This is a genomic window from Streptomyces pallidus (ex Mingjun et al. 2026), assembly GCF_051550185.1.
GTDB lineage: Bacteria > Actinomycetota > Actinomycetes > Streptomycetales > Streptomycetaceae > Streptomyces.
Map to the genome: position 1 here is coordinate 1 of NZ_CP196182.1, position 461373 is coordinate 461373.

Genomic DNA, 461373 nt, shown 5'->3' on the forward strand with positions numbered 1-461373 from the left:
CGCCCAGGACGGTCTTCGACAGGAAGTCCCGGCCGCGGTCGACGCGTACGTGCTCGGGTATGCCGCCCGCTGGCCCGTACGGGCCGGTGCGCAGCACGGCGGCGCGCAGAGCCGCCAGGATCGAGGCCCTTGAGGGATGGCCGGGGGTGACTGCGGTGCCCGTGATGGCCTTCGTCGCGACATCGATGAACCACGTCACCCACGGGCGCACCAGCTCCCCGTCCGCGTCGACCACAAGCGGCGCCTGGACGTGGTCGGACTCCCAGGTGTGGTTCCGCCACAGCCTCGGCCTGCGCCCGAACACATCGTGAGCCCGGGCCGCCTCCGGACCCCGGGCCAGGCCCGCGCGTTCGCCCGCGGTCAGGTCACGGCGCACCGCGCGCAGGAACGTCGACAACGACGGCACCGGATCGAGCAAGGGAACCGCCTCCATCGGCGCCCCGCCTGGCACCGCGGTGACCAGATCACCGGCTGCGGCACGGGCGCGGACCACCAGCTGCCGGTGTACCGCCGAGGCGTTGCCCCGCCAGTACGCCAGGAGCACCCGCACCTGCGACGTCACCTCGAACCGGTCCACCGTTCTCGCCCCCGGACGGGCCGCCATACGGGGCTCGGCGTCAGCCTGCGCGAGCCACCGCCACACCGTCCGCTCCGACACCCCCAGACACTCCCCCGCAAGGCGCACGTGCCCCCGTGAAAGCCGCCTCTGGGCCCGCAGCCGCAGCAGCCGCTGAACCACAGCACCGCGCAACGCGGCGAGCGCCGGACCCTGGAGCTCAGGCACCGGCTCTGGCACGTCCAGCGGTGCCGACGCTCCCGCCTCGGATGAACTGATCATGGAACCGCTCCCTGCCGCCCGCTGTTGGTCTCCCTTTTCGATCCTGTGCCGTCGGCCGTTACGGGTAGGGGCCAAGCCGGGCGCAGGCCTGCTCGATCAACACACGGTCCACGCGTACGTCCCTGCCTCGCTTGGACAGGGCGTAGACATGGGAGGTGATCTTCGCCCAGGTACGGAAATTGCCCCGCGCAACCGTCGCATCCGCCCATCCCACGTCCGCCGGCTCGACGCCCTCCCACACGTCATGGAACATCGCCAGCGTCTCTGCGAGCCGCTCCTGGTCCAGGCCGGGAACCTGGTGCCAGGTCAGCACCCGCGACCGCAACGCAGGCGCCCGCGCGATCACCCGCTCCGCACCCGCCCCACACAACAGCAGCGCGGCAGCCGTACCCGGCTCGTCCCACAGCAGACGCAGGTAGTCCAGCAGCGGCGGGGACAGGCGCTGTACGTCATCGAGGAACAGCACCCCAGGCCTGCGCAGCGCCTCTCCGAGGGCGCGGTCCGCCGACTGCGCCCGGTGCGAGAGAGAACCCGCCGCCAGCCCGAGCGCGTCCAGCAGCGAAGCGCGCATCTGCGGCAGGCCCGGCTTCACGCCGACCACCGCCCGCCATACAGGCACCCGATCAGGCAGCAGATGCAGCGACTGCTGCACGGCCACCGTCTTCCCCACCCCCGGCTCCCCGAACACACACCCAATTCCCCGCGCGGCCACGGTGTGCCCCGCGGCTTCCACCACAGCAGCAACGCCGGCCGTCGACACCACCCGGGCACCCGGCACAAACAGCCGCACCCCACCCCGCGACGGACCGGTCTTCCCCTCGTCCGGCTCGGCAACAGCTGGGACTTCCGAAACCGCGTCCACCACCGGCAGACCCTCACCCGCCCGCTGCAGCTTCAGGTCGGCCAGAACCCGCTCATACCGGCTGGCCTCGACCCGGTTCCGGGAAGGCCTCGCCACCTCCAGCACCCGCCCCGCCCGCAGATCACGGAGCACCACGCGCTGGAGCGTCGAGAGAGACGGGACGCGCCCGACACCCCACTCCTCCAGCCCACCATCGGCGTGTGCCCGCTCTATCCGCCGATGCAAGCCGGAGACGTTACCGCCCTCTTCCGCGAGGACCGCCCACAACGCATCACTCAACGCGAACCCGTCCCCGCGCGGCCTCGCCTCCATCCGCCCCGCCCGCCCCTCAGCGAGCCAACGCCACACCGTCCGCTCCGACACCCCGGCAAGCTCCGCCGCGACCTTCACATGCAGCCGCGATACAACCCCCGACTCCTCCACCGCGAGCAGACGCCGAACCACCACACCCCGACCCGCACCAGACCCCGCAACCGAAGCCCCTGCCTCACCACGTACACCGCGACCCGACCGAGCAGCCATACCCACCAGCACAGCCCAAGCAAGCCACCCCGAACACAGGAACTTTCAACCCTGTGACAGCCACACCATCCACGTGCTATCGGCCAATGGCAGCCCCCTGGTCAACCCATGACAGCCATCACAGACCCAGGAACCGTGCTGTACCAGGCCAGAAACCCATCACGCAGCGATGACGCCCAAACCCCGCCACCACACCCCCAACTCACACTTGGTGTCCAGGTCGGTGAGGGCGCCCAGGACGGTCTTCGACAGGAAGTCCCGGCCGCGGTCGACGCGCACGTGCTCAGGGATGCCCCCCGCGGGCCCGTAGGGGCCGGTGCGCAGCACCGCGGCGCGCAGGGCCGCCAGGATCGAGGCCCTCGACGGATGGCCGGGGGTGACCGCGGTGCCGGTGATGGTCTTCGTCGCGACGTCGATGAACCACGTCACCCACGGGCGCACCAGCTCCCCGTCCGCGTCGACCACCAGCGGCGCCTGAACGTGGTCGGCCTCCCAGGTCTGGTTCCGCCACAGTGCCGGGCGCCGCCCGAACACCTCGTGGGCCCGGGCCGCCTCCGGCCCGCGGGCCAGACCCGCGCGCTCGCCCGCGGTCAGGTCATGGCGCACCGCACGCAGGAACGTCGACAACGACGGCACCGGATCCAGCAGCGGCACCGACTCCATCGGCGCGCCAGCCGGCACCGCGAGGGCCTGCTCACCGGCCGCCGTCTTCGCGCGGGCCACCAGTTGCCGGTGGACCGCGGACGCGTTGCCCCGCCAGTACGCGAGCAGCACCCGTACCTCCGGCGTCACCTCGAACCGGAACACCGGCAGGGCACCCGGAACAGCCCCTGCGTCCGGATCGGCTTCGGCCTGCGCGAGCCACCGCCACACCGTCCGCTCCGACACCCCCAGACACTCCCCCACAAGGCGCACATGCCCCCGCGACAACCGACCCTGGGCCCGCAGCCGCAACAACCGCTGCACAGCAGGGCCGCGCAACGCCGCGAGCGCCGGACCCTGGAGCTCGGGCATCGGTTTTGACACGTCCAGCGGTACCCCCGCCTCGGATGAGCTGATCACGGAACCGCCCTCTGCCGTCGGTCTTGGCCTCCTTCTTCCGATCCCGCCCCGCCGGGCGCTACGGGTAAGGCCCCAACCGAGCACAGGCCTGCTCCATCAGCGCACGGTCCACCCGCACGTCCCGGCCGCGCTTCGACAGCGCGTAGACATGGGAAGTGATCTTCGCCCAGGTACGGAAGTTGCCCCGCGCCACCGTCGCATCCCACGTCCGCCGGCTCGGCGCCTTCCCACACGTCATGGAACATCGCCAGCGTCTCCGAGAGCCGCTCCTGATCCAGCTCGGGGACCTGGTGCCAGGTCAACACCCGTGACCTCAGCGCCGGCGCCCGCGCGATCACCAGCTCCGCACCCGCCCCACACAGCAGCAATACCGCCGCCGTACCCGGCTCGTCCCACAGCAGCCGCAGGTAGTCCAGCAGCGGCGGGGACAAACGTTGCGCATCGTCAAGGAACAACACCCCGGGCCGGCGCAGCTGCCGGCCGCCGGGCACGTCTCGCCGCGGAGGCGGCGGAGGCACCCTGTCCGGCAGACGAAGCGCCCGCAGCCGCGCCCCGCTCCCCCGGCCGGCGCCGACTCGGTATGGGAACGGACGCAGGCGCGCCGTGATCTCGCCGCACCGGCCGGCGCTGGCGTCTGCTTGGGGCGGCCCGGTGGTACTGCCCCCGGGAACCGGGCACCGAGCCTTGCCCACGCACGCCATATCGGCACGGGCTGGACCCCGACTCTAGCCCCGGTCCACACGGCCCGGGGCGGGCGCCCGTCCCGGCCCCGGGCCGGACTGTCCGGAGGCCGGCTGACCCGGGGCGCGCGCGGCCAGCTCGTCCACGGTGGCCGCGGCTCGGCGCAGCCGGTCGGCGTCGAGACGGTACGGCTGGCCGTCCTCCAGGGCGTCGGCCACGTCCCGAAGGAGGGCGGCCGCCATCGCCGCGGCGAACACCGCATGGTCACGGGGCAGATCAGCGGGGGGCCGAGTCACCGGGTGTCGCCGTTCCACACGAACCGCCCACTCCCCGCAGGGTCAACGGGGTCGGGAACGTAGTCGGACCGGCCACCCGGACCCCACAGACCAGTGTCCGTGGCCAGCAGCACGCCGTCTGCCCGCTCCCCGCACTCAGTCCCATCACGTCCAGCAGCTGCCCGTCCAACGGACCGCCCACGAGCTCCACAGAGGCATGCCCGGCCACCGGCCCCACCGGCTCATCCGCACACGCCCCGTACACCCGCATACCCGCATACCCGCCCACCCCTCCATCACAGCCACCAGCCTTCCACCAACACCGGTCGGTGAGCGGCTCGTTCGTGTGGCTGAGCGCCGCACTTGGCGGCTCTCGCCAACTGCGGCGCTCAGAAGCCACCCGGAGTCGTCTACCGCGTGGTTGCCTGTTCTATCAGGGTGACCACCGCTCGCGGGTCGTCCACTTCCACCACCAGCCGGGTGTAGTGCTCGTCCGCCAGCTCGATGACGATCGCCTTTTCCGGGTTCCGTACGTCCCAGAAGATGCGCTCGCCCTCGTGGTGCCAGGTGCCGGCGGTGATGACTCCGGGGAGATGGGTGCCCGGGGCTCGCAGACCCTTGCGGTCGCGGATGATTCCGGGGTCGTGGGTCGCGCCGCGCACATTCGCCAGGGGGATCTCCAGGCGGCTTTTCAGCGCCCACAGCTTGTCCAGGCCCTCGACTGTGACGATGAGGGTGGTGTTCTCGACGGTGATGCGGGCCATGCTCAGTCTCCTGTCGGTCGGATGTGCCGGGCGAGGTGGACCACGGGCCCGGGCTGGTTGCGGATGCGCGCGCCTAGGACGGTCGCGGTGAGCGCGGGGGCCAGCTCGGGCGGGGCGAAGTCGGCCAGGGCCTGGTCCAGGGCTTGGAAGGCTTCGGCGACCAGTTCCGCGATCTCGGGGTCGTGCGGGGCCCGTTCGACTGCGGCCAGCAGGAGCAGGCCGGCAGCCGGGCCGCTGTCGTACGAGGCCGCCGCCGACGCCAGGGCCTGGGCGAGGTCGCCGCTCGAGGCAAGCGCGGTCACGAGCGGGCGGACCTGCTCCTCCACGTGGGTGCGCAGAGCGGAGAGGTAGAGGCCGCGCTTGCTCCCGAACACCTTGTAGAGGCTGCCCCGGTGCACGCCGAGGCCATTGACCAGATCGTCGATCGACGTGCCCTCGTAACCGTGGGCCGCGAACAGCTCGGCTGCAGCCCGAATGACGTGTCCTTCGTCGAAGGCGCGTGGTCTTCCCATGCCTCGACCCTACAAGTTTAAGAACGACCAGTCAAGAACGACCGTTCTTAAACTCGGCGCGCAGAATGGCCCACGCACCGGGATGCGGCCCTCGCTGCTCCGCGGTGAGCAGCCGGAGGTCGGGCTTGGGGCGGAGCATCGCGATGACCGTCTCGTTCACGGCCATGGGGTGGGTGGCCCCGCTGGAGCCCGCGCCGCGCGCAGTCGAGCCCATCTCCGACAGCGGGCGCCCCAGCTCGTAGGAGGCGGACTCCAGGCCCTTGGCGGTCAGGTTGCACAGCGACTCCCCCGCCCGGGTGGTACCGCCGTTCTCGGCCAGACCGCGCTTACGCAGATCCGAGAGCGCACCCGCATGCGAGGCCGTACGGGCAGAGCGGATCCTGTCCCAGCCCGCCGTCCAGCTGATGACCACCAACCGCCTCACCCCCGACCAGACAACCGCCCTACAGACCTGGGCGCGCAACGTCGTCCACCTGCCCCACGGCCAGCGGCAGACCAGCGGAGAGGTTGATCCCTGGGAGTGGACACCGGGTTTCATGCGATGAGTGACAGCGTACGTGTCGTGATCAGTTGTTGTTCGAACTCTGCTGGTGTGAGGTAGCCGAGGGCGGAGTGGCGGCGGCGCCGGTTGTAGTAGGAAAGCCAGCGGAACAGCTCGAGCCGGGTCTGTGTCTGTGAAGTCCAGCGGCGTCCGTGGAGCAACTCGCGCTTGAGGCCCTGGAAGAACGACTCGGCGAGGGCGTTGTCGTAGATCGAGCCGACCCGGCCCATGCTGCGGCGGATGCCGTGCCGGCGGCAGACGTCGACGAAGACGGCCGCGCTGTACTGGGCGCCCCTGTCGGTGTGGAACACGACGCCGTGGACCCGGCCGCCGCGGGCGGCCACGGCCATCTCGATCGCATCGGTGACCAGCGAGGTGCGCATGCGGTCCGCGATCGACCAGCCCACTACCTTCCTCGAGCAGATGTCGATCACCGTCGCGAGGTAGAGCCAGGTCGGGCCGACGGCTATGTAAGTGATGTCGCCGCACCATCTGGTGTTGAGCGTGTCCGCGGTGAAGTCATGCATCACCAGGTCCGGCGCAGGCGGTGTGGTCCTGTCCGCGATCGTCGTCCGCTTCTTCTTCCGCAGGTGCCGGCCGACGATGTGGTTGACGCGCATCAGCCGGGTCACGCGCTTGCGGTTGATCCTCCGCCCCCGCGTACGCAGCTCTGCGTGGATGCGCGGGGCACCGTAGACGCCATGGTGCTCGAGGTGGATGGCGCGGATTTCACTCACGGTCCGCTTCTCCTCGGCCTGGCGTTCGGCGCGGGCCGGCTCGGTGGCCAGGTGCCGGTAGTAGCCGGCGCGGGATGCCCCGAGCACGCGGCAGATCCGCTTGACGCCGAAGTCGGCACGGTTCTCGGAGATGAAGGCCCAGCGGCGGGGGCTCACTTCACCTCCCGGGCGAAATAGGCGGCTGCCCGGCGCAGGATCTCGCGCTCCAGCTGCCACTCCTGCTCGGCCTTGAGCAGCCTGGCGTTCTCAGCCCGCAGCCGGGCCAGCTCTTCCACCGTACTCACGCCGCCGCCGTGATCATCGGACGTGGCCTGGGCCTCGTCCTTGCGGACCCACGTCCGCAGCGACTCCGCGGTGATACCGAGATCCGCGGCCACCTGCGCGTACGTCCGCTTCCCGGCCGCGGCGCGGAAGAGCGCGACAGCGTCCTTCCTGAACTCCTCCGGATACGGAGACTTGCGTCCCACCTGGACATCCCTCCCTGGACCATCAAGATCCATTGTCAGGGTGTCCACTCCAAAGGATCAGCCTCAGTCTCACGGATTCCCGGCACCGGCGTAACCAGCACAAATCAAGCACCAAGTCACGGGGCAGGCCATGCGGCCTGATGGACAACCACACGCACCGTCGCACCTGGTGGGTCATGCAGCCCTGGCGGAGCGTCGTAGTGGAGCGTGAGGGTGGAAGCATCCGGGCCCAGGCCGTGGACGTGGACGGTGGCCAGCTGGGTGCAGGACGCAGCGGTCAACACCGCGGTCGTCGTCTCAGCGGGTGTGCGGTCGCGGTGCGAGCTGGAATGGGCAAGTTCCTTTGCCGGAAAGGGTCCTTGGCGTACGGTTCGCCCATCGAGGGGAGGTACCGGCCATTTCCGTATTCGATGAACTGCACGAACTCGGGGGCTTCGGCGTCGCGTGTCTGACTCTGACCGGCACGCTGGTGCGGCAGGAAGCACGGCGCTTTCCTGTTCTGGCTCCGTCGGCCGGCTGGCAGGAGGCCGACGAAGAGGATCTGCTGAGTGAGTTCCTGGTAGATCGCCTCCAGGCGGTCACTGCCAATGTCCTGGCTCTGGCCACCGACGATGGCAGTGTCGGACGATTGCTGCGGACGTCGATCCGGCGCTGGTTGATCGACCAGGCCCGCAAGACTGCGCTCGGTTCGGTCAGGCGCTCGCTGGAAGAGGTGCTGACGGAGTGCAGTGCCTTCGAGGCCGTACCGCCGGGCGAGGCGGGGGCCGGTAGGTGGCGCTTGTCCGGCACCATGGTGCAGCCCTGGTCTGGTCCCCCCGACCTGCTCGTCGAAGCCGCGTACGCCGTGCCGAACATCAAGATCCCGAGGTGGACCAGTGAAACGCGTCGTGCCCCTCTCGCTGACAGGAGGTCGCTGGAAGCTGTGATCCGTGCGGTTTTGTCCACCGCCGCTGGATCGATGGAGGTCGCGCAGCTCGTCGAGGTGTTCATCGCTCGTTTTCCCGTGGCGCTGGATCCGATGGTCCTCCCGCTCCCCGACGATGCGGGTTCGCAGATCTCCGCCAGTGCGCACGCCTCTCCGGAGGAGATCGTGCTTGCTCGCGACGACGAGGCCGGTGCGGCGTCTGCCGCGGCACAGATCGTGGCCATGCTCAGCCCTCAGGAGCGGGGCATGGTCGCGTATCTGGAGAGCCCGGGGGAGCTCCAGACGATGTTGGGCTGCGGCCGGTCCCAGGCGTATCAGCACAGAACACGTCTGAAGGAGAAACTGCAGCAGCTCGTCGGGAACGGAGACGGGGACCAGGTACGTTCGGTGGGGTCGGAGGTGATCCGGCTGTGCAGCGAAGCGGCACAGAAACGATGAGCGCGGCCGGGGCCGGACGTCCTGGCCGGTATGACGTCAGTCGATGGTGGAGGCCTGCTCAGTCGATGGATGCGGGAGGACACCATGAGTGACTCAGGAGTGCCGCAGCGGTTCCTGGACCTAGCCCGGCAGATGCGTGGGCCGCATGCTCTGTCGGAGGCAGGGCTGAAGGAGCGCTTCGGTGATCCGGCTGAGGCGGAGATCAAGGCTGGTCAGGTGTGGCGGGCACGCTGGGACGAGGTCAGCGTGCTCGTGCTGATCCTGGAGGTGGAGGCCCGTGAGGTGAACGCCGTCCCCATCACGATCGACCCGCCTGGTGAGGATGAGACCAGCGTGGTCGTGAACGGGGCACGTACCGCGTTCGGCGTCGACGCCACCGTGTGGGCAGGGCTGGTCTCCTGTGTCCCCATGCGCGTGCTGGAGCGCGTGGTCGATGCCTGGGACGAGGACATCGTGGAATGTGCGGCGGCTCGGGCCCAGGGCCGGCCGGCGCCAGCCGCGGCAGGGGTACGCCAGGGACAGATGATCCGTTCCGCCCTGGAGCCGGACGCCGAGACGCGAGCTGGCCTCGCCGATGACCTGGAGCATCTGCAGCATGCGCCCGGTCTGCCAGCTCAGGAGAACGGGCGGCTTCCCGGGACGTTGGCGTCGCTGCTCGGCGACCGGTTGGACTTGAGGACGCTGTGCTCTGCCTTGGAGATGCCGCAGCCCGAGGTCATGAAACTGCTTCGCGGCAAGGCTCCGCTGCCTGCCGACCGGATCGACGCCATCGCCGCGGCGACCGGGCTGAGCGCAGAGCAGATCGCCCGGACGGTCCGTCCCCTGCCCGCCGATCTCGTCCAGGCCATAGAGCACCCGCGGTGGCGCTCGGTATGGGTACGCCGCGCCCGGCAACTGGAGATCAGTGAAGCTCAGGCGCGTCTTTGGGGCAGTTACGGCGCCTTCGCCCTGGCAGCTCGCGAAACAGGCGGTGGCACGGCCGACTGGGACGCCCGCCTGAAGCAGTTCCTCGGCGGCGAGGACAGTACAAAGGACGGCTCGTGACACGGCGCCGGTTCGACCAGGAGGCTCCGCGTCAGGCGGAGGCGATGATCTCGGCCCTTGAGCGACTGCACCCCGGCACCATGGAAGCGCTGCGCGCTGATCCGCTGGCCGAGCTGGGCCGCTGGACGAACATCCAGGTGTCGTTGGAGGCCGCGTCGGACGGCGGTGGCCGGTGCTCGGTCGCCGGCAGCTACCGGTCGCAGACCGATCCCCCCACGCTGGTGGTCGGGGCGGCCCGCTCACATCGGCGCCGGGGATTCACCGGTCTGCACGAGCTGGGCCACCATCTCCAGCAGACCGACCCCGAGCTGGGGCAGCGCCTGTTCGACTGGGAGGACTCCGAAGCGTTCGAGGAAGCCGCATGTGACGCCTTCGCCGCGCGCATCCTCGTGCCGGATGCCCAGATTGCCGCGGACGTACGTCGCCGCGGGCCCTGCGCCGACGATGTGGTCGCCATGTTCCGCACCTCCCGGGCATCGCGCGAGGCGTGCTGTGTACGTGCGGCGCAGTACCTGGCCGGCGGGGGCGTGGTCGTCCTGTTCAACGCCGCGGGCCGGGTGCTGTTCGCCGCGGCTCACGGCATGATTCCGCCGGCTCAAGGCTCCGACCAGTCGGGCACCCCACTCCTGGCTGCGGCCCTGGGGACCCGCGCCACGGTAGAGCGCGACAAGACGTTCGTGCTCTACCGGTCCGGCCAGCAGAGCGATCTGCTGTACGGGCAGGCTGCATGGTGTGACGAGGACTATCTGATCGCGGTGCTCGCCGAGGACAACGTGGCCTGGCGTGCCTTCACAGCGCCGCGACCACGGACCGGGAGCTCCCGGTTTGGTTCCTGGTGGGAATGCGAGACGTGCGGGGAGTCATTCAAGATCACCGAGCCGGGGTGTATGGAGTGCGGGGATCCTTCGTGCGGGCAGGGGCACTGTGGCTGCACGGCCGCCAGGAGGCGGACCGACCGTGCCTGCAATGAGTGCTTCATGGTCCTGGCCCCGTCCCGGTTCGAGGGTGCGAACACGGTCTGCCGCGACTGTTCCTGACCTGATCTCAGCGAGGGAGAGGGCCGCCCGGACGATCTCGACGATGTGACGTCAGAGGAGGGTGAGCCGCCAAGTGACGGCTCCGCCCGGGGAACGTCCCGGGCGATGTGCGGCGCTCAGCGCCCCTCACCTGAACGGGCACATCCTCATGGGATACACCGAGGACATCCTCAACGACATCCGCAGCCAGATCGACGCCCACCCTGAGCCGCTGGCGCAGGCACGTACGCGGCTGGACCTGGTCACCTCAAGCGCGATCGGCTTCACGGGCGCCCTGCGGACCTATCGCAGTGGTTCGCTGCCCCAGCACACCTTCATCCACCCGGTCGGCGACGGTGACGGCGGAGTCGTCCTGGACCGGCGCGTGTATCCGCGGCTCGGACCGGACGGGGACGGCGAGACGCCGGCCGCGATCACCACCGAGCTGTGCGCGCTGCTCGGCCCCGCGGTGCGCGAGGTGTACCCGAAGGCCCGCTGCGGCACCTCCAAGCGCGGCCCGAAAATCACCTTCGGGGAACCGATCGACGGCCAGGACCCAACGGTGGACCTGGTCGTGGCCCTCATCCGGAAGGAGGGGGGCGGGCTGTGGATCCCGAACCTGGAGACCGACCGGTGGGAGGCGTCCGACCCGGAGGGGCACGTCGAGCTCTTCACCGACGGGACGCAGTCCCATCGCCGTACCCGCCGCAGGGTGGTGCGCCTGCTGAAGGCGTGGAACAAGCAGTACTCCCAGCCCGGCTTCTCCTCGCACAACCTGACGGTCTGGGCGTGGGAGTTCATCGAGCCGGGGATAGGCGTGGCGAAGGCGCTGAGCACGGTGCTGTCCAAGGCTGCGGCCCGGGTAGAGGCCGGTACGGCGACCAAGGACCCGCTCGGGGTCTCGCCGAACGTGAAGCTGCTGGTAGGGCGCGAGACTGCGGCCCGGCGGCTGCGCGGGGCGGCGGACGGCGTGGCCGAGGCTCTGGCGGTCGACGACGACCGCGAGGCGGTGCTGTCGGCCCTGTCGGGGGTGTTCTACCGGTACGTGCAGGCCCCGGTGTCCGACAGTTTCGCGGGCAAGATCGCGGCGCTGCGGCAGTACGCCCCCGTCACGACGGTGGCTCTGGGGCTGAGCGGGCCGACGGCCGATGTACGGCCCACCCGGGCCTACGGCGCCGGACCGCACGCGTGAGACACCGTCCTGCCTGGCGTGCGCCGGCCTGGTTCGCCAGGCCGGCGGCACGCATCGCCTTCCAGCGCCGCCTGGCCGCCTGCGGCCAGGCGGTCAGGGTCATCCCGCCTCCGCACCGCTTCCGGGGTGGCTTCGCCCTGGCCGTCCAGCTGCAGGTCGTGGACGTCGTCGAGCAGACAGTCTCGATCGTTTTCAGCCCAGGGGCCCCCAACGTGCCGCACGTATACACCGACGGGCCGTCCGAGTCGCCTCACCGGTACTCCGACGGTGCTCTGTGCATGTGGTACCCGTACGATGCGCCTGAGCAGCGCTGGGTCCGCGAGGACGGGCCGGAGTCCTTGCTGGGGCATGTGGTGGCCCATCTACTGCGTGAACAATGGTGGCGCGGCACGGGCGAGTGGCCCGGCAAGGAAGCTCCCCACGGCACGTGAGCGGCGTGCCCGGTATCGGCTTGGAGGCCGTCATGACGCCCGTCCAGACGGCAGTTGCGCCGCCAGCTCCCTCTGCGTCGGCGACCGCCCCGGTGCATTCCGCGACGCCTGCGGCCCCCTCCGTGCCGGTCCAGGTGGTGTCGACGGCCACCGTGGTTCCTTCCGCGCCGCCCCCGGCCCCTGCTGCGGCCGATGCCGCCTCGGTATGGCCGGCCGTGGTGTCCGGGGCGTTCCTCGCCGCCGCGCTCACCGCGGCCATCAACATCTGGCTCGCACGACGAAAGAGCCGGGAGGAGGAGATCAGCAGGCTCCGGACCGCCTTCGCCGAGGCCTTCGCCGCCCACAGCGCCTACAAGGAGATGCCCTACGCCATCAGACGGCGCCGGTTCGACGCCGCGGCCGAGGAACGGGTGCGGCTGTCGGAGACGTTGCGGGAGATCCAGGGCAACCTCTCGTACCACCTTGCGTGGACGAAGATCGAATCCGAAGTGGTGGGTGCTGCTTACGCCGAACTCGTCCAGGAGCTACGTAGGACGGCCGGAGCAGCCATGCACGCAGCGTGGGAAGCGCCTCCCATCGAGAGCGACACCGCCATGAACATCCCACCGGCACAGATCGACCTCAGCGCGCTGCAGACACTGGAGACCGCCTACATCGCTGCCGTCCGGGAACACCTGCGCGCGCTCAAAAGACCGTGGTGGTCCCGGTAGAAGGTCACACGGCGCCTGTCACACGCAATTGTCGAGTTCGACCTGGCTGATACCAATCAACCGAGATAGATCGATTCAGGCGGAATATGTCACCGTTCGCTGGCTGGCTCCGCAGGGCCATTACCGGATGGCCTGATGGGCTGTTTATATCGGTATGCAGAGGGCGGCAGGACGGGGTGGGGCGGGGGCGGCGTCGGACGGTGTGGAGCTGACCGACGTGCTGTTCTGGCACCAGAAGACGCAGTGTCGGCGTTGGTCCGAAGCTGCTGCCGAGGTGGCTTTCGAGCTGTGTCCACCTCTGAGGCCATTTCCGGTCCGTAGAGGGAAACGGCTGGCCCCGGGGTGGTGGTGGTCGGCAACCACCGGGCGGCTGGTGCACTACGGGTCCGCGGCTATGCGGCTACACCTGATGCTGCTCGACCGCGACCGGCGGGTCAGTGGCCTCGCTGCCCGGCCGCTGGAATTGCAATGGCGTGAGCCGGGCGGAGTGCGCATACATACTCCGCAGTTGATGCTCCGGCTCACCGACGGCCAGGGGGCGCTCGCCGACTGCACCTCTCGCCCGGGGCTGTCGCAGCGTCAGCAATACCTCGCGGCTGTGCTCGGGGAGATGTGTGCGGCCGTGGGCTGGCAGTACTGGGTGCTCGGGCCTGTCGACCCGGTCTACCGGCGCAACGTGGCCTGGCTGGCCGGGTACCGGCACCCGCGCCACCAAGGCGGAGGGCAGGTGGCGGCGGCGCTGCAGGAGGCATTCGCGGCACAGACACCGCTCTGGGAGGGCGTACGCGGTATCCGGGATCCGCTGGTGGTGCTTCCGGCGCTGTTCCATGCGCTCTGGGCGGGGCGGCTGTCGGCGGACCTGGGTGTGCCGATGCATGAGCGGATGCCGGTGTGGGCGCAGGTGGCGGGATGAGGGAAGGTGGCACGGTGCCTGGCGGGCCGGTGGTGGAGTTGGGGTGCCGGGTGCGTTTCGAGGGGCGGACGTGGACGGTGGCTGCTCTGGCCGGCGGTCAGGTGCGGCTGGTCGCCGAGGACGGTGAGGTAGCCGCGGTGCTGTTGTCGCTGCTGTTCGCCGGTGCGGGGTTCGAGGTGCTGGATGGGCCTGGGGTGTCCAGGGTGCCGCCGTTGGGTTTGCTGGAGTCGTTGCCCGAGGCGGTGCGGGAACGGGCGTTCGCGTGGGAGCGGCATGTGCGGGAGGTCGAGACGGGACTGCCGGGCGGGCCCGGCTCGGGAGGGCTGCCGCGGGCGGAGTACGACCCGGGTGTGCGGACGCTGGCGCAGCGCGATGAGGCGAAGGCGGCGGAGCTGTCGGCGTCCGGGATGCCCGCCAGCGCGGTGACGGTGCGGCGGATGCGGGCCCGCTACCGCCGGGAGGGAGTGTGGGGGCTGGTCGATCACCGGACCACCCGGCCTCGCTCTGTCCTGGGGCGGGCGGACGAGCGGGTGGTGCTGCCCTGGGTGAGGTCCTGGAGGTCGGGCAGGAGCGCTCCGGCGGGACACTGGGACGGCTTCGGCTGTATACCGGGCGCCTGCTGGCCGAGCGGTACGGACAGGGGGCGGTGCCGCTGCCGTCGGCTGCGGCGTTCAACCGGCTCGTGCATGCCCTCGCCGACGGGCGCGGGCTGCTGGGCAGCGCGCGGCAGCGCCAGTGGCGGACAGCACGGCCGGCTCTCCCGTTCGTGCCGACGACCGTGATGGCGCCCGGTGAGCTGGTGATGATGGACAGCACCGTGCTGGATGCCTTCGTGGTGCTGGACGACGGGGTGGTGGAGCGTCCGGAGCTCACCATCGCGCTGGATGTGGCGACCCGCAGCATCTGTGCGGCCGTGCTGCGGGCGAAGGGGACCCGCAGTGCGGACGCGGCGGAGCTGCTGGCGCAGATGATGGTCCCGGCGCCGCTGCGGGACAGCTGGTCCGAGGCCCTGGCGATGGAAGCGTCGGTGATCCCCTACGAGCGGCTGCTGAGCGTGGATGCCCGGTTGAAGGGGGCCGCGGCGCGGCCGGTGATCACACCGCAGACCATCGTGGTCGACCAGGGCAACGTGTTCATCTCGTCCTCGTTCATCGCCGCCTGCGATTCACTGGGCATCTCCGTGCAGCCCACGCCGCCGGGCAACGGGCCTGACAAAGGGCACGTCGAGCGCACCTTCTCCTCGATCAAGACACTGTTCGTGCAGCACGTCGCCGGCTATACCGGCGCGCACACCGGCGAGCGGGGCCGGGACGTCGAGGGGGAGGCGGTGTGGACACTCGGTCAGCTCAATGACCTGCTGCAGGAGTGGATCATCTGCGGATGGCAGGAGCGTGGGCACGACGGTCTGCGGCATCCGATGATGCCGCGCTGCGCCCTGTCACCGAACGAGATGTGGGCGGCGCTGGTGTCGGTGTGTGGGTACGTCCCGGTGCCGTTGGGGCGTGAGGACTACATCGAGCTGATGCCCCTCAAACGGCAGAAGATCAACGACTACGGCATCCGCATCGACTACCGCACCTACGACGCGGCAGTCCTCAACCCCTACCGCGGCGAGCGCTCGACGGCGGCGGACGGCCTGTGGGAAATCCACTACAACCCGCACGCTCCCGGCCGGGTCTGGGTACGCATGCCGCGGCCTGGCCAGCCGCGTGGATGGGTGTGGGAGGAAGTTCCGTGGATTCACGGAACCCTGGTCACCGTCCCGTTCACCGACTTCACCTGGCAGCACGTCCGACGGGCCGTCGCCCGGCGCGCAGACCGCGCCGAGCACGAACACGACCTGGCCCTCGCCCTGCGGGAGCTTCTGGAACGCGCGGCCGCCGGGCACGGCACCCGCCGGGAGAAAGCGGTCGCTGCCCGAGCGCGCTCAGCCGGCACCGGCGGGGATGTGTGGGGGATCTTGTATGGCCGGCAGCCGGGGCCGGTGTCCGGTGCCCCTGAGCCTGAAGAGGACGACGCCTTCGACGACGAGGGCGACGAATGCGAGGACGAGGGCGACGAATGCGAGGACGAGTTGCCAGCCAGCGACAGTGTCCTGGGGGCTTGGCCGTCCGGGCTCGCGCCGCTGAGCGAGCCCCTGGCCAGCACAGCGCAGGACGGCGGCGTGCCTGCGTCGAGGCGGGCCCAGGTCACGGTCTACGACCCCTTCGAGGAGTCCCTGCGATGGTGAGTCCGCTTCAAAGCGACGCCGTGGGGTTCGCCCCGCTGGCCCCTCCGACCGTATGGCAGGGCTGGGACGCCTTCGTCCTCCACTCCGCGGCGCCCGCACGCGACGCCGAAGACTCCGCCTGGACACAGGCCGAACGCGAGGATTACCACTCCGAACTCGCCGTCATGCGCACCCCCGCCATGGACGACGTCTTCACCGCCGTACGCCGGCTCCTGCTGCTCAACCGCCGCCAGCAGGCCGGCGCTCGGCGCGGCCTGATCATCTCCGGTCCCGCCACAACGGGGAAGACCACAACGATGATGGCGCTGGGGCGTTCCTTCCAGCTGGCCGACGCCCGCCAGCATCCCGGCCAGGGCGAGCGGCGACCGGTGCTCTTCATCAACGTGCCGCCAGCCGCGACCCCGAAGATGCTCGTCAGCGAGTTCGCCCGGTTCCTCGGCATGCCCATCACCGAACGCCTCAACCAGACCCAGATCACCAACGCGGTGTGCGACCTCCTGTGCGAGCTGGGCACCCAGCTGATCCTCATCGACGACGTGCACCTCTTGGACACCCAGCGGCGCGCCGGCGCGGAAACCGCCGACCAGCTCAAATACCTCGGCGAACGCATCCCCGCCACCTCCGTCTACTCCGCGATCGACATCGAGACCTCCTCCCTGCTCAGCGGAGTACGCGGGGCGCAGATCGCCGGCCGCTTCAAGATCTTCCGCCACCGGCCGCTGGCGTATGCGACCGAGCAGGACCGGGCCGTCTGGGACGACCTCGTGCAGGCCATGGAAGACCTGCTGCGGCTGCGCGCGCACCGCCCCGGAACTCTCCTGAAGCACGCCGCCTACCTCCACACCCGCACCGCCGGGCGCATCGGCAGCCTCTCCCACCTCATCCGCGAAGCCGCCCTGATCGCCATCACCGAAGGCACCGAGCGCATCACCAAGCAGCTGCTGAACGAGATCGAACTCGACGCCGCAGCCGAGACACAGGCCCGGCCGCACCGGAGCGCGCGGGGGAGGTAGAAGAGGAGGCTGCTGTGGTCAGTCAGCGCAGCACGTCGGCGCCCGGGCCGCTTCAGGGGAAGGGACCCGTGCAAGGAACTGCGCGGTGCTGTGCGGTGGAGCATTGGAACGGGTCAGGCGGCGCAGCAGGGCGGATCGCACCGCTGGCCGGAGAGCTCACCCTGTCCTTCCTGACCAGGATCGCCGCCCGCTACCACCTCGACGTCAACGACCTGCTGGCTGCCGTCACCGACGCCGGTGGGATGAAGAACCTCTCAGGGGTACTCCACCCGGACAGCGAGATCGACCTCAACGTCCAGGCCCGCGCCCGGGTCACGGCACTGTGCAGGGTGCCCCCACAGGCACTTGAGCGCGCCCTGCCCGCATGGGCCCGGGAGGAACCAAAGGGCAAGTACGGGCCGGGCCCCGCCGGGCGGCTGACGCGCGGCGAGGAGACCGTCGCCTCATGGGGGCCGGCCTGCCCCGCCTGTACCGCTGCCCGGACCGGCCGCCGGGAGCCCGCACGACGGTTTCTGCGTCCGGAGGAACGCGTCTGCGTACGCCACCGGTACTGGCTCCTGGGCCTGCCCGGCACTGACGGCATGCCCGTCCGCCTAGGGTGCGTATTGAGTCGTGATCAATGGGTGGTTCGGGTGAGGTCCTTGAGCCAGATCATTGAGGCGCGTAGGTGGAGGCCGGCGAGGTAGCTGTCCGGGGTTTTGTCGTATCGGGTGGCGATGTCTCGCCAGTCTTTCAGCTTGTTGATCAGGCGCTCGACGGTGTTCCGTTCCTTGTAGAGGTCGGCGTCGTGGCTGACGGGCCGGCCGCCTCTGGAGCCCTTCTTCTTCCGGTTTGCGGCTTGGTCCTTCTTCTCAGGGATGACCGCCTTGATGCCGCGTTTGCGCAGGTGGGCGCGGTTGCCGCGGGCCGAGTAGGCCTTGTCGGCGGCGACCGCGTCGGGCCGGGTGCGGGGGCGGCCGACAGGCCCGCGGACCCGTATCCGCCCCAGCACGGGGACGAACTGCGGGCTGTCCGCGGCCTGCCCGGCGGTCAGGACGAACGCCAGCGGGCGGCACCTGCGGTCGGCGGCCAAGTGGACCTTGCTGGTCAGCCCGCCCCTGGAGCGTCCGAGGAGGGCGGCCTTCAGTCGGAGTTTGTGCCGACGCCGGATGCGCCGTCGCTCTTCCCGTTCGGGACCGTCTTCGGCGTCCTGCCCGGTTTGTTCGTCGCGGCCGCCCCCTTTGACCTGGTCTTCTTCTCCTCGGCGGCGGCCTTCTCCAGCGCGGTGACGACGTCCTGGCCCAGGTGCATGCCGGCAGCGTCGTGGTGGGCGCGGGCGGTGGTGGAGTCGATGCTGACCAGGGACAGGTCCACCTCGCCCCGCTTCGCGGCTTGCGCGATCAGGCCCTCCAGCAGGGCCTCGAAGACGCCGGCGTCACGCCACTGCCGGAAACGGTTGTGGACGGTCGACCAGGCGCCGAACTCGGTCGGCATCTCCCGCCACTGCCCGCCGGTCTTGAACCGCCAGATCACGCCCTCGAACTGCTGCCGCAGCCGCTCGGGGTACGGTCCGTACTCGCCGATCGGCAGGTACGGCCCGATGAACTGCCACTCTGCATCCGTCAGTTGCACTCGCGTCACACAAGAAGATCTACCGGACCCTGCCCCGCCGCGAAGGCGGATCCCGCAGATTGATCACGACTCAATACGCTCCCTAGGGCCTGTGTGATGTTGTGATCAGTTGGCGGTCTTCAGGAGGTTGTCGATCCAGATCATTGCGGCGCGTAGGTGGAGGCCGGCGAGGTAGCTCTCGGGCGCCTTGTCGTAGCGGGTGGCGATCCCTCGCGCGGTCGATCCTGCGGGGCGAAGCCGGGCCCCCGCGACCACAGCCGCTCGACGCCGTGCGGAGAGGTGTGTCCTGAGGGCGCACTGCCTCCCGACAGGGCAGTACGGCTAGCCGTTGTGCGTCTCGAACCTGACGACGGCGTCTGCTTCGCCCTGCCAGTCGACCGCGATGTCCACCGAATCGATCCGCCCGTACGAGGGCGGCACTATGGACAAGCGGAGGGGGTCTTCCTGCAGCCTGGGAGAGGAGCCCCGGTGCGAGGGGAGGGAGGCGAGCCAGTCGCGGACATCGGACCGGGGCATGCGGAACGACCCGGCCCATGCGGTTGCGAAGATGCTGCTGTCGATCTCCGTGCAGGCTTCGTCGTCCACACGGGCCGGGAGCCGCCAGCCGATGCTCTTCATGGCCTTCGCGCAGGTGGCCGGGCGCGTCTCGCGCGTCTCGGGCCGGGTGAACGCGTAGAGGAACGCCAGCGGCGGCCCGATCACCAGGAGTACTGCCAGGGCGATGAGCCACTTCACCCACCGGCGCATCGGCCGGGGCTGCGGCGGTTGGTGCCGGGCCTGGCGCACTGCCGCTTCCGTTTGCTGGCCGACGTTCGCCATTCCCCCACCAGTCCTTCATTCGATTTGAATGTGTTCAATATTCTTGCACGGATGCGGACCGCACCTCGGGCCGGCCGGGCGCCCCGCCGCGGACCCGGGGCTTCCGGCGGTCGTGCGGCTGCCTCGTACTCCTGCGGGGCGGCGCGCCCCCGACGTGATGTGGAGCTCGTCCGGGCCGTCGAGGATCCGTGCCGCCCGCCCCGTACGGAACAGGGCGGGCAGCGGGGTGTCCGGTCCGAGCCCCGCGGCGCCGTGGACTTGGATGGCGGCGGCCACCTGCTGGAGCATCGGGGCCGCCGCGACCTTGGCAGGCCCACCTCGGTGTGCGCGTCGTGCCTCCTGTCGAGCGGCGCGACCGCCTCGTACACGAGGGGCGGGTGGTGGACGGGGCGAGAAGGGTGCCGAAGACGTACTGCGGGACGAGCTGGTGGCCGGCGAGGGGGCCGCGCGACCCGGTCCGCTCACAGCCCGCCCGCACATGAGGTCGAAGGCGCGCCCTGCGCCTGGCCGTGCTGCCCAGCAGATGGTGGCCGGGCACGACGACCCAGTCGAGCTCGATCTCCCCCTGGGCGGCCGCTCCCAGCACCGGTAGTTCGCGTATGACGCGGAACGCGGCGAGGCGGTGGGCACGAGCAGCAGCGACAGGTCCTCGCGGTCCCGTCGGTGCGGGAGGGCACGGTGACCAGGTCCGCGTTCGCGGCCCCGGAGGTGAACCACGCGCGACGCCGTCGACCCACTGCCCGTCCGCGCCCGGTCCGCCCTGCAGCTGACGAAGGACCGGCTCGGTGCCGAGGTAGACGGTGCGGCGCTGCGCGTGGCGGTAGGCCTGCAGGATCGTCCGCAGCGCCGCCGTGGACTTGGGTGTCAGCTCTACCTCGACGGCCACCAAAAGCTGCCCGCCGGGCGGCACGGCGACCAGGTCCGGCCAGTGCACCGCGCGGCTAGTGCTGTGACCGGGAACGTTTGCCGGGTCGGGTGGTCAGGCTGCGGTTGGTAGTGGTCTGCCGCCCCAGCGGAGGCCTTTCTCGCTTCGGATGCGGGCGCGTTCGCGTCGTTGTGCGGCGAGGACGTCGGGGTGGCGGGCGTTCTGGTTGCGCCAGCGCAGGTAGGCGTGCAGGGACCGGGTCTGGACGGTGTGGTTCGGATGGTTGGAGTTGGCCAGGGTGAACTGCCGCAGCGGCCCGAAGTGGGCCTCGATGGGGTTCGCCCAGGACGCGTAGGTCGGCGTGAAGCACAGCTCGACCTTGTTTCGGTCCGCCCACCTGCGGATTTTCCAGTTCAGGTGGGCGGAGAGGTTGTCGAGGATCACGTAGATCGGGGCGCCGTCCGGGCGGGCGGCCCGGATCGATCGCAGGGCGGCCCAGGTGTGGTCGATGCCTTTGCGCCTGCGGTTGATGCCCCACAGTTTGTCGTCGCCGACCGAGTAGCAGCCGTGGAAGTAGGTGATGCCGTGGGTGCGGCGGAAGGTGGCCGGCAGCCGGTCGGGCCGGCCCTGCTTCTTCCAGCAGGATCCGGCGGTCGGACGGATGCCGAGGGGGCCGAACTCGTCGAAGGCGAACGTGCGGTCGGGACGCTTGTTGACCGCGTATTCGATCCGGGCCAGCTTGGCGTCGAAGGCCGGGTCCGGGGACTCCTTCCAGGTCTTCGTGCGCTGGAAGGAGATCCCCCGGCGGGCCAGCAGGCAGCGCAGGGCTTCCCGGCCGATCCGGACGGGCCGGGAGATGTTGCGCCGCAGGTGATCGGCGAGTTTGCGGACCGACCAGCGGGTGAAGGGCTTGCCCAGCGCGGTCGGGCGGGTGGTGGCCGTCTGGACGACGAAGTCCTCGTCGTCACGATTCAGCAGGCGGGGACGGCCTCCCGCCCACCGAGGGTCCAGGCATGCGAGCCCGATCTCGTTGAAGCGGTGGATCACGTCGCGGACGGTGTCCTCGTCCGCCTGGACCAGCCGCGCGATCACCGGGACCGTGCTGCCGCCAGCGGAGGCCAGCAGCATCATCGCCCGCCTGAACCGCACCGAGCTGGTGCTGCCCCGCCGAACGATGTGCTGAAGCTTCTGCCCCTCCTGCTCGGTTAGCCCGCGGACCCTGACCGGTAACGCCATCCCGCCTCCCCATGCCAGTCGAAGTCGTCACATCCGACCAGCACAACGAGCAACCCGGCAAACGTTCCCGGTCACAGCACTAGAGACGGGCCAGGTGCTCGCGCACGGGGCCGGCGAGCTCGGCGTAGAAGTCGACGCGGTCCTGGGCCTGGAGGATTTGGGCGGCCACGGTCAGCAGGCCGGTGCGGCCTCGGGGTAGTCCAGGATGGGGGCGAGCTCGGCGTGGCTGATCGGCTGCTCCAGAACCCGTCTGTGCCCCACGGCCCCGAACGCGTCGTTGCTCGCGGGGGATGCCCCCAAAGCCTCGACCCGTTGGCGGATGCCGGCCCACTGCTGATCAGTCATGAGCAAAAGGTAGGGACCCCCACCGACATTGACGTCGACGGGGCCCTCCTGGAAGCCAGGTGGGGCCAGTTCAAACCGTTCCTACCCGGGGCCAGACGAAGCCGTCACAGCGGGGCCAAAGAAGACCGTCCTAAGACACCACGGCAAGCACGGCACATCGTTTCGTGGTCAAGGATGGGTCCGGGCTTTCCTCGCCCAGCAGTGAGCCGTACTGCCCTGTCGCCCGTCATTCGCTGGCACCGTTCGACAGGCCCGTTGTCGTCAGGGCTCCGGGCTGGTCTGGCGGTCACATGATCTGTTCGCACCACCAGAAGACGAGGCCGACGGCACCTGCTCCGATGCCGTAGCAGGTGCCACGCAGGGCACTGGTCAGCATCAGGTTGCGGCGGCGGGTGATCCAGCGGAAGACGCGGTGGATTCGCCGGTTTTGCGGGTCGGGGTGGCGGCTACTCTTCAAAGGATGCTCCCTTTCGTGAGTGGGTGTCGTACGAAGCGCGGGTTCCGCCGTACGCCCGCGCAATCCAGTACTTGGGCTGCTGATCGGAGATCCGGACGATCTGACTGGTTGCGGTGTCGTAGGCAAGGAGCACCGCCTCGTAGCGCCGCATGGACTCGCACGCACTCGTCACGGGCAGATCGGACAGCGGCCACCTTTCCCGAATGGCGATGCGACACGCGTCCGTGCGTGAACTACGGGTGAAGAACGGGAACTGCGGCTGCTCGGGACGGCGGGCGCGCCGTCGTCTCCGGCGACGTCGAGCAGGCCGCCGCGTACAGGCTGGCCGACAGTGCGAAGCCGTTCGCCGAGCGGGGCCTGGTCGTCGACCTGGTCCACCGCGACCTCGACAAGGACGTCGTCGACCGCTGAACGCCGCACACAAGAGGGCGCCCGCGGCCATTGGAGCTGGCTGCGGGCGCCCTTCGTCGGGCCGGCGCCCGGTCACCCGGGCGCAGATGGGGCCCGCGCCCGCGTGCGACGACCGACCCGCACGCCCCGACCCCGGACCGGTACCGGTGACCAGCAGCGATGCCCGCGGCCGCGGTGACGTCAACGGGCACCAGGAGCACGGGCGCACGACATCCTCGGGCGGCTACCGGTCCGGGGTCAGCGGCCGACACCCGGCGGCCGGCACGACCTCCCCGTCACCGCGCAGCGTCGGCACGAGCCGCCCGACGTTTGCCGTGCTCGCCCGGCACCAGCTCCCGCACCCGGTAGGCGACCGGCGGGCCGGCCTCCGCCCACTCGGCCGTGTTCTCCCGAAGCCATGTGGCGGATCTGGGGCTTGTCAGCGTTTTTGATCTTCTGGGCTCATGGGGGCCGTGCTCGGCGAGGTTGGTCCGGTCATGGCGACCGGAGGGAGCTTGGGGTGCGGTAGGAGTGGGAGCCGGAGGACCTGATCGAGGTCCGGCTGCTGGAGGAGGACCAGAAGCGGCTGCGGAACAAGTCGGGGGCGAACCGGTTGGGCCGACACGGGCAACACCCTGAAGCTCGTCCACGACTTCTGCGTTGGCACCGTCGCGGACTCCAGCCGGAGCGACCCACACGGGCTACGCCCAGGCCTGGGCGGGCTGGGCGAGCTTTTACGCTATGGATGACATTGTTCCACGCCTAGAGCCTTAAGTAGCTGTCGAATCCTTCCGAGCAACTTATACCGCTCTTCGGTGTATTGCTCGTGGGTTTTGTTGCCTTCGTCTAGGCTTCCATTAGCGACGTCGTGAATTTCCAGTGCGTAGGCGACATCCAGCCGGCTCAACTGGTTGACCTTCTCGATGAATTCCTCCACCTCTTGCCGACGCTCCTCAGGGCGCTTGATTTTTTCGAAACGGCGTTTCAGTTTACGCTCCTCCCCTGCCAGCACCTCCAAGTCGTTTGCCGCTGCATGCATGATGACCTGCAGTTCTTTCCATCGGCGTTCAGAAGGTTTGTCGATTTCCGAGACGGCGGAGAGAAATGCGTCCATGCACGTATTCGATCTGTGGATCGCGCTGAGTGTGCCGGCATAATCCTTGTCGCAAACCGTCTTGACTTCCCTTGCCCAGTCCGCAAGGGTGAAGGCAGGGGGAAAGAGGCGATCCTTCAATAGGAACGCGGTCGCCACAATGCCAGCGAGACTTGCACAGACACCGATCCACGCGTTGACCCGGCGTGAGAACCCCCAGCCTTGCCGCCCGCCGCTCTCATTTCCTACGAGGCCGAGGGCCGCGGCCGGGGTGGTGACGGATGCCGCCGTCCTGGCCGCCCGCTTCGACACCCGCATTGCCGAGGAGGCCCAGCAGCTGCGCGGCCGCGCCGTGGCCCAGCGGGCGGCAGCGCAGCGGCACCGCACCAGCGTGCAGGCGATGCAGCAGGAGGTCGCCCTCCGCGAGGAGATGCGGTCCGCGGCGCCCGTCGGGTACGCCCGTGAGGCCGACGACCGCGCCGCCGCCCTGCGAGGAACGCAGCGGCAGACACCGCCGCAGGCGGCCCGGACACCTGCCCCCGTCCCTCACCCCCGTGTACCCACCGGGCCGGGAATCGGGATGGACCGCGGGAGCCGGCCGCCGCGCCCGTGAACCCGGGCCCGGCCTGCCGGACCGCGTGGCTACCGGCTCATGCCGGGGCGCCGCCCAAGTACCAACTCGTGCGGCACCGCGGCCCGGGGGACGGGGCGCTGTGCTGGCTGGACCTGCCGGACGGGCGCCGAGCGCTGCTCGACGGCGATGGCCTGGTGCGCGGAGGCGTCGAGCATGGCCCGCGGGACAGTCGTCCCGGACTGCCGGGCCGCGTCCAGTAGCCGTCCCGCGCAGGCCTGCTCCGCCGCCATGACGGCGGAGTAGGCCCTGGTGAGGGCCTCGACCTCGCGTAGGTGCACGGGGTAGAAGCGCTGGCCCTTGTCGGTTCCCGGCGGCCGGTGCTTGACCACATCGGACACCAGCGTTGTTCCGGCCCGCTTGATCACCCACGGTGCGGCGACCGCCATCTGCCAGCCAGCGGACGGCAGCCGGTACAGGGAGGCCGCGAGCCGGCCGGGCCCGTCAGCGTCCCTGACGATGTCCGCGGCCGGCCGTGCGGTACCAGGCCCCTGTTCGGGGGTCCACTGCGGGCCGAACAGCAGCTGCCCGGTGCGCGTGGCCGCCGTTCGCGCGATCACGGCAGCAGGGTGGGGGTCGGGTGAGGGCATGCGTACGACCTGCCCGCGCCGGGCCAGTTCGTATCCGGGGGGTGCGAGGGCGGGGTGCTCGCGCGGGTCGGCCGTGTCGACCACGTGGGTCCAGGCGCCGCCGGCCGCTTTCCAGGCCTTGGCCGACTCCCGCAGGGCACCGGCAGCGGCCCGGAGCCCTGCGGCCGCCTCCCCGTCGGGCATGCCCTCGGCGGCCCGCAGCAGGACGCGGCCGGCCAGCAGCCGTGCCATGGAGGTCCAGTTCGACAGCTACCGAAGGTCGGAGCCGCTCAGGCGCCGCTCGTCGCGGTCGTGGAGGGCCGCGTACGCGGCCCGGGACAGCCGTTCGCTGTCCTCGGCCAGCCGTGTGGTGACCGCGCTGGTGAGGTCGCCCGGCCCGGCCTGCACCGGGACGACGGGCAGCGCGAGGGGGAAAGCGGCCAGGTGCGCGTCGGCCTCGCGGGTCGCGACGCGGGTGAGGACCGCGGCCTTGTCGAGGGACGTGCGCGCTGCCGAGAAGGCCTCGGCCGCGCCGGCGTGCTCGCTGCCCTGGGCGATCCGGTACACGACCTGCCCCGCCGTCCGGGCCACCTCGGCGTACCGGCCGGACAGGTAGTCGAACGCGGCCTGGTGACGCATGAGGTAGGCGTACGGGGTCAGCGGGGCGCGGTCCGGGCCGAGGTGACTGCTGATGGTGTCGCGCACTGCTCCCACCGCCTGCGCCGCCGCGTCGATCCGGCCGCTGACCGGACCGGCAGCCTCGCCGGCGTCCGGATGCTGCAGGTACTCCCGGGCGCGGCCCAGCCACGCGGAAGCCTGCGTCAGCAGCGCCTCAAGCTCCTTCTCCGCAGGGGTCAGAAACCGTTCCTCGGTTGTGGGGGTCGGCGTGTACGCGCTGGGGCCCAGGCCGCGCCGGATCTGCTGCAGCACGGTGTCGAGGCGTCCGGCCAGTGCCGCACGCTCCGCCGGTCCGGCTACTGCGGCCGATTCGGCGGCCGCGTGCTGCAGGTGGGTGACGGCGGTGTCGAACAGGGCACCGAGGGTCGTCACTGGGCCCCGCCCCGCACCGCGGACAGTGCGGTTGCTGCGCTGGCGGCCAGCTCGGAGGCGATGCCGAGCGAGTGCTGCGCGTCCTCGCTGCCCTGCTCGGCGGTCGCGGCCAGGCGGGTCAGGGCTGCGGCGGTGTGGTCCAGCAGACGCACGTACGGGGCAAGGCCGGCCGGGCCGGGTTCGGGGTCGGGTGCGCTCAGGGGCGCGCCGGAGGCGGGGAGCGGCAGCCGTGCGCGAGCGTCCAGGCAGTGCGTTGAGGCCAGCATTGCCTGCAGTTCGTCGCTTCCTTCCTCGAACGCGACGGCGTCGCAGGTCTCCGCGGCCACGGTCAGGGCATCCCAGGCCGCGGCCAGGACCATGAGGGTGTCGTCCGTGTCGAGCCGCGTGGTGAGGGTCGTGAGGGCAGCGGACATGGCTGTCCCCTTTCTGTTCTTCGTGCAGGGATTGACGCGATCGTCGCACCTGGACCGCCGCCTTGTGCGGGGCCTGTGGACAACTGGCCGCCTGTGGACAACCGGGCGGCGGCTAGGCCGACGCCGGCTCGGCACCCTTCATGGCGTCCCGGATCCGCTGGACGGCCGGCGCGTTCGGGCCGTGGACGCTGACCGCGGTGGACAGCAGCTCCTTGCCCAGGGCGAGAGTGAGGTCCGGGTCCTTGCCGGAGCGCCACAGGCTGTAGGCGCGGCGGACTGCCGCGTGGGTGTCCGGGTGGTTCGACCCCTGCACGTCGGCGCGCAGGCGGACCATGTGGAGATACCAGCTCACGGCGGTGCGGTGGTCCCCGATCAGGCTGGCGACGTACCCGCGGATTTCCCGGATGTCGGCTGTGGCCAGGGTCGCCGTGCCGTCGGTCGCCGCGGTGTGCTCGGTGTCGAGCTGCGCGGCGAGCAGGGCTGCCTTGTCGAGGTTCCCCTCTCCGGCGGCCGCGGCGATGTCGGCGATCCGCTCGGCCACATCCACCGCGGGTGGTGCCTCGACGGGCGCCGGCGGTGTTTCGACGGGGGCTGGCGGTGCCGGCGGTGCCTCGGGTTCGGGCACTGCTGCGCCGGTCCAGAACGCCGGGGTGACCGTTCCCCATGGCAGGAAGACGTCGTTGCTCACCAGTTCACCACCCTGCGGATGCCGGTCGCCCGGGTCATGTAGCTGCTGGAGTTGCGCCAGCTGCTGTACGGGACGATGCGGGTGCGGACCCCGGTCCGGGGCGCTTCGATGAGCATGCCGGAGCCGATGTACATGCCCACGTGGCCGGGGCTGGCCGCAGATCCGTCCGAGCCGGCGTTGAACACCAGGTCGCCGGGCTTGGGGCTGTCCAGGTCGACCTCGATCGGCAGGTTGATCTGATCGAAGGTGACGCGGGGGATGCTGATGCCGGCCGCCTTGTAGGCCTGCTGCATGAGGGACGAGCAGTCGCACCAGTGCGCCGGGTTGGAGCCGTGCGAGTCCGTGCAGTCACCGCCCAGGTGGTACCAGCTGTCCTTCTGCTGCAGCGCCCAGCCGACCGCCGTACGGACTTGGGGCGGCGTGTCCGGGGGCAGGCTGAACCCGGCCGGAAGATCGACAGGCCCTCCGCCGCCGGGCGCGGTGTACTTCGCCGACCTCGCCATGATCTCTTTGACGTAGTTGTACGTCTGCCCCTCGGCGAAGTCGGCCGGGGGAACGCCGCGGTACTCCTCGACGCGGCCCCAGCCCGCGTTGTATCCGGCGAGGGCCAGCTCGATGGGCGATCCGCTGTACTCCGGGTGCTTCTTCGCGGTCTTGAGGAGCTTGCACATCATCGAGGCCTGGGAGGGTATGGCGTCCTTAGGGTCCCAGACATCCCGGTCACCGTCCCCGTCACCGTCGATGCCCTCCGTGGCCCAGGTGCTGGGGATGAACTGCGCGATTCCCATGGCGCCCGCCTCAGAGGAGGCGGTGGGGTCGAAGTTGGACTCGGCCCACAGCTGGGCGGCGAGGATCGACGGCGGGAGGCCCTGGTCGCAGGCAGCGGCCGCGGCCAGGATGAGGGGCGCGTACTGGGCGGGCACGCCGTCGGCCCCACCGATCCGCAGCGCGCCAGCCGTCGGCCAGGTGCCGATGTTGCCTTTGCTGTCGTCTTCCGCGAGTGCGGCAATCAGCATCACTGTTCCGATCCCGAGAGCGATTGGAGTGGCCACCGCCGCAGCTACGGCTACACCTATCCAACGCTTAGCCCGCATGCATTTCCCCCCGTTCCGACGCCCTTGTTTGCTCCCGTGCAGAGTCAATTTGGCCATCTTGGCCGGTACTTGATCTCATTGGGATGGTGTGACGGAACGTGACAGTATGCCACTCCTGCTTGGTAGAGGGACTGGTGAATACCCCTCAGGTATCTCGCAGTGTCCGGTGTAGGGTGCCGACTCACTGCGAAGCCAAGCCGGCAGGCGTGTGATGTTCACACTAGCTATGGCTTTGCGTGGGGCTCGGGGGGATTTATGGGCAAAAGGGGCGACTTGGCGACCCTGCCGGACGGTACGCGGCTGGTCGTGCCGGTCCTGGCCGCGTCCGGCGGCAGTACACGCTCCACGGTGGCGCACCTGCTCGCCGACGAACTCGCCTGCACCGGCGACACAGTGGTCGCTGACTTGTCGCCCCGCCTCGCCTCCCCCTGGCCCACATGGACAACGGACGCGCACGCTGAAGGCCTCGCCGCAATCCCGCCCGACCAGCCCCTGACCCGGAGCGCCATCCGGCATGCCGCAGCGATCCGCCAGTCGGAATCGGCACGGTGGTCGGTGCTGACCGACACGCGCGAGTGGCACGCTGCGCCGTTGGACCTGCCGTCCGACCCTGCCGCCTGGTACCAGCTGGCCGCCGCAGGCGGCTGGCAGGTCCTCATCGCAGACACCGCGCACCCTGCCGCACACGACCTGATCGAGTCCCGCTGCTCAGGGGCACCGAGCCTGACCCAGGCCTGGTGCGGCCTGCCGTTCACCGTGCCCGTGCTGTGCGCCCAGTCCAGCGCCGCCGGAATCCAGGCCCTGCAACAGGCCGTGATGGTGCTCCATGCCGAAGGCCTGCCGCTGCAGCGCACGGTCGTGGCGCTCTCCGCGGCCGCGGACGGGCGGCTGCCCGCTGTCGCGAAGGCGGCCGCCACGATGCTCTCCGCGCGTACGGCCGCCGTCGTCCACCTGCCCCACGACGCCGACATCCGCGCCCATGGCCTGTCCGCCCAGCCCGCCCGGATCCGGGCCCGCACCCGACAGGCAGCCCGCGAACTCGCCACCGCCGTGCTCGCCGCCGCCCACGACTCCTACGGCGACCCGCTGCCAGACGCTTTGCAGCCCGCCGCCCGTCCCCACCCCGCCGCCTGACGAGGAAAACCTGATGAGCCAGATCCTGACGACCCTGCACGCCCTCGCCACCGACCCCGGCCTCACCGTCCTCGCCGACGGCCCAGTGCCTGCCTTCGAGCCGGCGCTCCCCGGCCCGGTCAACAACTCGGCCAAGACGATCCTGTCCTGGACCGCTGGCGGGGGCATCACCCTCGCCGTCCTCGGCGGCCTGAGCGGGTGGGCGCTCACCGCGATCGGCCACAACACCGAGCGCGCCGCCCTCGCGGCCAGAGGCAAGCAGGGCGTGCTGTGGTCCCTGATCGGAGCCGGCGGTATCGGGGTGACGTCATCCCTGGTCCTGGCCGTTTACACCATGTCGAAGGGCGGCTGACCGTGGAATCCTCTCCGGGACCCAAGGCCCGTAGGGCCCGCCTCCTCCTGGCCGGCGGCGCCGTCGTAGTGGCTGGACTACTGGTTGCTGGCGGGTTCACCGCCGCCACCCTGATGAACGACGACGCCAAGGAACAGGCACAGCCATCCGCCAGCTCGGGGGTATCCGCGGCGCCGACCCCGGGCAGTACTGGGGTGCCAACCGGCCCCATGACGCCGGAGAAGGCACAGAAGATCACTCTTCGAAAGCCCACAGATCACAAGAACGGCGTGGCCGTCGGCTTCCCCGGCTCGCCGAGCGGGGGAATCTCGGCCGTCGTGTACTTCTGGGAGGAGTACGCATGGCTCGACGACGAGAAAGCCAGTCAACAGCTGAACGCCGTGGTCTCCAAAGACGCCCCGGGCTATGCGGACAAGAAGATCTCAGAGATCCGCAAGTGGCGTGAAGCCATCGGCCTGGCCCCTTCGGGAGGCATTCCGGCTGACATCACGTTCACCACGTCCGTGCACGCGGCGCGGGGCAAGACCCTCAAGGCACCCGGCGTGCCGGTCGGCGACATCATGCAGGTCTGGCTCTCGTACGACAGGTTTGCCACCGGGCCCAAGGGAGGACGGGACGAGAACCCGCTGCGCGGCGAGACCATCGCATTTGTCGTGAAGTGGGAGGACGGGGCCTGGAAGTTCACCGACAAGTACGACTCGATGGGCGACTTCCCCGTGGCCTACGAGCCCGACAGCCCGTATGCCTGGAACGACGGATGGGTCCAGGTACGCCATGCAGGGTGATCGTCTGCGGCGCCTCGGCCGTTCCTTCATCCTGCTCTCCGTTCTGTTGGCGTTCCTCGGGGCGGGGGCGTCCCTCTCCGTGGCGGTGGCAGCCGACGAACCGAAGCACCACGCGTCTGTCGGTCCTCCCTCCCCGATCCCCGCCGAGTGGGCGCAGTGGACCGTGGGCATCGACGCGGACCGCCACTACTGCCTTGTCGATCAGATCGACGACCGCAGCAAATGCTGGCTGCCGGGCCCTGACGACCCGCCATTCCCAGGACGGACGAACCCCTGTGAAGGCGCCGATGGCAACGGCGCCCGCAACTGCGACGACAAGGACCAGCGCGAGGCAGAGGCCCGGAAGCTGAAGCAGTGGCGTGAGGCCTTCTCGGAGCAGGACCAGAAGAAGTACGCGGAACTGATCACGTTCGTCACCGACTGCGTGACCAAGAACGGCCGACCCTTCACCGTGTGCAAGAAGGAGGGAACGGACAAGCTCGGGGAACCGGTCCAGACACCGCTGGAATGGGCAGCCGGCAAGTTCTCCCAGTTCGCGTCCAACGCGCTGAAGGAGGCCGCGTCCTACATCGGCAAGTCGGTGGTGTGGCTGCTGGAGAAGTTCGCGCGGTTCTTCAACACGAGCTCGACGATCAACCTGAAAGACACCGGGCTGGGCAAGTTCACCGCCCTGATGACCTCGCTCTCCGCGGTCGTGGCGTGCTTCCTGCTGCTGCTCCAGTTCGGGAAGGTGGCGATCAGCCACAACGGCGCTCCGGCCGCGACCGCGCTCACCGGCCTCGCCAAGTGGGCGGTGGTCTCCTCCGTCTACCTCCTGGTCGCCCAGGAGGCCCTGAGGTGGTCGGATGTCGTGTCGGATTGGATCGTCAACTACACCTTCGACGGCGGGGGCAGCGGATCGGACGCGGCAGCCAAGGCGATGGAGCTCCGGCTTGGCAAGCTCTTCGGCGGGCTCATCACCGGCGGGGGCGGCGCGGCCACGGCCGGCGGCGCGCTCATCACCGGTGAGGGGGTCGCCGCCTCGGCAGTCGGCGTCCTCATCGTCATCGGGATCATCTGCATCCTGGCCATCGCCGCGCTGTGGGTGGAGGTCCTGCTGCGGCAGGTCGGCATCATGCTGATCATCGGCACGATGCCGATCACCCTCGCCGGGCAGCTGTCCGACACGACCGCCGAGTGGTGGCCCAAGGCGCGGAACGCGTTCGTCTCGCTGGTGCTGATGAAGCCGGCGATCGTCTGCTGCTTCTCCATCGGCGTCTTCGCGATGACCGAGGGCGAGGGCGTGCAGAACATGATCGTGGGGTTCGTGATGTTCCTGGCCGCGGCCCTGTGCTGGCCGGTACTGGCGAAGTTCATGGTGTTCACCACCAACGGGGCCGGTTCCTCCATGGCCTCGGGCTGGATCAGCTCCCTTGGCTCCTCCGCAACCTCCGGGGCGGGCGGCGGCCGCATCGAGCCCAGCGGCGCTGGCTCAGTCGGCGGCGGAGCCGGCTACACCAAGGCTCTGGACGCGGAGAACGCCGCCCAGACCGCCTCCCCGACACCCGCGTCGGCCGACGGGGGCGGGGGATCGGCGACCAAGTCCGCGGCCCGCTTCGGTGGGAAGGCCTTCAACGTCGCCTCGCTCGGGCTGCAGGTCCTGGCCGCAGGCAAGGACACCCTTGAATCGGGCCTGGCCAACACCGCCGCCCACGCGGGCCTGGATCAGGGAGCCGCGGGCGGCAGGCACGTGGTGATCCCGCCGCGCCGACAGCCCACCCCTGCACCGGTGGGCGCGCCACCGCCGCCTGATCCTGACCCGAAGCCCGACTCCGCCCCCAAGGGATGACCGTGTCACAGCCCGTTTCCTACTCAGGGTGGCAGTCCGAGACCACCGGCTTCATGGGCCGCCTGTCCGGCCCCGGCTTCGTCATGGTGGCCGCCGCCGCACTGATAGCGACCCTGCCCTTCAACGTCGGCTGGCAGAGCGCGTTCCTGTGCCTGCCCCTCTCGCTGTTCCTGCTGGCCATGGCATTTGGCCGGGTCATGGGGCTGAGCGCCGACGAATGGATCTCTCTCGCAGTAAGGCACCAGATCTCTGTGGCTACCCGACGGAACCTGTTCTTCTCCGGCGCGTTCGCGCCGCGCTCCGCGGCGACGGGCCGCCAGCCGATGGACCTGCCCGGCACCCTGGCCCGCCTGCGCATCCTCGACGCCCCCGACGGGCTCGGCGGACAGCTCGGCGTCGTCCACGACCCCGTCGCCGGCACCTACAGTGCCGTCGCCCGGATCACCTTCCCCGGCCTCGCCCTCGTCGACACCGACCAGCAGGCCGCCCGCGTCGCCGCCTGGGCGGCGTTCCTGCGCACGTACTGCACCGAGGACTCACCCCTCACCCGGATCGCCGTACACCAGCGGTGCCTGCCCGACGACGGCGCCGCCCTGGCCGGCTGGACCGCCCGCCACATCACCGCGGACGCCCCGGACGCCGCCGTCACCGTCCTGTCCGAGCTGATGGACAGCGCCGGACCCGCCGCCACCGCCCGCGAGACGTACCTGACCGTCACCCTCTCCGCCTCCCGGGCCCGCCTGGCCATCAAGGGCGCCGGCGGCGGGCAGACCGGCGCCGCCGCCGTCCTCGTCCGCGAGCTCCACGCGATGGGGCAGGCGCTGTCCACCGCCAGCCTGCAGGTCGTCGAGTGGCTGTCGCCCCGCATGGTCGCCCAGACCGTACGGACCGCGTACGACCCCGACGCGCAGCAGGCGCTGGCCGCCCGCAAGGCGGCTGCCGAGCTGCCCGGTTGGTCGGGGACCGCCCCGGGACTCGACCCGGACCTGGCAGGGCCGGCCGCGGCCGAGACGGCGTGGGGGGTGTACCGGCACGACGGAGCGTGGTCGGTGTCCTACCAGGTCCGCACCTGGCCGCAGTCCGACGTCTACGCCACCGTCCTGCAGCCGCTCCTGCGGCCCCGGCAGAACGCCCGCCGCGCGATGAGCATGATCTACGAGCCGATCGGGCCGCGCCGGGCCCGCCAGGAACTGGCCCGCGACAAGGCCAAGCGGTCCTCCGCCCGGCACCTGCGGGCCAAGACCGGACGGGACGAGAGCGAGGACGAACGCCGTGAGGAAGCCGTCGCCCGCGCCCAGGACGCCGCCCGCGCCGCAGGCCAGGGCGTCGTCCGCATGACGGCCGTCCTAACGGTCACCGTCACCGACTTCGAGGAGATGGAGACGGCCTGCGCCGAACTGCAGGCCGACGCGGCCGCCTCCGGGCTGGAGGTCCGCCGGATGTGGGGCGCCCAGGACACCGGTTTCGCCACCGGCGCCCTGCCGCTCGGCCAGGGGCTGCCCGACCGGCGGATGGGGTTCTGATGGGCCTGTTCTCCCGCCGCCCCGCCGGCGACACCCTGCTCGAAGCCATGGGCATCGACGAGGCGGCCGGCCTCGCCGAACGCCCGCCCACCCCCGTTCCCGTGCAGCCGACCGCGCGCGAGATGCGCCGTGCCCGCCTCCTCGAAGACCCCGAGACATCGATGCGGGTCGCGCCGAAGAAGGGCTGGACCCAGCCGTTCGCCGGACGGGCCGCAGCGGTGCCGCGCGGCGAGGTCGTCCGTGCCGACACCGCGAACGTCGCCGGCCTCTACCCGTTCCTGCACGCCGGCAGCCTGCCGCCGATAGGGGCCTACATCGGCCAGAACACTTTGACGATGCAGGCGTTCAGCGCCCACCCGGCGGTGTGGGTGAAGGAAGGCCTGTGCACCAACCCGAACGTCATGATCACCGGCATCCCCGGCTCGGGTAAGTCCGCTCACGTCAAGGCCCTGGCCCTGCGCCTGATGGCATTCGGGCACCGCACCCTGATCGCCGGCGACGTCAAAGGCGAGTACGCGGCCCTGTGCGAGCACCTGGGCGTGGAACCGGTACGGCTCGGGCCGGGCCTACCCGGCCGCCTCAACCCCCTCGACGCCGGCCCCCTCGGCGCGGGCCTGGACCTGGTGAAGGACCCGACGGAGCTGAAGGGACGGCTTACCGAGATCCACCGCCGGCGGCTCACGCTGCTGAAGGCGCTGCTGGAGCTGCAGCTGCGGCGGACCCTGGACCCGCAGGAGGAGGAGGCCCTGGACGTCGCCGTGCGGGAGGTGACCGGCGAGCTGCACGGCGCCGGCGCCGGACGCCTGGCGGTTCCCACTCTGCCGCTCGTCTATGACCGGCTGCGCGATCCCACCGACGCGATGGCCCGCGAGCTGCGCATCCGCGACGGGGACATCCAGCGGGCCCGGGAGGCGATGGCGTCCATCCGCTCCGCGCTCGGCGGGATGGTCAGCGGCCACCTCGGCGGCCTCTTCGACGAGGAGACCTCGATCGGCCTGGACTGGGACGCCCCCATCCAATCCGTCGACATCTCCGCCCTGCAGGAGTACGGGGACGAGACCGTCGCCATGGTCTTGTCCTGCGTATCGACGTGGGCCCAGTCGGCGATCGACCAGCCCGGGCAGCGCCCGTGGATCGTCGTGCGCGATGAGCTGTGGCGGCAGATGCGCTCCGGCGGGGCAACGATGGTCAAGAAGATCGATGCGGACCTCAGGCTGTCCCGGGCGTCCGGCACGATCCAGGTCCTGGCGACCCACCGCCTGTCGGACTTCGAGTCGGTCGGCGCGGCCGGGTCGGAGGCCGTCGCGATCGCCCGCGACCTGATCGCCTCCTGCGAGACCCGCATCCAGCTCGCCCAGGACACCCGCCCCCTGCAGATGACCCGCGAGGCCATCGGCCTGACCGACTCCGAATGCGGACTGATCGGCTCCTGGGGAGCAGGTCAGCGCGGCCGTGCCCTGTGGAAGGTCGGCCGCGGCGGCGGGTCTCACGCGGTCCAGCTGGTGCTGTCCCGCACCGAGGAACGACTGTTCGAGACAGATGAAAAGATGGTGATCTAGACGTGGCCGAGCGCGGCATTACGGCGGGCCTGGACGACAACACGCTGCTCGCCGTGTACGGGGCGGGCGTGGCCGTAACGGTCGGCGGTTCCGTGCTGCTTGCCGGCCCGCTCGCCTCGGTCCTGTCCGGTGGGGGGTGGGCGCACAGCTCCCAGGGTGTGCCCGTGACCGTGGTCCTGGCCTTGGCGAAGGGTCCGTCGGCGGTCTACGAGCCAGCGCCGCCCGCGTGGCTGTTCTACGGCCTGACCGTCCTGCTGGTGTTGCTGCTCGGCCTGGCCGTCGTCAAGGCGGCCAGCCGCTTCTCCTTCGGCGGCCGCGGCGGCGGCGCCCAGTGGGGCGGCGGGAAGATCGAGAAGAAGATGGCGGCGCACGACGATCCGGACCGTCGCGTCAACCGGATCACGGCCGGGCGTGGGCAGCAGTCGAAGAAGGTTGTCGCCGCCCAGCCCAACATCAGTGCCACGGTGTTCGGTGTTCCGGGTTCGTCGAAGACCACGGGCCTGGTTCTGCCCAACGCCGCCGAGTGGCAGGGCCCGCTGGTGGTCACCACCACCAAGGCGGCCGACCTGGACATCATCTATGCACGGCGACGCTGGTTCGGCCCGGTGTGGGTGATCGCTCCCGCGGGCATTCCGGGCCGGGACACTGACCACTGGTCGCCGGTGGAGTACTGCACCGACGCCAAGGCCGCCGACCGCATGGCCGCCTGGCTCGCCGAGGCCTCCTCGTCGGGCGACGACAAGCGCGCCGCCCCCTGGATCGACCAGGCCAAAAGCATCCTGAAGGGCATCCTGCTCGCCGCGCACCTCTCCGGCGGCGGGATTTCCGACCTGCGCCGGTGGATCACCCTCGGCAAGGACGCCGTCGACCACGTCCGCGCCGTCCTCCTCGCCCACGGGTACACCGACGTCGCCGACGACTACGCCTCCCCGTGGCTGCGCCTGCACGAGGACGGCGTCGGCTCCATCCAGTTCAGCCTCAACGTCCTGGCCCGAGTCTTCGCCGACGAGGAGGTCCGCGAGACCTGCGCCCGCTCGGATTTCGCGTTCGAGGACTGGCTCGACAAGCGCGGCACCATCTGCATCATCGCCTCCGAGGCCGACGCCGACCGGTTCGCCCCGCTCATCAGCTCCCTGATCGCCGGCGCCATCCACGCCGCAGAGGCCCGCTACAACCGCTACGGGCAGGCCATCGACCCCGCGGTCGGCGTCTTCGTCGACGAGGCCGGGAACATGCTGCGCTACCCGCGCCTGCCCAACATCCTCACCACCGGCCGCGGCATGGGCATCGTCCTCCTCACGGTCTGGCACGACCTGTCCCAGCTACGGGAGTCTCTCGGCGTGCAGAAGGCGAACACCGTGCTCTCCGCGTCCGGGCTGCGCATGCTCCTGCCCGGCTGCGGCGACCTGGAGACCCTGCGCTACTTCTCCGGCCTCTACGGACGTACCGAGGTCATGAAGACCAGCCACGGCCGCTCCCGCGGAGATCACTCCACCAACACCCAGGCCGTCGAGACCGACCTCGCCCCCGTCCACTCCCTCCAACAGCTCCCCGACTTCACCGCCATCGCCCAATACACCAACCTGCCGCCGATCAAGGTCCGCATGCGGCTCACCTTCCGCGACAAGGACCTCAAGAAGCTGCTGGCCGACCCCGCGACGACCACCCAGGGGAAGTGACCTGATGACCGACGTCAATCCAGCGGACCTTTGGCCGACTCCGCCCGGCGCACCGCAGATCGAGCCCCAGCGGTGGGTATGGGCCGCCATGGCCCCCGCGGAGCGCCGCCTCCGCCTGCGCGAGCTCGCGGCGTGGGTTGACTGGGTCCGGACCACGTTCGAGCTGCACAACGTGATCACCCACTGCTGGTACCGGCACTCGCCGGTCGTCGAACACCTCACCGCTCTCTACACCGGCTGGATGCGTACGTACGCGGCAGAGACAGAACCCGGCCGCGAACTTGCCGAAGCGGACTGGATCAACACCCTGCACGCCTTCACCCCGCGTCTGCAGCTCCCCGCCTGTGCCACCGGCACCCACCACGACCCGCCGCCCCGCATCCCCCGCCCCGTCGGCGCCGACGAGGACTTCGACCTCTACCTCACCCTTTCCGACGCCACGACCGCACCCGCCATCCACCCCGCGGCCGGCGAGCTGGCCCGCCGCGACGCCGAGCTGAACGCCCCGCTCTAACCCGGAGGCACGCATGGCCCCACCCAACGAACCCGACATCGCCTACGACCGGCCGGGCCTCCGGCCCATGCCCCTATGGAAGCGGGACCTGGAGCCAGCCCCCGCAGCGCCTGACCCCGCACCGGCCCCGCCGACCGCGGCCGCCGACTGGTCCGACTTCGAGGACGTCCTCGCCGCGTACGCCGAACACAACCTCGATGTCGAAGACGTCCGCAAAGCGCTGAGGGCCTACGTGGACACCCTGCGCGGCGACAACTCCCAGGCCCCCGCCTCGGACACGACACCCGAGCCCTCTCCCGCCCCACGGCCGGCCACCACGACACCGGAGGCTGCGGCTGCCGTCGAAACCGCCCTGGCCAAGGTCGACACTCACGCGCCCACGCTGAAGGATTTCCCGGAGTGGCAGCGGATCCAGACCGTGCGCGGCGCGCTGCAGCACGTCTGGGACGTCATGCAGACCAAGGCCGGACCGTACTGGACCACCATCGTCGCCGACATCCGTGTCCAGGGCTTCTGGAAGACGGCGTCCATCCGAGCCTGCGAGGCCATCTCCACCCAGGCCGCATCCCTTGCACAGCGGATGCAGGGCGACCTCCCCGCCGCCAAGGACCTGGTCAAGCTCTCCGGGGCCGCGATCACCTACAGCACCTCGGCAGCGGCAACCAGGCCCACGCCTCCGGCGCCGTACGCGACACGAGCGGATGCAGTCCGCGCCGCCGAGGTGGTCACCAACCGTTTCCAGGACTGGATCACCAGCCCGATGGGCCAGGAGTTCCTCACCTCCAAGCACCGCCGCGTACTGGAGCTGCGAGAGGCCTGGAAGCAGCTCCCGCCCCGGCACGAGCCATCTGCCCAGGCCGTCGGGCGGTACGGAGCCGTCGCCGAGAAGGCCACCGCATTGGTCGCGGCCGCCTCCCGCTCCGGCCGCTTCGCCGCTGGCGACGTCCAGGTCCTGCAAGCCCTCGCCCAGGCCTCCGAGCTCCACGCAGCCCGTCTCGCGGTCACCCTCCCGCCAAGCGCGAAGGCCGCCGCGAGGACGGCGGCACCTGCCCCACAGGTGGCCGTCCCCGCGCAGCAGGCCGCGCGGACTCCGCGGGCATCCGCCTAGCGTTCTTCGACGCTGCCGTGCAGGACCTACAGGGACCGCGACGGCCCCTCACGCTCCGGCGGCCGGATACGCGGTGCCTCCTGGGGTGGCCGGTGCGCGGCTGCCCCGAGCACGGCCTGGTGCTCTCGACCGGCAGCCTCGGCCTTGCGTACCTCCGGCGGCAGCAGACGCCGGCGTTCCTGCTCGGCGCCGACTGCGGCCGCGGCCGCCTGGAGCCTGGAGACGCGCTCGGCTGCCTGCGCCGACCGCGCGGAGGCGTACTGCAGGTCCTCCTGGGCGGACTGACGAGCCCGCGCGAGTTCAGCGGCCGATGCCCCACGCTCCGCGAGCCGGTCCAGCCGCTCATCGAGGGAGGCCTTCTGCACCTGCCCCGCAGCCGCCTGCTGCTCCGCTGCCTGGACGGCGGCCGCCGCCCGGGCACCCTGCCGGGACAGATCCTGATCGCTCAGCAGGGGAAGGGGATGCAGCGTCGGCCGGGCCAGCCGGTCGATGCGGGCCAGCGGACCGGACCACTCCGGCCCCATCTCCAGGTGGAGCTTGCCCTGCGACTTCAGGAAGTCCGCGCTTTCCGGCACCGTCCACGGACGGGAACGCTCCTGCTCGATCGCCTGCGCCAAGGCCGGCTGCTGCTGCCACTGCCCGGCGCCGTCGAGGGCGTTCGAGTAGCGCGGCTCGCCCTCGCCGCGGCGGAAGACCGAGACGTGGTCGGCCAAGGCCTGCTCGTCGACGAGCCGGGCAAGGTCGAGGATCCCGCTGTAAGACTGATCGGCGTTCGCCTGCACCGTCAGACGGCCGCTGCCCCGCTCCTTGACCTGCTCGTGGTAGCGGTTGACGATGCCCTGGTTGCTCATGGCCTCAGACACACCCATGGCGACGACCTCGACCCGGAAGCCGCTCCCCCGATAGGCCCGCATCGTCGATGCCACCGCCGCACCGTCCTGCGAGGTCTCCTGGATGACGGCGTTCAACCGGTTCTCGCGCACATACTCGTGCGCCTGAGCCATCCACCGGCGGCCGTCCGCCCGCGTGTAGGCGGCCATTAGCTTGTCGTCCTGCTGCATCAGCCGTGCGTACTCCGGGTGGAACGGCTTGTACAGGTCGCTGTCCACGTCGATGAACCCGCCGCGCTTGTTCAACGTATCCGCGAGCATGTTCCCCACGCGGGTCTTGCCAGCGCCGGGCTGGCCGACCAGAAACACCACCGTCGGCTTCTGCTGCGGCAGGCGCCCGGCGAACTGATCGGGGACGATCTCGTTCAGGAAGATGTCCCTGTTCTGGGCCTCCGGCAGCAGGTACCGGGCCGCCTCCGGGTCGGTCACAAGCCCTCCATCAACTGACGTGCCAGGTCTGCGTAATACCGGCGGACCTCTGCGATCCGCTCGTGGTCGGAGGGGTCGAGCCGCTCCCGCACCCGCGCCAGCTCCCCGCGCCGGTCACGCCACTGCCCGATCAGATCCGCATCCGGAGACGGCTTGCCGCTCTCGGTATGGATCCGCGCGGTATACGCGCCGACCGCACCGTTGATCGCCTCGATCGCGGCCTCGTAGGCCACCGACTCCTCACTCGACCACTCGAAACCGCTGAACGACGCGCTCACCGGCTCTTCCGAAGGCGTTGGACTGGCCATCGTCATCCCCTTAAAGACGATCTTGCTGGAACAGTCAAGTATGTCCGGCATGCTGCCGAGAACCCATGCAGTATTCGGCCCAGAGGACGCCTGCTCGCCAGGGGCCGATCAGCTTGCGAAGTGGACGCGACGCGGCCTCGGAGCGGCGTGGAGCAGTCTTCGGTGACGAACGGGGGCCGAGCTTCGGGCGTGCCGTCAGCCATCCAACTGCCGCGTTCGCCTGAGCCGGTCCAAGAAGGCACGGCATCCGCTGGCCCTGCAGTGGTGAAGCGAGTGCGGGGCTGGCGCCGCCGCACGCCGGCCCGGTCCTCATGGTCTGGCGCTAGCCTCGAAGTTTTCGTGACGGTCCGCCGGTTCGCCCGGCGGACCGTTTCGGCTTGTCGGGGCGGTCGCGGGCAGGCTTGTGCGGACGCTCTGCGGTGGGGTAGCGATGGAGCTGCAGGGGATGGCCCGGACTCCTACCTCGGACACCAGAGGGCAAGTAACCCGCGAGTAGGACGAGCAGAGCCCACCGTTTGCCGACGTTGATTCTCGACACGGGTTGTCAACAGTGGCGACCTGCGGAAACACTCTGGCCGGCGCGTACGCCGGCGACGAGCGGCAGTACGAGGCCGACGGCCCCAACCCATGTCCGCTCAGGTTGGGGCCGTCGCGTTCTCTCGCCGCCAGGGCCGGTCACTCCGGGGAGTCGGGCTCGGGCTGCGGAGCGTTCCGTGCCCTCCTCCTCTTGATCCATCGCCAGGCCGCGACGGCCAGGCCTACGAGGACAGTGGCGACGACGTTGCCGGCGACGTCGTGGATGAGGAAGGCCTGCGCGGCATCCACCTGCCCACGCGTCAGGACCGTTACGGAGCCGACCTGAAGGGCGGCTTGAGCTGCTGCTTCACATGTAGTCATGCAAGCAGCAGACCGCTTCGAAACCATGGGATCCCAGCGATTCAGATGCTCCCGTAAACACCCGGACGCAGAGAGCCGCAGGCCGACCAGATGCGCGTTTCGTCAAACGGCCACACCGTTCAGGAACGTTCAGCTGAATCCGCCTCCGTTCAGCCTTGGCTGCCCTAACGTGGGCTGTCTCGCTCTAACGCGATGCCGGGAGGGGCAGTGACGCAGGGCAGTGTCGAGATGGACCCGGACGACGCCGAGGCGATCCGCGCCTACGAGGAGGCGCTGCGGAGCTTCGCGATCGACCTGACCCGGTTCCACATCAATTTCGGCGCCCCTTCCTACTCGCAGCTCGTCAAGGCCTCGGTGCGGCCGAAGCTGACCAAGGCTGGCGTGAACGAGGCGTTCTCGGGCAAACGGCTCCCCTCCCGCGAGGCGCTGGCCGAGCTCGTACGCGTCGTGTCAGCCCCTCCGGAATCGGATGGACCGAGCCCCGTCTTTTCCCGGCCGCAGGCAGGGCTCATCGCCCAGTGGCGCGACCGGTGGGTGGAGGTCAAGTTCCTGCAGCGCCAGGCCCAAGCACCCTGGAAGCGTGTGCGGAACACCGCCCAGGAGCTCCTGGAACAGGCCGTGCGAGACGCAGAGGAAATACGCGCTGCAGCGCACGCACAGGCCGATCAGATCGTGGCCGCTGCACGCGCGGAAGCCGAAGTCCTCTGGGCATCGGCTGTCCGCGCCTTCGTGCTGACCAAGGGCTCGGATAGTTGGCTCGATCCGTCTTTGCGCACCCTCCACGTCGACGCAAAGGAACTCCTGCCGGCTTGGAAGGCCGCCGAGCACGAGTACTCCTTGATCTTCACCGGCAAGAGGAAGTGGGACTTCACACCCCCCTTCTGGACCGCAGTCCCGAACCCGACGGTCCTGATGCCCGAGGATGGTGGCCCGCTCCCGGTGGCCAGGCTGGAACCTGGCACCTGGTACCTGGCCGTGGAGTGGCGCGGGTCCAAACTCGTGCTACAGACCCGAGACAACAGGCGGGGCATCCTCCACGACACGATCGGCATCCAGAAAGGCTGACCTCCCGCTCCAATGCCCTGTTGTCGTAGGCCAGCGCGGGTAGGAGGCCCGAGCCTGTGCCGCCTCGGGCACCGTCAAGGGCGCCTTCGGCGTCGGCGCTTCGCGCACCTGGACTGCCCGGTGTGACCCTGTTGCTGGCCGCTATCGGGCGGCTTCTCCGCTGTGGAGGCCGGCGAGCTACTAGGCCTGCGGGGGTGGTCGGGGCACTCCGCGAAAATTCCTGGAAGTACGTGTCGTCCGAAGTGGCGGCTGCACGCACGAAGGGGGTGAAGGCCGATCGAAGGACGGTCGGCCCCGCCCCAAGGGGGAGTGTGTGAACAGCAACAACATGCCCGACTGCCTCGGCTGCTCCGACGAGTCCAACCGCCAGCAGGTGGTGTTCCCGACGGCCCCGGACGGCACCCGGATCGAGACGCCGACCGGCCTGTACGGGGACAAGAACCGCTGGTGCAAGCCCTGCTGGATCTTCAAGGACCCCTTCGAGCGGTTCGAGTTCCTGTACGGCCGGCGGCTGCGGAGCTATACCCACGGCCGACTGCGCCACGTGCCCGGCGGCGCCCGGGAGATGGCGGTGGACGACGTCACCTCGGAGGTGTTGGAGGTCCTGTGGCGGCGCCGGGACCGGATCGAGGTACCCGAGCGGGCGATGTACCGGACGGCCTTCCTGATCGCGCAGCGGCGCTTCCCCCTGTCCTCGAAGGAGGCGCCGATCGAGGCCGCAGCCGTCGAGGAGGACGTCGAGGATCCGATGGATGAGGTGATCAACCTCATCCTGCTGGAGGAGGAGCTGAAGAAGCTCCCGCCGCGGACGCGCCAGTACCTCTACGACCACAAGGGCTTGGGCGAGTCCGCCGAGGAGGTCGCCACGCGCCACGGGGTGAAGAAGAGCACGGTTACGGAAAGCACTCGCCGCGGGCTCGCCGCAGTCCGACCGACGTTCACTGAGATCTCCTTCTACATCGCGCTGGTCCAGGCGATCCGTCAGATCATCGAGTGGCTGGTGATGTTGCTGATCCACTGAGCGGCCTCCTGACCAGTGTCGGGCGCAGAGTAGATGTCAGCGTGGCGCGGGGTTCTGTCAGCGGCGCCGGAGAGATGTTTCGGCATGGCGCAGGGTCAGCAGTTCACGGTCTCCGTACAGGCCGGCGACGAGTTCTCGGACCTGGCTTTCAGTTTCGAGTCGGCTGCCACGAAAACGTCAGCCGGTCGGTACCTCCAGACATGGGGCACCGACCGGGCGACAAGGCGAGCGGGCTCAACACTCCCTGTTCGGCCTGTCCCCATAGGGGAAGCTCACGTTGCCGCTGTACACCCACGACCGCCAGTCCCAGGCGTAATACCAGACATGCCCGTAGTCGTTGACGTGGTAGCAGCTGGTCATTGCCCAGCCTTGGTTTGGCTCCTTGTAACCACCGCACTCGGAATACGGCCCGGGGCGGAAGGTAGTGCCCGCCTTGTAGTGCATGTGACCTGGGCCGTCCGTTCCGCTCGGATCCCAGTTGCAACGGGCTGCTGCCTGTCGAGATGAATCAGCGGTTGCTGCGGACGCCGTGCTGATCAAACTCGTGACAGTCAAGCCGAGTGCGAGGGTGGTCGCTGTCACAACGCCGCGTAAGTGCACGATGCATCCCTTCGGGTTGAGATGAGTCAGCCCGGACTGTAGTGGTCGCCTTTGAGGCGGCGGTAGGTGTTCGGACACCCTTGATGAGGAATGGCCGATTCACCTTGTATCGGCTGGTCTGGCGGTAATACAGCCTGCGGATGCTCCCCGAGTCTGTCGTGCGCAGGGTTTTGCCGCCGCGGACATGGTCACCCGCGGCGGACATGGTCACCCGCGGTGACCTGACGCGACGTCCTCCCCGACCGCGTACAGCTTGCGGATGCTCTCCAAGCCGTCACCAACTACTGACACGGACTCTGCGATCCCACTTTCTTAACCCTGCGCACCCACTGGCATCCACCCTGCGCACGACAACCAGCAGACCGCAGCCTGCGAAGGAGGTAGGTGCACGCACGCCCTCCCCCTGGTCTACCTCCCCTACCTGCCTACAAGATCAAATACAGCGGATATACAAAGGGGGTTACCCTCGCGGCCGCTCCCGCACGGCGAGGTGATCCGCCCCCCGAGTGAGCGGGTACCGGTCGTCAGCGGCCACGGCAGCTGCGTACGCCCAAGCGCGGCTTGACCTCGCCCAACCAGCGGGACGCGTCCTTCGTCAGCAGGCGGGCTGCCGCCTGGTCCACCCGGTCCAGGGCCTCCTCGACCGCGCTGCCGGGTCGGTCGGAGCCTTCTTGACAGCACCCCGCTTCTACCCTCATATGGCGAAAGCCGACGTCTCCGGACATCGGCTTCGCGCAGGGTCGTGCGCCAACACGGACCTGCTAATCCCCTGGGCAGCTGTGGTTGGAGCCAGTAGCAATCAGGGCGCCACAACCGGCTCCGGGTAGCCCGGTCCGGTCGTTCTTAGGTTGAGTTTGGCGATTACGCAGGTCAGCCACAACCTTTGACGCCCAGTGGAGCGGCTGTTTCGTGGGATGTAACCGTGAGCCAATTCGTCTTGGTCGCCAGGGGGGAAGCCGATCACCCCAGGCTGACAGGACAAGACGAATGCAGCGGCACAGATCATGGGCTGGGACGGCTTGCGAGCCAACACAGATGGGTGCACACGGATTCCCTGATCGCCTGGAATGCTCGGAGGTGGACTGCACCCATGGGGTGGCGCCAACCGCCCCGCGGTCCACGGGAAATGGAGCCAGTAGCACCGTCCGGCGGTCCTTGGGTCGCCGGACGGGCTCAACAGCAATCAGGAGAGCCTAATGCCGGCCAAGTGCGCATCCGCACTCGCAACGCAGGCGCCGCAGGTAGAGACCGCGGCGACCGACCCCGGCCGTTTCACCATCGCGCACGCGATCGTCTTCACCGCGTTCATCGCCTCGGCCTCCGTCCTCGTCGTGCTCGGCACGCCCGTCCAGGACATCCTCATGCTGCTCGGTGGCATCGCCGGAATCGCCGCGCTGGCCACCAGTAAGCCCCGCCCCGGCGCGATGCTCCGGCGGGTCTTCAGCGCGGCCATCAACCCGGGCAAGTAAGGGGACCGCGATGGGACGCCCCGAGAAGCCGGTCGACCAGACCGTCCCCGAACTCGCCCGCCTCGCGACCTTTCTCCGAGAGGAGCGGGCGAGGGTAAAGAAGAGCTACGCCGTACTTGCCACCTGTTGCACTGAGGTGTCCGAAGCGACGCTCAAGCGGGCGGCGGCCGGTACGGTCCTGCCCGGCTGGCACACCGTCGACCAGTACCTCCGTGCCTGTCATGTCCAGGGTTCCCAGCCCGTGTACGTCAGGCGCAACGGTGAGGCCTTCTTCACGGACCGATACTCCGCTGACTTCCGGGAGACTCTTTCCCGGGCTCGCAGCCTCTGGGAAGAGGCCAAGAGTGCAGTAGTCAGCGGTGTAAAGCCGCGCCCCCGTCCGCTTCCGACGTGCAGGTTCGTGTACGACGAGGCGGATCTCAGCGCACGTCTTCGCGAGCTGCACGAGTGGGCCTGGTCGCCCTCGGCGCACGTGATGGAGGCGCGTGGTGGCGACTACGGGGCGCTCCCCCACAGCACTGCGCACCGAATCATCAAAGGTCAGACCATCCCTGGACACCTCAGGCAGATGGAGGGGTTCTTGCGTGCCTGTGGTCTGCCGGAGTCGAGGTGGAAGAGCTGGATCGCGGCCTGGGGGTCGACGAAGAACAAGCGGCTTCTCGACACCTTCATGAAGAAGCTGGATTACATCGTCGAACAAAAGAGTGAGTTGGCCGCGTAGAACAGCGGCTCCCGGACGGCGACGTCCGGGAGCCGTCGCCTTGCGGAGCGGGAAACGACCTCAGGGCCGAGGCCTCCGCTGCCGCGCGACGGAGGCGAGTGGTTGGGGTGTAGGCGGCAGCCGGGCAGCCTGTTCGGCTGCCGGTATCCGGCCGCCGGTAGCCGTGGCCACGCCCTGCGGCCGTCTGCGGGTCGACTGGTCGGGCGCCTGATCCAATCCAGCCGGAGGCTGAAAGGGGCGTCTTCTCCCCCGATGTCGATCCAATCCGCCGAATCGCTCAAACGGGTGAAAACCGGCCCTGGAGGGGACTGCGATCCATTGGAATCCGTTCCGCACTTGCGCCCGCGTTGCCGTCCCCCGAGACCGCCACCCGCGTCCGAACCGAGCTGGCCCCCGTTCTGGACCGGCCCGAGGCGCGCACCGCCAGCTGACCGTGTGCGCACAGGTCCTCCAGGCCCAGGACCTTGTCGACTTCTACGCCGAGCTGGCCGGCCCCGTGCGGGAGCACTTGGCCCACCTCGCCGCATTCGATGCGGCAGGCACGGCCTTCAAGGAGGAGCGCTGGTGCACGTCACTCCTCATCGGATCTGTTAAGCCTAACAGGGGTAACCGGGCTGGATGGCGCAAGAGGTGACTCTCTCGGGCACGGTCGCGCTCTGGGCGCCGTGCCGCGAGGTCTGCCCTGCCGCGGGCCGCTACCCGCGCGGCCGTATGCTCCGCTGGAGCGCGGCCGGCACCCGCACGAACTGAGTACGCCCGGCCACCGGCTCCAACACCGCCACCTTGATCTCTACCGGGGCCGCAGCCGCGATGCGCTCCAGCCACGCCCCGCTGTGCACCAGCACTGTGACGCGCGCCGGCCACGCCCCCAGGGCCTCGGGCCGCGGGCAGACCACCCCCGCCAGCTCCTGTCCTCCACCCGCCCGGGACGGAGTGCAGGCCACCAGGCCGTCCCCGTAAGCGGGGCTGGTGGAGGTGAAGGACACGTCCTTTCCCGAGGCCGGGCAGACAATGGCCTTGAACCGGTCCCAGCGCGCCGGGGCCAGGGCAGCCCGCTCCAGGAACGGTGCCAGCCCTATGCCGAACGCCCCCGCAAAAAGCGGGGGCGTTCGGCATAGCCGGGTGGTGTCAGGACCCGCCCTGGCCCGCTGAGGAGATCAGGGCGATGAGGACGAGGAGGCAAATGGCGAGCGTGATGACCTGCTCGGCGTCCCAGCCCTGACGCACGACGAGGACGACGATGGCAGCCACGACGTAAGGCCAGGACCGGCGCGGCGGAACGGAAGAGTTAGTTGCGGGCATGGCAGATCTCCTGTGATCGTCTGAATGGCTGGAGACCCACCGTGATCGGTGATGTGATTGTCCGCCGCGAGGGGTTGACGTCCTCGCAGGTCGATGTTTGTTGATCGGGTACAACCCGCTGGTTGTGCCGGGACAACACGAGTGCGGGGACGAGATGGGGCGGCCTTTAGGGGCGTTGAGAGGCCGGACCGAGCAGGCGAACGAGCTGGCCATGTGGCTGCGCAAGATGACTGTGGGCAAGGGGGTCCGGACGCTGGAGGAGGACTTTTCCTACAGCACGACCTCCTGGAGCGAGTTCCGCAGTGGCAGCCGGCTGCTGTCCGAGGAACTGCTCAGGGCCGTGGTCGAGAAGTACATCCGGCAGCCGCAGATGGGCCAGCGGCAGCTGGCAGAGGGGCTGCGCCTGCTGGAGGCAGCCCGCAGAGCCGAGGCCGTCCTGGAGAGCAGAGATGCCCCTCCGCCCCTGCCGGTGCCCGGCCCGGAGCCGCGTGGTCATGATGTCCTCTCCCAAGCCCTGCTGCGGCTGGACGATGCCAGGCTCCGGCAGATCGAGGCCCTGCAGAAGCTGACCGCCTCCGAGCGCCGACGTGTCCAGTTGGAGGACATGGTCTCCATACTGCAGGAGCGCTGCACCCTGCTGGAGGGCGAACGGGACCGGGCCCGAGAGGACGCCCGCGCCGACTTTGAACGAGAACTGGAGATGTCCCGGGAGTACCGGCGCCAGGCGGACGAGAAGCTAGAGCAGGCCCGGCGCGCGGAGGAAAAGGCCTACCAGCTCCGACTCGCGGCCGAGCAGCAGGTCTCCCAGGAGCAGATCGCCCTGAGCCGGATCGGCGAGGCCGCGGCCGATGACCCTGCGGACGAACCAGGCACCGGCCAGGACCGGCTCGGCCTTCCCCCGCTCGACCAGATCCGCGATGTCCTGCAAGCCGCCCAGGAACAGCTCGATGCTCAGGACGATGAGCTGAATGACCTGGAGGCCCTGATCGGACTTGACGAGGACGAGGAAGCTTCCTCCCGGCCGGGCCCGGTCTTACTGGTTGTCCCGGGACAACTGCGGGACAACCCGGCACAACCTCAGAACGAGCAGGAGAACCCGCCTGACCATAGGGGGTTCCTTAGTCCCATGCCGCGCGGACGCCTCGCGGACAGCCGGGAGCGGGGCTTCGAGCCGGTGGAGGTGAGTAATCGTGCTGCCGCCGGCGAGCCTGCGCAGGCTTCTGTGCCGGCGGGTAGCACCGCTGCCCTTTCGCAGGAGGAATTTCTGGGGGGCCTGGCCCAGGTCGCCACTTTGGAGGAGTTCGCCGCGCACCTGCGTGGGCTTCGCCTCCGCGCAGGCGGAGCAGTGACGGACTCGCGGCTCGCCGAGATCGCCTTCGGACTGACCGAGAGTGCGCACGCGGAGGCCATGGTGGCCGGCTGGTTCACTGGAGAGGCCCTCCCCCGCCGCTGGCGTCAGCTGCACCCAGTCCTCGTCGAACTCGGGGCCGACATCCTAGAGACCCTTGCATTCCGGCATGCCTGGACGGCCATCGGTGGCGGGCCGGTACGGCCGGTGCGGGTTGTCGCTCTGCATCCGTTGATGGGCCTGCGGAGACGTGAACCCGATCCTCTGGGCGCACCAGTGGGGTGGATCACCGATGCGGTGGGTTTTGTGTTGATGGCGGCCTTGTTCATGGCCTTCTCGGCTGGCGTTGACGCCGATCCCGGTCCGCCAGTGCTGAAAATGATCGCCTGTGGCATAGGCCTGCTTCTTCTCGAGATCGGCCTGGCCGTCAGGAAGAGAGCGTTCTTCGGTCCCTACGCGGTCTTGGCCGCAGCGGCCTTGATGTGGGCCACGGGTGGCGATGCCGGGGGCCGCTGGTTGGCGGGCGCCATCGGCCTGCTCTAGCCGACGGTGCCGGACCGAACTGGTCAACCGCTTTGGACGCAGGGTGGGTCTACTCGTCGGGGTGTTGGGTGCGGCGCCGGTCGCGGCGTGCCCGCCAGTGGCGGTCCAGGTTCTTGGCGACGGTAACGGCGAGCGCGGCGCCGAGGCCACCGAGGAACTCGGGGAGGGTGGCGCGCAGGAGGGTGGCGAGCTCGTCGTACATGGGCAGTCCGGCGCGCACGGAGCCGGACCCGCGCCGTACTCCTCGTACGCGTGTCATACCCGGTCGTTCGGCACACCGCCCCCGGCTCGCCAGGCGGTAGAGGTCTCCGGGTCCGGGTTGTTCCGTCCCCTAGGGTGCCGTGCCCCTGCGATGCCTCCGCACGGACGGCGACCAGTCTTCTCCCCCGAGGCGCGGTTGTGGGGTCGGTTGCCGGTTCCTCCGGATAGATCACGAATGCTCCGGAAGGCCGCCCCGGAGGGGTATCGCGTCGGATAAGGTCTCCTTATCCGACGCGACAGAACGGGACATGACGACCGTTCACCCAGCGCGCCGGAGACAAGGGAGGGAACCCGCCGCATGGCCGCCACCGAGCCCCTGCGCTACGCCGTCGACGTCACCCCGGACGACGTGGCCGCGATCACCGACTTCCTCAGAGACCGGCTCATCCACCACCGGCCGTCATGGGGTATCGACACCGAGGAGTACCGAACCAACGCCGCCCTACGCACCGCGGTGCCGAGTTTCACCGGCTCCCTCAGCTACGCGTTCCGCGACAAGGTCGTGGCCGAGGCGCAGGCCGACGATCTCAAGAGCCTGCAGCGCATCCAGAGGATCTCCAGCGCGTGGAACGACCTCGTCGCCGTCGCCTCCGAGTGGAAGGACAGCGAGGGGTTCGACTCCACCCGCTGGTGCAAGGTCCGCTTCTACGACGCCGAGGACGAAGAGAGCTTCCGGCAGTGGGAGGAGAAGGAGAAGGCGTCGGCGGCCGAAACGGCGGCCTTCGTCTCCGAGTACCGCATTCCCGGCCCCAGGAACGGCGGGCAGACCGCCGGCGAGTTCGTCGTCGCCCGCGACCCCGATGACCCCGACCGGTGGGCCGTCTTCGAGGGCAGCCCCCAGGGGCGCCACTGGGACGGCACGGCCTGGCAGCACGCCCGCTTCACCGGGACTGGTCCGTACATGTTCGGCCGGGCGACGGCTCTGGCCACGGCGCACCAGCACGTCGGCCGCGACGTCCTCGAAGAGGGGAAGGAGGAAACGAAGTGACGATCACGGGCGAGGTGGTGGCCCCTGTCGGTGTCGCCCAGCCGGGCGACACCGGACGGGTACCGCCGGACCGGGCAGTCGCCGAGCGCCAGGCGCTCATCGAGCGGTGGGCCGAGCGCCACGGCGTCGACGCCGCGCGGCGCCTGGCCGAGGCCGAGGACCTGGCTGACGCCGTCGCGAAGGAGATCACTCCGGAGAACACCGTCGACACCTACGCCAAGAGCTGGCGGGTGTGGACGCGGTTCTGCGCCGTCACCGAGCTGCCGGAGCTGGAGGGCTCCCGGGGCGCCCTGGTGGCGTTCGTGACGTGGATGCTGCGCGAGGGCCAGCAGAACGGCAAGGGTTACGCCCCCAGTTCGGCCTCCACCCACCTGGCAGCCGCCGTCGTCGGGCTGCGCCAGCGCGGCGTGAAGGTCTCCGGCGACGACCAGGCCGAGGCCCGCGCCGCACTGGAGGGCCTGGCGGTCAAGCTCCTGCAGGCCGGGGAACGGCGCGGCCGCGGACAGGCGGTCGGCGGCGACATCGACGGCCTGCGGGCCATCGCCCGCGCCTGCCCCGACACCCTCGCGGGCGACCGGGACAAGGCGCTCACGCTCACCGGCTTCCACTACGCCAGCCGCTCCCAGGACCCGGCCGGACTGCTGACCGGCGACGTCACCCTGCACCCGCGCGGCTTGGTCGTCGCCGTGCTCACCGGCAAGACCAAGCACTCGGTGCGCAACGCGAAGATCCGCTACGCCGACGAGGTCGAGATCTGCCCGGTGCGCGCGTACACCGTGTACCGCACCCGCCTGGTCGCCGAGCACGGCCCGCAGTGGGCCGACCCGTTGACGCCGACGTTCGTCGGCATCGACCAGTGGGGCCACGTCACCGGCGGCATGGGCCCGGACTCCGTCACCCGCGCCATCAAGCGGATCTCCACCCGGGCCGGGGTGCCGATCGCCTGGACCGGGCACTCCCTGCGCATCGGCCTCGCCTCCGTCGCCCGCCGCAAGGGCCGCGACGGCATCGCTATCGCCGACCAGGGCGGCTGGGCCCGGCACTCCCGCTCGATGCTCGGCTACATGCAGCGCGACGACGGCTGGGACGACAACGCCTCCGCCGGCCTCTCCTGACCCCGCACAGCTCAGCCCCGGTTAGACCTATCGGAACCAACAGGTCTGACGGGGGCTGACGTGCGTCCAGAGGGTCGCGCGGCCGCCCGCTCCGGGATGCCTCAGTCGCGGCGTTCCCCTGCCCGCTTCTCCAAGCGGTTGCGCCGGCGTTCCCACCACCAGTCCCGGACACGGAGCCGAACACGGGTGAACCGGCTGTCGAACACGCGAAAGCCCGGGTCGCTGAGCCGAACCAGATCCTGGTCGACGCCCAGGGACAGGTCGAAGAACTCGCCCTTCTGAAGTTCCTCGTAGAGCGCGATGCCGCTGATGACGACGGTGTTGATCGGCGCCCTGGCCCCGTAGACGTCTCGCTTCTCGTCCGGCATCAGGTTGAGTTCGGTCTCGGCGTCGTCCCAGTCGAGCATCGGGGGGACCGGCTGGTACCCGATGTCGTTCACTCCCACATACCAGCTGCGGTAGCCACCCGGGTTGCCGAAGAAGTGCTCCTCTAGGTAGCCGTACCTGCGGTTCCCCACCCAAGGGCGGTGCTGCTCAGGCCGGGCGAGGGCAGAGAGGAGCGTCTTGCCGAGGCGGATCCGGGTATCGCCGACGAGAACGCGAGGACGGAACCACCAGCTGGTGGTGGTGATCCCGTACATGACCACAGCGTCCTCCTCGCACCAGGTGACCAGGTACCCCAACCACGAGAGGCGCCAAGTCCGTACGGTGAGCTCGACCTTCCGGTCCTCGTCGGCTCGCTCGACCTTTGCCTTCCGGGTCTTCTTGGTTGCCTCTGCCTCTGGGTCGGCGAGCCGAGTGCAGGTCATCGTGGACTGCCACTTCGGCTCGCCGAGCAGTGCCTCGACGTAGTCGTGCCGAACGCCTGGGGCGATCTTGCGGAGCTGGGCTATCAGGTGCCAGCGGTACCCGAGGGTCAAACGCCACACCGCGGGGACCCATTTGACGATGGTCACGACGGCGACGAGAACTCCGGCTAGCTGCCAGATGTTGAGAGTGGTGGTGTACGTCACCGCTGCAGAATGCCGCAGTCCTCCTTGTCCAGCCGGGGAGTGCGACGGCCAGCAGCCCGGAGTACCACTGGCCGCCCGGGCCGGTGACGGTGAGCTGCTGACCGTCCAGGACGGCCGACCACAACGGGTGCGGCGCGGCCCCAGCCGTCGCCGACGTGCGCCGGACCGGCGGCAAGCTGCTGCGGGTAGACGACGGCCGGGCGGCCGTGGATCAGCTCCGGCCGCGCGGCTTGGCCGCGGTAGGCGGCGAGGGTGCTGTCCACGCTGATCTACGTCCCCTCGGCCGCCTGTCCGGGCACCAGCGCGGCCCGGGCCCGGGCGGGGGCGATGAGCTGGCGGAGCGCGCCGAAGTAGACCTCGTGGTCGACCACGGCGGGCAGGACGGCTCCGAGCTGCCCGGTCAGCACCGGGACGGCGAGCGGCGGGAGGTTGGTCTCGGCGCAGAACGCTTCCCAGGCGCGCCAGTCGGCGGCGTAGCCGTTGCGGGACTTGTCCGGGCGGTTGTCTTGGACGTGCTTGGTGGCGTCGCGGTCAATACCGGCGAGGCGGGCTTCGGTGGCGGGGGCGACCCGGCCGGGTGCTGGCACGGCCGTCTGACGGTCCGTGGTCCTCGTTGTGACCGACAGATCCGTGTTCGTCATGGTCTCCCCTGAGTGCCTGTCATGCGGCTTTCTGGACTCCGAACAAGTGAGCGGTGAGCGTCCCGCCCGACCTGTGACCCGCTGCCCCCCCACCGTGCCGAGATCGCGGCCGCGGTCCCGGCGCCAGGGCATCTCCGAGGCGCGGGAAGGCCCCCACCGCGACCGCTCCGCCCGGTCGGAGGCGAACTGGTCGACAGCCTGGCGCTGCTCGACCGAACGGATCGTCACGGACCGGCTCCGGGGGCAAGCAGGACGGCCCTAGACTGCGCGCAATTCTGGGGAGTTGGGGGAGCTGGTGGAGCAGCGGGTGATCGCGGGCAGGTATGAGCTGGAGCGGTTGCTGGGCCGGGGCGGGATGGGGGAGGTATAGGCGGCCCGTGACCATATGCTGGAGCGTGCGGTGGCGGTCAAACTGCTCCAGCCCCATGTGGGGACGGACAAGTACGAGAAGCTGTTATTCCGGGAGGCCCGCACGGCGGGGGCGCTGAGCCATCCGGGGATCGTGACCGTCCACGATCTGCACGACCTGAAGCTCATCGCCGTCGACGACGTCCAACAACTCCAACAGGCTCTGGTTGCATAAGCCACTAGATTGGGGTGCGTGGAGAGGCGGGGGCAAAGCTATCGGTATGTGGGTCCGGCGGAACTGAAGCCGCTCGTCAAGGCGGGAAGTGAAGGTCGGAGCATCCGCTCGTCAGCGGACTTCGGCGAGTGGATCTCTGCGCTGGCTCTGAAGGAGTTGGCCGAGCCCTTCACGTTCGTCGTCGATGGCAGCGGGGTACTGCGACTGGCTCCGCGCCGCAGCGAACACGTGGTGTGCGCCGGCGGCGGACCGGTGCTGAGCGCTGGCGAGATGAGCTTCCGCGAGGAGTCCGGACGGTGGGTGGTCGAGGAGGTCAGCAATCAGTCGACCGGCTACTGCCCGGACGTCAGCTCATGGCCAGCCGTGGCCGAGGCCCTGGACCGGATCGGGATCGATCGCCCGTCGGGGTTCACGCACGAGGTGGTCTTCCGCCGCTGCCACTTCTGCCGGGAGCTCAACATCGTGCGGGAGGAGGACTTCGTCTGCATCTTCTGCGGCGGGGAACTGCCGCGGGAGTGGAACATCGGGGAGCCCGGGTGACTGGTCAGACAGCGAAGATCGCCTTCACGATGAGTTGTGGTGGGACTCGGAGTTCTCTTGCGGATCCTGCGGCACCTACTTGGGCGAACTCACTGGTCGGGGACCAGCGCCTGATGATGTCCGAGAGGCCCTACTCGCAGCGCACGGCTCCGTCAGGCTCCGGCTGGTCGGTCCAGTTCCCAGTCTCGTCCCGGCCTTGAAGGTTCTTCGGGAGATCTCGGTGGCCTCTTTGTCGCACGCTCGTGAGCTGACTGGGGAGCTGAGCAACGATGGCCTGGTTACCAACGGCGAGAAGACCGGAAACCAGATCGTCAGCCCCGGGCGGCGCTACCCTGCCCGCCCACACGCTCAACTGGCCAACTAGGTTTCTCAGCCGCGAGTCAGTGGAACCAGACGACGAGGCGCACGTTCTCCGCTCCGTGGATTTCGCTGAGGATGCGCATGACCTTCCAGACTCGGCCCCAGTCGGTGTCGATCCCCGCCGCTGAGGCGCGGGTTCGTGTGCCTGAGGCGTCGGTCTCCTCCCAGTTCGTGGTCTCCAGCTCGGCCCAGGTCAGCCAGGTGGTCCCGTGCACATCGTGGGGGCCGCCGTAGCCGGCGAACTCACCTCGCAGCCCCTCCGAAGCGTCATCCGGAAAGCCACGATCTTCCGCGAGGGGGCGGAAGCCGAAGTAGTTGCGGATTCCGAAAAGGCAGGCCAGGCCGTCGTAGGCGTTGCCCCTGTTGAGGAGGAAGAGATCGATGCCGACCTCCCATACGGAGTCCTCGTCGTCAGGGCCCCACAGACGGGCCCCCGGCCGGCACTCGATCATTCCGCTGACATCTGTCGACATGGAGAGATCCTGCAGTCCCTGTTCTACTCCACCGGCTCGCGCCAGGCGGCGACGAGATCGTGGAAGCGCGAGAAACGAGCGCCAGGTACAGACTCGCCACTGAACCTCTCGCCGTTGAGCCAGCAGATATCGAAGATGTCGGTCTCGGTGTCGAGGAGGCAGCACACACCACCGGTGGTGGCGGTGAGGTCGGTGAACACCTTCCTGACGCTCGCGGACTGCACGAACATCCGGCTCATGCTCGAGGTAGCGGCTGTGAACTGCAGTGACGCAAAGTTCGGGTGCCATGTGGGGGAGAACCTGACCGTCAGGTAGATGTACCCGACCGACACTCGTCCGGGCTCGTCGACCCTGTCGGAATCCCGGAGGAAGAACTCGCGCACCGCGTCGTCGACGCCGATGACGATCGAGGTGTCCAGTTCGAGCGAGCCGCCTGCTGAACAGTCGACCGGTTCGCTCTTGAAGTTCGAGGTGAACGGCACGACCAACTGCTCTCCGCCCGGCAGGGTCACCGGAAGCTGCGGCGTGTCGCAGCCTTGGGGGGCGAGCTCGGCCAGCCGGGTCAGTACCCTCGCAACGTTCCGAGGGGGCATGAAGATCTCGTAGCTGTAGTCCAGCCCCATACCGCCTCGCCTCCCCTGACCTGGACCGGCATCCTTTCACGGGATGGACCGGTGGCCCAGTTGATTCCGGGGCGGCCGGCCGCATCCGGGCGCGGTCAGCAGATGGGAGTGAACATCGGCTCTTCTGCGAAGAGATCAGCTCCGAGCGGATGCACTACCGCCCCGGGTGGTCACCGGGGACCTGGCAGCGGATGAAGACGCCGATCTCACGCGGCTCCACCTGCCGTTCCAAGCTGCCACCTGACTGACGAAGGCACTGACCGCGAGCCGAACGCTCAGGTGGCCAGATCAACCGCTCACCGGCCAACCGAAGCGCTCAGCCACAGGCGTGCACGTCTTCACCGGCGTCGCCGACTCCCCCGCCGCGGCCCTGCGCCGCGCGCACGAGGTGTACGACGCCGCGCTCGCCGCGCACACGGCCGGACTCGAGATCCCCGGCAGGCAGCCGGACCAGTGGGGAGTGGCCGGGCTTCGGCCCGTCGGCTGCCCCGGGCCCATCCATCCCGTACGAGACGAGACGGAGAACCCAAGTATGTCGCCCCTCCTGCGCGTCAAGGGCCGGTTCGGCCAGCGCGCCCTCTTACTGACGACCGCCGCCGTGCCGTTGACCGGCTGGGCGGTCCACGCGGTCACGCTCCACAGGCAGCTCTCCGCCACCCGCCGCGACCCGCTGACCGGCCTGCTGCGCCGCGACTCCTACACCGCCCGCGCCCGCCGGCTCCTGGCCCGCCGCGACGACCTGGCCGTGGTCATGGTCGACGTCGACCGCTTCAAGGCCGTGAACGACACGATGGGGCACCCGGCCGGGGACGCCGTCCTCGCCGCCTTCGGCGCCCGGCTCACTGCGTGGGCGGGCCCGCGCGCGTCCGTCGGCCGCCTCGGAGGCGATGAGTTTGCCGCTGTCGTCCAGGCGCCCGCCGCGCTCCTGGAGCAGCGCCTCGCGCAGCTGGTCTGGATGCTGCACACCCCCGTCGTCCTCGATGACGGCCGTAGCGTCGACGTCGCCGCCTCGGTCGGCGCCGCGAGCATCGGCGTCCTCGGCACTCGCGACCTGACCGTGTTGCAGCGGGCCGCCGACGCGGCCCTGTACGACGGCAAGCATTCCGGCCGCGCCCACCTCGCCACCGCCGCGCACACCACGCTCCCGTCCATCAACGGCCGCCGGGCCGGACGGCCGGGCACGGCAGTCTGGGGGCGGGCGGCATGAGCACCCACACCGGAACCCTTCCGCCGGCGGGCGACTGGATCCGCGGAATCAGCGTCAGGCAACCGTGGACCACCGCCATCGTCACCGGGGCCGCTTTCTCGTTCTGCTCCTCACCAACTACCTGGAGGCACCATGCGTCCGATCCGTCTGACCTCGTTCGGCTACCTGCACCTGCCCACCGGCCCGGGCGGCTCCCCCGTCCCGCCCGCCGCCGACCGAATCGGAGACGTCCGCGACCGACTCCGCGACCCCGCCGCCGCCCGCGACGTCGCCAACCTCGCCGACTACGCCGACCTCCCCGCCGGCCCCAGCCACATCGTCATCGGCTGTGCAGGAGGTAGGCACAGAGTCGTTGACCGGACTACGGAAGGACACGCCGGGCGGATGCGCATCCCCTGCTTGGTCTAGTCGGTAGACGTTGCGGATTCCGACGACGAAGGAGCGCAACGGAGTTGAACGAGCCATCCCGTGACGTCCGCACCATCCAGCTCCCGCGCTGGGGGCGGGTGGCTACAGACCCAGGCGTCGTGCCCTGGCTGGTCCTCGATGAGGAGGGCAAGGTCGTGCAGCCGGTCCGCAGGTTCCTGATCGACTTCATCGCCCGGGACAACCGGACCGGCAGCGTTCGCAGCTACGCCTACGACCTGCTGCGCTGGTGGCGGTGGCTACGGGTTGTCGATGTCGAGTGGAACCGCGCGACCTCGGCGGAGGTGCGGGACTTCGTGCTGTGGCTCAAGGCCGCGACGAAGCCGCGCAGGTCGACGCGTACACACTCCGCGTCGACTGCAGGGACCACGAATCCGATCACGAAGAAGACGTACCTGGATGACCGCTACAAGCCGCGGACGATCCGGCACAGCAACGCGGTACTGCGCAGTTTCTACGACTTCTGGATCGAGTCGGGCGGCGGTCCGCTGGTCAACCCGGTGCCGCTGGCGCGGTCCGACCGACGTCGGCCGCGTGCTCATCACAACCCGCTGGAGCCTTTCCGACGGGGTGAGGGACGCCTGCGCTACAACCCGAAGGTCCCCCGGCGCAGGCCCCGGCAGATGCCGGACGAGCGGTGGAACGAGCAGTTCGGGGCCCTTCGCTCCAACCGCGACCGAGCGATCCTGGCCCTGGCGGTCAGCAACGGCGCCCGCGCGTCGGAGCTGCTGGGTGTCCGCGGAGTCGACCTCGACTGGGGCGACCAGCTCATGCGGGTCGTGCGCAAGGGCACCTTGGCCGAGCAGTGGTTGCCGGCCCGTGCGGAGGCATTCGTCTGGACCCGCCTCTACCTCGCCGAAGGACCGCCGGCCGATCCCCAGCTCCCACTGTGGTGGACCCTTCGCCGCCGGGACCACGGCGAGGGGCTGGCCTACCAGCCCATGAACTACGAGTCTCTGCGCGCGGTGTTCCGCAGGGTTAACGCGCTGCTGGGCACGAACTGGTCGATGCACGACCTGCGGCACACCGCCGCCCTGCGGATGGCTCACGACGAGAGCCTGTCCCTGCGAGACGTGCAGACGATCCTCGGTCACGCCCACCTGAGCACCACGGCCGACGTCTACCTGGTGGAAGAAGAGTCCCAGGTCATCCGACGCGTTCAAGAGCACCTGGCCGAGCTCAAGGAACGGCCGAATCGCCCCGCCCCACCCGTCGCGGTGGGCTACGACGCAAGCGATCTGGAGGTTCTCTTCGGCGGGGGGGGGTGCGGCATAACCCGCCAGGCACCACGCCGCGCCAACTCGATTCGACGAGCCGGGACCGGCCCGACGCCGCCGCGGCGGCTGTTCGTCGAGCATGATCTGAAGGCTGACGAGGATCGCATCGGGCCGCACGACCGGCTCAGCCGGGACGAGGTCCTCGCCCTGCTGCCCACCCTGCCGGCCTGGCCGCAGCGAACGTACAGCCGCGGGGTTGCTCCCGGCACCCGGCGTCTCGCCGGAGCGGCCAAGATTCTCGACTGGCTGTTGACCCACCCCGGGGAGGGCTGGCAGGCACGCTGGCTGGCCGCCGATGCCGACCGCGGCAAGGAGTGGGTCGGCGCCCTGACCGAGGGCGACCCACGCTGCGAAGAGTCCCGGCGCAACGAGATCCTCATGGGCCTGAACCCGGACGCCGGATCAACCAGAGCATCGTCGAAGACGACGCCTTCTGGGCCTGGGCAGCCATCGAGACCCTCCGACACACCGGCGTCCGCGCGGAGGAACTGACCCAGCTGACCCACCTCGCCTTGGTCTCCTACAAGCTCCCCGACACGAGCGAGATCGTCCCACTGCTCCAAATCGTGCCGTCCAAGAGCAACGAGGAACGGCTCTTGCTCGTCAGCCCGGAGCTGGCCAGCGTCCTGGCCACCATCGTCAAGCGTCTACGCGACGCGAACGACGGCAAGATCCCATTGGTCGCCCGCTACGACCACCACGAGCGCGTCACCGGCCCGCAGCTCCCCCACCTCTTCCAGCGCCGGCCCTACTGGCAGGCCCAGGTCTTGAACGAGACCAGCATCAAACGCCTCCTTGACCGCACCCTCGTGGCCACCGGCCTACGCGACGCTGCCGGCGAGCCCCTGCGCTATACCCCGCACGACTTCCGCCGGATGTTCGCCACCGAGGCCGTCACCGGAGGGCTGCCCGTCCACATCGCCGCCCGCATCCTCGGTCACAAGACGCTGACCACCACTCAGGCATACCTCGCCGTCTTCCAGGACGACCTTGTGCGCACCTACCGCGGCTTCCTGGACCGGCGCCGAGCCGATCGGCCACAGGAGGAGTACCGCGAGCCCACCGAGCAGGAGTGGCGCGACTTCCAGCAGCACTTCGAGCTCCGCAAGGTGTCCCTCGGCACCTGCGGACGGCCCTACGGAACCCCCTGCAAGCACGAACACGCCTGCATCCGCTGCCCGGTCCTCCAGATCGACCCCCGCCAGCGTGGCCGCCTCATCGAGATCATCCAGAACCTCCGAGACCGCATCCGCGAGGCCCGCGGCAACGGCTGGCTCGGAGAAGTCGAAGGGCTCCAGGTCAGCCTCGACGCCGCCACCGCCAAGCTCAACAGCCTCACCCGGGCCCCGGCCGACGGCCGACCGCAGCTGGTCGACCTCGGAATGCCCGTCTTCACCGACCAAGCACCCTCACCGCCGGAACCAGGAGAACCCGATCATGCACCCGATACGCCTGATCTCATTCGGCTACCTGCACCTGCCCGCGGCCCCGGACGGCAGTCCGATCCCTCCGGCCGCTGATCCGCAGGCGAGTAGCCGGTCGACCACGCTCCCGGACGGGGCCGGACCCGGGTGGGGCCGGACAGTCAAGTGAAAGACGGCCATCGATCGGCGGCCCACTCCGGCCAGCCCGGCCAACCAGGAGGCGGACTGCCGATTTCATGCCCGCCGAGTTCCGCGGCGTTGGGCTCCTCGAACAGCGTCCTCCAGTGCAAGAGGTCCGCCTCGCTCATCGGGAAGGTCTGATCCGGAGTGGTCGACTGCCGATGGGCGATCCGAGCCAGTTGGGTCTCCAAATCCACCGGCACGTACACGAGGTCGCAAGACGCGCCTACAGACTCCACCAACCAGCGGATGGCGGACCTCTCGTCACGAGACCAGCATCCGAAATCCAAGATCACGTTGGTTCCGAGCCTCAGCGCCTCCAGGGCAAGCGAGAGCAGCCGTCCTTCCAGGACATCGCGCTTCCCGTCCGCCTCCGGCTGACCGAACAGCGGAATCATCCACTCATCAGGCGTCAGCCGAAGCGCGTTGTGCTCCTTGGCCAGATGCCGAGCCCTTGTGGTCTTGCCGGCCCCCGGGAGGCCGACTGTCAGAAACAACGTGGTCACACCCGGATCGTTCATGGAAACCACGGGGAGGACAACTGCTTTCTCTACCGAGATCGCCAGGCCCGGGTCGCGGCCCCCGGCAGAGAGTGACCTCGCTGGTCACGACGCACACTTCTCAGGTTCTCCCCAGTGGATCACGACGCTGCTTACTGATCGTTTCAGAATGAGTTCAGCTGCGGGTCTTGCACTTGCCGATCTTGGTCGGCAGGGTGTCCGGGTGCGTGCTGATCTTGTTCCGGACGACCTGTGGGAGCGGGTGGCCCCGCTGCTTCCACCCGCTCCCGAACGGCGCCGCCGGCACCCCGGGCGGCTCCGCGTTCCGGATCGGGCGGCTCTCGCGGGCATCATGTACGTCCTGCGGACCGGCGTTGCCTGGCGCGACGTCCCAGCCGAGACCGTGGGCTGCTCCGGAGTCACGGCCTGGCGCCGGCTGCACGACTGGACCGAGGCCGGCGTCTGGCCACGCCTGCACGCCGCCCTGCTGACCGAACTGCGCCGCGCCGGCCTGCTGGACCTGGACGACTGCTCTGTGGACGGATCACATGTCCGGGCCCTCAAAGACATCTCAGGGGCCAAGAAGTCAAGCCACCTGCTCGGTCGGAGGTGACAGGAGCGGTGCGAAGGCCGCCTGTTCGTCAAAATGCTGCCGGGTCTTGAGGCAGTAGTGGAGCTGGCCGAGGAAACGGTTCAGCAAGTGCCGTTGTGCGGCGGCATGCCAGTCTCCGTGCTCGCGTCGGCGTCGGTAGTGCGCGTTCGCTCCCGGTGAGGCGGTAAGGGCGGCGAAGGCCCAGCCAGCGTTGATGAGGCGATTGTTCTTGACGAAGCGCCGGCCGACGAACCGCTTCTTGCCGGAGGCCCGGGTGATGGGCGCGGATCCGGCGTATGACTTCAGTGCCCGGGCGTCGGTGAACCGTGCCCGGTCGTCGCCCAGCTCGGCGAGGACGCGGGCGCCGAGCATGGGCCCCAGGCCCGGGAAGCTGAGCAGGATCTCGCTGTCGGTGTGCTGGTGAAAGGCGGCTGTGGCCGCCTCCGCGAGGTCGTCCGCGGCCTCGCAGGTGGCGTCCAGCTGCTTGAGCAGGGCCAGGAGCTGGTGGCCGAAGGCGTCCTCGACGCCGGGCAGCTGGTGGGCGTACTCGGCGCGGAAGACGTCCCGCAGCCGCTCGGCTTCCGCGTCGCAGCCGCGGAGGCGTCCACTGCGTTTGAGGGCGCCCCTCAGCTGGGCGAGGGTGAGCTTCGCGGCCTTGGCCGCGGTCGGGGCCAGAGTAAGGATGACACGGGCATCAGCCCTGGTCAGACCGCCTTGTTTCCCCTGGAAAGCCAGCAGAGCCGCGGGGTAGTACTCGCGTAGGAGCGAGCGGACCTGGTTGGCGACCTGCTGCCGGGTCCAGACGGCGTCCTGCTGTGCTCGGGCCAGGACTGTGATGGCCTGGGCAAGTTCGGAGTCGGCCGGCAGAGGTCGGTGGGCATGCATGTCGGTGCGCAGGATGTTCGCCAGGACCAGGGCGTCTCCCGGGTCGGACTTCTTTCGGCTGACGCCGTGGCGGTCGCGGTAGCGGGCAGCGGCGAGCGGGTTGATTGCGAAGACCCGACGACTGCCGGTGCGCAGGCTCGCGACCAGGAGGCCGTGGCTGGTCTCGATGGCCACCGGTATCGGATCTTCTGGGCTGTCACCGTGCTCGGCCAGGAGGACCAGGAGCTGGTGGTAGCCGGCCGCGTCGTCGGTGATACGGGCCTTGGCGAGCAGAGTGCCGGCTTCGTCGACGAGGGCGACGTCGTGGTGACGCTCCGCCCAGTCGATGCCGCAGAACACGATTAAGCGATCCTCCCAGATCCGTCCGTTTATGCAGGTCACGAGCACATGCGGGTCACGCGGCGCCCTAATCCAAGGACTCGTTGGTCCGCCATCTCAGTAGCCGTTCGCGACACCAGCGCACTCCAGGGGCTCGATCTTTCTGCAGAGCTCGCGGGCTCGCGGATGAACAAGAGGTCGACCCTGGAGCGGGCTCGCGCCGTGACGATCAACGTCTGGCAAGCCGCCGCAAGTTTCGCGGTGATCACGGAGGCGCCGGGCTGCGCCGCTCTTGACAGAGGCCTCAAGGGCCGGGAGAAACGGAGGCATCAGCCCGGCGCCCGCGTCATCACCGCGAGCCCCGCAACGGACAGCGATGCCGCTCTTTGAGGAGGCCTTGACGGCCAGGGGGGATCCAGGCATTCGCTGTCCTGTGCGAGCAGTTGCCTGGGTCGTTGCATGGGCCCGGGCCATCTGCTTACGCACTGGATTAGGAGAAACGCACCCGGGGGAGGCGCGGCATCGCCCCGTCGATGTCGTCCACATCACCCAGTGGGCTCCACTCGGTGGAGCTGGTCGAGCTGGTCGAGCTGGTCGAGAACACGATGGCGGCCACTCCCGACCGGGTGGACTCCACTCGGCGGAGTGGACGCAGGACATCGTCCGTGCGCACCACCGCGCCCGGTGCGCACCATCGGATCCACTCAGTAGCCGGCTTCCCGGCCGCGGGGCGGTCCGGGCTCTGGCGGGCGGTGCGCCTGCTGGTCGGTCCGGCGCCCCGGGTGCGCTGCGTCGGCATCGTCCCTCTTGGCGTAGCGGTCCGTGCGGGCGCGGGAGTCGTCGGCCGCCTTGGTGAACGCGTCCTGGAGGTGGCCCAGCCCGATCAGCAGTGAGGTCGAGGGCTTCCACGTCCGTGCGGGACTCCCTCAAGGCCCGCAGCGCCGTCCTGTCGATCGCCTGCCGGGGTCCGGCCTCCGGCTCCTGGTCGTCGTGCTCGGGGTTGGCGGCCGCGGGCGCGATGAGCTGCTCGGGCATCGCCGCCTGCTGGTGCCGGGCGACGTCGTACGCCCGGCCCCGCAGGACGGTGGCGGTGGCGGTGGCGGTGCGCAGCTTCTCCCGGACCACCGCGCCGGCGAGGACGGCGCGCTCGTACTGCAGCGGGGATGCGGGGGATCTCCCACTCCCCCCGCGTCCTGGCCCAGCGGTCGGACCGGGTCTGGTGCTTTGCGGGACAGCCCTTGGAGAAGCAGCGCTGAAAAGGCTCAGTGCCTCGCCGTACCCAAGTCCCCCACGACCTGGGCGAGTGCCCGGACGGGGGCGGACTCGGTGTCGCTGCGCCAGACCAGGCCCCAGCGCAGGCCTGGCCAGTCGTGAATGGGCAGATAGACGATGTCGGGGCGGGCGTGGTAGCGGGTGACGTGGGCGCCCAGGTTGTGGATGACGTCCCCGGCGGCGACCTGGGTGAACAAGTCGTCCAGGCTCTTGATGACCGGGCTGTGGCGTTCGATCGGGCGGCCGCTGGGGGTTTGGAAGGGCGTGAAGGCGTCCGCCCAGTAATCGGGTCCGGCCGGGCCCTGCCAAATGCCGAAATCGCCGAAGACCTCCAGGGAGACGGATGGCCGGACGGCCAGTTCGTGGTCGTGGGCGACGAGTGCCACCGCGTGCTCGGTGTAGATGACCGGCCCCACCGTGAGGTCGGGCTCCTCCACGGGCAGCCAGGCGACCAGGACGTCGATCTCTCCCCGCCGCAGCGGGCCGAACGCGTCGACGAACGGGTTGTGCCGTATGCGCAGGGCACACTGCGGGTGGCGGGCGCGGAACGCCTCCCAGTAGGGCCGTAGATCGTGGGCGTTGCTGGGCAGCATGCCCACGCGCAACACCTCGGTCGTGCCCCGCGCGGCGAGCCTGGCCCGCTCCACGCTCTCCTGTAGCCCCTGGTAGACCGGTAGCAGGTCCTCGCGCAGTTGCTCGCCCAGCGGGGTCAGCCGCACGTTTCGGCTGGTGCGCTCGAACAACCGCGCACCGACGCCTCGTTCCTGCTTCTTGAGAGCCTGGCTGACCCGCGCTTGCGACACGTGCAGCCGTTGGGCCGTCCTGCCGAAATGAAGTTCTTCCGCAAGCGTCAGGAAGATCTCGATGTCCCTCAGCTCCACCCGTCCCGTCCCCGTCCCCCTCGGCGCTGTGACGACGCACCACGATCCATAATCGGCAGGTTATCCGGCCTTTCGTGATCTCCCGTTGTTCCCCCTCCGGCCAGGCGAGATGCTGAAGGGCAGGCCGGACGACCAACTCGGCGATCAGAGTGAACACAAGGGGGACGACATGTCACAGGGCACCAGACAGACCGTGAGCTGGGACGAGCGGGGGAACTGGGCTCTGAGTGGCGGCGCGGACGGTGGGCTTTCGCGAGCGGGGCTGCAGCGGATGCGCGAGGTGCTTGCCGGTTACGTCGAGTCCGGGGCCGTCCCCGGACTGGTCGCCCTGGTCGGCAGGGGCGACCAGGTGCACGTCGAGGCCTTGGGCACCCTGCACGCGGCTCATCGATCGGATGCTCGATCGGTTGGCCGTTCGGGCAGCGGATCGGACGCCGGACTCCACGGTGGATCGGAGGGCGGATCGCCGGACGGCGGTGGGGCGGATGGCCTCGTCGGCACTGCTCGCGGTGACCGACGATCTGCGGGGGCTGCGGGTGGTGCGCCGATGCGTCGGGACACCCTCTTCCGCATGGCCTCCCTGACCAAGCCGGTCACTGCCGCGGCGGTGATGATCCTGGTCGAGGAGTGCCGACTGCGACTGGACGACCCGGTCGAGACCTGGCTGCCCGAGCTGGCGAACCGGCGGGTGCTGGCGCGGATCGACGCCCCGTTGGACGACACCGTGCCCGCCCGGCGCTCGATCACCGTGCGCGATCTGCTGACCCTGACCTTCGGTTTCGGTCTGGTGCCGGCTCCGCCGGACACGTACCCGATCCAGGTCGCCGTCCGGGAGCGGGGCGTCATCGGTGACGGGACCGCGAACTGGCCGACGGTCGGACCGGACGAGTGGATCAAGCAGCTGGGCGCTCTTCCGCTGATGTACCAGCCCGGCGAACGGTGGCAGTACCACGTCGGCTCAGACGTGCTCGGGGTCCTGGTGTCGAGAGTGGCGGGCCGGTCCTTCGGGGAGTTCCTGCGCGAGCGGCTGTTCGAGCCGCTGGGGATGGTGGACACCGGATTCCACGTGCCCGCCGACCGGATGCACCGGCTTCCCACCAGCTATGCCCACGACCCGGAGACCGGCGAACTCACGACCTGGGACGAGGCAGCCGGCGGCAAGTACAGCCGGCCGCCGGTGTTCGAGGCCGGTGGTGACGGTCTGGTCTCCACCGTCGACGACTACCACGCGTTCCACCGGATGCTGCTGAACAAGGGGAGCCACGGAGGCGAGCGCGTCCTCTCCCGCGCCTCGGTCGAGCTGATGACCATGAACCACCTGACGCCGGAGCAGAAGGTCGAGAAGGACCAGTTCGGTGACCTCTTCGGACGGCACGGCGGCTACGGCTTCGGCATGGCGGTGCGCACCCATCGCCGTGACCTCGCGTCCGTGGGGCAGTTCGGGTGGGACGGCGGCCTGGGCACGACAGCGTACGCCGACCCGGCGGAACGGCTCATCGGGATTCTGCTGACGCAGACGGCCATGGACTCCGCGGACACCCCCCGACTCCACCAGGACTTCTGGACCACCGTCTACCGGACGCTCGACGACTGACCAGGCGCGGGTACCCGGTCGGTAAACGAGTGTTCGGTCCAGTGAGCCGGCGCGCGCTCGACCCGCTCGGACGTGCGGGCGCTCTGCCGGGGCGGCTCGACTGTGTTCAGGCGGCGTGCGCGGGCCGGCGCGGTGTCTACCTCGCCCGTCTTGCCGCCGCCCCGACACAGCAGACCCTTTGGGGCTGTCGGCCCCGCGGTGCACGCTGTCTCACATCGGCGACCCGGTCGGTCGTCTGCTCGGCCAGGGCGGCGAACTGGAGTGCTGGCTTTGCAGGTGGCCCTCGGCTGCGGTACGGGCGAGCATCCCGGACGCGTCCAGCACCGGCGCGGTGGGGCGGGCGTCGGTCAGGTGGGTGCGCGCCTCGTCGAACAGTCGCAGGGGCCTGATCGGTGCGGCCGGTGTTGGAATCGGTGTGGTCGTTGACGAGGAGCCAGTACGGGTTGCCGCCGATGTTCTGGCCCTGCTTCTGGCAGTAGACGTAGAGCTGGTGGTGGGGCTGGATCATCCGGAGAGTGGCTTCCGGTGGGCCGCCGGGCCCGTCGTGATCAAGTTCCGGGGGTCGACAGCCGGGGTGTGGCATGAAGGGCTGGCGGACCGATCGGACGTTCGTGATGTGCCGGGAAGTGGCGGACGGGGCGGACCTGGCCTCGGTCGGCCAGGAGCATGTCGGGCCGCCTGCGGGGTCGGCCAACGCGGCCGGTGACCGGCGGGATCTTGTTCAGCAACGGCATCAGCTGGGTGACGTCGTTGCGGTTCCCGCCGGTGAGCGAGACGGCCAGGGGGATGCCCTGGCCGTCGACGATCAGGTGGTGCTTGCTGCCCGGACGTGCGCGGTCGACCGGGCTGGGACCGCTTTGGGGCCCCGCCGAGCGGCCCGGACGTGGGAGGAGTCGATCACCGCCCGCGACCAGTCCAGCTTCCTCGCCGCCCGCAGCTTCTTCAGCAGTACCAGGTTGCAGTCGGTCCCACACGCCGGCATCGTTCCACGCGGCCAGGCGCCGCCAGCAGGTCATCCCGGATCCGAAGCCCAGCTCCCGCGGCAGGTACTCCCACTGGATGCCGGTATGAAGGACGAACAGGATCCCGTAGAGGGCCTGCCGGTCGGGCACCCGCGGACGGCCCTCCACCCGCTTCGGCGCCGGCTCGGGCAGCAACGGCGCGACAAGTGACCACAGTTCATCCGAGACGATCCACAGCCGCGACCGACGTTTCCCCGCGGCTGGACCCACGACCACCCGAACCGAAAGTCACATGATTAACGGCTTCTGTGAGGACCCCTTAGCCCTCTCCGCCGGGGCACAGCCGGCGCGGCTCGTCGTCGCCCTTGAGCGCGGCGTCCACGCAGCCGCCGGGCAAGCCGTCGTGGGCCTCGGTGCCGAAGTTGGCGGTGACGGTGAGGACGCCGTCGCCGAAGACGGTGCGCTGGACGGAGCGGTCCGCGGTCAGCGTCCGGAAGCCGGTCATGGGCTCCGTGCCGGCCGCCTTGTGCAGGGGCGCGAAGTACTTCTGGAGGGCGGCCAGCTCGCCGCCGCGCTCCTCCAGAGACGCCCCGTCGAGGACGAAGTTGAGCGGGGTGTTGTAGAGCATCGCCAGCAGGGCCCGGGTGGTCTTCTGCTTCGGCAGCTTGTCGTACGCCAGCTCCCAGCGCTCGGTGTTGACCAGAGAGTCGTGCAGGGCCGTCTCGTACAGCGGGACGCGGTAGGCCGGGTCGTACATCGCCCTGGCCACGGCCTCGGGAAGCTCGGCGGGCTTGAAGAAGACCGCGGGCGCCTTGGCGGGGGCGTAGCCGCCCCACTTCACCTTGTCCTTCTGGGCCGCCCAGAGCCCGTCGGCCACGGGGGTGCCGGAGCCGTGGTCGAAGGCGAGCACCTGGTTGGCCCACGCCCCGGCGGACTCCGATCCGAGCACCAGCCGGTCGCCGGCGGCCAGCCGCTTCATCCGGGCGAGCCGGTTGGCGCGGTCGCGCCCCTTGTCCATGGGGTGGTCGGGTTGGTGGTCGCGGAACAGCTCGCCAGCCGCGTCGACGTCAAGGAAGTAGCTGTCGGCGCCGTTGGCCGTCATCGCCCGGGTGCGGTCGGCGAGGTAGTGGCGGGTGGGTTCGGCCTTCTCGAACGCCTCGGAGCTGAGGTAGCACCCACGGTCGTGGAAGCCGGGCACCGGCTTGCCGTCGGGACCCTGCACGCAGAAGTCCGGGTAGACACGGTCCGGCCAGACGGAGGTGGTGGCATCCGAGGTCTTCGGGTCCTGGCCATTGGCGAACGTGTCGTACGGGCCGACAAGGTAGCCGGCGTCCTTGGCCGCGGTGACGGCGGCGGCGTCCATCGGCTGGCCGTCGGCGTCGTAGCCGAGCCACATGCGGTCCACGCCGAGCGCACGCAGCCGCCGGACGCCCTCCGCCGTGCGGGCGTCGCCCCACAGGTAGGCGTGGAAGGCGCCCAGGAGCTTCCCCGTGGCCGGGTTGGCCTCGATCTTCTCGCGCAGGCTGGAGAGCTGCCCGCGCTCGGCGAGCCAGGCGCGGTAGTCGGCGGCGGGGGCAACCGGGGAGCCGTCGGTCAGGGAGAAGGCCACCGTGTAGCCGGTGGTGCCCTCGGCCCGCGAGAAGCGGTGGGTGGCGGTGGCGCGCAGCCGCCCCCGCTCGGAGGTGGGGCGCAAGGTGGTGCCGATGTCGGTGGGAACGAGATAGCTGACGCCCTGCCGACCGAGGGTGTAGCCCCACAGCGGCAGCGACAGGGCCGCCTCCATGGGGAGCTCGCTGCCGACCAGCTCGGCCTCGGCGGAGTTCCAGAAGCGGTCGGCCACGGGGAGGGAGAGCCCCTCGCCGCGCGGCAGCTGAAGGGCGGAGGCGGCCTGGTCGCCTCCGGTGACGGGCCAGGACAGGGTCCGGTCGGCGGGGCCGCTCGAGTCGACCGAGACGACGAGCCGCCCGCTTGCGGCGCGCGCGGTGACGGACAGCCCGCTGCCCGGATAGTTCCAGCGGAGGCCGTCCGCCGTCCTCCGCACAGGCCCGGGAGCCCCGGGAGCGGTCGCGGCGGGCGCGGACAGCTCCACCGCCCCCTGGGCGGTGCGGGCCGTGACCCGCAGCGAGGTGGTGTCGACGGTGGCCGTGCCCCCGCGCACGGGGATGTCGACGAAGTGGCCGCGCACGACGCCGGCCGCCTGCCGGGACGCCGGCGGCACGGTCGCGTCGGCGGGGGAGACGAGCGCGACGCAGGCCAGGGAGGCGACGAGGGCCGCGGCGGCGGCGCGGGTGGTGCGGCGAGAGCTGATTTTTCGCATGAGGAGTTGATACAGGGCCGAGATAAGAGGAGTTCTAAGAGAGCTATCAAGAAGGGAAGTTGACGTCCGTAGGTGACTGGTTCGGCCAGGAGAGGGGGAACCGTAGCCGGAAGCAAGCCCCGCCGCCCTCCGGGCGCTCGGCGGTGAGCTCCGCCCCGTGGGCTCGGGCGATCTGGCGGGCCATGGCCAGGCCGAGGCCGGAGCCCGGCAGGGCGCGCGCCTGGCGCGATCGGTAGAAGCGGTCGAAGACGTGGGGGAGGTCCTCGGCGGCGATACCGGGACCGTGGTCGCGGACGGTGAGCACGGTGGCGTCCTCCGCGGCCGTGAGCCGGATCTCCACCGGGGAGCCCGGCGGGCTGAACTTCGCCGCGTTGTCGAGGAGGTTGGACAGCAGCCGGGCGAGCCGGGCCGGAACGCCGTGCACCGTGCACGGCGCCGGCTCCGCAGTGAACGGGGTGCCGGGCCAGTGGCCGCGCGCCTGCTCCACGCCGTGCGCCACGAGCCGGTCCAGCCGCACCGGCTCCACCAGCGGCTGCGGCTCCTCGTCGCGCGCCAGCTCGATCAGATCGTTGACCAGCCCCGTCACCTCGCGCAACTGGCGGCCGAGCGCGGCCGCGGCCCGGTCACGCGCCCTGTCGGAGAGCCGGTCGGCGCGGGCGAGCAGCTCGGCGTTGGTGCGCAGCGCCGTCAGCGGGGTGCGCAGTTCGTGGGAGGCGTCGGCGACCAGCCGGCGCTGGGCGGCGACGGACTGCTCCAGCTCGCCGAGCATGGTGTTGAAGCTGTCCGCCAGCCGGGTGATCTCGTCGGGGCGTCGCCGTTTAGCCGCCGACAGCTCGATGCGGTGGGCGGGATCGCGGGTGGCGGTGATCCGTTCCGCGGTGGCGGTCAGCCGGGTGACGGGCGCCAGCGCCGTACGGGACGCCAGATAGCCCAGGGCCGCGGCGAGCAGCACCCCGGCGCCGCCGACCGCGGCCAGCAGCCGGCCCGCCTGCTCGACGCCCTGGTCGGCGGTGTCGGAGCGGATGGCGAGCTGGAGCGCGCGGTGGCCGCGCAGCGGGGTGGTGAGCATTCGCATCCGGTGGCCGCGCAGGGTGATGCCGCTGTAGTACGCCGGTCGGGAGCCCTCGGCCACCGCGCGGGTGGCGCTGGTGACCGGCAGGACCAGCTCCTCGCCCTTCCCGGCGCGGTCCCCGGTGCCGGGGGTGACGATCTGCGCGCAGGCTGGGGCGGACAGCCAGACGCACTCGCCGTACAGCGGCCCGGCGGGCTGGTCGCGCTTCTCCTGGGCGATCAGGTTCGCCTGCTGGGTGAGCTGGAGGTTGAGCTGGCGCACCAACTCGTGGCGGATGACGACGTACGCGGCGGCACACACCCCGAGCGCGACCAGGGCGACGGCCGCTGAGGTGATCACGGCGAGCCGGGTGCGCAGGGGAGCGCGGCGGAGCAGCGGTGCGGTGGCCTGGCGCCCGGTCATCGTGCCGCCAGTTCGTAGCCGACGCCGTGCACGGTGTGGACGAGCCGCGGGGCGCCGCCGGCCTCCAGCTTGCGACGCAGGTAACCGACATATACGGCCAGCGAGTTGGACTCGGGACCGAAGTCGGTGCCCCACACCCGCTCCATGATGAGCTCACGCGGCAGCACCTGGTGGGGATGGCGCAGGAACAGCTCCAGGAGCGCGAACTCGGTGCGGGTGAACTCCAGCCGCCGGCCGCCGCGGACACCGGTGCGGGTCGCCGGATCAACGGTCAGGTCGGCGAAGGACAGCGCGCCTACGGCGGGCTCGTCCGCGCCGAGGGCGGGCGTGGCCCGGCGCAGCAGCGCCCGCAGCCGGGCCAGCAGCTCGTCCAGGGCGAAGGGCTTGACCAGGTAGTCGTCGGCGCCCGCGTCCAGCCCGGCCACCCGGTCGCTGACGGCGTCGCGGGCGGTGAGGACGAGGACGGGGGTACGGTCCCGGAGCCCGCGCAGCTCGCGGCAGAAGGCGAGCCCGTCCAGCACCGGCATGGCCAGGTCCAGCACGATGGCGTCGGGCGGCTCGGCGGCCACCGCGCTGAGACCGGCCAGCCCGTCCGCCGCCTCCCGCACCCCGTACCCCTCGACGGCCAGCGCGTCCACGACGGCGGCCCGGACCTCGGGGTCGTCCTCCACGACGAGCACTGCGGTGGGCCGGGCGGCGGGGGAAGAGGCGGGTCGTGGCATCGGCGGGCCTTTCGGACGGGTGCGTGTCGTGCCTCCACCCTGGCAGACCCCGCTCTTACGGGGTGTTTCGCCTCGGTCGTCACCGACACGCTCGGACTCCTGCTCACGGTTCTGGTCATCGCCGCCAGCGTCCGGGGCCGAGGCACTGGAGGCGACTGTGGTCGAAACCCTCGCCGCCCTCGGGGTGGAGTGGGCCGGCGCATGACCACCCGCCCCGGCCCCCCGGCCGCCGAGGCCGTCGGGGGCGGGGCGGGGGCGCCAGGGCGGGGCCGGAGCCGGGATGCTGCGTACGGTCCCGGCCACGTGGTTGACCCGACTTACTCGGCAGTGATCCGAGCAAGGGCATCCTGAAGCTGGCGAACGGCCTCCTCCGCCTCCGCGTACTCCTCAGGACTCGCGAGAACAGTGCCGAACGTGCCACCTTGATCCGCAGGCAGGGCGCGCCAGCGCAGGACCGGTTCGAGTGCGTTGAGGGCACCGGAGAGGAACCAGGCCATGCGGCCGTGCGTGCGAGCGAGGGAGATCGCCAGGACGGCAAGCGATTCCCGCAGATGTTCAAGCCGGCCAATCCACGGCAAGGCCCCCTGGACCTCCAGCGGCCCCACAGCGTTGCGCAGGCCCGCCTCAGTCTCCACTGCGAGAGCGCGGTCGTCCGCAGCCAGTTCCCACAGCCCCTCCGCCATCTGCTGCTCGGCTTCCTCAACCAGCACCGCGACGATCCTCCGCATGTCCATGCGGCTCACCGTAATGCCTTGCTTCGAGGACACAGCGGGGTTCGGCAACAAGCCCGTTGGGCGGGCCGAGACACTGGACCCATGACCGAACGAGCGCCCCCACCGCGCTCCCCCGGCCGGCGCCGACTCGGCTCCGGACCGGACACGAGCGAGACCGCGGCCGCGACCGGCTGATGCCCCTTTCGACGCGGGCTACACCCGACCCCAACCGCCCCCACCAACCGCAGCGCCCGTCGCCGCCTCGCCCTCGGACCCCTCAGGGGGTGCCGCCGTTCCATGAGAACCGACCGCCGGGCGCCGCCGGATCCGGACATGGCCCGACCCGCCCCCCAGACCCGTCCAGGTCGCCAGCAGCGCACCGCCCGCCAACTCCACCGCGCCGTCACGTCCAACACCAGGCCGTCCAACGGCCCGCCGGAGAGTTCCACGTACGCGTGCCCGGGCACCGGCCCGGCCGGATCCCACCTGCCGGACCCCGCAGGCTCGGCCGCCTGCCCCGAGCGGTCGGGCCCCGCCGGCGGGCCCTCAGTGCGCGCAGCCAGCGCCCAACCGGTACGGACGGCCGGCTTCCACGCACGACCTGCCGGGATCAGCGCCATCCACGACTGCTCCCGCGGCACCTACGGCGCCCCAGGATCCACGCCGCCCTGGGCGTGAGGGCGTCGCCTGCGGCCGACGCGGTATCGCCCGCCTCGCGCACGGCATCCGCCTCTCCGTCGGACGCACCGGCGTCTGCTGGGACATCGCCCTCGCCAACGCGGCAGGGAACCGGCCGGCCTGGGCGGCGATCATGCCGGGCGGGCGGCCGCGCCGGCCGGCGCCGTCTCCCGGACACGGGCTCCGAGCGACGCCCTCCGAGGGGGGATCCGCCTGGGCAGGGCTTCGCGCGTACCGGAGTTGGCGAACCGGAGGACATCAGCCTGCGCCGTCGAGCCCCTCGTCGACCAGTCGCCCGGCGATGGCGAAGGCGGCCTGCGAGGTGCGCTTGCCGACACGGGTCCGCAGGATCCACAGCATGCCGCGCTCGATGGTGAACTCGATCTCGCACAGATCGCGGTAGTGCCTTTCGAGCGCCTGCATGCAGTCGCGCAGCCGGGCGAAGGAAGGCGGGGCGATGTGCTCCAGTTCCTGGAGGGGAACGGTGGTGCGGATACCTGCGACGACGTCCTCGCCCTGGGCGTTCGGCAGGTAGTCGCCGTAGACGCCGGGCTGTCCGGTCGCCGGGTTCCGGGTGAAGGCGACGCCGCTGCCGGAGTCGGGGCCGAGGTTGCCGAAGACCATCGTCTGGATGGTGACGGCCGTGCCCAGGTTGTCGGGGATGTGCTCGCGGCGCCGGTACGTCCGTGCCCGCTCGCCGTTCCAAGAGGTGAACGCGGCGAGAACGGCCCGGTGGAGCTGCTCGGCGGGGTTCTGGGGGAATTCCTGTCCCGTCTCCTCCAGGATCAGGTCTTTGTACGTCTCGACCAGTCGGATCAGGTCACTGGTGTCGAGCCGGGTGTCGTCGGCGGCATGGTGCTGCCGTTTGATACCCGACAGGACGCTTTCGAAGCGTGCGGTGTCGACTCCCATGACGGTGCTGCCGAACATCTGCACGAGGCGGCGGTAGGAGTCCCAGGCGAACCGCTCCCGCTCGGCGGTCTTGCCCAGGCCGAGGACGGACAGGTCGTTGATGCCGATGTCGAGGACGGTCTCCATCAAGCCCGGCATGGAGAACCGGGCGCCGGAGCGGACCGAGAGCAACAGGGGGTCGTCCACCTGGCCGAGCCGTCGTCCCGCCGCGCGTTCCATAGCGGCGAGGTGATCACCGACCTGGCGCTCCAACCCCGGCGGCGGCTCCCCGGTCTCCAGGAAGACCCGGCAGGCCTCCGTGGTGACGGTGAAGCCGGGTGGTACGGGCAGGCCCAAGCGGGCCATCTCGGCGAGATTGGCGCCCGTGCCGCCCAGCAGGTCGGCCGTGGCCCGGCCGCCCTCGGCGAAGTCGTACACGTATGTCGGATCCATGAGATCTCTCCCGTCTTGCCGGCAGCACGGGCACCGTGGGTACCCGGTGGATGCGGTTTGGCCGTCAGTCGTGCGGGACGAGCGCCATACGGACCGCCTTTCGACGCAGTACGGAATGGCTCAATCTGCCCCGATGTGCATCTTCGACTCGCGAGTGCCAACGCCAACCAACGGCCGGCCGGGCCTCCCCCGCCGCCTCGGCCCCTTGCTCGCCCGGATGCCTCGCCTTCGAGGCCTCGCCTTCGAGGCCTCGCCTGCGGCAGTGACCGTACGTGACACGACACGCCCTCCTGGTGACGGCAAGTCCTTCTTTCCCCATGCTGGTCGACCTCGCCGGTGCGCGACAGGGGCCGCATGGCACGCCCGGGGCCCTATGGTCCCTACGCGAAGAAGTGGACCCGTCCATTCGCGAGGGCTGGGGCCCCCTCCCCGGCCAAGGCGACCTCGGTTCGCGTCCCCGGCCGCCAGGGGGCAGCCGGGGCCTTCGACGTGTGTGCTGACACCGGTGGCGTGCTGCCCGCCGGTCAGCCGATCGCGGCGCCCAGGATCAGGAATCCACCGACGACCGCGAAGAGCACCCCCATCAGGGGCGCGACGAAGCGCAGGTACTGGCCGTAGCCGACCTTGGCCAGTGCCAGCCCGCCCATGACGACGGCGGAGGTCGGGGTGATCAGGTTCACCCATCCGGAGGCGGACTGGTAGCCGGTGACCGCCAGGGCGCGGCCGACGCCCGCGAAGTCGGCCAGGGGTGCGAGGATCGGCATGGCGAGCGCGGCGTGGCCGGAGGAGGACGGCACCAGGAAGGCGAGGGGGATGTTGACGAGGAACATGAGGGCGCCGAAGACACCGGATGGTGTGCCGGACACGGCGTGGTGCAGGCCGTCGAGGACGGTGTCGGTCACGGCCGCGTTGTTCATGATGACGGTCACTCCACGCGCGAGCATGACGGTCATCGCCGCTCCGACGAAGTCTCCGGCGCCCTCGGTGACGGCGCCGGCCGTGCCCTTCTCGCCGAGTCCTCCGACGAGCCCGACGACGATCGCGGCGACGAGGAACAGGGCGGCGAGTTCGGGGAAGTACCAGCCGAGTGTGGGCAGGAAGGCGATGTGCAGGTCCGCCCACGGGACCACCGCGAAGATCATGAACAGGAAGGTGCCGGCGAAGAGGGCGAGGACCAGCCGTCGGCGGCCGGACAGGGTCTCCGCCCGTTCGTCTTCGGCCGCGAGCCGGCGGTCCTCCTCGGTGGCGGGTGTCAGGGACCGTGAGGGGTCGGCGACGACCCCTCGGGCGTACCGGACGACATGGGCTGCCGCGATCGCGGTGACGCAGGCCCACATCGCCAGCCGCAGCAGGATGCCGTCGCCGGTGCCGATGCCCGCACCGGCGGAGGCGACGCCGGTGGCGAAGGGGTTCACCGTGGAGGCGAGGGTGCCGACGCCGGCGCCGACCATGATGACGGCCGCGGCGACCATCCGGTCGTAGCCGAGCTTGAGCATGAGCGGGACCATGAGCCCGTAGAAGCCGAGGGTTTCCTCCGCCATGCCGTAGGTGGTGCCTCCGAGGGAGAACACCGTGACGAGTACCACGAGCAGCAGCGTCCGGTGCCTCTGTAGGCGGTGTGCGAGTCGCGCGACGCCCGCGGTGAGGGCCCCGGTGCGCACGGTGACGGTGATGAAGGCGCCGACGGCGAGAATGAAGAGGAAGACGCCCGCCGCGCCGGCGAACGCTCCGTCAGCGCCGGGGGCGGTGAGGCCGGTCTGGGCGTCCGTCACCCCGTACAGGCCGTTGACCGGTGACAGGAACAGGTCCTTCAGCCGGTCCCAGAACCCCGTCGACACTTCCACGTGGTGGTATGTGCCGGGAACGGGGCTGCCGTCCTTCGTGTCGTAGCGGCCGGCGGGTATGACGAAGGTGAGCGCCCACACGGCGACCGTGACCGCGATCAGTACGGTGAAGGCCGACGGGAAGCGGAAGCGGTGGGCCGGGTCTCGGGGCTCGTCCGCCTTCGCTGCCGCTTCGGCGGGGCCGGTCGCTGCGGGCGGGCTGCTGATCGTCATCTCATCTGTCCAGGGGGGTGTCGGAGCGGAGGTGCGTGCGGCGGCCGCCGGGTGTGACGACGGTGCCGGCGGTTCCGTCGAGGATGGCGCGGGCGTCTTCGAGAGCGCCGATGGCGGCCGTCCCGCCGGTCAGCTCGACGAAGCGGCACACGGCCTCGACCTTGGGTCCCATCGATCCCGCCGGGAAGCGGTGCGCGCGCAGGTGGGCGGGTGTGGTGTGGCCGATCGGCGTCGCCCCGGGCGTGCCGTGGCCGAGTGCGACGTTGGGTACGTCGGTGAGCAGGAGCAATGCGTCGGCGTCGAGTGCCTCGGCGAGCAGGGCGGCCGTGAGGTCTTTGTCCACGACGGCCTCCACTCCGGTGAGCCGCCCTTCGTCGTCCCGGATCACGGGTACTCCCCCGCCGCCGGCGCAGACTGCCACGGCCCCGGACCCCAGCAGCAGGCGGATGAGCCGGGTTTCGACGACGCGTTGCGGGCGGGGTGAGGGGACGACCCGCCTGAAGTGCGGGCCGTCCTGGCGGATCGTCCAGCCGTGCGCGGCGGCGAGCCGTTCGGCCTGGGCGCGTTCGTAGACCGGGCCGACGAACTTCTGGGGGTCCTCGAACGCGGGGTCCGCGGCGGACACGAGGGTTTGGTTCAGCAGGGCGCAGACCTGGCGGCCGGGCAGGGCGTTCTGCAGGGATTGCAGCAACCAGTAGCCGATCATGCCCTGGGTCTCGGCTCCGAGGACGTCGAAGGGGTAGGGGCTGCTCAGGGTGTGGTCGGCGGCGCTCTGCAGGGCGAGGACGCCGACTTGGGGGCCGTTGCCGTGGGTGATGACGAGTTCGTGGTCATGGGCCAGGGGCGCCAGCGCGGCGACGGCCGTGCGGATGTTGGCCAGTTGGACGGATGCGTCCGGGCGTTCGGTGCGGCGGAGGAGGGCGTTGCCTCCCAGGGCGACGACGACACGCATGAGGGGTCTCCCGGGGCTGGTCAGTCGGCGAGGGTCGCGACGAGGACGGCCTTGATGGTGTGCAGCCGGTTCTCCGCCTGGTCGAAGACGATGGAGTGGGGTGACTCGAACACCTCGTCCGTCACCTCCATGGCCGTCATGCCGGTTCGCGCGGCGATCTTCGCGCCGACGGTGGTGTCGCTGTCGTGGAAGGCCGGAAGGCAGTGCATGAACTTGACCCTGGGGTTGCCGCTGGCCCTGAGGACGTCGGTGGTGACCTGGTAGGGCTTCAGCAGGGCTATTCGTTCGTCCCACAGCTGTGCCGGCTCGCCCATGGACAGCCATACGTCCGTGTAGACGAAGTCGACCCCGGCCACGCCCTCGGCCACGTCCTCGGTCAGGGTGATGCGTGCACCGGTGGAGGCGGCGATGCGGTGGGCTTCGTCCACCACATCGGGCGCGTTGTGCAGGGAGAGCGGACCGACCATGCGGACGTCCATGCCGAGCATGGCGGCGGTGATCAGCAGGGAGTTGCCCACGTTGTTGCGGGCGTCACCGAGATAGGCGAAGGACACCTGGTCCAGCGGCTTGTCGGTGTGCTCCCACATGGTGAGCACGTCCGCGAGCGACTGGGTCGGGTGCCACTGGTCGGTGAGCCCGTTCCACACGGGGACGCCGGCGTGCCGGGCCAACTGCTCGACCACGCTCTGGTCGCTGCCCCGGTACTCGATGCCGTCGTAGTAGCGGCCGAGGACGCGCGCCGTGTCCTTGACGGACTCCTTGTGGCCGAGCTGGGAGCCGGTGGGGTCCAGGTAGGTGACGTGCGCGCCCTCCTGATGGGCGGCGACCTCGAAGGCGCAGCGGGTGCGTGTGGAGGTCTTTTCGAAGATGACGGCGATGTTCTTGCCGCGCAGGTGCTGCTCTGCCGTCCCGGTGGAACGGGCGGCCTTGAGTCGGCCGGACAGCTCCAGCAGGTGCCGGAATTCGGCGGCGGTGAGGTCGAGTTCCTTGAGGAAGGGGCGGTGGCGCAGCGTGCCGGGCATGGCGGCTCCTGGTCGGTGTGGAAGGGAAGGGGGAATCGGAAGGGGGTGTGATCAGACGGCGTCGCGCTCGACGGGGCAGCTCATGCAGCGTGGGCCGCCACGCCCCCGGCCGAGTTCGCTGCCGCGGATGGTGATGACTTCGATGCCGCTCTTGCGCAGGTGGGTGTTGGTGGTGACGTTGCGCTCGTACGCGATGACCACGCCGGGTTCCACGGCCAGGACGTTGCAGCCGTCGTCCCACTGCTCGCGCTCCGCCGAGCGGATGTCCTGGCTCGGTGTGAGCACCCGGATGGAGTCCAGGCCCAGGGCATCGGCGATGGCCTGGTCCATGTACGCGGGGTCGTGCTCGGTGATCTTCAGTCCCTGGCCGTCCGGGCCGGGCTCGATCGTGGAGGCGGGGAGTGTGCCGAGTCCGCCGTACCGGGTGAAGGTGTCCCCGCTGAGCATCGTCATGACGGTGTCGAGGTGCATGAAGCTGCGGCTCTTGGGGAGGCGGAGTGCCACCACCCGGCGGGCGGAGCCCTCGGCGAACATCCTCAGCGCCAGGTTCTCCACGGCCTGCGGCGTGGTGCGCTCGCTCAGGCCGACCAGGACGGCGCCGTTGCCGATGACCAGGACGTCCCCTCCCTCGATGGTGGACGGATAGCCGGCTTGGCCGTCGGACCACTGGTGGAACTCGCCCTTTTCGAACAGGGGGTGGTGTCCGTAGATCGCTTCGAAGTGGACGGTCTCGCGGCGCCGCGCCCTCTTCTTCATGGGGTTGACGCTCACCCCGTCGTACACCCAGCAGGAGGTGTCACGTGTGAAGAGGTGGTTGGGCAGCGGGGCGAGGACGAAATCGTCGGGTGCCGCCGCGTGCAGCCGTACGCTGGTCAGGGTGCCCGTGCGGCTGAGGAGTTCTTGCTTGGTCACTCCTCCGATGAGGCAGGCGACCAGTTCGGCCGGCTCCAGGGTGTCGAAGAAGGCGTGGATGCGGTCGGTGGCCAGCGGCCCGAACTCCCGGGGGTCGAAGACCCGCTCCAGCACGAGCGACCTCGCCGCCGGGAGCGCCAGGGTCTCGGTGAGCAGATCCGCGAGGAGATGGACGCGGACGCCGCGGTCGCGGAGGGTGTCGGCGAACGCGTCGTGCTCCTCTCTGGCCCTCTTGACCCACAGCACGTCGTCGAAGAGAAGCGCGTCCTTGTTGCCGGGCGTGAGCCGTTTCAGTTCCAGGTCGGGCCGGTGCAGGATGACCTGCCTGAGCCGGCCGGTCTCGGACGCGACGTGAAAGGGCATGGTTCCTCCGGGGCAGGGAAGCGGGCGGCTGCGCGGCACTGTCCGGTAGACGGGTGCCCTGGGGTGCGCAGCGATGTCATGAACCTTGTCATCGGCGGGTGCCGGGGGCGGGCGGCAAGGGTCCCGGGCTGGGGCCCGACCGGACGCGGGTTCGCGCAGCCAGGGGGCCCGTCAGATCGGGACCTGCGGCTCTGGCGGGCCGGGGCGGGATCGGCGGCACGGCGCGGATGGGGCGGCCCTCCGGTGCGTTTCCTTCGCGGCCGCATGGCAGGCCCGTCCTGGACGGCCGCGAGGGACCTTCGGCCCTCCGTCGAGGGCCTGCGGACCTACCCACCTCTCTCGGCCGGGTGGTGGGCTTCGGGGTGGGCGGCCGCATCTTCCGCCCCTTGAGCCAGGGAAGGCAGTCCATGACCACCACCCCCATCAGCGTGACGGCGCAGGTACAGGACAACGGGTCGACGGCTTGGGCGCTCGCCGGTGAGCTCGACCTGGACACCGCCATGCGGATCGAGCCGCAGTTGATGTCGGCGACTTCACGTAGAGGCAGCGATGTCGTCGTGGACCTGGCGGGCCTCACCTTCTGCGACACCGCCGGGGCCGAACTCTTCCTGCGTCTGCAACGGCGATGTGCCACGGACGGGGGCCGGCTCAGTCTGCGCCGCGTTCCGCACCGGACGGGCAGGGTCCTGCGTGTCCTGGGTGTGGATCGGGTGGTTCGGTGCACGTTCGCGTGAGGGGCGGCACGGGTCGATGAGCACGGGCGGTCAGACATCAGGCGTGCCCGAAAGGTCCGTTCGGCCCTAGCCGCCGACATGCCGGTGCGGGAACGCTTGGATGTCGAACGGGGGATCCGGCCTCACAGCCGCAGTGAAGGGTGCGCACGATGAACGACTACGCGCGGGACGCGGGGGTTCGCCGTGAGGTGGCGCCGCGGTATCTGGCGCCTCTGTCGCGAACCGAGGCGCTGCGGCTCCTGGGAGGCGTCCCGCTGGGGCGGATCGTGTTCACGCATCAGGCGCTGCCTGCTGTTCGTCCCGCCAACCACTGCCTCGACGGCGGCGACGTCGTCGTCGGCATCCACGACGGTACGACGCTCGCATCCCTCACCCCGCCAGCCGACGGTCCGGGGCTGGTCGTGGCGTACGAAGCCGACGTGATCGACATGGCCACCCGCAGGGGCTGGAGCGTCGCCGTCACGGGATACGCACACCTGGTGACGGATCCCGACCTGTTGGACCACTACCGGTCGACGCTTCGGCCGTGGGTGGCTGGGGCGCTGGATCACGCGCTGCGCATTCAGCCCGACGTCGTCACCGGTTTCCGGCTGGCGTCGGACCCGTCGGCCGTTACGGGGTCGGCGGCTGCCGATGCGCCCGGCGAAGCCGTCGCTGTGCCGCCCTCCGCCTGAGCCGAGGGCGACACAGCAGCCGACGTCACGCGCCGTCGGCGACGGCCAGGGGGGCCCTCCATACGAGGCGGGCGCCGCCTGTCTCCGGTGCTTCCATCACGAACGTGCCGCCTACCGCGCGTGCCCTCTCTTGCAGATTCCCCAGGCCGCTGCGCCGGCCGCCCTCGGGGATGCCCTTGCCGTTGTCGGCCACGGTGAGGACGACCTCCTCGGCGGTGGCCTGGACGGTGACCTCCACGCGCGAGGCATGCGCGTGCCGGGCCGCATTGCTGAGCGCTTCGGTGAGCGCCGCCATGACGTGGTCGGCCACCTGCACCGGCACGTTGGTGTCCAGCAGGCCCTCCATGCTGAGCCTCGGCGGGTAGCCGAGGGCCGAGGCGGCTTCGCCGACGGCCCGGGCGACCTGCGCGCGCAGGCTGGGCCCGGCATCCTCGTCGCGGGCCCGGAGGCCGAAGATCGTCGAGCGGATGATCTTGATTGTTTCGTCCAGGTCACCGACCGCCCGCTCGACCCTCTCGGCGGCGCCTTTGTGCTCTACCAGCCGTGCGGCGCTCTGGAGGGTCATGCCGGTCGCGAAGAGGCGCTGGATGGCCAGGTCATGCAGATCGCGGGCGATGCGGTCCCGGTCCTCGAGCAGGGCAAGCTGTTCGGTGTCGTGCCGGCGGTCGGCCAGCTCCAGCGCGAGCGCCGCCTGACCGGCGAAGGCGAGCAGAGGATCGAGTTCCTCCTCCGTGAAGACCGGCTCGTCCGCAGCGCGTGCCAGCAGCAGGACACCGCGCGTGCCCTCGGCACCGACGCCCAAGGGCACGGCGACTGACGGCCCGAGTCCGTCGAACCGGCGGGGCCCGGCGTGGTAGCGCGTGTCGTCGGCCAGGCAAGCGGTGGTGACAGGGCTGCCGGTCTTGTACGCCGCGCCGGACAGGGTGCCGTCGACGGGACTGACCAGGCCGCGCCGGGGGTCGTCGTCGGCTCCGATCGCCAGCTCGACCACCAGGTCGCCGGTTCCCGCCACGGGTACCGAAACGTCCGCGAGCCGGGTTGCGGTGATCTCCTTGGCGCGCCGGGCGATCAGTTCAAGGACCTTGAGACGGGGACTGCCGGAGAGGAGGCTGTTGGTGATCTCCGCACCGGCCTGCAGCCACCGCTGCTGACGCTGCGAGTTCTCGTACAGCCGGGCGTTGTCGATGGCCACTCCGGCGGCGACGGAGAGGGTGGCGATCACCGACTCGTCCTCGGCGTCGAAGTCCTGGCCGCCCCGCTTGTCGGTCAGGTACAGGTTGCCGAACACCTGGTCGCGCACGCGGATGGGGACGCCCAGGAACGTACGCATCGGCGGGTGGTGCGGCGGGAAGCCGTACGATGCCTCGTGAGCGCCGAGATCGCGCAGCCGCAGCGGTTCGGGGTTGTGGATGATCTCGCCGAGCAGCCCGTGTCCGGCTGGCAGGGGGCCGATCCGCGCGATCTCCTCCTGTGTGAGCCCGGTGGTCAGGAACTGCGACAGCGTCCGGCCGTCCGGCCCGATGACACCCAGCGCCCCGTAACGTGCGTCGACGAGTTGGGCGGCAGCCTCGACGATGCGGCGCAGCACCTGCGCCAAGTCGAGTTCGCGGCCCACCGAGACCACGGCTTCGAGCAGGCTGTGGACCCGGTCCCGGGTCCCGCGAGCCGCATTGATGCGCGCCTGCAGCTCCTCCAGCAGCTCGTCCAGCCGCATCTGAGGCATCCGCGACAACGGCTCCTCCACGCCCACAGGGCCTCCTCCGAACATCACGCTGTGTACTGCCTCAGCCTATCCAGGCGCCGTCGGCGGTGGTCGGGGACCTGTGACGGTGCGGCTGGAACCCGTCGTTACACCGGCGGTGAGGGACCGCCGGTGCCCGGGCAGGGCCGGTCGGCCCCTGCCCCCGAACCGCGGACGCCGACAGGCTGGAAGCGATCAAGGAGGAGATGGCAGATGAAACCACTCAAGACCGACCCCGCCCGGGACGTGCTGGTGGAGCGGCGCGGCCGTGTTCCCCAGGGCGCCGACCGTTACGCGTCGCGGAAGGTGCTGGCCGCACTGGAGCACGTGGGCGAACCTGTCCTGGCGGCCCGCGTGAAGCTCGTGCAGGCGGCGAACCCGGCGGTCGTCCGAGCCGCCTCCGCTCAGGCACTGGTGAACCTGAACGGACGGCCGGTCCGGGCCCACGTGGCCGCAACCACCATGTACGAGGCCGTCGATCTGCTCCAGGCCCGCCTCACCGCCCGGCTGGCCCGGGCCCGCCGGCACCCCGCCCCGGCGGCACGGCAGCGCGGTGCGGCGCCCACGGCGGTACGGGGCGACGGAGACGAACACCGCCCGCACCGCCTCCACCTGCCCGCTGCCGAGCGGCGCATCGTGCGCCACAAGTCGTTCGGCCTCGCCTCCCAGACGCCCGAGGACGCGATCTTCGACCTGGAGGCCATGGACTACGAGTTCTACCTCTTCACCGACACCGCCACCGGCGCCGACAGCATCGTGTACCGCGACGTCCGCACCGGTCACCACCGGGTCGCCTCGGCCGGCGGGACGGGCGAGCCCGTGGCGAGTGAGCCGTGCTGGGAGGCGAGCACGGGCCCGGTCCCGAGGACGAGCCTCGCGGAGGCGAGGACACGACTGGAGCTCACGGGACTGCCGTTCGTGTTCTTCCTCGACACGGCCACCGGCCGGGGCAGCGTGCTGTACCACCGGTACGACGGCCACTACGGCCTCATCACACCGCGGACCTAGGGATCCGTGCGGGGCGCCGCCTCCGGGCCCGGTGCCGGAGCCGGGCCGGTTGCGGCCCGCGGTCGTCCGGGCTCCACGGCCCGCTTTCTGAAACCACCCGATCTTCCACCCTCGGAGAGAACCGTATGTCTCGTTCCGTCGTTGCGTGGCTCGATGAGCCGGCGGAGTCGGAAGACGCCGTCGGCTGGGCCGCGCAAGAAGCCCGCTTGCGCGGCCTGCCCCTGAGCGTCGTCCACTTCCAGAACGACGCTGCCCGCGCGACCCGCCGGACGCCGCTCCTCGCTGCCGGCGTGGCACCGCGCCACCCGGAAGGACCGGCGGCTTCGCATTCCCCCGCCCGTGTCGGGGAGCAGCTGGCTGACCTGCTCTTCCGTGTGCGGGCTGCGTTCCCCGGCGTGCACGTCACCCACCTGGAGTCGGGCGGGCGTCCGCTGGAAGGTCTGCTGTCGGTCGCCCCCGACGCCGCCGCGTTCGTGATGAGCACCCGGACGGCAACTCCGCTCGGCGGCTCGCCCGGGCCCCGCCATTCCGCCGCGGCCCTGCTCGCCCAGGTCCGGTGTCCCCTCGTCGTCGTCCCGACGCGGCGGCACGACGACGGGTGGGCGGAAACCGCAGCGGGGGGTCATGGCGAAGCCTACGACCGGCGTGACGTGGTGCTCGGCCTCGACCTGTCCCGACCCGATGACGCGGTCATCGGGTACGGGTTCGAGGCAGCGGCATCACGTGGCTCGACGCTGCGGGTCATATACGGATGGAGCGCCCGGGCAACCATGCCGGCCGGCCGTCCCGCTGATGCCTCCTTCGGGGAACCTGGTGCGCTCAGCGGGGTCCTGCGTCCATGGCAGGAAGCCTTTCCCACCGTTGCGGTACTCCCGGAGTGCGTGATCGGCCGTCCCGTCGACCACCTCGTGGAGTCCTCAGCCCGCGCCCTGCTGGTCGTCGTCGGTCATCGCGTACGGAGCAGAGCCACCGCTCCCCAGCCCGGACCCGTCGTCCGGGGCCTGCTCCACCGTTCGCTGGTCCCCGTCGCGATCGTGCCGCATTCCTGACAGCGGGCCGAAGCGCCGGCCTGAGGGCCTCGGCGATCACTGCAGGGCTCACGGCAGTGCAGAGGCCGGCATCAAGTGCTGTGCCGAGAGCCTGTGGGGGTGACGACGGCACAATCCACACCCGTGCCGAGGGCGGTGGGAGACTCTCTCCACTGGTCGGCGGGCGCTGAACCGGTCAGCTCAGACCGGTGTGGGAAGAGGCTCACCCGCTCCGCTCGGCCAGTTGGGTGGCGAGGACGGCGGCTTGGACCCGGCGCTCGACGCCGAGCTTGGCCAGCAGGCGGGAGATGTTGTTCTTGACGGTCTTCTCGGCGAGGTAGAGGCGTTTGCCGATCTCCCGGTTGGTCAAGCCCTCGCCCACCAGCGCGAGGATGTCGCGCTCCCGCTCGGTGAGCCCGGCGAGTCCCGGTTGCTCCTCCTTCTGCGGGGCGGCGTCACCCCGCAGCCGGGCCATCACGCGGGCGGTCGCGCCGGGATCCAGCAGGGACTGCCCGGATGCGACGGTGCGTACGGCCGAGACCAGGTCCGTGCCGGTGATCTGCTTCAGGACGTAGCCCGACGCGCCGGCCATGATCGCGTCCAGGAGCGCCTCCTCGTCGTCGAAGGAGGTCAGCATCAGGCAGTGGAGCTCGGGCATCCGGGAGCGCAGCTCGCGGCAGACGCTGACGCCGTCGCCGTCGGGCAGGCGGACGTCCAGGACCGCCACGTCGGGGCGCAGGGCGGGGATACGGTTCAGGGCCTGCTCTGCTGTGCCGGCTTCTCCTACCACTGCCATGTCGGGCTCGGCGTCCAGCAGGTCGTGCACGCCGCGGCGTACCACCTCGTGGTCGTCGAGGAGGAAGACCTTGACCGGTCCTTGCGTCGGTGCGCCGGCGGTCGTGTCCGTCATCATGCAGCTCCGTGATTCCTGTTCCGGCCCGCGGGATTGGGGCCCCTCATGTAGCCTGCCTTGGATCGGGGTCGGAGAGCCAGGGCCGGACGGCCCTCCTTCCCGGTTGCTCGGTCCGGGCCCGGCCTACAGCTCCGGTGCCCCGTAGTAGGCGATCCGCATGATCTCTTCCATGTCGTCGAGCATGGGCATGCGCGGGTTGGCGGGGGCGCACTGGTCCTCGTAGGCGTTCAGGGCCTGGCGCGGAAGGCCTGTGACGAAGGCGGTTTCGTCGACGCCGAGCGCACGGAAGGAGGGTTCGATGCCGACGGCGTCCCGCAGGAGCTCCACGGCGGCGGCGTAGGAGGCGACCCCTTCCGCCGGGGTAGCGGCGGGCAGGCCCAGGGCGCGGGCGATGTCCTGGAAGCGCTCGGGTGCCTGGTAGCTCTCGTACTTCGGCCAGCCCGTGAGTTTGGTGGGGACGGACCCGTTGTAGCGGATGACGTGCGGCAGGAGGATGGCGTTGGTCCGCCCGTGGGAGATGTGGAATGTGGCCCCGAGTGTGTGGGACATGGCGTGGACGATGCCGAGGAAGGCGTTGCCGAAGGCCATGCCGGCGATGGTGCCGGCGTTGTGCATCTTCTCCCGCGCCTTGCGCCGGCGGGCGCCGCTGCCGGTGACGGATGCCTCCAGGTGCTGGAAGACCAGTTTGAGGGCGTGCAGTGCCAGACCGTCGGTGAAGTCGTTCGCGTAGACGGAAACGTACGCCTCCGTGGCGTGGGTGAGGGCGTCGAAGCCGCTGTCGGCCGCGAGCGACGCCGGGAGGCCGGCGGTCAGGACGGGGTCGACGATCGCGATGCTCGGGGTGAGGGCGTAGTCGGCGAGCGGGTACTTCTTGCCGGTGGCCGGGTCGGAGATGACGGCGAAGGGGGTTACCTCGGCACCTGTGCCGGAGGTGGTGGGAACGCACACGAGCCGGGCCTTCTTGCCGAGCGCGGGGAAGCGGAAGGCGCGTTTGCGGATGTCGGAGAACTTCTGGCGCATGTCGGCGAAGTCGATGTCGGGGTTCTCGTAGAGCAGCCACATCACCTTGGCCGCGTCCATCGGGGAGCCGCCCCCCAGAGCGATGATCGTGTCCGGTCGGAAGTCACGCATCAGAGCGGCGCCCCGCTGAACGGACTCGATGCTGGGCTCGGGCCGGACGTCGTCGATCACCTGGATCGTCACGGGCTCCTGCCGCTGTGTCAGGACCCGGTTGACGCGGTCGACGTGGCCGAGCCGGGTCATGGTGGAGTCCGTGACGACGGTGACCCGGTGGACACCGGGCATCGAGGCGAGGTAGCGGACGGCCTGCGGCTCGAAGTAGATCTTCGGCGGCACCTTGAACCACTGGAGGTTGTTCTGCCGCGTCGTCACGCGCTTGATGTTGAGCAGCTCGGCAGCCGAGACGTTGTCGGAGACCGAGGTGCTGCCCCATGAGCCGCAGCCGAGGGTCAGGGAGGGCAGGAGGCGGTTGTAGATGCCGCCGATCGCGCCCTGGGAGGACGGGGAGTTGACGATGATGCGGACGGTCTTCATGCGGCGCCCGTAACGTTCGGCCAGGGCCGGGTCGGCGGTGTGGATGACGGCGCTGTGGCCCTGCCCGTGGAAGGCCACCATGTCGGCTGCCAGGTCGAATCCGGCCTTCTCGTCGGTTGCGCGCAGGACGGTGAGGACGGGGCAGAGCTTCTCGCGGGTCAGCGGCTCGTCCGGGCCCACGTGTGGCGCTTCGGCGAGGATGAGGGAGGTCTCGTCCGGCACGGTGAAGCCTGCCTGCTCGGCGATCCACCCCGGGTCCCGGCCCACTGCCGCAGGGTTCACGCGCCCTCGGCGCCCGTCCGGGCCGGGCGGGAAGAGGTAGCTTTCCAGCTTGTGCTTCTCCTCGGGTGTCGCGACGTATGCGTGGAGGGCACGGAACTCGTCCAGGGCTTCCTCGTAGATGTCGGAGTCGAGGATGACCGCCTGCTCGGAGGCGCAGATCATGCCGTTGTCGAAGGATTTGGACAGGATGAGGTCGTTGACCGCCCGCCGCAGGTCGGCGCTTCGGTGGACGTAGGCCGGTACGTTGCCGGCGCCGACGCCCACGGCGGGCTTCCCTGCGGAGTAGGCGGCCTTGACCATGGCGTTCCCGCCGGTCGCCAGGATCAGCGCGACTCCGGGATGGTGCATGAGGAGACGGGTCGCCTCGAGGGAGGGGGACTCGATCCACTGGACGCAGTGCTCGGGAGCGCCGGCGGCGACTGCCGCGTCCCGGACGATCCGCGCCGCCTGCGCGCTGCACTCCTGTGCGGAGGGGTGGAAGGCGAAGACGACCGGGTTTCGCGTCTTGAGGGCCAGCAGTGCCTTGAAGATGGTGGTGGACGTCGGGTTGGTGACCGGGGTGACCGCGCACAGGACTCCCACGGGCTCGGCGATCTCGATGACGCCTTCGATGTCGTCGCGTGAGATGACGCCGACGGTTTTCGCGTGGGACAGGCTGTGGGTGACGTGCTCGCACGCGAACATGTTCTTCGCGGCTTTGTCCTCGAAGACGCCCCGGCCGGTCTCCTCCACGGCGAGCCTGGCCAGGACGGTGTGCTGGTCGAGGGCCGCCACGGATGCCTTGGCGACGATGCGGTCGATCTGCTCCTGGGTGAAGGAGTCGTAGTCGGCGAGCGCCTTGGCAGCGTTGTCCACCAGTCGGTTCACGGCGACGGTGGTGTCGGACGGGCCGGTCTGTTCGACGGTGCGCGGACCGCTGTGCGGCTTCGCCATGGGGGCTCCCTGATTCGGTGGGCCGGTGGGATCGGTGGGGGCCGCCGCAAGGGGGGATTCCGGCCGCCATCTTCAGCGTGGCGCCGCGCGAGCATTCGGTGGAGGTCCCGAAGGTCCCTGCCCGGGCACCGATGGTCTCCTCGGCCGGCACGGCGTCGAGGACGCCGCGCCGAGCTGGGGCCGAAGGGGCCCGGAGCGGGCCGTTCGGCCCCGATTGCGGCCACGCGACGGGGCCCGCCGCGCGAAGGACGAAAGGCCCTGCGTACGGACCCTGACCGGATCTGCCGGTTTCTCGTCGCCGGCGACAGGCTGGAGCCGCCGACGAGGATGCCCCCTGTCGGCATCGGTGCCACCGATGGAGAGGTGATCGCCATGAGGACCCGCACAGTAGGTGAAGTGATGAGCCACGATGTCGTCCGGGCACGCCCGGACACCTCCCTGCGGGAGGTGGCGAGGCTGCTCTCCGCACACCGGATCAGTGGCCTGCCGGTCGTGGACGACGACGACAAAGTGGTGGGTGTGGTGTCGCAGACCGACCTCACCCGCTGCCGGGCGGCGCGCCCGGAGCGTTCGCGGACCGCCGTGTGGGGTATTCCCGTCCGGTGGGGACGGAGGGCACGGCGAGAGCGCTCCTCGGTGCGCGCGGCGACGGCGGGCGCACTGATGACCGCACCCGCGGTGACGGTGCACCCCGAGCAGCGCGTCGTCGACGCCGCGCGCATCATGGAGCGGCGCCGCGTCGACCGGCTCCCCGTGGTGGACGAGGAGGACCGGCTCATCGGCATCACCACGCGCAGTGATCTTCTGAGGGTCTTCCTCCGGACCGACGACGACATTCGCGAGGACGTCACCGACCGCGTCCGGGCGCAGGTGCCGCTGTCCGTCCGTGACGATGTCCGGGTCGAGGTCCACGACGGCGTGGTCAGGCTGGGGTGCCCGGCCCACCGGGACATCGACGCGGCCGTGCTCGTGCGAACTGCCTGGCGGGTGGACGGCGTGGCCGGTGTCGTGCCCGGGCCGGCGGCCTGACGGGCCGCCTCGCCACGGTGTGTCCCGGATACGGGGTATCCGGGACACACCGCGCTGTGCTGTTCAGTCCGCGCGCAGGCCCTTGGCCCGGAATTGGTCCTTGACCCGCTCGACGAGCCGGGCGCCGGGCGCCGGGGTGGCGCGCAGGGGGAAGGGGATGCCCAGGGCTTCGTACTTGGGCGCGCCGAGTTTGTGGAAGGGCAGGACGTCGACGCGTTCGACGTTGTCCAGTCCGGCGACGAAGCGGGCCAGGCCGTCCACGGCCTCCTCGTCGTCGGTCCAGCCGGGAACGAGGACGTACCGGACCCAGGCGGCGACACCGAGGCGGTTCAGGCGTGTGGCGAAGGAGAGGGTGGGGGCGAGTTCCCCGCCCGTGAGCCGTCGGTACGTGGGAACGTCGAAGGACTTGATGTCGAGGAGCACCAGGTCGGTGTCGGCGAGCAGGCCGTCGTCGGCACGTGCGCCGAGGAGGCCGGAGGTGTCGAGTGCGGTGTGCAGTCCCAGCTCCTGGCAGCGTCGCAGGATCCGGCCGGTGAAGCGCGGCTGGAGGAGCGGTTCGCCGCCGCTGAGGGTCACTCCCCCGCCGGCGGCGGTGAGGAACGGGCGGTACTTCGCGATGTCCGTCACGACTTCGTCCACGGTCGCGGTACGCCCGTCGCGCAGGTGCCAGGTGTCAGGGTTCTGGCAGTACAGACAGCGCAGCGGGCAGCCACTGGTGAAGAGCACGTAGCGGGTTCCGGGGCCGTCCACGCCGGTCGACAGGTCCCATGAGTGGACCCGTCCTGTCCGCCCGTCGGCGGCGGGGCGGCCCGGCCGGGGCGGGGCGGAGGGGGTGGGGGGTCGGGAGGTCATGTCGCCTCGTGGAAGGTGCGGCTGATGACGTCCCGCTGCTGTTCGCGGGTGAGTCGTACGAAGTTGACGGCGTATCCCGAGACGCGGATGGTGAGGTCGGGGTAGTTCTCGGGGTGCTCCATGGCGTCCTCCAGGGTGGCCCGGTCCAGGACGTTGACGTTCATGTGGAAGCCGCCGCAGGACATGTAGGCGTCCAGCAGACCGACGAGGTGGTGCACGCGGTCGTCTACGTGGCGTCCCAGGCCGTCCGGGGTGACGGTGGAGGTGAGCGAGATGCCGTCCCGCGCCTCGTCGTAGGGGATCTTGGCGACCGACAGCGCGGACGCGGCCATGCCGTGCAGGTCGCGGCCGTTCATGGGGTTGGCGCCGGGTGCGAAGGGCTGCCCGGCGCGGCGGCCGTCGGGGGTGTTGCCGGTGTGCTTGCCGTAGACGACGTTGGAGGTGATGGTGAGCACCGACTGCGTGTGTTCCGCCTCCCGGTGGGCGGGGTGGCGCCGCACCTTGGCCATGAAGGAGCGGACCAGTCCGACCGCGATGCCGTCGGCGCGGTCGTCGTTGTTCCCGTAGGCCGGGTAGCCGCCTTCGACCTCGTAGTCGACCGCCAGTCCGGTGTCGTCCCGGATCACCTTGACGCGTGCGTGCCTGACGGCCGAGAGGCTGTCGGCGGCTACGGACAGGCCCGCGATGCCGCAGGCCAGGGTGCGCTGGACGGGGTGGTCGTGCAGGGCCATCTCCAGGCGCTCGTAGGCGTACTTGTCGTGCATGAAGTGGATGACGTTCAGCGCGTTGACGTACGTCTCCGCCAGCCAGTCCAGAACGCGGTCGTAGGCGGCGACCAGCTCGTCGTGGTCGAGGTACTCGCCGGTGAGCGGTGCCGCCGGCGGGCCGACCTGCTCCCCGGTCATCTCGTCGCGGCCGCCGTTGACGGCGTAGAGCAGCGCCTTGGCCAGGTTGACGCGTGCTCCGAAGAACTGCATCTGCTTGCCGACCGCCATGGCGGAGACGCAGCAGGCGATGGCGGTGTCGTCACCGGTGCGCGGGCGCATCAGTTCGTCCGATTCGTACTGGAGGGAGCTGGTGTCGATGGACGCCCGGGCGCAGAACCGCTTGAAGCCGTCGGGGAGCCGGGGCGACCAGAGCACGGTCAGGTTGGGTTCCGGGGCGGGGCCGAGGTTGTAGAGCGTCTGGAGGAAGCGGAAGGACGTGCGGGTGACCAGCGGGCGCCCGTCGGTGCCCATGCCGCCGATGGACTCGGTCACCCAGGTCGGGTCGCCGGAGAAGAGCTCGTCGTACTCGGGGGTGCGCAGGAAGCGCACGATGCGGAGCTTGATGACGAAGTCGTCGATCAGCTCCTGCGCGCGGCTTTCGTCGATGAGCCCGGCGGCCAGGTCCCGCTGCAGGTACACGTCCAGGAAGGTCGAGGTACGGCCGAGGGACATCGCTGCGCCGTTCTGCTCCTTCACCGCGGCCAGGTAGCCCAGGTACAGCCATTGCACGGCTTCGCGGGCCGTCGCGGCCGGCCGGGAGACGTCACAGCCGTAGCCGGCCGCCATCCGGGTGAGCTCCTGCAGTGCGCGGATCTGCTCGGCGAGCTCCTCGCGGTCCCGGATGACGGGCTCCGTGGAGGGCAGGGCGTCCAGGGCCGCGCGTTCGGCGCGCTTGGCGTCGGTGAGACGGTCCACGCCGTAGAGCGCCACCCGGCGGTAGTCGCCGACGATGCGGCCGCGGCCGTAGGCGTCGGGGAGGCCTGTGATGATGCCCGCCTTTCGGGCCGCGCGCATCTGCGGGGTGTAGGCGTCGAAGACGCCGTCGTTGTGGGTCTTGCGGTAGGTCCCGAAGACCCGGGTGATGAAGGGGTCGGGTTCGTAGCCGTACGCGCGCAGGCTGTTCTCCACCATGCGCAGGCCGCCGTTGGGCATGACCGCCCGCTTGAGCGGGGCGTCGGTCTGGAGGCCGACGATCAGCTCGCGGTCGCGGTCGATGTAACCGGGGGCGTGGGAGGTGATGGAGGACGGGGTGGCGGTGTCGACGTCGAGCACGCCCTTGCGGCGCTCCTCCGGGAACAGCGCGGTGACCTTTCCCCATACCGTGCGGGTCCGCTCGGTCGGTCCGGCGAGGAAGTCCGCGCCGCCCTCGTACGGGGTGTAGTTGGCCTGGATGAAGTCGCGCACGTCGATCCGCTCGCGCCAGCGCCGCCCCTTGAAACCGTCCCATGCCGGGCGGGCGATGCGGACGTCGCCGTTTGCCACCACGGTCATCACTGCCTCCGTACGATCCGCGGGGCGTCCTGGCCGGATCCGGGGACGCCCTCCTGACTCGATGCTCGTCGCGGTGCGGGGTGTGACACAGGGCCCGTCGGGAGCCGGCCGTCGTGCCGTACGGCCTCGTCGTCCCCACTCGGCGGGGCCGTTGGTCCCTCGGGGTGCCGCGCGTCGAGCGGCGCATGCCGGCCGCAGCCACGTGGCTGCGGCCGGCACCGTTCCCGGCGTTCGTCAGTCGTGCGGTACCACGGCCACCGGGGCCGAGCAGTGGTGGAGCACCGCGTGCGTCACCGATCCGATGTGCGCACCGAACCGGGAGCGCTGGTGGCGGCGGCCGACCACGACGAGCCCGGCACCACGAGCCGCCTCCAGCAGGTCCGGCACCGGGTGCCCGATACGGCACTCCCGGGTGACCGCGACGTCGGGGTACTTGTTCTGCCACGGCTCCAGGACCTCGGCGAGCGCCCCTTCCCTCGCGGCGGCCACAGCCCCCTGCAGCGCGGCGACGGCCGCCGCGGACTCCGGGCCGTAGAGGGGCGGGAAGTGCCAGCTGTGGACCGCCTGCAGGGCGACACCGCGCCGGTCCGCGTGGGCGAAGGCGAAGTCGAGGACCTCGTCGCAGGGACGGGCGGTGTCGATCCCGAGGACGACGCGGCCGTCCGTCGGCACCGGAGCTGTCGCGGCGGGGGTTGCGGTACCGGTTCGTGCGGCGCGGACGAGGACGACGGGCTGTTCGCTGTGTGCGACGACGGACTGCGCCACGGAGCCCACCATGAAGCCGGTGAAGGCACCGAGTCCACGGGAGCCGACGACGAGCAGCTCGGAGTCCTGCGCGGCCCGGGACAGGGTCTCCGCGGGGTCGCCGCACCGCCGTGCCGTGTCGACGAGGAGTTCGGGGTGGTCCTTCCGTACGCGCTCGGCGGCCTCGCGAGGGATGCTTTCGGACCAGTGGCGCCGGGTTTCGGGGCCGATGAGCGGTGTGTGCACGTCCGGTGCGATGTCCCACACGTGGAGCAGCCGCAGGGGCAGGCGCCGCAGGCGCGCTTCCTCGGCGGCCCACTCGACGGCGGCGAGGCTCTCTCGGGATCCGTCGAAACCGACGGTGACGGGACGGGACATGGGAAGACCTCCGGGTTGAGGGCGGGCTTGGCCGGCTTGTTCACGATGGCGGTCCGCCACGCGTGGAGGGAGGGGCCGTATGTCCCTGTCGGAGGGCCTGGGCGGCCTCCGTCCGGGAACTGACGCGCCGATGGCTTCGCAGCCCTTCCGCTCGGGCGGAGCAGGAGTGGCGACGGGACGGCCGTACCAGCGGGCCGGTACGGCCGTCAGCCGCGGGAGGAGCGGTGGCGGTCTCAGACCTGTCGGCTGAGGCGCGCGGCGATGAAGCCGAGCGCGCCCACGGCGGCTGCCGTGCCCACCCCCGTCCAACCGAGCGGGTCGGTGTGCAGGACCGTCCGGAGGAACGGCAGAAAGAGCGCTGCGGCCGCGAGGCCGGCCGACCCTGCCACGGCGGCCGGGAGGAAGAGGTTGTCACGGCTCAGCAGCCGGTCGCGCAGCCCCAGCACCACACCGAGCTGCGCGGCCAGCAAGGCCAGGAACAGCACGCTCTGCCAGGGGCCGCCCTCGCTTTCGGCGGCGAGGGCGGCGGCGAGCGACGCGGCGGTCACCACGGTGCCGAGGAAGAGGACCCGCTGCCAAAGCCCGTCGCCCAGGATGTGTTGTCCGGGCGGGCGAGGGGGACGCCGCATGGCTCCGGGCGAGACGGGCTCCGCGCCCATCGCCACTCCGGTGAGGCCGTGCGTGAGCAGGTTGATCCACAGGATCTGTCCGGCGCGCAGGGGCAGCGGAAGGCCCAGCGCGGGGCCTGCGAGCATCACAAGGATCTCCGCGGTCCCGCCGGCCAGGGCGTAGAGGAGGAAGCGGCGGATGTTGTCGTAGACGCGCCGGCCCTCTTCGACGGCAGCCACGACGGTGGACAGTTCGTCGTCCGTCAGCACGAGGTCCGCCGCCTGGCGGGCGACTTCGGTGCCCCGCCGCCCCATGGCGACGCCGATGTCCGCCTGCCGCAGGGCGGGGCCGTCGTTGACGCCGTCTCCGGTCATGGCCGTGACGTGGCCGCGTGCCCTCCATGCCTGCACGATGTCGAGCTTCTGCTCGGGGTTCGTGCGGGCGAAGACCCGTACATCCGTAAGATCGGGCACTTCCCCGGCCGTCAGGGCCCGACCGGTGGCCACGGTGGCGGGTGCGGCCTCCGCGTCCTGGAGGAGGCCGAGACGGGCCGCGACGGCGCCGGCCGTGGCCGGATGGTCTCCGGTGATCAGTACGGGCGTGATGCCCGCCGCCCTGCAGTCGGACAGGGTCTTGCGCGCCGCCGCCTTGGGCGGATCGTTGATCGCGGCGAGTCCCAGCAGGCGCAGCCCGCTCTCGGCGCTCCGCGGGCGGGCAGGAAGCCCCTCGCGCCGTCCCCATGCGACGGCGAGTACCCGGAACCCCTGCGCTGCCAGCGTCGCCGCCTGCTCCCTGGCGAGGTCCAGCACGAGCGGTGGTTCGTCCAGCACATCAGGGGCGAGGACCGCCTCGGGCGCGCCCTTCAGGCAGACGAGCACGTCGCCCTCGGGCGTGTCGTGCAGCGTCGTCATGCGCTTGCGGACACTGTCGAAGGGCTCCTCGTCCCTCCTCGGATACGGGGCGTCCAGGTCCAGGCGGCTGCGACAGCCCGCCTTGGCCGCCGCGGCGAGCAGCGCCGCCTCGGTCGGGTCGCCGAGCGCCGACCAGGAGGTCGCGGCAGCACCGGGATCCGGCGGCCTGAGTGCGGAGTCGTTGCACAGGACGGCCGCGGTGAGCAGGTCTCGCACCCCGCCCATGCCCGCGTCGCCCGCGCTCGCCCCGACCATGCGGACCTCTCCGACGGGGGCGTACCCCGAGCCCGTGAAGACGGCTTCGCCGCCCTTGGGTGTCCACACTCGTTCGACCACCATCCGGCCCTCGGTGAGGGTGCCGGTCTTGTCGGTGGCCAGCACCGTCACCGACCCCAGGGTCTCCACGGCGGCCAGGCGCCGGACCAGGGCGTTGCGGCCCGCCATGCGGCGCGCCCCCAAGGCGAGGGCCAGGGTGACGACGGCCGGCAGGGACTCCGGCACCGCAGCGACCGCCAGACTGATCGCGGTCACCGCCATGGTCCCCACCGCTGCTCCTCCTGCCAGGCCGAGCACGAAGAACACCAGGCACAGGCCCACGGCGACCAAGGCGAGCACGCGCCCCAGCGCGGCCAGCCGAAGCTGCAGCGGTGTCGGCTGAGGCCGGTTGTCGAGCAGTGCGGCGATCCGGCCCAGCGCGCTGGCCCCTCCCGTCGCCGTCACCCGTGCCACACCCCGGCCCCGGACGACGACCGTGCCGGCATGGAGCGCCGATTCCTCCCGCCCGTCCAGGCCTGCGGTCTTGTCCACGGGTACCGACTCACCGGTCAGCATCGACTCGTCGACCAGCAGGGACGCCGCCCGCAAGAGCCGGGCGTCGGCCGGCACGATGTCACCCTCGCCCAACAGCAGCACATCGCCCGGTACCACCTCCGACGACGGGATCCAACGCTCGACACCGCCTCGGCGTACGCGCGCACTCGGAGCCGACATGGCCGAGAGCGCCGCAACAGCCCGGCCCGCGCGCACCTCCTGCACGACACCCACTGTCGTGTTCACCACGATCACCAGGGCTATCACCACGGAGTCGGCGTGGTCACCGATCGCCAGGGTCAGGACGATGGCGCCGAGCAGCACCGTGATCAGCGGATCCCGCAGCTGTGCCAGAACGCGGGCGTGGAGCGGGACCGGGCGTGTGGTCTCCACCGCGTTGGGCCCCTGCGCGGTGAGACGCCGTGCCGCCTCGTCGTCGGTGAGCCCGGCCTCCAGTGCCTCCGGTGAGGTGTCCCTGGGGTGCTCGAGTGCCGGGTCTTCCCGTCCGGATCGTGCGTCGTCCACACCTGCGGTCATCGGCTGGTCCCTGGCACGATGACGACAACCAGAGCGGGAACACCATCCACCCGCTCCGCCGTCACGGGACGGCCCGCGCGGGGGGCGGGGACGGCCTCTACCGCAGTGCCTTGGGCCCTCTTCCGCTGTGCGTGCTCGACGGCCATGCGGTGCGGTGCCGAGTCGATGTGCTGCGTGTCGCGCTGGGACCGACCCGACAACAACGTCCGAAGGGCCGGCCCTCTGTCCACCGCTTCGTCGGCGGCCCAGGCGGGGGTCGGCAGGGGCTGCCCCGGGTCGCCACCGACGAGTACGTCGTCGCTCACGGCGGTGTTCGTCATGCATCCTCCTCGCACGCCCGGCAACTGTCGCACCGTGGGCGGTCCCTCTCCACGCTGTCATCGGGGCGACGGCCCGGACAGGAGCTGCAAGTCCCTGCCCAGGTCCCAAGGTCCCGGCAGCGTGAGCGGAGCGGAAGTACAGGCCGCCCGCTCAGCCCTAGGCTGAAGAGGCCCAGTAGCCGCGGTCGCCGTGCCGGCGGACCCTTCGCTCCGGATGGGGCGTAGCAGGAGGCGTGCCTGGCATGGTCGGCATGGGCGGGAAGGCTTCGGCTGCACGCGGGCGCGGGTCGGGTCCGGTCTGCGGTGGTCGGCGGAGGGGTGGTGTGCGGCTTGCCGACTGATCCGCGAGGCCGCCAGATGCGCGGCGGCCGCTCCCGCCCTCGAGATGTGTCGGGGGCGGGAGCGGCGGTGCGTTCGTTGGGCCGTCAGGGGCGGCGGGAGCCGCCGGGGAGGCCCGGGCCAGCGACCGTCACCGGGCCGGTCGCCTTGACGCGGGAGCCCTGGCCGTCCGCCGGGACCACCGTGAGCGTCCACTCGTACGTGCCGTTGGGCACGGCGCGGCCGGCCTTGTCCTTGCCGTCCCAGGTCAGATCGATTACGCCGCGCGCCTCGCCGCCGCTGCGCACGGCCGTCGAGAGGCCCGTGGCCTTGTTGCGCAGGACCAGGTTCCAGGACGCGGCCGGCTTGGACAGCCACCAGCGGGCCTGACGGCCGCCGGCGCCGCGAGTGTCGAGGGTGGCGGGGAGGTTCTGGTCGATGACCGCGAGCGGGGAAGTGGCGCCGGTGACCCCGACGACGTGCAGGGTGTCTTCCCGGTCCAGGTAGGCCAGTCGGCCGCCGAAGGCGTCGACGGCCCAGCCGCGGCCGAAGCCGACGGGGGACGGGGACTGGGCGGTCTCGTGCTCCTTCACCGCGGTGCCGGAGCGCAGGTTGTAGAGCCTGAGGCCGTCGACCGTCTGCTGGACGAGGTAACCGTCGCCCAGCCGTACGGTCGGGAGCGAGCCGAGGAAGGGCAGCGGGATCCGCTTACCGGAACTCGCGTGGTAGGCGGTGGCGCCGGTGCCCTCGGCGGAGCAGGTGGAGTAGAACCAGTCCCCGTTGACCTGGAGTTCGTACGGGCGGCAGCCCGATCCCAGGTCGACGCGGCGGGTGATCTTGCCGGTCCGCAGGTCCGTTGCGGCCACGACGCCCTTGTCGCCCTCGGGCTGCCACAGCTCGGCGCCCCACAGCGACGCGGGCGCGGCCGGCTTGACGTCCAGGGTCCGGCCCGCGTCGATGTCGGCCACCAACAGCCGCTCGGTCCCGTTCTCCTTGCCCCGGACGAGGAGGTAGCGGCCGGACGCGCCGAGGATGGAGTAGTCCTGCATGTCGTTGCCCAGGCGCACGGTGCGGTGGGCACCGCCGGGGCGGGCCTCACGCACGTACGCCGTGAGCGCGGAGGACGACTCGCCGCTGCCGAGGCCGACGATCCTGCCGTCACCCGTCGCGACGTGCACGCCGGTCCTGCCGGACTGGTAGGGACAGTACGGGTCCTGCCACGTGTGGTCGCAGCGCCACTCGGGCGTTCCGGAGACCGTCACCGGGCCTTTGACCGAGGTGCGGTAGCCCAGGACGTACGAGCTGAAGTCCACGTGGAGCGAGGACAGAGCGCCCTGCGCGAACGTCAGGGTCCGGCGGTCCGAGGGCCTGGCCGCAACGGCTGCCGCTTCCCGTACCCGCAGCGCGCCATGGTCGTCCACGGCGACCTGGTTGACGGCCCACCGGGTGCTTCCCCCGGCGGTGGAGAGCGCGTAGGCGCTGCCGTCCGTGCCGAGGAGCATCTTCCGGTCCAGCCGGTCCAGCACGGGCCGGGCAGCGCCGCCTCCCACTGGGTACGCCTTCACCACGGGCTCGCCGGCCGACCGGTCGTGCGCGAGCAGCCAGTCGCCGACCGGGAGCAGCTCGGTCGGGTCGACGTCCAGGGGCAGTGAACGGGTGACCGTGAGATCGTCCCGGGACACCAGGGTGGCCTGATAGCCGTCGGCCACCGCGATCCACTTGGTGCCAAGACCGATCGGGCTGAAGGAGGCCGGGTTGTCGGACACGGTGGAGGTGTGCGGCAGCCGCTTCATCGTCGCCGTGGCGTAGTCGATGAGGCCGAGCCGGTGCATGCGTTGGTCGTCCCAGTAGTCGACGAGCGCGCCGCGTGCGTCTGATCCTGCGATCGAGACGTTGTTGACGGCCTCGGGCAGCGCCACGGTCACGTCCTTGCGGGGTTCGCCCGCGCGGCCCAGCAGGCGGAAGGTGTGGTGTCCGTCGGCGTCGACCGGGGTGATGGCCAGAACCTGGGTGGGCGACAGGGCCTGCGGGAGGACCTGCCCCTGCTGCAAGGGGACGGACTCGAGGGTTCCGGAGGCAAGGTTGCGGATCTTGAGCTCGGTGGGGCCCTGGCAGGCGACCTCGTCGCCGAGGCGCACGACACCGATCCCGCAATCGGGAGTCACCTGCCGGCCGTCGGCGGTGCTCTGCCAGTACGTCGGTTCCTTGACGTAGGTGTTCCGCAGCAGCACGCCCGTACCCGCGGCGTGGAGTGCCAGTTCCGGCGGCCATGCGCCGGGCGGGGCCGAGACCGTCGCCTCGCCTCCGGGTGCCTGCGCTGTCGGTGTTGCCGCGGCGTCGGCCGTGACGATGGCCGACGCGCCCGCGCAGGTGGCCAGTGCGAGCACGGCGGCTCCCACGGCACGCGACACTCTCATGTCCGTTCCACTCCCCAGAGAAAGCGGGGTACCCGCCGTCGCCGACACCGGCCGTCCCGCTCCCTCCGCAAAGTGAGCAGATGTTAGCAGTGAGGCTCGGGTCCCTGACCAGGGCCTATGCGGCAGTCACCGTGACGAGCTCGCGAACCCCATTGATGGGGGGGGCCTGATGCAGAGGTCGTCCACGAGTTGCCGGATCGCGGGGCGATCGCGGACGAGGTGCCGTGACGGAGGAAGGGGGCGCGGACAGCGGTCCGCGCCCCCTTCGTTCGCGTTCGGCTGCAGTGCCGACGGGATTTGAACCCGCGAGACAGCTGGGGGCAGGTCCGCCCCGTCCCCGTCAGTCGCCGTGGGCGGGACCTCGCCCACGGCGATCGCATTGGACCGCTCTGCCACGGCTCCGCAACCTACGGGAATGCGCGCACCCCCGCTCCGGCCAAGAGTACGGACATCGTTCTCCGCGCACGAACCCTTATCAGCTCAGACCGTTTCAGTGCGCTCGAACGCCGCGCGGTGGGCCAGGGACCATCTGCGGAAGGCGCCGCCGTCGCATCGCCCGGCGTGTCGCCGTCGGAGCCAGCCCCACTCCCACGCTCAGGACGACCGTCGCCCCGGCCAGCAGGGTGGACCGCCAGGGCCAGGGCGCGCCCGTCAGTTCCAGATGGGCCGAGGGGTACTCGGAGAACTTCGCGGTGGCCAACGCCGTACGGCGGTCGCTGTGCTCGGCGAGGTCCCGCAGGACGGGATCGAAGCCGAACTCCCCGGACCGCCGTCCCTCGTCGGGCAGTTCGGTGGTGAGCCCGTTGCGGCGGGCCCAGCCGCTCAGTGCGGTGCCGAGGCCGGAGGCCTCCCTGACGCCGGGCACCACGAAGCGGTCGGCGCCGTGGGCGTCCCCCGTCGCCGGCCGGGTGACGAGGACCAGGCCGTGGCGGGTGGTGACGGTGTCGCCGGCGCCGACCACCACCGTCCGGGTGGCGAAGGAGACTCCGCCGTACCCTTCGACGGCCGCGGCCGCGTCGACCTCCTCGACCCCGTCGACCAGGCCGATGGCCGTGGTGGGTCGCAGCCACGGGAACGCGGCGTTGAGGGCGTACGGCAGGTCGCCGAGGGCGAGGTGGTTGGCCGGTATCGCGGTCGGTCCGTCCGGAGTCCAGCCGGGGTAGGACAGCCCGGTGCCGATACGGGTCGCTTCCGTCTCGCCGGCCAGTTCCTCGACCACCCGTAGGGCGCCCACGGTGCCGGAGGTGACGCCAGCGGTGGTGGTCACCCGCCCGTCCTCGACGTAGCGCTGCCCGCGCTTCCAGTTGACCTTCGGATATCTGCGTTCCAGGGAACCGATGTTGGACCAGAACGACGTGGCGTCGCGGCCGTCGAGCAGACCGGAGGCGGCCAGCAGCTCGGAGCCCGCGCACACCCCGAGGATCCGGGCGCCCTTGCGGTGGCGTTCTACGATCCACCGGCGCAGGCCCTCCTCGCCCGCGCCGGTGGGGTCGGTCACCGCGGGCACGACCACCACGTCGGGTTCCGGCAGGGTGCCGTCCGCCACCTCGGCCAGCGTGTGGTCGGGCAGCAGATGGGCGCCGCCGGACAGTGGGCTGACACGGCGTTCGGCGGCCACCGTGTAGACGAACATCTCCCGCGACTCGGCGAACACCTGGTAGGGCGCGAGTACGTCGGTGGCCACCGAGCCCGCGTTGCCGACCGCGACCGCCACCGTGATCCGGCCGGGTGGCACCGGCCGGGCGGCCGGCCACGCCCTGGCACCGGATCCGCGGGGGGCGGCGGCGAAGCTGTCGGCCATCGACGCGCTCACCCCCGCGAAGGCGAGCCCTGCGAAAGACGCCGCGGACAGCGCCGTGGCCAGCAGTACCCAGCCGATGCGGCGCAGGACCCGGCACCCCTTGCGCGCCTCGGAACCAGAACCCACCTCGGAACTCACTTCAGACAACACATACCTCGACAATCCGGGCACCGATCGGCAGCGTGTTGCCGTCGGCCCTGGTGGAAACGACTTCGTGGAAACGGGAAACCCGTGGAAACGCGAAAGCGGAAGAGGCCGCAGGAGGGAGGGGCGACGGCCCTCACACGGGGGCCGGATCCGTCAGGCGGTCGGCCGCAGCGGTGCGCGCAGCCGCGAGGGAGGGACTCCGAAGGCGTCGACGACCACCCGGCGCAGCTGCCGCGCGTCGCGGAAGCCGCAGCGCGCCGCGACCGCCTCCACCGTCAGATCAGTACCGGACAGCAGGGAGCGGGCCCGCTCCAGCCGCAGTTGCCGCTGGTAGGCGAACGGGGTGATGCCGGTGACCGCGGTGAAGGCCCGCGTCAGACCGCGCGGGGACAGCCCGGCGACGCCGGCGAGTTCCCGCAAGGTGAAGGCGGCGTCCAAGTGCTGGGCCAGGTGGTCCTGCACCCGGTGCACCGCGGGGTGGACGTGGTCGCGGTGCTGCAGGAACGGACTGATCTGCGTCGCGTCCCCGTCCCGCCTCAGGTACAGCACCAGTTCGCGGGCGACCCGCGCGGCCAGTTCCGGCCCGCGGTCCCGCTCGACCAGGGACAGCGCGAGATCGATCCCCGACGAGATCCCCGCACTGGTGCTGATCCGCCCGTCGTGCACGTAGAGCGCGGCCTCGCGCACCCGGGCCCGCGGGTACCGCTCGCGCATGGCCGAGGTGAGCGACCAGTGGGTTGTGCACAACCTGCCGTCCAGCAGTCCCGCTTCCCCCAGGACGGCGGCACCGCTGCACACCGACGCCACCCGGGCACCCGCGTCGTAGGCCTCGCGGACCCAGCGCACCACGGCGGGCTCGACCAGCCGGTCGGATCCGGTCAGCCGGGGCCCCGGTACGAGCACCAGGTCGCCGGCCGTCGGCCGGGTCGTCGGCAGCGGTGCCAGACCGGCCAGCTGCAGGCCCTGGGCGGATCGCACACCGTCTGCCTCGCCGACGTACTCCAGCCGGTAGCCGCCACCGAAATGCGCCGCGGCGTCGAACACCTGCACAGGACCACCGAGGTCCAGCAGGTTCACCTGGGGCAGCACCAGGACCAGGACCCGCCCGGTGCACTCGTTCGTCTCGTCGCTCACCCCGTCACGGTAGGCCAGCCCGGGCCATCCCCACGAGGTCTCCCGGGGGCTGGTACCGGACGGATACGGCACTCGGAAGCCCCGGGGCGACGGGCCGTCGGGATCGGTGTTGCCGGCGAGGGCGCGGCGTCCCGGTCCGCCGGGCCGCGCACGACCGGCACCCGAACGCCACCGGTCCCGTCACGCCGGGGCCTGCTGCTCGTGGGGGCACGGGGGTGCGCAGTACCCGCCCCTCGATGAGGACGACGAAGCGGTGGTCGCCCTCGTAGAGGAAGCGGAGCGGGCAAGTCGTGCGGCGACGGCCTCGGGGATGTCGTCGGGGGTGCCCTGGAAGTCGGTCATGTTCGCCGCACAACGCGCGTCACTAGCCGCAGGGTGGTTCGCGTACGGCGCCCCCCGGTAGCAGTTCGCGCTCGCTCGCGGTGAAGTCCCGTCCTACCCCGGTGCACAGGGTCTTCATCATTTCGTCCGGGCTCAGGTCCAGGTCCTGGTACCAGCCTTCCCCGGCCACGGAGAGGCGGGTGCCGCGCAAGGTGATGCCCAGGTCCGCCGGTGTGGGGTGGCTGGTGAGGAGGAGCCCGCCGGCCAGATCCCAGAACTGCAGTTCGCCGTCGCCTCCGGTCGTGATCAGCGTTCGTCGTGCTCCGAAACCGATCAGTCCGGTGACCTTCGCCCCGGCGACGGCCAGCGGGCGCGCGGCCGCCGCTCCGCCCGGCAGGGCCCACTGGTGCAGGAACCCGTCCGCGTTGCGGGTCACCAGACGGCTGCCGTCGCCGTTGAACAGCAGCGGGGTGGGGCCCCAGAAATCGAAGCGGGATTGGAGTTCGCCCACGGTGAGGGTCTGGGTGCGGGCGCCGGTGCGGACGTTGCGGATCTCCACCGTGCCGGTCGTGGCCGCGGAGCTGGTGACGAGCGCCACCTCGTCCGGATGCCCCGGCCGTGCGCGGAGCTGGGCCAAGCCGGTGAAGATGACCGAATCGACGGCCTGTGCCTCCGACTTCCGTTCCACCTGGGTCGCCGGACCCACCGGGCCTCCGGTGGCCGCGTCGACGAGCATCAGCCGGCCGTCGGCCGTGAAGACCGCCAGCTCCGAGCCGGTCATGGGCTCGACGGCCTCGACCGCCGGCCCCCGGCGCGCCGGGCCGGTACCGGCGTCCCAGTGGAGGTCGACCCGCTGGGCCGGATCGTCCGCCCGGTACGCGGCCAGGCCCCCGTCGGAGCGTTCCAGCACCACCCACTTGGAGTCCGCCGTCCAGACCGGCACGGGCGGATTGCCGGTCGTGGCGTCCCTCGTCGTGCGCCGGCTGCTGCCGCGGTCGGCGGTGACGATCTCCAGGGAGGAGGCCTCCGTACGCGCCAGCAGGCGGCCGTCGGGCGACAGGGCCCCGTTCGCGGTGGCGGTGGCCGCGGTGAGTGCCGTTGCCGCGTCCACCGGGACGGCGGTGGCGGTGAGCAGGGCGTCCGCCGTGGGGAGGAGGACGGTGACCCGGTCGTCCTGGCCGGGGACGACGGCGAGGGTCAGGTCGCCGTCCCCCTGCGAGGGCACCCTGGTTCGGTGGATCCGGCCGGTGCGTAGCGCAATCAGGGTCACCTCCTGGTAGTTCTTGTCGGTGGTCGACTGCCCGACGAACGCGAACTCGCCCGTGACGTCCAGCTTCGTCGTGTCCACCACGTCCGGCAGGGGTGTCGCCGGACCGGGGGCCGCGCCCGCCGGCCGCGTCCGTTCGGTCCTGCTCGCCCTGTCCCGGCCGGCCTCGCCGCTCACCTCTTCGAGCAGCAGGTCACCGTCTCCGGTGATGACCGTGAGGCCCACGGGGTCGTACGCGGCGACCTGGCGGCCCGTCGTCAGTTCCCGGACGACGGTCTGCCCCGGCCGGTTCGTGTCGTACTCGGGCGTGAAGACCACCTGTCCGGCGTCGGCGGTGAACGCGGCGTCTCTGATGTCGCCCGGTACGAGATCGGGGGGCGTCGGTACCCGCCCGCCGGACGGCAGGTCCCAGACCGAGAGCGCGGCGTAGCGGTCGTGCGTTCCGGCCGCGCCGGACGCGTCGTAGAACTTCACGACCCGCAGCAGCCGGCGCCCGTCCCCGCTGTAGTCCAAAATGTGGGACTTCACCACCTTGCGGCCTTTGGTGTCCTCGGACGGCAGGTGCACCGGCGGTCCGTCGCCGGTCAGGTCCCACACCCACACGCTGCCGTTCGTACCCGCCATGGCGTAACTACGGCCGTCCGGACTGAGGGCGTCCCCCCTCGCCTCCGACCAGACGCCGGGAAGATCGCGCAGCGTCCGGTGTTCCGGCTGCTTCGTGTGCAGGCCGGTGATCACGGTGAGGACGTACTCGCCGCTGTCACGGACCGAGCGCACCACGGCGGTGGAGCCGTCCCGGGTGGTGCGCAGGGACAGGAACCGGCCTGGCCACAGGCCTGGGCGGCTTCCCGTCAGCCGCTGCCCCCGGGGGTACTGCCGCAGCAGCGCCCCGTACGCCTCCGGGGTCTGCTCCGTCCGCCACGCCGCCATGGCGAACTGCATGGCGAGCGCGGGGCGGCCCGCCTCGTGGCGGTGGGACAGGTCTGCCAGGACCCGGGACGCCTGGGTACGCAGTTGCGCCCCGACCGTCTCGCCGCGGCGCTGCACGAACACCGTCAGGACGCCCGCCAGCAGGACGAGCACGGTGAGGGCGGCGGCGACCGCCTGCCAGCGGCGGACGCCGCGGAGCCGTTGGCGTTCGCTCTGCCGGATGTAGTCGCGCTCGGCTGGCGGGATGTCTTCGGGCCGGCGGGCCAGCCAGTCCGAGGCCGTGTCGAGGATGCCGCCGCGCAGTAGCGCGTCGGGTTCTCGGCCGCCGGTCCGCCAGCGTGCCAGGTCCCGGCGCAGCTGCTCCTGCCACTGCCGGAAGTCCCGGGATTCGGCCAGCCATTCGTGGAGCCGGGGCCAGAGCGAGGCGAGTTGCTCGTGGGCCAGGTCCACGATTTCGGCGCCGTCCTGGTCCTGGCCCAGGACCACGAGTTTGGTGGGGGCCAGTCGGCGGGCGAGGGCCTGCAGGTCCGGGGCGAGATCGGCGGTGCGGGCGGGGCGGCGGGCGAAGCCGCCGCCCTCGACGGGCCGGGCCAGTTGCGCGAACAGCCGCCGCGCGAGGTACGCCTCGTCCTCCGCGACGTGCGTGCGCAGGGCCTGCTCGGCGTAGCCGACGAGGGCGCCCGCCACCCCGCCCAGCCGGGCGTAGGCGGTGTGCGTGAGCATGGACCGCTCGCGCTCCTCCCAGAGCCGGGTCAGGGCGAACTCGACGAGCGGCATCCGGCCGGGTTCGTCTGCGGCGTCGGCGACGATGCGCTCCGGCAGGCCGGCTTCGAACCACAGGCCGGGTACGGCGTCCACGGGCGCGGTGACCGCCTGGTGCAGGCCCTCGGCGGAGAGCGGGGCGAGGAACTGGGCGGCGCCGCCGCTGAGCAGACCGGCAGTGCCGGAGGTGACCAGGACGTCGAGGGACTCGGGGCGGGCGGTGGCCACCACCCGCAGCACAGGCCCGGCGCCCGGCTGGGTCCCCACCCCGGCATCCGACCGCCCGGCGCCGTCCGGTCCGGTGTCGTCCGGTCCGGTGTCGTCCGGTCCGGTGTCGTCCGGTCCGGTGTCGTCCGGTCCGGTGTCGTCCGGTCTGGTGCCCGGCGGTCCGAAGTCGCCCGTGGGCCGGGCGGAGCTCAGCGCGACCAGCAAGCGCAGGAGCTGCCGGGCCGCGTCGGGCCGCTCGCCGGCGTACTCCTCCAGCTGGTCCACGAAGAGGACGTGGCCACCCGTTCCGCCGTAGGCGAGCAGCCGGTCCCGTAACGCTCCGGCCGCCTCAGGCGTCAGCAGTCCGGCGAGTTCGGCGGCCGCCCGCAGACGGCCGACCTCTCCGAGACCGGGTTCCAGCAGGGGGACCACGGCGCGGGCGAGGGCGGCCGCCGGGTCGGCCCCGGGAACGGCCCGGAGTTCTGACACGCTGAACCCCTCGCGCTGGAGGCGGGGCAGCAGCCCGGCCCGTACCAGCGAGGACTTGCCGGAGCCGGAGGGGCCCACCACCAGCGTCAGCGGGTGCCGGGCGACCGCGTCCCGGAGGCGTTCGGTCTCCTCCGCACGCCCGTGGAACAGCTCTGCGTCGTCCTCGGTGAACGGGGCCAGGCCGCGAAACGGGCAGCGCGGCCGCAGCACGCTCTCGTCGACGAGCTGGGCGGAGGGGATCAGGTAGGCGGTGGTGGCGCCCGTGCCGCGCTGGGCGGCCACGGTCATGCCGACGACGCCGTCCTGCCGCGCGTCCCAGACCGGGGAGCCGCTGAACCCGGCAGTGATCCGGGGTTCGCCGGCCGGGGTCTCCATCTGCAGCCAGCCCGCGCCCTGCGGCCCGCGCAGCGTGCCGCGGGCCCAGAGGCCGTGCTGGAAGCCCGCAGGAAACCCGATGACGCGGAACGGGTGCTCCCACACCCGGGTACCGTCGACCAGCGGCGCCGGGCGGGTGCCGGGCACCGGCCGGTCCAGTCGCAGCAGGGCCACGTCCCCGGAGTCGTCGTCGGCGATCCGCCCCCACGCCACCACGATCGCGCGGGCGGCCCGTGCGGTCCCCGTCTCATCCCGGACCATCGGGAAGTCAAGCGACACCGGCCCCGGCGGGGCTTCGTCGGGGGTGCCGGCCAGGCCGGCGGCGCGGGCCACGACGTGGGCGCAGGTGCACACGATGTCGGGGCCGACCAGGAAGCCGGCCCCGACCACGTCCCCGGACGCGGACCCCGCCCCGGACCGGATCCGTACGACGGACCGGGTGAGGGCCTCCTCCTCGCGAACGACCGTCATCTCAGGCGGCCTTCGCTACGCCGCCCCCGGGCTGTCGGCCGGACCGGGGCCGGCATCGGCGCCGGACGCGGGCGCGGGCGCGGCTTCTGCGCCGGTCCGGGGCCGCCATTCCACGCTCACCGTGAAGTTGGCCTCGGCGGCGGCCTTCGCGACAACGATCCCGGTCTCCCCAGACAGCTTGATACCGAAGTCCACCCGCACGGACTCGGGAACCTGGGCCATTCCGCGTAACCCGTCGGCTATGACGTCGAGGGCGGGCCGGATCTGGCCCATGGCCTCCTGCAGGGTCTCGCCCGCCCGGGCCAGCGCCGCCCCGGCTCGCCCCACCCGCTCGATACCATCGCCGTCCGCGTCGGCGACCTCGACCCAGATGCCACTGCCGTCGGTCAGCCGCAGTTCACCAGCGTTCCCCATCCCTGCACCCCTCTCCCCAAAGGGCCATCAATTTACGTCAACACGGGCGCGCCTGCACGGGGTTCACGATCGAATCGTGCGGGGGGGTGTCTCCACGTCCTTCGTCAAGGATGCGATGCCGGGTTCGGGCTGTTTGGGGTGGTCGTGCGGCGAGGGTGACGGTGGGGGGTCCTGGGTTCGTAGCGCGGCCCCGTCTGCCCCGAACAGCCGACCGTCGGGCCGCCGGCAGGCCCCCGCAGCCCACCCGCGCGATGGGCGCCCGCCGCTGCAGCCACGCCCGCATCCGCTGCATCACGCCCCTGAACGCGCCCTCCCCTCCAACCGAGAGCGGGTGGACAGTATCGGCTTCCAGATCCGGCCAATGAGGAGGCAGAGCATGTCACCCTGCGGAGTCGTGAAATGGTTCGACCCCGACCGCGGAACCGGTCTCATCAGCCAGGACGGGACCGGACCGGACATCCGGGCCGAGTCCCAGGCCATTCGCGAAAACGGACCCCGTCTGCGCCCCGGTGAGAGAGTCCACTTCGACCTCACTCACGACAGCGCCGGTCTACGTGCCGACAACATCCACCGTCCGGAGCATGCCCACAACCAGGACGGACCAGGGCAGCACGGCGGCGGGGAGACGCTGCGGTAGCCGGCTTCGGGCTCCATGGGGCGTGCGGGAACCGCGTCAGCCTACGGATATGCCGTGGGCCGATCGACGGCCGAACCTCGCGGCTGGCGGCCCCGGCCCGCCGCCCTCGGAGGTGGTCCGCTACCGACGCGGAGTCTGCGGATCCCACCGGTCACCGGGGACCCAGTTGCCGTGCAGTCCCAGCGGGACCCGGACGGGCAGGTGGATGCGGGCGAGCGGCTCGCCCGTGAAGTCCTGGGCGGACAGGATCACCAGGTCCGCCGCGCCGCGCTCGGGATCGTGCACGTACGCCATCACGTAGCCGTCGTCCTCTGCGACGGGCCACTCCGCGGGGACGAAGACGCCCTCTCCGACGGCTCCGAACCGGCCGAACTCTTGCGCCTCGGTCGTACCACGTACCAGATCGTGCTTGAGCAGCGCGCTGCTGAACCCGGTGTCCGGCCGCGGATCCGTGGGCGCGGCGGGCGACGCGTACAGCTCGGTGGCGGCTGCGTACCCGTAGCGGTGGGGGCGGGCGACGCAGCGGGTGTTGACCCGGGGGAATTCCTGGGTGCGGTCGTCGAGCCGGTCCTCCGTGACCTTGCCGGTGACGAGGTCGATGCGCCAGCGGTCCAGGGTGGGGCGGCTGGTGCCGAAGTCCCTGATGTCGAAGCCCTCGGGGTGCCGGACGATGTCGACGACGATGTCCGTGCCGTCGCCCGTGCCGACCTCGTAGGCGTTGAGGGTGTGGCCGACCAGGCTCGGCGCGACGTCGAACCAGCGCACCTCGCCTCCCGTACGGGGCATGACACCCACGCGCGCCTGGTGCGCCTCGTCCCAGACGAAGGGGACGCCGGTCGGCAGATGCACGGCGCTGAACACCACAGGGCCGTCGAAGAGGATCACATGGTGCTCGGTCAGCGCGAAGTCGTGCATGTACGGGTTGCCGGGCGCGTGGATCAGGCTGGTCCGCACCACCGTGCCGGTCTCGTCCATCACGATGTGCTGGACATGCTCCGACCCGTAGAGGAAGGCGAGCGAGTGCAGCTCACGGGTGTGCGGGTCGAAGACGGAATGGGCGTTGGCGCTGTAGCCCTCGGGAGTCACGCCGAGATCGCACGGGCCGACCGTGTCGAGGTCGTACGTGAGCTCGTAGGGACGTATACCGCCCTCCAACAGGGCGAACGTGCGGCCCGCGAGGCCGGCTACCTGCACGTTCGGCGCGATGTCCAGGCGCTCGTCGAACGGGGTCCCGCGCCGTGGTTCCCCGAGCCGGTCGGCGACCGCGCCGGAGCGCACCCAGCGGTTGCGGTACCACTCGGCGCGGCCGTCGCGGATGCGCACCCCGTGCACCATGCCGGCGCCGAGCGTCCAGATGTGGGCGGTGGGGTCCTCGATGCCGAGCGGGTTGGGGCCGGTGCGCAGGTAGCGGCCGTTGAGGTGGGCCGGGATCCGGCCGGTGACGGGTAGGTCTAACGCGGTGACCTCCTCAGTGACCGGTGCGAAGCTCCCCGACAGGTATCGGTTGGTGATCGTCATGCCAGTCCCTGCCCCTGTGCTCGTGGTCGTTCTTGTCGTTGTCCCTGCTCGGCGGCGAGGAACGTCTGTCCCACCGCCGCCAGCAGCGCGTCGTAGCGGCGTGCCGCGGAGTCCGGGGGGAAATGGCCGGCGATCTCCAGGCTCACCGCTCCGTGTGCCGCCGCCCAGAAGAGCTTGGAGATCTCGTACGCGTCCCCGGGCCGGAACACCCCGGCGTCGATGCACGCCTGGACGGCGGCCACCGAGGTGTCGAAGGCGGTCTCGGCCTCGTTCAGGGCCTCGGTGCTCGGCCGGTAGCCGGGCACGGCCTGCTCGAACATCACCCGGTAGTAGGCCGGTTCAGCCAGGGCGTGCGCGCGGTAGGCGTCCCTGAGATCGTTGAGGTGTGCCAAGGGGTCGTCCGCGCGTCCGGGGACTCGCTGCTGCGCGCGGCGCAGCCGGGCGAACCCCTCCCGGTAGAGCGCGTCGGCCAGACCTTCCTTGCCGCCGAACATGGTGTACAGGACCTTGGTCGAGGCGCCGATCCCGGTGGCGATCCGACGCATCGTCAGTGCGGCTGGCCCTTCCGTGACCAGGAGTTCGATGGCGTGGTCGAGGATCGTGGTGCGCACGGCGGTTTGGCCGACGCGCTGGGCGTCCTGGTAGGGAGTGTTCACAGGTAACAACGTATCCGATCGGTAACGCTGTTACCACCCTGCCGGCCGTCTCGTCCGTCCGCGTCTACGGAAGCAGTGACCCTGCCCCGCCAGCAAGGACTGACCGAGCAGGCCGCCAACACGGCGATGGACAGTGCCTGCCGCCTGTTGCGGCTGCTGCTGCCGTCGATCGGGAAAGGTGAGGCCGTCGACGTGGGCCGGGTGCAGGACGAGTGCGATCAAGCGCGGTCGTGGAGCGTGACGTGGTAGCCGTCGGGGTCGGCGAAGGCGAAGGTCCGGCCGAAGGGACCGTCGATCGGTGCAGAGACGATGGTGTGGCCATCGGCGACGAGCGCGTCGTGGATGGCCTGGACGTCGGTGGCGTGGAGCCAGATCGCGGCACCGATGCCGGGCTGAGCGACGGATGCGAGGTCGGTTCCGGGAATGACGTCGCGGAGTGCGAACGCGATCGGCTTCGTCTCGAAGACGGCGGCGTGCGCAGGTCCGGCCGGCGAGCGGACGAGGCCCAGGTACTGCTCGTAGAACGCCTGCGAAGCGTCGAGGTCGCGCACTTGGAGCGAGATGAAGTCGGGGCCGGTGGCGGGCATGATGGCACTCCTTCTTTTCATGTCAGTTTTCTGACACGCGGCAACTTATGTCAGAATGCTGACATGAGTCAAGAAGGTGTCGGCGTCGATCTGCAGACGTCACTGGGCTACCTGCTCAAAGAAGCGTCGAGCGCGCTGCGCACGGCCATGGAGGAAGTGCTGCGGCCGCTCGGGATGAGCGTGACGCACTACTCCTGCCTCGAGCTGCTGGCGCAACGACCGGGCTTGTCGAACTCCGAGCTCGCGCGGGGGGCGTTCGTGACACGGCAGACGATGAACGTGCTACTCCAGGCCTTGGAGCGAGACGGCTACGTGACCAGGCCTGCGGAGGCACCCGTCGGGAAGGCGCTTCCCACGCGGCTCACGCCTCGCGGCCGACGAAGCCTCGAGAAGGCGAGCGCAGCCGTCCGGTCCGTCGAGGCCAGAATGCTGGCCGGCCTGACCGGGACAGAGCAGTCGGAAGCGTTCCGGATCCTACAGAGCATGATCCATTCCCTGCGCGGTGACGACGGGGGTGCATAGCTCATTCCGCGGCGCACGTCTCGACGCGCTCGGACAGGAATGCGGCCGAGACTGAAATCCGTGTCGGCGACCCCGACTACCCCCCTACTGCGATCAGCCACCAAAGGCGCCGACCACATCCAGGACGTCCTGTACGTGAGGGTCCCGCCCGGCACCGGGTGGCGGGCGTGCCGGGCGTACGCGGGCTCTCCACGGGTGCCGAACTCGTCGTCCCGTGGGGACCGCACGGGAGTCCGGCGGCGTACTACGAGCTGGCCGACGTTCTGCGGCGCATCGGCGCTGAGACCTCCCCGGACCAGGTGGGCGGCGTCGTGACGAGCAGCCCGTACCGCTGCGTGCGGATGCATCCCGCTCCGCTGAGTCAACCGCTCCCGCGACCCGCCTCGACCAGGCCCGACTCGTAGGCCGCGATCACCGCCTGGGCGCGGTCGCGGACGCCCAGCTTGCCGAAGATTCCGGTGATGTGGTTCTTGACCGTGGAGACGCTGATGTCCAGGTCCGCGGCGATCTCCGCGTTGTCGAGGCCGGCGGCCAGGAGCTGCCAGATCTCCCGCTCGCGCGGGGTCATGTGGGGCGGGACCGCCGCCGCGACCGGGCGGGCGGGCACGGGGGTCCGCACGTAGGCGGAGAGCAGCCGGGTGAGCAGCCGGGGTGCGACGACCGCCTCGCCGCCGTGCACGGTGCGGACCGCGGCGCCGAGTTCTTCCGGTGAGACGTCTTTCGGGAGGAAGCCGTGGGCTCCCGCGCGCAGGGCGGCGACCACGTACTCGTCCATGTCGAAGGTGCTGAGCGCCAGAACGCGGACCTCCGGGAGGGTGCGCGCCAGCTCCGCGGTGGCTTGGACGCCGTCGAGGAGGGGCATCCGGATGTCCATGACGACCACGTCGGGTCGCAGGTCCTGGGCGAGGGCGACGGCGCGGGCGCCGTCCTCGGCCTCGCCGACCACCTCGAACTCCGGGTCGGGGCCGAGGATCAGGGCCAGGCCCCGCCGTACCAGGGGCTGGTCGTCGGCTATGAGCACGCGGATCATCGGTGTGGTCGTTCCCCTCACTCGCCGCCCCGGTCCGCCGGTGCCGGAAGGCGGGCCGCTACCCGGAATCCGCCGCCGTCGCGTGCGGCCGCCTCCAGGGTTCCGCCCTGGAGGGCTACGCGTTCGTGCATACCGATCAGACCGTACCCGGTTCCCGGTGCGGGCCGGGCGGCCGGCGGTGGTGGTGGACCGGCCCCGTCGTCGCACACCTCCACGCGGACCTCGTCCCGGCGGTACGTCAGCCGCACCTGGGCGCGCGCCTGCCCCGCGTGCTTGCGGGTGTTGGTCAGTGCCTCCTGCACGATGCGGAAGAGGGTGAGGCCGACGCTGGGCGGCAGCGGGCGGACCGTGCCCTCGACGGTGAAGTCCGTCTCGGTGCCGGCCAGTCGTGACTCGGTGACGATCCGCTCCAGGTCCGCGGTGCCCGGCTGGGGGGCCGGCGGGGCTTCGTCCGCTTCCTCTCCGGCCCGTAGCACGTCGAGGAGTTGGCGCATCTCACGCAGGGCGATGCGGCCCGAGTCCTCCAGGGCGACGAGGGCCTCGCGGGCCGCCTCGGTGTCGTGCGCCAGGTTGGCGCGCGCGCCACCCGCCATCAGCTGCATGGCAGTGATGTGGTGGGCGACGATGTCGTGGAGTTCCCGGGCGATCCGGCGCCGTTCCTCCGCTACCGCGCGCTCGGCCTGGAGGGCGTGGTTGGCCGCGACCTCCCGCTGCCAGCGGTTGACGACCACGGCCGCGGCTGCGACCAGGGTCGCGGCAGCCGCGTTGGCGACGACGGACCAGCCTGCCGGGACCAGCGTCCCGCCCTGCCCCAGGGAGGCCAGCGGCACGGTCAGGACGACGGAAGCCGCGGCGACGGCGGGGCGGCCGAACCGGACCACCGCATAGAGGGCGGCGGCGAGCCCGAGCGGGAAGCGCGGTGAGGCGTCCGGTATGGCCAGGTTGGGCACGACCCCCAGGAGCAGCACCGTCGCGAGCACGGTGACGGGGTGGCTGCGGCGGGCGAGTAGGCACAGGGCCGCCGCCACGAGCGCGCAGGCGGCCGGGACGGGCAGGGGCATCCCCTCGGACTGGGTGGCGAGGGAGAAGCCCAAGAGGTCGGCCGCGGCGGCCCCGAGCGCCACCAGGGCGTCGTTGCGCGTCCAGCGCAACGTGTCGGTGCCCTTGTTCATCGTTGCCGGTCCCTCCCCGCCGGCCGGCCTCCGACCGGTGCGGGGGCGGTTCGGGCCGGTTCCTGTCGACCCATTCTGGCAGGCGGGCCGGCTGGTGCCACCGTCCCGCGGGCCGGTGGCAGACCAGGACCAGGGTCCTGGTCGGGGCCCGCCTGCGGACCCTGCTCCCGGGGTGGAGTTCCTCCCGTGCGCCGACGATCGCACGGCCCGTTCCTGGTGGTCTGGAGACCGGCCGGGGACCCCCGGTCCACCCCGCAGACCTGAGGAGTCACGTGATCCGCGCCCTGACCGGGTTCTCGACGAGGAACCCGTGGAAGGTGATAGCCGTCTGGGCCGTGCTCGGCATCGCCCTGACCATCGCCGGCCAGGCGCTCGTCTTCCGCGCCACCCAGAGCAACACCGGCGAATTCCTGCCCCCCTCCTACGACTCGGCGGCAGCCCTGAAGGTCGCCGAGGAGAGGTTCGGGGTGAAGCCGGACGCGAACACGCTCACCGTGCTGGTGGGCCGGAGGGACGGCGGGCAGCTGAGCGAGGCCGACGAGCGGCGCATCGACGAGGAGGCGGCGAGGCTGGGCACCCACCGGGTGGCCATGCCGGAGCCCGAGGAGGAGACGCCTTTCGCCCAGGACCATTCTCAGACCCCGAAGGTCGCCCCGGCCATGACCGCCCCGGACCGCGCCTTCCGGCTGCTGTCGGTGGAACTGAAGGGCAACCCCCAGGACCCCGGGCTCCAGGACACCTATCGGGCCTTCCGCGAGCAGGCTCGGGCCGGGTTCGCCGAGGCCGGATTCCGGACCGGTTACACGGGCGCGCTCGCCTCCACCGTCGACGACGTCGAGGCCCAGGAGACGCGGGCCCGGGTCATCGCCGTCGCCATGCTCGGCGTGATCGTGCTGCTGCACGTGCTGGTGTTCCGCAGCGTGCTCGCCGCGCTGCTGCCGCTCCTGGTCGTGTCCGTCATCGGCGGCGCGGCGACCGGCACGGTGGTCGGCGCCGCGATGCTGACCGGTGTCACCCTCGACCCGTCCACCCCGCAGCTCATCAACGTCGTACTGGTGGGCATCGGCATCGACTACTTCCTCTTCCTGCTGTTCCGCTTCCGCGAGCAGTTGCGTCGGCGGCCCGAGCAGCCGGGACGCGACGCGGCGGCGGAGGTCTCCGGGCGCGTGGGTACGGCGGTGACGTCGGCGGCGCTCACCATCGTCGCGGCGTTCGCCACGCTCGGAGTGGCCTCCTTCGGACAGTTCCGGATGCTCGGCCCGGCCATCGCCGTGTCCGTGCTGGTGATGCTCCTCGGCAGCCTCACCTTCATGCCGGCCCTGCTCGCCGTCACCGGCCGCAGGATGTTCTGGCCGTCACGGGCCCACCAGCGCGAGCCCCACGGCGGCTCGGCCGCCCGGCTGGGCACCTGGGTGGGCGAACGGCCCCGCACGGCGATCCTGGCCTCCGTGGCGCTGCTGGGCGCCCTCGCCGCGGGACTGGCCGGCATGCGGATGGACTACGGGTCGGGCGGCGCAGGCGGCGAGCGGACGGCCGCCGCCGCCACCGCGGCCGAGATCTCCCGGGCCATGCCGGCCGGCGTCTCCGACCCGATCAGCGTGTACGTCACCGCTTCGGACGACGCACCGCTCACCACCGGCAGGCTCGACACGCTGGCCGGAACGCTCGCCCGGTTGGAAGGGGTGGGTCAGATCGCCCCGACGGTACTGAGCCAAGACCGTCTGGCGGCGCGCATCGACCTGTTCCCGCACGCCGATCCGCACGGCCAGGCGGCCCGCGACCTGGCGTCGGGCGCGGTCCGCGACGCGGTCTCGGCTCACCGGCCGGACGGCACCGAAGTCCACGTGGGCGGCACCGCGGCAGTATTCGCCGACGTCGCAACGGCCGTGGAGAAGGACCTGCGCTTGGTGTTTCCGGTCGCGGCGGCCCTGATCGCGCTCATCCTCTTCCTGCTGCTGCGCAGCCTGCTCGCCCCGCTGATCCTGATGCTCGCGGTGGGCCTGGGGTTCACCGCCACGCTGGGTGCCGCGGCGCTCGTCTTCCAGCACGGGCTGGGCCGGCCGGGCGTGGCCTTCACGCTGCCGCTGGTGCTGTTCCTGTTCGTCGTCGCGCTGGGCACCGACTACAACATCCTGGTGACCGACCGGATCCGGGAGGAGATGGAACGGCCGGGTCCGGCCAGGGATGCGGTGACCAGGGCGGTGCGGCACACCGCGCCGGCCGTGGCAACGGCCGGACTGGTGCTGGCCGCCTCCTTCGGCAGCCTCGCGGTCAACCCGATCGAGGCCACGCAGCAGATCGGTTTCGCGACGGCGCTCGGGATCCTGCTCTCCGCGTTCGTCCTGTCGGTCGTACTGGTACCAGCGTGCGCGGTGCTCCTGGGCCGGTCCGTCTGGTGGCCCGTGAGGCCTCGGCCGGCGGCGTCCCGGCCGAGTCCGGGAGCCGAGGCGCCGGAACGCGTCCTGGTGCCCTGACACGTCGCGCCATGCGCGGGACGCCGGTGCGCGCGGGGTCACGTCAGGGATCCGCGCGCACCGGCGCGCCCGGGACCGTCCGGCTGGGTCGGGCGTCCGACACCCGCCGTCGCCGTGGCGATCTGACCCCGCCACTACGACGGCAAGAACTGGTTGGACACTGGTCGAAACACGCCGTCCCCGGCGCGACGGCGACGGCGACCAGGACGGCGGCCTCCGGAACACGACCCGACCGTCCACGGCCCAGCTGTGCCCGGCAGGGGCGCGTCCGTCCCCGTGAGGCGCTGCTCCACAACACTCGTCCGGGTGAACGCACGGCGCGGCCGCAGTTGGCTTCGTCCTGCGGCCGCGAAACGGCTGGAGCCGGACGGGGGCGTGCTCGGCCGGCGGACGGCTGTGCCGGAGGGCGCGGCCGTGTCGTTACGATCGGCGCCGCTGAGGCCGATGCAGGGATGCCTGTGCCTATGCGCTGACTTGACCTGCGGTTATGCCGCCATGCACGGCGGTGCGAAGGCCTCGGCTGTTCCACACGACGACGGGGAGGGACACGTGCGTGCTGCAGGGGCGACGGCCGGCCGGGACCAGGGTGGGAGCGCGGGAGTGCAGCTGGCGTGGATGCTGCGCCGCTGGTGGGAGGAGGCCGGAAGCCGGACCGGCGGCGGTCGGCCCACGCAGCAGGCCCTGGCCCTGAAGTTGGGCGTCGACCAGACGACCCTCTCGCGCTACCTGAACCCCGGACACCCCTCGACCGCTTCCCTGAGGGTGGTGGAGGCCCTGCACTCCCAGTTGCACGCCCCCACGGCCGACCTCGAACGGGCGAGGACGCTGTGCCGGGCGGCGCTGCTGGGGAACGGCCGTGCCCAGGCCTTCGCCGGTGGAGGGGAGCGCACCGCACCGGCGGATTCCTCGGACAGGTCCGACGAGCCCCCCGCCCCCGATGCCGGCCGCCCCGGTTCGCAGGGCACTGGTGTTCGCGCCGCTCGCGCCGGGCAACTCTCTCGGCGGCTCCGGCCGATGTTCGTCGCGGCGGCCGTGGTTGTGGCGTTCGCCCTGGGAATGGTCGTGCAGGAGCGGCTCTCCGGCCGCGGCCACAACGCTGCGGCCGACGGTGCGGCCGCAGCCACTCCCGAGAGCAGGACACCGTACGCGTGGCCGTTGCTGCGCATGGGCGAGGAGGACCAGTTCACCCGTGGCCGCGCCCTGCAGCACCTGTTGAACGCGCACGGCTACAAGCTGCTGGCCGACGGCTTCTTCCGGCAGGACACCCGGGACGCCGTCATGGACTTCCAGCAGCGGCACGACCTGCCGGCCGACGGCAAGGTGGGCGTGCGGACCTGGCCCGAGCTGGTGAAGGAGGTGGGACCGCAATCCGGCGCATCCGAGGTGAGGGCCGCGCAGGAACTCCTGAACAACGTGGGCCAGGGCGGCACGGCCGTGTCGGGCAAGTTCACCGCGGCCAGCGCCGACGACGTGCGGTTCTTCCAGCGCACTCACGGCCTGCCCGTGACCGGCCAGGTCGACGTGGACACCTGGCTGGCCCTGCTGGTGAAACAGCTCCCGCCCGTCAAGGCACCCGACTATCAGAGGACCACCAGCCCGACGCCCCCCGCTTCCAGGTAGGGCGGGCGGCGCGCGCACCGCTCGCACACGGCGCCGCACCCGGCTCGCTGGAGGACCGTCCGGACCACATGCACCAGGCAGGCCGTGGCCGCCATAGCGCCAGGTCACGGTCCTGCATGCAGGGTGCATCGATGCGCCTCGGCAAGCCGCCGGGATCCTCTTCCCCGGGCTCGGCCGTCCCGGCCATGCTGGTTGCGCGGCCGGCGGTCCCGGACAACCCGCCCTTTCGGCGGGTGACAGGTCCGGACCATGGCTCCGGTCCGCTTCCACTCACCACGCCGCCCGAAGGGGGCACCCATGCCTGCTGTCCGCAAGTCCCTCACGTCCGCCGTCTCGGCCGCCGTCCTCGCCGGGGGTCTGGCCCTCGGCGCGGCCGGTCCGGCGAGCGCGGCCACCTGCCCGTCCTCCTCGTCCCCCGTGATCGACGGGGCGTCGGCCAGCTGGACCCTGAGCTGCTCCGGCAACGACGTGAAGGTGTCCGGCTGGCTCCAGGACACCCGAGTGGACGGCAAGTGCGCCGTCGTCCGGATCAACGCCGGCAACGGCGAGTACAAGACGAAGTCCGCGTGCAGCTCGGGGGTGCGGGAGCAGTTCTCGTTCACCTTCAAGGGCACGAAGGACGCGCAGGTACGCCTCGCCATCGCCTGACCGCACGCCAGGGGGTGGGCGGGGCGTGACCGCCCCGCCGGTGATCGGGGTGGTCCAGGTGTGTGCACCTGACCGCGCCGGTCACCGGCACGCCCACATGTGGGCGGGTGCGGATCGATCAGGAATCGAGAAGCTCGGCTCACGGAGCCGCGTCTAGCCTGCTCGTCATGGACATCACCATTCACACGACCGCTCTCCCCCACGACGACCCGGACGCGTCGGTCGCCTTCTACCGCGACGTCCTCGGCTTCGAGGTCCGCAGCGATGTCGGGCAGGGCAGGATGCGCTGGATCACGGTCGGCCCGGCCGGTCAGCCCGGTACGTCGATCCTTCTGGCGCCGCCTGCCGCTGATCCCGGGATCACCGAGGACGAGCGGCGCACGATCACCGAGATGATGGCCAAGGGCACCTACGGCTGGATCCTGCTGGCCACCCCGGACCTCGACGCCACGTTCGAGAAGGTCCAGGCCGGTGACACCGAGGTCGTCCAGGAACCGACCGAGCAGCCGTACGGCGTCCGCGACTGCGCCTTCCGCGACCCCGCGGGCAACCTGGTCCGCATTCAGGAGCTGCGCTGATCCCTGCGGGTACCCAGAGGCCGGCCGGGGCAGCAGAGTGGACGTGCCTGACTGCCGGCTGCTCGCCAGGGTCTCGTTGAACCGACTGTGAGCTGGACTGCGTCCCGCTGCCGTCCGGCAGTTGCCGGGGCGGCGGGTCGAGTCCGACGGGCCGGTCCGCACCACCGGGCGTCTGGGGTGCCCGCCGAACGGGCACCCCGGACGGCCGACGACGTCGATGGCATGGGAAGACGAACGACAACGGGGAGGGGTCTCATGTGCAGGCCTGAATGGAGGCGTGCCCGCGTGCAGGCGCAGCGCCTGGAGGACCTTGGACGGCTGCGCCGCGTGCGTGACCGGATCGACAGGGAGTACGCGCAGCCGCTGAACGTGGAGGCGCTCGCTCGCGACGTGCACATCTCCGCCGGCCACCTGAGTCGACAGTTCCGGGCCGCCTACGGTGAGTCGCCGTACGCGTACCTGATGACGCGCCGTATCGAGCGGGCGACGGCACTGCTGCGGCGGGGCGACCTCAGCGTCACCGAGGTCTGCTTCGCGGTCGGCTGTGCGTCGCTGGGCGCGTTCACCACCCGCTTCACCGAGCTGGTCGGCATGCCGCCCGGGATTTTCCGGCGCCGGGCGGCCGCTGGGGGTTCGGCCTACGCGCAGGGTGCGGCTGTCAAGGTGGAGGGGATGCCGGCGTGCGTGGCGAAGCGGGTCGCGAGACCGGTCAGGAATCGAGAAGCCCCGGCCGCCGCGCAGCCCCTAGCGTGACGGTTATGGCAACCAACGCTTCCACCGCAGCCCCCACGTCCCTCGCGTCCGTCACCCTGGAGGTGGCCGATCCCCTCCAGCCCCGTCAAGCTCGCCCTGTACAAGCGACGCGCCCTGGCCAACAGCACCACCGACACCTTCACCGACCCCCGACGGGTTCGTATGGGAGACCGCCGCATAGCACGGCCCCCGCGCCGCGCCGGCCGCTACCTCGCGTGACCGACGCACCCCGTCACGCCCTGTATGAGAGGAAGACCGCCATGCCGTCCACGAAGTCGTCCACCGAGGAGTACAGCGGGTTCAGCGCCGAGGAGCGGGCCGCGATGAAGGAGCACGCACAGGAGCAGAAGAAGGCGGCGGCGCGGCGCGGTGCGTCGAAGGCGGAGAAGGAGGCGGCAGCGGAACAGGACGTGCTCGCGAAGATCGCCGAGATGCCGGAAGCGGACCGGGTCCTCGCCGAGCGGATCCACGAGATCATCAAGGCTGCCGCTCCCGATCTCGCACCCAGGCTCTGGTACGGGATGCCCGCTTACGCCAGGGACGGCAAGGTCGTCTGTCACTTCCAGAGCGCGGAGAAGTTCAAGTCGCGTTACGCGACGCTCGGGTTCAGCGACCAGGCGGCACTCGACGACGGTGCGATGTGGCCGACCGCCTTCGCCCTGAAGGAGCTGACCGCAGCCGACGAACAGCTCGTCAGCGCACTCGTGAAGAAGGCGTGCGCCTAGCCTGGGAGCGGCCGGCGGTTCACTCCCCGGCGGTTCCAAGGGTCTCGTCGGCCGTCGCGAAGCGGTGCACCGTCGGCTTCAGCACCTCGCGGAGGTAGCCGAAGTACCCCGTTTCCGCCGTTCCCGTGAGTACCGCCAGCAGGAAGGCGAGGCACCCCATGTCGTGGTGCTCCCATAGCGGGCCGCGCCCCTCGTTGTAGAGCACGGTCCACTCGTCGGGGTGCCGACCGGGCCGCACCAGCCAGTACAGGAAAGCCCCCGTGCCCTCTTCGAAGGCCCACGGCACCACCCTCGCCCCCGGCTCCCGCAGGGCGGCGGGCTTGTCCTCGAACTCCCACAGGTCGGCCAGGATCTCCTCCCGTTCCGCCGTCTGTGCGTAAAGGTCGCAGTCGTTGTAGGCGGAGTCGGGGACGAGCAGCCAGATCGTCTCGTCGAAGACGCCGTCGCCGTATTCCTCGACGAGCTGCCTGTAGTCGGCGGGCAGACCCACACCCAGGGTGCGTTCGGCTTGCGCCCAGTCCACCGCGGGGGGCGGATCGGTGGGCGGCGGGCACAGGCGGACGAGTGCATCGAGGGGCATCACGGGAGGGACGCTACAGGGAGGGACTCCAGCCGGGCCGGTCCTGCTGCCGGTAGGGGTACCAGCGGCCGCGTCCCGGCCGTGACGGAGCTGGAGCCCGCTGCCGGTCGGCGTCACCGGCCCGCAGTCCTGTGCCCCGGGTGGGCCCGCACATCCCCCTGGTCCACCGCACCTTCCCCTGGGCCGCTGTCGGCACTGCGGCACCGGACCGTCACGCCCGGGCCTCGGGGCGGACAGGACCGAGTGGTGGTACTCCACCGGAGGCCGTCACTTCTTGGCCCTGTGCGCCCGCGCCCGAACCCGCGCGGCACGTCTCGCAGCCCTCGTCCCGCGCCACATCCTGACGAGAAGGACTGCTGCTGAGGCTGCGAAGAGACCTGCTGTGATCAACAGCCAGCGCGCGAAGAACCCGTCTGCGGGAAGGCCCGTGGTCGCGGTGAAGTGATCCACCCGACGGAGGATGAGGGGCCACCAGACGAGCAGCAGGACACCGGCGACGAAGGCCGGCACGCGAATGTGGTTGACGCCCGCCCGCACCACGGGGACGCCGACGCCCGAGGCACTCCCGAAGGCCGCCTGCACCGCCCGGTCCGTCACCGAGTACAAGGGCAGCAGCACTAGGTCGTGGAGGAGCGCCGCCCCGACGAACCACAGGGCCACGCCGAGGGTGTCGCCCTTCAGGAGTCGCAGGCCCGCGTAGACGGCGAGGGTGAAGGAAGCGAGGACGAGGAGCAGGTGCAGCGGGGAGGCGCCGTAGCAGCGGCGGAATGCGCCGGTGGCCGCCTCCGGCAGGGGGGACCTCATGCCGGCCCTCCGAAGGTGAGGCGGGTGACCCACTTGGTGTTGTGCACTCCGGGGGCTCCGGGGACGATCACTCGGGCAGGGTAGCCGTGATCGTGGGACAGCACGGCACCGTTGACGCGCACGGCGAGCAGCGAGCGGGCGTCCCGGGCCTGGTTCTCGCGCAGGACCACCGACCTGAACGACCCTCCACGCTGCACCGACTCCACGAGCACCTGCGGAGTGTTCGTGCCGAGCCCGACCAAGGCGGCCAGGTCCGTCAGACGGACCCCACTCCAGCGCTGGTCGGAGGTCGACCAACCCTCCACGCAGGCGATGGGCAGGAACGACTCGTTCTGGGGCAGGGCCAGCAGCTGGTCGTAGGTCAGATCGACCTGACGGCCGGCGCCCCGTACGGTCAAGCGCCAGGCGGGGCCGATGTCGCTGGGTCGGATGCCGACCGAGGCTGCGGTCTTGTTGATCTGGAAGCCGTTCGGCCCGGAGCCGGGGTCCTGTCCGCGCGGCGCGAGGAGCGCCGTCTGCCTGAACCACCCGCCCACGCTCTGCCCCACGGTGACCGCAAGCAGTACCAGGGAGCCCAGCCCCACCATGCCGAGCGCGCCCCGGCGTGAGATCGTCGGGGCCGCCGGACGGGGCGAGACCAGTCCGGCCGCGTCCTTCGTGCCGACCGCCGGCTCGCCCGTCCTGTGCCGCACCGCGCGCAGCGCTCTGGGCAGCCGGAAGGCCACATGGACCACGAAGGCACCGATGAAGACCCAGGCCCCGTAGAAGTGCAGCGTGTAGAAGGAACCGGGAAAGACGTAGTGCAGCTGCACGTTGAGGATGCCGGTGACGAATTCGAAGCCCGCGCCTCCCACCAGGAGGAGCAGGGACAGCCGCTCGAGGCCGTGCGCGGCCGACCGTACGGGCGGCCACTCGAACAGCTTGGGAATCACCGACCACAGCTTGGCCAGCAGCACGGGTACGAGCACGATCCCGAGCGTGACGTGGACCCCCTGGGTGACGCGGTACAGCCAGTAGGGGGACGTCGGCCAGGGGAAGAGAGAGAACCCGAGCCACCCCTTGTCGGGCGTCTGGTCGTTCACCGCTGACAGATCCGGGTTGTACGCCGCATACGACACCAGGCCCGTCACGAAGAGAACGGTGATCCCGACCAGCAGGATCAGCCCGAACACCGCCGTCAGCCACGGCCCCCGCAGCGGGCTGCGCCAGAACTCCGGCCGGAAGGGACCAGGCGGCGGTCCGGACGTCCGTGCGCGTTCCAGGACCGACCGAAGGCGCGTCGGACGGCTCGGCGCGGATTCTTCCGCGCCCGGCCCTTCGGCTGAAGTGCCACCGGCCGCGACCGGTCGGCTGCTCGCCCGCGGTACCGGATGCCCGTGCACCCCCCGGTCCTTCGGCGAGGGCCGCGGTGCTTCTTCCGGACCGCTCTGCCCGCTACCGCTCGCACCCAAAGGACACCTCCGCAGACTCCCGCAAACGAGGGCTCACGGGACGTCGCCCGTCGAGGAGAACATGCCGCACCGAAGCAGCGAGGGTCCCATGACACGCCAGCTCCGAAGAACCGGTCGGAGAATCGCCCGACCTCGCCCCGGACAGCGCGAGACGGCGGTTCTCGCCGGGGCCGTGGCCTGCGGTACCGCCTGGGCTGCGGGCCCTGTTCGCCGCCGACGACCGGCGCGTCCGCCCGTCACAACCGAGCACCCGCTCGCCGAGGAGGGGCTGGGCGCCGAGTTCGTCCCCTCGCGTACGGGGGCAGGCTCACACGGGCTGACCTCCTCGCCCGCGTCCCGCGCCCCGAGGTCCCCGCCCGCACCGCACCCGGCGGCTACCGGCTCAACGGCCGCAAGCGGGTCGGCGGGGTGGGAGATCCGGCTCGGTGGCGAGTTGGTCGCGCCGGCACGTGCGACAGGGGTGAACCGTTCCGGTCGCAGCACCAGCGGCTCAGGCCCCTGAACCCGTTTAGCGAGGACGTGGGCGACCACGGGTTGATCCGCCGGGTACACGGGGACGACCGCGGCCTCGTGTCCGGCCGCGAGCCGCGCCACGGCCGCCGCGTCCGTGGCCGTCGGGCCGCCCGACCGGCCTTTGCAGGATCAGGTGCGCACCAGCACTGCGGGCCAAACCACCCCCGCCCTGGTGCCGGAACACCATCAACGTCTCCGACACCTCACAGGCGCACAACGAGATCCTGGTCGAGGCGTCCCACGTCGAGTTCGAGATACTCAGGGCGGACATCCCGGTCGGCAAGGACCCCCACCTCGTCCGTACCTGGTGGGACGGCCTGACGCCGCAACAGCAGAAGGACCTCATGCGGGCCGACCCCGTGACCCTCGCCGACCTCCAAGGCCTGCCGCCCGAGGTCGGGCGCGAGATCCGCGGCCCCGACGGCAAGATCGACCGGGTCGAGATGGTGCGGTACGCACTCGACCACTGGGACAAGCTGGACGATCTCGACTTCAAGAACAACTGCGCCAACTTCACGTCGTCGGCCCTAGAGGCCGGAGGGATGCAGAAGAAGTTCGGGCTGGGCCCCCGCGGGGACAACACCTGGGGACGGGAGAGCGGCCTTCCTGGTGGCGACGTGTTCGCGGCTGTCCAGGCTCACGTTCTGGAACGAGCTGGCTGGCGAAAGACCTACATGGCTTCCTCCTGCACACCACGGCGAGCAGCGCATCCGCATCGTCCGGCCCCACCCGAATTGGTACTGATGGACACCTCCTCCTCCCCCGCGGTATCGCGCGCCGTGCAGGACCGCACGGTCACGTCCGGCATGGTGATCACGGCACTGCTCGTCCCGGTCGTGGCCATTCTCGGTGTGGTCACCTCGTTGCGCGTCGAAGACATCGACATGGACTGGGTGCACCGGCAGCAGGCGGCCTGCCGCCACATGCCCTTCCCGAAGGTCGAATACGTCCTCGCGTGGTCGGGACCGCTGCTCGGCCTGTCGGCCATGGCCGTCTGCGTACTGCTCGCCCGGTGGATCCGTCGGCGCTGCGGCATCCCGCTCTGGGACACCTGGCCTGGACTCTTGGCTTTCGTCTGCGCCATGCTCAACGTGCTGGCGATTCTGCTGGAACTGTTCATGCTGTGGACGACCTACAGCCCCGGCGAGTCGGGATCGGTCCTCGGTGACTGCGGTTAGCCGCCCGCACCGCGTGGCGCGCCAGACGCCAGACGCCGACCCCGGTGCCGCCACACCTGGCACAGTGACGGCGGCACTGCTGGTGCCGCTCCTGGTCGTAGCAGGCGTGGCCACTTCACTGCACACGCAGGAGATCCAATCCGAGTGGGCCGACCGGCAGGAGGAAGCCTGCCGGCACCTGCCCCTCCCGGTGACGGAGTACGCCGCACGGTGGGCCGGTTTGGCTCTCGGCGTGGCGGCGGTGGCGGTGTGCGTGCTGCTCGCGCGGTGGCTGCGCGGCCGGTACGGCCTCCGGCTCGGGGATACCTGGCCGGGACTGCTGGCCGGCACCACCGTGTGGTTCAGCGTGCTGGCGATCCCCCTGGAGCTGATCCAGCTGTACGCGGTGCACTCGGCCGCCGCGTCGGGAATCACCCTCGGCGACGGCTGCTAGGCACACCGGCGACCGACTGCTGGCGTTTTGACCGTTATCCCGCGCAGATGCCCGCTTGGGGGAATCTCAGCACGAGTCGCTGTAGCGGGCGGCGACCGCCGCGGCGCGGTCGCGCAGGGACGTCCGCAACGACTCCGGGGCCAGGGCTTCGACCTCCGTGCTGAGCTACCACAGCGCCCACTCGGCGTGTCGTAGGTCCTGGAACGTCGCTCCAGCCGCAGCCAGCCGTCCGCGTCGGGACGGCCGGCACGACCGCGCCCATGACCGGCCCCGCGCTGTGCTCAGGGGCACCGGCGCCTGCGTCAGCGGCACCCTGGCCGTCCCTGGGCAGGCCGGCACCGTGACCCGGGTCGAGGCACACGGCCCGTACGTGGAGGGCGGCTGCTTCGAGCCGCGCGGCGGCCACTGACCCGCACGGACTCCGAGGGGTCGACCGTGCACGCGGCCCGCCGGCGGGCCGGACTTCCCCGCCGCGGGCTCCCGGCGTCGCCGGCACCGGCCGTCCGCCCTCCCCGCAGAGTGAGCAGATGCTGGCAGCGGCACACCATGGATCGGAGGGGTAACCCTCTTGACCAGCGCCGGAGCAGCTGGGGTCACGTCTGCGGGTCGCCGCTCCTGCCAACCCCGGCGCGCTGGGGCCTCGTCCTGACGGCTCGCAGCAGCAGCCCGAGCAGGAACGCCTGGAACGTGTACGAGACCACGACGACGCAGACCGTCACGACGTCTCCCCCGGCCCAGGACCCGAGGGAATTGACCAGTGCGACCAGGACGAGGAGCGTGGGCAGCCCGAGCAGGCCGCCCAGCAACCCCCCGGCATAGCTGCCGTTCACTCCGAAGCCGAACACCAGGAGGAAGGCGGCCAGGCCGAGGTAGGACACCGACAGCCAGTTGCCGAAGGTCAGGCGCACGAACGTGCGCAGTCCAGCCCGCATGGTTCTCCGTGAGTAGCTTTCCGGTCGGCCAGCGTACCCGTACGCGCGGGGAGGCCGGCCCGCCTGGGGACACTCCGGCCCGGGCGGCGGGACGGTGATCCAGCCGCTGATCGGGCGCCAGACGACGACCAGGGCAGCCAGGCCGAGGTGAATGCCGCCGGTGGGGCACGAACTGCGGGAGGAAGGCCAGGAGGAACAGGACGGCCTTGGGGTTGAGCACGTCGACGAGGACGGCCTCGCGGTAGAGGCGGAGCAGCCGGCGCCGATCGGGACGGTGTTCGACCTGCTCGGCCTGCCGCAGGCGGCGAGGGAGTCCATCCGCGTTCCAGTGCCGTGTGCAGCAGGCCCAGGGGCGGGGCGTCGAGGTCGAACAGGGCGGTGTGGAAGCGACGCCGCGAGAAGGCGCCGCCCCAGCGGGCCGCGGCCTGCTCGCGCAGGTCGAGGATGGCGAGGTCGAACAGCCCGCGCTCGGCCTCGTGCCGGGCTGCGGGCCCGGACGGGGAGACGTCCCGGGTGAACCGGGCCGCCGCGTCGGGCAGGGTCATCGCTCCGGTGTGGAAGCCGATGGCGCAGGCGAAGCGGGTGACCCTGCGCAGCGCGTCCTGGGCCACCGCGACCGCGACGCGCGGGTCGCCGCCGCAGAAGCCCTGCTCCAGGGCCAGTTCCTCGCCGTAGTGGGTCCAGCCCTCGATGAAGGCGTCCGAGTGGAGCGTGCGGCGGACGTCGGTCGCGGCCCGGCGCAGTGCCCTGCCGTGGCCGGCGTGTCCGGGGGCCACCTCGTGGAGGGCCATGTTGGGCATCAGCGTACGGTTGAGGCCCGTCGACAGCCACGGGTCGCTCTGCGCCCGCGGCCACCCGGTGTCCGGGAGGGACACGCGGAAGCTCGTGCCGGGCGGGGGACGTGCTGGTCGTAGACGCGCTCGTCGTTCGCGCCCGGGGCCGGCTACTTCCGGCCGGCGCAGGGGTCGCAGCAGGAGGGGGCCGGTTCGACGCAGACGCTGACGGTGTCGGTGTTGTTGGTGGTGTCGGGGTCCTTCTCGTTGGCGGTGGCGGTGGCGGTGTTGCTGATCAGGCCGGCCTCGGTGGCCTTGGCCCGTAGCACGAGGGTGGAGGTCGCGCCGTCGGCCAGGCCGCCCACGGCCCAACGTCCGGTGGCCGGGTCGTACCTTCCGGGGCCGTCGGCGGACAGGAAGGCGAGGCCGTCGGGGAGCCGGTCGGTGACGGTGACGCCACTGGCATCGTTCGGGCCGGCGTTGCGGACGGCGATGCGGTAGGTCACCGTCTGGCCGACGGTGACGGTGGTCGCGTCGGCCGCCTTGGCCACGGTCAGGTCGGCGGCCGGCCTGACCTGCGTGACCTCCTCGTCGGACGTGACCGTCAACGGCTCCGGCGTCTCGCCGAGCCGGTTCTCGTACGAGGCGGTGGCGGTGTTGCTGATCTGCTTGCCGCCGCTGGCCCGGTCGACGCCGACGCGGTACTCCACCGTGGTCCCGGACGGCAGGGTCTCGGTGTTGGGCAGGCTGCCCCCCACCGTCGCGTCGGCGCCGTTGCCGAGGTGGAAGACGACCTTGTTCGCCTGGGCGTCGTAGTACGCCTGGTCGTCACCTCGGGCGTCGCTCTTCGCTCCGGCGCTCGGGCCGTCGACGATGCGCAGGGAACCGGGCAGGTACGTCGTGCCCTGCGGGATGACGTCGGTGAGGACGAGGTTCTCCGCCGGGCCGCCGCCCTCGTTCCTGGCGGTGATGCGGTAGGTGAGGACGTCGCCCACGTCCAGCGGGCCCGCCGGGACGGCGGTCTTGTCGAGCACCAGGTAGGGGGCGGTGCCGAAGAAGATGCCGTCCAGGAAGTTGCCGACGCTGCGGTTTCCGCCGGCGGCGGAGACGGAACGGAAGGCGAAGCGCGTCAGGGTCTGGCCCGCCGGGACGGTGTACGTGCCGGTGTAGTAACCCCAGGCGGTGTTGCCGTCGGTGAAGCGGCGCTGCTCCACCGCGGCACCGGGGGCGCCGATGTCCAGTGCCATGGTGTCGTCCCCCGCGCGGCCGCGGTGGTACAGCCGCCAGTACAGCTTCGTACCGGGCGTGGTCGGCAGGTCCTGGTAGAGCGTGGAGACCTCGTTCGCGTTGAGTTCGGCGAACTGGGCTCCGTCGGCTGCCGGAACCCCCTGGAAACCCGAGTGCCACAGCTCGATCCTGTGGTCGGTGGCAGTGGTGAGCCAGCCCGGGACCCGCTTGGACGCCTGTGTCTGGGAGGCGTCCGGCAGGATCTCCACACCGGCCACGACGGGCTGCTCGAAGCTGCCGTTGGCCAGGGCGACCCGGAGCGGAGCAGCAGGAGGGGTGGTCATGGTTCTTCCCTTCGCGTCGACGCTGTTGGAAGGCACCGCCGAACGGCCGCGTCGTCCGCGTGCCGTGGCGGAGCCGGAACAGGCCGCAAGGGCATCTCATTCGACTGCACACGTAAAGTGACGAAAGGAGGGGCTCGGCCAATCCCGCGCGGCAGGTTTGCGGCATCCGTCCCCGGGAGCACTCCCGCCACCCGTCACGCCGGACGGCGAGGGCGGAGCGCCCCCACCCCACTCGTCTCCCGGCCCTCTCCTGCACGCGCCGTCATGACCGAAAGCCCGCGTCAGGCTTCTCGGGCCCGTCCCACCTGAGGGTGAATCAACCACTGGCGATGTTGACGCTCTCCCGGGGCGCCCGGAGCGGCCCGTCCTGGCGTGACCCATGGCACCGGTCTTCTGTGAGCCCGTACCGGACTGCTGGAGCGTGCGCCGCGGCACCGGCGTGGCCGTGCGGCGAGGCGAGGGCGCGTACGCGAAGGAGCCCGTGGCCACGCTCTCCGCGCGGTTCGGGATGGCGGGGGCCCTCCTGTCCGGCCGGGCTACGGCGCGCGGGCGGTCAGCGGGTCGCGAAGCGGCCGCTGTACACGTCCGTCCGGTTCTGGGGTGCGCCGGAGTGGGTCGTGGTCAGCACCGCCCGTACTCCCTTGCCGTCTGCCGCCAGGCCCTGGTAGTCGCCGAGGAAGTAGCCCCCGGCGAACGGCGCCTGCAGCCAGTCGAAGATCCGCGAGATCCGTCGTTCGGTCCGATGCCGGTGCGCCGGGTCTCCGTGCGGCAGCGTGGCCAGCTGGTAGGCGGTGGGCAGGGTGGTGGTGTCGCCCGGCTTGAGGAAGCGCAGGTCGTAGTAGGTGAGCGCGACCGTGCCCCGCTCGTCCACCGCGATCGACGGGGAGAAGGCCGGTACGCCCTGCGGGCTGATCAGCTCTGGGCTCCCCCAGGTGCGTCCGCCGTCGGTGGAGCGGACGAGCTGGACGGAATCGAAGCGTCCGCCGGAGAAGTCCGAGCCTTCGTAGGCCATGTAGAGGGCGCCGGTGCTCGGGTCGACGGCCGGGCTGGGGAGGGTGGCCCCGGCGCGCAGCAGCTTGGTGGGGTCGTTCGGGTCGACCTCCGGTACGGAGGTGTCCCGGGCCACGGTGACGGGCGCGCTCCAGGTCTCGCCGGCGTCCGTCGAGGTGACCACCTCATAGTGGGCTTCGACGACGGTGCTCAGGTCGTCGGAGTAGGTGATCCGGTCGAAGAAGTCGTACAGGGTGCCGGTGCGCCGGTCGACGACGATCACGTGGCCGATGGTCTGCGTGTTCGGCACGGTGCTGGTGTCGACGAACGGGCGGGCCTCGCTCCAGGTGCGGCCGCCGTCGCGGGTGAGGGAGATGAAGCCCGGACCGTCGAGGGAGCTGGGGCCGGGCGGGTCGTTGTCGAGGCGGTTCCAGACCTGGTAGGCGGTGCCCTTGCGGATCGGGTCGGCGGTCAGCGAGGGCTTGTCGTTGAAGAACGGCTGCTCGTCGACGTGCGTGGTGGTGACGTTCTGCCAGGTTCGGCCGCCGTCGCGGGACGTGGCGGCCAGGAGGCCACTGCGGGTGCTCCTCGTGAAGTCGACGCCTTCGCCGCCCGCGTAGACGGTGCCGTCCGGTCCGGTGCTCACCCAGGGGTCGGTGGCCCGTTCGAAGTCCGCGCCGCCCGGGGCGCACAGGCTGAACGGCAGCGTGCTCCGGTGGAAGGTGCGGCCGTCCGTGGTCCAGCCGGCCACCAGGCCGCGGGCGCCGCCGTCGTTCCAGCGGTCCTGCTGGAACACGGTGACCACGCGCTTCGGGTCGTGCGGATCGACGGACAGGTACGACTCGACCTCGGTGCCCGGATAGACGACGCTGTCGGGGGACCGCGCGCCGATGGTGCAGTCCGCGTACGGGTCGCCGTGGGACACCTTGACCAGCGGCGCACCGTCGGTGCTCCTCCCCTCTGCCGCCGCGGGAGTCGCGGCGGTGACCGAGGTGAGCAGGAGCGTGGCGGTGGCGACAGCGGTCAAGGGCAGGAAGGCGCGCATGCGGGGTCTCCTCCGGGCCTTCGACGGCCGGACGGGGTACGGGACCGCCGTCATCGGGGCGGCGTGGGGCGCGGAGGCATACCGGAACGCGGGGGTGGGACAACGACTCCGCCTGATCCTTTTCGGCGTCATGGCCGGTGCCCTTGATGGGCCGGACGGCGGAGTCGCCCTGCCGGAGTCCGGGAGGGGGAGGTGCCGGGCAGGGCAGGCCTGCCGGCCTCCCCTGACAGAAAGGCCCCGTCCCCTCTTTCGAGGGGGCGGGGCCTTCTTTTGAGCGCTGGGCAGGCCTTGCACCTGCATCCCCCCACAGGAAGTGGGGTGCCTTTCCTTGGACCACCAACGCCAGTCCCACCGCCACTTGTCATGGCCGCGAGGTCGAGATCAATCATACGGCACGTGACGGGCAGTTCCGTCCATCGCCGGAGGTGACGGGGGTGAGGGAGGTGACGGCGGGCTGCGGCGTCGCCGATGACCTGGGAGGAGGGAAGGCGTCCGGCCCCGGAGGTTCCCGTGAGGTGCGCCGTCGACCGTGACGGCGAAGGTCAGCCCCCACGCCCTCCCCCGGCAGGTGCCGCGCGGTGGAACGAAGCGGGCGCTGCGCGCATCTAGCAGTGCGGCGGGGGCTCCGTAGGGGTATCGCCGCACGGTATCTGCACGGTGTGAGTGGCAAGGCGGGGCTGGGATGAAGGCGATGACGGTGGCGGGCGGTTCTCCCGACGACTCGGAGGTCGAGGCAACCACCACCGTGGGGGCGGACCCTGACGACACGTCCACGCGACCGGACACCGCCGGGGCCACCGAGGCCGAAGACGTCGCCGAGGCCGAAGACGCGCCTGCCGTCGCTTTGACCACGAATGACGACGCGGCCGAGGCCGAAACGGGTGCTGACGCCGATGCCGACGCAGACGGCTCGCTCCTCGCACGCGATGCCGACGCACTGGGCGATGAGCCCGAGCCTGCTCGCGAGACCGCCCAGCGGGAGGCCGCTGCCGAGGCCGACCAGGCCGGCGCTGTCCCGCCGCCCGCACCCAAGAAGGGTGTGACGACCGGCGACACCCTCATGGCGAAGGCCGAAGCCGAGGCCGGGGAGGAGGACGACGGCGACACCGAAGCGGGGGCCGACCAGGCTCGCACCGAGGCCGTGGACGTCGCCACCGGCGACAAGGAAACGGACTCGGGAACCGACGGCGAGGCCGACAGCGGGCCGACCGGCGACCAGTCCACGACCGAAGGTGCGGGGAAGGCGGACTCGAAGGCCGGGTCCACGCCCGCAGCAGACGACGAACCCGAGCCCGGTCCTCGGCCCGCCGCCGAGGAGGAAGACGCACCCGCCAGCCGTACCGAGGCCGAGGCCGAGGCGGACGCAGACGAGAAGGGCGTCGAGGAGAGCGAGGACACGGCAGACGGCACGCTGACGCTCACCAAGCCGACGCGTGGCAAGGCCAAGGCCGCGGCGCGCGCCGACGAGGCTCGCACCGAGGCCGGGGACGGGCCCGACGGTGGCGGCGAGGACACGCGCACCGTCGTGTTCCGTGCCCCCGATGCCGCCGTGACGGGCCGGAGGCCCAAGGCCGAGGCCGAGGCCGAGGCCGAGGCCGAGGCCGAGGCCGACGGTGCGTCGCCGAGCGATGGGGTCGAGGGGCGAAAAAGCCAAGGCGGTACCGGCAGCGGTGACAAGGCCGGGAGCGCCGGGCGGAAGGTGCCCGCGTGGGCTCGGGGGGAGGAGACCGACTCCGAGCGGACGAGCAAGATCACCGCACTCAAGCCGCTCGACCGGCCGGCGACCGTCGCACCGCAGCCGCCCCAGCCTCAGCACCCCCAGGCCCCCGCCCCCGCGGCCACGGTCACGGCCACGGCCACGGCGGTCAGGCCGCCGCTGGATCTGCTCGCCGAGCTCACCAACACGCCCGCCCCGCCGGAGACCCCCCGCCGGACCGCCCTGCGCCGCGTCAAGGTGTGGACGCCGATCCTGTTGGTCCTCGCCGGGGCGTACGCCGGCGCCCAGCTGCTGCGGCCGCTCCCCGCCCCCCGGCTCGTCGCCGCCGAGGCCAGCCGCACCGTCGACGGGCAGTTCTCCGTCCCCTGGCCCGCCAAGGGCCAAGGCGCGGTCCGCATCCCCGGTTCCGGCGAGATCGGCACGTTCGGCGAGCAGAAGCCCGTCCCCACGGCCAGCGTGGCCAAGGTGATGACGGCCTACGTGATCCTCAAGGACCACCCCCTGCGCAAGAACGAGCCCGGTCCCGAGATCACGGTCGACGCGAAGGCCGTGGCCGAGGGCACCTCCGAGAACGAGTCCCGGATCAAGGGGCTCACGGCCGGGTCGAAGTTCAGCCAGCAGGACATGCTCAAGATGCTGATGATCCCGTCGGGCAACAACGCCGCCCGGCTGCTGGCCCGCTGGGACAGCGGCAGCGACTCCGAGGCCGCGTTCGTGGAGAAGATGAACGCCGCCGCCAGGGATCTCGGGATGAAGGACACCACGTACACGGACCCCAGCGGCCTGGACGCCGGCACCGTCAGCACCGCCACCGACCAGTTGAAGCTGGCCGAGGCGGTCATGAAGGACGAGGTGTTCCGCACGATCGTCGCCATGCCCAGCGCACCCATCAAGGGGCTGGCCGAGCCGCTCGTCAACAACAACGAGCTGCTCAGCGTGCAGGGCCTCAGCGTCTACGGCATCAAGACCGGCTCCAGCACGCCGGCCGGCGGGGCGCTGATGTGGGCGGCGCGCAAGTCGGTCGGCGAAGACACCCCGCTGGTCCTCGGCACGCTGATGGAGCAGCGCGTGGACGGTTCGGACCCGAACGCGACCAAGAGCCTGGCCCTGGTGCTGGCAAAGAGCAGGAAGATCATCGAGGCGGTGCGGACGGCCCTGGCGTCCACCCCGCTCGTACGCAAGGGCGACACGGTCGGTTACGTGGACGACGGCTTCGGCGGCCGTACGCCGCTGGTGGCCGCCAAGGACCTGAACGTGATCGGCGTTCCTGGCCAGCGGTTCAAGCTCGCCCTCGGCGCAGGCACCTCCCCGCTGCCGCACGCGGCGAAGGCGGGCACGGAGGTCGGGACGTTGACGGCCGGTGAGGGCGAAGGGGCCAAGAGCGTGCCGGTGGCCGTCGGGAAGGCCCTGGTCGAGCCCTCCGTCGGCGCCCGGCTCACCCGCCTCGGGTGAGCCGGAGCGGGTGCCCCGGCCGGTGATGCGGGTCGCGGTTCCGCCGGGATGCCGCCCGGCGGACGCAGGCGCGAACGGCTGCCGTGTCAAGGCACGGGTTCTCGGGTCGTGACCGGGCCCCGGTGGCCGGGGCCCAATGGTGGTGCGGGCGACGGTGCCGACACCGGCCGGACGCCCGTTCGATCCCGACCCGCCCCCGCCCCGATCCAGGAAGGATCCGTCCGCCATGGCCAGCACCAGGAGCCGCCGCCTCGTACCGCTCGTGATCGTCACCGTTCTCGGCGCAGGAGGCGCCACCCTCACCACCACCGCAGCCACCGCAGCCACGGCCGCGCCCGTCAGCGCCGCCGGCATCACCACCGACACCGACCCGCCCTGGACCCGTTCCCTCCTCCGGGGCCTCGGCAAGATCGGCATCCTCAGCAAGGTCGGCACGAGCGCCGCCACCGGCGGCTACACCCAGCCGCCCGGCAGCAGCGGCAGCGACGGCGCCGCACGCGGCGGCGACACCGAACCGCCGGGCAGCAGTGATCCCGGGCCCGGCGACAACGTCGACTACGGCATCTGGACCGACCCCGGCACCAGCACCGGGCCCGTCCTCCACTGACCCAACAGCCCCCGCCAGGGGGCTCCTTCATGTGATCCGGGTCACGTGTTGTCACACCGGGAGGGGGCGCGGTGTCCTGTGGTCGACCTGGTGGAGACCGAGGAGGGCATCGTGAGTGAGCACACGGACGTGGTGGTCGTCGGTGGTGGGACCGGGGTGACGGCCGTGACGCGGGATGCCATGGCGCTGGTCGACGGGCGGGAGGTGGTCAGCGCGGTGACCGTCTGGACCGTCGGGTTCGGGGTTCCGGACCTGGCGGTGCGCAGCGGACTGCGCACCGACGCGGCGGGGCGGCTGCTCACGGACGAGACGCTGACCAGCGTGGACGACCAGCGCATCGTCGCCGCCGGGGACTCGGCGGCCCCGTCGGACCTGCCGTTCCGGATGCGCCTATGCGGCGTGATGCCTGGGCGCGCACGCCGCCGACACCGTGCTCCACCGCATCGCGGGCGAGCGTCCCGAGGCCGTCGACCTTTCGTCGCCCGCCATGTGCATGCGCGGGCGCGAGGCTCAAGGAACTCAGCTGTGTGCTGAGCGTCAAGCACCTGGCGAACGAGGCGCGCAGGCCCGGTACGCACCGCTGGCCCGGGGGCGACGGGCGCCGGCGGGTGTCGGACACGCCGGCCGTCGTGGACCGTGCGCTCCAGCCCCGCGACGCCACACCACACCACACCACACCACGCCACGCCACGCCACGCCACGCGAGAGAGGGAACGAGACGTTGAGCGCGAACCCCACGACCGACCCGGCCACGGATGCGTTCGTCGCGCACCGCAATCTGCTGTTCACCGTCGCCTACGAGATGCTCGGCTCGGCGGTCGACGCCGAGGACGTCCTGCAGGAGACCTGGCTGCACTGGGTCAAGGTCGACCTGGAGCACGTGCGTGACCAGCGCGCGTACCTCGTGCGGATCACGACCCGTCAGGCACTCAACCGGCTGCGGAGCATGAAGCGCAGCCGGGAGGCGTACGTCGGCCAGTGGCTGCCCGAGCCGCTGCTCACCACGCCCGACGTGGCCGAGGACGTGGAACTCGCCGAGAGCATGTCGATGGCGATGATGCTCGTCCTGGAGAGCCTTTCGCCGACCGAGCGAGCCGTCTTCGTGCTGCGGGAGGTCTTCGACGTCGGCTACGACGAGATCGCCGAGGCCGTCGGGAAGAGCACCCCGGCGGTCCGCCAGATCGCGCACCGGGCCCGCCGGCACGTCGACGCCCGCCGCCCCCGCAGGCCGGCCTCGCCGAGCGAGGCCCGGGCGGCCCTGGAGTCGTTCCAGCGCGCCCTGGAGAGCGGGAACCCGCAGGACCTGCTCGACGTGCTCGCACCCGAGGTCGTCCTGCTCAGCGACGGCGGCGGCATCAAGCGCGCCGCGCTCCGACCCGTCATCGGCGCCGAGAAGATCGTCCGCTTCTACCTCGGCGGCACCGCCAGGTTCGCAGCCGCGATCACCTGCGAGCCCACCGTGGTCAACGGCAGCCCGGCACTCGCCGTGCACCGGGACGGCGAGCTCGACGGTGTCATCGCCGTACGCGTCGAGGAGGGGCTCGTCAGCGGGCTCTACGTCGTCCGCAACCCCGAGAAGCTGACCCGCGTCACCGCCGAGACCCCGCTCAGCCTGCGTTGAGAACGCGGGGCCCGACGGCATGCGCCCACTGACACCGACACCGACACCGGTACCTGCACCTGCACCTGCACCTGCACCTGCACCGACACCACTGAGGGGGACCACACCATGGCGAGAGGCACGTTCCTCAAGACCGCGACCGCCCTGCAGACCCTGACCCTGTTCTGCCAAGCGACCTCGGCCGGGCTGCTGCTGTCCACCACGTACGGGGAAACGCTGCACGGCATCGGCGCCCGCGTGATGTACGCCGCCACGATGCTGTACGTGCTCGCCGCGATCCTCGCGTGGCGCCCGGGCGGCGGATCGCCCCGGCCCGTCCTGCACTCGACCGGCTTCCTCGTCCTCGCGTCGGTGCAGGTGGTGCTGGGGATCGCGCACGTGCCTGCGGTCCATGTGCCACTGGGCGTCCTGATGTTCGGGCTGAGCGTCCTGGCGTTCGCCCGCACGCCGGCCGCGGCCCGGGTGCGGAGCCGGGGCGGCTCCGGACGGCGGCCGCAGCCGGCTGCCCGCTGACCCGGCCGGCCTCGCGGCGGCACTCAGGGTGCGCGGAGCGGCGACCCGCGCTGTACGACGCCGTGTTCAGCCACGCCGTCGACCGGCCGTTCGCCACGCCGGAAACGCCGGCCCACCCCGCACCCTCTCCCCACCCCACGCATCGCGCCCCACCGGTGTCAACCGGCGGGGCGCGCTGCGTGGTGGAGGGCTGGCGCCGAATCGGCGCTTGGACGTGCCTGCCGGTTTGAAACAGCTTCGATTGAAGTACTATATATAAACCGGTTCAGGCGGAGTGGTTTGGAGTTGGCATGCGGAAGCTCGTGTACTACGTGGGTGTCAGCATCGATGGCTACATCGCCGGGCCGGGCGGAGAAGTCGACTTCTTCCCGACCGGGGACGAGGAGCAGACGGCCGCCTATGCCGACCGGGTCAATGCCCGCTATCCCGAGACCGTGCCGGGCCCCATGCGCGAGGCCCACGGTCTGGCGGGGGCGGCCAACGAGCGCTTCGACACCGTCCTCATGGGGCTCGGGAGCTATCGGCCCGCCCTGGAGGCGGGGATCGCCAGCCCTTACCCCCACCTGCGCCAGTACGTCGTGTCGAGCACGCTCGCTCCCGACGTCGACCCGGCGGTCACCGTGGTCGGCACGGACCCGCTGTCGCTGGTCCGCGACCTCAAGCAGGAGGACGGGCAGGACATCTGGCTCTGCGGGGGCGGGCGGCTGGCCGGCGCGCTGCTGCCGGAGGTCGACGAGCTGATCATCAAGAGCTATCCCGTGGTGGCGGGTGCCGGGGTCCCGGTGTTCACCGGGGGGTTCAGTCCCACGCCGTTCGCGGTGGCCGAGCGGGTGCTGTTCGCCAACGACGTCACGATGACGTGGTTCAACAGGCGATGACACCGAAAGACCGCGTGCGATCCACGTGCGTTCGACGTGGGATCTGGCGGGCGGTTCGGCTAGGGTGGCGGACGGAGGTGATCTCTGTGTCCACGGAGAACGAGCTGTTCAGCGCGGTGGATGCGCTGCTGGAACGGGTTTCCCAGGACCCCCTGCCCCCGCCGGCCGAGCGCAAGCGGCTCCGGGAGGCCGCGGGGCTGAGCCAGGACCAGATCGCGGCCGCCCTGCAGACCCGGCGCGAGACCGTGAGCGGCTGGGAGGCCGGCCGGACCGAGCCGCGCCCGCCGAAGCGTGCCGCGTACGCCAGGCTGCTGGAGGGACTGGCCGAGCGCTTCCCCCCGGCCGAGGCCGGTCCCGTGGCCGAGACCACCCCTGCCCCTGCCCCTGCCCCTGCCCCTGTGGTCGCGAGCGTCGTACCCGCGGCCCCGACGGCCGAGGAAGCGGCTCCTGCGGTCGCGTCCGCTCCCCCGGCGTCGCCTGCTCCCCCCGTGCCCACGGCCCCTTCGGCCCCCCGCAGCCCGGCCACTCCCCCGGCCACGGCCACGGCGGCGACCCAGGCGCCTGCAGGCCGTCAGGCGGCGCCTCCCCCGCCGCCGCGTGGCGGGCGGGAGGCGTCCGGGTCGCGCGCCACGGCCGATGCGCGGTACCCGCACGGGCCGCTCGCCGTCGTCGACGTCGACGCCGACCGGCGGGTCGTCGCGTACTGCGTGGGCGGGCTGCTGCTGGACGTGCCCGCCAAGACCCTTCCGGCCCTGGTCGAGTGGACGCTCGGCGAGGCCGGGCTCGGTGCCCCGCGGCTCAACGCGAACGGGCACGACGCCGATCCGGTCCTCGTGCTGACGGATGCCGCCGCCGAGCGGTTCGGGCTGCCGTCCCGACTGTCCGAGGAGGAGCGGCACACCGGGCGGCTGCCGGACGACCACAAGGTCGTCAAGCAGCTCGCGAAGGCGCAGTGGCAGCTGACGCGGCGCGGGCTCGGGCCGTGGGCGTGGATCTACCGGCCCGCGCAGGGCAGCAAGCGGTCCTGCGTCCAGTTGTGCATCCTGGGCTGGGACGCCCTCGACAGCCGCTCCTGGGGCCGTGCCGCGGGGCTGCCCCCGGCCCAACTCGCCCGGCTGCTCGGCGTGTACGCCACCCGGGTCATCACCCCGCGCGGGACCACCGCGGTCAACGGCCTGGAGCTGATGACCGCCCTGCACCCGCCGACCCGGGCCAGCCGGCCCGACGCCGACGGCTGCCGCCACCGCGAGTACAACCCCGGCTCGCTCGGCTCCCAGCCCGTGGACTGCGCCCCGCCGGAAGCCCCCGACGGGCACCCGCTCCTCGCGCACCTGCCGCGGTTCCACCAGCGCGGGCCCGCCGAGGTCCTGCTGGAGGAGGCGTACGACTGGGCCCGGCCGCTGACCGACGAGGAGTGCCTCAAGCCGTACGTGGTCGGCATCGACGTGAACATGGCCTTCGCCGCGGGCGCGAACGGCGCCGTCGTCGGCCTCGGCGCGCCCACCCACGTCACCCGGCCCGTCTTCGACGCGAAGGTGCCCGGGTGCTGGCTGGTCGACCTGTCCGGTGTCGAGCTCGACCCGCGGCTGCCGTCGCCGTTCACCCCGACCGGTGAGCGGCCCCAGGGGCCGGCCTGGTACGCCACCCCGACCGTCGCGTACGCGGTGGAGCTCGGCTACGACGTCCGTCCCGTCGAGGCCTACCTGCGCAGGGAGACCGGACGGTACCTGGACGCCTGGTACCAGCGGCTGCGCGACGCCTACGTCGCCACCATGGCCGACCTCGGCGTCACCACCGGTATGGAACCGCAGGCCTTCCTCGACGCGATGGCCCGGCACCGGGAGGTCGACCCCGACCTGGCGCTGGTCCTCTCCGCGATCAAGGCGACCGTGAAGGGCGGCATCGGCAAGCTCCGCGAACGGCCGCGGGGCGGCGGCTGGCGCCCCGGCCAGCCCTGGCCGGCGCTGCTGCGGCCGACCTGGCGCCCGGACATCCGCGCGGCCGTCATCTCCCGCACCCGGGTCAACATGCACCGCAAGATGCTCAAGCTCGCCGGCGCCACCGGCCGCTTCCCGGTCGCCGTGCTGTCCGACTGCGCCGTGTACGCCTCCGACGGGCCCAGCCCGCTCGACGTCCTCCCCCACGACGGCGGCAAACCCCTCAAGGGCGGCTTCCAACTGGGCGTCTCCCCGGGCATGGTCAAGCACGAGGGCACCCAGACCGTACTGTGGGCCGAAGGCGTCCGCGAGGAGTACGGGAACGACCTCAACCTGGCCCGGTACATCAAGGACGGCCAGATCACCGCCAAGGACAACGGAGAGTAGGTAGAGCCCGATGCCCACGGTCGGGGAAGGACTCGAGGAGGCGCTGCAGCGGGCGTTCACCCGCCCCATCCCCAAGAGCGCCGGTGCGCAGGTGCGCTACCTCGTCAGGCAGCACAAGGGCCGCACCAGGGACGTGGCCGAGTTGCTCGGCATCAGCCAGCGCACCGTCGAACGGTACGTGAAGGACCAGATCAGGCAGCCCCGCCCGGAACTCGCCGCCCGCATCGAGCGGGAGGTGCTGCGGCGGTGGCAGCCGCAGGTCCGGGCCAGGGCGAGGAAGGCCGCCGCCACCACCGGCGGGATCATGATCGACACGCGGGCCCGGTTCGGCTACACCGCCGCCCCCGGCACCACCGACGACGCCCGGCTGCGCCACCTCACCGTGGCGCTCCCGCCCGAGTTCGCCGGCCGCCTCTTCGACGCCCAGGAAGCCGGGGCGACCGAACAGCAGCTGCGTCAGATCGCCGCCGAGGGCCTCCAGGAGACCTACTTCAAGGACCACGGGCGCCGGGCCCAGGGCCTGCTGGTCGAGTACACCGACCTGGAGCACGTCGAGTTCGACCTGTAGGGCGCGGTCGGGGGACCTCCCCACCCCGGTCGAAGCGGCGGGCTGGCCTGTGCCGCCGCGGCTTCGTCCAGCAGGACGAAATCGGCGCCCGGCTGCGGCTCGGTCTGCGCCCGCAGCCCCCTCGGACGGTCATGCTCGGACCTCGGCCGGCCGTCGGGGCACTCCCCCGTAGCCGGTGCGCGTGCGGCAGCAGGGTGTGCGTCAGGTGCCCCCCGGGCGGGCTCGTGCGGGCCTCTGACCGCTCCGTGTGCCCCGCCGCAGGTGCCGCTCACTTCCAACCGACGGGAGTCGACGTGCAGGTCACCGATGCTTCCGACGAGGCGGACCGGGTGCCGGACCGGGACCCCGCGGCCCGGATGCGCACGGCCTCGCGTTCGGTCCCTGTGTCGTCTCCGGGAGCCCGGACCGCCCCCTCCCTCGGTACCCCCTCCCCCTCGGGCCGGGGGACTGAAGCCCGGTGAGCACCCTTCAGTCCCTGTCCCTTCGGTCACTACAGAAACCTGCAGGTCAGGGGCTCGGGCAGGGACTGAAAGGGACTGAAGGGACTGAAATCCCTAGTTATGAGCTGCCCACGCTACTGCAGTAATACCTACTGATTACATACGGGCGCGCATACACGCACGCACATAAAGGCTGGAAACAGGGATTCTCAGTCCCTTCAGTCCCTGCCCCCTCACCTTCAAGCCTCTGACCTGCACTTTTCTCCAGGGACTGAACGAGCAGGGACTGAACGCGAATCCGCCGGCTTCAGCCCCTGGAGCGGTAGCAGTCGTTCCGGATGCGCTCGGGGACCTTCGCCGGGCACAGGGACCGAAAGGGACCGAGGGACCGGGCCGCGGACGAGGGGAGGGACTCAGTGACCGAAGGACCGCGGAGAGCGGAACCGAGGGACTGAGGACTTCAGGAACCGGAGGGTCCGGGTCCTCCTAGCGAAGCGGAGAAGGACCTCGGTGGGCGCGGCAGGTCTGGCCCCCGGCCACGACACGCCCGGGCCGTGCTTGCGTCGGAGAAGGGGCCTGTCCGGACAAAACGGTTGGAAAATCTCAGGGACTGAGGGACTGAAGGGACTGAACTTTCGATATTGCGGAGATTGCATCCCGGGCTGCGGCAGTCTCTGGGGTAGTCTCCGGCATAGTGAATCTTCAGTCCCTCTGGTCCCTGAGGTGCAGGTCAGCCCGCACCCCCGGGAACCGGGCCGCGGGACCGGAGCAGCCGCCGCTAACAATGCGTCAAGGAAGAGCCAGTGCCCGTCCATTCCGATAACCTGCCACACAGTGAGGGTGGCAGGACGGCACGGGACGTGGCCGCCTGGCTGGCCCGGCGGGGCTACCCGGTGCATCCACTGGCGCCGGGGGCCAAGACGCCCGCCCCGAACTGCCCCGACTGCCGCGGTGCCCAGCACCCCCCGCAGGAATGCCCCTGCCACGCCCTGGGCCGCTGGTGCCACGGTTTCCACGCGGCCAGTACGGACGTCCGCACGGTGCTGCGCTGGTGGGACGCCGAACCGGACTTCGGGGTCGGGGTCTCCTGCGGGCCGGCACGGCTCGTGGTCATCGACGTCGACGCCCACCCCGCCCCGCTGCCCGACCGTCAGCGGCTGCTGCCCGGCATCCCCGTGGACGACCGGGTGGACCTGACCGGGCTGGAGAGCGGCTTCGACACGCTGGCCCTGCTGGCCGCGTACCGCTCGCGGCCCAACCCGTGCGAGGACGCCTCGACCCTGCGGGTCCGTACGCCCTCCGGAGGCATGCACGTCTGGTACCGGGCGCCGAAGGACGGTCCGCGCTTCCGGTCCTCCAGCGGATCGAGCCCCAAGGTCGCGCTCGCCTGGCAGGTCGACGTCCGATCGGTCGGGGGATACATCGTGGCCCCCGCGACGCGTACGGCAGCCGGTGTGTACGAGGCGCTGCCCGGAGCACGGCTGCCCGCGCCCCTGCCGCTCTGGCTGACGGCCGAACTCGCCCGCACCGGGCACCTGGTCGAGACCGCCCCCGAAAAGCCCTCAGACGGCCCCCTGGCGCCCCGTCAGGGGCTCCCGAGGGATATGGCCCGTCCAGGCCCTCGGCGGGCCGTACAGCGCGTCCTGGCCCCCCTCGTCGACGAGGTGCGCGCCTGCGGGGCCAGCCCCGCAGGAACGGCCTTCAGCGAGAAGCTCAACCGGGCGGCCTTCACCGCGGGCGGACTGGCCGCCGCGGGCCACTTCGACCCCGAGGAGTGCCGTCGGCTGCTCCTCGACGCCGCGGACCACGCACGACCCCATCAACCGCGCCGGAACCGCCTCATCGTCGAAACAGGTCTTCTCGCCGGAAGCCACCGACCCATCCACCCCAAGGAACGCCCATGAGCAGCGCCGGAAGCACGGGGTTCAACGCCCAGGCCGCGGCGGAACAGCTCGCCGCGTTCACGACGGAAGCGTCTGCCGACGCCTCTGCCGACACTCCTGCCGGTACCTCTGGCGGAGCCCCTGCCGATGCGTCGGCCGACCCGCCCGGAGCCGCCGCCAAGCGCGGCCGGCGCGGCGGCCGCCGTCTGCCCGCCCAGCAGACCGCGGCCCCGGCCGCGTCGACCGCGGGCGACTTCGTCTCCGCCGGCCTGCTGCGCAACCTCACCGACCGCGGCAACGCCAAGCTGTTCGCACACCTCCACCACGACCGGTTCCGCCACGTCGAGGGGCTCGGCTGGTACGTGTGGGACGAGTACCGGTGGAAGCGCACCGGCGGCGAGAAGGCCGCGATCTGGGCCGCCGGCGAGATGGCCGAGGAACTGCCCGGCCACGACCCGCGCGGCGTCTTCACCGACCGGGAACTCGCCCAGCACCGCAAGCGGGCCATGTCCACGTCGGGCGTGAAGGCCATGCTCGCCCAGGCCAAGGCCTCCCCCGAACTCGCCCTGGACCCGGACTCCCTCGACGGCGACAAGTACGCCCTGTGCACCCCGTCGGGCGTGGTGGACCTGCGCACCGGCGACCTGCACAAGCCCGACCCCACCCGGGACCTGCACTCGCGCGCCACCCACCTGGCCCCCGAGGCCATGCCGACGCCCCGGTTCCACGACTTCCTGCACCAGACCTTCGGCGACGACGACAAGGGCAAGGAGATGATCAACTTCCTCCATCTCCTGCTCGGCTACTCCATCACCGGCGACGTCGGCGGCCAGGTCCTGCCCTTCCTGTACGGCGTCGGCGCCAACGGCAAGTCGGCCCTCCTCGACGTCGTCATCAAGATCCTCGGCGACTACGCGGACGTCGCCCCGCCCGGTTTCCTCATGGAACGCGGCAAGTTCAACGAGCACTCCACCGAGCTGACGGAGCTCCACGGCCGTCGCCTGTTCGTGTGCAGCGAGCTCAAGCCGCACGACAAGTTCGACGAGGCCCGCGTCAAGCTGCTCACCGGCGGTGACCGCCTCAAGGCCCGTCGCATGCGGCAGGACTTCTTCAGCTTCGAACCCACGCACAAGCTGTGGCTGTTGGGCAACCACCGCCCGGAGGTCGGCACCGGCGGCCACGCCTTCTGGCGGCGCATCCGGCTGATCCCCTTCGAGCGGGTCGTCCCCGACCACCGCAAGATCGACAACCTGGCGGAGGCGCTCGTCCAGGAGGAGGGCCCGGGCATCCTCCACTGGATGATCCAGGGCGCCAAGGGCTACCTCGCGACCAAGCCGGCCCTGACCGGGCCCAGCGTCGTCCGTACGGCCACCCAGGCGTACGCCACGACCGAGGACCACATCGGGCGGTTCCTCGCGGAATGCTGCACCACCGGAGCCGACCTGCCCGATGCCCGCGATCTGAAAGTGGAGCAGGGAGCCCTCTACCGGGCCTACAGTGCATGGTGCCTCGACGGAGAGGGCCTGCGCCCCGCCACCACCCGCGCGTTCGCCACACGTATCCGCGCCGAGGTCGGCGTCGCCTCACCCAGTGAGATGCTCCGCTCGAACGGACAGAAGTTCTACCCCGGTCTCGCCCTCCTGGTCGAGGAGGAGTAGACACCGCACGACGCAAACCGGGCAAACGCGACGTGATCGGCCGACGTGTGCCACCTCACACGGGTGGGCACGCCTACGATGGACAAGGAAGATGAACAGACCCACCAGCCGACGGCGGCCTGCAGGGCCCTGCCGCATATCGGCATCGGCATCGGCGCCGCTCGCGGCGTGGAGGAACCGGGGGCCCGGAAGGGCCGACGTGAACGAGGAAGGATCCAGGCCATGAGCTCGCTACTGACGGCAAGCGATCTCGCCCACGAGGACAAAGTGGTGTGGCTGGAGGACCCCGAGGAACTCGATTACGTGCGCCAGGCCCTGGACAAGACCCCGCGGCGCCGGGGGAAACCCCGCTACCACCGCGACGGGCGCATGATCGGCTTCACCGAGCTCGGCGACACGGCGGAAGCGGACCCGGACAGCGGCCTGCAGAAGCGGCGCGTCTTCTACCTCCTGCCGCACGACCGGGACGCGGAGCCCGAGGGACTGTACAAGGAAGGCGCGCCCGGCGAGGCCGTCGACCCGCGCACGATCGCGCCGCGACAGGTCGGCAAGAAGACCGTTCGCTCGCAGCGCGGACTGTCCGCGCCGACAGTTGCCTGATTCGGTCCCTTCGGTCCCTTCGGTCCCTTGGGACCCTTCCGGTTCCGGTTCGGACCCTGCCCGGTGTGCTCTTTCAGTCCCTGTGCACTCCCCCGGCCCTTGCTGGCCACTTCGGCCTGTGAGGCGGGTGGTTGGCTGCCGTTCCGCTTCTGGGGCCGTGCCGGGCTGCCCGGATGGAGTGGCCGGAAACCGTCTGAAGGTAATGGCGGATTCGAGTCCCTTCAGTCCCTCCGGTCTCTCTTGAGTCCCTGTCGAAGCCTGGTCGAGTCCCCGTTGAGCGCTTCTTGAGTGCTCCTTGAGTCCCTCTTGAGTCCCTGCGGGCTCCCCTGAGTCCCTCTCTGAGTCCCTCCGGGACCGTAGGGTCGCCATTAACGCCGTTAACGCCCCCGTGGGAAACGCACGTGGGGGCGTTAACGGCGTTAATGCCGTCAGCGCCCCCGGCGTGGGTGGTGCCACTCCCCCGACTCAGATGCGGGTGATCAGGAGTTCCGTCACCGCCTTGAGGTCGTCCGGGGTGAGGTGCGCGGTCAGGGCGTCCGCGATCGTTTCCGGGGAGTCCGTGGCGATCGTGATGCGGGGCGTGGCGGGCGGAGCGGTTGCGGGAGCCGTGGGTGCGGGCGTCGCGAGTGCGGGTGTCGGCGTCGGAGCCGGCGCCGGGGTGGGGGCCGGGGTCGCGGGGGCCGGAGACGACACCGGCGCCGGTGACGGGGTCGTGCGCTGGCGGGGCGGCGCGGGGGTGTTGATGGACTCCGAGGCCGCGGCCTCCTGCTGCTCCTGCGGGAGACGGCCGATGCGGCGGGCCGGCTCCACCTTCAGCTCCCCCGTGTCCACCTTCTCCTGGAGGGCCGGGGTCAGGTTCAGCAGGGTCAGCCGCTGGGAGACCCAGGCCGGGGTCTTGCCGAGCCGCTTGGCGACCTGGGCCTGGGAGCCGTGCACGTCCACCAGCTCCTGGAGGGCGCGGGCCTGGTCCATCGGAGCCACGTCGACGCGGTGCACGTTCGCGATGAGTGCCGACTCCAGGATGTCCGCGGCCGACGCGGCGAGGGAGTCGTTCACGTGGATGTGCAGGGTGCGCAGACCCGCCAGGTGGGCTGCGGCCAGGCGGCGGTTGCCGTCGATCACCACGTACGGGGCGCGGCCCAGGCCCTCCGTCTGCCCCGGATGCGCCTCCATGAACGCCATGCGGGTGGCGACCGCGAGGGGCTGGAGCTGACCGCGGGAGGCGAGGGACTGGGCGAGCTCGTCGAGCTCGGTCAGGTCCTCGCGGAGGTTGAACGGGTTGTGGGCGAGGGCCTCGATGGGCACCTCGGACGGCGGGAGCACGCCCGAGGTGGGGGCCCCGGTGGCCTCCGCGATGGCTGCCCGGCGGGAGCTGACGCTGACGGGCTGGGCGCGCGCGAACGACGCCGAGACTCCGAGCTTGTCGGCCTTGCTGCTCATGAGATCTCCCGGGCCAGGGCGCGCAGGGCAACGGCCTGGTCACCCTTGGGGGCGTAGACGAAGAGGGGTTGCTTCATGCGTACTGCCTCGCGCTGTTCCTTGAGGTCCGGTACGACGGCGACGACACGCGGATCCTTTATGTCCATCCACGCCTGGAGGGAGGAGGTCGCGATGAAGCCGCGCCGGCCGTCGTACAGGTTCACGACGAGGCCGAGGTAGTCGATGTCGAGGCTGAGGTCGTCGCGGAGGTCGTTGATCTGGGAGGTGAGCAGGTCGTACGCGTCGGCAGAGGAGTCCTCGGCCTGGACCACGATCAGCGCGCCGGACGCGCCCTGCTGCTCGGTCTCGCGGCGCCGGCCGTAGTAGATGGCGGCGTCCATGCTCAGGCCCAGGCTCGGCGGGCAGTCGATGAGGATGACGTCGTAGTCGGATTCGACGGGCGAGAGGGCGCGTTCGAGGGCGGCCTCGCGGGCGCGGACCGTGGAGAGGCGGACGTCGAGGAGGAAGGCGTCCGTGCAGGCGGGAAGGAGGTGCAGCCGGTCGCCGAAGCGTTCGTGCTCGATGGAGACGACCAGGTCGGCGAGCGGGCCCTTGGCCTCTCCGGCCATGTGGCAGGTGAGGCTGTCGCCGCCGATGGGGAGTGGGTGGTGGCCGAGCTGCTTGGTGAGGTGTCCCTGGGGGTCGAAGTCGACCAGCAGGACGCGCATGCCGAGACCCGGGAGGTCTTCCAGGTCCAGGGGCGTGGCGGCGGTGTCGGGGTGGAGGGGGGCGGGCGCCTCTTCGGGTGAGGAACGGCGGGCCATTTGGCGGGCCACGCGGACGGGGTGCAGGCTGTCCGGGTCCTCGGCCAGCGCCTCGCCGGTGCCGGCGGTGATGGCGGTCTTGCCGACGCCGCCCTTCTGGTTGCACACGACGATGCGGCGTACGACGGAGGGGCGCTTGACGGTGGGGGCCGGGTTCATCTCCAGCCAGAGGCGGACGGCTTGGGCCAGCCCCTGGATGAGGGAGACACCGCGGTCCTTGGCGTCGGTGCGGAAGGACTCCCACTGGCCGGCGGGCAGCCAGGTCGAGAACGACTCGGCGCCCGAGGTGTCGACGGGGGAGGGGGCGGACGCGAGAGCGCTCCAGTGGGCGATGCCCTGGTGGACGGCGTCCTGGATGTCCACCCGGAGTTGGGCGGTGCGGATTTTCAACTCCTGGCGGAGCCACGGGGGCAGCTTGGAGACGACCTTCTCGCGGTCGCTCTGGGAGGAAGGCGAAGTCATGAGAGGGACTTTACTAACGTTCCGGGGTTGATGTGGGCGCCACGCTTGGGTTTTGCTAACGGATTGGGGTGTGGAGGCGCCTGGAGCGACCGGTGGCGGTGGGGTGCCGGGTCAGTCGGCGGTGGCGGGAGCCGCTGCGGGGGCCCCTGCGGCTAAACCGAGTTCGGTGCGGCACGCGGGCGATCCGGCCGGATCGAAGTGCGCTATGCGGTGCGCGGGCACGATTCCCGGGAGCAGGAGGTTCCACAAGTCGATGACCCGGCTGTGCAGGTCCTCGCGGGCGGTGCGGACGTGTGAGGTGACCTGGATTCCGGTGAAGGAGCCGACCAGGAACGTCGAGAGGTTCGGGACGCTCAGCGAGGGAAGTATGTCACCGGCCTGCTGGGCGGGCGTCAGGTAGGCCCGGAGGGTGTCGATCCACACGTCGTACGGGGACGCGTCCGGGTCCGTGAACGAGCCGAACTCGATGATCAGGCGGATGCCGGCTCGGATGCGGGGGTTGGTGAGCAGCCCGTGCGTCATCCGGTGCGTCAGGTCGATGACCGTCTGAAGTCCGCCGCCGACACCCGACCCGACGGTGGCGGAGATGCCCTCGGCGACCCGGAACTGCTCCTCGATCAGGGTGCGGGCGAGGGCTTCCTTGGACGGGAAGTGGAAGTACAGGGCGCCCTTGGTGACCCCGGCGTTGCGGACCACGTCGCCGAGGCTGGTGCCCCCGAAGCCGTGGCGGTCGAAGGCGATGGCCGCGCCGTCGAGGATCGCCTGCCGGGTGATCTCGGCGCGTTCCTGTCGGGGCCTGGCCACGTGGGTCTCTCCTGCGGGTGGGTGGCCGAGCGGCTGGGTGGGGTCGCTGCGGCGTGACGGGTGACAGGGTCAATGTAGTGGCGTGATGAGGGGCTGTGGGCGGGTTTGGCGTTAACGCCGTTAATGGGGTGTCCCGGGGTGTCCTGAGGTGGTGCGCGGCGTCGGCGCCTTGCCGGTTGCCGTCTGCCGCTTGCTGCCGTGGGGCTTGGGTGCGTTAACGGCGTTAACGCACCCAACGCGGATCGTCTCTTGACGCCGACCCCTGGAAGTGTGGGGGTGTTCGTTGCGGCAAGGGGCCGGTGGCGAAAGCCTGGGGCGGTGGGGGCCCTACGTGATCCGCTCGAAGCAGTGCTCGTTGCCGTGCCCGTGGTCGTGCTCGCGTGCGGTGGTGTAGGGGCCGTGGTGCGCAGGCTCGGGCAGCCCGCCGTGGTGGGGGAGATCCTGGTGGGGATCGCGCTCGGGCCCTCGTTGCTCGGGTGGCTGTGGCCCGAGGGGAGTCGGTGGCTGCTGCCCGGGGAGGTGCTCCCGTACCTGGGGGTGTTGGGGAACTTGGGGCTCCTGGTCTTCATGTTCCTGGTGGGGCTAGAGCTGGATCTGGGGCTGTTGCGGGGGCGGGGGCCGGCCGTTGTCGCCATCAGCCAGGCGAGCCTGTGGGTTCCGCTGGGGCTGGGGACTCTGCTCGCGCTGGCGATGTACGGCTCGTTCGCGCCGGAGGGGGTGGGGCGCCCGGCGTTCGTACTGTTCGTGGCCGTCGCGCTGAGCGTGACCGCGTTCCCCGTGCTGGCGCGGATCCTGGCGGACCAGGGGCTGCAGGGCACGCCGGTGGGGGCGGTGGCGATGGCGTGTGCGGCGGTGGCCGACGTGGTGGCGTGGTGCCTGCTGGCGGTGGTGGTGGCCATGGCGGGAGCGGCGGGGGAGGGGGCGGGAGCGGGCGCCGGCACGGGGAGTGGTTGGGGGGTCGCCGGTACGGCGGTGCTCGCCGGGGTGTTCCTCGCGGTGATGTGGTGGGGGGCGCGGCCGCTGCTCGGCCGGGCGGTGGAGCGGTGGGGCGGCTCCTGCCCGGAACGGGGGGCGGTGGTGGGGGTGTGCAGCGGGCTGTGCCTGGCGGCGTACACCACACAGGTGGTGGGGGTGCACGCGCTGTTCGGGGCGTTCGTCTTCGGGGCCGTGCTGCCGAGGGCGGGGGTGGTGGAGGCGGCCGCGGAGCGGATGCGGGAGTTCGCGGTGCCGGTGCTGCTGCCGCTGTTCTTCGTCGGGAGCGGGCTCAGGACGGACGTGGGGCTGGTGGTGAGCGGCGGCGCGTGGTGGTGGGCTCTGGCGGTGCTGGTGGTGGCGGTCGCCGGGAAGTGGGGTGCGGGTGCCGGGGCGGCGCGGTGGGCGGGGATGCCGGGGCGGGATGCGGTCATGCTGGGCGCGCTGATGAACTGCCGGGGCGTGACGGAGCTGGTGGTGCTGAACGTGGGGCTCGGGCTCGGGGTGATCGGGGGAGAGCTGTTCACGATGCTGGTGCTGATGGCTCTGGTGACTACGGGGGTCACAGGGCCGGTGGTGCGGCGGCTGCGGGGGAGGGAGGGGTGACGGCGATCGCGGGGGCGAGCGTTAACGCCGTTAATGGTCTGCGGCCGGGCGGGACGGCCGTGCTCCGGGGACCCGGGTCCAGGGGCCACGTCCGGGCAAAGCGGTTGCTTCACGGCCGAGCCTCTGCGCCCCGGAGCTACGAAGCCGTCTCTCCCTGAGCGGACTCCCGGCTCCAGCGCAGTTCGTTCACGACCTCAGCCGCCTCCCTGCGTACTTCGGGGTGGGGGTGCTGGAGGAACCGCTCAACAACCGGCAGTGCCGCCTGGCCGTGAGTCGAGCCGAGGATGCCCAGGACGTAGTCCAGGAGCAACGGTTCGAAGGCATCCGCACCGACGGCGAGCGGCTCCACCACCCGATAGGGGACCTCGTAGTGCGTGGAGGCAGTGCAGACTGCGTGCATTCGACGGGCAGCGTTAACGGCGTTAATGGTGCGCGGTGCGCGTGAGGGTTCGGGGTGCGCGAGCGCCGCGGGCGTTAACGCCGTTAATGGTCTGTGTCGGAACCGGGCGGGGCGTGCCCACGGGGCATGCGCGAGGAGGGCGTTAACGGCGTTAACGGTGCTGCCCGGTCTACGGGGTGTTCGTGAGGCCGCGGCTTCCCACGCCTCTCGCCTCAGTGGTGGGTCGGCGCAGGACGGTTCAGCCGCCAGACCACGTTGATCCCGCTGTCCGAGGGTGCTGCGGGCGGCGTTGCCTGCTCACGCCGCACTTCGGTGAAACCCAGCCGTCGCGGTACGGCGCCGCTGGAGACGTTGGCCAGGTCGTGCGAGATCTCCAGGTACTGCAGGTCCGGCTGGGCGAATGCCTCCGCCACCATGGCCGCTGTCGCTCTCGTCGCGATGCCCTGACCGGTTGCGGCAGGGTGCAGCCAGTACCCCAGGCGCCGGCTCTGGGGGTCGGTCCCGTTTGCGTTCTGGCACATGCCGATGGGTGTGCCGTCGTTGATGATGGCGTAGTTGTACGCGTCCCCGCTGTCCCAGTTCGAGTCGGACTTCGCGAGGAAGGCTCGGGTGTCCTCCGCGCTGTGACGGGCGACCCATGGCATCCAGGGCCGCAGGTGGTCCAACGACTCGCCGATCAACCTGAACGCCAGCTCGAAGTCGCTCTGTCCCCGCCAGCGTCGCAGGACGAAGTCCCCGCACTCGATGATCTGCCTGGGCCGCATCATGATGTTCATGATCGTCCCGTAGACCGCTCGCTGCAACGGGATGCACGGGTTGCGTCGGCGCCCTGGGATGGGGCCGCAGCGTTAACGGCGTTAACGGTGCAGTCGTCGAAGCCTGGAGCACGGTCTCCGGAGCCCACTCGCTTTGGTGTCTCAGCGAACCCGCACCAGTCTCACTGACGGCAGCGCGCCCGGCCCGGCCTCCACAACGCCGCCCATCCGGAGGCTTCAGCTGCCGATGCGCGTGTAGGTGAGGAACACCGCACCGCTTCCGAGGACGGTGTGGTCTTCGAGCTTCCAGGTGCGCGGGTCGAAGACAGCCTTGCGGGAGAACAGCGGGATCCCGTTGCCGATGGTCAGCGGGCCGACTTTGAGGATGAGCGTGTCGATCTCGGCGTACAGGGAGCCCGCGAGCTCGGCGCCGCCCAGGAGCCAGATGTCCTTGCCTTCCTGCTGCTTGAGTTCGCGCACGGTCGCCACCGGGTCGTCGGCGACCAATTCGACAGCCGGGTCCGGGCTCTCGGTCAGGGTCCGAGAAAACACCAGGTGGCGCAGGTGGGGGTAGGCGTCGGTGATGCCGGCCGCAAGACCGATCTCGTAGGCGCGCCGCCCCTCCAGCACGGTGTCGAAGTGCGTTCCCTCCGCCGTGACGGACAAAGCCTGCCGAACCTGGACGGGCAGCGTCTCCGGGTACTCGTTGACGAGGTGCTGTATGTAGTCCTCCGGTATGGGCCAGAAGCCGTTGGGACCGGTGGGGTCGCCGCCGTCCGGGCCCGCGATGAAGCCATCAAGAGTGGTGGCGATGTAGTGGACGAGTCTGCGCATGCCGGGTCCCTTCGGTTGGGTGCGAGGCCGCTGAGTGATCATGGTATCCGTCGACCCGGCGCGAACACCGTGCCGCCAAATCTCGTACGTCGGGCCGGCTGATGTGAAGGCCGGGGTCCGGCCCGGCAGTGGCGGGTGCCGAATCAGCCCGGCGGCTGACTCCGGGAGATGGGTCGCTGAGCGACCGGCGGGGGAGGGCTCGGCCGTCCGACGGGCTTCACCCACGAAGTGGTGTTTCGGCGCTGCCCCGGCTGTGGGGAGCACAACATCGTGCGTGAGGACGACTTCATCTGCGTTCTCTGCGGCAGCGATCCGCCCGAGGCGTGGAGACCGTGAGACACGGCTACGGGAGGTGGCGCCGCTCGAAGCCATGAGCGGCCCCCGCCAGTGGGCGGGCAGGAGGCGTTAACGGCGTTAATGGTGCGGGCTGCTCTGGGCCTCGTGCCATGGGACGGTTTCGGGTGGGGGCGTTAACGGCGTTAACGGTGGGGCCCGCCTCGGTGGGCTTCTCGGCCCGGCGTCGCCTGGTGGGCCCCTGGCCGACCCTGCCGTCGATGCGGTGGTTGTCCGGGGCGGGGCCGCCAGTGGATTGCTGCGTCTGGCCTCGCCGGGCCGGCCCCTGCCCCGGGCCTTGCGTTAACGGCGTTAATGGTCTCGGGCGGGGGTGGCGTCCACCGCGTCCAGGGCCAGCTGCCACGGGAAGTGCGGCGGTGCGTCGACGCCGGCCGGGCCGGGGACGAAGCCGTCCTCGCCGTAGAGGACCGTGACGCCGGCCCCGCGCAGCGTGGCCAGGGACTGGTCGAACTGGGGGTGGGCGGCCAGGGCGGCGTTCGTGCAGGGCATCGTGACGACCGGGGTGCCCTTGCCGACGGCCTCCGCGGCGACGCCCAGGACGAACTTGTCGGTCAGACCCAGGGCCCAGGCGTTCAGCGAGTTGAACGTCGCCGGGGCGAAAAGCAGGGCGTCCGCGGCCGGCCAGACGTCGGGGTCGCCGGGAAGCTTGTACTGCCAGCGCACCGGGTGGCCGGTCAGGGCCGCCAACCCGTCGAGGCTCTGGGAGATCCAGTGCGCGGCCATGGGGGTGAGGCCGAGGCAGACGTCCCAGCCGCGGGACTGCGCGTCCTCGATCACGTGGGCCACGTCGAAGACGGGTGGGGCGGCGGAGCAGAGCAGGTAGAGGCTCTTGGTGCGGGTCATACCGACATGTGATCACATTCCTTGACCTCAACCACACTTGAGGCGTCACGATCGTGCCATGAGCGAGCAGATGAAGGCCCTGGAGGCCATTGCAGAGGTCGTGAACGAGGTCGAGCGCACCCAGCGGGCGAAGGACGCCGAGGGGTTCCTCGCCCTGTTCCACCCCGACGCCCTGTGGACCACGGGGCACGGCAAGGTACTGATCGGGTTCGACGCGATCGCGGAGTTCACCCGGGCCGTGCTGCCGTCGGCCGAGTGGGACGGCGAGGTCACGTACGAGGTGGCACACGTGCAGTTCCTGCGGCCGGACGTGGCCGCCGTGAAGGTGCACCAGGTCTACCGCAGCGGGGCGGGGGACGTGGTGAGCGAGGGCGTCCCGCTGTACGTGATGACGCAGGAGGGGGAGAGCGGTCCGTGGCTGCTGACGGCCTGCCAGAACACCGAGGTACGGCAGGGGTAGACGCTCGCGTATGCGAGTGAGGGTCTCGGCCATGGCCCGTCTCGGGAGCGGCGGGCTTGACTGGGGGCATGGCTGAGACACAGAAGAACGTGCAGGGTGTGAGTAGTGACGTGCTCGTGATCGGAGGGCGCGGCAAGACGGGGAAGCGTGTGGTCGAGCGGCTGACCGCGCAGGGCCGGGCCGTACGGGTCGGGTCGCGCAGCGGGCAGCCGGCCTTCGACTGGACCGAGCCCGAGGGATGGGCCGCGGCGCTCGACGGGGTCGACCGGGTGTACGTGACGTACTACCCGGACCTCGGGTTCCCCGGCGCGGAGGAGCGGATCGCCTCGTTCGCGGAGGTGGCCGTCGCCGCCGGGGTGCGGCGGCTGGTGCTGCTGTCCGGCCGGGGCGAGGAGGGGGCGCAGCGGGCCGAGGAGCGGCTGAAGGATTCCGGGGCGGACTGGACCGTCGTACGGGCCGGCTGGTTCGCCCAGAACTTCGACGAGGGGATCTTCGTCGAGGACGTGCGCGCCGGCACGATCGCCCTGCCGACCGGGGACGCCGTCGAGCCGTTCGTCGACGCCGACGACATCGCCGACGTGGTCGTCGCCGCACTGTCCGACGACCGGCACATCGGCCGGACGTACGAGCTGACCGGGCCGCGGCTGATGGGCTTCGCCGAGGTCGCCGCCGAGCTGTCGAAGGCGACCGGGCGTGAGATCGCGTACGTGCCTGTCTCCGACGAGGCGTATCGGGCGGTGCTGCGGGAGCTGGAGGACGTGCCGGAGGAGTTCGCCGAGCTGTTCGAGATGCTCCGGGACGGGCGCAACGCGCAGATCGCGCACGGGGTGCGGGAGGTGCTCGGCCGGGAGCCGCGGGACTTCTCCGCGTACGCACGGGACGCGGCGGCAACCGGGGTGTGGGACGTGTGAGCGCTGCAACCACCGCTCCCACCGTTCCCACCGCTCTCACCACCACCGCTTTCACCGCTGCGACCGCCGCGACCGTGTGGGGCAGGATGGGGTCGTGGACATGATGACGGGGCTCCTCGAAGGGCCGAAGGCCCGCGGGGCGCTCCTCCTCAAGTCGGTCTTCAACCCGCCGTGGGCGGTGCGGATCGAGGACCGGGCCCCGCTCACGGTGCTCACCCTCGTCCGCGGGTCGGGCTGGCTGCTCCCCGACGGGGGTGCGCCGGTGCCGATCGGTCCCGGGGACGTGGCCCTTGTACGGGGGCCACGGCCGTACACGATCGCGGACGCGCCCGGGACACCGGTGCACGTCACGATCGACGAGGAACAGCGGTGCAGCGGCCCCGACGGCAAGGACCTCGGCAACGCCCTGGACCTCGACCTGCGCACCTGGGGCACGCCGGTCCCCGACGAGCGGGCCGCGGTCATGCTGAGCGGCACCTACCTGGAGCCGAGCGAGGTCGGGCGGCGGCTGCTGAACGCGCTGCCGGCCGTCCTGGTCCGGCCGGCGGCCGCGGCCGACACCACCCTGATCGGCCTGCTGGCCTCCGAGATCAGCCGCGACGAGCCGGGCCAGGAGCTCGTCCTGGACCGGCTGCTGGACCTGCTGCTGATCGGGGTGCTGCGCACCTGGCTCGCCGACCCCGCGTCCGGCTCTCCGGGCTGGTACCGGGCGCACAGCGACCCGGTGGTGGGCCGGGCGGTGCGGCTGCTGCACGAGAACCCGGCACACGGCTGGACGGTGGCGGAGCTCGCCCAGAGGACCGGGGTGTCGCGGGCGGCGCTGGCGCGGCGGTTCACCGAGCTCGTGGGGGAGCCGCCGATGGCCTATCTGACGGGGTGGCGGCTGGCAGTGGCGGCGGACCTGCTGCGCGAGCCGGACGCCACGGTCGCGTCGGTGGCGCGGCGGGTGGGGTACGGCTCGGCGTTCGCCCTGTCGGCGGCGTTCAAGCGGGTACGGGGGGTCAGCCCGCAGGAGTTCCGGGCCGCACCCCTCGCGGTCTAGAGGTCCAGGACGCCGACGGTCTGGCCGCCGCTGGTCTCGCCGGTCAAGGCGAAGCCGAGGCCCCGGTAGAACGGCTCGGGGGTGCCCGGGCCGGGCTCCCAGGTGACGAACGCCCGGGACGTCCCGCGGCGGCGCAGTTCCTCCGCGACGGCCTCGACGGCGAAGCGGCCGTAGCCCTTGGCCTGGTGGGCGGCATCGATGTTCAGGCGCCAGATGCCGGAGCGGACGTCGCAGGGATCGCGCTCGGGGTCCCAGGCTATGTCGAGGAAGGCCATGACGAACCCCACGACCGTGTCACCGTCGACGACGGCGCGGGGCCACGCGACCCCGCCGTGGACGTAGGCCTCGGCGAGGGATTTGACCACGGGGGAGACGAGGTGCTCCTGGTCGGGGCGGACCCGGACCGCGCAGACGGCGTCGAAGTTGGCGGCGGTGACGGGTTCCAGGCGCAGGGCAGAGGCGTTCATGATCGCAGCCTAGCGAGTCGGGGGGCCGGGCCCGCAGGCGTTTCCCAGCGGCCGCGCGGTGGTGGGGGAGGGCGCACCGGCCGCCGTCGTGAGTCGCCGCGGTGGGCGACCCGGCGGCCCTCGCCGGCTCCTTCACCGTGCCCCCCCGTCTCAGACCAGGACACGGCCCAGGTGAGGCAGCCGAGGGCCACGGTGCACAGCACGGCGCGCCAGCGGTTCGCGGCGACCCACCGCGACTCGAACACGCGGCGGACGGCCGCCCGGTCGGCGATCCGGTCGACCGGGCCCGCCTGCTCCAGGGTGTTGTTCAGCGGGATGTTGACGCGTCCGGTGACGCCGAGCGCGAGGACGTACGCGACGAGGGCGGCCCCCGTCGCCACGGTCGCCCCGGACCATCCGCCGCCGTCGGCGACCGTTGGTGATGGCCGTGTTGATGCGCTGCATGACCTTGATCAGGGTCCGGTCGTCGGAGCGGCAGATCGGTGAGGCGAGTCTTGCGGATTCCACGTTCGCTTCCCCCTGCTGATGGTCGAATCGTCGGCGGCCGGTGACGGCCGGCGGCAGCCGATCGTTCCACGTCACCGGGGGCCTCCGGTCGGGTTGTCCGCGCGCCGTGCGCGTTCGGTGAGATGGCGCCGCTCGGGCGCGCTGCTCGTGCGGCGAGCGGCTGCGCGGAAGGCGTCCGCGGCGGCCCGCTGCTCGCCCAGCAGCTCCAGCAGGTGGCCGCGGGTCGCGAGCAGCCGGTGGTGGCCGGCCATGCGCTGGTCCTGCTCCAGCCGCGCCAGCAGGTCGAGCCCGGCCGCTGGGCCGTGGACGGCGCCGACGGCGACCGCCCGGTTGAGGGTGACCATCGGGTTCGGACCGAACCGTTCCAGCAGCTCGTACAGGGCCAGGATCTGGGGCCAGTCGGTCGCGTCGGCGTCGCCGGCCTCGGCGTGCACGGCGGCGATGGCGGCTTGCACCTGGTACGGGCCCGGCTCGCCGCGCGGCAGCGTACGGGCGACGAGGTCCAGGCCCTCCGCCGTCAGGGCGCGGTCCCAGCGGCCGCGGTCCTGCTCGGCGAGCGGCACCAGCTCGCCGAGCGGGCCGGTGCGCGCCGGGCGGCGGGCGTCGGTGAGCAGCATCAGGGCGAGCAGGCCGGCCGTCTCGGCGTCGTCGGGCAGCAGGCGGTGCAGCATCCGGGTCAGCCGGATCGCCTCCGCGGACAGCTCGGGCGCCGTCAGGTCGGGGCCGCCGGTCGCGGTGTAACCCTCGTTGAAGACGAGGTACAGCACGTGCCGTACCTCGGCGAGCCGCTCGGCGCGCTCCGCGCCGCCCGGCGGCGGGGCCGGGGCCGCCGTGGACGCCTTGACGGTGTGCTTGGCGCGGCTGATGCGCTGGGCCATCGTCGTCTCGGGCACCAGGAACGCGGCCGCGATCTGCGCGGTGGTCAGGCCGCCCACCGCGCGCAGCGTCAGCGCGATGCGGCTCGCGGGCGACAGGTCCCGGTGGCAGCACAGGAAGAGCAGGGCGAGCGAGTCGTCCCGGTCCGCGCAGGCATCGGCGTCGGCGGCGGGCGCGAGCAGGGCGGCCTGCGGAGTGGCCAGGGCCAGCGCGTCTTCGCGGCGCCGGCGGGCCGCCTCGCTGCGCACCTCGTCCACGAGGCGGCGGGAGGCGACCGTTACCAGCCAGCCGCGCGGGTTGTCCGGCAGCCCCGTCTCCGGCCAGCGCGTCGCCGCGGCGAGCAGTGCCTCCTGCACGGCGTCCTCGCAGGTGTCGAAGGCGCCGCGGCCGTGGCGGCGGACGAGGGCCCCGAGGACCTGCGGCGCCAGTTCGCGCAGCAGGCCCTCGGTCGCGCGGGGGAGGGCGGGCAGGCGGGTCACAGGTCCGCCGCGGCCTCGTGCAGCACCGGCCACAGCTCCACGGGGTCCACATCGGCGAACGGCATGTCCGCGGCGATCCGCTGGGCCTCCTCCAGGCTTTCGCAGTCGAGCAGGTAGAAGCTGGCCACGTACTCCTTGGTCTCCAGGTACGGGCCGTCGGTGACCGCCGGGGCGCCGTTCTCGCGGCGTACGAGCTGGGCGGCGGCCGCGTCGGCGAGGCCGTAGGCGCCGATCAGGTGGCCGCTCTCGCGGTACTTGCGGTTGAACGCGTCCTGCCTGGCGATCGCCTCGGGCCAGGCCTCGGCGGGGAAGGAGTCCCACTTGGCCTGGTTGCCGTAGATCATCGCGACGTACTTCATGTCCGGGTGTCCTTCCCGTCGTGCGCGCCCCTTCGGCGTGCTCTCACCCTTCGGTCGGAGCGGCGCGAGGGGTCTCGACATCCGGCGGCGAAATTTCCTGAACTTTTTTCGCCGAGCCGCTGCGCCGGCCCCGATGATGATCAACTTAGGGCCGGGGGCCGCACCAGGCCACCCCCGGCGGCTTAGCCTGGGCTCCCGGACCGCCGGGTGAGGGGACGTGACGTGATCACAGGAGGCAGGGCGTGCTGACCGCACTGGACGGGGTGTACGGGGACCGCAGGGACGCGATCTGCGTCGCGGGGCGGACCGCCTCGTACGAGGAACTGCTCGCCGCGGCCCGGGTGGTGGCCGCCGACGTGGCCGGGGCGCCGGCGTTCGCGGTGACCGCGACGGCGTCGCTGGAGACGGTCGCCGCGGCGGTCGGCGGGCTGCTCGCGGGGGTGCCGTTCGTACCGCTGCCGCCGGATGCCGGGCCCGCGGAGCGGGAGCACATCCTGCGGGACTCCGGGGCGGTCGTCGTCGACGTGGACTTCGCGCGGCGTTCCCCGGGCTCCGCGACCCACACCGGCCCGCGCGGCGGGCCCGGGGATCCGGCGCTCGTGCTGTACACCTCCGGGACCACGGGCGCGCCCAAGGGCGTCGTCCTGACCGGCGAGGCGATCGCCGCCGACCTCGACGCCCTCGCCGACGCCTGGCAGTGGAGCGCGGAGGACACCCTCGTGCACGGGCTGCCGCTGTTCCACGTGCACGGACTGGTGCTCGGCGTGCTCGGAGCCCTGCGCACCGGCAGCCGTCTCGTGCACACCGGGCGGCCGACGCCCGAGGCGTACGCGGCGGCCGGAGGCAGCCTGTACTTCGGGGTGCCGACGGTGTGGTCCCGGATCGCGGCCGAGCCGGAGGCGGCCGGCGCGCTGTCCGGGGCGCGGCTGCTGGTGTCGGGCAGCGCGGCCCTGCCCGCGCCGGTCTTCCGGGACCTGGAGCGGCTGACCGGGCTGCGGCCCGTGGAACGCTACGGGATGACGGAGACGCTGATCACGGTGAGCGGGCGGGCCGGCGGAGAGGTGCACCCCGGGACGGTCGGCACGCCGCTGCCGGGCATCCGCACCCGGATCGCGGCCGAGCCGGGCGCGGAGATCGGGGAACTCCAGCTGACCGGGCCGACGCTGTTCCAGGGTTACCTGGGACGGCCGGAGGCCACGGCGGCGGCGTACACGGAGGACGGCTGGTTCCGTACCGGCGACATCGCGGCCGTCGACGCGGCGGACGGGGTGCACCGGATCGTGGGCCGGGCCTCCATCGACATGATCAAGTCGGGGGGCTACCGGATCGGCGCGGGGGAGATCGAGAACGCCCTGCTGGACCACCCGCGGGTGCGCGAGGCCGCGGTCGTGGGCGTCCCGGACACCGACCTCGGGCAACGGATCGTCGCGTTCGTCGTCGCCGAGGGGGTGACGGGAGCCGAACTGACGGACTTCGTCGCCGCGCACCTGTCGGTGCACAAGCGGCCGCGCGAGGTGCGGTTCGTCGCCTCGTTGCCGCGCAACGCCATGGGCAAGCCGCAGAAGAAGCTGCTGCTGGCGGGGGAGACCGGCGAGGGCGCGGCGCACTGAGCGGGGCGTGGTGGCCCGGGGCCGGCCGTCGCACGAGGCCGGCCCCGTGCGCTCACGTTGGCCCCGTGCGCTGGGCCTGCGCCGGGGCGGCGATGACGCCGAGGGCGCAGATGCGGCCGCCGGTGACGGTGAACGCCATGACCGACCGTGGACGGGCCGCCCCGATGACCAGCCGCACCCGCGACCCGTTGACCCGGGTCGGCGGGCGGGCCACCGAGGAGCGCCGGCCGAACGTGAGCGGCTGTGAAGCCACGGTCTCGGTGCCTTCGATGACCACGCGGGGCGGCGTGCCCGGTGCCGTCGTCGGACGCAGGAACACGTCCGGGTGGAGCACGGCGGCCAGCGCTTGGAAGCACCCGTCCCGGGAGGCGGCGAAGAACGTCTCGACGACGTCGCGCTGCAGCTGCGGGAACCCCGGCGGCGGGGCCGGCGGGGCAGCCGCCGTGCGGTCGCCGGGGTCCTGTCGAGGAACGGCGCCGTTCCGTCGACCGGCAGGTCGACCACGTCGTGCAGGAGGAACGTGGGCCGTTCGGCAGGGGAAGTCACTCGAACACCACCAGCAGCGCCAGTCCCACGAGCATGAGCACTTTCAGTGGTTCCGCGCGGCGGGCCCGCGCGAGCGGAGCATGTTCGGGCGGGCCCGTGCCGCGACGGTGGTGAGCCGGCAGGAGGGGTCTCGACCTCGCGGGTGTCGCTGCGGTCGAAACGCGGCCGGCATCCGGGATCGCCTTCTCGGCCCTCGGACCTCTGCGGGCTCCGCGGTCCCGCGGCCTCTGCGTGGGAGCCGAGCATGCGGGAGGCGGCCGCGCGCCTTCGCTCGGGGCCGCAGGAACGGGCCGCTCGGAAGCACGTCCAGCGGGAGGGCGGGCCGTGTGCGTACGGAGGGGACTCGACGCGTGCTGGGGTCCCGCTCGAGGCGCCCTCGGGGCCCGCGGTGGGGGAGGGAGCGGGGTCGGGGGCGGCGACCGGGTGCAGCGACCGTCCGATCGCTGGGTAGCTACCCGATCGCGGGGGTAAATCCCCAGGTCAGGTGGGGTGTTGGGCGGGTGCAGCGACCGAAGCGACCCGTGGTTCGGATATATGAAGACATTCCAGCGTGCGCGTGCGTGCGTCATAGATGGCGAACTTGAGTCGCTTCAGTCGCTATTCGGCTCGACGCAAGGCTCTGACCTGTGGTTTTTTCGAGCTACTGTGACAGCGACCGAAGGGTGGCCGGTCGCCGTTACCGGAGGTCTTCCCGTACCGCGGGCCATCCGCCGCGTGCCATGGGGCTTTTGGGGCTCATGGGGTTCAAGGGGTTCCTGTGGCGCCGACCTTCGCTAACGTATGTCCGTCATTGAGTCGCTTCAGTCGCTGACAGGGGATGGGAATGGCTTCTGAGCTGCTCGTTTCACCCAGCGACTCAAGGAAGTACGCCTTCCGACGGGAGGCCGTCGGTCGCTCTTTCGCCACTGCCCGCTGGTGCGCCGACCAGGGCTGGCCGGTCCACCCACTGGCCGCGGGCCGCAAGACGCCCGTGGCCAACTGCGGGGCCTGCCGTGCCCCGGGCCACGGCCATCGGGACTGCGGCTGCCTGCGGTCCGGTCGCTGGTGCCACGGCTTCCGGGCCGCCACCCTCGACCTCTCCCGGATCGTCCGCTGGTGGCAGACCGACCCCGGCCTCGGGGTCGGCGTCGCCTGCGGCTCCGCCGGCCTCGTCGTGATCGACATCGACGCGCACGAACGGCCCCTGCCGGACCGCAGCCGGCTCCTGCCGGGCATCCCGGTGCCCGACGAGGTCGACCTGACCGGCCTCGCCAACGGCTTCCACACCCTGGGCGTGCTGGCGGCCCTGCGCGGCGAGCAGCACCCGGCGCACGACACCGCCACCCTGCGCGTGCGCACCCCCTCGGGCGGGCTCCACGTCTGGTACCGGGCCCGGCGCGACCAGCGCTGGCAGTGCTCCACCGGCTCCGGCACCGGCCGCGCGCTGGCCTGGCAGGTCGACGTACGGGCGCACGGCGGCTACATCGTCGCCCCCGGCACGGTGACCGCGGCCGGCGCCTACACGCCCGTGGGCGGCGTACGCGGACCCGCGCCGCTGCCCGGCTGGCTGGCCCGCGAACTCGAGCGCACCGGGCACCTGCCGCCCGCCGACGTGCCCGCCCCGCGACCCGTACCTCCCAGGGCCCGGCAGGCCGTTGCCGCCGCCCTGGGCGGCGGCGGGGGCCGCGACGGCCACGATGGTGGTCCGGTCCGGGTCCTGTCCACGGTGCTCGCCGCGGTGGCCGACTGCGCCGCCGTATCGGAGGGGGCCGCGTTCTCCGAGAAGCTCAACCGTGCCGCGTACACCGCCGGCGGGCTGGTCGGCGCAGGGCTGCTCACCGAGGCCGAAGCCGCGCGGGCGCTCCGCGCCGCCGCCGAGTACGCCCGGCCGGGCCAGGAGCGGCGCTACGGTGCGATCATCAGCGGCGGTCTGGGCGCGGGCCTGCGCCGTCCGCTGACGCTCCGCGGGGGCCGCCGGTGACCCCCGATCAGGAGACGGGTCCCGTCATGGAGCCGGGCGGTTTCGACGCCCGGGCCGTCGCCGAGCAGATCCTCGCGCTGCAGGCCGCCCCGGCCGCCCCGGCCGCCCCGGCCGCGACAGCCGCGACGGTCCCGGCCGCCACGATCGCGGCCGTGCCGCCGGCCGTTCCCCCCGTTGCGGTGCAGGCGGCCCCTGCGGTGGTGTTCCCGACCGCCTCCGCGTCCCCGGCGGGCGTCGGGGGGACCGTCACGGCCCACGGGCTGCTGCCGGACACCCTGACCGACCGCGGGAACGCCAAACTGTTCGTCAAGCTGTACGCCGACGACTACCGGCACGTCCCCGGCCTCGGCTGGTACCGCTGGGACAGCACCCGCTGGCAGGTCGACGAGGACGACACCGTGCTCTGGGCGGCAGGGGACCTGGCCGAGTCCATCGCCACCACCGACCCGCAGGGCGTCCACACCCCCTCCGCCCTGAGCCAGCACCGCCGCCGCGCCCTCAGCACCAGCGGTATCAACGCGATGCTGGCCCAGGCCAAGTCGGCCCCTGGCATGATCCTCAACGCGGCCCGCCTGGACGCAGACCCGTACGCCCTGTGCACCCCGGGCGGCATCGTCGACCTGTACAACGGGCACCTGCGGGCCCCCGTCCCCGGCCGGGACTTCCACTCCCGCTCCACCACGGTGGCGCCCGAGGGGATCCCCACCCCCCGCTGGGACCGCTTCCTCACCGACACCTTCGGCGACGGGCCGGAGGGGGCGCAGATGAGGGGCTTCCTCCAGCTGCTGCTCGGCTACTCCATCACCGGCGACGTCGGCGGCCAGGTCATGCCCTTCCTGTTCGGCTCCGGCAAGAACGGCAAGTCCGTCCTGCTCGACGTGCTGATGAAGCTGCTCGGGGACTACGCGGACGCCGCGCCGCCCGGCTTCCTGATGGCCCGCCCGTACGAGGGCCACCCCACCGACCTCGCCGAACTGCACGGCCGCCGCGTCATCGTGTGCAGCGAGGTCAAGCCCGGCGACAAGTTCGACGAGGCCCGCGTCAAGCTCCTGACCGGCGGCGACCGGATCAAGGCCCGGCGCATGCGGCAGGACTTCTTCAGCTTCGAACCCACCCACAAGCTGTGGCTGCTGGGCAACCACCGCCCGGAGGTCGGCACCGGCGGCTTCGCGTTCTGGCGGCGCATGAGGCTGATCCCGTTCGAGCGCGTCGTCTCCGACGACCGCAAGATCGACAACCTGGCGGACATCCTGGTGACCGAGGAGGGCCCCGGCATCCTCAACTGGCTCATCCGGGGCGCCTGCCGCTACCTCGGCGGCGACAAGGACCTCACCGGGCCCGAACGCGTACGGATCGCGACGACCGCGTACGCGGAGACCGAGGACCACACCGGCCGGTTCCTCGGCGAGGCCTGCCGACTGGCACCCGACCTGCGGGCGGAGCAGGCGCAGCTCTACGCCGCCTACCGGGGGTGGTGCCAGAACGAGGGCGCCCCGCCCGTCTCCTCGCGGGGGTTCGCCGCCCGCGTCCGCGAAACGGTGGGGCTCGCGTCGCCCAAGGAGATGATCCTTTCCAACCAGCGCAAGTACTACCCGGGCATCGGCTTGCTCGCCCACGAGGAGACCGCATGAGCGCCCTCATCACCGAGGACGAGATCGTCCACGAGGTCGAACTCGTCTGGCTCGAGGACGTCAGCGGCCTCGACTACGTCCGGCAGAGCCTGGACCGGCTGCCGACCCGGCGCGGACGGCCCGCCTACCACCGCGACGGGCGCATGGTCGGCTACGCCCTGCTCGGGCCGGGGGCCAAGCCGTCCCGTTCTTCCGGTACCTTCCGGCGGCGGGTGTTCTGGCTGCTCCCGCACGACCGGGACAGCGCGCCCGACGGGCTGTACGCCACGGGGGCGCCCGCCGAGGCCGTGGACGCGCGCACACTGGCGCCGGGCAGCAAGGGCCGCAAGACCGAGCGGTCCGAGGGCGGACCCCGCTCATCGGCGCTGCAGCACGGCGGCCCACAGGCGTAGCGGGTATACCCCCCGACGGGCCGTTGCCCCTGCGGCGGGTGGGGCGGGGTGGAGCGGGCCGCCGTTACAAAAGAACCGTCCAACCGGTATATTTTTGGCCGTTGGCAGGTTCATGCCGTGGGGGAGACCGCTGCCCTGCCACGTTCGCGTGTGCCGGGGACGGCACGACAGGGGGACGCAGGGTGCAGGCGGATGTGGCGATCGTCGGGGGCGGGCCGGTCGGCCTGCTGCTCGCGGCCGAACTTGCCGGGTACGGGGTCGACACCGTGCTCCTCGAAGCACGGGCCGAGCCGTCCGAGCAGCCCAAGGCGACCACCTTGCACGCCCGAGCCGTGCAGGGCCTCGCCCGGCGCGGCCACCTGCCGCCCGACGCGTCCCCGTACACGGGCGGCAGCAGCCCCTTCCACTTCGCCGGCCTGCCCGGGCTCGTCATCACGGCCCCGACGGGCGAACCGGAGCCGATCCTCAAGCGCCCCCAAGTGGAGCTGGAACGGCTGTTCGAGCGTCGGGCCCGCGAGGCGGGCGCGCGGATCCTGCGCCGGCACCGGGTCACCGGGACCGGCCAGGACGGCGACGGGGTCACCGTCCGGGCGGAGGGGCCGCAGGGTCCCGTGACCGTCACCGCCCGGTACCTGGTCGGGGCGGACGGGGCGCGCAGCGCGGTCCGGGAGCAGGCGGGCATCGCCGCGGACACCCACGCGGCGACGGTGGCCGCGCTGGCGGGAACGGTCACGCTGCGGGAAGCCGGATCCCTGGCCGACGGCTGGCACCGCACGCCCCGCGGCTGGATCGTGGCCAGGACCGACCCGTCGGGCGGCACCCACGTCCGTACGCTCAGCTGCGCGGGCGCCCACGCCGACCGGCACCGGGAGCCCACCCTGGAGGAGCTGCGGCGGGAAGTGGCGTGGATCGCCGGGCGCGAGATCGCGATGGGGGAGCCCCGCTGGCTCAGCCGCTTCAGCGACTTCACGCGGCTGGCCCGCAGCTTCCGGGCCGGGCGGGTCTTCCTTGTGGGCGACGCGGCGCACGTGCACTTCCCGATCGGCGGCCAGGGCCTGAGCACCGGAGTGCAGGACGCCCTCAACCTGGGCTGGAAGCTCGCGCTCGCGGTGCGCGACGCGGCGGGCCCGGGCCTGCTCGACACCTACGACGCGGAGCGCCGGCCGGCGGCCCGGCGGGTCGTCGACAACACCCGGGCCCAGCTCGCGCTGATGCGGCCGGGGCCGGAACCGGACTCCCTGCGGGAAGTGTTCGCCGGCCTGCTGGGCACGGACCGGGACACCGGGTACCTCAGCGGAGTGGTCAGTGCCCAGGACACGGTGCTTCCTGACCACACCGGGTGTTCCACCGCCGGAACCGGAACGTTCCTGTACAACGCGGCGCTCAGCACGGAAGCCGGTCCGACCGATGTGATCGGGCTCCTGCAGGACGGCCGTCCGCTGCTCCTGCTCCTGGGCGACGAGGGGGACGGGCCCGTTGAAGGGGTCAGTGACCGGGAGGGGGTCCTGAACGTGGTCCGGGCCCTGCCCGCACCCGAACTGCCGTACCGTGCCCTGCTGGTGAGGCCCGACGGCTACGTCGCCTGGGCCGCGCCGGGCGGTGGCGGACTGGCCGCCGCCCTGTCCCTGTACTTCGCCGCGCGCGTGCGTGCGCACGGCCCGTGACGCGGGCGGCGGGCGCGGGCCCGCCGACGGCTCGGCCGGCGGTTCAGCTTGCGGTTCAGCTGGCGGCCGAGAGTTCCAGCTCGTCCAGCGCCTTCACGGCCTCGGCGTACACCGTGGCGCCCCGGGTGTCGGCGAGGTCGAGGGAGGCGAGGACGGAGGGCACCACCACGCTCGGGAGCAGGTGGCGCATCAGGGCGGAGACCCGGCTCACCAGGTCGCGGTAGTCGCAGACGGCCTGGGACATGGACTGGATTCCGGCGAACGAACCCACGATGACGTCGGCCGTCTCGGACGGGACGACATGGGGCAGCAGCTCGCCCTGGGCCTGTGCCCTGGCCAGCAGGTCGTTGCCGACCTCCGCCCAGCGCAGGAACGGGCCGCTGCGGTCGAGGCCGTCCGCCAGCTGGTCCATGGAGAGGCGGACCCCGGCGCGCACCATGGGATCGGTCTGGAGGCGGTACGCGTGCAGCATCACCACGTCCACGATCTCCTGCACCTTGGAGGCCCGGCCGGGGACGATCAGGCGCTGGTCCTGTTCGGCCAGCACGCCCTGGGCCAGGTCCTCCTTGGACTGGAAGTGGAAGTACAGGGCGCCCTTGGTCACGCCTGCCTCGGAGAGGATCTGGGAGATGGTGGCCGCTTGGTAACCGTTCTCCTCGAAGACCTTGGCCGCCGCCGCAAGGATCGTCCGCCGTGTGCGGATGGCTCGGACTTGCTCAGCCACGGTGCATCCCTCCGTTTCCCAGGGGTCTGTTGCATGTATCGACCAGTAAAAAAACCGCCCAGTTCGTATCTTACAGCGGGTAACTGTCCGCAGCCGATAACGGCCGAGAAATGAGTCAGGTTGGGAAGGAAGTCATGATTCTTGTCACCGGCGCCACCGGGACGATCGGCCGGGAGGTGATCCGTCGGCTTCCGTCTGACCTGGCGGTTCGCCTCATGGCCAGAGAGCCGGCCCGCGTCACGGGCGCTGCCGGGACGGCCGAGGTCGTGTACGGCGACTACGGCGATTCCCGGTCACTGGGGCGTGCCTTGAGAGGTGTGGGATCCGTGTTCCTGGTCACCAACCGGGTGGGGGAGGACGACGGGCACATCCTCCGGGCCGCGCGTGCGGCCGGTGTGCGCCGGGTGGTGAAGCTCTCCGCGGCGGCGGTCGCCGACGCCGGGGCGGATGACGCGATCACCCGGTGGCAACGCGTCAACGAGGACCTGCTGCGCGGTTCCGGACTGGAATGGACGCTGCTGCGGCCTCGCTCGTTCATGTCCAACACCCTCTCCTGGGCGGCCTCCGTCCGTACGGACGGGGTGGTACGGGCCCTGTACGGGGCATCGGCCAACTCCTGCGTGGACCCGCGGGACGTCGCCGAGGTGGCGGTACGGGCCCTCACGGAGGACGGGCACGCGGCCAGGACGTACGTGCTGACCGGGCCGGAGGCGATCACGGCGGTCGAGCAGACGCTCCAGCTCGCCGAGCTGCTGGACCGCCCGTTGCGGTACGAGGAACTGGAGGTGGAGAAGGCGCGCGCGGCGCTGCTGCGGCGCCATCCCCAGGAGCTCGTCGAGGCCCTGCTGGCCGGTGCGGAGCGGCAGCGCGAGGGGGCCAAGGCCGCGGTGGAGAACACCGTGCCCGAACTGCTCGGCCGTCCGGCCGGCACCTTCAGGGCCTGGGCGAGCGATCACCTGGGCAGTTTCGCACCGGAATGAGGTCGTGGCGCCGTGTCGGGGCCGCCGCGGGTCGTCAGTGCCCGTGCAGGCCCGCGCTGACGGTGGCGCTGAAGACGTGGACCCCGTCCTGTTGGGCGGTCACCAGGACGGTTTCCACGTCCTCGGTGGTGGCCCCGGGTATCCGGTAGGCCTCGATCATGCAGGGTGCGTCCAGCTCGACGTACCGCTTGAACTCGCTGGCGATGCTCAGCGGGAGGTACGAGGTGCGGCCCAGCTTGGCGGCCGTGGCCTGCCGGGCGGCCTCGAGGAGCACCATGCCGGGGACGTGGTCCACCGCGTGCTCGAAGAGGATGGGGTGGCGGGTGTCCACCCGCAGCTGCCAGCGGTCCGGTGCGGCCGTGGGGGACAGGACGACGTCCATGGGCGACATCCGGCCCACGCTCTGCGGGGCCGCCGGGCTGATGAGCGGGAGCTGGTACCAGTCGCCGCCGAGGGTGTGTTCGCCGCGCACCCGCTGGTACACGCCCGGTGCCATGCAGGAGAACGAACCGCCTCCGGTCGCGACGACGTCCCCCTCGCGCCAGAACACCACGTCGATCCGGAGCCCCGAGAGGTTCTTGCCGCGCCGCTTGATTTCCGAGCAGGTGACCTCGATCTGGAGGGTCGCGGGCGTCCATCCCACGCGCAGGTGCTGCGGACGCACCGTGAGGTCGAGGTCCCAGACGATGAACTGGTGGCCCAGCGGGACGTCGAACTCCGCGTGCCCGAGGAGGATCCCGATCTGGCGCACCGTCTCGCACCCGATGAGCGGGTCGTGGAAGCCACCCGCGACGGGGGTGAAGAAGCTGTGGCCGCGGGGCCACTGCGCGGTCATGGCGAAGTGGGTCTCGTCCACGCGCCGCCAGTCGGTGAGGAGGACCTCGGCCACGGAGGCCCGGTGCACCAGTTCCTTGGGAACGGTGACGGTTAGGGAAGGGAAGCGGAAGTCGTACGGCTTGGTGGTGAGAGCCGTGGCGTCCCCCGTCGGGCCGTCGTTGACCGTTGTGCGCTCAACTCGGAACGTGCTCGCAGACATTGATCCCCCATGGGCTGCGCTTGGCGCGAAGGCCATGGTGGGCCTTCGCTGTTGCCTCTGGCCGGGAAAGATACATACCAACCGGTTTAATTTCTAGTGGTAGTCGAGCCTCCGCTTCCATGGGGCGCGGAGACGTTTATTCCGATTTTGCCGTTTTCCCTGCTCAGAGGCCTCCAGTCAGCCTCGGACTGCTTCCGGTGGGCGTACCCAGAGTGACGCTTGGCAGCGACCAGCGGGGCCCCAGTGGCGCTTGAGTCCGATCGGCGGAACTGGCTCGCCGGTTCCTGCGCGCTCGCCGTCACCTTCGGTCGCAATCCGATGGCAGGTTCAGGCAAAAACCGCACAAGCGGTTTGTTATCGTTATCTGCCGGACCGGGGCTGCACGCGCGGGAGGGGCGCCCATGGCGACCGGCTCCCTCGCGGCGCTCCGCGGCACGCACACCGGCTCGCTCGCCCCCCGAGGCGGGCCCCACCTCGCAGACGGAGCAGTCGATGGTCAAGCAGGAGCGCGCTGCACGCACGCGCGAAGCCCTGATCCGGTCAGCAGCCGAGACGTTCGATCGGGAAGGCTTCACGGTGGCCTCGCTCACCACGATCAGTTCGCTGGCCGGTGTGAGCAACGGGGCCCTGCACTTCCACTTCGCGAGCAAGGTCGCTCTCGCGGACGCCGTGCAGGAGGCGGCGCTGGCCCGGCTGCTGGACATCGTCCACGTCGAGCGCCCCGCCGGGGGCGGTCGTGTGCAGCTCCTCGTGGACGTCACCCACGCGCTCGCCGCGGCGCTGCGCCGCGACGTGGTGCTGCGGGCGGGCTTCCGGCTGAGCGACGAGGCGTCCCGGCAGTCCCGGGTCGACCTGCGCGAGCGCTGGCGGCTGTGGGTCTACGGGGTGCTGGAGCAGGCCGGTGCGGAGGGGGAGCTGCGCCCGGAGGTGGCGGCCCAGGGGGTGGGGAGCACGGTGGTGGCCGCAACCGTCGGCTTCGAGGTGCTCGCGGTGCGGGACGACGAGTGGCTCTCGGCCTCCACCGTCACCCGCTTCTGGCACTTGCTGCTGCCCACCCTCGTGCCGGTGGCCCTCCTGGCCGACCTGGAGGCGGACGGCATCCGTTCTCGTTGAGGGACCGCGGTCTGCGCCCCGGGTCCAGTGCGCCTGTGCGCTCAGGACCCGGGGCGCTCGCATGTCCTGACTGAGGAAGACCTTCCGGTCTGTTTTCGGGGGTCTTTGCCGGATGTTGGAGGGGTGCGGGCTCGGCTTGGTTGGGCGTCCTGGCTCTAGCCTGAAGGCGAAAGCCCAGGTCAGGCCCCATGTGTGACAGTTTGTTAGGTGCTCTAAGCAATGAAACGGCCCGGTCGGTTTTGTATTGACAAACCGCCTGTCCTGTTTTTTACTGAGGCAAGCGAATCCACGGACAGGGGAGTACGGCGTGGACATCGAAGTACTGGGCGCACTGGCGGTTCGAGAGCAGGGGTTCTCCATCACGCCGACCGCCCCCAAACCGCGACAGGTTCTGGCGCTGCTCGCGCTCCATGCCGATCAGGTCGTTCCGGTCTCGGCCCTGATCGAGGAGCTGTGGGCGGGCACTCCGCCGCGCAGCGCCCGGACGACGCTGCAGACGTACGTGCTGCAGCTGCGGGGCCTCATCGCGACCGCGCTCGAGCGGAGCGGCGGCTCGGAAGGTCGGCGCACCGCCAAGGACGTGCTCGTCACACTGCCCGGCGGCTACCTGCTCGACAGCGGCGGCGGCACCAGTGACGTCCGCGAGTTCGACCGGCTCGCCGGCATGGGCTACCGCGCCATGGACGCGGGAGACTTCCCGGGCGCCGCACGGCAGTTGCGCGAGGCGCTCGCGCTGTGGTCCGGCAGGGCGTTCGCCGACGTACAGGGCGGCGCGCAGCTGGACATGGAGGCCCGGGCCCTGGAGGAGACCCGGCTGTGCGCGCTCGACCAGCGCATCGAGGCCGACCTGCGGATCGGGCGGCACCGGGAGATCATCGCCGAACTCACCGTGCTGGCCAGCCGCTACCGCACCCACGAGAACCTGCACGGCCAGTTCATGCTCGCCCTGCACCGCTCCGGTCGCCGCGGCGAAGCCCTCGACGTCTATCAGCGGCTGCGCACCACCCTGGTGCGCGAGCTGGGACTCGAACCCTCGGCGCCGCTGCGCAGGCTCCAGCGCTCCATCCTCATGGCCGGCCCCGAAGTCCCCGTGCGGGCCCCGGAGACGACCGGCGAGCACCTCGTCCACGTGGGCTGAGATGGGTGCGCGCGACACCGGGCCCGCGCTCGCGGGCCGTACGGCAGTCCGGCCAGACGCCCGGACCCGCGGCCGAGGGGGCGGCGCCGTGCAGGAGCGGTCGGAGCGGACCCGCCGCAAGCTGGTGCACGCGGGGGCGGAGATGTTCCGCCGCAACGGCTACGCCCACGCGACCCTCGGGGAGATCGCCGCTTCCGCCGGAGTGACCAAGGGAGCGCTGTACTTCCACTTCGCCTCCAAGGACGATCTGGCGGAGGCGGTCCAGCGGCACGGCTGCGCGCTGCTCGACGAGTCCGTGCGCGCACTGCGCGCATCCGGACTGTCCCCGCTGCGGACGCTGGTCGGAGCGACCCACTGGCTGGCCCGCAGCCTGCACGAGGAACCCGCGATCCCGGCCAGCTTCCGCATCACCAGGGAGTGCGCGGGCCTCCCGCAGCTCGTCATCGACTTCCACCAGTTCTGGCTCGCGGCCGTCTGCGGTCTGCTGCGGCAGGCCAGGGACGCGGGCGAACTGCCCGTGCAGGAGCGCTGGGACGGCGTCGAATCGCTGGTCGCCGCGGCCGCCTGCGGGATCGAGGCGATGGCAGGCACCGCCATGCCCCACTCCGAGCTCCAGCGGCGGGTGTCCGCGATGTGGGCGCTGCTGCTGCCGGTCCTGGTGCCCGGGGGAGCGGGGAAGGACCTCCCCGCCGGGGCGCCGGGGCCCGCACCGTGTGACCGAGTGCCACCGAAGGCCTGAAGGAGCCTCTGATGACGTATGGACATCCTGCGGACGTACTGACGGACCTCATCGGGGCGCTCGGTGAGGTCCTGCGGGTCAAGCCCGAGAAGATCGACCCCGATCAGACCTTCCAGTCCCTGGGGCTGGACTCGCTGCTGATGGTGGAGTTCGTCGCCGTCGTCAACACCCGGTACGGGCTCAGGGTGCGCCCGACCGACCTGTACGACCACCCCACCCCGGCGTCGTTCGCGCGGGAAGTCAAGCGGGCGGCGAGCAGCACGACGGCCGCACCGGCCGTTGCGGCCTCCGCCGTTGCGGCCCCGGCCGTCCCGGCTCCCGCCGTTGCCGCCCCGGCTGCCGCCGCCCCCAGGCCCGCCCCCGTGCCGCAGGCCGGCGCGGCGCCGCAGATCGCGGAAGTGCTGCGTGAGCACCTCGCGGCGATCCTGTGCTGCGACGTCCGCGACATCGACACCACCGCCGCGTTCCACGTGCTGGGCGTGGACTCCATCGTGGGCGCCGAGTTCATCGCGGTCGTCAACCGCACCTTCGGACTGAAGGAGCGGGCCGTGCTGCTCTACGAACACCCCAACCTCGCCGCGATGGCGGCCTACATCGCCGTGCGCACCGGGGCACCCGTGCAGTTCGGCGCGCCCGCCCGGACGCCCGGGCCCCCGCTCCGTCCGGTTTCCCGCCCGGCCGCCCGGCCCGCAGCCGCCTCCCGGCCGCTCCCGGCGCGCGACCTCGACGTCCTCCTGGACGCGGTCCGCGACGACCGGCTCACCGTCGACGAGGCACTGGTGCTGCTCGCCCGCCGCAGCTGAACCTGTCTTTTTTGCAGAAGGAGCGCGTCCACGTGGACGACAAGGAAGTCCTGACCCGGTTCAAGAACGGTCATCTGGACCGGGCCCAGGCGGCCGCGCTGCTGACCGGTGCCGCCGGCACCCTCACGGCGGGCGCCGCACCACAGGCCCCCGGCGCCGGCACCGGACCGGCACCCGAGGCCCTTCCGCTGCCGGGCAGCGGACCGGAACCGGTCGCGAGCGGGCCGTCCCCCGCCGCGGCCTCCCCGGCTCCCGGCCGGGCCGGCGCCGGGCCGGCCGAGCCGATCGCCGTCGTCGGGATCGCCGGCCGCTACCCCGACTCACCCGACCTCGCCTCCTTCTGGGACCTGATGTACACCGGGCACGGCGGCGACGCGCCGCCGCCGACCGGGCGGCCCGGTGACGAGCGGGGCCACTACCTGGAACGCGTACAGGACTTCGACCCCGGGTTCTTCGGGATCGACGCGCGCGAGGCCGCCCTCATGGACCCCCAGGAGCGGCTGTTCCTGGAGACGGCCTGGGAGGCCCTCGAGGACGCCGGATGCACCGGCGGCCGCCTCGACGCCCTCATCGCCCCGGACGGAACCCCCCGCAGCGTCGGTGTGTTCACCGCCGCCGGAACCGCCGACTACGTGCTGCTCGCAGCCCGGACCTGGACGTCCGAGCGGCAGCACCCGATGCCCCCCGGCGGCCACTGGAGCCTGCCCAACCGGTTCTCGACCCTGGTCGGCCTCACCGGCCCCAGCCAGTCGGTCGACACCGCCGAGTCCTCCGTGCTCGTCGCCGTGCACCTCGCCGTGGCCGCCCTGCGCGGTGGAGAGTGCGCCGCCGCGCTCGTGGGCGGCGTCCGGCTGCTGCTGCACCCGTCCAGCAGGCGCCCCGGCGCCGGCGAGGGCGTCGGCGCGCTGCTGCTCAAGCCGCTGGCGCGGGCCCTGGCCGACGGGGACACCGTCCGCTGCGTGATCCGCGGCAGCGCCGTCGGCCACGGCACGTCGGCCCCGACCGCCGCCGGACCGGGCCGCCGCTCCCCGCAGGCCCGAGGGACGGACGACGCGGACACGGCCCCCGCCGGGAACCACCCGGCAGAGGGGCCCGGGCAGCGGGTGCTGCGCGCCGCCCTGCGGGCGGCCGGCGTGGACGCCGAGTCCGTCGCCGTCCGCGAGGACGCCGAGTCCGTACGCGCACTCGTCGGCGGGGCAGGAGCCGCGACCGGGGCCGCGGCCCTCACCAGGGCCGTGCTCCAGCTGGGCCACCGGGTCCTGGTGCCGGGCCCCGGCCGGGCCCAGGCACAGACCTGGCAGAGCGGGGGAACGGCGCCCCGCAGGATCTCCGTCGGACTGTGCGGAGCGGGCGGCACGGCCGCACACGTGATCCTCGAGGAACACCTCCCCACCGCCGCGGCGGCGGAGCCCGCGGACCGGGACCCGGCCGCCGGCGAACTGTTCGTGCTGTCCGCGCCCACCCCCGCCCACCTGGTCGCCACCGCGCAGCGGTTCGCCGCCCTGCTGGCCGGGCCGGGCCCGCTGCCCGACCTCGCAGCGCTCGCCCGCGCCCTGCGCACCGGGCGGGCCGCCATGGACTGCCGGTTCGCGGCCGTCGTCGCGGACACCGTCGAACTGATGTGCGCCCTCGAACGGTTCGTGCAGGACGGCGGCCCGTGCAGCGACCTGCGGGACGGCGGCGCCGACCCCCTCGGCATGGGAGGCCTGCCCGAGACGGACCACTACCTCGCCGCGCTGTGGCGGGCCGGGCACCTGCACCAGCTCAAGGGCCTGTGGCTGGCCGGACTGGACGTCGACTGGGCCGCGCTCGAACGGGCCCACGGTGCGGGAGCCGTGGCCGTGCCGCTGCCCCCCTCCGCGTTCCTGCGCACCCCGCTGTGGCTTCCGGCCGCGGAGGCAGAGGAGGAGCAGGCGTGACCCCGCCGTCCACCGGCTCCACCGGGTCGGCGGAGAACGGGTCCGCCCCCGTCAACCTGTGGTTCTGCCCCAACGAGGACCTGGCCCCCGGCATCGCCGCCACCCTGGCCTCGTACTGGCTGGACGAGCACGAGCAGGAGGTGGCCGGCCGCTTCCTCTTCGAACGGGACCGCCGCCAGTACCTCGTCGCCCACGCCCTGGTGCGCCGGGTCCTGGCCCTGGAGACCGGAATCCCCGAGGCCGAGGCGGTCATCTGGCGCTCCTCGCGCGGGCGGCCGTTCCTCCAGACGCCCGCCGGCGGACTGCCGCGCGGCGCCAGCACCCTGGACTTCAACCTCTCCCACGCCCATGCCTACAACCTGCTGGGCGTCTCCCGGGGCCTGCGCATCGGGGTGGACGTCGAGCGCCTCGACCGCGGCGAACGCGGCCTGGACGCCATCGTCGTGACGTTCTCCCCCGAGGAGCAGGCGTGGATCGCCGACGCCGCGCCCGGACGCCCGCGCGACCGGCGCGCCCTGCGCGTCTGGACGCTGAAGGAGGCGTACTCCAAGGCCCGCGGCCTGGGACTCGGCCTGCCCTTCGACACCTTCGCCTTCACCCTGACCGAAGACCGGGGCGTGCTCTCCTTCCGGCCGCCCGCCGACGACTCGGCGGCCCGCTGGCGGTTCCTGGAGATCGAACCGGTGCCCGAGGTGCTCGCGGCGGTGGCCGTGGAGGTCGACGCCGACCCCCCGCCGGCCGTCCACCTGCACCACGGATTCCCCTGGGGGCGGGCGGCGCCGCGCCGCCTCGTCCTGCCGGAATTCGCCGGAGTGTGAGCCGGGGCCGGGAAACCGGCCCGGCATCCTTTTTCGTGGAAAGGCCGCCGGGCGCGGCCCGAATGCGGTGGGGCGGCGTGCGTACGGAATTCCGTACGCACGCCGCCCCACCGCATTCGGGCCGCGCCCGGCGTCGGCTACCCGAGGGGACCGGCGGCCTCCTGCGACAGGAGTGCGAAACGGCGTGCGAGTTCCTCCTGCTCACGGCCGATGGCGTCGATACGGGCCCGGAGCCGGACGATTTCCCGGCCCAGGTCCGATACGCCCGCCCCGGTGGCGGAGAGGGCGCCGACGGCCGGTGCCGGGGCGTACGGTCCGGCGGTGGCGACCGGCTCCGGTCCCGGAACGGGATCGGAGCCGAGGCCGGGATCCCGGTGCAGGATCGACTCCATCCGGGCCCGCAGGGAGGGCCCGGGCGCGATGCCGATCTCCGCCATCAGCCGCTGCCGCGCCCGCTCGTACACCCCGAGGGCCTCGGAGTGCCGGCCGCACCGGTACAGGGCGAGCATCAGCAGGTCGTAGAAGCGCTCCCGGGTGGGGTGGGCGACGGTCAGCCGCTCCAGCTCCTCGGTGATCTCCGCGTGCCGCGCGCCGCGCAGCCGTGCTTCGTAGAACGTCTCCAGTGCGGTCAGCCGGCCTTGCTCCAGCCGCTCGGCCTCCCGGGCGCAGATCGGGCCGCGCCCGCTGCCCTCCAGCGCCGGGCCGCGCCACAGCTCCAGGGCCCGGCGCAGCAGTTCGGCGGCGTGCGCGGGATCGGCGACGACCGCCGCCCGGCCCTGCTCCGAGAGCCGCTGGAAGCGTTGGGCGTCCGTGCTCGCGGGACCGAGCCGCAGCAGGTAGCCGAGGGGGTGCGTGACGATCCGGGGCCCGTCGTGGAGCCCGCCGGTGTCCGGCAGCAGCCGGCGCAGCCGGGCCACATGGGCCTGGAGGGCGTTCGCGGCGCGCACGGGCGGCCGGTCCCCCCACAGTTCGTCGACGAGCCGTTCGGTGGAGAGCGCCTCCCCGGCCCGGGCGACCAGGGACGCCAGCAGGGCGCGCTGCTTGGCGCCGGACGGCACCGTGCGGGCGCCCGACCGGTGGTCGTGCAGCTCGACGGGGCCCAGGACGCGGAAGTCCAGGCCGGAATTATCGTGACCGTCCCATTCCATGGGTGACTCCTCCCTGCGATCCGGTGGGAATCTCGGAAAGACCAGCCGAACTGGGCGTTCGATTACGCTCCGGCCATCATCCCCGAAGGAAATCTAGCAGTTCGTCCCGCGCGTGAAAGAGCCGCTGTTGGAGGCGCACTCGACAGGTACTAGAGGAATTCGGGATGCCGCCCTGGGTCCGGCTACTGTGCCGATTCGAAGGCTTGAAATCGATGGGAACTCGACCACTTGCGGAGGAAACCGTGAAGATTCAGGTTCTGGGTCCGTTGAGTGCCGAAGTCAACGGGGGCTCGATTGTTCCGACGGCCGGCAAGCCGCGCCAGATCCTGGCGCTGCTGGCGCTCTACCCGGGGCGGGTGATGCCCGTCCCGACCCTGATGGAGGAGGTCTGGGGCACGGACCTGCCGCAGAGCGCGCTCACCACCCTGCAGACCTACATACTCCAGCTGCGCAGGAGACTCGGCACCGCCATGGGGCCGGGCGCCCCGAACGGGGCCAAGGAGGTGCTGGCCACGCGGCACGGCGGCTATCTGCTCCAGATCGCCCCGGAGAGCGTGGACGTGCACGAGTACGAGCGGCTGGTGGCCGACGGGCAGAGCGCCTTCGACGCCGGTCGGGACGAGGAGGCGGCCACCAGCCTGCGCCGCGCCCTCGCCCTCTGGCAGGGCCCGGCCCTGGTCGACGTACGCGTGGGACCCATCCTCGAGATAGAGGTCATGCGCCTGGAGGAGAGCCGGCTGGTGACCGTCGAGCGACGCATCGACGCGGACCTGCGGCTCGGCCGGCACACCGAGCTCCTCGCCGAGCTCACCGAGCTGATCGCCCGGCACCCGCAGCACGAGGGCCTGCACTCGCAGGCGATGGTGGCGCTCTACCGCTCCGGCCGCCAGGCCACTGCGCTCGACGTCTACCGCCGGCTGCGGCTGCGCCTCATCGAAGAGCTCGGTGTCGAGCCCTCGCCGCAGCTCCAGCGCCTGCACCAGGCGATGCTGACGGTCGATCCGGCGCTGGACGTGGTGGCGGGGCCGCGCCGCGGCTCCACGTTCGACCTGTACGCGGCCTGAGCTGCGTCGCCCCCTGCGGACCGAGGCCACCGGCCGCGGTCCGCAGCGGCATGCCCGGCTCCGGCATCCGCTCCACCGGACCTCCACCGGACCTCGAGCGGACTTCGAGCGGGGCTGGGCAGGGTGGGGTGGATACGGCGGGCGAGGAGAAGGACGAGGCATGGCACGGGAACAGGACGTGCGGCTGGTGTGCTTCGCACACGCGGGAGCCGGGGTCTCGGCCTTCCACCGCTGGAGCGGGTTGCTCGGCCCCGGTGTCGCCCCCGAGCCGCGGCTGCTGCCCGGCCGGGACGGGCGGCGCCGTGAAGCACGGGTCACCACCCGCGCCGCGCTCCTCGCAGACCTGCACGACCTGTTCGGTGACCGGCCGGCCGGACCGTACGTCCTGTACGGGCACAGCCTCGGCGGGCTGATCGCCTACACCCTCACCCGCGCCCTGCACGCGGCCGGGCTGCCGCTGCCCGCGCTGCTGGCCGTCGGCGCCCTCCCGCCGCCCGACGCACCCGGGGAGCCGGCCTTCCCCGCCGACGCACCCGACGACGAACTGCACCGCAGGACGCAGGACATCGACGGTCTGCCGGCCGGCGCCGGCCCCGACCTGTGGCGGCGCTTCGTGCTGCCCGTGCTCCGCGACGACCTGCGGCTGGCCGCCGACCTGCGGGCCGCCGCGCTGGACCCGGACACCGGTGGCCCGGTGCCCGTTCCGGTGCTGGCCGTCGCGGGGGCCGAGGACCCGGTGGGACCGGCCGAACCGCTCCGCGGCTGGAGCCGCTGGACCACGGAGCGGTTCGAACTGCGCACCGTGCCCGGCGGGCACTTCTTCGTACGCGACCGCGCACTGCCGGAACTGCTCGGGCGGGCCTGCCGGATGGTGGGGCGGTCTGGGCGGTGAGGGGAGCGGTCATCACCGGCATCGGCGTGGTCACCCCGGGCGGCGGCGGCACCAGGGGCTTCTGGTCGCTGCTGACCTCCGGACGCTCGGCCACCCGCCCGGTCACTTCCTTCGACGCGCGGCCGCTGTGCTCGCGCATCGCCGCCGAGGTCGACTTCGACCCGGCCGAGCACGGGCTGGCCGCCCCGGCGGCCGCCGGGCTCGCCCGCGTCACCCAGTTCGCGCTCGCCGCGGCCCGCGAGGCGCTCGCCGACAGCGGAACGGCGGCCTCGCTCGACCCGCTGCGCACCGCGGTCGCGCTCGGCACGGCGCTCGGCTGCGCCGCCGAACTGAGCGTGGAGTACGCCGTGGCCAGCCACGTCGGCGGCCGCTGGCTGGTCGACCACACCCTGGCCGTACCCCACCTGTACGACTACGTGGTGCCCGCTTCGCTGGCCGCCGACGTGGCCCGGGACGTGGGCGCGCAGGGGCCCGTCGCGCTCGTCGCCAGCGGCTGCACCGCGGGCCTGGACTCGCTCGGACACGGCGCCGACCTGATCCGTGAGGGCAGCGCCGACATCGTGCTCGCCGGAGCCGCCGAAGCCCCGCTCGCCCCCGTCACCATGGCCTGCTGCGACACCGTGCGCATCACCTCCCGCCGCAACGCGGAACCGCGGAGTGCGGCACGGCCGTTCGACCGCGCCCGCGACGGCTTCGTGCTCGGCGAGGCAGCGGCCGTCCTGGTCCTCGAGGAACGGGAGCGGGCCCGCAGCCGCGGCGCCCGGATCTACGCGGAGGTCTCCGGCCACGCGAGCCGCGCCCGAGGCGGGGGGAACATGACCGGGCTCAGCGCCGACGGCGCGGAACTGGCCGAGGCCATCGTGGCGGCGCTCGACCAGGCCGGCGTGGACCCGTCCGCCGTCGGACACGTCAGTGCGCACGGCTCGGGTACCCGGCAGGGCGACCGGCACGAGACCGCGGCCGTCAAGCGGGCCCTCGGCCCGCACGCCCACCGCGTGCCCGTCAGCGCGATCTCCTCGATGACCGGCTACCCCCTCGGTGCGACCGGCGCCCTCCAGGCCGCCGCGGGGGCCCTGACGATCGCGTACGGGACCGTGCCGCCCACGGCGAACCTGCAGGTGGCCGACCCCGAGTGCGATCTCGACCACGTCCCCGGAGCCGTCCGGGAACAGGACACGGACTCGGTGCTGGTCCTGGGAAGCGGGTTCGGCGGCTTCCAGAGCGCACTGGTGCTGACCCGCCCGGAGCGCCCGTGACCCGCCCGGAGCGCTCCTGACGCGGCGGGGCGCTCCTGACCCGGCGGGTGCTCCGGATCCCGCGGGGCGCTCCGGGCAGGGTCCTCTCGTTCCGGCACGCCCTTCCGGCCCGTGCGGCCGGCTCGAACCGTGCGGCTGGTTCGGCCCGAGCGACTGGTTCGGCCCGTGCGGGCGGCTCCGCCCTCGGGGCCGGTTCCGGGGGGTCGGCCCGGCGGTGGGTGCGGCCGGGCCGGTGCGCCCCGTACGGCTGTCAGCGGAAGCGCTCACGGGGGTGGTCGGCGACGTCGGTCAACATCCCGGTGTAGTCGGCGCCCAGCTGTCGGATCCGGGCCTCGGAGAACAGGGCCGAGTCGAACGTGACCGCAAAGCGCGCCGTCTGACCGTCGTGCCGGAGCAGCAAGGCGAGCGGCCGGGCCGCGGGGCCCGGACAGATGGCGAAGGGCTCGGCCCGCAGCCGCCCGCCCCACGGCACGGCCCCCCAGCGGGAGCCACCGGCCGGCGGCGCGTCGACGCCGCCGAACTGCACGTGGCCCAGCTGCTCCACCAGGCCCGGGCGACGCATCTGCGCGGCCACCGGCTCCAGCGGGATCCCGTGGTGGGCGAAGTCCCAGGCGCTGGTGAGCCGGACCTGGTCGACGACCTCGCCGAAGGACGGCGTGCCCGTCAGGTCGGTCCGCTGCACCACCGCCTCGGACAGCCGGGCCAGCATCGGCGGCTCCCCGGCCCGCCCGCGCTCCGGCACCGGAACCCGCACGCACACGTCCCGCTGCCCCGACCAGCAGGCCAGCAGCAGCTGGAAGGCGGTGAGGCCCACCACCTGCACGCTCGTGCCGTGCCGCCGGGCGGCTTCCGCGATCTTGGCGACCAGCTCCGGCGGCAGCGGGAACGACAGCGTCCGCGCGATGCCCGCGGTGTGCTCCGCGCCGCCCGGCGGGGCCAGGTCCCAGGGCAGGACCGCCGGTTCCGCGCCGCTCAGCCGCCGCCGCCAGTACCGGGTGCTCTCGGCGTCGTGGCCCTCTGCCGACCGCTGCCGCTGCCAGGCGGCGACGTCGGCATACTGGGCTGCCGGCCGGTCCGGCAGCACACCGCGGTAGGCGGCGGCGAGTTCGGCGACGAGCAGCTCCAGCGCGGCGCTGTCGGCGATCAGGTGGTGCAGGACGAAGACGGCCACGTGGTCGCCCGGCCCGCGGCGCAGCAGGCGCAGCCGGGCCAGCGGCCCGCGGGCCAGATCGAACGCAAGCTCCCGCTCCGCGGCGATCGCCTTGGCCACCTGCGACGGCAGGACCTCCGCCAGTGAGACCGGCAGGGGCCACTGCGGCTCTCCCGACACCACCTGCGTCAGGACGCCCCCGTGCATGCGGTAGCCGCTGCGCAGCGTCTCGTGCCGGTTCGAGACCGTTCGCCACGCGGCCGCCAGGGCCGGCACGTCCAGCCGCCCGGTCAGCCGGAGGGCCCCCAGCACCACCGGTGGGGCGGTCCGGTCCGCGAGCCCGGACCACAGGGCCTCCTGGCTCGGCGAGGCCGCGAAGTGCCGGGGGCCCCGCACGGCGGGCCGGGGCAGCAGCGGGACCCCACCGGGGCCCGGGTCGGGGTCCGCTCCGCGCGCAGGGCCCGGGGCCGCCGCCAGCGGGGCCCGGGCGCGGCTCCCGTCCTCGAGTACCGTCGTCATCGGTTCCACACCTTCCCGGCGATCAGGGGCCCAGCGGGGCTCGTCGGTGTCATCGCGCTCCCCTCACGGGATCGCCGTTCTCGGATGGTGCGAACGGTAGGCCGTGCGGCGCGTGTCGGGCCGGTTTCTCGAGCGTCCGTCCGTCGCCCGTGTGGTGGCTGTCGACCCCGACGGCCGGGGCGGGCCCGCGGCGGGCCCTGGCGGCTGCCGGCCGGGCTCCGGCGTGCGTCCGGGGCCCGTCCCCTGGTGGTGCTTGAGCACCCTTCGACGCCGCTTCGAGTGCGGGTGCCGACGGTGGTAGCCGGCCCGCGGTCGCGCCGTCGCCGCCGCGTGCGAGGAGCCCGCCCGGGCCCCCCACCCCGCCCGACCAGTGAGGAACGAGCCGTGCCGCGCTTCACGTACCCCGAACTGCCGCTGGACGCCCTGCTGCGCCGGGCCGCCGTCCGCGACCCCGCCGGCTGCGCCGTCCGGACCGCCGCGGACGAAGTCTCCTTCGCCGAACTCGACGACCGGGCCGACCGGTACGCGGCCTACCTCCGGCACCGAATCGGCCGGCGGGGGGCCCGCGTCGGCGTCGCGAACGTCCTCGACGCGGACTTCGCCGCCGCCTACTACGGCACGGTGCGCAGCGGCAACACCGTCGTCCTGATCAACCCGCTGATCAAGGAGGCGGGCCTGGTGCACGTGTGCGCCACCGCCGAGGTCGAGGTCGCCCTGGTGCCGCGGGAGACGGCCGAACTGCTCGTCAAGGCGCGCGAGCAGCTGCCGTCCCTCGCCGAGATCGTCGTGACCGACGCGCCCGACGGGGTGGTGCCCGCGGACACCCTGCCGCTGGCCGTCGCCCTGGCACAGGCGCCCACCGCGGCCCACGATCCCGGCAGGGCCGGGGCCGAGCCCGCCGACCTGGACGCCGACGCCTGCATACAGTTCACGACGGGCACCACAGGCCTGCCCCGCGGAGTGCGGCTCAGCCACCGCAACCTGGTGGCCAACGCCGCCCAGACGGCCCGGGCCCACGGCCTCGGCAGCGACAGCGTGACCCTCAACCACCTGCCGCTCTACCACGTCATGCACCTGAACTCGGCCGTGTTCGCGGGCGCCCGCCAGGTGCTGTGCACCGACCCGGCACCGCAGGCCGCGCTCGCCCTGGCCGCCCGTACGGGGGCCACGCACTTCTACGGGCTGCCTGCCCGGCTGCACCGGCTCGCCGGAGCCGTCGGTGCCGGGGGGCAGGGCGCCGGCGGCCCCGCGCGGCCGGCCGGGCTGCAGCTCCGGGCCGTGCTGTCCGGGGGCACCGCGCTGGCCCCCGCCGTCGCCCGCACGCTGCGGGACTGGCTCGGCGTCCCCGTCGTCCAGGGCTACGGGATGGCCGAACTCTCCCCGCTGGCCCACAGCCAGGACCCCGCGAGCCCCGTGAGCGGCTCGGTCGGCACCCCCGTGCCGGGCACCGAGTGCCGGATCGTCGACCTCGTCTCCCGGGGGCCGGTCGACGTGTACGGCACCGGCGAGGTCCAGGTCCGCGGACCCCAGCTGATGAGCGGCTACCTCGGCGACGCCAGCCGGGCGGGCGTCGACGCCGACGGCTGGTTCTCCACCGGGGACGTCGGCTACGTCAACCAGGACGGCGCCCTGTTCCTCGTCGACCGGATCGGGGACGTCTTCAAGTACGACAACGAGCTCGTCTCCCCGACCGCCGTCGAGCGGATCCTCGCCGAGGACCCGCGCGTCGCGGACTGCATCGTCGTCGGGTGGCCCGACCCGGTCCACGGGGCGCTGGTGTGGGCCGGGATCGTGCTGCGCGATCCGACCACGCCGGAACCGGCGGACGTGCTCGAGGCGATCGTGACGCGGGCCAACGAGCGGCTGGCGCCGTTCGAGCAGATCCGCCGCGTCGAGATCGTCGACTCCGTGCCCCGTACGCCCGTCGGCAAGCCGGAGCGCCGGGCCCTGCGCCGGACCGTCCACGCCAAGGCGGCGGCCGAAGCCGCCGCGTGACCCCCAACCCACCCGATCGAGGAGCGACAACCGTGGTGACTCCCGCCCCCCAGCCGATGTCCGAGCCCGCCCAGGTCCTCGTCGTCGGCGCCGGCCCGGTCGGTCTGACGGCCGCCCACGAACTGGCCCGCAGGGGCCTGAGGGTGCGGCTGATCGACGGCGCCGAGGGACCCGCCCGCACGAGCCGCGCCGTGGCCGTGCACCCGCGCACCCTGGAGACCTTCGACCAGATGGGCGTCGTGGGGCCGGTGGTCGAGGCCGGGCGCTGCAACCGCGCGTTCACGATGTTCGCGCGGGGCCGCAAACTGGTGCGACTGGAGGCCGACTACGCCACCATGCCCACCCGCTACCCGTACACCGTCATCATCGAGCAGACCAGCACCGAGGCGGTGCTGCGCGAGGCCCTGGCCCGGCTCGGCGTCCGTATCGAATGGGGCGTCCGGCTCACCGGCCTCGAACAGGACGGATCCGGCGTGCGGGCCCGCCTGGAACGGGCCGACGGCACCCGGGAGGAGTACGAGGTCCCCTGGCTGGTCGGTTGCGACGGCGGACACAGCACGGTCCGCAAGCAGCTCGGGCTGCCGCTCATCGGCGAGTCCAGCGAGACCTGGGAACTGGCCGACGCGCAGGTGACCACCGACCTCCCCCCGGACACCATCTACTGGGTGCACACGGGCCGGCAGGCCCTGATGATGGTCCCGTACCGGCAGGACGGGCACTGGCGGCTGCTGGACACCGCACCCCGCGGACCCGGCGAGGCCGCCCCCGAGAGCCGCTTCGGAGCCAAGCTCAGCGCGGGGCTCGGGCAGCCGGTGAGCGTGGGGGACCCCCGGTGGACCTCCGTCTTCACCTTCCAGCAGCGCATGGTGCCGCGGATGCACGAGGGCCGCTGCTTCGTGGCGGGCGACGCCGCCCACGTGCACAGCCCCGCCTCAGGCCAGGGCATGAACACCGGCATCCAGGAGGCCTACAACCTGGCGTGGAAACTCGCCCAGGTCGCACAGGGCCAGGCCGGAAGGGAACTGCTCGCCACCTACGGCGAAGAGCGCGTGCCGATCGGCAAGATGCTGCTGGACAGCACCCGCAAGGCCACCTTCCTGGTCCAGTTCAAGAACGTCATGGCCGGGCTGATGCTGCCCCTGGTCTTCGGCGTCGTGCGCAGGGTCCCTCCGCTGCGCCGGGCCATCCAGCGCAAGGTGCTCGGCGGCATGTCCGGGCTGCGCCTGGCCTACCCGCGCAGTTCCCTCACCACCTCGGGCCTCGGCGGAGGCATCCCGGCCGGCAGCCGCGCCGCCGCCGCTGCCGCGCGCTGCCCCGGCGACCCGGGCGGGGAGGCGCTCAGGGAGGAACTGCGCGACCCCCGATGGTCGCTGCTGTACGCCGCGGGCGGCCCGCACGGGGCCCGGACCTCGGCCGCCGCCGCTGCCGCCGAGCACGCCGCCTGGCTGTCGGTGCGGACCGTCGGCGGGACGCCCGGCGACGGCCCTGGGCATCTGCCCGACCTGGACGGTCGACTGCGGGAGGCGCTGGCCCTCCGGCCCGGTGGCTGGGTGCTGATCCGGCCCGACGGGTACTTCGCCGCCGGTGGCACCTTGCTGGGCGACTGGGTCCTGGAGAGGGCTATGGTCCCGCTGGGCCGGCAAACAGGCCCTGCGGAGCCCGCGGCGCGGCCGGTGCTCGCCGGGGTGCGCTGAACCGCGGCCCGGCGCGGGCGCGCCGCGCCGCCCGGCAATCGGCTGCTGATCAGCAGCCGATCAGCAGCCGATCAGCAGCCGATCAGCGAGGACAGCCGCGCGGACACCGTCCGCATCACCGCGTCCTGGTGGTCACTCAGGTAGAAGTGCCCCCCGGAGAAGACCTCCGAGCGGAAGCCGCCCGTGGTGTGCCGCTCCCAGGCGAGGGCCTCCTCGACGGTGACCTTGGGGTCGACGTCCCCGGTGAGCGCCGTGATCGGGCAGCGGACGGTGGCACCGGGCTCGTGGACGTGCGTCTCCACCGCCCGGTAGTCGCCGCGGATCGTCGGCAGCAGGACGGCCCGCATCTCGGGATCGTCCAGCAGCTCGGTGCCCGCGGCGTCGTGGGACTTGATCTCGGCGACCAGCTCGGCGTCGCCGGCCAGGTGCCAGCGTTCGCTGCGGCTGGTCGAGGGCGCCCTGCGTCCCGACACGAACAGCTCGACGGGCCCGTCACCGCGCGCCTCCAGACGCCGGGCGACCTCGAAGCCGGTCACGGCTCCCATGCTGTGGCCGAAGACGGCCAGCGGCTTGTCCCGGTAGCCCGAGAGCGCCTCGGTGATCATGTCGGCGAGCGTGGCGATGTCCCCGACGAGCGGCTCCAGTCGCCGGTCCTGGCGGCCCGGGTACTGCGCGGCCAGCACCTCGACGGAGGGCGGGAGGGCCTTGGCGAAGGGGAAGTAGAAGCTGGCGGACCCACCGGCGTGCGGCAGGCAGAGCAGCCGCACGTCCGCCCCGGGGGCGGGAGTGAAGGCGCGGAACCACTCCGCACCGCTGTCGTGCCCGTTCATGGATTCCCGCTCCCTGCTGTAGACGACCGGGTTCCAGGGTGCAGGGCCCGCCGACCGGGCGGAACCCGGGACCGGCCGGTGCGGACCCGCCCTCGAAGGAACGTCGACCGGCCTTCCGGCGCGCTTCCGGCGGCCCCGCCGGGCGGACGGCCGCGGGCAGCGGCCGCACCCTGCACGGCGCCGGGCGCGCGGCGGTCCGGAACCCCTCGAAATCCCTTCGAGGAGTCGAGGCGGGTTCAAGCGGTCCTCCGGTCGATCCCGGCAATCTCAAGAGCAAAGGCGAGAGAAGGTTGAGCCGATGACGGGTGAGCGAGTGCATCGCAGGACGTACGCGGTGGACGTGGCGGCGCCGGCAGGCGTCGTCTACGGGCTGATCGCCGACACCACCCAGTGGCCGCTGTTGGTGCCGTCGAGCATCCACGTCGAACGGCTCGACTTCGACGGCGTCCAGGACCGGTTCCAGATGTGGGCCACGGCCAACGGGACCGTGAAGTCCTGGCTGTCGCGGCGCACGCTGGACGCGCAGGCCCGCCGCATCGACTTCCACCAGGAGGTTCCCGCGGCGCCCGCCCTGGCCCTGGGCGGCCGCTGGACGGTCGAGCCGCGGGGCGCCGGGCACTGCCGGCTGACCCTGGACCACGAGTTCACGGTCGACGGGGACCGGCCCGAGGACGCCTCCTGGGTGGAGCGGGCCACGGACACCAACAGCCGTGCCGAACTGGCGCAGCTCAAGGAGACCGCCGAGCGGTGGACACGGCTGGACGCCCTGCTGCTGAACGTCGAGGAGTCCGTCCGCCTCAAGGGCCCGGCCGAACTCGTCTACGACTTCCTCTGCGGCATCGCCGACTGGCCAGGCCGCGTCCCGCACGTCGTTCGCGCCGACGTCACCGAGGAGCAGCCCGGCGTGCAACGGGTCCGCGTGGACACGGTGTCCGGGGACGGTCCGGCGGTGCAGACCTCCGAGGCGGTGCGGATCTGTTTCCCGCACGCGCTGCGGATCGTCCACAAGCACACCAGGACGCCGTTGCTACTGGAAGCCCATACCGGGGAATGGTCGGTGATCCCCGACGAGAGGGGCGTGACGGCCGTCGCCCAGCACAGCGTGCTGCTGCGCGAGGAGGCCGTCGAGCCGGTCCTGGGCCGGGGCACCGGCATCGAGGAGGCCCGTGACCACGTACGGGAACTCCTCGGCCGGCAGAGCAGTTCCGTCCTGGACCTCGCCAAGCGGCACGCGGAATCCGCTATTCGAATCCTGTGAACCGGGAGTTGATCGACCCGTCATGACCACCTCCCTGCTCGAGCCGGACGCCGCGCACGCCCCGCCCGCCACGACCGCCGCCTCCCACGAGGCGGCGGCACTGCGCCGTGCCGCCCGGCTCGAGGCCCTCCTCGGCGACCCGCACGACCCCGCCAACCCGCACGGCATCGCCGCACTGTGCGCCGCCGACTCGCGCGGTGAACCGCCGGCCGCGACGGAAGAGCTCCTGACCGGGACCGGGCTCGCGACCGAGTTCGTGCCGGCCGAGTTCGGCGGCCGCCTCACCCGCGCCGACCTGCTCGCCAAGGTGCTGCGCCCGGTGTTCCGCCGGGACCTGGCCCTCGGCTTCGGCTTCGGCATCACCTCGCTCTTCGCGACCGCCGCCGTCTGGGCCGCGGGCAGCGCGCAGCAGCGGGAGCGCACCGCGCAGCTGCTGCTCGGCGGCGGCCGGGCCTCGATCGTCCACCACGAACTCGCCCACGCCAACGCGATCCTGCGCGACGAGCTCGTCGCCACCCCGCAGCCGGGCGGCGGTCTCACCCTCGACGGCCGCAAGGACGTGATCATGAACGCGTCGCGGGCGGGCGCCTACGTCGTCTACGCCCGTACCGCGCCCGAACGCGGCCCGCGCAGCCACTCCGTCCTGCTCCTCGACCCCGCGGAGCTGCCCGCCGGAGGCGTCCGCCGACTGCCCCGCATCGCCACCCCCGGCATGCGCGGGGGCCTGTTCTCCGGCCTGGAGTTCACGCACTGCCCCGTCCCGGACGACGCCCTGGTCGGCCGTCCCGGCGAAGGGGTCGCCCTGGCCCTGCGCACCTTCCAGGTCAACCGCTGCCTGATCCCCGGCGTCGCCGTGGCCGCCGCCGACACCGTGCTGCGTTCGGCCGTGCACGCCGCGTCCACCGGACGCACGGGACCCGTCGCACGGCGCTGGCACAAGCCGCTCGCCGGGGTCTTCGCCGACATCCTGGCCTGCGACAGCATGGCCACGGTCGCGCTGCGCGCGCTCAGCCTGCTGCCCCAGTGCGCCGACATCCTGGCCGCCGCCGTCAAGTACGTGGTGCCGGACCTGCTGCGGGAGAGCCTGGAGGAACTGGCCACCGTCCTCGGCGCGCACGGCTACGAGCACGGCAGCCCGCAGTACGGATCCCTCGACAAGCTCATGCGGGACCTGCCCGTCGCCGGTCTCGGCCACGCGGGCACGGCCGCCTGCCACGCCGTCATCGTCCCCCAGCTGCGCTCCCTCGCCGAACACTCCTGGTTCCGCGCCGAGGAGCCGCCGCACGAGCTGTTCCGCAGCGGGGCCGCCCTGCCCGTGCTCGACTACCGGCTGCTCGGCGTCGCCGGCGGGGAGGACTTCCTGTCCGCCTCGCTCATCGGCTCGGCCCGGCGCCTCGCCGGCACCCGCGGCGTCGGCGGCGAGATGGCCCTCCTCGGCGAACTCGCCGAGGGCTTCGTCAACGAACTGCGGGCCCTGCACGCCCGGTGCGCGGCCCTGCCCACCGACCGGGCCTCGCTGGCGGACCCGGCCGTCGTGGTCCTCAGCGACCGGTACGCCGTGCTCCAGGCAGCGGCCGCAGTCCTCGGCGTCTGGGAGGGGCAGGACGGCTCCGACCCCTTCCTCGCCGAGCCCGCCTGGGCCCTGCTCGCGCTGTCCCGGCTCGCCGCACGCCTGGGCATGGCCGCACCCGAGCTGCCCGCCAGCTGTCTCCAGCAGGTGCTGGACGAACTCGTCCGCCGCTACCGCTCCGGCCTCAGTTGCGACCTCGACGGCAATGGGCTCAGCCAATGACGCCGCCCGTCCACCTCCCCGGCCCCGCCGGCCCCTGGGACGCGGTCGCCGCGAACCTCGAACGCGACGGCAGCGCCGTCGTGTCCGCGACCTGGGGCGAATGGCTGACCGCGGCGCTCTCGAACCCCGGGCTGCGCCGACTGCTCGGCCGCGACTGGCAGCGCTACCGGCGGACCGGGGACGCCGCGACCCGCTACCGCTTCGTCACCTCCCGCATGGTCGTGAAGTACACGGCCGCCGCGGTCTTGAAGACGGACCCGGCCGAGCTCGACCTCGCGTACAAAATCGGTGGAAGGCCCTACATCCGCGGATTCGACCAGATCGACGTGAGCCTGAGCCACGCCGACGACCTCATCGTGGCCGGTGTCAGCAGGACCGGACGGATCGGCGTCGACACCGAGCCCGCCGGCCGCAGGATGTCCTTCGAACTGCTGCACGGGCAGATGTGCACCCCCGCTGAGCAGGCGGAGCTCAAGCACATGTCCCAGGACCGCCAGACCTTCGAGCTGCTGCGGCTGTGGACCCTGAAAGAGGCCTACACCAAGGCGCTCGGGCAGGGACTGCGGCTCGGGTTCACCCAGTTCGGCTTCGGTCTGGAGAGCGGCGACCTGATCGCCCCCGACGGCTCCCCGGCCTCCCGCGGCGAATGGTCCTTCGAGACCCACCCGGTGCTCGGCGGCCGCTACCTGGTGAGTGTGGCCTGCCACGACACGGGTCTGGACGCCGCCCGCGACACCGCCGTCCACACCATGCTCGACGAGGGCTTCATGGGGGCCGTGGAGGCGGGCCTGGCGGGCGGATGAGGCGCCAGGGCGCGGGCGTGTCAGCGCCGTGTCAGCGCCGCGTGGCCGTCGTCTGCATACTCGTCACCCTTCCATGCCCGTACCCAGCCGACCGAGGAGGCAACGGATGGCCGCGCCCGTGCAGGTGATCGTCACTCCCGGCCCGCCGCCCTCGCTCGACCTGCACGGTCCGCTCACACCCCGTGCCCTGGAGGCGGCGCTCGCGGTGCTGCCGCCGTGCACCCCGACGCTGAAACGGCACACCGCGACGCACCACACGCTCCAGCTGCCCCCTCCGCCCTACCCCGCGGGCACCCTCGCGGACCTGCTGGCCGTGCCGCAGCCCGAGGGCGCGACCCCCGTACCGGCCACCGCTCCCGCGGCGCGCGCCGCGGGCGGTGGGCACGGTGCGTCCGGTCGCCGCGGGCCGGCCGGTGGTCCCGGTGATCCAGGCGGATCCGGCGATCCCTGTGCTCCCGGCGCGTACGGCGATGCCGGTGCGTGCGGTGCGGACGACGGCCGTGCGCCCGGAGCGGGCGCGACCGCGCCCGCCCGGTCGGGTGCGGCCCCCGTGCGGGGACCCCTCGCCGACCCCCGCCACGGCACCGGACGGCAGCGGGTCGAACCGGCCCTCCCCGCCGCCCCGCTCCAGCGGGACGTCCTCCTCGACGCGCTGGCCCGCCCCGGTGCGGGACTCCACGTCGGGCAGGTGCACTGGCGCTGGCACGGCCCCCTGGACACCGACCGGTTCACCGCCGCCTGGGAGTCGGTCGCCGGCCGCGAAGCGGTGCTGCGGGCCTGCCTGGCCCGGCCCGAACGTGATGTCGGCCCGCAGATCGCCGTCCGGTCGCACGCCGTCCCCGAGATCCGCCGCCACCGCGCCGGCACCGCCGACTGGTACGCCCTGCTGGCCGCGGAGCGGGTCCGCCCCTTCGACCTGCGCCACCCCGGACCGCTGCGCATCGCCCTGCTCGACGAACCCCCGACCGGCGACGGCACCCCCTCCACCCGGATCCTGGTCACCTACCACCAGGCCCTGCTGGACCGCCGCAGCGTCCGCATCCTGCTGGGTGCCTTCCAGCGGGCCTACCTCGCCGACGGGCGGGCGCCCGGCGGGCAGCGCCGACCCGACGTCCGCGACCACCTGCAGTGGGTGCGCCGCCAGGACCTCGGGCCCGCCCGCGCGTTCTGGACTCAGGCCGCACCCGTACCCGGCGTCGCGACCCTGCCCGCCCACCCGGCCGGGCGCACCACCGGCCGGCTCGGACACGGCCGTACCCGGCAGACCCTCACCCCCTTCGAGGCGACGCGGCTGCGCGACTGGGCCGCCGAACGGGGCGCCACCGAGAGCACCGCACTGCACGCGGCCTGGGCGCTCCAGCTCTACCGGCCGGCCGTCGGTCCCGTACCGGGCCCGCGTTCCGTCGCCTTCGCCGTCAGCGTCTCCGGTCGCGGCATCCCGCTCCAGGGGGTCGAGGCGTTGCCGGCCCCGTTGCGCAACCCGCTGCCCGTGCACCTCGTCGTCGACCCGGCCACGACCGTGCCCGGGCTGCTGGCGGAGCTGACCGGGCAGGCGCTGGACGCCGCCGCCTACGAATGGGTGTCGACCGGGCAGATCCGGGCGTGGGCCGGCGCCTCCCGCCGCGAGGACCCGCTCACCGAGACCCTGCTCGTGTTCGAACCCCCGGCGTCCGCCGCGACCGGCCGGCCCGGCCGAGCGGGCCACGGGGAGGGCGCCCACCGCGAGGAGCTCGCCGCCGAAGGCATCCGAATGGGATCCGCGGAGGCCGTCGACCCGATCACCGGCGTGCCGTTCACCCTCACCGCCCGACACGAGCCGGACGGCTCGCTCGTGCTCTCCTCCGTGTACGACCGCACCCGCTTCTCCGACGAGGCGGCCGAGCTGGTCCTCGCGCAGACCGCGACCCTGTTGCGCGAACTCCCCGCCGCCGTCGGCCCGTCCACGACCGTCGCCGAGGCCTTAAACCTCCTCTCCGGCGCCCGCGTGCCCCTGGCCACCGCCGGCCGGCCCGCCGTGCTGCAGCCGCTGGGAGAAGCCGCCCATCCGGGCGCCGGCACGGTCTGCCTGATCCCCCCGCCGGGCGCACCGGAGGACTGCTACGCGCGGGCCGCCCGCCTGTACCCGGGGCCGGAGGCGCTCGCCACGCTGACCGGGCCGGCCGACGCCGCCGACTTCCTGACCGCGCTGCGCCCGGCACTCGCGACCGGGGAGCCCCTCGTCCTGGGCGGCTTCTCCGGAGCGGGCGCCCTCGCCTGCGAGATCGCCGAGCGGATCGCCGCGCACGGCTGGTACCCGCCGCTCGTCGTGATCGCGGGGACGGCCGACGGCGGGCCGGACTCGGCCCGCAGCCTCACCCGGGCCCTGACCACGGCAGCCGCCCGGACCGGCTGAGCGGCCCGCCGGCCGCCGGAACACCGGCGTTCGAGCCGGGCTCCAGGCACCGGCCCGACGCTGGGACGCCGAAAGCACACCGTCCGAGCACAGTCGAGGAGAGTCCGTTGGAAAGCCTGCGGGAGCGCGCTACGGAACTCGCGGCGATACGGGCCCTGGCCCAGGCCGGTCCCGGTGACCGGGCGACCGCCGCCCAGCACGCCAAGGGCAAGCTGACCGCCCGCGAGCGGATCGGGCTGCTCTTCGACGAGGGCTCGTTCCACGAGATCGAAGGGCTGCGCCGGCACCGGGCCTCGGGCTTCGGCCTCGAGGACAAGAAGCCCTACACCGACGGGGTGGTGACGGGCTGGGGCAGGGTCGACGGCCGCACCGTCTTCGTCTACGCACACGACTTCCGCATCTTCGGCGGCGCGCTGGGCGAGGCCCACGCCGAGAAGATCCACAAGCTGATGGACCTGGCCGAGGCCGCCGGCGCGCCGATCGTCGGGCTGTGTGACGGCGCCGGCGCCCGTATTCAGGAAGGCGTCACGGCCCTCGCCGGGTACGGCGGCATCTTCCGGCGCAACGTCCGCAACTCCGGGGTGATCCCGCAGATCTCGGTCATCATGGGCCCGTGCGCCGGCGGTGCCGCGTACTCCCCGGCGCTCACCGACTTCGTGTTCATGGTCCGCGGCACGTCCCAGATGTTCATCACCGGCCCCGACGTGGTCCAGGCCGTCACGGGCGAAGCGGTGACCATGGAGCACCTCGGCGGCGCCGACAGCCACGGCCTGGTCTCCGGCGTGGCCTCGTTCGTCCACGACGACGAGCGCAGCTGCCTGGAGGACGTCCGGCACCTGCTGTCCCTGCTGCCGTCGAACAACCGCGAACTGGCCCCGGCCGGCGACCAGGACGATCCGGCCGACCGCCGCAACGACGCGCTGCTGGACCTCGTCCCGGCGCGTCCCGCCCAGGGCTACGACATCCGCGAGGTGATCGAGGAGATCGTCGACCACGGCGACTACTTCGAGGTCCACGGTCAGTGGGCGCAGAACGTGGTGTGCGCGCTGGCGCGGCTGGGCGGTCGGCTGGTGGGCGTGGTGGCGAACCAGCCGGCGCACCTGGCGGGCGTCCTGGACATCGAGGCCTCGGAGAAGGCCGCCCGGTTCGTGCAGTTCTGCGACGCGTTCTCCGTTCCGCTGGTCACCCTCATCGACGTGCCCGGGTTCCTGCCGGGCGTGGACCAGGAGCACCGGGGGATCATCCGCCACGGTGCCAAGCTGTTGTACGCGTACTGCAACGCGACGGTGCCGCGGATCAGCCTGGTCCTGCGCAAGGCGTACGGCGGCGCGTACATCGTGATGGACTCGCGTTCGATCGGTGCGGACGTCGCGTTGGCGTGGCCGTCGAACGAGATCGCGGTGATGGGAGCGGAGGGTGCGGCGAACGTGATCTTCCGGCGGGAGATCGCGGCTTCCGAGGACCCGGACGCGACCCGGGCGCAGCGGATCGAGCAGTACCGGTCGGAGCTGATGCACCCGTACTACGCGGCCGAACGCGGCCTGGTGGACGACGTCATCGACCCGGCCGAGACCCGTTCCCGGCTGATCGCCACGCTGGAGATGCTCAGTTCCAAGGACGCGCCGCAGCCGAGCCGCAAGCACGGCAACCTGCCCCTGTAGGACGCAGCACGCGCACGCAGCACGCGCACGCAGCACGCGCACGCAGCACGCGCACGAGGCACGCGGCACGCAGAACACGACACCGCAGGGGGAGCCGGGACGGGGATCGCCCGTCCCGGCTCCTCGCGCGCCCGCGCCCGCCGGCCGGATCGCGCCCGGCGGGTGCGGCTCCGCTGCTCCGGGTCGCCGGGGGGAGGCGGCCCGGAAGCCGGGGTCAGCCGGTGGTGCGGAAGGCGCGCTGGTACCAGAACAGCGGCCGGCCCGAACCGGCCAGTCGGACCTCCAGCACCCGACCGACCAGCAGGTCGTGGTCGCCGAGGGTGATGCGGTCCGCGAGCGCGCAGCGCAGCGCGAGCGCGTCGGGGACGTGGGGAAGCAGGCCCGGACTGTCCGGCCACTCCTCCAGCGGGGCTCCGGCGAACCGGTCGACCCCGCGCGCGGCGAACCGGTCCGCGAGGTCCCGGTGCTCGTCCCCGAGCACGTTGATCACGAACTCGGGCACCTGCGTCAGCGGCCGGTGGCAGCTGGAGGCGTGGGCGATGCCGACCAGCACGAGCGGAGGGTCCAGCGACACCGAAGTGACCGCGCTGGCGGTGAACCCCCAGGGCCGCCCGTCCTCGTCCCGGGTCGTGACCACGGTCAGCGGCGCCGGGAGCCGCGACATGGCCTCCCTGAAGGTCGCTCCGTCGACGGCGGGCCGCTTCTCTTGCAGTGGGGTCGGCATGCGTGCTCCGTTCGGGATGGGGGTCGGCGGGAGGCCGGGTGGCGCCTCGCCGGCGCGGGCCCTGCCGCCGGGGACGGCCCCGCCGGGCCGTTGCGGCCCGCAGGCCGAGGCCCGGGACGTGGTTGGTGCCGACTGCGATCGGCGCGGTGGCTGCCGGCCCGTGGCCGGGCCGGTGCGGTCCTCAGGGACGTGGGGCGGCCGCAGCCTCTCAGGATCCACTCGAATCACGCTCGAAACCGCCGGGCCGGCGCTCCACCGGGACACGACGGCCCGTTGACGCCCCGCGGCACCGTGGACCGGCAGTCCGCTCCCCGCGGCCCGATCGGGCCGCGGCGCCCCGCGAACGCTCCTGCCGCCGAAACCGAGACACCACGACCCGCAGGGAGCGCCCGGCCGTGACCGCAGCAGCCGTGACCACGAGGCCCATGACGCCTCCCACGCCAGGGAGATCCGGGGCACGGCAGCGGCCACGGTGTTGCGGCCGGGCTGACCCGTGCGGGCGTCCCCGGACGCACCAGGCGCAGCCTGCCCCTGCCGACCGCCGCCCGCCGGACCCTTGCGCACGGCCGGCCGGCACCCCGTCGACGCACTCGTGCTGCTGTGCGCCGCGGCGGCCCTCGCCCTGACCGCCGCCGAGGACACCGACGCCCCTGCGCTCACGGTCGTCGGGCCCGCTGGACCGGTCGGCGTCCCCGCCTGCCACCGGCCCGGTGGTCGGCGGGGACGGTACGGCCGGCGCCCTGCTCCGGCGCGTCCGCGCAGAGCTGCTCGCAGCCCGGCCCGCCACGCCCCGCGCCGGCACCCTCACCGTCGCCGCGGGCACCGCACCCGCCGCCCCGGACGGCGAGGCGCTGCTGCTCACCCCGGACGGCACCGGCGCGCACCGCACCCTGCACGCGGACGTGGACACCGCGTGCCGCGCGCCCTGGTTCGCGGACACCGTCCTGCGCGTCGTCGCCCACCTGTTGGCCCGGCTCGGCGACCCGGACCGCGAGCTCTCCGCCGTCGAGCCGGCCGACCCCGCCGACCGGCAGCGGGTCAAGGAGTGGAGCCGGGACGGGTTCTGGCCGCCGGCCACCCCGGGAACCCTGCTCGACCGCCTCGAACGCGGAGCGCCGGCGCACCCGCCGACCGGGTGCCCCTCACCGCTGCCGGGAGGACGGACCGCGGGGCCCTGGTGCGCGCGGGCGGGCGCGGCGGCCGGGTACGAGGTCGGAGCGGGGCGAGCAGGTGCCGCGCGGCCGGACCGGGCGCCTCGTGCCCGATCCGGACCGCCCCGGCGCCCACCTCGATCCGGCCGAGGCCGAACCGCTGCTGCTGGCCCACCCCGCGGTGCGCTGCGCCGGGCCGGGCGAGCCGCCGACCCTCCCCGCCCACGTCACCCTGCACCCGGGGCGCGCCGTGACCGCCGCCGAGCTGCACGCCCTGCTGCGCCGGGCGCTGCCGCAGTGCCCGGCCCCGGCGACGGTCCACCTCGCGCAGTGCGGGACCCGCACGGTCCCGCACGCCGGGGCGGACCCGGTCGTGTTCGCCGCCCGCGAGGCGCTGCGCGCCGGGTTCGGCGGGGTCACCGGCGCGTGGGCCGCACCGGTCCACCGGGACACCCGACCGCCGTCGTGCACGCATCTTCAAGCGGTCCTCCAGACCGGGCGGCGAGGCTCGCAGCACTGGCCGTTCAGTGACGGAAGTCCGCGCCGGCCCGGGCCTGGAGGAGAGACAGTGAGGGATTGCCGATGAGACGGGTGGTCATCACCGGTATCGGGGTCGTCGCCCCGGGAGCGACCGGCACCGAGGCGTACTGGGAGCTGCTCACCGCCGGCCGTACCGCCACCCGGGCCATCACCCTGTTCGACGCGTCCTCCTACCGGTCCCGGATCGCCGCCGAGGCGGACTTCGACCCCGCGGCCCACGGATTCGCCGCCGAGGAGGTCGCGCGCCTGGACCGCGCCGCGCTGTTCGCGCTGACCAGCGCCCGCGAGGCGATCGCCGACAGCGGTGTCGCCGACGGCCTCGACCCGCTGCGCACCGGCGTCAGCCTCGGCAGCGCCGTGGGCTGCACCACCGGACTCGACACCGAGTACGCGGCCGTCAGCGCCGGCGGCACCCGGTGGCACGTCGACCACACCAAGGCCGTCGCCCACCTCTACGACTACTTCACCCCCGGCTCGCTGGCCGCCGAAGTGGCCCGCGACAGCGGCGCGCAGGGCCCCGTCGCGCTCGTCTCCACCGGGTGCACCTCCGGCCTCGACTCCATCGGCCACGCCGTCGAGCTGATCCGCGAGGGCACCGCCGACGTGATGGTCACCGGCGCCACCGAGGCCCCGATCTCCCCGATCACCGTGGCCTGCTTCGACGCGATCCGCGCCACCTCGGCCCGCAACGACGACCCGGCGACCGCCTCCCGCCCCTTCGACCGCACCCGGAACGGCTTCGTCCTCGGCGAGGGCGCGGCCGTCCTGGTCCTGGAGGAACTCGACCGGGCCCGTCGGCGCGGCGCCCGCGTCTACGCCGAGGTCTCCGGCTTCGCCAGCCGCAGCAACGCCTACCACATGACCGGGTTGCGCTCCGACGGAGCCGAGATGGCCCAGGCCATCACCGCCGCGCTCGCCGAGGCCCGCCTGGACGCCTCCGCCGTCGACTACGTCAGCGCGCACGGCTCGGGCACCAAGCAGAACGACAAGCACGAGACCGCGGCCTTCAAGCGGAGCCTGGGACAGCGCGCCTACGAGGTGCCCGTCAGCTCCATCAAGTCGATGATCGGGCACTCGCTCGGTGCCATCGGCTCACTGGAGGTGGTGGCCAGCGCCCTGGCCATCGCGCACAACACCGTGCCGCCCACCGCCAACCTGCACGAGGCCGACCCGGACTGCGACCTGGACTACGTCCCGCTCACCGCCCGCGAGCACCGCACCGACGCCGTCCTCAGCGTCGGCAGCGGATTCGGCGGGTTCCAGAGCGCCATGGTCCTCAACCGCCCGAGTCTGAAGGAAGCCGCATGACCGCCGCCACCCCCGACCCGTCCGGCGCCCCGGCCGGGGCCGCCACCGCCGTCTTCACCGGCGTCGGCGTCACCGCCCCCAACGGGCTGGGCGCCCGGGCCTGGTGGGACGCCGTCCTGCGCGGCGAGAGCGGGATCCGCCCGCTGACCCGCTTCGACGCGAGCGGCTACCCCGTACGGCTGGCCGGCGAGGTCCCCGGCTTCGTCGACGAGGACCACATCCCCAGTCGGCTGCTGCCGCAGACCGACCGCGTCACCCGGCTCTCGCTCGCCGCCGCCAAGGAGGCCCTCGACGACGCGGGCGCCGACCCCGCACAGCTGCCCGAGTTCGGCGCGGGCGTGGTCACCGCCGCCTCCGCCGGCGGCTTCGAGTTCGGCCAGCGCGAGCTGGAGGCGCTGTGGAGCAAGGGCGGCCAGTACGTCAGCGCCTACCAGTCCTTCGCCTGGTTCTACGCCGTCAACTCCGGCCAGATATCCATCCGGCACGGGCTGCGCGGTCCCAGCGGCGTCATGGTCACCGAAGGGGCCGGCGGGCTGGACGCCGTCGCCCAGGCCCGCCGCCAGCTGCGCAAGGGCGCCTCCCTGATGGTGACCGGCGCCGTCGACGCCGGGATCTGCCCCTGGGGCTGGGCCGCGCACCTGGCCGAGGGCAGCATGAGCCCGGTCCCCGACCCGGCCCGCGCCTACCTGCCCTTCGACGCCGACGCCTCGGGCCACGTCATCGGCGAGGGCGGCGCCCTGCTGGTCCTGGAGGACGGGGCGGCGGCCCGAGCCCGCGGCGCCCGCGTCTACGGTTCCTTCGCCGGCCACGCATCCACCTTCGACGGCCCCGACACGCCCCGGCTCGCCGACGCGGCCCGGCTGGCCCTCGCCGACGCCGGAGTGGCCCCCGGCGACGTCGACGTCGTCTTCGCCGACGCCGCGGGCGAGCGCACCGCAGACCGCGCCGAAGCCGAGGCGATCACCGCCCTGTTCGGCCCGCGCGGCGTCCCCGTCACCGCCCCCAAGTCCATGACCGGCCGCCTGCTGTCCGGCGGGGCCTCCCTCGACCTCGCGGCCGCCCTCTTCAGCCTCCGCGACCAGGTGATCCCGCCGACCACCGGCACCACCGCACCCGCCGACGACTGCCCCGTCGACCTGGTCACCGGCGCCCCCCGGACCGGCACCGCCCTGCGCACCGCCCTGGTGCTGGCCCGCGGCAGGGGCGGCTTCAACGCCGCCGCCGTGGTCCGCGCCGCCTGACGCCGCCCCCCACCCCGAATCCGAACCGCCAAGAGGAGACCCCATGGAGCGCCTGGAGCTGACCGACCTGACCCGAGTGCTGCGCGAGTGCGCCGGCGAGGAAGAGGGCGTGGACCTGGACGGCGACGTCCTGGACGTGCTCTTCCTCGACCTCGGCTACGACTCGCTGGCCCTGCTCCAGACCACCGGGCAGATCGAACGCGACTACGACATCACGCTCGACGAAGAGGCCGTCGACGAGGCCGAGACCCCCCGCCAGTACCTCGAACTGGTCAACCGGGTGCTCTCCGCCCGCGTGTCCGCCTGACCCGGCCGCCCGGCCCGCCGTCCGCCCCGCGCCGCCGCCGGGGCCGGGCCCGCCGGCGGGCCCGGCCCCTTCCCGCCCCCTCACGGAGGAGAACCGACATGCACCGCATCCAGGAGGACACCGCCACGGAGATCGCGGACGGGGTCTACGCATACGTCCAGGGCGACGGCGGCTGGTGCCTGAACAACGCGGGCCTGGTCGTCGGCGCGAACGGGCACGGCCTGCTCGTCGACACCGTCGCCACCGAGCAGCGCGCCCGGGACCTGCGCGAGGAGGTGCTGCGGATCGCCCCGCAGCCCCCGCGCGCCCTGGTCAACACCCACTTCCACGGGGACCACACCTTCGGCAACTACCTCTTCCCCGAGGCCGTGGTCATCGCCCACGAGCAGACCCGGGCCATGATGGACCTGGCCGGGCTGCACCTGACCGACCTGTGGCCGGACGTGTGCTGGGGGAACCTGGAGATCGCGCTCCCCGACATCACGTACCGCGACCACATGACCCTGCACATCGGCGGCGTACGGGCCGAACTGCTGCACCTGGGGCCGGCCGCGCACACCACCAACGACACCGCCGTGTGGCTGCCGGAGCAGCGGGTGCTGTTCGCGGGCGACCTGCTGATGTCGAACGCCGCCCCGTTCTGCCTGATGGGGTCCGTCTCGGGCTCCCTCGGCGCGATGCGACGGCTGCGCGCCCTCGGTGCCGAGACCGTCGTCCCCGGCCACGGCCCGGTCGGCGGCCCGGAACTCATAGACGCCAACGAGTCCTACTTCCGCTGGATCGCCGAGCTCGCCCAGGACGGCTTCGCATCCGGCATGACCCCGCTCGAACTCGCCGCCGAGGTCGGCTGGGGCCCCTTCGCGGGGCTGCTCGACGCGGAGCGCCTCGTACCGAACCTGCACCGGGCGTACGCCGAGCTGGCCGGGGCGGCCCCCGGCGACCCGCTCGACGTGGGCGCCCTCTTCCGGGAGATGTCCGAGTTCAACGGCGGCCTGCCCGCCTGCCACGCCTGATCGGCGCCGCCCCTCAGGGCAGGTCGTCGCGGGTGACCCGGCGCGAGGCCACCCGCAGCGCTCCCCCGGAGCGGACGAGGACGTCCTCGCACACGCAGACCCGGTGCACCCGGGAGCTGCCGCCGACCGCGGACTCGTAGACGATCGCGTACGACCGGACGGCGACCGCGCCGTCCGCTCGCTCGGCGACGTCGAACATTCCCATGAAGTGGCGGTGGCGCAGCCCGGCCTGCGCGAGCTGCGCGGCGGAGCGGTCGCAGGCGGCCGCCAGGGCCGCCCGGCCGCGAGCCGGCTCCGGCAGCGTCGGCACGTCGAAGAGGGCGTCCTCGGTGAACGTCCCGGCCCAACCCTCGGCCTCCCCGAGGTCCAGCAACTGCATCTGACGGGCGTAGAACTGCTGGACCTCGGCGTAGAGGGCGCCGAAGGCGACGCCGGCCTGCTGCCCGATGCCGATACCTGCCTGGATGGTCATGTGGCACTCCGTTCGTCTGTACCGCCACCCTCCCCGGCCCGGGTCGAGCCGGCTTCGAGGACTCCTCGGGCCGGCCGGCCGGACCACCGGCCCTCGAGTGCCGTTCGGGCGGACGTCGAGCCGTCCGGGTCACGGTCGGTGCACCAATGCCGTTCGGGAGGAAAACCGATGACGACAGAGACGAAGCCCGTGGCCCTGGTCACCGGCGGCACGAGCGGGATCGGACTCGCCGTGGTCCGCGACCTCGCGCGCCGCGGCCACCGCGTCTTCCTCTGCGCCCGCACCGGGCCGCAGGTCGAGCAGACCGTGGCCGACCTGCGCGCCGAGGGCCTGGAGGTCGCGGGCACCGCCGCCGACGTCCGCGACCCCGCGTCCGTCAAGGCGCTCGTCGCCGCCGCCGTCGAGGCCTTCGGACCGATCTCCGTGCTCGTCAACAACGCCGGCCGCAGCGGCGGCGGCCCGACCGCGGACGTCACCGACGAGCTCTGGTACGACGTCATCGCCACCAACCTGCACAGCGTCTTCCTGATGACCCGGGAGGTGCTCAAGAACGGCGGGCTGGAGGGCGTCGCGGGCGGGCGGATCATCAACATCGCCTCCACCGCGGGCAAGCAGGGCGTCGTCCTCGGCGCCCCGTACTCGGCCTCCAAACACGGTGTCGTCGGCTTCACCAAGGCCCTCGGCAACGAGCTCGCCCCCACCGGCATCACCGTCAACGCGGTCTGCCCGGGCTACGTCGAGACCCCGATGGCCCAGCGCGTGCGCTCCGGCTACGCCGCCGCGTACGACACCACCGAGGAGGCGATCATGCAGAAGTTCACCGCGAAGATCCCGCTCGGCCGCTACTCCACCCCCGAGGAGGTGGCCGGCCTCGTCGGCTACCTGACCACGGACACCGCTTCGTCCATCACCTCGCAGGCGCTCAACGTCTGCGGCGGCCTCGGCAACTTCTGATCCGGAAAGCAGGGATTCCACGATGTCCGCTGAGCGCGTGCACCGCACGACGCACGAGGTGACGATCGACGCACCCGCCGGTGTCGTCTACGGCCTCCTCGCCGACGCGACCGCATGGCCGCTGTACTTCACGCCCAACGTGCACGTCGAGCGACTGGAGTTCGACGGCACCCGGGAACGCCTGCGCATGTGGGCCACCGCCAACGGCCAGGTCAAGAGCTGGGTCTCACGGCGCACCCTGGACCCGGTCGAGCGCCGCATCGACTTCCGCCAGGAGGTGCCCGCCTCCCCCCTGGAGTCGATGGGCGGCTCGTGGACCGTCGAGCCGCGCGGCGCCTCCGCCTGCCGCCTCGTCCTGCTGCACGACTACACGGTCGCCGGCGACGCCGCCGAGGACGTCGCCTGGGTCGAGCGCGCCACCGACACCAACAGCCGCACCGAACTCGCCAACATCAAGAAGCTCGCCGAGGACTGGGAGCGCCTGGACGAGCTGGTGATGTCCTTCGAGGACTCGGTGCACGTCGACGGCCCCGCGGAGCACGTCTACGCGTTCCTCCACCACGTCCGGGACTGGCCCGAGCTCGTCCCGCACGTCTCGCGCCTCGACGTCACCGAGCCCGAGCCGGGCGTACAGGTGATGTCCATGGACACCCTGACCGCCGACGGCAGCGCCCACACGACCGAGTCCGTCCGGATCTGCTTCCCGCACGCCCGGCGCATCGTCTACAAGCAGACGGCGACCCCCCTGCTGATGTCGGCGCACACCGGCGAGTGGTCGCTCGTCGAGGACGCCGGCGGCGTGACCGTCACCGCGCAGCACAGCGTCGTGCTGCGCGCGGAGAACATCGCGCGCGTCCTCGGCGCCGAAGCCGGTGTCGCCGAATGCCGGCGCTACGTCCGCGAGGCGCTCGGCCGCAACAGCACGGCGACCCTCAACCTCGCCAAGGCTCACGCCGAGTCCCACGCCGCGCCGCGCGCCGCCTAGGCCCCGGCCACCCGGCACCCGGCCGCCCGGCCGCCCGTTCGCCCGTCCGTCCGGATTCCCGACACACCCGAGGAGAGGCATGATCCCCGACACCACCACCGCCGAGAGCGGGCCGAGCGCCACCGAGCAGGAACTGAACGGTCTGTGGGCGAGGCTGCTGAAGACCGGCGAGGAGCTCCCGAGGGACGTCTCCTTCTTCGACCTGGGCGGCACCTCGCTGCTGGCCAACCGGCTGATCCTGCGCATCGACCGCGCCTTCGGCGTCGAGCCGACCCTGCGCCAGGTCTACGAGTGGGCGACGCTCGCGGAGATGGCGGCCGGCATCGACGCCCTGCGCGCGGGCCGCGACCCGCAGCAGGCACCGGCCGCTGCCTGACCGGGTCCGTCCCGGCACCGGGGCCCGTCCCGGCACCGGGCGGTCCGTCCCGCCTCAAGCCCACCTCCAGAGCATGCGGAGAGTGTGGGAGGCAGGGTCAGCCCGCGTGGACCGGGACCTGCCCGTAGAGACGAGGTCGACCACCAGGGCCGGTGACCGACCGGTCACACCGACAGACCACACGGTCGTGGGCCGCCCGTCGTGCGCGGGCGGCCCTTTCCGCTCTCGGGTGATCCGGCTCGGACCGGCATCGAGCTTCAGGGAAGTGCAGATGAGCTTTGCCAAGGTGAGCAGCGACGAGGGTTCCCACCAGGCCGAAACCGGGGCCGGTCCGCAGGCCGGCGCCGGCGCCGTGACCGCCGACGGCATCGCCCACGTGCTGCGCAGCAACGTCGCCGAACTGCTCGATGTGGCTCCGGAGGCCGTCGGGACCGACGTCCCCCTGCGCGACCTCGGACTGGACTCCGTACGGATCACGGCCCTGCTGGCCCGGACAGCCACGTGGCTGGGGCGCCCCGTCCCGGCGTGGGTGGCCTGGCAGTACCCCACCGTGGCCGCCCTCGCCGGACACCTCGCGGGCGGCGACCGGTCCGACACGGCCGTGATCCGGCCCGCCCGGAGCCGCGGCCGCGCCCACGAGCAGGAGCCGATCGCGGTCGTCGGCCTCGGCTGCCGGCTGCCCGGCGGCATCGAAACCCCCCGGGAGCTGTGGCAGGGCCTCCTCGACGGCATCGACGCCGTGCGCGAGGTGCCCCGCGACCGCTGGAACGCCGAGGAGTGGCTCGACCCGGACCCCCGCGCCCCCGGCCGCATGACCACCCGCTGGGGCGGCTTCCTCGACGACGTCGCCGGCTTCGACGCCGAGCTGTTCCGCATCTCGCCCGCCGAGGCCCGCCAGATGGACCCGCAGCAGCGCATCGCCCTGGAGACGGCCTGGGCCGCGCTCGAGGACGCCCACGTCGTCCACGGCGACCTCGCGGGCAGCCGCACCGGCGTGTTCATCGGCACGATGGCCCAGGAGTACCACCTGGCCACCGGCGCCGACCCGGAGAACATCGAGACCCACTCCGCCGTCGGCTGGGACAACTCGATCATCCCGGCCCGCATCGCCTACACCCTCGGCCTGCACGGCCCCGCCCTCGCCGTCGCCACCGCCTGCAGCTCCTCGCTGACCGCGACCCACCTGGCCGTCCGCAGCCTGCGCTCCGGCGAGTCCGACCTCGCCCTCGCGGGCGGCGTCAACATCATGCTGAGCCCGAACACGACCGTCGCCATGACGAAGTTCGGCGGCATGAACCCCGACGGCCAGTGCCGTGCCTTCGACGCCGGCGCCGGCGGTTACGTGCGCGGCGAGGGCTGCGGCATCGTCGTCCTGCGCCGCCTGTCCGACGCGCTCGCCGAGGGCGACCGCATCTACGCCGTCATCCGCGGCAGCGCCGTCAACAACGACGGAGCCTCCAACGGGCTCACCGCTCCGAACCCGCAGGCCCAGGCCGACGTCCTGCGCGCCGCCTGGCAGGACGCCGCCGTCGCCCCCCGGCACGTCTCCTACGTCGAGGCCCACGGCACCGGCACCCTCCTCGGCGACCCCGTCGAGGCCGAGGCCCTCGGCACCGTCTTCGCCGAAGGCCGCGAGCAGCCCCTGCGGATCGGCTCGGCCAAGACCAACTTCGGCCACCTGGAGCCCGCCGCCGGCGTCGTCGGCCTGATGAAGACCGTCCTCGCCCTGCACCACGGCGAGATCCCCGCCAGCCTCCACTTCGAGACCCCGAACCCGCACATCGACTTCGACGCCAGCCGCCTCGAGGTGGTCGCCGACCGCCGACCCTGGCCGCAGGCCGACCGCCGCTACGCCGGGGTCAGCGGCTTCGGCTTCGGCGGCACCAACGCCCACATCGCCCTCGAAGAGGCCCCCCTGCGGCGGCGGATGCTCGTGCCCCTGGCCGCCGACACCGACGAGGAGCTGCGCGGGTTCGCCGACGACCTCACCGCCCGCGCCCGCACCGGCGAGGACTGGTACGCGCCCGAGGTCCTCGCCCGCGCCGCCGGCACCCGGCGGGCCGTCGCCGCCGTCACCCACCCCGACGAGCTCACCGACACCGTGCGCGCCTCCCTCGACATCCGCACCCCGCGCACCCCGGGCAGCCGCCCCCCGCTCGCCTTCTTCTTCTCCGGGCACGGCTCCCAGTGGCTCGGCATGGGCCGGGACCTGCTCGCCGAACCCGTCTTCCGGGCCGCCCTCGACGCCTGTGACACCGCCGTGCGCGAGGTCACCGGCTGGTCCGTCGTCGAGGAGCTCCTCGCCGGACCGGAAACCTCCCGCCTGGACCGCACCGACGTCGTCCAGCCGGTCCTGTTCGCCCTCCAGGTCGCCCTCGCCCGCACCCTGCAGGCCTGGGGCGTGGAGCCGTCCACCGTCTTCGGCCAGAGCATCGGCGAGGTCGCCGCCGCCGTCGTCGCCGGCGCCCTGCCGCTCGGCGAGGGCGCCCGAGTCATCGGCACCTGGTCGCAGCTGGTCGCCGAGCGCGCGAGCGGCCGCGGCGCCCTCGTGGTGTGCGAACTCGCCCTGGAGGAGGCCCGCGAGCTCGTCGCCGACCGGCCCGGGCTCTCCCTCGCCGGCCACCTCGCCCCCGGGCAGACGGCCCTGTCCGGCCCGCTCGACGCCGTGTCCGCTCTGGAACGCGAACTCGCCGGGGCGGGCGTGCGCTGCCAGCGCGTGCACATCGACTACGCCTCCCACAGCGAGCAGCTCGCGGAGCTCGCCCCCGAGCTGGGACGCCGCCTGGGTACCGTCCGCACCCGCGCCGCCGCCGTTCCGTTCTGGTCGACCGTCACCGACGGCTTCACCGACGGAACCGCCCTCGACGCCGCCTACTGGGCGCGCAACATGTGCGCGCCCATGCTGGTCGCCGAAGCCGTCGCCGCGCTCGCCGAGGAACGCGGCCTGGCCGTCGTCGAGATCGCCCCGCACCCCGTCGCCCGGCACTCCCTCGAACGCGCCCTGACCGCGCTCGCCGACCCGGCAGCCGGGGAGGCCCCCGCCGCCGGCAGCCCCCCGGTGCTGGTCACCGGCCGCCGCGACCTGCCCGCCCGCCGCTTCCTCGAGGAGACCGCGGCCCGGCTGTGGTGCGAGGGCCACGACGTCGACTGGGGCGCCGTCACCGGCCGCCGCCGGGCCCCCGCCACCTCCGGCCCCGCCCCCGCTCCCGTCGCCATCGCCGTCTCCGGCAAGAGCGCCCGGGCCCTCGCCGCGAACGCGGCCCGCCTCGCCGACCGGCTGACCGCCCCCGGTGCGGACGCGGCCACCCTCCTCGACGTCGCGTACACCGCCACCGACCGCCGCTCCCACCTCGAACACCGGGCCGTGGCCGTCGCCGCCACCGCCACCGAGGCCGTCGAGGCCCTGCGGGCCCTGGCCGCCGGCGTCCCGCACCCGGCGCTCACGGACGGCACGGCCCGCCGGGGCGACCTGGCCGTGCTCTTCACCGGCCAGGGAAGCCAGCGGCTCGCCATGGGCCGCGAGCTGTACGGCGCGTTCCCCGTCTTCCGCCGGGCCTTCGACGAGGTGTGCGCCGAACTGGACCACCACCTGCGGATGCCCCTGGTCGCCGTCCTGTTCGCCGACCCGAAGGGCGTCGACGGCGCGCTCGTCCACGAGACCGAGTTCACCCAGCCCGCCCTGTTCGCCGTCGAGGTCGCCCTCTTCCGGCAGTGGCAGGCCTGGGGCGTCGCACCGCGCGTCCTCGCCGGCCACTCGGTCGGCGAGCTCGCGGCCGCCCACGCGGCCGGCATCCTCGACCTGCCCGACGCGGCCCGCCTCGTGGCCGCCCGCGGCCGCCTGATGCAGGCCTGCGAGCCCGGCGGGGCGATGGCGTCCGTCGAGGCCTCCGAGGCCGAGGTCCTGGACGTCCTCGCCGCAGTGGCCGGCCGGATCTCCGTCGCCGGACTCAACGGCCCCCACCAGACCGTCGTCAGCGGCGACGCCGCGGCCGTGGACGCCGTGACCGCCCGCTTCCGCGACCGGGGGCGCCGCACGCGCCGCCTGGAGGTCTCGCACGCCTTCCACAGTCCGCACATGGACCGGATCCTCGACGCCTACCGGGACGTGGCGCGCCGGTGCACGTTCGAGGCACCGCGGATCCCGCTCGTCTCCACCGTCACCGGCGCCTGGACCGACACCGACCTCGCCCCGGGCGAGGGCATGCGCTCGCCGGAGTACTGGGTCCGCCAGGTCCGTGACGCCGTGCGCTTCCTCGACGCCATGACCACCCTGGAGCAAGCCGGCATCGCCCGCTACCTCGAGTGCGGCCCGGCCGCCGTGCTGTCCGCGATGGGCGCCGGCTGCCTGCGCCACGAGGCACCGTTCACCGCTTCCCAGCGCGCCGACGCCACCGACGAGGCCCGCACCCTGCTCCAGGCCCTCGGGGCGCTCCACGTGGCCGGCCAGGACGTCGACTGGTCCGAGGTGTTCTCCGGCAGCGCCGCCGCCGTCACCGACCTGCCCCCGTACGCCTTCCAGCGCGAGCGGTACTGGATCGACGCCCCCGAGGCGCCGGCCCGGCCCGGCCGCTCCGCCGCCGACGCCGCCCTGTGGCAGGCCGTCGGCAGCGGCGAGGCGGACCGCGTCGCCGAACTCCTCGGCGTCGCCGACAACGTCACCGACAGCACCGCCGTCGCCGCCCTGCTGCCCCGCCTCGCCGCCTGGCGCGAACGCCAGGACCAGGCCGCCACCGTCGCGGACTGGCTCTACGAGGAGGCCTGGCAGCCCGCCCCGGAGACGCCCGCCGCGGCCCGCACCCCGGGGCACTGGCTGCTCGTGGCCCCGACCGGGCAGCAGGACGTCGCGGCGGCCGTCGCGAGCGGGTTGATCGCCACCGGCGCGACCACCCACCACCTGCCCGCCCTCGACGACCGGACCGCGTACGCACCCCTCCTCGCCGGGCTCGCCGAACGACTCGGCGACCAGGTCCTCACGGGCGTCCTCGCCCTCACCCCGGCGGACACCGCCGTCCACCCCGAGCACCCGGCCACCACCACCGGCGCCGCCCGGACCCTGGCCCTCGTCCAGGCCCTCGGCGATGCAGCCGTCCACGCCCCGCTCTGGCTCGTCACCCGCGGGGCGGTCCACGCCGACCCGGCCGACCCCGCCCCCGACCCGGATCAGGCCCTCGCCTGGGGCCTGGGCCATGTCGTCGCGCTGGAACACGGCGGCCGCTGGGGCGGCCTCACCGACCTGCCCGCCGACCCCGGCGAGGCCCTGGCCGCCGCCCCGCAGCTCGCCGCCGCCGTCACCACCGCGGCTGCCGCCACCGCCGGAGCCGCCGCCGGCACCGTCTCCGGAGCCGCCGCCGAGGAGCACCTCGCCCTGCGTCCCGCCGGCCGGTACGTCCGCCGGCTGCGCCGCGCCGGCACCCCGGCCGCCTCCCCCTGGACCCCCCGCGGCACCGTCCTGATCACCGGCGGCAGCGGCGCCCTCGCCGGCCACCTCGCCGAGTGCCTCGCCGCCCGGGGCGCCGAGCACATCGTCCTCGTCTCCCGCCGCGGCCCCGCCGCCGAGGGAGCGGCCGAGCTCGCCGCCCGCCTCGAAGCCGCCGGCGCCCGCGTCACCCTGGCCGCCTGCGACCTCACCGACCGCGCCCAGACCGAGCGGCTCCTCGCCGGCCTCGACGCCGGACGGCCTGCGCTGCGCGCCGTCTTCCACACTGCCGGCATCCTCGACGACCGCCTCCTGGACCGCCTCGACACCGAGGCCCTCGCCGCGTCCGCCGCCCCCAAGCTCGGCGCGGCCCGCCTGCTGGCCGAACTCACCCGCGGACACGACCTCGACGCGTTCGTCCTGTACTCCTCCGTCATCGGCGTCCTCGGCAACGTCGGCCAGGCCAACTACGCCATGGCCAACACCGCCCTCGACGCCCTCGCCGCCACCCTGCGCGCCGACGGCGTTCCCGCCCTCAGCCTCGCCTGGGGCCCGTGGGCCGACGGTGGCATGACCCACGGCGCCGCCGAAGCCCAGCTGCGCGGCGCCGGCCTCGCCCCCATGGCCGTCGCCCGCGCCCTCACGGCCCTGGACGCGGCCCTGGCATCGGGCCGCTCCCTGGTCGTCGCCGACATCGACTGGAAGCGCGCCGCCGCCGGCTACACCGCCGCCCGGCCCCGCGCCTTCCTGGACGGGGTCCCTGAAGCCCGCACCGCCCTGGAGGCGACCACCGCGCAGACGGTCGCCGCCGACGGCGCGAACCCCTTCCTGGACAGCGTCCGCACCCTGCCCGAGGACGCCCGCGAGGCCCACGTACGCGCCCTCCTCGCCGCCGAGGCAGCCGCCGTTCTCGGCACCAGGAACCCGGAATCCCTCGACCCGGACCGCGGGTTCAAGGACCTCGGCTTCGACTCGATGATGTCGATCGACTTCGCCGGCCGCATCCAGAAGCGCACCGGCATCACCACCCCCAAGACCCTCGTCTTCGACTGCCCCGACCTGCGCACCGCCACCGGCTGGCTCCTCACCAAGCTCACCCCGCACACCGCCGCGCCCCGCGCGGAACGGCCTGACGCCGGCCGTCCCGCCGGCCGCGCGGACGAGGCGCTCGCCATCGTCGGCGTCGGCCTGCGCATGCCCGGCGGAGCCCACGACCTCGACAGCCTCTGGACCGTCCTCGCCGAAGGACGCGACACCGTCGCGACCGTGCCCGCGGACCGCTTCGACATCGACGCCTTCCACGACGCCGACCCCGACGCGGAGGGCCGCACCTACACCCGGCACGCATCCTTCCTCGACGACGTCGCCCACTTCGACGCGGCCTTCTTCGGCATCAGCCCCCGCGAGGCCGAACCGATGGACCCCCAGCACCGCCTCCTCCTCGAAGCGGCCTGGACCTCCCTCGAGGACGCCGGCATCCGCCCCCGCGACCTGCGCGACTCCCGCACGGGCGTCTTCGTCGGTGCGGGCGTCGGCGAGTACGGCAAGTACCGGCAGGACGGATCCCCCGACACGTACACCCTCACCGGCAGCCTGCCCAGCTTCAACGCGGGCCGGCTCTCCTACCACCTCGGCCTCCAGGGCCCGGCCCTGTCCGTCGACACCGCCTGCTCCTCCTCGCTGGTCGCCCTGCACCTGGCCTGCGAGGCGCTGCGCAGCGACGAGTGCGAACTCGCCCTCGCCGGCGGCGTACAGGTCCTCGCCGACCCGGGCTCCTTCATCGCGCTCAGCCGCTCCCACGCCCTCGCGCCCGACGGCCGCAGCAAGACCTTCTCCGCCGAGGCCGACGGCTACGGCCGCGGCGAGGGCGTCGGCGTCCTCGCCCTGATGCGGCTCTCCGACGCACAGGCCCAGAACCGCACGGTCCTCGGCGTCATCCGCGCCACCGCCATCAACCACGACGGCGCCAGCAGCGGCATCACCGCCCCCAACGGCACCTCCCAGCAGAAGGTCATCCGCGCCGCCCTCGACTCCGCCGGCCTCGCTCCCGCCGACGTGTCCTACGTCGAATGCCACGGCACCGGCACCTCCCTCGGTGACCCGATCGAGGTCCAGGCCCTGGCCGCGGTCTACGGCGAGGGCCGCACCCCCGGCGACGAACTCGGCCTCGGCACCGCCAAGAGCGTCATCGGCCACCTGGAATCGGCGGCCGGCGTCGCCGGCGTCTGCAAGATGCTCGCCTCCTTCCGGCACGACGCCCTCCCGGCCACCGTCAACAGCTCCCCGCGCAACCCGAACATCGCCTGGGACGAACTCCCGGTCCGCGTCGTCGACGCGCACACGGCCTGGGAACGCGACGCGGAGCGTCCGCGGCGCGCGGGCGTCTCGTCCTTCGGGCTCAGCGGTACGAACGCGCACGTGATCGTGGAGGAGCCGCCGGCGCCGGCGCCGGCCGACGTCGAGGCTGCTGTTGCGGGGCGGTCGTCGTCGGGCCCGCTTCCGGTGGTGGTGTCCGGGCGTGACGAGGCTGCGCTGCGTGAGCAGGCGGGGCGTTGGGCGGACTGGCTGGAGGCCCGTCCGGGTGTCGGGGTGGCGGATGTTGCGGTGACGGCTGCTCGGCACCGGACGCATTTCGAGGCGCGGGCGAGTGTCGTGGCTGCGGACTCCGCGGGTCTGGTCGAGGCGCTGCGTGCGCTCGCCGAGGGCGTCTCCCACGATGCGGTGGTCACGGGCTCGGCTTCCCGGCGCGGGAAGGTCGTGTTCGTCTATCCGGGCCAGGGAAGTCAGTGGGTCGGCATGGGGCGTGAGCTCCTCGCCCACAACCAGGTGTTCGCCGACACCATCGATGCGTGTGATGCGGCTCTGCGTCCGTTCACGGGTTGGTCGGTGCGTGAGGTGCTGGCCGGTGAGGAGGGGGAGCACCCGCCGTTCGACCGTGTGGACGTGGTCCAGCCCGCCCTGTTCGCGATGGGTGTCGGTCTGTCCGCGGTGTGGCGTTCGCTCGGTGTGGAGCCGGCCGCGGTGGTCGGCCACTCGCAGGGTGAGGTGGTCGCCGCGGTGGTGAGCGGTGCTCTGACTCTGGAGCAGGGCTCCCAGATCGTCGCCGCGCGTTCCCAGGCGGTACTGGCCTGCGCTGGTCAGGGTGGTATGGCGCTGATCGAGCGTCCGGTCGCCGTCGTGGAGGAGTTCCTCGCCCCGTACGGGGAGGCGCTGTCGGTGGCGGCCGTCAACACGGCCGGTTCGACGGTGATCTCGGGTGTGGCCGACGCGATCGCGGGGATCGTGGCCGAGTTGTCCGAGCAGGGGGTGTACGCCCGGAAGATCAACGTGGACTACGCGTCCCACAACGCCCAGATGGACCCCCTCCTCCCGGAGCTGGCCAAGGGCTTCGAGGGCCTGGTCCCGTCCCCGACGGACGTCGCCCTCTACTCCACCGTGACCGGTCAGCTGGCCGACGGCACCGCGCTCGACGGCACCTACTGGTGCCGCAACCTCCGTGAGCCGGTCCGCTTCGACCGCGCGCTGGAGAGGCTCCTCGACGACGGTCACACCGTCTTCGTCGAGATCAGCGCCCACCCGGTGCTGTCGATGCCGCTGACCGACGGCAGTGCGGAGCGCGGCGGGATCGTCGTCGGCTCCCTCGCGCGCCGCAACGGCGGCCCCACCCAGCTGCTGCGCAACCTCGGCCTGCTCCACGTCCAGGGCCACGAGCTCGACTGGGACCGCGTCCTGGGCGCCGGGAAGCTCGTACCGCTCCCTTCGTACGCCTTCCAGCGCGAGCTCTACTGGCTCCCCGTCCCGAAGGCGTCCGGCGACGCCGGCTCCCTCGGCCTGGAAGCCTCCCGGCACCCCTGGCTCGGCGCGGCCCTCGAACTGGCCGACGGCGACGGCCACGTCTTCACCGGCCGCCTCTCGCTCACCGACCAACCCTGGCTGCGCGACCACCTCGTCTTCGGATCCGTCATCGTCCCCGGCACCGGCCTCCTCGAACTGGCCACCGCCGCGGCCCACGGGGCCGGAGCCGTCGGAATCGCAGAGCTGACCCTCGCCGAGCCCCTGGTGATCGAGGACGCCGTGCGCCTCCAGATCACCGTCGGCGCCGCGCAGCACGGCCGCCGCCCGATCACCCTCCACAGCCGCCCCGACGGTTCCGACCGCCCCTGGACCCGTCACGCGAGCGGCGAGCTGCTGCTCGACCCCCGCAGCGACGGTGGAACCGACCCCGATGCCGCGCACGACGGCTTCGCCGACCTGCGCAGCTGGCCGGTGGCGGGGGCGGAGCCGGTCGACCTCGACGGCTTCTACGACCGCTTCGCCGCCCAGGGCATCGACTACGGCCCGGTCTTCCGCGGCCTGACCGGCCTGTGGCGCAAGGGCGACACCGCGTACGGCCTGGTCCGCCTGCCCGACCCGACCGCCGGCGCCGACTACAACGTGCACCCGGCCCTGCTCGACACCGCCCTGCACGTGATGAAGGGCGCGACGGCCGGACAGGAGGAGCCCGAGGGCGCACTCCTGCCGTTCGAATGGGCCGACGTCGAACTGTTCGCGGCCGGCAGCGGCGAACTCCGCGTCCGCATCGACGTCGAGCAGTCCGCCACCGGCCAGTCGATCAAGGTGTGGGCCGCCGACGCGGCGGGCTCGCCCGTCGTCCGGATCGGCGCGCTCCACCTGCGCCGGGCCACCGCGGACCAGCTGCGTGCCGCCCGCACCACCGGCGCCGAGGACCTGCACCGGCTCGCCTTCCAGCCCGTACCGGCCGCCACGACCACCGGCAGCCGCACGGCCGGGGTCGTCCTCGGCGGCACCGGCGAACTCGCCGCACTGCTCGGCGCCGAGGCGCTGTCCGGCACCGACGCCCTGGCTGCCCGGCTGGCGGCGGGCGGCGAGGCACCCGCCCGGATCGTGGTGGACGCCACCGAGGCCGACGGCCCGGCGGCCGCCGCGAGCGTGTCCGACGCCGTGCTCCACGGCGGCGCGCACTCCCTCGTCCTGCTCCAGGCCCTGCTGGCCGACGAACGGCTGTCCGCCACCGAACTCGTCTTCGTCACCCGCGGCAGCGTCGCCGCCGCCGACGGCGACCCGCTCGACGGGATCGCCCACGCGCCCCTGTGGGGCCTGGTCAGGTCCGCCCGCGCCGAACACCCGGAGCGCGCCCTGCGCCTGGTGGACCTCGGCGGGGACGGTGACATCGGCCCGGCCGGTGTCCGGGACGCCCTCGGAACCGCCCTGGCCCGCACCGACGAGCCGGAGCTCGCCCTGCGCGGCGGTCAGCTGCTGGCCGCCCGGCTCGTCAAGGCCGACCGGCCCGCCGGCCCCGGCACGGTCCGCCCGCTCGACCCGCAGGGCACCGTCCTGATCACCGGTGGTGTCGGCGAGCTCGGCCGGGAGGTCGCCCGCCATCTCGTGCGCCGGCACGGCGTCCGGCACCTCGTCCTCACCTCGCGGCGGGGCGGGGACGCACCCGGAGCCGCGGATTTCATACGTCAGCTGAAGGAAGACGGGGCGCACAGCGTCCAGGTGGAGGCCTGCGATGTCAGTCGTCGAAATGACGTGGAGAAGGTGCTCGGTCTTGCTGAGGAGGCTCGGCCCTGGACCGCGGTCTTCCACCTGGCCGGCGTCCTGGACGACGGCGTCCTCCTCGGCCAGGACCCGCAGCGGCTCGCTCATGTGACGTCACCCAAGACGTCCGGCGCCGTCCACCTCGACGAGCTGACCGCCGGCCTGGACCTGGCCGCGTTCGTGTTCTTCTCCTCCGCGGCCGGCACGTTCGGCACGGCCGGACAGAGCATCTACGGCGCGGCCAACGTCGCCCTCGACGCGTACGCGGCCCGCCGCCGCACCGAGGGCCGGCCGGTCACCAGCCTCGCCTGGGGCCTGTGGCACCAGGCCGGTGTCGGCATGACCTCGCACCTCGGCAGGACCGAGCTGGACCGGATGCGCCGCCAGGGCATCGCCCCGCTGTCCTTCGCCCACGGCCTGCGTCTGCTGGACACGGCGCTCGCCCACCCGGCGGGCAACTTCGTGCCCGTGGCCCTCGACCTGCGGGCCGCGCAGGGCGAGGTGGACGAGGGCCGGCCCGCACCCGCCCTGTTCCGCTCGCTCGTACGGGCCCGGCTGCGCCGTGCCGAAGCCGCCGCCGGAGCCGCCGCCGTGTCCGGCGGGCCGGTCGGCCTGCGCGAGCGGCTGCTGGCCGCGCCCGAGGGCCAGCGGGCCGATCTGGTGACGGAGCTGGTGCTGCGCGAGGTCGCCGCCGTCCTGGGCCTCACCTCGACGGCGTCCCTGTCCCCGCAGGAGGTCCTGAAGGGGCTCGGGCTCGACTCGCTGATGGCGGTGGAGCTGCGCCGGCGGCTGGCGACCGAGAGCGGGGTGCCGCTGCCCGCGACCCTCGCCTTCGACCACCCGACGCCCGAGCACATCAGCCGGCTCATCCTGGGCCGCATGGACCTCCCGACGGCGGGCACCGCCGCCGGAGCCGAGCAGGGCGCCGGCACCGCCCCGCCGGACGCGTCCGGGCTGGACGCCCTCGCCGCCGCGGACCTCGACGGCGGCGACGCCGACGAGCGCTCCGTGGACGAGCTGAACGCCGAGCTCGACGCCCTGTTCGCGGCCGAGGGCTTCAGCTTCGACCTCGACTGACCCGGGCGGCAGGGCACACCAGGTCGCGTCGATCGGCGCTCAAGTGCCCACCGATTGGCTGATCGGGTCCCCGTGGTCTGCCCACGGGGACCCGAAAGCTCGCGGTGGCCGCGCAGAGAGGCTCGATGGTGTCGAATACAAACCAGGACCGGATGCAGGCCGCCCTGCCAGCGATTCGCGCGCTGCAGAAGCGCGCCGCTGACCTGGAGGCGAAACAGTCCGAACCGATCGCGGTCGTGTCGATGGCCTGCCGCCTCCCCGGCGGCATCGACACCCCCGAGGGCTTCTGGGAGCTGCTCGCCTCCGGCGGCGACGTGGTGGGCGGCCTACCGGACCGCTGGAGCGGGCTCGACCTGTACGACCCGGACCCGGAGGCCGTCGGCAAGACGTACTCCCGGAACGGCGGCTTCCTCGACGGCGTCGAGGACTTCGACGCCCCGTTCTTCGGTATCTCGCCGCGCGAGGCGTTGACGATGGACCCGCAGCAGCGCCTGGTCCTGGAAGCCTCGTGGGAGGCCCTGGAGCGGGCCGGCATCCGCCCCGACTCGCTGATGGAGAGCCGCACGGGCGTCTACCTCGGCACCATGAGCTCCGACTACGGCCACCTCGGCCGCGACCTGGACGCCCTCGACGGGTACGTCAGCACCGGCAAGGCCTCCAGCGTCGTCTCCGGCCGCGTCTCCTACACCCTGGGCCTGCAGGGGCCGGCCGTGACCGTCGACACCGCCTGCTCCTCCTCCCTCGTCTCCGTCCACCTGGCCGTGCAGGCGCTGCGGCAGGGCGAATGCGAACTCGCCCTCGCGGGCGGCGTGACCGTCATGAGCGCCCCCTCCCTCTTCGTGGAGTTCTCCCGGCTGAAGGGCATGGCCGCGGACGGCCGTTGCAAGTCCTTCTCCGCGCAGGCCGACGGGGCGGGCTGGTCCGAGGGCGTCGGCGTCCTCGCCCTCAAGCGCCTGTCGGACGCCCAGCGCGACGGCGACCGCGTCCTGGCCGTCATCCGCGGCTCGGCCGTCAACCAGGACGGCCGCAGCCAGGGCCTGACGGCGCCGAACGGCCCGTCCCAACAGCGCGTCATCCACGACGCCCTGACCGCCGCCCGCCTCACCCCCGCCGACATCGACGCCGTCGAAGCGCACGGCACGGGCACCTCGCTGGGCGACCCCATCGAGGCGGGCGCGCTGGCCGAGGTCTTCGGCCCCGGCCGGGACTCCGAGCGCCCGGTGTGGCTCGGCTCGTCCAAGTCGAACATCGGGCATGCGCAGGCCGCCGCCGGCGTCATCGGCGTGATCAAGATGGTCCTGGCGCTGGAGCACGGCCTCCTCCCCAAGACCCTCCACGCCGACGAGCCGACCCCGCTGATCGAATGGGATCGCAGCGGGCTCCAACTGCTGAACGAGGCCCGGCCGTGGGAGCGGGGCGCGGAGCGCACGCGCCGCGCCGGCATCTCGTCGTTCGGGCTCAGCGGCACCAACGCCCACGTGGTGCTGGAGGAGCCACCGACGGCGGCACCGGCCGACCCCGGGGCTGCCGCTGAGGAACGGCCGCCGGGCCCGCTTCCGGTGGTGGTGTCCGGGCGTGACGAGGCTGCGCTGCGTGAGCAGGCGGGGCGTTGGGCGGACTGGCTGGAGGCCCGTCCGGGTGTCGGGGTGGCGGATGTTGCGGTGACGGCTGCTCGGCACCGGACGCATTTCGAGGCGCGGGCGAGTGTCGTGGCTGCGGACTCCGCGGGTCTGGTCGAGGCGCTGCGTGCGCTCGCCGAGGGCGTCTCCCACGATGCGGTGGTCACGGGCTCGGCTTCCCGGCGCGGGAAGGTCGTGTTCGTCTATCCGGGCCAGGGAAGTCAGTGGGTCGGCATGGGGCGTGAGCTCCTCGCCCACAACCAGGTGTTCGCCGACACCATCGATGCGTGTGATGCGGCTCTGCGTCCGTTCACGGGTTGGTCGGTGCGTGAGGTGCTGGCCGGTGAGGAGGGGGAGCACCCGCCGTTCGACCGTGTGGACGTCGTCCAGCCCGCCCTGTTCGCGATGGGTGTCGGTCTGTCCGCGGTGTGGCGTTCGCTCGGTGTGGAGCCGGCCGCGGTGGTCGGCCACTCGCAGGGTGAGGTGGTCGCCGCGGTGGTGAGCGGTGCTCTGACCTTGGAGCAGGGCTCCCAGATCGTCGCCGCGCGTTCCCAGGCGGTACTGGCCTGCGCCGGTCAGGGCGGTATGGCGCTGATCGAGCGCCCGGTCGCGGTGGTGGAGGAGTTCCTCGCCCCGTACGGGGACGCGCTGTCGGTGGCGGCTGTCAACACGGCCGGTTCGACGGTGATCTCCGGTCAGGCGGACGCGATCGCGGGGATCGTGGCCGAGTTGTCCGAGCAGGGGGTGTACGCCCGGAAGATCAACGTGGACTACGCGTCCCACAACGCCCAGATGGACCCCCTCCTCCCGGAGCTGGCCAAGGGCTTCGAGGGCCTGGTCCCGTCCGGCACGGACATCGCCTTCTACTCGACCGTGACGGGCGAGACCGCCGACGGCACCGCGCTCGACGGCGCGTACTGGTGCCGCAACCTGCGCGAGCCCGTCCGCTTCGACCGCGCGCTGGAGAGGCTCCTCGACGACGGTCACACCGTGTTCGTCGAGATCAGCGCCCACCCGGTGCTGTCCATGCCGCTGACCGACGGCAGTGCGGAGCGCGGCGGGATCGTCGTCGGCTCCCTCGCCCGCAACCACGGCGGCCCCACCCAGCTGCTGCGCAACCTCGGTCTCCTCCACGTCCAGGGCCACACCCTCGACTGGGACCGCGTCCTCGGCACCACCGCCACGAACCTCGCGGACCTGCCGACCTACCCCTTCCAGCGCGAGCGCTTCTGGCTCGAGTCCGACGGGCGCACGGGCGACGTCCGCTCGCTGGGTCTCACGGCCTCCGCGCACCCGTGGCTCGGCGCCGTCACCGCCCTGGCCGACGGCGAGGGGTACCTCTTCACCGGCCGCCTCGGCGCGGCGCAGCACCCTTGGCTCAGGGAACACGCGGCCTTCGGCACGGCGCTCGTTCCCGGTACCGGCCTCCTCGAACTCGTCCTCACCGCCGCCGAGCACGTCGGTGCCGCGGGCGTCGCCGAACTGGCCCTGGTCGAACCGCTGCTGCTCGGCACCGACGAAGGCGTGCGCCTCCAGGTCGCCGTCGGTGCACCGGACGCCACCGGGCGCCGGCCCGTCAGTGTCTACAGCCTCCCCGAGAGTGCGCCCGAGGACTCCCCGTGGCGCCAGCACGCGGCCGGCGCCCTCGCGCACCCCCCGACCGGGGCCGCGATCCCCGACACCCATGCCTTCGCCGAGCTGGCCCAGTGGCCGGTCCCCGGCGCGGAACGGGTCGACCTCGACGGTTTCTACGACCGTCTGCGCGCCCGTGGCCTGGACTACGGGCCGGCCTTCCGGGGCCTGACCGAGCTGTGGCGGCAGGGTGACACCGCGTACGGGCTCGTCCGGCTGCCCGAGGGCCTGAAGGTGGACGAGTTCGGCGTCCACCCCGCCCTCCTCGACGCCGCCCTGCACGCCCTGGTCGGCGTCCAGGACACTGACGGCGACGCGGCCGGCGACGGCTCGCAGGTCCTGTTGCCGTTCGAGTGGACGGGCGTCGAGCTCCACGCCGCCGGAGCCACTGAGCTCCGTGTGCGGGTCGACCTCGACCCCCGTCAGAACAGCGTCCGCGTGACCGTGACCGACCCGGCCGGCCGTCCCGTCGCCCACGCCGACGGACTCCAGCTGCGCGCCGCCGGCGCCGAGCAGCTGCGGTCCGCCGAGACCGTCGACCACCTCTACCAGGTCTCCTTCCAGCCCCTCCCCGCTCCGGAGGAGGCCCCGGACGGGGTGACGTGGGTCCTCGGTGACGACGCCCTGGGCTTCGCTGCCGCATACGCCGATGCGAACGCGCTCTTCGCCGCCCTCGTCGACGACGACGCCGACAGCGGCACCCCGGACCGCGTCCTCGTCGACGCGACCCGCCCGACCGGGGCGACGGCCCTCGGCGAGACCACCGCAGCCCTGGAGCTGCTCCAGCGGCTGCTGGCCGAGCCGCGCCTGGAGTCGGCCGAGCTGGTCTGGCTCACCCGGGGCGCGGCGGCCTGCGACGGCCCCGTGCACGACCTCGCCCGCGCCGGTCTGTGGGGCCTGCTCCGCACTGCCCGCGGCGAACACGCCGAGCGCGTGATCCGGCTCGTCGACGTCGACGGTGACCCGGCTTCCATGGCCGCGGCCGCCGAGCGCGCGCTGCTCGTCGCGGGCGAGCCCGAAGTCGCCGTGCGTCGGGGCGAGGTGCGGGTGGCGCGTCTGGTGCGTGCGGAGTCGGGTGGTGCGTCGCTGCCGGAGTTCGCGGTTGACGGTGCGGTGCTGGTGACGGGTGGTACGGGTGAGTTGGGTCGGTCGGTGGCCCGTCATCTGGTCGCCGTGCACGGGGTCCGGCATCTGGTGCTGACCTCCCGGCAGGGCCCGGACGCCCCTGGCGCCGGGGAGCTGGCTGCTGACCTGGAGGCGGCGGGCGCGGACAGCGTGCGGATCGTCGCCGCCGACGTGTCGGACCGCGGCCAGGTCGCGGGGCTGCTGGCGAACGCGGACCGGCCGTGGACGGCGGTGTTCCACCTCGCCGCGGTCCTGGACGACGGTCTGCTGGTGTCGCAGGACGCCGAGCGGCTGGCCCGTGTCTGGGGCCCGAAGGCCGAGGCTGCCCTGCACCTGCACGAGCTGACCCGTGAGCTGGGCCTGGACCTGTCGGCGTTCGTGTTGTTCTCGTCCGCCGCCGGTGTGCTCGGTGGTGCGGGCCAGGGCAACTACGCCGCGGCGAACACGTTCCTGGACGCCCTCGCCGCCCACCGGCGCGGCCTCGGTCTCCCGGCGACGAGCGTGTCGTGGGGTCTGTGGCAGCAGGCCGGACAGGGGCTGACCGCCACCCTCGGCCAGGCCGAACTCGCCCGGCTGCGTCGCCAGGGCGTCGCCGCGCTGAGCGCCACCCAGGGACTGGCCGCCCTCGACGCGGCCCTGGCGGCCGACCGGCCGCACCTGGTCCCCGTACGCCTCGACCTCACCGCGCTCCAGCGAGAACTGGACGGGGACGGAACCGTTCCGGCCCTGTTCCGGGGTCTGCTACGCATCCGGCGCCGGCGGGCCGGGCAGTCCGCAGGTACGCCCTCCGGGCTGCGCGAACAGCTGGCGGCGCAGCCGGAGGCGGAGCGTCTGCCGTCGCTGGTCCGGCTGGTGCAGAGGGAGGCGGCAGTCGTGCTCGGCATGGCCTCCGCCGACGCGGTCGGCGCCCAGCAGGTCCTGAAGGAGCTCGGCATCGACTCCCTCATGGCCGTCGAGCTGCGCCGCCGCCTGTCGGCCGAGACCGGCGTCGCGCTGCCCTCCACGCTCGCCTTCGACTACCCGACCCCGGCCGCGATCGCGGCCCTGCTCCTCGACAAGCTGGCGCTGACGGACAAGGCGGAGCGGCAGCCCGGCACGCGCCGCATTGCCGCCGCCGTCCCCGCGGCCGACGACCCGATCGCGGTCGTGTCGATGGCGTGCCGCCTCCCCGGCGGCATCGACACCCCGGAGGGCTTCTGGGAGCTGCTCGCCTCCGGCGGCGACGCGGTGGGCGGCCTGCCCCCGCGCTGGGACGGCCTCGGCGTCTACGACCCCGACCCGGAGGCCGTCGGCAAGAGCTACGCCCGCGAAGGCGGCTTCATCAGGGACATCGAGCGCTTCGACGCCTCGTTCTTCGGGATCTCGCCGCGCGAGGCCGTCTCGATGGACCCGCAGCAGCGCCTGGTCCTGGAGGCCTCCTGGGAGGCCCTCGAACGGGCCGGCATCCGCCCCGACACCCTCACCGAGAGCCGCACCGGCGTCTACCTCGGCGCGATGACCTCCGACTACGGCCACCAGGGCAAGGACCTCGACGCCCTCGACGGCTACACCAGCACGGGCTACGCGGGCAGCGTCATCTCGGGCCGCGTCTCGTACGCGCTCGGCCTGCAAGGACCGGCCGTGACCGTCGACACCGCCTGCTCGTCCTCGCTGGTCGCGCTGCACCTGGCGGCGGGTGCCCTGAGGCAGGGCGAGTGCGAACTCGCCCTCGCGGGCGGCGTGACCGTGATGAACACCCCTTCCCTCTTCGTGGAGTTCTCCCGGCTGAAGGGCATGGCCGCGGACGGCCGCTGCAAGTCCTTCTCCGCGCAGGCCGACGGGGCGGGCTGGGCCGAGGGCGTCGGCCTCCTCGTCCTCAAGCGCCTGTCGGACGCCCAGCGCGACGGCGACCAGGTGCTCGCCGTGATCCGCGGCTCGGCCGTCAACCAGGACGGCCGCAGCCAGGGCCTGACGGCGCCGAACGGCCCGTCCCAGCAGCGTGTGGTCCAGGACGCGCTCCGGGCGGCAGGGCTGACCCCGGCGGACATCGACGCGATCGAGGCGCACGGCACCGGTACCACGCTGGGCGACCCCATCGAGGCGGGTGCGCTGGCAGAGGTGTTCGGCTCGGACCGCGATGCAAAGCGGCCCGTCTACCTGGGCTCTTCGAAGTCCAACATCGGGCATGCCCAGGCCGCCGCCGGCGTGGTCGGCGTGATGAAGATGGTCCTGGCGCTCCAGAACGAGACCCTGCCCAAGACCCTGTACGCCGACGAGCCGAGCCCGCACATCGAGTGGGACGGCAGCGGGCTCCAGCTGCTGAACGAGGCCCGGCCGTGGGAGCGCGGCGCGGAGCGCGCCCGCCGCGCCGGCGTCTCGTCCTTCGGCCTGAGCGGTACGAACGCCCACGTGATCGTGGAGGAGCCGCCGGCCAGCAGCCAGGCCCCGACGGCCGCCGAGACGCCCGAGGCGTCTGCGGTGCCGCTCCCGGTGGTGGTGTCCGGGCGGGACGAGGCTGCGCTGCGTGAGCAGGCGGGGCGTTGGGCGGACTGGCTGGAGACCCGTCCGGAGGGCGGCTTGGTCGATGTGGCGGTGACGGCGGCCCGGCACCGCACCCACTTCGAGTCGAGGGCGAGTGTCGTCGCGGCGGACTCGGCGGGTCTGGTGGAGGCGCTGCGGGCGGTGGCCGAGGGTAACTCCCACGAGGCCGTGGTGACCGGCACCGCGCGTGAGCGCGGGAAGGTCGTGTTCGTCTATCCGGGCCAGGGAAGTCAGTGGGTCGGCATGGGGCGTGAGCTCCTCGCCCACAACCAGGTGTTCGCCGACACCATCGATGCGTGTGATGCGGCTCTGCGGCCGTTCACGGGTTGGTCGGTGCGTGAGGTGCTGGCCGGTGAGGAGGGGGAGCACCCGCCGTTCGACCGGGTGGACGTCGTCCAGCCCGCCCTGTTCGCGATGGGTGTCGGTCTGTCCGCGGTGTGGCGTTCCCTGGGTGTGGAGCCGGCCGCGGTGGTCGGCCACTCGCAGGGTGAGGTGGTCGCCGCGGTGGTGAGCGGTGCTCTGACCTTGGAGCAGGGCTCCCAGATCGTTGCCGCGCGTTCCCAGGCGGTACTGGCCTGCGCTGGTCAGGGTGGTATGGCGCTGATCGAGCGTCCGGTCGCGGTGGTGGAGGAGTTCATCGCCCCGTACGGGGACGCGCTGTCGGTGGCGGCCGTCAACACGGCCGGTTCGACGGTGATCTCCGGTCAGGCGGACGCGATCGCGGGGATCGTGGCCGAGTTGTCCGAGCAGGGGGTGTACGCCCGGAAGATCAACGTGGACTACGCGTCCCACAACGCCCAGATGGACCCCCTCCTCCCGGAGCTGGCCAAGGGCTTCGAGGGCCTGGTCCCGTCCGGCACGGACATCGCCTTCTACTCGACCGTGACGGGCGAGACCGCCGACGGCACCGCGCTCGACGGCGCGTACTGGTGCCGCAACCTGCGCGAGCCCGTCCGCTTCGACCGCGCGCTGGAGAGGCTCCTCGACGACGGTCACACCGTCTTCGTCGAGATCTCCGCCCACCCGGTGCTGTCGATGCCGCTGACCGACGGCAGTGCGGAGCGCGGCGGGATCGTCGTCGGCTCCCTCGCCCGCAACCACGGGGAACCGGCCCAGCTCCTGCGCAACCTCGGTCTCCTCCACGTCCAGGGCCACACCCTCGACTGGGACCGCGTCCTCGGCGCCGGGGACCTCGTAGCGCTCCCTTCGTACGCCTTCCAGCGCGAGCACTACTGGCTGGAGGCCGCCAAGCCCTCGGGCAACGTCCGTTCGGTAGGCCTCGACGTGGCCGAGCACCCGTGGCTCGGGGCGGTCACCGCCCTGGCCGACGGCGAGGGGCACGTCTTCACCGGCCGCGTCTCGCTCGCCGAGCACCCCTGGCTCGCCGAACACGCGGCGTTCGGCACCGTCCTCGTCCCCGGCACCGGGCTGCTCGAACTCGCCCTCGCCGCCGCCCACCACGTGGGCGCGGAGTTGGTCGAGGAGCTCACGCTGCTGGAGCCGCTGACCCTGGCCGAGGACTCCGTCCTGCGCCTCCAGGTGGTCGTCGGTGCGGCCGACGGCACCGGCCGTCGGCCGGTCACGGTCTACAGCCGCCCGGACGACGCCTCCGACTCCGTCTGGCGTCGTCACGCCACGGGCGAGCTGTTGGAGGAGGCCAGCGCCGAGTCCGACGCCGAGGCCTTCGCCGAGCTGGTGCAGTGGCCGGTCGCGGGTGCCGAGCGGGTCGACCTGGACGGTTTCTACGAGGGTTTCCGGTCCCGTGGCCTGGACTACGGGCCGGCCTTCCAGGGCCTGACCGAGCTGTGGCGGCAGGGTGACACCGCGTACGGGCTCGTCCGGCTGCCCGAGGGCCTGAAGGTGGACGAGTTCGGCGTCCACCCCGCCCTCCTCGACGCCGCCCTCCACACCCTCATGGGCGTACGCGGCCAGGACCCGAACGACCGGCAGGTCTTCCTCCCGTTCGAGTGGGCGGGCGTAGAGCTGCTCGCCTCCGGAAGCACCGAACTGCGCGTCCGGATCGATCTCGACGCCACCCGCACCAACGCCCGCATCTGGGCCGCCGACCCCGCCGGGCAGCCCGTCGTACGGGCGCGCGGTCTCGCGATCCGTGAGGCGAGCGCCGAGCAGGTCCGGGCGGGGGAGCGGGCCGAGCACCTGTACCGGGTCGAGTTCCGCCCCGCCCGCACCACACCGGCCGAGGCCGAGCCGGTGGGGGGGACCTGGTCCCTGGACGGTGATGCCGCCCTGGCGGCCGCCCCCGGCGCGCAGGTCTTCCCCGATCTCGACGCGCTCCTGACCCACCTCTCCGAGGCGGCGGACGCCCCGGACCGCATCCTCATCGATGCCACCGGCCCCGCCGCTGCCGTCGGCGCCCGCACGCTGACCACTGGCGCGCTCCATACCCTCCAGCGACTGCTGGCCGAGCCGCGCCTGGAGCCGACCCAGCTGGTCTGGCTGACCCGCTCGGCCGTCGACGCGGGTGACGGCGTCGTCACCGACACCGCCCGCGCCGGTCTGTGGGGCCTGATCCGGGCGGCCCGTGCCGAACACGCCGAGCGCGTGATCCGCCTCATCGACCTCGGTACCGAGGACGCGAGCGACACCACCGCGCTCGCACAGGCCCTCACCCTGGCCGACGAGCCCGAGATCGCCGTGCGTCGGGGCGAGGTGCGGGTGGCGCGTCTGGTGCGTGCGGAGTCGGGTGATGCGTCGCTGCCGGAGTTCGCGGTTGACGGTGCGGTGCTGGTGACGGGTGGTACGGGTGAGTTGGGTCGGTCGGTGGCCCGTCATCTGGTCGCCGTGCACGGGGTCCGGCATCTGGTGCTGACCTCCCGGCAGGGCCCGGACGCCCCGGGTGCCGGGGAGCTGGCTGCTGACCTGGAGGCGGCGGGCGCGGACAGCGTGCGGATCGTCGCCGCCGACGTGTCGGACCGGGGCCAGGTCGCGGGGCTGCTGGCGAACGCGGACCGGCCGTGGACGGCGGTGTTCCACCTGGCGGCGGTCCTGGACGACGGTCTGCTGGTGTCGCAGGACGCCGAGCGGCTGGCCCGTGTCTGGGGCCCGAAGGCCGAGGCTGCCCTGCACCTGCACGAGCTGACCCGTGAGCTGGGCCTGGACCTGTCGGCGTTCGTGTTGTTCTCCTCCGCCGCCGGTGTCCTCGGTGGTGCGGGCCAGGGCAACTACGCCGCGGCGAACACGTTCCTGGACGCCCTCGCCGCCCACCGGCGCGGCCTCGGTCTCCCGGCGACGAGCGTGTCGTGGGGACTGTGGCAGCAGGCCGGACAGGGGCTGACCGCCACCCTCGGCCAGGCCGAACTCGCCCGGCTGCGCCGACGCGGCATTGCCGCCCTCAGCGAGAAGCAGGCACTGGCCGCCCTGGACGCCGCCCTGGCATCCGGCCGGCCGCACCTGGTCCCCGTACGCCTCGAACTCACGCCGCTGCAACGCGAGCTGGACAACGGCGCCGAGGTGCCGGCCCTGCTCCGCGGGCTGCTGCGCGCGCCGCGCAAGCGGGCCGGCAGCGAGGCGTCGGCCGGGGCGAGCGGGCTGCGCGAGCAGCTGACGGCGCTGCCGGAAGCCCAGCGACTGACCTCCCTCACCCAGCTGGTGCAGCGGGAGGCGGCCGTGGTCCTCGGGGCCTCCGGCGCCGGAGGCATCGGCGCCCAGCAGGTCCTGAAGGAACTCGGCATGGACTCCCTCATGGCCGTCGAGCTGCGGCGCCGGCTGTCCGCCGAGACCGGGGTTCCCCTGCCGTCCACGCTCGCCTTCGACTACCCCACCCCCACGGCCATCGCCGGCCTCCTCCTCGACAAGCTGGCCCTCGGGGCCGGGGCCGGGGCCGGGGGCACGGCACGGGCCGGACAGCGCGTGACGAAGAACCAGATCGACAACCTCGTGGAACTCCTGCGTTCCGCGTCACCGAAACAACTCGAGGAAACGGGGCTGGCCGCCGGACTGCTGGCCCTGCGCGACGGCCTGACCAAGGCCGCAGCCGCGACCGGTGCCGCCGAAGGCCCCGAAGCCGAGCCCGAAGCCGAACTCGGCGGCGACAGCACCGATGACCTCCTGCAGTTCCTGGATCGCAAGCTTGGAGTGAGTGAATGAGCGCGTCCGAAGTCGAGAAGCTGGAAAAGCTCGAGGCGTACCTGCGGCGCACCGCCACCGCGCTCGTCGAGACGGAGAAGGAACTCAACGCCGAGCGGGCCGCACGCACCGAGCCCATCGCGGTCGTGTCGATGGCCTGCCGCCTGCCGGGAGGCATCGACACCCCGGAGGGCTTCTGGGAGCTGCTGGCCTCGGGCGGCGACGCGGTGGGCGGCCTGCCCCCGCGTTGGGACGGCCTGGGTGTGTACGACCCCGACCCGGAGGCCGTCGGCAAGAGCTACGCCCGCGAAGGCGGCTTCATCGAAGGCGCCGAGGGCTTCGACGCCTCGTTCTTCGGGATCTCGCCGCGCGAGGCCGTCTCGATGGACCCGCAGCAGCGCCTGGTCCTGGAGGCCTCCTGGGAGGCCCTGGAGCGGGCCGGGATCCGCCCGGAGTCCCTCGCGGAGAGCCGTACGGGCGTCTACCTCGGCACGATGAGCTCCGACTACGGCAACCAGCAGGGCGCCGACCTCAACGCCCTCGACGGGTACGTGAGCACCGGCAACGCCTCCAGCGTCGTCTCCGGCCGCGTCTCCTACACCCTGGGCCTCCAGGGGCCGGCCGTGACCGTCGACACCGCCTGCTCCTCCTCCCTCGTCTCCATCCACCTGGCCGTGCAGGCCCTGCGGCAGGGCGACTGCGAACTCGCCCTCGCCGGCGGCGTCACCGTCATGTCCACTCCGGCGCTGTTCGTTGAGTTCTCCCGGCTGAAGGGCATGGCCGCGGACGGCCGCTGCAAGTCCTTCTCCGCGCAGGCCGACGGCGCCGGCTGGGCCGAAGGCGCCGGTGTCATCGTCCTGAAGAAGCTGTCGGACGCCCAGCGGGACGGCGACCGCGTCCTGGCCGTCATCCGCGGCTCGGCCGTCAACCAGGACGGCCGCAGCCAGGGCCTGACGGCGCCGAACGGCCCGTCCCAGCAGCGCGTCATCCACGACGCCCTGACCGCCGCCCGCCTCACCCCCGCCGACATCGACGCCGTCGAGGCCCACGGCACGGGCACGCCCCTCGGCGACCCCATCGAGGCCGGCGCACTGGCCGGGGTCTTCGGCCCGGACCGCGACGAGCAGCGGCCGGTCTACCTGGGCTCCTCGAAGTCCAACATCGGGCACGCCCAGGCCGCCGCCGGCGTCATCGGCGTGATCAAGATGGTCCTGGCACTCCAGAACGAGACCCTGCCCAAGACCCTCCACGCCGACGAGCCGAGCCCGCACATCGAGTGGGACGGCAGCGGGCTCCAGCTGCTGAACGAGGCCCGGCCGTGGGAGCGTGGCGCGGAGCGCACGCGCCGCGCCGGCGTCTCGTCCTTCGGCCTGAGCGGTACGAACGCCCACGTGGTCCTGGAGGAGCCGCCGGCCAACAGCCAGGCCCCGACGGCGCCTGACGCGCCCGCGATGCCGCTCCCGGTGGTGGTGTCCGGGCGGGACGAGGCTGCGCTGCGTGAGCAGGCGGGGCGTTGGGCGGACTGGCTGGAGACCCGTCCGGAGGGCGGCTTGGTCGATGTGGCGGTGACGGCGGCCCGGCACCGCACCCACTTCGAGTCGAGGGCGAGTGTCGTCGCGGCGGACTCGGCGGGTCTGGTGGAGGCGCTGCGGGCGGTGGCCGAGGGTAACTCCCACGAGGCCGTGGTGACCGGCACCGCGCGTGAGCGCGGGAAGGTCGTGTTCGTCTATCCGGGCCAGGGCAGCCAGTGGGTCGGTATGGGCCGTGAGCTGCTGGCCCGGAACGCGGTGTTCGCGGAGGCGATCGATGCGTGTGATGCGGCTCTGCGGCCGTTCACGGGTTGGTCGGTGCGTGAGGTGCTGGCCGGTGAGGAGGGGGAGCACCCGCCGTTCGACCGGGTGGACGTCGTCCAGCCCGCCCTGTTCGCGATGGGTGTCGGTCTGTCCGCGGTGTGGCGTTCCCTGGGTGTGGAGCCGGCCGCGGTGGTCGGCCACTCGCAGGGTGAGGTGGTCGCCGCGGTGGTGAGCGGTGCTCTGACTCTGGAGCAGGGCTCCCAGATCGTTGCCGCGCGTTCGCAGGCCGTGCTGGCCTGCGCTGGTCAGGGTGGTATGGCGCTGATCGAGCGTCCGGTCGCGGTGGTGGAGGAGTTCATCGCCCCGTACGGGGACGCGCTGTCGGTGGCGGCCGTCAACACGGCCGGTTCGACGGTGATCTCGGGTGTGGCTGACGCGATCGCGGGGATCGTGGCCGAGTTGTCCGAGCAGGGGGTGTACGCCCGGAAGATCAACGTGGACTACGCGTCCCACAACGCCCAGATGGACCCCCTCCTGCCCGCCCTCGCGGACACCTTCCGGGATCTTGCGCCGTCCGGCACGGACATCGCCTTCTACTCGACCGTGACGGGTCAGACCGCCGACGGCACCGCGCTCGACGGCGCGTACTGGTGCCGCAACCTGCGCGAGCCCGTCCGCTTCGACCGCGCCCTGGACCGGCTCCTCGACGACGGTCACACCGTCTTCGTCGAGATCTCCGCCCACCCGGTGCTGTCGATGCCGCTGACCGACGGCAGTGCGGAGCGCGGCGGGATCGTCGTCGGCTCCCTCGCCCGCAACCACGGGGAACCGGCCCAGCTGCTGCGCAACCTCGGTCTCCTCCACGTCCAGGGCCACACCCTCGACTGGGACCGCGTCCTCGGCACCACCGCCACGAACCTCGCGGACCTGCCGACCTACCCCTTCCAGCGCGAGCACTTCTGGATGGACACCCCGAAGTCCGGAGACGCACGGGGAGTCGGTCTCGACGTCTCCGACCACCCGTGGCTCGGTGCGGTCACCGCCCTCGCCGACGGCGAGGGGCATCTGTTCACCGGCCGTGTCTCGCTCGCCGAGCACCCCTGGCTCGCCGGGCACGCGGCGTTCGGCAGCGTCCTCGTCCCCGGCACCGGGCTGCTCGAACTCGTTCTCACCGCCGCCGACCACGTCGGTGCCGCGGGCGTCGCCGAGCTGGTGCTCACCGAGCCGCTGCTCGTCGGCGCGGACGAGGGCGTACGCCTCCAGGTCGCCGTCAGCGCGCACGACGCGACCGGCCGCCGTCACGTCAGTGTCTACAGCCGGCCCGAGGGCAGCGACGGGGAATGGCGTCGTCACGCCACGGGCGAGCTGTTGGAGGAGGCCAGCGCCGAGTCCGACGCCGAGGCCTTCGCCGAGCTGGCGCAGTGGCCGGTCGCGGGTGCCGAGCGGGTCGACCTGGACGGTTTCTACGAGGGTTTCCGGTCCCGTGGCCTGGACTACGGGCCGGCCTTCCAGGGCCTGACCGAGCTGTGGCGGCAGGGTGACACCGCGTACGGGCTCGTCCGGCTGCCCGAGGGCCTGAAGGTGGACGAGTTCGGCGTCCACCCCGCCCTCCTCGACGCCGCCCTCCACACCCTCATGGGCGTACGCGACGAGGAAGCGCGGCAGCGCGTGTTCATGCCGTTCGAGTGGACCGGCGTCGAACTGCACGCCGCGGGTGCCACCGAGTTCCGCGTCCGCATCCACGTCACGTCGGGCACCGACGACCACCTCGCACTCACCGTGGCCGACCACACCGGCCGCCCCGTCCTGCGCGCCCGCGGCCTCGCGATCCGTGAGGCGAGCGCCGAGCAGGTCCGGGCGGGGGAGCGGGCCGAGCACCTGTACCGGGTCGAGTTCCGCCCCGCCCCCACCACACCGGCCGAGGCCGAGCCGGTGGGGGAGACCTGGTCCCTGGACGGTGATGCCGCCCTGGCGGCCGCCCTCGGCGCGCAGGTCTTCCCCGATCCCGACGCGCTCCTGACCCACCTCTCCGAGGCGGCGGACGCGCCCGACCGCATCCTCGTCGACGCGACCCGCCCGACCGGGGCGACGGCCCTCGGCGAGACCACCGCAGCCCTGGAGCTGCTCCAGCGGCTGCTGGCCGAGCCGCGCCTGGAGCCGACCCAGCTGGTCTGGCTGACCCGCTCGGCCGTCGACGCGGGTGACGGCGTCGTCACCGACACCGCGCACGCCCCCCTGTGGGGCCTGATCCTGGCGGCCCGTGCCGAGCACGCCGAGCGCGTGATCCGCCTCATCGACCTCGGTACCGAGGACGCGAGCGACGCCACCGCGCTCGCACGGGCCCTCACCTACACCGGCGAGCCCGAGATCGCCGTGCGTGAGGGGGAGATCCGCACGGCCCGCCTGGTCCGCACGAGCACACCGGCCGAGACCCCGCGGCTGGACCCGGAGGGCTCCGTCCTCGTGACGGGTGGTACGGGTGCGTTGGGTCGGTCGGTGGCCCGTCATCTGGTCGCCGTGCACGGGGTCCGGCATCTGGTGCTGACCTCCCGGCAGGGCCCGGACGCCCCGGGTGCCGGGGAGCTGGCTGCTGACCTGGAGGCGGCGGGCGCGGACAGCGTGCGGATCGTCGCCGCCGACGTGTCGGACCGGGGCCAGGTCGCGGGGCTGCTGGCGAACGCGGACCGGCCGTGGACGGCGGTGTTCCACCTGGCGGCGGTCCTGGACGACGGTCTGCTGGTGTCGCAGGACGCCGAGCGCCTGGCCCGTGTCTGGGGCCCGAAGGCCGAGGCTGCCCTGCACCTGCACGAGCTGACCCGTGAGCTGGGCCTGGACCTGTCGGCGTTCGTGTTGTTCTCGTCCGCCGCCGGTGTCCTCGGTGGTGCGGGCCAGGGCAACTACGCCGCGGCGAACACGTTCCTGGACGCCCTCGCCGCCCACCGGCGCGGCCTCGGTCTCCCGGCGACGAGCGTGTCGTGGGGTCTGTGGCAGCAGGCCGGACAGGGGCTGACCGCCACCCTCGGCCAGGCCGAACTCGCCCGCATGCGCCGTATGGGCATCGGTGCCCTCACCGAGCAGCAGGGCCTCGCCGCCCTCGATGCCGCCCTCGGCTCCCCGCACCCCCACCTCGTCCCGGTCAAGCTCGACCTGGTCACCCTGCGACGGAGCCCCGACGGGGCGCCCGCCCTGCTGCGCGGCCTCGTCCGGGCCCCGCGCAAGCGCGTCGGCGAGGCTGCTGCGGCGGTGTCCGGGCTGCGGGAGCAGCTGGCGGCGCAGCCGGAGGCCGAGCGGCTGCCGTCGCTGGTCCGGCTGGTGCAGCGGGAGGCGGCAGTCGTCCTCGGCATGGCCTCCGCCGACGCGGTCGGCGTCCAGCAGGTCCTGAAGGAGCTCGGCATCGACTCCCTCATGGCCGTCGAGCTGCGCCGCCGCCTGTCGGCCGAGACCGGCGTCGCGCTGCCCTCCACCCTCGCCTTCGACCACCCGACCCCGGCCGCGATCGCGGCCCTGCTCCTCGACAAGATGGCCCTGGGCGGCACGCCCAAGCCCAAGCGCCGCACGGGCGCCCCGCGCCCGGCTTCCGTCGCGGCGGCCGATGACCCGATCGCGGTCGTGTCGATGGCCTGCCGCCTGCCGGGAGGCATCGACACCCCCGAGGCGTACTGGAACCTCCTCGCCGCGGGCGGCGACGCGATCGGCGGCCTGCCCCCGCGCTGGGACGACCTCGACGTGTACGACCCCGACCCGGAGGCCGTCGGCAAGAGCTACGCCCGCGAAGGCGGCTTCATCGACGCCGCCGAGGACTTCGACGCCGCCTTCTTCGGCATCTCGCAGCGCGAGGCCCTCTCCATGGACCCGCAGCAGCGCCTCGTCCTCGAAACGGCCTGGGAGGCCCTCGAACGCGCCGGGATCCGCCCCGACACCCTCAGCGAGAGCCGTACCGGCGTCTACCTCGGCGCCATGAGCTCCGACTACGGCGAGCAGGGCCGCGAACTCGACGCCTTCGACGGTTACGTGAGCACCGGCAACGCCTCCAGCGTCGTGTCGGGCCGCGTCTCGTACGCGCTCGGCCTGCAAGGGCCGGCCGTGACCGTCGACACCGCCTGCTCCTCCTCCCTCGTCTCCCTCCACCTCGCGGCCACCGCCCTGCGGCAGGGCGAGTGCGAACTCGCACTCGCCGGCGGCGTCACCGTCATGAGCACCCCCCGGCTGTTCGTGGAGTTCTCCCGCCTCAAGGGCATGGCGCCCGACGGCCGCTGCAAGTCCTTCTCCGCCCTGGCCGACGGAGCCGGCTGGTCCGACGGCGTCGGCATCCTCGTCCTCAAGCGCCTGTCGGACGCCCAGCGCGACGGCGACCGGGTCCTGGCCGTCATCCGGGGCTCTGCCGTCAACCAGGACGGCCGCAGCCAGGGCCTCACCGCCCCCAACGGGCCGTCGCAGCAGCGCGTCATCCACGACGCCCTGGAAGCCGCCCGCCTCACCCCCGCCGACATCGACGCCGTCGAGGCCCACGGCACCGGTACGCCGCTCGGCGACCCCATCGAGGCCGGCGCGCTCGCCGAGGTCTTCGGGCCCCGGCGAGCCCAGGACCGTCCGCTCTACCTCGGCTCGTCCAAGTCCAACATCGGGCATGCGCAGGCCGCCGCCGGCGTCGCCGGCGTCATGAAGATGGTCCTCGCGCTCCAGCACGAGACCCTGCCCCAGACCCTGTACGCCGACGAGCCCAGCCCGCACATCGCCTGGGACGGCAGCGGCCTGGAACTGCTGCGCGAGGCCCGGCCGTGGGAGCGGTCGGCCGCGCGCACCCGCCGCGCGGGCGTGTCCTCCTTCGGACTCAGCGGCACCAACGCCCACCTCGTCCTGGAGGAACCCCCCGCCCCGGCTCCCGCCCCGGCCCCCGAGGAGGCAGGTCCTGCCGACGCCGCGCAGGCCCACCCGTACCCGCTGGTCCTCTCCGGCCGTGACGAGAACGCCCTGCGCACGCAGGCCGCCCGCTGGGCCGACTGGCTCGCCGGCCGCCCCGGCATCCCGCTCGCCGACCTCGCGTACGCGGCGGCCCGCCACCGCACGCACTTCGAGCACCGCGCCGCCCTCACCGCGGCCACCACCGCCGAGGCCGTCGCCGCGCTGCGCACCCTCGCCGACGGCCGCACCCCGGCCGGCGCCGCCGAGGGCCCGGCCGCCGACAGTCCCCTCGCGGTGCTGTTCACCGGGCAGGGCAGCCAGCGGCCCGGCATGGGCCGCGCCCTGTACGCCGCCCTGCCGGTCTTCCGGCAGGCCTTCGAAGCGGCCTGCGCCGCACTCGACCCGCACCTGGACCGGCCGCTGGCCGAGCTCGTCCTCGGCGGCGACGCCGAGTCCGCGGACCTCGTCCACGAGACCGAGTACGCGCAGCCCGCCCTGTTCGCCGTCGAGACGGCCCTGTTCCGCCAGTGGGAGGCCTGGGGCGTGCGCCCCGCCGCCGTCGCCGGGCACTCCGTCGGCGAGCTCGCCGCCGCCCACGCCGCCGGCGTCCTCACCCTGGACGACGCGGCCCGCCTGGTCGCCGCCCGCGGCCGGCTGATGCAGGCCTGCGAACGCGGCGGCGCGATGGCCTCCGTCGAAGCCTCCGAGTCCGAGGTCCTGGAAGTCCTCGCGGGAGTCGCCGGCCGCATCTGCGTCGCCGGCGTCAACGGGCCCGCCCAGACCGTCGTCAGCGGGGACGGGGCCGCCGTGGCCGCCGTCACCGCCCGGTTCACCGACCTCGGCCGCCGCACCCGCAGCCTGACGGTCTCGCACGCCTTCCACTCGCCGCACATGGACGCCATGCTCGACGACTACCGGCGGGTCGCCGAGGACATCACCTTCGCCGCCCCGCGGATCCCGGTCGTCTCCACCGTCACCGGCGCCCGCATGGGGCCGGACCTCGGCCCCGGCGAGGGCCTGCGCTCCGCCGCGTACTGGGTGCGCCAGGTCCGCGAGGCCGTGCGCTTCCTCGACGCCGTACGGACCCTTGAGGCCGACGGCACCGGCCGCTACCTCGAATGCGGTCCGGCCGCCGTCCTGGCAGCCATGGGCGCCGCGTGCGTCACCGGGTCGGCCGTGTTCACCGCCTCCCAGCGCGCACCCAAGGCCGCCGACGCCCAGGCCGCCGGCCAGGCCGCGGACGAGGTCCGCGTCCTCGTCGAGGCCCTCGGCGCGCTCCACGCCGGCGGTCAGGACATCGCCTGGGAGGAGGTGTTCGCCGACCTGGCCGGCCCGACCGGCCCGCGCGACGGCCAGCACGCCGCGCCTGCCGCCGCCGCCCTCGCCGCCGAACTGCCCACCTACGCCTTCCAGCGCGAGCGGTTCTGGCTCGAGCCCGCCCGCAGTACCGCCCGCGGCGCCCGCGACACCGGTCTCGTACCGGCCGGGCACCCCTGGCTCGGCGCCGTCCTCACCCTCGCCGACGGGGAGGGCCAGCTGCTCTCCGGCCGGCTCTCCCTCGCCGACCACCCGTGGCTCGCCGACCACGCCGTCTTCGGCAGCGTCCTCGTGCCCGGCACCGGCGTGCTCGACCTCGCCCTGGCCGCGGCCGGCAGTGTCGGCGCCGCCCGGGTCGCCGGCCTCACGCTCGCCCAGCCGCTCGTCCTCACCGCCGGTGAGGCGCTGCGCCTCCAGGTGAAGGTGGGCGCCCCCGATCAGGACGGCCGGCGGACCATCGCCGTGCACAGCCAGCCCGAGACCTCCGCCGACCCGGCCGCCTGGACCCTCCACGCCTCCGGCGAACTCGCCGACGACCCCGTCCCGGACACCCCGGCCGGGCTCGCCGACCTCGCCCGCTGGCCGGTTCTCGGAGCCGAAGCCATCGGCCTCGACGGCTTCCACGACGAGCTCGGCGGCGACGGCCTCGACTACGGCCCGGCCTTCCGCGGCCTGACCGAACTCGCCCGCCACGACGGCGTCGGCTACGGCCGCGTCGTCCTGCCCGAGCCGCTGCGCCCGACCGTCGCCGGCCACGGCGTGCACCCCGCGCTCCTCGACGCGGCCCTGCACGTCCTCGCCGCCGTCGCCCCCGCCGGCGAACGGCCCGAAGGCACGGTCCTGCTGCCCTTCGCCTGGTCCGACGTGACCCTGTACGCCACGGACAGCACGGAACTGCGCGTCCGCGTCGCCCTCGCCGACGGCGCCGCGGACCCGCAGGCCGCGGCCGCCGGCTTCGGCGCCGCCGTCCTCGTCACCGACCCCTCCGGCGAACCCGTCCTGTCCGGCGTGCTCCAGGTCCGCCGGGCCTCCGCCGACCAGCTGCGGGTCACCCGCCCCTCGGACACAGAGCACCTCTACCGCGTCGAGTTCCAGCCGGTCACCGAGCCGGCCGTGCCCGCGGCCGCAGCCCCGGCCGCCACCTGGGTGATCGGCGGCAGCGGGGCCCTCGCCGAAACCCTCGGCGCCACCTGGGCCGCCGCCCCCGGACAGCTGCCCGCCGACGCACCCGCCCCCGACCGGATCGTCGTCGACGCCACAGCGGCCGACGCGGCCGACGCGGGCGACGCGGCCCGGGGCGCCCAGGCGACCACCCTGGTGGCCCTGGACCTCGTACAGCAGCTGCTCACCGAGCGTTACGCCGCGACGGAACTGGTCTGGATCACCCGGGACGCCGTCGCGGCCCGCCCCGAGGACACCGTCCCCGCACTGGCCCACGCCCCCCTGTGGGGCCTGGTACGGGCCGTCCGCGGCGAGGCCCCCGACCGCACCCTGCGCCTGCTCGACGTCGACACCGCGACCCCCGACCCGGCGGCCCTCACCGCCGCCCTCGCCGCCACCGGCGAACCCGAACTCGCGCTGCGCGGCAGCACCCTGCTCGCCCCCCGCCTCGTCCGCGCCGCCCCGGCCGCGCACGGCGGAGCGGCCCGGGGCGGCGCCACCACCCTCACCCCGCCCGCCGGGGACGGCCCCTGGCACCTGGACGTCCGCGAGAAGGGCAGCATCGACAGCCTCGAACTCGTCCCCGTCCCCGACGGCGGGCCGCTCGGCCCCGACGAGGTCCGCGTCGCCGTCCGCGCCGCGGGCATGAACTTCCGCGACGTCCTCAACACCCTCGGCATGGTCGCCACGCCCAAGCTCGGCCTGGAGTTCGCCGGCACCGTCCTGGAGACCGGACCGGAGGTCACCCACCTGCGGCCCGGCGACCGGGCCATGGGCCTCGCGCTCGGCGCGTTCGGCACCGAGGTCCGCGGCGACGGCCACCTGATGGCGAAGCTGCCCGACGCCCTCACCTTCGAGGAGGGCGCGACGATCCCGCTCGCCTTCCTCACCGCCTACTACGCCCTCACCGACCTGGGCGGGATCCGCCCCGGCGAGAAGCTCCTCGTCCACGCCGCGGCCGGCGGCGTCGGCATGGCCGCCGTCCAGCTCGCCCACCACCTCGGGGCCGAGGTCTACGGCACCGCCAGCCAGGGCAAGTGGGACGCGCTGCGCGCCCTCGGCCTGCCCGACCGGCGCATCGCCTCCTCCCGCGACACCGGCTTCGAGGAGAAGTGGCTCACCGCCACCGGCGGCGCCGGCTTCGACGCCGTCCTGAACTCCCTCGCCGGCGAGTTCACCGACGCCTCGCTGCGACTGCTGCCGCGCGGCGGACGCTTCCTGGAGATGGGCAAGACCGACATCCGCGACGCGGACCGGGTCGCCGCCGCCCACCCCGGCGTCGCCTACAGCGCCTTCGACCTGATGTCGCTGGACCCCCGCCACCTGCACCGGATGCTCACCGAACTGTCCGCCCTGCTCGCCGACCGGGTCATCGCCCCGCTGCCGTACCTCGCCCACGACGTACGGGAGGCCCCCGCGGCCTTCCGCTACATGGCGCAGGGCCGCCACACCGGCAAGCTCGTCCTCACCGTCGGCCGGGCCCTCGACCCGCAGGGCACGGTCCTGCTCACCGGAGGCACCGGCGAGCTCGGACGCAACCTGGCCGCGCACCTCGTCGCCGAACACGGCGTCCGTCACCTCGTCCTGACCTCCCGCCAGGGCATGGCGGCGCCCGGTGCGGACGCCCTGGTGGCGGCCCTCGAAGCGGCCGGCGCGGCCAGCGTCCGCATCGCGGCCTGCGACGTCTCGGACCGCGACGCGGTGGCCGCGCTGCTGGCCGACGCCGCCCGGGAACGCCCGCTGACGGGCGTGGTGCACCTCGCGGCCGTCATCGACGACGGCGTCGTCGGCAACCAGACGCCCGAGCGGTTCGCCCGCGTCCTCGCCCCCAAGCTGGCCGGCGCCTGGCACCTGCACGAGCTCACCCGCGACCTGGATCTGGCCGCCTTCGTCCTGTTCTCCTCCGTCTCCGGCACCCTCGGGTCGCCGGGCCAGTCCAACTACGGCGCCGCCAACGCCTTCCTGGACGCGCTCGCCACCCACCGGCTGCGCCGCGGCCTGCCCGCCACCAGCCTCGCCTGGGGCCTGTGGGCCCAGGAGGGGGCCGGCCTGACCGCCCAGCTGGGCGAGGCGGAGCTCGCCCGGATGCGCCGCCAGGGCGCCCGGGCCCTGACCGCGGCCGAGGGCCTCGCCCTCTTCGACGCGGCCCTGGCCCGCCCCGAAGCCCACCTGGTGCCGCTCAAGCTGGACACCGCGCAGTTGGCGGGCCAGGACGCGGCCCTGCTGCCGGCCCTGCTGCGGGCCCTGGTCCGTACGCAGCCCAGGAAGGCCAAGGAGTCCGCGGAGCAGGGTTCCGCCTTCCGCGACCGGCTGGCCGGGCTGTCCGTCGCGGAACGCGAGGCGGAGCTGGCCGCGTTCGTCCAGCGGGAGGTCACCGCGGTCCTCGGCCTGTCCGGCGAGGTGCCGCTGGACAAGCCGATGCACGAGTTCGGCTGGGACTCCCTGATGGCCGTCGAACTGGGCAACCGCATCACCAAGTACACGCAGGTGGCCGTGCCCAGCACGCTCGCCTTCGACTACCCCACGCCGCGCGCCATCGCCGGGTACCTGCTCGGCAGGCTCTCCTTCGACGGCGCCGCACCGCAGGCCCCCGGCGGCAGTGACACCGCGCCGCAGGACCCGGCGGAGGCCGCGCTGTGGGCCGTGCAGCGGATCGGCGTCGAACGGCTGCGCCGCAGCGGGCTGTTGGACCGGCTGCTGAAGCTCGCCGCACCCGACGACGACGCGGCAGAAGCCCCCGAGGACGCCCTGCAGACCGCTCGGGAACTGACGGAGGACGAGATGGACGCGGCCCTGGACGCGGTCCTCGGCGCCATCTGACCCCCTCCGGGGGCGACTCCGGTGTCACCCGCCCGGCCGCGGAAATGGCGAATTACATTTGCCGCGGCCGGGAATGTGGGCTCGTAATTCCAGAATTTCTGTGTCAGGATTCCCGTGTCGATTGATTTCAGGAGGTACGTATGGCTGACAAGTCGTTCGACGCCGGCGTTGCGGAAGATGCCAAGGAGAGGTTTCGCGAGGCGCTGGAGCGCAAGGCCCAGGAATCGCGTGCCCGTACGGCCCACGAAGAGGGTCGGATGAAGGTGAAGAGCATGAGCGGCACGTCCGGACAGAAGCGGTATTTCCGCAGGAAGACCGGCTGACCCCGACACCCTTGCCGCCCTGGCCGCCCCCGTGTGGGGCGCCGGGGCGCAAGACGCCGAGCCGACGTGCTCCGGGAAACCCCCGATGCCGCCGCGGCCCATTCCATTGGAATGGGCCGCGGCGGCTTTCTGCTGCCCGTCGATCCGGTCGAGGATTTCTGGAGGCGCGCTCGAATCCTGCTCGAATCCCGCTCGAATTCCGGTGGAGGATTCGGCCCGCTGTGACGGGATCCGGCCATGATCGGAGACGGGGTGCGAGGCGTGCCGCGGGCGTTTCCGTCCGGCACCCGAGCAGGGCTGTAGCGCCCCGGCCGAACCTGGACCGTGCGGCACCAGGGTCTCCCGGTGCGTCCGTTTCGAAAGGAGCTCCCATGACCATCGTCGAGGAACGACCGCCGGCATCCGACCCCGCGGACCTCGCGGACCTCGCGGACCACACGGACCTCGCTGCGCTCGCTGCCCTCGCTGACCGTGGGGCCCTGCCCGAGCCGGCCCCCGCCGCGGCCCCCTCGCTGGCCCTCGCCATGGCCTCGATCCGGATCTCCAGGGGCAATCCCACCACCGAGGAGACGGCAGCCCTGGCCGTCCTGCTCACCGCCCGTCTGCGGCGGCTCCAGGACGCCCGGCGGTCCGCCCCCGCCCCCCTCGTCCGCAAGCTCCCGTACCGGCCGCGCCCGCAGTACCGTGCCCCCGGCGCCTGGTCCTCCTGACCGGCGACGAACGACCGAGGGGCCCGGCCGTCAAGGCCGGGCCCCTCGGGGCGTTGGGTCGGACGTACTCAGCCGGGCAGGCCGGCGGGGACCGCTCCGGTGCCCGCGAAGACCTGCTCCCAGGCGATGCACTGGCCGGTCACGTGCAGTTCGGCGAGGGCCCGCAGCAGGCCGTGCACCTCGCCCGGCTGCTCCTTCGCGCGCTGGGAGGGCACGAAGCCCGTCTCCCGCTTCGCGCAGGCGACGCCCATCGAGGTGAGGACGGCCGCGGGCCCGCACTCCAGGTGGCGGTGGATGCCCGCCGCCTCGAGCCCGGTCACCGCGTCGACGAAGCGCACGGCGTCGCGGACCTGCCGCACCCAGTGGGCGGCCGCCCTGGCCCCCTCGCCCGGCGCCGTGCCCCGGTCGGTCCAGGTGCCGGTGACCGTCGAGAGCAGCGGGATCTCCGGTGCGCCGAAGGAGCACGTCAGCGCCACCCGGCGGTACTCCTCCAGCATGGAGTCCATGTGCGGGCTGTGGAAGGCGTGGGACACCTCCAGCCGGCGCGTGCGCCGGCCCTGCCCGGCGAAGTGCCCGGCCGCCCGGACCACGGCGGCCTCGTCGCCGCTGATCACGGTCTGGGCGGGGCCGTTCAGCCCGGCGACCGACACCCGTTCACCGGGGCGGGCCAGTGCCCGCAGCGCTTCGAGCACCTCGGGCTCCGCGGCCTCCAAGGAGGCCATGGCCCCGCCCTGTTCGCAGGCCTGCATGAGCCTGCCCCGGGCGGCCACCAGGCGCGCGGCGTCCTCCAGGTCCAGTACGCCGGACACGTGCGCCGCGCTCAGCTCGCCCACGGAGTGCCCGGCCACGGCCTGCGGCCGCACGCCCCAGGACTCCCACAGCCGGTACAGGGCGACCTCGTACGCGAAGAGCGCCGGCTGCGTGAACTCCGTCTCGTGCAGGAGCCGCCCCTCCACGCTGTCCGCGGTGGCGAACACCACCTCGTCCAGCGGCCGCGACAGGTGCGGCCGAAGGGCCCGGCCCACCGCGTCGAAGGCGCTGCGGAAGACGGGCAACGCCGTGTACAGCTCGCGCCCCATGCCGGGGCGCTGGCTGCCCTGCCCGGTGAACAGCACCGACGTGCCGCCCTCCCAGGCGCCGCTCTCGTCGTCGCTCTCGTCCTCGACGACGGCGGGGTGGTAGCGGCCCCCGGCCAGCGCCCCGAGCGCCGCGGCCGCCTCCTGCGCCGTCGCGGCCAGCACCACCGCGCGGTGCTCCCGGTGGGAGCGGCCGGCGGTGGAGCCGTGGGCGATGTCGCGCAGGTCGCCGTCGGAGGCCTGCGCCACGCGGTCCGCGAGCACGGCCGCGTCCCGCGCGCGGTCCTCGACGGAACCGCCCGACACGGCCAGCAGCACCGGTACCGCCGGTGCCCCCTCGGTGCCGCTCGTCACGGGCGTGCGGCCGGCGCGGGGCGGGCGGGCTCCGGGGTCATCGGCCCGTCGCCGCCGTACCGCCTGCGCAGGTCCTCGGAGAGGGTCCGGGAGCCGGCGATCCGGCCGTAGACCTCGGCCGCCTCCGTGGGGGTGCGCTGCATGGTCGAGCGGTCCACCGCGTAGAGCCCGAAGCGCGGGCCGAAGCCGCCCAGCCACTCGAAGTTGTCCATGAGGCTCCAGTGGTAGTAGCCCCGCACGTCGACGCCCTCGTTGCGGACCTTCTCGATCTGCTCCAGGGCGCGCACCGTGAACTCGGCGCGCCGCTTGCCCGAGGCGGAGGCGATGCCGGACTCCGTCACGGTCAGGGGCAGCCCCCGGTACCGCCTGCCGTAGTCCTTCAGGACGGGGTACAGCCCCGTCGGGTCCGTCTCGTAGTTCATGTCCGGCACGAAGTACGTCTCGTCGCGCTGCGGCAGGCACGGCGCCGTGCTGCACACGTCGACGTTGACGACGGGGAACGTGGTCGGTCCCGGCTTGTCGGTGGCGGTGACGCCGATGCGCTCGTAGAGCTGGATGCCCAGGAAGTCGAGGGTGCCCCGCCACTCGGGGTGCTTCTCGTCCATCGTGCCGTCGAGGTCGGTGTCGAAGCCGCCCTTCCACAGCGCGTCGGTGAAGTTCCACTCGAAGTAGCGCTGCAGGCGGCCGGCCGCGTCGACGTCGCGGCGCTGGCTGCTGACCTTGCCGTCGCGCACGGGCACGTACTGCTTGGCGCTCATGGTGAGGCCGACGCTCGCGGGCGTACCGCCGCCGGTGGCGTCCTTGGTGTCGGCGGCCTTGATCGCCTTGTACATCCGGGAGTGCGCGTCGATCAGGTTGCGCAGCGCCCCCTGGTAGCGGCCCTTGAAGTCGCCGATCAGGTTCGCCTTGCCCGGCGGACCGGCGCCGAACGCGTGGGCGAAGTGCATGTAGACCATCGGCTCGTTCACCGTGGCCCACTCGTCGACCCGGTCGCCGAACCGCTCGGCGAGCAGCTTGGCGAACTCGGCCATCTCCTTGGCGACCACGGGACCGCCCTCGGGGTGGTCCAGGCCGCACAGGTTCTTGTCGGAGGGGCCGTTGGCGCACGTGGGGTCGCCCGGATCGTCCACCCACACCGGGTTGGAGAAGTGGTGGATGGTGATCATCGGGCGGACGCCGCGGGCGATCAGCGCGTCGATGAGGTCGCTGTAGTGCTTCAGCGCCGCCTCGTCGATCTGGTTGCGCTTCGGCTCGACGCGCGCCCACTCGATGCTGAAGCGGTAGGCGTCGAGGTTCATGTCCTTGATGAGGTCGATGTCCTCGATGGCCTTGGTGTAGCCGCCGACGGCGTCACCGACGAAGGGGCTCTTGCCCATGCCCTCGGGCGCCGGGCGCGTCCACTTGTACCAGTCGGTGTTCTCGTTGCGGTCCTCGATCTGGGTGGCGGAGCTGGCGACGCCGAAGCGGAAGCTGCCCTTGCCGGAGGGACCGGACAGCGAGCCCGGGCGGGCGAACGAACCGGCCGCGGGCCGCTTGGCCGCCTGCTGCCCGCCGTCCGCCTCGACCGCGTACGCGAAGGGCGTGAGCAGGCCGACGGAACCGACGAGCACGCCGATCCGGATCAGTCTCTTTCTGGTGAGTATCTTCATCATGGCTTCCTGGTTGCGGACCGGCGGGAGCCGGCACGGTGAGAAGGGGGGACCGCCGCGAGCGGCGGGTTACCAGGCGACCGGCAACCGGTGCGTGCCGTGGATCACCATGTCGTCCCGCAGCGGCACCTCGTCCGGCGCCACGGCCAGTCGCAGCCCCGGGAACCGCCGCAGCAGCGCGGTGTAGGCGATGCGCATCTCGAGGCGGGCCAGCTGGCTGCCGAGGCACTGGTGGGGGCCGTGCCCGAAGGCCACGTGGCCGGCGGTGGCCCGGCGGATGTCGAGGCGGTCGGCGTCCTCGCCGAACCGCGCGGGGTCGCGGTTCGCCGCGGCCAGCGAGAGGACCACGCACTCGCCCTTCCTGACCGGTCGGCCCAGGACCTCGGTGTCCTGCAGGGCGGTGCGCATGCCGCCGGACCGGAAGAGCGGGAGGTAGCGCAGCAGCTCCTCCACCGCGTTGTCGGCGAGCGTCTCGTCCTCGCGCAGCAGCGCGAGCTGGTCGGGGTGGGTGAGCAGTGCGAAGGCGCCGAGGCTGATCATGTTGGCGGTCGTCTCGTAGCCGGCGACGAGCAGGAGCAGCGAGATGGCGGCCAGCTCCTCGTCGTTCAGCTCGTCGCGCGCGATGAGACCGCTGATCAGGTCGTCGCCCGGCTGGGCGCGCTTGCGGGTGACCAGTTCGGACAGGTAGGCGAGGATCTCGAGATAGGCGTTCCGGGACTCCTCCCCGTTCGAGCCGAGGTGGAAGAACCGGTTGATCGCGCCCTGGAAGCGGTCCACGTCCGTGAGCGGCACGCCGAGCAGCTCGCAGATGACCAGGGCGGGGATCTCCTGGGCGTACTGCGACACCAGATCGGCTTCCCGGGCGCCGTCGCGCTCCATGGCGTCGAGGCAGGCCTCGGCGATCTCCTCGATGCGCGGCGCCAGCAGGCCGATCCGCCGTTTGGTGAACTGGCCGGCCACCAGACGCCGGTAGCGGCTGTGCTCGGGTGCGTCCATGCCGATGAAGAAGCCGGGTTCGGCGGGCTGGATCGGCTCCGTCCCGAACGGGTGGTCGTAGGGGGCGTGGTGGTGCAGCTCCTGGCGGGCGCTGAACTCGGGGTCGGCCAGCAGCGACCGCACCTCCGGGTGGCTGGTGATCAGCCAGCCGTGGTGGCCGTCCGGGAACTCCATCCGTGCGACGGGGCACTTCTGCCGCAGTTCATCCAGTTCGGGGGGCGGGTCGAAGGCGGAGAGGCGCTCGGTGGGCAGCCTGACCGCAGCAGGGGGGAAGTCTGACACGTGTGTACTCCAACTCGGCGGGAAGCTCGCTCTGCCCACCGGCGGGCAGCGGCTGCACCGCACGCCGGTGACCGGTACGACACTTCCGCCCCTGCCTGGACGCGGACTTGAGTGCCCGTCCAGCCGGAACGGGCCCGAAAACGGAGCAGCCCACGCCCCCGGCGGGTGCCGGGAGCGTGGGCTGCCTCCGCCCGTGCGGCGGCGCGTCAGTCGGTGACGGCCAGGCGCTTCTCGACGGCGTCGGCGGCCACGACCGGCCCGTCGACCGCGTGCAGCGTGGCCTGCATCTGCCGGACGCGCTCGGCGACGGACGCGTCGCCGGCCACGGCCTTCACAGCGTCGCGCAGCGACTCGACGGTGACCTCCTCGCGCGGCAGGTGACGGCCGAGGCCGAGCTCCTCGACGCGCAGCGCGTTGGCGCGCTGCTCGTTCATCTGCGGCACGGCGACCATCGGAACGCCGTGGTACAGCGACTCCATGGTGCTGTTCATGCCGGCGTGGGTGAGGAAGACGCCGGCGTGCTTCAGCACGTCGAGCTGCGGCACGTGCCGGCTCACCTCGAAGTTGGCCGGAATCTCACCCAGCTCGGCGGGGTCGACGTGGTCGCCGACGGCCATGACGACGTCCCACTCGGTGTCGCCGAACGCCTCCAGGGCGAGGGAGAAGAACTCCGACCAGCCGGTGGCGGCCGTGCCCAGGGAGATCAGCAGCACCGGACGGTCGGACTTCGGCTGCCACGAACCCTGGAACGCGGAGCGGTCCTTGATGCTGGGGCCCGCGAACACGAAGCGCTCGTCGAAGGAGTCGCCGTCGTAGTGGAACTCGCGCGGCAGGAAGACGACGCCGACCTCCTCCACGTGCGTGACGAACGCGCCCATGTCGCCGGGCAGGCCGAAGGTGGGGAGCAGGCCGACGAGGCGCTGCACCATCTCGAGGATCTTCGGGTCGTCCGGCGCCGACCACGGGAACTTCTGCGCGATGTTGAAGGTCTCGCTGACGCCGTACGACGGGAAGAGCCGCACCGCGGGGATGTTGTGCTCGGAGGCGTAGAAGCGGGCGCCCCAGGCCATGAAGTCGTGGACGATGACGTCCGGGCGGTCGTCGCCGTAGTACCCGCTGACCTGCTTGTGCAGGGCGATGGCCTCGTCGAGGCAGCGCAGGCCCTCGCCGGCCATCATCTCCTCGTTGTACGGGCTGCGGTAGAACTCGCCGAAGGGCGACTCGTACACGATGGGGGTGGCGCCGATGGCCTCGAAGGCGGGGGCGAAGTATTCCGTGGACGTGCAGGTCACCCGGTGGCCCCGCTTGACCAGCTCCTCCACGACACCGAGGGTCGGGTTGACGTGGCCGACGGCCGGGAAGTTGAAGAAGGCGATGTGAGCCATGTTTTTCCTTACTGGTGCTGTTGCGAATAGCTGTGGAACCCGCGTCCGGACTTCTGGCCGCAACGGCCGGCTTCCACCATCCGGGTGAGGATCTCGGGCGGGGAGTAGGCGGGGTCTCCGCTCTCCTCGTAGAGGCCGCGTGCGACGGCCCTCAGGGTGTCGATGCCGACGAGGTCGGCCAGGCGCAGCGGTCCCATCGGGTGCCCGCACCCCAGGGTCATGCCTTTGTCGATGTCCTCGGCACTGGCGTGACCGGATTCGGCCATGCGCACCGCGGACAGCAGGTAGGGGACGAGCAGGGCGTTGACGACGAAACCGGCCCGGTCCGCGGACCGGATCGCCTCCTTGCCCAGCACCCGGGTCACGAAGGCCTCCGTGCGCTCCACGGTGCGCGCGTCGGTCTCCGGCCCCCCGGTGACCTCGACCAGGGGCATGGCCGGCACCGGGTTGAAGAAGTGCGTGCCGACCACCCGGCCGGGGTGTGCGGTGGCCGCGGCGAGCCGGGTGACGGGCAGCGACGAGGTGTTCGTGGCGAAGACGACGTCGCTGTCCGGGAGGATGCCGTCGAGCTGCCGGAGCAGCTTGACCTTGGTCCCCTCGTCCTCGGTGACGGTCTCGAAGACCAGCTGCCGGTCGGCGAACTCGTTCAGCTCCGTGCCGAACGAGACCCGGGACAGCACGGCATCCCGCTCGTCCACGCCCAGTTTGCCCCTGGCCACGGAGGCGTCCAGGGAGCGCTCCAGGCGGGCCCGGGAGGCGTCCCGGGAGCGGTCCGTGGTGACGACGACGCGGACGTCGCAGCCGGCGCGGGCGCACACCTCCGCGATGCCGGCCCCCATCAGGCCGCCGCCCGCGACACCGACCCGTCGGATGTCCGGTCCGGTGCTCACCGGCCTCCTCCCGCGTACCAGCGCAGCAGGGCCGTGCCCACGGCCATGCCGCCGCCGAATCCGGAGAGCACCACGAGGTCGCCGTCGCCGAGCTCGCCCGCGCGGTGTGCGTGGTCCAGCGTGACGGGGATCGAGGCCGCGCCCGAGTTGCCGTACCGTTCCAGGGTGGTGTGGAGGGTGGCGCCCCCCAGGCCGGCGGCCTCGGCGAGCTGCCCGAGCAAGGCCCCGTTCGCCTGGTGCGGGACGAGGTGGCGGACGTCCTCCTGCGCCACGCCGCAGGAGCCCAGGACCTCCTTGATCGACGGGGGGACGTGCGTCATGACGAACTCGATGACGCCGCGCCCGTTCATCCGCAGGGTGTGGGCGCCCTCGTCGACGGTCTCGTGGGTGGCGGGGTGCCGGGTGCCGCCGCCCTTGATGACGAGCAGGGGCGCGTCGTCGCCGTGGCCGAGCAGGTCGTGGCCGAGGATGCCGTACGGGGCCGGGACCGGACCGAGCACCACGGCCCCGGCCGCGTCGCCGAGGAGCACCGCGGTGCTGCGGTCCATCGGGTCGGTGAACCGCGACCAGGTGTCGGCGCCGATCACCAGCGCATGGGCACCGGGACGCGCCGCCATGAGCGCCTGGGCCACGGTGAGGGCGTGGACGAACGCGCTGCACCCGATGTTGATGTCGAAGCAGGCCGCGTTGCGCGCGCCCAGCGCCGACTGCGTCAGGGTGGCGACGGGCGGCACCTGGCTGTCGGGGGTGGTCGTCGCGACGATGAGGTAGTCGAGCTGCTCCGGTTCGATCCCGGCCTGGGCCAGGGCTGCGCGGGCGGCGTTGATGGCCATGTCGGACGTGGCCTCGTGGGGCGCCGCGTACCGGCGCGTGAGCATCCGCGTCTTGCGGACGATCCACTCCTCGGTCACGTCGAAGCGCTCGGCCAGCTCCGCGTTGGTCATCTCGGCCTCGGGCACGTAGGACCCGGTGGCCAGGACGCCCGTCGAGCTGCGCTGCGCGGTGGATGCAGACATCGGTCATGCCCCCTTGAGCGGATTGATGCGGTCCTCGCCCAGCCGTGCGCGCTTGGCGGGGTCGGTGACGCCCAGGCCGGCGGTGGGCGCCAGGCACAGCACCCCGATCTTGCCCATGTGCGCGTTCTCCTGCATCAGCCGGGTCGCCTCGCCGATCTCGGCGAGCGGGTAGCTGCGGGACAGGGTGGGCATGATGTGGCCGAGGTCGATCAGACGGTTGGTCTCCCACTGTTCCTGCATGTTGGCGCCGTGGCAGCCGATGATCCTCTTGAGCTTCATCCACAGGTACCGGTTGTCGTACTGGTGCAGGTAGCCCGTGCTCGAGCCGCAGGTCACCAGGGCCCCGCCGCGGCGCAGCACGAACATGGAGATGCCGAACGTGGCCTTGCCCATGCAGTCGAAGACGATGTGCGGGTCCTCGCCCGTCTCGCGGCGGATGATGCTGCCGAGCCGCTTGCCGGCGGCGATGACCTGCTCCGGGTCCGTGCCGTCGCCGTCGCCGATGCCGAGCTCGGCACGGTTGATCACCACGTCGCAACCGAGGTCGCGCAGGCGGCGCGCCTTCTCCTCGGAGCTGACGACGCCGACGGCGATGCCGCCGCCCTGCTTGACGAGCTGCACGGCGTAGGCGCCGACGCCGCCGCTGGCACCCCAGATCAGGACGACGTCGCCCTGCTTCATGCGGCCGCCGTTGTCGCTGACCAGCATGCGGTAGGCGGTCCCCGCGCAGGCGGTGGCGCAGGCGGCCTCCTCCCAGGTCAGATGGGCGGCCTTCGGGACCAGCTGGCTGGCCCGCACCACCGCGTAGTCGGCGAGGCCGCCGAAGTTCGTCTCGTAGCCCCAGGCACGCTGGTCGGCGCTGAGCATGCCGTCGCCGTGGGCGGCCGGCTCCTGGTCGTCGACCTGGACCGGGCTGACGGTGACGTGGTCGCCGATCTTCCAGCGCCTGACCCCGTCGCCGGTCCGGACGACGACGCCGGCGGCGTCGGAGCCGAGGACGTGGTACGGCTGGTCGTGCCGGGCCTGCCAGCGGCCGAGCTTCCCGTACGCCTTCAGGAAGTTGAAGGTGGGCAGCGGTTCGAAGATGCTCGACCAGACGGTGTTGTAGTTCACCGAGCTGGCCATGACCGCGATCAGCACCTCATCGGGGGCCAGTTCGGGCATGGGCACGTTGCCGACGTGCAGCGCCTTGCGTACGTCCTTGTCCTCCACGCCTTCGAACATCCCGACGTCCTCGACGCGGGTGTGGGCGGCGCGGAACTCTGCGGGCACCGGCAGCTGGGCCAGCTCCTCCGGCGGGGCACCGCGGAGCGCTGCCTGGGCGAGTACGTCCATCCTGGGTCGTTCCTTCCTCATCGGACGAGTGGATCGCCCCTGGCGGTGCCGGGGGCGCGGTGACCGGTCAGACCGGGGACTCCATGCCCAGCGCGATGCGCAGCTTGGCCATCTGGCCGGCGTGGAAGGAGTCGTGCATCTGGGTCAGGGCCAGCGCCTCGCCGAGGGTCCGGAAGCGCTCTGCGTATTCGCCCATGTTCTCGTCGGGGAACACGGGGGTCTTGCGGGAGAAGTCCTCCGGGGTGAGCTCGTGGAGGACGAAGTCGCGGATCCGCTGGTGCGTCTCCTTGTAGATCCGGACCATCTCGTCGATCGGCGGCACGATGGTGAAGTTCGTGTCGGCGCCGTCGGCGAAGTTGTCGGAGAACTCCTCGGTGACGGCCTTCTCGCAGCCCTGGTGGATGGTGGAGAAGTAGTCCTTGGCACAGGCGAGGTGGCCGAGGAACCAGGCGATCGGCATGTGGCCCTCGGGGGCCTCGAACGCGGTGGTGTCGTCGAAGCCCTCCGCGAGGGCCAGCACCAGCTCGTAGCCGACGTCCAGGGCCTTGGCGAGGTGCTCGTTCAGTGCCGGCGGCGCGGTCACGGCAGTGGTCATGGCGTGTCTCTTTCTGTCTCGGGGTACGCGGGACGTACGGGCATCGGGGAGACGCGTGGGGAGGTGGGGGGTGGCACGTAGGGAGTGGTGCGTGCGGGGGACGGCTCAGGTACGTGCGGGGGACGGCTCAGCCGTGGGAGGCGAAGGGGCTCTCGCCCGGCGCGCGTGCGGCGTCCAGCCGGGCCCGCGCCTCGGCGAACGTGGGGAGCTCCGTGCGGGAGGTGCCGATCCAGTTCGCGCCCTCCCAGTCGTACATCAGGTCGCGGGTCTGGCGGGCCGCGTCCAGGTGCGCCGGCGAGTGCAGGAACGCCTTGAGCGCCGCCTCGTCCCGCCACACCACGAGGTTGCGTGCGGCGTTGAAGTTGTTCTCGGAGACGGCGACGGTGACGGCGATCAGGCCGTCGCGGTTCCACAGCTCCTCGAGGATGGCCCCGTTGAGCCGGCCGCCCAGCTCCTCCAGACCGGGCTTGGGCCAGCCGACGGAGGTGGCCACGAGGTACTGCTCGGGCAGCGGACCGCGCAGCGCGCCCGTCTCCGGGTCGACCGCGGGGCCCGTCCAGGGGACGACGACGTTCAGGTCGGACTCGTCACCGGCGGCGAGCTCGTGCAGGGTGGTGGGGATCTCTCGCATGGTCTCTTCTTCTTCTCGTCGGGCTTGCGGTCCGCTCCCCGGCTGCGGGGCGCCGGAGCCGGTCACGGCCGCGTACGGACGATGAACCGCTTGTAGTCGGTCGCCTGGAGGTGCTGCACGCTCATCTCGGGGTCCCGGACCGTCTCCAGGGTCGGCAGGACCGGCAGCACGGCGCGCAGGATCGCGTTCAGCTCCAGGCGGGCGAGGTGGCGGCCCAGGCAGACGTGCGGGCCGTGACCGCCGAAGGACTGGTGCGGGTTGTGCTCACGGGTGATGTCGAAGCGGTACGGCTCGTCGTAGACGGCCTCGTCCCGGTTGGCCGACGGGTACCACAGGGCCACCGTCTCGCCCTTGCGGATGAGCTGGCCGCCGACCTCGGTGTCCTCGAGGCAGGTCCGCACGAAGTGCGGGGCGACGGCGCTCCAGCGCAGGATCTCCTCGACCGCGCGGTCCGTCAGCGACGGGTCGTCGACCAGCAGGCGCAGCTGGTCCGGGTTGTTGATCAGGGCCCGGATGCCGTCGGTGATGGAGTTGCGGGTGGTGCCGACGCCGGCGATCAGCAGGTTGAACGTGGCGTAGAGGACCTCGTGGAGCTTCATGGGCTCGCCGTCGATGCGGGCCTGGACGAGCCTGCTGACGATGTCGGTGCCGTCGGGCTGCGCCATGCGGCTCTGCACGAGCTGCACGATGTAGACGTTGAGGGCGTTCATGTTGCGCCGGAACGCTTCCTCGGCGGTCTCGCCCTCGCGCTGGTAGTCGGGGTCGGCGGCGCCGATCGTGCCCTCGGTCCAGTCGAAGATGTCGTCCCAGTCCGACTCGGGCGCCCCGACCAGCTCGCAGATCGCGGCCACGGGCAGCCGCGCGGCGAGGTGCCGCGCGATGTCGGCCTCCCCGTGCGTCTCCAGCCGCCCCGTCAGCTCGCTCACGTACCGGGCGGCCAGCTCGTCGAAGCGGTCGCGCAGGGTCGCGATCGCCTTCGGGGTGAAGCACGGGCCCATGACCTGCCGCAGGTGGCGGTGGCGCGGCGCGTCCATGTCGCTCAGGGCCTGCGAGTCGTCCGGACTGTGCCCGAACATCCCGGCGCGCAGCTCCAGTTCGCCCTGGAGCATGTCGATCGCGTCCGGCGGGTCGACGGTGATGCGCTGGGCGCTGGAGAAGACCGCCGTGTTCTTGGAGACGGCGGCGATGTCCTCGTGCCGGGTCAGCACCCAGAACGGCTCGAAGCCCGGGCGCTGGTACCAGAAGACGGGGGCTTCACGGCGCAGCAGGTCCCACTCGGCGTAGGGGTAGCCGTTCTTCGCCCACTGGCGTTCGTCGGTGATGTCCAGGGTGTCCAGCGTCAGCATGGTCAGCGGCCCTCTCGGGTGGGCGTGTGCTCGGTCAGGAATCGGGTGAGGAGCTCGACGGTCCGCGCCCGGTTCTCCGGGGCGTCGTACCCGGGGTCGAGCAGCTGGGCTCGGGGCGCCTCCGCGGCGAGGAGCTTCGCCACGCCCTCCGGGTGCTGCGCGTCGCCGCCGGGCAGCACCAGCAGCGGCGCCGTGCAGGTGGCGGGCCAGTCCTGCGGCACCGAGAAGTACGGCGTCCCGTCCGGCCACACACCGTCGCGGAAGCGGACCAGGGCGGCGACGTACCGCTCGCGGCGCAGGGCGCGGACCTCGTCGCGGAAGGCGTCGTCGTCGTGGAGCCGCTGGGCGAACGGGCCGGCACCGGGGTTCCGGTCGAACAGGCCGTCGCGGGCCGCGGCCTCGATCACGCCCTCGAGACCCTCGGCGCGGGCCAGGCGCATGGCCTCGTCGAACGGGCCGAAGAACGTCCCGAGCGTATTGGTGGTGTCCCGGCCGACGGGGGCCTGGACGACGAGTGACGCCACCCGCTCCGGCGCCTCGGACGCCAGGCGCAGGGCCAGCGCGGCCCCGCTGCCGACCGCCACCACGTGCGCGGCCTCCACGCCGAGCTCGTCGAGGACGGCCAGCTGGTCGGCGGCGGCCTCGGCGTAGGAGAACGGCGCCAGCGGGCCCGTGCTCCCACCCGTGTGGCGCTGGTCCGCCGTGATCACGCGGAAGCCGGCGGCGAACTCGCGGACGGGGTCGTAGAAGTTCGACTCCCAGGACTCGGCCAGGCTGTTCGCACCGCCGGGGGCGAGCAGCAGCACGGGGAATCCGGAACCGTGGGTCTCGTAGTGGATCAGCGCACCGTCGGCGCGTTCAATCGTGGGCACGTCAGTCCTTTGCGGGTCGGTCGGATGTCTCGGGGGCCGGCCGTCAGCCGGCCGGCGGGGCGATCAGCGAGAGCGCACGCGCGATCTCGGCAGCCAGGGCGGGGGCGTTGTCGAGCGGCGCCGAGTGGCTGCCCTCGATCTCCCGCATCTCGAACTCGCCCGTGGTGAGGGGGCGCCACACCTCCATCGAGCCCCGCGGCAGCACCGGGTCGTGGCTGCCCTCCACGGGGAACACGGGGATGTCCAGGGCCGGCCGGGTGAAGCCCCGCAGCACGCTGCGGTGGTTCTCCGCCAGCTCGACGTCGGACATGAGCCGCTTGAGGTACTCGGTCAGCAGCTCCTCGTCCACCAGCACCTCGGCGGGCAGCACCCCTTCCAGGGCCGCCGCCGCCTCGGAGAGCGGCGGGGTGCCGTCGCCGGAGACCAGGCCGGCGAGCTTGCTCAGTCCCTCCGTCGGCTCGGCCATCGGCGGCAGGCCGCAGACCGGGAGCAGGGCCAGGGCCGGGACCCCGGGGCGGTGTGCCAGCCGGTGCGCCACTTCCCAGCACAGCCAGGAGCCCTGGCTGTGGCCGTACAGGACCACCGGCACGTCCAGCAGTCCCGCCACGGACAGGGCCGCGACGACCTGGTCGGCGACGGCCATCATGTCGGTCGCGGGGGCCTCGCCCGCACGGGTTTCGCGGCCCGGCATCTGCACGCCGAGCATCTCCACGCCGTCCGGGAGGTGGGCGGCCAGCGGCAGGTGCCCGCCGGTCGTTCCGCCCATGCCCGAGACGCACACGATCCGGGCGCGGGGTTCTTCGACCGGCCGCAGCACCCGCAGCCATGCGCCCGCGGGCACCGCGCCGCCGGCCCCGCCCGCCGTCGCCGTACCGGCGGCCGGGGCCGGGTCGTCCCCGGTCCCCGGGGCGAGCAGGTCCAGCAGCTCGCCCGCGATGGCGGTGCAGGTGGGCTGGCGCAGCAGCAGCTCCGAGGTCACCGGGAGTCCGGTGCGCCGGTTCAGCTCGCCCCGTACGGTCACGGCCATCAGGGAGCTGAAGCCGAGCTGCGCGAGCGGCACGTCGACGTCGAGATCGCCGCCCGCCATGCCCAGCACGGCGGCGACCTCCTGCCGGACCAGGTCCACCACGGCGGCGAGCTGCTCCTGCCGCGGCCGGCCGGTCAGCGCCGCGGCCCACTCGGCCTGCGCGGAGGCGTTCTCGCCGCCCGTGCCGCCGTCGGCCGTGGCCGCACGCGCCTCCTCGATGCCGTCCAGCAGCGGTCGGCGGCGCGCCGCGCCGTAGGCGGGGGCGAACAACGACCAGTCCATGTGGGCGACGCCCGCGGAGGCCATCCCGGCGTCCAGCACCCGCCCGAGGGCGCGCAGGGCCCGGCCCGGCGCCAGCGGCAGCATGCCGCGCGAGCGCGCCGTCCGCTCCGCTTCGGCCGTCACCATGCCGCCGTCGGCCCAGCCGCCCCAGTGCACGACCGTGGCGGTCAGGCCGCCGGCCCGACGGTGCCGGGCGAGCGCGTCGAGCGCCGCGTTGGCGGCGGTGTACGCCGTCTGGCCGGCCCCGCCCCACAGGCTCGCGACGCTGCCGTACAGCAGGAACGCGTCCAGCCGCCGGTTTCCCAGCACCTCGTGCAGGTGTGTGGCACCGAGCACCTTGGCGGCGGTGACCTCGGCCACCTGCTCCTCGGTGAGGTCGGTGAACGCGGCCATGCCGGTCACGCCCGCCAGGTGGGCGACGACGCCCAGGGGCCGCTCCGCCCGGTCCGCCTCGGCCAGGAGCGCCTCCACCTGCGCCCGGTCGGTGACGTCGCAGCGCGCGACGCTCACCTCGACCCCCTTGGCGGCGAGTTCGGCGCGCAGCCGGTCCACCTCCGGGGTGGCGCCGCCGCGTCGCGACGCGAGCACGACGTACTCGGCACCCCGATCGGCGAGCAGCCGTGCCAGGTGCCGGCCGAGCGCCCCCTGCCCGCCGGTGATCACGGCGGTGCCGCGGGTGGTCCAGGCGGCGCCGCTCCGGCGGGCGGCGGCCCGCCGCAGACGGCGTACGTACCTGCCGTCGGCGCGCACCGCGACCTGGCTCTCGTGGTCCTGCGCCGCGAGGGCCGCCACCGTCTGCTCGGCCCAGTCCGCGGGGAGATCGGCCGCGAGGTCGATGACGCCGCCGGAGCGGGCCGGGTCCTCCAGTGACAGCGCCCGGCCGAGTCCGGCGACGAGCGCCCCGGCGGGCCGCGGCACCGGTCCGGTGCCGTCGGTGTCCACCGCGCCCGACGTCAGCGCCCACACCGGGGCGTCGACCCCGGCGTCGGCGGCGGCCTGGGCCAGCGCGAGCGTCATGAGGAAGCCGCGCGTGGTGCCGCCGGCCGCCGCGGTGTCGTCGAGGGAGCCGAGGGCGAGCAGGCCCTCGGGGGTGCGGTCCAGGGCCGCGAGGTCCCCGGCGAGCGCCACACGACCGCCGTCCGCGGCGATGCGGTGCACCTCGGCGCCGGCGGCGCGCAGCGCACGCTCCGCCTCGTCGGCCGCCCCGGCCTGCCCGGCCGTGGCCGCCAGCACCCACGGTCCGGCCAGGCGCGGGGGCACGGGCGCCGCCGACGGCTCCCACACCTCCTCGTACAGCAGGGCGTCGGTCCTGGCGTCCGTCTCCTGCCGGTCCTGCCAGGCCGCCAGCAGCGGCAGCAGCTCCTCCACGCTGTCGCGCAGCGGCTCGGGAGCCTCCAGCAGCTCGGCCAGACGCTCGGGCCGTCCCTCGCCGACGGCCTCCCAGAAGGCCGACGTGTCCAGGGAAGCCGTGGCACCGGACGCCGACCGGTCCTCGATCCAGTGGCTGCGCCGCTGGAACGCGTACGGCGGAAGGTCCGCCACCCGAGGGCGGCCGTCGCCGACGGCGGCGCCGAACGCGCGGGCCCAGTCGACACGGCAGCCGTGTGCGTGCAGCGTGCCCAGGGTGCGCAGCAGTTCTCCGAGCGAGCCGCGGTCGCGGACGAGCGACCCGACGACGAGCGCCCGCTCGTCGCCCTCGGTGAGCGCCATCGCGAGCACCGGGTGCGGACCGACCTCCACGAACACGTCGTGTCCGGCGTCGAGCAGGCTCTGCTGGGCCAGGTCGAGGCGGACCGGCTCCCGCAGGTTGCGGCACCAGTACGCGCCGTCCAGCTGCTCGCCGGGCAGGAGGGCGCCGGTCACGGTCGAGTAGAAGGGGATCCGGGCCGCGCCGGGCCGCACGTCCCGGAGCAGCTCGCCCAGGACGGGCAGCAGCGGGTCCATGTGCCGGCTGTGGGAGGCGAACGCCGCGCCGACCTTCCCGCACACGACGTCGTCGTCGTCCAGCGCGAACAGGAACTCGGTCAGGACGTCCGCGTCGCCCGCCACCACCGTGGAGCGGGGCGTGTTGACCACGGCCACGGACAGCGCGTCGCCGTACGGGGCCAGCCGGTCCTCGACCTCGGCCACGGGCAGTTCGACGAAGGCCATCGCCCCCGAGCCCGCGGCACGGGCCAGCTCCCGCCCGCGCAACGCGACGACGCGGGCCCCCTCCTCCAGGGTCAGCGCACCGGCGACCACCGCCGCGGCGATCTCGCCCTGGCTGTGCCCGACGACGGCGTCCGGCTCCACGCCCAGGTCCTGCCAGACGGCGGCCAAGGCCACGTACACGGTGAACAGGGCGGGCATCGACACGTCCAGCCGGTCGACGTCCAGGGGCGTCCCGTCCTCGAGGACGCCGTGCCCGCTCAGCACCTCCCGCACCGACCAGCCCGTGTACGGGCGCAGCGCGGCGTCGCAGGCCGCGACCGTCTCGGCGAAGACCTTGCTGCTCTCCAGGAGCTCCCGACCCATGCCCGGCCACTGCGTGCCCTGGCCCGGGAAGACGAACACCTTCCGGCCCCGCGGCACGGCCGTGCCGCGCACCAGCGCCGGGTGCGAGCGGTCCTCGGCGAGCGCCGTGAGCGCGGCCACGGCCTGCTCGCGGTCGGCCGTCGTGACGGCCGCCCGCTCCCGGAAGTGCGTGCGGCGCTCGGCCGCGGTGTGCGCGACGTCGAGCAGTGCGGCGTCCTCGTTGCGCTCCAGCCACTGCGCCCAGCGGCGCGCCTGGTCGCGCAGCGCCGCCTGGTCGCGGCCCGAGACCAGCACGGGCAGGGCCGGGCCGGCCGCCGCCCCCGCGGCGGAGCGGTCCGCCGCGGGCGGGGCCTGTTCGACGATGACGTGCGCGTTGGTGCCGCCGATGCCGAAGGAGGAGACGCCCGCGATCCGCGGCCCGTCCTGCTCCCACACCCGCAGCTCCGTGTTGACCTCGAACAGCTCCGGGTCCAGGCCCAGTTCGGGGTTGGGGTTTTCGTAGTTGAGGCTGGGCACCAGCTCGCCGTGGTGGACGGCCAGCACCGCCTTGACGAGCCCGGCGAGCCCTGCCGTGGCGTCGGCGTGCCCGATGTTGGTCTTCACCGAGCCGAGCGCGCACGGCGCCGTCCGCTCCACGGCCCCGAACGCCTGCTGCAGCGCCTGGACCTCGATCGGGTCGCCGAGCGCCGTCGCCGTGCCGTGTGCCTCCACGAAGCCGATGTCGGCGGGGCCGACCCCCGCGACCGCCTGCGCCTCCGCGATGACGGCGGCCTGCCCCGGCACGCTCGGCGCCGTGAACCCGGCCTTGTCCGCACCGTCGTTGTTGACGGCGCTGCCGCGCAGTACGGCGTACACGCGGTCGCCGTCCGCCACGGCGTCGGAGAGCCGCTTCAGCACCACGGCGGCCACGCCGCTGCCGAAGACCGTGCCCGCGCCCCGCTCGTCGAAGGCCCGGCACGTGCCGTCGGGGGAGACGACCAGCCCCTCCTGGTGCACGAAGCCCCGGGTGAGCGGGAACGTCAGCGAGGAGGCCCCCACGAGGGCCGCGTCCGACTCCCCGCGCAGCAGGCTCTCGCGGGCGAGGTGGGTCGCCACCAGGCCGGTGGAGCAGGCGGTCTGCACGGTCAGTGCGGGTCCGCGCAGGTCGAGCTTGTGGGCGATGCGCGTGGCCAGGTAGTCGTTCTTGTTGCCGATCATGTTGCGGTAGAAGCCCGACATGTCGGAGGCCGCCTCCTGCGGGTAGCCGCCGTAGCCGGAACCGGCGAAGACCGCGACCTTTCCGCCTACTTCCCGGGGCACGATCCCCGCGTTCTCGAACGCCTCCCACGAGCACTCCAGCAGCAGCCGGTGCTGCGGGTCCATGGTGTCGGCCTCGCCGGGGGAGCACCCGAAGAACCCGGCGTCGAACAGGTCGACGCCCTCGGTCACCCCGCGGGCCCGCACGTAACGAGGGTCCAGCAGGTCCTCTTCGGGCACGCCCGCCGCGCGCAGCTCGTCGTCGGTGAAGAACGTGATGGACTCCACCCCGCCGCGCAGGTTCTCGCGGAACGCCTCCAGGTCGGAGGCGCCGGGCAGCCGAACGGCCATGCCGACGACGGCCACCGCGTCCCCGTCCACGGGACCGCGCGCGGCGCCGGGCTCCCGGCCGGCGAGCGGAGCGGGAGCCCCGCCCCGCAGGAACGCAGCGAGCTGACGCACCGTGGGGTAGCGGATCATCGCGGACAGCGGGAAGTCCCGGTCGAGGGCCGAGCTGACCAGGCCGTGGACGGTCAGGGCCGTCATCGAGCTGGCCCCCAGCTCGAAGATGCCCCGGTCCGGATCGACGTCCGGCAGGCCGAGGACGGAGGCCCAGGCCCCGCCGATCAGCTGCTCGAGCCCGTCCTCTCCCGCTCGGGCCGGCGCGGACGGCGCGCCCGCCGTGGACGCAGCGGTCGGCGCCGCGGACACCGGGCCGGGAGCGGGAAGGCGCAGCAGCGCCCCCCGGTCGACCTTCTTGTTCGGCGTGTGCGGCAGCTCCTGCATCCGCTCCAGCCGTGCGGGGACCATGTACGCCGGGAGCCGCTCGGCCAGGTGCGCGGAGACGGCGGCACCCTCCGCCCCGGCGCCGGGCGCGGCCACCCAGTACAGGCACAGCCTCGGGTCGCCCGGCACGTCCTCGCGCACCACGACGGCACACTCGGCCACCGCCGCGCACTCGGCCGCGACCTGCTCGATCTCGCCGGGCTCGATCCGGTGCCCGCGCAGCTTCACCTGCGAGTCGGCGCGCCCGCAGAACGCCAGGCCGTCGTCCTCCCGGAACCGCACGAGGTCCCCGGTGCGGTACATCCGCGCCCCCGGCTCCCCGGCGAACGGGTCGGACACGAACCGCTCGGCGGTCAGCTCCTCGCGTCCCAGGTAGCCCCGGGCCACCCCGGCCCCGCCGATCCACAACTCGCCCTGGCTGCCGCGCGGCAGCCGGCGGCGGTGCTCGTCGAGGACGTACAGCACGTTGCCGTGCAGCGGCCCGCCGAGCGAGACCTCGCCCGGCGTGACCCGCCAGGCGGCCGACCACACCGTGGTCTCCGTCGGCCCGTACATGTTGACCACGTCGCCGCCGCAGAGCAGCACCAGCTTCTGCGCCAGCGTCCGGTCCAGGGCCTCGCCTCCGACGAGCATCCGGTCCAGGCCGCCGAGCAGCGCCCGCCCGTCCGGGTCGGCCACCAGCATGCGGGCCAGCGACGGCGTGCACTGGAGGTGGGTCGGCGCGTACGGCACCCAGGCGCCCCATGCGGCCGGGTTGCCGTCCGCGACGAGCACCCGGTAGCCGCGGGTGAGCGTCCACAGCAGCTCGACGGTGGAGATGTCGAAGGACAGGCTGGTGACGGCCATCCAGGTGTCCCCGGCCCCGCCTCCGACGCACTCGTCCATCGCCGCGCAGAAGTTCGCGAACTGCGCGTGCTCCAGCATCACGCCCTTCGGCTTGCCGGTGGAGCCGGAGGTGTAGATCACGTACGCCAGGTCCTGCGGCCCGGGCGCGTCCTGCGGGACGGGCCGCACCGCGCCGTGCGGCTGCGCACCCCGGGCGGCGTCGTCGTCCGCGAGGACGACCTCGATGCCGTCCCGCGCCACCGCCTGCGCGCCCGCAGCCGTGGAGACGATCACCCGCAGGGCGCTGTCCTCGATGATGTGGTCGAGGCGCGCCGCCGGGTACTCCGGATCCAGCGGCACGTACGCGCCGCCCGCCATCCACACCGCGAGCACCCCGGTCACCAGGTCGGCCGTGCGGGGCAGGTGGAGCCCGGCGAGCGCGCCCCGGCCGACACCGGCCTCGCCCAGCCGGCCTGCCAGCGCCGCGGACCGCGCCACGAGCTGCCCGTACGTGAGCTCCCCGTCCCCGGTGACCAGCGCCACCGCGTCCGGTGTCAGCTCCGCCTGCTCCAGCACCAGGTCCAGCGCGGTACGGGTGGCCGGGAGCGCAGCGGCCGTACCGGTGCCCCGGGCCGCCAGCCAGGCCTCCTCCTCCCCGCTCAGGGCGTCGAGCTCGCCGAGGGCCCGCTCCGGAGCGTCGAGCACCGACTCCAGCAGGACCCGGAAGTTCGCCGCCATGCGCTCGGCCCCGGCCCGGCTCAGCACCGCCGAACGGAACTCCAGCTCGCCGTCGACGCCCTCCTCACCGGGCCCGAGCGTCAGCCCGAGCTCGGCCTTGGCCACGCCGCGCGGGTTGCCGGCGACACTGCTGAACGGCGCGACGGTCCACGCGTCGTCGGCGGAGCCGAGCGGCGGCAGGGAGTTGGCGCGGTAGTTGAACAGGGCGCGGAAGAGCGGGTTCTCCTCGCCCGTGCGCTCGCCGCCCGCGACCCGCAACACCTCCGTCAGCGGGACGTCCTGATGCTGCATGATGCCCAGGACCCGCCGCGACATCGAGGTGAGCAGTTCGTCGAAGCGCGGGTTGCCGCGCAGGTCGCAGCGCAGCGGCAGGGTGTTGGCCAGGAAGCCGACGGTGCCGCCGAGCGCGGCCTGCTGCCGGTTGGCCCAGATGGTGCCCACGCCGAAGTCGTCCTGGCCGCAGTGGCGGGACAGCAGCAGCGCGAAGACGCTCGCGTAGACGGTGTACGCGCTGACGTCGGTCCGCGACGCCAGCTCCTCCACCCGCGCGTGCAGTGCGTCGGGCAGGACGAAGGCCACCGACCCGTCGGCACCTTCGCCCGCGTCGTCCGCACGCGGCAGTTCCAGGCGCCCGACACCGGCCAGGTCCTCGGAGAAGTGGCGCAGTGCCGCGTCGAAGCCGCCCTCGGCCGTCCGGCGCGCCTCCCAGGCGGCGTAGTCGCCGAGGTGGTGCGTGACCGGCTCGCGCAGCGGCGCGTCCCCGCCCGCGAACTGCGTGTAGGCGAAGCGCAGTTCGTCGAGGAAGACCGCGAGGGACCAGCCGTCGCTGATCGCGTGGTGGGTCGTCACGCAGAGGATCTGCGCACCGTCCGCCACGTCGAGCAGCAGGCAGCGCAGCAGCGAAGGACCGGACAGGTCGAAGGCCGCCCGTTCCTCCCGCCCGATGCGCTCCAGGACGGACTGCTCGTCCTGCCCGGTGAGATCCTCCCGCACCAGGGGGACGTCGGTCACCTCGTGGACGACCTGGACGAGCTCGCCCCCGCGCATCTCGAGACCGGTGCGCAGCGCCTCGTGGCGCTCCATCGCCCAGCGCAGGGCGCGGGCCAGCGCGTCCCCGTCCACGGCGCGCGGCAGGCGCAGCGAGAGGGGGGCGTTGTACTGCGCGGACCCCGGGTCCATCTGCTCCAGGAACCACAGCCGGCGCTGGCCCTCGGTGGCCGGGTGCACGTCGCGCCGCTCGGCGCGCTCCAGCTGCGGGCCCTGCGCCTCCTCCAGGGCACCGAGGACCTCGTCGAGCAGGTACGCGGCGAGGGCCGCGGGCGTGGGGTAGGTGAACGCGACGTTCGCCGGGAGCTCGGCACCCGTGAGCGTGCACAGGCGGTTGCGAAGGCGCAGACCCATGATGGAGTCGAAGCCGGCCTTGCGGAGCTGGGCGTCCCGGGCCAGGGGCTCGGCCGCACCCAGCACGTTCGCCGCCTCCCGCCCGATCACCTCGGTCAGCGCGGCGGCCCGCTCGTCGCCGGGCAACGCCGCCAGCCGGGCGCGGAGCCCGGGGCGCGGCCCGTCCTCCCGGGTCTCCTGTCCGCCGTCCGCGGGTGCGGAGCGCTCCACGGCCGCCAGCAGCGGCCCGTCGAACCAGTACCGACGGCCCTGGAAGGCGTAGCCGGGCAGTTCGGGCAGCTGCGCGCGGTCCCGATCGCCCAGGACGCGCTGCCAGTCCACCTCCTGGCCCTGCGCGTGCAGTTCGCCCAGGGAACGCAGCACGTCGGCCATGCCGCCCCGGTCACGGCGCAGCGTGCCGACGGAGGTACCGCCGCTCGCGGCGGTGACGCCGGCCAGCGGAATGCCGAGGACGGGGTGCGCGCCGACCTCGACGAACACGCCGAAGCCGTCGGCGATCAGCCGGTCCAGCGCGCGGTCCATCCGGACGGGCTCGCGCAGGTTCCGGCACCAGTAGCCGCCGTCGAGCTCCGTGCCCGGGAGGACTCCTCCGGTGACCGTGGAGTAGAAGGGGAGGCGCTCCTGCTGCGGCGTCAGCCCGGCCAGTCCCTCACCGAGCCCCGGCAGGATCGGGTCGACGTGGGCGCAGTGCCCCGCGGCGTCGGCCTTGAGCTTGCGGAAGAAGACGTTGCGCCCCTCCATACCCGCCAGCAGGTCGTCCACGGCCTCGGGGTCGCCCGAGACCACGGTGGACTGCGCCGTGTTGACGACGGCGACGGACAGCGCGTCCCCGTAGGGCGCGATCAGCTCCTCGACCTCGGCGACGGGCAGTTCGAGCAGCGCCATGCCGCCCTTGCCGCTGCACTCGCGCAGCAGCGCCTGGCTGCGCAGCGCCACGATCAGCGCCGCGTCCTCGAGGGACAGGGCGCCCGAGACGACCGCGGCGGGCACCTCGCCCTGGCTGCTACCGACCACGGCCTCGGGTTCGAGGCCGAGGGAGCGCCATACGGCCGCCAGGGCGATCGCCATGGTGAACAGCGCCGGCTGGAGCACGTCGAGCCGGGTGAAGGGGGTCTCGTCGCTGTCCGCGCCCTCCAGCAGCTCGCCCACCGACCAGCCCGTCCACGGGCGCAGCGCGGCGTCGCACTCCGCGACCGCCTGCCGGAACACGGCGGACTCGGCCATCAGCCGGGCGCCCATCAGCCGCCACTGGGTGCCGTGCCCGGGGAAGACGAAGACGACCTTGCCGCGGGTGCGGGCCGTGCCGGTCACCACCCGCTCGTCCTCCCGGTCCTCGGCGAGGGCGCGCAGGGCGTGGGCGGCGTCCTCGGCCGTGGCCGCCAGCACCGAGGCCCGCGCCGCGTGGTGCGTGCGGTGGACGGCCGCGGTCTGGACGAGCGCCGGGAGCGGCTGCTCGGGGTGCTGCTCGAGCCAGTCGGCCCATCGTGCGGCCTGGGCCCGCAGCGCGTCGGGGGTGCGCCCGGACAGCAGCAGCGGAAGGGCTTCGGAGGTGGGGGCGTCGTGTTCCCCGCCCTCCCGTCCACGGGGGCCGGACGGGAGGGCGGGGGCCTCCTCCAGCACCAGGTGGGCGTTGGTGCCACTGATGCCGAAGGAGGAGATGCCGGCGCGGCGCGGGCGTTCGGAGCGCGGCCACGGCGCCGCGGAACGCAGCAGGGAGAGGCCGTCGGCGTCCCAGTTGACGTGCGGGCTCGGCTCGTCGGCGTGCAGGGTGCGGGGCAGCACCTCGTGCTGGAGGGCCAGGACCATCTTGATCACGCCGGCCACGCCGGCGGCGGCCTGGGTGTGGCCGATGTTGGACTTCGAGGAGCCCAGGCGCAGCGGCTGCCCGGGGGTCCGGCCGGGGCCGAACACCTCGGTGAGGGCGCCGGCCTCGATGAGGTCGCCGAGCGGGGTGCCGGTGCCGTGGGCCTCGACGGCGTCGATGTCCTGGGGCGTCAGCCGGGCGGCCTCCAGGGCCGTTTCGATGACCTGGCGCTGGGCCGGGCCGTTGGGCGCGGTGAGGCCCTGGCTGCGGCCGTCCTGGTTGACGGCCGAGCCGCGGATCACGGCCAGGACGCGGTCCCCGTCGCGCCGGGCCGCGGAGAGCGTCTTGAGCAGCAGCATGCCGCAGCCCTCGGACCAGCCGCCGCCGTCGGCGTCCGCCGAGAAGCTCTTGCAGCGGCCGTCGGGGGACATGGCGCCGAGCCGGCTGGACTCCACGAACAGGGCGGGGGTGTTCATCACGGTGACGCCGCCGGCGAGGGCGAGCTCGCACTCGCCGCCCCGCAGCGCCGTGACGGCCATGTGCAGGGCCGTCAGGGAGGAGGAGCAGGCGGTGTCGACGGTCACGGCCGGGCCGCGCAGCCCCAGGACGTAGGAGAGGCGGCCCGAGATGACGCTGCCGGAGATGCCGGTGCCCTGGTAGCCGTCGAGGGCCTGGAGGTCGGCGAGCACGGTGTCGTAGTCGGAGCGCATGGCGCCGATGTAGACGCCGGTGCGGCTGCCGCCCAGGTCGGCGGGCAGGACGTTCGCGCGTTCCAGGGCCTCCCACGCCGTCTCGAGCACGAGCCGCTGCTGCGGGTCTATCGACAGGGCCTCGCGCGGGGAGATGCCGAAGAACTCGGCGTCGAACCGGTCGATGCCCTCGAGGAAGCCGCCCTCCCGGGCGTAGCTCTTGCCCGCGGTCTCGGGGTCCGGGTCGTACAGCTCGAGGTCGTCCCAGCGGTCGGGGAAGGGGCCGATGGCGTCCCCGCCCTGCTCCAGCAGCCGCCAGAACTCCTCGGGCGAGGAGATGCCGCCCGGCAGCCGGCAGCTCATGGAGACGATGGCGATCGGCTCGAAGCGCCGGTTCTCCAACTCCTCGTTGCGCTGCTGGAGCTGCATCACCGCGGCCATGGCCCGCTGGAGCCGATCTGGGGTTGCTTGGCTACTCATCTCCGCCATCCGTGTCGCTGTTCCGGCAGTGGGTGGGAACGTGTGCGTCCCTTGGGGGAACCGGGCATGTGTCAGTCCTCGACCGTCACTCGCCTGCTGCGAGAAGTCCGGGACGGGGCGAAGCCGTGCTGACGAACGGCGGACGCGCCCGTGAGCTCGCCGCGCCGACCGGGCGGCGGGGCCCGTGCGCCCGGTCGGCTTCCGCGTCTCCCCGCCGAACGTCGTCGGCCGTATGGCCAAGTTTCGCCCGCGCGGCTAGAGCGCGGCCTGACTCCGGGTGGGCTCGGCCCCGCGTCCGGGCAGGGCGCGGGCCACGGCCACCACGAGCGCGAACACGCCGGCGGAGCACAGGAGTGCCACGCCGAGGGCATCGGCGTACGCGCCGGCCGGGACGCCCGCCGCGGCGGGGCCGCCGGCCGGTTTCCCGAGCCCGCCGAAGAAGGCCGCGCCGATGACGGCGATGCCCACCGCGGAGCCGAACTGGGTGGCGGCGTTGATCACGCCGGCGCCGGCGCCGGTCTCGCTCGGCGACTGGGAGGCCAGCAGGACGGAGGTGAGGACGGGGGAGCTCAGCCCCGTGCCCGCCCCCATCAGGAAGGCGGCGGCCAGCACCGGGACGAACCCCGTCCGGCCGGCGGAAGCCAGTGCGGCCGTACCCAGGCACGCGGCGAGCATGGTCAGCGCCCCGGCCGTGACGAACAGCCGGGGGCGTGCCGGTCCGAACTTCCAGGCGACCTGGAAGACCAGGGCGATGCCCACCGGGACCGCGGCCACGGCCAGCGAGGTGCGCGTGGAGGACCACGCGAGCCCGAACTGGAGGTAGTAGGTGAGCAGGAAGGTGAAGGAGGTCGCCCCGGAGAAGGTCAGCAGGGCCGCCGCCAGACCGGCGGTGAAGGTCCGCTCGCGGAACAGGGTGGGCGGGACCAGGACGTCGACGCCCTCGGCAAAGCGGCGCCGCTGGTGGGTGACGAAGTACAGCCACAGGCCGACCGAGGCGGCGAGCAGCACCAGGGACCACACCGGCCACCCCTGCTCGGGGCCCTGCACCAGCGGGAACATCAGCGACAGCGAGGCCAGGGCCACCCAGACGGCGCCGGACAGGTCGAGCGCGGGCCGCTGCTCCGCCCGCCCCTCCGGAAGCACCCGGAACGCACACGCCAGCAGGACGGCGCCGATCGGCACGTTGATCCAGAAGACCGCGCGCCAGCCGGTCCCGAACAGGTCGAGGTCGGTGAGCAGGCCACCCACCACAGGACCTCCGATACTGCCCGCGCTGATCGCGAGTCCGGTGACCGCGGAGGCGAGTCCCCACTCCTCGGGCCGGAACTGCTGCCGGATCACGGCCATGCTCTGGGGCAGCATCAGGGCGACCATGGAGCCCTGCGCGACCCGGCCCCCCACGAGCAGTTCGGGCCAGGGCGCCGCCGCGACCACACCCGAGGCCAGCGTGAATCCGGCGACGCCGATCAGGAACACGCGCCGGGTGCCGTGGATGTCGCCCAGCCGGCCTCCGGTGATCAGCAGCACGGCCGTGGCCAGCGAGTAGCCCGCCACGGCCCACTGGGCGGTGGCAAAGCCCCCGCCGAGGTCACGCTGGATGCTCGGGAGGGCGACGGCCACGATGTTGGCGTCGAGGCCGTCGAAGAACGAGGCCGCGCCGAGCACCCCCAGGACCGCCCAGCGTCGGCGGGAGAGGCCGCCGGACCCGGCCGGCCGCTCCTCCGCCTCGCGTCGTACGTCCTCAGCAATGGCCATGACGGCGGCTCCTTCGTGGGTGTCGGGGGCTCTGGCCCGTGGTGCCCGGCGACGGCTCGCCCTGCCGCGGCCGTTCGGTCGGGCACCGTTCTGGTCGTGCCGTTCGCGCGTCGCGCAGGACGTCATTGGACGGCGACGGCCTGGAGCCCCGCTGGAGAGGATGCCGAGCCGCCGCCTGGACGACCTGGAACCTCGAGCGGGATCGGAGTGCCCGTCGAGCAGGGATCGAGCGCCTTGACAGGCTTTCCGGCTGTCTTGATCGTTCTGTTCGGCAAAGGCGCCGCCCACCCGAATTCGCCCAGGACGCCAGAATCGACGAGGACACACCATGACCCGAGTGGCCGTTTCCCCCGGTCTTTGGACACGGCAGTACCATGCGCGGCCGGAAGCGCCCGCAAGGGTTTTCTGCTTTCCCCATGCAGGAGGCTCCGCGAGTTCCTTCCACCCGATGTCCGCGAGCCTGGCGGCCGCGCAGCTGGACGTGGTGTGCCTCCAGTACCCGGGCCGGCAGGACCGGCTGGGCGAGCCGTGCGTCGACGACCTGCACGAGCTGGCCGACCGGGTCGTGGCGGAGATCGAGCCGTGGCTCGACCGGCCGGTGCTCCTGTTCGGCCACAGCATGGGGGCCACCGTCGCCTTCGAGGTCGCCCTGCGCATGGAGCACGACCTCGGCATCGTGCCCCGGGCGGCGTTCTTCTCCGGCCGCAGGGCGCCCTCCGTCCGGCGGGAGGGCGCCCTCGTGGACCTGGAGAGCGACGAGGCCCTGCTCCGCGAGATCCGCTCCCTCGGCGGTACCGACGCCCGCTTCCTCGACGACGAGGGGGTCCGCGAGATGATCCTGCCCGCGATCCGGGGCGACTTCCGGGCCGTGCAGGGCTATCGGCCGTCCGGCCGTTCGGTGTTGAGCTGCCCGGTCCGGGTCCTCACGGGAGACGGCGATCCGAAGACGACGGTCGCGGAGGCGGAGGCCTGGAGCGGGCACACGACGGGACCCTGCGAAGTCCGGGTCTTCCGCGGCGATCACTTCTTCCTCGCCGACCACCTGCCGGAGATCACGCGGCTCGTCGCCGAGGCGGCCGCCCTGGGCTGACCGTGGCCCTCCGCGGTCACGGATGTCAGGGCCCAGTCAAGGCGGACCGGGCGATTCCGGACATCTTTTCGCCGCCCGCCCGTCGCGCTGCCGCTCCTGCCGTGGCGCGGACGGGCGGGGCGGCCCCCCTCCCCCTGACGGGGACCGGCGCGCCGACGCCGCCCACCGGCCCGCGATCCGGGCCGACCAACGAGAACCGGCCCTCCGGGGGATTGGCTGATATTCGATCGGACGATGCTGTTCCGGCTGTCTCCGGCTCCGGCTCGGAAAATCCGTACGCTACGGTAACTTCACTGTCCGTCAACAGTGTTGTTTTAAACCCCTCTGCCATTTCCCGACCGGTGCCCACCCACGGGCCCCGGCGGATCGCCATGGAGGGCGAATATGCGTACCACCGAGCGCCGCAGCCGAATAGAGGCCCTCGGCGCCTTTCTTCCCGCGGGATCGCAGACCAACGACGAAATCCGCGCCGAAGCCCCGGGCCTCGGCGACGCGGACGTCGAGCGGATCACCGGGATCGCCGAGCGGCGCGTCCACGACCCCGATCCGACCGCCGGGGAGGACTCCTTCGGGATGGCCCTGGCCGCCGCCCGCGACTGCCTGGCCGCCTCCCGCCACCGCGCCACCGACCTCGACGTCGTCATCAGCGCCTCGATCACCCGGGTCAAGGACGGCGGCCGCTTCCACTTCGAGCCGTCCTTCGCCGGCATGCTGGCCGGGGAGCTGGGCGCCCGTCCCGGCATCATCAGCTTCGACGTGTCCAACGCCTGCGCCGGCATGATGACCGGGGTGTGGCTCCTCGACCGCATGATCCGCTCCGGCGCGGTCCGCAGCGGCATGGTCGTCAGCGGCGAGCAGGCCACCCGCGTCGCCCGCACCGCCGCCCGCGAACTCACCGACTCCTACGACCCGCAGTTCGCCTCCCTCTCGGTCGGCGACTCGGCCGCCGCGGTCATCCTCGACGAATCGACGGACCCCGCCGACCGCATCCACTACATCGAGCTCATGACCTGTTCGGAATACTCCCACCTGTGCCTGGGAATGCCGAGCGACCGTAGTCAGGGAATCGGCCTCTACACCGACAACAAGAAGATGCACGACCGTGACCGGCTCAAGTTGTGGCCGAGATTCCATGAGGACTTCCTCGCCAAGAACGGCCGCCGTTTCGCCGACGAGGAATTCGACTACGTGATCCACCACCAGGTCGGCACGCGATTCATCGACTACGTCAACCAGACCGCCGAGGCCGAGTTCGGCACCCCCATGCCGGCCTCCCTCCAGGTGGTCGAGCGGTTCGGCAACACCGCGACCACCTCCCACTTCCTCACCCTCCGCGAGCACCTGCGGGGCAACGTGCCGTCCGTCCGCGACGCCGCCCCCAGCGACGGCACCGCCCACGAGGGGGCCCGCATCGGCGGAGCCCGGTACCTGATGGTGCCCGCCGCCTCCGGCGTCGTCACCGGAGCCCTGTCCGCCACGATCACGAACGCCGGGGTGTGAGCCGCATGGGCATCGTCATCACCGCCGCCGCCACCGCGGTCCACACCGACCCCGCCACCGCGGCCTCCGTCGTGGACCTCGCCGGGCGCGCGGCCCGCAGCTGCCTGGACGGCGCCCGCGTCTCCCCGTCCGGGGTCGGCGTCCTCGTCAACGTCGGCGTCTACCGCGAACACAACACCTTCGAACCGGCCATGTCCGCCCTGGTCCAGAAGGAAGTCGGCATCAACCTCGACTACCTCGCCGAGCCCCAGCCCGCCGCCGGCTTCTCCTTCGACCTGATGAACGGGGCCTGCGGCGTGCTCAGCGCCGTCCAGACCGCGCAGGCCCTGCTGGCGACCGGCACCACCGAGCGGCTGCTGATCACCGCCGCCGACGTCCACCCGGGCGGGGACGCCGCCGCCGACCCCGACTACCCGTACGCCGACCTGGCCGGCGCCTTCCTGCTGGAGCGCGCCGCCGACCCGGACACCGGCTTCGGGCCCGTACGCCACTACGGCGCCGACCGGCCCACCGACGTCGAGGGCTACCTCGACCTCGACACCATGGGCGCGGGCGGCCGCTCCCGCATCACGGTCCGCCGCACCCCAGGCCACGACACGCGGACCGGCGAACTCGCCGCCGCGGCAGTGGCCTCGTACGCGCGGGAGTTCGGCCTCGACCTCACCCGCACCCTGCTCATCGGCCCGCAGGTGCCGTTGGACGCCGCTCTCCCGCCCGGCATGACGGGGGAGGCGCACACCGCCGCCCCGATCCTCGGCTACCTGCGCGCCCTGGAGGGCGGCGGCGCGGTCCGGCCCGACGACCACGACGGGATCCTGTTCGTGACCGCCGGCGCCGGACCGAGCGCGGCCTGCGTCTCGTACCGGCCGCAGGGGTGGTGACCGGCATGACATCGGCAGCCACCCGGCAGCCCGCGTCCCACCGGCCCGCCGCCGGCACCCCCGGCCCGGGCCCGGGCGACCTCGACGCGCAGAGCCTCGCCGGGCTCCTGGAACGCAACGCCCGCGCCCACCCCGACAAGCCGGCCGTCATCCACCCGGAGCCCGCAGCCCGCCGGATGCCCGGCTCCGGCCCCGCCGGTCCCGCCGGCCCGGTCCGGCCCCCCGCGTACGGCACCCTCACCTACGGCGAACTGCAGCGGGCAGTCGAGCAACTGGCCGCGGGCTTCACCCGGGCCGGGATCACCAAGGGCACCAAGACCGTCCTGATGGCCCCGCCCGGCCCCGAGCTGTTCGCGCTGGTCTTCGCCCTGTTCCGGATCGGCGCCGTGCCCGTCGTCGTCGACCCGGGCATGGGCGTGCGCCGGATGCTGCACTGCTACCGGACCGTGGGCGCCGAGGCGTTCATCGGGCCGCCGCTCGCCCACCTCGTCCGGCTGCTGGGCCGCCGCACCTTCGCCGGGATCCGGGTGCCCGTCACCCTGGGCCGGCACCGCCTCGGCCGTGCCCGCACCCTGACCGCGGTACGCGCCCTCGGCGCCGACAGCGCGCGCCGCGGCGGCCCGGCTCCGGTCGCGGCCGGCAGCGACGACCTCCTGATGATCGGCTTCACCACCGGAAGCACGGGCCCCGCCAAGGGCGTCGAGTACACCCACCGGATGGCCCTGTCCATCGCCCGCCAGATCGAGGCCGTCCACGGCCGCACCAGCGAGGACACCTCCCTGGTCACCCTGCCGTTCTACGGGGTCCTCGACCTGGTCTACGGCTCGACCCTCGTCCTCGCCCCGCTGGCCCCCGCCCGGGTGGCGCAGGCCGACCCGGCGCTCGTGGTCGACGCGCTGGAACGCTTCGCCGTGACCACGATGTTCGCCTCGCCCGCCCTGCTGCGCACCCTCGCCGACCACCTCACGGCCGCCGCCCCGGGCCGCCACCCGCTGCCCGCCCTGCGCTGCGTCGTCGGCGGCGGAGCCCCCGTCCCCGACACGACCGTGGCCGCGCTGCGCCGCGTACTGGACGCCGACGCGCGCATCCACGTCACGTACGGGGCGACGGAGGTCCTCCCGATCACGTCGATCGAGGCCGCGGAACTCCTCGGAACCGCCCCGACGGCCGCCGGGGCGCCCGCCTCGAACGGAGCGGGGACCGCCACGGACACCGGTCCCGGTGCCGGTGCGGGTACCGCTGCGCGGGCCGCCGAAGGCGCCGGGACCTGCGTCGGCCGGCCCGTGCCCGGCACCCGGGTCGCGATCCTGCCCGTCACCGACGGCCCGCTGCCCCGCCTCGCGGCGGGGGCGCGCCTGCCGGCGGGGCGGGTCGGCGAGATCGCCGTCCACGGCGAGTCCGTCAGCCGCCGCTACCACCGCTCTCCGGACGCCGACCGCCGGCACAAGGTCCTCGACGAGCACGAGCACGAGCACAAGCCCGAGGACGCGGCCGCGGCCGCGACGGGCGGCGACGCCCCCTCGCACCGCACCTGGCACCGCACCGGGGACCTCGGCTACCTCGACGACGAGGGGCGGCTGTGGTTCTGCGGCCGCGCGGCCCAGCGCGTCCGCGCCGAACACCGCGACCTGCACACCGTGCGCTGCGAGGGCGTCTTCAACGCCCACCCCCTGGTCCGCCGCACCGCCCTCGTCGGCGTCACGGATACCGCCACCGCTCCCGGCACCACCGCGGACAGCGGCTGGGGCACCGGCACGGGCACCGGCAGCGGCAGCGGCAGCGGCCGAGGACGAGGACGAGGCGGAGGCGGCGGGGACAAGGGCGTGCGCGGCGGGCAACGCCCGGTCGTCTGCGTGGAGACCGAAGGGGACCTCGGCCCCGAGGCCTGGCACCGCCTGGTCGGCGAACTCCGGGCCCTCGCCTGCGCGCACGCCCCGACCACCGGCCTGGAGCTCGCGGAGTTCCTCCGCCACCCCGGCTTCCCCGTCGACATCCGGCACAACGCCAAGATCGGCCGCGAGGAGCTCGCCCGCTGGGCCGAACGCCGCCTCGCCCCGCCCGCCCCCCTGCTCTCCCGGGACCGCGCCGCACAGCTCGTCCCGCTCGCAGGCTGGGCGTACCTCGTGGGCGGAGCCGTGTGGGCCGCGACCGTCGGGGTCCCCGCCGCCCGCCTCCCGCGCGTCCTGTGGTGGACGGACGCGGCACTGAGCATCGCCGGGCACGCCGCCCAGATCCCGCTCGCCCTGCCGCGTGCCCGCGCCGCCGGCGTCGGCCGCCCCGCGGCGGTCGGCCTCACCCTCCTGTACGGCGCGACCTGGTGGCGGAAGCTGTGACCGCCACCATCCTGATCACCGGCGGCACCGGCTTCCTCGGCGGCCATCTGGTCGACGCCTGCGTCGCGTCCGGCCACCGCGTACGGGCCCTGGTGCGCGCCGGCAGCGACACGGCCCGGCTGCGCGCCCTGCCCGGCGTCGAACCCGTCACCGGCGACCTCACGCAGCCGGACTCGCTGGAGCGGGCCGCCGAGGGCTGCGAGGCCGTGGTGCACAGTGCGGCGCGCGTCGTCGACCACGGCAGCCGGGAGCAGTTCGAAGCCGCCAACGTCACCGGCACGCTCCGGCTGATGGCGGCCGCCCGGACGGCCGGGGCCCGGCGGTTCGTGTTCGTGTCGAGCCCGAGCGCGCTGATGCACCTGCACGAGGGCGACCGCCTCGGCATCGACGAGAGCACCCCGTACCCCACCCGCTGGTTCAACCACTACTGCGCGTCGAAGGCCATCGCCGAGCAGCACGTCCTGGCCGCGGACACACCGGAGTTCACCACCTGCGCGCTGCGCCCGCGCGGCATCTGGGGGCCCCGCGACCACGCAGGGTTCCTGCCGAGGCTGGTCGGCGCCATGCACGCCGGGCGGCTGCCCGACCTGTCGGGCGGCAAGCGCGTCCTGGTGTCGCTGTGCCACGTCGACAACGCGGTGGACGCCTGCCTGCGGGCCGCCGTCACCGCCCCCGCCGAACGCATCGGCGGCCGCGCGTACTTCGTCGCGGACCGCGAGGTCACGGACCTTTGGCCGTTCCTCGCCGAGACCGCGGGCCTGCTCGGCTGCGCCCCGCCCGCCCCGCGCATCCCCCTCCCGGTGGGACGGGCCCTGGCGGCCACGGTGGAGACCCTGTGGCGGCTCAGGCCCGACGCGGGCACGACCACCCCGCCGCTGAGCCGCTACATGATGGCCCTGCTGACGCGCTCGACGACGTACGACACCACCGCCGCCCGACGCGACCTCGGCTACGCGGCCCCCCGCACCCGCGCCGAAGGCCTCCGCGACCTGGCGGCCTGGGTGGCGTCCCAGGGCGGCATCCCGGCCTGGACCACCCCGCCCGCCCCCGGCCCGGCTGCGCCCGTGCCGCCGGCCGCCGCTGGGGCTGCTGGCGGCACGGGCGCCGCTGGTCCGGTCGCGGGCGGTTCGGCTGCCGCCGGTGCACCGTCCGGAACCACGGACCGGGCCGGTTCGGCCGGCCGAGGGGACATCCCGCGATGACCACGCCCGCCACGCCGGCCACGGCCGCCAACGCCCCGGCCGGGTCGGCGGCGGCCTGGGCGGCCGTGGTCGGATCGGCCGTGGTCGGGTCGGCCGTGGCCTTCGCGATCGCCGCCCGCCCCGGCCGGTCGGATCGCTTCGGTCCCGCCCGGCCGGCGGCGGAGGGTCCCGCCCGCCGGATGCGGCCCGGGCAGCCCGGGCGGCGACCCGCAGGCACCGCCGGGTCCGAGTGGGCGGGGCCCACCGTGCCCCGGTCGGCGGACGCCACCGGGGCCCGGTCGGCGGACGGCCCCGAGCCGAGCCGCGACCCGGGGCGCCCGCCCGGAGGCGTTCCCGACGTCGGCGGCCACGTGCGGCCGGGGCGCCGGATGCCGGCGACGGCGGCGAACGTGCTCGGGGCCAGGTCCGACAGCCGCTTCCGCCGCGCCCCTGGTGCTGGTTCCGAGCCCGGTCACCGGTTCGGCGCAGTGGACGTCGTCGCCCCTCCCGACACGGCCGGGGTCGGATCGGCACCCCGTGCCGTGACCGGGGCGCGCCCCGACCTCCGTTGCGCTTCCGCTCCCGGGCGACCCGCCGCCGACGCCCCGGTCCCAGCCGGGCCCGTTCCCGGCGCGACCCGAGGGAAGCCCCGGGCCGCCGGGTGCGCGGCTCCGCGCCCAGCGCGGCAGCTGACACCGCCGGACCCCGGCCGCTCCGAGGGCGGGCACCCGTCAGGCGCCCACGGCACGCCCACCTCATGCCGCTGGCCCACTGCCGCGTACGACAGACCCCGCCGGTCCTGTCGTCCGAGAGGGACGTTCCGCGACGACCGCGTGCACGACTGCCCCCGCCCCGGTCGCGGCCGGCGCGGCCACCTTCCGTGCGGTCGTCCCCGGCCCGTCGGTCGGAGCGACAGGACCGGCGGGCTCGGCCGCCCGAGGGGGCGGTCCGCGATGACCACGTGCTCGACCACGCCCACCACCGCCCCTGCCGCCGGCGGATCGGTCGCCTCCCGGGCGACCGCCGCCGGCCCACCGTCACGCACCACAGACCAGGCCGGTTCGGCCGCCCGAGGGGACACCCCGCGATGACCACGCATCCGACCACACCCGCCGTACCCGCCTCACCTGACTCACCGGCCTCACCTGCCCTGTCCGGCGGCGCCACTGCCGACCGGGCCGCCTCGGTCGCCCCGTACCGTCGCCCGGTGTCGCCCACCGAGCGCCTCTACCTCGCCGCCGGTCAGGCCCGCGGGGACATGGCCCTGAGGATCGTCGTCGAGGGCGACGGGCTGCCCGGCCGCGACGCGCTCAGGGCCGCCGTGGCCCGGGCCGCCGAGGCCTGCCCCGGCTCCCGCCTGGTGCGCCGCGGCCCGCTGTGGGTGGCCGCCGGCCCGCTGCCGCAGGTCGTGTACGCCGACCCGGCCGCCGAGGCCTTCGACGCCTCCGCCCCCGCCACCGCCGAGCTGCTCACCGGCCGCACCGGCCGCACCGGCCCGGCCGATCCGCCCGGCTGCGGGGTGCTCGCCGTGCCCGGCCAGGACGGTACGCCCACCGCCCTCGTCTTCAGCGCCTCGCACGCCCTGATGGACGGTCACGGCGCCCTGACCTGGGTACGGGAGGTCTTCCGTGCCCTGCGCGGCGAACCGGCGAGGCCCGCCGCCGACCCGGCCACCGACCACGGCCTGCTGCGTTCCCTGCCCGCCGGACGGCGCCACCGCCGCCCGTCCCCGCTGCCCGGCCTGCCCTCGCCGCTCGGCCCCGCGACGCCCGGCACCCCGGCCCGCACCCTGTGGCTGCGCCGCACCCTGCCCGGCCGCCACCCGGCGCTGACCGCCCGTCTCGCCCAGGCCGTCGCCGACACCGCACGGCGCGACACCCGCGTCATGGTCCCCGTGGACCTGCGCCGCCACCGCCCGCACCTCAAGGCGGCGACCGGCAACCTCACGCTGCCGCTGTTCCTGGACCTCCGTCCCGGTCAGGACTGGGCCGCAGCTCACTCCGGGCTGCTGGCGGGCCTCGCCGACGGCGCCGAACTCGCGGCCGGATTCGAGGCCGGCCTCGTGTCCCGGCTGCCCCCGGCCGCCGTCGCCGCGCTGCTGCGCGCCTCGCAGGCCGCCTCCGTCCGCGCCGACCGCCACCTGGCCTCGGCCGTGGTCTCCCACGTCGGCCTGCTGGACCCGCAGGAGCTGTCCGGTGGGGGCTTCACCGCCGCCACCGCGTACGCACTTCCCGTGCACGCGCCGCTCGTCCCGCTGTCGTTCGCCGTGGCCGAGACCCCCGACGCCACCGAGATCACCCTCGGCGTACGCGCCTGCGATCCGCACCTCCGACGGCACGCGTCGGCCTTCCTGGACACGGTCGTCACCACCGCCACCGCCACCGCCGCGGACCGCCCCGCAGCCCCCGGCTCCCCGACTGCGGGGGCCGCATCCGGTCCGGCGGAACCGGAGGCCCCGCCGGCGTCCGCCACCGTCGTCGACCTCTTCCGCGCCCAGGCCGCCCGTACGCCCGCGGCCGTCGCGCTCGACGGGCCCGACGGGCCCGTCACCTACGCCGACCTGGACCGGCGTTCCGACGCCGTCGCCGCCGAGCTGGTGCGGCGAGGGACCGGCCGCGGGGACCTCGTGGGCCTGGTCGTCGACCGGACCCCGGACGGGGTCTGCGCGCTCTGGGGCGTCCTCAAGGCCGGGGCCGCCTACGTCCCGCTCGACCCGGGCCACCCGGGCCCGCGGATCCGCGACGTCCTGGAGTCCAGCGGCGTACTGCTGACCCTGACCCGGCGCCATCTCGCCGCGGAACTCGCCGACTTCGTCCCCGGGACACTGCTGCCCGTCGAGGAGATGCCGCGGACGACGGCTCCGGTGCAGGCTCCCGCTCCCGCTCCCGGTACCGGCCCCGGGCCCGGTCCCGAGGACCTGGCGTACGTCATGCACACTTCCGGTTCGACGGGCCGCCCCAAGGGCGTGCTGGTCGAACACCGAGGTCTCCTGGCCTTCGTCCACTGGATGACCGCGATGTGCCGCGTCGGCTCCGGCACCCGCTTCGGATTCGCCGCCTCCTACGCCTTCGACATCTCCTGCTTCCCGCTCTTCGTGCCGCTCCTCGCCGGCGGTACGGTCGTCCTCGCCCCCGACGCGCCGTCCCCGGCCGCCCTGCGCGCCCTCGTCGGAGAACACCGCGCCGACACGCTCGCCGTGACGCCGTCCCACCTCGCCCTCCTCGCCGGCAACGGCGGCGGCCGGCTGCGCACCCTGCTGCTCGGCGGCGAGGAACTCACTCCGGCCGCCGTCCGTTCCGCGTACGCGGCCTTCGGAGCCGACTGCCGCGTGATCAACGGGTACGGGCCCACCGAGGCCACCGTCGCCTGCCTCGCCCATGTCGTCGACGGCACCGAGACCGGCCCGTCCCTGCCTCTCGGCGCCCCCGGCCCGGGGGCCCGCGTCGACCTGGTCGCGGAGGACGGCGAGGTCATCGGCACCGGCCCGGCGGACACGGGCCGCGTCGGCGAGATCGTGGTACGCGGCCCCCAGGTGGCCCGCGGTTACCTGGTACCGGCCGAGCCGGCCGGGGAGCCTACGGCCGCGCCGGCCGCCACCGCTGCTGCGTCCACCTCGCCGTTCTCGACCGGAGCCGACGGGGTGCGCTCGTACCGTACGGGCGACCTCGGCCGGCGCCTCCCCGGCGGAGCCATCGCCTTCGCGGGTCGGGCGGACGGCCAGTTGAAGATTTCCGGGTACCGGATCGAGCCGGCCGAGGTCACCGCCGCCCTGGAGGCCCACCCGGCCGTGGCCCGCGCCGCGGTCACGGCCCGCCGCCGGGCGGCCGCCGGGTCGGCGGTGCTGTGCGCGTACGTGGTCCTGGCCCGCACCCCGGACCACCACCCCGCCGACCCGGAGGCGGCGGAAGCCGCGGCGGCCGTGCTGCGCGAGGAACTGGCCCGGACCCTGCCCGGGCACCTGGTGCCCGCACACGTCGTGGCCGTGGCCGCCCTGCCCACCACCATCAGCGGCAAGACCGACTTCGACGCCCTCCCCGACCCCTTCACCCGCTCCTCGCAGCCGTCCCCGGAAGGCCCGGACGCCGACGGCCCGGACGGCGACGGCCCGGACGGCGACGGCCCGGACGGCGACGGCCCGGACCCGACCGCCGAGGCCGCGGCCGGGGCGTCCGCCGGGGCCGCCGCCGGGGTCGCCGACGCCCTCCCCGCCCGTGTCGCGGGGCACTGGGCGGCGATCCTCGGCGTGGACGCCTCCGGCCTGACCCCCGACTCCGACTTCCAGGCGCTGGGCGGGGACTCCCTCGCCCTCGTCGAGATGCTCAGCGCGGTCAGCGACGACCTGCTCACCCCGGACCAGGCCCGCCGTTTCACCGAGGACCTCGCCGGCCTGGTCCGCGAGCTGACGCTCGGGCAGGTCTGCGCCCGCCTCACCACCGTTCGCGAGGAGACCCCCGCATGATCTTCGTCGGAGACGGCGCGCTGCTGCGCCGGGCCGTCGCCCACGCCGCCGCCCGCGGCCACCGCGTCGACCTGGTCTGCTCCGCCGACCCGCTCGACGCCGCGGCCGCCGGCCCGGCCACCCCGCACCTGGACCCCGCCCCGGACGTCAACGCGCACGCCGACACCCTCGCCGCAGCCTGCACCGACGGCATCGTCTGGTCGGTCAACAACCGGCACATCTTCCGCGCCCCGCTGCTCTCCCTCGGCCTGCGGATCGTCAACGTCCACAACGGCCTGCTGCCCCAGCACCGCGGACTGCCGTCCGCCGCCATCGCCTTCGCCCTGCTGCACGGCGACACCGAGTACGGGGCCACCGTCCACGAGGTCGACGCGGGCATCGACACCGGCCCGGTCCTCGCCGAGCAGCGCTTCCCCGTCGGCCCCGAGGACCGCTTCCACCAGGTGATGCTGCGGGGCGTCCGCGCCTGCCGGACCCTGTTCGAGCAGACGTTGCCCGCCGTCGCCGCCACGGTCACCACCGGCGCCACGGTCGCCGCCCCGCCGGCCCCCGCCGCCCGGACCGCCCCGTCCGCGTACTACGGCACCCGCGCCCTGGGCCGTCTCGCGGACCACCGGCACGACCCGGCCTTCGCCCGCGCCACCGACCTCGGCCCCTTCGCCGCGCACGCCCCGGAGCTCGCCCGCGCGCTGGACCTCGTACGGGCGATGGAGCCGTAGGCGGGCCGGGGGACGGAGACAGCGGGAGGGGGATCACATCGGGGCGGGCGCGCGGGTGAACAGCCGGCCGGCGAGGTCGACGCCGACCACGGCGTGATGACGTACTCGTCCCCGTCGCCGGGCAGCAGACCCATCCCGGCGGGGGCGTGGTCCGGCGGCATCTCCGTCTCCGAGGCCGCCCGGATCTCCGGCTTGACGCGGGCCGCGAGGGTGAGCCGGGTGCCGTCGGTGGCGATGTCGAGGAACAGGGCGTCGTTCTCGTGGCCGCCCCGGAACGCCTTCCACGGCGTCGCCACCCGCAGCGCGCCGTCCTGGCCGCGGTTGTACCCGAGCGCGTACGTCCGGGTGACGACGTCGTCCAGGTCGAAGCAGGTGTCGGACAGCCCGATCGGCTCCAGGAGCAGCGAGGCCACGGCCTTCTCGAACGGCATGCCCCTCACCTTCTCGACGACCCGCCCGGCGAGGTCGTACGCGGCCTGGCTGTACGAGGGCCGCGCGCCCGGCGCGGCGAGCAGCGTGAGCCGGGACACCTCGGCCACGAAGTCGGCCAGGCTCCGGTCCTCCTCGTCGGTGTCGATCAGGTTCCAGTCGAGGCCCGAGGCGTGGTCGAGGAGGCGCAGCACGGTGACCGCGGCCGCGGCTTCCTCGTCGGCGAGCCGGAGCTCGGGCACGTAGCGGCGTACGGGTGCGCCGAGGTCGACCCCGCCCGGCTCCGCCGGGCAGGTCGACGACCCCTCGTCGACGGATGTCCTGCGCCCGGTTCATGCCGGTTCCGGGCATGATGGGGTGATGGAGATCAAGAGCCCTTCCTTCGCCGACGGCGGTTGGATCCCGGTCGAGCACTCCATCGACGGCGAAGGGTCCCAGGTCCCGCTGGAGTTCGAGGCCGTGCCGGACGGGACCGCGAGCCTGGCCCTCGTCGTCCACGACCCGGACGTCCCTCGGGACCGGCGTCCGGACGGGAACTTCGACCACTGGGTGGTGTGGAACATCCCGGCAGGGCAGCGGCGCATGACCGCGGACGAGGGCCCGGTGGGTGTCGTGGGCCGGACCACCCGCGGAACCAACACCTGGATCGGCCCGGCCCCGCCGCCCGGAGACGGGGCGCACCGCTACTTCTTCACGCTCTACGCCCTGGACGTGCTCCCGGACCTGCCCGATTCGGCCGGCCGCGGGGAACTGGAGGCCGCGATGGAGGGCCACGTGCTGGAACGGGCGGTGCTGATGGGCCGCTTCCAGCGCGACTGACCCGGCGCCGCCCGGCAGCGGCTTGCCGAGCAGGGCCGGCGTGATGACGGGGGTTGCAGCCGGCTCCCGTGTCCGGGGCGCGGCATCGCCGTCGAGCTCGGCGCCGCCGGAGCGACGGTGTACGGCCGCTGTCCTGGCCGGGGTGCTCGACGGCCCACTGTTCCGCCAGCAGCTCGTACGCTTCGGCGGTCGTCAGGCTGTCGTGGGCAAGAGAACGTACGACGTCCACCTGCACGATGCGGGCGGTGCGGGCGGTGCGGGCGGTGCGACCGCCGACCGCCTGGTCAAACGCGCTCCGTGACCCACGCCAGCTGCTCGTCCGCGTACTGACGCGAGAGGGCGCAGAGGTCGCTCATCGACGCCGGTCGTGCGGAGCGACCGCGGCGGGGGCGGGGAGGAGACCGGCGGCCGCGGCTTCGTGGACGCGTTGAGAGCGTGGCGAGTCGGTGCACGAGGTTGACCTCCCTAGGGATGGTTCCGCGTCGGGCGACTGCCCGCAGCACGCCAACGCATCGACGTCGTGGAGCCGGTACCCCGCTGGACTCCGCTCGGACGGGGGAACGATGTCCTGGTCCGAGTAGTCCCCTTCACCGTCAGGCCCGTGAGACGGGACAGGTCCCCGATGGAGCAGAGTGTGTCGCGGTCCATGCCCCGAGCTTGGAGCCTCCCCCTGCGGGGAGACGCAACCGGCGGTGATTTCCGCGGCACGGCCCGGACCGCGGCGCGACACCGTCACCGGGCCGGCCCCGGGCGCGGCGTGGGGCGGTGGTCGCCGCATGCTGAGTACCGGGATGGCCTGTCGGGCCGTCACATACTCGTTCCTTACAGGGAGAACCAGAGCCACATGTATCCGACCATCCACGCGATCACCTTCGACTGCACCGGCGACCCGTACGACCTCGGGCTGTTCTGGAGCCGGGTGCTGGGCCGCCCGCTGGCCGACGACGACAAGCCGGGCGACCCGGAGGCGATCATCAGGGACCCGGCCGGCGGCGGACCCACGCTGCTGTTCGTCCGCGTCCCGGAGGGCAAGACCGCCAAGAACCGCGTCCACCTGGACTTCCGGCCCGAGGGCCGCACCCGCGAGGAGGAGGTGCAGCGGCTCCGCGACCTCGGGGCGCAGGTGATCGCCGACCAGACCCGGCCGGACGGCGGCGGCTGGGTGGTGCTCGCCGACCCGGAGGGCAACGAGTTCTGCGTCGAGCGCGGTGAACTGGGATGACGGTCAGCACCCAGCAGCCCTGGCTGAAGCAGTTCACCACCGGCGCGGGCAGCGGTAGCGGCGCCGCCGCCGCAGCGCCCCCGGTCCGCACGGCCGCCCCCGCCCGCACCCGCATCGTCTGCCTCCCGCACGCAGGCGGCGCCGCCACCGCCTTCCAGGGCTGGGCCCGCCACCTCCCCCCGGACACCGAGCTGCTGGCCGTGCAGTACCCGGGCCGCCAGAACCGGATCGCGGAGCCCTGCATCGAGTCGATGCCGGAGCTGGCCGACGCGGTCTGCACCGCCCTGGCCGCGCTCCCGCCGCTCCCCACCGCCGTCTTCGGGCACAGCATGGGGTCGCTGGTGGCTTACGAGACCGTGGTCCGGCTGGCGCGCAGCGCGACGCCCGGGACCCTGCCGCTGCACCTCTTCGTCTCCGGGGCCGAGGCGCCCCACCGCGCCCGCAAGGACCTGCCCGCCCTGGACGACGACTCGCTGATCGCCTACACCCGACGGCAGAACGCCGTCGACGTCCCCGCCGCCCAGGACCCCTACGCCATCCCCGAACTGCTGGACCTGCTGCTGCCCTCGCTGCGCGCGGACTTCACCCTGCTGACCGGGTACCGCCCGGCGGTGCCGCCCGTCGCCGTGCCCGTCCCGGTCACCGCGCTGGGCGGCGACCAGGACTCCGGCTGCCCGGCCGAAGCCCTCCCGACCTGGGCGGACCTCACGACGGCGTGCTTCACCTCACGCGTCTTCCCCGGCGGGCACTTCTACCTCCAGGGACACGAGGGGGCCGTGGCCTCCCTGGTCGCCTCGACCCTCGCCGCTGCCGCTGCCGCTGCCGCTGCCGCCGCTGTTGCTGCCGCCGGGCGACCGCAGCCGGCGTGAGGGAAGCGGAAGCCCCCGACCGGGCGAATTCGAGGGGCCGGGGGCTCAACCGCCCAGCAGGAGCCGCCGCAGGTGCCCGCAGGCCTCGCCCTCGGTGGCGTACGAGGCGACGGGCTCGTGCGCCCCGCGCTCGTACACGCCGGTCTCCCAGCCGCCCCCGGGCCGTGCCCGCAGGTAGACGAAGTCGGGCGGTGTCGGCGCCGGTTCGTGCACGCCCTCGATCCAGTAGTGCCCGGCGGACACCCCGTGCTCCCGGAGCGCCCGTTCGAGCACCTGGCGTTCGCTCACGAGGCCGCCGGCACCAGGTAGCCGTGGTCGAGGAGCCACCTGACGTTCAGCCGCTGCCCCTCGCCCGGGCTCAGAAAGGCCGGATCCAGTTTGATCTGCCGGCCGCCGCCCGGCTGCTCGAACCAGGGGGCGATGGAGCCCTCCCACACCGTGAACGGCTTGGCCACCTCGTACGCGTGGTAGTCGCAGGGGAACGCCGCGTCCCGGGTGTTGAGGTTCTGCGGGGGCAGGGCGCGCTCGGCGTACGGGTCCCCGGCCGGGGCGAGGTACGAGCCGTACTCGGACCCGAACCGGTCCAGGCGCTCGCCGGGCTCCAGCAGCTCGGGTGCCTTGTCGACGGTCCCGTTGACCTCGGCGAAGCCGTCGTTCGGCGGGTACTTCCAACCACCGGTGTCGGCCGGACCCTCCCAGAACTTCTTCAGGAACTCGGCGGAGGTCAGCTTCCCCGTCCGCTGGTAGTGCTTGAGCAGCGGCCCGACGGGTTCCTGCCACCGCTTCGGCAGGACCTTCGGCCCGAGCCGCCCGTCACCCTGGAACTCCCCGCTGCACGCGGCGGCCGGGGCTGCCGGAGCCGCGGCAGTGGTCGTGGTGGGCGCGGCCTGGGCGGTGGCGGGTGCGGCGGCGAGGGCGACGCCGACGCCCATCGCGGCGAGGACGGCACGGATCCTCGATTCAGTGCGGCTGCGCTCCACACGGGTCTCCTTCGACGGGTCGGACGGCGTCACCGTAGTGGATCTCTGACGCTCCGTTACCACCGCCCGACGCGATCCGGCCACGCCGCCGTAGGCTCGTGCGCCGTCAGCCCGCCTGCGGCCCCGCGGCCGGCACCGGTGCGGCTTCCGCGACCGAGCCCGAGCCCGAGCCAGAGCCCGAGGTGGAGGTGGAGGCGATCCCGCGGGCGTCGGCCAGCCGAGCCACGACCAGGCAGTACGCGGGCGCGCACACCAGCTCCACCACCAGCGCCTGCCACGGCGCGTCCGCGGCCGTACCCGCGTCCGCGAGCTGCCCGAGGACCAGCGCGGTCACGAACGAGAACACGTTGTTGGCGGTGTGCATGGCCATCACGGCCTCCAACCCGCCCGTCCGGATCACCAGCCACCCCCACCACCCCGCCGAGTAGCAGAGCAGCAGGAACCCGCTCCAGCCCCCGAACCCGTGGGCGAGGGCGAACAACACCGAGGCGACGGCCACCCCCGGCCACGGCGAACGCAGGAACCCGCCGAAGAACTGCGGCAGCCAGCCCCGGAAGACGAACTCCTCCGCACTCGCCTGGAACGGAACCAGCACCGCGAACAGCACCGCCCCGAGCAACAACCGCCCCGCCGCAGGAGTGTCCCCGGCGAAGACCTCGTCACCCTCCGCGAGCCATTCCCACAGGGCCAGTGCGCCCATCTGCACCGCCATCAGCGGGAAGGCCACGGCCGCGCACACCCCGAGCCAGCGCCACCGCACCCGTCCGGCCACCGAGGCCAGCGTCCCCGCCGGCCGGGAGCCGCACCACCGCACGGCGACCATCACCGCGGGTATGCCGACCGCCAGCCCGAGGAGCCCGAGGGCGTTGTCCGCCACGGGATCCGCGAGCAACTGCTCGGCCCCGTCAGCGGCGGGCTCCAGCCCGAGCGCGTCCGCCCCCAACAGGCCCAACCCGGTCACCACGATCATCGCGACGGCCAGCAGTCCGACCACGGCGAGCAGTTCACCGATCCGCCGCGGCCAGCCCTGCCGCCCGTTCCGCGCCTGCTCGTGATACCGAGACCCGCCCGGCGCGGCCACCACCGCGGGCCCGCTGCCGTACACCGCGGCCCACTCCTCCGCCGAAGGCCACCCCTGCGCCCCCGCACCCCCGGACCACCCCTGCGCCCCCGCACCCCCGGACCACCCCTGCGCCCCACTGCCGGGCGCCGCAGACCACCCCTGCGGCCCCGCACCCCCCTGCGGCTGCGGCCAAGCCCGCGCCCCACCCCCCGGCGGGGCGGACCCCGGCTGCGGCGCCGCCCACGGATCCGCGGGCGGGGACGCGGCGTGAGGAGATCCGGACGGGGAGGCCCCCTGACCCCGCGCCCCCTCCGGCCGCTCCCGCTCGGCGCCCCCGCCCGCCCCCGATATCTCCGCCACCCGAAACCCCTTCCTCTCCACGCCCCGCAGCCCCGACCCCACCGGCCGAGCCGCCCCGGCACCCTAATAGAACCCCACCCCGCCCTCCGGCCTGCCGGGGCATCGCGTGCTTCGACTGCCGGCGAGCGTTGTCGCCGCTGCCCTCGGCGTCACGACGGCCGCGGTCGTGACGCCGCCACGGCACCGCACACCCCGGCCGCCGCGCACCAGGCGGCCGGGGGTCCCGTTCAGGGCCGGCGTCAGAGGAGGTCCGGCTTCCAGAGGGTGCGGTCCGGGTAGACGTGCGCCGTGGGGGAGAGTTCGTACGAACCTCCGGTCGCGTCGGCCGGGACGACCCAGCCCACGCCCTGGTACGCGAACGGCACCGCTTCGCGGGGGACGGAGCACAGGCCCGGGTCCGTGATGACCGTCTTGCCCGCCGGGACGTCGACCGGCTGCGCGTTCGGTGCCATCGGGCACGGGTGGAAGACCTTGGCCTGCACGTACTGAACCCGGACCCGCACCCGGGCCGTCGTTGCCCCGTCCGCCTGGTTGGTGAGCTTGACGGCGAATGAGACCCGGCCCGCCTCGACCCGCGCGCAGACCCGCCACACCACGGCCTCCGGGCCGGGCAGCGGCTCGCCGCAGCGACTGTCCGGGCCCAGGGTGTTCTTCTCCAGCCCGGGTTGTTCGAGCGCGGGCGCAGAGCCACCGGGCCCGGTACTCCCGCTCGTACCCGTATCATCCGTACCCCGTTGCGCACGCGTGCGTACGGCTGCCGGGGTGGAGGTCGCCCCGGCGGTTCCCGGGTCGTCGTCCGGCCGTTCGGAGCCCAGGTAGGCGACGATACCCGCGGCCGCGACCGCCGCCGTGGCGGCCGCGACCAGCCGTGTCGTGCGCGGCCGGGAGGCCCACCGCCCGGGTACGGGGTCGACGGCGACGGGGACCGAGGCTTGCGCACCGGAGCGCTCGGCCGCGCCCGCGGTCGGTGCAGGCTCCGGCGCCGCGGCGGCGGGGAGCAGGTCTCCCCGCAGCTGTTCCTCTACGCGCTTGCGCCAGTCCCGTGGTCTGAGCTCCTCCAACTGCGCTTGCAGGTGGTCGATCCGGTCGGCGAGGCGGACCAGGCGCCGAGCCGACTCGCCGTCGAGGCCCAGCTCCCGGACGATGCTCTGCGTGGTGCCGACCCCGGGTAGTGCCGTGCCGCTCAGCCAGACCTGTTCCCGTCCCCGCAGCCACGAGGACACCCTCGGCGGTGGCGTCCCCAGCCGCCGCGCGAGCCAGTTCTGGTAGCGGTTTTGCCCGGCGAGCGCCTGCCTGACCGCCGCCGACCATTCGTCCAGTGCTCCGCCGAGCGCCCCGGCCAGCTCGATGAAGGACGGACGAGCACTCCCCAACGCGACCACACCCCTGCCGAATGTTCCACCGGACCACTGAAACCGCAGGTCGGGGCGGTGAAACGGAGGGTGCAGCATTTCACCGCACATACTGCCCCGCCTACCCCCGGACCCGCGGGCATTCTCGTTGCCGACGGCGCGACAGGCGCACCGCTCGGGCGCGGTTCACCCCGGGGAGCAGAAGAAACAAACCAGGAACGGCCCCCCGCGACGCCCCGGAACCACGACACAAGGAGCACGTCCATGCCCACCTGGCTGATCGTCATCGACGAGACGTTCACCCCTGACGGAGCCACCGGCCCGCAACGACAGGTCACCGTCAGCCCGTTGAGCGGCAACAAGCTCCGTGAGGAGGCCCAGCAGGAGCTGCTGAACCGTGCCAGGCGTTATGTCCCGGCCTCCTGGAAGAACCGGTCGCGGACGGTGGGCCGCGCCGCCGACGGCTCGTTCTGGATAGTCGCGAAGCACCCCACCCTCAAGGCCTCCTGCCACCTCACCCTCATCGAGCAGATCCCCCACAGCTGACCCGCCCCCGCCTCTGCCGCACCTCACTATCCGAGGGGGGTCTCCAGACCCGCGATCAGGGACTTCAGGCCGAAGGTGAAGGTGGCTTCCGGGGCCTCGTCGTATTCCGCGGACGTCGTGTTCAGGCGGCTCCGCAGGTGCGGGAGGCCGCTCGCGGCCTCGGCCGCCTTCGCCGTGGGGAGGCGGTGGCGGAGGCGCCGAGCGCGTTGCCGAGTACGTACGTGAACACGCTCGCCGCCGCCCGGTCGGCCGCCGCCCCGCTGAAGCCGGCCGCCTCGTACACCGCCAGGATGCGGTCGTCGTGGCGCGCCTTCCGGGGCCCGTAGAACAGGTGGGAGCCGAAGGCCTGGACGAGCCACGGGTGCCGGACGAGCATCGCGTGCAGGCTGAGGGCCATGCTCGTCGCGGCCGTGCGCCAGTCGACCGCGTCCAGGTCGGGGAGTTCGACCTCGTCCCACACCTGGTCGCCGACGAGCAGCAGCAGGTCGTCCTTGTTCTTGACGTGCCAGTAGACCGCCGTCGCCGCCGCGCCGAGCCGCTTGCCGAGGCTGCGCATGTTGAGGCCTTCCAGCCCCTCCTCGTCGAGCAGCTCGATCGCGGTGCGGATGATCTGGTCCTTGGTCAGGGTTTCGCGCGCCATGGGCGCACGACAGGCAACGACGCCTCTCCTGCACAAAGTTCAGGAACGGTCTCCGCCCGCCTTCGGCCCCGCCCCGCCCCGCGAAGCCCGTGCCACCACCAGCAGCACCACCCCGCACCCCGCCACCAGCCCCCACCCCGGGCGGGAAGCCGCCGCGATCGCCCCCGGACCGGCCGCCCCCGCGACCAGGCCCCCCGCCAGGGCGATGCCCACCGCCGCACCGACCTGCCGCGCGGCGGACGTCACCGCCCCCGCCACCCCGGCCCGCGCCTTCGGCAGACCGCCGACCGCGGTGTCCGTGAGCGGGGCGTTGGCGAAGCCGAACCCGATGCCGATCAGCAGGTACGCGGCCAGGAGCAGCAGGACGCTCGTGTCCTCGGCCAGCCCCACCAGGCACAGCCCGCCCGCCGCCATGAACGCCCCCGCCAGCACCAGCGGACGCCGCGGCCCCACCCGCCCCACCAGCCTGCCGGACCAGGGTGCGCACAGCGTCGCCCCCACCGCCATCGGCAGCGTCGCGAGCCCGGCCGCGAGCGGGGTCCAGCCGCGGCCCTGCTGCAGGTACAGCGTGGTGAGCAGCAGCGTCACGTTCAGCGCGACGAACACGGCCACCGCGCCCAGCACCGCCGCGGCGAACCCCCTCCGCCGGAACAGCCCGAGGTCCATCAACGGCTCCTCCCGCCGCAGCTCCACCCGTACGAACGCGGCCGTCGCCGCCGCGGCCACCGCGTACCCCGCCAGGGCCGGCGCCGAGGCCCACCCCATCCGCGGCCCCTCGATCAGCAGCCCGACCGAGACGCCCAGCGCCAGGGTCAGCAGCACCTGCCCGGGCAGGTCGACCCGCCGGGCCCGCTCCCCGCGCGACTCCGGTACGAACACGGCGACCAGGACGAGCGCGGCGGCGATCACCGGCACGTTGATCCAGAACACCGACCGCCAACCGAACGCCTCGACCAGCGCCCCGCCCGTCACCGGCCCCGCCGCCATGCTGAGCCCGAAGACGGACGCCCACACGCCGATCGCCCGCGCCCGCTCCCGCGGGTCGGGCATCGCGTTCACCACGATCGCCAGCGCCACCGGGCTCAGCATCGACGCCCCGACGCCCTGCACGGCGCGCGCCGCGACGAGGAAGCCGAGCGACGGGGCGAGCGCGCACACCACCGAGGCCACCCCGAAGACGACGAGCCCGCACCGGAACACCCGGCGCCGCCCGAAGCGGTCGGCGAGCGCGCCGGACGCGACGAGGAGGCCGGCCAGGATGATCGTGTAGGCGTCCACGACCCATTCCAGACTCCGGGTGTCCGCCCCGAGACCGCGGCCGATCACGGGCAGGCCGACGTTGACGATGGTGGTGTCGAGGCCGACGAGGAACATGCTCAGTGCGCAGACGGCCAACACCGTCCACCGCCTCCGCGCACTCAACTCGGGTGGGGCGGCCGCCACTCCAGCCGAAGCGTCAGGGGTGGAGCAGGTCGCCACGGTCTTCATGGGGGGGCCGCCTTCCGGTAGGGGAACAAGTGCCGCCCATGCTCGGACCGCGTGCCGTAACGGCCCAGGAAACTTGCCGGAACCGCAAAACCGCCGCCCCACCCCACGCTTGCTACTTCGGCTACCCCCGCCCCGCATCCCCCTCCGGCAGCCCCGGCGCGCCCCGGTACCAGCGGGCGACGGCCGGGTGCGTGAAGGACCACCCGCGCGGGCCGACGCGCAGGATGTCCGGGGTCGTGGCTTCGTGGAGCAGTCGCCGTACGACGCCCGGGTGGAGGTCCCACAGGGCGAACCGGGAGGCGAACGCGGCCCGCACCCAGTGCCCGTTCACGGTGATCCAGCAGAACACCGGTGGGAGGAAGCACAGGGTGAATCCGATACTGCCCGCCGACGACGCGAGGCCCGAGAACAGCAGGAGGAACAGCAGCGGGAAGAGCAGGTCGGCCAGCAGCCACCCGAGGTCCGCCTGCCGTACTGCTTGCTCGGCGGTCCACACGGCGATCCCGATCGGCAGCATGGCCAGCAGCAGCAGGGGCGAGTCCTCCGCCGCGGTGCCGCTGATCGGCAACGCGACAACCAGTGCCAGCCCGGCCGGGGCGGCCCGCAGCAGCCACTGTCCGGCGCGGCCGATGGGGTCCGCGCGGGACGCCCGCTCGTCCAGCCGGTGCCGCAGGTAGCCGTACCAGCCGAAACCGATCAGCGCCCCGACCACGAACCCGGCCACCCCCACGACCGGCTGGTTCGACGACGCGTACGCCCCCTGCACCGCGTCGGATTCGCCCACGTCGAGCAGGAACCACGACAGCAGGCCCAGCACCGCGGCCTGGATGCCGGCCCGCCGCCGGGTGGGACGGCGCCCCCGGTAGAGCACCCGCAGGTCGCCGACGGGCCCGCCCTCCTCGTGCTCGCGCCCGGCCAGCAGGTGCAGGGCCGCGTGGCGGCGCTGCTCGTGCAGCCGGCCCGGGTGGTGGCGGTACGGGGGGAGCGCGCCGAACAGGTGCTGCACCAGGCGGATCTCCAGCGACTCGACGGTCGCGTCCTCGGCGATCAGCTCGGCGGGGTCGGCCCGCCCGTCGGTGTAGAGCAGCCGGGCGGCGCAGGCCAGCATCGGGTCGGCGAGGACGGCGGCGGCCGGCGCGTCCGGCCGTGCGGCCAGCGCCTCCAGCACCGGCTCCCAGTCCTGCTCCTTGGCACGGGAACGGGAGCTGCGCTGGATCCAGCCGCGCAGCTCCCCGACGCCGACGGGACGCAGCCGTACCCCGGCGCTGCCCGCGATGACGGTGTCGGTCTTCTCCACCGCCTTCGCGAACTCGGCCCAGCCGCTGACCAGCACGAACGGCGCCTGCTCCGGCAGTCGGTTGAACAGGTGCAGGGCGCGCACCCGCTGACGCGGGTCCAGGCTGTCGAAGTCGTCGAGTATGGGCAGCAGGCGGTGCCGGCCGAGGAGGGTGCGGACGTCCTCGGTGGTGCAGTCGGTGAGCGCGTCCGCGATCCAGGCGAGCAGGCTGTCCGGGCCGTGCTCGGGCCGCCAGCCGCGCAGCGACACCAGTACGGGAACGGCGCCGCCGCCGGCACCGGCGCCACCGCCCCTACTGCCGTCGTCCGCGGTGAGCAGCCGCGTGCCGAGGTGGCGGGCGAGCTGCGTCTTGCCCGTGCCCCGGTCACCGAGGACGAGCAGCCGCGGCTGCCGGGCGAGCGCGAAGACCTCCGCGATCTGCTCGTAGCGCCCGCTGAGGTCGGCGGCGTCCGCGCCGGAGCCGGTGTCGGTGAAGTCGGGCCCCACGGTGGTGAAGCGGATCGGGATCGGCGCCGGGTGGGCGTTGACGCCCCAGGGCCGTCGGTCGGGGGCGAGGGTCCGCCAGGCGTCCCGTTCCAGCGGGCCGGGGAGGCCGCCGGCGACCGGGGCCGCGGCCGCGCCCGGGGTGCCGGAGGCGCCCGTCGTGCCCGGGGCACCGGTGCTGCTCGCGATGCCGGTGGTGCCTGCGGTGCTGGTGGTGCCTGCGGTGCTGGTGGTGCCTGCGGTGGCCGCGGTGTCGGTGGTGGCCGGCGGCCCGCCCGCCACCGACGGTACGCCGGACACCGCCCGGCCGTTGCCGGCAGCCCCCGGGCCCCCGCCGGGCCCGGCCACCCCGAGCGGCGAACCGGCGGCAGACGGGTCCGACCGCATGCCATCGGACGGCCCGTCGGCCGCCGGGAAGGGTGCCGGGGCCGGCGCGAGTCCCGGGGTGGGGCCGGGCAGGATGACCCGGGTGCCCTGGTGCTGCACGCGGGCCCGTTCGTGCCGGGCGCGCCAGAGATCCAGGTTGGCGTCCGCCTCACAGGCCAGTACCCACGCCTTGACGAGCTCCCAGCGCGGCAGGTCCCGCCCGGTCGTGGCCGCGCTGAGCGCGCCCTTGCTCCAGTGCGTGGCGGCGGACAGTTCGTCGAGGGTCAGTCCGGCCGCGGCACGGAGCCCGCGCAGTTCCCGCGCGAGCTCCGCCAGGGCCGGGACGGTGGGGTCGACGGGCCGCTGCGGCCGCCCTTGCCGTCCCGTAGCCATGCCGCTACCAGCCGGCCCGTACGCCGGAGCCCGAACCGGGACCGGCCGGGCCCCCGCGCTCGCCGGAGCCCGGCCCGTCACCGGTGATCCGGCGGGCGAGCTCCAGCGCGGTGGTGGTGACCATGACGATCACCGCGAGCGAGGTCCCCGGGGCCTGCCCCAGCCCCCCGAGGACGGCGGTGACCAGGGCCACCACCACGATGACGACGACCTTGACGACGAGGACGGGGGACGGGCGCCGCCCCCACGCCCATGGAAGAAGGGAGGTACCGGAAGCCACGGACATCACCACGACGACGACTCCTTCGAGAACGACGGTCCGGATACGCACAGCCAACGCGCCTGCGCGGTACCGCAGTTGGCGCTACGGTCCGCTCGCGGTCGGCTTTCCGACCTGCGGGCGCCCCTCCACCATGCCCGAGCCCCCGCCCCCGCAACACTGGCCCGCAAAAAGCCCAGAATTCCGGCATGTCCTGCGATATGGCGTCAGTGCGAACAATCCCCGCCGCCTCACGCCCGGTCGTGAACAAATCCCCGCCCGGTACGTCCTCCCAGCTCAGAGCAGCGTGCCCCGCCGCGGGCGTTCACGAAGAACGGACCGCACTGAACAACCCTCCGGCCGCGCATACTGCCCTTGGGGCGGATCCCTGAAGATTCGCACCACCCGCGCGGGAGCCGACGGTCCGGATCCACGCCGCCCGGCGGGGGCCGTTGGCGCGGCCCCCGCCTCCAACAGTGTCTGGATCAGGCTGCGGGCGCGTACGCGACGAACCCGGCCCATGCGGTGGGGGAGAGGCTGAGCTGCGGGCCGTTCCGGTCCTTGGAGTCCCGGACGTGGACCGCGGAGGGGCAGGTGGCGACTTCCACACAGTCGTCGCCGTCGCCGCTGCTGTAGCTGGACTTGTGCCAGGTGAGGGCGACTTCGACGCAGTCACCGGACCCGCTGCTGCTGTAGCTGCTCTTGAACCAGGCCAGTCGTTCCGTGCTCATAGCGCTCCTCGGATCTCCCTCAACAGGCCCGCGGAGTCCTCCAGGGAGAGGGCCTGTGCCCGCATCCTGGCATACCGCCGCTGGAGGACGCTGACCTCCTTCGGGTCGGAGATGAGCACGCCGCTGCGCTGCCCTTCGCTGTACGCGAACCACCGCGCTTCCCGGGTCTCCAGCAACCGCATCGGTCCGTGCAGCCCTGCATGCGACGGCCGCTCCAGCGGCATCACCTGGATTTCGATGTTCCGCAGATCCCCGACCTCCAACACGTGGTCGATGAGCTCACGGGTCACCTCCACCCCTCCCGTCTTCCGGCGGAACTGGTGCTCCTCCAGGATGAACCCGAACGTCGTGTTCGGACGTCCCCTCAGCAGCCGCTGCCGCTTCGCCCGCGCCGTCCACTGGGCCTCGATCTGGGCGTCGCTGAGTGGTGGAAGCTGGTCCACGAACAGCGTGCGCGCGTACGACTCCGGCTGCAAGAGGCCCGGAACCATGCGGCACTCGTACGTGTACAACGTCACCGCCTGCAACTCCAGCTGAGCCCAACGCCGGAACCAGCTGGCCAACCCCGGCTGGCGGGACAGATGGCGGGCCGCCCGCCGCAGTGCGCCCGTGTTGCCGAGGGCGTCCTCCGCCCGCTCGACGAAGTCCTCGTCCGGCATGCGCCGGCCCTGCTCGACCGAGGCCACCGTGTGCTTCGAGAAGCGGACGCGCTCCCCGAACTCCTGCCGGCTCAGCCTCGCGTGCTCCCGCAGGGCCTGGACGACCGCGCCGAACGTGCGCAGGCTGTCCGACGCCTCCGGTTCCCCACCGGAGGGGCCGCGGCCGCGCGTCCCCCTGCTGCCCGTACCGCCGCCCTCGTCCGTCTTCTTGTAGGCCATCCCGGGCCACCTCCCGCGCACGTACTTCCGTAACGCTCCCGACCCCATCCATGCTCACGCTCAGTGACGCGTACTGTCCACCCTCGGTGCGCGTACGCTGACCGAGCGTACGCGCCGCGGCCCTGGTGAACGCCGAATCCCGCCGCCACATTGGGGACATGACGCCACCCCCTGCACAGCGGACCCGGGAGACGCCGGTGACCGTACGTGTGTTCTCCCAGCAGTTCAGCTCCACCCCGCGCGGCGCCCGGCTCGCCCGCTGCCTCGCCCTCCACGAACTGCACGCCTGGGGCGTTCCGCCCGGCAGCGACACCTCCGACGCCGCAGCCCTCGTACTGGCCGAGCTCACGGCGAACGCCGTCACCCACGGCCGGGTGCCCGGCCGGAACTTCGAACTCGTGGTGTCCCTCACCGCGGACGTACTCCGCATCGAGGTCTCCGACACCCGCGGCGAGTGCCGCCCCCCGGCGCCGGCCCTGCGCTCGGGACCGGGTACGGGACCGGGTACGGGTCCTGCGCGCCCCGACCCGCTCGCCGACACAGGCCGCGGTCTCCTCCTCGTACAGGCCGTGGCCACCCGCTGGGAGGTCCGCGACCGCCCACCCGTGGGCAAGACCATCGCCGCCGAACTGGCCCTGCGGACCTGAACCGCCCCGTCCCGGCAGAGAGCCGACGGACCGTCATCGGCATGGCTGGGAGGCTCTCCTGACGGACGGCTGCCTCACCCTGCTGACCGGCGAGGGCGGATACGTCCGGGCGCTCTTGCGTCGGGCCCGGCGCGAGCGGGCCCGACTCCGGGCACGTTCCCGTCCACGGTTAGGGGCCGCTTTGAGACAGATCTGTGAAGTGGAACATCCCCGTCCACTGTTAGGGTGACGTGCGCTCGTCAAGACCGGGCGCTTATCCATTGCCATCTCAACGGGGGTTGAAACGTGAAGCTTCGCCATGTCCGCGCCGTCGCCGTCTTCGGTATCGCCGTCTTCGCACTGACCGGAGCCCGCGGTTCCCACGGCGCGAGCTGCGGTGGCGGCCACGGCTCCAGCTCGCACTCCAGCAGCTCGGGCAGCTCCGGCAGCACCAGCGGCGGCAGCACCACCACGGGCGGCAGCAACGACAGCAGCACCAGCACCTCGGGGGGCACCTCCGTCCCGAACGGTTCCAGCCGCGACAAGGCGGAGCGGGACATCCGGATCGACGGGTGCAAGCTGGAGGGCAAGAACCTGGTGGCCCGCCTCACCGTCACCAACAGCGCTCCGCTGGACTACACGTACGACATCACCATGAAGTTCCGCGGGGACGCCACCTCGAACGCCAACCTGGCCCTGGCCAAGGTGACCGGCCTCAAGGTCGCGAAGAGCGCGTCCGCCAAGGCCGAGGCCACCACGCCGTACACCGGCAAGGGCGACGGCAGCGAGTACAAGGAGTGCGTGGTCGTCACCGCGTCGAAGTCCGCGTTCTGACCCACCCTTTCCGGGTCCTCCCGAGCCCTGCCCGGGGGCGTGCCGTAGCTACGGCACACCCCCGGGCAGGGCCTTTCGCATTCGCATGGCGAAGGGCCCGTCCCCCTGCCCTTTCGACCGCGTACGGTCGGGTCGGGCAGCGGAGCGGGCCCCGTTCGGCACCGGCCCGCGGGCTACCGCCCGCCGTCCGCCTCACCGCTCTCCGGCGACGCGGCCGGCCCCGCGGTCGCGGCCGGCCCAGGCGCCGGAGCCGACCCAGGAGCCGGAGCCGGGCCGGTGGCCAGGTCGGCGAGGATCGCCTCGGCGAGTCCCTCGCGCCGGATCCGCTGGTCGACGTACAGCAGGGAGCCCACCAACTGCGTGAACCCGATCTGGAACATCTGCCCGGTGGCGCCGCCGAACATCACGAGCAGGAACGCGAACCCCAGCCCGGCGATCAACCCGGCCGTCGGGCCGCCGTCCTCCGGCAGCCCGGTCATGGCCGGGACCAGCGCGAACGTGCCGACGAGGTTGAACGGCAGCTGCATCGCCCACCCGATCGCCCCCGCGATCATGCCGCCGAGGAGGGTGATGCCGAAGATCCGCCACCAGGCCCCCCGGACCAGTGCGGTCGAGCGGCGCAGCGCGGCGACCGGACCCAAACCCTCCAGCACCACGACGGCCGAGGCCAGACCGAAGCGGGTGCTGAGCCAGACGGTCACCGGCAGGGCGGCCAGGATCAGCAGCGGGATCAGGACGATGGCCGCGGGCGCGTCGCCGTCGGCCGAGACGGCCGCAGCGATCGTCACCGGAATCCCCACCCCCAGCGCCGCGATCATCGGGGCGCCGGCGATCAGGCCGGCCAGCAGCGTCGCGCCGGCCACCGCGGGAGCCCGCCGGACGGAGGCGCGCCACACCGTCCGGAACGTGGTCGGGCGGCCCGTCACCGCCTCCTTCAGCACCGTCGGGCAGAGCGCGGCGAGCACCGCCGTGCCGAACACCCCCACCACGAGCAGCACGACGAACAGCACCGCGGCCGCGACGACCAGCGGCACGACGTCCTCCGAGGCGGGGTCCTCGCCGAACGGCGGGTCGAAGACGGGCTCGAAATGCTCGAACACCGAAGCCACCGCGATGCCCACCGCAAGGCCCATGACCGGCAGGACGATGGCCAGCACGGCCAGCATGACCCCGGCCAGCTGCTTCCAGTGGCCCCGAATGGTCGCGAACGCCCCGCCGAGTATCTCCCCGAGCTCCAGCGGGCGCAGGGGTATCACCCCCGGCTGCGGTGCCGCCGGCGGCGGATACCCCCACTGCGGGCCCCCGCCCCAGCCGCCCCCGTACTGCTGTCCCGGGCCGTGCCCCTGCCCGCTGTTCTGTGTCATGCCCCTGCTCCGTACCTAGGCCCCCGACGAAAGCCACAACATAACCCGCCAGGTCAACAGCCCAGCAGCCCCAGCCCGTCCTCTCCCGAACGCGCGCGTGCAGGAGACGGGCCTTCGGAGTGCGGCTGTGGCTGCTCACCCAGAAGCCCTCCGCCGACGTGCTCACCACTGCCGTGCGCACCAATCTGTCCGCCCGGATCTGCCACCGCGTCGACACCGTCGAGGACTTCCTGCACCTCTTCACCGACGGCCGGGAACTGGACATCACCGCCGCCGACCGCACCATGCCCCAGGGCGTCTCGATCGCCTCCGTCGGCGACATGCGCACCCCTTTCCGGCTGCGCTCGGTCTGTCTGCCCACCGAAGCCTGCTGGCAGATCAACGACCCGATGTGCGCCGAAGGGTTCAAGGTCCGCGACCTGCCCGACCGCGTCGACCTGGACAAGGCCGCGTGACCGCCGCCTCCTGGTCCCGCTTCGCAGTGATCCCCGGCAAGGGCGGGTAGTCGCCAAACCCTCGCCCCTGCCGGGGCCTCACACGTGTGTGTCGCAGTGCAGAGAGGTCCCGCCAGCATGCCACCGCACGAGCCCACTGCCACAATCTCCTGCCCCGAACCGGACAGGGACGCGCTGCCCACGTTCACCGGGTACCGGAACCTGCTCGGCCTGATACGACAGCTGTCCTCGCTCGGCGGCTGCGCCCAGCCCATCCGACTCGAAGGCCAGCGCACCGAGATCGACGCCTCCACCGGCGAGATCCTCCGCGAACTGAAGTCCAAAGAGCTGCCCGCCGGGCACCTGCTGGTCCGCTGTGGCAACCGCCGCGCCACCCGCTGCCCCTCCTGCGCCGAGCTCTACCGCCAGGACACCTACCACCTCATCGCCGCCGGCCTGCGCGGCGGCAAGAACATCCCCGACCAGATCGCCGCCCACCCCCGCGTCTTCGCCACCCTCAACGCCCCCTCGTACGGACCCGTCCACGGCCGACGCGTCAACGGCTCCGCCCGCTGCCGCTGCGGACGCACCCACACCAAAGGCGACCCGCTCCTCGGCACCCCGCTCGACCCCGAGTGGTACGACTACACCGGCGCCGTGCTGTGGAACGCCCACGCACCCGCCCTGTGGGCCCGCTTCATGCTCCACCTGCGCCGCACCATCGCCGCCACAGCCGGACTCCCGCAGCGCCTGCTCCACAAGATCGTCCGCGTCTCGTACGCCAAGGTCGCCGAGTACCAGCAGCGCGGACTGATCCACTTCCACGCCGTGATCCGCCTCGACGGCCCCACAGGCCCCTACACACCACCACCCGCGTGGGCCCCACCCGAACTCCTCGCCGACGCCATCCGGATCACCACCGGAACGGCCAGCATCCGACGCTCGCTCCAACGCACCCGCACGGGCGGTCTTACCCACCTGCCCACCAAGACCCGGGCGTCCGAGCGCCGCATCGCTCTGCCAACCGAGTGCTGCCACTCCCTCAAGGAGCACAGGGAACGGCAGAACAAGGAACGCGAGACGGCAGCGTCAGCCTGGAGGGACAGCGGCCTGGTCTTCACCACGCCGACCGGCGGCCCTCTCGACCCGGCCAACCTCACGCGCCGCTTCGGCAGCTTCCTTGGCCGTACCGGACTCCGACGCATCCGCTTTCACGACCTGCGTCATTCGACCGCGACCCTGCTCCTGGAGCAGGGCGTCGACCTCGTCGTGATCAAGGAGCTGTTGGGTCACGCCCACATCGGCGTCACCGCTGGCGTCTACGCCCACGTCCGACTCCGGCTCCAACGCCAGGCCATCGACACCCTGAACGCTGCCCTCAGCCCGGACGAGGACGCAACCGATGCGCCCGCTTCGGCAATCGTCCACTGACGTTGCCGTCACCGCTGCCGTCAACCGACACGGAGGGGGTCAGCATGATGGTCTCGCCCCCTCCGCTACTCATTCCTGAGCGCAAACTGAGCGCCTTCACTGGAGCAGAAGTCCACCAACTGCCTACAGAAGGCTCGGCTCCGGTCAAGGTCTCTAGAAGACAGACTCTCGAACTCCGCAAGCCCCGCAGCATCATCGAACCATGCTCTGTCTTCTTCCAGGGAGAGGCCGCCCGATACGTCAACTCCGAGCGAACGTTCCAGAAGGAAGAGGGCATCAAACAGCCGCTCCGTGGCGTAGGCCATGGAATCCACCGAGCCATCACTAACCCCACGCCCTCCGGACTCAATAGCCACCATCAGAATGCGCCTCAGCTCTAGCCCCCGAGATCGACCATGGTCAGCCCTGACGGAAAGCCGTGAGCCCAGCTCGGAGAAATACTCGGAGAGAACGGGACTCTCATGCGAATCCCGCAGGATAGAGAGCAGATGCTCAGCCCGACTCGATCGCCCCGCCATTTCACTCAACAAAGGTTCGGAGCGAATCAATGAAAGCCAGACCCATGCCTCCCTAATGGAGGCTGGGATCCGCTCCACCAACTCTCGCCTCTGCCGCATAAATTCCGGAAGGACGGCTCTGGGGTACTCTCCGATCGTCCAAAGCCTTGAGACCTGCTCGTCAACGATTCTCCAAGCCACCGATGCCGCCCCCAGCCTGACAGGGCCTGGCATCTCCTTAGGGCACATGCACGTCATGCTCAGCTCGCGCGGGCCCAAGACGTGAAGATCGAAAGACATGTCGCCTGGCAGGTGATGCAGGTTGACCTGATCCGCCAGCAGGCCGTCCGGAAGGTCGCCGAGCGTGCGAATCTCCCACTTGGTCCGGACGAGCCCAGACCTGTCAGGCGTGCCCAGCGGCCAGGATGCGACATTCATTTGGACTGCATCGAAGCTGTTCCAGTCGAAATTCATGAACACATCCTGACCGCTTAGATACGCTTCTAGAGGCGCACGTCGTGAATCTTACGCAGGAACGGCATTGCGCCTGGCCCGAATATTATCTCTTCAGGCATCCCCTCACCTGTGACTCTTGTGGTGATATGCCCCTCACTCACCAGTCGATCATAGGTGCATTTGCACATTTGGAACACGAGAACTGCGGCCCCCTTCTGTTTTCCACCGTTCCGGGCCACACCCCACTGTGCCGCCGTACTGAAGTTCGGGTCAGCTCCTCCCGAGACCCTGTAGCTGAACAGGTTTCCTGGCTGTCCTACGGCGCCACCGCTTGAAGCGGCTCTCGCTGCGTCGCTGCTTAGACCGTTGGCCGCAATATCATCGGCATGTGATGCAGTCGTTCCGTGCGCAAATTCAAGCTGCTCGCCACAGTTGTGGACGAGGACCGGAGTGGCACCCGCCAGCACATAGTACGTGTGGAAGTCGTTGACGGTGAGGTTGTGGGTGGTGACGGCATAGGGGTAGTTGCGCTTGCTCTTGACGGTGAGGGTGGTGCCGTCGGGGCGGCGGAGTTGGTCGCCCGCATTGAACTCGCCCGCGTCGACCCACTGGCGGCGGGTCTCGTTCCAGTGCGGGTGGTGGAAGGTGGAGGTGAGCTGGGCCGGCGGGGCCCTGGGGTTGGAATCGTCGGTGAGGGTGAGGTCCGTGAACTCCTTGTCGTCGGGGGTGGTGATGGTGGCCGTCACCTGCTGCGGACGGGTCTCGCCCGTCTGGGGGTCAGTGGCGAGGACGGTGTCGCCGACGCGGACGTCCTGGATCTCCTTGGTCATGCCGTCGGCCATCTGGACGCGGGTGCCCGTCGGGAAGCTGTTCCGCTTGACCTTGCATCCCGTTCCTGCGCTCGACTCACCGCCTCCGCTGCTGTGGGATTCGGCGGAGCCGGCGTTCACCTCCGTGTCGGATGTCTCGCGTGTGGCTTTGGCTTCCGTTCCGGCGCTGTCGGTGGCTGTTTCCTTGCCGGCTTTCTCGGATGCCGACTGGGCTGCTTTGGCCTCGGCGTCGCGGGCCTCCTTGGCCGCCGATTTGGCCCGGGTCATCGCATCGGACGCGCGGGAGACCCCCCGTTCGGCTTCGTGGATGGCGTCGTAGGCCTTGTTGACCTCCTTGTAGATCTTGAAGGCCTTGATGCCGACCTTGATGGCCTTGGCGATCTTGCCCCACGGGACGGCGCCCAGGGCCGTGTTGATGCAGGCCATGACGTCGCCCTTGGTGAAGCAGTCGCGGGCGTCGTTGTAGCCGATCAGGTCGCCGATGAGGTTGACGACCTCGTGGATGAGGTGGTCGCGCCTCTTCTTGGCCTTGTCGAGCGATGCGTTGGCCTGCCGCAGATCCCGGCCAGCGCTCGAGACCTCGTCGTCCTCCCAGAGAGGGGGACTCACATACTCTTCCGATTCGCTGCACCCGCTGGTGCAGGACGGCGTCTTGAGCATGAGCCCGCTGGGGTCGGACGCGTTGACAGGGCTGTTGTTTGCGTAGGCGTAGGCGTTCCACTGCTGGGGGTCGCCGGCGCTGATGAGCGGGTCGGGGCTGATGAAGCGGCCCGTTGTCGGGTCGTATTCGCGGGCTCCGAGGAGGGTGAAGCCGGTGGACTTCTCCTTGGTGCCTCCGACGAAGCCCTTGTCGCCCGCCCAACTGTCCGGGGCCGGCGGGGTGCCGCGGTCGTTGCCGAAGGGGTCGGAGGCCCGGCGGATGTGGGCGAGGTCCGTGGCCTTGAACTGGACGCCGCCCGTGCCGTGGTGGTCGGAGCCCTGGTAGCTGAGGTCGGACTCGCCGCCGGTGGTGGTGCGGGTGACCGACAGGCCGCCCGGGGCCGCGTAGGTGCGGACGTTGGTGACCTTGCCGGTGGTGGTGTTGAGGGTGATCTGGTCGGTGCCGAGGTTGAGGGTGGTGCTGTCCGGGTCGCGGCGGATGAGCTGGTTACCGCCCATGTCGTAGAGGTAGCTGGTGCTGCCCTTCTCGCCGGTTCCGGTGATCTTGTCGAGCTTGCCCTGGTCGTTCCAGGTCAGGGTCCGGGTGCCGGGGGTGTCGGTGACGGAGGCGGTGTTGCCGCCTGCGTCGTATGTGTAGGAGGTGACCTTGGTGCCTGCCGGGCCGGTTTCCGTCGAGGTCATCAGGGCGTGCGGACCGCCCGTGCCGCCGCCCGTTCTCGGGTCGGCGGAGGGGGTGTTCTGACGGCCGCCGAAGGTCTGGGTGACCGTCGTGTCCTTGGCCGCGTCGCCCGTGACGTCCTTGCGGACCAGCTTCTTGCGGTTGCCGATCAGGTCGTACTCGTACTGCTGCCAGTACGGTGCCGGGCCGCCCACGCTGGGCTTGCCCGCGGCGTCGACCGCCGGGCCGTTCGCGTTGGCGCAGCCGCCGATGCCGCGGACGCTCGGTTGCGGGGCGGTGGTCTGGGCGCCCGTGTCGGTCCAGGCCTGGGTCAGGCGGCCCAGGTAGTCGTGGGTGAAGCACTGCAGGTCGCGCTTGGCGCCGTCCTGCGTGTTGCCGATCGAGGTCAGCTGCCCCACCTGGTTGTAGGTGTAGTCGACGACGTCGACGCTGGCCCTGGCCGCGGTCTGCTTGTCGAGCGTCGAGCGGATGGGGCGGCCGGTCGCGATGTCGTAGTCGAGCGTTGAGACGACCTGCAGGCCGCTCTCACCGACCGTCGTACGGATCGGCTGGCCGTACGCGTCGAAGAGCACGCGTGCGACGTAAGGGGTCCGGCCCCCCGCGATGCTGCCGTCGAGCGTGGAGAGGTTGCCGGAACCGTCCGTGCCGATGGCCAGGGACTCGACGCCGAGCCCTGCCTTCGGAATGGCCGGCAGGTCCGACCGCACCAGCTGCCCGTAAGCGTCGTAGGTGTTCTTCGTCTCGTAGACGCCGGCCAAGTCCTTCTCGACCGGAGGGATCGTCACCTTGGTGCCGAGGGGGCGGTAGCCGCCGTCGTAGCCAGTGACTTCGGTGACATAGGCGCTGCCGCCTGCCCCGCCGATGTAACGGGTGCTCGTGGCGGGCTTGCCCACGGCTTTGGTGTCGTAGGTGAAGCCGCCCACCTGCTTGGCCGGGCTGACGGCCTTGCCCTCGTACGTGGCCACGGTGCGGCCGAGGAGGTCGACGACGGTGGTGGCGCTCTTGCCCCTGCCGTCGGTGACGGTGGTGAGGTTCTTGCTGTCGTCGTAGACGGTGGTGCTGGTACCGGAGTCCGGGTCGGTGGCCTTCACCACCCGGCCGAGGAGGTCGTAGGCGAAGGTCCACTCGTTGCCCGCGGCGTCCTTGCGCCGGAGCTCCTTGCCCTGGGCATTGCGCTCGTACGTCGTCTCGTCGTACGCCCCGGTGGGAGTGTTCGACTTGTACTGACGCAGGTGTGAGGTGGTGCCGTTGCTGATCGTCGCCGTCGCGCGGCCGCCGTTAGGCGGGATGGTACGGGTCTCGTCAGCGCCGGGGTACTCCGTCTTCGTGCGCCACTGCTCCACGCCGTACGACTGGAAGACGGAGGCCGTGGTCCGGCCCAGGCCGTCGAAGACGGAGATGGTCTGCGCCGGGATCTTGCTGTCGGGCTGGACGCCGCCATTCGGGAGGAACAGCGCCCCTGAGGGGGCAGCCTCGTCGTTGTAGTACGGAGCGCTCGTCTTGACCTGGCGACCATGGGAATCGAACAGGGAATCGGTGACCAAGCGGCCCTTAGCCCCTGACACCGTGTTCGCCTGCGTCTGACGGATCCGGCCGAGGCCGTCGTAGATCGTGTAGCTCGTGGTGTAGGTCTGCTTGTTGCCCATGAGCGCCTGGCTCAGGACGCTGGACGGCGCGTTGGTGCCGTTCATCGCGTACGAGTACTTGCGTACGGGCAGGGCGTCCTTCGCGCGCTCCTGGCCGGGTTGCCAGATGGACGTGACACGGCCGAAGGCGTCGTATTCGCGTTCGGCGACGTGCTTGTTCTCGTCCGTGGTCTTCAGCGGCAGCGAACGGCCGGCGTCGAGGGTCGTGGTCGTCTTCCAGCCCAGCGGGTTGGTGTGGGTGACCTCGGTGGGCAGGCTGCCGGTGGCCGGCTTGTACTCGGTCGAGGTCACCGCCCCGTCGGGATGGGCGGCGTCCTTGCGGACCTTGTTGGTGTTGCTGGTGACGCGGCCGTACGCGTCGTACGTGGAAGTGGAGTTGAGGCGGTAGACCGGTTTGCCCGCGTCGTCGTACTTCTCCAGGACCGCGGTGCCCGTCTGGTCGCCAGTCGCGCCGGCCTGCTTGACGGGCTGGTTGTCGAAGTAGCTGAGGGTGTCGCCGACCGTGTTAGCGGTGGTCGCGGCCTGGCCGCAGGCGCCCGAGAGGACGAGGGTGCGGGATATCAGCTCGGTCTGGGCGCCTCCGGGGCCGGCCGCGTACTCGAACTCGGTGCACAGCCGCTGCTCCGGGCGGGACAGGTCCTGCTTGTCGTCGACCCGGAGCGGGCGCGACAGGAGCGTGTCGTCGTACTCGGAGGTGCGCTCACTGGTGCGCCAGCTGCCGTCCGCCAGCTTGGCCCGGCTAGTGACCTTGGCCGTGTTCTGGGCGCGGGCGGTGATGGCGGGCATGCCGCCGGACTGGGCGCGGGTGGCTGTGATGTTCTTGCCGAGCCAGGGGGTGGTGACCTCGTCGGCGATGACGGTTCCGCCGTCGCGGTCGTAGGTCTCGGTCTGGAGGACCCGGCCGGACAGGACCTCCTCGTCCTTCGTGCTGCCGCCGTGCGCATCGGTGAGGGTGACGCTGCGCTTGCCGCCGTCGGCGAGGGCGTCACCGTCCATGCCGCGCAGGTACGTGGCCACGCTCTTGGTGCGCGGGGCCTCGGCGGCGTTGCCGTTGCCCGTGCGGGTGGTGACCGTGGCGAAGCCGCGGAACTGGTCCCAGGTGCGGGTCTTGGGGTCGGTGAACTCGGAGTCGTTGCGGTGCCAGGCGATGCCGCCGCCGTACTCGTAGTCGGTCACGGTGGTGACCTGGCCGGCGACCATGTCCTGCTGGGTGACCGACTGGACGACGACCTTGTGGAACCAGTCGTTGACGGGGTCCTCGTAGGACTGCCTGGGCAGGTACCACTTGACCGGCATGCAGGCCATCGTGTTGCCGTCCTCGGAGGACGGCATCGTGCCCTTGACCCGGGAGCACTCCGGCGCCTTGTACACGACGTTGATCAGGCCGCCGGTCTCGGTGGTGATCTTCTGGATGCGCGGCCGGTTGTAGCGGGGCGCCGACGCTTCCGTGCCATCGGGGCGCTTGACCACGCCGTCGACGCGGTTGGCGATCTGAAGCGGCTCGAACGAGACCAGCGGAAGCTTCAGCTCCCTCTGGCCGTTGGAGGCACGACGCTCGATCGAGTCCAGCCAGAGGGTCGGCGACGAGCCGTCGCCCGGGTCCTGGAAGGACTGGTTGAGGAGGTAGGAGTCGACCCGGCGGTAGCCGGTCCCGGCCAGCACCTCCGTGTTGATCCTGGCGAGGCGCTTGGTGGTGAAGTACGTCGGCGAAAGGTTCAGGCACTGGCCGGTGGCTGCGCATTCCTGGTCGACGGGGGTGTCGGGCCAGGATTTCGCGTTGACCTTGGTGCGCTGGGCAGGGTCGCAGGTGATGGCGCCGGTTGCGAAGCAGCGCTCCGTGGTGTCGAACAGGATCTGGGCGGCGGGCTTCGCCGCGCCCTTGGCCGCGATCTGCTCGGGCAGGCGCTGGCCGTAGCCGATCCAGGTCGGGTAGCTGCCGCGCTGGTAGCGGGTCGGGCTGCCGTCGCCGTTGTTCTGGCCGCCGCCGCGCCCGTAGTGGTTGTCCTCCTGCTCGTAGCGGTAGCTGGTCAGGTTCTGGTGCGGGTCCACGACGTAGTCGAGGTTCCACTGCCAGCCGAGCTGCTGCCACGTGCCGTTGGCGGGGGTGTCGGCGCCGAGGCACTTGTCCCGGCCGCTGTTGAAGTAGACCGGTACGGTCGAGACCGACTTGGCCTCGGGGTCCGTGCCGTCACCGCCGGGGAGGCGGTTGGAGCCGAAGTAGTACTGGGTGCCGTCGGTGGTGGTGACCTTGAACGCCTCGCCCTTCCAGGCCGAGTTGCGCTGCCCGGTGAGCCGCTCGACCTTCGTGCCGTCGTCGTTCTGCAGGCGGTAGACGCAGGTGGCGTCGTCGCGGACGATCTGCCCGGAGTGCCCGGCGAGGTTCAGGGCGAGGATGTCCCCGGCCCAGCACTCGTCGCCCGAGTCCTTGACACCCGCGTCCTTGCACCCCTTGTACGAGCGCGAGACCGAGCCGGGGCTCCAGTCCCAGCCCTCGCCGATGGGTCCGGCCTGCGCGTTCGTCGACGCCGTGCGCCCGTCCACCGAGGACGAGTCGTAGCCGAGGGATACGCCCGGGCCGGCGCCGGCGATGCCGTTGGGCACCTCGACGGTGTAGCCGTAGGTGAAGTTCGCGGCATTGGCCCCGGCCTGCCAGGAGGCGGACGGCTGCAGCGGGGTGGCCGTGTAGTCACCGCTGGCGCCCTGCGGGCCCGCTTCGACGGCGATGGCCACGTCCTGCGGGGCGAGCACCTGCGGGGCCACCGGTGCCGACCTGGAGCCGCCGGGCTGTCCCTTGACTGCGGAGGCAGACGCCGCGGGGGTCCCGCGCACGTCGACCTGGGCGACGAGGCGCCCGGAGGCGTCCCGGCGCGAGTTCAGGGGCGTGCGCGTGGTGCATCCGGGGGCGCTGGGGGTGGTCAGGGCACAGGTGGGCAGCTGAACCAAGGCGGCGCGGTCGGCCCAGTTGGCGCCGGCGGCCTTGGCCCAGGTGGAGATGTCGAGTCCGAACTCGATCTTGCCCGCCGGAACGGCTCCCGGGGCGCTGCTGACGGCGACGAGTGCGCCGTTGACGCCGGCCGCACGGGTCTTGGCCGGGTCCTTTACCTCGACGCGCAGCGTCGCGTCCTGGCCGGAATCGGTTGCCGAGCCCCCGATGGCCTGACTAGAAAAGGACACCGGGCGATTCGCGCCATTTACAGATGTAATCCAGACGGGAAGTTCTCCGGCCTGAATCGCCCCCGCTCCCGAAACTCCACGAGTATTGCCCTTTGAATCAACGGCAACCGTCGACACTCCGGCGGGAAGCTTCTTGTTCGGATCTGGCGTCCATTTTCGGCCAGACGGCGAAGATTTGGCCGCACGTTTCGCGTCAGAGCCCTTGACCGGTTTTACATCCGGCAGTGGCGTATTCGGCGGAACCCACACTTCGGGCGGCTTCTCCGCCGCCTCGACCACGGGAAGCCCCAGGCTGGAGAAGAGCACAGCGCATGCGGCCACGAACGCGACACGAGAGCGTCCAGGGCGCGAGCGCACAAAGAACCCACGTCTATGAGACAACCGATCCCCCCACAGGACACAGAAGAACGTGAACTCCGGGCAGACGGATCCCAGAGGGAACGCACGTTACGGAGCACGCGTTCGATTTGGCAGCGGAGCTTTACATTCCCCCGACGTGACTCATGTCACCCCTTGGACATACAGGGGGCTCCATACCTAAAACGGACCGCCAAATCTTGAATATCGTTGACACCATTTCAGTCGCGAAGGGAAAGTGCTGCTGACTTCTGTCCGTCTCACAGCTCAGGGGGGCAATGCACGTGAGGCCGTCATTCCTTGCACCGCGAACGCCAGGAACTCCGCGGACACCACGGCCGCCGGGACACAGACGAGGCGCCCTGCGCATCGCGCTTCTTCCCATCGCCGGGGCAACCGTTCTCTCCCTCGGCGCAGGCCTGATCGCGGCTCCGCCCGCCGCGGCCGGCGCCGGCCCCCGCGGTCACGGACCGGCGCAACGCACCTGGCCCGCTCCTCCGCCCAAGCCCGCCCCGAGCGCCCAGGAAAACGCCGTCACGAAGGCCCTCGCCGAGGCCAAGAGCAGCGGAAAGCGGGTGGCGATCGCCGAGCTGACGGCGGCGGACCGGCAGACCTTCGCCAACCCGAGCGGCACGCTCAGCACCGACACCAGTGCCGTACCGGAGCGCGTCAAGGGCCAGGACGGCACGTGGCGCACGCTCGACGCGACACTGCGCGCCGCCGCGGACGGCACCGTCGTGCCCACCGCGGTTTCCTCGAAACTCAGCTTCTCCGGCGGTGGTCCGGGCCCCATGGCCGCGATGACGACCGGCGACGGCAAGAAGGTGGCCTTCAAGGCCCCGTTCACGCTCCCCGAGCCCACCCTCATCGGTGACAGCGCCCTCTACCGGAACGTGCTGCCGGACGTGGACCTGCGGCTGACCGCCGACCGGCAGGGCGGCTGGAGCCAGGTCCTGATCGTGCGCACGGCGCAGGCCGCCGCCAACCCGGCCGTCCGCAAGCTCCGGCTCGACGTCGAGGCCGACGGGCTGGCCGTCAGCAGCGACGCTGCGGGCAACCTCGAGGTCAAGGACACCAGCGGTCGGACCCGCTTCACCAGCCCGACCTCCTTCATGTGGGACTCCGCCGGCGCCCAGGCCTCCGCCGGCTCCGCCCAGCGCATGGGCAAGTCGGCCGGCGCCGACACCCCGCAGGTCTCGCGCGCCTCCGAAGAACCGCCCGCCCCGTCCAGCGCGGACGGCCCGGGCGCCGGGGCGGCGGTGAAGCCCGTCCGGACGACAGCCGACGCCAAGGGGATCGAACTGGTCCCCGATGCCGAGCTGCTGAGCAAGGGCACCGGTCCCTGGTACATCGACCCGGGGTGGAACCCCACGCTCGACAACGGCAACCAGGCCTGGGCGCAGGTCCAGGAGGCCTACCCCGACACGAACGAGTTCAACGGCACGGAGCACGGCCAGGACAAGCCTGCCACCGGCTACTGCGGCTACAACATCGGCAACCCGCCCTGCACCGGCATCGGCCGTACCCGCGCCTACTTCCAGATCGGCGTCGACTCCCGCCTCTACAACACCGAGGTCATCGGCGCGACGTTCTCCGCGACCGTGATCTCCTCCTCCAGCCCCACCACCGCCACGCCGATGGGCCTGTACGCCACCAGCGCCATCGGCAACCCGACCAGCTGGAACCGGCAGCCCTGTGGCACCCGCTCCACGATGCAGGGCTGCAACAAGGCCGGGCACACCAACATGTCGGGCACCGGCCAGATCGACTTCAACGTCACCGACCTGGTGAAGAACGCCATCCGGTACCAGTGGCCCACGATCACCGTCGGTCTCGCGCCCGACGACGAGTACAACAAGTACCACCGGCAGCGCTACGAGAACACCCCACACATCACCGTCGAGTACGACATCACGCCCACCGTGTGGTGGCCCCGCACCCGGCCCACTCCCGGCTTCGCCTACTCAGGCTCGTACGCCGACTGCCGCACTCCCGGCACCGCGAACCCCTGGGACGACCCGGGCTGGGTGGGTGCCAACAACAACATCACGCTCACCACCTCCAGGTACTCGGCCACGAAGCGCCAGCTGTGGACGGCCTTCATGTACTGGGACGACGACAACGGCAAGACGTACTCCGCCGAGACCGGCTGGAACAGCGACTACGGCGACGTCACCGTCGACGTCGGCCCGCTGGTCGACGGCCACCAGTACGGCTGGGCCGCCCGCACCACGGACGGAACGCTGACCAGCGCCGACACGGAGTGGTGCTTCTTCCGCGTCGACCGCACCCCGCCCACCGCGGCCGTCACCTCCACCGACTTCCCCGCCTCGGGGACCCTCGACGCGCACCCCAAGCGCGTGGGCGAGGAAGGCACCTTCACCCTCAGCGGCACCGACCCCGTCCCGCCCGGCGGCGGCCGCAGCTCGGGTCCGGCCTGCGCCCGCTGGACGACCGACCCCGTGAAGGCGGCGGCCGTCAACTGGAAGTGCACCGACACCGACACGGGCATCGTCAGGCTCACCGAAGGCAAGGCGGCCATCAAGCTCACCCCGCAGCAGTGGGGCACGAACTTCCTCTACTTCCAGACGCAGGACAACGCGGGCAACCTGTCGCAGCCCGTCGCCTACAGCTTCTACGTCCCGTCCAACCCGAACAGCCCGGCGCCGATCTTCGGTGACGTCACGGGCGACCGGAAGGCCGACATCCTGCTGCCGGACAGCTCGGGCGCACTGCGCGTGATCGGGGCTGACGCCGACCCTGCCACGGCGCCCAAGGCCGGCATCGAATCCGCGCCCGGCGGGAACGGCTGGAACGCCGTTCAGTTCAGCCACCGCGGCAGTCCCGGCTGGGCCCTCGTCGACGACCTGTTCGCCCATGCACCAGCGAGCCCACTGCTCTCCTTGTACCGCAACGACGGCATCGAAGGCCGCTTCGACAGCCAGGACGTCATCCCCGTGACGAAGCCGACCGGCTGCGCCACGGTCGCAAACGCGCCGATCGACTGCTCCACCCACGGCTACGGCCCGGATTGGTCCAAGGTCACCCAGATCGCCGCTCTCGGTTCCGTCACAGGAGACTCCGACGCCAAGCCGAACGCCCTGCCCCGCACCTCTCTGCTCTTTGTGGAGAAGGGCAGGCTGTGGTTGGCCTTGGCAGGGGCCGGCAACCAGCTGGACGCCCGCGCGATCCTTCTTTCCTCCAACGACACCCGCTGGGACGGCTACGACCTGATCGCCCCCGGCCGCGCCCAGGGGACGGATTTCCCCACACTGTGGGCCCGGTCCAAGGCCGACGGCACACTGCACGCCTTCTCCGTCAAGGGCACCAGGCAGGCGCCCGACCTCACCGGCTTCACCGACCCAGCCGCCGGCCCGATCTCCGGCAAGGTCGACCCGATGATCTACCCGCGGGTCGGCTCCGACGGGGATCTGAACGGGGATGGCATACCGGACCTGTGGGCCGTTGACACCAACCGGCAGCTCGTCGCATTCAACGGGACGGGCACCGCGCCCAACGGCACCACTGCCCCCCACCCGACCGTCACCGGCATCGACCCGGCCACCGTCACCCTCGGCAACCTCAACCTTCCCACCGGCCGGTGGACACTGACCGGCCAGGACGGTGCCACCACCCCCGACTCCGTCGGCACGAACCACGCGACGGCGACGGGAAACGTGAAGATCGCCGGTCCCGAGACCGTCGGCGGCCGTGCCACCACGTACGCGGCCTTCGACGGCAAGCAGTCGCCCGCTACGCTCACCGCCGTTCGCCCGGCCGTCGACACGCGCAAGAGCTTCACCCTCAGCACGTGGGCCAAGGCCGACGCCGACGGCGGTGTCATCGCGAGCCAGGACGGCCACCGCGCCAGCACCTTCATCCTCTACTCCGACCGCCATTCCGCCCGCTGGCAGTTCGCCCTGGCCTCGGCCGACGACGACGGCTGGCCCTTCGACTACACCGACACCACCACCGACGCGGCCCGGTTCACGCCCGACGCGTGGACCCAGCTGACCGCCGTCTACGATGCCGGCACCGGCCGCATGAGCCTGTACGTCAACGGTGTCCTCGCGGCCAGCGGCGTCCACCGGGCCGCCGCGAGCCCGGCGCCGAGCGGGCCGCTCGTACTGGGCCGCTTCAAGGCGGACGGAGTCGCCCAGGACCACCTCAAGCAGGGCGGCATCAGCAACTTCGCCATCTACCCGTACGCCGCCGCCCCCACCGCGCCGGGCGCCACCGGCCCGATCTCCCTGACGGCCTCGGCCGGTAACTGCGTCGACAACGACTTCGACCGGGCCGAGGACGGCAACAGGATCCAGATCTCCTCCTGCAACGGCACCGATGCCCAGAAGTTCCAGATCCGGGGCGACGGGACCATCCGGACCCACGGCATGTGCCTCAACGCGGCCAACGCGGGCATCGTGAACAGCACCCCCATCGAACTCCGAACCTGCGACAGCGGCGCACCGAGCCAGCGGTTCCTGCCGCGGGCGGACGGCAGCCTCCACCACCCCGCCTCCGGGCGCTGCCTCGACCTCGGCAACTTCGACACCAATCCGGGCAGGCAGCTGTGGCTGTTCGACTGCAACCGCAGCCCCGCCCAGCGGTGGACCGCCCCCACCCTGAGCACGGCCCCGCTGCCCGTCCCCGTTTCCGTCCCGTAACCACATCCGCATGTACGTAGGGGCTGTTCCCTCGCACATCGCGAGGGAACAGCCCCTGCACGTAGGTTGTGGGCGCTCCGGCGGCGCGGAAAAACGATCGCCTGTGGGGCCGTGGCCGAGGAGGATTCGGGCATGGGAACGGACATATACGGGTTCATCGAGTGTCGGTGGGACCGGTGGCTGGACGAGGACGACCGCTCCTGGCACTCGGCGATCGACCTCGCCCACCTCTACAACGGCCGCTCGTACGCGGCCTTCGGGTGTCTCTTCGGAGTCCGCAGCGATGCCTTCCCACCGCTCGCCGCGGATCGGGGGTTGCCCCCTGACGCGTCCCCGGAGGTACGGGACGATTTCGCGGACTGGGGTGGTGCACACGGCGCGTCCTGGATCACGTGGGCGGAAATCGCTGCGGCCGACTGGGAGGAGGCCGCGTCCGAGGTCGACGAGTGCGTGCACGAGTACCGTCGGCGCGCGGACGGGGCCTGGGAGTTCCACGGCCGCAACACGGGTCTCGACCGGTTCGCCGAGCTGGCCGGGCCACCCTCCGGCCCGCACGACGTGTACCGGGCCGGTCGGACCCGGCCGGAAGGCACCGAGTGGCGCGACGGGGACCGCCTCTTCCGCATCGGCCGACTGCAACGGAAGCACGTCGTGGAGCAGGACGAATGGGGGCCCGTCTGGGCGGTCATGCGCACCCTTGCCGGTCTGCACGGGGGCGCGGGCGTTCGGCTGGTCGTCTGGTTCGACGGTTGACGCATGGTGATCGACTAGGGTGCCGGGGCGGCGGCGCGGATGCGGTCCTCGACGCGTGCCCGCTGGCGGTGCCGCAGTTCGAGTGCGGCGATCGGAACGTCGGCGGTGTGGGTGGCGAAGCAGGTCAGCCGTAGTCCGTCGGCTTCGGTGATCCGCAACTGGGCGCCGGGGGGTGGTCGTTCCCTGCGCACGATCAGGCGCATGCCCTTCGGCCAGCCGTTCAGCACGTCACCGGCGATCTCGACGACCCAGGCGCCGTCACGGATGTCGCCGCCGGTCTCCACGGCCGGTGTCCAGGCCGGGGCCGGGACCTGAGTACGGCCTGGTGGATGGCGTCGGTGATGGTCATGCCGACCGAGTACGACAGCCACCTGCCGCGCCTGGCCAGTCAGGCCACGAACTCGTGGGTGCCTCCGCCGGAAACGGTGCGGATCAGCGTCCGCCAGCCTCGCCGGTAGGACTTCGGCAACTGGGCCTGAGCCAGTTGAGTAGTGGCGATGTGGTCCGCGGCGGTGTTGCTGCCTGCGTTTCCGAGCCGCAGCACAGCGGCCACCGGCTCGCCGGACCCTCCGGTGCCGTGGTCGACGAACCCCATCAGCGGGTGGTGCCCGAAAGTCTTCTTCCAGGTGGCGGCCGCGTCCTGCTTGTCGGAATGGGAGATGACCAGGGCTTCGTCCAGGTCCACGGTCACCTGCCCGCCGGCGTACGGCGCCGCGTGGCCGGCCAGCTGCCAGACGATTTCGCGCACGTGAGCGCGGGCCTGGCGGATCGCGGTCAGCACACGGTTCCCACCAGCGGCGAGGGTGTCGATGAGCCGGGAGACCGTCGGATCCGAGGCCACCGGCCCGAACACACCGGGCTCGGCCCGGACTGCGGACCGTCTCCACCAGCAGCACAGCCCCTTGCGACACCCACCCCGCGACCGCAGCCCTCGACGGCAGGCCCCCGCGAAGCCGACACGTGGCACGCAAGGCACCCTCCCGGGCGCGCCAGCAGCAGGATGCGTACGGGGACGCCCGCGCGGTGCAGGAGCGGGTCTCGCAACAGCCCGTGCAGGTCCGACGTGGGCCAGCGCTCGGCGTAGTCCACCACCAGCAGGACGCCCGAGCCCAGGTTGCGCAGCGGGCGGGCGTCGACCGGGTCGGCGCCCGTCTCGTTCACGATCGCCTGCCACACCGTCCATCCCGCACGACGGCTCAGGTCGGCGAAGTGCGAGGCCAGGCGGGTCTTGCCCTGGCCGCCCGGGCCGTGCACCAGCCGTACAGCGAGGTGCTCCGCCGGGTCGTCCCGCCAGCGGGCCAACTCGGTCAGGTCGGTGCCGCGGCCGGTGAAGGGCACTACCTCGTGCGTGGCCCGCAGCAGCCGGGACGGCTGCTCGGCCAGCGCACGGGCGCGTACGGGGCGGGGCGCGGCGGGGAAGCCCTCGATGCGGTATGCGGGCTTCCACTGGTGGACGAACGTGACGTGCTGGGTCGCGTGGTCGCCGGAGACGAACGCGGCGGGGCCGTTGAAGGTGTTGCCGCCAACGCCCACGCCTCCGTCCCCGCCCCTGCCCCCGCCTTTGTCGCCAGTGACCGGACCGGCGTGGTCGGCCGTGGTCATGCCTGGGGGCCGAAGCGGACATCCTGGCGGTTGTTGTTGCCGACCTGGAACGCGGTCGGGCCGTTGAAGGTGTTGCCCGACACCCCCGGGGCCTCGTCGGGGGACGGGGGAGTCGCGGCCTGCTCCAGGAGTTCCTCCAGGAGCGCGGCCGCCTCGGTGCGCTGCCCGTCGTCCAGGCCCTCCAGCAGGGTCTCGATGCGGGTCTGCCACGCCACCTCCTGGCGCGCCCTGACCCGGTCGGCCGTGCCGTCGTCCTCGGCGGCGGCCGTGACCTCGGCCGCACTGCGGTCCAGGCGCTCCAGTTCGTCGCGCTCCCGCTGGGCGTCCCCGCGGCCGAACCACCGCGCCAGCCGACCGCGCAGCCCCTCCCACGCGTCGGTACCGGCCGCCTGCACCACCGCGGCACCCCCTGCCGCGGCCAGCGCCGTCAATGCCTCAGCCAGCATGTGGTCCCCCTGTTGCGGCTCGTTGTTCGTTGTTCGTTGTTCGTGGCATGCCGATCGGTCTGAAACGTAGCGCCCTGACGGCACGGAGACAGGGCTTTCGGCCCATGTGGGTCGGGCCGCGCGCTCCTCCTCCCGCCGCCTACTTGCGGATCGCGTCGACCGCTGCGGCGATCCGCTGGACCGCGTTGTCGCGGAACGGGGCGTGCTTGCTGCTGAACACCGGGCCGATCCGGCGGCGCAGTACGAGGTAGTGGCGCGTCCCACCGGTCTGGAGGTGGACGGCCATCAGGGACGGTCCGCTCATGGCCTCGACGCCGGTGATGTCGACCAGCGCGAGGTAGTGGTCGTCCAGCCCCGAGACGGCGTTGGCGAGACCGAACGCGAGCTTGAACACCCCGCTGCCGCCCTCCCCGAACAACAGCGGCCTGAACGCCAGTCGCTGGTCGGTGAGGACCAGCCGGCCCGCGGTCCGGACCATCTGCAGACTTCCGACCGCCGTCCCGGCGATCCACTGCCCCAGCAGGTTCTCCCCTGGCCAAAGATCAGTCATTGCGCCCTCCCCGGACGGACCAGCCCCGCCGCTGTACGGTTCCCCGTCCGTGTGGGCTACGAACCCGGTCAGGTGAGGTGTGCAGGACGGTTGACGGCTGGGTAGGGACCGACGGAAAGCGGCTGACGCAGCTATGCGAGGGGGAGAACATGCTGGCTGAAACACTGACGGCGCTGGCGACTGCGGGTGGGACCGCGGTCGTGCAGGAGGCCGGTACGGCGCTCTGGGAGGAGACGCGGGCGCGGACGGCACGGCTGTTCGGCCGCGGGGACGCGCACCGCGAGCGGTCGGAGCTGGAGCACCTCGACGCGACCGCGGCCGCACTGGCGGCGCCCGGGCGGCCCGACGCGGCCGCCGCGCGCGTCCAGCAGGAGATCATCTGGCAGACCCGGTTCGAGGGCCTGTTGGAGAGCGTCGGCGACGCGGAGCGGGCTGCCCTGGCCGAGCAACTGCGGGCGTTGGTGGCCCAGCACACCACGGCCGCGGCCGTAGGACGGATCGAGATCACGCACAACACCTTCTCCGGCCCGACGGCCGTGCAGGTGGGGGACGGCAACACCCAGGAGGTCACCTTCGACCGGACCACCGAGTGATCCCGTCGGCCCCCGACCCCGCCGAACCGGCCCCCGACGACCCCGCCGAACCGCCTCCCGGCCCCGCCGACGGGCGTCCGGGCTGCGCCCCCGGGCAGGTGGCCGGCGGTGGGCCCGGGCCGGGCGGGAGTCGGTTCAGTGGGCCGACCGCCGTGCAGTTCGGGTCCGGGAACGTCCAGCACATCCACTTCCCCGCACCCCCGACCCCCGTCGCCTGGCCCCACGTCGTCGGTCTCCCGCCGCACCGCGCCCAGGGGTTCCGCCGCCGGGAACTGGCCGTGGACCTCGCGGAGCCGGGGCCCGTCACCCCTGCGTCCGCCGCTGCCGACGGCGCCGGTGACCTGACGTCTGACCTGACGTCCTGGGTGCTCACGGGGCTCGGCGGGACCGGGAAGACCCAGATCGCCGCCGACCACGCCGGGCGGCTGCTGCGCGAGGGCCGGATCGACCTGCTGCTGTGGGTGGCGGCCGGCTCCCGGGACGCGGTGCTCGCCGCCTACGCCTCCGCCGCCGAGGGGCTCTTCGGGGCCTCCGGCGGGAACCCCGAGCGGGCCGCCGCCGAGTTCCTCACCTGGCTGCTGCCCCGCCCCGCGGGGCCCGGGTGGACGCCCCGCCGCTGGCTGGTGGTCCTGGACGACGTCGCAGACCCGGCCGACCTGCGCGGACTGTGGCCGCCCCCGAGCCCCTACGGCCGGACCCTGGTCACCACGCGACGCCAGGAGGCCGCGCTGGGCGGGGACCTGCGGCGCCTGGTGCGGGTGGGGCTGTTCACGGCAGACGAGGCCGTCGCCTATCTCGCCGAGGGGTCCGCCACCGCCGGCCGCCGGGACCCGGGGCCCGAACTGGCCGCCCTCGCCGAGGACCTGGGCCGCCTCCCGCTCGCCCTCGCCCACGCGCGGACCTACCTCGCGGACAATCCCACGCTGTCCTGCGCGGCCTACCGGGAGGAGCTGGCCGACCGGCGGCTGACCCTGGCGGAGGTCTTCCCCTCCGGCTCCGCCGTGCCGGACGGGGATGCCGGTCCTGGAGGGGCGGCCGCGGACCCCGACGCCGATCGGGGCGGCGGGCCCGTCGCCCTCACGTGGGCGCTGTCCGTACGCCGGGCCGACGCCCTCACCCCCGGCGGTTCGGCCCTGCCCGTGCTCCGGGTGGCCTCGTACCTCGACCCCAACGGGATCCCCGAGGAAGTGCTCGCCGCGCCGAGCGTCCTCGCTCTCCTGCCGCCCGACGCGGGTCCGGGTACCCGGCCCGCCCGGCTCGCCCTGGCCAACCTGCGCCGGCTGAGCCTCGTCGAACTCGATCCGGAACGACCGCGTTCCCCCGTGCGCGTCCACCAGCTGGTGCAGCGCGCGGTACGGGAGGACACGGCGGGTGAAGAGACGGCGCGGGCCATCGCGGCCGCGGCCGACGCCCTGATGGCCGTCTGGGAGAGGGAGCCGGAGCCGGCGCCCCCGGCGGAGGAGGCGCTGCGCGCGAACGCCACCGCCCTCACGGCCACCGCGGGCGAGGCGCTGCTCGCGCCGCTGCCCCACGAGGTGCTGTACCGGATGGGCCGCAGCCTGGGCGAGGCGGGCCGGTCCGGCGCCGCCATCGCCCACTTCGCCGGGCTGCTCGGCGAGGTGCGGGCCCGCTTCCCCGACGACGCGGACCTGCTCTTCAAGACCCGCGGGTACCTCGCCTGGTGGACGGCGAAGTCGGGCGACGCACGCGGCGGCGCCGAAGCCTTCGAGGCCCTCCTCGCCGACCAGTTGCGCGTCCTCGCACCCGACTGCTCCGACGTCCTGCAGACCCGGCGCAGCGCCGCGGTCTGGCGGGGTGCCGCCGGGGATGCGCGTACGGCCGTCACGAAGCTGGAGGCGCTGCACACCGACTGGGTGCGCGTCGAGGGCGCGGACGCCCCCGGGGCCGCGAGCACCCGCAACCACCTCGCCAACATGCGGGCCAGGCTCGGCGACCACACCGGCGCGCTCGCCCTGCACGGGGAGGCACTGCGCGAGGCCGAGTCCCGCTTCGGTACGGACGACCCACGGACCGTGCGTGCCCGGGCGGAGGCCATGCGCCACCGCGGCGAACTGGGCGAACCGCTCCTCGCGCTGCGGGCCTTCACCGACCTCGCCGCCGTCCAGCGGGAGAGCGCCCCGGACCACCCCGACACCTTCGGTACGCGGGCTGCGGTCGCGGAATGGACCGGCCGCTCGGGGGATCCGGCCGGGGCGGTCCGCCTCCTGGAGGAGCTGCACGCCGACCGGGCCCGCGTACTCGGCCCGGCGCACGCCCACACCCTGGCCGGCCGCGAGGAACTGGCCCGGTGGCGGGCGGAGGCCGGGGACGTCCCGGGGGCGGTCGCCGACCTGCAGGCGCTGATCCCGGACCAGATCGCCGCCCTCGGCCTGGACCACCCGGCGGTGGACCGCACCACCCGCCTCCTGGCCCGGTGGACCCCGGCCTGAACGGCGCGGTCCACCGGCAGGGCCCGCCGGCGGGCGACCGGGCCAGCGGGGCGACCGGGCTGGCGCGTGGCCGGGCCGGCGGGTGGCCGGCCTGATCGGCCGCTCCGCGAACACCGCACGCATCACCCGCCGGACGACTCGTCACCCGCCGGACGCCCCATCAGCCGCCTGATGGGAACGCCGTTCGTCGGCGGCGCCGAAGGCGCTGATCGCGGCCAGGGGGAGGAGACGCCCGTGTCCGTGGTCCGGTAGGCGGGGTGGGCTGAAGTGTTGCTCACGCCCGTCGTGCGCTGCTACGCGGAGGCCTTCGGCCGCGCCGCGAAGTGGCGGGCGGTCGGGACCAGCGCCGCCACCGCCGGTACGAGGAAGCAGGCCGTGGCGCAGGTGGCGAGGACGGGCGTCACCCCGAACGCGTCGATGGCGGGGGCGATCAGGGCGAGCCCGACCGGCGCCAGGCCGTACGAGACGAGGAAGTCCAGCGACGAGACCCGGGCCAGCTTGTCCGGGGCGACCTCGCGCTGGGTGGCGGTGAACCAGGGCACGTTGAAGAGCTCGATGCCGATCCCGGCGACGGCGTACGCGGCGACCACCACCACCGGGTGCACGGGCAGCATCAGGCTCAGCGGGGCGGCCCCGTACGCGGCCAGCCCGGCGAAGGCCGCCCAGCCCTGGGAGCGCGGCCGCAGACGGGAGATGAGCAGGGCTCCGGCGAGGGCGCCCACGGTGTACGCGGTCATGGCGGCGGCCAGGACCCACTCGGTGCCGTACCGGTCCCGGCTGATCAGGGGCAGCGCGACGCTGGTGGCGGAGTAGCCGAGGGCGATGACCGCGACGAGGGCGGCGAGTCCGGCGAGGAACCACGGGTGGCGGCGTGCCTCGCGTATGCCGTCCAGGAACTCGACGTGGAAGGCCCGGAAGGCGGGGCGGCGGGGTGACGGAGTGGCGGAACGTTCCGCCGCGGCGGGGACGGCGACCCGGCGGACCGTGCTCGGGACGAGGGCGGCTACGAGCCACAGCAGGCCGATGCCGAGCAGCAGCATCCACACGTCGAGGAAGGCCGCGAGCAGCGCGGTGAGGGCGGGACCGGTGAGGGTGGAGGCGCGGACGGCCATGGTCATGGCGGCGTTGGCCTGCTGACGGTGTTCGGGGTCCACGGTCTCGGCGGTGAGCGCCTGGAAGGCGGGCCGGCAGGCGCCCTGCCCGGCGCCCGCGAGCGCGGCTGCGGCGGTCATCAGCAGGAGCGAGCGGCCGAGACCGAGCGCGAGGAGGGGCGCGGCGACGGCCGCGGCGAGGGCGGACCAGAGGACGACGGCCCGGCGGGTGTGCCGGTCGGCCAGTACGCCGCCGATGGCGACGGCGAGCAGGAAGCCCGCGGTGCGGGCGGCGAGGACCAGGCCGAGGCCGGCGGCGCCGAGGTCGCGGTGGAGGACGGCGAGCCCGAGGACGAAGGGCAGGGCCCAGGTCGCGAGGCCGGAGGCGGTGGTGCCCGCCCACAGGCGCAGGAACGCGGTGTCGCGCAGGACCGAACGCGGGGGCGGGGCTTCGGACTTGGCCGGGGTGGGTGCGGGTGTGGTCGGCACGGTGCGGGTTGCTCCTTGGCGGGTGGGGTGGCGGCACGGAGACCTCACCCCGGGGTCGTTAATGAAAATGATTGCCATTACAGTACCCTTTGGGCGTGGCGCTCCTGCCCGCCTGCCCGCCCCTGCCTCCTCCCGGACCGGAGACCCCGTGCGCCAACCCGCCCGCCTCGCCATCGCCCTGACCGCCGTCCTCGCAGCCACCGCCGGCTGCTCCGCGGCCAACCCCCGGCCCGCCGCCGCCCCGACGGCCTCCGCCCAGGCGGCCTCCCTCACCAGCTGCGGCCGCCAAGTGCCGCTCCCCGCCCAGCCGCCGAAGCGGACCGTCGCCCTCGACCAGACCTCGACCGAGACCCTCCTCGAACTCGGACTCCAGGACCGGATGGCCGGCACCGCCAACCTCAAGACGAAGATCCCCGCGCAGTACGAGACCGCGTACGCCAAGGTCCCCGTCATCGCGCCCAAGATCGCCAACGGGGAGCAACTGCGCGCTGCCACGCCCGACTTCGTCGTCGCAGCCTCCAGCGACCTCTTCACCAAGGACCGGGCCGGCACCCGCGAGGAGCTGGCCGCGCTCAAGGTCCCCACCTTCGTCAGCGCGGTGGACTGCCCGCAGCAGAACCCGCCCGGCAGAAACCCCTTCGAACTGCTCTTCTCCGACTACGAGAACCTCGGCAGGGTCTTCGGCGCCGAGGAGCGGGCCGCCCGACTCGCCTCCGACCAGCGCGCCGCCGTCGCCAGGGCCGGGGCGAACGCCGCCAAGACAGGGCGGGGCGCGGACCAGCCGACCGTCGTCTACCTCTACTCCGTCTTCAACGGCATGCCGTACGTGGCCGGCCGGACCGGCCTGCCCAGCGAGATGAGCCGCATCGTCGGCGCGCGGAACGCCTTCGACGACATCGCCGAGGACTGGCCCGAGGTCACCTGGGAGGAAGTCGCCGAGCGCGACCCCGACGTCATCGTCATCGGCGACCTGTCCGAACGCGGCCGGCCCGGCGACAGCGCCGCCGAGAAGCGCGCCGCGATGACCGGGCACCCGGTCGTCTCCCGGCTCGCCGCCGTCCGCGACGGCAAGATCCTCCAGGTGCCGGGCATCGAACTGGACCCGTCGGTCCGCTCCGTGCACGCGTTGGAACTGCTGGCCGACGGGATGAAGGACCTCGGGTATGTCCGCTGACCCGGTCACCCCGGCCGCCGCCCCGGTCTCGTCCGTCGCGGCGGGTGCGCCGGTCGACCTGTTGCTGCCCACGGCCCGCGGGTGGGCGGCCGCGGGCCCGCGCGCTGCTCGGTCCCGCCGGGCGGTGGGCGCGGCCCGGGTACGCGCCGCCGTCCGTCTCCTCCTCGCCGTGGTGGCGCTCGCCGCCTCCGTCGCCGCGGCCGTGCGCACCGGCACCGCCGACGTCGGCTGGGACGGCCTCGGCCGCGTCCTCGGTACCCGGCTCGGCCTGGCCGTGGAACCGTTGCCCCCGCTGCTGGACTCCCTCGTCTGGGACCTGCGGCTGCCCCGCGTGCTGATGGCCGCGCTCGTCGGGGCCTCGCTCGCCGTCTGCGGCACCGTGCTCCAGGCCGTCACCCGCAACGCGCTGGCCGACCCGTACCTCCTCGGCGTCTCCTCCGGCGCCTCGACGGGAGCCGTCACCGTGGTCGTCCTCGGCGTCGGCGCGAGCACGCTCGGGGTCACCGGCGGTGCGCTGGCGGGTGCGTTGCTCTCCTTCGGGTTGCTGCTGGTGCTGCTGCGGCGCAGCGGCCTGGACTCGTTCCGCATCGTCCTCACCGGCGTCGTGGTCGGGCAGCTGTTCACCGCGCTGACCTCGCTCGTCCTGATGGCCTCCGCCGACGCGGACACCACCCGCGCCGTCACCCACTGGCTGCTCGGCTCGATGGCCCCCGCCCGATGGAACACCGTCGCCGTCTGCGCGGCCGTCACCCCGCTCGGCCTGGCGGCCGCCTGGCTGTGCGCGAACGCCCTCGACGGGCTCGCCTTCGGTACCGACACCGCCGCCTCCCTCGGCGTCGGCGTGCGACGTACGCGGATGCTGCTGCTCGTGGTCACGGCCGCGCTGACCGCGGTCGCCGTGGCCACCGTCGGCGCCATCGGCTTCGTCGGGCTGATCGTCCCGCACGGGGTGCGGTTCCTCGTCGGGCCGCTGCACCGGCTGCTGCTGCCGTACGCCGCCCTGGCCGGCGCGGTGTTCCTCGTGTGGACGGACGCCCTCGCGCGGATCGCGTTCGCGCCCCGCGAGGTGCCCGTCGGCGTGATCACCGCGCTGCTCGGTGTGCCGCTGTTCCTCCTCGTCCTGCGCAAGCGGGGTGAGCTGTGAGGATCACCGCCGAGGACGTGACCTGGTCAGTGACCGCCGGCAGCGCCGCCCCGGTCGTGCGCGGCGTCAGCGTGGACGTCGCCCCCGGCGAGACCGTCGGACTGCTCGGCCCCAACGGCTCCGGCAAGTCCTCCCTGCTGCGCTGCCTCGCCGGGCTCCGGATGCCCGACGCGGGCACGGTCCGGTACGACGGCGCGTCCGTACGCGACTGGAGCGCGCTCCGGATCGCCCGCCACGTCGCCTTCGTCGAGCAGGACCCGGCCGCGGACAGCGATCTACGGGTCGCCGATGTCGTGGGCCTGGGGCGGACCCCGTTCCGGGACCGCTGGCGCGGGCCGGACGCCACCGACCGGGCGGTCGTCGCCGCCGCACTGGAACGCGTCGGACTCACCGCGCTCGCCGGCCGCCCCTGGCGGGCGCTGTCGGGAGGCGAGCGGCAACGCGCCCACATCGCCCGCGCGCTGGCGCAGCAGCCGTACGCCCTGCTGCTCGACGAGCCGACGAACCACCTCGACGTCAAACACCAACTGGAGCTGATGGAGCTGCTGACGAGCACCGCGCAGACGGTTCTGGTCGCGCTCCACGACCTGTCGCTCGCCGCCCGCCACTGCGACCGGCTGCTGCTCCTGCACCACGGCCGCCTGATCGCCTCCGGCCCGCCCGCCGCCGTCCTGACGACCGAGCGGCTCGCCGAGGTCTTCGGGGTCGACGCCGAACTGACCGCCGACGCCCTGGGACGGCCCCACGTGGCGTACCGGGGGCCGCTCGGCGCCGCTGCCGGCGACGCGGCTGCACAGGCGACCCGACCCGCCACGTGAAGAAGAGAAAGGACACCCCCATGACCCGGACAACCCCCATGACCCGGACAACCCCCGTGCCCGTACCCGCGCCCGCCCCTGACACCGTCCGCGCGCCGTACGTCGACGGGCTCGTCGAGGCCGTCCTGGCCGGCGCCCACGGCCCGCTGCCCGCCGAACTCGTCGCGACCAGCGTGTTCTGGATCCACCACGGCACCCGCCTGGCCGGCGGCGACACCACCTACCTCAACCAGTACGTCCTGGTCCGCCTCGGCGGCTCCTTCGGCGGCTGCGCCTTCGAGGCCGGCGAGCTCGACCCGGCGATCTGCCGCGACGCCTCCGGCACCCCGCTCGACGTCCTGCTGCGCGAGGCCCCCCGGCCGCTGCGGATCGCCGCCCTCGACGCCTACCTCGCCGAAGCCCGCCCGCACCGCCTCGCCGCCGAGGCGGGTGAGGCCGAGCCCGTCGTCCTCCCCGCCGGCACCCCCGAGATCCGGGCGCGGGCCCGGGACGCGGCGATCGCCGGCCTGCTCGACATCGGGCAGGGCGCGAAGGTCGGCCTCATCGGCGTCGTCAATCCCCTGGTGGCGGCGATCCGCGAGCGCGGCGGCGACCCGCTGCCCTGTGACTTCAACCTGAGGGCCACCCAGTGGGGCGATCCGGTCACCGACGACATGCACGAGGTGCTGGACCGAGCCGACGCCGTGGTCGCCACCGGCATGACCCTGAGCAACGGCTCCTTCGACACCGTCCTCGGCCGCTGCCGCGCCCGCGGCATCCCGCTGATCGTCTACGCCCAGTCCGGCAGCGCCGTCGCCCGCGCCTTCCTCGGCTCGGGAGTGGCCGCCGTGTCCGCGGAGCCGTTCCCGTTCTCCCAGTTCAGCGCCGACGAGACGGTCCTGTACCGCTACCGGACGAAGGGCGGCGGCGCGTGACCTCCGCCCTCCGCCCTGCCGCCACCGCCACCGGCACCAGCACCGGCAGAGCCAGCGGTACCGGCACCGGCTACGCCCCCTGCCACCACGGCGAGATCCTCCAGGGCGTCTTCCTCGACCACGACGGCCGACGGTGCGCCGGTCTGGTCACCCTCCCCATGGCCGGCCCCGGCAGCCGCGCCGAGTTCACCCGCCGCCCCGGTACGGCCCCCGGCGCGCTGACCGTCGTACCCGCCGACCGTACGAAGGCCGCCCGGGCCGCGGCCCTCGCGATCGCCGAGTGCGCCGAGCGGACCGGGCTGCCACCCTGCGGCGGCGAGCTGCGGCTCACCGGGGACGTACCGGTGGGCCTGGGCATGGGCAGTTCGACCAGCGACGTCATCGCCGCCGTGCGCGCGGTCGCGGCCGCGTACGGGCTGCGGATGGGGGCCGGCACGGTCGCCCGGCTCGCCGTACGGGCCGAACGCGCCAGTGATCCGCTGATGCTGGACGACGGCCGCCCCGTCCTCTTCGCCCAGCGCGAGGGCCGCGTCCTGGAGGTGCTCGGCGCGGCACTGCCGCCGCTGGTCGTCGTGGGCTGCACCCTCGGCGGCGGCGCGCCCGTGGACACCCTGTCGCTGCCGGTGTCGGCGTCGGCGTCGGCGTCGGTATCGGTATCGGAGGCGGACGAGGACGACGTACGGGCCTGTGAGCGGCTGCGCACGCAGCTGCGCCGGGCCGTGGCCACCGGCGACGTACCGCTCCTCGGCGCGGTCGCCACCGCCAGCGCCCGGCGCGGCCAGCGGGTCCTCGGCCATCCCGAGTTCGAGGCGCTGACCGCGATCGCCCGCCGGACTGGCGCGGCGGGCGTGCAGATCGCGCACAGCGGGGCGGTGGCGGGCGTGCTGTTCGACCCGGTCGCCCCGGGCGTGCGCCACCGCGTACGCCGCTGCCTGCACGGCCTCGACGCCCACGGCATCCCCGCCACCCGGACCTTCACGACGAGGAGACCCTGAATGGACCAGCACATCGCGGAGTCGATCGGCCGGCCGGACCTGATACGCCTCGACGACCGGCTCGTCTGCCTGCGCTTCGAGACGATGAAGGCGGTGTCCGCGCTGGCAGCCGTACGCCACCTCCTCGACACCGGCGCCGTACGGCGCGGGGACACCCTCCTGGACAGCTCCAGCGGCATCTACGCGTACGCCCTCGCCCTCGCCTGCCACCGCTACGGCATGCGCTGCCACATCGTCGGCTCGACCACGGTGGACCACACGCTGCGCACGCAACTCGCCGTTCTCGGGGCGACGCTGGAGCAGATGGAGCCGTGCAGCGACCTCAAACTCGACCAGAAGCGGAGGGTGGAACGGATCCACGAGATCCTCGCCGAACACCCCGAGTACCACTGGATGCGCCAGTACCACGACGACGTCCACTACCTCGGCTACGCGGCGGTCGCCGACCGCATCCGGGAGACCCTCGGCTCCGCGGACGGCCTCACCGTCGTCGGCGGGGTCGGCTCCGGCGCCTCCACGGGCGCCCTGGCCCGCTACCTGCGCACGGGTCCCGAGGGGTGGGCGTCGGCGGACGTCGAACTCGTCGGCGTCCAGCCGTACGGCAGCATCACCTTCGGGGCCGGACACACCACCGACCCCGACATCATCATCGCCGGGATCGGCAGTTCCATCCCCTTCGGGAACGTCTCCCACGAGCTGTACGACACCGTGCACTGGATCTCGTTCGACGCGGCCCTCGCGGGCAGCGTCGACCTGCTGCGCCGGCACGCCGTCTTCGCCGGGCTGTCGACCGGGGCCGGCTACCTCGCCGCCCGCCACGAGCGCGGGCGCTCCCCGGAGCGCACGGTCCTCTTCGTCGCCGCCGACACCGGCCACCGCTACGTCGACACCGTCCACGCCCGCCACCGCGAGGCCGTCCCGATCGCCGACCTGGCCCCGCAGGAGGTCACCGACCGGGGCCGCCTCGCCCTGCCGTGGTCCCGCATGCAGTGGAACCGGGCTGCGGCACCGGCCCCGTGACCTCGCGGGGGAGGGAGGAGGGGGAGGAGGGAGGAGGGAGAGAGAGCCTGTTACTGCGGGTCCGTGGACTCCATGGACTCCATGGCCGCCTTGGCCCGCTTCTCCATCTCCTCCGGCGGGACGTCCTCCACGTGCGTGGCGATGCTCCAGCGGTGGCCGAAGGGGTCCTCCATCTGGCCGGTGCGGTCGCCGTAGAACTCGTTCCGTACCGGGCGCAGCTCCTTCGCGCCCCGGGCGAGGGCCTTGGTGAAGACCGCGTCGACGTCCTCGACGTAGACGTGGAAGGTGACGGGAGTACCTCCGAGGTCCTTGGGCGAGCGGAATCCCATCTCCGGGTACTGGTCCGCGACCATGAGGAGGGAGTCGCCCAGGTCCAGCTCCGCGTGGGCGATCCTCCCGTCGGGAGCCGGCATCCTCATCCGCTCGCTGGCGCCGAGCACCGACACGTAGAAGTCGATCGCGGCCGCGGCGCCGTCACAGCACAGGTACGGCGTGACACGCGGAGATCCCTCGGGAACGGGGTTGACGGCCACCGGTCTCCCGCCTTTCCGGACGGTGGCGGCCGCCGCCGACCGCCGCACGCGACCACTGATATCCCGCCCCGGCCGGACACGCGGCGCCGCCGCGCGGCAGCCGGTCCCGGATGCCCCGGACGGCCGCGATCCCGACCAGCCGCCGGACGTCGAGCCGAGCCGGGGCGCCCGGGGCAGCCGGGTATCGGTCCGGGAGGACCTCACCGGGGCACGACCTCCATGCGGCGTCGCCGCCCACCGCCGGGCCCAGGAGCGTGCACCCGCACTCCGGGTCGTACCGGGCGACTGCGGAGAACCCCTCGTCGGGCCCGCCCACGTCGGTCAACACCTGGCGCGGCCCGTCGTGGCTGTAGCTGGGAACTTCGTCGGCCGCTCGGTTTCAGGGTTCGGTCGGCTTTTCGGCGGATGCGCTTGGTTGCGGGGGCGGGGTGCGGAGGGGTGGGCGGGTCAGGATTTCCCGTTCGTGGGGGGCCAGTTCGGGGCCGGGCAGGGGAGCGCGGCAGGGGCCCAGGGCTGCGGCCATGAGCACGGTCGGGCCGGCCAGGATGCGGGCCGGCCTGCGCATGGCCATCACGTCCGTGAGCTTCCGGACGACCAGGCCGTTCCCGGTGGCCGCGTGGGTGAGGCGTTGGGCGTACCGGGCCGTCAGACGGTCCGCCAGGGTCGGGCTCCCGCCGATGCATCCCGGGTAGAAGCGGTCCTGGCCCACCGCCAGCGACCAGGCGGCGGCCCCCGCCCGGGCGATCGCGCTCTGGGCCCGCCGCGCGAAGGCGGGGGAGGAGAGGGCGGACCGGCCGGCGGCCTGGGCGCGCAGGGCCACGGCGCTCAGGGCGGCCACCGACATGCCGTGCCCGTACACGGGGTTGAGGCTGGTGGCGGCGTCGCCCAGGACGACGAAGCCGGCCGGCATGTCCGCCTGCTCGAAGCAACGGCGCCGGTTGGCGGTACGGGCGAACACCGCGACTCCGCTGACCGGCTCCGCGCGGGCCAGCAGCTCCGCGACGAGGGGGTGGCGGACGCGCCGCGCGAAGTCCTCGAACAGGTCGTCCCCGGCGGGCGGCTCGGCCCCGCGCGTCCCCGCCAGGCTGACGTGCCACTGCCCGTCCTCGATGGAGATGATCGTCGCGACGAGCCCGGGCCGGTTGCGGCGCGGGTCGGCGCCGACGTGCACCACCGGCCAGTCCTTCTCGGCGCCTTGCGGTGCCCGGTAGCGGCGGCTGGCGTAGCGTATGCCGGCGTCCACCACCGTCTCCCGGACGGTCGGCCCGCCGATGTCGCGCAGCCACCGCGTGCTGTACGAGCCGCGGCCGGTCGCGTCGACGACCAGGTCCGCCGCGACGAGCTCGCGTCGTCCCTCCCCGTCCAGCAGGTGGACGCCGCGCACGCGTGCCGCGTCCCCGGCCAAGCCGGTGACTCGCACGCCCGTACGGATCCGGACGCGGGGGAGCTCCCGGACCCGTCGGCGTACGCCCCAGTCGAGGAGGTCCCGGCCGGCGCTGATCAGGTAGTGGGTCTCGGCCCACGAGCGGCGGTACCAGCCCGCGGGCGAGAACGACACCATCCCGTTGGGGATCGGGATGCGGTGGGCGCCGGCGGCGAGCCAGTCGTCGACCACCCCCGGGAGCAGCGCCTCCGCCGCCTCGGCGCCGCCGGCCCACAGCATGTGGGCGTGCGCGGCCTGCGGGAGACGGGCGCGGGGGGCCGGGGTCTCGGGGAGGACGGCGTCCCGTTCGAGGACCAGTACGTCGCCTGCGTACGGGGCGAGGGCCGCCGCGGCCAACGTGCCGGCCAGGCCTCCGCCGAGGACGACCACGCGGGTCGAGGTGGGGGACGGGGGCGGGGTCGGGGTCGACGGTGGGGTCATCGGGCAGGGCTCCGTTCTTCGAGAGCAGAGCGGCGGAACGAGCGGACGGTGGCCGACCTGGACAGCGCGAGCGACATCCGCACCAGCCCCTGGGGGCTGCTCGGCGAGGTCAGCACCGCGTCCGGGCCCGCGCTCGGGGTGGCTTCGGTTCCGGCGCGCTCCCAGCGGACCACGGCGCTGACCAGCGCGGCGGCGTCGGCCACGGCCGCGGCCTCCTCCGCCGGGCGCCCGTCCGCCAGCTCCTTGCGCAGCGCCCGGTCGCGCAGCTCGGCCTGCAGGTACGGGTTGACCGTGAGGATGCCGTCGTGGATGTCCGACTCGCGCTGCGTCAGCCGGATCTCGATCGGCACCCAGCCGCCGCCGGCCGACAGGTCGATGCTGCGCTCGGTCGCCCCCCGCAGCTCCTCGTGCAGGGGACGGAGCCGCCGGTACCGGCGCCACATCCGCCACCGGCTGACGACGGGCTCCGCGACGAGGGGCAGGACGAATCCGGCCGCGATCAGCAGGGCCGACACGGACGCCAGGGCCGGCGCGACCTCGACGGCGAGCACGTCCCAGTCGCGGCCCGCCCACCGCGCCCCGACCGCCGCGAACTTGGCGACGTCGTAGCAGAGGTTGAGCACGTACCCGGCGGCGATCAGTGCCAGCCCGGCGCGCAGCGCACCGCGCACCTCGCGGGCCCACCCCCAGCACAGCACCGTCATCGTGACGGCCGCGGTGGTGTGCGCCGTGAGGTAGAGGAGGATGGTCTCCCTGATGAACGGGGTGTTGGCGTAGTACGTGTCGAGGTCGCGCAAGCGCTCCACGGGGGCGTCGCCGAGGACGAACAACGTGTTGATGGCCACGATGACGGCAACCGTGATCGCGGCGCAGAGCCGGGCCCGCCGGCGCGTGCGTTCCCCGTCGACGTCCGCGGGGCCGCGGCTCCAGTGGAGGATGAGGACGATGTTGGCCCCGGAGAAGGCCGTGATGAGGGAGTAGACGAGGGGCGCAGCGGCGTTGGGGACGCCGGTCAACCGGTTGACGGCGGCGAGGCTCGGGATCGCGGTGAACGCGAACACGGCCGTCGCGAGCGCGAGCAGGGCGCACACGGCACGCAGCAGCTCGTCACGCGGATTGCGTCGGAGCGCGGGCAGCTTCAGCAGCGTCGCGAGGAGCAGTACGCAGCCGGGCAGGTAGAAGCCCAGGCCCTGGGGGTCGTTCACCGCGGGTACCGCCGACTCGGGCACCGCCGACTCGGGGACGGCAGCGCCCGGGCGGCGGACCGCCCGGCAGTGGTCCGCCCGGCGGCGGTGCCCCTGGCGGTGGTGCGGGGCGGCTGCGGTGTCGTCATGCGGGTGTTCCTCACGGGCGGTTCAGGGTCCGGAGATCCGGAGATCAGAGATCCGGAGATCGGAGATCCGGCGATGGCAGGTGCCGTATCCGTTCCCACGCCTCGTCGCTCGGCCCTCCAGCGCGATCACAGGCACGACGAGTGATCATCGTACTAAGCAGCTGAAAGCGTGGATTGTCCGAGCCTTGGATCCTCCAGGAGCGGCCATGAGCCTTCCTGGAGCGGCCTTGCGTCCTCCGTTCCTGGTGTGGCCGGGCGCGCCCCCGCGCCGCTGAGCGGGGGCGCGCCCGGCTGCCGGCGGCCGAGCGCCCGGTGGCCGAGCGCCCGACGGCTACAGCGTGTGCGTCAGGCGGCTCGTGAGCAGCCGTGTGAAGCGTGCCGGGTCGGGCAGGTCGCCGCCCTCGGCGAGCAGCGCGCTGCCGTACACGAGCTCGGTGATCTCCGTGAGGGCCGGGTCCTCCGCGTTGGCCTCGTGGGCCGTACGCAGGGCGGTGACCAGCGGGTGGGCGGGGTTGAGCTCCAGGATCCGCTTGACGGGCGGCATCTGCTGGCCCATGGCCCGGTACATCTTCTCCAGGGTCGGCGTCATGTCGTGGGCGTCGCCCACGATGCACGCCGCCGACGTCGTCAGCCGCGACGACAGCCGGACCTGCTTCACGTGCTCGGACAGCGTCGTCGTCATCCACGGCAGCAGGGCGGCGAAGTCCTTCTCGCGCTTGGCCTTGGCGGAGGCGGCTTCCTGGCCGTCGCTGTCGCCGGCGCCCTCGGCGTCGGCGTCGGCGTTCTCGTCCAGGTCCAGGTCGACCTGGCCCTTGGCGATCGACTGGAACCGGTGACCGTCGAAGCCCGGGACCTGCTCGACCCAGACCTCGTCGATCGGGTCGGTGAGGATCAGGACCTCGTACCCCTTGGCGGCGAAGGCCTCCATGTGCGGGGAGTTCTCCACCGTCGCCCGGGTCTCGCCGGTCAGGTAGTAGATCGCGTCCTGACCTTCCTTCATGCGCTCGACGTACTCGCGCAGGCTGGTCGTCTTCTCCGCGTCGTGCGTCGACTCGGCCGACACCAGCGCCAACAGCGCCTCGGTGTTGTCGGCGTCCTCGAGGAGGCCTTCCTTGAGGACCCGGCCGAACTGCCCCCACAGCTTCGCGTAGCGCTCGGCGTCGTCGCCCGCCTGGATGCTCTTGAGCGCGCCGAGGACCTTCTTCACCAGGCGTCGGCGCACGCCCTGGATCTGCCGGTCGTGCTGGAGGATCTCGCGGGAGATGTTCAGGGACAGGTCGTGGGCGTCCACGACACCCTTGACGAAGCGCAGGTAGTTCGGCATCAGCGCTTCGCAGTCGTCCATGATGAACACCCGCTTGACGTACAGCTGCACGCCGCGCTTCGTCTCGCGGGAGAACAGGTCGAACGGCGCCTGCGACGGGATGAACAGCAGCGCCTCGTACTCGAAGGTGCCCTCGGCGCGCATGTGGATGGTCTCGGCCGGGTCGAGCCAGTCGTGGCTGATCTGCTTGTAGAACTCGTTGTACTCGGACTCGGACACCTCGCTGCGCTGGCGTGCCCACAGCGCCTTCATGGAGTTGAGGGTGTCCATGTGGGGGGCGGTTTCGGCATCGGTGTCGCCGGCTTCGGCTTCGGCGTCGGCGTCGTCGGTGGGGGCGGCGTTGGTGTTCGGCTCCGCGGCCATCCTGATCGGCCAGCGGATGAAGTCCGAGTACTGCTTGACGATCTGACGGATCTTCCAGGAGGCCAGGTAGTCGGCCAGCCCGTCCTCGCTGTCGACGGGCTTGAGGTGGAGCGTGACCGAAGTGCCGACCGGCAGGTCGTCCACGGCCTGGATGGTGTACGTGCCCTCGCCGTCGGACTCCCACTGCGTTCCCTCGGCGGTGCCTGCCCGACGGGTGCGCAGGGTGACCTTGTCGGCGACCATGAACGCCGAGTAGAACCCCACGCCGAACTGGCCGATCAGGCTCTGCGCCGCGGCGGCGTCCTTGGCGTCCTTGATCTTCTCCAGCAGGCGCGCGGTGCCGGACTTGGCGATCGTGCCGATCAGCTCCACGATCTCGTCCCGGCTCATGCCGATGCCGTTGTCGCGGACGGTGAGCGTACGGGCGTCCTTGTCGACCTCGAGGGTGATGTGCAGGTCGGCGGTGTCGACGTCGAGGGTGGAGTCGGTCAGCGACTCCAGACGGAGCTTGTCCAGTGCATCGGAGGCGTTGGAGATCAGCTCGCGCAGGAAGATGTCCTTGTTCGAGTAGATCGAGTGGATCACCAGCTGCAGCAACTGACGGGTTTCGGCCTGGAACTCCAGCGTCTCGGTACTGCTACCCACGTGGGTCTCTCCTTCGATAACGAAAAACGGTGATGGTGGTGGTCGGGTGGGGGCACGCACGCCGTGCGCCGCGGGTTCGGCTGGGCGCCGCGGGTCCGGCTGGGTGTCCGGGCGTTCGGGTATGCGTCTCGGCGTTCGCGTATGTGCGTCGGGGCGCGCTGCCGTCAGGGCGTGTGCCGGATGCCGCGCTGCCGGTCGGTGTGATGGTCCGCGCGCAGGCGGGCCGTGCGCGAGGCGAGCCGGTCCAGGCGGTCGGCGATCGCCGGGTGGCCGGCCGCGAGGTGCGGGCGGGTCGCGGCGAGCGGGGCCAGGAGCCGGGCGGGGTCGCCGTCCCCGAGGGCCTCCAGAAGGCTGGCTATGGCGGGGGAAGCACCGGCGGCGAGGTCGTCCAGGGCGCCGATCTGCCCGGCCAGGCGGCGCAGGTCGGCCGCGTTGTCGCGGGCCCAGGCGGTGACGGCGCGGTCCGCGGCGCGCTGGTCGCGGGCGGCCCGGACGCGCTGCTCGCCGGTGCTGCCCGCGGTGGTGCCGGCGGCGGCGTCGGGCCGTAGCCGCAGGTATCGCCGCTCGGCGGCCTGACGGCTGGCCACCCCGAGGGGCTCGGCGAGATCGGCCCAGGTGGCGCCGGCGGTGCGGGCGGTCTCGATCAGCCCGGTCTCCCAGCCGGAGAGTTCCTCGCGCACGCGACGCAGGAGCAGCAGCGCGGCCAGGGCCTGCTGCCGGTCGCCCTGGTCGGTGTCGTCGGGCGGTGCGAGGCGGGCGGTACGGGCGGCGGAGTCCATCATGCCGAGGGCCGCGGCGGCGGCCAGGAACGAGGCCGGCCCCGCCCCGGAGTCCGGGGTGTCCTGTGCTTGGGGCATCGGCGTCACCTTTTTGTTGACTTCAGGAATGTCGTCCAGAGGGTGACATGCTAGCGGCCGCGCCGAGCGCATCGCATCGGCGAATCTGCGACAAGTGTCCGGAACGGGACGGGGGGTCGGGGTCGGGAGTGTGTTCGGGGGCTTCCCGGCAGGACGGCCAGGGGGCACGAGGGGCAGGAGCGGCCCCCGCCAGAGCAGCGGGCCCGAGGCCGTGTCCGGTGGTTGTGGACCCGGCAGATTTCGGCCAAACCGGTTGCCATCGCGGTGGAGTGGGATCTTCCGGCGTTAGCGTTCGAAACGTTCTTGCGGCCTCTGGGGGGAGGGCCCGTCTGCCTCTGCCTCCGTGCGCCGCCTCGGGGGGAAGGGGACGGGATCGTGGACAGTGAGCGGCAGGGCCGTGGACGGTGCCGAGTTGCGGGGCGGTGGTAGCGGGTAGCGCCATGGCTCTCGTTCTCGAAGGGGTCTCCTTCCGGTACGGCCGGCAGGTCGTGTTCTCCGACTTCGGGCTGGTTCTCGATGCTCCGGCCACTGTTCTTCTCGGGCCCAACGGCGCCGGGAAGTCGACGCTCCTGGGGATCGCGGCCTCACAGCTGCGCCCCGGATCCGGCACGGTCAGGCTCGGCCGGATCCGGGCCGAGCGCCGGTCCCTCGCCGCCTATCGGCGCAAGGTGGCGTGGATCCCGCAGCAGATCACCCCCGTACCGGGGCTGACCGTGCGCGAACAGGTCGCGTACGCGGGCTGGCTCAAGGGCCTCACGCGCTCCGAGGCGTGGGAGGCGTCCGCAGCCGCCGTCGACCGGGTCGGTCTGAGCACGCTCGCCGACCGCAGGAGCCACCGGGTCAGCGGGGGCCAACTGCGCCGCATCGGCATCGCCGGGGCGCTCGGCCACCGCAGCGAGCTGATCCTGATGGACGAGCCGACCGCCGGTCTCGACCCCACGCAGCGGCAGATGTTCCGCGAACTCGTCGCCGAGTTGTCCGCCACCGTGCAGATCGTGGTCTCCACGCACCAGACGGAAGACCTCGCCGATCTGTACCAGCAGGTCGTCGTCCTTGATGGGGGCACCGTCCGCTTCCGGGGGAGTCCGCAGGAGTTCCATGCCATCGCCCCCGACTCTCCGCCCGGGGTCGCCCGGGCCGAGGCCGCGTACGCCCGGCTCGTCGAGCGGGAGGTGTGAGCAGTGCGCCTGCGTACCCTGCTGCGGACATCGTCGGCCGTGGCGCTGCTGCCGTTCCTGCTCCTTCACGTCGTCCTGCTCCTCGGTGATGGAATGGCCGCCTCCGTGGTGGCCGGTTACGGGCCCTCGGTGGTCGGGCCCGCCTCGTACGCCCTGGCACCCGCAGCAGCGGCCTGCTCGGCGGCCGGCGCCTGGGAGGCCGCACGTCTGCGCCGCGGACGCGTCCTGGACCAGGCGCCCGTCCGCTCGCCGCTCGCCGTCGCGCTGGGCGTGCTCCTCCCCGTGTGGGGCATGGGTTTGGTGGGACTCGCCGCCGCACTGATCGTCACCTCCCGGGCGGCCGGAGCGCTGCCCGCGCCCGCGCACGCGGGCATGGTGGGCGCGTACGCGGCCGTGCTGGCCGCGGCGAGCCTGCTCGGGTACCTGCTCGGGCGGGTCCTGCCGGGTCTGGCCGCCGCACCCGTCGCGATGGTCGTCGGGTTCTGCGCGGTGGCGTGTCCCGGCTCTTTCGACCCGCCCTGGCCGCGTCACCTCGTTGCCCAGGCGTACGAATCCTGTTGTGACCCGGGCCAGGTCATCGATCCGGCGGCCGTCTGGGCGCCGTTCGTCCTTGCCGGTGGACTGTGCGTGGCCGCAGGCTTGGTGGTGCACCCGTTCTTCAAGGCGGCGCGGGTACTTGCCGTTGCCGCTGCGGCTGCTGCCGCTGCGGTCGCCGTCTGGCTCGTGCACGACCTCGACTACAACCCCCTGCTGGCCCGCGACCCTTCGGACCTCGTGTGCGACACCGAGGGGCGTCCCACCGTGTGCCTGTGGCCCGAGACCCCTGACCGCGGCGGCGTGGTGCGCCTCGTCCGCAGCCACACCGCCCGCCTCGCGGAGGCCGGGGTTCCCGTCACCGACACGCTGAGCGCCGCACCCCGGGAGGAGCAGGCCGCGTTCGGCAGGAACGGCGTCGGGAGAGGTACGGACATGGGGTACAGGCTGGCGAGCGTGCTGATGCCGCCCGTGCCCGACTGTGCGCGGACCACGCGCCAGTACCCCGCCATACGGGATCGGTCGACGCTTCAGGTGGGGCTGGACCTCGTCCGGCAGGTCCTCGCCCAGCCGCGCGCCGTGCAACTGGCCTGGTACGAGCAGTACCGGCAGGCACTGTCCGGCTGCACAGGACGCCCCAACCGCGAGATCCCGGGAGCTGCCCGGTGATCTGGTGGCTCAGGTCCCGCGATGCCGTTGTGATCGTTGTGGCGACGGTCCTCACTGCTCTTCTCGGGATCGCCCTTCGGCGTACCGTGCTGCCGCTCCCCGTCCTCACCGGCGTCGGCGGTCGATTCCTGCTCGGTGCGCTGGTGGCGGTGGTGCCCGCCGTGCTCTGGCTGAACGGCACCGGAAGGGCTGGTGCGGGGGTCGAGGCGACCGCCCTCCGGCCCGTCCACCGCTGGGACACCGCCCTGGCCGCGGGCCTTGCCGGGACCGCCCTGGTGGTGAGCGGCAGCGCCTATCTGCTGGTCGATGACGACATCGCCCTCGTCGTCGGCCGGAACATCACCTTCTACCTCGCGGCTGCCGTGCTCCTGGGGGCGTGCGTCGGACCGCGCGTCGCCGGGCCCTGTATGAGCGGGATGCCGATCGTCGTGGGGGTCGCCGGCTGGAACGGGCGCTTTCCCGAACCGTGGGCCGTGATCCTGCACCCCGGGCGGTCCGCTGCTGCACTCGTGGCGACGTTCGTCCTGATGGCGGTCGCGTGCGTGGTGGGGGCGGTCGGTTGTCGGGGGTGGGTCCCCGCCGCCGCCCGCTGGTGGGGGCGGTCGGTTGTCGGGGGGAGCCGTTAGGGTCGGCTGAACCGTCGATCAGTTAAGAGGGGACATGTTCGAAGAGCGGCTCGCAGAGTTCTCACGCGAGCGTCTGGGGGGCCGTCCGATCCCCGACGACCTGCGGACCATGCTGGTGGCGCAGTGGGAGGACCGCGCCGACTTCCGCGAACTCCTCGACATCACCTTCCTTGAGGCGGGCCGGCTCCAGCCGCTCCTGGACACCGGCCACCTCAGCGAAGCCGAACTCGCCGACCCCGGGATGCGGGCCGTCAACGCCGCGCTCGTGGTGCTGGCCGAGTACGTGAAGGTCGTCGCGGAGCGGGACGAGGGCTGGATCGGTTACTGGGTGCACCCCGACGAACCGGCGGACCGCCCTCCCGTCGTCGTCGGGCTCGACACCGAGTTCACGCTGTCGGGCATGGCCGGCAGCAGCCTGGCCGAGGCCTGTGCCGCCGACCAGGTCCGGTATGCCGGCGAGCCGGACGCGCGCACCGCGTTCGCCTTGTTGGCAGGACGGCTCGCCGAGTTGGGCGTGCCCCTCCGGGCGGACGACTACGACGACCTCTCGGAGCCCCGGTTCACCGTGGATCCGGAGGCGCTCACCGAGGAACTCATCGACGCCGAGCGCGCGCGGCGCGGCCTCGCCTGAGCGTGTGCGTGCCCCGCGGTCAGGCCGTCGGCTCGATGGGGAGTGGTGAGTGCGGTCGTTCGGATGCCGTATGCTTGATCTTGAGCTCGCGGCCATGACAAGTGGCGGTGGGACCGGCGTTGGTGGTCCAAGGAAAGGCACCCCACTTCCTGTGGGGGGATGCAGGTGCAAGGCCTGCCCAGCGCTCGACTAAGGCCCCGGCCTCCTCAGGGAGGCCGGGGCCTGTTTGCTGTGCGGCGGTGTGGGATCGCGTCGAAGAGGGGGCGTGTGGGACGTGGAATTCCTTGACGAACGTCTGGTCGGGGCCTGGTTCGGGTCCGCGGTGGGTGTGATGGAGTCGAGCGGCGTCGTGTTCCTCGGGGACGGCCGCGGTTGGAGCCGGTTCGACAGTGTCAGCGGTGAGCTGGCCGTCGGCCGCTTCCGCTGGCACTGTCCGCAGGCCGGGGTGCTGACGCTCCAGTACACCTGGCAGGTCGGCGGCGAGTGGGGCGGCGACGGCGACGGGTTCGCCGTCGTCCGCCACAGCCGGCCGTTCGACGAGGTCATCGAGACCGGATACCGGGTCGCTCCGCACCGGCCACCGATGGGTGAGGCTGCCCGGACCGCGCTGTTGCTGGACCGGGACGTCGAGTTCGAGAACGTCTTCTACCGGAGCGCGGCCTCCGTCGGCCGCGCGGACGATCCCTCGGCCGGGATCGTGCCCTACCCGGAACCGCCCCTGTCCGGCGGGCCTTCCCGGGGCTGACGGCAGGGCTGCCGTCAGCCGGGTAGGGCCGCCCGCCAGCTCCACGAGGTGAGGCGGGGCCTGCCCTCGAGTTCGCCCCGCCCCGTGCACCAGAGCAGGACCCGGGCCGGGTCGCCCGGCGGCGCGTCCGGGAAGAGGCGTTGCAGGACCGCGGTGCTCAGCCGGGCCGGCGGTAGCCACGGAACCCCCAGGCCCTGGGCGATGTCGTGGGTGTGCAGCAGGATCTCGGCGACGCCCATCGCGGCGAAGCCCGTCGTGTCGCACGGCCCCCAGTGCCAGGCCCGCATCCGCGGGTCGGCCGCCGCCAGGGCGGTGGCGAGCAGGCCGGCGCAGGCGCCGACCACGCCCAGCACCGCGCGCGGCTCCGCTTCCGCGTGGACGACCAGGTCGAAGGGGAGGTACGCCTCCGCGGGCCGGGCCGCCACCTGCCCCGCGTACGCCAGCAGATCGTGCGCCACGTGGGCGGCGGTCGCCCGGCAGTCCCACTCCAGGGGCCCCGCCCGCACCGACCAGTCCGCGTCGACGTGCGGGGCGAGCACCCCGCGCATGACGGAGACCGCCCGTTCCAGGTCCCTGGAGTCCACGCTGCCCGTGCCCATGCCGCGAGCCTAGCCCGCGTGCAGGCCGTGGCAGAGGGCGGTGAAGGCGCCGTGGGCCGCCGGGGCGATCGTGTCGCGTACACGGGCCGGGGATTCGCCGGACATGACGGCCCGTCGGATCTCGCGCAGGGCCGCCCGGTACGTGCCGGCGATGGCGCCCGCCAGCAGCGCTGCGGGGACCGGGGCGGCGGCCGGGGGCGGCGGGTGTTCGGTCAGGGCCGTGGCCAGCGCCGCCTCGGCGTTCTCGCCGATCTCCCGTTCGCGGGCGCGCAGCGCGGGGCTGTCCAGGACGACCTGCCAGAACCCGGCCGACCCCGGCTGGAGTCCGAGCATCGGCTCGTTGTCCTCCAGGGCGGCCAGCAGGGCGTCGCGGACGGCCTCCACCGGGCAGGTGCCGGGGGCGCGGTCGCGTACCAGCGCGGCGAGATGGCCTTCTGCCTCGGCCTGGCGGTCGAAGAAGAGGTCTTCCTTGGCGGGGAAGTAGTTGAACACGGTGTTCGTGGACACGCCGGCATGCCGTGCGACGTCGGCGACCGTGACCTGGTCGAAGCCGTGTTCCAGGAACAGTCCCACTGCCGCATCGGCGATCGCCGTGCGGGTCTGCTGCTTCTTGATCTCTCTGAGGCCCACACCTGAATGATAGTGTCACCACAAAGTTGGAGTGACACCAAGTTTTTGGAGGTGGGACGGCCATGGCTCTGGCCTTCGGCATCTACCCCGGCGCGGTCCTCGGCGACGACCAGGGCATCGTTCACCCGGTCCGCCCGGACGAGCCGCACCGCATCACCGGCGCACTCGACGCGCTCCAGGGCGACGCGGCTGCGCTCACCGTCCGCGCCTACCACTCGTTCGCGGCCACCGTGGACCTGCCCGAGCCCGCGGCGCCCGTCGAACCGCAGCGCTACCTGCGACGCGGGCGCAAGCTGGACCTCGTCCTGCAGTTCCGCGAGCCGACCGGGCGGCTGGACGAGTGGCTGGAGTTCGTCCGCGAGACCGTCCGGACGCGCGGGCCGCAGCTTGCGTCCCTCCAGATATGCGAGGAGCCGAACGCCGACCTCCCGACCCTCGACGGCAGCACGCCGGGCGTCCTCGACGCGCTCGTCGAAGGGGTCGTCGCGGCCAAGGAGGAGGCCCGGTCCCTCGGATACCCCGTGGCGGTCGGCTTCAACGCCGTACCGACCTTCGACCCCGGCGACACCTTCTGGTCCGAGCTGGGCGCCCGCGCCGACGCGCGCTTCCTCGCCTGCCTGGACTACGTCGGCCTGGACTTCTTCCCCGACGTCTTCCGGCCCATCGCCGCCGACCAGCTGGCGGACGCGGTCGCCGGGGTCCTCACCGCCTTCCGGCACACCCACCTGCCCGCGGCCGGCATCCCGGGCACCGTCCCGATCCGCATCTGCGAGAACGGCTGGCCCACCGGCCCCGACCGGCCCGAACAGCGGCAGGCCGCCGTCCTGGAGACCGTCGTGCGGACCGTCGCCGCCCTCGCCGACGCACTCACCGTCGACGGCTACGCGTTCTTCGCCCTGCGCGACGCCGACAGCAGCGGTGAGGGCCTCTTCCACCGCTTCGGACTCCTGCGCGACGACTACAGCCCCAAGCCGGCGTTCGAAACCTACCGCCGGCTCATCGCCGAACTGGCCGGGCCCGCCGCCGGCCCGGCCGGACCCGCCTGACGGACTCGGCCGGGCCGGCGGCGATGAGGCCGCCGCGGACGGCCGGTCAGTCGGGCAGCCGGTCCAGGACCCACTCGCCGATCTCGGGCGTCATGATGGCGTGCGGGTCGTTGTCCGAGGAGAGCATGAAGTCGTCGAGCTCGGACTCCTCCGGGGGCAGGGCGTCGATGTTGGTGTACAGGTCGTCCTGCCGGTCCAGGTCGCGGACGGCGACCGCGCTGACGGACGGCACGAAGCACACGGACCGGTGCGCCATCTCGACGGCCTCGCCGACCTCCTTCAGCGTGTCGCCGACGAGACCGAACGACTCCAGCGTGCCGCCCGGCGCCCCGTCCAGCTCGGGGAAGCCGCGGGTGATGATCGTGTGCGGCCCGCCGAGGATGCCGTTCAGCACGGCCACCTCGGCCGGGTCACCCTGCGCCTGGGCGAGGAAGTACGTGCCGTCGAAGAGCGGCCCGGAGCAGCTCAGCGTCTTCGCCCCGGCCCGGACGCCGTTGCCCACGCCGTCGCCGCGTCCGCTGGACACGCCGATCAGGCGCGGGATGCGCGGCCAGCCGCCGACCTTCTGGAGCTGCTCCCTGAACTCCTTGCGCAGCGGGCTCTCCTTCGGCGTGCCGTCGATGGCGTCCAGGTACCGCCAGAGCATCTGCTGCGAGGCCGGGCTGCCGATCTGGCGCAGGTACGTGTCGTCGACCGGGGCGAGGTAGTGCGCGAACGCCTGGAGCCCGATCGGCACCCACGCGCCGCGGTGCGGGGTGTCGAACGACACGTAGGCGCCGACCCGGTGGTCCATGCGCTGCATTTCCATCTTGGCGAGCGCGTACCGCATGACCATGCCGCCCATGCTGAACCCGCCGGCGAGCAGCCGGGCGTCGCCCAGCTGCTCGGCGATGGTGCGCATGATCGCGGCGGTCGCCGTCTCGGCGTTGCGGAGGATCGACTCGCTGCGCTCGTCGAACCCGACGAGGACCAGCGTGCGACCCCGGCGCCGGAGCTCGCTGATGAACGGGAACCGGCCGTTCTCCAGCTGGTCCCAGAGCCAGTCGAAGTCGGTCGGCCCGAGGTTGAACCCGTCGGCCAGGACGACCGGGCGGACCACGCCCTGCTGGCCCTGCCCGTAGTACACGCGGGCGCCGCCGCCCGGCAGCTGCCACACCTCGTCGGCCGCGGGCGCTACCTCCGGGGCGGCCGCCGCCTTGCCGATCGGGGTCACGAGCCCCATCGACGCGGCGGCCTTCCTGGCCTTGTCGGCCTTGCTGTCGGCCATGAACGTCCCTTCCCATGCTGCTGACACCAACAACTCCAGGGACATGCTGGCGGGGCGAACCCCCACCTACCCACCCGATTCCGGGTGTTTCACCGCTTTGGCGCGATAGGTTCTGTTTTCACCTGAAACGAGAAGTCCTTCATCATCACGCCGGTGGCTGTCCGGCCGCCCGGCCGCCCGGCTGGCGTGCCGCCGGTGGGATGCTCTGCACGCCGGGCTCGGCGTAGAACAGCGCGCCACGGTGCGGGAAGGCCGAGCCCCACCCGGACCGCCTCGGTGCGGTCGGTGCCGGACGCGACGACGGCCTCGGCACCCCGGCCAGGCCGACGCTGCCCTCCGTTCCGGTCGTCACCGCGACGCCCTGCTCGGCGAGCAGGGTCACCGCTGCCAGCTGGGAGAGCCCGGCGCCGACGGTCGCGATGCGTGCCGGGTCCGGGCATGCGGACGCCGGAGAGGCGGTGGTCCTCTCCGGCATCCGGTGCGGCGGTTGGTGGCCGTCGGCCCTCACTTGCCGAGCTTCGCCTTCAGCTCCTCCTTGAGCTGCTTCTTCAGCACCTGCTTGGACACCGTGCCGCCGGTGCCGCGGGCGTCGCCGCTCACCGCGGTCGCGTCGCCCTGGTTGATGGCGTCGGCGCTGGCGTTGCCGCTCTGGGCGTTGCCGGTCACGATCGTGCACTTGCCCTTGCAGTTGCCGACCCCGGAGTTGGCGGCGCCGGTGGTGGCCTCACCGCCGACGGTGGTGTTCTCGGCGGTGGCGTCACCGCTGGTGCCGATGCCGTCGGCGCTGTCGTCCTGGAGGAAGGTGACGGCGTGCTGCGGGGTGGTGGTCGGGGCGGCCATGGCGGTGGCGGGCAGTGCGATGCCGCCGCCCAGCAGGGCCGCGGAGGCGCCGGCCAGAACGATACGACGGGTCCAGGAACGCTCGAACATCGGAATTCTCCACTCGGTACGGGAAGGCTTATGGGAAGGGGTTATGGGAAAGGGGTTATGGGAGGGGTTTTTGATAATTCCGCTCCTCTTCCGGGGGTTCCCGGTGGGGGCGTACTTCAAATAAACCCTGTGGGCGGGGATCCGTCACGCCACTGGAACGCGTGGCTTGACGGCGGTCATTTGTTTTGGTAAGGCCGTGTGTGGGGCTGGCGCTGGGTGCAGGGTGCCCAGGAACGGGGGCGGAGGGCCGGCGGCCCTCACTTGCCGAGCTTCGCCTTCAGCTCCTCCTTGAGCTGCTTCTTCAGCACCTGCTTGGACACCGTGCCGCCGGTGCCGCGGGCGTCGCCGCTCACCGCGGTCGCGTCGCCCTGGTTGATGGCGTCGGCGCTGGCGTTGCCGCTCTGGGCGTTGCCGGTCACGATCGTGCACTTGCCCTTGCAGTTGCCGACCCCGGAGTTGGCGGCGCCGGTGGTGGCCTCACCGCCGACGGTGGTGTTCTCGGCGGTGGCGTCACCGCTGGTGCCGATGCCGTCGGCGCTGTCGTCCTGGAGGAAGGTGACGGCGTGCTGCGGGGTGGTGGTCGGGGCGGCCATGGCGGTGGCGGGCAGTGCGATGCCGCCGCCCAGCAGGGCCGCGGAGGCGCCGGCCAGAACGATACGACGGGTCCAGGAACGCTCGAACATGGGAATTCTCCACTCGATGTGCAAAAGGGTTGAATGTTTCGGCCTCTTCCGGGCTTTCCCGGTGGGGCGTACTTCAAATAAACCCTGTGAGCGGAAGGGCGTCACGACACTTGAATACGTGCCTTGACGCCCGCAATCCGTCCTGATAAAAGGTCGCCGCGGCCGCGTCGCCGGGCCGATTCTCAGTCGGTGAGGAGCCGCCACGTGGTGAGGGCGATTCTGGCGCGGGTCAGGCCCGTCGGATCCGTGAGCTCGATGCCGAGGGTCTTCGCGATCTGGTCCAGGCGGCGGGCGACGCTGCTGTGGTGCAGGTGGAGGACGTCGGCGGCCTGGCGCAGCGAGCCCGCCGTGCAGTACGCGTCCAGAGTCTCCAGGTCCTCCGGGGTGGCGGCGAGCCGGGCGATCGCAGCGACGTCCGCGTTCTCCCGCGCCGCCTCCTGCGGGATCCGGGCGAGCAGGGCCAGCGCGCCCAGGTCGTCGTAGTGGACGACGGGCCGCCGCGCCGTGGTGAAGCGCAGGGCGGTCCGGGCCTCGCACCAGGACCGGTCCGGGCTGTCCGCGGCGCCGATCCCCGCCCGTACGCCCTGCGGGAACCGGGCCGGGTCCACCTCCGCGGCCAGGATGACCCCCACCTCGCCCAGCGGTGCCGCCTTCACCGGGCGGGTCGGGCAGACGAGGCCGCCGATCCGGTCGAGCGGCAGCTGCGACGACCGTACGGCGACGGCACGGACCGGCGGGCCGGCGGCCGCGAACCCCAGCAGCCGCAACGCGCGCGCCCGGGCGGCCTCGTCGCTGTCGGGGCTGATCACGAGCTCGACGAGGGCGGGGTCGGCCATGGTGGTGCCGGCGGGCCCGTACCGTTCGGCCGTGGCAGCGGCGGCGATGGCGAGCCGGTCCAGGAGCACCTCGTCGAGGGGGCCGGGCGGGCCGGGGCGCTCCAGCCAGACGGTGCCGATCTCCTCCTCGTCGAGCGTGATCGGGGCCGTGGTGGAGGCCGGCGGCTGCGGCGAACCGGGCGGCGGTGCCGCCGCCGGGCTGCCGTCGGGCGCGATGCGGATCGCCCGCCCCGTGCCGTGGAGCCGGATCCCGGTCACGCACTCGGCGAGGCCCGCCGAGGACCGGGCGAGCGCCGGCAGGTCGACGCGTCGACGCATCAGGGTGTCGTAGAACGCGACGATGCGCATCGCGCCGTCGACGTACGGATCCAGTCCAGACAGCCGTACGGCCAGTGCCTCCATGGCAGAACCATAGGAGGACGGGACGCCGGGGCGGGGCGCCGATCGGTGCGCGATCGGCGCGGGACGCGCGACGGTTGGCGGATGACCGCCCCGGGGCGCGGCCGCGAGGATCGTCGGCATGGACCCCGAACTCGAAGCATTCATCCCGTTCCTGCCGCAGACCGACCTGGACGACCCGGTGGCCACCCGTAAGACGGTCGCGGCCCTGGTCGCCGCGGGTGCGGCGCCGGACACCTCGCGCATGGACGTCGAGGACCGTACGGTGCCGGCGGAGCCGGACGTGGCGGTACGGATCTACCGTCCGCACACGGCTTCGCAGGGTGCGGGTGCGGGTGCGGGTGCGGGTGCGGGTGCGGGGGCCATCGTCTGGCTGCACGGCGGCGGCTTCGTCTTCGGCGACCTGGACACCGAGCACCCGTGGGCCGCCCGGCTCGCGGACGGCTCCGGCGCGGTGGTCGTCTCCGTGGACTACCGCCGGTCACCCGAGAACCGGTTCCCGGCCGCCCTGGACGACGCGTACGCCGTACTGGCCTGGACCGCCGGGCACGCCGCCGAACTCGGCATCGACCCGGCGCGCATCGCGGTCGGCGGCCACAGTGCGGGCGGCGGGCTCGCGGCCGCGCTGGCACTGCGGGCGCGCGACGAGCAGGGGCCGGCGATCTGCTTCCAGCTGCTCAACCAGCCCGGCCTCGACGACCGGCAGCAGACCTGGTCGGCGCGGAACTTCACCGACACGCCCTGGTTCACCCGCGACAAGACCACCGCCGCCTGGCGGCACTACCTGGGTCCGCAGCCCGCCACCGCGTACGCCGCGCCGGCCCGGGCGACCGACCTGGCGGGCCTGCCGCCCGCGTACATCGCCACGGCGGAGTTCTGCCCGAACCGCGACGAGGACATCGAGTACGCGCTGCGGCTGCTGCGGGCGGGCGTACCGGTCGAACTGCACCAGTGGGCCGGCACCTTCCACGGGTCGCAGGCGATCCTCTCCGCCGACGTCTCGCAACGGCAGAACGCCGAACTGGCGGGAGCCCTGCGCCGGGCGCTGGCCGCGTGACCGCGGAACCGGCAGGTGAAGCCCGCCCGCCCTGCCCCGCCCGCCCTGCCCCGCCCGCTCACACCCACCCACTCACTCACCCAACCACCCCCTACGAGAGGACGCATGAGATGAGGATCCGACTGGCTGTCTGCGCGAGCGCGGCCGCGCTCGGCATGTGCGCGGGCACGGTGGCGGCCGCGGCCCCGCCCCCCGTCGCTCCCACGAGCGCGGCTGACGCCGCCGCCTCCCGCTTCGACCCCGCGGAACTGCGGTCGGCCCTGAACGGCGTCCACCGGGCCGGGATGCCGGGGGTGTTCGCCGAGGTGCGCGACTCCGGTCGGACCTGGCGCGGCGCCTCCGGGGTCGCCGACGTGACGACCGGCCGCCCCGTCAACGCGGACCTGCGGCACCGCGTCGGCAGCGTCAGCAAGACCTTCACCGCCGCAGCCGTCATGCAGCAGGTCGAGCAGGGCCGCATCCGGCTCGACGCGCCGATCGGCGACCACCTGCCGGACCTGGTGCCGGGAGAACGCGGCCGGAAGATCACGGTCCGGATGCTGCTCAACCACACCAGCGGCATCCCGGACTACATCATGTACGCGTTCCCGTCGCTCCAGGGCTTCCCGTCCCTGCCGGACATGTCGTCGAAGAGCCTGGACGAGAACCGCTTCCGCGAGTTCACCCCGGCCGAGCTGATCCGACTGGGACTCTCGGCGCCGCCCACCGGCGACCCCGGCGGCCCGACCGGCGTGTACTCCAACACCAACTACATCCTCCTCGGCCAGCTCCTGGAGCGGGTCACCGGCACCGGGGCCGAGGAGTACATCGCCCGCAACGTCATCGCCCCCGCCGGCCTGCGCCACACCGGGTTCCCGCGCGGCCCGCACATCCAGGGTCCGCACTCCCGGATGTACGAGTCCTTCTTCGGCCTCCTCGACCCGCCGCGCGACTACAGCGTCTACACCAACTCCTGGGTGGGGCCGAGCGCCGGGCTGGTGTCCACCATGGAGGACCTGAACCGCTTCTACGCCACGCTGCTGGACGGCCGGATCGTCAGCCGGTCGTCACTGGAGCAGATGCAGCAGACCCTCCCGGTCCGCGCCCTGGACGGAACGACGATCCAGTACGGGCTCGGGCTGCACAAGGTCGCCGTCCCGGGCTGCGGGCTCTTCTGGGGGCACGACGGCTCGGCCTGGGGAGCCGGGACGCTGTCCCTGACCCGGGCCGACGGCAAGCGGCAGATGTCGGTGGCGATCAACATGATGAGGTGGAACGAGCTGGACGCCTCCGGCAACCCGCGGCCCCACCCCATCGACGAGGCCCTGAAGTCCCTGTACGGCCAGGCCATGTGCGGCGACCCCACTGCTACGGCCGCCCACCCCTGACGCCGCCCCGCTCTCAGCCCCTGGCGGGAGGGACGTGTGCCGGCGGTGCGATCAGCCGCTCGGGTGTCACACCGTACGTCTCCGGGTGCCGGTACCGGCCCCGCTCCTCCCCGTCCTTGGCGCGTCGACGGCGACGTGTTCGACCGGGGTCGTACGGTCGCTCACCCGGCCGGGGGAAGCGGGATCGGCCGGGCGGTCGATGCCGTGCCGACGGGGTCGCCGCGATGCTCGCCGTATGACCGATGACGTACGGACACCCAGGCCCAGCCGCCCGTGGCATGCGGCCCCGACCGCCGCCCTGCTCTGGGCGGTGGCGTACGCGGCGTTCGGCCTGGCGGCCGCGCTGACCGGGACGCCGCTGTTCGGCGGCGTGCGGCGGCTGCCCGCCGCGCTCGACTGGGGGGTCGTGGCGCTGGGCGCACTGGCGGCACTCGTCTGCGGTGCGGTGGTCCGGTACGGCCCGCGGCCGCTGCTCCGGCGGCTCCTCCGGGTGCTGTGCGGGCTGGCTGCCGCCGCCGCGTTCGGCCTGCTCATGGACGTGATCGCGCTGATGCTCGGGGGAAGGGTGGACAGCTGGACCACCGCCGCGCACCACGCGCTGGCCGCCGCCGGGGCCCTCCTGCTCGCCGCGACCGCCCGGCCCCACCGCGACCGTCCGCCCGGCGGCGCGGCCACCGCCCCTCCGCCGCCGTCCCGTGCGCCTGTGCGCGTCCAACGCGCCGCCTGGGCGGGGACGGTCGCCTTCCTGCCGTACGCCGCGATGAAGTCGTACTGGGCCTGGGGAGGCACCTTCGCCGGGACCAGGAAGGAGGAGATGCTCGCCGTCTCCGCGCGCAACGGCGCCTCGGAGGCCTGGCTCACCCTGCAGTCCTGGGGCGTGGACGCCACGGCACTGCTCGCCGCCCTCGGCGTCTTCCTGCTCTGGGGCCTGGTCCGCCCGTGGGGCCAGGTCTTCCCGCGCTGGGTGCCGCTCCTGCACGGTCGACGGGTTCCGCGCTGGCTCCCGCTGACCCCGGCCCTGCTCGGCGCGGCCACCCTGGCCCCGTACGGGGTGCTCGGGCTCGCCTACTGCACCCTGGCCACCGCCGGTGTGGTGACGGTACCCAGCGGCGACCTCGACACCCCGGCGGACGTACTGCTCGTCGCATGGCCCGGCATGATCGCCTTCGCCGGCTACGGGATCACCCTGGCCGCGGCAGCCCGCTCGTACTGGCTCCGCACGAGCCCGCACCCCACCGCATAGGGACACGGAAGCCGCTCACCGCACCCCGAGCGGTCAGCGGAACTCGTGGACGACCTCGATCCTGCCGACGATGCGGGAGTTGAACTCGTCGAGCTCCTCGGCCGGCACCCACAGCTCAAGGATCGTCCGCCCGCCGACCTGCTGCACGGGGTACCGGCTCAGGAACTCCGACTCGACCTCGAAACGCGTCACGAACCCGGCACCGGAGTGCTTCACGTTCCAGTCCCTCGCGATCCGCACCGCGTAGTCCTCGTTGAGAACGGGGTAGAAGATCGGCTGCTCCGGAAGCCGGGGCGGCCAGGCACGCCAGTCGAGCTCCCGGACCAGTTCCAGCTCCCTGGGGCCGGTGGGCCGCCACAGGGTCGTCGTCGCTCGCTGGTCGGTCATGGGTCCGCTCTCCGCACTCGTCACGTCACTCGTCACGCCGGCGCGACGACATCCGCCGGCCGGAACCCAGACCGTACGCGAGCGCTGCCGCAGCCACCACGCACTTTCCGCCCGTGCCGTCCCGGCCCCCTGGCCCGTGGCCGGGTCTTCGGCGAGTGCCACGCCGACGTCGTCACGGCATGCGCGGGCCCGGCGCGAGACGCGCGACTCACGACACCGGGTCCTCGCGGCGCCAGAAGGTGGGCAGCCACCAACAGAGGACCGAGCGGTCCCCCGGCCACGGGGCGCGTTCTTCCGCTTCCCAGTCCTCAAAGGAGTCGGGCGTGGTGTCGATCGGGCGCCAGTTCGGGTCGAGGGGCTCGTCTGCGGCCGGGGAGCGGACGAACTGTCGGCCGTGCTCGTCGCAGGCTCCGAAGTCCTGGTAGTTTCGCTGGGCCTCGATCAGGGAGAGCTTGTTCGCTCCGCCGTCCATGGTCGGCCAGTGGAACCGGACCCCGTCGTCCTCCCAGGAGCAGACGGGGCAGATCTCGTAGGAGCCCGGCATGGCCCCGAGCACGCGGTGCCCGCAGCAGGGACAGGGGTAGCGGTCGCTCATCTGCGCAGTCTCGTTGCGGGGCCGGCCGGTGCGCCATGGATTTGTCGGCCTCCGCCCCCGCCAGCGGTCGGTGAGTCGGGGAGGGGGAGGCGACGGCGCCGGGCCTACAGGGCGAGTTCGAGGTAGGCGGGCTGGTGGTCCTCGCGGGCCTGTAGGGCGCGGTGCCACAGCGCGAGGGCGAACGGGGGGACCATGTCGGGGGTGATGTCCTGCGGCAGGCAGAAGCGGATCTCGCCGATCTCCGACTCCTGGAGGGTGATGGCCCGCTGCTGCTCCGGGGTCAGTCGGGGGCCGTCGAAGACGTAGAAGACGTGGGAGCCGCCTGCCTTCGTGACCCATGCCGTGACCAGCAGGTCGCCGATCTCCACGTCGAGGCCGAGTTCCTCGAGGACCTCGCGGCGGGCCGCCGCGCTCGGGAGTTCGCCCTCGTCCAGGTGGCCGCCCGGCAGGTTCCACCGCTCCTTGTAGACCGGGTTGACGATGAGCACCCTGCCCTGCTCGTCCGTGATGACGGCCGCGGCGGATGCCGTTGCCCTGGCGTGGTCCGAGGATGCGCCGGTCATGAAGTGCTACTCCTGGGGTGCGGGTGAACTCGTCGGGTCCGGTGCTCCGTCCGGATCGCGCCCGGGGTTCGCGTGCCCCCGGGTGCAGTCACATGATCCGGCACGTCGTGGCGGCCCCGCGCCCTCCCCCCGCGTGCCGCGTCGCCGCGTCGCCGCGTCGGCAGTGTCCGGGCTGCGGGCAGCCGGCGCGGTGGAGGGGGAGGGGGAGGGGAGGGGAGGGGTGGGGTGGGGTTCAGCGGTCCTGGGAGAGGCGGACCAGTTCCGCGAAGGAGCCGTTCAGGCCGACGAGTTCCTCGTACGTCCCCTCCTCCTTGATCCGGCCCGCGTCGAGGACGACGATGCGGTCGGCCAGGCGGCAGTTCTCCATGCGGTGGGTGACGATCACCGTGATCCGGTCGTCCTTCATTCCCCGCAGCCCCGTGAACACCATGTGCTCGCCCCGCGGGTCCATGGCCGACGTCGGCTCGTCCATGACCAGCAGGCCGGGCCTGCGGTGGAAGGCGCGGGCGCAGGCGATGCGCTGCCACTGGCCGCCGGAGGGTTCGTGGCCGCCCCAGAGGGAGCGGGCGAGGAGGGTGTCGACGCCGCTGGGGTACGCCGCCACCGTCTCCTTCATGCCGACGGCGGCGAGCGCGTCCCAGACGGCGTCCTCGCCGCGCGGGGAGGGCTGGCCGAGGGTGATGTTCTCGCGGGCGGTGAAGGGCCAGTACCCGTACGACTGGGTGACGAGGCCGACGTGTCGCCACGCCGAGCGCTGGTCGGCGTCCGCGGTGGGTACGCCGTCCCAGGAGACGGTGCCGGTGGTGGGGGCGGTGAGGCTGGTGAGGAGGCGGATGAAGGTGGACTTGCCGGCGCCGTTCTCGCCGACCAGGGCGATGACCTCGCCGCGGCTGAGGGTCAGGTCGACCGGGCCGAGGGCGGGGGTGTCCTTGCCCGGGTAGGTGTACGTGGCCGCCTCCAGGCGGATCCGCTGCGGGGCTCCGAGCTTCCGCGGGCCGCGCGGACCGGACTGCTCGGCGGCCTGCCGGATGAACGTGGCGTAGTCCCCGAGGTAGAGGGCGTGCTGGAACATCGCGGCCCCGTAGACGACGAGTTGGGAGAGGGCGGCGGTGGAGGTGCGCATGGCGACGATGGCGGTGCCGGCGGCGCCGATGGCCATGAACCCGCCGATCACGAGGCCGCCGAGGCTCGCCCAGGTGATGACGGTGAACAGGCCGGATACCACGGCGGCGGTGAGGTGGACGGCCAGGTAGCGGGGCGCGGAGCCGACCATCTTGGAGTCGATGCGGGAGCAGACGGCGGCGTACCAGTGGTGGGCGTACGAGCGCATGCTGTTGCCGCGCAGCTCGTCCGCGAGCTTGGGGGTGGTGAGGTGCCAGCGCATCATGTGGCGGATGTTGCGGGAGGCGATCGTCTCGTTGTGGAGGCGGTAGTCGAGGCGGGCGGCGAGTACGGAGCCCAGGCCGCGCGGGATGACGGACAGCAGGAGCAGCGGCAGCAGGACGGGGTGGACCACGGACAGGACGGACGCGACGGCGACCATGTCGATCAGGCCGCCGGTGAAGCCGAGCGCGTCCTGCAGCAGCATCCCGGAACGGGCGGAACCGGTTTCCGCGGCCTCGGAGCGCTCGGTGAAGTCGGGGGCGTCGTAGGCGGCCAGTTCGACGTCCATGTGGGCGTCGACCATGGCGAGGTCGGCGATCGTGGACATGCCGGGGTTCAGGCGTCGGGCGGCGCTGCCGGCGGTGATCGAGGCGAGCGCGCCCACGGCGGTCATCGCGGCCGCGGCGGCCAGGGGCCAAGCGGCGCCGCCGACGCGCTGCCCGACGGTGCCGTCGGCGAGGAGGGGTCCCATGGCGCGGGACACGGCCGCGAGGGCGGCGGCGGTGCAGATGCCGCCGAGGAGCTGGGCGCAGACGAGCCACGTGAACGCGGTCCGGTTCACCGCCCAGGCCAGGCGCGCCGTCTGGGCGAGCGCGGCCGGGACGCGGCGGGCCATCTGCGCCAGCGAGAGCTCCTCCATGGTCTTGTTGTGCTGGCCCCAGGCGTACGTGAACTCCGGGGGCGCGGGGAGCGCGGGGGCGTCCGCGTCCTCGGCCTCGGCCGCTGGCTCCGGTTCCCGGGGGTGGGGCCGTGCGGTGTCCTGCCGGTGCCGTTCGTCCTGCTGCTCGTCCTGCTGCTCGTCCTTCGGCTGGGCCTGGGCCGGCACGCGGGCCTGGGCCTGGGCATGAGGTTGGGCCTGGGGTCGGGCGGCCTGTTCCTGCTGCTGCGCCTCGTCCTGTTCCCGGGACATGGGTTCCTCCTCCAACTCGGCCAACTCGTCGATGAGGGAAGTCGGTTGCTCCCACCGGCAACGGCATGACGAAGAAGCCCACGACCCCGTTGCGGGGGAGGGGGCGGGGTGCTGCCCGGGGAGCGGAGGAGTGAGTACACAGGACGCCGGAGGGCGGAGCAGCGCGATCCGGCCGACCTGACGGGCGCGCCGCCGCCGGTGCCCCGACGCCCCGGGACGGGCTCCGGCGGCAGCTCTGGGCGGGCGATTGGCCGGAACCGGTCGGTGGAAGGGGTGGCCTTCGCAATTCGCTTGCGGGGGTGCGGCGGGGGCGGCTTCCGTGCGCGCTGCGGCCGGTTTGGGGCCTGGGGTTCGGGTGGGGCGGGAGGGGGCGCCTCGTTACGCCCCGGCCCTCAGTCGAGCGGCTGCTCGACCACGCTGGTGCCGCTGCCCTCCTGGGACTCCCAGGTCCATGTCTCCTCCAGGCGCAGGCGGCCGTCGGGGAGCTCGGTCACGAGCGAGGTGCAGCGCCCGGACGCGGTGGTGCCGTCGAGGCGGAGCTGGACGTAGCGGAAGTCGATGCTGTCGCCCGCCCGGGTCCCGACCAGGTGCCCCCGGACCACGTCCCCGCCCGCGTACTCGGCCCAGACCCGCCCGTCCTGCTCGTGGTAGTCGAACCGGGTCTGCCGGCCGACCTGGCCCGGCGCCTGATCGGCCACGGGGACGAAGACGAGGCCGTCGAGCGAACGCGTCATGCGTGACTCCTGGAAGTGAAGTGAAGTGAAGTGAGGCGTGGGTGGGGTGAAGGCTTCGGTTTATGGATTGTGCATGACAGGCTGGATGCCGCGGTGTGCCGGCCTCGCTGCGGAGCGGAGGACCGGGCACCTGCCCCCCGCCGCCCTCCCGTCGCCGCTCACGAGTCGAAGGGCGTGTCGCTCCACCGGAACCACGCCTCACCGCCCTGGATGTGCAGCAAGAACTCGGCGACCGGCCCGGCGGGGGAGACGAGGCTGAGGCTACGCGTCATCGACGCGTACACCTCGTCGAACCGTTCGAAGTCCTCGTCCTCCAGCGCTGCGTGGGCCTCGTCGAACCACGGTCTGAACTCGGCGAACGCCCGCTGCGGGGTGAAGCGTCCGCGCAGCCACGGGAAGTCGGACTCCGTGATCTCGATCTCGCCCAGCAGCTCCCGCTCGCCCTGGTCCTGATGCGGCTGCTGCCGCTCCAGCCGCCACACTTCGCCTCGGAATCCCATTCCGCCCCGTCCTCGTCCCTCTCCGGAGCCTCTCCTCGCATGGGCCCCGGCCGCTCTGTCCGCAGACTAGAGCGAGTTCGTAAACGAATGCTGACCGAGGAGGGTGCGCCCGCCCGGCAGGGGCGGGCGCACGGCGCCGCCCGTGCGGTGCCCGCCGGGTCGGGGCGCGGGCCGGTTCCGGCTCAGGCGGAGTGCACGATGATCTGGGAGATGACCCACAGCGCCCAGGCCAGCGGGATGAGCGCCACGTAGGCGAGCGGCCGCCGGAGCACCTGCGGGCCCGTGTCGAGGTGCGTGCGGCCCGGGGCGGGCGTCGACGGCGGGAGCTTGCTGTACTTCAGGTAGACGAACAGGTTCCACACGAGGGTGAACGGGTTGAAGAGGACCAGGGAGAGCGGGCCCCACCAGCCCAGGCACAGCGCCCTGGTGGTCATCTGCCGGACGACGGCTATGCCGCAGGCCCGGCAGAACGGTCCGTCCAGGTGCTCGAACCGCATGAGGACGAGCACGCCCACATGGGCCCGGACCTTGTGGTTCGCCGCCGCCCGGCCGCCGCAGGCACGACACGCGGGCGGCACATGGCCCATGGGGAGCGGGCCGACGTGACCGCCGGGGGCGGTCGCGGGGGCGGGGGCCTGGGCGTAGCTCCCCGGTGCCGGTGCCGGTGCCGGCACCGGGGCGGGGGTATAGCCTGCGGGTGTGCTGTAGGGGTTGCCCGGCACGGGCCCGTGGCCGGTCGGCTGGTGCGGTGTTGCCATGAACGGATCTCCAGACTGCAATGCGTGCTCACCCCAACCGCGAACGGCCGGGTGCCCCACTGGACGGGAAGGTCACATCACCGGACGAGCGCACCGACCACGGCGGCTGAGAGTACGTCAGCCGAGACGGCCCGAACGGCACCCCCGGTTCCATGACCTGCACATTCACTGCCGCTGCGCCGCCGGTCGGCGGGCCCACCACCACTTCGACAGCGGGAGGCGCCGTGAGCACCCCGGAGCACTTCGCATCACCTGCCCCCGGCGCCGCCGCCGACGACTACGCCGCCCTCTCCGCCTGCGAGATCGCCGCAGCGGTCAACGCGGGCCGGCTGTCGGCGCGCGAGCTGACGGCGGCAGCCCTGGAGCGGATCGCCCGCGTCGACGTCGAGCTGAGGGCCTTCACCGCGCTGTGGCCGCAAAAGGCCCTCGCGGAGGCCGAGCTGATCGACCGTCGGATCCGTGAGGAGGGCGGCGCCCGGCTGCCGCTCGCCGGGGTGCCACTGGCGGTGAAGGGAACCGAGGGGCTGGCGGCACTCCAGACGAAACGGCTGGTGGCCGCGGGCTGCGTCCCCGTCGGTGCCACGTCCACCCCCGGCCCCGGGACCCGCTGGCAGACCTGGGGTGCCACCGCCCGCGGCGTGACCCTCAACCCCCTCGGAAAGCAGTGGAGTCCGGGCGGGTCGAGCGCGGGCTCGGCCGTGGCCGTCGCCGCGGGGATGGTGCCGCTGGCCACCGGCAGCGACGGAGCCGGATCCGTACGCATCCCGGCGGCCTGGTGCGGGGTCATCGGGCTCAAGCCGACCAACGGACTGGTGCCCGCGCGGGACCGGGCCGGCCTGAACGTCGCCGGGCCCCTCGCCCGCTGTGCCCGGGACGCCGCCGCGTACCTGGACGCCCTCGCCGGCACCCCCGGACCGCGCCCCTGCGCCCCCGCGCGACCGCTACGCGCGGCCTGGTCGTCGACGCTCGGCTTCGCCGCGACGGATCCTGCCGTCGCGGACACGGCGTACGCACGCCTCGAAGCGCTGCGCCGGGCAGGGGCCGTCGACACCGTGGACGTTCCGGTGCGCCTTCCCGATCCCGCCCGGTGCTGGGAGGTCCTGCGCAGCCGGCCGGACTCCGCGACCGGCGCCGCGGAACGCGCCGCCGCATCAGCCGCCGCCGCACGTACCAGGGCCGCCCTCGACGGCGCCCTCGACACCGTCTTCGCCGAGGTGGACCTCCTGGTCTCGCCGACGACCCCCCACGCCCCGCACGGCCACGACGGGCCCGGCGACACCCTGAGCGTGGCGCTGACCTGGGCGTTCAACATCAGCGGCCACCCGGCCATCAGCCTCCCGGCCGGCCGCACCCCCGCAGGGGAGCCCGTCGGACTGCACCTGGTCGCCCGCCACGGCCGGGAGGCCGACCTGCTCGCCGTCGCCGCAGCGGCCGAAGCGGAAGCCGCCGCGGAACACCCGTAGACCACCTACGAACTGCCCGCCGTCGAACTGCCCGCCGTCGGTGGCGGCAGAGACGCCGGTGCCGTCGGGGCTCGGTGACGCACACGGTGCCGCGGCCGTCGACGAGCGCGCAGGCCCGGGCGTCGCCGGGGGAGAGCGCCGGGACCAATCTTGGTGGGGGCGCGTCGTGCCCGCACTGCTGGCGGTACTCCTGGGCGGCGCCCTGCTCAGGGTGACCACGACCCGGTCCCCGGCGGTGGTTCCGCTCGTCTTGGCCCAGGCGGCCCGGCAGCGGGCGCGGGCGGCGGCGCGACCCCGGTCACCGGCCCGGCGTACCGGGCACCGGCCCATGCCACCGCGGCTCCCAGGAGTCTGGAGCAGGCCCACTGGCCGAAGAACCTGACCCGCCAGGTCCGCTGACGCCCGCGGCAGGTGGCGCCGGGGCGCGGCGGGTTCGTGGTGGGGGTTAGGGTTGCCGCGTGAATGCTCCTTTGCTCCCTCGGTCCTTCCGGTTGCTCGTGACGGGAGGAGGTACCGGCGGTCACACCTATCCCGCCCTGACGGCGATCCGTACGTTGCAGGGCCGGCTCGCGGCCGCTGGCGGAACCCTCGACGTGCTGTGGATCGGCGCCGCCGACGGCCTCGAAGCGCGGATCGCGCCCGCCGAGGGCATTCCGTTCAAGACGGTCGCCACCGGCAAGATCCGGCGGGCCGCGAACCCGCTGAAGATGCTCTCCGCGGCGAACATGAAGGACATGGCGCGGGTTCCGCTCGGCGTCGCCCAGGCCCGGTCCATCGTCTCGGAGTTCCAGCCCGACGTCGTCCTCGCCACGGGCGGGTACGTGGCCGTCCCGGCCGGTCTGGCGGCCCGCCTGTGTCGGCGTCCGCTCGTGCTGCACGAGCAGACCGTCCGCCTGGGCCTGGCCAACCGCAAGCTGGCGGGCTCGGCCACCCGGATCGCGCTGTCCTCCGAGTCCTCGCTCGAACTCCTCGCGCCCGAACTCCGCGGCCACGCGGTCGTCACCGGCAACCCGATCCGGCCCGAGGTGCTGACCGGCCACGGCGACAAGGCCGTCCACGCGCTGAACCTCGCCGGCTTCGACCGCCGCCTGCCGACCGTGTACGTCACCGGCGGCGCGCAGGGCGCCCAGCAGATCAACGGGATCGTCCGGGACGTGCTCCCGTGGCTGCTCAGCCACGCCAACGTGATCCACCAGTGCGGGCCGGCGAACGTCGACGAACTCCGCGCGGCGGCCGCGACCCTGGACCCGGTCCTGGCCGGCCGGTACCACCTGACCGGCTTCGTCGGGCCGGAGCTGCCCGACGTACTGGCGCTCGCCGACATCGTGATCTCCCGGTCCGGTGCGGGGACGCTGGCCGAGCTCACGGCGCTGGGCAAGCCGGCCGTGTTCGTGCCGCTCGCCACCTCGGCCGGCAACGAGCAGGTCCACAACGCCCGGCACCTCGCCGACGCGGGGGCCGCCGTCGCGCTGGTCGGCGAAGTCACCGGACAGGTCCTCCAGACCGCCGTCGGCCCGCTGCTCACCGACCCCGCCCGGCGGGCCGCGATGGCGGAGCGCGCCAGGGCCTACGGGCGCCCGGACGCCGCGGACCGGCTCGTGGACGTACTCCTGTCGGCCGCCGCGAGCAGCTGACCTGCGCTCGGCTCCGCTCCGCTCCGCTCCGCGCCCGTACGGGCGGGGCGGGCGCGTGCGGGCGCGGGCGGGGGACCGTGAGGTTCCCCGCCCCGCCCGTCTCCCCTCATCTCATCCCCTCGCTTCCCCCTCGGTTCCCCTTCCCCCGCCACCCGTCCGGCCGGGCGACACACCCCTGCCGAACGGCGGATGCCGTGGACCGTACGGACGTCCATAGGGTCGGCCCATGACCCTGCCTCCGCGATCCCTCTACGCCCCGGCGCTCGTCGGCGCCGCCTTGGCGTCCACGGCCGCCTCGCTCGCCCGGGTCCCCGCCCTGTGGTCGCTCGCCGGGCTCGTCGTGATCCTGCCGCTGATCGGGCTGGTCGCGCGGTGGTCGCCCGTACGGTCGGGGAGCCTCGCGGCCGCCCTCGGGATCGTCGCGGCGGGGCTGTGGCCGGCACCGCTGGTGCGCGACGACGGGGCGTCGTGGCTGGAGGCCTTCGGGGCGGCGGCCTTCTGGGCGCTACCCGGCCTGGCCGCGGCCGCCGTCGGCGCCCACCTGCGGCGGAACGCCTCCCGCACACGCCGGGCCGTCCGGGACGCCCAGCGCGACCAGCAGCTGGAACTGGCCCGTGACCTCCACGACTTCGTCGCGCACGACGTCAGTGCCATGGTCGTCCAGGCCCAGGCCGCGCGGTTCGTCGCCGACACCGATCCGCAGCAGGCCGTTCGTGCCCTGGAGCGCATCGAGGCGGCGGGGCTGAGTGCGCTCGCCTCGCTGGACCGGACCGTCCACGCCCTGCGGGAAGCGGGCGGCGGCCCTGCACCGGCGCCCGCCCCCGGCCTTGCCGAACTGGAGTGGCTCGTCGGCCGGTTCGAGGGCCGGACGGTCGCCCTGGAGGCCGAGCAGGAGGCGCTGGCCGGCCTCTCGCGGGAGGCGGACACCGCCGCGTACCGGGTGGCCGTGGAAGCGCTGACGAACGTACGGCGGCACGCGCCCGGCGCCGACACCGTACGCGTGACCGTACGCCGCAGCCGGCAAGCGGACCGCATCGAACTGGCCGTCACCAACTCCCCGCCCCCGGCCACCCCCCGCACGTCCTTCTCCCGGCGCCGATCCGCGGGGGACGGCGGCGGCACGGGGCTCGCGGGGCTGCGGGAGCGGGTGGAGGCGGCGGGAGGCACGTTCGCCGCCGGGCCGACCGGTGCCGCCACCGGCGGCTGGCGGGTTTCGGCGGTTTTCCCCGCGCGCGCCACCTCCCCGGGGTGATCATGGTGCGGTGACCACGAGCATCCTCATAGCCGACGACCAAGAGGACGTCCGCAGCGGATTCCGCCTGATCCTCGACTCCCAGCCGGACATGACGGTGGTGGGGGAGGCCGCCGACGGCCACCGCGCGGTCGCCCTCGCGCGGGAACTGCGCCCGGACGTCGTGCTCACCGACATCCGCATGCCCCGCCTGGACGGCCTGGAGGTGACCCGGCTGCTCGCCCGGCAGACCCGGGTCGTGGTCGTGACCACCTTCGACCTGGACGAGTACGTGCACACGGCGCTGCGGGCCGGAGCCTGCGGATTCCTGCTGAAACGATCCGGCCCCGCCCTGCTGATCGAGGGGGTCCGGGCGGCGATGGCCGGCGACACCCTGATCAGCCCGCAGATCACGGTGCGGCTGCTCAGCAGCCTGTCACAGCCGGGGGCGAAGCCGCCCTCGACGGCGGCGCGGCTGCTGACGGGCCGGGAGCTGGAGATCGTACGGCTGGTGGCCCGGGGGCACACCAACGCGGAGATAGGGGCGGAGCTGTTCATCAGCGCGGGCACGGCGAAGACGCACCTCGCGAACGTGCAGGCCAAGCTCGGGGCCCGGAACCGCGTCGGCATCGCAGCCTGGGCCTGGGAACACGGCGTCGTCGGACCGGAGTAGCGGCGGGCGGGGCCGTCCGGCGGGTACGCGGCCGCCCGACCACCACACCGGCCGTCAACCCGACGCGGCCCGGTCCCGACCCGAGGCGAGCAGGGCCGCGTGCCGGCGCATCCGGTCCCGGTCGCCGCGGAAGCAGCTGTCCCAGTCCCAGGCCCCGGCCCCGTCTCGGTCCGCGCCCCCGTGCCCGTCGCCGCCGTCCAGGCTCCGCCACGCCGCGGGCTGCCCGGACTCCGCGTCGAGCGGCTGCTCGGCGTCGGCGACGGCGACGTAGGACAGCCCGAACGTCGCCCCAGCACCGGGCCGGTAGGAGCGTACGGTCGCCAGAGCCGGCGCCCGGAACAGCTCCGCCCGGAGCCCGGTCTCCTCGAGCAACTCCCGCGCCGCTGCCTGCCGGGGAGTCTCACCCGGCTCCACGCGCCCGCCGGGCGGGACCAGCCCGCGCCACCGGTGCCGTACCAGCAGGACCCGGGACAGGGTCCGGTCGAACACCCACACCTCGGCCGCGAGCGGCCCCTCCAGCTGCGGCCCGGCCGCCGCCAGCCACCGGCGCGCGTCGTCGAGCTCGACGACTGCCGAGCGCGCGTCTGCCAGAGCCGCGTCGAAGACACGCTGCCCGATACCGCCACCGATACCGATCCTGATTCCGTTCCCGGTCATCCGGTCACCGTACGAAACCGAACCGGCATCGCCGCGGCGCCGGCCGGGTCAGTGCGCGGCGAGGGTCACGATGCGCTCGATCAGGTCGGCGTACGTCCATCCGGCCCCGGAGGCCGCGAGTGGCAGCAGGCTCGTCCCGGTCAGTCCGGGGAGCGCGTTGACCTCCAGGCACATGGGTTCGCCCGCGGCGTCGCACCGGAAGTCGGTGCGGGAGTAGGCGTGGGCGCCGAAGCCGAGGGCTTCGTGCGCGCGCCGGGCCAGCTCCTGGAGCCGGGACGCGAACTCCGCCGGGATCCGGGCCGGACACACCTCGCTGACCGCGCCCGGCTGGTACTTGGCCGCGTAGTCGAACAGCGGCGTACTCAGCTCGATCTCGACCACCGGGAGCACGTGGTCGCCCACCACGCCCACGGTGAACTCCCGGCCCGGCAGGAACGGTTCCACCAGGAGCTCACCGTCACCGGCCCGCATCCCCGCGGCGAGTTGCTCCAGCTCCGCGAGGGTGTCGGCCCGGTGCACCGACACGCTCGACCCGTCCGCGACGGGCTTGGCCACCACCGGCCCGGCGGCCAGCAGCCGCTGCACGTCCTGCGGGACCTCGTCGGTGCCGGGCTGCCACAGCGCGCGCTCGGTCACGGGCACCCCCGCGACGGCCAGCACCGCCTGCGCCCGCTCCTTGTGCCAGGCCGCCGTGCAGGCCGTACTGCTCGCGCCGGTGAAGCGGATGCCCGCCTCCCGCAACCGGCCCTGCACCCATCCGTCCTCGCCCCGGCCGCCGTGCAGGGCCACGAAGACGAGGTCGGCCCCGCGCAGCAGCCCCAGAACCGGCCCGCCCGCCAGGGCGGCGTCCATGCGCTGCTGCAGCAGCCGCCGGCCCAGGCCGGACGGCGGCTCCTTGCCGACGGTGAACCCGGCCACCACATCACCCGGGCGCAGGGGCCCGGCCAGAACCGGCGCCTCGGCGGCCGGATCGACCAGCACCACCTCGTGGCCCCGCTCCAGCAACGCCCGGGCGACCGAGCCGCCCGAGGCCAGGGAGACCTCTCGCTCCGGGCTCTCTCCACCACACAAGATCACGATTCGCATGCCGGGATTCTGTCCCCTCCCCCGCCCCCGCCCCCGCCGACAGGCCGAAACCGGCCGACCGCCGACGCCGGCGGCCCGCGCACGCCGGCGGCCCCGCGCACGCAGGCGGATCAGTGCGTCAGCCCGTCCTGTCCTTCTCGACCGCCTCGGAGACGTCCGCGACCTCGTCCGCCGGGGGAGCGGCGATGTCCGCGGCCGCGCCGAAGGACAGGAAGTCCATCGTCATGTGGGTGGTGCCACCGTTCTGGGCGAGCCGGGCCGGCATGCCCTTGTCGTCCACCCACACGTCGACGACGACCTCGCTGCTGGTCGCGCCCAGGGCCTTCCACGTCTCCGTGGTGCCCTCGTCCAGCTTCTCCAGCGGGACGGTCGCCTTGTAGTGGACGGCGGACCTGCCGTTCACGTCCTCGGTGCCGACCTTCTCGACCCCCTTCGACCACTTGAGGGCCTTCAGCCCGGAGGTCGGGTCGGCGGCCGGCCCGTTGAGCTGCGCCGCGCCCGCCTCACCGATCAGGGCCGAGGCCTCGACCTTCAGCCAGCGCCTGCCCTTGAACTCGCCGGACGGCAGCGGGTCGACCTCGTAGTAGTACGAGCCCTGCACCAGCCGCATGGTGACGGTGCCGTCCTTGACCAGCTCCTGCATCTGCGCCTGCGCGGCCGGTATCTCGGCCTGCATGGCGTACCCGTTGCCCCACGAGTAGGTGCCCGTCATGTCCACCGGCCGGCCACCCGTGTCCGGGGAGGCCACCCGCATCCTGACCTCGGCCGATCCCGCCTTCGTCGCGGAGTCCGAGGCGCTGTTGAGCGCGGCGGCCATCGACTCGACCGAGTCGGCGGCCCTCTTGACCGTCCCGGCGGTCTCCGCCGCCTTCGGCGCCGCGAGGGAGCACCCCGTCACTCCCGTCGTTCCCACGCCCGCGAACGCCAGTGCCACGGCAGCGCGGACGGCATGTCCTGTCTTCAAAGTCCCACCCCTGTTCCTGCGGACAGCGGGTCAATCTATCGACCACCTCACAGGGGTTTGTCATGGCCCCGATAGATTCCGCCCCGTTCCGCCGATGTGATGTGCGCCATCCCGTCGGCGTCCGTCGTGCCGGTGGCGAGCATCACATTCCACCGTGCGAATTCCGGCAAATCGGACAACTCGGTCATATAGCCCATTCAATCTAGTTTTCGGCATATACCACTTGATGGTGTGTCAGTCGAAATCGCGCGGGGCATAATCGGGCCCGGTCGTCTCCGGCAGTGGTGGAACCATCGGGGCACCGGCCGCCCCCTCGGCGGAGTTCCGCACCGGACCGATCCTCAAGGCGTTGTTCATGCCCCTCGTCACCCGCACCCGCCTCGCGGGCCTCCTCGCCGCGCTCTCCGTCGGCGTCGCCGGCGTGACGACCTGGGCCTACGGGTACGGCTACGGTGCCGACGGCCAGGAGTCGTCCGTCCCCCAGGCGGTCGCCCGCCCAAGTGTGACCGAGGGCACAGTCCTTCACGTCGTCGCCCATCCCGACGACGACCTGTTCTTCATGAACCCCGACCTGAGCCGCTCCATAGCGGCGGGCGTCAAGGTCACCACCGTCTACCTGACCTCCGGCGAGTCCGACGGCCGCAACGAGGCCCACAGCCCGCACCTGAACGACCCCGAGCTCCCCGCCGACCGCGCCGCCTACGCCGAAGCCCGCCAGAACGGCATACGCGCCGCCTACGCGCAGATGGCCACCGGCGACCGCACCAGCCCCTGGGAGCGCAGCTCCGTCCCCACCGCCGGCGGCGGGAGCGCGGAGGTCGACGTCCTCGTCGCCCACCCCGAGGTCAACCTGGTGTGGATGCAGCTGCGCGAGGCCCGCAGCATCTCCGGCGACAACCCGGACAGCCTCCGCGGCCTGTGGGACGACCGCGTCCCCGCCCTGGGTGCCCAGCTGACGTCCGGGACGCCGGTCCAGCCCTCGTTCTCGTACACCAAGGACCAGGCGATAGACGCCATCGCGGGCGTCTTCGCGCGGTACAGGCCGACGACGATACGGACACAGGACCCGACACCCGGCCGCTCGGCCGGCGGCGGCGCCTTCCTCGACCACCAGGACCACATGTACGGCGCCCGCTTCGTGCAGGCCGCCGCCGAGCGCTACGCGAAGTCCGGGGACCGGCCGCACTTCTCCCTCCAGAACTACGTGGGCTACCCCAACACCGCCCTGCCCCCCACGCTCGACCCGCAGACGGCCGAGGAGAAGCTCGGCTACCTCAAGACCTACGCCTGGATGGACCACGAGGACTGGTGCGGCAGCCCGGCCGGCTGCGGCGACCGCAAGACCGCGACCCGGCCCACCGGCGCAGGCTGGAACCAGACCCTCCGCTACGCCCGCGGCGACGGCACCTCCTGGATGGCCGAGGGGCGCGCCGGGCGGCTCTGGGCCTTCGCCGTCCTCGACGGGCAGATGGCGTACTGGTCGCGCAACGGCGCCCAGGCCCCCTGGCAGGGCCCCCGCTTCCTCCCCGGCACCGGCATCGACACCGGCGCGACCGCGGCCCGCCTCCCCGACGGGCGGATCGCGGTGTTCGGCACCCGCACCACCCTGGGCGCGGCGCACGAGGCGTACGCCCGCGAGGTCGTGTACGCCGTCCAGGCCGCGCCGGACGGAGCCTTCGGCCCGTGGCAGTCGCTGGGCACACCCGACGTCTCGGACATATCCGCGACCTCGGCGATCAGTGCACCGGCCGTCTCCGTGGACGGAACGGGCCGCATGACGGTGTACGTACGCGACTCCCGGCGCACCCTGCGCGCCCGTACCCAGCCGACCCCGGACGGTGACTTCGGCGCCTGGCAGAACCTGGGCGGCAGCGGCCTGCTGGGCGACCCGGTCACCGCGACCGACGGATCCGGGCGGCGGCACGTGTACGCGGCGACCGCCGGGACCGTGCTGGCCTGGGTCCAGCCGGCCCGGACCCCGGACACCCCGTACAGCGGCCCCCTCCCGACCGGGCTGCCGGCGACCACCGGCCCGCTCTCGGTCAGCCCGCAGGAGGACGGCGGCATCCGCCTGTACTTCCGCCGCCCCGGCACCGGCGCGGTCGGCACGGGCCTGGCCGTCGCGGGCACGGGCACGGGCACGGGCACGGGCGAGGGCGAGGGCGAGGGGCAGGGTGAGGGCACGCGCGAGGGTGAGGGCGCGGCCGCCGGCACCCCGGCGCAGGCGGAGTCCTCCCCGGTCACCGAGGCGGGCGGCGACGGCGGCTACGGCGCCGTCAGCGTCGCCGGCCACCTGCTCGCGGGGCGCGCGGGCGCGGGCACGGTCAGCGTGTCCGGCACGGACGGCCCGCCGTCCTGGCACGAGTCCCAGATGCTCTACACGGGCGCCCCGGCGGCCGTGGCCCAGCCGGACGGCAGCGCCGTCGCGGCGGCGGTCGGCCTCGACGCCGGCCTGCACATCATGGCGGCCGCCCCCGCGGCCGAGTCCGCGCCGCCCGGCAGCGGCGCTCCCGCCCCGTGGCACCGGGCGGTCCAGCCCTGGATGGCCGCGCTGGCCGGACGCCCGGGCTCGGGGCCGGGCACGGGTGCGGCGCCGCTGCCATAGGGCGCGTCGGACGGACCGGTGCCTTCCGGTGGCAGCGCCGATCGGCGGGGGCGAGGATGGCCGCCAGACCCCGTCGCCGCGGGCGGGTCGCCGAGAGGGGCGCGGCCCGGACGGCGGTCGGTTGCGGCGTACGCAACCCGCGCGTGTGCCCGTGCGTGACGTACGTGATGTGCACACGGCGTACATGACGTCCTGAGGCTCCTGACCGACTGCGATTGGGGCTCCATGACCCCCTGCTTCCCCCGCTCCGCTGCGCACGGGCGCACGGCGGCCCCGGGCGGGACGCTGCGCACCGCGGCCTCCCTGGCATCCCTCGCCTCCGTCACCGTCCTGGCGGCCTTCGCCACCGGGTGCAGGAACGACACGGCGCCGGCCTGGGGCTACCCGGACCTCAAGGCCACCCTGGGCTCGCTCTCCCGCGCCCTCGACCAGGGCTGCGCCGAGGCGGCCCCCGAGCGCTGCTCGGACGACCTCGACCGGCTCGGCGCGCTGGCGGACCGCGCCTTCGGCCTGGCCCTGGAGCACGGCCTCCTCGACGCCGCATACGTCGACGCCGTGCACGACCTGGACCGGGCCAGGGAACTCCGGATCGCCGCCGCCGCGGACGCCCGGGCCCGACGCGACCCGCGGTACGCGCCGTTCCGGCAGGCGGTGGCCGCCGAGAGGCTCGCGTACCGGCGCCTCCTGGCCACGCTGGAGAGCGTCCGCACCGCTCCGCCGCCGGGCGACGGGACAGCGCCCTTCTGAGCCCCCCGAGCCCCCGAGCCCCTGAGCCCCTGAGCCCGCTGAGCCTCCCGGGCCTCCTGGGCCCGTTCGGTCGGGCAGCCCCGGCCCCCCCGCTGAGGTGCGCGGCCCCGTGGGCCTGTGGGGGCCTACGGGCCAGGTGGCCGGGTGGCCAGGCGGCCTGTCAGCCCTTCGGCCCCGGGCCTACGGCCGCAGCGGCGGGGTGGGAAGCGCCTTCCCGTCGAGCGCCACCAGGGACAGGACGGTGATCGCGCCCGTCCACGCGAGCGGGGCGACCGACGCGGGCCGCCCCTCCCGGTCCACCTTCTCCGGCAGCTCGCCGAGCGGGTTGCGCTTGGACAGGACCCAGGCCAGCACCCGCTCGGCCTTGGCCGGCTGCCCCGTACCGGCCCAGGCGAGCGCGAAGAAGGCCGTACTGGGCGTCCAGGCGTTCCCGCCCCACGGCGCGGTCGGGTCGTTCCCGGGGGTCAGTCCCCCGTTCGGCAGGAGCAGCGCCCGGTACGTGGAGTCGAGCGCCCGCGGCAGGTCGGCCGGGGCCGCGTTGAACGGGGGCGCCATGAAGGCCACCGCGCTGTCGCGACCGTGCCGTCCGTCGACGGTGCGCTGGTACCCCAGGGGCGCGAACCGCGCCGCGATCCCGGTGGAGAGCCGTCCCGCCGCGCGGGCCCAGCGCGCCGCGTCGCCCGGCCGGTCCGCCTCCCGGGCGAGGTCCGCGGAGGCGTTGAGCCCGGCGAGGAGGGGCGCGGCCGTGCCGATGTTCGACGTGGTCGTCATCAGCTCCCAGTAGTCCGGGGACGCGGGCGGCAGCCCGTCCGCCCGCAGGGACGCCGCCGCACGGTCGGCCGCCTTGCGGATCATCGGGTAGAGGGTCGCCAGCCGGGCGCGGCGGGTGTCCCGCGGGGCCGCCTGGTACCACTGCCAGGCGGCCCAGGGCACCCAGCCGTTGGCGTCCAGCTGCCACCGCCTGCCGTCCGGCGGGCCGGAGCCGTCGAGCTTCGTACGCGCCTCCCAGGTGCCGTCCCCGCGCTGGGTCGCGGCGCTGTAGCGCAGGATCCGGAACGCCTCGGCGTCGTGGCCGGTGTGCGCGAACGCGGCCGAGGCGAAGCCCGCGTCACGCGGCCAGGAGTACTTCCAGCCGTCGGTCCAGCCCGCCGCCACGGCGCCGTTCGGCCGGAGCAGGGCCCGCATGGACAGCAGGGCCCGTTCGGCCGCCGCGCGCTGCACCGGTGTCCTGCCCGGGACCCGGCCCGCGGCCAGCCAGGCCCGGCTCTGCGCGATCTGTCGCAGCGCCGCCGGGTCGTCGCGGGGAACCACGGCCGACGCCGTCCTGCCCGCGGGGAGATACGCCCACCAGCCGGACGGCAGCTGCAGTACGTTGCTCTGCCCGACGTACCGCGCGCCCCCTGCCATGGCCGGCGGGACGCCGACCGCGGCGGTCGTGTGGGCGAGGAGCCCCACGGTCGGGGCGGCCGACACCGACAGCGGCGCGTAGCTGCCGACGGCGTCGCCGTGGCCGCCCCCGTGCCCGCCGGGTCCGACGAGGAACCCGGGCCGCGGCGCCGTCGGCTCGGGCCGCCCGGCGTGCTGCCCCGCAGTACACACGGGAAGGGCGACGCCGGACAGGCACACGCCGAGGACCACCCACCGGAAGAGCCGGGCACCTGGCCGCACACGGGGCATCGCCACTCCTTCCGCCGGGCCGTCGGGCCTCTCCCTCATCGTGGGAGACCCGTACGCGGGCCGCTACGCCGTACCCGCCGCCCGGGTGAGCAGCCGCTCCGGCAGGCGGCGCCACTCCTAACCCGTCCCGACCGCCCGGGATGCCGCGGCACGCGAACCGTGCACAGGATGGGTGCCCGACGGCAGCCCCGGCGCTGCCGCGCCAGGGGACGCGCAAGGGCAAAGGGTGGTGAATGGGCACCGCTTCGATGACGGGCACAGGCAAGGGCGAGGGCGAGGGCGAAGGCGAGGGCACCGGCACGGGTACGGGTACGGGTACGGCTGCGCGTACGGGTGTCGGCGTCGGTCGGCATTCCGCCGATGCGGGCCGGGCGACGACCGGCCGCCGCCCCTTCCCGCGCGGGCCCGTCCTGCCGGTGGTCTGCGCGACCGTCGTCGCGGCGGCCGGGGCGCTGATCGCAGTCGGGTGCTTCCTCGGGCTCTACGTACGGCCCACGTCCGACGACTGGTGCGCCGCCTGGAAGGCCCGCGACCTGGGGGTGCTCGGCATCACCTCCGACTTCTACACGACCCAGAACGGCAGGGTCACCAACGCCTTCCTCAGCGGTCTCGTCTACACCGGCGGACTCACCGGCACCAAGATCCTCCCGACCGTCCTGGCGGTCGCCTTCACGGCGGGCCTGGTCCTCCTCGGACGGGAGTTCGTCCGCCAGCTCGGCGGAATACCCCGGGTGCTGCCCCTGATCGCCTGCGCCCTGGTCGTCCAGGCGCTGCTCTACTACGCCGGCACCCGCAGCTACCAGGTCCTGCTGTGGGCCCCAGCCACGATCTCCCACACCCTCCCGAGCGTCATCGGCGTGTGGGCGTTGCTGCTGGCCGTCCGGACCGTCCGGCACCGCAGCACCGCCGTCCGCGCGGCCGGCTTCGCCGCGGCGTTCCTGCTCGGCTTCGCGATCGGCACCCTGAGCGAGCCGTTCGCCCTCGTCAGCGGCCTGCTCGCCGCCGCGGTCGGCCTGCTGGTGCTGCTGCGCCCCGGACCCCCGGCGCGCATCCGCCGCCGCCCCCTCGTCTGGTGCCTGCTGTGGTGCGCCGGCCTCGCCTGCGGTCTCGTCGCGCTCTACACCTCGCCGGGCGCCCGGTGGCGCCGCGCCCAGCAGCCGGAGCGGGCTTCGATGCTGTCCTCGGACGAGCTCAGGGCCGCCTTCGAGGACTGGCTCCACATGTGGGGCACGGTCACCGGCCAGTGGGCCTACCTCGGCGCCGCCGCCGTCGGCGTCCTCCTGGGCCTCGGCAGCCGGATCGGGGGCCGGCACTTCGCGCCCGGGACGCGGCGGCTGCCGCTCACCGTGCTGCTGCTCCCCGTGCCCGTGGTGCTGCTGGGGTCGTTCGCGGTGGTGGTGGGCCTGCGCAGCGGCTACGGGCCGAGCGGATGGACGTACGCCCGTACCTGGACGAGCTTCCTCGTACCCATGGAACTGGCCCTCTGCGGCTACGGCGCCCTCCTCGGAGCCGCAGCCGCAGCCGCAGCCGGGGCCGGGGCCGCCGGCCGTCGGGCAGCCCGCGGCGGACGCACGCCGCCCACCGCCACGGCCGTCACCGTCACCGTGGCGGCGGGCTGCCTGGTCCTCGCCTCGACGGCCGTGCTCGTCCCGAACGTCCAGCAGCTCACCACCGCCACGGTCACCCGCGCCGCGGCCTGGGACGCCCAGAACGCCCGCATCCGCGCCGAGGCCGCGCGCGGCGCCACCGACATCGGCTACACGCCCCTGCACATCGGAAACCTCGCCGAACCCTTCTTCACGCGCGACTACGACCGGGACTGGGTCGCCGCCTGCGCATCCCGCTGGTACGGCATCCCCCGCATCCACCCCCGCTGACGGCCCGGCCGCACACCACGGACGAACAGGGGCGTGTCCAGGATCACGCGGGAGGAATGCCGGGTTCTGGTCACTGACCGAGGATGCGGCCTTAGTTTGATGTTCAAGCCGGGGCGTGCTGCACGCGGCCTCGCTGTGATCGCGGGGCGCCACAACCCCGAACGTAGGGGTGTCGCGGGGCGCCCCACGGCTTCCAGAGGTTCCATGTCCGACAGGCTCGTCCGTGCCCAAGACCGTGTCCCGGCTCCCGCCGGGGCGCCGCAACCGGCCCCCGACCCGTTGCGCAGCCGCCGGCGGATCGTGTGGCCGACGCGCGGCGGGGCCGTGGCGCCCGGGCGCGCGCCCCGACTGGCGGTACTGGACGCCCTGCGGCTGTTCGCGGCGCTGTCGGTGGTCCTGTTCCACTACCTGGCCGGCTCCGGGACGATCCCCTGGCAGCGGACGGCGGTCGAACTGTTCCCCACGCTGCACCGGGTCGCCGAGTTCGGCTGGCTGGGCGTGGCCTTCTTCTTCATGATCAGCGGATTCGTCATCTGCCTGTCCGGCTGGGGCAAGTCGCTCCAGCAGTTCTGGAAGGGCCGGATCCTGCGACTGTTCCCGCTCTACTGGGCTGCGGTCGTGCTCGCCTCGGCGGCGGCCCGACTGGGCCCGCGGACACCGGGCGAGCCGAGGGTCACGGTCGGCCAGATGCTGACCAACCTGACGATGCTGCAGTCGCCCCTGGGCGTACCGAGCGTCGACAACGTGTACTGGACCCTCTGGGTCGAGCTCTGCTTCTACCTGGTCTTCTCGCTGGTCGTCCTGGTGGGCGCCACCCACCGCCGGGTCGCGAACTTCTGCTGGCTGTGGGCACTGGGCTCGGTCCTGGCCCCGGCGTCGGGCATCGCGCTGCTGGACCAGCTCCTGCAGCCCCGGTGGGCGCCCTTCTTCATCGCCGGGACCGCCTTCTACCTGGTCCGCCGGGCGGGCCGGTTCGAGGGGGAGACCCTCGGCATCCTCGCGCTGTCCTGGCTGCTGATGCAGCACCGTCTCCCGGCGATCATGGAGGGTGAGGGGCACGGCATCAACTGGAAGGTCTGCCTGGCCGCGATCTCCGCGATGTACCTGCTGATGGGCCTGATCGCGCTCGGGAAGCTGGACGGGATCCAGTGGCGCTGGCTGCCCGTCGCGGGCGCGATCTCGTACCCGCTCTACCTCGTGCACCAGTCGCTGGGCGTGCGGGTGATCTGGCGGTGGAACGAGCAGTGGGGCGCCTGGCCGACCCTGCTCGGGGTGATCGCGGGCGCGGTACTGACCGCCTGGCTGCTGCACCGCCTGGTGGAGCGGCCCCTCACCCGGCTGCTGCGCCGCCTGATGGACGTACAGGGCGAACGGCCGCAGGAGCGGACGGCCGTCGGGCGATGAGGGCGCTCCGCGCCGCCCCGCCCGCCAGCGGCCGGGGCCACCGGTCGTGCGGGCGGCAGCGACCACCTGGACCGGACCGGCGCCTCCCCGCCGTGGACACCTCCGGCGGCCACGTCGCTAGTGCAGGTGCCAGGTGAACTTTCCGCCGCCCACCCATCGGACGGTGTCCAGGTCGTCGAGGTCGTGGATGCTGACCCCCGCCTCCGCGGCGATCAGGATCACGTCGGTCATGGACGTCGCCGTACCGACGACCTCCCCGTCGACCTCCACGATCCGGAACGGCGGATCGCCGGGCTGCACCGTCAGGACGGTCACCCTCGGGGAGGACATGTACGGGCTCGCGCTCTCAGTCATACAGAAATCTTCCACGCCGACCCCCGAGTCCGCCCGACCAGCGCGCCGCGCCCCGGGCGGCTGCGGGGACGACCGAGCAGGCCGTCCGGCTCCGGAGGCGACCGCTGCGCCGTCCGGACGGGGCCACCGACCCGGGTGACGCAGGTCACGTCCACCCGTGTCACAGGGCGTCGAGCTGTCTCGTCTCGGGTGTGTACGCACTCACACCGGCACCGCACCGAGGGAGCACACCATGGACGCGCGACTGAACCTCCTCACCAGCCCGACCGCCGGCAAGGCCTTCAAGCACCTCATGGCGGCGGGCAGGGCGGTCAAGGAATCGCCGCTTCCGAACGCGACACAGGAGCTGGTCGCGCTGCGCGTCAGCCAGATCAACGGCTGCGCCTCCTGCATCGACATGCACACCAAGGACGCCGCCGCGGCCGGCGAGACCCCGGTCCGCCTGCACCTGGTCGCGGCCTGGCGCGAGGCCACGGTGTTCACCGAGGCCGAGCGCGCCGCGCTGGAGCTGGCCGAGGAGGGGACCCGGGTCGCGGGCGCGGCCGGCGGGGTCGACGACGAGGTGTGGGCGCGTGCCGCCCTGCACTACGACGAGGAGCAGCTCACCGCCCTCGTCCTCCTGGTGTCCTTCATGAACATGGCGAACCGGTTGAACGTCATCACCCGGCAGCCGGCCGGGGACTACGTGCCCGGGCAGTTCCACTGAATCCAGGGGAGAGGAACCAGCATGACCAAGGCCGATGCCGATGCCTACGCCGATACCGACGGCGACGTCCACGACCACGTCGACGTCGGCGCCTTCGAGGAGCTGCGGCCCCTGCTGTTCTCGATCGCCTACCGGATCCTGGGCAGCGTCAGCGAGGCCGAGGACGCGGTGCAGGAGACCTGGCTGCGCTTCGCCGCCTCGTCGACGGTCCCCACGTCCACCAAGGCCTTCCTGTCGGCCACGGTGACCCGCATCTCCATCGACGTCCTGCGTTCCGCGCGGGTGCGGCGCGAGGAGTACGTCGGCCCCTGGTTCCCCGAGCCGCTGCTGAGCGACCCGTACCAGGACCCGGCCCGCTCGGCGGAGCTGGCCGACTCGGTGTCCATGGCGGCACTGCTGCTGCTCGAGCGGCTCAGCCCGCTGGAACGGGCGGTGTTCCTGCTGCGGGACGTGTTCGGGTTCGGCTTCGACGAGGTCGCCGAGGCCGTGGGCCGGTCGGAGGCGGCCTGCCGACAACTGCTCGTACGGGCACGACGGCACGTGCAGCAGGGACGACCACGCTTCGCAGCGGACCGCCAGGAACGACAGGAACTGGCCACCCGCTTCTTCGACGCCCTGCAGAACGGCGACGTGCACGGGCTGCAGGCCCTCCTGGCGGCCGACGTCCAACTCGTCGGGGACGGCGGCGGCAAGGCCCCGCAGCTCGCCCGGACGATCCTGGGCCCGGAGAACGTGTCCAGGCTGCTCGCCGCGGTCTTCCCCTGGCTGGCCCGGATCGACGTGACGCTCGAACGGCACGAGGTCAACGGCCAGCCCGGCGCGATCCTCCGCGACCGGGACGGCAAGGTCCTGCAGGCCATGGTGCTGGAGGTGCTCGACGGCCGGATCCAGACGGTCCGCACGGTGGTCAATCCCGACAAGCTGGGCCATCTCGGGCCGGTCGCCGACGCCTGGGCCGTCGGCCGCGAGCTGAAGCAGGTGCGGCGGCACACGAGCTGACCCGTTCGACCCCGCACCGCAGAGAGCCACTTCTCCACGGCGCGCACGGGCCGCCCGCAGCCGCCGACGGTGCCCCGCCCGAGGGCGGGGCACCGCAAGTCCGCGTGGGCACGCGTGTTGCTTGGATACAGTGAGGTGATGCGCGAAACGCCAGAAGACCTCAAAGAGCTCCAGGCCCTCCTCGACGCTTCACTGTCCCGTTCCGGCTCGCACCTCCGCTCCGTCATCAACGCCGAACGTACCCTGACCGCGGAGCAGCTCACCCGCGTACTGACCGGCATGTGCACCCTCGCCCTGTCCACCGTGACGGCGAAGGGCGAACCGCGGATCAGTGGTGTGGACGGGCACTTCCTGCGCGGAAAGTGGTATTTCGGCACGGCGCGCGACGCCGTCAAGGCCCGCCATCTGGCCGCGCGCCCCGCCGTCAGCGCCGCGCACATGCGCGCTGAGGACCTCGGCGTGTTCACCCACGGCACGGTCGAGGTCCTCAACCCCCAGGACGGGGAGCCGGCCGCGGACTGGCCGGAACTCCTCTCGTACTTCAAGGACTTCTACGGCGATGACCTCTTCGACTGGGACAACGAGGTCGTGTACTACCGGCTGCATCCGCACTGGATGACCGTCTACGCCGCCGACTTCGCGAAGCTCACCGCGCCCACCCGGGACTGACCGCCCGAGGCCGTGATCGACCAACGCCCGCCCCTTTCCCGGAGCCGGGAGCGGGGCGGGGGCGGGTGTGCGGGCGATCGTGCGGTGTTCCTAGCAGCGGACGGAAGAAGCCGTGTCGTTCTCGGACGGCAGCACGTTGACGCGGTAGCGGTTCTTCATGTCGTGGCCCTCGCCCCCGCTGTAGGCGTCGGTCCACCAGAAGCAGGTGGTGCCGGTGTCGTTGGACCAGGAGGACATCGTGTCGTTGAAGCCGTAGGCGCCCAGCCACGGCAGGTGGTCGCCCGCCTGCAGGGCGATCCCGCCCCCGCCGAAGTTGACGTCCCGGTACAGGCACAGGCTGCGGGACGGACAGTTCGACCCGTCGAAGGTGGACACCGACGCCCGGGCTGCGGCCGGCTCGGCTGCTGCGGGGGCGGCGGCCAGGCAGGCCGCGGTGAAGGTGGCGAAGAGCAACGGGACGAGACGACGCATCAGTTCCTCCAGAAGGATTCGCAAGGTGATCGGGCGGCGGGTGCGACGGCCGCCGCCGGCTCCCCATGAGGGGCAAGATCAACCTAGAAAGCAAGAACGTTTACGCCCCAGCCCACGGTGCGTGGGCTCACCCGAACGGACGCGGCGCACACGGTGCACGGACGAGCGCATGCCGGGGCACAGCGGTCGCCGGCAGGGTGACCGTCCCGAGGGTGGGACGCGAGCGTCCTCCTCCCCCGCGGGAGGGAGACGGATCGCGTCCGCAGGGCGATCCGCCCGTGGTGCGGGAGCTGCGATCTTCGATGCGCGGCGGGCTTGCGGTACCCGCCGGACCGGATCGGGGAGGCATGCATGTCCCGCAGAGCCATGGGCGCGCCGACGGGTGCCGGACGGCTCCGCACCGCCTGGCGGGCCGCGCACCGGCCGGTGGCCGGGGTCCCGGCGCGGACGCGGCGGCTCGCGTACGCCGTTCCGCTGCTCGTGCTGCCGTCCGGTGTCTGGCGGTTGCCCGCCTCGTATGCCTCGGTGTGGGGTGCCGTTAACGAACGGCGAACCAACCGGCAGGTGGCTGAGCGTGAGGCTCAGGCTGTGAGCTCCTCCTCGGCGAGGATGCGGTAGACGGTGGCGACCGAGGGGTGCTCGCCCTTGTTCTTGCCGGAGGAGATGACGAGCTTGCGGGCAATCTCGGGGACGGGGACGTTCTGGGCGCGCAGGGCGCGGGCGTAGGCGGCCATGTCGTCGTCGATGACCTTGGGCCGGCCGCCGTGCCGGCCACGCTCGCGGGCGGACGCCTGGCCTTCGAGGGACTTCTCCCGGATGTACTCGCGTTCAGACTCGGCCATGCCGGCGAAGAACGCGAACAGGGCGGCGCCGTGTCCGGAAGGGTCGTAGACGCCTTTGAGCGGGCCGGTGAGGAGTTCGAGTTCGATGTCGTGGTGACGTAGGTCCTCGGCGATGGTGAGCAGTTCGGCGGCGCCGCGGCCGAGGCGCTTCATCTCGTGGACGGTGAAGATGACCCGCTGGTGGGGGACGGCCTTCTTGATGGTGCGGGCGAAGTCCAGGGCCCTGGTGAACTCCGGGCGGACCTTGATACGGCGTCGGGGATCAATCGAACCGTGGTTGGAGCTGAGATTGATCTTGAACATGGACAGGCCCCGGCCGGGTTGGCCAGGGCCTGCGTAGGGAGTGTGCCGGTGTCAGGGGTCGGCTGCCATGGCATGACTCCTGGAGCGCGGGTCGGTGATGCGGTTCAGCTCCCGGGTGATGGGTGAGGTGTATCCGGTCAGGGGCACCGGGCTGAGGGCCACGGCGGCGCCGGTGCGGCCGGCGAGCCGTTCGACGAGGTCGGCGGGCAGTGTCCGGTAGGGGTTGGTGCGGGCGGGCACGACCAGGATGGCGGTCCTGACCGGCCCGGCGCGGGCGATGACGGGCAGTACGGCCAGGATCGCGTCGGCTTCGGTCCGGATGCGGCGCCCTCGGGCCAGGTGCAGCAGGGCCTTGATGCTGAAGCCGGTGCTGCGGACGACGGCCGCGACGGTCACCGGGTGCCCGGTGCGGGCGGCGTGGTCGGCGGCCCGGGCGGCCACGGCCTGATCGGCGCGGGAGCCGGTGAACAGGGCCAGCACGGGGCCGTCGCTGCGGAGGGTGAAGGGATAGTCGTGGACCTCGGATGCCGGGGACGTAGCGGCGGGCCGGGGGCTGTGGGTCGTGGTCATGGCGATTTCTTTCCGTGCGTGCCGCGGGTTGCGGGCTGTTCGGGTGCGGGGGCCGTCTCGTCGTCGCGGTCGGCGGGAGCGGTCCCGGTCACGGCCGGGACGTCGGCGGTGTCGGCGGGCTGGTTGCGGGTGGCGATCAGGGACCAGGCGATGGAGACGGTGATGGTGGCGGCGATGACGCCGAGGGTGAGGGGGATGGGGAGCTTGCCGACGGGGGTCTCGGACAGGATGAGCTTGACGCCGGCGAAGGCGAGGAGGACCGCGAGGCCGTAGTGGAGGTAGGCGAAGCGGCGCAGGAGTCCGGCGAGGCAGAAGTACAGGCTCCTGAGGCCCAGGACGGCGAAGGCGTTGGCGGTCCACACCAGGAAGGTGTTGGTGGTGATCGCGAGGACGGCGGCGACGGAGTCGACGGCGAAGATCAGGTCGGTGGCCTCGACCGCGACCAGGACCACGAACAGCAGCGTCGCCACCCGCTTGCCGTTGCGACGGATGAAGAACTTGTCGCCGTGGAACTTGGGGTCGGTGGGGATGAGCCTCTTGACCAGGCGGACGACGGGGTTGCGGTCGGGGTGGACCTCTTCGTCCTTGGAGACGGCCATCTTCCAGCCGGTCCAGATCAGGAACGCGCCGAAGAGGTAGGCGGTCCAGAAGAACACCTGGAGCAGTTCGGCGCCGACGAAGATGAACACCAGTCGCGCGGCCAGGGCGCCGAGGACGCCCCAGAAGAGGACTTTGTGCTGGTAGGCGTCGGGGACGGCGAAGAAGGAGAAGACCAGGGCGAAGACGAAGACGTTGTCGATCGACAGGGCCTTTTCGATCAGATAGCCGGCGTAGTAGGTGGAGGACACCTCCCCGCCCTGCCACGCCAGCAGGATCAGGCCGAAGCCCAGGCCGATGGCGATCCAGATCGAGCTCCAGATCGCGGCTTCCTTGAAGCCGATGACGTGGTTGTCACGGTGGGCGATCAGGTCGACGGCGAGCATCACGCAGATGCCGACGGTGACCGCCGCCCACACCCACAGCGGGACGGGGAACGACAGGTCATTCATCGCGGAACGTTTCCTCTCCAGGAGCCGGACGGCAGGTCACCAGCGGGCGGCGCGGTCACGGCGCCGGTGATTGCAGGGGCACCCAGGCGGCGGGGGCGATGGCGTGGACGAAAGGGCCGCCGCGCAGGGCCGCGGCCTCGATCAGGGCGTGTGCGTCGAGCCCGTGCGGGCCGCGGCGGGCGGCCACCACGTCCGGGGCCCGGTGGCGGGAGGCCAGTGCCAGCAGCTCCTTCGCCGCCGCCAGCCGCGACCCGTTGCTTGGAAGCAGGTGGAACACCTCGGGGATGTAGCCGGTGGCGTGCGGGCCGACCTTCGGCATGACCCGGGCCAGGACCGCCCGCACCGACGGAGAGGCCGGACCGAGGGGGGAACGCCTTACGTGCGGGGGCATCACGGCGATTAGCAGCAGCGGAACCCGGCGGGCCAGCGCCATGCGGGCGGCCGCCTCGGCCACCGTGACATCGTCGATGTGGTCGGTCAGCACCGCCGCCACCGGCTGGACCAGGCCCGCCCGCGCGACGCGGGGAGCACGGTCTCGGTGGGGGTGGGAGAGCAGTCGGGTCATGGCGCTTACCCGCCTTCCTTAACAGGAGGAATCCCCTCCAGAGTCACCCCACCACCTGACATGCGTCAACAGTTACGCGAAAACTTTTTCGCTAATAAAGGTTCGCGCGAGGGGGTGAACATGCGAAGCAGAGTTCGTATGATGGAGGTCATGAGTAGCTCATCGGCACGCGGCGACCAGTGGACGTTCCTGACCAACCACGCACGGGTGCTGCTGTGGCTCGCCCGCGACCCGGAAGTCCGGCTGCGGGACGTCGCCGCCGGCATCGGCATCACCGAGCGCTCGGTGCAGATCATCGTCGCCGACCTGGAGGCGGCCGGGTACCTCACCCGCACCCGGGTCGGCCGCCGCAACCGCTACACCATCGACCCCACCGTGGCCCTGCGCCACCCCTCCGAGGCAGACCACCCCGTCGGCGACCTCCTGGGCGCCTTCCTCCACCGCGAGGACACCCCGGAGAGCGCAGGCGCCGAGCCGGAGGCGGCCACCGCGCCGTGATCGAGGAGCCGTTACCGCCGGTGGCGTGTGAGGTCATCGCGGGGCAGGGCAGCGGCGAGCCCCTCGCCGAGAAGGACCTTCCGCACTGGCCCGACTGGCCGGTGTTCCCGGCGGACGCCGCACATGCGGCGGGCTGCGAACTCGTCATGCTCGGCTACATGATCTGGCCCGACACCCTCACCCCCGACACGCTCATGGGACGGCGCCCGCTACCGGACCAGAAGGCGTGGTCGGCGCAGGTCGGCGACTTCGCCCAGCTACAGGCCGCCGGAATCTGACACCGGCCGCCTTCGGGTTCCGGGGAAGCCGGCCCGGGCGGGGGGATCCGGGGCGGCCCGCGCGGGCCGGCCAATGCCGACCAGTTCGCCGCTGCCATGGAGGACATCGCCACCAACGGCCTGCCGTCGGTGGATGCGTGCACCCCGGGGGAGGAACTGCGCGAACAGCACCTCGCCGCCTCGCCGCCTCGCCGCCTTGCCGCCTTGCCGCCTTGCCGCCCAGCGTCCCGCCGTCGCCTGACGGCCGCACGGTACGGCCGGCGCCACCCCCGGATCGCCTTCTGCGACCCGGGGGTGGCGCAACCGGAGAACATCACCAGCGAGGCCGAGGTCCACGCCCTGGACCGACCGCGCTCAGGACCGTGACCGTGGTCGTCGTGGCCTGCATCGAGGTCTGGGCCGTCTCTTCCGGACCTTGCTCCCCCGGCTACCGCTGGGACGTGCCTCCGGAGAGCGATCGCCCTTTCCGGCTCGCGGGGTGGACCACTCGCTGGCGCGGTTGGCGGGGGCTGCAGGGTGGAGCCGTTGGCTGCCGACCGGGGTGTTCCGCAGGGGCTGCCAGGAGGCAGGCGGGCAGCAGCTCCCCGCTGAGGGCGGGAGCCGGATCTTGCGGGTCGGCGACGGACGGTGTTGGCTCTCTTCGGATCATGCCCGGCGACGGTGCTGGGCGAATCGACCAGGGGGGAACCCACATGCGTACTCACCGAGTGAACGGACTCGTGGCAGCTGTCGCCGCGTCCGGCTTAGCGGCCGGCCTCGCTCTCGCGACCGGCACGGCCGAGGCCTCTTCCCATACGTCGGCTCCGATACCGAGCCCCACATGCACGCCGACTTCGACGTCAGGTCCCACGTACTCGCCGGTGCCGACCTCCGCGCCGGTCCCGACGTACACACCGACCCCGACGTCCACGCCGACTTCGACGTCCGGCCCCACGTACTCGCCGGTGCCGACCTCCGCGCCGGCCCCGACGTACACACCGACTGCGACCCGCACGCCAGCCCCGACCCTCGTGCCGGTTCCGACGTCGAGCACTACATGCATGCCGGTCCCGACCGCTGCGCCGACCCCTACCCGCGGGCCGGTCCCGACGTCGAGCCCCAGCTCCACGCCGCTCCCGAGCTCGGCGCCGGCTCCGCGCACCTGACGGTGGAGTAGAGCGGGCGCAGCGGTGCGTGCGGCTGTGTGGGCACCATCCCGGCGGTAGCCGGGGGAGCAGGGTCCGGGACGGGCCTAGCGCAGGAGCCACTGCCTCGTCAGGTCCATCACCTCGTCGCGGGTGCGGGCGCCGTGGTCGGCGGCGACGACGTAGCTGCCGAGCCGCACCGAGAACGTGAGCATGCAGCGGACCTCGACGTCGTCCTCGTCGGGGCAGAACTCGCGGAACAGCGAACGCAGGTAGTCCATGCGCCGGTTGTCGACGCGGCGCAGCCGTTCCGCGACGCCCTTCTCGCGCCGGGCCCAGTCGCGGATCGCGAGGTCGAGGGCCACGCCCGTCGCCGGCTCGTCGCCGATCGAGGCGACGAGCGTGAACAACCGGTCCAGCCTGGCCCGCGCGTCCCCGCCGCCGTTCTCGACCTGCTCGATCACCGCCTCGGTGACCGCGCGCTCCCACGTGTCGAGCATTTCGTCGAGCAGGGCGCCCCGGTTGCGGAAGTACCCGTAGAAGCCGCCCTTGCTGACGCCGAGGGCCTGGGCCAGCGCCTCGATCCGGACGGCCTCGGGGCCGCCGGCGGCGAGCGCCCGGAGCCCCTCCTCGATCCACTTGACGCGTGGTGTGCGGGTGGCGCCCACGGTGTGTCTCCCCTCACGTCCCACCGATCTATACGGTCCCGTATGGATCAGTGCTAGCCTTCTTCCATACGGCATCGTATAGATAGGGGCTTGCTCGTGAGACTCCCGAAAACCGCCCACACATCCCGCCCCTGGCGGATTCACGAGATCGCCGGCGACTTCCACGTCGAGGACGTCTGGGCGCTGCCGACCCCCGGGGGACCCGACGACCTGGCGTTGCTGGTGGACCACTTCGCGAACGGCGAGGGGGATCCCGTTCCCTCGCCCGTCGGGCGGGCGCTGTTCGCCCTCCGCTGGAAGCTCGGGGCCCTGTTCGGCTGGGACGACCCCGCGGACGGCCTCGGATCCCGGGTGCCGACCCTGCGCGACCGGCTGCCCGCGGACCTCCGCGAGGGCGCGCGCGGGCCGGACCTGAAGGCGGTTCCCTTCACCTCCGTCTACCAGACGCACGACGAGTGGGCGGCGGAGATGGCCAACAGGACGATGCACGGGGTGATGCACATCAGCTGGGTCCCGGACGGGTCGGGCGGCCACCGCGGCCAGATGGCCGTCCTGGTGAAGCCGAACGGGCGCCTCGGCTCCCTGTACATGCTGGGCATCAAGCCCTTCCGGTACCTCGGGGTGTACCCGGCGCTGATCCGGAGCGTCGGCCGCGAGTGGCGGAAGGGTGCCACCGCGAGGGAGGCCGGCGCCGCCTAGAAGGCAGTGCCTCGACCGACTCCACGGCGCGTTGCGGCGCTGCCACTCCTGCGTGGTGGGCCCGACGGGTGGTGTGCGTGTGGCGGTCGTGCCGTCAGGTCTCGCGCAGCGGCTCGTACGCGTCGGCGGCGATCCCGAAGGTCCAGGCCACGCCCTGCCGGGCGGTCCGGGTGTCCGGGGGCACCCGCAGCCAGTACGTCCGGTGCGTACCGTCCGGCTCCGGCGTCGAGTTGACGACCTCCACCATGACGACGTCCTCGTCGTCCGGCAGGGGTATGCGCCACAGCACGCCCGCCCCGTCCCGCTGCACCGGCTCCGCCCCCGACTCGTCGAGGTAGCGGTCGTAGCCGTAGTGCTCCAGCATCACCCGGCGCAGCTCCGCGTTCTCCTCCGCGCGGATGCGCTCCGGCGTCAGCGCGTCCAGCTCCGCCAGGAACCCGGCCGGTACGGGCATCCCGCGCCACGCGTGCAGCGCGAAGCCGTCCGGGAACGCCAGGGCCGGGCCGTCGGCGCGGTCCAGGCGGCCCGCCTCGTCCCGGTGCAGCTCCACCGGCCGCTCGCACACCACGGCCAGCGACTCGTACGGCCACCACCAGCCGGCCGACCGGGCCACCGCCGCCAGCCCCGCGAGCGGGGTACCCGCCCCCGGCCCGAACGCGCACAGCCAGGCCGCGTCGTGCTGGCCGAGCACCGCGTCGAGGAGCAGCAGCCGCACCTCGGCCTCCTCGGAGCGGTCCTCCGCCAGCTCCTCGACCAACCCCGCCCGGATCCGGTCCGCCAGCCGCTCGGTGTTCTCCCACAGGCGGCCGCCGGTCGCGGCCCAGCGCCGCCCCCAGCCCAGCGGTCCCAGCAGCCCGTGCAGCCGCTCGCGCTCGGCCGCCCACGGCCGGCTGCGCACCCCCTCGCGGACGCTGCGCCCCCTGACCCGCGTCCCCCACGCCCCGTCGGGGTCGCCCAGCAGGCGGACCGCGGCCCGGGGCGAGTCCGCCCACACGATCCGCTCGGGCTCCGGCAGGCCGGCCGCCCGGTAGGCCAGGCGCACCCCTGCCTCCGCGGCCGCGCGGTCAGCGGCCCCGGTGGCGACCGCGGCCGCCCGCCACGCGTCGGTTTCGTCCGTCCAGGCCGCTACGGTCTCTGCGGTCTCCGTCTTCACGGTCTTCGTGCTCATCGCGTCACGCCCCCTCAGTCCGCCACGATGCGTACGGCGCCCGGTACGTACTCCCGCTGGCGCACCACCCGGTACCAGCCCTTCGGCAGCGGTATCGCGGCGTGCTCCTCGTGCACCACGCGGCCGCCGTCGGGCAGGTGCAGCAGCTGCGGGCCGAACGGGCCCGGCTCCCGTACGAGGCGGCCAGGGCCCACCACCGCGTGCGCGTGCCCCGTCACCTCGCCCTTCGCCAGCACCATGCGGCCCCGCCCGTCGCGCGGTTCCCCCGGTCCTTCGGCCGCGTGCGCCGGCACCGCCGACTCCGCGAGCGGCACGATGAGCACGTCCCCCTGCCGGTACATACCTGTCCCCTCCCCACGCGCCGCCAGGTGCGCCGCCTCCCTCACCACGCTAGGGCGGGGGTCTGACAGCGGCCGTCCGCCGCCCCCGACAGGGGCGGTGTCGGAGCCGCTTGCTACAACTGGCAGCACATCGACGCGGCGCACACGCGGCACACGCTGCGCACACAGCACACCAGGAACGGCGGGGAACCATGAGCTACGCGAGGCATCTGACGGAGTCGTACGGCCTCCCCGTCTTCACCTTCCCCGGCCCGGACGACGAGGACCCGACCCTGCCCGAGGCGGACGCCGTGGCCTGGCGCATCGCCGCCGACGCCTACGACGCCGAGGAGACCTGGCCCGAGGCGTTCGCACGCTTCACCGCCGCCGTCGACACCACCCTCGTCCGCGCGATCGTCGTCGGATCCTGGGACAGCGCCTACGACAGCGGGCCGGAGGACATCATCGAGGCGCTCGTCGAAGCCCGTGACGAACTGCCGGCCCTGCGCGCCCTCTTCCTCGGGGACATGGTGTCCGAAGAATGCGAGATCTCCTGGATCGTCCAGGGTGACGTCGGCCCGCTCCTCGACGCGTTCCCGGCGCTGGAGGAATTCGGGGTCCGCGGCGGCACCAGCCTCGTCGTCCCGCCCTTCACCCACCGGCGGCTGCGCTCCCTCACCGTCGAGACCGGCGGCCTGCCGGCCCGGGTGGTCCGCAACATCGCCGCGAGCGACCTGCCGTCCCTGGAGCACCTCGACCTCTGGCTCGGCACGGACGAGTACGGCGGGGACAGCCAGCTCTCCGACGTCGCGCCCATCATCGACGGCGACCGCCTGCCCAGCCTGCGCCACCTGGCCCTGCGCAACAGCGAGTACCAGGACGAGATCGCCACGGCCATGGCGTCCGCACCCGTGGTCGCCCGGCTGGAGACCCTCGACCTGTCCATGGGCGTCCTCACCGACGAGGGCGGCGCGGCCCTCCTCGGCGGCCAGCCCCTCTCCCACCTCAAGAAGCTCGACCTGCACCACAACTACCTCAGCGACCCGCTGAAGCAGCGCTTCCAGGACACCCTGGAGGGCGCCGGCGTCACCCTCGACCTCGACCGGGGCCACGCCGAGGAGGACGAGTGGGACGGGCGCACCTGGCGCTTCGTCGCCGTCGGCGAGTAGCGAGCCGGCCGTGACGCAGCACGCACCCCCGCGCTGGGCGGTCGTCGGCAACCCGGAGAACCGCCGCGTCGCCCTGTTCACCCGGGCCGTACGCGAGGCGGGACAGCCCGCGCCCCGCATCGTGCCCTGGGCCTCCGTCCTGCGCGGGGGCGGTGCGGCCTTCGCCGCCGACGAGCTCGTACGCCTCGACTCGCCGGGGGAGGACCCCGAGGTCGACCGGCTCCTGCGCGGCGTCGCCGACCCCACCCGGGTCGAGGGCGGCGCCCGCTGGTACGCCCGCTTCACCGCGGCCGTCCGGACCATGAGCGGCGGCCTCCGCCTCGACGACCCCGACGAACTGGCCGTCCTGTTCGACAAGCGGCACTGCCACCGCGCCCTCGACCGCGCGGGAGTGCCCGTACCGGCGTCCCCGACCTCCGGCGGGGCCGTGCCCGTGCGCGGCTGGGCCGACGTACGGGACCTGATGGCCGCGCACGCCATGCCCCGCGCGTTCCTCAAACCCGCCCACGGCTCCTCCGCGTCCGGTGTCGTCGCCGTCGAGACGGCCGGCCGGGGCCGGATCCGGGCCACCACCTCCGTCGAGGCGGCCGAGGACGGCGGCCTGCACAACTCCCTGCGCGTGCGGCGCATCACCAGCGAGCGGGAGACCGCCGCCCTGGTCGACGCCCTCGCCCCCGACGGGCTGCACCTCGAACGCTGGTGGCCCAAGGCCTCCCTCGGCGGCCGGGCCGCGGACCTGCGCGTGGTCGTCGTGGCCGGCCGCGCCACCCACGCCGTCGTCCGCACCAGCCGCTCGCCCATGACCAACCTCCACCTCGGCGGCAGCCGCGGCGACCTCGCGGCCGTCGCCGAAGCCGCGGGCCCCCGCTGGGCCGACGCGCTCGACATCTGCGAACGGGCCGCGGCCTGCTTCCCCGGCACCCTGTGCGTCGGCGTCGACCTGCTGCCCGCCGTCGGCTGGCGGCGGTTCGCCGTCGCCGAGGTCAACGCCTTCGGCGACCTGCTGCCCGGTCTCACCGGCCTGCCCGGAAGCGGGGCCGAGGGCCTCGACACCTACGCGGCCCAGGTCGCCGCCGCACCGCACCACATCGCAAGGAACCACCGTGCACCTGCCTGACACCGACCCGCTGCCCCCGGAGGGCCTGCCCCCCGAGGGCCTGCCCGGCACGAACGCGTCCGGCCCGAACGGGCCCGACGCGGACGAGCCCGACATGAACGAGGTCGTCGGCCGCGACGACCTGCTCCTGCTCACCCTCGACACCCTCCGCCACGACGTCGCCGTCGAGCTGGCCGCCGCCGGCCGCATCCCGCACCTCGCCCGCCACCTGCCCGGCGGCGCCTGGGAGCGGCGGCACGCCCCCGGCAGCTTCACCTACGCCTCCCACCAGGCGATGTTCGCCGGGTTCCTGCCCACGCCCGCCGCGCCCGGACCGCACCCGCGGCTGTTCGCCGCGCGCTTCGCCGGTAGCGAGACCACCGCGGGGCGCACGTACGTCTTCGACACCCCCGACCTGGTCTCCGGCCTCGCCGCGGCCGGGTACCGCACGGTCTGCATCGGCGGAGTCGGCTTCTTCAACAAGCAGGGCGCCCTGGGCGGCGTACTCCCCGGCATGTTCCAGGAGAGCCACTGGGAGCCCGGCTTCGGCGTGGCGTCCCCCACCTCCTTCGAGGCCCAGGTCGAGCGCGCCGAGCAGGTCGTCGCCGCACTCCCCGCCGACCAGCGGCTGTTCCTCTTCCTCAACGCCTCGGCGCTGCACCAGCCCAACTGGTTCCACCTCCCCGGCGCCACCCGTGAGGCCGGGGACACCCGCGCCAGCCACGCCGCCGCCCTGGAGTACGTCGACCGGCACATCGGCCGGCTGTTCGCCGCGATGAGCTCCCGGCGCCGCTGCTTCGCCATCGTCTGCTCCGACCACGGCACGACCTACGGCGACGACGGCTACACCGGCCACCGCCTGGCCCACGAGGCCGTGTGGACCGTGCCGTACGCCCACTTCTTCCTGGAGCCGTCCGCATGACCGCCCCCGCCGCCCCCGCCGCGCCCGTCCCCGCGCCCGTCCCCGCTCCCGCTCCCGCTCCCGTCCCCGTGACGGCGCCCGCGGTGCGCCCGTACGAGAGCTACGTCTACGCCTACCCCCACAAGACCGCGTACCGGCCGCTGCCCGACCGCCCCGCGCTGCGCGACCTGTGGCGCGGCGAGACCAAGGACGCCCTCTCCCTCTACCTCCACATACCGTTCTGCGAGGTCCGCTGCGGCTTCTGCAACCTGTTCACCCGTATCGGCGCCCCCGACGGCCTCACCGGCCGCTACCTCGACGCCCTCGACCGCCAGGCCGCCGCCACCCGCGAGGCGCTCGGCGACGACGGGCCGGTCCGGTTCGCCAACGCCGCGTTCGGCGGTGGCACGCCCACGTTCCTCACCGCGGACGAGCTGACCCGCCTGTGCGACATCGCCGAGCGGCGCATGGGCGCCGACCTGCGCGCCGTCCCGCTCTCCGTCGAGGCCTCGCCCGCCACCGCGACCGCCGACCGGCTCGCCGTCCTCGCCGAGCGCGGCACCACCCGCCTCAGCCTCGGCGTCCAGAGCTTCGTCGACGCGGAAGCCCGGGCCGCCGTACGGCCCCAGCGCCGCGCCGACGTCGAGGCCGCCCTCGGCCGGGTCCGCGAGGCCCGCATACCGGTCCTCAACATCGACCTCATCTACGGCATCGACGGCCAGACCCCCGCCCCCTGGCGCACCTCCCTCGACGCCGCCCTCGCCTGGGCACCCGAGGAGCTGTACCTCTACCCCCTCTACGTCCGCCCGCTGACCGGCCTCGCCCGCCGCACCGCCCACACCGACCGCGCATGGGACGAGCAGCGCCTCGCCCTCTACCGGCAGGGCCGCGACCACCTCCTCGCGCACGGCTACGAGCAGGTGTCGATGCGCATGTTCCGCCGCCCCGGCGCAGCCCCTCAGGGACCCGACGACCACGCCTGCCAAACCGACGGCATGATCGGCCTGGGCTGCGGCGCCCGCTCCTACACCTCCGCCCTCCACTACTCCTTCGACTACGCCGTCGACATGGGCGAGATACGGGCGATCGTCGACGACTACACCGCCACCGCCGACTTCGGGCACGCCGTCCACGGCCGGTACGTCGACGGGGACGAGGCCCGCCGCCGGCACCTCCTGCAGTCCCTCCTCCAGGCACGGGGCATGCCCGTCGCCGACTACCGCGAGCGCTTCGGCACCCACCCGTACGACGACTTCCCCGCCGAACTCGGGGACTTCGCCGCCCGCGGCTGGCTGGAGGAGACCGCCGACCCGGGGTGCGGGCCCGCCGGCCTGCTGCGCCTCACCCCGGACGGCCTCGCGCACTCCGACGCGCTCGGCCCCGCCCTCTTCTCGCCCGCCGTCCGCGCCGCCATCGCCGCCTACGCACCGAAGTAGGGCTCCGCCCATGGACCTCACGATCCTCTACCGCGGCCCCCTCGCCTCCTGCGACTACGACTGCCCGTACTGCCCCTTCGCCAAGCGCCGCGACAGCCCCGCCCTCCTGCGCGCCGACCGGGCCGCCCTCGAACGCTTCACCGACTGGGCGGCGGCCGCCACCGACGACCGCCTGTCGCTGCTGTTCACCCCCTGGGGCGAGGGTCTGGTCCGCTCCTGGTACCGGCGCGCCCTGGTCGACCTCTCGCACCGGCCGCACGTCGAACGCGTCGCGATCCAGACCAACCTCAGCTGCCGCACCGACTGGCTCGCCGGGGCCGACCTCGACGCGCTCGCCCTGTGGTGCACGTACCACCCCGGCCAGACGCCCTACGACCGCTTCCTGTCGAAGGTCCGGGACCTCGCCGAGCGCGGTGTCCGCCACAGCATCGGCATCGTCGGCCTGCCGGAGAACCTCGCGCACGCCCGCCGCCTCCGAGCCGACCTGCCGGCGCACGTCTACCTGTGGGTCAACGCCGCCGAGGGCCACACCTACACGGACGCCGAGGCCGACACCTGGACCGCCCTGGACCCCCTCTTCCCGTACAGCCGGCACCCGCACCGCTCCGCCGGCCTGCCCTGCCGCACGGGCCGGTCGGTGGTGTCGGTGGACGGCGAGGGCACCGTCCGCCGCTGCCACTTCGTCCGCGCCGAGCTCGGCAACCTCTACGACGGCTCCTACCGCGCCGCGCTGGGCCCGCGTCCCTGCCCGCTGGCCGTCTGCGACTGCCACATCGGCTACGTGCACCTGGAGACGCTGCCGCTCTACGACGTCTTCGCCGGCGGCGTACTGGAACGGATCCCCGCCGCCGCGAAGTCCGCGACCACCCAGGTGGCGATCTCGCGCCACAGTCCGACGCCGCGGACGTGATCGGGGTGGATCAGGTAGCGGTCGACGGCCTCCCGGTCGGCGAACGTGCCGATCAGCGCGAAGTCGTAGGCCACCGGCCGATCGGTCAGGTTGCGCCCGTACTCCCAGCCGAGGATCTCCTCGATCCGGTCCGGGTGGCCGGCCGTGGCCGCTTCGGCCGCCCCCGCCCGGGGATCGGACCAGTCGATGCCGGGCTTGAAGCGGAACAGGACGGTGTGGCGGATCATTTCCTTCTCCTTCCGTGGCTTCCCTGCGTGCCTGCCTGCTCTCGTGCTCTCCTCGCGCTCCGGCGCTCCTCAGAGGCGGACCGCCGTCCTGTGGACCGGCGTCAGCCAGTCGGCGGTGTGGGGGTCCCGGGCGCGGACCGCACGCTCGTAGGCGTCCATCACCCTCCGCGTGACGGGGCCCGGGGCACCGGAGCCCACCGGGCGGCCGTCCATCGAGGTCACGGGGACGATCTCGCAGCCGGTGCCGGTCAGGAAGATCTCGTCGGCCGTGCCGAGCTCCGACCGCAGGACCGTGCGCTGCTCGACCTCGACGCCCTCGTCCCGCCGCAGCAGCGAGATCACCGAGTCCCGGGTGATGCCCTCCAGGATGTCGGAGGCGTGGGACGGGGTCGCGACGCGTCCGGCGCGGACGAGGAAGACGTTGGCCGTGCTGGCCTCGGCCACGTGTCCGGCCTGGTTGAGGAAGACCGCGTCGTCGTATCCGGCCTGCGTCGCCTCGTCGGTGGCCAGCGCGTTGTTGGCGTACGCGCCGGTGATCTTCGCCCGGGCGGGCAGCGAGCTGTCCGGGATGCGCCGCCAGGAGGACACCCCGCAGGAGATGCCCTCCTTCGGTACGTAGCTGCCCATCGGCAGGCTGACCACGGTCAGCGAGGAGGACACCCCCTGCAGCCGGACGCCGAACGGCACCCCCGGCTCCAAAGCCGTCTTGTACGCGAGCGGCCGGACGTACGCGTCGCCCGTGTGGCCGTTGCGCCGCAGCAGTTCGGCGGTGATCTCGACCAGCTCGTCGGCGCTCGGGCCGACCGCGATGCGCAGGAGGCCCGCCGAGGAGATCATCCTGCTGAAGTGGTCACGGGCCCGGTACAGGTGGGAGGTGTCCGGTCCGGCCGCGTACGCGCGGATGCCCTCGAAGACGCCGGTGCCGTACTGGAGGGCCTGGAGGCCCGGCCCCAGCCGCACCTCGGCGGCGGGCACGAACGCGCCGTCGTGGAACGCCCACTGGCCGCGGTCCGGGGCGGCACTGCGCCCGGCGCTCACCGCGCGTCCCGCTTGCGGGCGATGGCCAGGGCCGCCTCGCGCTCGGCGTCGACCGCCGTCCGCAGGTCCTGCACGCGCGCCGCCTTCCAGCTGACCATGGCCCCGGTCGTGGTGATCGCGCCGATCCGCGCGGTGCGGACGGTCAGCGGGCAGCCCCAGGCGTCCGCGGCCGACGCGACGAGCGCCGCGCCGGCCTCCTCGTCGGGGGCGGCCAGTTCGAGGTCGACGGTGAGGACGTCGACGCCGGACTCCCGGCCGATGGTGATGTGGTAGTCGCGGCAGCCCCGTACCCGGGACAGCACGAAGTCCTCCAGCTCGTAGGCGGTCACGGTCCTTCCGTTGAGGTCGATGCGATCGCGGACGCGCCCCATCGGCGTCAGGACCTCCGAGGGGTAGCTCTCCCCGGGGCCGGTGGGCTCCAGCCGGACCAGGTCCCCGGTCCGGTACCGCACGAGGGGCTTGGCGCCCTGGTACAGGTGCGTGACGACCAGTTCGCCCTCCCGCACCTGCCGGGCGTCCGGTGCGACGGGCTGCCCGCTGTCCGGGTCGACGACCTCGTAGTACACGTTCTGCGGGACGGTGCGCAGCCGGCCGTCGACGTGTGCCAGTCCGAGGATGGAGGCCTCCTGGGAGGCGTACATGCAGCTGTACGCCCGCGCGCCCCAGAGGTTCCCGAGGTTCTCCAGCAGCTGCGGGGTGACCAGTTCACCGACGAACATCAGCAGCCGCAGGTCGAAGTCGGTGGCCGGGTCGAGGCCCGCCTCGCGGGCCTCCTTGGCCAGGGTCATCGCCATCCCCGGCGTGCAGAACACCGCGGTCACGCGGAGTTCGCGCAGCATCTGCAGGGCGCGCTCGAAGCCGACGACGGGGGAGTGCGGCCACATCTTGACGACGGCGTGGCCGAGGTTGCGGCAGACGTCGCCGAAGGTGTCGCCCGTCGAGTGCAGTTCGGTCGGCCCCAGCACGGCGACGACGTGGTCGTCGCCGTGCTTGTCGAACACCTCCCGGTAGGCCACCGTGAGGGCGGCGTTGTTGACGACGGAGTCGGTGTTGTCCCGCGGGCAGGGAGTGGCCGGGCCGGTGGTGCCGGTGGTCTCGTAGAACACCCATGACTCGCTCACCGGCTTGGAGAGCAGGTCGTACCGGCCGTCCCGCAGGTCCTGCTTGGTGGTGAAGGGCACGGTACGGGCGTACTCGGCGGCGTCCAGGCCGTCGATCCCCGGTTCCGTGAGATCCGCCAGCCGCTCGGCGTAGAAGGGGGAGCGGCTGCGGGTGTAGCGCAGGGTCTCGCGGAGGCCGCGCCACTGGTGGGCCGCAAGGCGTTCCCCGCTCCACCGCCCGTCGTGGAACTCGCGTTGCTGAGCGACCGAGCGCCGGGCGAGGGCGTCGAGCTCGTCGTCGAAGATGGTGAACACGTGAAGCGGAACCTTCCTGGATGCGTGCGTGGACGAACTGGTTCGGCGGTGCCGGCGCGGCGCGGCTCAGCCGGCGCTTTCGAGCAGGACGAGCTCGGTCCGCGCGCTGCCCGTCCGCAGGCCCGCGATCGCGCGGTACTCGGGGGACGCGAACCAGGCGCGGGCGCTCGCGCCGTCCGGGAACTCCATCAGCGTCAGGTGGACGGGGGACCAGTCGCCCTCGAAGACGTCGACCTTCCCTCCCCTGATCACGAAGCGCCCGCCGTGCCGTTCCACCGTGGCACCCACCAGGCGCCGGTACTCGGCGAGTTCGGCGCTCGTCTCCAGCGTGGTCACGTTCCCCAGTACGTACGCGGGCACGGCGTGCCCCCCTTCCGTTCCGTTCCGTTGCGTTGCGTTGCGCCGGGTCACTGGACGGACGTGCCGGCCGTGATGGTCACCGCGGTGCCGCCCAGCAGGACGTGGTCGTCGGCGACGGTGACGTGGACCGTTCCGCCGCGGCGGGACATCTGGTAGCCCCGCAGCTCGGTACGGCCCAGCCGCTCGGCCCAGTACGGGCCCAGGCAGCAGTGGGCCGACCCGGTGACCGGGTCCTCGTCGACGCCGTACGCCGGTGCGAAGAACCGGGAGACGAAGTCGAACTCCGTGTGGGAGGCGCCGCGGGCGGTCACGATCACCCCGCGGGTGGGCACGCCGCCGAGGGCGGCGAAGTCGGGCTTGAGGTCGCCCACCACCTCCGCGTCGGCGACCTCCACGAGGTAGTCGAACCGGTTCCGGCCGATCCACACGGGTTCCACGCCCAGCGCCTCGCACAGGCCGGCCGGCCGCTCGGCCTCGACCGCGCGCTCCGCCGGGAAGCGCATGACGATCCCGTGGCCGTTGCGGTGGACGCTGAGGACGCCGCTGCGGGTGTGGAAGTCGATCTGCCGCTCCCGCGCCCCCCGCTGCCACAGCACGTGGGCGCTGGCCAGGGTCGCGTGGCCGCAGAGGTCGACCTCCTTGACCGGGGTGAACCAGCGCAGCTCGTACCCGTCGCCGCGGTCGCTGACGAACGCGGTCTCGGAGAGGTTCATCTCCCGGGCCAGGGACTGCATCCACGTCGCGTCCCGGGGCTCCTCCAGCAGGCACACCGCGGCCGGGTTGCCCGTGAACGGGCGCTTCGCGAACGCGTCGACGACGAAGAGCCGGGTGCCCCGCAGGCTCGACGGCCGCACCTCAGACGTCAGCACCGGTACCGCCCTTCCGTGCCCGCGCCCGTGTGACGATCGAGAATCCGGCGGCGACGTCCTCGACGGCCAGCCCCAGGGACTTGAACAAGGTGATCTCCTCCGGCCCGGTGCGTCCTTCGGCCGTGCCGAGGAGCACTTCCCCGATCTCGCCCCTGATGTCCTTCTCACCGATCAGGCCTTCGGCGATCGGGTCGCAGAGGTCACTGGACTCGTTGAGCGCCGACTCCCTGCTGTCCACGTAGATCCGGCAGCGGGCGACCTCGGCGGGGGCCAGTTCCCGGGCCCCGCGCACCGACGCGCCGACGGCGTTCACGTGGGCGCCCGTGGCGAGGTGCCCGGGCAGGACGACGGCCCCGCTCGCCGAGGTCGTCGTGCACACCAGGTCCGCGCCGCGCAGCGCGTCCTGCGCGGTGGCCGAGACCTCCACGGCCACGCCCCGGCCGCCGGCCCAGTCGCGGAAGGCCCGCGCGTGGTCCGCGGTGCGCGACCACACGCGGACCCGGCGGACGTCCCGCACCAGGCGCATGGCTTCGAGGTGCGTACGGGCCTGGGTTCCCGAGCCGAGAATCGCGAGATCGCCCGCATCCTCCCGGGCCAGTGCCCGGGTCGCCACGGCGGATACCGCGGCCGTGCGAACGGCCGTGACGGCGCTGCCGTCGAGGACCGCCGACAATTCACCGGTGACCGGGTCGAACACGCAGACCGTGCCGATGTGCGTGCCGAGTCCGCGGGCCCGGTTCCCGGGATTGTGCATGATGGCCTTGAATCCGTATCCGAGGCCCTCCACATGGGCCGGCATCATCGCGAACACCCCCTCCTCGGAAGGCGGCGCGAGGACCGAACGGAGCGGCTGGGTCACTTTTCCGGAGGAGAATCCGCGCAATGCGTCCGCCATGACGGAAATCGCCTCGGCCATGGGGAAAGCGGCACGGACCTCCTCCCCGTCAAGCATGAGCATGGGTCGTCCTCCGTACGTCGGCGGTTTCCGTGGCGAGCGGGGTGAACGCGTCGTCGTCCGTCGTGAAGACGGACCAGAGCATCCTGATCACGCGGGTCCTGGAAATGAATTCCAGGCCGGTGGCCTCGACGGCCGGTCTGGTCGTCAGGGCCAGGTCCGTGATGCCGTCCCGCGCCGCCGCGGCGGCCATGCTCGTCGACGTGACCTGTAGGATCTCGCGGTCGGTGAAGCCGCTCGGCAGGAGCTCGTCCACCAGCGGGCGCGGCGCCGGGTGGGTGGCGACCACCGGCCTCTCCGGGACGGGCCGGCCGGGCACCCGGGCGATTCCGTAATGCGGGGTGTCCATCACGAAGACACCGGCGAGCGTGAGTCGGGTGTTCATGTAGAACTCGCTGATCCCGCTGTACGCGTTCGCCACGACCAGGTAGTTCACGTCACGGTTGAGGAGCGCTTCGGCCGCGTCCTCGTACGTCCGGTGCAGCTCGATGTTGCGCATCTCGGGGGCGGTACCGTCCAGGCTCTGCCAGACGACGCCCGCGGCGACTTCGCTGCTCGTTCCAGCGGGACCCAGGGTGGCTATTCCCGGACGGTCGTGAAGGGCGGCGAACGAAGGCGTCAGCCAATTTACCATCTGCCTCATGTGTGCGGTTCCTCCGAAAGGCTCCGGTGGGCGGCGCAAAAGAAAAGCGGCCGTGACGGGACACAGCCGGTCCGATGCGCCGCCGGGTGAGGGAATATGAAGACGCTAACCCCATCCGATAGGGAGAAGCCATGAATTCGCGCCTACGAGCGTGAAACTGCCGATCGAAGGTGCCCCTTGGTGCCGCGGCCCGCGGCCGACCGGCACCGGCACCGGGGGCACCGTTCCCCGTGCCGGTCCGGGCGGCGCGGGAGCCGGGAACGGGGCGGGAGGGGAACAGGACCGGCAGACGGCACCGTGTCCCCCCGAGGCACCAGCCCGTTGCAGAGGAGCATCACGTGGGACACCCGGACCGGCCGCCGACCGCGGGCCGACTGAGCCGTACCCTCCAGGACCTGTCGGCCGTCGAACGGTGGGCCGAGCACATCGGCACCGAACGCCCCCCGGCGAGCGCCGGCCACAGCGGCCCCGACGGCGGCTACCGCGGCTGGGACGGGATCGAGTTCGGCGTCGACACCATGACCCGGACCGGCATGCACCACATCACCCACATCACCGCCCGGCGCCGCAGCGGCACCGGCCCGGCCCCCGAGCCCGCCGAGGGCGACCGGGCCGTGCTGCGCTCCTCGGTACGGGCCCTGCTCGACATGGCGGGGCACGAGTCCGGGCCCGCGCACACCGTGGTCGCACTGACGCCCCAGGGCCCCCGCGTGCTGTCCTGCCGGCTCCGCGGCGCCACGGACACCGACCGCAACCCCTAGGGAGGTGACCGCAGCCGCCCCCGGTCCCGCTCGTTCCCGCAGGCCAGGGGCCCGCTCCCGTTCGGTTCCCGGGGACGGGAACGGAGCGGGAACCTCTGGGGAAGTGCGCCAGCCATATTCGGGGTGTCGGACAGAGCAGGCGCAGACACAGGGGGCGGAAACATGGGACGCAAGCTGACCAAGTCGATCGGGATCGTCGTCGCGGCGCTGGCGCTGGGGCTCGGCGCGGCGGCCGGCATCGACCACCAGACGGGGCAGCAGGGCGGCCACCACATCTCCGCGGAGGACAAGGGGCCGACCGTCATCATCCCCACCCCCAAGGGCTGACGGCCCGACCAACACCACAGGCGGCCCGCGAGACACCTCGCGGGCCGCCTGCGCGCGTACGGCCGTCAGCCGCGCCGGGCCCCGGGCGCCACACCCATCGCGGAGAACAACTCCTCCGCAGCGGCCTCGTGCTCGGCCGCCTCCTCCCCGGCGCCCAGGGCCGCGGCCGCCCGGGCCATCCCGGCCAGGGCGTACGCCTCCTCGATGCGGTAGCCGACGCCCGAGGCGAGTTCGTACGCACTGCTGTGCAGGTCCAGCGCCCGCGCGTGCTCCCGCTTCCGCTGCAGCACCCGGCCGATCATGTTCTCGACCTTCGCCTGGCGCAGCGGCGACGAGCCCTCCCTGACCAGGGCCAGCGCCCGGTCCGCGAACCCGGTCGCCTGCTCGGGCCGCTCCAGCCGCTGGGCCGTGTCGGCTGACAGCGCCAGCGCCATCGCCGCGTGGCCCTGGTCCATCGACTCGTCGTACAGCCCGCGCGCCCGGGCCAGGGCCCGGTCGGCGGCCTCGTACTCGCCGAGACCGGTGTGCGCGAACGCGAGGTCGGTCAGCGCGACGAGCTCGATGCCCCGCCGGCCCAGCTGCACGGCGAGGTCCACCGCCCGGCGGGCCGCCTCGACGGCCTCCCGGTGCCGGCCCCACTGCTCGTACAGGGCGCTGAGGGCGGTGAGGCTCTCCGCCTCCGCTCGCGGCGAGTTGAGCTCGCGCTCGCAGGCGACCGCCCGCCGGAGGTGGGCGAGGGCCTCGGGGAACTGCCCCAGCAGGCTCTTGTACAGGCCGAGCGTGCTCTCGCTGTGCGCCTCCGTCTGCAGGTCGCCCATCCGGGCGGCCACGTCACGGCCCTCCTCGGCGACCGTCACGCCCTCGCCGAGCCGGCCGAGCTTCCAGCAGGCCACGCCCAGGTTCGACAGGCTCACCGCCAGCAGCGCGAGGTCGCCCAGCCGCCGGGCGGCCGTGACCGCCAACCGGCACAGCTCCGCGAACTCGTGCAGCTGGCCCCGAGCGTTGAGCTGGAAGACGATGTTGCGCGCCAGGCACACCGCGTGCCGGTCGTAGCCGAGCCGCTCGGCCAGGGCGACGATCGACAGCAGCCCGGCGTGCTCCCGGGTGAACCAGGCCTGGGTGCGTTCGGCGTCCCGGAAGTCGGGGAGCTCCGCCGTCCACTCCACGAGCCCCGTGGGCCGACGGCGCCGGCCGGGGAACAGGATCTCGCAGGCCGCCTCGGTGGCCGTCAGGTAGTAGTCGAGCAGTCGTTCCAGCGCGCCGGCGTCGGCGCGTTCGGTGGGCTCGCCGCGCAGGCTCTGCGCGAAACTGCGCACCAGGTCGTGCAGGGTGTACAGGCCGATCTCGGGCTGCTGCACCAGGTGCACGTCGAGGAGCCGCTCCAGGATGTCCTCGGCGTCGCGGGTGTCCACGCCCAGCAGCGCCGCCGCCGAGTGGACGTCGATGTCCCCACCCGGGTGGAGGGCGAGGATCCGGAAGGCCGTCCGGGACTCCTCGTCCAGGGTCTGGTACGACAGCCGCAGCGTGGCGGCGACGCTCCGCTCGCCCGAGCTGAGCTCGTCCAGCCTGCGCGTCTCGTCCCGCAGCCGGTCGACCAGGTACGCCAGCGTCCACCGCGGACGGTTGCGCAGCCGGGCCGTCGCGATGCGCAGGGCGAGCGGGAGGTGCCCGCACAGCCGGGCCAGCTCGGCCGCGGCCCCGGGTTCCGCGGCCACCCGCTGCACGCCGAGGGTGTCGGCGACCAGGGCCGCGCTCTCCTCGGGCGCCATGATGTCGATGGAGATCCACTCGGCCCCGTCGAGGTCCACCAGCCGGGCCCGGCTGGTGACCAGCACCAGGCACCCCGGCGAGGCCGGTAACAGGGGCCGGATCGCGGCGGTGTCCGCCGCGTTGTCGACCAGGAGCAGCAGCCGTCGGCCGACGAGGGTGGCCCGCCACAGCGTCGCCCTGCCGACGACGTCCTCCGGGATCCGGTGCCCGGGCACGCCCATCGCCTGCAGGAGGGTGTCGAGGGCGGCGCCGGTGGTGATCGGCTGCTCGCCGGGGGTGTACCCGCGCAGGTCGATGTGGATCTGGCCGTCGGGATAGTCGGGGGTGAGCCGGTGCGCGGCCCGTACCGCCAGCGAGGTCTTGCCGCTGCCGCCCATGCCGTCGAGCGCCACGATCCGGGTGGCCTGTTTGTTTTCGGTGCGTGCGTAGTGCAGCAGGTCCTGGAGTTCCCGTTCCCGGCCGGTGAAGTCGGCGAGGTCGTTGGGCAGGGTGCAGGGGGCCCGGGACTCCTCGGGCGCCGGGGCGGGGAGCACGGCGAGCGACGACGGTCCGGCGCCCGCCAGTTCGGGGCTCTCCTGGAGGATCCCCTCGTACATCCTGGTGAGCTGCGGGCCCGGATCGACGCCGAGTTCCTCCACGAGCAGCTCGCGGACCTTGGTGTACTCCTCCAGCGCCGCGGCCTGCTGGCCCGACCGGTACAGCGCGAGCATCAGCTGGCCGCGCAGCGTCTCGTGCAGGGGATGCTGGTGGACGAGCCCGCGCAGGTCCACGACGACGTCCGCGGCCTCGCCGAGGCTCAGCCGGAGGTCGAAGAACTGCTCGGCGGCGGCCAGTCGGCTCTCTTCGAGGACGACGGACGCGGTCTCGATGACGGGTCCGCCCTCACCGGCGAGGAGCGGGCCGCGCCACAGGGCCAGGGCGGCGCGCAGCATCTCGACGGCGTGTGCGGGGCGCCCGGCGGCCACCGCTTCCTTCGCCGCGTGCACCCGGGTGCCGAACTCGCCCAGGTCGAGCTGGGTGTCGGTGACGGCGACCCGGTAGCCGGGGCCTTCGGTGACCACGACCTCCCTGCCGCCCGGGATGCGCCGGCGTAAGTCGGCCACCGCCTTGCGTATCTGGTGGGCGGCCGTCGCGGGGGGATCCTCGTCCCAGGCGGTGTCGACGAGCCGCGACACGGGCAGCATCTTGCCGGGTTCCAGCAGCAGCGCGACGAGTACCCGTTCCTGGATCGTGCCGCCCAGGCGGAGTTTCACGCCGCCCGCCCAGCCCTCCAACGGCCCCAGGATGTTGAACCGCAGTGGCCCCCCATCAGCATCCGCCACCCTGATCCCCCCACGGCTCGGATCGCATGATCTTGTCAACTGATGGATCATATGTCGTTTGAAAGGTGAGCGGTACCACGATGTGGACGCCTTCGGACACTGCCGCCGATCTGCCCTTCGCGCTGCCCGCACCCCGCGTGACCGGCTCCTAGTGTGGGCGCCGGAACAGCAGGCCGGATTGCGTCATCACTGGAGCAAAGGCAGGAATCGTGGCAACGAACCCTTTTGAGGACCCGGAAGGCCGCTACGTCGTACTGGCCAACGAGGAAGGGCAGCATTCCCTGTGGCCGGCCCGCATCGAGCAGCCGCTCGGCTGGGCACTGGTCCGGGGCGAGGGCACCAAGCAGGAGTGCGCCGACTACATCGAGGCCCACTGGACGGACCTGCGGCCGAAATCGGCGGTCGCGGCCATGGGCGGCTGAGCCCGCCCCGAACGACACCGCCGGCGGTGGTGGCAGTGCCCTCCGGGGTTCCGCCACCACCGCCGGCGTCGTGTTGCCGTTGCCGCCGCACACGCCCCGGATCAGGCGGCTGCCGGGGCCCCCGTCCGGGCTGCCGCCCGGGCGTCCGCGCCGACGACGCACCACTCCAGGACCGCCATCGCGGCCGTCATCTTGTGGTGGGCCTGGCGCCAGGCGAGGCTGCGCTCCCCGTCGAGGACCTCGTCGGTGACCTCCTGGCCGCGTACGGCGGGCAGGTCGTGCAGGAAGACGGTGCCCGGCCCGCTGAACCGCTCCATGAAGTCCCGGTCGATCCGGAACCCTTCGAAGTCGGCCAGCCAGTCCGGGTTCGCCTTCGGCACGCCCATCGTCTGCCAGCGGCTCGTGTAGACCGCGTCCACCGGTCCCGACACCTCGTCGGGCGAGGTCACCTGGCTGACCAGGGCCCGCCCGCCGCCGAGCCGGTCGACCAGGTCGAGGGTGGCCTGCGGCACCTCGTACCCCCTGGGGCACAGCAGGGTCAGCCGCAGTCCGGGCGTGAGCGCCGCGGCCAGCGCCAGCGCGGCACCCGAGCTGTTCCCCTCGCCCACGGCCAGCACGTGCAGCCCCGCCAGGTCGCCGAAGGCCTCGGCGAGGGTGGCGAGGTCGGCGATGGCCTGGGTCGGGTGCTCGTCCAGGCTCAGGGCGTTGACCACGGCGAGGTCGGGGCTGCTGCCCAGCCGCCGGATCTCGTCCACGTCCCCGTTGGTGCGGACGACGAGCGCGTCCAGGTACTCGCCCAGCACCCGGGCGGTGTCCTCGACCGTCTCCCCGGTGCTGAGCTGGAGCTCGTCCGGGTCGAAGGTGATGACGTCCGCACCGAGACGGACGGCGCCGCTCCAGAACGAGGTACGGGTCCGCGTCGAGGACTTGCGGAAGAAGACGCCGACCCGGCGGTCGGCCAGCGGCCGCTCGTCCACCTCCCCGCGGCCGAAGGCGACCGCGCGCCGGACGATGAGGGCGAGTTCCTCGGAGGTCAGATCGGAGAGCGAGATGAGATTGCGCATGACGGTGTGCCGTCACCTTTCTTCCGGGCGAACGGGAAACGGGAATCCGAAAATCGGAGCGGGGGGAGGGGGGAGGAGGAGCGGAACGGGGGAGGGGAGAAGGCGCCGGGCCGGCGGTTACGCGGTGCCGCTGGCCACGAGCTGCGCGGAGGGCGGCGTGCCGCCGCCTTCGTCGGCCGCGTACCCGCCGGCCGCCACGAGTTCGCGTACGAGGTGCAGCACCGCGAACCGGCCGGGCCGGCCGCCGGCGCCGCCGGGCCCGGCGGGGAGCTGACGGATCAGGCCGTGCAGCAGCAGGGCGTGCACGTCCTGGGCCGCTTCGACCGGCGGGACGCCCAGGGCGCGGGCCACCTCCTCGACCGTCCACGGGGAGTCCAGCGACACCGCCGCGGCCAGCAGGGCCTTCCCGCGCGGCCGGAGCCCCGTGACGGCCGCGGACAGCAGGTCGCCCAGTGCGGCGGCGGTGCCGGAGGAGAGCGAGGCGGGCCCGTCGACCAGCGTCAGCGGCCTCTCCCGGGCCATCGCCAGCAGCTGGTCGAGCGAGTAGAGCAGCAGCCATGAGGCGGCCGCTTCCAGGGCCTGCGGGATGCCGTCCAGCGCCTCGCAGACCTCGGCCACGGTGGCCGTGACCGAGTCGGTGAGCAGCAGGTCGGGGCGCATGTGGCTGACGTACGACAGCATCAGCTCGACCGCGGGCCGGTCCGCGCTGAGCGAGTCGCCGACCTGCGGGCGGCCCGCCGCCGGCGCGGACTGGCAGGTCGTGGGCAGGGGGGCGAGGGGCAGTAGTCGCCCCCCGGCGAAGTGGTGCGAACGCCGGGCGGTGACCAGGACCTTGAGCCGGCGGCAGGACTGCAGCAGGTGCATCAGGGTCGGGCTGGCGGCGGGCGACACCTCGTGACCGTCCAGGACGAGCAGGGTGGCCTTGTCCCCGAAGAACGCGGCCAGTTCCTCGTGGTTGCCGCCCTCCGCTATCAGCGAGCGGACCCAGCTGACCATCGCCGACTGCGGTCTGCCGGGTGCCTGGGCCAGCACGTCGTCCGGGCGGTCCGTCGGCAGCCACAGCACGGGCATCTCGCCGTGGGCGTGCACCCGGAGGGCGGCCTCCTGGGCGAGCCGGGACTTCCCCACGCCGGGCAGTCCCACGATCGTCACCAGGCGTTCCCGCTCGCTGCCGAGCAGCTCGTCCAGGGCCCGCAGTTCGGCCCCGCGGCCGAACAGGCTGCGCAGCGGCGTCGGCGGGAAGGCGAACTCGGCGCTGTACACGTCGCGCAGGGCCTTGCCCGTCGAGGCGCCCTCGACGGCGAGCTCCAGCGCGGCGCGGCGCGTGTCACTGAGGCGCATGGCATCGGCCAGGAGGCGGATGGTGTCCTTGCGGGGGCGTCCCACCTGGCCCCGCTCCAGATTGCGGATCGCGCGGACGCTGACCGTCGAGAGCCCGGCAAGCTGTTCCTGGGTGAGCCCGGCCGTCCCGCGGGCGCTCCGCAGCGCGGCGCCGAATTCCGCCGACGGAGCCTGACGGTTCGTCATCGATGTCTCCCTGGTCTGGATGCTTACGGGAGTACCTTCCGCGACCGCCTTCCTGATCCCTTCCCGCGGCGATACCGGTTCCGGGGGAAGGGAAAGGACCGGGTTCCCGCGGCCGGCAACTGCCGCTGCGCTGCCGCCGCCGACGCCGGTGACGCCCCCGGCCGGCTCCTAGTCTCGTGGACGTAGGGAGTTCCGAACGCACCGGACCGCGAGACCGCGCGACCGGGACCGCGAGACTGCGCGACCTCCTCCTCCCGTTGTCATCAATGATGTGGACGAAGCGAAGAATGAAGCCTGCAGAATTGGCGACCTGTAACCGCCCGGCGTCACTCGACGTGGTCGTCACCGGATTGCCGTCCGACGCCCACACCTGGAACCTCGTATTCATTCAGTTGGTGCTGGAGGACCTCGGGCACGGGGTCGTCAACCTGGGGCCCTGTATTCCCGAGGACGAAATCGTCGAGTCCTGCGCGAAGTACCAGCCCGACCTGCTGGTCGTCAGCAGCGTCAACGGCCACGGGTTCAACGACGCCAGGCCGCTGATCGGCGCCCTGAGGTCCCGCCCGGAGCTGGACGGCATGCCCGTCGTCATCGGCGGCAAGCTCGGCGTCTCCGGCGACCGGCAGGAGGAGCAGGCGCAGGAACTGATGGCGGCCGGATTCGACGCCGTCTTCCAGGAGGGCGTCGAACTGGCCTCCTTCGAGGCCTTCGTCGGCTCACTGAACAGAGAGGTGGTCCGGTGACCGGCCCGCTCCGACGGACGGCCCCGCCGCCGTCCCCCTCCCCCTCCCCCTCCCCCTCCCCGCTCCGGCCGTCCCAGCCGCCCCGGTCCCCCGGCACGGCCACCGTGCACACGGCCCGGACGTCCTTCGGACGGTACGTGGCGGACGCCCACGCGCGCGGCGTCCTCGTGGTGCAGCCGCGGATGGGGTTCTCCGACCCCACCCTGATGCGGGCGGGCCTGCGGGCCACCAAGGCCGCGGCTCCGGCCGCCGTCGGCACCGTCACCATCGACAGCTACACCCGGGTGGGCGACGAGCAGGCGGCGGTGCGCGCCCTCAACGACGGCGTCCCCCTCAACGGCTACCCGATCACCTCGTTCAGCCCGCACACCTCGCGCTGGGTCCTGGACGGGGTGCGCGACGCCTCGTTCCCCGTACAGATCCGGCACGGTTCGGCGCGCCCCCAGCGGATCATCGCCGCCCTGGCGGTGCTCGGCCTGGACGCCACCGAGGGCGGGCCCGTCTCGTACTGCCTCCCCTACGGGCGCACCCCGCTGGTCGACTCCGTGCGCAACTGGCAGCAGAGCTGCGAGTTCCTCGCCTCGCTCCGCTCCACCGGCACCGAACCCCACCTGGAGACCTTCGGCGGCTGCATGCTGGGCCAACTCTGCCCGCCCGGCCTGCTCGTGGCGCTCAGCGCCCTCGAAGCGCTCTTCTTCCACCGGGCGGGACTGCGGTCGATCTCGCTCAGCTACGCCCAGCAGACCAGCCCAGAACAGGACCGGCAGGCGGTCCACGCCCTGCGGCGGCTCGCGGCCGAACTGCTGCCGGACACCGACTGGCACATCGTCCTGTACACCTACATGGGGCTGTACCCGCGCTCTCCCGAAGGGGCGCTGGAACTGCTGGAGCGGTCGGCCGAACTCGCCGTGCACACCGGCGCGGCCCGGCTGATCGTGAAGACGGTCGCGGAAGCACACCGCATCCCCACCGTCGCCGAGAACGTCCAGGCACTGCGCGTCGCCTCGGCCGCCGCCGCCCGGGCCGCCGGTACCGCCCCGGGCGCCGGCGCCGTCGAACCGGCGGAAGCCGCCGACAACCCGGTCTACGCAGAGGCCCGCGCCCTCGTGGACGCCGTGCTGAACCTCGACGGGGACATCGGGCAGGCGCTGCTGAAGGCCTTCGAACGCGGCTACCTGGACGTCCCCTACTGCCTGCACCCCGACAACGCGGGCCGCACCCGCAGCTACATCGACGGCTCGGGCCGGCTGACCTGGTCCGAGATCGGGTCGATGCCCCTCGCCCGCAGCAGTCGGCGCAGCGGGCGGCTCACCGCCCGGGGCCTCTACGACGCCCTGTCGTTCGTCCAGAGCAGGCACGACGAACCCGCCCTCACACCGACCCCTCCGCCGACCCGGCGCCGTCCGCTCGCCGGCCTGTCCGGCGGCACTTCCAGGAGCTAGCACCCATGACCGTGGTAACCGCCCACACACCCGCGCCCGCCCCGTCCGCCCCGCCGGCCGCGCCCGTCCTCCCCGCCTCCATCGACGCGCACCTGGCCTCCGAGGAGACCCGCGCCACCCTGCGGGTCCAGAGCCACATGCTCGCCGCCACCCGCGCCTTCCTGACCGGCCGCGGCTTCCAGGAACTGCTGCCCCCGGTCATCGGCCCGGTGACCGACCCCGGCATCCGCGGATCCAAGCAGGTGGACGTCGACTTCTACGGCCACAAGTACAAGCTCATGACCAGCGCCATCCTCTACAAGCAGGCGTCGCTGACCGCCTTCGACAAGATCTTCTACATCGCCCCCAACGTGCGGCTCGAACCCCTGGAGACCGCCGTCACCCACCGCCACCTCGCCGAGTTCCACCAGATCGACGTGGAGATCCGCGACGCCCGCCGCGAGGACGCGATGGCCGTCGCCGAAGCACTGGTCTCCCACGTCGTCACCGAGGTCGTCCGGGACCTGCCCGCCGAACTGGAGCTCCTCGGCCGGGACGCGGACGCCCTGCGCGAGGCCGTCGCCCAGGCCTTCGGCCGGGTCGGCCACGCCGAGGCCACCGCCGACCTGCTCGCCCTCGGCCACCCGCAGGACCCCGCCGCCGAGATCGACTGGGAGGGCGAGGAGAAGATGTCCGCCGCGTCGGCCCGCCCGTTCTTCGTCGTCGACTACCCCAAGGGCTCCCGCGGCTTCTACGACTGCGAGCGCGCCGACGCCCCCGGCGTGCTGCGCAACTTCGACCTCATCGCCCCCGAGGGCTACGGCGAACTCGCCAGCGGCAGCGAACGCGAGCACGACTACGCCACCCTCGTCACCCGCATGCGGGAGACGGGCGAGAACCCCGCCAAGTACGGCTGGTACCTGGACCTGGCCCGCCGCGGCATCCCCGCCAGCTCCGGGTTCGGCATCGGACTGGAGCGCTTCACCCGGTACGTCACCGGCCGCCGCGCCGTCTGGCAGGCCAGCGCCTACCCGAAGCTCCCCGGGGTGGTCTCCGCATGAGCACCGTACGCACCGTCCTCAGCGCCGCGGGCTTCCCGGAGGAGCAGGTCCGCCACCGCGCCCGGCACGGGGCCGAGGCGGCCTTCCCGGACCTCGCCGGCTACGGCAGCGGCATGCTCGGCGCCGCACCGGCCGGCCACGACCCGTACGACCTGCTGGAGAACGCCCGCATCGTGCCGCCCGTCTTCATGCCCGACCGCCTGAAGAAGCTCATCGACCTGGCACGCGAACCCCTGTACACGGACGTCGACCTCACCACCCGGATCGGCGGCTTCACCTCCCGGCTGCCCCTGTACGTGTCGGCGTTCGGCTCCACCCAGGTCGCCAGCCACGACCTCGGCGAGGCCGCCGGCCGGCAGGCCGGGGCCCTCGGCATCCCCATGGTGATCGGCGAGAACGTCGTGCCCGTCAACGGCTACCGCGCCGCCGCCGACACCCAGGCCTCCCCGCTCCTCGGCCGGATCGCCGCCTACACGGCGGCCGCGGACGACGAGCACGGCGGCGTCACCGTCCAGCAGTCCACCGAGGACGCCGACGCCGAGGTGTGGAACCTCCTCTACAGCGACCCCGTCTCGGAACCCCTCCTGGCGACCGGCCGCCTCGCCTTCGAACTCAAGGTCGGCCAGGGCGCGAAGCCCGGCCTCGGCGGCCTCACCGTCCTCGACCGGGACGCGGCCCGCAGGATCGACGAGCAGTACGCCACCGACGAGGTATTCGGCGGCGACAGCGAGCGCATCCTGCGGGTCAGCAGCCCCGGCACCTTCACCGAGGAGATCCTGCGCCGCCAGGTCATGCTGATGCGCAACAACTTCCCCCGCGCGAAGGTGTGGGTCAAGCTGCACCCGGGCCGGGACGTCGCCGACGCCGCACGGGTCGCCTGGGCGGCCGGCGCGGACTCCGTCACCGTCGACGGCGCGGAGGCCGGCACCGCCTGGGCCCCCACCGGCTTCCTCGGCCACGTCGGCCTGCCGCTCGCCGAAGCCCTGCTGCGCATCGGCCGCACCGACCACTGCCTCCTCGCCAGCGGCCGCATGTGGGAGGGCACCCGCGCCGTCAAGGCCCTCGCCCTCGGCGCCAGGGCGGTCGGCCTCGGCCGCGCCGCACTCCTCGCCGTCGACGAGGACGGCGACGCCGGACTGCGGCGCCTCGTCGACAGCATCGCCCTGGAGCTGCAGATGCTGACCAGCGCCGTCGGCAAGTACCGGACCGGGGACCTGTCGGCGGAGGACCTCCTGCTCCCCGCCGCCCCGCCCCCGCCGCCCGCGCCGCCCGCGGCCTGACCCGCCGCCCACCCCTCGGGCCCCATCCGCCCGCCCACCCCACCCCACCCCACCCCACCCCGCCCGCCCGCGACGCCGGCCCCCGGCCGCCGCGGCCCCGACGGGCCGCGCGCCCCGGTGCAGCCCCGAACCTTCGAGAATGGTGTGTCGAGATGCCCCAGCAGCAGGCCGGTCAGGCCCACCCGGTCGACATCGACGGGTACAACAGCACCGCGGTGGCCCTCCCCCAGCTTCCGCTGCACGAGTTGTTCACCGCCCAGGCGGCCAGGTCACCTCAGGCCGTCGCCCTGGTCTGCGGGGAGCAGGAGCTGACCTACCGGCAGCTGGACGGGGCGTCCGACGCGCTCGCCCGACGGCTCGTCGACGCCGGCGTACGCCCCGGGGACAAGGTCGCACTCTTCCAGGACCGCTCCTTCGCGTACGTCGCCGCCATGCTCGCCGTCCTGAAGGCGGGCGGCACGTTCGTCCCCCTGGACGCGCGCCAGCCGCAGGAGCGGCTCGCCTGGATCCTCCGGGACACGCAGGCCGCCCTCCTGCTCACCGACCGCTCCCCGGGCGGGGCCGAGTTCGCCGGGGAGCTGCCCGTCATCCGGGTGGGCGAGCAGACCGTCACGGAGTACGAGGAGACCGACCCGCTGCGGCTGCCGGTCCCGCCCGACCAGGCGGCGTACGTGATGTACACGTCGGGGTCGAGCGGGACGCCGAAGGGTGTGGTGAACACGCACCGGAACGTGGTGGAGCTGGCGCTGGATCCGTGGTGGGCGAGTGGGCGTCACCGTCGGGTGTTGGCGTATTCGCCGTTGGCGTTCGACTCGTCGACGTACGAGCTGTGGGTTCCGTTGTTGAGCGGTGGTCTTGCGGTGGTCCTGCCCGCGGTGAAGGTCGACCTCGGGGAGGTGGGTGAGGCGATCGTCCGGCACGGCGTGACGGCGGCGTACTTCACGACGGCGCTGTTCGATGCGATGGCGCAGGAGTCGATGGAGAGTCTGGGTCGGTTGGAGGAGATCTGGACGGGCGGTGACGTGCTGTCCGGGACGGCGCTGCGGGCGGTGCTGGAGCAGTGCCCGGACACGACGGTGGTGCACGCCTACGGTCCGACCGAGGCGACGGTCTTCTGCAGCTACCAGGCGTTCACGGCGGACGTGCGGCAGGTCGAGCGCCTCCATCTGGGCATCCCGATGGCCAACACCGCGATGTACGTCCTCGACGACCGGCTCCGTCCGACTCCGCCCGGGATCCCGGGCGAGCTCTACGTCGCGGGCTCGCACCTCGCGGAGGGCTACCTCGGCCGTCCTGCCCTGACGGCGGAGCGCTTCGTCGCGGATCCGTTCGGGCCGGCGGGCAGCCGGATGTACCGGACGGGTGACCTGGCCCGGTGGAACGTCCACGGGGAGATCGAGTTCCTCGGCCGCGCCGACCAGCAGGTCAAGCTCCGCGGTTTCCGCATCGAGCTCGGCGAGATCGAGACGGTGCTGCTCGCGGACCCGTCCGTCGCCCGGGCCGCCGTCGTCGTCCGCGAGGACCGGCCCGGCGACAAGCGGCTCGTCGCCTACCTCGTCCCCGCCACCGGCCGGCCGGTCGACACCGACGACCTCGGCCGCCACGCCGCGGCCGCCCTCCCCGAGTACATGCTGCCGTCCGCCTACGTCGCACTCGACGCGCTTCCCCTCACGCCCAACGGCAAGCTCGACCGGCGGGCCCTGCCCGCCCCGACGCTGCCCGGCAGCACGGAAGGCAGCCGTGCCCCGCGGACGCCCGCCGAGGAGGTGCTCTGCACCCTGTTCGCCGAGGCCCTGGGCCTGCCCGCCGTCGCCGTCGACGACGACTTCTTCCGCCTCGGCGGCCACTCCCTCCTCGCCACCCGCCTGGTCGGCCGCATCCGCACGGCGCTCGGCACCCGGCTGTCGCTGCGGGACTTCTTCCAGTACCCGACGCCCGCCCTGCTCGCGGGCCGGCTCACCGGCGGCGCCGCCCCGGAGGACCGTCCCGCGCTGGTGGCGGGGGAGCGGCCGGAGCGCCTGCCGCTGTCGCCGGCGCAGCAGCGGTTGTGGTTCCTGGACCAGCTGGAGGGGCCGTCGGCGACGTACAACATCCCGATGGCCGTGCGGCTGACCGGGCCCCTGGACGCGGGCGCACTGCGTGCTGCTCTGGCCGATGTCGTCGGGCGGCACGAGGTCCTGCGTACGCGGTATCCGGTCGAGGAGGGTGAGCCCTGTCAGCAGGTGGTCCCCGCCGACCGGGCCGAGGTCGCCCTCTCCGTGCTCGGTGCCACCGAGGAGACCCTCGCGGCGGCGGTCACCGAGCACGCGGGCGAGCCGTTCGCCCTGGACCGCGAACTGCCCGTCCGGGCCACCCTGCTGGAGCTCGGACCGCAGGAGCACGTGCTGCTGCTGGTCGTGCACCACATCGCCTCGGACGGCTGGTCGAACGCCCCGCTGATGCGGGACCTGGGGGCGGCGTACGCGGCCCGCGCCGACGGCAACGCCCCCGCCTGGGAGCCGCTGCCCGTGCAGTACGCCGACTACACCCTCTGGCAGCAGGAACTCCTCGCGGTCGACGGGGAGCGGCAGATCGGGTTCTGGCGCGAGGCGCTGGCCGGGCTCCCGGACGAGGTGTCGCTGCCCGCGGACCGGCCCCGGCCGGCGGTCGCCTCCTACCGCGGCGCCACCCACTCCGTCTCCTGCCCGGCCGAGGTGCACCAGGCGCTCACCGCCCTCGCCCGGGAGACCGGGACCACGTTCTTCATGGTGGCGCAGGCGGCCGTGGCCGCACTCCTCACCCGCTCCGGGGCCGGCACCGACATCGCGATCGGCTCGCCCGTCGCCGGGCGCGCCGACCAGGCCCTGGACGACCTGATCGGCTTCTTCGTCAACACGCTCGTCCTGCGCACCGACACCGGCGGCGACCCCACGTTCCGGGAACTCCTCCGGCGCGTCCGCGAGACCGACCTGGCGGCGTGGGCGCACCAGGACGTGCCCTTCGACCGGCTCGTCGAGGCCCTCAACCCCGAGCGGTCCGCCTCCCGCCACCCCCTCTTCCAGGTCGTGCTCACCGTCGCCGACGCCGTCAACCCGGCGCCCGCCCTGCCCGGGGTGCAGGCGCGGACGGACCAGCTTCCGCTGGGCACCGCCAAGTTCGACCTCACGGTGAACTTCCACGAACACCGGACCCCCGACGGCCGCCCCGGCGGGCTCGGCATCACCGTCGAGTACGCCACCGACCTCTACGACGCCCGCACCGTGCAGGCCGCCGCCGAGCGCCTCGCCCGGATCCTCGGCGCGGCCGTCGCCGACCCCGAGGCCCCCATCGGCCGGATCGACCTGCTCACGGAGGCCGAGCGCAGCGAACTCCTCGTCGCGTACAACAGCACGGGGTCCCGCCTGCCCGTCGGCTCCCTGCCGGAGCTGTTCGCGGCGCAGGCGGCCCGCACACCCGACGCCGTCGCCCTCGTCTGCGGGGACACCGAGCTGACCTACCGCCAACTCCTGACGGCGGCCGACGCCATGGCGTACCGCCTCACAGGACTGGGCGTCACGCCCGGCGACGCGGTGGGCCTGTTCCTGAACCGCTCCCTGGAGTACGTCGTCGCCATGCTGGGCGTCCTGAAGGCGGGCGGCACGTACGTCCCCCTGGACGCGCGCCAGCCGCAGGAGCGGCTCGCCTGGATCCTCCGGGACACGGGGGCCGCCCTCCTGCTCACCGACCCGGCCGCCGGAGCACCGGCCGCCGGCTTCGCCGCCGGGCTGGACGTCCTGCCCGTCCCGACCGTCGCGGAACTGCTGCAGAGCGACGCCCCGGGGACGACGGTCGCCGTCCCGCCCGACCAGGCGGCGTACGTGATGTACACGTCGGGGTCGAGCGGGACGCCGAAGGGTGTGGTGAACACGCACCGGAACGTGGTGGAGCTGGCGCTGGATCCGTGGTGGGCGAGTGGGCGTCACCGTCGGGTGTTGGCGTATTCGCCGTTGGCGTTCGACTCGTCGACGTACGAGCTGTGGGTTCCGTTGTTGAGCGGTGGTCTTGCGGTGGTCCTGCCCGCGGTGAAGGTCGACCTCGGGGAGGTGGGTGAGGCGATCGTCCGGCACGGCGTGACGGCGGCGTACTTCACGACGGCGCTGTTCGATGCGATGGCGCAGGAGTCGATGGAGAGTCTGGGTCGGTTGGAGGAGATCTGGACGGGCGGTGACGTGCTGTCCGGGACGGCGCTGCGGGCGGTGCTGGAGCAGTGCCCGGACACGACGGTGGTGCACGCCTACGGTCCGACCGAGGCGACGGTCTTCTGCAGCTACCAGGCGTTCACGGCGGACGTGCGGCAGGTCGAGCGCCTCCATCTGGGCATCCCGATGGCCAACACCGCGATGTACGTCCTCGACGACCGGCTGCAGCCCGCGGTGCCGGGTGTCACCGGTGAGCTCTACGTCGCGGGGTCGCACCTCGCGGAGGGCTACCTCGGCCGCCCGGCCCTCACCGCCGAGCGCTTCGTCGCGGATCCGTTCGGGCCGGCGGGCAGCCGGATGTACCGGACGGGTGACCTGGCCCGGTGGAACGTCCACGGGGAGATCGAGTTCCTCGGCCGCGCCGACCAGCAGGTCAAGCTCCGCGGTTTCCGCATCGAGCTCGGCGAGATCGAGACGGTGCTGCTCGCGGACCCGTCCGTCGCCCGGGCCGCCGTCGTCGTCCGCGAGGACCGGCCCGGCGACAAGCGGCTCGTCGCCTACCTCGTCCCCGCCGACGGGTGCGGGATCGACCCGGACGGGCTGCGCCGGTACGCCGGATCGGCGCTGGCGGAGTACATGCTGCCGGCCGCGTTCGTCGCACTGGAGGCCCTCCCTCTGACGGCCAACGGCAAGCTCGACCGGCGGGCCCTGCCCGCCCCGACGCTGCCCGGCAGCACGGAAGGCAGCCGTGCCCCGCGGACGCCCGCCGAGGAGGTGCTCTGCACCCTGTTCGCCGAGGCCCTGGGCCTGCCCGCCGTCTCCGTCGACGACGACTTCTTCCGCCTCGGCGGACACTCCCTCCTCGCCACCCGGCTCGTGGCCAAGGTGCGCGACGCCTTCGGGGCGCAGGTACTGGTCCGGGACCTCTTCCAACACCCGACGGTCGCGGCCCTCGCCGAGCGCATCGCGGCCGACCAGGGGGCGGGCACCCGCCCCGCCCTGGTCGCCGCGGCCCGGCCGGAGCGCATGCCGTTGTCCGCGGCCCAGCAGCGGTTGTGGTTCCTCGACCAGCTGGAGGGCCCGTCGGCGACGTACAACATCCCGATGGCCGTCAGGCTGACCGGCTCCCTCGACCACGACGCACTGCGCGGGGCCCTCGCCGATGTGGTGGGCCGGCACGAGGCGCTGCGGACGGTGTTCCCCGCCGCGGACGGCACCCCGTACCAGAAGGTGCTTCCGGCGGAGCAGGTCGACGTCGCGCTGCCCGTGCTCCCGGCGGTCGAGGGCACCCTCCGGTCGACGACGGCCGCCCTGGCCGGGGCCGTCTTCGACCTCTCCCGCGAACTGCCCGTCCGGGCCACCCTGCTGGAGCTCGGACCGCAGGAGCACGTGCTGCTGCTGGTCGTGCACCACATCGCCTCGGACGGCTGGTCGAACGCCCCGCTGATGCGGGACCTGGGGGCGGCGTACGCGGCCCGCGCCGACGGCAACGCCCCCGCCTGGGAGCCGCTGCCCGTGCAGTACGCCGACTACACCCTCTGGCAGCGGGAGCTGCTCGGTGACGCGGACGCCCCCGGCAGTGTGCTGGCGTCGCAGCTCGACCACTGGAAGGCGGCGCTGGCCGGGCTTCCGGACGAGGTGTCGCTGCCCGCGGACCGGCCCCGGCCGGCGGTCGCCTCCTACCGCGGCGCCACCCACTCCGTCTCCTGCCCGGCCGAGGTGCACCAGGCGCTCACCGCCCTCGCCCGGGAGACCGGCACGACGTTCTTCATGGTGGCGCAGGCGGCCGTGGCCGTCCTGCTCACCCGCTCCGGGGCCGGCACCGACATCGCGATCGGCTCGCCCGTCGCCGGGCGCGCCGACCAGGCCCTGGACGACCTGATCGGCTTCTTCGTCAACACGCTCGTCCTGCGCACCGACACCGGCGGCGATCCGACGTTCCGGGAACTCCTCCGGCGCGTCCGCGAGACCGACCTGGCGGCGTGGGCGCACCAGGACGTGCCCTTCGACCGGCTCGTCGAGGCCCTCAACCCCGAGCGGTCCGCCTCCCGCCACCCCCTGGCCCAGGTCATGCTCTCGGTCACGGACGCGGGCGTGCCCGTTCCGGACCTGCCGGGTCTGACCGCCGAGTCGGAGTTCATACCGCTGGCGATCGCCAAGTTCGACCTCACCTTCACCTTCCGGGAGCACCACGGCCCGACCGGCGGTCCCGTCGGCTTCGACGTGCACGCGGAGTACGCCACCGACCTCTACGACGCCCGTACCGTGGAGGCCGCCCTGGCCCGCCTGGTCCGGCTGCTAGGGGCGGCCGCCGCCGCCCCGGACCTGCCCGCCGGCGAGCTCGACATGCTGGGCGACGAGGAACGCCGGCGGCTGCTCGACACCTGGAACGGCGCCCGCACCCCCCGCACCGGCACCTCCCTGCCCGGGGCGTTCGCCGCGCAGGCCGCCCGCACCCCGGACGCCCAGGCCCTCGTGACGGGAGAACGGAGCCTCACCTACGCCGAGTTGGACGCCTGCGCCGACCGGCTGGCCCACCGGCTCCGCGACGCGGGTGTCCGCCCGGGGGACCCCGTGGTCCTCTACAACGAACGCTCCCCGGAGGCCGTCGTCGCGACCCTCGCGGTCGTGAAGGCCGGCGCGGTCTACGTCCCGTTGGACGTCCGCTACCCCACCGACCGCATCAACCTGATCATCCGGGAGTCGAAGGCCGGAGTCTTCCTCACCGACCGCCCCCTCACGGCGCTGGACCTCCCCGAGCACGCCCGCACGATCCCGGTCGCCGGCGCGGCCGACATCGCCGACGGCACGGACGGCACGGACGCCGCGGGCGGCACGGTCGGCCGGTCCGGCCCGCTGCCCGCCGTCCACCCCGACCAGCCCGCCTACGCGATGTTCACCTCCGGCTCGACCGGAGTCCCCAAGGGCGTCGCGGTCACCCACCGCAACATCACCGACCTGGCCGCCGACGCGCCGTTCCCGCCCGCATCGCGCGCCCGCATGCTGCTGCACTCACCGATGGCCTTCGACGCGTCGACGTTCGAACTGTGGATGCCCCTGCTGGCCGGCGGCACCCTCGTCATCGCGCCGCCCGGACTGCTCGACGCGACCGCGCTGGGCCGGGTGCTCTCGGAAGGACGGGTCACCGGACTCGTCCTCGCGGCAGGACTGCTGCAGATGGTGGCCGAGGAGGAGCCGGAGGCCCTCGCCGGCGTACGGACCGTGCTGACCGGCGGCGACGTGGTGTCGGTGGAGGCGGTCCGACGCATCCAGGAGCACTGCCCCGACACCACCGTGCTCAACGGCTACGGCCCCACCGAGGCCACCGTCATGGCCGCCGCGCACGCGGTCCGCAGGCCCCTCGACTACCCGGGCGCCCTGCCGATCGGCACCGCACTGGACAACACCCGGCTGTACGTCCTGGACGACGCCATGCGCCTCGTACCACCCCTGACCCCGGGCGAGCTCTACCTGGCGGGCGCCGGCCTCGCCGCCGGCTACCTCAACCGCCCCGCACTCACCGCCGAACGGTTCACCGCCGACCCCTACGGCCCGCCCGGCAGCCGCATGTACCGCACCGGAGACCTCGCCCGCTGGAACCACCGCGGGGAGATCGAGTTCCTCGGCCGTGCCGACCAGCAGGTCAAACTCCGCGGCTTCCGCATCGAACCCGGCGAGGTCGAGACGGTCCTGTGCCGGCACGCCTCGGTCGCGCAGGCGGCGGTGGTCCTCGGCGAGGTCCGGCCCGGCGACAAGTGCCTCATCGGCTACGTGACCCCGGCCGAAGGGGCCCGCGTCGACGTCGCCGGGCTGCGCGCGCACGCCTCCGCGGCCCTCCCCGACTACATGGCCCCGACGGCCTACGTCGTCCTGGACGCCCTGCCGTGGACCGCGAACGGCAAACTCGACCGCCGGGCACTCCCGGCGCCGGAACCGTCCGACGAGGACACCGGCCAGGGCCGGCCGCCCCGCAGTCCCGGCGAGGCCAAGCTCTGCGACCTCTTCGCGGAAGCACTCGGCCGCCCCGCGGTGTCCATCGACGACAACTTCTTCCACCTGGGCGGGCACTCCCTGCTCGCCACCCGGCTCGTACGCCGGATCAACAGCGTCATGGGAGCCGGCCTCGCGGTCGGCACCCTCTTCGAGAACCCGACAGTGGCCACCCTGGTCGACAAGGTCGACGGCGCCGGCGGCGCCCGACCCAAGCTTCGGCCGATGCGCCGGATGGGAGCAGCCAAGTGATCCCCTTGTCCCACGCCCAGCAGCGGCTCTGGTTCCTGGACCAGATGGAGGGGCCGTCGGCGACGTACAACATCTCCCTGGCGATACGGCTGACCGGCCACCTCGACCGCAGCGCACTGCACGGCGCACTGGCCGATGTCGTCGGCCGGCACGAGGCGCTGCGGACGGTGTTCCCCGCCGTGGACGGCACCCCGCACCAGCAGGTCCTGGCAGCGCACGAGACCGACCTCGCGCTGCCCGTGCTCCCGGCGACCGAGGACACCCTCCAGGCCACCCTGGCCGAGCTGGCCGGGGCCGCCTTCGACCTCTCCGGCGAACTGCCCGTCCGGGCCGCCCTGCTGGAGCTCGGACCGCAGGAGCACGTGCTGCTGCTGGTCATGCACCACATCGCCTCGGACGGCGGTTCCAACACCCCGCTGATGCGCGACCTGGGCACCGCCTACGCCGCCCGCAGCAAGGGCGGTGCGCCCGACTGGGAGCCCCTGGAGATCCAGTACGCCGACTACACGCTGTGGCAGCGCGAGGTGCTCGGCGACGCCGACGACCCGGACAGCGTGCTGGCGGCACAACTGGACTTCTGGAAGGCGGCGCTGGCCGACGCCCCGGACGAGGTGTCGCTGCCCGCGGACCGGCCGCGGCCGGTGGTCGCCTCGTTCCGCGGAGCGACCCACTCCGTCTCCTGCCCGGCCGAGGTGCACGAGGCGCTGGCCGCCCTGGCGCGCGAGACGGGGACGACGTTCTTCATGGTGGCGCAGGCGGCCGTGGCCGCACTCCTCACCCGTTCCGGGGCCGGTACGGACATCGCGATCGGCTCGCCCGTCACGGGGCGGGCGGACGAGGCCCTGGACGACCTGATCGGCTTCTTCGTCAACACGCTCGTCCTGCGCACCGACACCGGGGGCGATCCGACGTTCCGGGAACTCCTCCGGCGCGTCCGTGACACCGACCTGGCGGCGTGGGCGAACGAGGACGTGCCCTTCGACCGGCTCGTCGAGGCGCTCAACCCGGAGCGGTCGGCCTCCCGCCACCCCCTCTTCCAGGTCATGCTGACCGTCGGCCAGTCCCTCGGCGGCGGACCCGAACTGGGCGATCTGCGCACCGAGTTCGTCCTGCCGGAGCTGCGCATCGCCAAGTTCGACCTGACCTTCGGCTTCGAGGAGCACCGCACCGCGGACGGTCGGCCCGCGGGCTTCGACGTCACCGTCGAGTACGCCACCGACCTCTACGACGCCGGCACCGTGCAGGCTGCCGTCGAGCGGCTGGTGCGACTGCTCGGGGCGGCGGCTGCCGCACCCGACCTGCCCGCCGGTGAACTCGCAGTGCTGGGGGACGAGGAGCGCGGGCTGCTCGAAGCCTGGGCGGGCCCGGAGACGACGGCTCCGCTGCTGTCGCTGGACCAGCTGTTCACGGGTGTGGCGGCTGCGGTTCCGGATGCGGTGGCGTTGGTGTTCGAGGAGCAGCGGATCACGTATGCGGAGCTGGACGTGTGGTCCAACCGGCTGGCGCGGTACCTCGCTGCGGAGGGGGTGCGGCCCGGCAGTCTGGTCGCGGTCCATCTGGAGCGTTCGCCGGTGCTGGTCGCTGCGCTGCTCGCGGTGTTGAAGGCGGGGGCCGGTTACACGCTTTTGGATGCGCAGTTCCCGGCGGACCGGTTGGGCGGGGTCGTGGCGCAGACCGATCCCGTTGTGCTCGTCACGCAGTCGCACCTTCCGCTGTTGGAGTCGGGTGCCGCGCGGGTCGTGGACGTCACCGCGCGGGCGGCTGCGATCGGTGCCACGTCCGGGGCGGCGGTCGAGACGTGCGGGCATCCCGAGGGCATCGCGTGCGTGATGTTCACCTCCGGGTCCACTGGTACTCCGAAGGGTGTTGCGGCTTCTCACCGGGCGCTGTCGTCCACGTTCCTGGGGCCGGACTACCTGCACTTCGGGCCGCAGCAGAGCTATTTGCAGTGCTCGCCGATCTCGTGGGACGCCTTCGCGTTGGAGGTGTTCGGGCCGCTGCTGCACGGTGGCACGTGCGTGTTGCAGCCGGGGCAGCACACGGACCCGCATCAGATCGCCGAGCTGGTCGAGGAGCACGGGATCACGACCTTGCAGATGTCGGCGAGCCTGTTCAACCACATGCTCGACGAGCACCCGCACGTGTTCGGCACCGTCCGCGAAGCCATGACCGCGGGCGAAGCGGCCTCGCCGACCCACACGAGCCGTGTCCTGGAGGACCATCCCGGCCTGCACCTGGTCAACGGTTACGGTCCGGCCGAGAGCATGGGGTTCACCACCACGTTCACGCTGACCGGGGCGGCTCCGGGGGTGAGCGTGCCCGTCGGGCGGCCGGTGGCGGGCAAGCACGCGTACGTGCTCGGGCCGAATCTCGAACTGCTGCCTCCGAACGCCCCCGGCGAGTTGTACCTGGCCGGTCACGGCCTGGCGCACGGGTACATCGGCCGCCCGGCCCTGACCGCGGAGCGTTTCACGGCGAACCCGTACGGTCCGGCCGGCAGCCGCATGTACCGCACCGGTGACCTGGCCCGCTGGAACCGCGACGGCCACCTCGAATACCTCGGCCGCGCCGACCAGCAGCTCAAGCTCCGCGGCTTCCGCATCGAACCCGGCGAGATCGAGACGGTCCTGTGCCGGCACGCCTCGGTGGCGCAGGCGGCGGTGGTCCTGGGCGAGGCCAGGCCGGGTGAGAAGTGCCTGATCGGCTACGTGACGCCGGTCGAAGGGGCCCGCGTCGACGTCGCCGGGCTGCGCGCGCACGCCTCCGCGGTCCTGCCCGACTACATGGTGCCGGCGGCGTACGTCGTCCTGGACGCCCTGCCGCTGACGGTCAACGGCAAGCTCGACCGCCGGGCGCTGCCGCAGCCGGACTTCGACCACCTCGCCGCGTCCGGCCGAGCGCCCCGCAACCCGGCCGAGGAAATCCTCTGCAGCCTCTACGCCGACACCCTCCACCTGCCCGCCGCGACCATCGACGACAACTTCTTCCACCGCGGCGGCCACTCCCTCCTCGCCACCCGGCTCATTTCCAAGGTGCGGGACGCCTTCGGGGTGCGGCTGCTGGTACGGGACGTGTTCCAGTACCCGACGGTGGCGGCGCTGGCCGAGCGCATCGCGGCCGGCCACGGCGACGTCGCCCGTCCTGCGCTGGTGGCGGGGGAGCGGCCGGAGCGCCTGCCGCTGTCGCCGGCGCAGCAGCGGTTGTGGTTCCTGGACCAGCTGGAGGGGCCGTCGGCGACGTACAACATCCCGATGGCCGTACGGCTGACCGGGCCCCTGGACGCGGGCGCACTGCGTGCTGCTCTGGCCGATGTCGTCGGACGGCACGAGGTCCTGCGTACGCGGTATCCGGTCGAGGAGGGCGAGCCCTGTCAGCAGGTGGTCCCCGCCGACACGGCCGAGGTCGCCCTCTCCGTGCTCGGTGCCACCGAGGAGACCCTCGCGGCGGCGGTCACCGAGCACGCGGGCGAGCCGTTCGCCCTGGACCGCGAACTGCCCCTGCGGGGTGTGCTGTTCGAGCTGGGGGTGCAGGAGCACGTGCTGCTGCTGGTCGTGCACCACATCGCCTCGGACGGCTGGTCGAACGCCCCGCTGATGCGGGACCTGGGGGCGGCGTACGCGGCCCGCGCCGACGGCAACGCCCCCGCCTGGGAGCCGCTGCCCGTGCAGTACGCCGACTACACCCTCTGGCAGCGGGAGCTGCTCGGTGACGCGGACGCCCCCGGCAGTGTGCTGGCGTCGCAGCTCGACCACTGGAAGGCGGCGCTGGCCGGGCTTCCGGACGAGGTGTCGCTGGCCGCGGACCGGCCCCGGCCGGCGGTCGCCTCCTACCGCGGCGCCACCCACTCCGTCTCCTGCCCGGCCGAGGTGCACCAGGCGCTCACCGGCCTCGCCCGGGAGACCGGGACCACGTTCTTCATGGTGGCGCAGGCGGCCGTGGCCGTCCTGCTCACCCGCTCCGGGGCCGGCACCGACATCGCGATCGGCTCGCCCGTCGCCGGGCGCGCCGACCAGGCCCTGGACGACCTGATCGGCTTCTTCGTCAACACGCTCGTCCTGCGCACCGACACCGGCGGCGACCCCACGTTCCGGGAACTCCTCCGGCGCGTCCGCGAGACCGACCTGGCGGCGTGGGCGCACCAGGACGTGCCCTTCGACCGGCTCGTCGAGGCCCTCAACCCCGAGCGGTCCGCCTCACGCCACCCCCTCTTCCAGGTCATGCTCACCGTCGGCCAGTCCCTCGGTGACGGTCCTGCGCTCGGCGGCCTCGACACGGCCCACGTGATCCCCGAGCTGCGCATCGCCAAGTTCGACCTGACCTTCGGCTTCGAGGAGCACCACACCGCGGACGGTCGGCCCGCGGGCTTCGACGTCACCGTCGAGTACGCCACCGACCTCTACGACGCCGGCACCGTGCAGGCCGCTGCCGAGCGGCTGCTGAGGATCCTCGGCGCGGCGGTCGCGTCGCCGGACGTCCCCACGAGCGCACTCGCAGTGCTGGGGGACGAGGAGCGCGGGCTGCTCGAAGCCTGGGCGGGCCCGGAGACGACGGCTCCGCTGCTGTCGCTGGACCAGCTGTTCACGGGTGTGGCGGCTGCGGTTCCGGATGCGGTGGCGTTGGTGTTCGAGGAGCAGCGGATCACGTATGCGGAGCTGGACGTGTGGTCCAACCGGCTGGCGCGGTACCTCGCTGCGGAGGGGGTGCGGCCCGGCAGTCTGGTCGCGGTCCATCTGGAGCGTTCGCCGGTGCTGGTCGCTGCGCTGCTCGCGGTGTTGAAGGCGGGGGCCGGTTACACGCTTTTGGATGCGCAGTTCCCGGCGGACCGGTTGGGCGGGGTCGTGGCGCAGACCGATCCCGTTGTGCTCGTCACGCAGTCGCACCTTCCGCTGTTGGAGTCGGGTGCCGCGCGGGTCGTGGACGTCACCGCGCGGGCGGCCGCGATCGGTGCCACGTCCGGGGCGGCGGTCGAGACGTGCGGGCATCCCGAGGGCATCGCGTGCGTGATGTTCACCTCCGGGTCCACTGGTACTCCGAAGGGTGTTGCGGCTTCTCACCGGGCGCTGTCGTCCACGTTCCTGGGGCCGGACTACCTGCACTTCGGGCCGCAGCAGAGCTATTTGCAGTGCTCGCCGATCTCGTGGGACGCCTTCGCGTTGGAGGTGTTCGGGCCGCTGCTGCACGGCGGCACGTGCGTGTTGCAGCCGGGGCAGCACACGGACCCGCATCAGATCGCCGAGCTGGTCGAGGAGCACGGGATCACGACCTTGCAGATGTCGGCGAGCCTGTTCAACCACATGCTCGACGAGCACCCGCAGGTGTTCGGCACCGTCCGCGAAGCCATGACCGCCGGCGAAGCGGCCTCGCCCACGCACACCACCAGGGCGCTGTCCGCGCACCCCGGCCTGCACCTGGTCAACGGTTACGGTCCGGCCGAGAGCATGGGGTTCACCACCACGTTCACGCTGACCGGGGCGGCTCCGGGGGTGAGCGTGCCCGTCGGGCGGCCGGTGGCGGGCAAGCACGCGTACGTGCTCGGGCCGAATCTCGAACTGCTGCCTCCGAACGCCCCCGGCGAGTTGTACCTGGCCGGGCACGGCCTGGCGCACGGGTACATCGGCCGCCCGGCCCTGACCGCGGAGCGTTTCACGGCGAACCCGTACGGTCCGGCCGGCAGCCGCATGTACCGCACCGGTGACCTGGCCCGCTGGAACCGCGACGGCCACCTCGAATACCTCGGCCGCGCCGACCAGCAGGTCAAACTCCGCGGCTTCCGCATCGAACCCGGTGAGATCGAGACCGTGCTCCTGGCCGACCCGGCCGTCGCCCAGGCCGCGGTGACCGTCCGCGAGGACCGGCCCGGGGACAAGCGGCTCGTCGCCTACCTCGTCCCCGCCGCCGGCCGATCCATCGACATGGAGCACGTGCGCCGCCACACCGCGGCGTCCCTCCCCGAGTACATGCTGCCGTCCGCGTACGTCGCGCTGGAGGCGCTGCCCCTCACCACCAACGGCAAGCTCGACCGCCGGGCGCTGCCCGCCCCGGACCCGCACCACCACCCCACCACCGGCCGAGCGCCCCGCAACCCGGCCGAGGAGATCCTCTGCAGCCTCTACGCCGACACCCTCCACCTGCCCGCCGCGACCATAGACGACAACTTCTTCCACCGCGGCGGCCACTCCCTCCTCGCCACCCGGCTGATCGGTCGGATCCGCAGCATCTGGGACACGAAGCTGACCATTCGGGACCTCTTCCAGCACCCGACGCCCGCACTGCTCGCCGAGCGCATCGCCCTCGGCTCGGGCGGCAACGCCAACCCGTTCGACGCCGTCCTGCCCATCCGGGCGGCGGCAGCGGGCCCGGCAGGCGCGGCACCGCTGTTCTGCATCCACCCCGTCTCCGGCATCAGCTGGGGGTACGCCGGCCTGCTCCGCCACATCGGCGAGGACAGGCCGATCATCGGACTGCAGGCGCGGCTCCTGACCGAGCCGCACCACCGGCCCGCCTCCGTGCCGGAGATGGCGGACGACTACCTCGCGTCGATCCGCACCGTCCAGCCGCACGGCCCGTACCACCTGCTGGGCTGGTCCTTCGGCGGCATCGTCGCCCACGAGGTCGCCACGCGGCTGGAGCAGCTCGGCGAGGAGGTGGCCCTGCTCGCCCTGCTCGACGCCTACCCCCTGCCCGACGGCTTCGAGCCGCGGCCCACGACCGGAACGGACGTCCTCCACGGCCTGCTGGGCGAAGCGGCGGCCGACACGCCCCTGCGGTGCGCCGACGGCCCGCCGGACGTCCGGGAGATCGCCCGGCTCGTGCACGGCCGGGCCCCGGGGCTGGGCGAGCTCGACGGACCCCAGGCCGCCGCGGTCGTCGAAGCGACGGTCGCCAACCTGGACGTCCGCCTGCGCCACGTGCCGGAACGGCCGTTCGGAGGGGACGTGCTCTTCTTCAACGCCACCGGCACGCCCGCACCACTCGGCGCCGCCGCGGCCTGGGCCCCGTACGTCCACGGCCGGATCGAAGAGGTCGACGTCGACTGCCAGCACGCCGAGATGACCGACCCCGGCCCGCTGCGCGCCATAGGCGCCGTACTGGACCGGCGGCTGCGACCCGCCCGGCGGTAGCGCCGGGCCTCGACCGGACGGTCCACCGTCCCCGCGCGGACCGGGCCCGCGCGGGGACTGCCCGCAAACTGCCGCCCGGGCCACCGGGCGGCGCCGGACGCCTCTCCTAACGTGAACGTGTCCGAACGGCCGGCCGGCACCCAAGCAGCGGTCCGGCCCCCAGAGGAAGCAAGGGACATGGTGGATCATTCCGGCTGGCGCCTCGGCATCGCGTCGTCTCCCATACACCACGGCGAGATCCTGCAGGGCGTCTTCCCGCACGAGGGCGGCCTCATCAGGGGGCTGGTGACGCTCCCCTGCACCCTCTACAAGGCGCACGCGACGTTCATGCCCGCGCCCGGCTCCGAACTGACGGTCTCCCCCGCCTGGAAGACCAAGGCGCTGCGCGCGGCCGAACTCACCATCGCCGCCCTGGCCCCGGCCGGCGGCCGTCCCGTGGGCGGGCACCTCGAACTCTCCAGCGACGTACCGCTGTGCCGCGGATTCGGCTCCTCGACCAGCGACGTCCTGGCAGCCATCTGGGCGGTCAAGGACGCCTTCACCGGCTCGCTCCCGCCCGAGGAGGTGGCCCGGCTCGCCGTACAGGCCGAACTGGCCTCCGACTCACTGATGTTCGAGGAGAGCTCGGTGCTGTTCGCGCAGCGCGAGGGCCAGGTCATCGAGGACTTCGGCTACCGCATGCCACCGCTGCGGGTCCTCGGCTTCGGCTCCCGGCCGCACGCCGACGGGCAGGGCGTCGACACCCTCGCCTTCCCGCCGGCCCGCTACGACGACGCCGAGACCAGGAGCTTCGCCGAACTCCAGGCCCAGCTCCGGGAAGCCATCCAGACCAAGGACGTGGCCCTCGTCGGCGCCGTGGCCACCGCCAGCACCGAGATCAACCAGCGGCACCTGCCGATACCCGGACTCGACCGGATCCGGCAGATCGTCCGCGAGACCGGCGCCGTGGGCGTCCAGGCAGCCCACAGCGGAGACATCGCCGGGATCCTCTTCGACCGCGACGACCCCGACGTCGGGGCGCGCACCGAACACGCACAAGACCTCCTGCACGGCACGGGCATCCACGAACAGTGGATCTTCACGACGGGTGACTGACCAACATGACGACGACCATGGTCGCGGGTGCCTCGAAGCTGCACTCGTCTGTAGTGGAAGCCACCGAGCTCCCGCGCATCATCCAACTGACCGACAACCTCTACGGGGCCGCCTTCAGCCTGATGAAGCTGCTGCCCGCCCGCTACATCCTCGACCGGGCCGAGGCCGCCGGCACCCTCACGCCCGGCACCCCGGTCATCGAGACCTCGTCCGGCACCTTCGCCCTCGGCCTCGCCATGGTGTGCCGGCTGCGCGGCTACCCCCTCACCATCGTCGGCGACTCGGCGATCGACCGCGAGCTGTACACCCGGCTGACGATGCTCGGCGCGACCGTCGAGATCGTCGAGGACACCGGGCAGCCCGGCGGCATCCAGGGCGCCCGCCTCGCCCGGGTGGAGGAACTGCGCAGGCTCCGACCGGACAGCTTCGTACCGGGCCAGTACGACAACCCCGACAACCCGGCCGCGTACGGCACCGTCGCCGACCTGATCGGCACCACCGTCGGCCCCGTCGACTGCCTCGTCGGCCCCGTCGGCTCCGGCGGCTCCACCGGGGGCCTGGCGGCGGCCCTGCGGATGTCCGACCCCGCCCTCCACCTCGTCGGAGTCGACACCCACGGCTCGATCATCTTCGGCACCCCGGACAGCTCCCGCATGCTGCGCGGCCTCGGCAGCAGCATCCACCCCGGCAACGTGCGCCACACCGCCTACGACGAGGTGCACTGGGTCACCGCACCCGAGGCGTTCCACGCCACGCACGACCTGTTCCGCACACACGGCCTGTTCATGGGCCCCACGAGCGGCGCCTCCTTCCAGGTCGCCGCCTGGTGGGCACAGCACAACCCGAACAGCAAGGTCGTGATGGTGCTCCCCGACGAGGGCTACCGCTACCAGTCCACCGTCTACAGCGAGACCTGGCTGCGCGAGCAGGGCATCACACCGGCCGCCAACCCCGCCGGCCCCGTCCTCGTCGACCACCCCCTGGACGCGGCGCCGGCCTGGTCCCGACTGCTGTGGGCCCGGCGCCGCTTCGACGACGTGATGGTCCCCGGAGCGGGCGCATGACCGGCCGGCAGCTGCTCCTGATCGAGTCCAACACCACCGGCACGGGACGCCAGTTCGCGCAACGCGCCGCCGAGGCCGGCCTCCGGCCGGTCCTGCTCGCCGCGGACCCCGGACGCTACCCGTACGCCGCCGAGGACGGGCTGCCCACCGTCACCGTGGACACCGCCGATCCCGCAGCCCTGTGGCGGGCGGTCCGCGAACTGGCCCGGACCGCCCCCGTCGCCGGGGTGCTGTCCAGCTCCGAGTACTTCGTCGCCACCGCCGCCGAGGTCGCGGACCGGCTCGGCCTGCCCGGGCCGTCCGCCGAAGCGGTGCGCGCCTGCCGCGACAAGGCGCGCCAACGCCGGCTCCTCGACGACGCCGGGGTGCCCGTGCCCGGCTACAAGGACGTCGGCGGGGTGCAGCAGGCGGTGGCCGTCGCCTCCGTCCTCGGACTGCCCGTGGTCGTCAAACCGGTGCAGGGCTCCGGCAGCCTGGGCGTACGGCTGTGCACGACACTCCGGCAGGTCGCCGACCACGCCGGCGAGCTGCTCGCCGCCGGCGTGAACGAGCGGGGACTCGCCGCCCCGTCGCGGATCCTCGTCGAGTCCTACCTGTCGGGCCGGGAGTTCTCGGTCGAGGTGGTCGGGCGCCGGGCCGTCGCGGTGGTCGCCAAGCACGTCGGCCCGCCGCCGGTGTTCGTCGAGACCGGCCACGACCTGCCCGCCGCCCTGCCGGCCGAGCAGCACGAGGCCCTGACCGCATGCGCGGAGCACGCCGTACGGGCGCTCGGTCTCGGCTGGGGCGCGGCCCACGTGGAGCTGCGGCTGGACCGCGGCACGCCCCGGGTGATCGAGGTCAACCCGCGGCTGGCCGGCGGCATGATCCCCGAGCTGGTGCGGCACGCCTACGGCATCGACCTGGTCGCCGCCCAGGTGCGGGCGGCCGTCGGCGAGCCGGTCGAACCGGAACGGTCCGGGGAGGCCGGCGCCTCCATCCGTTTCCTGACCGCCGACGCCGACGGGGTCCTCGGCACCGCGGAGGCCACCGGCACCGCCGTGTCCCGGGCGCGCGCGATACCGGGAGTCGTGGACGCCGCCCTGTACCGCGCTCCGGGCAGCGCCGTCGCCCCGGCCGAGGACTTCCGCGGACGCCTGGGCCACGTCATCACCACCGCACCCGACGCCGACCGCTCGGCGGCGCTCGCCGACGAGGCGCTGGACCGGCTGGCAACGGCCCTGCTGCCCGCCCCGGCCGCAGCAGCCATCGAACCGGCGATCCTCAAGGAGGCCGCATGAGCACCACGGCTCCCGGCCCGCCCGCGGCTCCCGCCCCGCCGCCCGCGGCTCCCGCCGCCACCGGGGCGGCAGCCGGCTCCGCCGGAGCGGACACCGGTCGGCTGCGCACCACCCTCCACGACGAGGCGCACCGCATCGTCTACGACCAGTACCTCCCGGACACCGGCCCGGACGGCCTCGGCCAGGAGCTGCACCTGATCAGCGAAGTGGACCGGGCCCACCTCGTCATGCTCGCCGAACGCGGCGTCGTCGACACCGCCCGCACCGCAGCCCTGCTGCGCACCATCACCGCCCTGCGCGCCGACGATTTCGCCGCCCTGCGCGGCATGCCCATGCCGCGCGGCGTGTACCTGGCCTACGAGGGCAGGCTCGTGGAACTGCTCGGCGAGCGGGTCGGCGGCGTCCTGCACACCGGTCGGTCCCGCAACGACCTCAACGCGACGACCGTACGCCTCAAAGCGCGCGCACCCTACGGCGAACTCCTCGACGGGACCGCCGCCCTGGCCCGCACCCTCCTCGATCGGGCCGCCGCCCACCGCGGCGTCACCATGCCCGCGTACACCCACGGACAGCCCGCCGTGCCCATCACCTACGGGCACTACCTGGCCGGAGTGGCCACCGCCGTACTGCGCGCCCTCGACGGGCTGCTCGACGCGGGCCGGGAACTCGACGTCAACCCCCTCGGCGCCGGAGCCGTCGGCGGGACCTCCGTCGCCATCGCCCCCGAGCGCACCGCCGAGCTGCTCGGCTTCACCGCCACGGCCCCGAACTCCGTCGACGCGGTCGCCTCCCGCGACTTCGTGCTGCGCCTGCTCGCCGCCTGCTCCGTCCTCGGCGTGACGACGGCCCGGGCCGCCCGCGACCTCGGCTGGTGGACCTCGGAGGAGTTCGGCCTGCTGCGGATGGCCGACGACCTGGTCGGCTCCAGCTCGATGATGCCCCAGAAACGCAACCCCTTCCTGCTGGAACACGTCCAGGGCCGGTCGACAGCCGCCGCGGGCGGCTTCACCGCCGCCGTCGCGGCGATGGCCACCGCCGGATTCACCAACGCCATCGCCGTCGGCGGCGAGGCCGTACGCCACCTCTGGCCCGGTCTGCGCAGCACGGCCGACGCGGTCACCCTGCTGCGGCTGGCGGTGGGCGGCGCTGAGCCGGAGCCCGAGCGCATGGCGCAGCGGGCCGTGGAGGGCTTCACCACGGCCACGTACCTCGCGGAACGCCTCGTCATGGACGGCATGCCGTTCCGGGAGGCCCACCACCTGGTCGGCGAGACCGTACTCGGCGCCCTGGAACAGGGCGTCTCCCTGACCGAGGCCGGTCGGGCCCGCCCCGAGGTCGCGGCCCTCGCGCCGACCGGGCCGGAAGCCGCCGCCTCCTGGCTGGACCCCGCCGACGTCGCCGCCGCCTGCGTCCACGGCGCCGGCCCCGGCGCGGCCTCGGCCGAGGCCGCCCTCGACCGGCTCGGCGCCGAACTGGACCGGCTGCAGGCCGAGGTGACCGCACGGCGGGAGCGCTGGGCGCGCGCCGCCGAGCAGCTCGCCGCGACGGTGCAGGGGATCGTGGAGTCCGCATGAACGCCGGCCGGAGCGCCCTGGTGCGCCAACACGACTTCGGGCTGCTGTGGTTCGGGGAGACCGTCAGCAGGTTCGGCAGCAGCATCTCCGCCGTCGCCATGCCGCTGGTCGCCGTGGTGACCCTGCAGGCCGGCACGATGTGGGTGAGCGTGCTCGCCGCCGCGGCCTGGCTGCCCTGGCTGCTGTTCGGGCTGTCGGCGGGAGCCTGGGTGGACCGGGTACGCCGCCGCCCGCTGATGATCGCGTGCAATCTCGGCTCGCTCGTCCTGCTCGCCTCCGTCCCCGTCGCCGCCTGGCTCGACGCCCTCACGCTGGCGCACCTGCTCGCCGTGGCGCTGCTGACCGGCTGCGCGAGCGTCCTGTTCTCCATCGCCTACCGGGTCTACCTGCCGTCGGTGGTGGCCAAGGAGGACCTGCCCGAAGCGAACGCGAAACTCCAGGGCAGCGAGTCCGTGGCGCAACTCGGCGGGCAGGGCGTCGGCGGTCTGCTGGCCCAGGCGTTCGGCGCCGTGACCGGGCTGCTGGCCAACGGCGCCACCTTCCTCGTGTCCACGCTCTGCCTGATCGCGATCCGGGACCGCGAACCCCACCCCGGGAAGCCCGCGGCGCCCACCCGGCTGCGCCACGAGATCCGGGAAGGCCTGCACCACACCCTGCGCGACCCCTACCTGCGCCTGCTCACCGCGTACGGGGCGGTCACCAACCTGCTGCTGACCGGCTGCCACGCCATCCTCACCGTCTTCCTCGTCCGCGAACTGGGCGTCGGCGAAGGCGCGGTGGGATGGCTGCTCGCCTCGGGCGGCGTCGGCGGACTCCTCGGAGCCCTCGTCGCCACCCCGACCGCCCGCCGCTTCGGCAGCGCACGCGGCATGCTGCTGTGCAAACTCGTCACCGCCCCGCTGGGACTGCTGATCCCGCTGGCCGGCGAAGGATGGCGGGTGACGCTCCTCGCCCTGGGCCTGGCCGGGCTGTCGGTGGGCGTGGTATGCGGCAGCGTCATCCAGGGCGCGTTCCGCCAGGCGTACTGCCCGCCCGAACTGCTCGGCCGCATCACGGCGAGCCACTCCGTCGCCAACTACGGCTCGGTGCCGGTCGGCGCGCTCCTCGGCGGCGCCCTCGGCACCGCCATCGGGCTCCGCCCGACCCTGTGGCTGCTCACCGCGGGGCTCGCCGTCAGCAGCCTGCTGCTGGTCGTACGTCCCCTGGGCGGCCGCCGCGACCTGCCGACGGCGCCGCCGACGACGGGGAGCGCGGGCGGAACGGACGGTCCGGCGGACGAACCGGACACGGCGCCCGGAACGGCGTCGGGAACAGGCGCGGGCCGGGCGGCGCGGACCGCGTACGCGGCGGAGGACCGCGACATGTGACGGGGACTCCCGCGAGGGAGCCGAGCACCACCGAGACAGAGGTCGGAAGCACCAGTGGACATCAAGGCGCAGGCTGAACGGCGTGACCGACCCGCACCCGGGTCCCCCGACCTGTGGCTGCTGCGGTTGTCCGACACCCCGGACTCCTTCGCGGACCCGGCCACCCTGGACCCCGCCGAACGCGGGCGGGCCGCGGCCCTCGCCCGGCCCGCGGACCGCATCCGCTTCACCGCGGCCCATGTCGCGCTGCGCGCCGTACTGGGTTCCTACCTGGGGGTCCCGCCGGCGGACGTCCGTTACGTGCGGGAGGAATGCCCCTGCTGCGGCGGCCCGCACGGCCGCCCGGCCCTCGACGGCTTCCCCGCCGACCTCCACTTCTCGCTGTCCCACCGGAGCGACCTGGTGCTGATCGGCGTGGCCGGCGCCCCGATCGGCGTGGACGTGGAGCTGGTGTGCGACGCCGCGGAGAGCGACGAACTCGCCCTGATGCTCCACCCCGACGAGCAGCAGGAGGCCCGGCGGCTGGACCCGGTCCCGCGCCCGCGCGCCATCGCCCGCCTGTGGACCCGCAAGGAGGCCTACCTCAAGGGACTCGGTACGGGCCTCGGCCGCGACCCGGCCACGGACTACATCGGCCTCGACACCACGGGCGGCCGCCGGTCCCGCGGCGACTGGCACTTCCTGGACGTCCCGGTGGACCGCGGCTACGTGGCCTCGGCGGCGGTCCGCGAACCCCTGGCCGCCGGCCCCCTGGCCCTGCACCGCCTGACCCGGGCGTAGCCGACCGGCTGCGCGCGGGCGGCGTGACCCCGGCCGGATGCCCACACGCCCGAGGGCCGCCGCCCCCACAGCGGGGACGGCGGCCCTCGGGCCTGCCGGGCGGATCACCGCCGTCGACGGCGTCCGCAGTTCACTTGTCGTCGGCGGCGTCCTTGTCCGCGTCGGACGCCGCCTGCTCGGCCGCGTCCAGCTTCTGCTGCATCTCCGCCACCTGCCCCGAGTCGGCTCCGCTCACGGACTGACCGGCGGGCGCGGACTCCGCACCGCCCCCGCATCCGGTGAGGAGCAGCGCTGCTCCGGCGGCCAGCGCCGCGAGGGCCGCGGCGCCGCGGCCCCGGGCGGTCACTTGTTCCCCTGGGCGGCGCACCAGGTGCTGACGGCCTTCAGGTCGGCCTGGCGCTTCTGCAGGGTCGCCGGCACGGCCTTGCGGGCGGTCAGGCGGTCGTTGAGGTAGGTGTACACCTCGGTGTGGCCGGCGGTCTTGGCCTCGGCGACGCGCTTCTCCAGCCGGGCGATCGACCCGACGACGGAGGCGTCCCCGTTGAGCCGGGTGAGGGCGGCGCCGACCCGGGCCTCGACCTTCGGCAGGCGCTTGCAGAGGGCCTTGGAGCCGTCGCCCTGCGGCGTGGACTTCGCCGACGGGGCGGCGGACGGAGCTCCGGCGTCGGCCTGCGCGGGCGAGGCGCCGAGCAGTGCGCCGGTCAGTACGACGGTGCCGAGCGCGGCAGCAGCGGTCCTGCGGTTGGTGAGCATGGCGGTTCCCCTTGGGTGTCGCTGTCGGTGCGAACGCGGCCGCCGCGAACGGGCGGTCCGGCCGGGCAGGACCGTAGGGACCGTTCTTGTGGTTTCTTTGTGACCGGCCGCCGCCCGCGGTCGAACGGCTCGACGGCTCAGCCGCCCGACGAGAACGACAGCCAGGCGCGCCGCGCCGGCACCCACGCAGCGGGTGGGTCCGGGACGGGCAGCGGAAGGCGTACGGAGAACCGCGCGCCGGTGCGACCGGTGCCGCCCGGGTCGTCGCCCGGCGCGTCCTCCACGGTGACGGTGCCGCCGTGCAGCGCCACCTGCTGCGCGACCAGCGTCAGCCCGAGCCCGGAGCCCGGACTGCCCGGCCGGTGGTGGAACCGCTGGAAGACCTCCTCCCGTTCGCCGGGCGGGACGCCGGGACCGGTGTCGTCGACGGTCAGGACGGCGCTGCCGCCCTCCGCGCGCAGCCGTACGGTGATCCGCGGCGGCTCCGGCGGCAGGTGGCCGTGGACGACGGCGTTGGCCAGCAGGTTGGCGAGCATGATCCGCAGCCCCGCCTCCCACCCGAAGACGCGCAGCTCGGCGGGGAGGTCGGCGGTGAGCCGCGCCCCCGGGTGGCGGCGGGCGGCCTCGCCGACCGCCGAGTCCACGAGCTCGCACAGGTCGACCGACCCGAACGAGGAGACGTCCACCAGGTCGCCCAGGGCCAGCATGCGCAGCGCCGTCAGGAGTTCGAGCAGCCGCGCGTGGTCGCCCTGCAGGTCCCGCACCACCTCCGCCCGGTCGTCGGCGGGCAGGTCGGGATGTGCGGCGAGGACGTCGAGGTCGGTCCGCATGCTCATCAGCGGCGTGCGCAGCTCGTGCGAGGCGGCCGAGGAGAAGGACCGGGCGGTGTCCAGTGCCCGCGCGGTCCTGGCCGCCTGTTCGTCGTAGCGGGCCAGCAGTGCGGCGATCGCCGCGGACAGCTCGTCCACCTCGGCCACGCCGACCGGCGCGGTCGCGAAGGCCGCCGCGCCCGCCGCCGGGTCGAGGGCGGCCGCCCGGCGGCTCAGCCGCCGTACGGAGGCGGTGGCGCGGCCCGCCAGCCCGTACGCCACCAGCCCGGAGACGGGCGCCGCCAGCACCGCGACCAGCAGGACGCGCCGGCGTACCGCCGCGAGCTGCGGGTCCGTCGCCGAGGCCGGGGCGAACAGCCACAGGGTGCCCGGCGCGGGCCCGGCCACCTGCACGCTGAGCACCCGCCAGGCGTGGCCCTTGGCCCGTACGGTGACAGGGCCGTCCGGGGTCCGCTCCGGCAGCTGCACCGCGTCGGCGGGCTGCGGCCCGCCCTCCAGCACGACCGACCCCTGCGCGTTGCGGACCCGGATCCCGGCGTCCATGACACCGCCGAGGACCTTGCGCTGCTGGTTCTGCTCCGCCTTCGGCCGGTCGTTGCGGTCGGCGTTCAGCAATGCCCTGACGTCCGGGAGCACCGCCGGGCCCCGCTCCTGCAGCCGGGCGTCCTGCTGCTGGCGCAGGTCCCGCTGGACGAGGCCGAGCAGCAGCAGTCCCGCGGCGAGCACGAGCACCGGTACGACCACGGTCACCGAGACGGCGACCCGGGTGGCGAGCTTCATGCGCCCCTCCGGCGGTCATCGGCGGTGGCGGTGCCTGTGGCGGTGGAGGCGGCCGTGGCCTCGGCGTCGGCCCGCAGGACGAAGCCCACCCCGCGCACCGTGTGGATCAGGCGCGGCCGCCCGCCCTCCTCCAGCTTCCGGCGCAGGTAGCTGACGAACGTGTCGACGGCGTCGGTGCGCACCTCGAAGTCGTAGCCCCACACCCGGTCGAGCAGCTGGTCCCGGGTGAGGACGATGCCGGCGTTGCGCACCAGCGTGGCCAGCAGCTCGAACTCCCGGCGCGTGAGGTGCACGGCGACCCCGTCGCGGTGCACCTCGCGCGTCGCCGGGTCGACCACCAGCGGCCCGGCCCGCAGCGGTGCGTCCGGACCGGGCTCGGCGGGCCCCGCCGGACGGCGGCGCAACAGCGCCCGCAGGCGCAGCACCAGTTCCTCCAGTGCGAACGGCTTGACCAGGTAGTCGTCCGCCCCGGCCTGCAACCCGGCGACCCGGTCGGCGAGCTCGTCGAGGGCCGACAGCATCAGCACGGGCGTCTCGTCACCCTGCGCCCGCAGGACCCGGCACACCTCGATACCGCTCAGCCCGGGCATCGACACGTCCAGCACGAAGACGTCGGGGCTCCGCTCGGCGTGGGTGGCGAGCGCCCCGGCCCCGTCCGCGGCGAGCAGCACGCTGAACCCGCTCAACCGCAGCCCGCGTTCCAGCGAGCGCCTGATGGCGGCGTCGTCGTCCGCCACCAGCACCACACCCCCGGCACCCGCACCGCCGGCCATCCGCCCCACCCCGCTCCCGATCCCGATCGCACGCGGCAACGGCATCGGGTCGCGCGCCCCGATCCCGTCCCCGGGTGTCCAGGGAGGATACGAGACGACACGAGACGCGGGCCCGAGCACAGTTGCGGAGTTCGGTCCCTTCAGTACCTGCCCGGCGCGGGGAAGCGGCCATGACCTGCGCACCTTGACAGGGACTGAACAGAAGGGACGGAACGGGGCGGGCGCCGCCCCGCCGCCCCGTGGAAGGCCCCGTCGGACTGAAGTGCGAGGCGCGCGCACCGTCTGGGATTCCCCGACGCCCGCTCCCACGTGGGCGGCAGCCGCCGAGTGGTCCGCGCCGCGGAGGGCGTACGGTGCGGGTGTGGCGATGGCAATGACAGTAGAGAACACGACACCACCCGGAACCGCGCTGCTGCTCGCGGCCGCCCCGGCCGGCAAGGGGCGGCTGATCGACGCCACCAGCGTGCTGCCCACCCTCGCCGCCGTGCCGACCGGCACCCTGACCCGCACCGCGGCCGCCGGGACCATCGTCGAGCTGGCCGACCCGACCGACCAGCAGACCGTCCTCACCCGCATCCGCGCCGCAGCCGCCGCACCCGGCCACCTCACCGTCTGCCTGGCCGGGCAGCTCCACCTCGACGCCCGACAGCGCCTGCTCCACGTCGCCCTGGCCCGGACGACACCGGCCGCCCTGCGCTACACCGCCCTGCCCTGGCAGTGGCTGGTGGGGGAGTTGAAGCCGCGCCGTCCCGGCACCACGACCGTGCTCGTGGACCTCGTCGCCGCCCCCGACGCCTGGCAGCAGATCCGTGCCTACGGCCTCGCCCTCGGCGTCGGCGCGACCCTGTACGGCCGTGTCTCCCCGCCGCCGCCCCGCCACCGCGTCGCGGAACCGGCCTATCTGAAGGCCGTCGCCGGCACCTGGCGCAGCGGCCTGAACCCGCCGCTCGCGGAGCTCCACGCCGAGGCCGCAGCCCGGGCGGGTGCCGACGGCTCGCTGTTCCTCGCCGTGGACGCCACACCGGCACCCCCCGCCACGGTCGACGAGGACCCGCTGCCGGCCGTCCTCGCCGCGGCCCACGCCGGGCAGCACGACCGGGCCGAGAGCCTCGCCGCCACCTGGGAGGCCTGGGCCGTGCGCACCCACGGCCCGGGCTCCGCCCAGGCCGTGCACTGGCTGGAGGTACGGGCCGACCTCGCGCACCTCGCCGGCGACGCCGTGCGCAGCTGCACCTTGTGGATGGCGGCCGCCGACGCCCGCCTCGCCCGCAACCACGCGCCGGACGACGCGACGGTCGAAGCGGCCGTGGACCGTGCCCACCACCAGTGGCAGGAGGTCCGGGACCCGCAGCGGGCCCGGGAGCTCGGCACGGGCCTGGTCGCGCTGCGCGCCCGCGTTCCCGGCCGGCGCCGGGGCGCCGTGGAAGCGGTCCGGCGCCGCATGGAGCAGCTGCTGCGGCACGGCACGCCCGAGACGCTGGCGTAGTACGGGGCAGGGTGTCCCGGACCCCTCCCCGGGGCAGGCCGGTCACGTCACCGGCGGACCTCCCGTTCCAGGAAGGCGCGGAAGGTGCCCGGCGGCCGGCCGGTGAGGCGCTGGACGGTGTCGGTGACGCGGTCCTCCGCCCCCTCGGCGATGGCGCGGTCCATGCCGGCCAGCATGGCGGCGAACTCCACCGGCAGGACGGCCGTGAGGCGGTCGCGCATCTGCTCGTACGACAGCCGGCGGTGGACCACGGGCCGTCCGGTGACCTCGGCGATGGCCGTGGCGACGTCGTCGTAGCCGAGCGCCTGCGGCCCGGTGAGGACGAGGTCGGTGTTCGGGGCCCGCTCGTCGGTCAGGGCGCAGACCGCGCTGGCCGCGATGTCCTCGGCGTCGACGAAGCCGACCCGGCCGCTCCCGGTGGCGGTCAGGACGACGCCGTCCTCGCGGATGCTGACGGCGTGCGCGTGCGCGCCGGTGAAGTTCTGCATGAACCACGACGGCCGCAGCACCGCCCACTCCTCGAACAGGTCGGGCAGCGCCTGGTGGACCATGCCCACCGCCGGGCCGCCCGGCGGGACGGCCGAGGAGCTCAGCAGCACCGCGCGGCGCACCCGGGCAGCGCTACGGGCCCGGTGGAGGAACGGCATCATGACGGCCGCGGGATCGGGGTCGCCGACGGGCGGTACGAGGTAGACGCGGTCGACCCCGTCGAGGGCCGCGGCGTGCGTGGCGGGGTCGTACCAGTCGAACGGGACCGGCTCGGCGCCGGGGACCGGGGCGGCGCGCCGGCTGGCGGCCCTGACGCGGTGGCCGGCCGCGGTCAGCTGCGCGGCGGTACGGCCGCCGGTGGTGCCGGTGGCGCCGAGGACCAGGGTGGTGCCGACGGTGACGGGGGTGCGGGTCATCGGGTGCTCCCCGTGAGGAAGTCGGCGCCCGGTTCGAGGACGGCGAGCGGGTTCCAGTAGTCGCGGTAGGAGGTGATGCGTCCGTCGCGGACGGTCACGACGGCGATGTAGGTCATGTCGAACGGGGCGTCGGTCGCCACCAGGCGGCCGACGCCGCGCATCTCGACCACGATGGTCTCCGGATCGGTGGTCCGGTGGATCCGCACGGTGGGGAAGTCGTGCAGGTCGATGTGGTCGGGGTAGTCGCGCATGTAGGCGGCGACGGCCGCCCTGCCCTCCAGGCGCGCGGGCCAGCCCTCGGGGGCGAACGGGAACTCCATGAGGCCGTCATCGGCCCACAGGGCGACCCATCCGGGAACGTCCTTGTCGAGCAGCAGCCGCAGGCTGTGGCGGAACAGATCCGCCGGAGAAGTAGGTGCGGACACGGGTATCCTCCCCTTCGTAGAATCCGGACCCTGGGTCCGGTTTGACGATACGGACCGCGGGTCCGCTTTGCAAACGGAGGAGCACCATGCCCGAACCGAGGGCCCGCAAGGACGCCGCCCGCAACAGGGAGGCCGTCCTCGCGGCCGCCGACGCCCTCTTCGCCCGCCGCGAGAGCCCCGAGGACGTCACCATGGCCGACGTCGCCGCAGCGGCCGGCGTCGGCAAGGGGACGCTCTTCCGCGCCTTCGGCGATCGCGCGGGGCTGCTCCGCGCGCTGTACGAGGCTCGGCTCGAACCGCTCAGGGAGGCCGCCGAGGCCGGCCCTCCGCCGCTCGGCCCGGCCGCCCCGCCGCAGCAGCGGGTCCCGGCCCTGCTCGACGCCCTCCTGTGCTTCAAGCTCGACAACCGGCGCCTGACGCTGGCCCTGGAGGGGAGCGGGAGCACCAGCCCGTACCAGGCGGAGCACTACGAGCAGTGGCACGACCTGCTCCGAGCCGTGCTGGAGCAGATCCCCGGCCTGGCCGACGGCCACTTCACCGCCCACGCGCTGCTCGCGGCCACCCGCGCCGACCTCGTCGAGCACCTGGCCGGACAGGAGGGCGTACCGAGGGAACGCATGCGGGCGCAGCTGGCGGACTTCACCACCAGGGTCCTCGCCGCCGGCGACGACAGGGATTGACCCCGCGACGGGCCGGGCGGCCCGGCCGGCCCGCCCGCGTACGCGGCCGTCGGGTGTCGCCGACCGGTTCGCGCGGCCGTCGGGTCCATCGTGGTGGTGTGGACGTGGAGCAGGTGGTCACCGAGCTGTACGGGCTCCGGCCCGCGCAGTTCGTCGCGGCGCGCGACGCGTACGTCGCCCGGGCCCGGCGGGAGAAGGACACCGCAGGCGCCCGCCGCATCGGCAGCCTGCGGAAGCCGACCCTCGCCCTGTGGGCGGTGGGCCTCTTCGCCCGGGCCCGACCCGGTGAGGCGGAAGGGCTGCTGCGCCTGGGGGCCCAGCTGCGCACGGCGCACCGGGAACTGGACGGAGCGCAGTTGCGCGCGCTGTCGCGGGAGCAGCACAAGGTGATCGACGCGCTCGCGCGCGACACCGTACGGCTGGCGGCCGAGGCGGGGGAGCGGACCACCGAGAGCGTGCTGCGGGAGGTCGAGCGGATCTTCCACGCCCTGCTGGCGGACGAGGAGGCGGGCCGGCAGTGGCTCGCCGGCCGACTGACGGCGGCGCCGCGGTCACCGGTCGGGTTCGAAGGCGTGCAGCCCGCCCCCTCGGCCGCGGCTGCGGCCCGCAAGCCGCCCGAACCGGCCGCACTCCCGCCGGAGCCGGAGCCGGAGCCGGAGCCGGAGCCGGAGCCGGAGGCGAAGCCGAAGCCGAAGCCGAGGGCGAGGGCGAAGCGGAGGCCGGAACCGGAGCCCCCGCCCCCGGCGCGGGACGCCGCGGCCGAGCGGCGCGCACGCGAGCGGGAGGGGCGGGTGCGCGCCGCCCGTCGGGCCGCGGCCGAAGCCGGGGCCGAGCGCGAGCGGGCCGAGGCGGACCTCGCCGAGGCGGCCGGGGCCCTGGAGCGGGCGCGGAGTGAGGCCGAGGCCGCGCGAGAAGGGCTCCGCGCCCTCCAACTGCGCCTCGAAGCCGCGGAGAAGGCGGAAGAGGCCGCGCAGAAGTACCACCACCGGGCCGAGTCGGCGGCGCAGAAGGCCGGGAAGGCGGCCGAAGCCGCCGCCCGCCGCCTGCGGGCCGAGGAGACCGGCGACGGGTGACTCCCCGAACTCCCCGAACCCCCCTCACTCCTCGACCCCTTCCGCGCGGCGGTTAGGATCACCGCATGCCGTTGACCGTGGAGGACGTGGACCTGTTCGAGGGCGCGCGGGGGCGGCTGGAGGCCATCGCCTACCGGCTGCTCGGGTCCGCGAGCGAGGCCGAGGACGCCGTGCAGGACACGTTCCTGCGCTGGCAGGCCACCGACGTCGGACGCATCGAGGTGCCCGAGGCCTGGCTGACGAAGGTGCTCACCAACCTGTGCCTCAACCAGCTCGCTTCGGCCCGCGCCCGGCGCGAGACCTACGTCGGCGAGTGGCTTCCCGAGCCGCTCCTCGACGGAGACCCGATGCTCGGCCCGGCCGCCACCGCCGAGCAGCGGGAGTCGGTCTCGTACGCGGTGCTCACGCTCATGGAGCGGCTGTCCCCCAACGAGCGGGCGGTGTACGTGCTGCGGGAGGCGTTCGACTACCCGCACCGGGAGATCGCCGAGATCCTCGACATCAGCGAGGCCTCCAGCCAGCAGATCCTCCACCGGGCCAAGAAGCACATCGCGGACGGCAGGGCCCGCACCGAGATCGACCGAGCCGCGGCCCGGCGCATCGTCGAGGAGTTCCTCGCCGCCGCCACCAGCGGGAAGACCGAGCCGCTCGTACAACTGCTCACCTCCGACGCCATCGCGATCGGCGACGGCGGCGGGAAGGTCCCCGCCCGCGCCAAGGCGTTCGAGGGCGCCCTCGCGGTCGCGAAGTTCATGCGGGGCCTGTTCAAGCCGGGGCCGGCCAAGCGCGCCCTGGTCGGCGGCTCGGCCGGGATCCACCTGGCCACCGCCAACGGCGGGCCCGCCGTCGTGGCGGTCGTCGACGGCCGGGTCGTCGGCGTCATGTGCCTGGAGATCACGGCCGACGGCATCGCCGCGTTCCGCAACCAGGTCAACCCCGACAAGCTGGAGCGCGCGACCGGGGTGTGGGCCGCTGCGGAGCACGGGGAGCCCGTGTTCCACGCCTTCTGACCGACCCGCCCCCACCCGCCCCCGACCGGTGTGACGTGCTTCACATCGCCGACCTGTCAGGGAACGGCGGGCTGCCCGGTTCAAGGTGCGAAGCCGCGCAAGACAGCGGCTGACCCGCCCAGACAGGAGCAGGCACATGCAGCAGCGCACGCAGCACCGCATCATCGTCCTCGGCGCCGGATACGCCGGAGCGATCGCCGCCGGCCGGCTCGCCAAGCGGCTGCACCGCGACGACGTGGCCATCACCCTCGTCAACGCCGAGCCCGACTTCGTCGAGCGCGTCCGCATGCACCAGCTCGCGACCGGCCAGGACCTGCGGCCCCGCCCCTTCGGCGAGATGTTCGCCGGCACCGGTGTCGAGCTGATGCTCGGGAAGGTCACCGCCGTCGACGTCGACCGCAAGAACGTCTCCGTCACCGACGCCGGCGGGCACGCCGCCGAACTCGCCTACGACACCCTCGTGTACGCCCTCGGCAGCGGCTGGAACGACCAGGGCGTCCCCGGCGTCGCCGAGTACGCCCACGAGATCGCCGGCCGACCCGGAGCACTGCGGCTGCGCGACCGGCTCGCCGGCCTGGGCGCCGGGCAGCCCGTGGTCGTCGTAGGCGGCGGCCTCACCGGCCTGGAGGCCGCGACCGAGATCGCCGAGGCCCGCCCGGACCTCGACGTCGCCCTCGCCGCCCGCGGCGGCCTCGGCGACTGGCTCTCGCCCAAGGGCCGCGGCCACCTGAGCAAGGTCTTCGGCAGGCTCGGCATCACCGTGCACGAGCACGCCGCCGTCACCGCCGTCGAGGCCGACCGCATCACCACCGCAGACGGCGAGGCCATCCCGGCCGCGGTCACCGTGTGGGCCACCGGCTTCGCCGTCCACCCGATCGCGGGCGCCACCACCCTCGAAGTCACCGGCACCGGCCGGATCGTGGTCGACTCCACCATGCGCTCGGTCTCGCACCCGGACGTCTACGCCATCGGTGACGCGGCCCTGGCCATGGGCCCCGGTGACAAGCCGCTGCGCATGTCGTGCGCCTCGGGAACCCCCGCCGCATGGCAGGCCGCCGACGCCATCGCGGCCCGCCTGACCGGCGGAAAGCTCCCGAACGTGCCGATCCGCTACTTCAACCAGTGCATCTCGCTGGGGCGCAAGGAGGGCCTGATCCAGTACGTCACCGCCGACGACCGCACCGTCAGCGCGGCCCTCACCGGCCGCCTCGCCGCCCTGTACAAGGAGCTGATCTGCAAGGGCGCCGCCTGGGGCGTCGCCAACCCGACCATCGGCCTGCCGGTGCGCCGCCGCCGTGTCACCGTCGCACCGGAGGCGGCCCGGGCCCGTACCGGCTCGGCCGTCACCACGTCGGCCTGACCCGGGAACGGGCGAGACGGCGACCGCGTCGGCCCTCAGGGCGGTCCGCGCCGTGCGGCTCGTGATCGGGGCGGGGCCGGATCCGGGCCGCCAGTACGGCGACGTCGTCCTCGGCGTGGACCGCGTCCAGGGACAGCAGCACCTGGTCCAGCGACTGCTGCACCCCGGCGCCGACCGGCAGCCGCAGCCCCGCCAACCGGGCCAGCGAGACGTCGATGTCCTCGCCGCGCCGCTCCACCAGGCCGTCCGTGAACAGCAGCAGCGTCTCCTCGGGCGTGACCGTGCGCGTGGTCAGCTCGTAGCCGCCGAGGCCGGTGCCCAGCGGCGGGCCGACCGGCACGTCGATCAGCGTGCCGCTGCCGTCCGGGCCGAACACCGCCGGCGGCAGGTGGCCCGCGCTGGAGAACGCCGCGGTCCCGCGGGCCGCGTCGATCCGGACCAGCAGGCACGTCGCCGGGCGGCGGGTGCCCTTCTCCGACACCGCGGCGTCGAGCTGCCGCAGCACCCGGTGCGGGGGCAGGTCGGTCGAGGCGACGTAGCGGAGCATGGAGCGGTAGGCGTTCATGTCCACGGCCGCGTCGAGCCCGTGCCCCATGACGTCGCCCATCACCAGCAGGGTGCGCCCGTAGTGCAGCCGGACCGTCTCGAACCAGTCGCCGCCCAGCAGCACGCCCGCACCGACAGGCCGTGCGCGTCCTGCGGGACCCCTTCCTGGAGCAGTTCGGTCCGCCCGGCCGCCGCCACCCGGTCCAGCCCCGTCGCCGACCGCGTGCCCGGCCCCGTGCGCGAGGTCGTCACGGGTTCGGGCAGCAGGTCCACCGCCGCGGCCTCGCACAGCCGCCGGCACAGGAACAGGGCCAGCTCCGCGCAGGTCGTCTGCTCGTCGAGGCTGGTGCCGATGGACTCCACCGCCTGCCCGACCCAGTCCCGCCAGGTCGGCGCGGGCCACCGCGCGGACCGTCGCCGGGCGGCCCGTCGTCTGGGTTCAAGCGCCACCTCCGTCACTGAAGCCCCCGCTCGCTCCGCCATCCCAGCAGCTCGTATCCCCGACGAGCGGCATTGACGCCGTGTGCGCCGATCCCGTGGCCGGCGGACCCCCGCTGCGCCGTCCCGGGGAGGGCGGGGTTGACACCCCCCCTGTGTGAGTGGTTTATTACTCACATGCAGACGGAACGACGCCCACGCCAACTCTCCACAGCGGAGGAACGCCGCGAGACGGTGCTCCGCACCGCGATCGGCGCCTTCGCCGCCCGCGGCTACTTCGGGACCACCACCACGGAGGTCGCCAAGGCGGCGGGCATCTCGCAGGCGTACGTCTACCGCTTGTTCCCGAACAAGGAGGCCCTGTTCGCGGCGGTCGTCGAGCACTGCTTCGCCCAGGTCCGCGCCGCCCTCGAACGCGGTGCGGCCGAGGCGGAGGGCGCCTCGCCGGAGCTCGTCCTCGCCTCCATGGGGGACGCGTACGCCCGGCTGATCAGCGACAACGACCTGCTGTTGGTCCAGCTGCACGCCCAGGCGGCCGCCGTCTCCGAACCGGTGATCCGCGAGGCGGTCCGCGCGGGGTACGCCCGTGTCGTGGAGTACGTCCGCGGCGCCTCCGGCGGGGACGAACGGCAGGTCCAGGAGTTCTTCGCGGTCGGCATGCTGTGTCATCTCGTCGTCTCGCTCGGCGTGGACGCGGACGATGACGCGGGCGTGGCGGACGCGCCCTGGATGCGCACGCTCGCCGCAGGCATCACGCACTACTGAGCGCGGCCACGCCCCCCGGGGCGTGGGGCGTGGGGCGGCCCGTGCCGGTCATCCGGTCGGGCGCCTCTTTCGGACCAAAGAGTGAGTGGTTAACCACACATACATTTTGGAAGGGAGTCGCCGTCATGCCGCACCTCGCGGAGGAGCCGGACGCGTCAGCGGGAGGGCGAGCGGTCGAGACGGGCGCGGGCGTGCTCGCCGCGCTCGCCGCAGCGCAGTTCGTCGTCGTCCTGAGCACGTCCGTCGTCAACGTCGCCCTCCCCCACATCCGGGACGGCGTGGCCCTCTCCGATACCGGCATGTCCTGGGTGGTCAACGCCTACGGCCTCGCCTTCGGGGCCCTGCTGCTCCTCGGCGGCCGCGCAGCCGACCTGGCCGGAGCCCGCCGCGCCCTCACCGCCGGACTGGGCCTGTTCGCCGCCGCCTCCGTGGCGGCCGGACTGGCCGGCACCCCGTGGCTGCTCATCGGTGCCCGCGTCGTCCAGGGCGTCGGCGCCGCCGCGGCCGCCCCCGCCGCGCTCGCCCTCGTCATACGGCTCTTCCCGCCCGGCGGCGGCCGCGCCCGGGCCCTGGGCGTGTGGGGCGCCGTCTCCGGAGCAGGCGGCGCGGCCGGGGTGCTCCTCGGCGGCGTACTGACCGAGGCCTTCGGCTGGCCCTGGATCTTCCACACCTGCGGGCTCGGCGCCGCCCTCGCCCTCACCGCGACCCTCCGCCTGGTCCCCGCCGATCCCGGCCGCCGGTCCGCTGATCCCGGCCGCCGGTCCGTCCCCGCCGATCCCGGCCGCCGGCCGGGTGCCGCCGCCGGCCCGGCGCGCATCGACCTCCTCGGCGGGTTGTCCGTCACCGCCGCGGTCGCCGCCCTCGTCTACGGGCTCACGGCCGTCCGCAGCTCCGGCCCGGCCGACCCGTACGTCCTCGGGCCGCTCGCCGCCGCCGTGCTCCTGCTGCTCCTCTTCCTGCGCACCGAGCAGCGCCACCCGGCGCCGCTGCTGCCGCCAGGGCTGCTCCGGCAGGGCCTCGTCGCCCCGGCCAACCTCCTGATGGCCCTGCTCGGCGCCGTCTGGGTCGGCCTGTTCTTCTACCTCCCGCTGCTCCAGCAACAGGTCCTCGGCGCCGGCCCGCTGGCCGCGGGCCTGGCCCAAGTCCCGCTCGCCGCCGCGAACATGCTCGGCTCCTCCGTGGCCCCGCGCCTGGCCCGCCTGCTCGGCCCGTACCGCACCCTGGCCGCGGGCCTCCTCGCCCAGGCCGTCGGCCTCGCCTGGCTGGCCCTCCTCAGCGCGCCGGGCACCGGCCTCGCCGGGCTGACCGGCCCGACCGCGCTCATCGGCCTCGGCCTCGGCATCGCCTTCGTCCAGCTCACCGGCGCGGCGGTGAGCGGCGTCCGCCCGGCCGACGCCGGAGTCGCCGGCGGGCTGGTCAACACCACCCGCCAGCTCGGCGGCGCCGTCGGCCTCGCCCTGCTGGGCACCCTCGCCACCGCCGTCACCGCCGGCGCCCCCGCCGAAGGCCCGGCCGCACTCGCCGACGGCTACCGGGCCGCCTTCCTCCTGGCCGCCGCCACCGCCGCCGCGGCCGCGGCCGCCACCCCGCTGCTGTCCCGCCGCGCCCCGGCACCGGACCCCACCACCGCCGGCACCACCGGCGAAGTCACCGAAGACGACACCACCGAAGGAGCCCACCACCGATGAACCCGCAGACCCCGGCCCCGTACACCATCGACGAGTCCGCGCCCGCCGTCGTACGGCTCGACACCACCGTCCGTGCCCCGCTCGCCCGCCTCTGGGACCTGCACACCGACATCGCGGCCTGGCCCGACTGGAACCCGGACATCACCCGGGCCGAGCCCACCGGCCCGCTCGCGGTCGGAGCCGTCTTCCGGTGGCACACCCACGGGCTGGACATCACCTCCACCGTCCTGGAGCTCGTACCCGGCCGCCGCATCGTCTGGGGCGGCCCCGCGCACGGCATCGACGGCATCCACGTATGGACCTTCGAGGAGACGGCCGACGCGACGGTGACCGTCCGCACCGAGGAGTCCTGGAGCGGAGCCCCCGTCGACGCCGAGCCCGAGGCGCTCGGCCAGGCCCTCCGGCAGTCCCTGGAGCGCTGGCTGGCGGCCCTGAAGAGCACGGCGGAGACCGCCTGATCCCGGCCCGCGCACCGCACCGCCGTACACCGCACCCGCACGCCACCCCCGAAGGGACGCCCACCATGACCGCCGCCACCTCTTCCACCTCCTCCTCCACCGCCGCGAAGCCGTACCTCACCGGCCACTACACCCCCGTCGCCGACGAGATCACCGCCACGGGCCTGACCGTCGAGGGCATCCTCCCGCCCGAGCTGACGGGCCGCCTGATCCGCAACAGCCACAACCCGAAGCCCGGCATCACCCCCACCCACTGGTTCAAGGGCAGCGGCATGGTCCACGGCATCCGCCTGCGCGACGGCCGCGCCGAGTGGTACCGCAACCGCTGGGTCCACACCCCCGCCCTCGACGGCGCCCCCTACATGACCGAACACGGCCCCGACCTGACCGCCAGCACCGCCGGCACCCACGTCATCGAGCACGGCGGACGCCTCCTGGCCCTGTGCGAGTCCGCCCTGCCCTTCGAGCTGACCCCCGACCTGGAGACCGTCGGCGCCTTCGACTGGAACGGCAAACTCACCTCCGCGATGACCGCCCACCCCAAGGAGGACCCCACCACCGGCGAACTCCACTTCTTCGCCTCCTCCCCCTTCCCGCCGTTCCTCGTCCACCACGTCTCGTCCCCGGACGGCACGGTGCTGCGCAGCCAGGAGGTGCCGGGCGCGACCGCCGCGCTCAAGCACGACTTCGCCCTCACCGAGCGCCACGTCGTCTTCCTGGAGGGGTCGGTCACCTTCGACCCCTCCGACCGCTCCGGGATCCCGTACGCCTGGAGCGACGCCCAGCCCACCCGGATCGGCGTGATGCCCCGCGGTGAGGGAGGCGCCCGGCGGATCCGCTGGTTCGACGTCGCACCCGGCTACGCCATGCACCTCGCCAACGCCTACGAGGACTCCCTCGGCCGCATCGTCATCGAAGGCCCCGCCGTCGGCCGCGACGGCTGGCAGCGCTCCTGGAACTGGTGGATCGGCGCCCCCGACCGCGGCGCCGAGCCCAACTCCGGCTCCCGCGCCACCCGCTGGACGGTAGACCCCGTCACCGGCCGGGTCGCGCAGGAGGACACCGACGACCTGACGGTCGAGTTCCCCACCATCAACGACGCGTTCACCGGCCGCGAGCACCGCTACCAGTACGCGCTGTCCTTCCCCGACGACCTCGGCATCGGCACCCACGCCCTGGTCAAGTACGACCGCACCACCGGCGCCCGCCAGACCAAGCCGTTCGGCACCGGCCGGCTCCCCAGCGAGGCCGTCTTCGTCCCCGCCGGCACGGCCACCGAGGAGGACGGCGGCTACCTCCTGACCGTCGTCAGCGACCTCAACTCCGACAGCTCCCGGCTCCTCGTCCTCGACGCCTCGGACCTGGACCTGCCCCCGGTCGCCACGGTCCACCTCCCGCGCCGCGTCCCGGCCATGATCCACGGCTCCTGGATCCCCGACGCCGCCCTGTAACGGGGTCACCCCGGCCCCGTCCCGCGCAGCGCCGGCACGCACCCCCCCCCGCGTGCCGGCGCCGCGGTCTGCGCGGAGGCCGCGCAGGTCACTTCCCCTCGGGCCCGAACCGGCGCCGGTACGCGGACGGGGTGATGCCCGTCCCGCGGCGCATCAGCACGCGCAGGTTGGCGGCGGTGCCGAGCCCGCTCCGCCGCGCGACCACCTCGAAGCGGGACTCGCCCCGCTCGATCAGCCGGCAGGCCAGCGCGAGCCGTTCCCCCGTGAGCCACGCCAGCGGCGTCGTGCCCAGCTGGGCCCGGAAGCGCCGGTGGAGCGTCGCCGCGCTGACCGCGGCCCGCGCCGCCAGGTCCGCCACCGTGAGCGGCGAGTCCAGCCGTTCCTGCGCCCAGGCCAGGACGGGCGCCAGCGACTCCGCGGCCAGGTCCGGTATCGGACGCTCCACGAACTGCCGCTGCCCGCCGTCCCGGTGCGCCGCGAACACCAGCCGCCGGCTCACGGCGTTGGCGATCTCCGCGCCGTGGTCGCGGCGGAGCACGTGCAGCCCGAGATCGAGCGCGGCCGCGCTGCCCGCGGCGGTGAGGACGTCACCGTCGTCCACGAACAGCACGTCCGGTTCCAGGCGGACGGACGGGAACCGGGCCCGGAAGGAATCCGCCCACTGCCAGTGCGCGGTGGCCCGACGTCCGTCGAGGACCCCGGCCTCGGCCAGCGTGAACGCGCCGCTGCAGAAACCGATCAGGCGGGCACCGCGCGCGTGCGCCCGGCGGACGGCGTCGAGCACGGCGGCCGGCGCGGGACCTCGACGTCGGGCCGGTTCGGAACGATCAGGGTGTCCGCGGTGTCGGCCGCCTCCAGGCCCGCGACCCCGGTGAGGGTGAAGAACCCGTCCCGCATCAGGGTGCGGGGCTCGGGGGAGCAGAGCGTGAAGTCGTACAGGTCGCGGCCGATCTCCGGTCTGCGCAGCCCGAACACCTCGGTCGCACAGCCGAGTTCGAAGGGGTTCGAGTTCTCGTCCACGATCACGACCACCCGCGGCAGCCCATCCGCCCCGTGCCTCTTCGGCTTCTCCTGCGAGGATCCTTGCGCCATGTGCAATTCCTAGCACTCACACCGGCCGCGCGGAACGGCCCAGGATGGGCCCATGACCAACCAGCCCATCCCCCTCCACCAGGCCCTGGCCTCCTTCGACGCCCTGTGGAGCCCCCGCATCGTCACGCGCGTCAACGACTACGACGTCCGCATCGCCAAGGTCGAGGGCGAACACGTCTGGCACGCCCACGACCACACCGACGAGTTCTTCCTGGTGCTCGACGGAGAACTGCGCATCTCCCTGCGCGGGCCCGAGGGCGAGCGCACGGTCGTCCTCCCGCAGGGCTCCGTCTACACCGTCCCCCGCGGCACGGAGCACCGGCCGTACGCCCCCTCCGGCGCCGCGATCCTCATGTTCGAGCCCACCGGGACACCGACCGTGGGCGACCGCCACGACGAGATCCCGGACCACGTGGACGCCACGACCGGCCACAGCCTCGACACCCGTCAGAGGTAGTCGGCGCATCCGGAGGCGGTGCCGGCTCGCCTCTGCGGAAGGCACTGCGGGCGGCCCGCTCGGCCTCCGGGCGCTCGTCGCGGACGTACCGGAGGCAGTGATCATGTAGGGGTGACGTTGAGGATCGACATCGGCGGCCTGCCGCCCGAGCGCTTGCGGTTCGCCGCCTCCCCGCTGGCCGAGCTGACCGCGATGCTGCACGTGCTCGCCGAACCCGGACACCACCCGCAGCTCGGCGGCTGGGCCGCGGACGTCCGGGCCGGGCTGCCCCCGGCACTGGCCGAGCGGTTGCGCGAGGCGGAGTTCCTCTGGCGTTCCGCACAGGCGGACTTCCTGCTCCCCGCGCGGCCCCGGCCCACCCTCGCCGAGGAACTGGACGACGTGGACCGCATCGACGACGAGACGTACGTGACCGCCGCGCTCGTGGCCACGTGCGGCAACCGGGTCCACTCCGCCGTACCGTCGCCGCTCACCCACGCCGTGGTGCGCGAGCGGGCCCTGAACCTGGCCCAGGCCCGCGGCGCACGGCAGGAGGCCTTCGCGGAGCGGCTGCTCGCGGACCCGGCCGCCGTACGGGCGCGGGTGCGCCGCACCCTCGAACAGTGCGCGGAGGCCTTCTTCGACGCCGCCTGGGCGGGCGTCGTCGTGCAGCTCGCCACCGACCTGCGCGTGAAGAACGACCTGCTGAAACACCAGGGCGTCGCGGCGGCACTCGCAGCGGTGTCCGGTGCGGTCCGCCTTGCACCGGACGGCGACCACATCGTCGTGGACAAGCTGCTGGACAAGACGACCTCCGCCCACGGCAGTGGGGTCACCTTCATACCCAGTGTCTTCGGTCGCCCGCACCTGGCGGCCGTCCACGCCCCCGGGTGGCAACCGGTGGTGCAGTACCCCGTCGCCGAGGCGGCACCCGCGGAGCCCGTACCGCTGGAGACGGTCACCCTGCGGCTGGAGGCGCTCGCCCACCCCGTACGGCTGCGGCTGCTGCGGACCCTGGCCCGCGGCTCGCACACCACCGGCGAACTGGCCCACGCCTGGGAGCTCTCACCCCCGGAGGTGTCCCGTCACCTGGCCGTCCTGCGCCGCGCGGGCCTGCTCACGGCCCGGCGGCAGGGCCGCTACGTCCGGTACGCCCTCAACCTGCCCGACCTGACGGCGCTGGGCACCGACCTGCTGGCGGCCGTACTGCGCTGAACCCTCCTCCGACGTTGCGATACTTCCGGCATGAACATGCCTGGTCTGCGGGCGCTGTGCGCCCTCCTGCTCCTCGCGTCCGCGCTCGGGGGGTGCTCCCTCCCCCCGGCCTTCGGGAGCTGTGAGGGCACGGACGCAGCCGTGGCGGAGCTGGCGAAGCTGCCGGTGCTGGAACTCCGCCCGGACCGGGCCACGCCCCTCGGCGACGGGGCGGGGCCCGACGCGCACTGCACCGAGGAGAGCGGCGTCGCCTGGCTGTACGCGGGGCGGCTGTACGCATACGGCGGGAGCCGCGAGGAGGTGCGGGAGTACTACGAGCGGGCCGCGCCGAACGTCGGGTGGCGGCCGGCGGGGGACCACCGCCCGGCGCAGGACGACCAGCGGCACCGCGTCTGCTTCGAGTCCCAGGGGCGACCGAGCGTCACGCTCGGCTTCCACACGGCGCAGGAGGTGCGCGAGGCCTACGGCACGGATCCGGGGCCGGAGGCCGACGCCACCGGACCCCGCATCTGGTTCTCGGTGTACGCGACGGCAGAGAACGACGGTTCCTCCTCCGGCTGTTAGTGTCCTGAGTCGGAGATTTGTCGTTGGTCTGGTGTGAGTCGTCCTGGACCGAAGATCCCGCCGGTGGTGCTCTCCGATGCTGAGCGGGCGATGTTGCAGTCGTGGGTGCGTCGTCGTTCAAGTGCCCAGTCGTTGGCATTGCGATCACGGATCGTGCTGGAGAGCGCGGACGGACACGCGATCGCGGAGGTCGCCCGGCGCCTGGGCATCACCACCGACACCGTCCGCGCATAGCGGCGGCGGTTTCTCGAACGCCGGCTGGACGGCCTGTGCGACGAGCCCCGACCCGGTGTCCCGCGGAAGATCACCGATGCCGATGTGGAGCGCGTCATCGTCAAGACGCTGGAGGAGACGCCGAAGGACGCGACTCACTGGTCGACGCGGTCGATGGCCGCGGCGACCGGCATGTCGCAGTCGGCGATCTCACGGATCTGGCGGGCATTCGCCCTCCAGCCGCACCGGGCCGAGACGTTCAAGCTGTCCAAGGACCCGTTGTTCATCGACAAGGTCCGCGATGTGGTCGGGTTGTATCTGGACCCGCCGGAGCGGGCCCTGGTGCTGTGTGTGGACGAGAAGTCGCAGATCCAGGCCCTGGACCGGTCCCAGTCGGTCCTGCCGATGATGCCCGGGTGCCCGAACGCCGCAGTCACGACTACGTGCGTGCGGCCACCACCACTCTTTTCGCCGCCCTGGACACCGCGACCGGCAAGGTCATCGGCTCACTCCACCGCCGTCACCGTGCGGTGGAGTTCAAGAAGTTCCTACTCAAACTCGACAAGGAAGTACCGGCAGACCTCGAAGTCCACCTGATCCTGGACCCACAAGGTTCCGGCGGTCAAGAAGTGGCTGGCCGCGCATCCGCGCTTCCACCTGCACTTCACCCCGACAGGCTCGTCATGGCTGAACCTGGTCGAGCGCTGGTTCGCCGAACTCACCACGAAGAAGCTTCACCGAGGCGTCCACCGCTCCGTCCAGGCACTCGAACGCGACATCCGCACCTGGCTCGCCAACTGGAACGAGCACCCCAGGCCCTTCGTCTGGACGAAGACAGCCGACGAGATCCTCGACAAGGTCGCCGCTTACTGCCGACGAATCTCCGACTCAGGTCACTAGGACTTGTCCGCCCGATCATGTTCGGAGCCAGATGACCAGGGCGGTGAGGACGGAGCCGCGCCTGCCGTCACACAGTCCGCCACAGCTTGCGCCGCCTGGGCAATGAACGGTGCCGGTAGTTCATCCGACGTCCACGGTGACCAGTCGTCCCACCTCTGTTCGGCGATCCCTTCCACCCGGTCGGCAGCCTGGGACGGCCTCACCCCAGGAAGTTGCAGCGCCGCGGTCGTCCAGCCGATCAGCTCGTGCACCTCCACGTACTCGTACCACTCGGCGTCGTCCCAGCCGAGTCTGTCGGCGTGACGGGTCCACGCCCACCGCAGGGCCTCAGCAGTGGCATCGGCAGCCCGCTGCCTGGGACTTCCCGTCGCCGTTCGGGCGGCGTGCTCGGCGCATTGGACCAGTTCCAGCGTCCTCCAGAAAGGGAACCTCGCGAAGAGGTCGAGGTTCTCGGCGATGGTGTGACGGAAGGCCTTGCCCCGGCCATGGTTTGCGGAGGTATCCAGCCACACGCCCAGGGAGGACGGCCATCCCCGGCCGTTCGGGGGATAGTGGGTAGCCGGGCGGATCACGGCGTCGAACCAGCCCTGGACGTACGCGTCAGAGGCGGCGACGATCGCGTGGACGTCAGCGTCAGTAGCCCGTTTCCCCGGGTCTATGTGGCCCCACAGCACCACAAGCGAGCGTTCCACGGCGGTCCGCATGGCACGGTGAAGATCGTCCTGCCGGGAAGGCTGCGCCCACGGCAGAAGGGTGCGATAGCAGACAGTGAAAGGATCTTGGTCGAGCACGGGTAGAGCCTAGGACTTGTTCGAGTGGTCATGCTCGGAGCCAGGTGACAAGAGCGGCTGCGGTGGCGGTGCCGAGGAAAACGTAGCGGCGCTTGTCCTAGCGAGTGGCGACCGCCCGGGGCTGCTTCAAGCGGTTGATCGCACGCTCGATGGTGTTGCGTTTCTTATAGCGGTCCTCGTCGAAGCCCGGTGGCCGTCCGCCGCGTGAGCCCTTGCGCAGGCGGGCCGCCTGGCTGTCACTCTTCTCCGGGATCGTGTGCCGGATACCCCGCCGCCGCAGGTACTGGCGGCAAGACCCGTTGCTGTATGCCTTGTCGCCGGCCAGACTGCCAGGCTTCTTACGCGGCCTTCCGGGACCAGTCCTGGGGACGTGGATCTTCTCCCGGACCCGCTTGAACTGGGTGCAGTCTGCCCGCTGCCCGCCCGTGACGACCAGCGACAGGGGGCGGCAGCGGCCGTCCGCGCTCAGGTGCAGCTTGCTGGTGAACCCGCCTCGCGAGCGACCCAGACCCTCACCTCCAGCACCACCTCCACCAACCGGGCGAGCAGGCCCTGCCCCGCCGTTTCGCCCTGGTGTTCTACTGCCTGAGCCCCCTTGGACGCGGGCACAGGCGGCGGGGCCGTGCGAGCACCGGCCGCGTGCTGGTGAGCCCGCACGATGGTGGAGTCCACCGAGACATCCCAGTCGATCTCACCCGCGGCGTCGGCCGCGGCTTGGACCTGCTGGAGCAGACGTTCCCAAGTCCCATCGGCCGACCACAGCCGGTGGCGTTCATACACGGTCTTCCACGGCCCGAACCGCTCGGGCAGGTCACGCCACTGCACCCCGGTCCGCACCCGGTGCAGAATCCCGTCGATCACCTGCCGGTGATCCCGCCACCGACCACGACCATTACTGACCGGCAGGAACGGCCGCAGCCGTTCCCACTCGGCATCTGTCAGATCACCACGCCCCATGCTCATGGCAACGGCCCGAGTGTGGAACAGTCACATGATCGGGCGGACAAGTCCTAGGGCCGGGTGGGGAGGCCGCCGCGGGCGATGACGTCGGCGTACCAGTGGGCGCTGCTCTTGAACGTCCGGCGCTGCGTCGGGAAGTCGACGTGCACGATGCCGAACCGCTTGCTGTAGCCGTAGGCCCATTCGAAGTTGTCCAGCAGGGACCACAGGAAGTAGCCGCGGACGTCGGCCCCGTCCTCGATGGCGCGGTGCACGGCTGCCAGGTGCGCGTGGAGATAGGCGACCCGCTCGGGGTCCTTCACCTCCCCCGAGGGGTCGGCGTAGTCCTCGTACGCCGCACCGTTCTCGGTGATCACCAGCGGTACGTGCGGCAGGTCGTCCCGCAGCCGGAGCAGCAGCTCGTGCAGCCCGCCGGAGTCGACGGGCCAGTCCATGGCCGTGCGCGGGCCCGGGACGGGGACGAAGCGGACGTGCCGCTCCGCACCGGCCCACGGCGAGGGCGACAGGGACCGTGACGGGGACGACGGGGAGGCGCCGGCCGCGACCGCCGTGGGGGAGTAGTAGTTGATGCCCAGCGCGTCGATCGGCTCGGCCGCCGCCCGCAGGTCCCCGTCCTCGACGAAGGACCAGTCGGTGACGGGCGCCGTGTCATCGACGAGGTCCTCCGGAAGGCGCCCGTGGAAGACCGGATCGAGGAAGATCCGATTGCCGACCGCGTCGATCCGGCGGGCCGCGTCCCGGTCCCTCGGAGCGTCGGTACGGGAGCGCACCGCGTGGAGGTTGAGGGTGAGCGACACCTCGGCCCGGGCGGGTACGGCGGCACGCACCGCCCGGACGGCCAGGCCGTGGGCCAGGTTGAGGTGGTGGGCCGCGCGCAGCGAGTCGACGGCACTGGTGCGGCCCGGGGCGTGCACCCCGCTGCCGTAGCCGAGGAAGGCCGAGCACCAGGGCTCGTTGAGGGTGGTCCACGTCGCCACGCGGTCGCCGAGTCCTTCCGCGGCGAGGCCCGCGTACTCGGCGAAGCGGTACGCGGTCTCCCGGTGCGGCCAGCCGCCGGCGTCCTCCAGTTCCTGGGGGAGGTCCCAGTGGTAGAGGGTGGCCACGGGGCGGATGCCGGCCGCGCGCAGCTCGTCGGTGAGACGGCGGTAGAAGTCCAGGCCCTTCTGGACGGCGGGCCCCCGGCCGGTCGGCTGGACGCGCGGCCAGGCGATGGAGAAGCGGTAGTCGGTGACGCCGAGCCGTCGCATGAGTGCGATGTCCTCGCCCACGCGGTGGTAGTGGTCGGCGGCGATGTCGCCGGTGTCGCCGTTGCGCACCCTGCCGGGGGTGCGGCTGAAGGTGTCCCAGATGGACGGCGTGCGACCGTCCTCGTCCGCGGCTCCCTCGATCTGGTACGCGGCGGTGGCGGTGCCCCAGCGGAAGCGTTCGGGGAAGCGGAGCGTCGCCCCCGCGCGGGGACGGGCGTCGAGCGCGGTCATGAGGGTGGAACTCCCGGAGGTGAGGAGGAGAAGAGGGGAGGGGAGGGGAGGGGAGGGGGCGCGGGCTCAGCCCTTGACCGCGCCCTGCATGATGCCGCCGACGATCTGCCGGCCGAGCAGGCCGAACACCAGCAGCACCGGCAGCGTTCCGAGCAGGGTGCCGGCCATGATGACGGACTGGTCGTTGACGTACCCGCCGCCGAGCTGGCGCAGGGCGACCTGCACGGTCGGCTCGGAGGAGGAGAGGGCGACGACGGGCCAGAAGAAGTCGTTCCAGGCGGCCATGAAGGTCAGCAGGCCGAGCACGGCCATGCCCGGCCGTGCGACGGGGACGACGACCGACCAGAAGATCCGGGCGGTGGAGGCGCCGTCGACGCGGGCCGCTTCGATCAGTTCGTCCGGCAGCGACTGCACCAGGTACTGCCGCATGAAGAACACGCCGAAGGCGGAGACCAGACCCGGCAGGATCACGGCCTGGAGCTGGTTGACCCACTGGAGCTCGGCGATCAGCATGAACAGGGGGATGACGCCCAGCTGGGGCGGGATCATCATGGTGCCGACCGTGACCGCGAGCAGGGCGCCGCGGCCGCGGAAGCGCAGTTTGGCGAAGGCGAACCCGGCGAGGGTGGAGCACAGGACGGTGCCGAGGGTGACCGACCCCGACACGATGAGGGAGCTGACCAGCGCCCGGCCGATGTCGGCCTCCTCCACCACGGCCTCGAAGTTGCGCGCCAGGTTCGGGCCGGGCAGCAGCGCCGGCGGCACCTTGGCCAGGTCGGCGTTGGAGCGGCTGGCCGCGACGACCGTCCAGTAGAACGGGAACGCCGAGACGAGCACGGCGAGGACGAGGACCGCGTGGGCGACCGCTCCGCCCCGCATCGTGCGCCCGGCGCGGGAACGCCGGCCGCGACCCCGGACCGGGCGTCGGAGCCCGCCCCGGGCGTACCGATCGGCGGCCTGGGGCTCGGCCGGGGGGTCGCCCGGCTGATCGGCGAGGACGGTCACCGGCAGGCCTCCTTACGGGCACGGCGCCGCCCGACCACGGCGTGGGCACCGACGACCAGCAGGATCAGCAGGAACATCACCCAGGCGACGGCGGCCGCCCGGCCCAGGTGGAAGAAGCCCCAGCCCTGCTCGTACAGGTAGAGGCCGAGCGTCTGGTACTGGTGGGAGATGCCGCCGGAGACGGACCCCTCGAACAGCAGCGGCTCGCCGAACAGCTGGGTCGCGCCGATGGTGGAGACGACGACGGTGAAGACGATCGTCGGCCGCAGCCCGGGCAGGGTGACGTGGAGGAACTGCCGCCAGCGTGACGCCCCGTCCAGCTCGGCGGCCTCGTACAGCTCGTGCGGGACGGACTGCATGCCGGCCAGGTAGATCAGCGCGTTGTACCCGGTCCAGCGCCAGACGACGATGGAGGAGACGGCGACCTGGGAGGCGACCGTGCCGGTCTGCCAGTCCACCGGGCCGATGCCGACGAGCCCGAGCAGCTGGTTGACCAGGCCGAAGTCGCGGCCGTACAGCTGGGCGAAGACGAGCGTGGCGGCGGCGACCGAGGTCGCGTACGGCAGCAGCATCACCGTGCGGAAGAACGTCCGGCCGCGCAGCTCGTGGTTGAGCAGGTGCGCCAGGCCGAGCGCCATCACCAGCTGGGGGACGGTGGAGAGCACCCCGATGGTGAAGGTGTTGCGCAGCGAGGTCCAGAAGAACCCGTCGCCGAGGAGCGCGGCGTAGTTGCCGAGGCCGCGCCACTGCATGTCGCCGGGTGTCTGCAGCTCCACCCGGTACAGCGACACGTACGCCGTGTACAGCAGCGGGAACAGCCCGAATGCGGCGAACAGGCTGAAGAACGGGGCGACGTAGGCGTACGGGGAGACCGTGCGCCACGCACGCCGGACGGTGGACGGCCGGGCCGCCGCCGGCCGGGCCGGTGGCGGCCGGAGGGGTGCTGCGAGGGTCACGGTGCGGCCCTTCGGGAAGAGTCGGTGCCTTGGTTGGGGGCGGGGCGGGGCGGGGCGGGCCGGGGCGGCGGCGGGCGTGGGGCGGGGGAGCCTGCGGACCTGCCGGCGGGCCGGTCAGCCGACGGTGTTCTCCACGCCCTTGCGGGCGTTCGCCCAGGCCTGGTCGGGGGCCGTGCCCTTGCGCTCGACCTCGCCCAGGGCGTTGGTGATCTGCTGGGCGATGTTCTGGTCGTGGGCGCCGAGGACCTGCACGGGGGCAGCCTTCGCGGCCTCGCCGAAGATCCGGCCGATCGGCGCGTTCGAGAAGTAGGGGTCGGTGGCGTCCGCGATCTGCGCGATGGCTCCGGTCGCGGACGGGAAGTTGCCCTGCTCGCGGAAGACCTTGGCCTGCTGCTCGGGCGCGGTGAGCCAGGCGATCAGCTCGTACGCCTCCTTCTTGTGCTTGGCCGCCCGTGGCACGGCGAGGTACGAGCCGCCCCAGTTGCCGGCGCCGGCGGGCAGCTTCGCGACGTCCCACTTGCCCCGGCCGGCGTCCCCGGCCTGGCCCTTGATGTAGCCGAGCATCCAGGCGGGGCAGGGGAGCGTGGCGAAGGAGCCGGCGGCGAAGGCCTGGTTCCACTGCGGCGACCACTGGTCCAGCTTGGCGCTCAGCCCGCTGCGCGCCGCCGTGACCGACGCCTCCCAGGCCGCCTTCAGGGCCGGGTTGGTCTCCCAGACCAGCCTGCCGGAGGCGTCGTAGTAGCGCTCCTTCTGCTGGCCGATCATGACGGAGTAGAGGCTGCCGACGCTGTCGAGCCAGGCGCTCCCGCCCGGGGCGTTCGCCTGGTACTGCCGGCCGAGGGCCAGGTAGCCGTCCCAGGTCGACCACTTCTGCGCGAGCTCCTCGCGGTCGGTGGGCAGGCCGGCACGGGCGAAGAGGTCCGTGCGGTAGCACATCGCCTCGGGTCCCACGTCGGTGCCCAGGCCCAGGACCTCGCCGTTCTTCCCGGCGGCCGCCGCCCAGGTCGCTTCGGCGAACCCCTTCTCGAGCGCGCCCGCGCCGTACGTGCGCAGGTCCTCGAACCGGTCGCCCTGCTGCTGCGCGACGGAGGCGATCCGGCCCACCTCGACGGCCTGGACGTCGGCGAGACCGGCGCCGCCGGCCAGCCGCGTCTGCAGCGACTTCCAGTAGTCGGCCTCGTCCTCGGTGTCGGTCTGCTTGACGGTCACGCCCGGGTGCAGCTTCTCGTACTCGGCGTAGAGCCCGGCCTCCTCGTAGCCGAAGGACCCGAACAGGTCCACGGTGATGGTGACCCTGCCGCCGTCCGCGCGGTCGGAGGCACCCTCCGGCGAACCGCCGCAAGCGGCGAGCAGGATCCCGGCGAGAGCGACAGCCACCAGGCGGCCGGACGCCCTGCCGCCGGCTCTCCCGGCGCCTTTTCCGGCGGTTCTCGTGGCGGCTGCGGCAGTGGGCATGGGAGGCCTCCGTTGGCTGCGGGGTCGGACGGGAACGCATCGCTGAGAGCGCTCTCAGTCGGCGTGGGGAGCGTGCCCGCGGCGCATGTGTTCCGTCAAGAGTCGAAGGAGCATTGGCCCGGAATCAGCCCCAACTTCCGCTGTAGCACGGTCTCTTGACACCCCCGTTTCGGGAGTCTTACGTTTCCGGCCAGCTGAGAGCGCTCTCGGATACGAGTCCCGGACATGACCACCGCGATGACATGAGATGACATGAGGTGTTCCCCCGTGCCCGTCCCCCACGCGCACCGAGCCGCCCCCCTCGGCCGAGCCGCCCCCCTCGGCCGAGCCACCCCTCTCGGCCTGGCCGCCGCCGCCCTCGCGGTCGCCCTGACGGCCTTCGGTCTCGGACCGGCCGCGCCCCCCGCGGCAGCCGCCACCGTCCCGGTCGGCGCCGGAAGCTACTCCGACACCCGCCCCACCGGAACCTCCGGTCCCACCAACAACACCGGTTCCCCCGTCACCCCCAAGGTCACCCCCGCGGCCGCGGGCAGGCCGGTCCCCACCAACGACTGGTGGTCCTCGCTCGCCTTCCAGCGCTACGGCGACAACCCGTACTCCACCCCCATGTACGGCCACCCCCTCAGCTACCGGGCGGTCGCCGGCGGGCTGGAGGTCGGCTACCCCACCACCCCCGCCGTCGTCGGGGACGGCCGCCAGTACGAGTTCGCCCACCAGCGCGACCTCACCCTCGGCCTCACCGGCCTGAACTCCCCCGACGCCAGGGCCGACTCCTGGTCCGACTGGACCGTCACCCCGTACTGGTCCGACGGCACCCGCACCCTGCGCACCACCATCGGCCACGGCAGCCCCTTCGTGTACGCCCAGGGCTCCGGCGGCAGCGCCCGGATCACCACCGCGGGCACCCCCACCGTCTTCGCCGACCAGGGCAACGTCCTCGGCATCACCGTCGCCGGCCACCACTACGCCCTCTTCGCCCCGACCGGCACCGACTGGACCGTCGCCGACACCACGATCAGTGCCGCCCTCGGCGGCAGGGACTACTTCTCCGTCGCCGTCCTGCCCTCCCCCGACGCCCTCGCGACATACCGGAAGTACGCCTTCAGCTTCGTCACCGGATCCCGGGTCGACTGGAGCACCGCCGGCGGCACCGTCCGCGCCACCTACACCCTCGCCACCGAGGCCAAGGAGGGCACCGAACGCGGCACCCTCCAGGCCCTCTACCGGCACCAGTGGCTCCACACCACCGACCCCCTCACCCCCTACGCGTACGTCTCCCCGCGCGGCACCATGAAGGTCCGCGAGGGCACCGCCTTCACCACCACCCAGAAGACCGCCCCGGTGCTGCCCGCCCTGCCCCGCACTGGCGACGTCGACACCGCCGCGCTGCGGGGCCGCCTGAACGAGGCCGCGTACGCCGCCGACCCGTTCTCCGGGGCCGTGGACACCTACTGGACCGGCAAGGCGCTCGGCCGGCTCGCCCAGCTCGTGCCGCTGGCCGACCAGATCGGCGAGACCGCCACCCGTGACCGGCTCCTCGCCCTCCTCAAGGGCCGCCTCCAGGACTGGTTCACCGCGGGCGGCGCGAACGAGTTCTCGTACGACCGCACCTGGAAGACCCTCACCGGCTACCCGGCCTCCTACGGCAGCGACAACGAGCTCAACGACCACCACTTCCACTACGGCTACTACGTGTACGCGGCCGCGATCGTCGCCCAGTACGACCCGGGCTGGGCCGCCGACTCCGCCTGGGGCGGCATGGTCAAGACCCTCGTCCGCGACACCGCCAACCCCTCCCGCACCGACGGCGCCTTCCCCTTCCTGCGCGGCTTCGACGTCTACGCCGGCCACAGCTGGGCCTCCGGACACCAGGGCTTCGCCGCCGGCAACAACCAGGAGTCGTCCTCCGAGTCCACCAACCTCAGCGCCGCCCTCGTGCTGTGGGGCTCGGCCACCGGCGACACCGGCCTGCGCGACCTCGGCTCGTACCTGCTCGCCACCGAGGGCGAGGCGATCGCCCAGTACTGGTTCGACGCCGACGGGCAGGTCTTCCCCGCCTCCTTCGGCCACGACACCGTCGGCATGGTGTGGGGCAGCGGCGCCGCCTACGCCACCTGGTGGACCGCCAACCCCGAGGAGATCCACGGCATCAACGTGCTCCCCGTGACCGGCGGCTCGCTCCACCTGGGCGGGCGCAAGGAGGCGATCCGGCGCAACATCGCCGAGATGGAACGCGAGAACGGCGGACCCGCCGCCGAATGGCGCGACATCCTCTGGGAGTTCCAGTCACTGGCCGACCCGGGAGCCGCGAAGGCCCGGTGGGACGCGGGCCAGGCCGCCTACACCCCGGAGGCGGGGGAGTCCAAGGCGCACACCCAGCACTGGATCACCGTCCTGAACGCGCTCGGCGCCCCCGACCCGTCGGTGACCGGCGACATCCCCACCTCCGCGGTCTTCGGCAAGAACGGCACCCGCACCTACGCGGCCCACAACCACGGCGCCACCGCCCGCACCGTCACCTTCTCCGACGGCCGGACCCTGACCGTGCCGCCCCGCTCCACGGCCACCGCCACCGGAAGCGGGACCGACCCGGACCCGGACCCCGACCCCGGCCCTTCGGGCGGTCACACCTACCACCTCCGCTCCGGCGGCGTCCTCACCACGTCCGCCGGCGGCACGGCGGGCAGCGACACCGTCCCCTCGGCCGACGGCGCCAACCACGACGGCACCCCGTACGAGCCGCTGGTCTACGAGGCGCGGAACGTGACCGGCAGGCTGCGGGCGGGCGGCGCGACCGCGTTCCGCCTGCCGGTGGACGCCGGTACGGCGGTCGGCCTCGGCCAGCAGGTCCGGGTCAGCTACGACCTCACCGGCGACGGCGCCTTCGACCGGACGGAGACCTACCACTACTTCGCCACCGACCCGGTCCCCGGCTGGGAGGAATACCACCAGGGCCGGGGCCTGAAGGCCGCCACGGGCACGCTCGGCGACCTGCGCGGCGGAACGGTTCGCCTGGAGTTCTGGAGCGCGATCGGCACCGCGGACTCCCGCCTCCGGACGGGCACGGACGCCTCGGTACTGGTCGTCCCGTACGACTGACACCGGCGGGGGAGGGCGAACGGGCTGCGGGCGGCGGGGGAGGGCGAACGGGCTGCGGGCGGCGGGGGAGGGCGAACGGGCTGCGGGCGGCGGGTGCGGGGCGAGGGCGACACGGCCCCGCCCCCGCCGCCCGCGGCCGCGCCGCCCGCCTGCCCGCTACGCGGACGCGCGCCGGACGAGCACCGTCTCCGTGATCACGGACGCCGAAGCCGCGTCGGCCGCCCCGTCCAGCACCCGCATCAGCAGCCCGACCATGAGCCGGCCCATGCCCTCGACGTCCTGCCGCACGGTGGTGAGCGCCGGTACGGCATCGCGGACCACGGAGTCCATGTCGTCGAAACCGACCACCGCGACGTCCTGCGGCACCCGGATCCCGCGCTCCCGCAGGATGCGCAGCGCGCCCGCGGCCATCAGGTCGTTGGCGGCGAAGACGGCGTCGAGGTCCGGCCGCCGGTCCAGCAGCCCGGCCATCGCCCGGGCCCCGCTCTCCAGGGTGAAGTCGCCCTGGCACAGCAGCTCCGGATCGGCGTCGGTCAGGACGTCGTGGTAGCCGGCGATCCGGTCCAGCGCGGACGTCTGCGTGCGGGGGCCCGCGATGTGCGCGATACGGCGGCGCCCCAGGGACACCAGGTGCCGTACGGCCTCGCGGGCGCCGCCGCGGTTGTCGCAGTCGACGAACGGCACCTGCGGCCCCGCCCCCGGCGCCGGCCGCCCCCCGAACACCACGGGGACCCGGCTGCGGGCGATCAGTGCGGGCAGCCGGTCGTCGCTGTGCAGGGAGAAGGCCAGCGCCCCGTCCACATGGCCGCCGTCCAGGTAGCGCGCGATCCGCTCGTGGTCGCCGGGGCCCTCCACCCAGAGCAGCACCAGCTGGGTGTCATGCGCGGTGAGCTCCCGGCTGATGCCGCGCACCTGCTTCTCGAAGAACGGGTCGGAGAAGATCCGGAACTCCGGCTCCGCGATGATCACGCCGACCGCACCGTGACGCCGCGTGACCAGCGACCGGGCGGCGCGGTTCGGTACGTAGCCCAGCTCCCGCACCGCCTCGCGCACCTTGTCCGCCACCGACCGGCGCACGCCCGCACCGCCGTTGACGACCCGTGAGACCGTCGCCCGGGACACGCCGGCCCGCGCGGCCACGGCTTCCAGCGTGGGGCGCGACGACCCCGCGGTCTGCTCGGGCAAGGCAGTCACTCCCGTCTCCCTCCAAGGTCGGCGCCGCACCACTGGTCCGACGGCGACCAGGATAAACGCACGCCCCCACCCCCTGAGAGCGCTCCCAGGACCAGCGGGGACGCAGCGCGGTACCCCGCCCCCCGGCCCCACCCCCTCCGCGCCGAACTCACCCACCTACTCACCCACACCCAAGCCGGCCTCTGGTTGGCACGACCCGACGTACATTCACGTGTGGCTGCAGCCACTGCCGCCCACCACCGTCGCCGCTCGCCGGCACGCTGCGGCGCTTGCCCGCAGCAGCGTCATATGCAGGACCGATCTGATGCGGCACTCGGAGAGGCAGATGCCGCGCGAGGTTGCGGCAGCACCGGCGCCGCGGCGGGCCGCCTGAGGCAGCCGGGGCATCTGTGCTTGACGGCTCAACAGATGCGGGACAGTCGAGTGGTCAATCGGTCGCAGGCGCCCGTTTCGACATGGTCGGGTGCGCGGGGGACGATAGAGGAGACAACTCCTTCTGGGGCGGATCGGAACGCTTGCGGGAAGCACCCGACCGACGGCATGCGCTAGCCAGGCGACCGCGCTCGATCCCGGTCGCTGGGCGGGCCTATCGCCCTCTCGCGTCCTGCCCTCGCCCCTCCCACAGGTGTGAGGACTAAAGAGATGTACAAGCGCACTGGTCTCATGCTGCGCGCCTCCCTGCTCGCCGGTACGCTCGCATGCGGTCCCGCTGCAGCGGCTGTATATGCGGCGGTCCCGGAGGCGCTGCCTACCGCACAGTGCTTTGTCGAACCGAAGCCGGGCGACGCAACCAAGTCGATCATTACTGGTGAAGGCTTCAAGAAGGGCAAGGTCACCGTCGACCAGACCGACGGTCCCGGTGGTGTACTGGTCACCGTCGGCGAGGACGGCAAGTTCACGGCCAATGACCAGCCCAACGGCAAATACACAGCATCGGGCGGCGGGCTCAACGCCACATGCCTGAGCGGCCAGGCGGCCCAGGACACCGTCAACAAGAACGCCATCGACGCCGCGCGGAAGGCCGGCGCCGCAGAAGGATTCACCATCGGCAGGGAGCTTGCACAGGCCGGGAACTGCGCAGCCAAGGCGGAACCGAAACCACTGCGGCAGGGGCTCGTGCCCGACGCAGCGGCTCAGAAGGCCGCGCAGGAAGCACATGACGCGGCCTTCACATCCGCATTTGCCACCGCGATCCAGAGGTACTGCACCGACTGACCGTTTTGAGTGAGGAACGGAGCCCGTGGAGTGTTCCACGGGCCCCGTTGCCTTTTGCGTTTCGGAACTTGTCTATGACCGGTGGGGGCAGCAGGTGGTGGCCCCTGCTTTCTGGTGTCGTCATGCAGCTGGCGAAGCCGGAGCCACTGCGCAGCTGCGCAATCGTGGGATCCAGATGCGGCCTCCATCACCCGCTCACGCCGGCGTGGAGTGGATACGCTGCGGCCGCTGGAGCCGTGCGGGACAGACGTCGCGAACCACCCAGTATGTCCGCCGGCTGCCGACGGAACCCCGGAGCCGGAGGGCGGCCGTTTGACCTGCCGTCGCGCCGACCGCTTTGCTCGTCCCGGTCGACGCGGGTCGACGCGGGTCGGTTCGGGTGGGACATCGAGGGGGCGGCGAGCATGGCGGGCAGGAGGTCGTTGGGCCGGCAGTTCGGGTGGCTGTGGGCGGCGTACGCGGTCAGCGCATTCGGCACGTTCCTCGCGTTCGACGCGTTCTCCCTGATCGCGATCCTCGTACTGCACGCCGGGCCGACCCGGGTGTCGGTGCTGGCGGCCGCGGGCCTCGCCGTGGGGGCCGCGCTGGCGGTGCCCCTCGGGCCGTGGGTGGAGTTCCGCCGCAAGCGGCCGGTCATGGTCGCGGCGGACCTGACCCGGTTCGCGGCACTGCTGAGCGTCCCCGCCGCGTACGCCCTCGGCCTGCTCGGCTTCGCCCAGCTCCTGGTCGTGTCCGTCGTCGTCGGCGCGGCCGGCATCGCCTCCACCGCGGCCGGCGGCGCCTACCTGAAGGCACTCGTGCCGCCGGAGGACCTGCTCGTCGCCAACGGCCGGTTCGAATCCACGACCTGGACCGCCACCGTCCTCGGACCGCCCGTCGGCACGGCCGCGATCGGGCTGTTCGGCCCCATGACGACGCTGGTGGCCGACGCCGTCAGCTACCTGCTGTCGGCCGCCGGGATCCGGGCGATCGGCGGCAGCGAGCCGCCTCCCGCGCGCAGTGCCGCGCACGGGAAGCGGATCCGGCGCGGCGACCTGCTCGAAGGGTGGCGGTACGTCCTGAACCATCCGACCCTGCGCCCCCTGTTCTGCAACACGGTCCTGGTCAGCGGCCTGATCCTGGCGGCCTTGCCGCCGCTCGCCGTCCTCATGCTCGACGACCTCGGGTTCGCGCCCTGGCAGTACGGGCTCGCGTTCGGCCTGCCCTGTGTCGGCGGCATCATCGGCTCCCGGCTGGCCCCCCGGCTCGTCGACCGGTTCGGACGGCACGGGGTCATGCTCACCGCCGGGGCGCTGCGCGCGTGCTGGTCGCTCGCGCTGGCCTTCGTAGGGCCCGGCGCGGGTGGGCTTGCGCTCGTGGTCGTCGTCGAGTTCGGACTGATCACCTGCATGGGCGTGTTCAACCCGGTGTTCGCCGCCTACCGGCTCGAACAGGTCCCGGCGGACCGGGTCGCCCGCACCCTGTCGGCGTGGTCGGTCAGCAGCAAGGCGACCGTCGCGGCCCTGACCGGGCTGTGGGGCCTGCTGGCCGGTGTGATCGGCCCCCGCGCCGCGATCGCCGCCGCCGGTCTCCTCATGCTGGCCACCCCCTTCCTGCTGCCCCGGCACGACGACGCACCGCACCCCGAACCGGGCCCGGCCCCGAGCCGGACCTGAGACGGAGGCCCCCGCCGGTGCACGCGGCGAACGGTGGGGCACCGGTCCGCTCCCGGATCGTCCGTGTGAATCCCCAACTCCCGGGTGGAGCACGGAGATCCACGCGCGTATGTTGGTCCGGCGAGCGGGCTCCCGCCCGCGCGACGGCTTCACTGACGGCTCGTCACGGACCTTCACCAAGGGGCACGATGAAGCAGCTCGGCGACGGGGACCCGCGATGGGTCGGGCCCTACGCGCTGGTCGGGCGGCTCGGCAGCGGCGGCATGGGCGCCGTCTACCTGGGGCGCTCCGCCGGCGGCCGGACCGTGGCGGTGAAGGTGGTGCGTACCGACCTCGCCCGGGACGAGGTGTTCCGCGGCCGCTTCCGCCGCGAGGTGGAGGCGGCCCGGCGGGTCTCCGGGGCGTTCACCGCGCCCGTGGTGGACGCCGACACCGAGGCGGACGTGCCGTGGATGGCGACGGCGTTCGTCGTGGGCGTCCCGCTGGACCGCGCCGTCATCGAGCGGGGTCCCCTCCCGGCGGGCACGCTGTGGACGCTGACCGCCGGCCTGGCGGAGGCCCTGGCCAGCGTGCACGGCGCCGGACTCGTCCACCGCGACCTCAAACCGGCGAACGTCCTCCTCGCCCTCGACGGGCCGCACGTCATCGACTTCGGCATCTCGCGCGCGGTCGACGGCACGGCCATGACGTCCACCGGCGCCATCATCGGCTCGGCCCCCTACATGTCGCCCGAGCAGGCCGTCGGCCAGGCCCTCACCCCCGCCAGCGACATGTTCTCCCTCGGCTCCACCGTCGCCTTCGCCGCGAGCGGGGAGCACCTCTTCGGCGAGGGCGCCGCGGCGGGGGTCCTGTTCCGCATCGTGCACACCGATCCGGACACCGGCATGCTCCCGCCCGGCCTGCGGGACCTCGTCCGGGCCTGCCTCGCGAAGGATCCCGGGGACCGTCCGACGCCGCGCGAGGTGTCCGAGCACGTCGAACGCGCCGGCCCGCCCGTCCCCTCGGGCGGGTGGTTGCCCGAGGCCGTGGCGGGCGACGTACTGCGTGCGCGGGCCGTCCTGACGGCCCTGCCGGCCGACACCCCCGAACCGCCCCACGGGCCGCCCGCGACCGGCCCGGACGGCACGCTCGTCCACGAAGGCCCGCCCGCCGGTGCCGACGCCGCCGGGCGTCCGCAGCCCGCCACCGCCAGCCGTCGGCGGATCCTCCTCGGCCTGGCCGGCGGGGCCGTCGCCGCCGCCGGAGCCACCGTGGCCTGGATCGCCGGCTCACCGGGAGGGGGCACCCGGGGCGGCGGGAGCCGCGGCGCCCCGCGCGTGCCGCGGCCCGACGGGGACGGCGTACGCGAGGCCCGCCTGGCGTGGAAGGCGCAGCTGAACTCCCCGAGCGCCCAGGTCGTCCCCGCGAACGGGCTGGTCATGTGCGTCACCCTCCAGGACGTCCAGGCACTCGACGACAGCGGCCGCCCCAGGTGGACGGTCCGCGGCGCGGACAACGGGATCACCTTCGCGGTGTACGGCCCGACCCCCAGCACCGTCGCCGCGTTCCACGACGGACGGCTGTACGTGGCCGGCATGACCGCCACGCTCCCGGTCGGGCGGACCGCCGTGGCGGCCATCGACGCGGCCTCCGGCAAGGCCGAGTGGACGGCCTCCCTGGACCAGCCGCACACCAAGGGCGGCCTGTTCGTGCCGGGGGCGCGGGCGGGCAGGGCGTACGTCATCGGGCTCGGCGACGGGCAGGACCACGGCCCGCTGCCGCAGGGCGTGCACGTCTGGTGCCTCGACCTGAAGGCGCGGCGGACCGCCTGGTGGTACGGCGACGGCACCGCCCTGTACTTCTCCGCCCTGCCCGAGGGCAGCGACAAGGCGCTCTTCGCGACGACCGGCGCACTGGTCTCGCTGGACGCGACCGGCAAGGCCGCCTGGACGAAGGCCTTCGCGGCGGAGGCCTTCGAGGCCTCCGCCCGCCACTACCTCGTCGTCGACGCCGACGGCCGCCTGCGCGCCCTCGACCCCGACAGCGGTGCCGAGGTCTGGAACGTCCCCGGCGTCGTCGGGATGAGCGTCCGGGGCGGAGCCGTCGCCTCCGCCCCGGACGGCGCGCTGCTGTACGTCCTGCTGAAGGACGACGACGGGGGGTTCTCCCTCGGGGCCCTGGACGCCGCGACGGGCCGCACCGCGTGGCGTACGCCGCTGCCCGCCGAGCCGGCGGCGAGCCCGGCGTCCTCACCGGGCACGGCGGCCTCGCCGGCCTCGCCGGGCCCCGGGGCCTCCACGGCCTCGATCCCGGGCGGCGCCCGGCTGCTCTGCGCGGACGGCAACGTCTACCGGATGGGTGCGGACGGGGTCGTCTGGGCCGCCGACCCGGCCGACGGCAAGCTGCGCTGGAAGTACACCGGAACGAAGGGCACCGACCCCGGACGCCTGGGCTGGGCCGCCGGCGACGGCCGCCTGTGCATCACCGACCCCGGCGCCGCAACGGTCGCCGTCCTGCGCGCGAACGGAGAGTGAGACGACGTGGGCGTTCGGCCGCTGACCCCCGCGGACCCGGTCCGGGTGGGCCCGTACCTGCTGCTCGGCCGGCTCGGCGAGGGCGGCATGGGCACCGTGTTCCTCGGCCGGTCGGCGGGCGGGCGTACCGTCGCGGTCAAGGTCATCCGTACGGATCTGGCCGGCGACCCCGCGTTCCGGGACCGGTTCCGGGCCGAGGTCGCCGCTGCCCGGGCCGCCTCCGGGGCCTTCACCGCCCCCGTGGTCGACGCCGACACCGGCGCGGAGGCGCCCTGGCTGGCCACGGCCTTCGTACCGGGGATCCCGCTGCACGAGGCGGTGGCGCTCGGCGGGCCGCTGGAGGAGCCCGCGCTGTGGGCCGTGGCCGCCGGCGTCGCGGAAGCCCTGGTGAACATCCACGCCGCGGGGCTGATCCACCGCGACCTGAAGCCCTCGAACGTCCTGCTGGCCCTGGACGGCCCGTTCGTCATCGACTTCGGCATCGCCCGCGCCGCCGCCGGGCCCGCCCTCACCGCGACGGGCCTGGTCCTCGGCACCCCCGCGTACATGTCGCCCGAGCAGAGCCTCGGCGACCCCCTGACCCCGGCGAGCGACGTCTTCTCCCTCGGGTCGACCCTCGCCTTCGCCGCCCGCGGGACCGCCCCGTTCGCCGGGCCCGTCTCCGCCCTGGAACTCCAGCGCCGGATCGTGCAGGACGAGCCCGACCTGTCGGGCGTGCCGGACGGGATACGGCTGCTGATCGCCGCCTGCATGGCGAAGAACCCCCTGGACCGCCCCGAGCCGCGGCAGGTCGTCGAGGTGGTCGAGCGGATGGCCGGGGTCCCGAGGCGGGCAGGCGCCTGGCTGCCGCCCCTGCTGGTCGAGGCGGTCGAGGCGGTGGCCGCGGTCCTCGCCCCGACCCTGCCGCACCGCCCCGGCGGCCCGGCGGCGGACGGCGACGACCCCGGCCAAGGGCCCGCGTCCGGCGCGGACTCGGGCGGGGACGCGCAGTCGTCCGGGCCCGACATCCAGCCACCACCGGTACCGGTACCGGCCCGCCCCGGTCGGCGCAAGGTCCTGCTCGGCCTGGCGGGCGGAGGCCTCGCGCTGGCCGCCGGAGGCGCCGTGGCCGCCCGGGCACTGCGCGGCGCGGGCGGCGGCCGCGGAGCGGGCGGCACGTCGGCGGCCGCCCTGACCGACCCGGCACGCTCCCTCGCCACCGACACCGTCGCCAAGCCCCTGTGGACGGCGGAGACGGGCGGCCCCGTGACCCAGGTGACCGGCGATGCGAACACGGTCGTCGCCGTCACCGGCACCCAGGTC

The 461373-nt window shown here is 72.9% G+C and carries 357 protein-coding genes and 15 pseudogenes (1 of these 372 only partly in view); 193 read left to right on the forward strand and 179 right to left on the reverse strand.

Annotation, left to right across the window (positions count from 1 at the left end; genetic code table 11):
* The 8 genes and pseudogenes from ACSHWO_RS34975 to ACSHWO_RS35010 all read right to left on the reverse strand — a co-directional run.
* Nucleotides 1-727 (reverse strand): annotated as a pseudogene (locus ACSHWO_RS34975) (Mu transposase C-terminal domain-containing protein); the annotation flags it as partial.
* 169 nt (nt 728-896) lie between these two features.
* Nucleotides 897-2147: an AAA family ATPase gene (locus ACSHWO_RS34980; protein ID WP_438309466.1), complete on the reverse strand. Its 1251-nt coding sequence runs from the start codon at nt 2145-2147 to the stop codon at nt 897-899.
* Between the two features lie 291 nt (nt 2148-2438).
* Nucleotides 2439-3236, reverse strand: a pseudogene (locus tag ACSHWO_RS34985) (Mu transposase C-terminal domain-containing protein); the annotation flags it as partial.
* A 773-nt stretch (nt 3237-4009) separates the two neighbouring features.
* Nucleotides 4010-4261: a hypothetical protein gene (locus tag ACSHWO_RS34990; RefSeq protein ID WP_438319360.1), complete on the reverse strand. Its 252-nt coding sequence runs from the start codon at nt 4259-4261 to the stop codon at nt 4010-4012.
* Nucleotides 4258-4511, reverse strand: a pseudogene (locus tag ACSHWO_RS34995) (hypothetical protein). Before ACSHWO_RS34995 ends, ACSHWO_RS34990 begins: the two are co-directional and overlap by 4 nt.
* A 139-nt stretch (nt 4512-4650) precedes the next feature.
* Nucleotides 4651-5004 carry a hypothetical protein gene (locus ACSHWO_RS35000; protein WP_385839393.1) on the reverse strand — a complete coding sequence of 118 codons (354 nt, stop codon included), beginning with the start codon at nt 5002-5004 and terminating at the stop codon, nt 4651-4653.
* Nucleotides 5005-5006: 2 nt separating this feature from the next.
* Nucleotides 5007-5516 carry a TetR/AcrR family transcriptional regulator gene (locus tag ACSHWO_RS35005; protein WP_385839394.1) on the reverse strand — a complete coding sequence of 170 codons (510 nt, stop codon included), beginning with the start codon at nt 5514-5516 and terminating at the stop codon, nt 5007-5009.
* A gap of 31 nt (nt 5517-5547) precedes the next feature.
* Nucleotides 5548-5931, reverse strand: a complete 384-nt coding sequence (locus ACSHWO_RS35010) for a hypothetical protein (RefSeq protein ID WP_438319845.1) — start codon at nt 5929-5931, stop codon at nt 5548-5550.
* Here ACSHWO_RS35010 and ACSHWO_RS35015 point away from each other — a divergent pair.
* A pseudogene (locus ACSHWO_RS35015) lies at nt 5888-6019 on the forward strand (serine hydrolase); the annotation flags it as partial. The gene ACSHWO_RS35010 and the pseudogene ACSHWO_RS35015 overlap by 44 nt on opposite strands.
* Nucleotides 6020-6050: 31 nt before the next feature.
* On the opposite strand, the gene ACSHWO_RS35020 reads toward ACSHWO_RS35015, so the two are convergent.
* A protein-coding gene (locus ACSHWO_RS35020; RefSeq protein ID WP_438319825.1) for an IS3 family transposase occupies nt 6051-7261 on the reverse strand; the annotation gives its coding sequence in 2 pieces (ribosomal slippage) (nt 6051-7015 and nt 7015-7261; 1212 coding nt in all).
* A 343-nt stretch (nt 7262-7604) separates the two neighbouring features.
* On the opposite strand from ACSHWO_RS35020, the gene ACSHWO_RS35025 reads away from it, so the two are divergent.
* From ACSHWO_RS35025 to ACSHWO_RS35070, 10 genes are all read left to right on the forward strand, one after another.
* Complete coding sequence (locus tag ACSHWO_RS35025) at nt 7605-8624, forward strand: hypothetical protein (RefSeq protein ID WP_438319361.1); 1020 nt, start codon at nt 7605-7607, stop codon at nt 8622-8624.
* An 84-nt stretch (nt 8625-8708) separates the two neighbouring features.
* Nucleotides 8709-9668 carry a hypothetical protein gene (locus ACSHWO_RS35030; protein ID WP_438319362.1) on the forward strand — a complete coding sequence of 320 codons (960 nt, stop codon included), beginning with the start codon at nt 8709-8711 and terminating at the stop codon, nt 9666-9668.
* Complete coding sequence (locus ACSHWO_RS35035) at nt 9665-10705, forward strand: ImmA/IrrE family metallo-endopeptidase (protein ID WP_438319363.1); 1041 nt, start codon at nt 9665-9667, stop codon at nt 10703-10705. The genes ACSHWO_RS35030 and ACSHWO_RS35035 overlap by 4 nt, the downstream gene beginning before the upstream one ends.
* A 148-nt stretch (nt 10706-10853) precedes the next feature.
* Nucleotides 10854-11876: a hypothetical protein gene (locus tag ACSHWO_RS35040; RefSeq protein WP_438319364.1), complete on the forward strand. Its 1023-nt coding sequence runs from the start codon at nt 10854-10856 to the stop codon at nt 11874-11876.
* Entirely contained in the window at nt 11873-12307 is a 435-nt protein-coding gene (locus tag ACSHWO_RS35045; protein WP_438319365.1) for a hypothetical protein, read from the forward strand. Before ACSHWO_RS35040 ends, ACSHWO_RS35045 begins: the two co-directional genes overlap by 4 nt.
* A gap of 218 nt (nt 12308-12525) precedes the next feature.
* Nucleotides 12526-13017, forward strand: a complete 492-nt coding sequence (locus tag ACSHWO_RS35050; protein WP_438319366.1) for a hypothetical protein — start codon at nt 12526-12528, stop codon at nt 13015-13017.
* 154 nt (nt 13018-13171) lie between these two features.
* Nucleotides 13172-13930 (forward strand): TnsA-like heteromeric transposase endonuclease subunit, encoded by a 759-nt coding sequence (locus ACSHWO_RS35055; RefSeq protein WP_438319367.1) that lies wholly within the window; start codon nt 13172-13174, stop codon nt 13928-13930.
* 646 nt (nt 13931-14576) lie between these two features.
* On the forward strand, nt 14577-16160 hold the full coding sequence (locus tag ACSHWO_RS35060) for a Mu transposase C-terminal domain-containing protein (protein WP_438319368.1): 1584 nt from the start codon (nt 14577-14579) through the stop codon (nt 16158-16160).
* The gene (locus ACSHWO_RS35065; RefSeq protein WP_438319369.1) at nt 16154-17173 is read left to right on the forward strand and encodes a TniB family NTP-binding protein; all 1020 of its coding nucleotides are present in this window, start codon (nt 16154-16156) and stop codon (nt 17171-17173) included. The genes ACSHWO_RS35060 and ACSHWO_RS35065 overlap by 7 nt, the downstream gene beginning before the upstream one ends.
* Before the next feature lie 95 nt (nt 17174-17268).
* Nucleotides 17269-17859 (forward strand): TniQ family protein, encoded by a 591-nt coding sequence (locus ACSHWO_RS35070; protein WP_438319370.1) that lies wholly within the window; start codon nt 17269-17271, stop codon nt 17857-17859.
* Here ACSHWO_RS35070 and ACSHWO_RS35075 read toward each other — a convergent pair.
* The 7 genes and pseudogenes from ACSHWO_RS35075 to ACSHWO_RS35105 all read right to left on the reverse strand — a co-directional run bounded on the left by ACSHWO_RS35075 (nt 17790) and on the right by ACSHWO_RS35105 (nt 24148).
* Nucleotides 17790-18793 (reverse strand): annotated as a pseudogene (locus ACSHWO_RS35075) (IS5 family transposase). The gene ACSHWO_RS35070 and the pseudogene ACSHWO_RS35075 overlap by 70 nt on opposite strands.
* 312 nt (nt 18794-19105) lie before the next feature.
* On the reverse strand, nt 19106-19531 hold the full coding sequence (locus ACSHWO_RS35080) for a hypothetical protein (RefSeq protein ID WP_438319371.1): 426 nt from the start codon (nt 19529-19531) through the stop codon (nt 19106-19108).
* An 87-nt stretch (nt 19532-19618) separates the two neighbouring features.
* Nucleotides 19619-20083: an acyl-CoA dehydrogenase family protein gene (locus ACSHWO_RS35085; protein ID WP_438319372.1), complete on the reverse strand. Its 465-nt coding sequence runs from the start codon at nt 20081-20083 to the stop codon at nt 19619-19621.
* A 499-nt stretch (nt 20084-20582) separates the two neighbouring features.
* Nucleotides 20583-21704, reverse strand: coding sequence for an IS630 family transposase (locus ACSHWO_RS35090; protein WP_438310239.1), 1122 nt, complete (start codon nt 21702-21704; stop codon nt 20583-20585).
* 171 nt (nt 21705-21875) lie between these two features.
* Nucleotides 21876-22049 (reverse strand): hypothetical protein, encoded by a 174-nt coding sequence (locus ACSHWO_RS35095; protein ID WP_438319373.1) that lies wholly within the window; start codon nt 22047-22049, stop codon nt 21876-21878.
* A gap of 286 nt (nt 22050-22335) precedes the next feature.
* The gene (locus ACSHWO_RS35100) at nt 22336-22506 is read right to left on the reverse strand and encodes a hypothetical protein (protein WP_438319374.1); all 171 of its coding nucleotides are present in this window, start codon (nt 22504-22506) and stop codon (nt 22336-22338) included.
* A gap of 1129 nt (nt 22507-23635) precedes the next feature.
* Nucleotides 23636-24148, reverse strand: coding sequence for a hypothetical protein (locus tag ACSHWO_RS35105; RefSeq protein ID WP_438319375.1), 513 nt, complete (start codon nt 24146-24148; stop codon nt 23636-23638).
* 112 nt (nt 24149-24260) lie between these two features.
* Between ACSHWO_RS35105 and ACSHWO_RS35110 the strand changes: the two genes are divergently transcribed.
* Entirely contained in the window at nt 24261-24602 is a 342-nt protein-coding gene (locus ACSHWO_RS35110) for a hypothetical protein (protein WP_438319376.1), read from the forward strand.
* A 29-nt stretch (nt 24603-24631) separates the two neighbouring features.
* Here ACSHWO_RS35110 and ACSHWO_RS35115 read toward each other — a convergent pair whose 3' ends face one another.
* The 5 genes from ACSHWO_RS35115 to ACSHWO_RS35135 form a co-directional block, all read right to left on the reverse strand.
* Nucleotides 24632-25441, reverse strand: coding sequence for a hypothetical protein (locus tag ACSHWO_RS35115; protein ID WP_438319378.1), 810 nt, complete (start codon nt 25439-25441; stop codon nt 24632-24634).
* 18 nt (nt 25442-25459) lie between these two features.
* A complete protein-coding gene (locus ACSHWO_RS35120) occupies nt 25460-26239 on the reverse strand; it encodes a hypothetical protein (protein ID WP_438319379.1) in 780 nt (259 codons plus the stop codon).
* On the reverse strand, nt 26236-26652 hold the full coding sequence (locus ACSHWO_RS35125) for a hypothetical protein (RefSeq protein ID WP_438319380.1): 417 nt from the start codon (nt 26650-26652) through the stop codon (nt 26236-26238). The genes ACSHWO_RS35120 and ACSHWO_RS35125 overlap by 4 nt, the downstream gene beginning before the upstream one ends.
* A gap of 112 nt (nt 26653-26764) precedes the next feature.
* Nucleotides 26765-27340, reverse strand: a complete 576-nt coding sequence (locus tag ACSHWO_RS35130; RefSeq protein ID WP_438319381.1) for a hypothetical protein — start codon at nt 27338-27340, stop codon at nt 26765-26767.
* A complete protein-coding gene (locus ACSHWO_RS35135; protein WP_438319383.1) occupies nt 27337-28356 on the reverse strand; it encodes an NlpC/P60 family protein in 1020 nt (339 codons plus the stop codon). The genes ACSHWO_RS35130 and ACSHWO_RS35135 overlap by 4 nt, the downstream gene beginning before the upstream one ends.
* Nucleotides 28357-28707: 351 nt before the next feature.
* Here ACSHWO_RS35135 and ACSHWO_RS35140 point away from each other — a divergent pair, with 351 nt between their 5' ends.
* From ACSHWO_RS35140 to ACSHWO_RS35180, 9 genes are all read left to right on the forward strand, one after another.
* Nucleotides 28708-29568, forward strand: coding sequence for a hypothetical protein (locus ACSHWO_RS35140; protein WP_438319384.1), 861 nt, complete (start codon nt 28708-28710; stop codon nt 29566-29568).
* 13 nt (nt 29569-29581) lie between these two features.
* Nucleotides 29582-29920, forward strand: coding sequence for a hypothetical protein (locus ACSHWO_RS35145; RefSeq protein WP_438319385.1), 339 nt, complete (start codon nt 29582-29584; stop codon nt 29918-29920).
* Nucleotides 29921-30033: 113 nt separating this feature from the next.
* Nucleotides 30034-30705, forward strand: coding sequence for a hypothetical protein (locus tag ACSHWO_RS35150; RefSeq protein ID WP_438319386.1), 672 nt, complete (start codon nt 30034-30036; stop codon nt 30703-30705).
* On the forward strand, nt 30695-32533 hold the full coding sequence (locus ACSHWO_RS35155) for a hypothetical protein (protein WP_438319387.1): 1839 nt from the start codon (nt 30695-30697) through the stop codon (nt 32531-32533). Before ACSHWO_RS35150 ends, ACSHWO_RS35155 begins: the two co-directional genes overlap by 11 nt.
* Complete coding sequence (locus tag ACSHWO_RS35160) at nt 32530-34056, forward strand: SCO6880 family protein (RefSeq protein WP_438319389.1); 1527 nt, start codon at nt 32530-32532, stop codon at nt 34054-34056. The genes ACSHWO_RS35155 and ACSHWO_RS35160 overlap by 4 nt, the downstream gene beginning before the upstream one ends.
* Nucleotides 34056-35615, forward strand: a complete 1560-nt coding sequence (locus ACSHWO_RS35165) for a type VI secretion protein (protein WP_438319390.1) — start codon at nt 34056-34058, stop codon at nt 35613-35615. The genes ACSHWO_RS35160 and ACSHWO_RS35165 overlap by 1 nt, the downstream gene beginning before the upstream one ends.
* 2 nt (nt 35616-35617) lie before the next feature.
* On the forward strand, nt 35618-37294 hold the full coding sequence (locus ACSHWO_RS35170; RefSeq protein WP_438319391.1) for a type IV secretory system conjugative DNA transfer family protein: 1677 nt from the start codon (nt 35618-35620) through the stop codon (nt 37292-37294).
* Nucleotides 37295-37298: 4 nt separating this feature from the next.
* Nucleotides 37299-37808, forward strand: coding sequence for a hypothetical protein (locus tag ACSHWO_RS35175; protein ID WP_438319392.1), 510 nt, complete (start codon nt 37299-37301; stop codon nt 37806-37808).
* A 13-nt stretch (nt 37809-37821) separates the two neighbouring features.
* Nucleotides 37822-38916 carry a hypothetical protein gene (locus ACSHWO_RS35180; RefSeq protein WP_438319393.1) on the forward strand — a complete coding sequence of 365 codons (1095 nt, stop codon included), beginning with the start codon at nt 37822-37824 and terminating at the stop codon, nt 38914-38916.
* Nucleotides 38917-38942: 26 nt separating this feature from the next.
* Here ACSHWO_RS35180 and ACSHWO_RS35185 read toward each other — a convergent pair whose 3' ends face one another.
* From ACSHWO_RS35185 to ACSHWO_RS35195, 3 genes are all read right to left on the reverse strand, one after another.
* Nucleotides 38943-40235: a zeta toxin family protein gene (locus ACSHWO_RS35185; protein WP_438319395.1), complete on the reverse strand. Its 1293-nt coding sequence runs from the start codon at nt 40233-40235 to the stop codon at nt 38943-38945.
* Nucleotides 40232-40594, reverse strand: coding sequence for a hypothetical protein (locus ACSHWO_RS35190; RefSeq protein ID WP_438319396.1), 363 nt, complete (start codon nt 40592-40594; stop codon nt 40232-40234). Before ACSHWO_RS35190 ends, ACSHWO_RS35185 begins: the two co-directional genes overlap by 4 nt.
* Nucleotides 40595-41218: 624 nt before the next feature.
* Entirely contained in the window at nt 41219-41368 is a 150-nt protein-coding gene (locus ACSHWO_RS35195; protein ID WP_438319397.1) for a hypothetical protein, read from the reverse strand.
* 279 nt (nt 41369-41647) lie between these two features.
* Between ACSHWO_RS35195 and ACSHWO_RS35200 the strand changes: the two genes are divergently transcribed.
* From ACSHWO_RS35200 to ACSHWO_RS35215, 4 genes are all read left to right on the forward strand, one after another.
* Nucleotides 41648-42505, forward strand: coding sequence for a hypothetical protein (locus ACSHWO_RS35200; protein WP_438319398.1), 858 nt, complete (start codon nt 41648-41650; stop codon nt 42503-42505).
* Between the two features lie 313 nt (nt 42506-42818).
* Complete coding sequence (locus tag ACSHWO_RS35205) at nt 42819-43526, forward strand: RNA polymerase sigma factor (protein ID WP_438319399.1); 708 nt, start codon at nt 42819-42821, stop codon at nt 43524-43526.
* A gap of 1796 nt (nt 43527-45322) precedes the next feature.
* The gene (locus tag ACSHWO_RS35210) at nt 45323-45595 is read left to right on the forward strand and encodes a hypothetical protein (RefSeq protein WP_438319400.1); all 273 of its coding nucleotides are present in this window, start codon (nt 45323-45325) and stop codon (nt 45593-45595) included.
* A gap of 10 nt (nt 45596-45605) precedes the next feature.
* Entirely contained in the window at nt 45606-46316 is a 711-nt protein-coding gene (locus ACSHWO_RS35215) for a hypothetical protein (protein WP_438319401.1), read from the forward strand.
* Between the two features lie 695 nt (nt 46317-47011).
* On the opposite strand, the gene ACSHWO_RS35220 is transcribed toward ACSHWO_RS35215, so the two are convergent.
* Nucleotides 47012-47302, reverse strand: coding sequence for a hypothetical protein (locus tag ACSHWO_RS35220; protein WP_438319402.1), 291 nt, complete (start codon nt 47300-47302; stop codon nt 47012-47014).
* Nucleotides 47303-47444: 142 nt separating this feature from the next.
* Nucleotides 47445-47567 carry a hypothetical protein gene (locus tag ACSHWO_RS35225; protein WP_438319403.1) on the reverse strand — a complete coding sequence of 41 codons (123 nt, stop codon included), beginning with the start codon at nt 47565-47567 and terminating at the stop codon, nt 47445-47447.
* Between the two features lie 262 nt (nt 47568-47829).
* Here ACSHWO_RS35225 and ACSHWO_RS35230 point away from each other — a divergent pair, with 262 nt between their 5' ends.
* Nucleotides 47830-49509: a hypothetical protein gene (locus tag ACSHWO_RS35230; protein ID WP_438319404.1), complete on the forward strand. Its 1680-nt coding sequence runs from the start codon at nt 47830-47832 to the stop codon at nt 49507-49509.
* Nucleotides 49510-49558: 49 nt separating this feature from the next.
* Here the strand turns inward: ACSHWO_RS35230 and ACSHWO_RS35235 are convergent, their stop codons facing one another.
* Nucleotides 49559-49768: a hypothetical protein gene (locus ACSHWO_RS35235; protein WP_438319405.1), complete on the reverse strand. Its 210-nt coding sequence runs from the start codon at nt 49766-49768 to the stop codon at nt 49559-49561.
* A 300-nt stretch (nt 49769-50068) separates the two neighbouring features.
* Between ACSHWO_RS35235 and ACSHWO_RS35240 the strand changes: the two genes are divergently transcribed.
* On the forward strand, nt 50069-50758 hold the full coding sequence (locus ACSHWO_RS35240; protein WP_438319406.1) for a hypothetical protein: 690 nt from the start codon (nt 50069-50071) through the stop codon (nt 50756-50758).
* Nucleotides 50755-51873 (forward strand): integrase, encoded by a 1119-nt coding sequence (locus ACSHWO_RS35245; RefSeq protein ID WP_438319407.1) that lies wholly within the window; start codon nt 50755-50757, stop codon nt 51871-51873. Before ACSHWO_RS35240 ends, ACSHWO_RS35245 begins: the two co-directional genes overlap by 4 nt.
* 101 nt (nt 51874-51974) lie before the next feature.
* On the opposite strand, the gene ACSHWO_RS35250 is transcribed toward ACSHWO_RS35245, so the two are convergent.
* Both ACSHWO_RS35250 and ACSHWO_RS35255 read right to left on the reverse strand, forming a co-directional pair.
* Nucleotides 51975-52886, reverse strand: coding sequence for an ETEC_3214 domain-containing protein (locus ACSHWO_RS35250; RefSeq protein WP_438319408.1), 912 nt, complete (start codon nt 52884-52886; stop codon nt 51975-51977).
* 269 nt (nt 52887-53155) lie between these two features.
* The gene (locus tag ACSHWO_RS35255; protein ID WP_438319409.1) at nt 53156-53527 is read right to left on the reverse strand and encodes a hypothetical protein; all 372 of its coding nucleotides are present in this window, start codon (nt 53525-53527) and stop codon (nt 53156-53158) included.
* 400 nt (nt 53528-53927) lie between these two features.
* Here ACSHWO_RS35255 and ACSHWO_RS35260 point away from each other — a divergent pair, with 400 nt between their 5' ends.
* Nucleotides 53928-54110 (forward strand): hypothetical protein, encoded by a 183-nt coding sequence (locus ACSHWO_RS35260; RefSeq protein ID WP_438319410.1) that lies wholly within the window; start codon nt 53928-53930, stop codon nt 54108-54110.
* A gap of 18 nt (nt 54111-54128) precedes the next feature.
* Nucleotides 54129-54650 (forward strand): hypothetical protein, encoded by a 522-nt coding sequence (locus tag ACSHWO_RS35265; protein WP_438319411.1) that lies wholly within the window; start codon nt 54129-54131, stop codon nt 54648-54650.
* Between the two features lie 380 nt (nt 54651-55030).
* Here ACSHWO_RS35265 and ACSHWO_RS35270 read toward each other — a convergent pair whose 3' ends face one another.
* Entirely contained in the window at nt 55031-55483 is a 453-nt protein-coding gene (locus ACSHWO_RS35270) for a hypothetical protein (RefSeq protein WP_438319412.1), read from the reverse strand.
* A 23-nt stretch (nt 55484-55506) separates the two neighbouring features.
* Entirely contained in the window at nt 55507-56106 is a 600-nt protein-coding gene (locus ACSHWO_RS35275) for a hypothetical protein (protein WP_438319413.1), read from the reverse strand.
* A gap of 532 nt (nt 56107-56638) precedes the next feature.
* On the opposite strand from ACSHWO_RS35275, the gene ACSHWO_RS35280 reads away from it, so the two are divergent.
* The 4 genes from ACSHWO_RS35280 (at nt 56639) to ACSHWO_RS35295 (ending at nt 60536) form a co-directional block, all read left to right on the forward strand.
* Entirely contained in the window at nt 56639-57313 is a 675-nt protein-coding gene (locus tag ACSHWO_RS35280) for a GGDEF domain-containing protein (protein WP_438319826.1), read from the forward strand.
* A gap of 132 nt (nt 57314-57445) precedes the next feature.
* Complete coding sequence (locus ACSHWO_RS35285) at nt 57446-57721, forward strand: RapZ C-terminal domain-containing protein (protein WP_438319414.1); 276 nt, start codon at nt 57446-57448, stop codon at nt 57719-57721.
* A 119-nt stretch (nt 57722-57840) separates the two neighbouring features.
* Nucleotides 57841-59508 (forward strand): tyrosine-type recombinase/integrase, encoded by a 1668-nt coding sequence (locus ACSHWO_RS35290; protein ID WP_438319415.1) that lies wholly within the window; start codon nt 57841-57843, stop codon nt 59506-59508.
* A complete protein-coding gene (locus tag ACSHWO_RS35295) occupies nt 59430-60536 on the forward strand; it encodes a tyrosine-type recombinase/integrase (protein WP_438319827.1) in 1107 nt (368 codons plus the stop codon). The genes ACSHWO_RS35290 and ACSHWO_RS35295 overlap by 79 nt, the downstream gene beginning before the upstream one ends.
* Nucleotides 60537-60601: 65 nt before the next feature.
* Here ACSHWO_RS35295 and ACSHWO_RS35300 read toward each other — a convergent pair whose 3' ends face one another.
* Nucleotides 60602-61126, reverse strand: coding sequence for an AAA family ATPase (locus ACSHWO_RS35300; protein WP_438319416.1), 525 nt, complete (start codon nt 61124-61126; stop codon nt 60602-60604).
* A 217-nt stretch (nt 61127-61343) separates the two neighbouring features.
* Here ACSHWO_RS35300 and ACSHWO_RS35305 point away from each other — a divergent pair.
* Nucleotides 61344-61685 (forward strand): annotated as a pseudogene (locus tag ACSHWO_RS35305) (transposase); the annotation flags it as partial.
* Nucleotides 61686-61706: 21 nt separating this feature from the next.
* Here the strand turns inward: ACSHWO_RS35305 and ACSHWO_RS35310 are convergent.
* Entirely contained in the window at nt 61707-62957 is a 1251-nt protein-coding gene (locus tag ACSHWO_RS35310; RefSeq protein WP_438319828.1) for an IS110 family transposase, read from the reverse strand.
* A gap of 491 nt (nt 62958-63448) precedes the next feature.
* Between ACSHWO_RS35310 and ACSHWO_RS35315 the strand changes: the two genes are divergently transcribed.
* Nucleotides 63449-63808: a hypothetical protein gene (locus ACSHWO_RS35315; RefSeq protein WP_438319417.1), complete on the forward strand. Its 360-nt coding sequence runs from the start codon at nt 63449-63451 to the stop codon at nt 63806-63808.
* A 369-nt stretch (nt 63809-64177) separates the two neighbouring features.
* Here the strand turns inward: ACSHWO_RS35315 and ACSHWO_RS35320 are convergent, their stop codons facing one another.
* Nucleotides 64178-65068, reverse strand: a complete 891-nt coding sequence (locus ACSHWO_RS35320) for a LysR family transcriptional regulator (protein WP_385839396.1) — start codon at nt 65066-65068, stop codon at nt 64178-64180.
* 271 nt (nt 65069-65339) lie between these two features.
* Between ACSHWO_RS35320 and ACSHWO_RS35325 the strand changes: the two genes are divergently transcribed.
* Complete coding sequence (locus tag ACSHWO_RS35325) at nt 65340-66662, forward strand: serine hydrolase domain-containing protein (protein WP_438319418.1); 1323 nt, start codon at nt 65340-65342, stop codon at nt 66660-66662.
* Nucleotides 66663-67210: 548 nt separating this feature from the next.
* Here the strand turns inward: ACSHWO_RS35325 and ACSHWO_RS35330 are convergent.
* The 10 genes and pseudogenes from ACSHWO_RS35330 to ACSHWO_RS35375 form a co-directional block, all read right to left on the reverse strand.
* Complete coding sequence (locus ACSHWO_RS35330; RefSeq protein WP_438319419.1) at nt 67211-67894, reverse strand: IS5 family transposase; 684 nt, start codon at nt 67892-67894, stop codon at nt 67211-67213.
* 49 nt (nt 67895-67943) lie between these two features.
* A complete protein-coding gene (locus ACSHWO_RS35335; RefSeq protein ID WP_438319420.1) occupies nt 67944-69941 on the reverse strand; it encodes a glycoside hydrolase in 1998 nt (665 codons plus the stop codon).
* 46 nt (nt 69942-69987) lie between these two features.
* On the reverse strand, nt 69988-71415 hold the full coding sequence (locus ACSHWO_RS35340) for a HAMP domain-containing sensor histidine kinase (RefSeq protein ID WP_438319421.1): 1428 nt from the start codon (nt 71413-71415) through the stop codon (nt 69988-69990).
* The gene (locus tag ACSHWO_RS35345) at nt 71412-72137 is read right to left on the reverse strand and encodes a response regulator transcription factor (RefSeq protein WP_438319422.1); all 726 of its coding nucleotides are present in this window, start codon (nt 72135-72137) and stop codon (nt 71412-71414) included. The genes ACSHWO_RS35340 and ACSHWO_RS35345 overlap by 4 nt, the downstream gene beginning before the upstream one ends.
* A 317-nt stretch (nt 72138-72454) precedes the next feature.
* Complete coding sequence (locus ACSHWO_RS35350) at nt 72455-72871, reverse strand: hypothetical protein (RefSeq protein WP_385839401.1); 417 nt, start codon at nt 72869-72871, stop codon at nt 72455-72457.
* Nucleotides 72872-73801: 930 nt separating this feature from the next.
* Nucleotides 73802-74872 (reverse strand): annotated as a pseudogene (locus ACSHWO_RS35355) (PEP/pyruvate-binding domain-containing protein); the annotation flags it as partial.
* A 524-nt stretch (nt 74873-75396) separates the two neighbouring features.
* Nucleotides 75397-76929, reverse strand: a complete 1533-nt coding sequence (locus ACSHWO_RS35360; protein ID WP_438319423.1) for a YfcC family protein — start codon at nt 76927-76929, stop codon at nt 75397-75399.
* A gap of 1 nt (nt 76930) precedes the next feature.
* On the reverse strand, nt 76931-77881 hold the full coding sequence (locus ACSHWO_RS35365) for a carbamate kinase (protein WP_361098361.1): 951 nt from the start codon (nt 77879-77881) through the stop codon (nt 76931-76933).
* Between the two features lie 20 nt (nt 77882-77901).
* Nucleotides 77902-78903: an ornithine carbamoyltransferase gene (argF, locus tag ACSHWO_RS35370; protein WP_438319424.1), complete on the reverse strand. Its 1002-nt coding sequence runs from the start codon at nt 78901-78903 to the stop codon at nt 77902-77904.
* A gap of 51 nt (nt 78904-78954) precedes the next feature.
* A complete protein-coding gene (locus ACSHWO_RS35375) occupies nt 78955-80178 on the reverse strand; it encodes an arginine deiminase (protein ID WP_385839405.1) in 1224 nt (407 codons plus the stop codon).
* Nucleotides 80179-80585: 407 nt separating this feature from the next.
* Here ACSHWO_RS35375 and ACSHWO_RS35380 point away from each other — a divergent pair, with 407 nt between their 5' ends.
* Nucleotides 80586-80912 carry an STAS domain-containing protein gene (locus ACSHWO_RS35380; RefSeq protein ID WP_385839406.1) on the forward strand — a complete coding sequence of 109 codons (327 nt, stop codon included), beginning with the start codon at nt 80586-80588 and terminating at the stop codon, nt 80910-80912.
* Nucleotides 80913-81061: 149 nt separating this feature from the next.
* Nucleotides 81062-81586 carry a pyridoxamine 5'-phosphate oxidase family protein gene (locus ACSHWO_RS35385; protein WP_438319426.1) on the forward strand — a complete coding sequence of 175 codons (525 nt, stop codon included), beginning with the start codon at nt 81062-81064 and terminating at the stop codon, nt 81584-81586.
* 25 nt (nt 81587-81611) lie between these two features.
* On the opposite strand, the gene ACSHWO_RS35390 is transcribed toward ACSHWO_RS35385, so the two are convergent.
* On the reverse strand, nt 81612-83336 hold the full coding sequence (locus ACSHWO_RS35390) for a GAF domain-containing protein (RefSeq protein ID WP_438319427.1): 1725 nt from the start codon (nt 83334-83336) through the stop codon (nt 81612-81614).
* Nucleotides 83337-83540: 204 nt separating this feature from the next.
* Between ACSHWO_RS35390 and ACSHWO_RS35395 the strand changes: the two genes are divergently transcribed.
* Together ACSHWO_RS35395 and ACSHWO_RS35400 are read left to right on the forward strand one after the other, a co-directional pair.
* Nucleotides 83541-84335: a sigma 54 modulation/S30EA ribosomal C-terminal domain-containing protein gene (locus tag ACSHWO_RS35395; protein WP_385839409.1), complete on the forward strand. Its 795-nt coding sequence runs from the start codon at nt 83541-83543 to the stop codon at nt 84333-84335.
* 125 nt (nt 84336-84460) lie between these two features.
* Nucleotides 84461-85384, forward strand: a complete 924-nt coding sequence (locus tag ACSHWO_RS35400; RefSeq protein WP_438319429.1) for a universal stress protein — start codon at nt 84461-84463, stop codon at nt 85382-85384.
* A 202-nt stretch (nt 85385-85586) separates the two neighbouring features.
* Here ACSHWO_RS35400 and ACSHWO_RS35405 read toward each other — a convergent pair whose 3' ends face one another.
* A complete protein-coding gene (locus tag ACSHWO_RS35405; RefSeq protein WP_361098461.1) occupies nt 85587-86273 on the reverse strand; it encodes a response regulator transcription factor in 687 nt (228 codons plus the stop codon).
* Between the two features lie 126 nt (nt 86274-86399).
* Nucleotides 86400-89045: a bifunctional acetaldehyde-CoA/alcohol dehydrogenase gene (gene adhE / locus ACSHWO_RS35410; RefSeq protein WP_438319430.1), complete on the reverse strand. Its 2646-nt coding sequence runs from the start codon at nt 89043-89045 to the stop codon at nt 86400-86402.
* A 399-nt stretch (nt 89046-89444) separates the two neighbouring features.
* Here adhE and ACSHWO_RS35415 point away from each other — a divergent pair, with 399 nt between their 5' ends.
* Nucleotides 89445-90074, forward strand: coding sequence for a CBS domain-containing protein (locus ACSHWO_RS35415; protein WP_385839412.1), 630 nt, complete (start codon nt 89445-89447; stop codon nt 90072-90074).
* Nucleotides 90075-90137: 63 nt separating this feature from the next.
* On the opposite strand, the gene pflA is transcribed toward ACSHWO_RS35415, so the two are convergent.
* The 9 genes from pflA to ACSHWO_RS35460 form a co-directional block, all read right to left on the reverse strand.
* A complete protein-coding gene (gene pflA, locus ACSHWO_RS35420; RefSeq protein ID WP_438319431.1) occupies nt 90138-90926 on the reverse strand; it encodes a pyruvate formate-lyase-activating protein in 789 nt (262 codons plus the stop codon).
* Nucleotides 90923-93184 (reverse strand): formate C-acetyltransferase, encoded by a 2262-nt coding sequence (gene pflB, locus ACSHWO_RS35425; protein WP_438319432.1) that lies wholly within the window; start codon nt 93182-93184, stop codon nt 90923-90925. Before pflB ends, pflA begins: the two co-directional genes overlap by 4 nt.
* A 234-nt stretch (nt 93185-93418) precedes the next feature.
* Complete coding sequence (locus ACSHWO_RS35430; protein WP_438319434.1) at nt 93419-94306, reverse strand: universal stress protein; 888 nt, start codon at nt 94304-94306, stop codon at nt 93419-93421.
* A 233-nt stretch (nt 94307-94539) separates the two neighbouring features.
* Nucleotides 94540-97173, reverse strand: a complete 2634-nt coding sequence (locus ACSHWO_RS35435) for a cation-translocating P-type ATPase (protein ID WP_438319435.1) — start codon at nt 97171-97173, stop codon at nt 94540-94542.
* A gap of 745 nt (nt 97174-97918) precedes the next feature.
* Nucleotides 97919-100228, reverse strand: coding sequence for a FlgD immunoglobulin-like domain containing protein (locus ACSHWO_RS35440; RefSeq protein WP_438319436.1), 2310 nt, complete (start codon nt 100226-100228; stop codon nt 97919-97921).
* A gap of 490 nt (nt 100229-100718) precedes the next feature.
* Nucleotides 100719-102155, reverse strand: coding sequence for a DJ-1/PfpI family protein (locus tag ACSHWO_RS35445; protein ID WP_438319437.1), 1437 nt, complete (start codon nt 102153-102155; stop codon nt 100719-100721).
* 174 nt (nt 102156-102329) lie between these two features.
* Nucleotides 102330-103310 (reverse strand): GlxA family transcriptional regulator, encoded by a 981-nt coding sequence (locus tag ACSHWO_RS35450; RefSeq protein WP_438319438.1) that lies wholly within the window; start codon nt 103308-103310, stop codon nt 102330-102332.
* A gap of 364 nt (nt 103311-103674) precedes the next feature.
* A complete protein-coding gene (locus ACSHWO_RS35455; protein WP_438319439.1) occupies nt 103675-108132 on the reverse strand; it encodes an nSTAND1 domain-containing NTPase in 4458 nt (1485 codons plus the stop codon).
* Nucleotides 108133-108147: 15 nt separating this feature from the next.
* Nucleotides 108148-108546, reverse strand: coding sequence for a CU044_2847 family protein (locus ACSHWO_RS35460; RefSeq protein ID WP_385839421.1), 399 nt, complete (start codon nt 108544-108546; stop codon nt 108148-108150).
* A gap of 376 nt (nt 108547-108922) precedes the next feature.
* Between ACSHWO_RS35460 and ACSHWO_RS35465 the strand changes: the two genes are divergently transcribed.
* Complete coding sequence (locus ACSHWO_RS35465) at nt 108923-109183, forward strand: cold-shock protein (protein WP_438319440.1); 261 nt, start codon at nt 108923-108925, stop codon at nt 109181-109183.
* A 120-nt stretch (nt 109184-109303) separates the two neighbouring features.
* On the opposite strand, the gene ACSHWO_RS35470 is transcribed toward ACSHWO_RS35465, so the two are convergent.
* Both ACSHWO_RS35470 and ACSHWO_RS35475 read right to left on the reverse strand, forming a co-directional pair.
* On the reverse strand, nt 109304-110701 hold the full coding sequence (locus ACSHWO_RS35470) for a carotenoid oxygenase family protein (RefSeq protein ID WP_438319442.1): 1398 nt from the start codon (nt 110699-110701) through the stop codon (nt 109304-109306).
* On the reverse strand, nt 110698-111357 hold the full coding sequence (locus ACSHWO_RS35475) for a TetR/AcrR family transcriptional regulator (protein WP_438319443.1): 660 nt from the start codon (nt 111355-111357) through the stop codon (nt 110698-110700). Before ACSHWO_RS35475 ends, ACSHWO_RS35470 begins: the two co-directional genes overlap by 4 nt.
* Nucleotides 111358-111432: 75 nt before the next feature.
* Here ACSHWO_RS35475 and ACSHWO_RS35480 point away from each other — a divergent pair.
* Nucleotides 111433-111528, forward strand: a pseudogene (locus tag ACSHWO_RS35480) (IS21-like element helper ATPase IstB); the annotation flags it as partial.
* Nucleotides 111529-111575: 47 nt separating this feature from the next.
* Here ACSHWO_RS35480 and ACSHWO_RS35485 read toward each other — a convergent pair.
* Nucleotides 111576-111944, reverse strand: coding sequence for a VOC family protein (locus ACSHWO_RS35485; RefSeq protein WP_438319444.1), 369 nt, complete (start codon nt 111942-111944; stop codon nt 111576-111578).
* Between the two features lie 63 nt (nt 111945-112007).
* On the opposite strand from ACSHWO_RS35485, the gene ACSHWO_RS35490 reads away from it, so the two are divergent.
* On the forward strand, nt 112008-112466 hold the full coding sequence (locus ACSHWO_RS35490; RefSeq protein ID WP_438319445.1) for a MarR family winged helix-turn-helix transcriptional regulator: 459 nt from the start codon (nt 112008-112010) through the stop codon (nt 112464-112466).
* A gap of 361 nt (nt 112467-112827) precedes the next feature.
* Here ACSHWO_RS35490 and ACSHWO_RS35495 read toward each other — a convergent pair whose 3' ends face one another.
* Nucleotides 112828-113496: a response regulator transcription factor gene (locus ACSHWO_RS35495; protein ID WP_361101096.1), complete on the reverse strand. Its 669-nt coding sequence runs from the start codon at nt 113494-113496 to the stop codon at nt 112828-112830.
* A gap of 17 nt (nt 113497-113513) precedes the next feature.
* Complete coding sequence (locus ACSHWO_RS35500; RefSeq protein ID WP_438319446.1) at nt 113514-114668, reverse strand: sensor histidine kinase; 1155 nt, start codon at nt 114666-114668, stop codon at nt 113514-113516.
* A 272-nt stretch (nt 114669-114940) separates the two neighbouring features.
* Here ACSHWO_RS35500 and ACSHWO_RS35505 point away from each other — a divergent pair, with 272 nt between their 5' ends.
* From ACSHWO_RS35505 to ACSHWO_RS35530, 6 genes are all read left to right on the forward strand, one after another.
* Complete coding sequence (locus tag ACSHWO_RS35505; protein WP_438319447.1) at nt 114941-117142, forward strand: MMPL family transporter; 2202 nt, start codon at nt 114941-114943, stop codon at nt 117140-117142.
* A gap of 549 nt (nt 117143-117691) precedes the next feature.
* Nucleotides 117692-118762, forward strand: coding sequence for a peptidoglycan-binding protein (locus ACSHWO_RS35510; protein WP_438319449.1), 1071 nt, complete (start codon nt 117692-117694; stop codon nt 118760-118762).
* Nucleotides 118763-119059: 297 nt separating this feature from the next.
* Complete coding sequence (locus ACSHWO_RS35515; protein ID WP_438319450.1) at nt 119060-119410, forward strand: hypothetical protein; 351 nt, start codon at nt 119060-119062, stop codon at nt 119408-119410.
* A 167-nt stretch (nt 119411-119577) separates the two neighbouring features.
* Nucleotides 119578-119988 (forward strand): VOC family protein, encoded by a 411-nt coding sequence (locus tag ACSHWO_RS35520; RefSeq protein WP_361101081.1) that lies wholly within the window; start codon nt 119578-119580, stop codon nt 119986-119988.
* A gap of 255 nt (nt 119989-120243) precedes the next feature.
* A complete protein-coding gene (locus ACSHWO_RS35525) occupies nt 120244-120741 on the forward strand; it encodes a helix-turn-helix transcriptional regulator (RefSeq protein WP_438319451.1) in 498 nt (165 codons plus the stop codon).
* Nucleotides 120742-121001: 260 nt separating this feature from the next.
* Complete coding sequence (locus tag ACSHWO_RS35530) at nt 121002-121466, forward strand: iron chaperone (RefSeq protein ID WP_438319453.1); 465 nt, start codon at nt 121002-121004, stop codon at nt 121464-121466.
* Between the two features lie 19 nt (nt 121467-121485).
* Here ACSHWO_RS35530 and ACSHWO_RS35535 read toward each other — a convergent pair whose 3' ends face one another.
* The 3 genes from ACSHWO_RS35535 to ACSHWO_RS35545 all read right to left on the reverse strand — a co-directional run bounded on the left by ACSHWO_RS35535 (nt 121486) and on the right by ACSHWO_RS35545 (nt 124112).
* The gene (locus ACSHWO_RS35535) at nt 121486-122046 is read right to left on the reverse strand and encodes an SMI1/KNR4 family protein (RefSeq protein ID WP_438319454.1); all 561 of its coding nucleotides are present in this window, start codon (nt 122044-122046) and stop codon (nt 121486-121488) included.
* Between the two features lie 267 nt (nt 122047-122313).
* The gene (locus ACSHWO_RS35540; protein WP_438319455.1) at nt 122314-122850 is read right to left on the reverse strand and encodes a hypothetical protein; all 537 of its coding nucleotides are present in this window, start codon (nt 122848-122850) and stop codon (nt 122314-122316) included.
* Complete coding sequence (locus ACSHWO_RS35545) at nt 122847-124112, reverse strand: molybdopterin-dependent oxidoreductase (RefSeq protein ID WP_438319829.1); 1266 nt, start codon at nt 124110-124112, stop codon at nt 122847-122849. The genes ACSHWO_RS35540 and ACSHWO_RS35545 overlap by 4 nt, the downstream gene beginning before the upstream one ends.
* Before the next feature lie 1046 nt (nt 124113-125158).
* On the opposite strand from ACSHWO_RS35545, the gene ACSHWO_RS35550 reads away from it, so the two are divergent.
* The gene (locus ACSHWO_RS35550) at nt 125159-125992 is read left to right on the forward strand and encodes an amidase domain-containing protein (RefSeq protein ID WP_438319456.1); all 834 of its coding nucleotides are present in this window, start codon (nt 125159-125161) and stop codon (nt 125990-125992) included.
* A 64-nt stretch (nt 125993-126056) separates the two neighbouring features.
* Nucleotides 126057-126425: a hypothetical protein gene (locus ACSHWO_RS35555; RefSeq protein WP_438319457.1), complete on the forward strand. Its 369-nt coding sequence runs from the start codon at nt 126057-126059 to the stop codon at nt 126423-126425.
* Nucleotides 126426-126491: 66 nt separating this feature from the next.
* Here the strand turns inward: ACSHWO_RS35555 and ACSHWO_RS35560 are convergent.
* Nucleotides 126492-126676, reverse strand: a pseudogene (locus tag ACSHWO_RS35560) (WYL domain-containing protein); the annotation flags it as partial.
* A 26-nt stretch (nt 126677-126702) separates the two neighbouring features.
* Between ACSHWO_RS35560 and ACSHWO_RS35565 the strand changes: the two are divergent.
* Nucleotides 126703-126834 (forward strand): hypothetical protein, encoded by a 132-nt coding sequence (locus ACSHWO_RS35565; RefSeq protein ID WP_438319458.1) that lies wholly within the window; start codon nt 126703-126705, stop codon nt 126832-126834.
* A gap of 184 nt (nt 126835-127018) precedes the next feature.
* On the opposite strand, the gene ACSHWO_RS35570 is transcribed toward ACSHWO_RS35565, so the two are convergent.
* From ACSHWO_RS35570 to ACSHWO_RS35585, 4 genes are all read right to left on the reverse strand, one after another.
* A complete protein-coding gene (locus ACSHWO_RS35570) occupies nt 127019-127357 on the reverse strand; it encodes an SCO4225 family membrane protein (RefSeq protein ID WP_438319459.1) in 339 nt (112 codons plus the stop codon).
* Nucleotides 127324-128232, reverse strand: a complete 909-nt coding sequence (locus ACSHWO_RS35575) for a DUF885 family protein (protein WP_438319460.1) — start codon at nt 128230-128232, stop codon at nt 127324-127326. Before ACSHWO_RS35575 ends, ACSHWO_RS35570 begins: the two co-directional genes overlap by 34 nt.
* 68 nt (nt 128233-128300) lie before the next feature.
* Nucleotides 128301-129701 carry a DUF7507 domain-containing protein gene (locus tag ACSHWO_RS35580; protein ID WP_438319461.1) on the reverse strand — a complete coding sequence of 467 codons (1401 nt, stop codon included), beginning with the start codon at nt 129699-129701 and terminating at the stop codon, nt 128301-128303.
* A gap of 553 nt (nt 129702-130254) precedes the next feature.
* Nucleotides 130255-131736, reverse strand: coding sequence for a sialidase family protein (locus tag ACSHWO_RS35585; protein WP_438319462.1), 1482 nt, complete (start codon nt 131734-131736; stop codon nt 130255-130257).
* Nucleotides 131737-132418: 682 nt separating this feature from the next.
* Between ACSHWO_RS35585 and ACSHWO_RS35590 the strand changes: the two genes are divergently transcribed.
* The 11 genes and pseudogenes from ACSHWO_RS35590 (at nt 132419) to ACSHWO_RS35640 (ending at nt 145997) form a co-directional block, all read left to right on the forward strand.
* A complete protein-coding gene (locus ACSHWO_RS35590) occupies nt 132419-134905 on the forward strand; it encodes a D-alanyl-D-alanine carboxypeptidase family protein (protein WP_438319463.1) in 2487 nt (828 codons plus the stop codon).
* A 226-nt stretch (nt 134906-135131) separates the two neighbouring features.
* A complete protein-coding gene (locus ACSHWO_RS35595; protein ID WP_438319464.1) occupies nt 135132-135512 on the forward strand; it encodes a hypothetical protein in 381 nt (126 codons plus the stop codon).
* 132 nt (nt 135513-135644) lie between these two features.
* Nucleotides 135645-136237: pseudogene (locus tag ACSHWO_RS35600) on the forward strand (hypothetical protein); the annotation flags it as partial.
* Nucleotides 136234-137133, forward strand: coding sequence for an RNA polymerase sigma-70 factor (locus tag ACSHWO_RS35605; protein ID WP_438319465.1), 900 nt, complete (start codon nt 136234-136236; stop codon nt 137131-137133). The pseudogene ACSHWO_RS35600 and the gene ACSHWO_RS35605, both read left to right, overlap by 4 nt.
* 108 nt (nt 137134-137241) lie before the next feature.
* Nucleotides 137242-137646, forward strand: a complete 405-nt coding sequence (locus tag ACSHWO_RS35610) for a hypothetical protein (protein ID WP_361101061.1) — start codon at nt 137242-137244, stop codon at nt 137644-137646.
* Nucleotides 137647-137936: 290 nt separating this feature from the next.
* Entirely contained in the window at nt 137937-138524 is a 588-nt protein-coding gene (locus ACSHWO_RS35615; protein ID WP_438319466.1) for a dihydrofolate reductase family protein, read from the forward strand.
* A gap of 86 nt (nt 138525-138610) precedes the next feature.
* Nucleotides 138611-140848 carry a telomere-associated protein Tap gene (gene tap, locus ACSHWO_RS35620; RefSeq protein WP_438319468.1) on the forward strand — a complete coding sequence of 746 codons (2238 nt, stop codon included), beginning with the start codon at nt 138611-138613 and terminating at the stop codon, nt 140846-140848.
* A 10-nt stretch (nt 140849-140858) separates the two neighbouring features.
* On the forward strand, nt 140859-141416 hold the full coding sequence (gene tpg / locus ACSHWO_RS35625; protein ID WP_361101052.1) for a telomere-protecting terminal protein Tpg: 558 nt from the start codon (nt 140859-140861) through the stop codon (nt 141414-141416).
* Nucleotides 141417-142716: 1300 nt separating this feature from the next.
* Nucleotides 142717-143760 (forward strand): bifunctional DNA primase/polymerase, encoded by a 1044-nt coding sequence (locus ACSHWO_RS35630; RefSeq protein ID WP_438319469.1) that lies wholly within the window; start codon nt 142717-142719, stop codon nt 143758-143760.
* Nucleotides 143757-145397 carry a DNA primase family protein gene (locus tag ACSHWO_RS35635; RefSeq protein ID WP_361101046.1) on the forward strand — a complete coding sequence of 547 codons (1641 nt, stop codon included), beginning with the start codon at nt 143757-143759 and terminating at the stop codon, nt 145395-145397. Before ACSHWO_RS35630 ends, ACSHWO_RS35635 begins: the two co-directional genes overlap by 4 nt.
* A gap of 222 nt (nt 145398-145619) precedes the next feature.
* Nucleotides 145620-145997: a DUF6009 family protein gene (locus ACSHWO_RS35640; RefSeq protein WP_361101043.1), complete on the forward strand. Its 378-nt coding sequence runs from the start codon at nt 145620-145622 to the stop codon at nt 145995-145997.
* A 465-nt stretch (nt 145998-146462) separates the two neighbouring features.
* On the opposite strand, the gene ACSHWO_RS35645 is transcribed toward ACSHWO_RS35640, so the two are convergent.
* The 3 genes from ACSHWO_RS35645 to ACSHWO_RS35655 all read right to left on the reverse strand — a co-directional run bounded on the left by ACSHWO_RS35645 (nt 146463) and on the right by ACSHWO_RS35655 (nt 149506).
* Nucleotides 146463-147437: a ParB/RepB/Spo0J family partition protein gene (locus ACSHWO_RS35645; RefSeq protein WP_438319470.1), complete on the reverse strand. Its 975-nt coding sequence runs from the start codon at nt 147435-147437 to the stop codon at nt 146463-146465.
* The gene (locus ACSHWO_RS35650) at nt 147434-148702 is read right to left on the reverse strand and encodes a ParA family protein (protein WP_438319471.1); all 1269 of its coding nucleotides are present in this window, start codon (nt 148700-148702) and stop codon (nt 147434-147436) included. Before ACSHWO_RS35650 ends, ACSHWO_RS35645 begins: the two co-directional genes overlap by 4 nt.
* A 111-nt stretch (nt 148703-148813) precedes the next feature.
* On the reverse strand, nt 148814-149506 hold the full coding sequence (locus tag ACSHWO_RS35655; RefSeq protein WP_438319472.1) for a ScbR family autoregulator-binding transcription factor: 693 nt from the start codon (nt 149504-149506) through the stop codon (nt 148814-148816).
* Between the two features lie 348 nt (nt 149507-149854).
* Between ACSHWO_RS35655 and ACSHWO_RS35660 the strand changes: the two genes are divergently transcribed.
* Complete coding sequence (locus tag ACSHWO_RS35660; protein WP_438319473.1) at nt 149855-151084, forward strand: cation:proton antiporter domain-containing protein; 1230 nt, start codon at nt 149855-149857, stop codon at nt 151082-151084.
* Between the two features lie 136 nt (nt 151085-151220).
* Here the strand turns inward: ACSHWO_RS35660 and ACSHWO_RS35665 are convergent, their stop codons facing one another.
* From ACSHWO_RS35665 to ACSHWO_RS35680, 4 genes are all read right to left on the reverse strand, one after another.
* The gene (locus ACSHWO_RS35665; protein ID WP_438319474.1) at nt 151221-151484 is read right to left on the reverse strand and encodes a HEAT repeat domain-containing protein; all 264 of its coding nucleotides are present in this window, start codon (nt 151482-151484) and stop codon (nt 151221-151223) included.
* 212 nt (nt 151485-151696) lie between these two features.
* Nucleotides 151697-152260 (reverse strand): GNAT family N-acetyltransferase, encoded by a 564-nt coding sequence (locus tag ACSHWO_RS35670; protein ID WP_438319476.1) that lies wholly within the window; start codon nt 152258-152260, stop codon nt 151697-151699.
* 216 nt (nt 152261-152476) lie between these two features.
* On the reverse strand, nt 152477-153073 hold the full coding sequence (locus ACSHWO_RS35675; protein ID WP_438319477.1) for a dihydrofolate reductase family protein: 597 nt from the start codon (nt 153071-153073) through the stop codon (nt 152477-152479).
* Nucleotides 153074-153718: 645 nt separating this feature from the next.
* Nucleotides 153719-154270, reverse strand: a complete 552-nt coding sequence (locus tag ACSHWO_RS35680; RefSeq protein ID WP_361101764.1) for a flavoprotein — start codon at nt 154268-154270, stop codon at nt 153719-153721.
* A 58-nt stretch (nt 154271-154328) separates the two neighbouring features.
* On the opposite strand from ACSHWO_RS35680, the gene ACSHWO_RS35685 reads away from it, so the two are divergent.
* The 3 genes from ACSHWO_RS35685 to ACSHWO_RS35695 all read left to right on the forward strand — a co-directional run bounded on the left by ACSHWO_RS35685 (nt 154329) and on the right by ACSHWO_RS35695 (nt 156683).
* The gene (locus tag ACSHWO_RS35685) at nt 154329-154730 is read left to right on the forward strand and encodes an SgcJ/EcaC family oxidoreductase (RefSeq protein WP_385839453.1); all 402 of its coding nucleotides are present in this window, start codon (nt 154329-154331) and stop codon (nt 154728-154730) included.
* 68 nt (nt 154731-154798) lie between these two features.
* On the forward strand, nt 154799-155641 hold the full coding sequence (locus ACSHWO_RS35690; RefSeq protein WP_438319478.1) for an NAD(P)H-binding protein: 843 nt from the start codon (nt 154799-154801) through the stop codon (nt 155639-155641).
* A 94-nt stretch (nt 155642-155735) separates the two neighbouring features.
* The gene (locus ACSHWO_RS35695) at nt 155736-156683 is read left to right on the forward strand and encodes an AraC family transcriptional regulator (protein WP_385839455.1); all 948 of its coding nucleotides are present in this window, start codon (nt 155736-155738) and stop codon (nt 156681-156683) included.
* On the opposite strand, the gene ACSHWO_RS35700 is transcribed toward ACSHWO_RS35695, so the two are convergent.
* From ACSHWO_RS35700 to ACSHWO_RS35715, 4 genes are all read right to left on the reverse strand, one after another.
* Complete coding sequence (locus ACSHWO_RS35700) at nt 156680-157150, reverse strand: GNAT family N-acetyltransferase (protein ID WP_438319479.1); 471 nt, start codon at nt 157148-157150, stop codon at nt 156680-156682. The genes ACSHWO_RS35695 and ACSHWO_RS35700 overlap by 4 nt on opposite strands.
* The gene (locus ACSHWO_RS35705; RefSeq protein WP_438319480.1) at nt 157147-157530 is read right to left on the reverse strand and encodes an anthrone oxygenase family protein; all 384 of its coding nucleotides are present in this window, start codon (nt 157528-157530) and stop codon (nt 157147-157149) included. Before ACSHWO_RS35705 ends, ACSHWO_RS35700 begins: the two co-directional genes overlap by 4 nt.
* Nucleotides 157531-157728: 198 nt before the next feature.
* A complete protein-coding gene (locus ACSHWO_RS35710; protein ID WP_438319481.1) occupies nt 157729-159012 on the reverse strand; it encodes an RNA polymerase sigma factor in 1284 nt (427 codons plus the stop codon).
* Nucleotides 159009-159371, reverse strand: a complete 363-nt coding sequence (locus ACSHWO_RS35715; protein ID WP_361101746.1) for a YciI family protein — start codon at nt 159369-159371, stop codon at nt 159009-159011. The genes ACSHWO_RS35710 and ACSHWO_RS35715 overlap by 4 nt, the downstream gene beginning before the upstream one ends.
* Before the next feature lie 242 nt (nt 159372-159613).
* On the opposite strand from ACSHWO_RS35715, the gene ACSHWO_RS35720 reads away from it, so the two are divergent.
* Nucleotides 159614-160981 carry an AMP-binding protein gene (locus ACSHWO_RS35720; protein ID WP_438319482.1) on the forward strand — a complete coding sequence of 456 codons (1368 nt, stop codon included), beginning with the start codon at nt 159614-159616 and terminating at the stop codon, nt 160979-160981.
* 52 nt (nt 160982-161033) lie between these two features.
* Here the strand turns inward: ACSHWO_RS35720 and ACSHWO_RS35725 are convergent, their stop codons facing one another.
* Nucleotides 161034-161234, reverse strand: a complete 201-nt coding sequence (locus tag ACSHWO_RS35725; RefSeq protein ID WP_438319483.1) for a hypothetical protein — start codon at nt 161232-161234, stop codon at nt 161034-161036.
* Between the two features lie 1116 nt (nt 161235-162350).
* Between ACSHWO_RS35725 and ACSHWO_RS35730 the strand changes: the two genes are divergently transcribed.
* The 4 genes from ACSHWO_RS35730 to ACSHWO_RS35745 all read left to right on the forward strand — a co-directional run bounded on the left by ACSHWO_RS35730 (nt 162351) and on the right by ACSHWO_RS35745 (nt 167174).
* Entirely contained in the window at nt 162351-163487 is a 1137-nt protein-coding gene (locus ACSHWO_RS35730) for a bifunctional DNA primase/polymerase (RefSeq protein WP_438319484.1), read from the forward strand.
* Nucleotides 163488-163513: 26 nt separating this feature from the next.
* Nucleotides 163514-165118: a DNA primase family protein gene (locus ACSHWO_RS35735; protein WP_438319830.1), complete on the forward strand. Its 1605-nt coding sequence runs from the start codon at nt 163514-163516 to the stop codon at nt 165116-165118.
* Nucleotides 165115-165510, forward strand: a complete 396-nt coding sequence (locus ACSHWO_RS35740) for a DUF6009 family protein (protein WP_385839460.1) — start codon at nt 165115-165117, stop codon at nt 165508-165510. The genes ACSHWO_RS35735 and ACSHWO_RS35740 overlap by 4 nt, the downstream gene beginning before the upstream one ends.
* A 194-nt stretch (nt 165511-165704) precedes the next feature.
* Nucleotides 165705-167174, forward strand: a complete 1470-nt coding sequence (locus tag ACSHWO_RS35745; RefSeq protein WP_385839461.1) for an FAD-dependent monooxygenase — start codon at nt 165705-165707, stop codon at nt 167172-167174.
* Nucleotides 167175-167229: 55 nt separating this feature from the next.
* Here ACSHWO_RS35745 and ACSHWO_RS35750 read toward each other — a convergent pair whose 3' ends face one another.
* Entirely contained in the window at nt 167230-167898 is a 669-nt protein-coding gene (locus tag ACSHWO_RS35750; protein ID WP_438319485.1) for a ScbR family autoregulator-binding transcription factor, read from the reverse strand.
* Between the two features lie 134 nt (nt 167899-168032).
* Here ACSHWO_RS35750 and ACSHWO_RS35755 point away from each other — a divergent pair, with 134 nt between their 5' ends.
* Nucleotides 168033-168878: an NAD(P)H-binding protein gene (locus ACSHWO_RS35755; protein ID WP_438319486.1), complete on the forward strand. Its 846-nt coding sequence runs from the start codon at nt 168033-168035 to the stop codon at nt 168876-168878.
* A gap of 34 nt (nt 168879-168912) precedes the next feature.
* Here ACSHWO_RS35755 and ACSHWO_RS35760 read toward each other — a convergent pair whose 3' ends face one another.
* Nucleotides 168913-169914: a ScbA/BarX family gamma-butyrolactone biosynthesis protein gene (locus tag ACSHWO_RS35760; protein ID WP_385839464.1), complete on the reverse strand. Its 1002-nt coding sequence runs from the start codon at nt 169912-169914 to the stop codon at nt 168913-168915.
* A 492-nt stretch (nt 169915-170406) separates the two neighbouring features.
* Between ACSHWO_RS35760 and ACSHWO_RS35765 the strand changes: the two genes are divergently transcribed.
* The 6 genes from ACSHWO_RS35765 to ACSHWO_RS35790 all read left to right on the forward strand — a co-directional run bounded on the left by ACSHWO_RS35765 (nt 170407) and on the right by ACSHWO_RS35790 (nt 176444).
* Nucleotides 170407-171027, forward strand: a complete 621-nt coding sequence (locus ACSHWO_RS35765; protein WP_385839465.1) for a ScbR family autoregulator-binding transcription factor — start codon at nt 170407-170409, stop codon at nt 171025-171027.
* 307 nt (nt 171028-171334) lie between these two features.
* The gene (locus tag ACSHWO_RS35770) at nt 171335-172165 is read left to right on the forward strand and encodes an AfsR/SARP family transcriptional regulator (protein WP_361101720.1); all 831 of its coding nucleotides are present in this window, start codon (nt 171335-171337) and stop codon (nt 172163-172165) included.
* An 88-nt stretch (nt 172166-172253) separates the two neighbouring features.
* Complete coding sequence (locus tag ACSHWO_RS35775) at nt 172254-172904, forward strand: ScbR family autoregulator-binding transcription factor (protein ID WP_385839466.1); 651 nt, start codon at nt 172254-172256, stop codon at nt 172902-172904.
* 11 nt (nt 172905-172915) lie between these two features.
* A complete protein-coding gene (locus tag ACSHWO_RS35780) occupies nt 172916-173707 on the forward strand; it encodes a phosphopantetheine-binding protein (RefSeq protein ID WP_361101714.1) in 792 nt (263 codons plus the stop codon).
* A gap of 32 nt (nt 173708-173739) precedes the next feature.
* Nucleotides 173740-175626, forward strand: a complete 1887-nt coding sequence (locus tag ACSHWO_RS35785) for a beta-ketoacyl synthase N-terminal-like domain-containing protein (protein ID WP_438319488.1) — start codon at nt 173740-173742, stop codon at nt 175624-175626.
* Nucleotides 175623-176444 (forward strand): 4'-phosphopantetheinyl transferase family protein, encoded by an 822-nt coding sequence (locus ACSHWO_RS35790; protein ID WP_438319489.1) that lies wholly within the window; start codon nt 175623-175625, stop codon nt 176442-176444. The genes ACSHWO_RS35785 and ACSHWO_RS35790 overlap by 4 nt, the downstream gene beginning before the upstream one ends.
* A 137-nt stretch (nt 176445-176581) precedes the next feature.
* On the opposite strand, the gene ACSHWO_RS35795 is transcribed toward ACSHWO_RS35790, so the two are convergent.
* Nucleotides 176582-177592: an AfsR/SARP family transcriptional regulator gene (locus ACSHWO_RS35795; protein WP_438319490.1), complete on the reverse strand. Its 1011-nt coding sequence runs from the start codon at nt 177590-177592 to the stop codon at nt 176582-176584.
* Between the two features lie 242 nt (nt 177593-177834).
* Here ACSHWO_RS35795 and ACSHWO_RS35800 point away from each other — a divergent pair, with 242 nt between their 5' ends.
* The 3 genes from ACSHWO_RS35800 (at nt 177835) to ACSHWO_RS35810 (ending at nt 180804) form a co-directional block, all read left to right on the forward strand.
* Nucleotides 177835-178656, forward strand: a complete 822-nt coding sequence (locus ACSHWO_RS35800; protein WP_361101423.1) for an AfsR/SARP family transcriptional regulator — start codon at nt 177835-177837, stop codon at nt 178654-178656.
* Nucleotides 178657-178816: 160 nt separating this feature from the next.
* Nucleotides 178817-179548: a thioesterase II family protein gene (locus ACSHWO_RS35805; RefSeq protein WP_438319491.1), complete on the forward strand. Its 732-nt coding sequence runs from the start codon at nt 178817-178819 to the stop codon at nt 179546-179548.
* Nucleotides 179545-180804, forward strand: a complete 1260-nt coding sequence (locus ACSHWO_RS35810; protein ID WP_438319492.1) for a beta-ketoacyl-[acyl-carrier-protein] synthase family protein — start codon at nt 179545-179547, stop codon at nt 180802-180804. Before ACSHWO_RS35805 ends, ACSHWO_RS35810 begins: the two co-directional genes overlap by 4 nt.
* 250 nt (nt 180805-181054) lie before the next feature.
* On the opposite strand, the gene ACSHWO_RS35815 is transcribed toward ACSHWO_RS35810, so the two are convergent.
* Entirely contained in the window at nt 181055-182473 is a 1419-nt protein-coding gene (locus ACSHWO_RS35815) for a condensation domain-containing protein (protein WP_438319493.1), read from the reverse strand.
* A gap of 384 nt (nt 182474-182857) precedes the next feature.
* On the opposite strand from ACSHWO_RS35815, the gene ACSHWO_RS35820 reads away from it, so the two are divergent.
* Nucleotides 182858-184468, forward strand: a complete 1611-nt coding sequence (locus tag ACSHWO_RS35820; protein ID WP_438319494.1) for a class I adenylate-forming enzyme family protein — start codon at nt 182858-182860, stop codon at nt 184466-184468.
* A gap of 32 nt (nt 184469-184500) precedes the next feature.
* Nucleotides 184501-186162: an FAD-dependent oxidoreductase gene (locus tag ACSHWO_RS35825; RefSeq protein WP_438319495.1), complete on the forward strand. Its 1662-nt coding sequence runs from the start codon at nt 184501-184503 to the stop codon at nt 186160-186162.
* A 71-nt stretch (nt 186163-186233) separates the two neighbouring features.
* Here the strand turns inward: ACSHWO_RS35825 and ACSHWO_RS35830 are convergent, their stop codons facing one another.
* A complete protein-coding gene (locus ACSHWO_RS35830; protein ID WP_361101440.1) occupies nt 186234-186992 on the reverse strand; it encodes a thioesterase II family protein in 759 nt (252 codons plus the stop codon).
* A 298-nt stretch (nt 186993-187290) separates the two neighbouring features.
* Here ACSHWO_RS35830 and ACSHWO_RS35835 point away from each other — a divergent pair, with 298 nt between their 5' ends.
* From ACSHWO_RS35835 to ACSHWO_RS35855, 5 genes are all read left to right on the forward strand, one after another.
* Nucleotides 187291-188250, forward strand: coding sequence for an aromatase/cyclase (locus tag ACSHWO_RS35835; protein WP_361101443.1), 960 nt, complete (start codon nt 187291-187293; stop codon nt 188248-188250).
* A gap of 22 nt (nt 188251-188272) precedes the next feature.
* A complete protein-coding gene (locus tag ACSHWO_RS35840) occupies nt 188273-190042 on the forward strand; it encodes an acyl-CoA dehydrogenase (RefSeq protein ID WP_438319496.1) in 1770 nt (589 codons plus the stop codon).
* Nucleotides 190039-190845 carry a 4'-phosphopantetheinyl transferase family protein gene (locus ACSHWO_RS35845; protein ID WP_438319497.1) on the forward strand — a complete coding sequence of 269 codons (807 nt, stop codon included), beginning with the start codon at nt 190039-190041 and terminating at the stop codon, nt 190843-190845. Before ACSHWO_RS35840 ends, ACSHWO_RS35845 begins: the two co-directional genes overlap by 4 nt.
* A 106-nt stretch (nt 190846-190951) precedes the next feature.
* Nucleotides 190952-193237, forward strand: coding sequence for a condensation domain-containing protein (locus ACSHWO_RS35850; RefSeq protein ID WP_438319498.1), 2286 nt, complete (start codon nt 190952-190954; stop codon nt 193235-193237).
* 107 nt (nt 193238-193344) lie between these two features.
* Nucleotides 193345-194898, forward strand: coding sequence for an acyl-CoA carboxylase subunit beta (locus ACSHWO_RS35855; protein WP_438319499.1), 1554 nt, complete (start codon nt 193345-193347; stop codon nt 194896-194898).
* Nucleotides 194899-195112: 214 nt separating this feature from the next.
* On the opposite strand, the gene ACSHWO_RS35860 is transcribed toward ACSHWO_RS35855, so the two are convergent.
* Nucleotides 195113-195622: a flavin reductase family protein gene (locus ACSHWO_RS35860; protein WP_361101457.1), complete on the reverse strand. Its 510-nt coding sequence runs from the start codon at nt 195620-195622 to the stop codon at nt 195113-195115.
* A 1257-nt stretch (nt 195623-196879) separates the two neighbouring features.
* Between ACSHWO_RS35860 and ACSHWO_RS35865 the strand changes: the two genes are divergently transcribed.
* The 5 genes from ACSHWO_RS35865 to ACSHWO_RS35885 all read left to right on the forward strand — a co-directional run bounded on the left by ACSHWO_RS35865 (nt 196880) and on the right by ACSHWO_RS35885 (nt 201182).
* Nucleotides 196880-197359, forward strand: a complete 480-nt coding sequence (locus tag ACSHWO_RS35865; protein WP_438319500.1) for a hypothetical protein — start codon at nt 196880-196882, stop codon at nt 197357-197359.
* Nucleotides 197356-198621 (forward strand): beta-ketoacyl-[acyl-carrier-protein] synthase family protein, encoded by a 1266-nt coding sequence (locus ACSHWO_RS35870; protein WP_438319501.1) that lies wholly within the window; start codon nt 197356-197358, stop codon nt 198619-198621. Before ACSHWO_RS35865 ends, ACSHWO_RS35870 begins: the two co-directional genes overlap by 4 nt.
* Nucleotides 198618-199862 carry a ketosynthase chain-length factor gene (locus ACSHWO_RS35875; protein ID WP_385849056.1) on the forward strand — a complete coding sequence of 415 codons (1245 nt, stop codon included), beginning with the start codon at nt 198618-198620 and terminating at the stop codon, nt 199860-199862. The genes ACSHWO_RS35870 and ACSHWO_RS35875 overlap by 4 nt, the downstream gene beginning before the upstream one ends.
* 43 nt (nt 199863-199905) lie before the next feature.
* Entirely contained in the window at nt 199906-200169 is a 264-nt protein-coding gene (locus ACSHWO_RS35880; protein WP_361101469.1) for an acyl carrier protein, read from the forward strand.
* A 98-nt stretch (nt 200170-200267) separates the two neighbouring features.
* Complete coding sequence (locus ACSHWO_RS35885) at nt 200268-201182, forward strand: MBL fold metallo-hydrolase (RefSeq protein WP_361101471.1); 915 nt, start codon at nt 200268-200270, stop codon at nt 201180-201182.
* Nucleotides 201183-201195: 13 nt separating this feature from the next.
* Here ACSHWO_RS35885 and ACSHWO_RS35890 read toward each other — a convergent pair whose 3' ends face one another.
* Nucleotides 201196-201654 (reverse strand): nuclear transport factor 2 family protein, encoded by a 459-nt coding sequence (locus tag ACSHWO_RS35890; protein WP_361101473.1) that lies wholly within the window; start codon nt 201652-201654, stop codon nt 201196-201198.
* Between the two features lie 168 nt (nt 201655-201822).
* Here ACSHWO_RS35890 and ACSHWO_RS35895 point away from each other — a divergent pair, with 168 nt between their 5' ends.
* From ACSHWO_RS35895 to ACSHWO_RS35930, 8 genes are all read left to right on the forward strand, one after another.
* Nucleotides 201823-202608 (forward strand): SDR family NAD(P)-dependent oxidoreductase, encoded by a 786-nt coding sequence (locus tag ACSHWO_RS35895; protein ID WP_361101476.1) that lies wholly within the window; start codon nt 201823-201825, stop codon nt 202606-202608.
* A gap of 22 nt (nt 202609-202630) precedes the next feature.
* The gene (locus ACSHWO_RS35900) at nt 202631-203593 is read left to right on the forward strand and encodes an aromatase/cyclase (protein WP_438319502.1); all 963 of its coding nucleotides are present in this window, start codon (nt 202631-202633) and stop codon (nt 203591-203593) included.
* A gap of 79 nt (nt 203594-203672) precedes the next feature.
* A complete protein-coding gene (locus ACSHWO_RS35905; protein ID WP_438319504.1) occupies nt 203673-203969 on the forward strand; it encodes a phosphopantetheine-binding protein in 297 nt (98 codons plus the stop codon).
* Nucleotides 203970-204240: 271 nt separating this feature from the next.
* Complete coding sequence (locus tag ACSHWO_RS35910) at nt 204241-216024, forward strand: SDR family NAD(P)-dependent oxidoreductase (RefSeq protein ID WP_438319506.1); 11784 nt, start codon at nt 204241-204243, stop codon at nt 216022-216024.
* Nucleotides 216025-216152: 128 nt separating this feature from the next.
* Complete coding sequence (locus ACSHWO_RS35915; protein WP_438319831.1) at nt 216153-227027, forward strand: type I polyketide synthase; 10875 nt, start codon at nt 216153-216155, stop codon at nt 227025-227027.
* Nucleotides 227024-238999 (forward strand): SDR family NAD(P)-dependent oxidoreductase, encoded by an 11976-nt coding sequence (locus ACSHWO_RS35920; RefSeq protein ID WP_438319508.1) that lies wholly within the window; start codon nt 227024-227026, stop codon nt 238997-238999. Before ACSHWO_RS35915 ends, ACSHWO_RS35920 begins: the two co-directional genes overlap by 4 nt.
* Before the next feature lie 140 nt (nt 239000-239139).
* On the forward strand, nt 239140-239322 hold the full coding sequence (locus ACSHWO_RS35925; protein ID WP_385835254.1) for a DUF5302 domain-containing protein: 183 nt from the start codon (nt 239140-239142) through the stop codon (nt 239320-239322).
* A 371-nt stretch (nt 239323-239693) separates the two neighbouring features.
* Nucleotides 239694-240032: an acyl-CoA carboxylase epsilon subunit gene (locus ACSHWO_RS35930; RefSeq protein WP_438319509.1), complete on the forward strand. Its 339-nt coding sequence runs from the start codon at nt 239694-239696 to the stop codon at nt 240030-240032.
* Nucleotides 240033-240100: 68 nt separating this feature from the next.
* On the opposite strand, the gene ACSHWO_RS35935 is transcribed toward ACSHWO_RS35930, so the two are convergent.
* The 13 genes from ACSHWO_RS35935 to ACSHWO_RS35995 form a co-directional block, all read right to left on the reverse strand.
* Nucleotides 240101-241462, reverse strand: a complete 1362-nt coding sequence (locus ACSHWO_RS35935; protein ID WP_438319510.1) for an acyltransferase domain-containing protein — start codon at nt 241460-241462, stop codon at nt 240101-240103.
* Entirely contained in the window at nt 241459-243114 is a 1656-nt protein-coding gene (locus ACSHWO_RS35940) for a glycoside hydrolase family 1 protein (protein WP_385835273.1), read from the reverse strand. The genes ACSHWO_RS35935 and ACSHWO_RS35940 overlap by 4 nt, the downstream gene beginning before the upstream one ends.
* A gap of 66 nt (nt 243115-243180) precedes the next feature.
* Complete coding sequence (locus ACSHWO_RS35945; protein WP_438319511.1) at nt 243181-244389, reverse strand: cytochrome P450; 1209 nt, start codon at nt 244387-244389, stop codon at nt 243181-243183.
* 206 nt (nt 244390-244595) lie between these two features.
* On the reverse strand, nt 244596-245774 hold the full coding sequence (locus ACSHWO_RS35950) for a macrolide family glycosyltransferase (protein ID WP_385835294.1): 1179 nt from the start codon (nt 245772-245774) through the stop codon (nt 244596-244598).
* Nucleotides 245775-245782: 8 nt separating this feature from the next.
* Nucleotides 245783-246664, reverse strand: a complete 882-nt coding sequence (locus tag ACSHWO_RS35955; RefSeq protein ID WP_385835298.1) for a 3-hydroxybutyryl-CoA dehydrogenase — start codon at nt 246662-246664, stop codon at nt 245783-245785.
* Complete coding sequence (locus ACSHWO_RS35960) at nt 246661-247680, reverse strand: 3-oxoacyl-ACP synthase III family protein (protein WP_361094708.1); 1020 nt, start codon at nt 247678-247680, stop codon at nt 246661-246663. The genes ACSHWO_RS35955 and ACSHWO_RS35960 overlap by 4 nt, the downstream gene beginning before the upstream one ends.
* Before the next feature lie 3 nt (nt 247681-247683).
* Nucleotides 247684-249015 (reverse strand): crotonyl-CoA carboxylase/reductase, encoded by a 1332-nt coding sequence (ccrA, locus tag ACSHWO_RS35965; protein WP_361094705.1) that lies wholly within the window; start codon nt 249013-249015, stop codon nt 247684-247686.
* Between the two features lie 67 nt (nt 249016-249082).
* Nucleotides 249083-249610: a DinB family protein gene (locus ACSHWO_RS35970; RefSeq protein WP_361094702.1), complete on the reverse strand. Its 528-nt coding sequence runs from the start codon at nt 249608-249610 to the stop codon at nt 249083-249085.
* 127 nt (nt 249611-249737) lie between these two features.
* Nucleotides 249738-250241, reverse strand: coding sequence for a DUF3291 domain-containing protein (locus ACSHWO_RS35975; RefSeq protein ID WP_361094699.1), 504 nt, complete (start codon nt 250239-250241; stop codon nt 249738-249740).
* Between the two features lie 62 nt (nt 250242-250303).
* Nucleotides 250304-251587 carry a cytochrome P450 gene (locus ACSHWO_RS35980; RefSeq protein WP_361094696.1) on the reverse strand — a complete coding sequence of 428 codons (1284 nt, stop codon included), beginning with the start codon at nt 251585-251587 and terminating at the stop codon, nt 250304-250306.
* A gap of 2 nt (nt 251588-251589) precedes the next feature.
* Nucleotides 251590-252459 (reverse strand): alpha/beta fold hydrolase, encoded by an 870-nt coding sequence (locus tag ACSHWO_RS35985; protein WP_438319512.1) that lies wholly within the window; start codon nt 252457-252459, stop codon nt 251590-251592.
* Nucleotides 252460-252502: 43 nt separating this feature from the next.
* Nucleotides 252503-264250 carry an amino acid adenylation domain-containing protein gene (locus ACSHWO_RS35990; RefSeq protein WP_438319513.1) on the reverse strand — a complete coding sequence of 3916 codons (11748 nt, stop codon included), beginning with the start codon at nt 264248-264250 and terminating at the stop codon, nt 252503-252505.
* Nucleotides 264251-264496: 246 nt separating this feature from the next.
* Nucleotides 264497-265996: an MFS transporter gene (locus ACSHWO_RS35995; RefSeq protein WP_385835350.1), complete on the reverse strand. Its 1500-nt coding sequence runs from the start codon at nt 265994-265996 to the stop codon at nt 264497-264499.
* A gap of 328 nt (nt 265997-266324) precedes the next feature.
* Here ACSHWO_RS35995 and ACSHWO_RS36000 point away from each other — a divergent pair, with 328 nt between their 5' ends.
* From ACSHWO_RS36000 to ACSHWO_RS36030, 7 genes are all read left to right on the forward strand, one after another.
* Nucleotides 266325-267086, forward strand: a complete 762-nt coding sequence (locus ACSHWO_RS36000; RefSeq protein ID WP_438319514.1) for a thioesterase II family protein — start codon at nt 266325-266327, stop codon at nt 267084-267086.
* Between the two features lie 384 nt (nt 267087-267470).
* The gene (locus tag ACSHWO_RS36005) at nt 267471-268586 is read left to right on the forward strand and encodes a 3-oxoacyl-ACP synthase III family protein (protein WP_438319515.1); all 1116 of its coding nucleotides are present in this window, start codon (nt 267471-267473) and stop codon (nt 268584-268586) included.
* 5 nt (nt 268587-268591) lie between these two features.
* Nucleotides 268592-269467: a hypothetical protein gene (locus tag ACSHWO_RS36010; protein ID WP_438319516.1), complete on the forward strand. Its 876-nt coding sequence runs from the start codon at nt 268592-268594 to the stop codon at nt 269465-269467.
* Between the two features lie 5 nt (nt 269468-269472).
* A complete protein-coding gene (locus ACSHWO_RS36015) occupies nt 269473-271800 on the forward strand; it encodes an AMP-binding protein (RefSeq protein ID WP_438319518.1) in 2328 nt (775 codons plus the stop codon).
* Complete coding sequence (locus ACSHWO_RS36020) at nt 271797-273002, forward strand: NAD-dependent epimerase/dehydratase family protein (protein WP_438319519.1); 1206 nt, start codon at nt 271797-271799, stop codon at nt 273000-273002. Before ACSHWO_RS36015 ends, ACSHWO_RS36020 begins: the two co-directional genes overlap by 4 nt.
* Nucleotides 273003-274188: 1186 nt before the next feature.
* Nucleotides 274189-277440, forward strand: a complete 3252-nt coding sequence (locus tag ACSHWO_RS36025; protein ID WP_438319520.1) for an amino acid adenylation domain-containing protein — start codon at nt 274189-274191, stop codon at nt 277438-277440.
* Entirely contained in the window at nt 277437-278159 is a 723-nt protein-coding gene (locus ACSHWO_RS36030; RefSeq protein WP_438319521.1) for a formyltransferase family protein, read from the forward strand. Before ACSHWO_RS36025 ends, ACSHWO_RS36030 begins: the two co-directional genes overlap by 4 nt.
* Nucleotides 278160-278473: 314 nt before the next feature.
* Here the strand turns inward: ACSHWO_RS36030 and ACSHWO_RS36035 are convergent.
* A pseudogene (locus ACSHWO_RS36035) lies at nt 278474-278830 on the reverse strand (serine hydrolase domain-containing protein); the annotation flags it as partial.
* Between the two features lie 118 nt (nt 278831-278948).
* Between ACSHWO_RS36035 and ACSHWO_RS36040 the strand changes: the two are divergent.
* The 4 genes from ACSHWO_RS36040 to ACSHWO_RS36055 all read left to right on the forward strand — a co-directional run bounded on the left by ACSHWO_RS36040 (nt 278949) and on the right by ACSHWO_RS36055 (nt 281498).
* A complete protein-coding gene (locus ACSHWO_RS36040) occupies nt 278949-279407 on the forward strand; it encodes a YbhB/YbcL family Raf kinase inhibitor-like protein (RefSeq protein WP_438319522.1) in 459 nt (152 codons plus the stop codon).
* Nucleotides 279408-279549: 142 nt separating this feature from the next.
* Nucleotides 279550-279708 carry a hypothetical protein gene (locus ACSHWO_RS36045; protein ID WP_438319523.1) on the forward strand — a complete coding sequence of 53 codons (159 nt, stop codon included), beginning with the start codon at nt 279550-279552 and terminating at the stop codon, nt 279706-279708.
* A 543-nt stretch (nt 279709-280251) separates the two neighbouring features.
* Nucleotides 280252-280629, forward strand: a complete 378-nt coding sequence (locus ACSHWO_RS36050; protein ID WP_361094662.1) for a VOC family protein — start codon at nt 280252-280254, stop codon at nt 280627-280629.
* Nucleotides 280626-281498 (forward strand): thioesterase II family protein, encoded by an 873-nt coding sequence (locus ACSHWO_RS36055; RefSeq protein ID WP_438319524.1) that lies wholly within the window; start codon nt 280626-280628, stop codon nt 281496-281498. Before ACSHWO_RS36050 ends, ACSHWO_RS36055 begins: the two co-directional genes overlap by 4 nt.
* Before the next feature lie 45 nt (nt 281499-281543).
* Here ACSHWO_RS36055 and ACSHWO_RS36060 read toward each other — a convergent pair whose 3' ends face one another.
* The 4 genes from ACSHWO_RS36060 to ACSHWO_RS36075 form a co-directional block, all read right to left on the reverse strand.
* Complete coding sequence (locus ACSHWO_RS36060; RefSeq protein ID WP_438319525.1) at nt 281544-281786, reverse strand: hypothetical protein; 243 nt, start codon at nt 281784-281786, stop codon at nt 281544-281546.
* Nucleotides 281783-282430: a TNT domain-containing protein gene (locus ACSHWO_RS36065; RefSeq protein WP_438319832.1), complete on the reverse strand. Its 648-nt coding sequence runs from the start codon at nt 282428-282430 to the stop codon at nt 281783-281785. Before ACSHWO_RS36065 ends, ACSHWO_RS36060 begins: the two co-directional genes overlap by 4 nt.
* A gap of 154 nt (nt 282431-282584) precedes the next feature.
* A complete protein-coding gene (locus ACSHWO_RS36070; RefSeq protein ID WP_438319526.1) occupies nt 282585-283583 on the reverse strand; it encodes a CPBP family intramembrane glutamic endopeptidase in 999 nt (332 codons plus the stop codon).
* Nucleotides 283584-284140: 557 nt separating this feature from the next.
* The gene (locus tag ACSHWO_RS36075; protein WP_438319527.1) at nt 284141-285274 is read right to left on the reverse strand and encodes a hypothetical protein; all 1134 of its coding nucleotides are present in this window, start codon (nt 285272-285274) and stop codon (nt 284141-284143) included.
* A 243-nt stretch (nt 285275-285517) separates the two neighbouring features.
* On the opposite strand from ACSHWO_RS36075, the gene ACSHWO_RS36080 reads away from it, so the two are divergent.
* Nucleotides 285518-285799, forward strand: coding sequence for a hypothetical protein (locus ACSHWO_RS36080; protein WP_385835429.1), 282 nt, complete (start codon nt 285518-285520; stop codon nt 285797-285799).
* A 121-nt stretch (nt 285800-285920) separates the two neighbouring features.
* On the opposite strand, the gene ACSHWO_RS36085 is transcribed toward ACSHWO_RS36080, so the two are convergent.
* From ACSHWO_RS36085 to ACSHWO_RS36110, 6 genes are all read right to left on the reverse strand, one after another.
* Nucleotides 285921-286439, reverse strand: a complete 519-nt coding sequence (locus ACSHWO_RS36085; protein ID WP_438319529.1) for a TetR/AcrR family transcriptional regulator — start codon at nt 286437-286439, stop codon at nt 285921-285923.
* 39 nt (nt 286440-286478) lie between these two features.
* Nucleotides 286479-287927, reverse strand: coding sequence for an MFS transporter (locus ACSHWO_RS36090; RefSeq protein WP_438319530.1), 1449 nt, complete (start codon nt 287925-287927; stop codon nt 286479-286481).
* Nucleotides 287928-288048: 121 nt separating this feature from the next.
* Entirely contained in the window at nt 288049-290466 is a 2418-nt protein-coding gene (locus ACSHWO_RS36095) for a helix-turn-helix domain-containing protein (protein ID WP_438319531.1), read from the reverse strand.
* A gap of 4 nt (nt 290467-290470) precedes the next feature.
* Nucleotides 290471-290758, reverse strand: coding sequence for a hypothetical protein (locus tag ACSHWO_RS36100; RefSeq protein ID WP_404240029.1), 288 nt, complete (start codon nt 290756-290758; stop codon nt 290471-290473).
* Between the two features lie 452 nt (nt 290759-291210).
* A complete protein-coding gene (locus ACSHWO_RS36105; protein ID WP_385835456.1) occupies nt 291211-291456 on the reverse strand; it encodes a DUF397 domain-containing protein in 246 nt (81 codons plus the stop codon).
* Nucleotides 291453-292334: a helix-turn-helix domain-containing protein gene (locus ACSHWO_RS36110; protein ID WP_438319532.1), complete on the reverse strand. Its 882-nt coding sequence runs from the start codon at nt 292332-292334 to the stop codon at nt 291453-291455. Before ACSHWO_RS36110 ends, ACSHWO_RS36105 begins: the two co-directional genes overlap by 4 nt.
* A gap of 158 nt (nt 292335-292492) precedes the next feature.
* Here ACSHWO_RS36110 and ACSHWO_RS36115 point away from each other — a divergent pair, with 158 nt between their 5' ends.
* On the forward strand, nt 292493-292981 hold the full coding sequence (locus ACSHWO_RS36115) for an ATP-binding protein (protein WP_438319533.1): 489 nt from the start codon (nt 292493-292495) through the stop codon (nt 292979-292981).
* A gap of 285 nt (nt 292982-293266) precedes the next feature.
* The gene (locus ACSHWO_RS36120; RefSeq protein WP_361094624.1) at nt 293267-293794 is read left to right on the forward strand and encodes a hypothetical protein; all 528 of its coding nucleotides are present in this window, start codon (nt 293267-293269) and stop codon (nt 293792-293794) included.
* 173 nt (nt 293795-293967) lie between these two features.
* Here the strand turns inward: ACSHWO_RS36120 and ACSHWO_RS36125 are convergent, their stop codons facing one another.
* Nucleotides 293968-295158, reverse strand: coding sequence for a hypothetical protein (locus ACSHWO_RS36125; protein WP_438319534.1), 1191 nt, complete (start codon nt 295156-295158; stop codon nt 293968-293970).
* Nucleotides 295159-295277: 119 nt separating this feature from the next.
* Here ACSHWO_RS36125 and ACSHWO_RS36130 point away from each other — a divergent pair, with 119 nt between their 5' ends.
* Nucleotides 295278-295613, forward strand: a complete 336-nt coding sequence (locus tag ACSHWO_RS36130; RefSeq protein WP_438319535.1) for a hypothetical protein — start codon at nt 295278-295280, stop codon at nt 295611-295613.
* Between the two features lie 117 nt (nt 295614-295730).
* The gene (locus tag ACSHWO_RS36135) at nt 295731-297023 is read left to right on the forward strand and encodes a replication initiator (protein WP_438319536.1); all 1293 of its coding nucleotides are present in this window, start codon (nt 295731-295733) and stop codon (nt 297021-297023) included.
* A 65-nt stretch (nt 297024-297088) separates the two neighbouring features.
* Here the strand turns inward: ACSHWO_RS36135 and ACSHWO_RS36140 are convergent, their stop codons facing one another.
* Both ACSHWO_RS36140 and ACSHWO_RS36145 read right to left on the reverse strand, forming a co-directional pair.
* Nucleotides 297089-297994, reverse strand: coding sequence for a hypothetical protein (locus ACSHWO_RS36140; RefSeq protein WP_438319537.1), 906 nt, complete (start codon nt 297992-297994; stop codon nt 297089-297091).
* 29 nt (nt 297995-298023) lie between these two features.
* On the reverse strand, nt 298024-304965 hold the full coding sequence (locus tag ACSHWO_RS36145; RefSeq protein WP_438319538.1) for a polymorphic toxin-type HINT domain-containing protein: 6942 nt from the start codon (nt 304963-304965) through the stop codon (nt 298024-298026).
* Between the two features lie 932 nt (nt 304966-305897).
* Here ACSHWO_RS36145 and ACSHWO_RS36150 point away from each other — a divergent pair.
* The gene (locus ACSHWO_RS36150; RefSeq protein ID WP_438319539.1) at nt 305898-309986 is read left to right on the forward strand and encodes a ricin-type beta-trefoil lectin domain protein; all 4089 of its coding nucleotides are present in this window, start codon (nt 305898-305900) and stop codon (nt 309984-309986) included.
* A 132-nt stretch (nt 309987-310118) separates the two neighbouring features.
* Nucleotides 310119-310739 (forward strand): hypothetical protein, encoded by a 621-nt coding sequence (locus ACSHWO_RS36155; RefSeq protein ID WP_438319540.1) that lies wholly within the window; start codon nt 310119-310121, stop codon nt 310737-310739.
* A 29-nt stretch (nt 310740-310768) separates the two neighbouring features.
* Here ACSHWO_RS36155 and ACSHWO_RS36160 read toward each other — a convergent pair.
* From ACSHWO_RS36160 to ACSHWO_RS36175, 4 genes and pseudogenes are all read right to left on the reverse strand, one after another.
* Nucleotides 310769-311616: pseudogene (locus ACSHWO_RS36160) on the reverse strand (transposase); the annotation flags it as partial.
* Nucleotides 311514-312272 (reverse strand): hypothetical protein, encoded by a 759-nt coding sequence (locus tag ACSHWO_RS36165; protein WP_438319541.1) that lies wholly within the window; start codon nt 312270-312272, stop codon nt 311514-311516. The pseudogene ACSHWO_RS36160 and the gene ACSHWO_RS36165, both read right to left, overlap by 103 nt.
* 65 nt (nt 312273-312337) lie before the next feature.
* A complete protein-coding gene (locus ACSHWO_RS36170; protein WP_438319542.1) occupies nt 312338-312787 on the reverse strand; it encodes a hypothetical protein in 450 nt (149 codons plus the stop codon).
* A gap of 139 nt (nt 312788-312926) precedes the next feature.
* Nucleotides 312927-313337, reverse strand: a complete 411-nt coding sequence (locus tag ACSHWO_RS36175) for a hypothetical protein (RefSeq protein WP_438319543.1) — start codon at nt 313335-313337, stop codon at nt 312927-312929.
* A 149-nt stretch (nt 313338-313486) separates the two neighbouring features.
* Here ACSHWO_RS36175 and ACSHWO_RS36180 point away from each other — a divergent pair, with 149 nt between their 5' ends.
* Both ACSHWO_RS36180 and ACSHWO_RS36185 read left to right on the forward strand, forming a co-directional pair.
* Nucleotides 313487-313930, forward strand: a complete 444-nt coding sequence (locus ACSHWO_RS36180) for a hypothetical protein (RefSeq protein ID WP_385835499.1) — start codon at nt 313487-313489, stop codon at nt 313928-313930.
* 152 nt (nt 313931-314082) lie between these two features.
* Nucleotides 314083-316380: a tetratricopeptide repeat protein gene (locus tag ACSHWO_RS36185; RefSeq protein ID WP_438319545.1), complete on the forward strand. Its 2298-nt coding sequence runs from the start codon at nt 314083-314085 to the stop codon at nt 316378-316380.
* A gap of 293 nt (nt 316381-316673) precedes the next feature.
* Here the strand turns inward: ACSHWO_RS36185 and ACSHWO_RS36190 are convergent, their stop codons facing one another.
* Nucleotides 316674-317960: an MFS transporter gene (locus tag ACSHWO_RS36190; protein ID WP_438319546.1), complete on the reverse strand. Its 1287-nt coding sequence runs from the start codon at nt 317958-317960 to the stop codon at nt 316674-316676.
* A gap of 148 nt (nt 317961-318108) precedes the next feature.
* Between ACSHWO_RS36190 and ACSHWO_RS36195 the strand changes: the two genes are divergently transcribed.
* The 6 genes from ACSHWO_RS36195 to ACSHWO_RS36220 are packed head-to-tail and all read left to right on the forward strand — an operon-like array spanning nt 318109 to nt 324025.
* Nucleotides 318109-319134, forward strand: a complete 1026-nt coding sequence (locus ACSHWO_RS36195) for an ABC transporter substrate-binding protein (protein WP_438319547.1) — start codon at nt 318109-318111, stop codon at nt 319132-319134.
* Nucleotides 319124-320278, forward strand: a complete 1155-nt coding sequence (locus tag ACSHWO_RS36200; RefSeq protein ID WP_438319548.1) for a FecCD family ABC transporter permease — start codon at nt 319124-319126, stop codon at nt 320276-320278. Before ACSHWO_RS36195 ends, ACSHWO_RS36200 begins: the two co-directional genes overlap by 11 nt.
* Nucleotides 320275-321096 (forward strand): ABC transporter ATP-binding protein, encoded by an 822-nt coding sequence (locus tag ACSHWO_RS36205; RefSeq protein WP_385835558.1) that lies wholly within the window; start codon nt 320275-320277, stop codon nt 321094-321096. The genes ACSHWO_RS36200 and ACSHWO_RS36205 overlap by 4 nt, the downstream gene beginning before the upstream one ends.
* Before the next feature lie 20 nt (nt 321097-321116).
* Nucleotides 321117-322010, forward strand: coding sequence for a Rossmann-like domain-containing protein (locus ACSHWO_RS36210; RefSeq protein ID WP_438319549.1), 894 nt, complete (start codon nt 321117-321119; stop codon nt 322008-322010).
* Nucleotides 322007-323005: a GHMP family kinase ATP-binding protein gene (locus ACSHWO_RS36215; RefSeq protein WP_438319550.1), complete on the forward strand. Its 999-nt coding sequence runs from the start codon at nt 322007-322009 to the stop codon at nt 323003-323005. The genes ACSHWO_RS36210 and ACSHWO_RS36215 overlap by 4 nt, the downstream gene beginning before the upstream one ends.
* A complete protein-coding gene (locus ACSHWO_RS36220) occupies nt 323006-324025 on the forward strand; it encodes a pyridoxal-phosphate dependent enzyme (protein WP_438319551.1) in 1020 nt (339 codons plus the stop codon).
* A gap of 50 nt (nt 324026-324075) precedes the next feature.
* On the opposite strand, the gene ACSHWO_RS36225 is transcribed toward ACSHWO_RS36220, so the two are convergent.
* From ACSHWO_RS36225 to ACSHWO_RS36245, 5 genes are all read right to left on the reverse strand, one after another.
* Nucleotides 324076-324558: a VOC family protein gene (locus tag ACSHWO_RS36225; RefSeq protein ID WP_361094578.1), complete on the reverse strand. Its 483-nt coding sequence runs from the start codon at nt 324556-324558 to the stop codon at nt 324076-324078.
* A 379-nt stretch (nt 324559-324937) separates the two neighbouring features.
* Nucleotides 324938-326422 (reverse strand): NAD(P)/FAD-dependent oxidoreductase, encoded by a 1485-nt coding sequence (locus tag ACSHWO_RS36230; protein ID WP_438319553.1) that lies wholly within the window; start codon nt 326420-326422, stop codon nt 324938-324940.
* Entirely contained in the window at nt 326419-327627 is a 1209-nt protein-coding gene (locus tag ACSHWO_RS36235; RefSeq protein ID WP_438319554.1) for an MAB_1171c family putative transporter, read from the reverse strand. Before ACSHWO_RS36235 ends, ACSHWO_RS36230 begins: the two co-directional genes overlap by 4 nt.
* 459 nt (nt 327628-328086) lie before the next feature.
* Nucleotides 328087-330087 carry a molecular chaperone HtpG gene (gene htpG / locus ACSHWO_RS36240; protein WP_438319555.1) on the reverse strand — a complete coding sequence of 667 codons (2001 nt, stop codon included), beginning with the start codon at nt 330085-330087 and terminating at the stop codon, nt 328087-328089.
* A gap of 164 nt (nt 330088-330251) precedes the next feature.
* Nucleotides 330252-330944 carry a hypothetical protein gene (locus ACSHWO_RS36245; RefSeq protein ID WP_361094566.1) on the reverse strand — a complete coding sequence of 231 codons (693 nt, stop codon included), beginning with the start codon at nt 330942-330944 and terminating at the stop codon, nt 330252-330254.
* 440 nt (nt 330945-331384) lie between these two features.
* Here ACSHWO_RS36245 and ACSHWO_RS36250 point away from each other — a divergent pair, with 440 nt between their 5' ends.
* The 5 genes from ACSHWO_RS36250 (at nt 331385) to ACSHWO_RS36270 (ending at nt 335327) form a co-directional block, all read left to right on the forward strand.
* Nucleotides 331385-332122, forward strand: a complete 738-nt coding sequence (locus ACSHWO_RS36250; RefSeq protein ID WP_361094563.1) for an ATP-binding cassette domain-containing protein — start codon at nt 331385-331387, stop codon at nt 332120-332122.
* Nucleotides 332123-332125: 3 nt separating this feature from the next.
* Nucleotides 332126-333325 (forward strand): DUF7224 domain-containing protein, encoded by a 1200-nt coding sequence (locus ACSHWO_RS36255; protein ID WP_438319556.1) that lies wholly within the window; start codon nt 332126-332128, stop codon nt 333323-333325.
* A 29-nt stretch (nt 333326-333354) separates the two neighbouring features.
* Nucleotides 333355-333951: a hypothetical protein gene (locus ACSHWO_RS36260; RefSeq protein WP_438319557.1), complete on the forward strand. Its 597-nt coding sequence runs from the start codon at nt 333355-333357 to the stop codon at nt 333949-333951.
* A gap of 34 nt (nt 333952-333985) precedes the next feature.
* Nucleotides 333986-334582, forward strand: coding sequence for a hypothetical protein (locus ACSHWO_RS36265; RefSeq protein WP_438319558.1), 597 nt, complete (start codon nt 333986-333988; stop codon nt 334580-334582).
* A gap of 274 nt (nt 334583-334856) precedes the next feature.
* Complete coding sequence (locus ACSHWO_RS36270) at nt 334857-335327, forward strand: hypothetical protein (protein WP_438319559.1); 471 nt, start codon at nt 334857-334859, stop codon at nt 335325-335327.
* Between the two features lie 14 nt (nt 335328-335341).
* On the opposite strand, the gene ACSHWO_RS36275 is transcribed toward ACSHWO_RS36270, so the two are convergent.
* Both ACSHWO_RS36275 and ACSHWO_RS36280 read right to left on the reverse strand, forming a co-directional pair.
* Complete coding sequence (locus tag ACSHWO_RS36275; RefSeq protein WP_438319560.1) at nt 335342-335926, reverse strand: maleylpyruvate isomerase N-terminal domain-containing protein; 585 nt, start codon at nt 335924-335926, stop codon at nt 335342-335344.
* 9 nt (nt 335927-335935) lie between these two features.
* Nucleotides 335936-336556, reverse strand: coding sequence for a TetR/AcrR family transcriptional regulator (locus ACSHWO_RS36280; protein ID WP_438319562.1), 621 nt, complete (start codon nt 336554-336556; stop codon nt 335936-335938).
* 62 nt (nt 336557-336618) lie between these two features.
* Here ACSHWO_RS36280 and ACSHWO_RS36285 point away from each other — a divergent pair, with 62 nt between their 5' ends.
* Entirely contained in the window at nt 336619-337602 is a 984-nt protein-coding gene (locus ACSHWO_RS36285) for a hypothetical protein (RefSeq protein ID WP_438319563.1), read from the forward strand.
* A 46-nt stretch (nt 337603-337648) separates the two neighbouring features.
* Here the strand turns inward: ACSHWO_RS36285 and ACSHWO_RS36290 are convergent, their stop codons facing one another.
* From ACSHWO_RS36290 to ACSHWO_RS36310, 5 genes are all read right to left on the reverse strand, one after another.
* A complete protein-coding gene (locus tag ACSHWO_RS36290; RefSeq protein WP_361094540.1) occupies nt 337649-338869 on the reverse strand; it encodes an esterase/lipase family protein in 1221 nt (406 codons plus the stop codon).
* A gap of 145 nt (nt 338870-339014) precedes the next feature.
* On the reverse strand, nt 339015-339344 hold the full coding sequence (locus ACSHWO_RS36295; RefSeq protein ID WP_438319564.1) for a hypothetical protein: 330 nt from the start codon (nt 339342-339344) through the stop codon (nt 339015-339017).
* A 29-nt stretch (nt 339345-339373) separates the two neighbouring features.
* Entirely contained in the window at nt 339374-339799 is a 426-nt protein-coding gene (locus ACSHWO_RS36300) for a hypothetical protein (RefSeq protein WP_385835659.1), read from the reverse strand.
* A 257-nt stretch (nt 339800-340056) separates the two neighbouring features.
* Nucleotides 340057-340482, reverse strand: a complete 426-nt coding sequence (locus ACSHWO_RS36305; protein WP_385835659.1) for a hypothetical protein — start codon at nt 340480-340482, stop codon at nt 340057-340059.
* A 182-nt stretch (nt 340483-340664) separates the two neighbouring features.
* Complete coding sequence (locus tag ACSHWO_RS36310) at nt 340665-341720, reverse strand: PucR family transcriptional regulator (RefSeq protein ID WP_438319565.1); 1056 nt, start codon at nt 341718-341720, stop codon at nt 340665-340667.
* Between the two features lie 118 nt (nt 341721-341838).
* Between ACSHWO_RS36310 and ACSHWO_RS36315 the strand changes: the two genes are divergently transcribed.
* The 3 genes from ACSHWO_RS36315 to ACSHWO_RS36325 all read left to right on the forward strand — a co-directional run bounded on the left by ACSHWO_RS36315 (nt 341839) and on the right by ACSHWO_RS36325 (nt 345384).
* Nucleotides 341839-342774 carry an alpha/beta hydrolase gene (locus ACSHWO_RS36315; protein WP_438319566.1) on the forward strand — a complete coding sequence of 312 codons (936 nt, stop codon included), beginning with the start codon at nt 341839-341841 and terminating at the stop codon, nt 342772-342774.
* 110 nt (nt 342775-342884) lie between these two features.
* Nucleotides 342885-344141 (forward strand): serine hydrolase domain-containing protein, encoded by a 1257-nt coding sequence (locus ACSHWO_RS36320; protein WP_385835689.1) that lies wholly within the window; start codon nt 342885-342887, stop codon nt 344139-344141.
* Nucleotides 344142-344376: 235 nt separating this feature from the next.
* Nucleotides 344377-345384: a hypothetical protein gene (locus tag ACSHWO_RS36325; RefSeq protein WP_438319567.1), complete on the forward strand. Its 1008-nt coding sequence runs from the start codon at nt 344377-344379 to the stop codon at nt 345382-345384.
* A 33-nt stretch (nt 345385-345417) separates the two neighbouring features.
* Here ACSHWO_RS36325 and ACSHWO_RS36330 read toward each other — a convergent pair whose 3' ends face one another.
* The 7 genes from ACSHWO_RS36330 to ACSHWO_RS36360 all read right to left on the reverse strand — a co-directional run bounded on the left by ACSHWO_RS36330 (nt 345418) and on the right by ACSHWO_RS36360 (nt 351214).
* Entirely contained in the window at nt 345418-345771 is a 354-nt protein-coding gene (locus ACSHWO_RS36330; RefSeq protein ID WP_361094520.1) for a hypothetical protein, read from the reverse strand.
* A gap of 208 nt (nt 345772-345979) precedes the next feature.
* A complete protein-coding gene (locus tag ACSHWO_RS36335; RefSeq protein WP_438319568.1) occupies nt 345980-346366 on the reverse strand; it encodes a CPCC family cysteine-rich protein in 387 nt (128 codons plus the stop codon).
* A gap of 104 nt (nt 346367-346470) precedes the next feature.
* Nucleotides 346471-346929: an NUDIX domain-containing protein gene (locus ACSHWO_RS36340; RefSeq protein ID WP_385835711.1), complete on the reverse strand. Its 459-nt coding sequence runs from the start codon at nt 346927-346929 to the stop codon at nt 346471-346473.
* A 232-nt stretch (nt 346930-347161) separates the two neighbouring features.
* Nucleotides 347162-349222, reverse strand: coding sequence for an ATP-binding cassette domain-containing protein (locus tag ACSHWO_RS36345; RefSeq protein ID WP_438319569.1), 2061 nt, complete (start codon nt 349220-349222; stop codon nt 347162-347164).
* 392 nt (nt 349223-349614) lie between these two features.
* Complete coding sequence (locus tag ACSHWO_RS36350) at nt 349615-349956, reverse strand: hypothetical protein (RefSeq protein ID WP_361094508.1); 342 nt, start codon at nt 349954-349956, stop codon at nt 349615-349617.
* A gap of 158 nt (nt 349957-350114) precedes the next feature.
* A complete protein-coding gene (locus tag ACSHWO_RS36355) occupies nt 350115-350456 on the reverse strand; it encodes a hypothetical protein (protein WP_385835736.1) in 342 nt (113 codons plus the stop codon).
* 182 nt (nt 350457-350638) lie between these two features.
* A complete protein-coding gene (locus tag ACSHWO_RS36360) occupies nt 350639-351214 on the reverse strand; it encodes a hypothetical protein (protein ID WP_438319570.1) in 576 nt (191 codons plus the stop codon).
* Between the two features lie 152 nt (nt 351215-351366).
* Here ACSHWO_RS36360 and ACSHWO_RS36365 point away from each other — a divergent pair, with 152 nt between their 5' ends.
* The 4 genes from ACSHWO_RS36365 (at nt 351367) to ACSHWO_RS36380 (ending at nt 356215) form a co-directional block, all read left to right on the forward strand.
* Entirely contained in the window at nt 351367-352677 is a 1311-nt protein-coding gene (locus ACSHWO_RS36365) for an amidase (RefSeq protein ID WP_438319571.1), read from the forward strand.
* A gap of 497 nt (nt 352678-353174) precedes the next feature.
* Complete coding sequence (locus ACSHWO_RS36370) at nt 353175-354311, forward strand: UDP-N-acetylglucosamine--N-acetylmuramyl-(pentapeptide) pyrophosphoryl-undecaprenol N-acetylglucosamine transferase (RefSeq protein WP_438319572.1); 1137 nt, start codon at nt 353175-353177, stop codon at nt 354309-354311.
* A 226-nt stretch (nt 354312-354537) separates the two neighbouring features.
* On the forward strand, nt 354538-355563 hold the full coding sequence (locus tag ACSHWO_RS36375; protein WP_438319573.1) for a sensor histidine kinase: 1026 nt from the start codon (nt 354538-354540) through the stop codon (nt 355561-355563).
* A 10-nt stretch (nt 355564-355573) separates the two neighbouring features.
* The gene (locus tag ACSHWO_RS36380; protein ID WP_361094491.1) at nt 355574-356215 is read left to right on the forward strand and encodes a response regulator transcription factor; all 642 of its coding nucleotides are present in this window, start codon (nt 355574-355576) and stop codon (nt 356213-356215) included.
* A gap of 54 nt (nt 356216-356269) precedes the next feature.
* Here ACSHWO_RS36380 and ACSHWO_RS36385 read toward each other — a convergent pair whose 3' ends face one another.
* The 4 genes from ACSHWO_RS36385 to ACSHWO_RS36400 form a co-directional block, all read right to left on the reverse strand.
* A complete protein-coding gene (locus ACSHWO_RS36385) occupies nt 356270-356872 on the reverse strand; it encodes an NUDIX domain-containing protein (RefSeq protein WP_438319574.1) in 603 nt (200 codons plus the stop codon).
* 48 nt (nt 356873-356920) lie between these two features.
* Complete coding sequence (locus tag ACSHWO_RS36390) at nt 356921-357958, reverse strand: D-alanine--D-alanine ligase family protein (RefSeq protein ID WP_438319575.1); 1038 nt, start codon at nt 357956-357958, stop codon at nt 356921-356923.
* A 118-nt stretch (nt 357959-358076) separates the two neighbouring features.
* Complete coding sequence (locus ACSHWO_RS36395) at nt 358077-358922, reverse strand: hypothetical protein (protein ID WP_438319576.1); 846 nt, start codon at nt 358920-358922, stop codon at nt 358077-358079.
* A gap of 47 nt (nt 358923-358969) precedes the next feature.
* A complete protein-coding gene (locus tag ACSHWO_RS36400) occupies nt 358970-359110 on the reverse strand; it encodes a hypothetical protein (protein WP_438319577.1) in 141 nt (46 codons plus the stop codon).
* Between the two features lie 167 nt (nt 359111-359277).
* Between ACSHWO_RS36400 and ACSHWO_RS36405 the strand changes: the two genes are divergently transcribed.
* Nucleotides 359278-361527, forward strand: a complete 2250-nt coding sequence (locus ACSHWO_RS36405) for a PIG-L family deacetylase (protein WP_438319578.1) — start codon at nt 359278-359280, stop codon at nt 361525-361527.
* Between the two features lie 225 nt (nt 361528-361752).
* Nucleotides 361753-362274: a hypothetical protein gene (locus ACSHWO_RS36410; RefSeq protein WP_438319579.1), complete on the forward strand. Its 522-nt coding sequence runs from the start codon at nt 361753-361755 to the stop codon at nt 362272-362274.
* 180 nt (nt 362275-362454) lie between these two features.
* Here the strand turns inward: ACSHWO_RS36410 and ACSHWO_RS36415 are convergent, their stop codons facing one another.
* Nucleotides 362455-363951 carry a hypothetical protein gene (locus ACSHWO_RS36415; protein WP_438319580.1) on the reverse strand — a complete coding sequence of 499 codons (1497 nt, stop codon included), beginning with the start codon at nt 363949-363951 and terminating at the stop codon, nt 362455-362457.
* 233 nt (nt 363952-364184) lie between these two features.
* Between ACSHWO_RS36415 and ACSHWO_RS36420 the strand changes: the two genes are divergently transcribed.
* Nucleotides 364185-365828, forward strand: a complete 1644-nt coding sequence (locus ACSHWO_RS36420; protein ID WP_438319581.1) for a DUF6056 family protein — start codon at nt 364185-364187, stop codon at nt 365826-365828.
* 204 nt (nt 365829-366032) lie between these two features.
* The gene (locus ACSHWO_RS36425; RefSeq protein WP_438319582.1) at nt 366033-367232 is read left to right on the forward strand and encodes an acyltransferase family protein; all 1200 of its coding nucleotides are present in this window, start codon (nt 366033-366035) and stop codon (nt 367230-367232) included.
* Nucleotides 367233-367349: 117 nt separating this feature from the next.
* Here the strand turns inward: ACSHWO_RS36425 and ACSHWO_RS36430 are convergent, their stop codons facing one another.
* A complete protein-coding gene (locus ACSHWO_RS36430; protein ID WP_361094464.1) occupies nt 367350-367586 on the reverse strand; it encodes a hypothetical protein in 237 nt (78 codons plus the stop codon).
* A 232-nt stretch (nt 367587-367818) separates the two neighbouring features.
* Between ACSHWO_RS36430 and ACSHWO_RS36435 the strand changes: the two genes are divergently transcribed.
* The 3 genes from ACSHWO_RS36435 to ACSHWO_RS36445 all read left to right on the forward strand — a co-directional run bounded on the left by ACSHWO_RS36435 (nt 367819) and on the right by ACSHWO_RS36445 (nt 369960).
* Nucleotides 367819-368292, forward strand: coding sequence for a carboxymuconolactone decarboxylase family protein (locus ACSHWO_RS36435; RefSeq protein WP_361094462.1), 474 nt, complete (start codon nt 367819-367821; stop codon nt 368290-368292).
* Nucleotides 368293-368313: 21 nt separating this feature from the next.
* Nucleotides 368314-369291, forward strand: a complete 978-nt coding sequence (locus ACSHWO_RS36440; protein WP_438319583.1) for an RNA polymerase sigma-70 factor — start codon at nt 368314-368316, stop codon at nt 369289-369291.
* Between the two features lie 138 nt (nt 369292-369429).
* Complete coding sequence (locus ACSHWO_RS36445; protein ID WP_385835882.1) at nt 369430-369960, forward strand: pyridoxamine 5'-phosphate oxidase family protein; 531 nt, start codon at nt 369430-369432, stop codon at nt 369958-369960.
* 90 nt (nt 369961-370050) lie between these two features.
* Here the strand turns inward: ACSHWO_RS36445 and ACSHWO_RS36450 are convergent, their stop codons facing one another.
* The 5 genes from ACSHWO_RS36450 to ACSHWO_RS36470 form a co-directional block, all read right to left on the reverse strand.
* A complete protein-coding gene (locus ACSHWO_RS36450; RefSeq protein ID WP_361094453.1) occupies nt 370051-370431 on the reverse strand; it encodes a peptidase inhibitor family I36 protein in 381 nt (126 codons plus the stop codon).
* 581 nt (nt 370432-371012) lie between these two features.
* Nucleotides 371013-371576: a recombinase family protein gene (locus tag ACSHWO_RS36455; protein ID WP_438319584.1), complete on the reverse strand. Its 564-nt coding sequence runs from the start codon at nt 371574-371576 to the stop codon at nt 371013-371015.
* Between the two features lie 51 nt (nt 371577-371627).
* Complete coding sequence (locus ACSHWO_RS36460) at nt 371628-372146, reverse strand: hypothetical protein (RefSeq protein ID WP_438319585.1); 519 nt, start codon at nt 372144-372146, stop codon at nt 371628-371630.
* Complete coding sequence (locus ACSHWO_RS36465) at nt 372143-373195, reverse strand: TerC family protein (RefSeq protein WP_438319586.1); 1053 nt, start codon at nt 373193-373195, stop codon at nt 372143-372145. The genes ACSHWO_RS36460 and ACSHWO_RS36465 overlap by 4 nt, the downstream gene beginning before the upstream one ends.
* Nucleotides 373196-373250: 55 nt before the next feature.
* Entirely contained in the window at nt 373251-373760 is a 510-nt protein-coding gene (locus tag ACSHWO_RS36470) for a universal stress protein (RefSeq protein ID WP_438319587.1), read from the reverse strand.
* Between the two features lie 150 nt (nt 373761-373910).
* Here ACSHWO_RS36470 and ACSHWO_RS36475 point away from each other — a divergent pair, with 150 nt between their 5' ends.
* From ACSHWO_RS36475 to ACSHWO_RS36490, 4 genes are all read left to right on the forward strand, one after another.
* Nucleotides 373911-374258, forward strand: coding sequence for a helix-turn-helix transcriptional regulator (locus ACSHWO_RS36475; RefSeq protein ID WP_438319588.1), 348 nt, complete (start codon nt 373911-373913; stop codon nt 374256-374258).
* A gap of 20 nt (nt 374259-374278) precedes the next feature.
* Nucleotides 374279-374536, forward strand: coding sequence for a hypothetical protein (locus ACSHWO_RS36480; RefSeq protein ID WP_438319589.1), 258 nt, complete (start codon nt 374279-374281; stop codon nt 374534-374536).
* Nucleotides 374537-374632: 96 nt separating this feature from the next.
* A complete protein-coding gene (locus tag ACSHWO_RS36485) occupies nt 374633-374902 on the forward strand; it encodes a hypothetical protein (RefSeq protein ID WP_438319590.1) in 270 nt (89 codons plus the stop codon).
* Between the two features lie 454 nt (nt 374903-375356).
* Complete coding sequence (locus ACSHWO_RS36490) at nt 375357-375692, forward strand: hypothetical protein (protein WP_438319591.1); 336 nt, start codon at nt 375357-375359, stop codon at nt 375690-375692.
* 75 nt (nt 375693-375767) lie between these two features.
* On the opposite strand, the gene ACSHWO_RS36495 is transcribed toward ACSHWO_RS36490, so the two are convergent.
* Entirely contained in the window at nt 375768-376328 is a 561-nt protein-coding gene (locus ACSHWO_RS36495) for a TetR/AcrR family transcriptional regulator (protein ID WP_438319592.1), read from the reverse strand.
* Between the two features lie 96 nt (nt 376329-376424).
* Here ACSHWO_RS36495 and ACSHWO_RS36500 point away from each other — a divergent pair, with 96 nt between their 5' ends.
* Nucleotides 376425-377027: a DUF2867 domain-containing protein gene (locus tag ACSHWO_RS36500; protein WP_438319593.1), complete on the forward strand. Its 603-nt coding sequence runs from the start codon at nt 376425-376427 to the stop codon at nt 377025-377027.
* Between the two features lie 94 nt (nt 377028-377121).
* Here the strand turns inward: ACSHWO_RS36500 and ACSHWO_RS36505 are convergent, their stop codons facing one another.
* Both ACSHWO_RS36505 and ACSHWO_RS36510 read right to left on the reverse strand, forming a co-directional pair.
* Nucleotides 377122-378195, reverse strand: coding sequence for a DUF6745 domain-containing protein (locus ACSHWO_RS36505; protein WP_361094444.1), 1074 nt, complete (start codon nt 378193-378195; stop codon nt 377122-377124).
* A gap of 14 nt (nt 378196-378209) precedes the next feature.
* Nucleotides 378210-378536, reverse strand: a complete 327-nt coding sequence (locus tag ACSHWO_RS36510) for a hypothetical protein (protein WP_361094441.1) — start codon at nt 378534-378536, stop codon at nt 378210-378212.
* A gap of 191 nt (nt 378537-378727) precedes the next feature.
* On the opposite strand from ACSHWO_RS36510, the gene ACSHWO_RS36515 reads away from it, so the two are divergent.
* The 5 genes from ACSHWO_RS36515 (at nt 378728) to ACSHWO_RS36535 (ending at nt 384027) form a co-directional block, all read left to right on the forward strand.
* Nucleotides 378728-379684: an STM4015 family protein gene (locus ACSHWO_RS36515; protein WP_438319594.1), complete on the forward strand. Its 957-nt coding sequence runs from the start codon at nt 378728-378730 to the stop codon at nt 379682-379684.
* Between the two features lie 10 nt (nt 379685-379694).
* Nucleotides 379695-380801 carry an STM4014 family protein gene (locus ACSHWO_RS36520; protein WP_438319595.1) on the forward strand — a complete coding sequence of 369 codons (1107 nt, stop codon included), beginning with the start codon at nt 379695-379697 and terminating at the stop codon, nt 380799-380801.
* Nucleotides 380802-380895: 94 nt separating this feature from the next.
* Nucleotides 380896-381702 carry an STM4013/SEN3800 family hydrolase gene (locus ACSHWO_RS36525; protein WP_361094739.1) on the forward strand — a complete coding sequence of 269 codons (807 nt, stop codon included), beginning with the start codon at nt 380896-380898 and terminating at the stop codon, nt 381700-381702.
* Nucleotides 381699-383117, forward strand: a complete 1419-nt coding sequence (locus ACSHWO_RS36530; protein ID WP_438319596.1) for an STM4012 family radical SAM protein — start codon at nt 381699-381701, stop codon at nt 383115-383117. Before ACSHWO_RS36525 ends, ACSHWO_RS36530 begins: the two co-directional genes overlap by 4 nt.
* Before the next feature lie 10 nt (nt 383118-383127).
* The gene (locus ACSHWO_RS36535) at nt 383128-384027 is read left to right on the forward strand and encodes an STM4011 family radical SAM protein (protein WP_438319597.1); all 900 of its coding nucleotides are present in this window, start codon (nt 383128-383130) and stop codon (nt 384025-384027) included.
* Here the strand turns inward: ACSHWO_RS36535 and ACSHWO_RS36540 are convergent.
* The 7 genes from ACSHWO_RS36540 to ACSHWO_RS36570 form a co-directional block, all read right to left on the reverse strand.
* Nucleotides 383922-384254: a Dabb family protein gene (locus ACSHWO_RS36540; protein ID WP_404240185.1), complete on the reverse strand. Its 333-nt coding sequence runs from the start codon at nt 384252-384254 to the stop codon at nt 383922-383924. The genes ACSHWO_RS36535 and ACSHWO_RS36540 overlap by 106 nt on opposite strands.
* A gap of 69 nt (nt 384255-384323) precedes the next feature.
* Nucleotides 384324-385292 (reverse strand): branched-chain amino acid transaminase, encoded by a 969-nt coding sequence (locus ACSHWO_RS36545; RefSeq protein ID WP_438319598.1) that lies wholly within the window; start codon nt 385290-385292, stop codon nt 384324-384326.
* Nucleotides 385289-386707, reverse strand: coding sequence for a phenylacetate--CoA ligase family protein (locus ACSHWO_RS36550; protein WP_385835966.1), 1419 nt, complete (start codon nt 386705-386707; stop codon nt 385289-385291). Before ACSHWO_RS36550 ends, ACSHWO_RS36545 begins: the two co-directional genes overlap by 4 nt.
* Nucleotides 386708-386773: 66 nt before the next feature.
* A complete protein-coding gene (locus tag ACSHWO_RS36555) occupies nt 386774-387067 on the reverse strand; it encodes a DUF1330 domain-containing protein (RefSeq protein ID WP_361094420.1) in 294 nt (97 codons plus the stop codon).
* Nucleotides 387068-387114: 47 nt separating this feature from the next.
* Complete coding sequence (locus tag ACSHWO_RS36560) at nt 387115-387933, reverse strand: PhzF family phenazine biosynthesis protein (protein ID WP_438319833.1); 819 nt, start codon at nt 387931-387933, stop codon at nt 387115-387117.
* On the reverse strand, nt 387923-388894 hold the full coding sequence (locus ACSHWO_RS36565; RefSeq protein ID WP_385835981.1) for an ornithine cyclodeaminase family protein: 972 nt from the start codon (nt 388892-388894) through the stop codon (nt 387923-387925). The genes ACSHWO_RS36560 and ACSHWO_RS36565 overlap by 11 nt, the downstream gene beginning before the upstream one ends.
* On the reverse strand, nt 388881-389534 hold the full coding sequence (locus ACSHWO_RS36570) for a hypothetical protein (RefSeq protein WP_385835986.1): 654 nt from the start codon (nt 389532-389534) through the stop codon (nt 388881-388883). Before ACSHWO_RS36570 ends, ACSHWO_RS36565 begins: the two co-directional genes overlap by 14 nt.
* Nucleotides 389535-389872: 338 nt before the next feature.
* Here ACSHWO_RS36570 and ACSHWO_RS36575 point away from each other — a divergent pair, with 338 nt between their 5' ends.
* Both ACSHWO_RS36575 and ACSHWO_RS36580 read left to right on the forward strand, forming a co-directional pair.
* On the forward strand, nt 389873-390295 hold the full coding sequence (locus ACSHWO_RS36575; RefSeq protein ID WP_438319599.1) for a hypothetical protein: 423 nt from the start codon (nt 389873-389875) through the stop codon (nt 390293-390295).
* A 162-nt stretch (nt 390296-390457) separates the two neighbouring features.
* Entirely contained in the window at nt 390458-390622 is a 165-nt protein-coding gene (locus tag ACSHWO_RS36580; RefSeq protein WP_361094405.1) for a hypothetical protein, read from the forward strand.
* Between the two features lie 65 nt (nt 390623-390687).
* Here the strand turns inward: ACSHWO_RS36580 and ACSHWO_RS36585 are convergent, their stop codons facing one another.
* A complete protein-coding gene (locus tag ACSHWO_RS36585; protein WP_438319600.1) occupies nt 390688-393714 on the reverse strand; it encodes an AfsR/SARP family transcriptional regulator in 3027 nt (1008 codons plus the stop codon).
* Nucleotides 393715-393923: 209 nt separating this feature from the next.
* On the opposite strand from ACSHWO_RS36585, the gene ACSHWO_RS36590 reads away from it, so the two are divergent.
* Nucleotides 393924-394136: an MbtH family protein gene (locus ACSHWO_RS36590; protein ID WP_361094399.1), complete on the forward strand. Its 213-nt coding sequence runs from the start codon at nt 393924-393926 to the stop codon at nt 394134-394136.
* A 101-nt stretch (nt 394137-394237) separates the two neighbouring features.
* Here ACSHWO_RS36590 and ACSHWO_RS36595 read toward each other — a convergent pair whose 3' ends face one another.
* Both ACSHWO_RS36595 and ACSHWO_RS36600 read right to left on the reverse strand, forming a co-directional pair.
* Nucleotides 394238-395200, reverse strand: coding sequence for an ornithine carbamoyltransferase (locus tag ACSHWO_RS36595; RefSeq protein ID WP_438319601.1), 963 nt, complete (start codon nt 395198-395200; stop codon nt 394238-394240).
* 117 nt (nt 395201-395317) lie between these two features.
* The gene (locus tag ACSHWO_RS36600; RefSeq protein ID WP_438319602.1) at nt 395318-396727 is read right to left on the reverse strand and encodes a helix-turn-helix domain-containing protein; all 1410 of its coding nucleotides are present in this window, start codon (nt 396725-396727) and stop codon (nt 395318-395320) included.
* A gap of 287 nt (nt 396728-397014) precedes the next feature.
* On the opposite strand from ACSHWO_RS36600, the gene ACSHWO_RS36605 reads away from it, so the two are divergent.
* The 12 genes from ACSHWO_RS36605 to ACSHWO_RS36660 all read left to right on the forward strand — a co-directional run bounded on the left by ACSHWO_RS36605 (nt 397015) and on the right by ACSHWO_RS36660 (nt 423909).
* Entirely contained in the window at nt 397015-397470 is a 456-nt protein-coding gene (locus tag ACSHWO_RS36605; RefSeq protein WP_361094390.1) for a cobalamin B12-binding domain-containing protein, read from the forward strand.
* 104 nt (nt 397471-397574) lie between these two features.
* The gene (locus ACSHWO_RS36610) at nt 397575-398912 is read left to right on the forward strand and encodes a methylaspartate mutase (protein WP_361094736.1); all 1338 of its coding nucleotides are present in this window, start codon (nt 397575-397577) and stop codon (nt 398910-398912) included.
* Between the two features lie 5 nt (nt 398913-398917).
* On the forward strand, nt 398918-399952 hold the full coding sequence (locus ACSHWO_RS36615; protein ID WP_438319603.1) for an asparagine synthetase A: 1035 nt from the start codon (nt 398918-398920) through the stop codon (nt 399950-399952).
* Nucleotides 399949-401232: a glutamate synthase-related protein gene (locus tag ACSHWO_RS36620; protein ID WP_438319604.1), complete on the forward strand. Its 1284-nt coding sequence runs from the start codon at nt 399949-399951 to the stop codon at nt 401230-401232. Before ACSHWO_RS36615 ends, ACSHWO_RS36620 begins: the two co-directional genes overlap by 4 nt.
* Nucleotides 401233-401384: 152 nt before the next feature.
* Nucleotides 401385-409631 carry an amino acid adenylation domain-containing protein gene (locus ACSHWO_RS36625; protein WP_438319605.1) on the forward strand — a complete coding sequence of 2749 codons (8247 nt, stop codon included), beginning with the start codon at nt 401385-401387 and terminating at the stop codon, nt 409629-409631.
* On the forward strand, nt 409628-416752 hold the full coding sequence (locus tag ACSHWO_RS36630) for an amino acid adenylation domain-containing protein (RefSeq protein ID WP_438319606.1): 7125 nt from the start codon (nt 409628-409630) through the stop codon (nt 416750-416752). The genes ACSHWO_RS36625 and ACSHWO_RS36630 overlap by 4 nt, the downstream gene beginning before the upstream one ends.
* Before the next feature lie 177 nt (nt 416753-416929).
* On the forward strand, nt 416930-417847 hold the full coding sequence (locus ACSHWO_RS36635; RefSeq protein ID WP_361100400.1) for a GHMP family kinase ATP-binding protein: 918 nt from the start codon (nt 416930-416932) through the stop codon (nt 417845-417847).
* 5 nt (nt 417848-417852) lie between these two features.
* Complete coding sequence (locus ACSHWO_RS36640; RefSeq protein WP_361100397.1) at nt 417853-418911, forward strand: PLP-dependent cysteine synthase family protein; 1059 nt, start codon at nt 417853-417855, stop codon at nt 418909-418911.
* Nucleotides 418908-420188 carry an ATP-grasp domain-containing protein gene (locus tag ACSHWO_RS36645; RefSeq protein WP_438319607.1) on the forward strand — a complete coding sequence of 427 codons (1281 nt, stop codon included), beginning with the start codon at nt 418908-418910 and terminating at the stop codon, nt 420186-420188. Before ACSHWO_RS36640 ends, ACSHWO_RS36645 begins: the two co-directional genes overlap by 4 nt.
* On the forward strand, nt 420185-421762 hold the full coding sequence (gene argH / locus ACSHWO_RS36650; protein WP_438319608.1) for an argininosuccinate lyase: 1578 nt from the start codon (nt 420185-420187) through the stop codon (nt 421760-421762). The genes ACSHWO_RS36645 and argH overlap by 4 nt, the downstream gene beginning before the upstream one ends.
* Nucleotides 421759-423129: an MFS transporter gene (locus ACSHWO_RS36655; protein ID WP_361100388.1), complete on the forward strand. Its 1371-nt coding sequence runs from the start codon at nt 421759-421761 to the stop codon at nt 423127-423129. The genes argH and ACSHWO_RS36655 overlap by 4 nt, the downstream gene beginning before the upstream one ends.
* Before the next feature lie 54 nt (nt 423130-423183).
* Nucleotides 423184-423909, forward strand: a complete 726-nt coding sequence (locus tag ACSHWO_RS36660; protein ID WP_438319609.1) for a 4'-phosphopantetheinyl transferase family protein — start codon at nt 423184-423186, stop codon at nt 423907-423909.
* A 130-nt stretch (nt 423910-424039) separates the two neighbouring features.
* Here the strand turns inward: ACSHWO_RS36660 and ACSHWO_RS36665 are convergent, their stop codons facing one another.
* The 4 genes from ACSHWO_RS36665 to ACSHWO_RS36680 form a co-directional block, all read right to left on the reverse strand.
* Entirely contained in the window at nt 424040-424255 is a 216-nt protein-coding gene (locus tag ACSHWO_RS36665) for a hypothetical protein (protein WP_385845102.1), read from the reverse strand.
* A complete protein-coding gene (locus tag ACSHWO_RS36670) occupies nt 424252-424662 on the reverse strand; it encodes a hypothetical protein (protein WP_361100379.1) in 411 nt (136 codons plus the stop codon). The genes ACSHWO_RS36665 and ACSHWO_RS36670 overlap by 4 nt, the downstream gene beginning before the upstream one ends.
* 137 nt (nt 424663-424799) lie before the next feature.
* Nucleotides 424800-426272, reverse strand: coding sequence for a sensor histidine kinase (locus ACSHWO_RS36675; protein WP_438319610.1), 1473 nt, complete (start codon nt 426270-426272; stop codon nt 424800-424802).
* Entirely contained in the window at nt 426269-427045 is a 777-nt protein-coding gene (locus ACSHWO_RS36680; protein WP_385845095.1) for a response regulator transcription factor, read from the reverse strand. Before ACSHWO_RS36680 ends, ACSHWO_RS36675 begins: the two co-directional genes overlap by 4 nt.
* Before the next feature lie 367 nt (nt 427046-427412).
* Between ACSHWO_RS36680 and ACSHWO_RS36685 the strand changes: the two genes are divergently transcribed.
* Nucleotides 427413-428531, forward strand: a complete 1119-nt coding sequence (locus ACSHWO_RS36685) for a hypothetical protein (RefSeq protein WP_438319611.1) — start codon at nt 427413-427415, stop codon at nt 428529-428531.
* 47 nt (nt 428532-428578) lie between these two features.
* Here the strand turns inward: ACSHWO_RS36685 and ACSHWO_RS36690 are convergent, their stop codons facing one another.
* Entirely contained in the window at nt 428579-429436 is an 858-nt protein-coding gene (locus ACSHWO_RS36690; protein ID WP_438319612.1) for an NAD(P)H-binding protein, read from the reverse strand.
* Complete coding sequence (locus ACSHWO_RS36695; RefSeq protein ID WP_438319613.1) at nt 429433-429861, reverse strand: nuclear transport factor 2 family protein; 429 nt, start codon at nt 429859-429861, stop codon at nt 429433-429435. Before ACSHWO_RS36695 ends, ACSHWO_RS36690 begins: the two co-directional genes overlap by 4 nt.
* Nucleotides 429862-429947: 86 nt before the next feature.
* Between ACSHWO_RS36695 and ACSHWO_RS36700 the strand changes: the two genes are divergently transcribed.
* From ACSHWO_RS36700 to ACSHWO_RS36715, 4 genes are all read left to right on the forward strand, one after another.
* Nucleotides 429948-430541, forward strand: coding sequence for a TetR/AcrR family transcriptional regulator (locus ACSHWO_RS36700; RefSeq protein WP_438319614.1), 594 nt, complete (start codon nt 429948-429950; stop codon nt 430539-430541).
* 98 nt (nt 430542-430639) lie between these two features.
* Nucleotides 430640-431614 carry a hypothetical protein gene (locus tag ACSHWO_RS36705; RefSeq protein WP_438319615.1) on the forward strand — a complete coding sequence of 325 codons (975 nt, stop codon included), beginning with the start codon at nt 430640-430642 and terminating at the stop codon, nt 431612-431614.
* 65 nt (nt 431615-431679) lie between these two features.
* The gene (gene sigJ, locus ACSHWO_RS36710) at nt 431680-432624 is read left to right on the forward strand and encodes an RNA polymerase sigma factor SigJ (RefSeq protein ID WP_404240246.1); all 945 of its coding nucleotides are present in this window, start codon (nt 431680-431682) and stop codon (nt 432622-432624) included.
* Nucleotides 432625-432760: 136 nt separating this feature from the next.
* The gene (locus ACSHWO_RS36715; RefSeq protein ID WP_361100352.1) at nt 432761-433984 is read left to right on the forward strand and encodes an NAD(P)/FAD-dependent oxidoreductase; all 1224 of its coding nucleotides are present in this window, start codon (nt 432761-432763) and stop codon (nt 433982-433984) included.
* Here ACSHWO_RS36715 and ACSHWO_RS36720 read toward each other — a convergent pair.
* Together ACSHWO_RS36720 and ACSHWO_RS36725 are read right to left on the reverse strand one after the other, a co-directional pair.
* On the reverse strand, nt 433968-434654 hold the full coding sequence (locus tag ACSHWO_RS36720; RefSeq protein WP_438319616.1) for a PP2C family protein-serine/threonine phosphatase: 687 nt from the start codon (nt 434652-434654) through the stop codon (nt 433968-433970). The two genes, ACSHWO_RS36715 and ACSHWO_RS36720, sit on opposite strands and share 17 nt — an antisense overlap.
* Complete coding sequence (locus tag ACSHWO_RS36725) at nt 434591-434980, reverse strand: hypothetical protein (protein ID WP_438319617.1); 390 nt, start codon at nt 434978-434980, stop codon at nt 434591-434593. The genes ACSHWO_RS36720 and ACSHWO_RS36725 overlap by 64 nt, the downstream gene beginning before the upstream one ends.
* A gap of 165 nt (nt 434981-435145) precedes the next feature.
* Between ACSHWO_RS36725 and ACSHWO_RS36730 the strand changes: the two genes are divergently transcribed.
* The 4 genes from ACSHWO_RS36730 to ACSHWO_RS36745 all read left to right on the forward strand — a co-directional run bounded on the left by ACSHWO_RS36730 (nt 435146) and on the right by ACSHWO_RS36745 (nt 439330).
* Nucleotides 435146-435733, forward strand: a complete 588-nt coding sequence (locus ACSHWO_RS36730) for a TetR/AcrR family transcriptional regulator (protein WP_361100346.1) — start codon at nt 435146-435148, stop codon at nt 435731-435733.
* A gap of 125 nt (nt 435734-435858) precedes the next feature.
* Complete coding sequence (locus ACSHWO_RS36735) at nt 435859-437421, forward strand: MFS transporter (protein WP_438319618.1); 1563 nt, start codon at nt 435859-435861, stop codon at nt 437419-437421.
* Nucleotides 437418-437879, forward strand: coding sequence for an SRPBCC family protein (locus ACSHWO_RS36740; protein ID WP_385845058.1), 462 nt, complete (start codon nt 437418-437420; stop codon nt 437877-437879). Before ACSHWO_RS36735 ends, ACSHWO_RS36740 begins: the two co-directional genes overlap by 4 nt.
* Before the next feature lie 65 nt (nt 437880-437944).
* Nucleotides 437945-439330, forward strand: coding sequence for a carotenoid oxygenase family protein (locus ACSHWO_RS36745; protein ID WP_438319619.1), 1386 nt, complete (start codon nt 437945-437947; stop codon nt 439328-439330).
* A gap of 88 nt (nt 439331-439418) precedes the next feature.
* On the opposite strand, the pseudogene ACSHWO_RS36750 reads toward ACSHWO_RS36745, so the two are convergent.
* Nucleotides 439419-440422: pseudogene (locus tag ACSHWO_RS36750) on the reverse strand (helix-turn-helix domain-containing protein).
* 52 nt (nt 440423-440474) lie between these two features.
* Here ACSHWO_RS36750 and ACSHWO_RS36755 point away from each other — a divergent pair.
* The 4 genes and pseudogenes from ACSHWO_RS36755 to ACSHWO_RS36770 all read left to right on the forward strand — a co-directional run bounded on the left by ACSHWO_RS36755 (nt 440475) and on the right by ACSHWO_RS36770 (nt 443750).
* Complete coding sequence (locus tag ACSHWO_RS36755; RefSeq protein ID WP_438319620.1) at nt 440475-440879, forward strand: cupin domain-containing protein; 405 nt, start codon at nt 440475-440477, stop codon at nt 440877-440879.
* A gap of 111 nt (nt 440880-440990) precedes the next feature.
* Nucleotides 440991-442073, forward strand: coding sequence for a DUF5937 family protein (locus ACSHWO_RS36760; protein WP_438319621.1), 1083 nt, complete (start codon nt 440991-440993; stop codon nt 442071-442073).
* A gap of 30 nt (nt 442074-442103) precedes the next feature.
* Nucleotides 442104-442637, forward strand: coding sequence for a hypothetical protein (locus ACSHWO_RS36765; RefSeq protein WP_438319622.1), 534 nt, complete (start codon nt 442104-442106; stop codon nt 442635-442637).
* A gap of 90 nt (nt 442638-442727) precedes the next feature.
* Nucleotides 442728-443750 (forward strand): annotated as a pseudogene (locus tag ACSHWO_RS36770) (IS630 family transposase).
* On the opposite strand, the gene ACSHWO_RS36775 reads toward ACSHWO_RS36770, so the two are convergent.
* The 6 genes and pseudogenes from ACSHWO_RS36775 to ACSHWO_RS36800 form a co-directional block, all read right to left on the reverse strand.
* Nucleotides 443747-444541 carry a hypothetical protein gene (locus ACSHWO_RS36775; protein WP_438319623.1) on the reverse strand — a complete coding sequence of 265 codons (795 nt, stop codon included), beginning with the start codon at nt 444539-444541 and terminating at the stop codon, nt 443747-443749. The pseudogene ACSHWO_RS36770 and the gene ACSHWO_RS36775 overlap by 4 nt on opposite strands.
* Before the next feature lie 28 nt (nt 444542-444569).
* A pseudogene (locus ACSHWO_RS36780) lies at nt 444570-445498 on the reverse strand (IS5 family transposase).
* A 53-nt stretch (nt 445499-445551) separates the two neighbouring features.
* Nucleotides 445552-446979 (reverse strand): GH1 family beta-glucosidase, encoded by a 1428-nt coding sequence (locus tag ACSHWO_RS36785; protein ID WP_438319624.1) that lies wholly within the window; start codon nt 446977-446979, stop codon nt 445552-445554.
* A gap of 66 nt (nt 446980-447045) precedes the next feature.
* On the reverse strand, nt 447046-447984 hold the full coding sequence (locus ACSHWO_RS36790; RefSeq protein ID WP_438319625.1) for a carbohydrate ABC transporter permease: 939 nt from the start codon (nt 447982-447984) through the stop codon (nt 447046-447048).
* Nucleotides 447981-448940: a carbohydrate ABC transporter permease gene (locus ACSHWO_RS36795; RefSeq protein ID WP_438319626.1), complete on the reverse strand. Its 960-nt coding sequence runs from the start codon at nt 448938-448940 to the stop codon at nt 447981-447983. The genes ACSHWO_RS36790 and ACSHWO_RS36795 overlap by 4 nt, the downstream gene beginning before the upstream one ends.
* A 114-nt stretch (nt 448941-449054) precedes the next feature.
* Complete coding sequence (locus tag ACSHWO_RS36800) at nt 449055-450395, reverse strand: ABC transporter substrate-binding protein (RefSeq protein WP_438319627.1); 1341 nt, start codon at nt 450393-450395, stop codon at nt 449055-449057.
* 252 nt (nt 450396-450647) lie between these two features.
* Here ACSHWO_RS36800 and ACSHWO_RS36805 point away from each other — a divergent pair, with 252 nt between their 5' ends.
* The gene (locus ACSHWO_RS36805) at nt 450648-453494 is read left to right on the forward strand and encodes a glycosyl hydrolase (RefSeq protein WP_438319628.1); all 2847 of its coding nucleotides are present in this window, start codon (nt 450648-450650) and stop codon (nt 453492-453494) included.
* A gap of 156 nt (nt 453495-453650) precedes the next feature.
* On the opposite strand, the gene ACSHWO_RS36810 is transcribed toward ACSHWO_RS36805, so the two are convergent.
* The gene (locus ACSHWO_RS36810) at nt 453651-454679 is read right to left on the reverse strand and encodes a LacI family DNA-binding transcriptional regulator (protein ID WP_438319834.1); all 1029 of its coding nucleotides are present in this window, start codon (nt 454677-454679) and stop codon (nt 453651-453653) included.
* Nucleotides 454680-455330: 651 nt separating this feature from the next.
* Between ACSHWO_RS36810 and ACSHWO_RS36815 the strand changes: the two genes are divergently transcribed.
* The 4 genes from ACSHWO_RS36815 to ACSHWO_RS36830 form a co-directional block, all read left to right on the forward strand.
* The gene (locus ACSHWO_RS36815; RefSeq protein WP_438319629.1) at nt 455331-455903 is read left to right on the forward strand and encodes a hypothetical protein; all 573 of its coding nucleotides are present in this window, start codon (nt 455331-455333) and stop codon (nt 455901-455903) included.
* A gap of 404 nt (nt 455904-456307) precedes the next feature.
* Nucleotides 456308-457558: an MFS transporter gene (locus ACSHWO_RS36820; protein ID WP_438319630.1), complete on the forward strand. Its 1251-nt coding sequence runs from the start codon at nt 456308-456310 to the stop codon at nt 457556-457558.
* Between the two features lie 188 nt (nt 457559-457746).
* Nucleotides 457747-460071 (forward strand): protein kinase domain-containing protein, encoded by a 2325-nt coding sequence (locus ACSHWO_RS36825; protein WP_438319631.1) that lies wholly within the window; start codon nt 457747-457749, stop codon nt 460069-460071.
* Between the two features lie 6 nt (nt 460072-460077).
* Nucleotides 460078-461373 carry the 5' portion of a protein kinase domain-containing protein gene (locus tag ACSHWO_RS36830; protein WP_438319632.1) on the forward strand. 1083 nt of this gene lie beyond the right edge of the window, so only the first 1296 of its 2379 coding nucleotides appear in the window; its start codon is at nt 460078-460080; the stop codon falls past the right edge of the window.

What these genes read in the sequence shown, in the direction of transcription:
- ACSHWO_RS35000 (WP_385839393.1), bottom strand. Translation starts at nt 5,004, where the DNA reads ATGGCCCGCATCACCGTCGAGAACACCACCCTCATCGTCACAGTCGAG.
- ACSHWO_RS35005 (WP_385839394.1), bottom strand. Translation starts at nt 5,516, where the DNA reads ATGGGAAGACCACGCGCCTTCGACGAAGGACACGTCATTCGGGCTGCA.
- ACSHWO_RS35030 (WP_438319362.1), top strand. Translation starts at nt 8,709, where the DNA reads ATGAGTGACTCAGGAGTGCCGCAGCGGTTCCTGGACCTAGCCCGGCAG.
- ACSHWO_RS35040 (WP_438319364.1), top strand. Translation starts at nt 10,854, where the DNA reads ATGGGATACACCGAGGACATCCTCAACGACATCCGCAGCCAGATCGAC.
- ACSHWO_RS35055 (WP_438319367.1), top strand. Translation starts at nt 13,172, where the DNA reads ATGCAGAGGGCGGCAGGACGGGGTGGGGCGGGGGCGGCGTCGGACGGT.
- ACSHWO_RS35065 (WP_438319369.1), top strand. Translation starts at nt 16,154, where the DNA reads ATGGTGAGTCCGCTTCAAAGCGACGCCGTGGGGTTCGCCCCGCTGGCC.
- ACSHWO_RS35080 (WP_438319371.1), bottom strand. Translation starts at nt 19,531, where the DNA reads ATGCGCCGGTGGGTGAAGTGGCTCATCGCCCTGGCAGTACTCCTGGTG.
- ACSHWO_RS35085 (WP_438319372.1), bottom strand. Translation starts at nt 20,083, where the DNA reads ATGTGCGGGCGGGCTGTGAGCGGACCGGGTCGCGCGGCCCCCTCGCCG.
- ACSHWO_RS35090 (WP_438310239.1), bottom strand. Translation starts at nt 21,704, where the DNA reads ATGGCGTTACCGGTCAGGGTCCGCGGGCTAACCGAGCAGGAGGGGCAG.
- ACSHWO_RS35095 (WP_438319373.1), bottom strand. Translation starts at nt 22,049, where the DNA reads ATGACTGATCAGCAGTGGGCCGGCATCCGCCAACGGGTCGAGGCTTTG.
- ACSHWO_RS35115 (WP_438319378.1), bottom strand. Translation starts at nt 25,441, where the DNA reads ATGGCACGGCTGCTGGCCGGCCGCGTCCTGCTGCGGGCCGCCGAGGGC.
- ACSHWO_RS35125 (WP_438319380.1), bottom strand. Translation starts at nt 26,652, where the DNA reads ATGTCCGCTGCCCTCACGACCCTCACCACGCGGCTCGACACGGACGAC.
- ACSHWO_RS35135 (WP_438319383.1), bottom strand. Translation starts at nt 28,356, where the DNA reads ATGCTGATTGCCGCACTCGCGGAAGACGACAGCAAAGGCAACATCGGC.
- ACSHWO_RS35145 (WP_438319385.1), top strand. Translation starts at nt 29,582, where the DNA reads ATGAGCCAGATCCTGACGACCCTGCACGCCCTCGCCACCGACCCCGGC.
- ACSHWO_RS35150 (WP_438319386.1), top strand. Translation starts at nt 30,034, where the DNA reads ATGAACGACGACGCCAAGGAACAGGCACAGCCATCCGCCAGCTCGGGG.
- ACSHWO_RS35155 (WP_438319387.1), top strand. Translation starts at nt 30,695, where the DNA reads ATGCAGGGTGATCGTCTGCGGCGCCTCGGCCGTTCCTTCATCCTGCTC.
- ACSHWO_RS35160 (WP_438319389.1), top strand. Translation starts at nt 32,530, where the DNA reads ATGACCGTGTCACAGCCCGTTTCCTACTCAGGGTGGCAGTCCGAGACC.
- ACSHWO_RS35165 (WP_438319390.1), top strand. Translation starts at nt 34,056, where the DNA reads ATGGGCCTGTTCTCCCGCCGCCCCGCCGGCGACACCCTGCTCGAAGCC.
- ACSHWO_RS35175 (WP_438319392.1), top strand. Translation starts at nt 37,299, where the DNA reads ATGACCGACGTCAATCCAGCGGACCTTTGGCCGACTCCGCCCGGCGCA.
- ACSHWO_RS35180 (WP_438319393.1), top strand. Translation starts at nt 37,822, where the DNA reads ATGGCCCCACCCAACGAACCCGACATCGCCTACGACCGGCCGGGCCTC.
- ACSHWO_RS35190 (WP_438319396.1), bottom strand. Translation starts at nt 40,594, where the DNA reads ATGCCGGACATACTTGACTGTTCCAGCAAGATCGTCTTTAAGGGGATG.
- ACSHWO_RS35210 (WP_438319400.1), top strand. Translation starts at nt 45,323, where the DNA reads ATGCCGGCCAAGTGCGCATCCGCACTCGCAACGCAGGCGCCGCAGGTA.
- ACSHWO_RS35215 (WP_438319401.1), top strand. Translation starts at nt 45,606, where the DNA reads ATGGGACGCCCCGAGAAGCCGGTCGACCAGACCGTCCCCGAACTCGCC.
- ACSHWO_RS35230 (WP_438319404.1), top strand. Translation starts at nt 47,830, where the DNA reads ATGTGGCTGCGCAAGATGACTGTGGGCAAGGGGGTCCGGACGCTGGAG.
- ACSHWO_RS35235 (WP_438319405.1), bottom strand. Translation starts at nt 49,768, where the DNA reads ATGACACGCGTACGAGGAGTACGGCGCGGGTCCGGCTCCGTGCGCGCC.
- ACSHWO_RS35240 (WP_438319406.1), top strand. Translation starts at nt 50,069, where the DNA reads ATGGCCGCCACCGAGCCCCTGCGCTACGCCGTCGACGTCACCCCGGAC.
- ACSHWO_RS35255 (WP_438319409.1), bottom strand. Translation starts at nt 53,527, where the DNA reads ATGACGAACACGGATCTGTCGGTCACAACGAGGACCACGGACCGTCAG.
- ACSHWO_RS35270 (WP_438319412.1), bottom strand. Translation starts at nt 55,483, where the DNA reads ATGTCGACAGATGTCAGCGGAATGATCGAGTGCCGGCCGGGGGCCCGT.
- ACSHWO_RS35275 (WP_438319413.1), bottom strand. Translation starts at nt 56,106, where the DNA reads ATGGGGCTGGACTACAGCTACGAGATCTTCATGCCCCCTCGGAACGTT.
- ACSHWO_RS35280 (WP_438319826.1), top strand. Translation starts at nt 56,639, where the DNA reads ATGTCGCCCCTCCTGCGCGTCAAGGGCCGGTTCGGCCAGCGCGCCCTC.
- ACSHWO_RS35285 (WP_438319414.1), top strand. Translation starts at nt 57,446, where the DNA reads ATGCGTCCGATCCGTCTGACCTCGTTCGGCTACCTGCACCTGCCCACC.
- ACSHWO_RS35315 (WP_438319417.1), top strand. Translation starts at nt 63,449, where the DNA reads ATGTCGTCCACATCACCCAGTGGGCTCCACTCGGTGGAGCTGGTCGAG.
- ACSHWO_RS35325 (WP_438319418.1), top strand. Translation starts at nt 65,340, where the DNA reads ATGCGCGAGGTGCTTGCCGGTTACGTCGAGTCCGGGGCCGTCCCCGGA.
- ACSHWO_RS35335 (WP_438319420.1), bottom strand. Translation starts at nt 69,941, where the DNA reads ATGCGAAAAATCAGCTCTCGCCGCACCACCCGCGCCGCCGCCGCGGCC.
- ACSHWO_RS35340 (WP_438319421.1), bottom strand. Translation starts at nt 71,415, where the DNA reads ATGACCGGGCGCCAGGCCACCGCACCGCTGCTCCGCCGCGCTCCCCTG.
- ACSHWO_RS35345 (WP_438319422.1), bottom strand. Translation starts at nt 72,137, where the DNA reads ATGCCACGACCCGCCTCTTCCCCCGCCGCCCGGCCCACCGCAGTGCTC.
- ACSHWO_RS35350 (WP_385839401.1), bottom strand. Translation starts at nt 72,871, where the DNA reads ATGGACATGCGGAGGATCGTCGCGGTGCTGGTTGAGGAAGCCGAGCAG.
- ACSHWO_RS35360 (WP_438319423.1), bottom strand. Translation starts at nt 76,929, where the DNA reads ATGACGATCAGCAGCCCGCCCGCAGCGACCGGCCCCGCCGAAGCGGCA.
- ACSHWO_RS35365 (WP_361098361.1), bottom strand. Translation starts at nt 77,881, where the DNA reads ATGCGTGTCGTCGTCGCCCTGGGAGGCAACGCCCTCCTCCGCCGCACC.
- argF (WP_438319424.1), bottom strand. Translation starts at nt 78,903, where the DNA reads ATGCCCGGCACGCTGCGCCACCGCCCCTTCCTCAAGGAACTCGACCTC.
- ACSHWO_RS35375 (WP_385839405.1), bottom strand. Translation starts at nt 80,178, where the DNA reads ATGCCCTTTCACGTCGCGTCCGAGACCGGCCGGCTCAGGCAGGTCATC.
- ACSHWO_RS35380 (WP_385839406.1), top strand. Translation starts at nt 80,586, where the DNA reads ATGACCACCACCCCCATCAGCGTGACGGCGCAGGTACAGGACAACGGG.
- ACSHWO_RS35385 (WP_438319426.1), top strand. Translation starts at nt 81,062, where the DNA reads ATGAACGACTACGCGCGGGACGCGGGGGTTCGCCGTGAGGTGGCGCCG.
- ACSHWO_RS35395 (WP_385839409.1), top strand. Translation starts at nt 83,541, where the DNA reads ATGAAACCACTCAAGACCGACCCCGCCCGGGACGTGCTGGTGGAGCGG.
- ACSHWO_RS35400 (WP_438319429.1), top strand. Translation starts at nt 84,461, where the DNA reads ATGTCTCGTTCCGTCGTTGCGTGGCTCGATGAGCCGGCGGAGTCGGAA.
- ACSHWO_RS35405 (WP_361098461.1), bottom strand. Translation starts at nt 86,273, where the DNA reads ATGACGGACACGACCGCCGGCGCACCGACGCAAGGACCGGTCAAGGTC.
- adhE (WP_438319430.1), bottom strand. Translation starts at nt 89,045, where the DNA reads ATGGCGAAGCCGCACAGCGGTCCGCGCACCGTCGAACAGACCGGCCCG.
- ACSHWO_RS35415 (WP_385839412.1), top strand. Translation starts at nt 89,445, where the DNA reads ATGAGCCACGATGTCGTCCGGGCACGCCCGGACACCTCCCTGCGGGAG.
- pflA (WP_438319431.1), bottom strand. Translation starts at nt 90,926, where the DNA reads ATGACCTCCCGACCCCCCACCCCCTCCGCCCCGCCCCGGCCGGGCCGC.
- pflB (WP_438319432.1), bottom strand. Translation starts at nt 93,184, where the DNA reads ATGACCGTGGTGGCAAACGGCGACGTCCGCATCGCCCGCCCGGCATGG.
- ACSHWO_RS35430 (WP_438319434.1), bottom strand. Translation starts at nt 94,306, where the DNA reads ATGTCCCGTCCCGTCACCGTCGGTTTCGACGGATCCCGAGAGAGCCTC.
- ACSHWO_RS35435 (WP_438319435.1), bottom strand. Translation starts at nt 97,173, where the DNA reads ATGACCGCAGGTGTGGACGACGCACGATCCGGACGGGAAGACCCGGCA.
- ACSHWO_RS35440 (WP_438319436.1), bottom strand. Translation starts at nt 100,228, where the DNA reads ATGAGAGTGTCGCGTGCCGTGGGAGCCGCCGTGCTCGCACTGGCCACC.
- ACSHWO_RS35455 (WP_438319439.1), bottom strand. Translation starts at nt 108,132, where the DNA reads ATGACGGTCGTTCGCGAGGAGGAGGCCCTCACCCGGTCCGTCGTACGG.
- ACSHWO_RS35460 (WP_385839421.1), bottom strand. Translation starts at nt 108,546, where the DNA reads ATGGGGAACGCTGGTGAACTGCGGCTGACCGACGGCAGTGGCATCTGG.
- ACSHWO_RS35465 (WP_438319440.1), top strand. Translation starts at nt 108,923, where the DNA reads ATGTCACCCTGCGGAGTCGTGAAATGGTTCGACCCCGACCGCGGAACC.
- ACSHWO_RS35470 (WP_438319442.1), bottom strand. Translation starts at nt 110,701, where the DNA reads ATGACGATCACCAACCGATACCTGTCGGGGAGCTTCGCACCGGTCACT.
- ACSHWO_RS35485 (WP_438319444.1), bottom strand. Translation starts at nt 111,944, where the DNA reads ATGCCCGCCACCGGCCCCGACTTCATCTCGCTCCAAGTGCGCGACCTC.
- ACSHWO_RS35490 (WP_438319445.1), top strand. Translation starts at nt 112,008, where the DNA reads ATGAGTCAAGAAGGTGTCGGCGTCGATCTGCAGACGTCACTGGGCTAC.
- ACSHWO_RS35495 (WP_361101096.1), bottom strand. Translation starts at nt 113,496, where the DNA reads ATGATCCGCGTGCTCATAGCCGACGACCAGCCCCTGGTACGGCGGGGC.
- ACSHWO_RS35500 (WP_438319446.1), bottom strand. Translation starts at nt 114,668, where the DNA reads ATGAACAAGGGCACCGACACGTTGCGCTGGACGCGCAACGACGCCCTG.
- ACSHWO_RS35515 (WP_438319450.1), top strand. Translation starts at nt 119,060, where the DNA reads ATGCCTGCTGTCCGCAAGTCCCTCACGTCCGCCGTCTCGGCCGCCGTC.
- ACSHWO_RS35520 (WP_361101081.1), top strand. Translation starts at nt 119,578, where the DNA reads ATGGACATCACCATTCACACGACCGCTCTCCCCCACGACGACCCGGAC.
- ACSHWO_RS35525 (WP_438319451.1), top strand. Translation starts at nt 120,244, where the DNA reads ATGTGCAGGCCTGAATGGAGGCGTGCCCGCGTGCAGGCGCAGCGCCTG.
- ACSHWO_RS35530 (WP_438319453.1), top strand. Translation starts at nt 121,002, where the DNA reads ATGCCGTCCACGAAGTCGTCCACCGAGGAGTACAGCGGGTTCAGCGCC.
- ACSHWO_RS35535 (WP_438319454.1), bottom strand. Translation starts at nt 122,046, where the DNA reads ATGCCCCTCGATGCACTCGTCCGCCTGTGCCCGCCGCCCACCGATCCG.
- ACSHWO_RS35540 (WP_438319455.1), bottom strand. Translation starts at nt 122,850, where the DNA reads ATGAGGTCCCCCCTGCCGGAGGCGGCCACCGGCGCATTCCGCCGCTGC.
- ACSHWO_RS35550 (WP_438319456.1), top strand. Translation starts at nt 125,159, where the DNA reads ATGCGGGCCGACCCCGTGACCCTCGCCGACCTCCAAGGCCTGCCGCCC.
- ACSHWO_RS35570 (WP_438319459.1), bottom strand. Translation starts at nt 127,357, where the DNA reads ATGCGGGCTGGACTGCGCACGTTCGTGCGCCTGACCTTCGGCAACTGG.
- ACSHWO_RS35580 (WP_438319461.1), bottom strand. Translation starts at nt 129,701, where the DNA reads ATGACCACCCCTCCTGCTGCTCCGCTCCGGGTCGCCCTGGCCAACGGC.
- ACSHWO_RS35585 (WP_438319462.1), bottom strand. Translation starts at nt 131,736, where the DNA reads ATGCGCGCCTTCCTGCCCTTGACCGCTGTCGCCACCGCCACGCTCCTG.
- ACSHWO_RS35590 (WP_438319463.1), top strand. Translation starts at nt 132,419, where the DNA reads ATGAAGGCGATGACGGTGGCGGGCGGTTCTCCCGACGACTCGGAGGTC.
- ACSHWO_RS35595 (WP_438319464.1), top strand. Translation starts at nt 135,132, where the DNA reads ATGGCCAGCACCAGGAGCCGCCGCCTCGTACCGCTCGTGATCGTCACC.
- ACSHWO_RS35610 (WP_361101061.1), top strand. Translation starts at nt 137,242, where the DNA reads ATGGCGAGAGGCACGTTCCTCAAGACCGCGACCGCCCTGCAGACCCTG.
- ACSHWO_RS35615 (WP_438319466.1), top strand. Translation starts at nt 137,937, where the DNA reads ATGCGGAAGCTCGTGTACTACGTGGGTGTCAGCATCGATGGCTACATC.
- tpg (WP_361101052.1), top strand. Translation starts at nt 140,859, where the DNA reads ATGCCCACGGTCGGGGAAGGACTCGAGGAGGCGCTGCAGCGGGCGTTC.
- ACSHWO_RS35635 (WP_361101046.1), top strand. Translation starts at nt 143,757, where the DNA reads ATGAGCAGCGCCGGAAGCACGGGGTTCAACGCCCAGGCCGCGGCGGAA.
- ACSHWO_RS35640 (WP_361101043.1), top strand. Translation starts at nt 145,620, where the DNA reads ATGAGCTCGCTACTGACGGCAAGCGATCTCGCCCACGAGGACAAAGTG.
- ACSHWO_RS35645 (WP_438319470.1), bottom strand. Translation starts at nt 147,437, where the DNA reads ATGAGCAGCAAGGCCGACAAGCTCGGAGTCTCGGCGTCGTTCGCGCGC.
- ACSHWO_RS35650 (WP_438319471.1), bottom strand. Translation starts at nt 148,702, where the DNA reads ATGACTTCGCCTTCCTCCCAGAGCGACCGCGAGAAGGTCGTCTCCAAG.
- ACSHWO_RS35665 (WP_438319474.1), bottom strand. Translation starts at nt 151,484, where the DNA reads ATGCACGCAGTCTGCACTGCCTCCACGCACTACGAGGTCCCCTATCGG.
- ACSHWO_RS35670 (WP_438319476.1), bottom strand. Translation starts at nt 152,260, where the DNA reads ATGAACATCATGATGCGGCCCAGGCAGATCATCGAGTGCGGGGACTTC.
- ACSHWO_RS35675 (WP_438319477.1), bottom strand. Translation starts at nt 153,073, where the DNA reads ATGCGCAGACTCGTCCACTACATCGCCACCACTCTTGATGGCTTCATC.
- ACSHWO_RS35680 (WP_361101764.1), bottom strand. Translation starts at nt 154,270, where the DNA reads ATGACCCGCACCAAGAGCCTCTACCTGCTCTGCTCCGCCGCCCCACCC.
- ACSHWO_RS35685 (WP_385839453.1), top strand. Translation starts at nt 154,329, where the DNA reads ATGAGCGAGCAGATGAAGGCCCTGGAGGCCATTGCAGAGGTCGTGAAC.
- ACSHWO_RS35690 (WP_438319478.1), top strand. Translation starts at nt 154,799, where the DNA reads ATGGCTGAGACACAGAAGAACGTGCAGGGTGTGAGTAGTGACGTGCTC.
- ACSHWO_RS35700 (WP_438319479.1), bottom strand. Translation starts at nt 157,150, where the DNA reads ATGAACGCCTCTGCCCTGCGCCTGGAACCCGTCACCGCCGCCAACTTC.
- ACSHWO_RS35715 (WP_361101746.1), bottom strand. Translation starts at nt 159,371, where the DNA reads ATGAAGTACGTCGCGATGATCTACGGCAACCAGGCCAAGTGGGACTCC.
- ACSHWO_RS35730 (WP_438319484.1), top strand. Translation starts at nt 162,351, where the DNA reads ATGGCTTCTGAGCTGCTCGTTTCACCCAGCGACTCAAGGAAGTACGCC.
- ACSHWO_RS35735 (WP_438319830.1), top strand. Translation starts at nt 163,514, where the DNA reads ATGGAGCCGGGCGGTTTCGACGCCCGGGCCGTCGCCGAGCAGATCCTC.
- ACSHWO_RS35740 (WP_385839460.1), top strand. Translation starts at nt 165,115, where the DNA reads ATGAGCGCCCTCATCACCGAGGACGAGATCGTCCACGAGGTCGAACTC.
- ACSHWO_RS35755 (WP_438319486.1), top strand. Translation starts at nt 168,033, where the DNA reads ATGATTCTTGTCACCGGCGCCACCGGGACGATCGGCCGGGAGGTGATC.
- ACSHWO_RS35760 (WP_385839464.1), bottom strand. Translation starts at nt 169,914, where the DNA reads ATGTCTGCGAGCACGTTCCGAGTTGAGCGCACAACGGTCAACGACGGC.
- ACSHWO_RS35765 (WP_385839465.1), top strand. Translation starts at nt 170,407, where the DNA reads ATGGTCAAGCAGGAGCGCGCTGCACGCACGCGCGAAGCCCTGATCCGG.
- ACSHWO_RS35780 (WP_361101714.1), top strand. Translation starts at nt 172,916, where the DNA reads ATGACGTATGGACATCCTGCGGACGTACTGACGGACCTCATCGGGGCG.
- ACSHWO_RS35795 (WP_438319490.1), bottom strand. Translation starts at nt 177,592, where the DNA reads ATGGAATGGGACGGTCACGATAATTCCGGCCTGGACTTCCGCGTCCTG.
- ACSHWO_RS35805 (WP_438319491.1), top strand. Translation starts at nt 178,817, where the DNA reads ATGGCACGGGAACAGGACGTGCGGCTGGTGTGCTTCGCACACGCGGGA.
- ACSHWO_RS35815 (WP_438319493.1), bottom strand. Translation starts at nt 182,473, where the DNA reads ATGACGACGGTACTCGAGGACGGGAGCCGCGCCCGGGCCCCGCTGGCG.
- ACSHWO_RS35830 (WP_361101440.1), bottom strand. Translation starts at nt 186,992, where the DNA reads ATGAACGGGCACGACAGCGGTGCGGAGTGGTTCCGCGCCTTCACTCCC.
- ACSHWO_RS35835 (WP_361101443.1), top strand. Translation starts at nt 187,291, where the DNA reads ATGACGGGTGAGCGAGTGCATCGCAGGACGTACGCGGTGGACGTGGCG.
- ACSHWO_RS35840 (WP_438319496.1), top strand. Translation starts at nt 188,273, where the DNA reads ATGACCACCTCCCTGCTCGAGCCGGACGCCGCGCACGCCCCGCCCGCC.
- ACSHWO_RS35845 (WP_438319497.1), top strand. Translation starts at nt 190,039, where the DNA reads ATGACGCCGCCCGTCCACCTCCCCGGCCCCGCCGGCCCCTGGGACGCG.
- ACSHWO_RS35850 (WP_438319498.1), top strand. Translation starts at nt 190,952, where the DNA reads ATGGCCGCGCCCGTGCAGGTGATCGTCACTCCCGGCCCGCCGCCCTCG.
- ACSHWO_RS35860 (WP_361101457.1), bottom strand. Translation starts at nt 195,622, where the DNA reads ATGCCGACCCCACTGCAAGAGAAGCGGCCCGCCGTCGACGGAGCGACC.
- ACSHWO_RS35870 (WP_438319501.1), top strand. Translation starts at nt 197,356, where the DNA reads ATGAGACGGGTGGTCATCACCGGTATCGGGGTCGTCGCCCCGGGAGCG.
- ACSHWO_RS35875 (WP_385849056.1), top strand. Translation starts at nt 198,618, where the DNA reads ATGACCGCCGCCACCCCCGACCCGTCCGGCGCCCCGGCCGGGGCCGCC.
- ACSHWO_RS35880 (WP_361101469.1), top strand. Translation starts at nt 199,906, where the DNA reads ATGGAGCGCCTGGAGCTGACCGACCTGACCCGAGTGCTGCGCGAGTGC.
- ACSHWO_RS35885 (WP_361101471.1), top strand. Translation starts at nt 200,268, where the DNA reads ATGCACCGCATCCAGGAGGACACCGCCACGGAGATCGCGGACGGGGTC.
- ACSHWO_RS35890 (WP_361101473.1), bottom strand. Translation starts at nt 201,654, where the DNA reads ATGACCATCCAGGCAGGTATCGGCATCGGGCAGCAGGCCGGCGTCGCC.
- ACSHWO_RS35895 (WP_361101476.1), top strand. Translation starts at nt 201,823, where the DNA reads ATGACGACAGAGACGAAGCCCGTGGCCCTGGTCACCGGCGGCACGAGC.
- ACSHWO_RS35900 (WP_438319502.1), top strand. Translation starts at nt 202,631, where the DNA reads ATGTCCGCTGAGCGCGTGCACCGCACGACGCACGAGGTGACGATCGAC.
- ACSHWO_RS35905 (WP_438319504.1), top strand. Translation starts at nt 203,673, where the DNA reads ATGATCCCCGACACCACCACCGCCGAGAGCGGGCCGAGCGCCACCGAG.
- ACSHWO_RS35910 (WP_438319506.1), top strand. Translation starts at nt 204,241, where the DNA reads ATGAGCTTTGCCAAGGTGAGCAGCGACGAGGGTTCCCACCAGGCCGAA.
- ACSHWO_RS35920 (WP_438319508.1), top strand. Translation starts at nt 227,024, where the DNA reads ATGAGCGCGTCCGAAGTCGAGAAGCTGGAAAAGCTCGAGGCGTACCTG.
- ACSHWO_RS35925 (WP_385835254.1), top strand. Translation starts at nt 239,140, where the DNA reads ATGGCTGACAAGTCGTTCGACGCCGGCGTTGCGGAAGATGCCAAGGAG.
- ACSHWO_RS35930 (WP_438319509.1), top strand. Translation starts at nt 239,694, where the DNA reads ATGACCATCGTCGAGGAACGACCGCCGGCATCCGACCCCGCGGACCTC.
- ACSHWO_RS35940 (WP_385835273.1), bottom strand. Translation starts at nt 243,114, where the DNA reads ATGATGAAGATACTCACCAGAAAGAGACTGATCCGGATCGGCGTGCTC.
- ACSHWO_RS35950 (WP_385835294.1), bottom strand. Translation starts at nt 245,774, where the DNA reads ATGGCTCACATCGCCTTCTTCAACTTCCCGGCCGTCGGCCACGTCAAC.
- ACSHWO_RS35960 (WP_361094708.1), bottom strand. Translation starts at nt 247,680, where the DNA reads ATGTCTGCATCCACCGCGCAGCGCAGCTCGACGGGCGTCCTGGCCACC.
- ccrA (WP_361094705.1), bottom strand. Translation starts at nt 249,015, where the DNA reads ATGGACGTACTCGCCCAGGCAGCGCTCCGCGGTGCCCCGCCGGAGGAG.
- ACSHWO_RS35970 (WP_361094702.1), bottom strand. Translation starts at nt 249,610, where the DNA reads ATGACCACTGCCGTGACCGCGCCGCCGGCACTGAACGAGCACCTCGCC.
- ACSHWO_RS35975 (WP_361094699.1), bottom strand. Translation starts at nt 250,241, where the DNA reads ATGCGAGAGATCCCCACCACCCTGCACGAGCTCGCCGCCGGTGACGAG.
- ACSHWO_RS35980 (WP_361094696.1), bottom strand. Translation starts at nt 251,587, where the DNA reads ATGCTGACGCTGGACACCCTGGACATCACCGACGAACGCCAGTGGGCG.
- ACSHWO_RS35990 (WP_438319513.1), bottom strand. Translation starts at nt 264,250, where the DNA reads ATGGCGGAGATGAGTAGCCAAGCAACCCCAGATCGGCTCCAGCGGGCC.
- ACSHWO_RS35995 (WP_385835350.1), bottom strand. Translation starts at nt 265,996, where the DNA reads ATGGCCATTGCTGAGGACGTACGACGCGAGGCGGAGGAGCGGCCGGCC.
- ACSHWO_RS36000 (WP_438319514.1), top strand. Translation starts at nt 266,325, where the DNA reads ATGACCCGAGTGGCCGTTTCCCCCGGTCTTTGGACACGGCAGTACCAT.
- ACSHWO_RS36005 (WP_438319515.1), top strand. Translation starts at nt 267,471, where the DNA reads ATGCGTACCACCGAGCGCCGCAGCCGAATAGAGGCCCTCGGCGCCTTT.
- ACSHWO_RS36010 (WP_438319516.1), top strand. Translation starts at nt 268,592, where the DNA reads ATGGGCATCGTCATCACCGCCGCCGCCACCGCGGTCCACACCGACCCC.
- ACSHWO_RS36015 (WP_438319518.1), top strand. Translation starts at nt 269,473, where the DNA reads ATGACATCGGCAGCCACCCGGCAGCCCGCGTCCCACCGGCCCGCCGCC.
- ACSHWO_RS36030 (WP_438319521.1), top strand. Translation starts at nt 277,437, where the DNA reads ATGATCTTCGTCGGAGACGGCGCGCTGCTGCGCCGGGCCGTCGCCCAC.
- ACSHWO_RS36040 (WP_438319522.1), top strand. Translation starts at nt 278,949, where the DNA reads ATGGAGATCAAGAGCCCTTCCTTCGCCGACGGCGGTTGGATCCCGGTC.
- ACSHWO_RS36050 (WP_361094662.1), top strand. Translation starts at nt 280,252, where the DNA reads ATGTATCCGACCATCCACGCGATCACCTTCGACTGCACCGGCGACCCG.
- ACSHWO_RS36055 (WP_438319524.1), top strand. Translation starts at nt 280,626, where the DNA reads ATGACGGTCAGCACCCAGCAGCCCTGGCTGAAGCAGTTCACCACCGGC.
- ACSHWO_RS36065 (WP_438319832.1), bottom strand. Translation starts at nt 282,430, where the DNA reads ATGGGCGTCGGCGTCGCCCTCGCCGCCGCACCCGCCACCGCCCAGGCC.
- ACSHWO_RS36080 (WP_385835429.1), top strand. Translation starts at nt 285,518, where the DNA reads ATGCCCACCTGGCTGATCGTCATCGACGAGACGTTCACCCCTGACGGA.
- ACSHWO_RS36085 (WP_438319529.1), bottom strand. Translation starts at nt 286,439, where the DNA reads ATGGCGCGCGAAACCCTGACCAAGGACCAGATCATCCGCACCGCGATC.
- ACSHWO_RS36090 (WP_438319530.1), bottom strand. Translation starts at nt 287,927, where the DNA reads ATGAAGACCGTGGCGACCTGCTCCACCCCTGACGCTTCGGCTGGAGTG.
- ACSHWO_RS36095 (WP_438319531.1), bottom strand. Translation starts at nt 290,466, where the DNA reads ATGGCTACGGGACGGCAAGGGCGGCCGCAGCGGCCCGTCGACCCCACC.
- ACSHWO_RS36105 (WP_385835456.1), bottom strand. Translation starts at nt 291,456, where the DNA reads ATGAGCACGGAACGACTGGCCTGGTTCAAGAGCAGCTACAGCAGCAGC.
- ACSHWO_RS36110 (WP_438319532.1), bottom strand. Translation starts at nt 292,334, where the DNA reads ATGGCCTACAAGAAGACGGACGAGGGCGGCGGTACGGGCAGCAGGGGG.
- ACSHWO_RS36115 (WP_438319533.1), top strand. Translation starts at nt 292,493, where the DNA reads ATGACGCCACCCCCTGCACAGCGGACCCGGGAGACGCCGGTGACCGTA.
- ACSHWO_RS36125 (WP_438319534.1), bottom strand. Translation starts at nt 295,158, where the DNA reads ATGACACAGAACAGCGGGCAGGGGCACGGCCCGGGACAGCAGTACGGG.
- ACSHWO_RS36135 (WP_438319536.1), top strand. Translation starts at nt 295,731, where the DNA reads ATGCCACCGCACGAGCCCACTGCCACAATCTCCTGCCCCGAACCGGAC.
- ACSHWO_RS36140 (WP_438319537.1), bottom strand. Translation starts at nt 297,994, where the DNA reads ATGAATTTCGACTGGAACAGCTTCGATGCAGTCCAAATGAATGTCGCA.
- ACSHWO_RS36155 (WP_438319540.1), top strand. Translation starts at nt 310,119, where the DNA reads ATGGGAACGGACATATACGGGTTCATCGAGTGTCGGTGGGACCGGTGG.
- ACSHWO_RS36170 (WP_438319542.1), bottom strand. Translation starts at nt 312,787, where the DNA reads ATGCTGGCTGAGGCATTGACGGCGCTGGCCGCGGCAGGGGGTGCCGCG.
- ACSHWO_RS36175 (WP_438319543.1), bottom strand. Translation starts at nt 313,337, where the DNA reads ATGACTGATCTTTGGCCAGGGGAGAACCTGCTGGGGCAGTGGATCGCC.
- ACSHWO_RS36180 (WP_385835499.1), top strand. Translation starts at nt 313,487, where the DNA reads ATGCTGGCTGAAACACTGACGGCGCTGGCGACTGCGGGTGGGACCGCG.
- ACSHWO_RS36200 (WP_438319548.1), top strand. Translation starts at nt 319,124, where the DNA reads ATGTCCGCTGACCCGGTCACCCCGGCCGCCGCCCCGGTCTCGTCCGTC.
- ACSHWO_RS36210 (WP_438319549.1), top strand. Translation starts at nt 321,117, where the DNA reads ATGACCCGGACAACCCCCATGACCCGGACAACCCCCGTGCCCGTACCC.
- ACSHWO_RS36220 (WP_438319551.1), top strand. Translation starts at nt 323,006, where the DNA reads ATGGACCAGCACATCGCGGAGTCGATCGGCCGGCCGGACCTGATACGC.
- ACSHWO_RS36230 (WP_438319553.1), bottom strand. Translation starts at nt 326,422, where the DNA reads ATGACCCCACCGTCGACCCCGACCCCGCCCCCGTCCCCCACCTCGACC.
- ACSHWO_RS36245 (WP_361094566.1), bottom strand. Translation starts at nt 330,944, where the DNA reads ATGCCCCAAGCACAGGACACCCCGGACTCCGGGGCGGGGCCGGCCTCG.
- ACSHWO_RS36250 (WP_361094563.1), top strand. Translation starts at nt 331,385, where the DNA reads ATGGCTCTCGTTCTCGAAGGGGTCTCCTTCCGGTACGGCCGGCAGGTC.
- ACSHWO_RS36265 (WP_438319558.1), top strand. Translation starts at nt 333,986, where the DNA reads ATGTTCGAAGAGCGGCTCGCAGAGTTCTCACGCGAGCGTCTGGGGGGC.
- ACSHWO_RS36275 (WP_438319560.1), bottom strand. Translation starts at nt 335,926, where the DNA reads ATGGGCACGGGCAGCGTGGACTCCAGGGACCTGGAACGGGCGGTCTCC.
- ACSHWO_RS36285 (WP_438319563.1), top strand. Translation starts at nt 336,619, where the DNA reads ATGGCTCTGGCCTTCGGCATCTACCCCGGCGCGGTCCTCGGCGACGAC.
- ACSHWO_RS36290 (WP_361094540.1), bottom strand. Translation starts at nt 338,869, where the DNA reads ATGGCCGACAGCAAGGCCGACAAGGCCAGGAAGGCCGCCGCGTCGATG.
- ACSHWO_RS36295 (WP_438319564.1), bottom strand. Translation starts at nt 339,344, where the DNA reads ATGCCGGAGAGGACCACCGCCTCTCCGGCGTCCGCATGCCCGGACCCG.
- ACSHWO_RS36300 (WP_385835659.1), bottom strand. Translation starts at nt 339,799, where the DNA reads ATGTTCGAGCGTTCCTGGACCCGTCGTATCGTTCTGGCCGGCGCCTCC.
- ACSHWO_RS36305 (WP_385835659.1), bottom strand. Translation starts at nt 340,482, where the DNA reads ATGTTCGAGCGTTCCTGGACCCGTCGTATCGTTCTGGCCGGCGCCTCC.
- ACSHWO_RS36310 (WP_438319565.1), bottom strand. Translation starts at nt 341,720, where the DNA reads ATGGAGGCACTGGCCGTACGGCTGTCTGGACTGGATCCGTACGTCGAC.
- ACSHWO_RS36315 (WP_438319566.1), top strand. Translation starts at nt 341,839, where the DNA reads ATGGACCCCGAACTCGAAGCATTCATCCCGTTCCTGCCGCAGACCGAC.
- ACSHWO_RS36320 (WP_385835689.1), top strand. Translation starts at nt 342,885, where the DNA reads ATGAGGATCCGACTGGCTGTCTGCGCGAGCGCGGCCGCGCTCGGCATG.
- ACSHWO_RS36325 (WP_438319567.1), top strand. Translation starts at nt 344,377, where the DNA reads ATGACCGATGACGTACGGACACCCAGGCCCAGCCGCCCGTGGCATGCG.
- ACSHWO_RS36330 (WP_361094520.1), bottom strand. Translation starts at nt 345,771, where the DNA reads ATGACCGACCAGCGAGCGACGACGACCCTGTGGCGGCCCACCGGCCCC.
- ACSHWO_RS36335 (WP_438319568.1), bottom strand. Translation starts at nt 346,366, where the DNA reads ATGAGCGACCGCTACCCCTGTCCCTGCTGCGGGCACCGCGTGCTCGGG.
- ACSHWO_RS36340 (WP_385835711.1), bottom strand. Translation starts at nt 346,929, where the DNA reads ATGACCGGCGCATCCTCGGACCACGCCAGGGCAACGGCATCCGCCGCG.
- ACSHWO_RS36345 (WP_438319569.1), bottom strand. Translation starts at nt 349,222, where the DNA reads ATGTCCCGGGAACAGGACGAGGCGCAGCAGCAGGAACAGGCCGCCCGA.
- ACSHWO_RS36350 (WP_361094508.1), bottom strand. Translation starts at nt 349,956, where the DNA reads ATGACGCGTTCGCTCGACGGCCTCGTCTTCGTCCCCGTGGCCGATCAG.
- ACSHWO_RS36355 (WP_385835736.1), bottom strand. Translation starts at nt 350,456, where the DNA reads ATGGGATTCCGAGGCGAAGTGTGGCGGCTGGAGCGGCAGCAGCCGCAT.
- ACSHWO_RS36360 (WP_438319570.1), bottom strand. Translation starts at nt 351,214, where the DNA reads ATGGCAACACCGCACCAGCCGACCGGCCACGGGCCCGTGCCGGGCAAC.
- ACSHWO_RS36365 (WP_438319571.1), top strand. Translation starts at nt 351,367, where the DNA reads ATGACCTGCACATTCACTGCCGCTGCGCCGCCGGTCGGCGGGCCCACC.
- ACSHWO_RS36375 (WP_438319573.1), top strand. Translation starts at nt 354,538, where the DNA reads ATGACCCTGCCTCCGCGATCCCTCTACGCCCCGGCGCTCGTCGGCGCC.
- ACSHWO_RS36385 (WP_438319574.1), bottom strand. Translation starts at nt 356,872, where the DNA reads ATGACCGGGAACGGAATCAGGATCGGTATCGGTGGCGGTATCGGGCAG.
- ACSHWO_RS36390 (WP_438319575.1), bottom strand. Translation starts at nt 357,958, where the DNA reads ATGCGAATCGTGATCTTGTGTGGTGGAGAGAGCCCGGAGCGAGAGGTC.
- ACSHWO_RS36400 (WP_438319577.1), bottom strand. Translation starts at nt 359,110, where the DNA reads ATGACCGAGTTGTCCGATTTGCCGGAATTCGCACGGTGGAATGTGATG.
- ACSHWO_RS36405 (WP_438319578.1), top strand. Translation starts at nt 359,278, where the DNA reads ATGCCCCTCGTCACCCGCACCCGCCTCGCGGGCCTCCTCGCCGCGCTC.
- ACSHWO_RS36410 (WP_438319579.1), top strand. Translation starts at nt 361,753, where the DNA reads ATGACCCCCTGCTTCCCCCGCTCCGCTGCGCACGGGCGCACGGCGGCC.
- ACSHWO_RS36415 (WP_438319580.1), bottom strand. Translation starts at nt 363,951, where the DNA reads ATGCCCCGTGTGCGGCCAGGTGCCCGGCTCTTCCGGTGGGTGGTCCTC.
- ACSHWO_RS36420 (WP_438319581.1), top strand. Translation starts at nt 364,185, where the DNA reads ATGGGCACCGCTTCGATGACGGGCACAGGCAAGGGCGAGGGCGAGGGC.
- ACSHWO_RS36425 (WP_438319582.1), top strand. Translation starts at nt 366,033, where the DNA reads ATGTCCGACAGGCTCGTCCGTGCCCAAGACCGTGTCCCGGCTCCCGCC.
- ACSHWO_RS36430 (WP_361094464.1), bottom strand. Translation starts at nt 367,586, where the DNA reads ATGACTGAGAGCGCGAGCCCGTACATGTCCTCCCCGAGGGTGACCGTC.
- ACSHWO_RS36435 (WP_361094462.1), top strand. Translation starts at nt 367,819, where the DNA reads ATGGACGCGCGACTGAACCTCCTCACCAGCCCGACCGCCGGCAAGGCC.
- ACSHWO_RS36440 (WP_438319583.1), top strand. Translation starts at nt 368,314, where the DNA reads ATGACCAAGGCCGATGCCGATGCCTACGCCGATACCGACGGCGACGTC.
- ACSHWO_RS36445 (WP_385835882.1), top strand. Translation starts at nt 369,430, where the DNA reads ATGCGCGAAACGCCAGAAGACCTCAAAGAGCTCCAGGCCCTCCTCGAC.
- ACSHWO_RS36450 (WP_361094453.1), bottom strand. Translation starts at nt 370,431, where the DNA reads ATGCGTCGTCTCGTCCCGTTGCTCTTCGCCACCTTCACCGCGGCCTGC.
- ACSHWO_RS36455 (WP_438319584.1), bottom strand. Translation starts at nt 371,576, where the DNA reads ATGTTCAAGATCAATCTCAGCTCCAACCACGGTTCGATTGATCCCCGA.
- ACSHWO_RS36460 (WP_438319585.1), bottom strand. Translation starts at nt 372,146, where the DNA reads ATGACCACGACCCACAGCCCCCGGCCCGCCGCTACGTCCCCGGCATCC.
- ACSHWO_RS36465 (WP_438319586.1), bottom strand. Translation starts at nt 373,195, where the DNA reads ATGAATGACCTGTCGTTCCCCGTCCCGCTGTGGGTGTGGGCGGCGGTC.
- ACSHWO_RS36470 (WP_438319587.1), bottom strand. Translation starts at nt 373,760, where the DNA reads ATGACCCGACTGCTCTCCCACCCCCACCGAGACCGTGCTCCCCGCGTC.
- ACSHWO_RS36475 (WP_438319588.1), top strand. Translation starts at nt 373,911, where the DNA reads ATGAGTAGCTCATCGGCACGCGGCGACCAGTGGACGTTCCTGACCAAC.
- ACSHWO_RS36485 (WP_438319590.1), top strand. Translation starts at nt 374,633, where the DNA reads ATGGAGGACATCGCCACCAACGGCCTGCCGTCGGTGGATGCGTGCACC.
- ACSHWO_RS36490 (WP_438319591.1), top strand. Translation starts at nt 375,357, where the DNA reads ATGCACGCCGACTTCGACGTCAGGTCCCACGTACTCGCCGGTGCCGAC.
- ACSHWO_RS36505 (WP_361094444.1), bottom strand. Translation starts at nt 378,195, where the DNA reads ATGAGCACGAAGACCGTGAAGACGGAGACCGCAGAGACCGTAGCGGCC.
- ACSHWO_RS36510 (WP_361094441.1), bottom strand. Translation starts at nt 378,536, where the DNA reads ATGTACCGGCAGGGGGACGTGCTCATCGTGCCGCTCGCGGAGTCGGCG.
- ACSHWO_RS36515 (WP_438319594.1), top strand. Translation starts at nt 378,728, where the DNA reads ATGAGCTACGCGAGGCATCTGACGGAGTCGTACGGCCTCCCCGTCTTC.
- ACSHWO_RS36525 (WP_361094739.1), top strand. Translation starts at nt 380,896, where the DNA reads ATGAACGAGGTCGTCGGCCGCGACGACCTGCTCCTGCTCACCCTCGAC.
- ACSHWO_RS36530 (WP_438319596.1), top strand. Translation starts at nt 381,699, where the DNA reads ATGACCGCCCCCGCCGCCCCCGCCGCGCCCGTCCCCGCGCCCGTCCCC.
- ACSHWO_RS36535 (WP_438319597.1), top strand. Translation starts at nt 383,128, where the DNA reads ATGGACCTCACGATCCTCTACCGCGGCCCCCTCGCCTCCTGCGACTAC.
- ACSHWO_RS36540 (WP_404240185.1), bottom strand. Translation starts at nt 384,254, where the DNA reads ATGATCCGCCACACCGTCCTGTTCCGCTTCAAGCCCGGCATCGACTGG.
- ACSHWO_RS36565 (WP_385835981.1), bottom strand. Translation starts at nt 388,894, where the DNA reads ATGCTCATGCTTGACGGGGAGGAGGTCCGTGCCGCTTTCCCCATGGCC.
- ACSHWO_RS36570 (WP_385835986.1), bottom strand. Translation starts at nt 389,534, where the DNA reads ATGAGGCAGATGGTAAATTGGCTGACGCCTTCGTTCGCCGCCCTTCAC.
- ACSHWO_RS36580 (WP_361094405.1), top strand. Translation starts at nt 390,458, where the DNA reads ATGGGACGCAAGCTGACCAAGTCGATCGGGATCGTCGTCGCGGCGCTG.
- ACSHWO_RS36595 (WP_438319601.1), bottom strand. Translation starts at nt 395,200, where the DNA reads ATGCGCAATCTCATCTCGCTCTCCGATCTGACCTCCGAGGAACTCGCC.
- ACSHWO_RS36600 (WP_438319602.1), bottom strand. Translation starts at nt 396,727, where the DNA reads ATGACGAACCGTCAGGCTCCGTCGGCGGAATTCGGCGCCGCGCTGCGG.
- ACSHWO_RS36605 (WP_361094390.1), top strand. Translation starts at nt 397,015, where the DNA reads ATGAAGCCTGCAGAATTGGCGACCTGTAACCGCCCGGCGTCACTCGAC.
- ACSHWO_RS36615 (WP_438319603.1), top strand. Translation starts at nt 398,918, where the DNA reads ATGACCGTGGTAACCGCCCACACACCCGCGCCCGCCCCGTCCGCCCCG.
- ACSHWO_RS36620 (WP_438319604.1), top strand. Translation starts at nt 399,949, where the DNA reads ATGAGCACCGTACGCACCGTCCTCAGCGCCGCGGGCTTCCCGGAGGAG.
- ACSHWO_RS36625 (WP_438319605.1), top strand. Translation starts at nt 401,385, where the DNA reads ATGCCCCAGCAGCAGGCCGGTCAGGCCCACCCGGTCGACATCGACGGG.
- ACSHWO_RS36635 (WP_361100400.1), top strand. Translation starts at nt 416,930, where the DNA reads ATGGTGGATCATTCCGGCTGGCGCCTCGGCATCGCGTCGTCTCCCATA.
- ACSHWO_RS36640 (WP_361100397.1), top strand. Translation starts at nt 417,853, where the DNA reads ATGACGACGACCATGGTCGCGGGTGCCTCGAAGCTGCACTCGTCTGTA.
- ACSHWO_RS36645 (WP_438319607.1), top strand. Translation starts at nt 418,908, where the DNA reads ATGACCGGCCGGCAGCTGCTCCTGATCGAGTCCAACACCACCGGCACG.
- argH (WP_438319608.1), top strand. Translation starts at nt 420,185, where the DNA reads ATGAGCACCACGGCTCCCGGCCCGCCCGCGGCTCCCGCCCCGCCGCCC.
- ACSHWO_RS36655 (WP_361100388.1), top strand. Translation starts at nt 421,759, where the DNA reads ATGAACGCCGGCCGGAGCGCCCTGGTGCGCCAACACGACTTCGGGCTG.
- ACSHWO_RS36670 (WP_361100379.1), bottom strand. Translation starts at nt 424,662, where the DNA reads ATGCTCACCAACCGCAGGACCGCTGCTGCCGCGCTCGGCACCGTCGTA.
- ACSHWO_RS36675 (WP_438319610.1), bottom strand. Translation starts at nt 426,272, where the DNA reads ATGAAGCTCGCCACCCGGGTCGCCGTCTCGGTGACCGTGGTCGTACCG.
- ACSHWO_RS36680 (WP_385845095.1), bottom strand. Translation starts at nt 427,045, where the DNA reads ATGGCCGGCGGTGCGGGTGCCGGGGGTGTGGTGCTGGTGGCGGACGAC.
- ACSHWO_RS36685 (WP_438319611.1), top strand. Translation starts at nt 427,413, where the DNA reads ATGGCAATGACAGTAGAGAACACGACACCACCCGGAACCGCGCTGCTG.
- ACSHWO_RS36690 (WP_438319612.1), bottom strand. Translation starts at nt 429,436, where the DNA reads ATGACCCGCACCCCCGTCACCGTCGGCACCACCCTGGTCCTCGGCGCC.
- ACSHWO_RS36700 (WP_438319614.1), top strand. Translation starts at nt 429,948, where the DNA reads ATGCCCGAACCGAGGGCCCGCAAGGACGCCGCCCGCAACAGGGAGGCC.
- sigJ (WP_404240246.1), top strand. Translation starts at nt 431,680, where the DNA reads ATGCCGTTGACCGTGGAGGACGTGGACCTGTTCGAGGGCGCGCGGGGG.
- ACSHWO_RS36715 (WP_361100352.1), top strand. Translation starts at nt 432,761, where the DNA reads ATGCAGCAGCGCACGCAGCACCGCATCATCGTCCTCGGCGCCGGATAC.
- ACSHWO_RS36730 (WP_361100346.1), top strand. Translation starts at nt 435,146, where the DNA reads ATGCAGACGGAACGACGCCCACGCCAACTCTCCACAGCGGAGGAACGC.
- ACSHWO_RS36735 (WP_438319618.1), top strand. Translation starts at nt 435,859, where the DNA reads ATGCCGCACCTCGCGGAGGAGCCGGACGCGTCAGCGGGAGGGCGAGCG.
- ACSHWO_RS36740 (WP_385845058.1), top strand. Translation starts at nt 437,418, where the DNA reads ATGAACCCGCAGACCCCGGCCCCGTACACCATCGACGAGTCCGCGCCC.
- ACSHWO_RS36745 (WP_438319619.1), top strand. Translation starts at nt 437,945, where the DNA reads ATGACCGCCGCCACCTCTTCCACCTCCTCCTCCACCGCCGCGAAGCCG.
- ACSHWO_RS36755 (WP_438319620.1), top strand. Translation starts at nt 440,475, where the DNA reads ATGACCAACCAGCCCATCCCCCTCCACCAGGCCCTGGCCTCCTTCGAC.
- ACSHWO_RS36765 (WP_438319622.1), top strand. Translation starts at nt 442,104, where the DNA reads ATGAACATGCCTGGTCTGCGGGCGCTGTGCGCCCTCCTGCTCCTCGCG.
- ACSHWO_RS36785 (WP_438319624.1), bottom strand. Translation starts at nt 446,979, where the DNA reads ATGACCGCGCTCGACGCCCGTCCCCGCGCGGGGGCGACGCTCCGCTTC.
- ACSHWO_RS36800 (WP_438319627.1), bottom strand. Translation starts at nt 450,395, where the DNA reads ATGCCCACTGCCGCAGCCGCCACGAGAACCGCCGGAAAAGGCGCCGGG.
- ACSHWO_RS36805 (WP_438319628.1), top strand. Translation starts at nt 450,648, where the DNA reads ATGAGGTGTTCCCCCGTGCCCGTCCCCCACGCGCACCGAGCCGCCCCC.
- ACSHWO_RS36815 (WP_438319629.1), top strand. Translation starts at nt 455,331, where the DNA reads ATGTACAAGCGCACTGGTCTCATGCTGCGCGCCTCCCTGCTCGCCGGT.
- ACSHWO_RS36820 (WP_438319630.1), top strand. Translation starts at nt 456,308, where the DNA reads ATGGCGGGCAGGAGGTCGTTGGGCCGGCAGTTCGGGTGGCTGTGGGCG.
- ACSHWO_RS36825 (WP_438319631.1), top strand. Translation starts at nt 457,747, where the DNA reads ATGAAGCAGCTCGGCGACGGGGACCCGCGATGGGTCGGGCCCTACGCG.